General features: G+C 64.5%; 399 protein-coding genes and 5 pseudogenes (2 of these 404 only partly in view). 213 read left to right on the plus strand and 191 right to left on the minus strand.

Features of this window, described 5'->3' with window-relative positions:
* Both IPL75_20060 and IPL75_20065 read right to left on the minus strand, forming a co-directional pair.
* Window positions 1-542 carry the 5' portion of a tyrosine--tRNA ligase gene (locus IPL75_20060; protein MBK9242487.1) on the minus strand. It extends 667 nt beyond the left edge of the window, so 542 of the gene's 1,209 nt are visible here — the first part of the coding sequence; the start codon lies at window positions 540-542; its stop codon lies off the left edge, out of view.
* Between the two features lie 8 nt (window positions 543-550).
* Window positions 551-1,192: a phosphoribosylglycinamide formyltransferase gene (locus IPL75_20065; GenBank protein ID MBK9242488.1), complete on the minus strand. Its 642-nt coding sequence runs from the start codon at window positions 1,190-1,192 to the stop codon at window positions 551-553.
* Window positions 1,193-1,247: 55 nt separating this feature from the next.
* Here IPL75_20065 and IPL75_20070 point away from each other — a divergent pair, with 55 nt between their 5' ends.
* Entirely contained in the window at window positions 1,248-1,856 is a 609-nt protein-coding gene (locus IPL75_20070; GenBank protein MBK9242489.1) for a transposase, read from the plus strand.
* Here IPL75_20070 and IPL75_20075 read toward each other — a convergent pair.
* Genes IPL75_20075 through IPL75_20100 form a run of 6 tightly spaced genes read right to left on the minus strand, consistent with a single transcriptional unit; the run spans window position 1,818 to window position 7,984 of the window.
* On the minus strand, window positions 1,818-2,813 hold the full coding sequence (locus IPL75_20075; GenBank protein MBK9242490.1) for a phosphoribosylformylglycinamidine cyclo-ligase: 996 nt from the start codon (window positions 2,811-2,813) through the stop codon (window positions 1,818-1,820). The genes IPL75_20070 and IPL75_20075 overlap by 39 nt on opposite strands.
* A gap of 2 nt (window positions 2,814-2,815) precedes the next feature.
* Entirely contained in the window at window positions 2,816-3,985 is a 1,170-nt protein-coding gene (locus IPL75_20080) for a HEAT repeat domain-containing protein (protein ID MBK9242491.1), read from the minus strand.
* On the minus strand, window positions 3,982-5,388 hold the full coding sequence (locus tag IPL75_20085; protein ID MBK9242492.1) for an amidophosphoribosyltransferase: 1,407 nt from the start codon (window positions 5,386-5,388) through the stop codon (window positions 3,982-3,984). Before IPL75_20085 ends, IPL75_20080 begins: the two co-directional genes overlap by 4 nt.
* On the minus strand, window positions 5,385-6,710 hold the full coding sequence (locus IPL75_20090) for an adenylosuccinate lyase (GenBank protein ID MBK9242493.1): 1,326 nt from the start codon (window positions 6,708-6,710) through the stop codon (window positions 5,385-5,387). Before IPL75_20090 ends, IPL75_20085 begins: the two co-directional genes overlap by 4 nt.
* Window positions 6,707-7,273, minus strand: a complete 567-nt coding sequence (locus tag IPL75_20095; protein MBK9242494.1) for an insulinase family protein — start codon at window positions 7,271-7,273, stop codon at window positions 6,707-6,709. Before IPL75_20095 ends, IPL75_20090 begins: the two co-directional genes overlap by 4 nt.
* Before the next feature lie 9 nt (window positions 7,274-7,282).
* Window positions 7,283-7,984, minus strand: a complete 702-nt coding sequence (locus IPL75_20100; GenBank protein ID MBK9242495.1) for an insulinase family protein — start codon at window positions 7,982-7,984, stop codon at window positions 7,283-7,285.
* 74 nt (window positions 7,985-8,058) lie between these two features.
* On the opposite strand from IPL75_20100, the gene rlmN reads away from it, so the two are divergent.
* Window positions 8,059-9,144: a 23S rRNA (adenine(2503)-C(2))-methyltransferase RlmN gene (rlmN, locus tag IPL75_20105; protein MBK9242496.1), complete on the plus strand. Its 1,086-nt coding sequence runs from the start codon at window positions 8,059-8,061 to the stop codon at window positions 9,142-9,144.
* 25 nt (window positions 9,145-9,169) lie between these two features.
* On the opposite strand, the pseudogene purD reads toward rlmN, so the two are convergent.
* A pseudogene (purD, locus tag IPL75_20110) lies at window positions 9,170-10,948 on the minus strand (phosphoribosylamine--glycine ligase).
* A gap of 85 nt (window positions 10,949-11,033) precedes the next feature.
* Between purD and IPL75_20115 the strand changes: the two are divergent.
* From IPL75_20115 to IPL75_20150, 8 genes are all read left to right on the plus strand, one after another.
* Window positions 11,034-11,231 (plus strand): 30S ribosomal protein S21, encoded by a 198-nt coding sequence (locus IPL75_20115; GenBank protein ID MBK9242497.1) that lies wholly within the window; start codon window positions 11,034-11,036, stop codon window positions 11,229-11,231.
* A gap of 221 nt (window positions 11,232-11,452) precedes the next feature.
* Window positions 11,453-11,791, plus strand: coding sequence for an STAS domain-containing protein (locus tag IPL75_20120; protein ID MBK9242498.1), 339 nt, complete (start codon window positions 11,453-11,455; stop codon window positions 11,789-11,791).
* A 109-nt stretch (window positions 11,792-11,900) separates the two neighbouring features.
* On the plus strand, window positions 11,901-12,857 hold the full coding sequence (locus tag IPL75_20125) for a decaprenyl-phosphate phosphoribosyltransferase (protein ID MBK9242499.1): 957 nt from the start codon (window positions 11,901-11,903) through the stop codon (window positions 12,855-12,857).
* 30 nt (window positions 12,858-12,887) lie between these two features.
* A complete protein-coding gene (locus IPL75_20130; GenBank protein MBK9242500.1) occupies window positions 12,888-13,877 on the plus strand; it encodes a hypothetical protein in 990 nt (329 codons plus the stop codon).
* A complete protein-coding gene (locus tag IPL75_20135) occupies window positions 13,874-15,157 on the plus strand; it encodes a glycosyltransferase (protein MBK9242501.1) in 1,284 nt (427 codons plus the stop codon). The genes IPL75_20130 and IPL75_20135 overlap by 4 nt, the downstream gene beginning before the upstream one ends.
* A 3-nt stretch (window positions 15,158-15,160) precedes the next feature.
* Window positions 15,161-16,390 (plus strand): glycosyltransferase family 4 protein, encoded by a 1,230-nt coding sequence (locus tag IPL75_20140; protein MBK9242502.1) that lies wholly within the window; start codon window positions 15,161-15,163, stop codon window positions 16,388-16,390.
* A 59-nt stretch (window positions 16,391-16,449) separates the two neighbouring features.
* Complete coding sequence (locus IPL75_20145; GenBank protein MBK9242503.1) at window positions 16,450-17,451, plus strand: glycosyltransferase family 4 protein; 1,002 nt, start codon at window positions 16,450-16,452, stop codon at window positions 17,449-17,451.
* 25 nt (window positions 17,452-17,476) lie between these two features.
* A complete protein-coding gene (locus tag IPL75_20150; protein ID MBK9242504.1) occupies window positions 17,477-18,952 on the plus strand; it encodes a glycosyltransferase family 4 protein in 1,476 nt (491 codons plus the stop codon).
* Here IPL75_20150 and IPL75_20155 read toward each other — a convergent pair whose 3' ends face one another.
* On the minus strand, window positions 18,953-19,708 hold the full coding sequence (locus tag IPL75_20155) for a glycosyltransferase family 2 protein (protein MBK9242505.1): 756 nt from the start codon (window positions 19,706-19,708) through the stop codon (window positions 18,953-18,955).
* The gene (locus tag IPL75_20160) at window positions 19,705-20,967 is read right to left on the minus strand and encodes a hypothetical protein (GenBank protein ID MBK9242506.1); all 1,263 of its coding nucleotides are present in this window, start codon (window positions 20,965-20,967) and stop codon (window positions 19,705-19,707) included. Before IPL75_20160 ends, IPL75_20155 begins: the two co-directional genes overlap by 4 nt.
* 113 nt (window positions 20,968-21,080) lie before the next feature.
* On the opposite strand from IPL75_20160, the gene IPL75_20165 reads away from it, so the two are divergent.
* Complete coding sequence (locus IPL75_20165) at window positions 21,081-22,577, plus strand: aspartate aminotransferase family protein (GenBank protein MBK9242507.1); 1,497 nt, start codon at window positions 21,081-21,083, stop codon at window positions 22,575-22,577.
* A gap of 2 nt (window positions 22,578-22,579) precedes the next feature.
* Here the strand turns inward: IPL75_20165 and purL are convergent, their stop codons facing one another.
* Genes purL through IPL75_20185 form a run of 4 tightly spaced genes read right to left on the minus strand, consistent with a single transcriptional unit; the run spans window position 22,580 to window position 32,574 of the window.
* The gene (purL, locus tag IPL75_20170; protein ID MBK9242508.1) at window positions 22,580-26,461 is read right to left on the minus strand and encodes a phosphoribosylformylglycinamidine synthase; all 3,882 of its coding nucleotides are present in this window, start codon (window positions 26,459-26,461) and stop codon (window positions 22,580-22,582) included.
* A 27-nt stretch (window positions 26,462-26,488) separates the two neighbouring features.
* Window positions 26,489-27,910, minus strand: coding sequence for a sigma-54-dependent Fis family transcriptional regulator (locus IPL75_20175; protein ID MBK9242509.1), 1,422 nt, complete (start codon window positions 27,908-27,910; stop codon window positions 26,489-26,491).
* The gene (locus IPL75_20180; GenBank protein ID MBK9242510.1) at window positions 27,910-30,789 is read right to left on the minus strand and encodes a PAS domain-containing protein; all 2,880 of its coding nucleotides are present in this window, start codon (window positions 30,787-30,789) and stop codon (window positions 27,910-27,912) included. The genes IPL75_20175 and IPL75_20180 overlap by 1 nt, the downstream gene beginning before the upstream one ends.
* 48 nt (window positions 30,790-30,837) lie before the next feature.
* A complete protein-coding gene (locus IPL75_20185; GenBank protein ID MBK9242511.1) occupies window positions 30,838-32,574 on the minus strand; it encodes a TonB-dependent receptor in 1,737 nt (578 codons plus the stop codon).
* Between IPL75_20185 and eno the strand changes: the two genes are divergently transcribed.
* Window positions 32,513-34,114 carry a phosphopyruvate hydratase gene (gene eno, locus IPL75_20190; GenBank protein ID MBK9242512.1) on the plus strand — a complete coding sequence of 534 codons (1,602 nt, stop codon included), beginning with the start codon at window positions 32,513-32,515 and terminating at the stop codon, window positions 34,112-34,114. The genes IPL75_20185 and eno overlap by 62 nt on opposite strands.
* On the plus strand, window positions 34,114-34,863 hold the full coding sequence (gpmA, locus tag IPL75_20195; GenBank protein ID MBK9242513.1) for a 2,3-diphosphoglycerate-dependent phosphoglycerate mutase: 750 nt from the start codon (window positions 34,114-34,116) through the stop codon (window positions 34,861-34,863). The genes eno and gpmA overlap by 1 nt, the downstream gene beginning before the upstream one ends.
* 3 nt (window positions 34,864-34,866) lie before the next feature.
* Here the strand turns inward: gpmA and IPL75_20200 are convergent, their stop codons facing one another.
* A complete protein-coding gene (locus IPL75_20200; protein ID MBK9242514.1) occupies window positions 34,867-35,172 on the minus strand; it encodes a hypothetical protein in 306 nt (101 codons plus the stop codon).
* An 86-nt stretch (window positions 35,173-35,258) separates the two neighbouring features.
* Here IPL75_20200 and IPL75_20205 point away from each other — a divergent pair, with 86 nt between their 5' ends.
* From IPL75_20205 to IPL75_20215, 3 genes are read left to right on the plus strand one after another with little or no spacing between them, the layout of a single operon-like run.
* On the plus strand, window positions 35,259-36,761 hold the full coding sequence (locus IPL75_20205; GenBank protein ID MBK9242515.1) for a methylmalonyl-CoA mutase: 1,503 nt from the start codon (window positions 35,259-35,261) through the stop codon (window positions 36,759-36,761).
* A complete protein-coding gene (locus tag IPL75_20210; GenBank protein MBK9242516.1) occupies window positions 36,715-37,755 on the plus strand; it encodes an ABC transporter ATP-binding protein in 1,041 nt (346 codons plus the stop codon). The genes IPL75_20205 and IPL75_20210 overlap by 47 nt, the downstream gene beginning before the upstream one ends.
* 5 nt (window positions 37,756-37,760) lie before the next feature.
* A complete protein-coding gene (locus IPL75_20215) occupies window positions 37,761-38,645 on the plus strand; it encodes an ABC transporter ATP-binding protein (GenBank protein MBK9242517.1) in 885 nt (294 codons plus the stop codon).
* Window positions 38,646-38,666: 21 nt separating this feature from the next.
* Here the strand turns inward: IPL75_20215 and IPL75_20220 are convergent, their stop codons facing one another.
* From IPL75_20220 to IPL75_20235, 4 genes are all read right to left on the minus strand, one after another.
* Entirely contained in the window at window positions 38,667-40,532 is a 1,866-nt protein-coding gene (locus IPL75_20220) for an ABC transporter ATP-binding protein (protein ID MBK9242518.1), read from the minus strand.
* A gap of 269 nt (window positions 40,533-40,801) precedes the next feature.
* Window positions 40,802-42,772 (minus strand): acetate--CoA ligase, encoded by a 1,971-nt coding sequence (gene acs / locus IPL75_20225; GenBank protein MBK9242519.1) that lies wholly within the window; start codon window positions 42,770-42,772, stop codon window positions 40,802-40,804.
* Window positions 42,769-43,251, minus strand: coding sequence for a hypothetical protein (locus tag IPL75_20230; GenBank protein MBK9242520.1), 483 nt, complete (start codon window positions 43,249-43,251; stop codon window positions 42,769-42,771). Before IPL75_20230 ends, acs begins: the two co-directional genes overlap by 4 nt.
* Before the next feature lie 23 nt (window positions 43,252-43,274).
* On the minus strand, window positions 43,275-44,588 hold the full coding sequence (locus IPL75_20235; protein MBK9242521.1) for an inositol-3-phosphate synthase: 1,314 nt from the start codon (window positions 44,586-44,588) through the stop codon (window positions 43,275-43,277).
* A gap of 26 nt (window positions 44,589-44,614) precedes the next feature.
* Here IPL75_20235 and IPL75_20240 point away from each other — a divergent pair, with 26 nt between their 5' ends.
* Together IPL75_20240 and IPL75_20245 are read left to right on the plus strand one after the other, a co-directional pair.
* On the plus strand, window positions 44,615-45,187 hold the full coding sequence (locus IPL75_20240; protein ID MBK9242522.1) for a methyltransferase domain-containing protein: 573 nt from the start codon (window positions 44,615-44,617) through the stop codon (window positions 45,185-45,187).
* Window positions 45,184-46,209, plus strand: a complete 1,026-nt coding sequence (locus IPL75_20245; protein ID MBK9242523.1) for a hypothetical protein — start codon at window positions 45,184-45,186, stop codon at window positions 46,207-46,209. Before IPL75_20240 ends, IPL75_20245 begins: the two co-directional genes overlap by 4 nt.
* A gap of 11 nt (window positions 46,210-46,220) precedes the next feature.
* Here IPL75_20245 and IPL75_20250 read toward each other — a convergent pair whose 3' ends face one another.
* Together IPL75_20250 and IPL75_20255 are read right to left on the minus strand one after the other, a co-directional pair.
* Entirely contained in the window at window positions 46,221-48,692 is a 2,472-nt protein-coding gene (locus tag IPL75_20250; GenBank protein MBK9242524.1) for a hypothetical protein, read from the minus strand.
* 3 nt (window positions 48,693-48,695) lie between these two features.
* Window positions 48,696-49,454, minus strand: a complete 759-nt coding sequence (locus IPL75_20255; GenBank protein ID MBK9242525.1) for an SDR family oxidoreductase — start codon at window positions 49,452-49,454, stop codon at window positions 48,696-48,698.
* 179 nt (window positions 49,455-49,633) lie between these two features.
* On the opposite strand from IPL75_20255, the gene IPL75_20260 reads away from it, so the two are divergent.
* Genes IPL75_20260 through IPL75_20275 form a run of 4 tightly spaced genes read left to right on the plus strand, consistent with a single transcriptional unit; the run spans window position 49,634 to window position 53,299 of the window.
* The gene (locus tag IPL75_20260; GenBank protein ID MBK9242526.1) at window positions 49,634-50,824 is read left to right on the plus strand and encodes a TonB family protein; all 1,191 of its coding nucleotides are present in this window, start codon (window positions 49,634-49,636) and stop codon (window positions 50,822-50,824) included.
* Window positions 50,739-51,467, plus strand: coding sequence for a hypothetical protein (locus IPL75_20265; GenBank protein ID MBK9242527.1), 729 nt, complete (start codon window positions 50,739-50,741; stop codon window positions 51,465-51,467). Before IPL75_20260 ends, IPL75_20265 begins: the two co-directional genes overlap by 86 nt.
* A 1-nt stretch (window position 51,468) precedes the next feature.
* Window positions 51,469-52,518: a VWA domain-containing protein gene (locus IPL75_20270; GenBank protein ID MBK9242528.1), complete on the plus strand. Its 1,050-nt coding sequence runs from the start codon at window positions 51,469-51,471 to the stop codon at window positions 52,516-52,518.
* Window positions 52,519-52,537: 19 nt separating this feature from the next.
* Window positions 52,538-53,299: a ZIP family metal transporter gene (locus IPL75_20275; GenBank protein ID MBK9242529.1), complete on the plus strand. Its 762-nt coding sequence runs from the start codon at window positions 52,538-52,540 to the stop codon at window positions 53,297-53,299.
* Between the two features lie 94 nt (window positions 53,300-53,393).
* Here IPL75_20275 and IPL75_20280 read toward each other — a convergent pair whose 3' ends face one another.
* Entirely contained in the window at window positions 53,394-53,990 is a 597-nt protein-coding gene (locus IPL75_20280; GenBank protein MBK9242530.1) for a GNAT family N-acetyltransferase, read from the minus strand.
* A gap of 93 nt (window positions 53,991-54,083) precedes the next feature.
* Here IPL75_20280 and IPL75_20285 point away from each other — a divergent pair, with 93 nt between their 5' ends.
* From IPL75_20285 to IPL75_20340, 12 genes are read left to right on the plus strand one after another with little or no spacing between them, the layout of a single operon-like run.
* Window positions 54,084-56,189, plus strand: a complete 2,106-nt coding sequence (locus IPL75_20285; GenBank protein MBK9242531.1) for a carboxypeptidase regulatory-like domain-containing protein — start codon at window positions 54,084-54,086, stop codon at window positions 56,187-56,189.
* Window positions 56,190-56,224: 35 nt separating this feature from the next.
* The gene (locus IPL75_20290) at window positions 56,225-57,079 is read left to right on the plus strand and encodes a hypothetical protein (GenBank protein MBK9242532.1); all 855 of its coding nucleotides are present in this window, start codon (window positions 56,225-56,227) and stop codon (window positions 57,077-57,079) included.
* 47 nt (window positions 57,080-57,126) lie between these two features.
* Window positions 57,127-59,511 carry a PqqD family peptide modification chaperone gene (locus IPL75_20295; GenBank protein MBK9242533.1) on the plus strand — a complete coding sequence of 795 codons (2,385 nt, stop codon included), beginning with the start codon at window positions 57,127-57,129 and terminating at the stop codon, window positions 59,509-59,511.
* Window positions 59,512-59,524: 13 nt separating this feature from the next.
* Entirely contained in the window at window positions 59,525-60,271 is a 747-nt protein-coding gene (locus IPL75_20300) for a glycosyltransferase (protein ID MBK9242534.1), read from the plus strand.
* A 2-nt stretch (window positions 60,272-60,273) separates the two neighbouring features.
* On the plus strand, window positions 60,274-60,960 hold the full coding sequence (locus IPL75_20305) for a glycosyltransferase family 2 protein (protein ID MBK9242535.1): 687 nt from the start codon (window positions 60,274-60,276) through the stop codon (window positions 60,958-60,960).
* Entirely contained in the window at window positions 60,957-61,961 is a 1,005-nt protein-coding gene (locus tag IPL75_20310) for a nucleotidyltransferase family protein (protein ID MBK9242536.1), read from the plus strand. Before IPL75_20305 ends, IPL75_20310 begins: the two co-directional genes overlap by 4 nt.
* Window positions 61,922-62,764: an ABC transporter permease gene (locus IPL75_20315; GenBank protein MBK9242537.1), complete on the plus strand. Its 843-nt coding sequence runs from the start codon at window positions 61,922-61,924 to the stop codon at window positions 62,762-62,764. Before IPL75_20310 ends, IPL75_20315 begins: the two co-directional genes overlap by 40 nt.
* The gene (locus IPL75_20320) at window positions 62,761-64,005 is read left to right on the plus strand and encodes an ATP-binding cassette domain-containing protein (protein MBK9242538.1); all 1,245 of its coding nucleotides are present in this window, start codon (window positions 62,761-62,763) and stop codon (window positions 64,003-64,005) included. The genes IPL75_20315 and IPL75_20320 overlap by 4 nt, the downstream gene beginning before the upstream one ends.
* Window positions 64,002-64,217 (plus strand): hypothetical protein, encoded by a 216-nt coding sequence (locus IPL75_20325; protein MBK9242539.1) that lies wholly within the window; start codon window positions 64,002-64,004, stop codon window positions 64,215-64,217. The genes IPL75_20320 and IPL75_20325 overlap by 4 nt, the downstream gene beginning before the upstream one ends.
* Window positions 64,171-65,172 carry a glycosyltransferase gene (locus IPL75_20330; protein ID MBK9242540.1) on the plus strand — a complete coding sequence of 334 codons (1,002 nt, stop codon included), beginning with the start codon at window positions 64,171-64,173 and terminating at the stop codon, window positions 65,170-65,172. Before IPL75_20325 ends, IPL75_20330 begins: the two co-directional genes overlap by 47 nt.
* Window positions 65,169-65,993 carry a nucleotidyltransferase family protein gene (locus tag IPL75_20335; GenBank protein MBK9242541.1) on the plus strand — a complete coding sequence of 275 codons (825 nt, stop codon included), beginning with the start codon at window positions 65,169-65,171 and terminating at the stop codon, window positions 65,991-65,993. Before IPL75_20330 ends, IPL75_20335 begins: the two co-directional genes overlap by 4 nt.
* 28 nt (window positions 65,994-66,021) lie before the next feature.
* Window positions 66,022-66,381: a hypothetical protein gene (locus tag IPL75_20340; GenBank protein MBK9242542.1), complete on the plus strand. Its 360-nt coding sequence runs from the start codon at window positions 66,022-66,024 to the stop codon at window positions 66,379-66,381.
* Window positions 66,382-66,390: 9 nt separating this feature from the next.
* Here IPL75_20340 and IPL75_20345 read toward each other — a convergent pair whose 3' ends face one another.
* Window positions 66,391-67,170 (minus strand): hypothetical protein, encoded by a 780-nt coding sequence (locus IPL75_20345; GenBank protein MBK9242543.1) that lies wholly within the window; start codon window positions 67,168-67,170, stop codon window positions 66,391-66,393.
* Window positions 67,171-67,215: 45 nt separating this feature from the next.
* Between IPL75_20345 and polA the strand changes: the two genes are divergently transcribed.
* The 3 genes from polA to IPL75_20360 all read left to right on the plus strand — a co-directional run bounded on the left by polA (window position 67,216) and on the right by IPL75_20360 (window position 71,995).
* Window positions 67,216-69,888, plus strand: a complete 2,673-nt coding sequence (gene polA / locus IPL75_20350) for a DNA polymerase I (protein MBK9242544.1) — start codon at window positions 67,216-67,218, stop codon at window positions 69,886-69,888.
* Between the two features lie 133 nt (window positions 69,889-70,021).
* Window positions 70,022-71,314, plus strand: a complete 1,293-nt coding sequence (gene pcnB / locus IPL75_20355; GenBank protein MBK9242545.1) for a polynucleotide adenylyltransferase PcnB — start codon at window positions 70,022-70,024, stop codon at window positions 71,312-71,314.
* Between the two features lie 225 nt (window positions 71,315-71,539).
* Entirely contained in the window at window positions 71,540-71,995 is a 456-nt protein-coding gene (locus IPL75_20360) for a hypothetical protein (protein ID MBK9242546.1), read from the plus strand.
* 276 nt (window positions 71,996-72,271) lie between these two features.
* On the opposite strand, the gene IPL75_20365 is transcribed toward IPL75_20360, so the two are convergent.
* Genes IPL75_20365 through IPL75_20380 form a run of 4 tightly spaced genes read right to left on the minus strand, consistent with a single transcriptional unit; the run spans window position 72,272 to window position 77,800 of the window.
* The gene (locus IPL75_20365) at window positions 72,272-74,236 is read right to left on the minus strand and encodes a TonB-dependent receptor (GenBank protein ID MBK9242547.1); all 1,965 of its coding nucleotides are present in this window, start codon (window positions 74,234-74,236) and stop codon (window positions 72,272-72,274) included.
* On the minus strand, window positions 74,233-75,321 hold the full coding sequence (gene serC, locus IPL75_20370) for a 3-phosphoserine/phosphohydroxythreonine transaminase (GenBank protein ID MBK9242548.1): 1,089 nt from the start codon (window positions 75,319-75,321) through the stop codon (window positions 74,233-74,235). The genes IPL75_20365 and serC overlap by 4 nt, the downstream gene beginning before the upstream one ends.
* On the minus strand, window positions 75,318-76,535 hold the full coding sequence (locus IPL75_20375; GenBank protein ID MBK9242549.1) for a DUF1015 domain-containing protein: 1,218 nt from the start codon (window positions 76,533-76,535) through the stop codon (window positions 75,318-75,320). The genes serC and IPL75_20375 overlap by 4 nt, the downstream gene beginning before the upstream one ends.
* 5 nt (window positions 76,536-76,540) lie before the next feature.
* Complete coding sequence (locus IPL75_20380) at window positions 76,541-77,800, minus strand: peptidoglycan DD-metalloendopeptidase family protein (protein MBK9242550.1); 1,260 nt, start codon at window positions 77,798-77,800, stop codon at window positions 76,541-76,543.
* A gap of 103 nt (window positions 77,801-77,903) precedes the next feature.
* Here IPL75_20380 and IPL75_20385 point away from each other — a divergent pair, with 103 nt between their 5' ends.
* The gene (locus IPL75_20385) at window positions 77,904-79,601 is read left to right on the plus strand and encodes a M20/M25/M40 family metallo-hydrolase (GenBank protein MBK9242551.1); all 1,698 of its coding nucleotides are present in this window, start codon (window positions 77,904-77,906) and stop codon (window positions 79,599-79,601) included.
* A 128-nt stretch (window positions 79,602-79,729) separates the two neighbouring features.
* Here IPL75_20385 and IPL75_20390 read toward each other — a convergent pair whose 3' ends face one another.
* Both IPL75_20390 and IPL75_20395 read right to left on the minus strand, forming a co-directional pair.
* On the minus strand, window positions 79,730-80,641 hold the full coding sequence (locus IPL75_20390) for a branched-chain amino acid transaminase (GenBank protein ID MBK9242552.1): 912 nt from the start codon (window positions 80,639-80,641) through the stop codon (window positions 79,730-79,732).
* A gap of 9 nt (window positions 80,642-80,650) precedes the next feature.
* Window positions 80,651-82,072 carry an amidohydrolase family protein gene (locus IPL75_20395; GenBank protein ID MBK9242553.1) on the minus strand — a complete coding sequence of 474 codons (1,422 nt, stop codon included), beginning with the start codon at window positions 82,070-82,072 and terminating at the stop codon, window positions 80,651-80,653.
* 21 nt (window positions 82,073-82,093) lie between these two features.
* Between IPL75_20395 and IPL75_20400 the strand changes: the two genes are divergently transcribed.
* Window positions 82,094-84,217, plus strand: coding sequence for a TonB-dependent receptor (locus tag IPL75_20400; GenBank protein ID MBK9242554.1), 2,124 nt, complete (start codon window positions 82,094-82,096; stop codon window positions 84,215-84,217).
* 79 nt (window positions 84,218-84,296) lie between these two features.
* Here the strand turns inward: IPL75_20400 and IPL75_20405 are convergent, their stop codons facing one another.
* From IPL75_20405 to IPL75_20470, 14 genes are all read right to left on the minus strand, one after another.
* On the minus strand, window positions 84,297-84,668 hold the full coding sequence (locus tag IPL75_20405; GenBank protein ID MBK9242555.1) for a DUF1028 domain-containing protein: 372 nt from the start codon (window positions 84,666-84,668) through the stop codon (window positions 84,297-84,299).
* On the minus strand, window positions 84,665-85,060 hold the full coding sequence (locus IPL75_20410; GenBank protein ID MBK9242556.1) for a DUF1028 domain-containing protein: 396 nt from the start codon (window positions 85,058-85,060) through the stop codon (window positions 84,665-84,667). Before IPL75_20410 ends, IPL75_20405 begins: the two co-directional genes overlap by 4 nt.
* Complete coding sequence (locus tag IPL75_20415; protein ID MBK9242557.1) at window positions 85,057-85,512, minus strand: SRPBCC family protein; 456 nt, start codon at window positions 85,510-85,512, stop codon at window positions 85,057-85,059. Before IPL75_20415 ends, IPL75_20410 begins: the two co-directional genes overlap by 4 nt.
* 6 nt (window positions 85,513-85,518) lie before the next feature.
* Window positions 85,519-86,427 carry an alpha/beta fold hydrolase gene (locus IPL75_20420; GenBank protein ID MBK9242558.1) on the minus strand — a complete coding sequence of 303 codons (909 nt, stop codon included), beginning with the start codon at window positions 86,425-86,427 and terminating at the stop codon, window positions 85,519-85,521.
* Between the two features lie 12 nt (window positions 86,428-86,439).
* Window positions 86,440-87,543 (minus strand): redox-regulated ATPase YchF, encoded by a 1,104-nt coding sequence (gene ychF / locus IPL75_20425; protein MBK9242559.1) that lies wholly within the window; start codon window positions 87,541-87,543, stop codon window positions 86,440-86,442.
* A gap of 9 nt (window positions 87,544-87,552) precedes the next feature.
* Window positions 87,553-88,095 carry a DinB family protein gene (locus IPL75_20430; GenBank protein ID MBK9242560.1) on the minus strand — a complete coding sequence of 181 codons (543 nt, stop codon included), beginning with the start codon at window positions 88,093-88,095 and terminating at the stop codon, window positions 87,553-87,555.
* Between the two features lie 42 nt (window positions 88,096-88,137).
* The gene (locus tag IPL75_20435; protein ID MBK9242561.1) at window positions 88,138-88,692 is read right to left on the minus strand and encodes a DUF4287 domain-containing protein; all 555 of its coding nucleotides are present in this window, start codon (window positions 88,690-88,692) and stop codon (window positions 88,138-88,140) included.
* A gap of 167 nt (window positions 88,693-88,859) precedes the next feature.
* Window positions 88,860-89,837 carry a dienelactone hydrolase gene (locus IPL75_20440; GenBank protein ID MBK9242562.1) on the minus strand — a complete coding sequence of 326 codons (978 nt, stop codon included), beginning with the start codon at window positions 89,835-89,837 and terminating at the stop codon, window positions 88,860-88,862.
* Between the two features lie 159 nt (window positions 89,838-89,996).
* Window positions 89,997-91,547: an SDR family oxidoreductase gene (locus IPL75_20445; protein MBK9242563.1), complete on the minus strand. Its 1,551-nt coding sequence runs from the start codon at window positions 91,545-91,547 to the stop codon at window positions 89,997-89,999.
* A 4-nt stretch (window positions 91,548-91,551) separates the two neighbouring features.
* Window positions 91,552-93,732, minus strand: a complete 2,181-nt coding sequence (locus IPL75_20450) for a carbohydrate binding family 9 domain-containing protein (GenBank protein MBK9242564.1) — start codon at window positions 93,730-93,732, stop codon at window positions 91,552-91,554.
* A gap of 35 nt (window positions 93,733-93,767) precedes the next feature.
* Window positions 93,768-95,207, minus strand: coding sequence for an NCS1 family nucleobase:cation symporter-1 (locus IPL75_20455; protein MBK9242565.1), 1,440 nt, complete (start codon window positions 95,205-95,207; stop codon window positions 93,768-93,770).
* On the minus strand, window positions 95,207-96,325 hold the full coding sequence (locus IPL75_20460) for an NAD-dependent dihydropyrimidine dehydrogenase subunit PreA (GenBank protein MBK9242566.1): 1,119 nt from the start codon (window positions 96,323-96,325) through the stop codon (window positions 95,207-95,209). The genes IPL75_20455 and IPL75_20460 overlap by 1 nt, the downstream gene beginning before the upstream one ends.
* Window positions 96,326-96,355: 30 nt before the next feature.
* Window positions 96,356-96,547, minus strand: a complete 192-nt coding sequence (locus tag IPL75_20465) for a helix-turn-helix transcriptional regulator (protein ID MBK9242567.1) — start codon at window positions 96,545-96,547, stop codon at window positions 96,356-96,358.
* A complete protein-coding gene (locus IPL75_20470) occupies window positions 96,544-96,975 on the minus strand; it encodes a hypothetical protein (protein ID MBK9242568.1) in 432 nt (143 codons plus the stop codon). The genes IPL75_20465 and IPL75_20470 overlap by 4 nt, the downstream gene beginning before the upstream one ends.
* Window positions 96,976-97,086: 111 nt before the next feature.
* Here IPL75_20470 and IPL75_20475 point away from each other — a divergent pair, with 111 nt between their 5' ends.
* Window positions 97,087-97,464 carry a DUF1801 domain-containing protein gene (locus IPL75_20475; GenBank protein ID MBK9242569.1) on the plus strand — a complete coding sequence of 126 codons (378 nt, stop codon included), beginning with the start codon at window positions 97,087-97,089 and terminating at the stop codon, window positions 97,462-97,464.
* 324 nt (window positions 97,465-97,788) lie between these two features.
* On the opposite strand, the gene IPL75_20480 is transcribed toward IPL75_20475, so the two are convergent.
* Entirely contained in the window at window positions 97,789-98,742 is a 954-nt protein-coding gene (locus IPL75_20480) for a hypothetical protein (protein ID MBK9242570.1), read from the minus strand.
* Window positions 98,743-98,779: 37 nt separating this feature from the next.
* Here IPL75_20480 and IPL75_20485 point away from each other — a divergent pair, with 37 nt between their 5' ends.
* From IPL75_20485 to IPL75_20510, 6 genes are read left to right on the plus strand one after another with little or no spacing between them, the layout of a single operon-like run.
* On the plus strand, window positions 98,780-100,228 hold the full coding sequence (locus tag IPL75_20485) for a CoA-acylating methylmalonate-semialdehyde dehydrogenase (protein ID MBK9242571.1): 1,449 nt from the start codon (window positions 98,780-98,782) through the stop codon (window positions 100,226-100,228).
* 12 nt (window positions 100,229-100,240) lie between these two features.
* On the plus strand, window positions 100,241-101,113 hold the full coding sequence (locus IPL75_20490) for an acyltransferase (GenBank protein ID MBK9242572.1): 873 nt from the start codon (window positions 100,241-100,243) through the stop codon (window positions 101,111-101,113).
* Window positions 101,110-102,483 carry a dihydropyrimidinase gene (gene hydA, locus IPL75_20495; GenBank protein MBK9242573.1) on the plus strand — a complete coding sequence of 458 codons (1,374 nt, stop codon included), beginning with the start codon at window positions 101,110-101,112 and terminating at the stop codon, window positions 102,481-102,483. The genes IPL75_20490 and hydA overlap by 4 nt, the downstream gene beginning before the upstream one ends.
* Before the next feature lie 19 nt (window positions 102,484-102,502).
* Window positions 102,503-103,810: an aminotransferase class III-fold pyridoxal phosphate-dependent enzyme gene (locus tag IPL75_20500; GenBank protein MBK9242574.1), complete on the plus strand. Its 1,308-nt coding sequence runs from the start codon at window positions 102,503-102,505 to the stop codon at window positions 103,808-103,810.
* A gap of 3 nt (window positions 103,811-103,813) precedes the next feature.
* Complete coding sequence (locus tag IPL75_20505; GenBank protein MBK9242575.1) at window positions 103,814-104,656, plus strand: hypothetical protein; 843 nt, start codon at window positions 103,814-103,816, stop codon at window positions 104,654-104,656.
* Window positions 104,653-105,894: a PQQ-dependent sugar dehydrogenase gene (locus tag IPL75_20510; GenBank protein MBK9242576.1), complete on the plus strand. Its 1,242-nt coding sequence runs from the start codon at window positions 104,653-104,655 to the stop codon at window positions 105,892-105,894. The genes IPL75_20505 and IPL75_20510 overlap by 4 nt, the downstream gene beginning before the upstream one ends.
* 12 nt (window positions 105,895-105,906) lie before the next feature.
* On the opposite strand, the gene IPL75_20515 is transcribed toward IPL75_20510, so the two are convergent.
* A complete protein-coding gene (locus IPL75_20515) occupies window positions 105,907-107,136 on the minus strand; it encodes a hypothetical protein (protein ID MBK9242577.1) in 1,230 nt (409 codons plus the stop codon).
* A 24-nt stretch (window positions 107,137-107,160) separates the two neighbouring features.
* Here IPL75_20515 and IPL75_20520 point away from each other — a divergent pair, with 24 nt between their 5' ends.
* The 4 genes from IPL75_20520 to IPL75_20535 all read left to right on the plus strand — a co-directional run bounded on the left by IPL75_20520 (window position 107,161) and on the right by IPL75_20535 (window position 111,054).
* Complete coding sequence (locus IPL75_20520) at window positions 107,161-108,258, plus strand: nucleotidyltransferase family protein (protein MBK9242578.1); 1,098 nt, start codon at window positions 107,161-107,163, stop codon at window positions 108,256-108,258.
* A 143-nt stretch (window positions 108,259-108,401) separates the two neighbouring features.
* Window positions 108,402-109,538: a tetratricopeptide repeat protein gene (locus tag IPL75_20525; protein MBK9242579.1), complete on the plus strand. Its 1,137-nt coding sequence runs from the start codon at window positions 108,402-108,404 to the stop codon at window positions 109,536-109,538.
* Window positions 109,535-110,755, plus strand: coding sequence for a hypothetical protein (locus IPL75_20530; GenBank protein MBK9242580.1), 1,221 nt, complete (start codon window positions 109,535-109,537; stop codon window positions 110,753-110,755). The genes IPL75_20525 and IPL75_20530 overlap by 4 nt, the downstream gene beginning before the upstream one ends.
* Before the next feature lie 20 nt (window positions 110,756-110,775).
* Window positions 110,776-111,054: a PqqD family protein gene (locus IPL75_20535; GenBank protein MBK9242581.1), complete on the plus strand. Its 279-nt coding sequence runs from the start codon at window positions 110,776-110,778 to the stop codon at window positions 111,052-111,054.
* Here the strand turns inward: IPL75_20535 and IPL75_20540 are convergent.
* Both IPL75_20540 and asnB read right to left on the minus strand, forming a co-directional pair.
* Window positions 111,027-111,779 (minus strand): glycosyltransferase family 2 protein, encoded by a 753-nt coding sequence (locus tag IPL75_20540; protein ID MBK9242582.1) that lies wholly within the window; start codon window positions 111,777-111,779, stop codon window positions 111,027-111,029. The genes IPL75_20535 and IPL75_20540 overlap by 28 nt on opposite strands.
* Window positions 111,776-113,491, minus strand: a complete 1,716-nt coding sequence (gene asnB / locus IPL75_20545) for an asparagine synthase (glutamine-hydrolyzing) (GenBank protein ID MBK9242583.1) — start codon at window positions 113,489-113,491, stop codon at window positions 111,776-111,778. Before asnB ends, IPL75_20540 begins: the two co-directional genes overlap by 4 nt.
* Window positions 113,492-113,518: 27 nt before the next feature.
* Between asnB and IPL75_20550 the strand changes: the two genes are divergently transcribed.
* The 3 genes from IPL75_20550 to IPL75_20560 all read left to right on the plus strand — a co-directional run bounded on the left by IPL75_20550 (window position 113,519) and on the right by IPL75_20560 (window position 115,814).
* Window positions 113,519-113,800: a PqqD family protein gene (locus IPL75_20550; GenBank protein MBK9242584.1), complete on the plus strand. Its 282-nt coding sequence runs from the start codon at window positions 113,519-113,521 to the stop codon at window positions 113,798-113,800.
* Window positions 113,797-114,744, plus strand: a complete 948-nt coding sequence (locus IPL75_20555; protein ID MBK9242585.1) for a hypothetical protein — start codon at window positions 113,797-113,799, stop codon at window positions 114,742-114,744. Before IPL75_20550 ends, IPL75_20555 begins: the two co-directional genes overlap by 4 nt.
* A 380-nt stretch (window positions 114,745-115,124) precedes the next feature.
* Window positions 115,125-115,814 (plus strand): glycosyltransferase family 4 protein, encoded by a 690-nt coding sequence (locus IPL75_20560; protein MBK9242586.1) that lies wholly within the window; start codon window positions 115,125-115,127, stop codon window positions 115,812-115,814.
* Here IPL75_20560 and IPL75_20565 read toward each other — a convergent pair.
* From IPL75_20565 to IPL75_20575, 3 genes are all read right to left on the minus strand, one after another.
* Window positions 115,798-116,445, minus strand: a complete 648-nt coding sequence (locus tag IPL75_20565; protein MBK9242587.1) for a peptidylprolyl isomerase — start codon at window positions 116,443-116,445, stop codon at window positions 115,798-115,800. The two genes, IPL75_20560 and IPL75_20565, sit on opposite strands and share 17 nt — an antisense overlap.
* Before the next feature lie 67 nt (window positions 116,446-116,512).
* The gene (locus IPL75_20570; protein ID MBK9242588.1) at window positions 116,513-118,327 is read right to left on the minus strand and encodes a DUF885 domain-containing protein; all 1,815 of its coding nucleotides are present in this window, start codon (window positions 118,325-118,327) and stop codon (window positions 116,513-116,515) included.
* A gap of 32 nt (window positions 118,328-118,359) precedes the next feature.
* Window positions 118,360-119,682 carry a pyridoxal-phosphate dependent enzyme gene (locus tag IPL75_20575; GenBank protein ID MBK9242589.1) on the minus strand — a complete coding sequence of 441 codons (1,323 nt, stop codon included), beginning with the start codon at window positions 119,680-119,682 and terminating at the stop codon, window positions 118,360-118,362.
* A gap of 92 nt (window positions 119,683-119,774) precedes the next feature.
* On the opposite strand from IPL75_20575, the gene IPL75_20580 reads away from it, so the two are divergent.
* From IPL75_20580 to IPL75_20615, 8 genes are all read left to right on the plus strand, one after another.
* On the plus strand, window positions 119,775-121,061 hold the full coding sequence (locus IPL75_20580) for a M20/M25/M40 family metallo-hydrolase (protein MBK9242590.1): 1,287 nt from the start codon (window positions 119,775-119,777) through the stop codon (window positions 121,059-121,061).
* 115 nt (window positions 121,062-121,176) lie between these two features.
* Complete coding sequence (locus IPL75_20585; protein MBK9242591.1) at window positions 121,177-121,521, plus strand: PadR family transcriptional regulator; 345 nt, start codon at window positions 121,177-121,179, stop codon at window positions 121,519-121,521.
* Window positions 121,522-121,966: 445 nt separating this feature from the next.
* Entirely contained in the window at window positions 121,967-124,201 is a 2,235-nt protein-coding gene (locus tag IPL75_20590; GenBank protein ID MBK9242592.1) for an ABC transporter permease, read from the plus strand.
* 137 nt (window positions 124,202-124,338) lie between these two features.
* Complete coding sequence (locus tag IPL75_20595; GenBank protein ID MBK9242593.1) at window positions 124,339-124,650, plus strand: winged helix-turn-helix transcriptional regulator; 312 nt, start codon at window positions 124,339-124,341, stop codon at window positions 124,648-124,650.
* The gene (locus tag IPL75_20600; protein MBK9242594.1) at window positions 124,584-125,144 is read left to right on the plus strand and encodes an SRPBCC family protein; all 561 of its coding nucleotides are present in this window, start codon (window positions 124,584-124,586) and stop codon (window positions 125,142-125,144) included. The genes IPL75_20595 and IPL75_20600 overlap by 67 nt, the downstream gene beginning before the upstream one ends.
* Window positions 125,145-125,231: 87 nt before the next feature.
* Window positions 125,232-125,588: a helix-turn-helix transcriptional regulator gene (locus IPL75_20605; GenBank protein ID MBK9242595.1), complete on the plus strand. Its 357-nt coding sequence runs from the start codon at window positions 125,232-125,234 to the stop codon at window positions 125,586-125,588.
* On the plus strand, window positions 125,585-128,308 hold the full coding sequence (locus IPL75_20610; protein MBK9242596.1) for an ABC transporter permease: 2,724 nt from the start codon (window positions 125,585-125,587) through the stop codon (window positions 128,306-128,308). The genes IPL75_20605 and IPL75_20610 overlap by 4 nt, the downstream gene beginning before the upstream one ends.
* Window positions 128,309-128,371: 63 nt before the next feature.
* Window positions 128,372-129,277 (plus strand): pirin family protein, encoded by a 906-nt coding sequence (locus IPL75_20615; GenBank protein ID MBK9242597.1) that lies wholly within the window; start codon window positions 128,372-128,374, stop codon window positions 129,275-129,277.
* A 74-nt stretch (window positions 129,278-129,351) separates the two neighbouring features.
* Here IPL75_20615 and IPL75_20620 read toward each other — a convergent pair whose 3' ends face one another.
* Together IPL75_20620 and IPL75_20625 are read right to left on the minus strand one after the other, a co-directional pair.
* Window positions 129,352-129,834 (minus strand): DinB family protein, encoded by a 483-nt coding sequence (locus tag IPL75_20620; protein MBK9242598.1) that lies wholly within the window; start codon window positions 129,832-129,834, stop codon window positions 129,352-129,354.
* A gap of 89 nt (window positions 129,835-129,923) precedes the next feature.
* Window positions 129,924-130,607 (minus strand): TVP38/TMEM64 family protein, encoded by a 684-nt coding sequence (locus IPL75_20625; protein ID MBK9242599.1) that lies wholly within the window; start codon window positions 130,605-130,607, stop codon window positions 129,924-129,926.
* Between the two features lie 38 nt (window positions 130,608-130,645).
* Between IPL75_20625 and IPL75_20630 the strand changes: the two genes are divergently transcribed.
* Both IPL75_20630 and IPL75_20635 read left to right on the plus strand, forming a co-directional pair.
* Entirely contained in the window at window positions 130,646-132,472 is a 1,827-nt protein-coding gene (locus tag IPL75_20630; protein MBK9242600.1) for an ABC transporter permease, read from the plus strand.
* Window positions 132,472-133,146, plus strand: a complete 675-nt coding sequence (locus tag IPL75_20635) for an FtsX-like permease family protein (GenBank protein MBK9242601.1) — start codon at window positions 132,472-132,474, stop codon at window positions 133,144-133,146. Before IPL75_20630 ends, IPL75_20635 begins: the two co-directional genes overlap by 1 nt.
* A 221-nt stretch (window positions 133,147-133,367) precedes the next feature.
* Here IPL75_20635 and IPL75_20640 read toward each other — a convergent pair whose 3' ends face one another.
* Window positions 133,368-134,735 (minus strand): dipeptidase, encoded by a 1,368-nt coding sequence (locus IPL75_20640; protein MBK9242602.1) that lies wholly within the window; start codon window positions 134,733-134,735, stop codon window positions 133,368-133,370.
* The gene (locus IPL75_20645) at window positions 134,735-136,192 is read right to left on the minus strand and encodes a M20/M25/M40 family metallo-hydrolase (GenBank protein MBK9242603.1); all 1,458 of its coding nucleotides are present in this window, start codon (window positions 136,190-136,192) and stop codon (window positions 134,735-134,737) included. Before IPL75_20645 ends, IPL75_20640 begins: the two co-directional genes overlap by 1 nt.
* 20 nt (window positions 136,193-136,212) lie before the next feature.
* Between IPL75_20645 and IPL75_20650 the strand changes: the two genes are divergently transcribed.
* Together IPL75_20650 and IPL75_20655 are read left to right on the plus strand one after the other, a co-directional pair.
* Complete coding sequence (locus tag IPL75_20650; protein MBK9242604.1) at window positions 136,213-136,737, plus strand: penicillin acylase family protein; 525 nt, start codon at window positions 136,213-136,215, stop codon at window positions 136,735-136,737.
* Window positions 136,668-138,542 carry a penicillin acylase family protein gene (locus tag IPL75_20655; GenBank protein MBK9242605.1) on the plus strand — a complete coding sequence of 625 codons (1,875 nt, stop codon included), beginning with the start codon at window positions 136,668-136,670 and terminating at the stop codon, window positions 138,540-138,542. Before IPL75_20650 ends, IPL75_20655 begins: the two co-directional genes overlap by 70 nt.
* 280 nt (window positions 138,543-138,822) lie before the next feature.
* Here the strand turns inward: IPL75_20655 and IPL75_20660 are convergent, their stop codons facing one another.
* The 12 genes from IPL75_20660 to IPL75_20715 form a co-directional block, all read right to left on the minus strand.
* Window positions 138,823-139,371, minus strand: coding sequence for a sulfurtransferase (locus tag IPL75_20660; protein ID MBK9242606.1), 549 nt, complete (start codon window positions 139,369-139,371; stop codon window positions 138,823-138,825).
* A 12-nt stretch (window positions 139,372-139,383) separates the two neighbouring features.
* Window positions 139,384-139,623, minus strand: a complete 240-nt coding sequence (locus IPL75_20665; protein MBK9242607.1) for a rhodanese-like domain-containing protein — start codon at window positions 139,621-139,623, stop codon at window positions 139,384-139,386.
* A 2-nt stretch (window positions 139,624-139,625) separates the two neighbouring features.
* Window positions 139,626-140,270, minus strand: a complete 645-nt coding sequence (locus IPL75_20670; GenBank protein ID MBK9242608.1) for a hypothetical protein — start codon at window positions 140,268-140,270, stop codon at window positions 139,626-139,628.
* 3 nt (window positions 140,271-140,273) lie between these two features.
* The gene (locus IPL75_20675) at window positions 140,274-140,720 is read right to left on the minus strand and encodes a hypothetical protein (protein MBK9242609.1); all 447 of its coding nucleotides are present in this window, start codon (window positions 140,718-140,720) and stop codon (window positions 140,274-140,276) included.
* The gene (locus IPL75_20680; GenBank protein ID MBK9242610.1) at window positions 140,713-141,465 is read right to left on the minus strand and encodes an MBL fold metallo-hydrolase; all 753 of its coding nucleotides are present in this window, start codon (window positions 141,463-141,465) and stop codon (window positions 140,713-140,715) included. Before IPL75_20680 ends, IPL75_20675 begins: the two co-directional genes overlap by 8 nt.
* 267 nt (window positions 141,466-141,732) lie before the next feature.
* The gene (locus IPL75_20685; protein ID MBK9242611.1) at window positions 141,733-142,914 is read right to left on the minus strand and encodes a hypothetical protein; all 1,182 of its coding nucleotides are present in this window, start codon (window positions 142,912-142,914) and stop codon (window positions 141,733-141,735) included.
* On the minus strand, window positions 142,911-145,238 hold the full coding sequence (locus tag IPL75_20690) for an MMPL family transporter (protein ID MBK9242612.1): 2,328 nt from the start codon (window positions 145,236-145,238) through the stop codon (window positions 142,911-142,913). Before IPL75_20690 ends, IPL75_20685 begins: the two co-directional genes overlap by 4 nt.
* Window positions 145,235-145,960, minus strand: coding sequence for an outer membrane lipoprotein-sorting protein (locus IPL75_20695; protein MBK9242613.1), 726 nt, complete (start codon window positions 145,958-145,960; stop codon window positions 145,235-145,237). The genes IPL75_20690 and IPL75_20695 overlap by 4 nt, the downstream gene beginning before the upstream one ends.
* A 227-nt stretch (window positions 145,961-146,187) precedes the next feature.
* Window positions 146,188-147,003, minus strand: a complete 816-nt coding sequence (locus IPL75_20700) for a sugar phosphate isomerase/epimerase (GenBank protein MBK9242614.1) — start codon at window positions 147,001-147,003, stop codon at window positions 146,188-146,190.
* Window positions 147,000-148,406 (minus strand): hypothetical protein, encoded by a 1,407-nt coding sequence (locus IPL75_20705; GenBank protein MBK9242615.1) that lies wholly within the window; start codon window positions 148,404-148,406, stop codon window positions 147,000-147,002. The genes IPL75_20700 and IPL75_20705 overlap by 4 nt, the downstream gene beginning before the upstream one ends.
* Entirely contained in the window at window positions 148,407-148,820 is a 414-nt protein-coding gene (locus IPL75_20710; protein MBK9242616.1) for an OsmC family protein, read from the minus strand. It abuts the gene before it with no gap.
* Between the two features lie 12 nt (window positions 148,821-148,832).
* Window positions 148,833-149,723: an NTP transferase domain-containing protein gene (locus IPL75_20715; protein ID MBK9242617.1), complete on the minus strand. Its 891-nt coding sequence runs from the start codon at window positions 149,721-149,723 to the stop codon at window positions 148,833-148,835.
* Between the two features lie 192 nt (window positions 149,724-149,915).
* On the opposite strand from IPL75_20715, the gene IPL75_20720 reads away from it, so the two are divergent.
* Window positions 149,916-150,440 carry a hypothetical protein gene (locus IPL75_20720; GenBank protein MBK9242618.1) on the plus strand — a complete coding sequence of 175 codons (525 nt, stop codon included), beginning with the start codon at window positions 149,916-149,918 and terminating at the stop codon, window positions 150,438-150,440.
* Window positions 150,388-151,071 carry a phosphoribosyltransferase gene (locus IPL75_20725; GenBank protein ID MBK9242619.1) on the plus strand — a complete coding sequence of 228 codons (684 nt, stop codon included), beginning with the start codon at window positions 150,388-150,390 and terminating at the stop codon, window positions 151,069-151,071. The genes IPL75_20720 and IPL75_20725 overlap by 53 nt, the downstream gene beginning before the upstream one ends.
* A gap of 14 nt (window positions 151,072-151,085) precedes the next feature.
* On the opposite strand, the gene IPL75_20730 is transcribed toward IPL75_20725, so the two are convergent.
* From IPL75_20730 to def, 5 genes are read right to left on the minus strand one after another with little or no spacing between them, the layout of a single operon-like run.
* On the minus strand, window positions 151,086-151,712 hold the full coding sequence (locus IPL75_20730) for a carbonic anhydrase (GenBank protein ID MBK9242620.1): 627 nt from the start codon (window positions 151,710-151,712) through the stop codon (window positions 151,086-151,088).
* A 9-nt stretch (window positions 151,713-151,721) separates the two neighbouring features.
* Window positions 151,722-152,594, minus strand: a complete 873-nt coding sequence (locus IPL75_20735) for a creatininase family protein (GenBank protein ID MBK9242621.1) — start codon at window positions 152,592-152,594, stop codon at window positions 151,722-151,724.
* A 16-nt stretch (window positions 152,595-152,610) separates the two neighbouring features.
* A complete protein-coding gene (locus IPL75_20740) occupies window positions 152,611-153,012 on the minus strand; it encodes an acyl-CoA thioesterase (GenBank protein MBK9242622.1) in 402 nt (133 codons plus the stop codon).
* Complete coding sequence (locus IPL75_20745) at window positions 153,005-154,603, minus strand: FAD-dependent thymidylate synthase (GenBank protein ID MBK9242623.1); 1,599 nt, start codon at window positions 154,601-154,603, stop codon at window positions 153,005-153,007. Before IPL75_20745 ends, IPL75_20740 begins: the two co-directional genes overlap by 8 nt.
* A complete protein-coding gene (gene def / locus IPL75_20750) occupies window positions 154,600-155,166 on the minus strand; it encodes a peptide deformylase (GenBank protein MBK9242624.1) in 567 nt (188 codons plus the stop codon). The genes IPL75_20745 and def overlap by 4 nt, the downstream gene beginning before the upstream one ends.
* Before the next feature lie 43 nt (window positions 155,167-155,209).
* Between def and IPL75_20755 the strand changes: the two genes are divergently transcribed.
* Complete coding sequence (locus IPL75_20755; GenBank protein ID MBK9242625.1) at window positions 155,210-155,665, plus strand: hypothetical protein; 456 nt, start codon at window positions 155,210-155,212, stop codon at window positions 155,663-155,665.
* 18 nt (window positions 155,666-155,683) lie between these two features.
* Here IPL75_20755 and IPL75_20760 read toward each other — a convergent pair whose 3' ends face one another.
* From IPL75_20760 to IPL75_20785, 6 genes are read right to left on the minus strand one after another with little or no spacing between them, the layout of a single operon-like run.
* Window positions 155,684-156,694, minus strand: coding sequence for a tagatose 1,6-diphosphate aldolase (locus IPL75_20760; GenBank protein ID MBK9242626.1), 1,011 nt, complete (start codon window positions 156,692-156,694; stop codon window positions 155,684-155,686).
* Between the two features lie 9 nt (window positions 156,695-156,703).
* Window positions 156,704-157,921: a tRNA 4-thiouridine(8) synthase ThiI gene (gene thiI / locus IPL75_20765; protein MBK9242627.1), complete on the minus strand. Its 1,218-nt coding sequence runs from the start codon at window positions 157,919-157,921 to the stop codon at window positions 156,704-156,706.
* The gene (locus IPL75_20770) at window positions 157,918-159,309 is read right to left on the minus strand and encodes an FAD-dependent oxidoreductase (protein ID MBK9242628.1); all 1,392 of its coding nucleotides are present in this window, start codon (window positions 159,307-159,309) and stop codon (window positions 157,918-157,920) included. Before IPL75_20770 ends, thiI begins: the two co-directional genes overlap by 4 nt.
* On the minus strand, window positions 159,287-160,135 hold the full coding sequence (locus IPL75_20775) for a squalene/phytoene synthase family protein (GenBank protein ID MBK9242629.1): 849 nt from the start codon (window positions 160,133-160,135) through the stop codon (window positions 159,287-159,289). Before IPL75_20775 ends, IPL75_20770 begins: the two co-directional genes overlap by 23 nt.
* Window positions 160,132-160,980: a squalene synthase HpnC gene (gene hpnC / locus IPL75_20780; GenBank protein MBK9242630.1), complete on the minus strand. Its 849-nt coding sequence runs from the start codon at window positions 160,978-160,980 to the stop codon at window positions 160,132-160,134. The genes IPL75_20775 and hpnC overlap by 4 nt, the downstream gene beginning before the upstream one ends.
* Window positions 160,981-161,029: 49 nt before the next feature.
* Window positions 161,030-161,569 (minus strand): cob(I)yrinic acid a,c-diamide adenosyltransferase, encoded by a 540-nt coding sequence (locus tag IPL75_20785; protein MBK9242631.1) that lies wholly within the window; start codon window positions 161,567-161,569, stop codon window positions 161,030-161,032.
* 84 nt (window positions 161,570-161,653) lie between these two features.
* Between IPL75_20785 and IPL75_20790 the strand changes: the two genes are divergently transcribed.
* Genes IPL75_20790 through IPL75_20810 form a run of 5 tightly spaced genes read left to right on the plus strand, consistent with a single transcriptional unit; the run spans window position 161,654 to window position 166,484 of the window.
* Window positions 161,654-162,280, plus strand: a complete 627-nt coding sequence (locus IPL75_20790) for an A/G-specific adenine glycosylase (protein ID MBK9242632.1) — start codon at window positions 161,654-161,656, stop codon at window positions 162,278-162,280.
* Complete coding sequence (locus IPL75_20795) at window positions 162,277-162,663, plus strand: (deoxy)nucleoside triphosphate pyrophosphohydrolase (protein ID MBK9242633.1); 387 nt, start codon at window positions 162,277-162,279, stop codon at window positions 162,661-162,663. The genes IPL75_20790 and IPL75_20795 overlap by 4 nt, the downstream gene beginning before the upstream one ends.
* A gap of 34 nt (window positions 162,664-162,697) precedes the next feature.
* Window positions 162,698-163,705: a radical SAM protein gene (locus tag IPL75_20800; protein ID MBK9242634.1), complete on the plus strand. Its 1,008-nt coding sequence runs from the start codon at window positions 162,698-162,700 to the stop codon at window positions 163,703-163,705.
* A complete protein-coding gene (locus tag IPL75_20805) occupies window positions 163,678-165,618 on the plus strand; it encodes an acyltransferase (GenBank protein ID MBK9242635.1) in 1,941 nt (646 codons plus the stop codon). Before IPL75_20800 ends, IPL75_20805 begins: the two co-directional genes overlap by 28 nt.
* Complete coding sequence (locus tag IPL75_20810) at window positions 165,618-166,484, plus strand: polysaccharide deacetylase family protein (protein MBK9242636.1); 867 nt, start codon at window positions 165,618-165,620, stop codon at window positions 166,482-166,484. The genes IPL75_20805 and IPL75_20810 overlap by 1 nt, the downstream gene beginning before the upstream one ends.
* On the opposite strand, the gene IPL75_20815 is transcribed toward IPL75_20810, so the two are convergent.
* Window positions 166,404-167,930: a glycosyltransferase family 4 protein gene (locus tag IPL75_20815; GenBank protein ID MBK9242637.1), complete on the minus strand. Its 1,527-nt coding sequence runs from the start codon at window positions 167,928-167,930 to the stop codon at window positions 166,404-166,406. The genes IPL75_20810 and IPL75_20815 overlap by 81 nt on opposite strands.
* 197 nt (window positions 167,931-168,127) lie before the next feature.
* Between IPL75_20815 and IPL75_20820 the strand changes: the two genes are divergently transcribed.
* Window positions 168,128-168,430 carry a hypothetical protein gene (locus tag IPL75_20820; GenBank protein ID MBK9242638.1) on the plus strand — a complete coding sequence of 101 codons (303 nt, stop codon included), beginning with the start codon at window positions 168,128-168,130 and terminating at the stop codon, window positions 168,428-168,430.
* Window positions 168,431-168,466: 36 nt separating this feature from the next.
* Here the strand turns inward: IPL75_20820 and IPL75_20825 are convergent, their stop codons facing one another.
* From IPL75_20825 to IPL75_20840, 4 genes are read right to left on the minus strand one after another with little or no spacing between them, the layout of a single operon-like run.
* Entirely contained in the window at window positions 168,467-169,546 is a 1,080-nt protein-coding gene (locus tag IPL75_20825) for a hypothetical protein (protein ID MBK9242639.1), read from the minus strand.
* Window positions 169,546-170,688 (minus strand): hypothetical protein, encoded by a 1,143-nt coding sequence (locus IPL75_20830; GenBank protein MBK9242640.1) that lies wholly within the window; start codon window positions 170,686-170,688, stop codon window positions 169,546-169,548. Before IPL75_20830 ends, IPL75_20825 begins: the two co-directional genes overlap by 1 nt.
* Before the next feature lies 1 nt (window position 170,689).
* Window positions 170,690-171,562: a glycosyltransferase gene (locus tag IPL75_20835; protein MBK9242641.1), complete on the minus strand. Its 873-nt coding sequence runs from the start codon at window positions 171,560-171,562 to the stop codon at window positions 170,690-170,692.
* Window positions 171,559-172,410 (minus strand): glycosyltransferase, encoded by an 852-nt coding sequence (locus IPL75_20840; GenBank protein MBK9242642.1) that lies wholly within the window; start codon window positions 172,408-172,410, stop codon window positions 171,559-171,561. The genes IPL75_20835 and IPL75_20840 overlap by 4 nt, the downstream gene beginning before the upstream one ends.
* 143 nt (window positions 172,411-172,553) lie before the next feature.
* Here IPL75_20840 and IPL75_20845 point away from each other — a divergent pair, with 143 nt between their 5' ends.
* The 11 genes from IPL75_20845 to IPL75_20895 all read left to right on the plus strand — a co-directional run bounded on the left by IPL75_20845 (window position 172,554) and on the right by IPL75_20895 (window position 183,062).
* Window positions 172,554-172,946, plus strand: coding sequence for a cupin domain-containing protein (locus IPL75_20845; GenBank protein ID MBK9242643.1), 393 nt, complete (start codon window positions 172,554-172,556; stop codon window positions 172,944-172,946).
* Window positions 172,943-173,764, plus strand: a complete 822-nt coding sequence (locus tag IPL75_20850; GenBank protein ID MBK9242644.1) for an alpha/beta hydrolase — start codon at window positions 172,943-172,945, stop codon at window positions 173,762-173,764. Before IPL75_20845 ends, IPL75_20850 begins: the two co-directional genes overlap by 4 nt.
* A 65-nt stretch (window positions 173,765-173,829) precedes the next feature.
* A complete protein-coding gene (locus IPL75_20855; protein MBK9242645.1) occupies window positions 173,830-175,305 on the plus strand; it encodes an oligosaccharide flippase family protein in 1,476 nt (491 codons plus the stop codon).
* Between the two features lie 45 nt (window positions 175,306-175,350).
* On the plus strand, window positions 175,351-178,149 hold the full coding sequence (locus IPL75_20860) for a TonB-dependent receptor (protein ID MBK9242646.1): 2,799 nt from the start codon (window positions 175,351-175,353) through the stop codon (window positions 178,147-178,149).
* Window positions 178,150-178,159: 10 nt separating this feature from the next.
* Window positions 178,160-178,924, plus strand: coding sequence for an ABC transporter permease (locus tag IPL75_20865; protein MBK9242647.1), 765 nt, complete (start codon window positions 178,160-178,162; stop codon window positions 178,922-178,924).
* The gene (locus IPL75_20870) at window positions 178,921-179,706 is read left to right on the plus strand and encodes an ABC transporter ATP-binding protein (GenBank protein ID MBK9242648.1); all 786 of its coding nucleotides are present in this window, start codon (window positions 178,921-178,923) and stop codon (window positions 179,704-179,706) included. Before IPL75_20865 ends, IPL75_20870 begins: the two co-directional genes overlap by 4 nt.
* Window positions 179,703-180,455: an ABC transporter permease subunit gene (locus tag IPL75_20875; GenBank protein ID MBK9242649.1), complete on the plus strand. Its 753-nt coding sequence runs from the start codon at window positions 179,703-179,705 to the stop codon at window positions 180,453-180,455. The genes IPL75_20870 and IPL75_20875 overlap by 4 nt, the downstream gene beginning before the upstream one ends.
* On the plus strand, window positions 180,452-181,417 hold the full coding sequence (locus IPL75_20880; protein ID MBK9242650.1) for a hypothetical protein: 966 nt from the start codon (window positions 180,452-180,454) through the stop codon (window positions 181,415-181,417). The genes IPL75_20875 and IPL75_20880 overlap by 4 nt, the downstream gene beginning before the upstream one ends.
* Window positions 181,418-181,451: 34 nt before the next feature.
* Window positions 181,452-182,075, plus strand: a complete 624-nt coding sequence (locus IPL75_20885) for a hypothetical protein (protein ID MBK9242651.1) — start codon at window positions 181,452-181,454, stop codon at window positions 182,073-182,075.
* Entirely contained in the window at window positions 182,072-182,551 is a 480-nt protein-coding gene (locus IPL75_20890; protein MBK9242652.1) for an ABC transporter substrate-binding protein, read from the plus strand. The genes IPL75_20885 and IPL75_20890 overlap by 4 nt, the downstream gene beginning before the upstream one ends.
* A 79-nt stretch (window positions 182,552-182,630) precedes the next feature.
* Window positions 182,631-183,062, plus strand: a complete 432-nt coding sequence (locus IPL75_20895; GenBank protein MBK9242653.1) for a hypothetical protein — start codon at window positions 182,631-182,633, stop codon at window positions 183,060-183,062.
* Between the two features lie 94 nt (window positions 183,063-183,156).
* Here the strand turns inward: IPL75_20895 and IPL75_20900 are convergent, their stop codons facing one another.
* The 5 genes from IPL75_20900 to IPL75_20920 form a co-directional block, all read right to left on the minus strand.
* The gene (locus IPL75_20900; protein MBK9242654.1) at window positions 183,157-183,552 is read right to left on the minus strand and encodes a PIN domain-containing protein; all 396 of its coding nucleotides are present in this window, start codon (window positions 183,550-183,552) and stop codon (window positions 183,157-183,159) included.
* Window positions 183,549-183,755, minus strand: a complete 207-nt coding sequence (locus IPL75_20905; GenBank protein MBK9242655.1) for a type II toxin-antitoxin system VapB family antitoxin — start codon at window positions 183,753-183,755, stop codon at window positions 183,549-183,551. The genes IPL75_20900 and IPL75_20905 overlap by 4 nt, the downstream gene beginning before the upstream one ends.
* 189 nt (window positions 183,756-183,944) lie before the next feature.
* The gene (locus tag IPL75_20910; GenBank protein MBK9242656.1) at window positions 183,945-184,685 is read right to left on the minus strand and encodes an SDR family NAD(P)-dependent oxidoreductase; all 741 of its coding nucleotides are present in this window, start codon (window positions 184,683-184,685) and stop codon (window positions 183,945-183,947) included.
* Complete coding sequence (locus IPL75_20915; GenBank protein ID MBK9242657.1) at window positions 184,682-185,950, minus strand: FAD-binding oxidoreductase; 1,269 nt, start codon at window positions 185,948-185,950, stop codon at window positions 184,682-184,684. Before IPL75_20915 ends, IPL75_20910 begins: the two co-directional genes overlap by 4 nt.
* Window positions 185,951-186,001: 51 nt before the next feature.
* Window positions 186,002-187,015 carry a deoxyhypusine synthase family protein gene (locus IPL75_20920; GenBank protein MBK9242658.1) on the minus strand — a complete coding sequence of 338 codons (1,014 nt, stop codon included), beginning with the start codon at window positions 187,013-187,015 and terminating at the stop codon, window positions 186,002-186,004.
* A gap of 62 nt (window positions 187,016-187,077) precedes the next feature.
* Between IPL75_20920 and IPL75_20925 the strand changes: the two genes are divergently transcribed.
* Together IPL75_20925 and IPL75_20930 are read left to right on the plus strand one after the other, a co-directional pair.
* A complete protein-coding gene (locus IPL75_20925) occupies window positions 187,078-187,575 on the plus strand; it encodes a cation transporter (protein MBK9242659.1) in 498 nt (165 codons plus the stop codon).
* Window positions 187,545-187,961, plus strand: a complete 417-nt coding sequence (locus tag IPL75_20930) for a cation diffusion facilitator family transporter (GenBank protein ID MBK9242660.1) — start codon at window positions 187,545-187,547, stop codon at window positions 187,959-187,961. The genes IPL75_20925 and IPL75_20930 overlap by 31 nt, the downstream gene beginning before the upstream one ends.
* On the opposite strand, the gene IPL75_20935 is transcribed toward IPL75_20930, so the two are convergent.
* Both IPL75_20935 and IPL75_20940 read right to left on the minus strand, forming a co-directional pair.
* Complete coding sequence (locus IPL75_20935) at window positions 187,900-188,922, minus strand: folate-binding protein YgfZ (GenBank protein ID MBK9242661.1); 1,023 nt, start codon at window positions 188,920-188,922, stop codon at window positions 187,900-187,902. The genes IPL75_20930 and IPL75_20935 overlap by 62 nt on opposite strands.
* A 498-nt stretch (window positions 188,923-189,420) precedes the next feature.
* Window positions 189,421-189,819 (minus strand): hypothetical protein, encoded by a 399-nt coding sequence (locus IPL75_20940; protein ID MBK9242662.1) that lies wholly within the window; start codon window positions 189,817-189,819, stop codon window positions 189,421-189,423.
* A gap of 48 nt (window positions 189,820-189,867) precedes the next feature.
* Here IPL75_20940 and IPL75_20945 point away from each other — a divergent pair, with 48 nt between their 5' ends.
* Window positions 189,868-190,404: an alpha/beta fold hydrolase gene (locus IPL75_20945; protein ID MBK9242663.1), complete on the plus strand. Its 537-nt coding sequence runs from the start codon at window positions 189,868-189,870 to the stop codon at window positions 190,402-190,404.
* Window positions 190,405-190,632: 228 nt separating this feature from the next.
* Window positions 190,633-190,926: an FHA domain-containing protein gene (locus IPL75_20950; GenBank protein MBK9242664.1), complete on the plus strand. Its 294-nt coding sequence runs from the start codon at window positions 190,633-190,635 to the stop codon at window positions 190,924-190,926.
* Between the two features lie 59 nt (window positions 190,927-190,985).
* Here the strand turns inward: IPL75_20950 and IPL75_20955 are convergent, their stop codons facing one another.
* Window positions 190,986-191,699 carry an MBL fold metallo-hydrolase gene (locus tag IPL75_20955; protein ID MBK9242665.1) on the minus strand — a complete coding sequence of 238 codons (714 nt, stop codon included), beginning with the start codon at window positions 191,697-191,699 and terminating at the stop codon, window positions 190,986-190,988.
* Between the two features lie 11 nt (window positions 191,700-191,710).
* Here IPL75_20955 and IPL75_20960 point away from each other — a divergent pair, with 11 nt between their 5' ends.
* Window positions 191,711-192,712, plus strand: a complete 1,002-nt coding sequence (locus IPL75_20960; protein ID MBK9242666.1) for a pyridoxal-phosphate dependent enzyme — start codon at window positions 191,711-191,713, stop codon at window positions 192,710-192,712.
* A gap of 18 nt (window positions 192,713-192,730) precedes the next feature.
* Window positions 192,731-193,945, plus strand: a complete 1,215-nt coding sequence (locus IPL75_20965) for an MFS transporter (protein ID MBK9242667.1) — start codon at window positions 192,731-192,733, stop codon at window positions 193,943-193,945.
* Window positions 193,946-194,058: 113 nt separating this feature from the next.
* Here the strand turns inward: IPL75_20965 and IPL75_20970 are convergent, their stop codons facing one another.
* Window positions 194,059-194,769 (minus strand): SDR family oxidoreductase, encoded by a 711-nt coding sequence (locus IPL75_20970; protein ID MBK9242668.1) that lies wholly within the window; start codon window positions 194,767-194,769, stop codon window positions 194,059-194,061.
* A 9-nt stretch (window positions 194,770-194,778) separates the two neighbouring features.
* Between IPL75_20970 and IPL75_20975 the strand changes: the two genes are divergently transcribed.
* Complete coding sequence (locus IPL75_20975) at window positions 194,779-195,240, plus strand: SRPBCC family protein (protein MBK9242669.1); 462 nt, start codon at window positions 194,779-194,781, stop codon at window positions 195,238-195,240.
* A 67-nt stretch (window positions 195,241-195,307) separates the two neighbouring features.
* Here the strand turns inward: IPL75_20975 and IPL75_20980 are convergent, their stop codons facing one another.
* Together IPL75_20980 and IPL75_20985 are read right to left on the minus strand one after the other, a co-directional pair.
* Complete coding sequence (locus tag IPL75_20980) at window positions 195,308-195,784, minus strand: protease complex subunit PrcB family protein (protein ID MBK9242670.1); 477 nt, start codon at window positions 195,782-195,784, stop codon at window positions 195,308-195,310.
* 615 nt (window positions 195,785-196,399) lie between these two features.
* A complete protein-coding gene (locus IPL75_20985) occupies window positions 196,400-197,167 on the minus strand; it encodes a hypothetical protein (GenBank protein MBK9242671.1) in 768 nt (255 codons plus the stop codon).
* Window positions 197,168-197,278: 111 nt separating this feature from the next.
* On the opposite strand from IPL75_20985, the gene IPL75_20990 reads away from it, so the two are divergent.
* Window positions 197,279-198,613: a hypothetical protein gene (locus IPL75_20990; protein MBK9242672.1), complete on the plus strand. Its 1,335-nt coding sequence runs from the start codon at window positions 197,279-197,281 to the stop codon at window positions 198,611-198,613.
* Here IPL75_20990 and IPL75_20995 read toward each other — a convergent pair.
* Genes IPL75_20995 through IPL75_21005 form a run of 3 tightly spaced genes read right to left on the minus strand, consistent with a single transcriptional unit; the run spans window position 198,610 to window position 200,338 of the window.
* Window positions 198,610-199,179, minus strand: a complete 570-nt coding sequence (locus tag IPL75_20995) for an MOSC domain-containing protein (GenBank protein MBK9242673.1) — start codon at window positions 199,177-199,179, stop codon at window positions 198,610-198,612. The two genes, IPL75_20990 and IPL75_20995, sit on opposite strands and share 4 nt — an antisense overlap.
* A gap of 8 nt (window positions 199,180-199,187) precedes the next feature.
* Window positions 199,188-199,613, minus strand: a complete 426-nt coding sequence (locus tag IPL75_21000) for a GNAT family N-acetyltransferase (GenBank protein MBK9242674.1) — start codon at window positions 199,611-199,613, stop codon at window positions 199,188-199,190.
* Entirely contained in the window at window positions 199,610-200,338 is a 729-nt protein-coding gene (locus IPL75_21005) for a sulfite exporter TauE/SafE family protein (GenBank protein MBK9242675.1), read from the minus strand. Before IPL75_21005 ends, IPL75_21000 begins: the two co-directional genes overlap by 4 nt.
* Before the next feature lie 94 nt (window positions 200,339-200,432).
* On the opposite strand from IPL75_21005, the gene IPL75_21010 reads away from it, so the two are divergent.
* Window positions 200,433-201,275 (plus strand): hypothetical protein, encoded by an 843-nt coding sequence (locus tag IPL75_21010; protein ID MBK9242676.1) that lies wholly within the window; start codon window positions 200,433-200,435, stop codon window positions 201,273-201,275.
* Here IPL75_21010 and lipB read toward each other — a convergent pair.
* The 4 genes from lipB to IPL75_21030 all read right to left on the minus strand — a co-directional run bounded on the left by lipB (window position 201,250) and on the right by IPL75_21030 (window position 205,291).
* On the minus strand, window positions 201,250-201,918 hold the full coding sequence (gene lipB, locus IPL75_21015; protein ID MBK9242677.1) for a lipoyl(octanoyl) transferase LipB: 669 nt from the start codon (window positions 201,916-201,918) through the stop codon (window positions 201,250-201,252). The two genes, IPL75_21010 and lipB, sit on opposite strands and share 26 nt — an antisense overlap.
* Window positions 201,919-202,012: 94 nt before the next feature.
* A complete protein-coding gene (locus IPL75_21020; GenBank protein MBK9242678.1) occupies window positions 202,013-203,350 on the minus strand; it encodes a 2-oxo acid dehydrogenase subunit E2 in 1,338 nt (445 codons plus the stop codon).
* A gap of 113 nt (window positions 203,351-203,463) precedes the next feature.
* Window positions 203,464-204,894 (minus strand): dihydrolipoyl dehydrogenase, encoded by a 1,431-nt coding sequence (gene lpdA, locus IPL75_21025; GenBank protein ID MBK9242679.1) that lies wholly within the window; start codon window positions 204,892-204,894, stop codon window positions 203,464-203,466.
* 97 nt (window positions 204,895-204,991) lie between these two features.
* Window positions 204,992-205,291 (minus strand): HU family DNA-binding protein, encoded by a 300-nt coding sequence (locus IPL75_21030; GenBank protein MBK9242680.1) that lies wholly within the window; start codon window positions 205,289-205,291, stop codon window positions 204,992-204,994.
* Between the two features lie 143 nt (window positions 205,292-205,434).
* Between IPL75_21030 and queF the strand changes: the two genes are divergently transcribed.
* The 8 genes from queF to IPL75_21070 all read left to right on the plus strand — a co-directional run bounded on the left by queF (window position 205,435) and on the right by IPL75_21070 (window position 216,297).
* The gene (queF, locus tag IPL75_21035; protein ID MBK9242681.1) at window positions 205,435-205,773 is read left to right on the plus strand and encodes an NADPH-dependent 7-cyano-7-deazaguanine reductase QueF; all 339 of its coding nucleotides are present in this window, start codon (window positions 205,435-205,437) and stop codon (window positions 205,771-205,773) included.
* Between the two features lie 144 nt (window positions 205,774-205,917).
* Window positions 205,918-207,276 carry a DEAD/DEAH box helicase family protein gene (locus IPL75_21040; GenBank protein ID MBK9242682.1) on the plus strand — a complete coding sequence of 453 codons (1,359 nt, stop codon included), beginning with the start codon at window positions 205,918-205,920 and terminating at the stop codon, window positions 207,274-207,276.
* Complete coding sequence (locus IPL75_21045) at window positions 207,273-208,115, plus strand: SWF/SNF helicase family protein (protein MBK9242683.1); 843 nt, start codon at window positions 207,273-207,275, stop codon at window positions 208,113-208,115. The genes IPL75_21040 and IPL75_21045 overlap by 4 nt, the downstream gene beginning before the upstream one ends.
* Entirely contained in the window at window positions 208,112-211,303 is a 3,192-nt protein-coding gene (locus IPL75_21050; GenBank protein MBK9242684.1) for an N-6 DNA methylase, read from the plus strand. Before IPL75_21045 ends, IPL75_21050 begins: the two co-directional genes overlap by 4 nt.
* An 81-nt stretch (window positions 211,304-211,384) precedes the next feature.
* Window positions 211,385-211,645 (plus strand): type II toxin-antitoxin system Phd/YefM family antitoxin, encoded by a 261-nt coding sequence (locus IPL75_21055; GenBank protein MBK9242685.1) that lies wholly within the window; start codon window positions 211,385-211,387, stop codon window positions 211,643-211,645.
* Window positions 211,642-212,031 (plus strand): type II toxin-antitoxin system VapC family toxin, encoded by a 390-nt coding sequence (locus tag IPL75_21060; protein MBK9242686.1) that lies wholly within the window; start codon window positions 211,642-211,644, stop codon window positions 212,029-212,031. Before IPL75_21055 ends, IPL75_21060 begins: the two co-directional genes overlap by 4 nt.
* A 54-nt stretch (window positions 212,032-212,085) precedes the next feature.
* Window positions 212,086-213,609, plus strand: a complete 1,524-nt coding sequence (gene nrfD, locus IPL75_21065) for a polysulfide reductase NrfD (GenBank protein ID MBK9242687.1) — start codon at window positions 212,086-212,088, stop codon at window positions 213,607-213,609.
* Window positions 213,610-216,297 (plus strand): molybdopterin-dependent oxidoreductase, encoded by a 2,688-nt coding sequence (locus IPL75_21070; protein MBK9242688.1) that lies wholly within the window; start codon window positions 213,610-213,612, stop codon window positions 216,295-216,297.
* 137 nt (window positions 216,298-216,434) lie between these two features.
* Here the strand turns inward: IPL75_21070 and IPL75_21075 are convergent, their stop codons facing one another.
* The 8 genes from IPL75_21075 to IPL75_21110 are packed head-to-tail and all read right to left on the minus strand — an operon-like array spanning window position 216,435 to window position 224,902.
* The gene (locus IPL75_21075; protein MBK9242689.1) at window positions 216,435-216,731 is read right to left on the minus strand and encodes a hypothetical protein; all 297 of its coding nucleotides are present in this window, start codon (window positions 216,729-216,731) and stop codon (window positions 216,435-216,437) included.
* Entirely contained in the window at window positions 216,728-217,540 is an 813-nt protein-coding gene (locus IPL75_21080; protein ID MBK9242690.1) for a sulfite exporter TauE/SafE family protein, read from the minus strand. The genes IPL75_21075 and IPL75_21080 overlap by 4 nt, the downstream gene beginning before the upstream one ends.
* 32 nt (window positions 217,541-217,572) lie before the next feature.
* Window positions 217,573-218,514, minus strand: a complete 942-nt coding sequence (locus IPL75_21085; protein ID MBK9242691.1) for a 2-dehydropantoate 2-reductase — start codon at window positions 218,512-218,514, stop codon at window positions 217,573-217,575.
* A gap of 45 nt (window positions 218,515-218,559) precedes the next feature.
* The gene (locus tag IPL75_21090; protein MBK9242692.1) at window positions 218,560-219,939 is read right to left on the minus strand and encodes a peptidase M14; all 1,380 of its coding nucleotides are present in this window, start codon (window positions 219,937-219,939) and stop codon (window positions 218,560-218,562) included.
* The gene (locus IPL75_21095; GenBank protein MBK9242693.1) at window positions 219,936-220,442 is read right to left on the minus strand and encodes a histidine phosphatase family protein; all 507 of its coding nucleotides are present in this window, start codon (window positions 220,440-220,442) and stop codon (window positions 219,936-219,938) included. The genes IPL75_21090 and IPL75_21095 overlap by 4 nt, the downstream gene beginning before the upstream one ends.
* The gene (locus IPL75_21100; protein ID MBK9242694.1) at window positions 220,439-221,722 is read right to left on the minus strand and encodes an amino acid permease; all 1,284 of its coding nucleotides are present in this window, start codon (window positions 221,720-221,722) and stop codon (window positions 220,439-220,441) included. The genes IPL75_21095 and IPL75_21100 overlap by 4 nt, the downstream gene beginning before the upstream one ends.
* Window positions 221,723-221,741: 19 nt before the next feature.
* A complete protein-coding gene (locus tag IPL75_21105; protein MBK9242695.1) occupies window positions 221,742-223,718 on the minus strand; it encodes a hypothetical protein in 1,977 nt (658 codons plus the stop codon).
* On the minus strand, window positions 223,715-224,902 hold the full coding sequence (locus IPL75_21110; GenBank protein ID MBK9242696.1) for an aminomethyl transferase family protein: 1,188 nt from the start codon (window positions 224,900-224,902) through the stop codon (window positions 223,715-223,717). Before IPL75_21110 ends, IPL75_21105 begins: the two co-directional genes overlap by 4 nt.
* A gap of 121 nt (window positions 224,903-225,023) precedes the next feature.
* Here IPL75_21110 and IPL75_21115 point away from each other — a divergent pair, with 121 nt between their 5' ends.
* Together IPL75_21115 and IPL75_21120 are read left to right on the plus strand one after the other, a co-directional pair.
* Window positions 225,024-226,616 carry an NAD(P)/FAD-dependent oxidoreductase gene (locus IPL75_21115; protein MBK9242697.1) on the plus strand — a complete coding sequence of 531 codons (1,593 nt, stop codon included), beginning with the start codon at window positions 225,024-225,026 and terminating at the stop codon, window positions 226,614-226,616.
* On the plus strand, window positions 226,613-228,205 hold the full coding sequence (locus tag IPL75_21120) for an NAD(P)/FAD-dependent oxidoreductase (protein ID MBK9242698.1): 1,593 nt from the start codon (window positions 226,613-226,615) through the stop codon (window positions 228,203-228,205). Before IPL75_21115 ends, IPL75_21120 begins: the two co-directional genes overlap by 4 nt.
* 63 nt (window positions 228,206-228,268) lie before the next feature.
* Here the strand turns inward: IPL75_21120 and IPL75_21125 are convergent, their stop codons facing one another.
* Complete coding sequence (locus tag IPL75_21125; protein MBK9242699.1) at window positions 228,269-229,219, minus strand: GNAT family N-acetyltransferase; 951 nt, start codon at window positions 229,217-229,219, stop codon at window positions 228,269-228,271.
* Window positions 229,220-229,248: 29 nt separating this feature from the next.
* Here IPL75_21125 and IPL75_21130 point away from each other — a divergent pair, with 29 nt between their 5' ends.
* The gene (locus IPL75_21130) at window positions 229,249-231,057 is read left to right on the plus strand and encodes a DUF1800 domain-containing protein (protein ID MBK9242700.1); all 1,809 of its coding nucleotides are present in this window, start codon (window positions 229,249-229,251) and stop codon (window positions 231,055-231,057) included.
* Between the two features lie 84 nt (window positions 231,058-231,141).
* Window positions 231,142-232,365: a DUF1501 domain-containing protein gene (locus IPL75_21135; protein MBK9242701.1), complete on the plus strand. Its 1,224-nt coding sequence runs from the start codon at window positions 231,142-231,144 to the stop codon at window positions 232,363-232,365.
* Window positions 232,366-232,623: 258 nt separating this feature from the next.
* Here the strand turns inward: IPL75_21135 and IPL75_21140 are convergent, their stop codons facing one another.
* Complete coding sequence (locus tag IPL75_21140; GenBank protein MBK9242702.1) at window positions 232,624-233,445, minus strand: class I SAM-dependent methyltransferase; 822 nt, start codon at window positions 233,443-233,445, stop codon at window positions 232,624-232,626.
* 136 nt (window positions 233,446-233,581) lie between these two features.
* On the opposite strand from IPL75_21140, the gene IPL75_21145 reads away from it, so the two are divergent.
* The 11 genes from IPL75_21145 to IPL75_21195 all read left to right on the plus strand — a co-directional run bounded on the left by IPL75_21145 (window position 233,582) and on the right by IPL75_21195 (window position 242,101).
* Window positions 233,582-234,700: an alanine racemase gene (locus IPL75_21145; protein MBK9242703.1), complete on the plus strand. Its 1,119-nt coding sequence runs from the start codon at window positions 233,582-233,584 to the stop codon at window positions 234,698-234,700.
* Between the two features lie 220 nt (window positions 234,701-234,920).
* A complete protein-coding gene (gene hisI / locus IPL75_21150) occupies window positions 234,921-235,298 on the plus strand; it encodes a phosphoribosyl-AMP cyclohydrolase (protein ID MBK9242704.1) in 378 nt (125 codons plus the stop codon).
* Complete coding sequence (locus tag IPL75_21155; protein MBK9242705.1) at window positions 235,298-236,170, plus strand: ATP phosphoribosyltransferase; 873 nt, start codon at window positions 235,298-235,300, stop codon at window positions 236,168-236,170. The genes hisI and IPL75_21155 overlap by 1 nt, the downstream gene beginning before the upstream one ends.
* A gap of 2 nt (window positions 236,171-236,172) precedes the next feature.
* Window positions 236,173-237,426, plus strand: coding sequence for a histidinol dehydrogenase (hisD, locus tag IPL75_21160; protein ID MBK9242706.1), 1,254 nt, complete (start codon window positions 236,173-236,175; stop codon window positions 237,424-237,426).
* Complete coding sequence (gene hisC, locus IPL75_21165) at window positions 237,419-238,471, plus strand: histidinol-phosphate transaminase (GenBank protein MBK9242707.1); 1,053 nt, start codon at window positions 237,419-237,421, stop codon at window positions 238,469-238,471. Before hisD ends, hisC begins: the two co-directional genes overlap by 8 nt.
* Before the next feature lie 20 nt (window positions 238,472-238,491).
* The gene (locus IPL75_21170; protein ID MBK9242708.1) at window positions 238,492-239,139 is read left to right on the plus strand and encodes an HAD-IA family hydrolase; all 648 of its coding nucleotides are present in this window, start codon (window positions 238,492-238,494) and stop codon (window positions 239,137-239,139) included.
* Window positions 239,136-239,741 (plus strand): imidazoleglycerol-phosphate dehydratase HisB, encoded by a 606-nt coding sequence (gene hisB, locus IPL75_21175; GenBank protein ID MBK9242709.1) that lies wholly within the window; start codon window positions 239,136-239,138, stop codon window positions 239,739-239,741. Before IPL75_21170 ends, hisB begins: the two co-directional genes overlap by 4 nt.
* Entirely contained in the window at window positions 239,738-240,331 is a 594-nt protein-coding gene (hisH, locus tag IPL75_21180) for an imidazole glycerol phosphate synthase subunit HisH (protein MBK9242710.1), read from the plus strand. The genes hisB and hisH overlap by 4 nt, the downstream gene beginning before the upstream one ends.
* Before the next feature lie 3 nt (window positions 240,332-240,334).
* On the plus strand, window positions 240,335-241,093 hold the full coding sequence (gene hisF, locus IPL75_21185) for an imidazole glycerol phosphate synthase subunit HisF (protein MBK9242711.1): 759 nt from the start codon (window positions 240,335-240,337) through the stop codon (window positions 241,091-241,093).
* On the plus strand, window positions 241,090-241,803 hold the full coding sequence (locus tag IPL75_21190; GenBank protein ID MBK9242712.1) for a 1-(5-phosphoribosyl)-5-[(5-phosphoribosylamino)methylideneamino] imidazole-4-carboxamide isomerase: 714 nt from the start codon (window positions 241,090-241,092) through the stop codon (window positions 241,801-241,803). Before hisF ends, IPL75_21190 begins: the two co-directional genes overlap by 4 nt.
* A 4-nt stretch (window positions 241,804-241,807) precedes the next feature.
* Window positions 241,808-242,101, plus strand: coding sequence for a BMC domain-containing protein (locus IPL75_21195; protein MBK9242713.1), 294 nt, complete (start codon window positions 241,808-241,810; stop codon window positions 242,099-242,101).
* A 110-nt stretch (window positions 242,102-242,211) separates the two neighbouring features.
* Here the strand turns inward: IPL75_21195 and IPL75_21200 are convergent, their stop codons facing one another.
* The 4 genes from IPL75_21200 to IPL75_21215 form a co-directional block, all read right to left on the minus strand.
* Entirely contained in the window at window positions 242,212-244,842 is a 2,631-nt protein-coding gene (locus IPL75_21200) for a hypothetical protein (GenBank protein ID MBK9242714.1), read from the minus strand.
* A gap of 200 nt (window positions 244,843-245,042) precedes the next feature.
* Entirely contained in the window at window positions 245,043-245,501 is a 459-nt protein-coding gene (locus tag IPL75_21205) for a MerR family transcriptional regulator (GenBank protein MBK9242715.1), read from the minus strand.
* A 7-nt stretch (window positions 245,502-245,508) separates the two neighbouring features.
* Window positions 245,509-245,799: a 4a-hydroxytetrahydrobiopterin dehydratase gene (locus tag IPL75_21210; protein ID MBK9242716.1), complete on the minus strand. Its 291-nt coding sequence runs from the start codon at window positions 245,797-245,799 to the stop codon at window positions 245,509-245,511.
* 10 nt (window positions 245,800-245,809) lie between these two features.
* The gene (locus IPL75_21215; GenBank protein ID MBK9242717.1) at window positions 245,810-247,036 is read right to left on the minus strand and encodes a PQQ-dependent sugar dehydrogenase; all 1,227 of its coding nucleotides are present in this window, start codon (window positions 247,034-247,036) and stop codon (window positions 245,810-245,812) included.
* A 29-nt stretch (window positions 247,037-247,065) separates the two neighbouring features.
* On the opposite strand from IPL75_21215, the gene IPL75_21220 reads away from it, so the two are divergent.
* A complete protein-coding gene (locus tag IPL75_21220; GenBank protein ID MBK9242718.1) occupies window positions 247,066-247,470 on the plus strand; it encodes a DUF3052 family protein in 405 nt (134 codons plus the stop codon).
* Window positions 247,471-247,542: 72 nt separating this feature from the next.
* Window positions 247,543-248,433, plus strand: coding sequence for a nuclear transport factor 2 family protein (locus IPL75_21225; GenBank protein MBK9242719.1), 891 nt, complete (start codon window positions 247,543-247,545; stop codon window positions 248,431-248,433).
* A 91-nt stretch (window positions 248,434-248,524) separates the two neighbouring features.
* Here IPL75_21225 and thiO read toward each other — a convergent pair whose 3' ends face one another.
* A complete protein-coding gene (gene thiO / locus IPL75_21230) occupies window positions 248,525-249,631 on the minus strand; it encodes a glycine oxidase ThiO (GenBank protein MBK9242720.1) in 1,107 nt (368 codons plus the stop codon).
* A gap of 152 nt (window positions 249,632-249,783) precedes the next feature.
* Between thiO and IPL75_21235 the strand changes: the two genes are divergently transcribed.
* From IPL75_21235 to IPL75_21245, 3 genes are read left to right on the plus strand one after another with little or no spacing between them, the layout of a single operon-like run.
* Window positions 249,784-250,770, plus strand: a complete 987-nt coding sequence (locus IPL75_21235) for a hypothetical protein (GenBank protein MBK9242721.1) — start codon at window positions 249,784-249,786, stop codon at window positions 250,768-250,770.
* A gap of 7 nt (window positions 250,771-250,777) precedes the next feature.
* A complete protein-coding gene (locus IPL75_21240; protein ID MBK9242722.1) occupies window positions 250,778-251,329 on the plus strand; it encodes a hypothetical protein in 552 nt (183 codons plus the stop codon).
* On the plus strand, window positions 251,326-252,771 hold the full coding sequence (locus tag IPL75_21245) for an amino acid decarboxylase (protein ID MBK9242723.1): 1,446 nt from the start codon (window positions 251,326-251,328) through the stop codon (window positions 252,769-252,771). The genes IPL75_21240 and IPL75_21245 overlap by 4 nt, the downstream gene beginning before the upstream one ends.
* A gap of 240 nt (window positions 252,772-253,011) precedes the next feature.
* On the opposite strand, the gene IPL75_21250 is transcribed toward IPL75_21245, so the two are convergent.
* The 6 genes from IPL75_21250 to IPL75_21275 form a co-directional block, all read right to left on the minus strand.
* Window positions 253,012-253,749, minus strand: a complete 738-nt coding sequence (locus IPL75_21250) for a hypothetical protein (GenBank protein MBK9242724.1) — start codon at window positions 253,747-253,749, stop codon at window positions 253,012-253,014.
* A gap of 79 nt (window positions 253,750-253,828) precedes the next feature.
* Window positions 253,829-254,263, minus strand: a complete 435-nt coding sequence (locus IPL75_21255) for a hypothetical protein (protein ID MBK9242725.1) — start codon at window positions 254,261-254,263, stop codon at window positions 253,829-253,831.
* Complete coding sequence (locus tag IPL75_21260; GenBank protein MBK9242726.1) at window positions 254,235-254,747, minus strand: glutathione peroxidase; 513 nt, start codon at window positions 254,745-254,747, stop codon at window positions 254,235-254,237. Before IPL75_21260 ends, IPL75_21255 begins: the two co-directional genes overlap by 29 nt.
* The gene (locus IPL75_21265) at window positions 254,747-256,045 is read right to left on the minus strand and encodes a M20/M25/M40 family metallo-hydrolase (GenBank protein MBK9242727.1); all 1,299 of its coding nucleotides are present in this window, start codon (window positions 256,043-256,045) and stop codon (window positions 254,747-254,749) included. The genes IPL75_21260 and IPL75_21265 overlap by 1 nt, the downstream gene beginning before the upstream one ends.
* Before the next feature lie 18 nt (window positions 256,046-256,063).
* Window positions 256,064-257,527, minus strand: coding sequence for a PH domain-containing protein (locus tag IPL75_21270; GenBank protein ID MBK9242728.1), 1,464 nt, complete (start codon window positions 257,525-257,527; stop codon window positions 256,064-256,066).
* On the minus strand, window positions 257,517-258,011 hold the full coding sequence (locus IPL75_21275) for a PH domain-containing protein (GenBank protein MBK9242729.1): 495 nt from the start codon (window positions 258,009-258,011) through the stop codon (window positions 257,517-257,519). The genes IPL75_21270 and IPL75_21275 overlap by 11 nt, the downstream gene beginning before the upstream one ends.
* A gap of 152 nt (window positions 258,012-258,163) precedes the next feature.
* Between IPL75_21275 and nifJ the strand changes: the two genes are divergently transcribed.
* Both nifJ and IPL75_21285 read left to right on the plus strand, forming a co-directional pair.
* Window positions 258,164-261,727, plus strand: a complete 3,564-nt coding sequence (gene nifJ / locus IPL75_21280; GenBank protein MBK9242730.1) for a pyruvate:ferredoxin (flavodoxin) oxidoreductase — start codon at window positions 258,164-258,166, stop codon at window positions 261,725-261,727.
* Window positions 261,727-262,722 carry a dihydroorotate dehydrogenase-like protein gene (locus tag IPL75_21285; protein MBK9242731.1) on the plus strand — a complete coding sequence of 332 codons (996 nt, stop codon included), beginning with the start codon at window positions 261,727-261,729 and terminating at the stop codon, window positions 262,720-262,722. The genes nifJ and IPL75_21285 overlap by 1 nt, the downstream gene beginning before the upstream one ends.
* An 86-nt stretch (window positions 262,723-262,808) precedes the next feature.
* Here the strand turns inward: IPL75_21285 and IPL75_21290 are convergent, their stop codons facing one another.
* From IPL75_21290 to IPL75_21315, 6 genes are all read right to left on the minus strand, one after another.
* The gene (locus IPL75_21290; GenBank protein ID MBK9242732.1) at window positions 262,809-266,849 is read right to left on the minus strand and encodes a hypothetical protein; all 4,041 of its coding nucleotides are present in this window, start codon (window positions 266,847-266,849) and stop codon (window positions 262,809-262,811) included.
* A 57-nt stretch (window positions 266,850-266,906) separates the two neighbouring features.
* On the minus strand, window positions 266,907-270,242 hold the full coding sequence (locus IPL75_21295) for a hypothetical protein (GenBank protein ID MBK9242733.1): 3,336 nt from the start codon (window positions 270,240-270,242) through the stop codon (window positions 266,907-266,909).
* Window positions 270,181-270,855 (minus strand): hypothetical protein, encoded by a 675-nt coding sequence (locus tag IPL75_21300; protein MBK9242734.1) that lies wholly within the window; start codon window positions 270,853-270,855, stop codon window positions 270,181-270,183. Before IPL75_21300 ends, IPL75_21295 begins: the two co-directional genes overlap by 62 nt.
* Before the next feature lie 191 nt (window positions 270,856-271,046).
* Entirely contained in the window at window positions 271,047-272,441 is a 1,395-nt protein-coding gene (gene argH, locus IPL75_21305; GenBank protein ID MBK9242735.1) for an argininosuccinate lyase, read from the minus strand.
* Window positions 272,441-273,382, minus strand: coding sequence for an argininosuccinate synthase (locus IPL75_21310; protein MBK9242736.1), 942 nt, complete (start codon window positions 273,380-273,382; stop codon window positions 272,441-272,443). The genes argH and IPL75_21310 overlap by 1 nt, the downstream gene beginning before the upstream one ends.
* Complete coding sequence (locus tag IPL75_21315; protein ID MBK9242737.1) at window positions 273,379-273,828, minus strand: arginine repressor; 450 nt, start codon at window positions 273,826-273,828, stop codon at window positions 273,379-273,381. Before IPL75_21315 ends, IPL75_21310 begins: the two co-directional genes overlap by 4 nt.
* A gap of 110 nt (window positions 273,829-273,938) precedes the next feature.
* Between IPL75_21315 and argC the strand changes: the two genes are divergently transcribed.
* From argC to IPL75_21380, 13 genes are read left to right on the plus strand one after another with little or no spacing between them, the layout of a single operon-like run.
* Window positions 273,939-274,946 carry an N-acetyl-gamma-glutamyl-phosphate reductase gene (argC, locus tag IPL75_21320; GenBank protein MBK9242738.1) on the plus strand — a complete coding sequence of 336 codons (1,008 nt, stop codon included), beginning with the start codon at window positions 273,939-273,941 and terminating at the stop codon, window positions 274,944-274,946.
* Window positions 274,943-275,782 carry an acetylglutamate kinase gene (gene argB, locus IPL75_21325; GenBank protein MBK9242739.1) on the plus strand — a complete coding sequence of 280 codons (840 nt, stop codon included), beginning with the start codon at window positions 274,943-274,945 and terminating at the stop codon, window positions 275,780-275,782. Before argC ends, argB begins: the two co-directional genes overlap by 4 nt.
* Window positions 275,779-276,996 carry an acetylornithine/succinylornithine family transaminase gene (locus tag IPL75_21330; protein MBK9242740.1) on the plus strand — a complete coding sequence of 406 codons (1,218 nt, stop codon included), beginning with the start codon at window positions 275,779-275,781 and terminating at the stop codon, window positions 276,994-276,996. The genes argB and IPL75_21330 overlap by 4 nt, the downstream gene beginning before the upstream one ends.
* Complete coding sequence (locus IPL75_21335; GenBank protein MBK9242741.1) at window positions 276,993-277,523, plus strand: GNAT family N-acetyltransferase; 531 nt, start codon at window positions 276,993-276,995, stop codon at window positions 277,521-277,523. Before IPL75_21330 ends, IPL75_21335 begins: the two co-directional genes overlap by 4 nt.
* 2 nt (window positions 277,524-277,525) lie before the next feature.
* Window positions 277,526-278,749 carry a bifunctional glutamate N-acetyltransferase/amino-acid acetyltransferase ArgJ gene (argJ, locus tag IPL75_21340; protein ID MBK9242742.1) on the plus strand — a complete coding sequence of 408 codons (1,224 nt, stop codon included), beginning with the start codon at window positions 277,526-277,528 and terminating at the stop codon, window positions 278,747-278,749.
* Window positions 278,746-279,675: an ornithine carbamoyltransferase gene (argF, locus tag IPL75_21345; GenBank protein MBK9242743.1), complete on the plus strand. Its 930-nt coding sequence runs from the start codon at window positions 278,746-278,748 to the stop codon at window positions 279,673-279,675. The genes argJ and argF overlap by 4 nt, the downstream gene beginning before the upstream one ends.
* Window positions 279,676-279,684: 9 nt before the next feature.
* Window positions 279,685-280,248, plus strand: coding sequence for an inorganic diphosphatase (locus tag IPL75_21350; protein ID MBK9242744.1), 564 nt, complete (start codon window positions 279,685-279,687; stop codon window positions 280,246-280,248).
* A 4-nt stretch (window positions 280,249-280,252) separates the two neighbouring features.
* On the plus strand, window positions 280,253-280,708 hold the full coding sequence (locus IPL75_21355) for a hypothetical protein (protein MBK9242745.1): 456 nt from the start codon (window positions 280,253-280,255) through the stop codon (window positions 280,706-280,708).
* 34 nt (window positions 280,709-280,742) lie between these two features.
* Window positions 280,743-283,382 (plus strand): amidohydrolase family protein, encoded by a 2,640-nt coding sequence (locus IPL75_21360; protein MBK9242746.1) that lies wholly within the window; start codon window positions 280,743-280,745, stop codon window positions 283,380-283,382.
* Between the two features lie 11 nt (window positions 283,383-283,393).
* Window positions 283,394-284,857: an amidohydrolase family protein gene (locus tag IPL75_21365; protein MBK9242747.1), complete on the plus strand. Its 1,464-nt coding sequence runs from the start codon at window positions 283,394-283,396 to the stop codon at window positions 284,855-284,857.
* Between the two features lie 42 nt (window positions 284,858-284,899).
* The gene (locus IPL75_21370) at window positions 284,900-285,688 is read left to right on the plus strand and encodes a hypothetical protein (protein ID MBK9242748.1); all 789 of its coding nucleotides are present in this window, start codon (window positions 284,900-284,902) and stop codon (window positions 285,686-285,688) included.
* Between the two features lie 2 nt (window positions 285,689-285,690).
* Window positions 285,691-286,620, plus strand: coding sequence for a hypothetical protein (locus IPL75_21375; GenBank protein ID MBK9242749.1), 930 nt, complete (start codon window positions 285,691-285,693; stop codon window positions 286,618-286,620).
* Window positions 286,617-287,525, plus strand: a complete 909-nt coding sequence (locus IPL75_21380; GenBank protein ID MBK9242750.1) for an Ig-like domain-containing protein — start codon at window positions 286,617-286,619, stop codon at window positions 287,523-287,525. The genes IPL75_21375 and IPL75_21380 overlap by 4 nt, the downstream gene beginning before the upstream one ends.
* Window positions 287,526-287,596: 71 nt before the next feature.
* Here the strand turns inward: IPL75_21380 and IPL75_21385 are convergent, their stop codons facing one another.
* From IPL75_21385 to IPL75_21395, 3 genes are all read right to left on the minus strand, one after another.
* Window positions 287,597-287,980: a LysM peptidoglycan-binding domain-containing protein gene (locus IPL75_21385; protein MBK9242751.1), complete on the minus strand. Its 384-nt coding sequence runs from the start codon at window positions 287,978-287,980 to the stop codon at window positions 287,597-287,599.
* 31 nt (window positions 287,981-288,011) lie between these two features.
* A complete protein-coding gene (locus tag IPL75_21390; protein ID MBK9242752.1) occupies window positions 288,012-288,215 on the minus strand; it encodes a dodecin domain-containing protein in 204 nt (67 codons plus the stop codon).
* A gap of 93 nt (window positions 288,216-288,308) precedes the next feature.
* On the minus strand, window positions 288,309-289,079 hold the full coding sequence (locus IPL75_21395; protein ID MBK9242753.1) for an alpha/beta hydrolase: 771 nt from the start codon (window positions 289,077-289,079) through the stop codon (window positions 288,309-288,311).
* A 22-nt stretch (window positions 289,080-289,101) separates the two neighbouring features.
* Between IPL75_21395 and IPL75_21400 the strand changes: the two genes are divergently transcribed.
* The 6 genes and pseudogenes from IPL75_21400 (at window position 289,102) to IPL75_21425 (ending at window position 295,086) form a co-directional block, all read left to right on the plus strand.
* A complete protein-coding gene (locus IPL75_21400) occupies window positions 289,102-289,815 on the plus strand; it encodes an esterase family protein (protein ID MBK9242754.1) in 714 nt (237 codons plus the stop codon).
* Between the two features lie 57 nt (window positions 289,816-289,872).
* Window positions 289,873-290,805: a hypothetical protein gene (locus IPL75_21405; GenBank protein MBK9242755.1), complete on the plus strand. Its 933-nt coding sequence runs from the start codon at window positions 289,873-289,875 to the stop codon at window positions 290,803-290,805.
* 34 nt (window positions 290,806-290,839) lie between these two features.
* Complete coding sequence (locus IPL75_21410; protein MBK9242756.1) at window positions 290,840-291,949, plus strand: carboxylate-amine ligase; 1,110 nt, start codon at window positions 290,840-290,842, stop codon at window positions 291,947-291,949.
* Between the two features lie 258 nt (window positions 291,950-292,207).
* On the plus strand, window positions 292,208-292,744 hold the full coding sequence (locus tag IPL75_21415; GenBank protein ID MBK9242757.1) for a Uma2 family endonuclease: 537 nt from the start codon (window positions 292,208-292,210) through the stop codon (window positions 292,742-292,744).
* 40 nt (window positions 292,745-292,784) lie between these two features.
* A pseudogene (locus tag IPL75_21420) lies at window positions 292,785-293,776 on the plus strand (aminopeptidase).
* The gene (locus IPL75_21425; protein MBK9242758.1) at window positions 293,776-295,086 is read left to right on the plus strand and encodes a hypothetical protein; all 1,311 of its coding nucleotides are present in this window, start codon (window positions 293,776-293,778) and stop codon (window positions 295,084-295,086) included. The pseudogene IPL75_21420 and the gene IPL75_21425 overlap by 1 nt, the downstream one beginning before the upstream one ends.
* Window positions 295,087-295,127: 41 nt before the next feature.
* Here IPL75_21425 and IPL75_21430 read toward each other — a convergent pair.
* Window positions 295,128-296,751, minus strand: a pseudogene (locus tag IPL75_21430) (ABC-F family ATP-binding cassette domain-containing protein).
* Window positions 296,752-297,184: 433 nt separating this feature from the next.
* Here IPL75_21430 and IPL75_21435 point away from each other — a divergent pair.
* The 3 genes from IPL75_21435 to IPL75_21445 all read left to right on the plus strand — a co-directional run bounded on the left by IPL75_21435 (window position 297,185) and on the right by IPL75_21445 (window position 299,212).
* Complete coding sequence (locus tag IPL75_21435) at window positions 297,185-297,514, plus strand: RNA-binding protein (protein MBK9242759.1); 330 nt, start codon at window positions 297,185-297,187, stop codon at window positions 297,512-297,514.
* 400 nt (window positions 297,515-297,914) lie between these two features.
* On the plus strand, window positions 297,915-298,472 hold the full coding sequence (locus IPL75_21440) for a hypothetical protein (protein ID MBK9242760.1): 558 nt from the start codon (window positions 297,915-297,917) through the stop codon (window positions 298,470-298,472).
* A gap of 233 nt (window positions 298,473-298,705) precedes the next feature.
* The gene (locus IPL75_21445) at window positions 298,706-299,212 is read left to right on the plus strand and encodes a hypothetical protein (protein ID MBK9242761.1); all 507 of its coding nucleotides are present in this window, start codon (window positions 298,706-298,708) and stop codon (window positions 299,210-299,212) included.
* A 76-nt stretch (window positions 299,213-299,288) separates the two neighbouring features.
* Here the strand turns inward: IPL75_21445 and IPL75_21450 are convergent, their stop codons facing one another.
* Entirely contained in the window at window positions 299,289-300,629 is a 1,341-nt protein-coding gene (locus IPL75_21450; GenBank protein ID MBK9242762.1) for a sulfatase-like hydrolase/transferase, read from the minus strand.
* A 79-nt stretch (window positions 300,630-300,708) separates the two neighbouring features.
* On the opposite strand from IPL75_21450, the gene IPL75_21455 reads away from it, so the two are divergent.
* Window positions 300,709-302,451 carry a carboxypeptidase regulatory-like domain-containing protein gene (locus IPL75_21455; GenBank protein ID MBK9242763.1) on the plus strand — a complete coding sequence of 581 codons (1,743 nt, stop codon included), beginning with the start codon at window positions 300,709-300,711 and terminating at the stop codon, window positions 302,449-302,451.
* Entirely contained in the window at window positions 302,445-302,645 is a 201-nt protein-coding gene (locus tag IPL75_21460; GenBank protein ID MBK9242764.1) for a hypothetical protein, read from the plus strand. Before IPL75_21455 ends, IPL75_21460 begins: the two co-directional genes overlap by 7 nt.
* A gap of 39 nt (window positions 302,646-302,684) precedes the next feature.
* Here the strand turns inward: IPL75_21460 and IPL75_21465 are convergent, their stop codons facing one another.
* The 5 genes from IPL75_21465 to IPL75_21485 all read right to left on the minus strand — a co-directional run bounded on the left by IPL75_21465 (window position 302,685) and on the right by IPL75_21485 (window position 311,392).
* Entirely contained in the window at window positions 302,685-304,229 is a 1,545-nt protein-coding gene (locus tag IPL75_21465; protein MBK9242765.1) for a S9 family peptidase, read from the minus strand.
* A gap of 1,481 nt (window positions 304,230-305,710) precedes the next feature.
* Window positions 305,711-306,250, minus strand: coding sequence for a DUF4126 domain-containing protein (locus IPL75_21470; GenBank protein MBK9242766.1), 540 nt, complete (start codon window positions 306,248-306,250; stop codon window positions 305,711-305,713).
* A gap of 58 nt (window positions 306,251-306,308) precedes the next feature.
* Window positions 306,309-306,650, minus strand: coding sequence for a hypothetical protein (locus IPL75_21475; GenBank protein ID MBK9242767.1), 342 nt, complete (start codon window positions 306,648-306,650; stop codon window positions 306,309-306,311).
* On the minus strand, window positions 306,647-308,437 hold the full coding sequence (locus tag IPL75_21480; GenBank protein MBK9242768.1) for a HEAT repeat domain-containing protein: 1,791 nt from the start codon (window positions 308,435-308,437) through the stop codon (window positions 306,647-306,649). Before IPL75_21480 ends, IPL75_21475 begins: the two co-directional genes overlap by 4 nt.
* Window positions 308,438-308,443: 6 nt before the next feature.
* Complete coding sequence (locus tag IPL75_21485; protein MBK9242769.1) at window positions 308,444-311,392, minus strand: S9 family peptidase; 2,949 nt, start codon at window positions 311,390-311,392, stop codon at window positions 308,444-308,446.
* Between the two features lie 154 nt (window positions 311,393-311,546).
* On the opposite strand from IPL75_21485, the gene IPL75_21490 reads away from it, so the two are divergent.
* The 4 genes from IPL75_21490 to IPL75_21505 all read left to right on the plus strand — a co-directional run bounded on the left by IPL75_21490 (window position 311,547) and on the right by IPL75_21505 (window position 318,589).
* Complete coding sequence (locus tag IPL75_21490) at window positions 311,547-311,918, plus strand: PadR family transcriptional regulator (GenBank protein MBK9242770.1); 372 nt, start codon at window positions 311,547-311,549, stop codon at window positions 311,916-311,918.
* Window positions 311,915-314,608: an ABC transporter permease gene (locus tag IPL75_21495; GenBank protein MBK9242771.1), complete on the plus strand. Its 2,694-nt coding sequence runs from the start codon at window positions 311,915-311,917 to the stop codon at window positions 314,606-314,608. Before IPL75_21490 ends, IPL75_21495 begins: the two co-directional genes overlap by 4 nt.
* Window positions 314,609-314,716: 108 nt before the next feature.
* A complete protein-coding gene (gene ggt, locus IPL75_21500) occupies window positions 314,717-316,447 on the plus strand; it encodes a gamma-glutamyltransferase (GenBank protein ID MBK9242772.1) in 1,731 nt (576 codons plus the stop codon).
* Between the two features lie 129 nt (window positions 316,448-316,576).
* Complete coding sequence (locus IPL75_21505; protein MBK9242773.1) at window positions 316,577-318,589, plus strand: VWA domain-containing protein; 2,013 nt, start codon at window positions 316,577-316,579, stop codon at window positions 318,587-318,589.
* Here the strand turns inward: IPL75_21505 and IPL75_21510 are convergent.
* Window positions 318,519-320,417, minus strand: coding sequence for a beta-lactamase family protein (locus tag IPL75_21510; GenBank protein MBK9242774.1), 1,899 nt, complete (start codon window positions 320,415-320,417; stop codon window positions 318,519-318,521). The two genes, IPL75_21505 and IPL75_21510, sit on opposite strands and share 71 nt — an antisense overlap.
* A gap of 112 nt (window positions 320,418-320,529) precedes the next feature.
* Between IPL75_21510 and IPL75_21515 the strand changes: the two genes are divergently transcribed.
* The 3 genes from IPL75_21515 to IPL75_21525 are packed head-to-tail and all read left to right on the plus strand — an operon-like array spanning window position 320,530 to window position 322,352.
* On the plus strand, window positions 320,530-321,021 hold the full coding sequence (locus IPL75_21515) for a hypothetical protein (protein MBK9242775.1): 492 nt from the start codon (window positions 320,530-320,532) through the stop codon (window positions 321,019-321,021).
* Window positions 321,018-321,917 carry a hypothetical protein gene (locus tag IPL75_21520; GenBank protein MBK9242776.1) on the plus strand — a complete coding sequence of 300 codons (900 nt, stop codon included), beginning with the start codon at window positions 321,018-321,020 and terminating at the stop codon, window positions 321,915-321,917. The genes IPL75_21515 and IPL75_21520 overlap by 4 nt, the downstream gene beginning before the upstream one ends.
* A gap of 24 nt (window positions 321,918-321,941) precedes the next feature.
* Window positions 321,942-322,352, plus strand: a complete 411-nt coding sequence (locus IPL75_21525) for a hypothetical protein (protein MBK9242777.1) — start codon at window positions 321,942-321,944, stop codon at window positions 322,350-322,352.
* Window positions 322,353-322,443: 91 nt separating this feature from the next.
* Here the strand turns inward: IPL75_21525 and IPL75_21530 are convergent, their stop codons facing one another.
* Window positions 322,444-323,706 carry a TlpA family protein disulfide reductase gene (locus IPL75_21530; protein ID MBK9242778.1) on the minus strand — a complete coding sequence of 421 codons (1,263 nt, stop codon included), beginning with the start codon at window positions 323,704-323,706 and terminating at the stop codon, window positions 322,444-322,446.
* Between the two features lie 7 nt (window positions 323,707-323,713).
* Window positions 323,714-325,579 (minus strand): thioredoxin family protein, encoded by a 1,866-nt coding sequence (locus IPL75_21535; GenBank protein ID MBK9242779.1) that lies wholly within the window; start codon window positions 325,577-325,579, stop codon window positions 323,714-323,716.
* 88 nt (window positions 325,580-325,667) lie between these two features.
* Here IPL75_21535 and IPL75_21540 point away from each other — a divergent pair, with 88 nt between their 5' ends.
* The 6 genes from IPL75_21540 to IPL75_21565 all read left to right on the plus strand — a co-directional run bounded on the left by IPL75_21540 (window position 325,668) and on the right by IPL75_21565 (window position 331,433).
* On the plus strand, window positions 325,668-326,498 hold the full coding sequence (locus IPL75_21540) for a DUF4097 family beta strand repeat protein (GenBank protein ID MBK9242780.1): 831 nt from the start codon (window positions 325,668-325,670) through the stop codon (window positions 326,496-326,498).
* A gap of 61 nt (window positions 326,499-326,559) precedes the next feature.
* Window positions 326,560-327,372: a DUF4097 family beta strand repeat protein gene (locus tag IPL75_21545; protein MBK9242781.1), complete on the plus strand. Its 813-nt coding sequence runs from the start codon at window positions 326,560-326,562 to the stop codon at window positions 327,370-327,372.
* A gap of 219 nt (window positions 327,373-327,591) precedes the next feature.
* On the plus strand, window positions 327,592-328,503 hold the full coding sequence (locus tag IPL75_21550) for a TIGR01777 family protein (protein MBK9242782.1): 912 nt from the start codon (window positions 327,592-327,594) through the stop codon (window positions 328,501-328,503).
* 36 nt (window positions 328,504-328,539) lie between these two features.
* On the plus strand, window positions 328,540-330,156 hold the full coding sequence (locus IPL75_21555; GenBank protein MBK9242783.1) for an amidohydrolase family protein: 1,617 nt from the start codon (window positions 328,540-328,542) through the stop codon (window positions 330,154-330,156).
* 7 nt (window positions 330,157-330,163) lie between these two features.
* Entirely contained in the window at window positions 330,164-330,691 is a 528-nt protein-coding gene (locus IPL75_21560; protein ID MBK9242784.1) for a DinB family protein, read from the plus strand.
* Between the two features lie 10 nt (window positions 330,692-330,701).
* Window positions 330,702-331,433 carry a 16S rRNA (uracil(1498)-N(3))-methyltransferase gene (locus IPL75_21565; protein ID MBK9242785.1) on the plus strand — a complete coding sequence of 244 codons (732 nt, stop codon included), beginning with the start codon at window positions 330,702-330,704 and terminating at the stop codon, window positions 331,431-331,433.
* A 113-nt stretch (window positions 331,434-331,546) separates the two neighbouring features.
* Here the strand turns inward: IPL75_21565 and IPL75_21570 are convergent, their stop codons facing one another.
* The 6 genes from IPL75_21570 to IPL75_21595 form a co-directional block, all read right to left on the minus strand.
* Entirely contained in the window at window positions 331,547-332,824 is a 1,278-nt protein-coding gene (locus IPL75_21570) for a hypothetical protein (GenBank protein ID MBK9242786.1), read from the minus strand.
* On the minus strand, window positions 332,821-333,240 hold the full coding sequence (locus IPL75_21575) for a hypothetical protein (protein ID MBK9242787.1): 420 nt from the start codon (window positions 333,238-333,240) through the stop codon (window positions 332,821-332,823). Before IPL75_21575 ends, IPL75_21570 begins: the two co-directional genes overlap by 4 nt.
* Before the next feature lie 784 nt (window positions 333,241-334,024).
* The gene (locus IPL75_21580; protein ID MBK9242788.1) at window positions 334,025-334,579 is read right to left on the minus strand and encodes a fasciclin domain-containing protein; all 555 of its coding nucleotides are present in this window, start codon (window positions 334,577-334,579) and stop codon (window positions 334,025-334,027) included.
* A 256-nt stretch (window positions 334,580-334,835) separates the two neighbouring features.
* Window positions 334,836-335,648, minus strand: a complete 813-nt coding sequence (locus IPL75_21585; GenBank protein ID MBK9242789.1) for a hypothetical protein — start codon at window positions 335,646-335,648, stop codon at window positions 334,836-334,838.
* Complete coding sequence (locus IPL75_21590) at window positions 335,645-336,424, minus strand: glycosyltransferase (GenBank protein MBK9242790.1); 780 nt, start codon at window positions 336,422-336,424, stop codon at window positions 335,645-335,647. Before IPL75_21590 ends, IPL75_21585 begins: the two co-directional genes overlap by 4 nt.
* 43 nt (window positions 336,425-336,467) lie before the next feature.
* A complete protein-coding gene (locus IPL75_21595) occupies window positions 336,468-337,076 on the minus strand; it encodes a hypothetical protein (protein ID MBK9242791.1) in 609 nt (202 codons plus the stop codon).
* 163 nt (window positions 337,077-337,239) lie between these two features.
* On the opposite strand from IPL75_21595, the gene IPL75_21600 reads away from it, so the two are divergent.
* The 4 genes from IPL75_21600 (at window position 337,240) to IPL75_21615 (ending at window position 339,131) form a co-directional block, all read left to right on the plus strand.
* A complete protein-coding gene (locus IPL75_21600; protein MBK9242792.1) occupies window positions 337,240-337,494 on the plus strand; it encodes a hypothetical protein in 255 nt (84 codons plus the stop codon).
* On the plus strand, window positions 337,487-338,062 hold the full coding sequence (locus tag IPL75_21605; GenBank protein ID MBK9242793.1) for a hypothetical protein: 576 nt from the start codon (window positions 337,487-337,489) through the stop codon (window positions 338,060-338,062). Before IPL75_21600 ends, IPL75_21605 begins: the two co-directional genes overlap by 8 nt.
* A gap of 71 nt (window positions 338,063-338,133) precedes the next feature.
* Window positions 338,134-338,502 (plus strand): helix-turn-helix transcriptional regulator, encoded by a 369-nt coding sequence (locus IPL75_21610; GenBank protein MBK9242794.1) that lies wholly within the window; start codon window positions 338,134-338,136, stop codon window positions 338,500-338,502.
* Between the two features lie 2 nt (window positions 338,503-338,504).
* Window positions 338,505-339,131, plus strand: a complete 627-nt coding sequence (locus IPL75_21615) for an RDD family protein (GenBank protein MBK9242795.1) — start codon at window positions 338,505-338,507, stop codon at window positions 339,129-339,131.
* Window positions 339,132-339,183: 52 nt separating this feature from the next.
* Here IPL75_21615 and IPL75_21620 read toward each other — a convergent pair whose 3' ends face one another.
* The gene (locus IPL75_21620) at window positions 339,184-340,653 is read right to left on the minus strand and encodes an alginate export family protein (protein MBK9242796.1); all 1,470 of its coding nucleotides are present in this window, start codon (window positions 340,651-340,653) and stop codon (window positions 339,184-339,186) included.
* Window positions 340,654-340,750: 97 nt separating this feature from the next.
* Between IPL75_21620 and IPL75_21625 the strand changes: the two genes are divergently transcribed.
* From IPL75_21625 to IPL75_21640, 4 genes and pseudogenes are all read left to right on the plus strand, one after another.
* Window positions 340,751-341,023, plus strand: coding sequence for a chaperone NapD (locus IPL75_21625; protein ID MBK9242797.1), 273 nt, complete (start codon window positions 340,751-340,753; stop codon window positions 341,021-341,023).
* Window positions 341,023-343,647 carry a nitrate reductase catalytic subunit NapA gene (napA, locus tag IPL75_21630; protein ID MBK9242798.1) on the plus strand — a complete coding sequence of 875 codons (2,625 nt, stop codon included), beginning with the start codon at window positions 341,023-341,025 and terminating at the stop codon, window positions 343,645-343,647. Before IPL75_21625 ends, napA begins: the two co-directional genes overlap by 1 nt.
* Window positions 343,644-344,135: a nitrate reductase cytochrome c-type subunit gene (locus IPL75_21635; GenBank protein MBK9242799.1), complete on the plus strand. Its 492-nt coding sequence runs from the start codon at window positions 343,644-343,646 to the stop codon at window positions 344,133-344,135. The genes napA and IPL75_21635 overlap by 4 nt, the downstream gene beginning before the upstream one ends.
* 21 nt (window positions 344,136-344,156) lie before the next feature.
* Window positions 344,157-344,234, plus strand: a pseudogene (locus IPL75_21640) (fasciclin domain-containing protein).
* An 18-nt stretch (window positions 344,235-344,252) separates the two neighbouring features.
* Here IPL75_21640 and IPL75_21645 read toward each other — a convergent pair.
* The 4 genes from IPL75_21645 to IPL75_21660 are packed head-to-tail and all read right to left on the minus strand — an operon-like array spanning window position 344,253 to window position 350,855.
* The gene (locus tag IPL75_21645) at window positions 344,253-346,640 is read right to left on the minus strand and encodes a hypothetical protein (protein MBK9242800.1); all 2,388 of its coding nucleotides are present in this window, start codon (window positions 346,638-346,640) and stop codon (window positions 344,253-344,255) included.
* Between the two features lie 42 nt (window positions 346,641-346,682).
* On the minus strand, window positions 346,683-348,068 hold the full coding sequence (locus IPL75_21650; protein ID MBK9242801.1) for an aminopeptidase P family protein: 1,386 nt from the start codon (window positions 348,066-348,068) through the stop codon (window positions 346,683-346,685).
* Complete coding sequence (locus IPL75_21655) at window positions 348,065-350,521, minus strand: penicillin acylase family protein (protein ID MBK9242802.1); 2,457 nt, start codon at window positions 350,519-350,521, stop codon at window positions 348,065-348,067. The genes IPL75_21650 and IPL75_21655 overlap by 4 nt, the downstream gene beginning before the upstream one ends.
* 10 nt (window positions 350,522-350,531) lie before the next feature.
* Entirely contained in the window at window positions 350,532-350,855 is a 324-nt protein-coding gene (locus IPL75_21660; GenBank protein ID MBK9242803.1) for a hypothetical protein, read from the minus strand.
* Between the two features lie 348 nt (window positions 350,856-351,203).
* On the opposite strand from IPL75_21660, the gene IPL75_21665 reads away from it, so the two are divergent.
* Window positions 351,204-354,200, plus strand: coding sequence for a hypothetical protein (locus tag IPL75_21665; protein ID MBK9242804.1), 2,997 nt, complete (start codon window positions 351,204-351,206; stop codon window positions 354,198-354,200).
* Window positions 354,201-354,209: 9 nt separating this feature from the next.
* Here IPL75_21665 and IPL75_21670 read toward each other — a convergent pair whose 3' ends face one another.
* The 5 genes from IPL75_21670 to IPL75_21690 form a co-directional block, all read right to left on the minus strand.
* Window positions 354,210-356,642: an ABC transporter permease gene (locus IPL75_21670; protein MBK9242805.1), complete on the minus strand. Its 2,433-nt coding sequence runs from the start codon at window positions 356,640-356,642 to the stop codon at window positions 354,210-354,212.
* A gap of 94 nt (window positions 356,643-356,736) precedes the next feature.
* A complete protein-coding gene (locus IPL75_21675) occupies window positions 356,737-359,034 on the minus strand; it encodes an MtrB/PioB family outer membrane beta-barrel protein (GenBank protein ID MBK9242806.1) in 2,298 nt (765 codons plus the stop codon).
* 4 nt (window positions 359,035-359,038) lie between these two features.
* Window positions 359,039-359,896, minus strand: coding sequence for a DmsE family decaheme c-type cytochrome (locus IPL75_21680; GenBank protein ID MBK9242807.1), 858 nt, complete (start codon window positions 359,894-359,896; stop codon window positions 359,039-359,041).
* Window positions 359,897-360,291: 395 nt separating this feature from the next.
* Window positions 360,292-361,176 carry a hypothetical protein gene (locus IPL75_21685; GenBank protein ID MBK9242808.1) on the minus strand — a complete coding sequence of 295 codons (885 nt, stop codon included), beginning with the start codon at window positions 361,174-361,176 and terminating at the stop codon, window positions 360,292-360,294.
* Window positions 361,177-361,182: 6 nt separating this feature from the next.
* Window positions 361,183-362,553: an iron-sulfur cluster-binding domain-containing protein gene (locus IPL75_21690; protein ID MBK9242809.1), complete on the minus strand. Its 1,371-nt coding sequence runs from the start codon at window positions 362,551-362,553 to the stop codon at window positions 361,183-361,185.
* A gap of 148 nt (window positions 362,554-362,701) precedes the next feature.
* Between IPL75_21690 and IPL75_21695 the strand changes: the two genes are divergently transcribed.
* The 4 genes from IPL75_21695 to IPL75_21710 are packed head-to-tail and all read left to right on the plus strand — an operon-like array spanning window position 362,702 to window position 367,113.
* Entirely contained in the window at window positions 362,702-363,523 is an 822-nt protein-coding gene (locus IPL75_21695; protein ID MBK9242810.1) for a cytochrome b/b6 domain-containing protein, read from the plus strand.
* A gap of 31 nt (window positions 363,524-363,554) precedes the next feature.
* Complete coding sequence (locus IPL75_21700) at window positions 363,555-364,580, plus strand: DUF1611 domain-containing protein (protein MBK9242811.1); 1,026 nt, start codon at window positions 363,555-363,557, stop codon at window positions 364,578-364,580.
* Complete coding sequence (locus IPL75_21705) at window positions 364,577-365,563, plus strand: dipeptide epimerase (GenBank protein ID MBK9242812.1); 987 nt, start codon at window positions 364,577-364,579, stop codon at window positions 365,561-365,563. The genes IPL75_21700 and IPL75_21705 overlap by 4 nt, the downstream gene beginning before the upstream one ends.
* 41 nt (window positions 365,564-365,604) lie before the next feature.
* A complete protein-coding gene (locus tag IPL75_21710; protein ID MBK9242813.1) occupies window positions 365,605-367,113 on the plus strand; it encodes a D-aminoacylase in 1,509 nt (502 codons plus the stop codon).
* On the opposite strand, the gene IPL75_21715 is transcribed toward IPL75_21710, so the two are convergent.
* From IPL75_21715 to IPL75_21750, 8 genes are all read right to left on the minus strand, one after another.
* On the minus strand, window positions 367,110-369,968 hold the full coding sequence (locus IPL75_21715; protein ID MBK9242814.1) for a hypothetical protein: 2,859 nt from the start codon (window positions 369,966-369,968) through the stop codon (window positions 367,110-367,112). The genes IPL75_21710 and IPL75_21715 overlap by 4 nt on opposite strands.
* 14 nt (window positions 369,969-369,982) lie before the next feature.
* Window positions 369,983-370,702: a hypothetical protein gene (locus IPL75_21720; protein ID MBK9242815.1), complete on the minus strand. Its 720-nt coding sequence runs from the start codon at window positions 370,700-370,702 to the stop codon at window positions 369,983-369,985.
* A gap of 37 nt (window positions 370,703-370,739) precedes the next feature.
* Entirely contained in the window at window positions 370,740-372,632 is a 1,893-nt protein-coding gene (locus IPL75_21725) for a CocE/NonD family hydrolase (GenBank protein ID MBK9242816.1), read from the minus strand.
* A gap of 209 nt (window positions 372,633-372,841) precedes the next feature.
* Entirely contained in the window at window positions 372,842-374,422 is a 1,581-nt protein-coding gene (locus tag IPL75_21730) for an SDR family oxidoreductase (protein ID MBK9242817.1), read from the minus strand.
* Window positions 374,423-374,452: 30 nt separating this feature from the next.
* Window positions 374,453-375,721, minus strand: coding sequence for an RNA polymerase sigma factor (locus tag IPL75_21735; GenBank protein MBK9242818.1), 1,269 nt, complete (start codon window positions 375,719-375,721; stop codon window positions 374,453-374,455).
* A gap of 6 nt (window positions 375,722-375,727) precedes the next feature.
* Complete coding sequence (locus IPL75_21740; protein ID MBK9242819.1) at window positions 375,728-376,087, minus strand: YciI family protein; 360 nt, start codon at window positions 376,085-376,087, stop codon at window positions 375,728-375,730.
* A gap of 62 nt (window positions 376,088-376,149) precedes the next feature.
* Entirely contained in the window at window positions 376,150-376,485 is a 336-nt protein-coding gene (locus tag IPL75_21745; GenBank protein MBK9242820.1) for a hypothetical protein, read from the minus strand.
* A gap of 3 nt (window positions 376,486-376,488) precedes the next feature.
* The gene (locus tag IPL75_21750) at window positions 376,489-376,770 is read right to left on the minus strand and encodes a hypothetical protein (GenBank protein ID MBK9242821.1); all 282 of its coding nucleotides are present in this window, start codon (window positions 376,768-376,770) and stop codon (window positions 376,489-376,491) included.
* Between the two features lie 23 nt (window positions 376,771-376,793).
* Here IPL75_21750 and IPL75_21755 point away from each other — a divergent pair, with 23 nt between their 5' ends.
* The 15 genes from IPL75_21755 (at window position 376,794) to IPL75_21825 (ending at window position 392,086) form a co-directional block, all read left to right on the plus strand.
* Window positions 376,794-377,522, plus strand: coding sequence for a cation:dicarboxylase symporter family transporter (locus tag IPL75_21755; GenBank protein ID MBK9242822.1), 729 nt, complete (start codon window positions 376,794-376,796; stop codon window positions 377,520-377,522).
* A gap of 60 nt (window positions 377,523-377,582) precedes the next feature.
* The gene (locus IPL75_21760; GenBank protein MBK9242823.1) at window positions 377,583-378,998 is read left to right on the plus strand and encodes an MATE family efflux transporter; all 1,416 of its coding nucleotides are present in this window, start codon (window positions 377,583-377,585) and stop codon (window positions 378,996-378,998) included.
* A gap of 79 nt (window positions 378,999-379,077) precedes the next feature.
* The gene (locus IPL75_21765; GenBank protein ID MBK9242824.1) at window positions 379,078-381,492 is read left to right on the plus strand and encodes a DUF1592 domain-containing protein; all 2,415 of its coding nucleotides are present in this window, start codon (window positions 379,078-379,080) and stop codon (window positions 381,490-381,492) included.
* A 10-nt stretch (window positions 381,493-381,502) separates the two neighbouring features.
* A complete protein-coding gene (locus IPL75_21770; GenBank protein ID MBK9242825.1) occupies window positions 381,503-382,912 on the plus strand; it encodes a DUF1552 domain-containing protein in 1,410 nt (469 codons plus the stop codon).
* Window positions 382,905-384,656, plus strand: coding sequence for an ankyrin repeat domain-containing protein (locus tag IPL75_21775; GenBank protein ID MBK9242826.1), 1,752 nt, complete (start codon window positions 382,905-382,907; stop codon window positions 384,654-384,656). The genes IPL75_21770 and IPL75_21775 overlap by 8 nt, the downstream gene beginning before the upstream one ends.
* 18 nt (window positions 384,657-384,674) lie before the next feature.
* Window positions 384,675-384,941 (plus strand): zinc ribbon domain-containing protein, encoded by a 267-nt coding sequence (locus IPL75_21780; GenBank protein MBK9242827.1) that lies wholly within the window; start codon window positions 384,675-384,677, stop codon window positions 384,939-384,941.
* Between the two features lie 90 nt (window positions 384,942-385,031).
* A complete protein-coding gene (locus IPL75_21785) occupies window positions 385,032-385,772 on the plus strand; it encodes a helix-turn-helix transcriptional regulator (GenBank protein MBK9242828.1) in 741 nt (246 codons plus the stop codon).
* Window positions 385,769-386,368, plus strand: coding sequence for a DUF1579 family protein (locus tag IPL75_21790; protein MBK9242829.1), 600 nt, complete (start codon window positions 385,769-385,771; stop codon window positions 386,366-386,368). The genes IPL75_21785 and IPL75_21790 overlap by 4 nt, the downstream gene beginning before the upstream one ends.
* Window positions 386,365-387,087 carry an SRPBCC domain-containing protein gene (locus IPL75_21795; GenBank protein ID MBK9242830.1) on the plus strand — a complete coding sequence of 241 codons (723 nt, stop codon included), beginning with the start codon at window positions 386,365-386,367 and terminating at the stop codon, window positions 387,085-387,087. The genes IPL75_21790 and IPL75_21795 overlap by 4 nt, the downstream gene beginning before the upstream one ends.
* Entirely contained in the window at window positions 387,084-387,530 is a 447-nt protein-coding gene (locus IPL75_21800; GenBank protein ID MBK9242831.1) for a hypothetical protein, read from the plus strand. The genes IPL75_21795 and IPL75_21800 overlap by 4 nt, the downstream gene beginning before the upstream one ends.
* A 91-nt stretch (window positions 387,531-387,621) precedes the next feature.
* A complete protein-coding gene (locus tag IPL75_21805; GenBank protein ID MBK9242832.1) occupies window positions 387,622-389,406 on the plus strand; it encodes a heavy metal translocating P-type ATPase in 1,785 nt (594 codons plus the stop codon).
* A gap of 48 nt (window positions 389,407-389,454) precedes the next feature.
* Window positions 389,455-390,015, plus strand: coding sequence for a hypothetical protein (locus IPL75_21810; protein MBK9242833.1), 561 nt, complete (start codon window positions 389,455-389,457; stop codon window positions 390,013-390,015).
* A gap of 7 nt (window positions 390,016-390,022) precedes the next feature.
* Window positions 390,023-390,964: a carbon-nitrogen hydrolase family protein gene (locus IPL75_21815; GenBank protein MBK9242834.1), complete on the plus strand. Its 942-nt coding sequence runs from the start codon at window positions 390,023-390,025 to the stop codon at window positions 390,962-390,964.
* A 17-nt stretch (window positions 390,965-390,981) separates the two neighbouring features.
* Complete coding sequence (locus IPL75_21820) at window positions 390,982-391,668, plus strand: nitroreductase family protein (protein ID MBK9242835.1); 687 nt, start codon at window positions 390,982-390,984, stop codon at window positions 391,666-391,668.
* 19 nt (window positions 391,669-391,687) lie between these two features.
* Entirely contained in the window at window positions 391,688-392,086 is a 399-nt protein-coding gene (locus IPL75_21825; GenBank protein MBK9242836.1) for a VOC family protein, read from the plus strand.
* A gap of 266 nt (window positions 392,087-392,352) precedes the next feature.
* Here the strand turns inward: IPL75_21825 and IPL75_21830 are convergent, their stop codons facing one another.
* The 4 genes from IPL75_21830 to IPL75_21845 all read right to left on the minus strand — a co-directional run bounded on the left by IPL75_21830 (window position 392,353) and on the right by IPL75_21845 (window position 396,345).
* Window positions 392,353-394,617 carry an ABC transporter permease gene (locus IPL75_21830; protein MBK9242837.1) on the minus strand — a complete coding sequence of 755 codons (2,265 nt, stop codon included), beginning with the start codon at window positions 394,615-394,617 and terminating at the stop codon, window positions 392,353-392,355.
* Window positions 394,618-394,844: 227 nt separating this feature from the next.
* Entirely contained in the window at window positions 394,845-395,633 is a 789-nt protein-coding gene (locus IPL75_21835; protein ID MBK9242838.1) for an XdhC family protein, read from the minus strand.
* 49 nt (window positions 395,634-395,682) lie between these two features.
* Window positions 395,683-395,925 carry an XdhC family protein gene (locus IPL75_21840; protein ID MBK9242839.1) on the minus strand — a complete coding sequence of 81 codons (243 nt, stop codon included), beginning with the start codon at window positions 395,923-395,925 and terminating at the stop codon, window positions 395,683-395,685.
* Between the two features lie 36 nt (window positions 395,926-395,961).
* Complete coding sequence (locus IPL75_21845; GenBank protein ID MBK9242840.1) at window positions 395,962-396,345, minus strand: hypothetical protein; 384 nt, start codon at window positions 396,343-396,345, stop codon at window positions 395,962-395,964.
* An 89-nt stretch (window positions 396,346-396,434) separates the two neighbouring features.
* On the opposite strand from IPL75_21845, the gene IPL75_21850 reads away from it, so the two are divergent.
* Both IPL75_21850 and IPL75_21855 read left to right on the plus strand, forming a co-directional pair.
* Window positions 396,435-397,568 carry a potassium channel protein gene (locus tag IPL75_21850; protein ID MBK9242841.1) on the plus strand — a complete coding sequence of 378 codons (1,134 nt, stop codon included), beginning with the start codon at window positions 396,435-396,437 and terminating at the stop codon, window positions 397,566-397,568.
* A complete protein-coding gene (locus IPL75_21855) occupies window positions 397,486-398,037 on the plus strand; it encodes an NAD-binding protein (protein MBK9242842.1) in 552 nt (183 codons plus the stop codon). Before IPL75_21850 ends, IPL75_21855 begins: the two co-directional genes overlap by 83 nt.
* Before the next feature lie 131 nt (window positions 398,038-398,168).
* Here the strand turns inward: IPL75_21855 and IPL75_21860 are convergent, their stop codons facing one another.
* On the minus strand, window positions 398,169-398,675 hold the full coding sequence (locus IPL75_21860) for an NTP transferase domain-containing protein (protein MBK9242843.1): 507 nt from the start codon (window positions 398,673-398,675) through the stop codon (window positions 398,169-398,171).
* Between the two features lie 167 nt (window positions 398,676-398,842).
* On the opposite strand from IPL75_21860, the pseudogene IPL75_21865 reads away from it, so the two are divergent.
* Window positions 398,843-400,138: pseudogene (locus IPL75_21865) on the plus strand (PQQ-binding-like beta-propeller repeat protein).
* A gap of 111 nt (window positions 400,139-400,249) precedes the next feature.
* Here the strand turns inward: IPL75_21865 and IPL75_21870 are convergent.
* From IPL75_21870 to IPL75_21880, 3 genes are read right to left on the minus strand one after another with little or no spacing between them, the layout of a single operon-like run.
* Window positions 400,250-400,954, minus strand: a complete 705-nt coding sequence (locus tag IPL75_21870) for a CDP-alcohol phosphatidyltransferase family protein (protein MBK9242844.1) — start codon at window positions 400,952-400,954, stop codon at window positions 400,250-400,252.
* A 40-nt stretch (window positions 400,955-400,994) separates the two neighbouring features.
* Complete coding sequence (locus IPL75_21875; GenBank protein MBK9242845.1) at window positions 400,995-402,044, minus strand: hypothetical protein; 1,050 nt, start codon at window positions 402,042-402,044, stop codon at window positions 400,995-400,997.
* Window positions 402,034-402,879 (minus strand): 1-acyl-sn-glycerol-3-phosphate acyltransferase, encoded by an 846-nt coding sequence (locus tag IPL75_21880; protein ID MBK9242846.1) that lies wholly within the window; start codon window positions 402,877-402,879, stop codon window positions 402,034-402,036. Before IPL75_21880 ends, IPL75_21875 begins: the two co-directional genes overlap by 11 nt.
* Between IPL75_21880 and IPL75_21885 the strand changes: the two genes are divergently transcribed.
* From IPL75_21885 to IPL75_21900, 4 genes are read left to right on the plus strand one after another with little or no spacing between them, the layout of a single operon-like run.
* Window positions 402,878-404,194, plus strand: a complete 1,317-nt coding sequence (locus tag IPL75_21885) for an aminotransferase class I/II-fold pyridoxal phosphate-dependent enzyme (GenBank protein ID MBK9242847.1) — start codon at window positions 402,878-402,880, stop codon at window positions 404,192-404,194. The two genes, IPL75_21880 and IPL75_21885, sit on opposite strands and share 2 nt — an antisense overlap.
* Entirely contained in the window at window positions 404,191-404,883 is a 693-nt protein-coding gene (locus tag IPL75_21890) for an acetoacetate decarboxylase family protein (GenBank protein MBK9242848.1), read from the plus strand. The genes IPL75_21885 and IPL75_21890 overlap by 4 nt, the downstream gene beginning before the upstream one ends.
* Window positions 404,883-405,815, plus strand: a complete 933-nt coding sequence (locus IPL75_21895; GenBank protein MBK9242849.1) for a diacylglycerol kinase family lipid kinase — start codon at window positions 404,883-404,885, stop codon at window positions 405,813-405,815. The genes IPL75_21890 and IPL75_21895 overlap by 1 nt, the downstream gene beginning before the upstream one ends.
* Window positions 405,812-407,029, plus strand: coding sequence for an alcohol dehydrogenase catalytic domain-containing protein (locus tag IPL75_21900; GenBank protein MBK9242850.1), 1,218 nt, complete (start codon window positions 405,812-405,814; stop codon window positions 407,027-407,029). The genes IPL75_21895 and IPL75_21900 overlap by 4 nt, the downstream gene beginning before the upstream one ends.
* A 112-nt stretch (window positions 407,030-407,141) precedes the next feature.
* Here the strand turns inward: IPL75_21900 and IPL75_21905 are convergent, their stop codons facing one another.
* Window positions 407,142-408,812 (minus strand): glutamine--tRNA ligase/YqeY domain fusion protein, encoded by a 1,671-nt coding sequence (locus IPL75_21905; protein ID MBK9242851.1) that lies wholly within the window; start codon window positions 408,810-408,812, stop codon window positions 407,142-407,144.
* A gap of 49 nt (window positions 408,813-408,861) precedes the next feature.
* On the opposite strand from IPL75_21905, the gene IPL75_21910 reads away from it, so the two are divergent.
* The 3 genes from IPL75_21910 to IPL75_21920 all read left to right on the plus strand — a co-directional run bounded on the left by IPL75_21910 (window position 408,862) and on the right by IPL75_21920 (window position 417,091).
* The gene (locus tag IPL75_21910; GenBank protein ID MBK9242852.1) at window positions 408,862-412,488 is read left to right on the plus strand and encodes an MFS transporter; all 3,627 of its coding nucleotides are present in this window, start codon (window positions 408,862-408,864) and stop codon (window positions 412,486-412,488) included.
* 131 nt (window positions 412,489-412,619) lie between these two features.
* The gene (locus tag IPL75_21915) at window positions 412,620-416,273 is read left to right on the plus strand and encodes a HEAT repeat domain-containing protein (protein ID MBK9242853.1); all 3,654 of its coding nucleotides are present in this window, start codon (window positions 412,620-412,622) and stop codon (window positions 416,271-416,273) included.
* Window positions 416,270-417,091 carry a hypothetical protein gene (locus tag IPL75_21920; GenBank protein MBK9242854.1) on the plus strand — a complete coding sequence of 274 codons (822 nt, stop codon included), beginning with the start codon at window positions 416,270-416,272 and terminating at the stop codon, window positions 417,089-417,091. Before IPL75_21915 ends, IPL75_21920 begins: the two co-directional genes overlap by 4 nt.
* A 143-nt stretch (window positions 417,092-417,234) precedes the next feature.
* Here the strand turns inward: IPL75_21920 and IPL75_21925 are convergent, their stop codons facing one another.
* A complete protein-coding gene (locus IPL75_21925; GenBank protein ID MBK9242855.1) occupies window positions 417,235-419,952 on the minus strand; it encodes a TonB-dependent receptor in 2,718 nt (905 codons plus the stop codon).
* 11 nt (window positions 419,953-419,963) lie between these two features.
* Window positions 419,964-420,290: a hypothetical protein gene (locus tag IPL75_21930; GenBank protein MBK9242856.1), complete on the minus strand. Its 327-nt coding sequence runs from the start codon at window positions 420,288-420,290 to the stop codon at window positions 419,964-419,966.
* A gap of 98 nt (window positions 420,291-420,388) precedes the next feature.
* On the opposite strand from IPL75_21930, the gene IPL75_21935 reads away from it, so the two are divergent.
* Complete coding sequence (locus IPL75_21935) at window positions 420,389-422,779, plus strand: sulfatase-like hydrolase/transferase (protein ID MBK9242857.1); 2,391 nt, start codon at window positions 420,389-420,391, stop codon at window positions 422,777-422,779.
* Between the two features lie 276 nt (window positions 422,780-423,055).
* Here IPL75_21935 and ytxJ read toward each other — a convergent pair whose 3' ends face one another.
* A complete protein-coding gene (ytxJ, locus tag IPL75_21940) occupies window positions 423,056-423,454 on the minus strand; it encodes a bacillithiol system redox-active protein YtxJ (protein MBK9242858.1) in 399 nt (132 codons plus the stop codon).
* Here ytxJ and IPL75_21945 point away from each other — a divergent pair.
* From IPL75_21945 to IPL75_21955, 3 genes are read left to right on the plus strand one after another with little or no spacing between them, the layout of a single operon-like run.
* The gene (locus tag IPL75_21945) at window positions 423,453-425,054 is read left to right on the plus strand and encodes a peptide chain release factor 3 (protein MBK9242859.1); all 1,602 of its coding nucleotides are present in this window, start codon (window positions 423,453-423,455) and stop codon (window positions 425,052-425,054) included. The genes ytxJ and IPL75_21945 overlap by 2 nt on opposite strands.
* 4 nt (window positions 425,055-425,058) lie before the next feature.
* On the plus strand, window positions 425,059-426,099 hold the full coding sequence (gene arsB, locus IPL75_21950) for an ACR3 family arsenite efflux transporter (protein ID MBK9242860.1): 1,041 nt from the start codon (window positions 425,059-425,061) through the stop codon (window positions 426,097-426,099).
* A complete protein-coding gene (locus tag IPL75_21955) occupies window positions 426,092-426,505 on the plus strand; it encodes an arsenate reductase ArsC (protein ID MBK9242861.1) in 414 nt (137 codons plus the stop codon). Before arsB ends, IPL75_21955 begins: the two co-directional genes overlap by 8 nt.
* Before the next feature lie 103 nt (window positions 426,506-426,608).
* Here the strand turns inward: IPL75_21955 and IPL75_21960 are convergent, their stop codons facing one another.
* Entirely contained in the window at window positions 426,609-427,097 is a 489-nt protein-coding gene (locus tag IPL75_21960) for a hypothetical protein (protein MBK9242862.1), read from the minus strand.
* A gap of 85 nt (window positions 427,098-427,182) precedes the next feature.
* On the opposite strand from IPL75_21960, the gene IPL75_21965 reads away from it, so the two are divergent.
* From IPL75_21965 to IPL75_21975, 3 genes are read left to right on the plus strand one after another with little or no spacing between them, the layout of a single operon-like run.
* A complete protein-coding gene (locus tag IPL75_21965) occupies window positions 427,183-427,419 on the plus strand; it encodes a hypothetical protein (GenBank protein MBK9242863.1) in 237 nt (78 codons plus the stop codon).
* A 48-nt stretch (window positions 427,420-427,467) separates the two neighbouring features.
* Window positions 427,468-428,220 (plus strand): redoxin domain-containing protein, encoded by a 753-nt coding sequence (locus tag IPL75_21970; GenBank protein ID MBK9242864.1) that lies wholly within the window; start codon window positions 427,468-427,470, stop codon window positions 428,218-428,220.
* Between the two features lie 16 nt (window positions 428,221-428,236).
* Window positions 428,237-428,599 (plus strand): hypothetical protein, encoded by a 363-nt coding sequence (locus IPL75_21975; protein ID MBK9242865.1) that lies wholly within the window; start codon window positions 428,237-428,239, stop codon window positions 428,597-428,599.
* Window positions 428,600-428,607: 8 nt separating this feature from the next.
* Here IPL75_21975 and bcp read toward each other — a convergent pair whose 3' ends face one another.
* Complete coding sequence (bcp, locus tag IPL75_21980; GenBank protein ID MBK9242866.1) at window positions 428,608-429,078, minus strand: thioredoxin-dependent thiol peroxidase; 471 nt, start codon at window positions 429,076-429,078, stop codon at window positions 428,608-428,610.
* Window positions 429,079-429,156: 78 nt separating this feature from the next.
* Between bcp and IPL75_21985 the strand changes: the two genes are divergently transcribed.
* Both IPL75_21985 and IPL75_21990 read left to right on the plus strand, forming a co-directional pair.
* A complete protein-coding gene (locus IPL75_21985) occupies window positions 429,157-431,265 on the plus strand; it encodes a PBP1A family penicillin-binding protein (GenBank protein ID MBK9242867.1) in 2,109 nt (702 codons plus the stop codon).
* Window positions 431,266-431,450: 185 nt separating this feature from the next.
* The gene (locus IPL75_21990) at window positions 431,451-433,583 is read left to right on the plus strand and encodes a PD40 domain-containing protein (GenBank protein MBK9242868.1); all 2,133 of its coding nucleotides are present in this window, start codon (window positions 431,451-431,453) and stop codon (window positions 433,581-433,583) included.
* A 230-nt stretch (window positions 433,584-433,813) separates the two neighbouring features.
* On the opposite strand, the gene IPL75_21995 is transcribed toward IPL75_21990, so the two are convergent.
* The 7 genes from IPL75_21995 to IPL75_22025 all read right to left on the minus strand — a co-directional run bounded on the left by IPL75_21995 (window position 433,814) and on the right by IPL75_22025 (window position 444,263).
* Complete coding sequence (locus tag IPL75_21995; protein ID MBK9242869.1) at window positions 433,814-434,767, minus strand: amidohydrolase; 954 nt, start codon at window positions 434,765-434,767, stop codon at window positions 433,814-433,816.
* On the minus strand, window positions 434,768-436,474 hold the full coding sequence (locus tag IPL75_22000) for an NAD(P)-binding domain-containing protein (protein MBK9242870.1): 1,707 nt from the start codon (window positions 436,472-436,474) through the stop codon (window positions 434,768-434,770). It lies immediately after the preceding gene.
* Between the two features lie 64 nt (window positions 436,475-436,538).
* Window positions 436,539-437,276: a winged helix-turn-helix domain-containing protein gene (locus tag IPL75_22005; protein ID MBK9242871.1), complete on the minus strand. Its 738-nt coding sequence runs from the start codon at window positions 437,274-437,276 to the stop codon at window positions 436,539-436,541.
* Between the two features lie 205 nt (window positions 437,277-437,481).
* On the minus strand, window positions 437,482-440,676 hold the full coding sequence (locus IPL75_22010; GenBank protein MBK9242872.1) for a carboxypeptidase regulatory-like domain-containing protein: 3,195 nt from the start codon (window positions 440,674-440,676) through the stop codon (window positions 437,482-437,484).
* Window positions 440,677-440,808: 132 nt separating this feature from the next.
* A complete protein-coding gene (locus IPL75_22015; protein MBK9242873.1) occupies window positions 440,809-441,246 on the minus strand; it encodes a hypothetical protein in 438 nt (145 codons plus the stop codon).
* A gap of 36 nt (window positions 441,247-441,282) precedes the next feature.
* The gene (locus IPL75_22020) at window positions 441,283-443,967 is read right to left on the minus strand and encodes an ABC transporter permease (protein MBK9242874.1); all 2,685 of its coding nucleotides are present in this window, start codon (window positions 443,965-443,967) and stop codon (window positions 441,283-441,285) included.
* The gene (locus IPL75_22025; protein ID MBK9242875.1) at window positions 443,919-444,263 is read right to left on the minus strand and encodes a PadR family transcriptional regulator; all 345 of its coding nucleotides are present in this window, start codon (window positions 444,261-444,263) and stop codon (window positions 443,919-443,921) included. Before IPL75_22025 ends, IPL75_22020 begins: the two co-directional genes overlap by 49 nt.
* 237 nt (window positions 444,264-444,500) lie before the next feature.
* Between IPL75_22025 and IPL75_22030 the strand changes: the two genes are divergently transcribed.
* Both IPL75_22030 and IPL75_22035 read left to right on the plus strand, forming a co-directional pair.
* Window positions 444,501-445,937 (plus strand): PQQ-binding-like beta-propeller repeat protein, encoded by a 1,437-nt coding sequence (locus IPL75_22030; GenBank protein MBK9242876.1) that lies wholly within the window; start codon window positions 444,501-444,503, stop codon window positions 445,935-445,937.
* Between the two features lie 98 nt (window positions 445,938-446,035).
* A complete protein-coding gene (locus tag IPL75_22035) occupies window positions 446,036-448,813 on the plus strand; it encodes a protein kinase (GenBank protein ID MBK9242877.1) in 2,778 nt (925 codons plus the stop codon).
* Between the two features lie 171 nt (window positions 448,814-448,984).
* Here IPL75_22035 and IPL75_22040 read toward each other — a convergent pair whose 3' ends face one another.
* The 3 genes from IPL75_22040 to IPL75_22050 are packed head-to-tail and all read right to left on the minus strand — an operon-like array spanning window position 448,985 to window position 453,032.
* On the minus strand, window positions 448,985-450,250 hold the full coding sequence (locus IPL75_22040; protein MBK9242878.1) for a DUF1501 domain-containing protein: 1,266 nt from the start codon (window positions 450,248-450,250) through the stop codon (window positions 448,985-448,987).
* Between the two features lie 29 nt (window positions 450,251-450,279).
* Window positions 450,280-451,758 (minus strand): DUF1800 domain-containing protein, encoded by a 1,479-nt coding sequence (locus IPL75_22045; GenBank protein MBK9242879.1) that lies wholly within the window; start codon window positions 451,756-451,758, stop codon window positions 450,280-450,282.
* 41 nt (window positions 451,759-451,799) lie between these two features.
* On the minus strand, window positions 451,800-453,032 hold the full coding sequence (locus IPL75_22050; GenBank protein ID MBK9242880.1) for an FAD-binding oxidoreductase: 1,233 nt from the start codon (window positions 453,030-453,032) through the stop codon (window positions 451,800-451,802).
* 20 nt (window positions 453,033-453,052) lie between these two features.
* On the opposite strand from IPL75_22050, the gene IPL75_22055 reads away from it, so the two are divergent.
* On the plus strand, window positions 453,053-454,351 hold the full coding sequence (locus tag IPL75_22055; protein ID MBK9242881.1) for an amino acid permease: 1,299 nt from the start codon (window positions 453,053-453,055) through the stop codon (window positions 454,349-454,351).
* A complete protein-coding gene (locus IPL75_22060) occupies window positions 454,344-455,240 on the plus strand; it encodes a hypothetical protein (GenBank protein MBK9242882.1) in 897 nt (298 codons plus the stop codon). The genes IPL75_22055 and IPL75_22060 overlap by 8 nt, the downstream gene beginning before the upstream one ends.
* A 107-nt stretch (window positions 455,241-455,347) precedes the next feature.
* On the opposite strand, the gene IPL75_22065 is transcribed toward IPL75_22060, so the two are convergent.
* On the minus strand, window positions 455,348-456,214 hold the full coding sequence (locus tag IPL75_22065; protein MBK9242883.1) for a CPBP family intramembrane metalloprotease: 867 nt from the start codon (window positions 456,212-456,214) through the stop codon (window positions 455,348-455,350).
* Window positions 456,215-456,280: 66 nt separating this feature from the next.
* Between IPL75_22065 and IPL75_22070 the strand changes: the two genes are divergently transcribed.
* Window positions 456,281-458,941 carry a protein kinase gene (locus tag IPL75_22070; GenBank protein MBK9242884.1) on the plus strand — a complete coding sequence of 887 codons (2,661 nt, stop codon included), beginning with the start codon at window positions 456,281-456,283 and terminating at the stop codon, window positions 458,939-458,941.
* A 95-nt stretch (window positions 458,942-459,036) separates the two neighbouring features.
* On the opposite strand, the gene IPL75_22075 is transcribed toward IPL75_22070, so the two are convergent.
* Window positions 459,037-461,373, minus strand: the 3' portion of a protein-coding gene (locus IPL75_22075) for a hypothetical protein (GenBank protein ID MBK9242885.1). It continues 711 nt past the right edge of the window; 2,337 of the gene's 3,048 nt are visible here — the last part of the coding sequence; its start codon lies off the right edge, out of view — the gene reads right to left on this strand; it ends in the stop codon at window positions 459,037-459,039.

Raw genomic sequence — 461,373 nt, forward strand, 5'->3', positions numbered from 1 at the left:
GCCTTTAAAAACACCGAGTCGTACGCCTGCGCCAGCGGATAGAGGAACTCATGCACGGCGATGGGCTTTCCCGCGTCGAACCGCTGACGGAAGTCACGCCGCTCCAGCATCTGCGCCACGTTGTAACGCGCGGAGAGTCGCACCATGCCATCCGCGCCCAATGCACCGAGCCAGCGCGAGTTGAAATCCACCACAGTCTTGCTCTCGTCGAGCACCTGGAAGACCTGCGCCTTGTACGTCTCGGCGTTGGCCGCAATCTCCACCTTTGTCAACGGCGGGCGTGTCTTCGATCGCCCGGTGGGATCACCAATCAGCCCGGTGAAATCGCCGATGACGAAGATGACGCGATGCCCGAGATCCTGAAAGTGCTTCATCTTGCGAAGCAGCACCGTGTGGCCCAAATGCAGATCGGGCGCGGTGGGATCAAACCCCACCTTGACCGTGAGTGGATGCCCGCGCTCGAGCTTCGCTTTCAGCTCGCCGGCGCGCACCACGTCCACACATCCCTTGGTCAGGTACGCCAGTTGTTCATCAAGGGTCATCGCATTACTCACGTTTCACTCACAGGAGTTGTCACCACACGGCGTCCATCCACTCGCCAGCCCCCGGCGATGATGCGCTGGATCGCCTCCGGGTACACGCGATGTTCCTCGACGAGGATACGCGTCGACAGTGTTTCATACGTGTCATCGTCGCGCACCGGCACCGCGGCTTGCATGACGATGGGCCCGGCGTCGAGTTCGGGCGTGACGAAGTGCACGGTGACGCCGGACACTTTCACCCCGTGCGCAAGCGCCTGAGCCTGGGCGGCCGCGCCGGGAAATGACGGTAGAAGCGAGGGGTGGACGTTCAGGACCGCCTGTGGGAAGGCCTCGCAGAACGCCGGCCCCAGCAGGCGCATAAACCCTGCGAGACACACCAGACGCACGCCACGCCCCTTGAGTGCAGTCACCAGCGCCTCGTCGTACGCCGCGCGGGATGGATAGTCCTGATGCGGCAGCACCAGGGTCTCGATGCCCTCGGCCCGGGCCCACTCCAGGCCCATCGCATCGGCCCGATTCGACACCACAACGCGAATAACGGCCCGGAGCTGGCCCGTCGCGATGGCCTCGCCAATCGCCCGCAGATTGGATCCACGGCCGGAGATAAGAACACATAGGGGGACGGGTGTGTTTTCCACAGAATTCGCCATTTCGGGGACAGGTCTCCAGACCGGCATCTCCCTTGCTAACAGGGGAGGCCATCTCATGCCACGACGCGCCAGATCAACTCAACGCGCCAGCTACTTTCACGTCATCAACCGCAGCGCCAGACGCCTGGTACTCTTCGCGCAACCGGCCGATTATCGCGCCTTTTTGTCGATTCTCAGCCAGGCCCTTGAACAGCACCCGGTGCGGCTGATCGCCTATTCCCTGATGCCAAACCACTGGCATCTGGTGATGGGCCCAACCGACACAACGGCGCTCTCAAAGTGCCTCCACTGGGTCACAGCTACCCACGCCGTCCGGCACCACAGGCATCGTCACTCCGTGGGCGAGGGGCCGGTGTACCAGGGTCGCTTCACCTCAATGGAGATACCCGCTGTCGGCGACCTTGTCCGAGTCTGCCGGTACGTGGAGCGCAATGCGCTGCAGGCCAAATTGGTGCGGCGAGCTCAGGACTGGCCTTGGGCCAGTCTGTCTGAGCGTCTCCACCCGGCGCACGACCTCCCCCTGGTCAACACGCCATTCCTCTCGTCGCGTGCCTGGGCCGACTACGTCAACACCACCCGCCCCGGAGACGATGCGGGGCACCAGTTGCTCACGCGGATCGAGCCGCTAGACGACTTCGCCGAGGCGCCAAGCCGCTTCGCCTGAGGCGGCCAGCGCGGCCAGGAGCGAGGCCTCGTGCGCGGGCGCACAGACCAGCACCATCCCCACGCCCATGTTGAACGCCCGGAACATCTCTTCGTCAGACACGCCGCCCCCGCGCTGGAGCCACGTGAACAAGGGCGGCACGGTCCAGCTGGTGCGATCGATCCGAGGCGCGCGCCCTTCGGGCATCACGCGGGGCAGGTTTTCGGTGAGACCGCCGCCCGTAATATGCGCCATCCCCTTGATCCAGCCCTGATCGAGCACGGGGCCAATGACCGGCAGATAGGTGCGGTGCGGCTGCAGCAGCGCCTGGCCCGCAGTCATCCCGAGTTCAGCCACCTCGGTATCAACCGTCAGGCCCAACGCCTCAAACACGATACGCCGCGCGAGCGAGTACCCGTTTGTATGAAGTCCCGAAGACGGCAGGCCGATCAACACATCGCCGGCCTCGATGTTGCGCCCGTCGATCACTTTCGGACGCGAGACGACGCCGACGATGAAGCCGGCGACGTCGTATTCGCCGTCGGAGTAGAAGCCCGGCATCTCCGCCGTTTCGCCGCCGAGCAGCGCGCACCCGTTCGCCACGCACGCCTGGGCCACGCCGGCGACGATCTGTTCAGCGACATCCGGTGACAGTCTGCCGGTCGCCAGGTAGTCGAGGAAAAACAGCGGTCGAGCGCCTTGCACGAGAATGTCGTTGACGCAGTGGTTGACGAGGTCCACGCCAATCGAGTTGTGGACGCCGGTCATGAACGCCACTTTCAGCTTGGTTCCGACGCCGTCGGCCGATGCCACCAGCACCGGTTCGGGCACTGACGCGTCGAGCGCGAACAAACCGCCGAACGATCCGACGCCCGAGAGCACACCGGGCGTGTAGGTCTTGCGCGCCATCTGTTTGATGCGGCGCACGACTTCATTGCCCGCATCGATATCCACGCCGGACTGACGATAGTCCACCAAAGCTAGAACTCCAGTCTATCGATCAACGCCTGCGCGACGCGCCGGGTCACGGACCCTTCAGCCGCCGCCCAGTACAGCCGGCGAATCTCGACGAAGAACCGTTCTTCCTCGAAGTCCTCGGACAACATGTCGAAGGCGTCGAGCATGAGGTCTGTGGTCTGGTCCAGCGTCTTTCGCGTTTCAAGTACGGAGAGCAACAGGCCGGCGTTGCGCAGTGCGACATGTCCCACGGCCAATGCCACTGCGGCCCGCACGGGGTCTTTGGAGGGCTCGCCGGCATCGAGCAGGACGGTCAGGGCCTGCCGATCCCCACGCGCGGCGAGCGCGCTCAAGGCAAATGCGGCGCTGCGAAGCAGCGTCTGGTGCTGCGGGTCGCTTGCGGCGAACATGAGGGTCCTGGCGAGGTAATCCACATGCACCGCGCACTCGCCACTGATGAGGCATGACGAGGCCGCGACAGAGGGCTGCAGGTCCCGGCCGACTCGCTTCTGCAAGGTGGCCAACACCGGCAGCGAAGCTTTGTCGCCGATCTTGCCCAGCGAGAGAATCGCATCATCCTGCAGCGGTCCGTCGAGGAGCGCGACGCTCTCAATGGCGGCTCGCGCCCAGGTGGCGCGGTAGTCTCCAAGTCCCTCGATGACGGATCCGCGGAAATAGTCTTCGCCGCGAAGAATCAGCGGCTCAAGGGCCTTGCGCACCGCCGGGTCGGCGTGCGACGCGGCGAGCGCGCGGGTCAGGCCCGGGCGCACAAACTCCGACTGCTCGCGGTCCAACGCCGCAATCAGTGCCTGCACCATTTCCGGATCGGGATGATGCTGGAACCAGCCGTAGGTCACGGCGCGGATGCGATCGTTCGAGTCGCCAATCAGCATGCGCATCGTGCTGGTGGCAGACGTCTGACCGAATCCCGCCAGCAGCACCAGCGCACGGTATCGCACGTAGCCATCGGTGTGCAGTCGCGCCGCAGCGGCGAGGGCGGGCACGGCTTCGGCCGCCGGTGTTCGTCTGACCACGCGGGCCGCCTCAGTTCGGGTCGGGAAATCGAAGGACACCAACTGATCGATCGCGGCTTTGAGGGACATGGGCTGTGCAGGCGCCTGCTGCGCAGGCACAACCACACCCAGGAGACCGACGACCAGCACTACCAGGGACAGGGATGATCGCAGGGTCATTTCACCAGCTTCAGCGCCAGTTGGAGATAGGCGGCTTCGTTGCGGGGAAAGGCTACCGGATACTCGCCCGTGTAACACGACGTGCAGTAGGACGATCGGTCGGGTCCCACAGCGGCCAGGAGGCCGTCGAGCGACAGGTAGCCGAGGCTGTCGGCTTCGATGTACTTGCGCACTTCCTCAAGCGTATGAGTCGCCGCGATCAGTTCGGCTCGCTGCGGTGTGTCCACACCATAGAAACAGGGCGAGACGGTTGGGGGGCAGCTGATACGGACGTGCACTTCGGTCGCGCCAGCGGCGCGCACCATCTTCACGATCTTTCGGCTGGTGGTGCCTCGCACAATCGAGTCATCCACGAGCACGACACGCTTGCCGGCCAGGATGCTCTTGACCGGATTGAGTTTCACGCGCACTCCGAAGTGCCGGATGGACTGCTGAGGCTCGATGAACGTGCGGCCCACATAGTGGTTCCGGATGAGCCCCATCTGCAGCGGCAGGCCAGCGGCAAACGCGTACCCGGTGGCCGCGCACACGCCGGAGTCGGGAACGGGCACAACCACGTCGGCGTCGGCCGGCTGTTCTTTCGCAAGCTGGCGACCGAATGCCGTCCGAACCTCGTTGACGCTCTGGCCGAACACATACGAGTCCGGCCGCGCGAAGTACACGTGCTCAAACACACAATGCGCGCGCTGCGCCTTGGCAAACGGCTTGATCGACTTCACTCCGTCTGCGCTGATGATCAGCACTTCACCCGGTTCGACGTCGCGCACCCAGGTGGCATCGATAAGGTCGAGCGCGCACGTTTCTGAACACACGATGTACGCGTCGCCCAGGCGCCCAATCGTCAATGGGCGAAACCCATGGGGATCACGCGCCGCAATCAGACGATCCTTCGTCAGCAGGACCAGTGAAAAGGCACCCTGCGCTTGCTGGATGGCTTCCACAAGCGCCTCGTCGGGCGTCGCCGCCCTGGACCGGGCATACAAGTGCAGCAGCACTTCGGTGTCGCTCGTGGTCTGGAAGATCGAGCCCTGCTGCACGAGTGCGTTCCGCAATTCCTCGGCGTTCACCAGGTTGCCGTTGTGTCCCACGGCAATCTCGCCATGCGCGCAGTCGATCTGGATGGGTTGCGCGTTCCGGAGTCCGCTTTCACCGGCGGTCGAGTACCGCACGTGGCCAATCGCGCTCGTGCCCCCCAGGTGTTTGAGGGTGTCTTCGTTGAACGCATCGGCGACGTATCCCATCGCCTTGTGCTGTCTCAGCCGCCGCCCGTCCGACGTGCTGATTCCCACACTCTCCTGGCCCCTGTGCTGTAACGCGTAGAGGCCGAGGTAGGTCAGATTGGCCGCCTCCGCGTGCCCGAAGATGCCGAAGATGCCGCACTCTTCACGGAACTTATCGGTCACGGAGCCTCCCTGGTGGGTTGAGCGCCGGCTGGGCCGAACACTCTGGCGAAAATGGCGCCCACGTTCCGAAGTTGCGCGTCCAGATCAAACGCCTCTTTCACGATCTCTGCAGACAGCACCCGGGTGATATCCGCATCGGCCAGAAGCAACGCCTGGAAGTCCACGCCCTCTTGAAAAGACTTCATCGCGTTGCGCTGCACCCAGAGGTAGGCATCCTCGCGCGAGACGCCGCGCCGCGCGAGTTCCAGCAACACACTGCCTGAATACACCACGCCGCGCGATCGGCCGAGATTCTCGAGCATCCGCGCCGGATACACGACCATCCCGGCCACGATGCGCGTAAAACGCCGCAGCATGTGATCCAAGGCAATAAAACTGTCGGGCAGGATCACGCGTTCCACCGACGAGTGCGAAATGTCGCGTTCGTGCCACAGCGCGACGTTCTCTAGCGCAGCCATCGCATTCGCGCGAATCAGGCGGGCGAGACCGGTCACCTGTTCGCAGCCGATGGGATTGCGCTTGTGCGGCATGGCCGACGAACCCTTCTGCCCCTTGGCAAACGGTTCTTCCACTTCGCCGATCTCGGTCTTCTGCAGCCCACGAATCTCCAGGGCGAATTTCTCCAGCGACGCCGCCAGGATCGCCAGCGCTGTCATGAGTTCGGCATGGCGATCGCGCGACACGACCTGTGATGACACCGGGTCGGCCGACAGGCCCAGGCGCGCACACACCGCCGCTTCGATGGCCGGATCGAGGTGTGCAAAAGAGCCAACCGCGCCCGACAACTTGCCCACGGCCACCGCGTCGCGGGCCCGCACCAGCCGTTCACGACCACGTTGCACTTCGGCGTACCACAGCGCCAGTTTGACGCCGAACGTCATCAACTCGGCGTGCACACCGTGCGTGCGCCCAATCATCGGGGTGCGCTCGTGTTCCATCGCTCGCGTGCGAATAGCGGCCGCCAGCGCATCGACACGAGTGAGCAATAAGTCACACGCCTGACGCATCTGCAGGGCCAACGCCGTGTCCAGCACATCCGACGACGTGAGTCCGAAGTGCAGCCACCGTGCGGACGGCCCCACTTTTTCGGCCACGGCCGTCGTGAAGGCAATCACATCGTGCTGGGTGACCAGCTCGATTTCGTCGATGCGCGCGATATCAAATGACGCCCGCTCGCGAAGCGTGCGCGCGTCCTCGACCGGCACCACACCCGCGTCGGCCAGGGCGTCGGTCGCGGCCAGTTCCACCTCGAGCCACGCATCGTAGCGGCGTTGCTCACTCCAGATGGCGCCCATCTCGGGATGGGTGTACCGGGCAATCATGCTTTCGGTGCTCCTTGGGTCAGCCGCAGGCGATCGGCCGACAATCGATCCCCGCGATCGGGTCCCACCACACTGGCCACCATGCCGTCGTCACGGAAGAGATCCTGCGCCACCCGCAGCACATCGTCGGCGCTGACGGCCTCGATGTTCGCCAGCATTTCATCGAATGAAATGTGGCGGCCAAAGACCATCTCCTGGCGGGCCAGATGCGACATGCGGCTGGAGGTGTTCTCGAGGCTCAACATGACGCTGCCCTTCAGGTGGTCCTTGGCGCGACGCAGCTCTTCGGCCGGCACCGCCTCGGATCGCAGCCCGTGCAGTTCGTCGAGCGCGAGCGAAACCACTTCGTCCACCTTGTCGGCGGCGCATCCGGCATACACGCTGATCATGCCCGCGTCGGTGTAGGACGACAGATTGCTGAACACCGAATACGCCAGTCCCCGCTCTTCGCGAATGTGCTGGAACAGCCGGGAGCTCATCGAGCCGCCCAGAATGGTGTTGAGCACAAACACGGCGTGCCGGTCTGCGTGACCCTCGCCGTACGCCGTGGTGCCGAGGCACACGTGGCTCTGTTAAATGTCCTTGACGCGTTGGTCGACCCCCGGCGTCATCGATGGCGCCGTCACCGCGTCGTCAGATGCCACCGAAGACAATGAGCCGAACACACGCGCGATGTCGTCGCGAAGACGATCGTGATCGAGATGACCGGCGGCCGCCACCACCAGGTTGGGCGCCACGTAGGTGCGGCGGAAATAATTGCGCAACTGCGCTGAGGAGAAACTGGCCACCGTCTCGGGCGTGCCGAGAATGGGGCGGCCGAGGGGATGGCGCGTCCAGAACTTCTGCACGAACATTTCGTGCACCAGGTCATCCGGCGCATCCTCGACCATCTTGATTTCTTCGAGAATCACGCCTTGCTCGCGCACCACGTCATCTGGCGCGAGGGCCGGATTCAGGAGCATGTCACTGAGCAGGTCCAGCGCAATCGGCACGTGCTCGTCGAGCACCTTGATGTAGTAGCCGGCGTATTCCTTCGAGGTGAAGGCATCCACCTGGCCGCCGACCGAGTCGATGGCCTGCGCCAAGTCGCGCGCCGATCGCCGTTCGGTGCCCTTGAACAACATGTGCTCCACGAAGTGCGCGATGCCACTCTCGGCATCCGACTCATGGCGCGAGCCGCGGGTCAGCCACACACCGATGGCCACCGACCGCACGTGCGGCAGGGTTTCAGTGACAAGCCGCAGGCCGGACGGGAACGTCTCGCTCTTCACCATCGTACGAGGCCCGAACCCTGTAAGTTGTTCAGTAACTGGAGTTTACGCCCTAGGATCAAGTCCAGAATGATACCATGGCCTTTGCCGTGGAACAAGGCTCTCTCGCACTACCGCCGTTGGATTTTTCTGCGCTCGAACGGCCGGAACTCGAACAGGCCGCCATCGGCCTTGGCCTGCCCGGATTTCGCGGCCGGCAGATCTTCCAGTGGATTCATCAACGGGGCGTATCCGACTTCGCCTCGATGACCAATCTGCCGCAGGACTTGCGGGCGGCGCTCGCGGCCCGCGGTGCAATCGCTGAGCCGGCCCTGGTCGCAAAACAAGTCTCATCCGACGGCACCACGAAGTTTCTGCTGCAACTTGGAGACGGCCGGCAGATCGAGGCGGTCTACATTCCTGATACGCCGGCGCAGACCTTCTGCATCTCGACCCAGGTCGGGTGCGCGATGGCGTGCGGCTTCTGCCTCACGGGCAAAATGGGATTGCTGCGTAACCTGACCGCCGGAGAAATTGCCGGCCAGGTGCGTGTGCTCGCGAGAGAAACGGGTCTTGCCACCTCGGCCTTCAACATCGTGCTCATGGGTATGGGCGAACCCCTGCACAACTACGACGCCACGATGAAGGCGCTGAGGATCCTGACAGACGAGCAGGGGTTGGCCGTGCCGCCGCGGCGCATCACACTTTCCACCGTGGGCGTGCTGCCCGGCCTGCAGCGCCTGGCTGAAGAGCCGATCATGCCCAACCTGGCGATTTCCCTGCACGCCACCACAGATGAACAGCGCGACGTGCTCGCGCCCATCAATCGCAAGTACAAGCTGCAGGAGTTGATGGATGTGTGTCGCGCCTTTCCGCTGCGGCGGCGCGGCCGCATCACGTTTGAATACGTGCTGCTCGACCAGGTCAACGACACGCCGGACGACGCGCGAAGGTTGGTGCGCCTGCTCGAAGGCATTCAGGCGAAGGTGAACCTGCTGCCGCTCAATGAGGCTGCGGGCATCCCCTACCGGCGGCCTTCCGACGAGCGGGTAAACGCGTTTGCGGCGATCCTCGCCGACCGCGGCGTCACGGTCTCGGTGCGCAAGAGCCGCGGCCGCGACATTCGCGCCGCGTGTGGTCAGCTATTGGTGGAGACGGCGCGGAAAACGACCTCTGAGGTCTGACCTCAGAGGTCGTTTTCCAGAGGCCTTATTTCTTCTGCGCCAGCCGCGCGGCGGCGGCCTCGACTTTCGCTTCTAGTCCGACTTTGTAAGCGACCACGCGCTCGGCGAGTGCAGGGTCGCCGAGCGCGATCATCTGCGCCGCGAGCACGCCGGCGTTGGTCGCGCCGGGCTTGCCAATCGCCACGGTCGCGACGGGCACTCCCGGCGGCATCTGCACGGTGGACAAGAGCGCGTCCATGCCCTTGAGCGCAGATGAGTCAATCGGCACGCCGATGACCGGGCGAGGCGTGTGCGCCGCCACCACGCCCGCCAGGTGCGCGGCCGCGCCTGCGCCAACGATAAAGACCTTCACGCCGCGTGTGTGCGCATCGTCAATCAGGCGCAACACCCGCGCGGGCGACCGGTGCGCGGACGCGACGGTCATCTCCCACACCAGACCAAACTCGGTCAACGCAGCACCCGCCGCCGACATCACATCGGCGTCGGAATCAGAACCCATCAGAATCAATACATCCATGGCGGAATCGGCAATCTGCAACTACGTGAACGCCGCACCAATATCAGTGCGGTACTGCATGCCGTCAAAGTGTAGCGCGGAGAGCGCCTGGTAGGCGCGGGTCCTGGCTTCGGCGTGTGTGACCGCGCGGGCGACGACGGTGAGCACACGGCCACCGGCTGTGACGATCTGATCGCCCTGCCGCGCGGTGCCCGCATGAAACACGGTGACGTCCTCGGCGGGCGCATCGGTCAATCCGTCGATGGTGACGCCTGAGGAGATGGGGCCGGGGTAGCCGGCCGACGCCAACACGACGCCCACTGCCGCCCCATCAGACACCTGCGGGGCTTGCGGTCCGAGTCGGCCTTCTGCTGCGGCGAGGAGAATGGCCGCAAAACTCCCTTCAATCAGCGGCAACACCACCTGAGCCTCGGGGTCGCCAAGCCGCACGTTGAATTCGATGACCTTGGGCCCGTCTGGCGTCAGCATCAGGCTCACGTACAGGAATCCCCGATAGCCGCCGTCGGCCTGAAACCCCTCCATCACCGGTTGCACGATGGTGCGCATCACCGTGGACTCGAGTTCCGGGGTCATCAGCGGGCTGGGCGCAAACGCCCCCATGCCACCCGTATTGGGCCCGCGATCGCCATCAAAAATCCGTTTGTGATCCTGCGCCGTGCCGAGGACGACCGCGCGCCGGCCGTCGCAGAGGGCAAAAAACGAGACTTCGGGGCCGGTGAGGCACTCCTCGATCACCAGGGTGCTGCCCGCCTGCCCAAACGCCCGATCCACCATGGCCGTCCGGACGGCCGCTTCGGCCTCTGCCCGGTCGGCGGCCACCACTACTCCCTTGCCGCCGGCAAGGCCGTCGGCCTTGACGACCACGGGGAATCCGAACCGATCGCCTGCCACGGCAGCCAGCGCGGCCTCGGCGGTGTCGCACACGAGGAATCTCGCGGTTGGAATGCCGGCCCGGGTCATGAAGTGCTTTGAAAACACCTTGGACGTTTCCAGCCCGGCAGCGTGTTTGGGGGGACCAACAATGGCCAGTCCGGCGGCTCGAAACCGGTCGGCAATGCCTTTGTCCAGAGCGGCTTCGGGACCAACGACGGTCAGCGCGACCTGCTCCCGAATGGCGAGCGCCAGCAGGCCGTCCACGTCTGTGGCCTCGAGGGGAAAACACCGGGCGACGGCGGAGATTCCGGGGTTTCCAGGGGCGCAAAGGACCCCGGTGACCTCAGCGTCCTGCGCCAGCCGCCAGGCCAGGGCATGCTCCCGGCCGCCTCCACCCACCACAAGGACGTTCATGAAGGGATTCTAGCGCTCTCGTTGCGTGATAGGCTGTCTTGTTGTCCCTCGGGACACAATTCACCAGGGAAGGGGGTGTGCATCCATGGCAGAAGTTCGAATCCAGGAAGGCGAGTCCATTGAGAGCGCGTTGCGCCGTTTCAAGCGCAAGGTGCAGCAGGAAGACATCATCAAGGACATCAAGAAACACTCCTTCTACTTGAAGCCGGGCGACAAGAAGCGGGTCAAGTCCGCGCTGGCCCGCAAGCGGTCGCGCAAGAAGCTGCGCCGCGACGTCGAGTAGGTCCTCGCACGAATAGCACGTCTGGTTGACGCCCCGCACCCGCCCCAAAGCGGGGTCGGGGCGTTATCCCTTGTCAAATCGATCGATCACACCCTAAACTTACCGGGAAGATTGTGGTCCCTGGGTCCGGATACCCAGGAGCGGTGCGCCCTTTCGCGCGCGGCTTCTGCCGGGGACGCGTCCGAGATGCGCCGCGTAGCGCGGCAGCAACAGGAGTGGGCATGCAGATCGACGAACGAATTGTGGGCGAGGTCATCATTCTGGACCTCAAGGGCAAAATTACCCTGAACGAGGGTGACGAAGTCCTGAAGGACAAGATCAACTCGCTCATCATGCAGGATAAGAAGCGCATCCTGCTGAACCTGGCAGAGGTTCCGTACATTGACAGCGCAGGTCTCGGTGAAATCGTCCGCACGTACACGACGGTCAGCCGCCAGGGCGGCCAGCTGAAGCTGGTCAACCTGACCAAGCGCATCACGGATCTCTTGATGATCACGAAACTGCTCACGGTCTTCGAGACGTTCGAAGTCGAGCAGGACGCGCTCAAGAGTTACAAATAACGGTTCTTCAGCCGTCGCCTGAATTTCAGAGTCGATTGACGGGCGCGCCCTAAGGGCGCGTCCCGTCGTCGCGCCCGCCTTCGCCAAGGCTCATGGCGGGCAGGCCTGTATGGCGCGAAGTACCCTTCGTCCAAATCGCGGTGCGTCAACAGACGCCCTCGCCGACGGCCCGGCACGCAGGCGGCCGTGGGTGGCGGACCTGCTGCTGTCGCTGCGTCCGGCGCAGTGGACCAAGAATCTGATCCTGTTCGCCGGCCTGATCTTCGGCGGACGATTGTTCGATCCGTCGGCCGTCAAGGCCTCGGTCCTCGGATTCCTGGTGTTCTGTGTGCTGTCGGGAGTGGTGTATCTGGTCAACGACGTACGCGACGTTGTGGCCGACCGGCTCCATCCCACCAAGTCCAGACGACCCATCGCCGCCGGCGCTATCTCCCCCACATCTGCACTGACGGCCGCGTTTGTCCTGGTCTCAGCCGGCCTGGGCATTGCGTGGTGGCTGGGGCCGTCGTTTGGCCTGGTCGCCACGGCCTACGTGACTCTCCTCACCATCTATTCCACGGCGCTCAAACATCTGGTGATCCTCGACGTGCTGACCATCGCCGGCGGCTTTGTGCTGCGCGCGGTGGGTGGCGCGGTGGTGATCGGGGTCGCCATCAGTCACTGGTTGCTTGTCATCACGCTGCTTGGCGCGTTGTTCCTGGCGTTGGGCAAGCGTCGCGGCGAGATTGCCACGCTGGTGGATGGCGGCACCGGCCATCGACCGATCCTGGCCCACTACTCCACGGAGCTCCTCGATCAGCTCATCACCATCGTCGCGAGCGCGACGTTGCTGGCGTATGCGTTTTACACCATCAGTCCGGATACCGTGGCCAAGTTCGGCACAGACCGGCTGCTCTTCACCTTGCCGTTTCCGTTGTACGGCGTGTTCCGGTATCTCTACCTCATTCACAAGCACGACGGCGGGGCGAACCCGTCCGAAACGCTTATCTCGGATCGGCCGATTCTTCTCTGCGTCGCCCTCTGGGCCTGCGCAGTGGCCGTCATCATTTACGGGCCGTGGCGCTGACGCCGGGCCGAAGGATCAGGGTGTTTTCCCATGAGTGATTTTCAAGTGAAGTCCGACGCCGTGGATGTGGACGCGATCATGCGCCAGATTCGCGCGCGCATCCGCGAGAAGCGCGGCACCGACTACACCGAGGCCGAAGTGCAGGAATTGGCCAAGGTCAAGCTCGAGCAGTTCCTGGATCCCAAAGGTGTGCGCTCCGACCTTGTGGCGCAGTTCCGCCGCACCAGGACGATCAGCCCGGCGCCACCCAAGTACGACTTTGAAGACGACACGATCTACGAAACACATCGCGGCCTGTTGCGGACGATCCGCCGCCTGCTCAACCCCATCCTGAAGCTCTTCCTCAACCCGAACCCGATTGCCGCAGCGCTGCACGTGCAGGCTCGTGTGAACGAGGAGTTCCACCAGCGCTTCCGGCAGCGCGAGGACATGGACCCGCTGTACTACGAGCTGGTGCACAACCTGGCGCTCGAAGTCACGCGCCTCGGCATCGAAGTGCACAACATGAAGATGCGGGTGGAGTCGGTATCGAGCCGTATCGACTTCGACGAGCGCCGCAGCCGCGCCCTCGAGACCGTGGTGCAGTACAAACAGGCGCGGCCGCCTCAGCAGCAACGGCCGCAGCCGCAACGGCAGCAGGATCAGCGTCCGCAGGAACCGCGCCCGCAGCCCCAGGCCATGAACGCGCCCACGGCTACCGCGCCGGTCGCCTCCGCGCCCGTCGCAGCAATGTCCCTGACCAGCCCTGCGGGAGATTCAACTGGTGACGCTGCAGCCGTGCCGATGCCGGCCTCTGGCTCAGCACCCGCTGGTGATCGCGGCGACCGGCCGGACGGCGAGGGCGAACGGCGCCGGCGCCGGCGTCGGCGTCGCCGGCGCCCGGGCCAGAACATGGGCGATCAGCAGGCCGGCGCGGGCGGCGGGGCAGACGGCAACGGAGACGACGCGGGTGACGACTCCTCCGCTGATATGGGCTCTGACTCAGGTACGGGCCCTGATTCAGGTAACGACGCGCAGTGAAGATTGCGATCGTTGTCCAGCGGTACGGCACCGAAATCAACGGCGGAGCCGAGTTGCACGCTCGGTACGTCGCCGAGCGGCTCTCTCGCCACGCCTCGGTCGAGGTCCTGACCACTTGCGCCAAGGACTACCTCACGTGGAAGAACGAGTGGCCCTCCGGAGAGGAAACGGTCAATGGCATCCGTGTGCGGCGGTTCCCCGTCACACGCCCGCGCAACACGGATGACTTCGGCCGGCGTTCGGCGCTTGTGTTCGAGCGCCAGCATTCCCTTGCGGATGAGCTGGCCTGGCTCGACAGTGAGGGACCCAAAAGCCCCGCGCTGATCCGTCACATCGAGCAGGTGCGCGACGAGTTCGATTTTTTCCTCTTCTTCAGCGCGCGGTATTACCACGCATGGCATGGCGCGCGTGCGGTACCCGGCAAGGCGATCCTCGTGCCGACGGCAGAGCGTGATCCGGCCGTGGGGCTCCACCTGTTCGGCCCGGTGTTCCGCGGGGTGCGTGCGCTCATGTACAACTCATTCGAGGAACGCGACCTTATTCACGGCGTCAGTGGGAATCAGGCGGTCCCGGGTGTTGTGGTGGGCGTGGGCTCTGCCATCCCCGAGCGCACGCAGCCGTGGCGCTTTCGAAAGAAGTTCAACGTGAAGCGCCCGTTTGCCATCTACATCGGTCGCATCGATGAGAACAAGGGTTGCCCGGCGCTGTTCGATCACTTCATCAACTACGCGGCCAACTACCCGCGCGGACTCGATCTGATCCTCCTCGGCAAAGCGGTCATCCCGATCCCGTCGCATCCGCGCATTCGCGCGGTCGGCTTTGTGTCTGAGGAAGACAAATTCGACGCGCTGGCTGCAGCCGATCTGCTGGTCATGCCGTCGCAGTTTGAGAGCCTCTCGATGGTGGCGCTCGAAGCATGGGCGCTCGGCAAGCCGGTGCTGGTCAACGGCGCATGCGACGTCCTGCGCGGGCAGACCCTGCGCGCCAACGGGGGCCTCTGCTACGAGTCGTTCGAGGAATTCGCCGAAGCGATGTACTGCCTTGAAGCCAGCGGGCCCATCGGCGCCATTCTTGGCCGCCAGGGTCGCGAGTTCTTCAAGCGCCACTATGCCTGGCCGGTCATCGAGAAGAAGTACCTGGATATGTTCGACCGGCTCAAACGCGATTCCTCGGTGCGCCCCGCCGAACCCTGGCCTGGCTGGTGGGAGCGCCGCAAGCGGACCCTTCCTCCCGCACGGCAGATCGTGGACAAGGTCCCGGCTGGTCCGGTGCTGCGATAACCCATGCGACCCAAGGTCCATCAGGTGCTGGCCACGCTCGGCTATGGCGATGCCATCGGCCATGAGGTGCTGGGCATTCGCCGCGCGCTCCGGTCCGCCGGCTACGACTCCGAAATCATCGTCGAGACCGCGGACCCGCGCCTGGAAGACCTGACTGTGGACTATCGCGACATCGTTGGTGATGTCGGCGAAGGCGATCTGCTGATTCATCACTTTTCACTGGGCTCCCGGGCGTCGCGCACAGCATTCGCCCTTCCGGCGCGGATGGCGCTGATTTACCACAACATCACGCCACCCGAGTACTTCATTGGCGTGCACGACCAACTCGTGCGCCAGTGTTACCACGGCCGGCGCGAACTGACCGCGTATCGCACCCGGTGCGAACTGGCGCTGGGTGACTCGGAGTTCAACCGCCAGGAACTTGAGTCGCTCGGATTCGACCCGACGGGTGTTTTGCACGTCGTGCCAGACTTTTCGCATCTTGACGGCGCGCCCGACTCGCGTGTGCTCGACGCATATGACGACGAGTGGACGAACATCCTGTTTGTGGGCCGGTTGGTCCCGAACAAACGGCCCGATGACCTGATCCGGTTCTTCCACGCCTACAAGACAACCTACAACCCGCGATCGCGCTTGATCATCGCCGGCGCGCACGGTGGATTTGATTCCTACCTTGCGCAAATCCATGCGTTCATCGCGGCACTGGGTGTACAGGACGTACACATCCTTGGCCAGATCACCGACGAGGCGCTGACGGCGCTCTACGATGTGGCCGACCTCTTCCTCTGCGCCAGTGAACACGAGGGTTTCTGCGTCCCGATCGTCGAGTCGTTTTACAAACGGGTTCCCGTCCTCGCATACGCCGCGACGGCCGTACCAGCGACCATGGACGGGGGCGGCGTTCTCTACACGGAGAAACACCCCGGCCGAGTGGCGGCCCTGATGCAGTCGCTCACCGGCGACGCCGCGTTGGCCGACGACGTGTTGCTGGCCCAGGACGGCGCGCTCGATCGACTGCGCGCGCGCGATTTCGACGGCACGCTCCTGCGGTTCGTGGATCAGGCCCTCTCGGCGCCACGCCGGCATGTGCCGTCGGTGGCCTACGACTTCTGGCGCCAGTTCAAGCTGGCGGATGAGCTGGAAGAAATCCGGCAATACCGCCCGGGCGCGTTCGCCGCCCTGCCCCTGGAAGACGATGCGGCGCCAGTCGCGGATCTGGGGCACCGCGGGTGATTATCAATCAGTGGGTACCCGCCGCCCACAAGGGCGATGCCGTCGGTGACAACGCACGCATGATGCGCCGACTGTTCCAGGGCTGGGGCCATGAATCCGAAATCTATGCCCTGTCGATTGACGAAGGCCTGGCAGACGAAGTGCGCCCGTGGTCAGATGCCGGCGCCCGCCAGGGCGACGTCACGATCTTTCACTTCGCCATTCCGTCGCCAATGACGCGGGCATTCGGCACGCTGCCTGGCGCGCGCGTGATGCTGTACCACAACGTCACGCCGGCGCACTTCTTCGCGCGCTACGATGCGGGCATCTGCCGCATGGCCGCAGAGGGGCGTCGCGAACTCGCGACGCTCGCCGGGCGCACGGATCTGGCTCTTGGCGTGTCTGACTACAACCGTCAGGAGCTTGTGTCGCTCGGCTTCGAACGCACGGGCGTGCTGCCGATTGTCGTTGATACGGCGCGGCTGACTGCAGCCCCACCGGTGCCGGCGTTGGAGCTGTCGCTCAAGGACGGTCTGGCCAACATCCTCTTCGTCGGGCGCATCGCTCCCAACAAGATGATCGAGGACCACATCCGTCTGGCCGAGCACTACAAGCGGTACGTGGACATCTACTACCGGTTTATCTTTGTCGGCAACTACAACGCCGTGCCCGGGTATTACGCCACCATCCGTGCCTTGATTGCGGAGTACCGGATGTTGCCGGATCGGTTCTGGTTTACCGGGCCTGTGCCCGATCGGGAACTGGCCGCGTACTACCGTCATGCGCACGCGTATGTCTCGCTGAGCGAGCACGAAGGTTTTTGCGTGCCGCTCGTGGAAGCAATGGCCATGGACGTACCGGTGCTGGCCTACTCGGCGGCCGCCGTGCCGGAAACCCTGGGCGGCGCTGGCCTGGCCTTTGCGCCGAAAGATCTCGAAGTGGCCGCCGAAATGCTCGGCGCCCTCGTCTACGACGAACCACTACGGCGCCAGGTCATTGCGGGCCAGCGGCGGCGTCTCTCGGCGTTCCACATCGACAACCTGGCGCCGCGCCTTCAATCACTCCTGGCGGAGGTCGCGTGACCGCGTCACATCCACGGAAACTCCTGTGAAAATTGCCTTCATCGTCCAGCGCTATGGCACCGAGATCCTCGGGGGGTCCGAGTACCACTGCCGCCTGATTGCGGAACGTCTCGCCGAACACCACCACCAGGTGGATGTGTTGACGACGTGCGCGCGCGACTACATTACGTGGGAGAACGTGTACCCGGAAGGGACCGATCGCGTGCGGGGCGTCATGGTGCGCCGCTTCGCGAATGCACGCACGAGGGATCTGGACGCGTTTAACCAGTATTCCGACTGGATCTTCAACAACCGGCACACGCCGGCCGACGAGATGGAGTGGCTCAAGCAGCAGGGCCCCTGGTCGCCCGGCCTCATTGACTATCTCGAACGCCAGCACCAGTCGTACGACATCCTGATCTTCTTCACGTACCTGTATGCGCCCACAGTGATGGGCCTGCGCATTGCGCCGTCCAAGAGCCTGCTGGTGCCGACGGCCCACGATGAACCGGCCATCCGGCTCGGCATTTACGAGGACGTGTTTTCAAGTGCCGCAGGCATCGTGTGGAACACCGAGGCCGAGCGGCGGTTTGTGAGCGAGCGGTTCCACTTGCGCGCGCTCGTGGAAGACGTGGTGGGCTGCGGCGTTGATGTGCCCGAAGCGCGGTTTTCCGGGGTCGAGACCGTTGCGGAACTTGCACCCGTGTTGCCCACTGCGACCGAGCCGCTGCCCTCACACATCGAAGGACCGGCCAACGCATTCAGGCGCCGGCATCGGATTCACGAACCGTTCGCGTTGTATGGCGGACGCATCGATCCCGGCAAGGGCTGCGAAGAGCTGCTTGAGTACTTCCAGGCGTTCCTCGCCGATGGCGGCGATGCGGCGTTGATGCTGATGGGCGTCAAGCTGATGCCGTTGCCGGACGATCCGCATGTACGCTTTGCCGGCATTTTGCCCGACGAAGAACGGCTGCACGCCATTGAAGCAGCCACGGTGGTGGTGGTGCCGTCGCCGCACGAGAGCCTGTCGCTGCTGGCGCTCGAAGCGTTCGCGGTTGGGACGCCGGTGCTGGTCAATGGCCGATCGGAAGTGCTGGTAGACCATGTCCGCCGCAGCCACGCGGGTTTGTACTACGAGAACCAGTGGGAGTTCGTGGAAGCGTTCAAGTTGCTGACGCGCGATTCGGCGTTGCGATCGGCGATGGGCCGCAACGGCAAGGCCTACGTGAACCGCAACTATCGGTGGGACATCATCCTCTCGAAGTACGAGCGCATGATGGCTCGCCTTCGGCCGCCACAGCGCGAGGGCCGCGAAGGCCGCGAGACCAACGACACGCGCGAGCCGCATCGTGGCGATCGGCGGCCCCAGCAGTCTCCGCCGTCATCGGGACAGCGGCAGGATCGACGACCGCAAGGACGTCCCGAGGGACGATCGGGCGGCAAACCTGACGGCCGGCAGGGCGGCGGTGGTGGCGGTGGTCGTCAAGGCCGTCCGCGTGACGGCCGCCAGCGTTCGCGCTAGCTAGCGCGCCTGACGCGGCTCCAAAAGGTCCCAGCGATGGATGCCGCGCCTGTGTAACCAGCCACGAACGGAGACGCCCAGGACGCCAAAGCCGTAGGTGATGCTGCGGCGCAGTCCGATTGATGAGGCCTCCGGGAAGTACTTCGTCGGGCAGGTCACTTCGGCAATCTCAAAGCCGCACGAAAATATCTGCGCCACCACCTGGTTGTCGAACACGAAGTCGTCGGAGTTCTTGTGGAACGCAATCGTTTCAAGCACGCGCCTTGAGTACGCGCGGTAGCCAGTGTGATATTCCGATAATTTCTGGCCGAGAAGCATGTTCTGCAGAAGTGTGAGTACCCGGTTTGCGAGGTACTTATACCGCGGCATTCCGCCATTCAAGGCGCCTTTGCCGAGGATGCGTGAGCCGAACACGACCGGATACACGTCATGGGCGATGATCGATGCCATCGCCGTGATCAGCCTTGGCGTGTATTGATAGTCCGGATGCAACATGATGACGATGTCGGCCCCGAGCGCCAGGGCCATGTCATAACAGGTCTTCTGGTTGCCGCCGTAGCCCCGGTTGAGCGGGTGCACGATGACGTGACGAATCCCGAGATTGCGGGCGATCTCCACCGTCCTGTCACGACTGGCGTCGTCTACCAGAATGACCTCATCCACAATCGCAAGCGGGATCTCGCGGTAGCTGCGCTCGACCGTTTGTTCCGCGTTGTACGCGGGAAGGACCACGACGACCTTCCTGTTGCCAATCATCGGTAGTAGCTCAGGAGAGAGGCTAGTCCGAGTACCGTGCCCAACAGCAACCGCCACAGGCGGCCGTTCCCTCGCGCCGAGGAATCCGCGGCCACGAACACAAGGAAAGGCGCTGCCTGCACCACATACCTTGAGGAAAATTGCGCTGCTGATTTCGCGCACGTTGCGATGATCGCCATGGCGCCGAGTAGAAGAAAGAGCCGCATGGTGTTCTCTCGCGCGTCCCACACCTGCACCAGCATCAGCAACAAGTAGTACAGCCCGACAGCGGCCAGCACGGCAGGGAACGTATAACCCAGTCTCAGGACGACCGCCGCGGGCAGAAGGCGTTCGACGACCGTTTGCAGCGGAAGGAAGGTCAGCCAGTGGCTGAAATTGTTCGCGAGCGCACCCGCGCCGGCAAGGAGTGCGGCCGCCGCCGCAGCACGGGGAATCCATCGGAGCCAGCCTGGGGCGATCAGGGAGACGAACAGGCCGGCATAGGCGAAACCATACAGACCGAATAGTGGATTCAGCCCGCTTTGAATAACGCTCACAGGCGGGGGCATCAGATCTCCCCAGGCCAGGAACATAGGTACCGGCAGCAGAAGAGCGGCCACCGTGAACACGCCCAATACCCGCCACGCTTTGAATCCGGGTTCCAGGGCGAAGGCCCATGCCGCCGGAATCACCAACAGGTAAGGGGTGCGACCGATGATCGCGAGCGACAGCAGCAACCCGGCGAGAACCGCCATCAGTGCGGGAACCACGCCGCCCGAACGTCTCAAGGCCCGGAGCAGCAGGAAGATCGATGCGCAGAGGCAGAGCATCGCAGGCGCCTCGGTGAGTGCCAGACCGCTGATCACCCACATGGGAGGTATCGCCAGCATCGACCCGGCGATGCTCCACCGCGCGCTGGAGCCCAGTCGCATTGTGGACGCCCATCCCGCCAGTAAGGGGATGCAAAGACCGATGCAGGCCAGATTCAACAGACGCATCGACCGAATCTCAAGGCCCGTCACACCGGCCCACGCCAGATGGAACAGTTGATAGAGCGGTCCTGGCGACTGGTCAAGAGCGCGAAGGAACTCCGCGTTCAGGCCGACGCGCATGAGCAAGGCGATGTTGGGATAAAAGACGGTTTCGTCGTAGACGAGGCGCGCAGGCGAAACGGCCACCATCGCCACGGTCAGCGCCGCGAAGGCGAGCACTGACAAACCGAGTTCTGTGCGCTCCGCCGGTGACGCAGAGACAGTTGACGACTGGTCGACCGACATCATCTGGAGGTTGCCGAGTTGGTGCCCACCGGACGCAATTCTATGACGACTGCCGGGCAGCAGGCCATGTCGGCTTCCGGCGATAATCTCTGTTTTGCGAAGTTTGAAGGGATTCGATGATGAAGGAACACGGGAGCCGCAACGCCGGATTGGCCATGGATCCGGCCACGTTCAGAGCAATCGGGCATCGACTTGTCGATCAGATCGCCGCTCGCCTGGAAGCACTGCCTGACGGGCCGATCACGCCCGACGGGTCGCCTTCAGGTGTGCGAGACGCGCTGGAGCTGACGGGCCCGTTTCCGGAAAGTGGGATGGATGCGGCCGTGCTCCTCGAGCAGACGACCGATCGACTCTTCACCCACTCGCTCTTCAACGGCCACCCCCGGTTCTTCGGCTACATCACGTCGTCTCCCGCACCGATCGGCATGCTGGGCGACCTGTTGGCCGCGGCGGTGAATCCGAATGTGGGCAGTTGGACGCTCTCGCCGGCCGCCACCGAGATCGAGTCGCAAACGGTGCGTTGGATTGCCCAGTTCATCGGATACCCGGATGACTGCGGCGGTGTGCTGGTCAGCGGCGGAAACATGGCGAACTTTGTGTGTTTCCTCGCAGCGCGCGCTGCCAAGGCGGATTGGGATGTCCGCACGCGTGGGGTGGGCGTGGACGCCGGACGCAGGCTGCGCGTGTATGGATCGGCCGAGATGCACACCTGGATTCAGAAAGCCACGGACATGTCGGGGCTTGGCACCGAGGCCATTCGATGGATCCCGACAGGGGCCGACCTTCGCATGGACGTGGACGCCTTGCGGCAACAAATTGTCTCGGACATCGCGGCGGGCGACCTGCCATTCATCGTGGTCGGCACTGCCGGGTCGGTCAGCACCGGTGTCATCGATCGGCTCACGGAGATCAGCGCGTTGTGCAAGGAGCACGGCGTGTGGTTTCACGTGGACGGTGCATATGGCGGATTTGCCGCGGCGCTGCCTCAGGCACCCGATGACCTGCGCGCGTTGAGTCTCGCGGATTCCGTGGCAGTGGACCCGCACAAGTGGCTGTACGCGCCACTTGAAGCCGGCTGCGCCCTCGTGCGCGACGTCGAGGCTTTGCGGGCAGCCTTCGCGTATCACCCGCCGTATTACCACTTCGCCCAGCACGCGTTGAACTACGTGGACCTCGGGCCGCAAAACTCACGTGGGTTTCGTGCGCTCAAGGTGTGGCTGCAAATGAAACACGCCGGCGCCTCGGGCTATCGCGAGATGATCGCAGAGGATATCCGGCTGTCCCGGGTGATGGCTGCGGCCGTAGGTCGTGACCCTGAACTTGAGTTGTTCACCCAGGCGCTGAGCATCGCCACCTTCCGCTACGTGCCGGCAGACATGCGCACGACGATCGGCGCGCCAGCCACCGAGGCCCACCTGGATGCGCTCAATCGCGCGCTGGTGGATCGGCTGCAACGCGGAGGCGAAACGTTCGTCTCGAATGCGGTGCTCCGCGGTCGTTATGTGATGCGCGCATGCATCGTGAACTTCCACACGACCGAACGTGATGTTGAGGCGGTGCCGGACATCGTCGTCCGTATGGGCCGGGTGATCGACGCGGAATTGCGGCCCTGATCCTACCCGAGCCAGACCCGCGCGTTACGGAAGAGGCGCATCCACGCGCCATCTTCGCCCCACCCGGCCGGGGCCCAGGAATTCTGCACCGTGCGGAACACGCGCTCAGGGTGCGGCATCGTGATGGTCACGCGGCCGTCTTCTGAGCACACTGCCGCTACGGCTCCGGCAGACCCGTTGGGATTGGCCGGGAAGCGTTGCGTCTGGCGACCAAAGGTGTCCACATACCGAAGGGCCACGCCACGCCTGGCCTCCAGCGCCGAAAGGTCAGACGCGTCGCCAAACTCCGCCTGACCTTCGCCATGCGCCACCACGATCGGAATCTGCGAGCCGTGCATGCCGGCCAATAACACCGACGGACTGTCCTCGACGCGCACCAGCGCTACTCGGGCCTCGTACTGTTCTGAGAGGTTCCGCACGAATCGCGGCCAGTGTGATGAGCCCGGCACCAGGTCGCGCAGGTTCGAGATCATCTGACAGCCATTGCACATGCCGACGGTGAACGTGTCGGTGCGCGCAAAAAACGCCGCGAACTGATCGCGGGCCCGGGCGTTAAACAGAATGGTCTTCGCCCACCCCTCGCCGGCGCCAAGCACGTCGCCGTACGAAAAACCTCCACACGCCGCCATGCCCTTGAAGGCACCCAGGTCAACCCGGCCCCCGAGGATGTCGCTCATGTGCACATCCACAGTCGAGAAGCCGGCGCGGTCGAACGCTGCGGCCATTTCGTACTGCCCGTTTACACCCTGCTCACGGAGGATCGCGATGCGTGGACGCACGCCGGTGGCGATGAAGGGCGCAGCATGGTCCTGGGTCGTCGGGAACGTCAGCGACGCCGACAGGCCCGGGTCGGCATCATCGAGCAGGGCGTCGTACTCTTCGCGCGCGCAGTCGGGATTGTCCCGGCGACTCTGCATCGCGAAGCTCAGCTCGCCCCAGGCTCGATGGAGATCCACGCGTGATGCGCTGTAAATCTCCTGACCGCCGGCTTTCACTCGCAGGGTCGCGCCGGGCACCGCAGTGCCGATGCGATGTGTCATCGCGCCCAGGCCCGCCGCCGCACAGCGTTCGAGCACAACCGGTATGTCGGCCGACCGCACCTGCAGGACGGCGCCGAGTTCCTCGTTGAACAACACCGCCAGGGCGTCGGCGCCGAGAGACGAGAGATCCACGTCGAGGCCGCAATGACCGGCAAATGCCATCTCCGCGAGCGTGGCAAACAGCCCGCCGTCCGACCGATCGTGGTACGCAAGCAGGTGGCCGCCGGCAAGAGAACGCTGGATGACGTCAAACAACGCAGCCAGCCGCGCCGGATCATCCAGGTCCGGCACTTCGCCACCGACGCGATTCCAGGCCAGGGCAAGAGCAGACCCACCGAGGCGGTTCCTGCCAGCGCCCAGATCGATCACCAACAACTCCGCAGGCACATCCGTGCGCAGGACAGGCGTCACACACGCCCGCACATCGAGCACGGGCGCGAAGGCCGAGACAATCAGCGACAGCGGCGCGGTGACGACGTGGTCGCGACCGGCTGAGTGCCACCGCGTCTGCATGGACAACGAGTCCTTGCCGACAGGAATAACCAGGCCCAGGGCAGGACACAGCTCCATGCCGACGGCCCGGACGGTATCAAACAGCGCCTGGTCCTCGCCGGGTTGGCCCGCGGCCGCCATCCAGTTGGCCGAGAGTTTCACGTCGCTCAGTTTCGCGATGCGTGCGCTTGCGATGTTGGTGATGGCCTCCGCCACGGCCATGCGGCCAGACGCCGGCGCGTCCATCATGGCGAGTGGTGTGCGTTCGCCCATCGCCATCGCCTCGCCGACGTACGCGTCGTAGCCGGTCAGGGTCACGCCCGCGTCGGCCACCGGCACCTGCCACGGGCCCACCATCTGATCACGGCTCACCAACCCGGTGACACTTCGGTCGCCGATGGTGACAAGAAAGCCCTTGCTCCCGACCGCAGGCATACGAAGCACACGTTCAACCGCGTCAGCCACGGTGATGCCGTCGAGCGACAGCCCATGGTCCGCGGTCGCCCCACGTGTGAAGGCCCGCCGCATCTTTGGCGATTTACCAAACAACACCGACAGCGGCAGATCCACCGGGGTGGGCCCGAGCTGCGGGTCCGCCACTTCCAGGTGCGGAGCAGCCAGGGCCTCTCCCACCACGGCAAAGGGGCAACGTTCGCGTGCGCAAATCTCGCGGAAGGTCGCGAGGCTGGCAGGGTCAATGGCCAGCACGTACCGTTCCTGTGCCTCGTTGCACCAGATCTCCAAAGGCGAGAGTGCCGCGTCGGCGCTTGGAATGCTGCGCAGGTCGATCCTGCCGCCGCGGCCGCCATCCTTCACCAGTTCCGGCAGCGCGTTCGACAAACCACCCGCACCCACGTCGTGAATGAACCGGATCGGATTCTGGTCCCCACGCTGCCAGCATCGATCGATCACTTCCTGGCAACGATGCTGCATCTCGGCGTTGTCACGCTGCACCGACGCGAAGTCCAACTCGGCGTCGCTGGCGCCCGAGGACATCGACGATGCCGCACCGCCTCCGAGGCCAATCAACATGGCCGGCCCACCCAGGACCACGAGCAGCGACCCCGCAGGCATGTCGCGTTTGCGCACGTGCGGCTCGCGGATATTCCCCAGGCCGCCGGCAATCATGATCGGCTTGTGGTAGCCGCGGACCTGGCCCCGGTCGAACTGTTCAAGTGTGCGGAAGTATCCGCAAATTGCCGGCCGGCCAAATTCGTTGTTAAACGCGGCCGCGCCAATTGGGCCGTCGATCATGATCTGCATCGCCGAAACGATACGGTCAGGTTTGCCGTGGTTTTCCTCCCAGGGCTGCTCGTATCCCGGCACGCGCAGGTTCGAGACGCTGAAGCCCACCAGACCAACCTTCGGCCGGGCACCGATCCCGACCGCACCCTCGTCGCGAATCTCGCCGCCTGATCCGGTGGAGGCTCCAGGATAGGGCGCGATTGCCGTCGGATGATTGTGGGTCTCCACCTTCATCAGGATGTGCACAGGCTCGTCGTGAAACGTGAACTGGCCTGTGGCCGGGTCAGGAAACCAGCGCCGCGTGTGGTGTCCGCGAATCACCGCCGCGTTGTCGGAGTACGCACTCAGGACATCGGAGGCGTCGCCCCGCTCATAGGTGTTGCGAATCATGCCGAACAGGCTCTTGGCCTGCTCCGTTCCGTCAACCGTCCACGTGGCGTTGAAGATCTTGTGCCGGCAGTGTTCGCTGTTCGCCTGCGCGAACATCATCAGCTCGACATCCGTGGGATTGCGGCCGAGTTCGACGAATGCCGCGCAGAGGTACTCAATCTCATCGGGCACGAGGGCAAATCCGAACTCGCGATTCGCGCGCTCGAGCGCCTCCCGGCCCCCACCCAGCAAATCAATCGTCACCAGCGGGCGAGCCGGCTCATGCGCAAACAACCTCGCCGCATCGTCGAGCCGGTCGAGTACGTGCTCCACCATCCGGTCGTGCAACGACGCCGCGATCCGCAGGCGCGACGACGCCAGTATGCCCGCGTCGGCATCGACGTAGAACGCGATGCCCCGCTCGACGCGTTTCACGTTCGATAGGCCCGTGTTACGCGTGATGTCCGTGGCCTTGCTGGACCAAGGCGAGACTGTTCCAGGTCGGGGGACCACCAGAAAGAGCGCCCCCCGCTCCTCCACCTCGGCGCGCCGGGGGCCGTAGTGGAGCAGGCGTTCGAGCAGGTCGCGCTCGGGCGCGTCGAGCGTTCCGTCTACATCGACAAAATGCACAAATCGCGCATTCAACGCAGTGATGCCCGCGGTGTGGGCGCGCAGAGTGTCGAGCAGGCGATTGAGGCGAAAAGGAGAGAGCGCTGCGGCGCCAGGGAGTGTCAGCATGCCGAAGAGCTAAAGTGTACAGCAGCGCTACGTTTCAGACGAATCGTCGAGTTCCTGGCGCTTGCGCCGCGGCCGGATGTCGTACCGCTTGATCATCTCGTTCAGGGTCGTCGGCTTGATGTCCAGCAATTCGGCCGCCCGCTTCTGCACACCGCCCGCCGCCTCGAGCGCGGACTCAATCCAGCGGCGCTCGGCGTTCGCCAGTACTTCCTTGAGCGGAATGCCTTCGGGCGGAACAACGAAGTCCGCATCCTTGAACTCGCGGTTGAACCGCACCTGATCGGGAATCAGGTCCACGCCAATTTCCCGCTCGGGACACAACACGACGGCGCGTTCGATCACGTTCTCCAGTTCGCGCACGTTGCCCGGCCAGTCATAGGCCATGAGCAGGTCCAGCGCCTCCGGCGTGACGAACCAGCCCGACTTGCGGCTGTCCTCACCGTGTTTCTCGAGGAAGTGCTGCACGAGCAGCGGAATATCCTCCTTGTGGTCGCGCAGCGCGGGCATCTGAACGGGGATGACGTTGAGCCGGTAGAACAGGTCTTCGCGGAACCGGCCTTCAGCCACGCTCTTTCGCAGGTCCACATTCGTCGCCGCGATGATGCGGACGTCCACCTTGATGGTGTCCAGGCCGCCGAGGCGCATGAATTCTCGAGCCTGGATGACCCGCAGCAGTTTGGCCTGCGTCTCAAGCGGCACGTTGCCGATCTCGTCGAAAAAGATTGTCCCCCGGTCGGCCATCTCGAACAGGCCCTTCTTCATGGCCACCGCGCCGGTGAACGCGCCCTTGACGTGGCCAAACAACAGCGACTCGAGCAGGTCAGGCGGCAGGTTGCCGGAATTGACGGTCACGAAGGCTTTGTCCGCACGCGCGGAGTGGCGATGGCACGCCTGCGCCACCAGTTCCTTCCCCGTGCCGCTTTCTCCCTGGATCAGCACCGTCGTGCGGCTTGGCGCGGCGCGGGCCACCAGATCGTAAATGGCACGCATCTTCGGGCTGCCGCCGATGATCTGGTCGAAGCGGTGGCTTCCCAGCTTCAACCGGTTCCGCAATTCCAGGTTCTCGCGCTGCAGGCGCCGGCGCTCCACGGCGTTGTGCAGCACCACCAGCACTTCGTCGTTTTTGAACGGCTTGGTGAAATAGTGAAATGCGCCCTGCTTGGTGGCACGCACGGCCGTGTCGATCGTGCCGAACGCGGTAATCATGACCACGGGCAGTGTGTCGTCGCTCCGGCGAATTTCGTCGAGCACTTCAAGGCCGCTGCGATCGGGCAGCATCAGATCCAGGAGCACGGTATCGAAGTCGTTGTCGGCCAGCAGCGCAAGTCCGTCAGCCGCGGTGGCCGCCGTGCGCACCGCACATCCGTCCATCGTGAGCAACGCATGAAGCGCCTCCCGGATGATTTCCTCGTCGTCAATAACCAGAACGTTCGCGGGCGAATCAGTCATCAGTGAGCCAGGGCCTCTTTTGCACCGGCGGGCGTCGCCGGCAGGGTCAACACAAACCGCGTCCCCTGCCCCACCACACTCTCACAGGTGAGCGTGCCGGCGTGTTCCTGGACGATGCCGTAGGTGACGGAGAGGCCAAGGCCTGTGCCGCGGCCGTCGGCCTTGGTGGTGAAAAACGGATCGTAGATACGCGAGATGTGCTCGGACGGGATGCCCGAACCGGTGTCCGCCACTTCCACGGTGACCGTGTCGCCGGAGGCGGCAGTGGACACCGACAGCCATCCACCCTTCGGCATGGCATCACGCGCGTTGAGAAACAGATTCAGGAACACCTGCTGCAATTGGTACTCGAAACCCCGAATCGGCGCCGCCGGAGCCAGATCCCGACGCACCTGGATCCGGCTGCCGCGGAACTGGTGCTCGAGTAACGACAATACGTCACTGATGACCGCATTGAGGTCGAGCGGCGCCGCCTCGCCCTCGGAAGGCCGCGCCAGGTTCAGCAGGCTGTTGACGATCTTGGCGGCGCGGAAGGTCTGCCGCTCGATCTTCTCCAGCAGCTGGGTCCTGGGATCAGCCGGGTCTGCTTTGTCGAGCAGCATCTGGGTGAAGCTCGAGATGCCCGTGAGCGGCGTGTTGACCTCGTGCGCCACGCCGGCAGCCAGCAAGCCGATCGCCGCCATCTTCTCGGAGACGCGCAGCTGTTCCTCAAGGCTTGCGCGGTCGGTAATGTCCTCGATCACGATGATCCAGCCGGCCTTGGCCCCGTCGGTGGTTTGAAAGGGCGCGATGCCGGCGTTCACAAGCAACGGCCGCGCAAGGCCGGCAGGACCGGATGTCAGCGATGCGCGCAGCAGCGTGGCGCCCTCGGGCGTCTCGCGCCGCGCAGACATCAGCAGTTCCACAAACGACGCCGGAAACAACGCCGAGATGCGGCGGCCGATGGCGCGGGTGCGATCGAACTGGAACATCTGCTCCAGTCGGCGGTTCCAGCGCAGCACCCGATCGTCGAGATCGATGACGAACAGGCCGTCGCTCAACGACTCCACGACGCTGTCGCCGAACTGGCGCAGGCGCTCGATTTCATCCGCCTTCACGCTCAATTGCCGATATAGCCGCGCGTTCTCAAGAGCCGTCGCAGCCTGGCTGGCCACGGCGCCGAGCAACGCCATGTCCTCACTCGAGAGGGGTTCGAAGCGGGCGCGCCGGCCCACGGCGAGCACGCCGATCGTGACCTGCTTGGTGACGCAAGGCACAAACGCATGCCACCCCGCCAGCCGCCACTCCTCCCCCTCATCGCCGATCAGGCGCCGCAGGGGCTGCGGGTCGTCCATGCTGACCGTCTGCCCGGCCAACAATCGCTGTCCGAGCGCGGAGTCGCGCGAGATCTCCACGGGCCCGTTGTCGGTGCCGCCTGTGGCCACAGCGACAAAGGCCCCGCCGGTTTCCGGGTCGGTCAGGAGCAGCGCCATCCGATCGACCACCAGCGTCTCGCGTACGCGTTCGACCAGCCGCGTACTGAGGCGCTCCAGATCCAGGTCGCTGTTGAGTTCGCGCGCAAACGTGACCAGCGCCCGGCGGTAGTCGTAACGGTCGCGATAGTAGAGCCGGTCGAGACCGCCTTGAATCACGTTCCACAACCGCGGCGCCACAAGCACCACGACCAACGTCGCAAACAGCGCCCAGAAGCTATTGTCGTTTTGCGGATGCGGCCGCAACAGGCCGACGATGGCGAGCGTGCCCTGATAAATGGCCACCAGCACCAAACCGACAAACGACACGACCAACGCGCGCTTGATGATGACCTCGACGTCCATCAACCGGTAGCGGACGATAGCCGATGCGAAGGCCAGCGGAATGCAGCCGAGCAATAGCGCAGAGTACTCGCCGTAGGGCACCTTATCTGTCCAGCCAAGCAGGAACGGGATGGCATACGCCGTCACGAAGGGAATGGCACCAATGCCAGAGCCCCAGACTATCCATCGCATCTGCCGCCGGGCGGTGATCGACCGCAGCCGGCCCAGTGCCTGAATCATCAGCGTGAGGCCACCGAGCAGACAGGCCGACAGATACACAAGCTCGATGTTCTCGATCTGCGCGAGACGGCGCACCATCTCATCGCCAGGCAACCAGCGCAGCGCCGCAACCCTGGCCGCCGCCAGCAGCAACGCCGGCAGATACAGGAGCGGCACCGTGCGACGGCCCAGATCACTGCGCACCCAGGCCTGCGGCCGCTCTGGAAACACGAGCGCGAAGTGCAGGAATAACGGCGGCAGCAGGACCATGGCCACCGCGTCAGACCAGTAGAAGAATCGATCGGTGCCCGTGTATTCACCGGTGGTGGTGAACGCGCACACCCCGAAGAAGGCAACGGTCAGCCAGAAGAAGTGCAGGGTGGCCGTGTCGTTGGGCCGCCGGAGACGAACTGAGGCTCCCACCAGCAGCGCGAAGATGCCGACTGCGGCGAGCGGGTAATACAGGCCGTAGGGTGGTCCCGGGGCCAGCGCCAGCCGCACCGAGATGAGGTCTTCGACCGCGCCTCGCGACACGGCGTACGTGACGGCGCCGCCGGCGGGCAGTCCCTGCAGGGTCCGCGCCACATCCGCTGCGGACTCCACCGGGATGTTGTCGATCGCCCAGAGGGTGTCACCCTTCCGTACACCGGCCAGATCGGCCGGTGACCCTGGTGATACTTCAAATGCCTGCACGGCTGAGCCGCCGTCGCTCGTCCAGAACACCCCATCGTCGATCGCGGCCTTTTCCTGGTAATCGCGTACGACGAACATGTTGACGAGGGCGACCGCGATCAGCGCGGTGGATACCGTGACGGGTACCGCGATGCGCAAGAGCGGACGAACGTGGGTAATAAGGCGGGACATTCAGCAGAAGGAAGCGCCCCAGCCGGGGCCGCGACGAGGCTGGAGAGGTTAGAACCTCACCTGCACACCACCGAGCACCCGCCGTGGCGTGCGGACGGTCAAAAGCTCGTCATAAAACGAGCTCGCGTTCTCGGGATCGCGGAAGAGGTTGCTGATGCTCACCATGAACTCGATCCGGCCGCCCCCGAGCGTCCGCAGAGGCAGCGCCTGCCGGAGTTGCACGGCGAAACGGCCGTCGAACATCGCCGCGAGTCCTTCGGTATCCTGCCGCGTGAACGCGCTGTTGACGCGATACGCCACCGACAGGATGGTCGACGTGTCAGGAATCGAGGCCTCAAGCGTGCTTGTGACATCGTGCAGGCGTTCGCGCTCTGCACGCACCGCCGACGGCATCACCCGGGCAATATCAGCCGCCTCAGCGCCGAACACCCAACGTGCGTGACTGATTGAGTACTCCACCGATGCCTTCACCAGCGGCGTCACGTTTCCGGCCGCGCGCAGTGCCCACCCGTCGAGCCGCACGCTGCCGGGGCTCGCCACGTAGTAGTGCCCCACGGCCTTCGACGCGTTCACACCGAACATCGTGGCCAGCTGATCGCGCGAGTCTTCGTGGAACCAGCGCACGCCGATGACCATCGGCTGGCCAATCGCACCCAGGTCGTGCTCAACGCCGGCTTCATAACGCCGTACGCGTTCGGATCGGAAGGGCGCTCCAGGCACCAGGCTGGCGAACGTCCTCTCGGGCGGCAGCCAGGGTCCGGACGTGGGCGGTGGCAGGAACTCATCTGCGCCGGGCGCGACCACCGAGTTCGAGACCAGGCCTCTGAATGAGGTCTGCGGTGCGATACCGAGACGGAACCCGACACGCGGGCTGATAAAGTCCTGCCCGGCGACGTAATCGTACCGGTCAAGGCGCAGGCCGTAATCAATTTCGAGGCCGGGCTGCACACGCCACCGGTCGTGACCAAACACACTCGCCACCGCGCGTCCGGCGCCGGGCGTCGTCAACTGCGCCATGCCGAAGTCGTCCACTGCGCGCTGCGCGCCGTAGGACATCCCCACGCGGAACGCGTGCGCCTGCACATCACGCGCCTCGTACTCGCCAAGCACCACCCACGAGGCCAGACCGCCCGTGCTCAACGCGCCGCGCAGCCGCCAATCGCCGTGTACGCCGATGGGCGCACCCACCGCCATGTACGCGATGCCGCGCGGGTCGCGGTCTGGAAGACCGCCCTGAGTGGTGGACATCGCCGTGGCGGTCAACACGTTGACCTGTCCACTGAAATGCGTGTCGGCAAAAAACGATGTCGCGGCGCGGGCAGACTCAACGACCGCCCAGTCAAGAAACGACGGCAGGTAGCGGAAGTCTGTGCGGCGCGGCCGCTGCCCCGACTCGTCGCGCAGGATCGTACGCGGCAGATGCCGGAGATACCAGGAGTGCAAGCTGCCTTTTTCCGGCGGCGCGGCTGCGGCGGTACGTGCGGGCGCGGCGCCCGGGTCGGTCAGACCCACCGACGCGATCAACACGCGCCGCTCGGGCAACTCCGGCAACTTCGTGATCATGATGTTCCGCTTGAGATGCATGCTCGCGCCCACACGCACCAAAGCCCGGTAGGGAGAGACGTAGCCCGCGTGGGTGGCCCGCAGCACATACTCGCCGGGCACCAGAGACAAATTGAAACTGCCGGTCGCATCCGTCCGCGCCTGCGCCTGAATGGTACCGATGGCCGACACCGCCACGCCCGCCACGATCTGGCCGAGGTCATCGCGCACCACGCCGCTCACGACACCCGATCGCACAGCCGCCTCCACGCTGACGGGACGCGGTGCGCGCGCAAGCTGCGCCATCGCCGGCGACGCACTAATCGTGACGACGGCGACGGCAGCGATTATTGATGCGGCAGGTCGGGGCATCCACCCTCTCATTTCAGGTTGCTTCAGACGTCATGGTAGGCCACGATCTGAGTCAAGTCAAACCCTTGATAGTCGGCATGTTACACTGCCGACGACCGTGAAAATACAGAGCATTTTTTCCCGTCAAATCCTCGATTCCCGCGGCAACCCCACCGTTGAAGTGGATGTGACCCTCGATTCTGGGGCACTGGGCCGGGCCGCCGTGCCCTCTGGCGCATCAACCGGCAGCCGCGAAGCACTCGAACTTCGTGACGGCGACAAGGGGCGCTACCTCGGCCGGGGCGTGCTCAAAGCCGTGTCACACATCAACACGGAGATCGCCGCCGCGCTTCAGGGCGAAGCCCCGGACCAGCGTTCCATCGACGCGCAACTCGTGGCACTCGACGGCACGCCGAACAAGGCCCGCCTGGGCGCCAACGCGCTGCTGGGCGTGTCGATGGCTGTCCTGCGGGCCGCCGCTGCCGGACGCGGCATCCCCCTGTGCGAACACATCGTGTCGCTGCTCGATGCCCCGGTCGAAGGCGCGGGCACGCTGCTGCCGGTGCCGATGATGAACATCCTCAACGGCGGCGCTCACGCCGACACCAACGTGGACTTCCAGGAGTTCATGGTGATGCCCATCGGCCTGCCGTCCTTCTCTGAAGGCCTGCGAGCCGGCACCGAAACCTTCCATGCGCTGCGTGGACTCCTCAAGGCGCGAGGCCTCGCCACCGGCGTGGGCGACGAGGGCGGCTTCGCCCCGAGCCTCGCCTCCAATCGCGAAGCCGTCGAGCTGGTGCTTGAGGCCATTCACCGCGCCGGCTTCACACCGGGCCGCGACATGGTGGTGGCCCTCGACGTGGCCGCCAGCGAATTCTGGGATGCGGCCGAAGGCGCCTACGTTCTGGCGAAATCCGGCGAAGGCCGTCGCTCGTCCGACCAGATGATTGCGCTCTATGACGACTGGACCCGCCAGTACCCGATCGCCTCAGTGGAAGACGGGCTGGCCGAAGGCGACTGGCCCGGCTGGTCGCGCCTGACCGCCGCCATCGGCAACCGCGTCCAACTCGTGGGCGACGACGTGTTCGTGACGAACCCGGCGATTCTTCGGCGCGGCATCGACGAACGCGTCGGCAACGCGTTGCTCGTCAAGCTGAATCAGATCGGCACCGTCTCCGAGACGCTCGACGCCATGGCCATCGCCCGCCGCGCGGGGTACGCCTGCGTGATGTCCCATCGCTCCGGCGAAACCGAAGACAGCACGATTGCCGACCTCGCGGTGGGCACGGCCGCCGGCCAAATCAAAACAGGCTCGGCCAGCCGCTCCGATCGCACCGCCAAATACAACCAGTTGCTGCGCATCGAGGAAGCACTCGGCACCGCAGCCACGTACGCGGGCCGCAGCGCCCTCGCGCACCTGAGAACCGTCTGATGAAACGACTCGTGCTGCTCCGGCACGGCCAGAGCACCTGGAACCAGGAAAACCGCTTCACCGGCTGGACCGACGTTGATCTCAGCGAACTCGGACGACAGGAAGCCCTGGCGTCAGGACAACTGCTGCGCGCCGCCGGCGACACCTTCGACATCGCCTACACGTCTGTCCTCAAGCGCGCGATTCGTACGTGCTGGATCGTGCTCGACGAACTGGATCAGATGTGGATTCCGGTGGAACGCAGCTGGCGGCTCAACGAGCGCCACTATGGCGGACTGCAGGGACTCAACAAAGCCGAGACCGCGGCGAAACATGGCGATGCGCAGACCCACCTCTGGCGGCGCAGCTACGACATCCCGCCGCCGCCACTGGCGCTCGACGACCCGCGTCACCCGTCACACGACCCGCGGTATGCCACACTCGCGCCGGCCGATTGCCCCGCCACCGAATCACTGAAGGACACCGTGGCGCGGTTCCTGCCCTTCTGGAACAACACCATCGCGCCCGCGATCCTGCAGGGTCGCCGCGTGCTCATCGTGGCTCACGGCAACAGCCTCCGCGCGCTCGTGAAGCACCTTGATGGCATCTCTGACGCCGCCATCGCGGACCTCAACATCCCGACCGGCATCCCGCTCGTCTACGAACTGGACGACAGCCTGGTGCCTATCCGGCACTACTACCTTGGGGACGAAGCCGCGGCCGCGAAGGCGGCCGCCGCGGTGGCGCAACAAAGCCGCGCCGGAGCCTGAGCCCTACTCGACTTCTTTTTCGGTGGGCTCGTCGGCCGAGATCCTCAACGACTTGAGGAACCGGCGATCGTTGGATGTGATTTCGATGGGCGGCCGCGCCGGAGGCAGGGCCTTCATGCCACGCGCCGCCTGCGCCCCATCGGCAGGCGTCCGGCTCGCAAACCCGATCGAGGCTTCAAGCGATACCTTCAAGTCGTATCCGGCCTCGCGCGCTTTCTCAAGACACGCTTCCACTCGCGCGTCGTCGGCCACTGCAGCCGAAATGGCTTCGACCATGTCTCGCGCAAGTTGGTTCACTACCGGATCCATAAAGGCCTCCCTGCCGCCGAAGCGGGAAAACTGGGGGGATTGTACCAAAACGGCAGCAACGTGTGGGACTGCTAGAATCACCTCGAATGCCTGAGGCCGAATTTCCCGGTGTGTTTCCGTTCACACGCGGGATTCAACCCACGATGTACCGGGGTCGGCTGTGGACGATGCGGCAGTATGCCGGGTTCGGGACAGCCGCCGAGTCCAATGCGAGGTACCGCTACCTGCTGGCGAATGGCGTCAGCGGCCTGAGTGTCGCGTTCGACCTGCCGACACAGATGGGGTACGACTCCGATCATCCGATGGCTGCCGGCGAGGTGGGCCGCGTCGGCGTGGCGATCGATTCGCTGGACGACATGGCGATGCTGTTCGACGGCATCCCTCTGGGTGACGTCTCCACGTCGATGACCATCAATGCGACGGCCATCATTCTGCTGGCGCTGTACGTGGCGGTGGCGCGACGGCAGGGCGTGCCGCTGGCGCGACTGGCGGGCACCATCCAGAACGATGTGCTCAAGGAATACATTGCGCGCGGCACGTACATCTATCCGCCGCGCCATTCGCTGCGGATCGTGACCGACATCTTCGCGTGGTGCGAACGGGACCTGCCCAACTGGAACACGATTTCCATCAGCGGGTATCACATTCGTGAAGCGGGATCGACGGCGGTGCAGGAGGTGGCGTTCACGCTGGCCAATGGCATCGCGTATGTGGAGTCGGCGATGGCGGCCGGCCTGGACGTCAACCAGTTCGGCCAGCGCCTGTCGTTCTTCTTTGCTGCGCACAACGACTTCATCGAAGAAGTGGCGAAGTTTCGCGCCGCGCGCCGGCTGTGGGCCCACATCATGCGCGACCGGTTTGGCGCCACGAACCCACGGGCCCAGCAACTCCGGTTTCACACGCAGACCGGCGGGTCCACCCTCACTGCGCAGCAGCCCGACAACAACATCGTTCGGGTGGCGCTGCAGGCGATGGCGGCCATCCTGGGTGGCACGCAGTCGCTGCACTGCAACGGCCGCGACGAAGCACTCGCGCTGCCCACCGAGGATGCGGCCCGCCTGGCGCTGCGCACCCAGCAGATCATCGCGGAAGAAACAGGCGTGGCAAACACCGTGGACCCGGTGGGCGGCTCCTGGGCGATCGAGGAACGCACCGACGCCATTGCCGACGAGGCGCGCGCACTCATCGCGCGCATTGACGACGCGGGGGGCACCATTGCGGCCATCGAGGCCGGGCAGATTCAACGCCAGGTGCAGGACGCGGCGTATGCCGCGCAGTTGCGGATCGATCGGCGCGAGACGATCGTGGTGGGCGTGAATCAGTTCAACACCGGCGAGCAGTCGCCGATTGAAGTCATGCAGCTCGACCCGGGCGGCGAAGCGCGGCAGGCGGCGGCCGTGGCCGCGGTGCGGGCGCGCCGTGACCAGCAGGCCTGCAGTCAGGCGCTTGAGGCCCTGGCGGCCGCGGCGAGAGGAACGATGAACCTGGTGCCGCCGGTGCTGGCCGCGGTGGAGGCCCACGCGACGCTGGGCGAAATCTCGGATACGCTTCGCGGCGTCTTTGGCGAACACAGTGAACTCCACGTCTGACGCCCCGCTCCTGCGCGTCGATCGACTGCGCACGGTCTTCACCCTGCCGGATGGGCGTGACGTGGCCGCCGTGGATGACGTGTCGCTGGCCGTGCGCGCAGGCGAAACGCTCGGGCTGGTCGGCGAGTCGGGCAGCGGCAAGTCGGTGACCGCCCTGTCGATCCTTCGCCTGGTCATGCCGCCGGGACGCATCACGCAGGGCGAAATCACCTTCGACGGGCGAGACCTGCTGACCCTTGAGGAAAACGAACTACGGGCCATCCGCGGACGCCGGATTGGGTTCGTATTCCAGGAACCGATGGTGGCGCTCAACCCGGTCTACACGATCGGTCAACAGATCGCGGAAACGTTGACCGTGCACGGCCTTGCCCATGGCCCGGCCGCCCGCGCGCGTGCGATCGAATGGCTTCGCGCAGCGCGCGTGCCGGATCCCGAGCGCCGGGCCGGCGAATATCCCCACCAGCTCAGCGGCGGTCTTCGTCAGCGCGCGATGATTGCGCTGGCACTGTGCGCGGAACCTTCACTGGTCATTGCCGACGAACCAACCACGGCGCTCGACGTCACGGTCCAGGCCGAGATCCTGGACCTGCTTCGTGAACTCCGCGCATCGCTCGGTCTCGCACTGCTGCTGATCACGCACGACCTGGGCGTGGTGGCCGAAATGGCCGACCGCGTGGCCGTCATGTATGGCGGCCGAATTGTGGAAGACGGCCCGGTCGCCGATGTGTTCAAGACGCCGGCGCATCCGTACACGCGCGGCCTGCTGGCGTGCCTGCCGGGCTCGGCTGATGGCCGGCGCCTCACGGCGATTGCCGGCACCGTGCCGTCACTCGGACAATTCCCGCCGGGGTGTGCGTTTGCTCCCCGCTGCGTCGAACGCCTTCCGGTGTGCGACACCATTCCCCCAGCCGTGACCGCGCCAGTCGGCGTCGAAGGCGCCGGCCGCTCAGTCCGGTGCTACCTGCACGGCCATGCCACGGGAGGCGGCGCGTGACAGCACTGCACGTCAGCACTCCCCTCTTGCAGGTCTCGCATCTCGTAAAGGAGTTCCGCCGCGGCGGATGGCTGCGCAGCGGCGGCACCGTGCGCGCTGTTGACGACATCAGTTTCGATGTGCGACCCGGCGAGACGTTCGGCCTGGTCGGTGAATCCGGCTGTGGAAAGACGACCACCGGCCGCTGCATCCTGCGGCTGATCGAGCCCACATCGGGACAGGTCATCTTCAAGGGCACCGACCTGGCAGCGCTCAACGCACGAGACCTGCGGCGCGCCCGTCGCGATCTCCAAATCGTCTTTCAGGATCCCTATTCGTCGCTCAACCCCCGCATGCGCGTCGGCGCCATCGTCGAAGAACCGCTCATCATCCATCGCATCGGCACCCGCGAGGAGCGCAAGGCCCGGGTGGCGGAGCTGTTCGGCCTGGTCGGCCTGGACCCGGCGCAGATCTCGAAGTTCCCGCACGAGTTCAGCGGCGGCCAACGGCAGCGCATCGGGCTGGCCCGCGCTCTGGCGCTGAACCCGTCGCTCATCATCGCGGACGAACCGGTCTCGGCTCTGGATGTGTCGGTACAGGCGCAGGTCGTGAATCTTCTGCAGGATCTGCAGGCGAGGCTTGGCCTCACCTACCTGTTCATCGCGCACGACCTGCGCCTGGTGCGGCAGGTCTGCGATCGAGTGGCCGTGATGTATCGCGGCCGCATTGTCGAAAGTGCGCCCGCCAACCAACTCTTCACCAGCCCGGCCCACGCCTACACGCAGGCCCTGCTCTCAGCCGTGCCACGCGTGGACCCGGCCGACCGCACGGAGAGGATTCCCTTCGCGCACGAGGCGTATCAGCCAATGGCGTTGCGCGAAGTTGCGACCGACCACTTCGCGGCAGTCTGAGAAGACTCGCGCCACGCAGGATCACACAGAGACACAGAGACGCAGAGTTTTGTGGTTCTGGCCAAACCCACTCCGCGCCTCTGTGCCATCTCTTGTGATCCGGCGTGATCTGAGGGCCTGCCAGACCTGCTCCCTGTCTCTGTGCCCCTTTGTTATCCGGCGGAGGGCGACGGGCAGGCGGCGCGGGGGCGGACGCGACCGACAGGTAAGCGCGGAGTCTTTTTCTTTTTTTTTTTTTTTTTTTTTTTTTTTTTTTTTTTTTTTTTTTTTTTTTTTTTTTTTTTTTTTTTTTTTTTTTTTTTTTTTTTTTTTTTTTTTTTTTTTTTTTTTTTTTTTTTTTTTTTTTTTTTTTTTTTTTTTTTTTTTTTTTTTTTTTTTTTTTTTTTTTTTTTTTTTTTTTTTTTTTTTTTTTTTTTTTTTTTTTTTTTTTTTTTTTTTTTTTTTTTTTTTTTTTTTTTTTTTTTTTTTTTTTTTTTTTTTTTTTTTTTTTTTTTTTTTTTTTTTTTTTTTTTTTTTTTTTTTTTTTTTTTTTTTTTTTTTTTTTTTTTTTTTTTTTTTTTTTTTTTTTTTTTTTTTTTTTTTTTTTTTTTTTTTTTTTTTTTTTTTTTTTTTTTTTTTTTTTTTTTTTTTTTTTTTTTTTTTTTTTTTTTTTTTTTTTTTTTTTTTTTTTTTTTTTTTTTTTTTTTTTTTTTTTTTTTTTTTTTTTTTTTTTTTTTTTTTTTTTTTTTTTTTTTTTTTTTTTTTTTTTTTTTTTTTTTTTTTTTTTTTTTTTTTTTTTTTTTTTTTTTTTTTTTTTTTTTTTTTTTTTTTTTTTTTTTTTTTTTTTTTTTTTTTTTTTTTTTTTTTTTTTTTTTTTTTTTTTTTTTTTTTTTTTTTTTTTTTTTTTTTTTTTTTTTTTTTTTTTTTTTTTTTTTTTTTTTTTTTTTTTTTTTTTTTTTTTTTTTTTTTTTTTTTTTTTTTTTTTTTTTTTTTTTTTTTTTTTTTTTTTTTTTTTTTTTTTTTTTTTTTTTTTTTTTTTTTTTTTTTTTTTTTTTTTTTTTTTTTTTTTTTTTTTTTTTTTTTTTTTTTTTTTTTTTTTTTTTTTTTTTTTTTTTTTTTTTTTTTTTTTTTTTTTTTTTTTTTTTTTTTTTTTTTTTTTTTTTTTTTTTTTTTTTTTTTTTTTTTTTTTTTTTTTTTTTTTTTTTTTTTTTTTTTTTTTTTTTTTTTTTTTGCGGCGCGGCGGACGTCTTTTTCGACTTGCCCGTCGCGGATGTGGATGGTGCGATGGGCGTGGGCGGCCACTTCCGGCTCGTGCGTCACGAGGATGATCGTGTTGCCGGCCTCGTGGAGGCGCTCGAACAGGCTCATGATTTCCACGCCGGTTTTTGAGTCCAGGTTACCGGTGGGTTCGTCGGCGAGCACGATCGAAGGGTTGTTAACCAGCGCTCGGGCAATGGCCACGCGCTGGCGCTGGCCGCCCGACAGTTCGTTGGGCTTGTGGGTTTTGCGATCTCCCAATTCCACCTTGTCGAGCGCCGTGCTGGCGCGTTCGTGACGCACCTTCGCGCTGACGCCGGCGTAGATCAGGGGCAATTCGACGTTATGGAGCGCGGTGGCGCGAGGCAACAGGTTGAACGTCTGGAACACGAACCCGATTTCCTCGTTCCGGATGCGCGCCAACTCGTCGTCGCTCATCTGGCCCGCCTGTTTGCCGTTGAGCATGTAGGTGCCCTTCGACGGCGTGTCGAGGCATCCGATCAGGTTCATGAGCGTGGACTTGCCTGAACCGCTGGGCCCCATGATCGCCACGTATTCGCCGCGTTCAATGGAGATCGAGACCCCCCGGAGCGCGTGAATTTCTTCGGCGCCCATTACGTAGGTCTTCCACAGGTCGTTGGTTTCGATCAGTGCCATAACTCAAGCCTATACGGGATTAGGGGGAGGGGCGTTCCTCGCCCCCGTGTTAATGACGAAATGCCACAAATGTCCGAAATGGCGAAATGCGGACAAACCAATGCAGGGAAGAATGCCGGAATGTCTTGGCCCTCCAATGGTTGAATCTGCTGCTCCGAGGTCATTCATTCATTGCGCGTCTTGGACATTCGGAAACTTGGTCATTCCCGCACTGCAGACATTTCGCCACTTCGGACATTTGTGACATTTCGCCATTACGAGCGTTAGCTCTCAAGCGCTTCATACTCGTCCTTGAGGCGCCGGATGACGTTCGGATCGGCGAGCGTAGTAGTGTCTCCCAGGGCCTTGCCTTCGGCCACGTCCCGCAGCAGCCGCCGCATGATCTTGCCGGATCGCGTCTTGGGCAGGTCGGCGGCGAAGAGAATCTGGTCCGGCCGCGCGATGGCGCCGATCTTTCGAACCACGTGTTCCTTGAGCTCGTCGCTCAGGCCGGCGGTGGCGATGATTCCCTCTTTCACGGTCACAAACGCGGCGATCGACTGGCCCTTGATCTCGTGAGGGCGCCCGACCACCGCGGCTTCGGCCACCGATGGATGATCGACCAGCGCGCTCTCGATCTCGCTTGTCCCGAGACGATGGCCGGCCACATTCAGCACGTCGTCAACCCGGCCCAGCAGCCAGTAATCACCCTGCTCATCCACGTGAGCGCCGTCGCCCGTGAAATACACCCCGTCGTCCCAGCGGGTCCAGTACTGATCGACGAACCTGGCCGGGTCGCCGTAAATGCCGCGCAACATGCCGGGCCAGGGCTTTGTCAGCGCAAGGAGCCCGCCTCCCTTGGCGACAGCCACGCCTGCTCCGGTGCGAATCTCGGCGACGATGCCGGGAAATGGCTTCGTCGCCGAACCTGGCTTGAGCGAGGTGAGCCCAGGCAGCGGCGCAATCATGATGTGGCCGGTCTCGGTCTGCCACCACGTATCCACCACAGGGCAGCGATGCCGGCCGATGTGTTCGTGGTACCACATCCACGCTTCGGGGTTGATGGGTTCGCCGACCGAACCCAGAAGGCGCAGCGACGAAAGATCGCGCTTGGCGGGCCACTCGGTGCCCCACTTCATGAACGCGCGAATCGCAGTTGGCGCGGTGTAGAAGATGGTGACGCCGTAGCGTTCCACAATTTCCCAGAAGCGATCTTTCGACGGCCAGTCGGGCGCGCCCTCATACATCACCACGGTGGCGCCGTTCTGCAGCGGTCCGTACACGACGTAGCTGTGACCGGTGACCCAGCCGATGTCGGCGGTGCACCAGTACACGTCGGTGTCCTTCAGGTCGAAGACCCACTTTGTGGTGGCATAGGTGCCCACGAGGTAGCCGGCGGTGGTGTGCACGATGCCCTTGGGTTTGCCGGTGGTGCCAGAGGTGTAGAGGATGTAGAGCATGTCCTCTGCGTCCATCGGCTCGGGCGGGCAGTCCGCGGACGCGTCCTGCATCAAGCGGTGGTACCAGTGGTCGCGGCCTTCCTTGACGTGCACCGGATACATGTCACCCGCGTGCCGCCGCACGAGCAGGACGTTGCGAATCGAGGGTGTGTCCTGGAGAGCTTCGTCGGCCGTCTGTTTCAACGGCACGATGTGTCCGCGGCGGTAGCCGCCATCGGCAGTGATGAGCAACGAGGCTTGTGCGTCGTTGATGCGATCGCGCAGCGCTTCGGCGCTGAACCCGCCGAAGACCACCGAGTGCACGGCGCCGATGCGTGCGCAGGCGAGCATCGCGATGGCGAGTTCGGGAATCAGCGGCAGGTAGATGGCGACGCGGTCGCCCTTCGTCACACCAAGCGACTTCAGGACGTTGGCGCATTGACAGACCTGACGGTACAAGTCCCAGTACGTGAGTGTGCGGCGGTCGCCCGGCTCACCTTCCCAGATCAGTGCGGCCGTGTTGCGGCGCGATGTCCGCACGTGGCGGTCCAGGCAATTGACGCTCGCGTTGAGCTGGCCGCCGACAAACCATTTCGCATGGGGCGGCTGCCAGTCCAGCACCTGGGTCCAGGGGCGCGTCCATTCGAGTTCCGCGGCGAATCCCGCCCAGAACGCTTCTGGGTCCGCGGCGGCACGTTCGTAGACGGACGGGTCGTTGGCGATCGCATTGGCGCGCCAGTCCGCAGACGGCTCGAACACACGCTGCTCGTTGAGCAGCGCGTTGATTTCGGGCCCGCGGGGTGCGGTCGGGCTCACGCGGTCGGCCCGACCATCCCGTCCGGGGTGGCCTTCTTGCGGAAGAACGCAGTTCCCAGCAACGCGCCCAGCATGCCGAACACGGCATACAGCGGCACCGTGATGGCCACCATGAGCAGCGCGAGCGACGGTCCCGTCGCAAACCCGCGGATCATCTCCATCGTCTCGGGCGGCATGTTGGGAATGTTCGCCAGAGCCTGCTCAATGGCGTCCTGCTGCACGCCGCCAGTGAGGCGAATCATGAGGGCGCTGGCCACGCTCGAGAGGAGGCCGCCAACCGCGCCGGCGATAAGGCCGCTCAGCGCCGCCGCAGAGGTCTCGATCGGCTTCGGCGTGTTCTGCTGCTCCAGATAGGTCGTCAGCAGTCCGCCTGTGATGACCCAGAGACAACAACACACGTTGAACGCCCCGATGACGGGCAGCGCCGACAACACACCGATGAAGAGACCGCCGAGCAGTGCGGGTTGGAAACGGGCCATGGGCGTCCTTCTGTTGGTGTGGATCAGTCGTAGTATTCGCGACCGAGGTGCGTGATGAGTTCTTCACCGCGCATGTATCGGAGTGTGTTCTTCAGCTTCATCAGCTGGATGAAGAGGTCGTGCTCCGGGTACAGCTCCGGCACGTGCATTGGGCTCTTGAAGTAGAACGAGAGCCACTCCTGGATGCCTTTGAACCCGGCGCGCTTGGAGAGGTCCAGGAACAGCGCCACGTCGAGCACGATCGGCGCGGCCAGGATGCTGTCGCGGCACAGGAAATTGATCTTCAACTGCATCGGGTAGCCGAGCCACCCGAAGATGTCGATGTTGTCCCAGCCTTCTTTGTTGTCGCCGCGCGGCGGATAGTAGTTGATGCGCACGACGTGCGAGATGTCCTTGTAGAGGTCGGGATAGAGGTGCGGCTGGAAGATGTAGTCGAGCGCGCCCTTCTTGCTCTCTTCCTTCGACTTGAACGACTCGGGGTCGTCGAGCACCTCGCCGTCGCGGTTGCCCAGGATGTTGGTGGAGTACCAGCCGGCCACGCCAATCAGCCGCGCTTTGAGGCCGGGGGCGATGATCGTCTTGATCAGCGTCTGGCCCGTCTTCATGTCGCTGCCGCAGATGGGCGAACCCGTCTTGTTGGCCAACTCGCGGAGCGCCGGCACTTCGGCGCTGAGGTTGGGCGCCGCGTTCCCGTACGGCAGGCCCTCCGACAGGGCCGCATAGCAATAAATCTGGCTCGGCGAAATCGCGGGGTCGTTGTCGACCAATCCCTTTTCAAACGCCGCCAGGGTCGCATGACACGCCTGCTCGGTCAGGAAAATTTCAGTGGACCCGGCCCAGATGAGCACCACGCGGCTGCAGTTGTTGTCGGCCTTGAACTTGCGGATGTCGGCGATCAGCTGATCGGCCAGATCCTTCTTGTTCTTGCCCTTCTTGACGTTGGGGCCGTCCAGGCGCTTGACGTAGTGGCGGTCGAACACGGCCGACATCGGCTTGATGGCCGACAGTTCGTCTTTCACCTGATCGAGCAGCTTCTCGTCGAGCACGCCGGCGTGTTTGGCGGCTTCGTAGCAGTTGTCTTCGAAGATGTCCCAGCCACCGAAGATGATGTCGTTGAGGGGCGCGAGCGGCACAAAGTCACGAATGGCGGGCGAACGGCCTTCGGTGCGTTTGCCGAGGCGAACGGTGCCCATTTCGGCGAGCGACCCGATGGGTTTGGCCAGGCCTTTCCGGATAGCCATGACACCGGCAATGGTGGTGGTGCTGACCGCACCCAGACCGACGAGAAGAATGCCGAGTTTGCCGTCGGCGGGAGCAAGGGAGAGACCAGTATTCACGGGATAGAACTATATCATCTGGGGTCATGCTGAATTTGATCCGGACCCTGCGGGGGATTCGCAGTGCATCGCCTCAACAGGCGGCCGTTTCCATGATTGGGGCGAGGCCGGGAGACACGGTGCTTTTTTGCGGCGCCAGCCGACCCGAGATCGCCGGGGGCGTGGGGGCCATCACCGGGCTCAACGGCCAGACCACCGTGGTCGATCGGCGCGCCGGGGCCGACACGCAGGTGGCGGCTGCCGCAGCGGCGGCCGGCGCCCTCGTGGACTTCGAAGACGCCCCCCTGACCCTCCTGCCTTTCGACACCGGGCATTGGGACGCCGCGGTCATCGTGGACGGCCTGCGTACGCTGGAAGGTGAGGCGGCCCAGGTGCTGAGCGAGGCCATCCGCGTGGTCAGGCCCGGGGGCCGCGTCGTCTTGCTGGACCGCGTCAGCCGTCCGGGGCTGTTCGGCCTTGTACGCGCTGCCGAGGCCTCTGCCGAGCCCGCCGAGAAGGTTGTCTCGACGCTTGGCGCGGCCGGCTTACGCGCCGCGCGACTTCTCGCAGAGGTCGAGGGCGTGCGCTATTTCGAGGCCGTGAAGGGACGCACGGAGTGACAGGAAACGTCAGGCTGTTCCTGGTCTTTAGTGTCGCCTCACTGGCGTGCGCGGAAGTCGGGTTGCGCTACTTTGCAACACAGTTGGCCACCTATTCCGAGCAGAACGGTCTTCCGTATGTCAGCCACTACAAACAAGATCGTGGCCGGCTCAACCTCTATCGACCTGGTCAGGAAGTACGGCTGGCAAAGCCGGAGTTCGTCCACACCAGAACTGCGAACAGCCTGGGACTCGCCGATCGTGAAGTATCGCCAACGAAGGCGCCGAACGAATACCGCATCCTCGCCCTAGGGGACAGCTTCACGGAAGGCGTGGGCGCCTCGGCGGAGGCCACCTGGGTGCGCGTGCTGGAGCGGCAGGTTCAAGCGCGTGATCCGCAGCGCCGCATCACGACCATCAACGCCGGCATTTCAGGCAGCGATCCCTTTGACTCCTACGAGGTTCTGAAGGATCGACTGCTGCCGCTGCGAGCCGATCTCGCCATTCTGGTCTTGAACAATTCGGATATCAACGAAGTCGTCGTCCGGGGCGGGCCAGAGCGCTTTCAGCCCAATGGCACGCTACGGTATCGGCCGGGCCCCAGGTGGGAGCCCGTGTACGCGTCAAGTTATCTCGCACGCCTGTTCGTCCACAACGGCCTGGGCTACAACTATTTGCTGATTCATCCCGGCCGGATGCCGGCCGAACTCACAACCGCGGGCGCCAGCATTCTGGCGGCCGTGGATAAGATTCACCGGCTCTGCGGCGAACACGGCATGCGTCTGTTGCTCGTGGTCGATCCGAGCGCGATAGAAGTGCAACTCGGCCGGTACGACCCCGAGTTTGACGGGCTGCTGAAGAATATCGCGCGCGACCAACGCCTCCGAATGGTTGACTTGATGGAAGTCTTTGCCGCCGACGGAATAATCACACCCAAGACCGCCGCCGACTTCTATTGGCCGCTTGACTACCACCACAACGAACGCGGCTACGAAGTCATGGGCCGCGCCATTGCCGGCCATGTGGTCGACATCTCCCGGTGAACTCGTGCTGGCTACCGAGGCACGCCCGACCGAGCGGCGGCAGCGAGGTCCTCGGTGACCGCTTTCTCAGACTGGCGTCTCCACCACTGATTTACCCCCCACCACACCACCAGCAGCGGCACGATGACGACCAGCGGCACCCAGAGATCCGTGATGACCTGGCCGAAGAAGCCGCCACTCCAGAATGGAGGCAGCCGCTTCAGAATCCCGGATCCTTGTGACCAGGCCATACGCGCCTGTTCGCCCCAGACTGCGGCTCGATGAGCGGGACCGAACGCGGTCCACAGAACCGACCCCGCAAAGACCACGAGTGCCGGCACCCAGACCATCATGTTCCACCACGTTCTCAGGTCACGTCGCCGCGCCGCCCGGGCAAGCGCGGCGTCTTCCTGGGCCTCGTTGCCACCCATGCCCAGTAACCGCAACAAGTCGAGCGCAATGGGTGCGACGAACTGTTCGATGTTCTTCCAGTAGCTGGTGTGATCCAGCACGGCTACGCGAGTGTTGAAGACGCGCTGTTGAGAGCCACCGAGATCCTTAAGGTCCTCCTTGAAACGGTCGATGAACGATCCGCCGGGCACGGGATCCTCGGACCCGAAAAAGTCCGACCACTTTGGCAGCGCCGACTTACGCATCTTCAATGTGAGAGGTGGCCTGGCAAAGCGGCCACGCGAAGCGATGCGCCTGAGAGCAAGCATGGCGATCAGGGCGATTAGAGGGGGCACGATGATCATCAGCCAGCTCACTCTTTGACACAGCCTGACGAGAAGCTCCCCTAAACCCAGATGCAGCCCCGGAATCATGTCAAACGCCAACACGGCCAGCAGCATCAGGATTGGATACACGATCTTCTTGTTGGCACGGACAACGGCTTGTGATGGCGGCTCTGCGAGATTCCTCGGATGCAGCATGTTCAGGGGTGTCATGCCTGCTCCGAAGGTGTACCAGTGCGCCAAGTTGTCCCGGCGCGAGTCCAGGAACACGCGGCGGGTCACTTCGGCGCCCTGCGAGTGCGCCAGCACCACCACTCTCTGGCACTTTTCACTCAGCCAGTTGAGGTCCCTGGTCACTGCAGCCACTATTGCTGCCCGCCGAATCGGGCTGTTCTGCAGGGCATAGCTTTGACCAAGCGTACCCATTAACGCCGCTACCGCCGCGCGAAGGCCGCGTTGGAGCCACGAAATCGGTACCAAACTCAGGACGCTGACAAGCCCCAGCGCGACCTGTAAAGCGAGGGCGCCAACAACGTAGAACGTTGGAAGGGTGAACTGCTGCACTAGGAGAACCAGCCTCGACACGAGCACCCGAAACTGCTCGAACCGGTTCTTTGGGCTATCGGCTGCGTGAGCGAAGGCCGTGATCTCGGCCGGGCGCGTCAGAAACAGTCTCTCCAAGCGGGCCCACACGCCAATAGGAATGGCGGTGGTCAACCATTCGCGAAGTTCCGACCAGGTGGGCGGGAATGATTCGCGCGACCAGTACGCCTCGGTGAACAGGACGTGTGACTCTCGAAGCACAGCCTGTGTATCAACCGTCGACAGGCGCAGCAGCGCTGAACTGGGCGTACCAGGCGTGGAATCAGCAAAGATCGTTTCCTCGGTCCGGTAGGCCACGCAGCAGATAGCCGGCTTCCCGCTGGCAGGCCGAACGAGGGGCCCGAGCGGCTCAGTGGGGGTCTCGGGATCCTGCCGCGGCCGGCGTGGAGGGAGATCCTCTACCACCTGGCTTATTCCATCGATAGGAGCCCGAGTGCTCAACTGGTGTGAAACGGCCCATCGCGACACCCGCTCGCGATCGTCGGCCGGGATGCCCCCGGCCTGCGCCGCAATGGCAAATCCCCGGTCGCGCCAGAGCTTGACGATCGGCTCAGCCCAACGCACCAGGGTCTCACGCACATGGTGGTTCCCGATGCCGTGAACGAACAATACGCCCAGTTCAAAGGGCCGCTGCACCACGATGTCTGAAACGGCCACAGGAACGTGGATCGGGTCAGGCAGAGGGGCAAATGAATCGTAGTACTCCAGTTTCCCTTTGTTCAGGTAGTGCTTTACCTCCGAACGAGTACGCCAAGCCACTACATTCAGGACAGTCGGTGGTCCCGTGTTAGTGCCACCTACAAGATTGCGCCAGGTCCATTCAAAAAACGCGTGATCGGAGAAATCAAACCGAGCGAGCAAGTGACTGCGACCACTTGCGTAGGCCAAGCCAAAGGGCGGGTCGGTCTCGCCACAGTCCACATCGAGCGCCCTCAGTTCGGCCGTCGTAATCGGACGCGCAGATTCAACGGCGATCTGGCTACCGGCGGGAATTCCGATTGGCTGGGTTCGGTCGAGCGCCACCCAGATATCGTCGTCGGGTTGCGCGGGCCCACGCGCCGACACGAGCACCAGCAGCACTTGCGCGTTGACGCCCTCGCCGCGCGAGATCACCTTCTCGATCTTCAGGTCAGTCCCGATGTTGCTTTCAGTCTTCAGGTCAGTCATGGCCTAACGCAGACAGGTCAGGTGCCGGCCACCGTCAATCGCGATCGTCTCGCCGGTAATCCAGCCCGACGCGGGCGACACGAGAAACGCGATCAGTTCGGCCACCTCTTCGGGAGTGCCGGGACGGCCCAATGGATGCGTGGCCTTCGAATGTTCGAGGAACGCGGCATACCGCGCCTCATCCATCCCGCTGCGACGATGGAGGTTTGTGACCACCACGCCGGGGTTCACGGCGTTCACACGAACGCCGTGGGGCGCGAGATCGAGCGCGGCACAGCGCGTGAGCTGATCGACGGCGGCCTTGCTGACGCAGTACGCCAGCACACCGGGGAATGATCGCGTCCCGGCCACACTTGACACATTCACCACCGAGCCCTTGCGGCCCATCAGCGCCGGCGTGGCCTCGCGAATGAGCCGGAACGACGCGCGCAGGTTGATATCCATCATCGCGTCGAAGGCGTCGTCTGATGTGTCGGCCACCGTGCCGGACGCGATGATGCCCGCGCCGTTCACGAGCGCGTCCACGCCGCCCCATTTTGCCGTGGCGTATTCGACGATCTGGCGCGGCGCGTCGGCATCCGTGACGTCGGCGACCACCGCCTCGGCCTCACCGCCATCGGCGACCACCAGGTCGCAGACCGCCAGCAGGGCCTCCGCGTTTCGCCCCACCGCCAGCACCGCCATTCCCTCTGCCGCCAGCCGCAAACACGTCGCCCGCCCAATGCCTGAAGACGCCCCGGTCACAATCGCCGCACGAGTCATGGACCGAAGTTTAAAGGGGACGGGTGTGATTTCCGCAGAAATGGCGCCGAAAACGACCTCTGAGGTAGTTTTTCCTTAACCCCACAAAAACTACCTCAGAGGTCGTTTTCTTCCCCATTTCTGCGGAAATCACACCCGTCCCCCTATTTTCCCGCCTCTCCAGGCCCGACACGGGTGAAGTGGAGGTGTTCTCGCTCAGGGACGTTGCGATGGCGGCTGCGGTGCCGGTGGACCAGGTCCAGGCCGTAGTCGAATCCGAACAGATCCTGGTGGTCAACGGCCACATCTCGCAGGCCGATGCGGTACGCCTGGTCCGCGGGTTTGCCAGTGGCGAACTGGGACGAGCACCCATCACACTGCTCCGCCCCACCCGTCGCAAAGGCAGCCTGCCGCTGGCGGCGTCGGGCATGATGCACGCGGCGTTTGTCGCCGTGTTGCTGGTCGCCTCGTCGCTCGGGCTCCTCAAGGCCAACGACACTGAAGCTCACGTCGAAGATCCGACACCAGTCCGCATGGTGTTCCTGATGCTCCCCGGTCCCGGCGGAGGCGGCGGTGGTGGCGGAAACGCGATCCCGATTCCCCCACCTCCCGCGAAGGCCAAGGCCCCAGCGCCGGCACCAAAAAAAGTCAGTGTCCCGGTACCGAAACCACCACCGTACCGGCCACCGCCGCGTCCAGTGACGCGCCCCACGCCGCCGCCCCGGCCCACTCCGGTGCAGCCGGTTCGGGTGCCCCCCACGCGGGAACAGCCGAAACCAATGCCGGTGGTTCAGGCCCCCGTGGCTCCCATGGCGGTCGACGCCGACGACCAGCCCGGCCTGCTCAACTCTCAGGCGCCGCCCTCGACGAGCCAGGGCAAAGGCACGGGCGGAGGCGCGGGCTCGGGTCAAGGCACGGGACTTGGCGAAGGCAGCGGCTCGGGAATCGGCGAGGGTTCGGATGGCGGCACGGGTGGAGGGCCATTTCGTCCGGGCAGCGGCATCGAACCGCCATTGCTCCGTCGCGAAGTGAAGCCGGTTTACACCGACGAAGGACGCCGGCGCGCCATTGAAGGCGATGTGGTGATGGAAATTGTCGTCCGGCGCGATGGCTCTGTCGGTGATGTGCGCCTGATGCGCACACTTGGCGCCGGGCTGGACCAGAGAGCGATTGCCGCCGTCAAGCAATGGCGCTTCGCGCCGGCGCGGCGCAAGGGCGCAGCCGGTGGACGTGTTGGTGGAAGTGGCCGTGGGTTTCGCACTGCGGTAGCGACGGAGAGACAAGATCATGGAATGGACGTTGTGGATGACATTGGTCGGGGCGTTGGCCCTGGCGATCGCCATGGCCGTGCTGGCGTGGCGACTGTTGCGCGGCGATCGGCAGCGCACTGACGCGCGAGCCGCCATGTTGCGGCAACTGGCGTTTGAGCCCGAGGCCGCACCGATGGAAGCCGAACCTGAACAACGTTGGCAGGACGCCACCATGCCGCCGCCGGTGTTCGCCACCGTCAGCCGCGCGGAGGCGCCATCGCGCTCGTGGGTGGCCGTTCTTGTTGCCGTCCTCTTCGTGGCGCTTGGTGCCGGCACGGTCTACGGACTGTATGGCCCAATCGCAACCCGTGTGGCGCAGAACAACAGTGCCGCTGCACCTGAACGTTCGGCGCGCCCCGCGGACGCGCCACCGCTCGAACTGCTCTCGCTCAGTCACCGCCTCGAGGAATCGGACTTTGTCGTCACGGGCCTCGTGCAGAATCCGCGCGACGGCCGTCCAGCGCCGCCTGTGATGGCGGTGGTCTATGTCTTCAACGCCCAGGGCGACTACTTCGCGTCGGGTAAAGCCGCGCTGGAATTTGCGACGCTCGCGCCGGGAGCGGAATCCCCGTTTGTGGTGCGTCTGCCGAAAGTGTCTGGCGTCAACCGCTTCCGTGTCGGCTTTCGCTCGGTAGACGGCGCGGTCGTGGCCCACGTCGATCGACGCGGACAGCCCATCGAAGGCACCACGGCAGGCGCGGCCACCGTGGCGGATGGCCGCTGACATGCGTCTGGTCTGTGCTGCCGTTGCCGTTGTTCTCGCGCTCGCCCCGGCTCGCGCCCAGCAAGGGCAAACCGGCCAGGGCTTCTCGTTCCGCTCCAACGTCGATCTCATCAACGTCACCGCCACCGTCACCGACAGCACCGGCCGGTTTGTGTCCGGCCTGACGCGCGACGACTTCGAAATCTACGAAGACGGCGTCCTGCAACCCACCTCACACTTCGAGACCGAACGTGTCCCCGTCAGCCTCGGCATCGTCGTCGACACCAGCGGCAGCATGGTGGGCGAACGATGGGTGGCGGCCCAGGCCGCCATCAACCGGTTTCTGAACGACCTCCTTGGATCCGAGGACGAAGTGTTCCTTTATCGCTTCGACAATCGTCCTGAGTTGGTGCAGCCGTGGACCGGTGACCGGCGCGCGACCAGTCGCAAGTTCTCGGGCCTGCAACCCAGAGGCGGCACAGCGATGTACGACGCCGTGGCCGAGGCCATCCCCCTCGCGCAGCAGGGCACAAAACGCAAGAAGGCGCTGGTGGTGATCTCGGACGGCAACGATACCAACAGCCGGATGAAGGTCAATGAACTGACGCGGCTGATTCAGGAGAGCGAAGTGCTGGTCTATGCGGTCGGCATCGAAGCATCGGGCGGATCCGGTTCCTACAGCCAGCCATCAGCCCCGCAGAAGACCAGCCGACCCCCTTCGCCGTCTCCGTTTCCGGGCCGCAAAGTCACGACACCGCCACCGGCTCCCGCGCCCGCTCCCACGCGCAGCGCGCCGCCGCGCAACAGTAATTCGGGGGGCTCCGGCGGGGACCGCGCCAACGAGACCGCGCTCCGCGCGATGACCGACGACAGCGGCGGGCGCACTGAAATGATCTACTCGCCGCAGGACCTGGACCCGGCCACGGCCGGCATCGCCAGTGAACTCAGCCAGCAGTACTTTCTTGGCTACAACTCGGCGGCACCAAAAGACGGGCGCTGGCACACGATCGAAGTGCGGGTCAAAAAAGGGTCGTACACCATTCGCGCCCGCAAGGGATTTATTGCGGGCTAACGCGATACGCTAGTCAGGCGTGTCTGATTCATCTCTTGTCTGGGCCGCGGCGCTCGGGCTCTCGGTCGCCGGCAGCGTCGGCGGTCTTCTGGTCGCCGGCATTCTCCTCCTCTTTGGCCCCGAGGTCCGCAACCGGGTGGTGCCGTCCCTGGTGTCGTACGCCGTCGGCACGCTCCTGGGTGCTGCTGCGCTCGGGTTGATGCCGCAGGCGCTTGAGACCCTGTCGCCACAACGGGCGTTCGCGGCGCTGCTCGGGGGCATTCTCACGTTCTTCGTGCTCGAAAAGCTCGTCCTGCTCCGCCATTGTCATGACGATGCGGAGTGCAAGGTGCATGAGAGCACCGTGACGCTTGTGATCATCGGCGACGCGGTGCATACGTTTGTGGACGGGGTCGCAATCGCGGCCACCACGTTGGTGTCAGTGCCGCTGGGAATCAGCACCGCACTCGCGGCGATCGCGCACGAGATTCCGCAGGAGGCCGGCGACTTCGGGATTCTGCTGTCGGCCGGTCACTCGCGCAAGAAAGCGTTGATGCTCAATGCCACGTCCGCGCTCGGCGGCGTGGCCGGCGCGCTGGCCATGCTGCTGCTGGGCTCAGCGATGCCGAACGTGGCGCCCTACGTCCTCGCGTTCGCGGCCGGCAATTTTCTCTATGTCGCGATGGCCGACCTGATCCCGCACCTGCATCGCGGCGAAACCAACAGCAACAGCGTCCGCCAGGTCATCCTCATCGCGCTCGGGTTGCTGACCATCGGCCTCGTCGATCAACTGCTGCATTAACGCACTCGGGCTTGAGGAACAGCCCGAGCTACTTCCAAACGTAGCTCGGCCAGTCCAAACGTAGCTCGGCCTGTTCTTCAAGGCCGAGACCGACCTACAGATCTTTTTCCAGGCGTATTTCGTCGCGCACCGCGATGCCCGCAAAGCCGGGTCGGCCGGCCGCGCGGGTGATGAGCGAACCCGGCGTGATGGACGTGATGCGGTACTGCTGGCGCTGGTAGAAGTACAGCGCTGGAAGGTTGTCGTTGGAAGTCGCGATGATCGCCCGATGCCGGCCTGCCTCTTTCGCGAGCCGCTCAGCCTCGGTCACCAGGTGGCCACCCACGCCGGAACGCTGCCACATCGGATCAGTGGCAAGCGCCAGCATCTGCAGGGCGTCTTCAGTCAGCCGGTACGCCAGCGCGCCGGCCAGTTGATCGCCCTTCACCAGAGCCACCAGCGCCGGCACGTCCACTAACGCGTGTTCCGCATCAAACGCGCCCACGCGTGTGCTGCCAAAATCGCGCTGGAAAAGGTCCAGCACCGCGGGCCGCTCGGCGTCTTCGCAGGGGCGGACAACGACCGGGGGCAGCTCGACGTGAGGCCGGCAGCCGCACACCAGTTGGAGCCGCGCATCAGCCCAGTCCACAAATCGGCCACAACGCGCACATCGCAGCACGGACGGCTTGGCGGAAAACAGTGACGACGCCATAGCTGGCCAATTTACCACTCCGACCCCACGCCGGTCTAAACGGGTACTTCCCCGGGGGCGTAAGCTAGGCAGACGAGAGGCCAGAGGATCCGCATGCACACAACAATCGCGTTCCGCGGACTGACCGCGGCCCTGGTCGCCACGGTGTTTCTGGCTGTCGGTCACGCCCAACAAGCCGGCCAGGCCGGCACGGCCCAACAGGGCGCCCAACAGGCGGGGAGAGGCGGCGGACGCGGCAACCAGCCCGCCCGCGACGCCCAGGTCCAGCAGGCAACAGGCACCGCCATGATCCTGGGCCAGGTCGTCACCGGTGACAGCGGCACGCCGGTCCGGCGCGCCCAGGTCAACCTCACCGGCCAGGAACTGCGTGGCCAGCGGACGACGTTGACTGACGATGAGGGGCGGTTTGTGTTTACGCTGCTGCCCGCCGGGCGTTACAACGTGAATACGTCGAAGGCCGGTTACGTGAACATCGCTTACGGCGCGAAGGCCCCGGGCCGCGCGGGCACTCCGATTCAACTGGCCGACGGCCAGAAGCTCGAAGCCAAGGCGATTTCGCTGCCCAGGGGCGGCGTGGTCACCGGCATCGTGCTGGATGAACACGGGGAGCCGGCGCCCGGCACACCGGTGCGGGCGATGCGGGAAGTGATTCGGACCGGCGAGAAGCGGCTGGAGTCTGCCGGCACCGACACCACCGACGACCGGGGCATGTACCGCGTCTACGGCCTCCAACCCGGCAAATACATCGTCTATGCACAGCCCCGCAATCAGGGCACCGGCGCGCTGCAGGTGTCCATCGCGAGTGAGATCGAAGCGGCCGTGCAGCAGATGACGCAGATGCTCGGCGCGGGTCAGGGCGGGCGAGGTGGCGGCGGCGCGGGTGGTCGCGGCGCGCAACTCGGCGATTTGCTCGGGCAAATGGGCGGCGGACGCGGACAACAGGCGCTTGAACAACTGCAGCAGCAGCTCAGTCCCGAGGGGCAGCCGACGGCGGCGTACGCGCCGGTGTTTTATCCAGGATCAACGTCGCCATCGAGCGCGGCAACGGTGGAGATTACAGCCGGCCAGGAGCGCTTCGGCGTGGACTTCCAGCTGCAGCTCACGCAGACCGCGCAAGTGGACGGCGTGGTGATGGGTCCCGACGGCGTCACGCCGACCGGCATCCAAATCACGCTCGTACCCAAGGACACGCTCCCCGGCTTGCCCGGAGGCACGATGACCGCGCGCGCGGGGCAGGATGGGCGATTCACTTTCCGCAATGTGATTCCCGGGCAGTACTCGGTGGTCGCGCGTGGCCAGATGCGGGTGGTGGACCCCGCGGCGCCGGAGCAGGAAGTCCCCGCAGCCGGTGCGCGCGGCGGCGGACGCGGGGGCGGTCGCGGCCAGGGTGGTCCCGCGCCTCAAATTTTGTGGGCGATGGCCGACGTTGCGGTGGACGGCACCGACCAATCGGGTGTCAGCCTGCAACTTCAGACGGGCATGACCATCTCGGGACGCGTCGCCTTTGATGGCGTTGGCGCTCCGCCGAGCGATCTCACACGCCTCCGCGTCAACCTGGTCACCGTCGGTGCACCGGCGGTGGACTTCGGCAACATCCCTGCAGCCTCGGTGGATGCCAGTGGCCGGTTCACTCTGCAGGGTGTGCCACCTGGACGTTATTCGCTGCGCGGCACGGGTCAGGGCGGCGGCGCGGGTATGGGCGGAGCCGCCGGCGCCGGTCGCGGTGGTGGCGCAGGAGCGGCGACCACGCCTGCGGGAACAGCCGTGAATTGGCAACTCGCATCGGCGATGGCCGGTGGTCGCGACAGCCTGGACTTCCCGCTCGTGATTGGACCGGGCACGAACATCACTGATGCGGTGGTGACCTTTGCCGACAAGTCCACGGAACTCACCGGCACGCTGCAGGACGCCACCGGTGCTGCCACATCCGACTATTCGATCATCGTCTTCCCATCCGACAAGCAGTACTGGCAGCCGCAGTCGCGGCGGATTGTTTCGGTGCGCCCCGGCACGGATGGCCGCTTCACCACGCGCAACCTGCCGCCGGGCAGCTACATGATCGTGGCGGTCACGGATGTGGAGCCGGGCGAATGGTTTGACCCCGGCTTCCTGGAACAGCTCGCCGCTGCCGCCATGCGCGTGACGCTTGCCGAAGGCGAGAAAAAAACACAGAACCTCCGCCTCGCCGGCGGAGGGTAGGGCGCAGCACCGCGCCAGGTGGTAGCCTCTCGGGCATGGCCCTCGAGTTGCTTCAACGTCTGAGCGCGGCGCTGCGTCGTCAGACAGGACCAGTTGGCTCGATGCGCATCGAGTCCATCTACGTGGCCGGTTGGCGAGGGGACCTGCGTTTTACCCAGTGCTGCATCGCCAGCATCCGGCGCTGGTATCCGACGATCGACGTCTGCCTCATCAAGGACTACATCGACGGCGACTACGACACCGCCGCCCTGGAGCAGGCGTTCAACGTCCGCCTGTTTGATGCGCCTCGCCAACGATACGGATGGGGTCTCGCCAAGCTGGAGCCGCTGTTTCTGCCGACCCGCCATCGCTGCCTCATTCTTGACAGCGATATTGTGTTTGCCGGCCCGGTGCTGGAGAGCCTCGAACGCACGGATGAAGACTTCGTCCTGGTCAAGGAAGCCCATGCGCCAGAGGCAATCAGGAACGCCTACTTCGACCCGGAGTTGGTGGAGCGCCGGTTTCCCGGGTATGCCTTTCCTGGCTGGGTCTCCAACACCGGACAATTCGTCGGCACCACCGGCATCCTCCGGCGTGATGACTTTCTGCCGTACCTCCAGGGGGATACGCCACTCGACAGTCCTTTCAAGTCAGGCGAACAAGGTGTGCTCAATTTCGTTCTGCACAGCAAACTGCGGCAGAAGCAGATCACACTGCGACGCCTTCCGTTCATGCACTGGCCGCCGGGCATGAAACCGGATGCCATCGACATCGATCGACTGATGGGCGGTAGGGGGTACCCGTTCCTGCTGCATTGGGCGGGTCCCAAGACGCGGCCGTTTGAAGAGATGCCGATGAGCCCCGTGCTTGCCTACTTCGAGGCGCTGTACAAGGCGCGTGTCGCTTCGTAACGGGGCCGGCCCTTTCCCCGAGGTTCGCGCTCGATTACAATCTGCTGATGACTTTGGAGAACGGAGCGGCCCCTGCGGTGCGCCTCCGCCACAACGATCCGAACGTGCTGTTCGAGAACTTCGATGACGAGGTTGTGGCGGTCCATTTGGGCACCGGGGTGTATCACAGCATGTTGGGGACGGCCGGCGACATCTTCGCGATGCTGCGTACGGCACCGACGCGGGACGAACTGGAGGCCGTGCTTGTCACCAAGTACGACGCTCCCCGGGACCAGATCGCGGCTGACCTGGAGAGATTTCTTCGGGAACTCAAGACGGAAGGCCTGATCAGGGAGTCGTCGTTCAACGAACACGACGTGGAAAGCCAGCCGCAGTTCGAAGGCGCGCCCGCCACCCGACAGCCGTACGCGCCGCCCCTGCTGGACGCTCACCGTGAGTTGGAGAAACTGTTCCTGCTCGACCCGGTTCACGACACGGCCGAGAGCGGGTGGCCCCACGCCAAGCCCGCCGCTGAAGACGTCCATCCCTTGCAGCGGTATCGCCTGGACGCGACGCACTGCGTACTCGAGAAATTTGACGAGGCCACGCTGGTCCTGAACATCGGAACCGGCGCCTACTTCAGCTTCTCTGGCGCGGCCGACGACGTCCTGTCGCTCTTGTCGGGCGCGCCGACCGTCGGTGCCATGGCCCAGGCGATGGCGCGCAAGTACGCGGCCACGGAAGTCGAGTGGCTCGAGGCGCTGAAACCATTTCTCGACCGATTGATCCAGGCGCGGCTTGTGTCCCTTGCCGCGGCTGACGACCCCGGCGCCGCGCCCGAAGTGACCCTGGAAGCCACGCACCCGCGCCTGCCCTTCGCCGTGCTGGATTTCGAGACGTTCAAGGACGCGTCGGTCACGGCGGTTGGCCCGGCGGACGCCGATGCCGAACTGTCGGTATTGTCTGGGAACAGGCGACTGCGCCTGCTGACGACCCAGGCGATCCATGCCCTGACCCCCGATGGTGGCGTTGTGGTGCACCTCGCGCGCGGCGAGTACTTCGTGCTCAATCCCACAACGGCCCACGTCTTCCGTCTGCTGGAAGCCGGGGCCACGGCCACCGAGATCGCGTCGTCGCTTCGCCGCACCTACGACGTCAAGCGCTCAGAGGTCATGGCCGGCGTCGTGATCCTGTTGCGCAGCCTGGTCGCACTCCAGTTGGTCGAGGTCACCGACGAGTCGTCCACGCGCGGAACCGGCGAGGGGCCGGAGGCACCAACGGTGCTGAAGCCATTCGAGCCGTTTTCCGTGGACATCCAGACCGACCTGAAGGAAACGATGCGTCTCTATCCCGATGGCCAACGTGTGGCCCCCGCGCCGACGCAGCAGGGGCGGCAGTTGGCCGCGTTGCTTGGCGAGTACTTCGAGTACGCGGCCGCGCGACATCGGGTCTCAGACACCGCCCTCGAAATCGCCGGACGCCGCGTCCTCATCCGTTGTGTGGGCGAGGAAAAGCGCCGCTCGTTGAGTCGCGCCTTCTCGCACCTGATCACATCTTCGTCCGCGGACGGGCAAGCGGACTTGACCATCCATGTCTGGGATGGCAAAACCGCAGGCCCCGCGCCAAATGCCCTGATGACGTTCTTCCTGCAGGGCCTGTACGGCAACTGGATCGGGCACTGCAGCCCACGCGGCGAGTTGAAGACCTTTCACAGCCAGGATGTTCCGGCATTTTTTTCACCAGGGCAGGATGTGGTGAGCCTGGTCGATATTGAGAACCGCAACGCGTATTTCTTCCAGCGGGCCGACGACGCGCTCCCCTACTGGGAAACCGGCTCACCGTTCCGCGCGATCCTCCACGCATGGATGTCGCCGTTGGGCCTCCAGTTCATTCATGGCGCCGGCATCGGCGAGCACGGCCGTGGCGTCATCCTGGCCGGCAAAGGCGGGTCGGGCAAGACAACGACCGCTCTGCTGTGCCTGAACGCAGGCCTGCAGTACGCCGGAGACGATTACTGTGCGGTCACACAGTCACCGCAGGTTTGTGTGCACAGCCTCTACAACACGGCGAAGCTGGTGCCGGGGGATCTCGACCGGTTCCCGAATCTGCGGCCCCGCCTGTCGAATCCGCCTTCGCTGGTGCCTGGCAGCACCGACAAATCCACGTTCTTCCTCTCCGATGTCCGTCCGGACCTGCTGGTCGCCGCGCTGCCGGCGCAGGCGATCCTGCTGCCTCGCGTCACCGGCCAGGCGCGTACCACGGTCACCGAGTGTGGCCAGGAAGAAGCCCTCGCCGCCATCGCCCCGAGTTCGGTGGCGCAATTGCCGGGCGCCGGCCCGAGTGACATGGCCCGCTTGGTCGCGTTGACCGCGAACCTCCCGTGTTACGTGTTGAACCTGGGAACCGATCTCAGCGAAATCCCGGACGCGATTCGTCGCGTGCTCCACGGATAATTCGGGCGCAGGCATGCCGGTTTTGCCGACCCTCGCAATCGTCACGCCCGTCCACAACGGGCGCTCGTATCTGGGAGCGACACTGGACGCGATTGCCGCGCAGAACTATCCCGGAGCCATCTCCGTCGTCGTGGACGACGGGTCGACGGACGGTTCTGGAGACCTCGCTCGCGCGCGCGGCTCGCGCGTACTTCGCACCGAGGGCGTCGGCCCCGCCGCCGCGCGCAACGTGGCCATCAGGGCAACGCAATCCGATTTCGTGTGCTGTCTGGACGCGGACGATCTCTTCGGATCCGATGCGTTGCTCCACCGTCTGGCAGACGCGCTGCATGACGCACCAGACGCCGGATTCGCCCAGGGGCTGACCCAGAACTTCAAGCAGGGACCCGACGGCCAGCGCGTGCTCCTGAAGTCTCCCTACCGGTTCCTGAACCTGGGCTCGATGTTGTTCCGCCGTCGGCTCTTCGCTCAGGTTGGCCTGTTCGAGGAATCCCTTCGGTACTGCGAGGACCTCGATTTCCTGATGCGCTGCTGGGAACACGATGTGTCGCGTGTGCTGGTGCCGACTCTGGCCCTGCTGTACCGGCGCCACGCGAACCAAATGACGCACGGCTTGAGCGGCGCAGGACACGGCACCATGCGCGCGTACCGGCGCCGTATTGAACGCATCCGTTCGGGCGCTTACGATCCCCACCGGCAGAGGCCAGTGGACTGGTCGGCGTACCTCGGGATTCCGGTGGACGTTTCGGACGAGGTGTGAACATGGAAGGACTTGTGAGCGTGATCATTCCCGTACGGAACGGATCGCGCTACCTGCGTGAAGCGATTCAGAGCGTCCTCGACCAGGACTATGAACGCATCGAAGTGATCGTGGCTGACAACGGCTCCGAGGATGACAGCCGTGCCGTCGCAGCCGCGATGCCAGGTCCTGTGCGTGTGATCGAGGAGCCCACGCCAGGGGCCGGTCATGCCCGGAATGCCGGCGTCAGGCTGGCGATGGGCGAGTACGTGGCTTTCCTCGACGCGGATGATCTGTGGTTGCCAGGAAAATTGACCAGGCAGGTGCAGGCCCTCTCTGCGGACCCGGAAATTGATCTGGTGTTCACGCATGGACAGAACTTCGTCAGTCCCGAACTGCGCGATGCCCCACTGCTGGCCGGAATGCGTGAGACCGGAGCGCAGCCATGGATCCTGCCGTCTGCCATGCTGGCACGCCGAACCTCGTTCATGAAAGCCGGCTGGTTGCCGGATCTTCGCGGCGGGGAATTCATCGCGTGGTACGGCATTGCGCAGTCCCGTGGGCTTCGCACCACCATCATCCCGGACCTGCTCGTGCGACGTCGCGTTCATCTGGCGAACTCGACCGGGCAGTCACGGCCGCAGGACTACGTGCGGGCGGCGAAAATGATTCTCGACCAACGGCGGAAGGCCCAGCCGGCGAGCAAATGAAACCCAGTCTCCTTACGGCGCTCCTGCATCCGGAACCCACTGCCGGCGCCGCGTGGCGCCAGTGGCGACAGGCGCTCGACTCGTTCGAACGCGTGACGTATCCGGAGCAACTGCTGCTGCCGATGCTGGGCTCGCGCCTGTCGCAGTGGACCGCGGGCGACCCGGATGCCGCGCGCTTTCGCGGCCTCGTTCGGCAGACGTGGACGCGCAACCAGCTGCAACTTCAGTCAGCCTTGGCACTGCAGATGTCGCTTGCCGCCGCGGATGTGCCGGCGGCCCTCGCCGGACCTGGGGTGTACGCCCTGCGCGCAGACGCGCGCGGCGCCGTTCGGGCGATTCCGCATATTGACCTGGTGATCGCGCGCGAGCAATTGGACGCCGCGGCGGTCGTCCTGCAGCGCGAGGGCTATCACGCCGATGAGCCGCTGCCGGATGTGGATGCGCTGGACTGGCGCTGTCACATCCGCCTGCGCAAGGGGCCCGACATGCTGTATCTGCACTGGCGGGTGTATCCAGCGGTGTTTCACCAAACCCGGCTTGCCGAACGCGCCTGCTTCGCGCGTCTGCAGACCATGGTGTGGAATGGGCAGAGTCTGCGTGTGATCGGCGATGCCGACACCCTGTTGCATTGCGTGACAGGGCCGCGCCATGACGATCAACTGCCATGGGAGGCAGACGTCCCGCTGCTGCAGCTGGACACGATGGACTGGGATGGCCTTCGGTCCCACCTTCGCCGCTTCAGCCTGGCTCCCGACCATCCCCATCCGCTGGCCCGGTTGAATGCGATCCGGCGTGCCTTTCCAGGCCTCGCGATCCCGGCATTCACGGCCGCCGAGTGCGTCAGCCGCGCCTCTCAGCCACTCGCGCTCTGGCGCGAATACAGGAACCAGTGCGCCCATCGGAACATCCCCGTCGGTCTCCGGGGCTTCGTCGCCTTCCTGGTGGGCGGCGCAGCACGGGAATGGCAGCGCTGGCAACGGAGGCCGTCCTGGAAGTCATAATCGATGCCGATCGACCGGCCTCTCTTCGGGCGAGACTCGCTGAGTATCGAGGCCAGTCCACGCTCCTCAAGTACCTGATTGCCAGGAACTGGAAGCTCCGGTACCGCAATACCGCGATGAGCGTGGTCTGGGCGCTGGCCCAGCCCATGCTGCCGGCGCTCATGCTGGGGTTCCTGTTCTCGAGCACCCTCGCTCCCCAACAGGTCAGCGTGCCCTATGTCCTGTTCCTGCTGGCTGGGCTCGTGCCGTGGAGTTTCCTGACGCTGGCTGTCACGTCCGGCAGCGGTGCGTTCATTGTCAACGCCGGCATCCTGACCAAGGTCTACTTTCCGCGAGCCGTATTGCCTGCGGCTGCCGTACTGGCGCTCGCCGTGGAGTTTGCCGGTGGATGTCTCGTGCTGCTCACGTGGGTGATCGCGGCGGGCCTCCCGATTCGACTGGAGTGGCTGGCTCTGCCTGGCTTATTCGTGGCCACCGGTGTGTTGGCATTTGCGGTCTCACTCGGCCTCGGCGCACTGAACGTGTTGTACCGGGACGTGCGGCACGCCGTGCCGTTCCTGCTCCAGGTGTGGCTGTACGCCACGCCGGTGCTCTATGACTCAACATTGATTCCGGAGCGGTGGCACTGGGTGCTGGCACTCAACCCGATGACCGGCGTCGTGATGGGGTTCCGCTCTGCGCTCTTTGGATTCCCACTCGACTGGCCAATCACCCTGATCTCCATCGGCTCGGCGGGGCTCACCGTCGTGGCGGGCATCGTCACGTTCTTGAAGCTGGACAGTGCACTGGCGGAGCGCGCATGACGCTGATTCGCGTCGAGGGCATCACCAAGCGATTCCCGGTCATTGCGCCGCCGGACTTGACCTCATGGTCGGCTCGGCACAGCCTGTTCCGGGCCGGCCGGACAACCGGCGACCACTTCTCGGCGCTCGATCACGTCTCCTTCGACGTGCATTCCGGCGAAGTCATTGGCATCGTCGGCCGCAATGGCGCCGGCAAGTCAACGCTGCTGAAGATTCTGTCGCGCATCATTCGACCCGATCGCGGGAGGGTGATTCTGCGCGGCCGCGTCGGCAGCCTGCTGGAAGTGGGGACGGGCTTTCATCCGGACCTCACCGGCCGTGAGAATGTGTTCCTGAACGCCGCCGTCCTGGGACTGACTGAAAGGGAAATCCGATCCCGCTTCGATGCCATCGTCGACTTTGCCGGCGTCGAACACGCCCTGGACACTCCCGTTGCACACTACTCGAGCGGGATGTACATGCGGCTGGCCTTCGCCGTGGCGGTGCATGTCAATCCAGACATCCTGTTCGTGGACGAAGTCCTGGCGGTGGGCGATGCCGCGTTTCAGCAAAAGTGCCTGCTGCGGCTCGAGGGGCTGGGCCGCGATGGCCAAGCCGTTCTCTTCGTCTCGCACAACCTGGCGGCAGTCTCGCGCTTGTGTGGTCGCGCCGTGCTGCTGGATCAGGGACGTTTGGTCCTCGACGGGCCCGTGGCCGAAGTGATCACGGCGTATGTCGGACGGGAGGGCGGCCGCATCGGCGAAGGCGTGTGGCCTGCCGATGACCGCGCCCCAGGCGATGCCGTGGTGCGGCTGCGTCGGGTCTGCGTGCGCGACGCCCAGCACAAGATTCGCTCCAGCGTGTCCGTCGCGGAAGCATTCGAGATCGAATTCGAGTATCAGGTGCTCCAGGACGGTGTCGTTCTTTTTCCCTCGGTCACCCTGGTCAATGAATGGGACGTGCCGGTACTCTGGACCACCGATAGAACTGCGGCCACCCATGGGCGGCCCTGCCAGGCCGGCAGCTACCGCGCCCGCGTGAGCGTCCCTGCGGATCTGTTGCCCGACGGCACTCTGCGTGTCGGCGTGACCATCGCGTCGTTCGATCCGCACCGGGAGCACGTTCGCGTGATCGACGCGATACGGCTCGTCCTTGTGGATGTCGCCGACGGGACGACCGCACGAGGCCTCTACCCGGGACCGGTCTCAAGCACGATCCGGCCGCGATTGGATTGGCTCATCAGTCCAGAGGTCATCGAATGACACGCCCACCGCTCCTGTTCATCAGCCACTTCCGGCCGAGCTATGACGGCGTGGGCCCAAACATCCGTGCGGCCGCCCACGTCGATGCCCTCAGCGCCTTCTTCGACGTCCATGTACTACACGTCGAGTTCTACACGCTCGGTGTGGACAACTCCAGGTTCGTCGATGAGCGGGCCCGCGTCATTCACGCACCTGCCGGCCCGGAACGGTGAAGTGGCGATCGAGGGTCTGGTCGCAAGGCGCTGGCCCGATGTGCCGTTTGTGGCCATGCACACCTATCGCCTGGCGTCGGCCCGCATCACGCTGGGCGTGCTGGCCCAGTTGAAGGGCGTGCGCCCTCATCTGCACCTCGATCTCGACGACGATGATTGCCTGCGTGAAGAGCGGACCATCGCGTTGATGACGGCAACCGGGGACGTGGCCGGCGCGGCCATCCAGCAGTCAGAACTCGGACGCCTGCGCACGCTCGAACGCCTGCTGGCGCCGCGCTTTGACACACTTTCACTATCGGGCGACCCGGGGACGGCCCAGGGCCGGTTCCCCCAGCGCACACTGCTGCACCTGCCAAATGTGGTGCGGATGCCGGACGCGGCCAGCCTCGCCGTACCTGCTCCTGAGAAGGCGTCGTCGTACGACGTGTTGTTCAGCGGATCGCTCAACTATTTTCCCAACGCTGAGGGCATCGAATACTTTTGCCGCGAGGTGCTTCCGAGACTGCGGGCGCGCGTGGACAAGCCGGTCCGCATCCGTATCGTTGGCGCCAATCCCGACCTCCGCGTCCGTGCGCTGGCGGCGCTGGATGGAGTCACACTGGACGCCAACGTCCCCGACATCGCCCCGTATTACCGCAACGTCGATCTCTGCGTCGTGCCGTTACGCGCGGCCAGCGGTACGCGCCTGAAGATTCTTGACGCCTTCAGCCGCCGGTGCGCCGTGGTGGCGACCCGCATTGGCGCTGAAGACTTGAGTGTGACCGACGGCCTCCATCTGCTGCTGGCTGATGATACGGAGGCGCTGGCCACCGCATGTGCGCGCGTCCTTCAGGACGCCGCCTTGCGGCAGCATCTCGTGGAGAACGCGTTCGCCTGGGTGGACTCAAACCATACCGTCAACAGCCTGAAGCCGATCATGGCCTCGATCTACGCGCCGGTGTTGTTGCGCACGTGACTCCACTACACCCTCAAGTACACGTCCGGCAGGAGTTGGCGCGATTGCTGCTGAACGACGAGGCCTCGGCGGTCGCCTGCGCCAACCGGCTGACACGCCACCACGGCTGGGACGCGGCGTTTGAACTGGCAGATCTCTGGAACGTGGTGCCGAACCTGCGGACCCGGCTGCGCACGTTGAACGTGGAGTTGTCGCCGGACACACGCCAGAGCCTCTTTGCCCGTTTCAGGCGTTCGCACCTGGCCACAACGTTGCAGGCCAGGCGCGGTGTCGTCCTGTGCCGGTACCTCGAAGACCAGGGCATTCCCGTCGTCGCGTTCAAGGGACTGGCCTCGATTGCGTGTGCCTACCAGGGCGCCGCGTCGGAACGGACGATCAAAGACGTGGACCTGCTCATCCGGCCGGCCGACCTGGAACCGTGTTTGAAGGCGCTGCAGGCCGCTGGTATGCATCTGGAAGACGGCGGCAGCCTTGATGACTATCTGGCGTTTGTCAGGCACTCTCCCGGATTTGCCGGCAACGAAGCGATCACGGTGAGAGGACAGGGCCAGCCGGACCTCGACGTGCACTGGAGCTTCGGGCCACGACCGCATCCGCAGTTTCATCCCGACGCCATCGTGGCGCGCGCGGAGGCGGTGACCGTCTTCGATACGTCCATTCGCGTGGCAGCGCCCGCAGACTGCCTCATGCTGTCTGCCCACCATGCCATGCGAGAGACACTCGCGGCTGACCAGATGCTGAGAGACGTGCTGGACGCGGAGCGGTGGATCGCATTGCTGGAGCACCAGGGACGCCCTCACCGAAGCGCTGCAACACGCTGAGCTGTGCCACCTGGACGTTCCGGTCAGGGTGCTGGCCGAGATCCTGGTGCAGCGATCAGGAAGACCGCGCATTGCGCCAGCCGACGCGGCCGTCAGCCGTTTGGCGGGTTTATTTGAACTCCAGGTGATGGAGGGACCGATCGCAAAGGACTTGACCTACCTGGTCGATCGACACGCGCTGCGACAAATTGTGTCTGGCTTTCTGGGTGGCTGGAAACGCCATCTGGGGCAGATGGCAGCGTTTGAGACCCAGCTGACCGGCCAGCCAGTGCCCGCTACGGGATCGGCTCGGCGTCAGGCTTCGACAATTGCGCCAGCTCAAAGCCGGACGCTGGCGGATGCTCCGGACGCTTGTGAAGGCCCGGGCGGCTATCAACGGCGTTCGTGAGCGCCCGGATTACGTCGTAAACGTCTTGAGCCGCGCGCGTCCGCGGCGAATGGTGAACCAGATCAGCAGGATGAGCAATACAACCGCGGCAACAAACGCACCGGCGAACAACGACACCGTGCGATAGAGGATGGACTCAGTTTCCGTCCGCGCTTCCATCACGACCGGCGTACCGGCCAGCCGATCGCTCAGGCGTTGCTCCCAGGTCAGGATGTTGCCCCGCTCGAGCTCCCCTTCGGTGCCGTCCTCAAGTCGGCGCACGTTGTGCCAGGTCACGCGGCTGGCCAGATGCAGTTTGAACGCCACGAGCTCGCTGCCGTCCCAGTTCTGCCCCGCCGGCGGAGTCCCGGTGGCCGCACCGGCGGTCTGGGTGTACCGAATCTGCTGCGGCGTCACCTCAAACCCGTACGCCGACGACGCGAGCGCACCACATGCCGACGCCTTGCGCACATCAGGCACCTGCATGCGCACCTGGACGAACCGCCGCCCGCTGCGACGCCAGGGACGGCCCACGCGCGTCACCGGGCACCCAGCGGCCTCAAACACCTTCCGCACGTCCTCGCTGCTGAAGCGGGACGAGGGGGACGGGTCGAGCGGAAGGTTGTGCAGCGCCACAAGCGCCGGCAACGACGCGGAAATCACGATGGTGGCCGAACCGTCGATCCCCAGATAGGTCTGCTCGTCGTATTCGCATTGCCGCACCAGCGGATTGCTGCACGACGTCGCCAGCATGGCCACAACGGCAAGGACGGCCAGCAGGAGGAATGGCTTCGCGACGCGAACACGCACAGCACGAATGATATACATTCTTCGGACCTTCATGCCGCGCCTCTTTTGATTGACGGCAACTCGCAGATGTATCGCGCCTACCACGCGATTCGGGGCCTGACCGGACCCGACGGCAAATCCACGAACGCGATTTACGGCTTCGTGAACATGCTGCGCAAGCTCATCGCCGATAACAAACCCGACTACCTCGTGGCCTCGTTTGACCTGCCCGGCCGCACCTTCCGCGACGACCTGCTGGCCGACTACAAGGCGAACCGCACGCCCATGCCCTCGGACCTTGCCGAACAGGTCCCAATCGTGCACGACGCGTGCGAAGCCATGGGCGTGCCGAATCTCACCTCGGAGGGCTTTGAGGCCGACGATGTGATTGGGACGCTGGCGGTGAAGGCTCACGCGGCGGGCTTCGAAGTGGCCATCGTCACGGCGGACAAGGATTTTTTCCAGCTCGTGACCGACGGGCTGCGCATTTACAACCCGAAAGACGAAGGCACCTGGTACGACGCCGAAGGGGTTGTGGCGAAGTTCGGCGTGCGGCCCGACCAGGTGGTGGACATCCTGGCGCTGATGGGCGACAGCGTGGACAACATCAAGGGTGTGCCGGGCATCGGTGAAAAAGGCGCGAAGGAGTTGATCGGCACGCACGGCACGCTCGACGCCTTGCTCGAGGCCGCTCCCGGGTTGCCGCAGAAGCGGTATCGCGAGGCGCTGACGCAGCACGCCGCCGACGCGCGCGCCAGCCGCGTGCTGGCGACGATTCGTACGGACGTGCCGATCGAGTTTGACGCCGAGGCCCTGCGGTACCGCGGCCCCGACATCGCGCGGTGTTACGCGCTGTTCTCAGCGCTGGGCTTCCGGACGATGACGGCCGACTACGCGCCGACCGCGGCCACGTCCGCGCACGACTACACGATCGTGCAGTCGCCCGAAGAGCTCGACGCAATGGCGGCGGAGATTCGCGCGGCCGGTCACGTATCGATCGGCGTTGTCGCCACGAACGCGTCGGCGATTCAGGCCACGCTGGTGGGACTGGCACTGTCCACCGCCCCTGGCCGCGCCCGGTACATCCCGCTCAATCACGTGGGCCTGACCGAGACGCCGAACCTGCGTGTGGCAGACGTGGTGGCGCGACTCGGCTCAGTTCTGGCGGACGAGAACATCGCGAAGATTGGGCACGATCTGAAGACCATCTCGGTGTTGTGTGCGCGCGCCGGACTGCCGCTTGGCGGACTCGACATGGACACGATGGTGGCCAGTTACCTGGTGGACGCCACGGGCTCGAGCCACAGCATCGATGAACTGGCTTTGGCGCGCACGGGCTATCGCGCTGTCAAGCTGGAGGACGTGACCGGGCGTGGGGCGAAAAGCGTGACCGAGGACGCGGTGCCAGCCGCAGCGGTCCTGAATTTTGCTGGTGAACGCGCTGACCTGCCCCTGCGCATGGCCGACGGTCTCAGGGACGATCTGAAGAAGGCCGCGCTCGACGGGATCTATCGCGACATGGAACGGCCGCTCATCCCCATCCTGGCCGACATCGAGCGCGCGGGCGTCAGGCTCGACGTGGCGGCCCTGGCCAGGCTGTCTGAGTCGATGCAAACGGAACTGAACAGCCTGAGCGCGCGCATCTTCGAGCTCGCCGGCATGGAGTTCAACATCAACTCCCCGAAGCAACTGGGCGAAGTCCTTTTCGAACGCCTTCAACTCCCATCATCGAAGAAGACCGGCAAGACAAAGACCATGTCGACGGCCGTGGACGTGCTTGAGGAGCTGGCGCAGACACATGAGCTGCCGGGACTGGTGCTCAAGTGGCGGAGCGTGCAGAAACTCAAGGGCGGATACGTGGATGCATTGCCGCAGATGATCAATCCCGCCACGGGCCGCGTGCACACCACGTTTAATCAGGCGGTGGCGGCCACGGGCCGGCTCAGCAGCAGCGACCCAGGCCTGCAGAACATTCCGGTGCGCACGGCGGCGGGACGCGAGATTCGCGCGGCGTTTGTGGCCGAGCCTGGATTCGCGTTGATTTCAGCCGACTACTCGCAGATTGAACTGCGGGTGCTCGCGCACCTCTCGGGCGATGCCGCACTGGTGCAGGCGTTCAAGAACGGCGAGGATATTCACGACCGCACGGCCGAGCGGGTGTTTGGGCAAAACTCCGGGCTCGACCCGCACGAGTTGCGGCGACGCGCGAAGATCATCAACTACGCGCTGCTCTACGGCAAGACCGCATTCACGCTGGCCAAAGACATTGGCGTGCCGCAGCAAGCCGCGCAGGAGTTCATCGACGCGTACTTCGCGGGCTTCCCCGGAGTTCGCGCGTACATCGACCGCACCCTGGAAGAGGCGCGCGTCTCAGGGGTGGTGCGCACCATCTCTGGCCGCCAGCGCCTGATGCCGGAGTTAACAAGCCGCAATGGCCAGATTCGCGCCGCGGCCGAACGCGAAACGGTGAACATGCCCATCCAGGGCACGGCCGCCGACATCCTGAAGCAGGCGATGATCGATGCGGCCGCAGCGCTCGTTCAGCACAACGCCAGCGCCACCACTCCCAGCCGCATGATCCTGACCGTGCACGACGAACTGTTGTTCGAAGCCCCCGTCGCAGATGTGACCGCGATCACAAACCTGGTGCGCGACACGATGCAGAACGCCTTTCCACTGTCGGTACCGCTCACCGTGGACGTGGGATCCGGCCCAAATTGGAATGCGGCAAAACCTTAGGAATTTCTGGATTTCCGGCAGCCAGGCGTTATTTGTTTTGAGCCTGTAACTAACTGAATTACAAAGACTTAGGTGGCAAATAGCCGGTCTTTGGCTCCGGAAGGCCCTGGGCTGGCCCGTATAATTCCAACTCGTGGTTGAGCCCGTCATCATTTCCCGCGCCGAGCACACGATTTCGCGGCGCGACATTGATCCCGACGCGCTCAAGGTGCTCTATCGCCTCCAGCAAAGTCACTTCGACGCCTATCTCGTTGGCGGCGGTGTGCGCGACCTGTTGCTGGGCCGGCGCCCGAAAGATTTCGACATCGCCACAAACGCGCATCCGTACCAAATCAAGAAGCTGTTCAGGAACTGCTGGATCATCGGGCGCCGCTTTCGCCTGGCGCACGTGAAGTTTGGGCCGAAGACGATTGAGGTGGCCACGTTCCGCCGCAACGTTCCAGATCCTCTGCCCGACGAGGGCGAAGAACCGCCGGTCGTCGTGGCCTCGTCTCCGGAACAGGACGAGCAGGACGGCATCATCCGGCGCGACAACACGTTTGGCACGCCGGAAGAGGATGCGTTCAGGCGCGACTTCACCGTCAACGCGCTGGCCTACGACATCGCGACGTATTCGATCATCGACTACGTTGGCGGCCTCGGAGATCTTGAGCGGCGCGTCATTCGATCGATCGGCGATCCGATGGTGCGTTTCGTCGAGGACCCTGTGCGCATGCTTCGCGCGGCGGTGTTCAGCTCACGCCTGGGCTTTACGCTCGACGACCTGGTGCTTGACGCCATTGCCGCCCTGAAGCCCCTCATCGGCAAGGCGGCGGCGCCTCGCCTGCTGGAGGAGTACTACAAGATTCTTCGCTCGGGATACGCCGAAGCCAGCTTCCGCACGCTCGACAGCCTGGGCCTGCTTGAGCTGATGACGCCCGAGCTGCGCAACCCGTCAGACGATGTGTGGGATTCGCTGGCGAGGTTGGATGCGTATCGGCGGCGCTTCGATGCGCCGCCGCCGGAACTGACCAACGCGATTCTGATGGGCGCGTTGCTGGTGCCCGCAGGACTCATGAGCCGCAAGGCGCCTGGCGCGGCCACCGATACCCGCGTGCACTTCGGCATGTTGCCGATCGCGCGTCGCGACATCGATCGGCTCGGCCAGATCGTGAGCCTGGTGCCGCGCATGCTGGAACCCGAGCCGTCACCTCGCCTCACGCGCAGTCTGCCGGGACGGCCCGCGTTCCGCGATGCGCTGTTGTGGCTGGAGATCTTCACTGACGCGCCCGAGGAACTGGCGGCGTGGACCGCATTGCGGGCCGCGGCTCCGCCGCCTGGGCCTGAGGGCGAGGACGCGTCGGGCCCCGCGGGTACCGGCCGCCGCAAACGCCGTCGCCGCGGGCGCCGTCGTGGTGGTCGGGGGAAGCCGGCGGCGACGGAGTAATCCAGCGCCCCTCTATCGTCGGTTCTATTGAGGATTGAGGATGGAGCGTTGAGGATCGGAATTGGCGCGCATTGCTGATTGCTGATCGAGGATTGCGCGTCACGCTCGGTTGGCCGTACGTAGCTCGGGCTGTTCCTCAAGCCCGAGGCAATCTCGGCCTTGAGGATCAGGCCGAGCTACGAAATACCGGCCCGCCGCGTGCAAAGATGCTGCGAGGAGCGAACGATGACTAATCGACTGGCGATCGGCACTGCAATTGGCCTCGTGACCGGACTGATGTCGTGGCGTGCCAACGCCACCGACAACGTGGTCTCGGTATTTCCAGACGTCTTGACCTTCGCAGTCCTGGCGGCGCTTCTGGCGGCCGCTGTTCGGTTCGAATTGCGCCGGACGAACGCACACGACCGCCGGGCATCACTTCGGGCGGGCCTGACCATTGCCGCTGCGGCAGGCGTGGTCTTTGGCACTGCGATCGTGACATTGGGCCTGGCTCGCTTCAGCGCGCCATCCGCAACGCTCTCGGTCTTCCTCTTTTCCGTGGCCGTGTTGTCGTCGATGGGCATCGGCGCACTGGCCGCATTGGTGCTGACGACGCGCTCCACAGTGCAGAAGCCTGACGGCGCCCCAGGAAGGTTTAACGACCTCGCAGCGAACTGGATCAGGCCGGCTACCAGACATTGAGCGCACGCCGCATCGACGCAAGGAGTGGCCGCGGCCCTGGGTCCGCCTGCGCTCGAGAAGCGCGGCGGACCGCCAAAGCCCAGCCCTCGATCGCAAGAGCTGGCTTGAAAACCAGGCCGCGCTACGAGGAATGCACGCCGCAGCCGCGCTACGAGGACGGCGCGTGACGCGCGATCGTCAATCAGCAATCAGCGATGCGCGCCAATCCCGATCCTCAATCCTCCATCCTCAATCCTCAATAGGGGAGTTCGTGCACCGACCGAGGCGGTCGCAGACCTACCGTCGTCCGCCGAGCCACCAGGTGGCGTTGACGCGGAGGGCGCGGCTCGGCGCAAGGGTGACCAACGGCGTCCGGCCCACTTCCACGCGGGCGTCGAGCAGGTTCTCTACCACCATCGACAGCTCGAACTGGCGAACCTGCGCGGCCACGCGCATGTCCACTTGCGTGGCGGCCGCGAGTCTGAACACATTGCGGTCGTCGTCGAACTGCGCGCCGACGGAACGAATGACCACGCCCGCGCGGCCGCGGCCGGGGTGCTCCACATCCACCGACAACGCCCCGCTGACCTTCGGGACCTGCGGCAACTGGTTGCCCTCAAGCGCAGGCTCGGCGGAGTTCTGGAACGTCGCGTCGGTCGCCGAGATCGAACCGCGCACCTGCACCCACGCCCAGGGTCGAACGTCCACGTCGGCCTCAAGGCCCTTCACATGCGCCTCACCCGCGTTGCGGCGCTCGCGCAGGATTCCTGTCGCCGACGGCAACGTCACGTTGGCAATGGCATCTTCCACCGTCGTGTAAAACGCCGCGACTCCAAACGTGCCACGCGGCCGCGTGACCGTAAGACCGGCATCCACCGCGCGTGCGCGCTCGGGTTTGAGGTTGGCATTGGGTAACGTATTCGTGCTGCCGACGCGAAAGCCGCGCACCAGTTCGTTAAGCGTCGGCCACCGATGACTCGTCGCCGCCGTCGCGCGCGCCACCAGGGACGGATTAATGGTCCAGGCTGCGGTCACGCGCCCGACAAAAGCGGTATCGCGGTCGTCCGATGACATCGGCGCCGCGCGCCATTCGTGCCGCACACCTGCGCCAAGCGTCACGTTCGCGCCAGGCGTCACACCCACCTGGGCGGAGATGGACTCGCTGTCGTCACGCACCTCCATCACGGTGGTGCCTGCGGGGCGAATTTCATCAAAGTCGGCGGTCGCGCGTGTCGCGGCGCCGCGCAACATGACAAACCCCTTGGGCACCGATCGCCCGTACTCCAGCACCGCGCGCGTCGTGGTGACATCGATGAACTGGGTTGACGTCAGCGACTCAGTCGCCCGGCCTGTCGCCACGGCTGAAAACGTCTGCTCCAGGCTGTTCGGGCTCACGGCCACACGCGCGGCCCACGTGGCGCTCGTCCCCACCGACTGCACCGCGGCCGCCACTGTGCTCCCGCTGTTGCGGTTGTACTGCAGCACGGTGCCGTTGCCACGCCGGTCGCGGCCGCTGATGCCCGTGACCGTCCAGCGCCGCGCGCCATCAGTCACATCAGCACGGCCAAACACGTTCCACCAGTTCGCCGACGTGGGACGGTCAACGGCTCCGCGCGACGCTTCCTCAAGGGGAATCTCTCCGGCAGTGTCCACCCACGATGCCGCCATCCATAGTCCGGCGCGGCCCTTCGTGACACCACCCGACACATCACCCGTCCACGTCTCGCGCGTGCCGCCGCCAACACTCACCATCGGGCCCGCGCGCCTCGGCTCGGCCGACCGCAGCCGAATGACGCCGCCCAACGCATCCGACCCAAACAAGTCTCCGGCCGCGCCCGGAATGACATCCACGCCCTCGAGCGCTCCAGCGGGCACACGCGTCCACGTCACCCAACCGCCAAACCCGTCGTTGAGCGGCATGCCATCGAGCACCACCACTCCCCTGCTCGCCCCCGACGCCGACAACCCGCGCATCGTCACACCGTGCGTGGTCGGATTCGCCGTGCGTGACGATGAACGGCGGAACAACGAGAGGCCCGACACCACACGCAGCGCTTCGTCGGTGGTGAGGGCGGGCGCGCCGTCGAGGAACTCCCTCGAAAATGTCTGTGCGCCCGTAGAAGGGTCGCGTTTGGCCGCATCCCCCAGAACGAGGACCGATGCGGAAACCGCTGGAGGCGCTTGCGGCTCAGCCTGCGTGGCCGGCGGCGGCGCAGCCTGAGCCGCCTGCACCAGCAGCAGGATCAGGATGCCGGCACTCATCCGTTCCTCCGCTCGAACTCCTGCATGAACTGCACGAGCGAGGCCACACCCTCTTCGGGGAATGCGTTGTAGATCGAGGCCCGAAGACCGCCGACCGATCGATGGCCCTTCAACCCGTCAAGTCCGGCGGCCGTCGCTTCTTTCGCGAACTGTGACTCAAGCGCCTCGGAGGCCAGGCGGAACGTCACGTTCATCCGCGACCTCGCGTCCCTCTGTGCGTGCGGCTTCCAGAACGCGGTGCGGTCCAGTTCCGCGTACAGCATGGCCGCCTTGCGTTCGTTCACCTTCTCGATCGCCGTCACACCGCCCATGCCCTTGAGCCACGTCAGCACCAACCGCAGGATGTAGATACCGAACGCCGGCGGCGTGTTGTAACGCGATCCATTCTCGGCCTGCACCCGATAATTCAACATCGTTGGCAACGCGTCAGCGGATCGCGCGAGCAAGTCTTTGCGGATGATGACAACGGTGACGCCGGAGGGGCCGAGGTTCTTTTGCGCGCCGGCATAGATGAGGCCGTATTTCGAAACGTCGATCGGCCGCGAGAGGATGTCCGAAGACATGTCGCTCACAAGTGGTGCGCCATTCACGTCTGGCAGGTAATGCCACTGCGTGCCGTGGATGGTGTTGTTCGACGTCATGTGGACGTAGGCCGAGCCCGGCGTCAGGCGCAACTCCGACTGCGGTGGAATGCGCGCGTAGTTGCCTTCTTCAGTCGAAGCCGCCACCGCCGTCGCGCCCACCTTCTTCGCTTCCTTCAGCGCCTTCTTTCCCCAGTCGCCGGTGACGATGTAGTCGGCGGTCAGGCCCTGGGTCAGCAGGTTCATCGGGACCATCGAGAACTGCAGGCTTGCGCCGCCCTGCAGGAACAGGATCTCGTAGTCATCTGGGATGCCCGCAATCTCGCGCATGTCCGTGAGCGCGCCGTGCAGAATTTCGTCGAACGGCTTTGAACGGTGGCTGATCTCCAGCACCGACATGCCAACGCCGGGCAGGGCCACGAGGTTGCGTTGGGCTTCTTCGAGTACTGGAAGTGGAAGGACGGCCGGACCGGAGGAGAAGTTAAAGACGCGATGAATACTCATATCTGGTGCACCAGCAGTCCGTCACGCAGCTTCGGCTCAAACCACGTGGACTTGGGCGGCATGATACCGCCCGCATCGGAAATCGCAATGAGGTCGCCCACCGTCACCGGGTGAAGCGCGAAGGCCACAGCGGCCTGCCCGGACCCAACAAGAACCTCAAGGGCTCCCGGCCCGCGAACCCCGCCGACAAAATCAATGCGCTTGTCGGTGCGAGGATCGCCGATGCCCAGCACCGGCGTCAGCACGTCGCGTTGCAGCACGGATACGTCGAGCGCATCGGCCAGGGCCGTGCCTGCGGGAGACTGCGGAAGGTGGAGTGTGTGCCAGCGGCCGCCCAGGAACATCGAGACCTGGCCTGGACGATCTGGCTGAGAATCCCCATCGGTCACCACAAGCCTGGACCGCAGGGCGTCCAGGAACGACGCCTGTGTGTGGCCCCACAGGTCCTTCACTACGCGGTGGTACGGCAGGATCTGCAGCTGCGTATCTGGAAATGCGACGCCGATAAACACATCGGCTTCCCGGGATGGCGTGCCTCGATCGCGCAAAGCCGCACGAGCGCGCGCAGCGCTCGCCGCACGATGGTGGCCGTCAGCGATATACAACTCGGGGATCGGGGCAAACGCATCAACCAGCGCCGAAACGTCAGAAGGCGACACCGGCCAAACGGTGTGGCGGATGCCGTCGGCTGCCGTGAAGTCGTAGAGCGGCGTTCCGGCGCACGCGCGCAGCGCGATGGCATCCACCGCGGCCGAGGCGCGGTACGTCAGAAACACCACGCCGGTCTGCGCACCCACTTCGAGGATGTGCCGGGTGCGGTCGTCTTCCTTGTCGGGTCGCGTCTTTTCGTGTTTCTTCACCAGGTCGTGTTCGTACTCGTCCACCGAGAAACATCCGGCGAGCCCCGTCTGCACGTGGTCGCCCATCTGTTGCCGGTAGAAGTACAACGTCGGCTCTGCATCCACCTCGAGCGGCGCCACGCTGCGCAGCGCACGCAAGTTCTCCACCGCCCGGGCATACACCGCGTCGTGATACAGCGAAACGGTGTCGGGCAGATCGATTTCGGAACGGGTGACGCGAAGAAAACTGAGCGGCTCGCCTTGCGCCATGGCCCGCGCTTCGGCGGTGTTGACCACGTCGTACGGGACGGACGCGACGCGGGACGCAACGGAAGGCGCCGGGCGCAGCGCCCGGAACGGGGTGAGCTGCGCCATGGCGGCTACTGACCTCGTGACGTCGGGGCGACGTCCGAGCCGAGGAGTGTGGTGCGGAGCGTGCCGAGCAGCCGATCGCGCTCGGCCGCGAACTGCGGCATCGCTGCGGCCGGAATCGGCACGCCCGGAGGCATGTTGCGATGTTCAGCCACCGGGTTCACGTAGGTGCCGTTCTTGATGAGCTCGTAGTGCAGGTGCGTTGCCGTCACCGTACCGCTGTTGCCCACGCGTCCAATCGTGCGACCCTGATCAACACGCGCACCCGGGCTGATGCCTGGGGAGATGGCCGACAGGTGGAAGTAGTTGCTCACGTAGCCGCTTGCGTGCCGGATGGACACGCGCCGGCCTGCGCCACCCGCCCAGCCTGCGGCGATCACAGTGCCTGGCGAGACCGCCACCACCGGCGTGCCATACGCCGCGCGATAGTCCACGCCACGGTGCGCGCGATAGGTGTTGAGCACGGGGTGCAGGCGACGATACGAAAAACTCGACGTGACGCGCGGCTCGAAGCCAAGCGGCGACTTCAGGAATTGGCGCCTGAGCGACCGCCCCTGCGCGTCGTACCACGCCTCGCGGCCATCGGGCCCGAGATGCCTGATCGCGGTCAACTGGCGGCCGTCGTTGTTGAGCGTGGCCGCCGCCACTTCTTCGTAACCGGTGAACTTGCCGTCGCGAAGCACGCGGCCGAAGAGCACTTCAAAGCGGTCGCCGGGCTGCAGGTCGGAGTTAAAGTCCACGTCGCCTGAAAACGCGTCGGCCAGCAGCAGAGCGAGCTGGATGTTCTCGCCCCGTTCTTCGAGCGCGGCCCACAACGAAGGGCGCTCCTTCGTAATCTCCACCGTGACGGCGTCGGTGACCACCTCTTTCGGGTAGGGCACCACTTCCACATCGAACTGGGGCGCGGCCAGCGAGCTGCCCACCTTGAGCGCCACCCGCAGGAAGCGGTCGGCATCCATCGTGTAGCGGAACTCCCGGAACAACCCGTCGAGGGTCGTCACCAGGGAATACGGCTGATTGGCCTTGAGCCTTCGGGGGTCAAACTCGGCCCGGACGGCGCCGACGATGGAGTCGGCGAGGTCGCTGGAGGCTTTGTGGCTTCTGAGTACTCCTTGCAGCGTGGCATTCCGCGGCACAACCGCTTCAAGAACGTCCACTTCGCGCACCAGAACAACGTCCTGGCGCCCAGCCTGATCCGCCCCGCCCCGACTGCAAGAACCGGAGATCGACGCGCACACCAGAACGGGCAGCAGCCAGGCTGTTTTCATCGCTGATTACCTTACCATCCCCCGGCGCCCGAACCGTAGCGGGAATGGCCACCCGGCCGTATCATTAAGGCCGGATCCGGACGTTCCGAAAGGACATACATACATGAGGAAGACGCACTTTTTGACGATGGGGTTGGCCACGGCGGTGTTCGCCGCGGTGGTGGCACTGCCGCTGCGAGCGGCAAACGAGGTGATCGACTACGACAGCCTCGCGAAAATCAAGGCTGAAGGCATGCAGAACTCGCAGGTCATGGAACTGGCGAGTTGGATGACCGACGTGTACGGTCCGCGGCTGAGCGGGTCGCCGGGCATTCAGAAGGCCGGCGAGTGGGCCGTTGCGGAAATGAAGAAATGGGGCCTGGCGAATGTGGCGCTTGAGCCCTGGGTGGACCAGTCGCGGTTCCCTCGCGGGTGGACCAACGAGAAGTTCTACCTGGCGGCGGTGTCGCCGCAGGCCTTCCCCATGACGGGAATGTCGTCGGCATGGACGCCCGGCACCAACGGGCTTATTCGCGGCGAGGCCGTGCTCATCACCACCACCGATGGCGCGGAGATCACGAAGCTGGCGGGCACGCTCAAGGGCAAGTTTGTGCTGACGCAGGCGCCACCCGACGTGGCGGCCTACTGGACGCCGCAGGCGCAGCGGTACACCGCTGAACAGCTGGACGCGATGGAAAATGCACCGCGCCTGGCAGAACTGGGTCTTGCGGCCCCGGGCGCGGGCGGACGTGGCGCGGTGGCAGGCGGACGCGGAGGCGCGGGCGCACCCGGCGCGATGCCGTTCAACCGCAATGAGTTCTTCCTCAAGGAAGGCGTGGCCGGCGTGTTGACGACGAACGCACGCGGACATGGTCTGTTCACGATTGGTGGAAGTGCAACGGCCGACCCGGCCACCACCCTGCCGTCCATCGTGGTTGCCGCCGAGCACTACGGGCGCGTGGCGCGGATGCTGCAGAAGAACCTGCCGGTCACGATTGAGGCCGACATCAAGAACACCTACACGCCGGCGCCGACCATGTTCAACGTGGTGGCTGAAATTCCCGGCACCGACAAGGCGGACGAGATTGTGATGCTTGGCGCGCACTTCGACTCGTGGCATGCGTCAACGGGCGCCACGGACAACGCCGCCGGATCAGCCGCGATGATGGAAGCGATGCGCATCCTGAAGGCGTCGGGTGTGCGGCTGCGCCGCACGGTGCGCCTTGGCCTGTGGAATGGCGAGGAGCAGGGCCTCATCGGCTCACGCGACTATGTGGCGAAACACTTCGCCGGAAGGGGCGCTCCTCCACCCGCGCCGGCAGGCGCAGCGCCTGCAGCACCCGGAGGTCGCGGTGGCCGCGGCGGCCCGGTCGGTCCGTTGGTGATGACGCCGGCACACGCCAAGTTCGCGGGCTACTTCAACATCGACAACGGCACGGGAGCCATTCGCGGTGTGTATCAGCAGGGCAACGGCGCGGTGGGCCCGATCTTCCGCGCATGGATGGAACCGCTGCGCGACCTGGGCACCACACACCTGAACCCCGGCAACACGGGCGGCACCGATCACCAGGCGTTTGATGGCGTCGGCCTGCCGGGCTTCCAGTTCATCCAGGATCCGGTGGAGTACAACACCGTGACGCACCACTACAACATGGACAGCTACGAGCGCCTGCAGCCCGAGGACATGCGCCGCAACGCGACGATCGCCGCCGCGTTTGCGTTCCTCACGGCGAACCGCGACGAACTTCTGCCTCGCAAGCCAATGGCGGCGCCTGGGCCGCTGGCAGGGGCGGGCGAGGGGGGCAGTAACTTAGGAAGTTAGGAACTGGGGAACTGCATTTCGTAGCGCGCGCTGGGCTTCAAGCGCGCGGTGGTCCGCGGCCTTGAGACCCAGGCCGCGCTACGAGGACGTTCCTCAGTTCCTCAGTTCACAATTTCCTCAGTTCATAATTACGCGATGGTAATCCATCGTTCCGATCTTGCGTGGGCGCCGCGAACGGCTGAGAGATACGCTTCGCGGATCGCGCAGGTGATGGGCCCCGGGACGCCCGCGCCGATCTTCCGTCGGTCTACGCTTGTGATGCCCACCACCTCGGCGGCGGTGCCGCACACAAAGACTTCATCCACCACATAAAGATGGTCGCGGCTGAGCTGCGACTCCTGCACGGGAATGCCCAGGTCCTGCGCGAGCGCCACGACGGTGTCGCGCGTGATGCCTTCGAGGATCGCATCAGCCGGCGGCGTGACCAGCCGGCCGTTACGCACCACAAACAAGTTGGCGCCGGTGCATTCTGCGACGTAGCCTTGCGGATCCAGCATGATGGCTTCGTCGAAACCATTTCGCTGCGCGTCGGTCTTCGCCAGGATGGAATTGACGTAGTTGCCGGCGACTTTGGCTTTGGTCATCATGGCGTTCGGATGGTGGCGTGTGAAACTCGACACGCAGGCCTTGAGCCCTTCTTCCACCGTGCTCTTGCCGCCGTACACCGACTGTTCCCAGACGGCCACGGCCACGTGCGCCTTTCCTGAGTCGATGGTCAACTGCCATCCGCCATCAGCCAGCCACAACAGCGGCCGGATGTAGCAATCCCCGAAGCCGTTGGCGCGCACGGTGGCGCACACGGCGTCCATCATTTCGTCGATCGAATGCGGCATGTCGAGAAAGCCGACGATGCGCGACGAATCCTCGAAGCGTTTCATGTGTTCGCGCAGGCGGAACACACCAAGGCCCTTCGGCGTTTTATAAGCGCGAATCCCCTCAAAAATCGCGACGCCGTAATGGAGACCGGCCGTCAAAAACGGGACGGTCGCTTGTTCCGAGGCGATCATCTCGCCGTTAATCCAGGTGAATCTGCTGTTCATGTATGTGCTCTAAAAAATACCGACACGGCCCGACACTGATGCAATTAAACGCGCGCTATCGAATCCAATCCCCTGCCTGAAGACCAGTTCCACTTTCCTGATATCCCCAATTGTCGTGGACGGATCGCCGGCAATGACCATGAGGTCGGCCTGTTTGCCGACCGCGATTGAGCCAACGGTCTTGCCGCGGCCAAGGTACTCCGCGCCATTAAGCGTCACGATCTTGATGGCTTCTGCAGGGGTGAATCCGGCTTCAACCAGAATCTCAACCGTGCGCTGATTCGAGAAACCCGGCACCACGCCACCTCCGCCCGTTGGGTCGGTACCGGCAACCAGGGTGCCACCTGCGCGCGCAAACGCCAGGTCCAGCTTCAAGGCTTTCGGAAAGAGACGCGCGTAAATTGATTCGGTGTTCTTCGCCGTTCGCGCATAGCCCTGTTCGAACTGCTCCTTGAGTGGCGCAACCAGCACTTCAAGCCCGGGCGGCAACGGCCGCCCTGGCGTGAAGGTCTCAAACACGGCAGGCGTCGTGGTCAGCGTGACTTTCTTCTCGATGAGTTTCCGGACGAGGGCCTTGAACGGTTCGCCGTTTTCGTCGAGCGCCGCAATGGTCTGCTGCCCTGTCCCCTGGCCGGGGCACACGTCAGGAAGTTTGGTCGGCACGAAGTCTGTGGAGGCCAGAAATGCGTGTTCGAGATTGTCGATGCCCAGATCGGCCGCTTCGGAATACGTCACCGAACACAGATGCCCGGTGACCTTGATGCCGCGCTTGTGGGCTTCGTCAATCGCGGCACCGAGATCGGCACGTGAGATCTGCATGTACGCCTTGAACGACGTGGCGCCTTCATCAGCCCAATAGTTGACCTGGCGCCGTGCGTCCTCCGGCCCCTTGAGCGCGCGCATCTGGATGAAGGTGTTTGGTCCATTCAGGTACGGCGCGGTGGCATCGATGGCGGGGCCCGCCTTGCTGCCGGCATCCACCAGCTTTTTCATGTTGATGTCCATGAAGCCGTTCACGTTGCCGCCGGTGCGCATGGTGGTGACGCCGCCGGCCAGATACAGGCGCACAAAGCTCTCGCCGAGCTGTCCGTAGACGCCTGGGCCGGTCGGGTAATACAGGTGCTCGTGCACCATGACCATGCCAGGCAGAAGGGTTTTTCCAGTCAAATCGAGGATGCGGGCGCCTTCCGGCACCGGTGTGCTTGCCGTCGGTCCCATGGCGGCAATGAGGCCGTCACGCAAGATGACCGTTTGATCACTGCGAATCGCACCGCCCGTCCCATCAATGACGCGCGCATGCGTCAGCGCCACCACGGCGTTGTCCACAGTCACGAACTGTCGAATGGCATTGCCGACCGTCGGCCGCTGTGCGTAAGCGGTCACCGATGTGGCGGCGATGGCCACAGACAAAACCCACTGTGTTGTTCGCATGGCGCGAATTATAATCGACGAATGCATTTTCAGACGTTCGTCACCACCCTGGGCATCGCCCTGAGTTTCGTCGGACCGACACCGCAGGCGCCCCAGACGGCGGCGCCGGTCGTCGTACTGCCGGACGTCAATGTCCATGCGCAGAAAGAGCCGGCGAAGGGGCAGACGCTGCCGATCAGCGTGACCGCGATCACAGCCGATATGCTGCAACGCGCGGGCGTCATGATCGTGTCGGACGCAGCCCTGCAGGCACCCAACGTTGTCTTCACCGAGTTCACGGCGCGCAAGTTGAGCAACGCGCGATTCCGCGGCGTGGGCTCCAGCCCGGCAAACCCGGCGGTCACCACGTTTTTTGATGGCGTGCCGCAGCTCAATGCCAACGCCTCGAGCGTGGAACTGCTTGACGTGGACCAGATTGAGTTTGTCCGTGGCCCGCAGAGCGCGTTGTACGGACGCAACACCCTGGGCGGCCTGGTGAACGTGTTGTCGGTACGCCCGTCGTTGTCGTCATGGACAGGACGCGTGGTGGCGCCACTCGGCAACTTCAATTCGCGCGACATCCGCGCATCGGTGTCGGGTCCGCTCGCGCCGACGGTGGGACTCTCACTGGCATTTGGGCACGGCGAACGTGACGGCTTTTCCACAAACCAGGTCACGGGCCGCTCGGTGGACGACCGGTCGGCGTCGTTCGGCAAGGCGCAGCTGCTGTGGACCCCGGCGGCGCAGTGGGAGACGCGACTGATCGTCAGCGGCGAGCGTTCACGCGATGGCGACTACGCGCTGTCGGACCTCGCCGGCCTGCGGACGAACCCGTTCACGGTGGCGCGCGACTTCGAAGGGCGGCAGGACCGCGACGTGGCCTCCGGCACTTTGCACGCCCGGAGGGAAGGGTCGCGCGTCAGCCTGACCAGCACCACCGGGATCGTCCGCTGGAAGACCCAGGACGTGACCGACCTCGACTATTCGCCCATGCCGTTCATTACGCGCGACAACAGCGAAGAGGCCACGCAGTTCAGCCAGGAGATTCGCCTGGCATCAGCGGCGGCGTCACCCGGGCGCCTTTCGGACTCGACCACGTTCTCGTGGCAGGTGGGCGCCTTCGGCTTCAAGCACAACTACGAGCAGGATGCCTTTAATACCTACGCGGCGTACCTGGTGTCGCAGTTCATTCCCTTCCCCATCACCGAGCATTCTCCCCAGGGGACGATCAAGGACTTTGGCCTGGCGGCGTTTGGGCACTCGACGCTGACCTTCAACAACCGCGTTGACCTCACGCTGGGTGTGCGGGCCGATCGGGAGCGCAAGACGGCCGACCTGCGCGTGTTCGTGGTGCCCGAGGTTGCGCCCGGGACCTCACTTGCTGCAGAAAAGACCTGGACCAATATTTCACCCAGCGCCGCGCTGACCTACCGCGTCAACGACAATCACAGGCTGTACGCGTCGGCCAGCCGCGGCTTCAAGGCCGGCGGCTTTAATCCCGTCGCGCCGCCCTCTTCCAACACGTACGACGAGGAGCAGACGTGGAACGGTGAGGTGGGCGTCAAGACGACGTGGGCCAACGGCCGTGTACGCACCAATGCCGCGCTGTTCACCATCGACTGGACGGACCTGCAACTGAACCTGCCCATTCCCAACGCACCGGGCCAGTTCTACATTTCGAACGTCGGCGGCGCCACCAGCCGTGGCCTTGAAGTGGAAGTGGCCGCTCGGGCAGCCGCGGGGGTGGATGTGTTCGGCGCGGTCGGCTACACCCGCGCGCGCTTCTCGGACGGCAGCACGTCGAGCGGTGTGGATGTCTCAGACAACCTGGTCCCGTTCACACCCGACGTCACGTTGTCGGCCGGCATCGATGTGTCGCGCTCGCTGCGCCCGAACGTCCAGCTCTTCGGTCGCGCCGAGGTGGTGCGCCACGGCGCATTCCAATACGACGACGCGAACAGCGCGGGACAGAAGGCGTACGCGCTGGTCAACATGCGCGCAGGCGTCAGCGTGCGAAGAATCTCGGTGGAAGGCTTCATCAAGAACGCGTTCGACACGCGCTACATCCCAGCTGCGTTCGCCTTCCCCGGCATTGCGCCCTCAGGGTTCGTCGGCGAAATGGGCCGGCCCCGGACGTTCGGCGTCAGCCTGTCAGTAGGGTTCTGAAGGTCCAGGGTCCAGAGTCCAGAGTCCAGGGTCCTGGAATTTCGTAGCGCGGCCTGGGTCTCAAGGCCGCGGACTTTGCCTACCCTTGCGGGAAGCGCTTGGTCAGGATTCGGCGCATCTCGTTGATGGGCTCGGTGTGGTCGTCCACCTGAAGTCGCAACACGACGTCGTTGTGCAGCCACGGGCCGCCGTCCTTTTTGACGATGAGCATGGCAGCCGATTGCATGCCGCGCGTGTCGCCACCAGCGGCCTGGCCTGCCTCGAGCGCAGCCTGCAGCCGGAAAGCGAGACGGCCCTTGGTGGTCTCAAATGCCTTGACCATGTTTTCAACCACGGCGGGACCGGCGAGGATATTGCCCTGCGCCGTGCACATCACACCCTGTTTGTGTCCTGCCCAGGTGCTGGCCTCCGGCCCTGTGAACACGGCCGTCTCACCCACCGGATTGATCACGGCAAACTGCCGGCCTGCCTTGGGCCAGGGCGATCGCGCAGACCGGGGTCGGGATCGCGCTCCCAGATTTGCTTCACGATGTCGGCCGGCTTGAGGCCCTTGCGCAGGAGTTCCAGCGCCTGCGGGCCATAACTCACGTCAACGATCGCCTGTGTGGCCGCAGCGCCCACGCCGGCCTCGGCCCACAACACACCGTTCCCCACCGAGAACACGCGCGACTGCACCGCGCCACCGAGTTCCCCCGACTCAGGGTCATAGCCCAGAATGGAGAACGTCGCGACCGGATCTTCCGGCAACTTCGGACGCTGCGACGCGGAGGAATGCGAGACGGCGATGGCCGCGACTGCAGCCATGACCAACAGAACGCGACGGCTGAATGTGTGTGTCGTCATCGAAAGACCTCCCGAATCACCTGCTCACGATAGTCGAAGATACGGCTGACCTGGCGCCGGACGATGGGCAACACGATCTCACCCATCGGCCACAGCGGCAACTGGTACTGCACATGGTCAAGCACTTCGGTTCCGTCCGCATTCTCCACGAACCGGTGGGTATGAATCCACTGCCGATACGGGCCCTTGATCTGTTCATCGACGAACAGGACGGGCGGCTCCCAGGTGGAAATCAGCGTCTGCCAGCCGAAACGGACACCGAAGAGTGCCAACCGGTAGTCGAGCCTGGTGCCCTGCTTCATGACCACGGGCCGCGGTGTCAGGATGTGGAAATTGAGTTCGGGCGGCGTGATGCGCTCCAGATTGCCGGCGTCGGCGAAGAACGCAAATACCTCATCAATCGGCCGATGCACCACGACGCGGCGACTGAGATGGTGGGATATTTCGACCATCGCGCCTCAGCGCCGCACGGCGCCAGGGCGCGTGATGAACTCCGCTACGGCGCTCACAAAAGCTGCATGCGTATCTTCGAGCTGAGCCGCGTGATCACCACCCGGCAATTGGGTCCATTGCTTCTGGGGCGATGCGATCTTCCCAAAGAACCTCGCTGTCACGTCGGCAGGCACCCCTGGATCCCTCGACCCATGCAGCACCATCGTCGGCACCGTGAGACGCGCGGGATTGAGGGCGTTGAATTCGTCTTCGCGGATCCAGTCCACGCGCACCGGGTCGGCGGCCACGGCTTGTGCGGCGAACGCCTTCATGACGGCGGGCGGCGTCACGGCCGGAGAGATGAAATCGCTGAGTGCGTCTTCGGCGGTGGTCTTCACGAAAGCCGGACGCTCAGGCACGGGCAGCGAGGCGTACTTCAGGCCCGGATCCATGGTGAACCCAAACAGGATGAGTGCCGAGAGCGAGAGCCCAGGGGTTTGTGCGGTCAGGTGGGCCACCGCCCCACCCTGCGACCAACCCAGAAGTGCGGGCGGAGGGAGCGTCGGATGTCGCGCAGCTACCCAGCGCACCACCGCGCTCACATCGGCTGCGGCGCGACGCGGGGTGAGGAAGCCGGTGGCGTCGCGGCGGGTCTCGCCGTAACCGCGCAGGTCCACCGCGTAGGCGGCGATGCCCTGAGCGGCGAGCGAACTGAGCACGGAACGCTGCAGGCCGGGTACCTGGAGATCGAAGTCGGGGCGACTGCTCCACGTGCGGCCGTGCACAAGCACGATGGCCGCGCGCGGCGTGGCCGGACCGCGGGCCCACACGGCGAGCGGATGGCTGTCTGAGAGGACTGTGTGGCGCACCGGCGGCGCCTGGGCCAGCGCAGTTGCGGGCACGGAAAGGGTGAGCAGGAGCAGGCCCGCAAGCACGATGCGCCCAGTCTACACGTTGAATTTGAAGAGCAGGACGTCGCCGTCGGCGACGACGTATTCTTTGCCTTCCATCCGGTACAGGCCCTTGTCGCGAGCGGCTGCGACCGAGCCACACGACACCAGGTCCGTATAGGCCACCGTTTCGGCTTTGATAAAACCGCGTTCAAAGTCCGAGTGGATCACGCCTGCCGCCTGCGGCGCCGTGTCTCCCGCATGGATGGTCCACGCGCGCACTTCCTTTTCACCAGCGGTGAAATACGTGCGCAACCCGAGCAGGTGGAACGTGGCGCGAATCAGGGACCCGAGACCACTTTCAGCGACGCCCAGTTCCTTGAGGAAGGCCTGCGCTTCGTCGGGCTCCAGATCGACCAGGTCGCTTTCGATCTGCGCACTGATGACCACCGCTTCGCACGCAAGGTGTGTCTTGACGTACTCGCGCACCTTGATGACGTACGGGTTGGAGTCGGCGGTGGCCAGGTCGCCTTCCTTCACGTTGCACGCGAAGATGGTCGGCTTGTCGGTCAGGAGGAACAAGGCCCGTGACAGGGCCCGTTCTTCCGGTGTGAGGTCCACCATCAACGCGGGCTTGCCGGAGTCCAGCACCGGCTCCACTTTCGCCAGCGCGATTTCTTCGGCGGCCGCAGCCTTGTCGCCGCGTTTGACGTCCTTGGCCAGACGCTCACGCCGCTTCTTGACCGAATCCAGGTCCGCGAGAATCAGCTCGGTGTTGATGATCTCGATGTCGCGCACCGGGTCCACCGTGCCGGACACGTGGTGCACGTCTTCGTCCTCAAAGCAGCGCACCACCTGCACGATGGCGTCTACTTCCCTGATGTGCGTCAGGAACTTGTTGCCCAGGCCCTCACCCGTGCTCGCGCCCTTGACCAGGCCAGCAATGTCCACGAACTCGATGGCCGCGGGAATCACCACGTTGGTCTTGGCGATCTTCTGCAGCTCGTACAGCCGCGCATCGGGCACGGTGACAATCCCCACGTTGGGATCGATGGTGCAGAACGGGTAGTTGGCCGCCTCGGCTTTCCGGGTGCGTGTGACGGCGTTAAAGAGCGTGGACTTGCCCACGTTGGGCAGTCCCACAATTCCGGCTCTGAGCATGGCGGCGCTTCAGTTCCTGGTGGCCGGAGTGGCCATACGCGCCTGACGCGCGCGCGTCAGGTGAGGGACAACGCCGACCAGGCGCTGGCAGACCATCAGCTGCGCGCGATGGTGCATCTCATGTTCCTTGGCGCCCATCAGCATTTCAAAACGCGTCTTGGAGGGCGGATCGATCGGCGCCGGGAAACCCACGCGCTCTGCCAGGTCGGCCTCGCTCAGAGAGTCGAGGAAGCTGGCAAACGCCTCGCCTTCGGTCTCGAGCGCCTGAAGCACAGCTTCGCGTGTGTTGCAGGCCTGCTCAAAGGCCTTTGAGGCGCCGATGTAGGCGCCGAAGTCCTCGAAGGTCACAAACGTCTTCTTATCCTCGCCGTGCAGCTTCAACTGCCAGGTGGTGTAGCCGGCCAGATGCGCCAGGATTTCGTGAACGCTCATGGACTCGGGCGTGGCGCGAAAGCCCCACTGCTCGGCGGGAATATCCATCGCCACCTGAATCGTGTTCATGCGAACGGTGCGAAACGCCCGCCCAAAGTCAGTACCGGAGTAACAAGTCATAGCCCTCCATCGTACACCAGGGCGACTGGGGAACTGGGGAAGTTAGGCCTTTTCGTAGGCGTCTTTGAGCCAGGTGGTCAGGGCCTTGTCGATCTGGTCGGGCGATTCCACCCTGACGCGGTGGGTGCACATGGCATTAAACGACCCCGACGCCTCAAGCCGGCCGGAGGGCGCGACGCCCTTCAGGTTGAGGCCCACGTCGAGGCGGGTCTTGGTGGTGGGCTGGATGAGGGCGAACTGCTTGGACCGGCGGAGCGATACGTAGGTCTTTTTCGGCGAGACTTCAACGTCTTTGCCAAAGGCGCTGATGGCCTTGATGAGTTGGTCGTACATCGGCTTGAGCGCGGCCTTTTCCCCGGCGTACTGCGCGGCCACCAGATCATCGCCGGACGTGGCATCCTCGCCCACCAACCCGGCCGCCGAATGGGCCACCAGATTCGCGTATCCGTGCCCCAACTGATGGGTCTCTTTGAGGAACGAGACGATCTCGCCGTGTTTCTTCGCCCCCAGTCCCTTGACGACCGCCACCCACTGGGCAAGCGTCTTTCCCGTCTTCTCTTCCAGGTTCTTGATCATCGTTGCCGTCGCGGGATCCATCAGACCTCCTCCTTCAACGCAGGACACCCCTGCTGAAGACCTATTACCCAGGTTGGGCCCCGACCATTAATTAGGAACTTGGGAAATTCGGAACTGAGGAACTGCGGGCTCCCATCTCCCCACTTCCCCACTTCCCCAGTTCCCCACTTCCCCAGTTCCTAAGTTCCTCATTTGCGCTTAAAGCGGTCCTTGGCTTCGAGCACCCCAAGCCCCCCGTCGCCATCTAGCCATGCCCTGGCGGCGGCGTCCTGGCGGAGGAAGGCATCCCAGAAAGCGGTGCTCAGGGCCATGATGACTTTGTGGTGATTCGGGTTTCGCTCCACGCGATCGCCGGGCAGATCGCGATCGGTGAACGCCGAGTGCTGGCCGTCGAACAGCACGAGTTCGTACTTGTTGCCGGGCGGGAGCGCCGGAAACACCTGGAGCCGCGACTCGACCGTGGCCCCACCAATCAACGACTCATCTCGCGTGCCTGTCATCAGGAACCAGGGAATGGCGACCTTCCCGAAAGCAGCCTGTGGGTTGCCGGCCGCAGGCACACTGGGGCTCATCACGATGGCGGCCTTGATGCGAGCATCGGTCAGGCGGAGCGTCGGAACATTGCTCGACTGTCCGCTCACCGCCTGAGTGGTCACCCCACCAAACGAGTGGCCCGACATCCCGACGCGCGTCATGTCCAGCCGGCCGCGCAATGGGTGGCCGGCGTCCCCGTTCCAGCTCGTCAGTTCGTCCAGCACGGCCTTCACATCCTGGGCCCGCAGCAGGTAATTTTCGGCGTTGGCCGCGCGTCGCATGACTCCCAGGCGTCGAAGGGGCGCCACATCCTGCCAGACCGACTCGTCGCTTCCCTTGTGCTGAAGAAATACGGCGACGTATCCCCGTGCCGCCCAATGCCGTCCGAGGAACGCCGAGCCCGTTCGCGCGCCTCCCAGGCCGTGGCTGAACAGCACGACAGGCGCCGCACTCTGGCCCGGAGGCAAATACACGAGCACCGGAATATCTCTCTTGCGCCCATCGTCTCGCACGACGAGATCACGAGGCTCAGGCCGCGCCGCACCCTGGAGCGCGAGCGGATTGTAGAGTTGCGCGGCGAGTGTTGCGGATGCCGCTAGAGCGAGCCAGAAGCTTCTCAGTAGAGGGATCATCAGACAGCCTGCCCCGTAGCGTAGTGGGGAACTTGGGAAATTGGGAACTTGTGAACTGAGGAAATGGTGAACTGGGGAGATGGGGAATTGGGAGTCCGCAGTTCCTCAGTTCCCCAGTTCCCCAGTTCCTAAGTTCCTAATTGACGTATGTCACCAGTATCACCAGTTCGTTGGCTTGTAGTCCTTCAAGAACTGTCCCCACACGTGAACGCCGGTGTTGATGCCCGTGATGATGGGATCGACGATGCGGGCGGCGCCGTCGACGATGTCGAGTGGGGGATGGAAGCGGTGTTCGGCGGTTTTGCGCGCCGCCACTTCCACCGGATCCTCGTCGGTCACCCAGCCAGTGTCCACACTGTTCATGTGGATGCCGTCGGTCTGATAATCAGCGGCGGCGGTACGCGTCATCATGTTGAGCGCCGCCTTCGCCATGTTCGTGTGGGGATGGCGGGTGGTCTTGAAGCTCCGATAAAACTGCCCTTCGACCGCCGAGACGTTCACGATGTGTTTGTCGCGGTTGTCGGTGCACAGCATCAGTGGCTTCAGACGCGCGTTGAGCACAAACGGCGCCACCGCGTTCACGAGATGCACTTCGAGCAGTTCCACTGCCGGCACTTCGTCCATCAGCAACCGCCACGAGTTGCGATCGCGCAGGTCAACCTGTTGCAGGTCCTGGTCGAGCCGGCCCTGCGGAAAGAGACTCTTCTGGGCCTGCAGTTCCTCTGGCAACAGCGCGACCTGCGACAGGGCGGCTGCGTGTGTGAGACCCGCAACATCAGAGAGGCTCGTCGCCAGGGCTCCCTGGGGCGCTTCGGGCAACAGGTGATACCCGCGCAGTCCCTCATACGCGCCCACGAGCCTGCGAACATGCTCGGGCATCGTGTGCAGCGCAGCGTTTTCGCCTTCCATCATGTGCGCGTAGAACTCGGGCGGCCGGCGCACGGTCTGGCACGCGTTGTTGACGATGAAGTCGAGGCGGGAGCGGGTGGAGAGCATCTCGCGGCAGAACGCTTCCACCGACGGCGTGTGGCGAAGATCGAGGCCAAACACTTCCAGCCGATGGCCCCATTGCTCAAAGTCAGGCTCGCTCGCGTAGCGCATGGCCGAGTCACGCGGGAACCGGGTGGTGACAATCAGGTGCGCGCCGGCGCGCAGCAACTTGAGGCCGGCCTGGTAGCCGATCTTGACGCGGCCACCGGTCAGTAGAGCCACGCGTCCAGTCAGGTCGGCCAGCTCCGTGCGCTTCCGGAAGTTGAACTCGGCGCACGGCGGGCAAAGCTGATCGTAGAAGTGGTGGACCTCGGTGAAGTGGGTCTTGCACGCGTAACAGTGACGCTCGTCTGCCAGATGCGTTTTGGCTTCTGCGCCTGACCCGTCGATGGGCTCGCCCTGTTCAGTGGCTGGCGGCGGGAAGAAGTTCGGCGTGGTGAACACCGGTTTGCGGCGCAGTTCGCGAATTCCCGTCTCCCCGCGCACGTGTTCGTCGCGCTGGATTCTCTCGACCTTGCGGAGGCGCGTGACCGCCTTCACCATCCGGCGGCGTGCGGCCTGATCGGGAATGTAGACCGCGCCCACGGCGATGAGGAGGCGCTTGCGTTCGTCGGGCGTCAGCGCTGCCAGCAGTCGGCGGTCGGCGGCAATCGACTCAAGAGTCTCGACCGTGGCCCGCAGGCGGGCAAGCAACGCCGCGTCGATGGCGTCTTCAATCATGCGCCTACCGCCTGAACTGGTACGCCAGCTTCACAAAGAACCCGTCTGAGGTGCGCCGCAGGGCTTCGGTACCAAATCGATTGGGATCACGTTCCTGACTCGCGCCATACCCAAGGAAGACCACCGTGCCTGGCGTCGGCTCAAAGGACAGCAGCCAGTCCGTGCGCAGTCCCTTGAACGTCTCCCCTGCGCGCACCTCCGACCGATACTCCGCAATCACACGGAAGAACAACGATCGTCGCGGCTGGTACTCGGCCTTGAGCCGCGGAATGGTGGACCTGGCAAACTCCGTGTCGTCCAGTGCCCGGTGGATGCGCGACGTCACAAAGCTCGCTTCGATGCGAGCCGACTGCGTGGGACGCAGTCCCAGCGAGGTGGTCACACGGGTTTCGCGGCCATCGGCGCTCTCGGCGAAGATCGCAGTGCCGCCGGTCCGCACTTCCACCTTGGCGTTGAACCTCTCAAAGACCGGCGTGGTGACAGAGAACGTGCCGCTGAAATTGGTCACGGCCTCGTCCTGCCCACTCGGATCAAAGTGCACGAAGTCGCGTGCAGGCCGTGCACTGAGCGACCACCCGCCGCGCATCGTCGCCGTGACGCTCAAGGACTCGCCGCCTTCGATGGCGTGCTCCTTGCCGAAATCGGCGTATCGCCAGATGCGCGTGGGACCGGCAAACGTCGTGATGCCCTCCACGAGCGAACCGCGCTTGCCGTAGTAGCTCAGCCGATTAAAGGCCTGGAACTCCACGATGTTGTTGCGCGGCACAAAACCGGACGCGGCTTCGAACCCTTCTCCGAGGCCGCCCAGCTTGTAGTGGAATCCCCATGTCCTGGCGGTGCGGTCGGCCTCGATGTTCCACATCGGCGCCGACACGGCGCCGCTGCCGTTGTCCGTCCACGATCCACCCACCTGACCAAGCACGTAGTAGAGCTGTTTGAAGACGATGCGCGCGTCGGCGGCCAGCACCCGATTGGACCCGCCATCGGCGGTGCGATCGGTGTAGGTCACGCCTGCCAGCGAGTCACGGCCCACATCGCGACGGATGCGCGCCAGATTGACCCATGTCCAGTCGGGTCCGGCTTCGTCCATGGCCGAGAGGAATGCGAGCCCCGTGCGGCCCACCTTGCCGGTGAATTTGGCGCCCGCAATCGGGTCGGCAATGCGCCGCGTGTAGACCAACTGCCCGGGCGTCGCGAACAGTTCAATCCCTTCGAGGAAGAATGGGCGCTTCTCGGCGAAGAACAATGCGAAGCGTTCGTTGACCGTCACCTGGGCGGCATCTGACTCCACCTGGCTGAAGTCTGGATTGACGGTGGCGTCCAGAGAGAGGTTCGTGAACCCCAGGCGCACGTTGACGCCCGGTTCGATATCCACGCCGCTGCGCGAGAACCGCCCATCGGCCTGGCGTGTGCCGTTGGTGGCACCGGTGACGAAGGGCTGCACTTCGGTCACCACGCCGCGCTTCATCTCGTACAGCCCGGTCATCGTGCCGGTCTGGCCCAGGAAACTGGCCACGCGCTTCGCGTCCGTCCACGTGTCTTCACGACCCGTGCGCTGGGTCTTGCGGAGCACGTTGATGCCCCATTTCACCTGGTCGGCCGAAGGGTACCTGAGGCTCTTGAACGGGATGCGCACTTCCACCACGTATCCCTCAGGCGTCAACTGGCCGCGTGAGTCGAACTGATAGTCGGGGCTGAGGTCTACGACGCCGCCAAAGGTGCGGCCGGCGCTGAAGGCGCCTTCGGTCTGCACACCGTCTTCCTGCGCGCCCAGGGGATTCACACCGAAGACAAACGCCCGCCGCCGATCGTTGAACGTGTCGAGGTAGATGCGGACGGAGTCTTCGCGATCGAGGTTGTCGCGATCGGCCTGCGTGGCCCGCACCGATGACGGATCCGAGTCGTGGGCGATGATGCCGAAATGCAGCGCCTCGGGTGAATACCACACCAGCACTTCGGTGCGTTCACTGGCCCGCTGGCTGTCTACAGGACGGTATTCGGAGAAACCCGTGAGCCTGGCGGCCTTCGACCAAGCCGGCTCATCCAGCCGGCCGTCGATGACCACGGTCTCTTCAACACGGGGAATGGAAAACGTAGGAGACCCGGCGCCATCCACGGTGGCCGGGGTCTGTGGAGGCATGGCCGCCTGGGCCAACGCGAGCATGAGCAGGTATGGCAGTGTCATCTACAGCCATACAGCATATCGCTGACCACGACCGCTCACTTCATTGGCGTGCGCTCCGAGCGCATGAACGCGAGATACAAGACGAAGCTCAACGCAAAGGTGACAAACCACGCGTAGGTATACAAGCCGTCCAGGAAGCCGGGGTTGGGCACCTGTCCTCCTGGCGTCATGGCCGCGCGAACGAACCCCGGGGCCACCGGCAGGATTGCCAGCACGAGTGCCGCCACGGCCCGCCAGTTGGTGCCATTTGAATAGTGGTAACGGCCGCCAACCGTGAAGAGGTCGGGCACCGACAGTTGTTGGCGCCGCAGCACCCAGTAGTCGGCGATCAGGACCCCGCCGATGGCGCCCATCAGGCTTGAGTAGCCAATGAGCCACGTGAAGATGTAGGCCGACGCGTCTGCATACAGCTTCCACGGCATCATGGCGATGCCGATGAACGCCGTGATCAGGCCGCCTGTGACATAGGTAATGCGCCTTGGCGACAGGCTGGAAAAATCATTCGCGGGCGACACCACGTTGGCAGCCATATTCGTCGTCAACTGCGCGATCAGCACGATCAGCGCGCCGAAGATGATGACGCCTGGATTGCCGATACGCGTGAGCAGGACGACCGGATCCCAGATGGCTTCGCCAAATACCACGACAGTCGCGCTCGTCACCGCCACGCCGATGAACGCGAATAAGGTCATGGTGGTGGGCAAACCAATGGCCTGGCCGAGTACCTGTGAGCGCTGGCTCTTTGCGTACCGCGTGAAGTCGGGGATGTTGAGGCTCAGCGTGGCCCAGTAGCCCACGTTGGCGGTGAGCGCTGCGGGAAACAGGACCCAGAATGACGTTTGGCCTTGCTGGAGCCGGACGGAACCATCCAGGGCCGCGCGCAAGCCTCCGGTTTCTCCAACGGCCCACCATAACAACGCCACACCGCCGCCCAGCAGCAGAGGCGCGGACCAACTCTCCAGGCGGCGGATGCCTTCCAGGCCCCGCATGATGATCCACACCTGCACGAGCCAGAAGGCGGCGAACGCGATCCACTCACTGCCGGCGAGATTTCGCCAGGCCGGCCAGGCTGCCGTGAGCAAGGCGTCGAGAGCGAGGCCGCCAATCCAGGTCTGGATGCCGAACCAGCCGCATGCCACAAGTGCGCGGAGCATGGCCGGCAGATTCGCGCCCGTAGTGCCGAAACTCGCCCGGCACAAGACCGGGAACGACACGCCATACCTGGTGCCGGCGTGGGCGTTGAGCACCATGGGAATGAGCACGATGACGTTGCCCAGCAGAATCGTGAACAGCGCCTGTGCCCATGTCATGCCCTGCTGCATCAGGCCCGAGGCGAGCGTGTAGGTGGTGATGACCACGCTCATGCCGATCCACAACGCGGCGATGTTGTAGGTGGTCCAAGTGCGCGCTGACAGCGGCGTCGGCGCCAGGTCGGGGTTCCAGAGCGGGCTGCGCGAGAAATCGTCGGTGGGCATCAGTGTTTGTCGGGCGGCGACAGGGCGTAGCCTTCCGCTTCATGGCCGCCGTGGTACGCCTTGGCGTCGGGCCGCCGGATGTGGGAGTGCGTCACCACACGATCGCGGCGCAGGCCGCGGAAATCGTCGAGGCTTGAATAACCACGTTTCTCCATGAATGCGAGCATGTCGCCGGTGAGCGATGCGTTCACGTTCGGCCCAATCGCATGATCGAGCATGGCCGCCGTGCACACCTGAACGGTGCCGCAACCGAGCAGGAAGTAGTTCAGCGCGTGGGCGAACTCGGCGATGCCGCCAATCCCTGAAAACGCCCCATCGGGGAACGCCTGTGTGAGCTGCGCCATCTTGGCCAGCGACTGCGGCAGGATCGCCGGCCCGCCCAAGCCACCGCTCGAGGTGTAGCCGTCCACGTTCATCTCGAACTCGAGCGTCTCCGGATCGATCAGCGTGATCGACGGAAAGGTGTTCGACGAGACCACGGCATCAGCACCGCCGAGAAACGCACCTCGCGCTTCCACCACGATGTCCGTGGTGGAGGGCGTGAGTTTTGCCCACACCGGCACTGTGGCCACTTCCTTGACGACCTTGGTGACAATCGAAATCTGCGCCTGGTCCTTGCCGATGTTCGAGCCCATGTCCAGGCGGTCCATGTGCGGGCACGACAAGTTGAGTTCAAGGGCGTCGGCTCCTTCGTCCTGGCACGTCCTGGCCAGTGTCTGCCAGTGACGCAGTTCCTCGTCTGAGCCGGAGCCGGCCATGATCGAGGCCACCAGGATGCGTGTGGGATGCGCCTGCTTGATGCGCGCGATGCGCGGCGCCCACCAGTCGAGCGGCTTGTCGGAGATGAGCTCCCAGTTCCACGACGAGTGCAGCGCCATGCCCGGCCGTCGCTTCATCGAGAGATGTGGCGACTCGGGCATCGCGCGCAGGAACTTGGTCTTGGGGCCGTCCACATTGACCACCGGGTGCAGCCCGATGGTCTTGGTCACCACCCCGCCCCACCCCGCGTCAAACGCGCGCAGGATGTTGCTCTCTGATTCGGTGGGAGGCGCCGAGGACAGCAGGAATGGGTTCTCGAACCGCAGGCCGGTAAACGTCACGCCGAGCGAGGCAGCCATGGGTCTCTCCTCTACGCCGGAAAGACGCCACTATAGCGGATCGAACACGTCTTCGATGCGGCGGCCGAACAGTTGGGCGATCTTGAATGCCAGCGGCAGGCTGGGATCGTATTTGCCTCGCTCGAGTGCGTTGACCGTTTGGCGCGACACGCCGAGTTTGTCCGCCAGGTCCTGCTGCGACCAGCCGGCCTCGGCTCGTAGTACGGGAAGTGTGTTCTTCACTGGTACCGCCGTTTCGCGATCGCGACGCCAATCGCCACAAGCAGCGCGGGCGCCATCAGGAGATCGGGCGGATCCAGACGCGGGGTCCACACACCGGCCGTGCGCAGGTTCACGTACAGCGCTGCAACGGGGATGTACACCACCAGCGCGAAAGCCAGGCCTTCGAGGACGATGCGTTGCAGCATTTCGTCAAGGTCGCGCCGCAAGAGGCGCCAGAAGAGCGCCGCGGCAATCACCAGGGGCGCGACGGAAAGCACAGCCAGTGTCGCCGGGCCCCATGCGGGCAGTACGCCAGCTTTGGCGCCCATCCGAATCAGCAAGTTCCCGACCAGGGCGGCAACAAGCGCAAAGTAGTACGAGCCGAACAACGAGGCTCCGGGGTTCGTGGTCATCGGTTCTCCTTTGAGCGGGCTGAACGATTTGCCCACGACCGGGAGTGTAAAGCACGCTTGTCATTGTGTCAAGTGCCCTTTACACGTCCTGCTCCGAAAGTAGCGCGGCCTGGTTCTCAAGGCCGCGGCTCTTAGAATGGTCGCGCCATGAAACCCAAGCAGGCCGTTCCGACCACCATCGACGAATACATCGCGGGCTTCCCACCAAATGTGCGGCGCCTGCTAAGACAGGTCCGGGCCACGATCCGCAAGGCGGCGCCGAAGGCCGAAGAGAAGATCAGCTACCAGATCCCGACGTTCTTTCTGCACGGCAACCTGGTGCACTTTGGCGCGTTCAAGAAACACATCGGGTTCTACCCCGCGCCGATGGGGTTGAAAGAATTCGAAAAGGAACTGTCGAAGTACGCGGGCGCGAAAGGCTCGGTGCGGTTCCCTCTCGACCAGCCGATGCCGCTCGGGCTGATCACCCGCATCGTGAAGTTCAGGGTGAAGAAGAACCTGGAACGGGCGGCCGGCAAGAAGTGAACGCGCGCCGGTGATCCAGGCGATCTAAAGGACTTTCACCATGAAGTTCCATGAAGGTCCCTGAAGCAGCAAGACGGTCGCGGTGTTGGGAGCCCGGCTCTGCCGGGCTGCGCGATCGGAGGGAAGGCACAAACGAACGCAGCGCCAAAGGAAAACGACTGCGTTCGTTTGTGCCTTCCCTCCGATCGTGCCTGCCGCCTTTGGCGGCGCCCAACCCCGCGCTACTGACAACCGACGTCTTCTTCTCCCGAGTCTTCTTCTCTTCCGGACCAGCGGTCGTCTGGCTCCTTCATGGACCTTCATGGACCTTCATGGTGAGTGCTCTTAGAACTTCAGACTGAGGTGCGTTTGCGCGAACAACGCGAGGGCTTGGACGAACCTGGTCGCGAACGACGCGCGACTGTTCGCCGAGTCGCGGACGCCTGAGAAGTTGCACTCAATCTGCAAGCCGGGGATGGTCGTTGTGTGGCGGCTCGTGCTGTAGCCACCGCTGAAATAGTCATCCGCCCCAGGCGTGGGAATCGACGGACTCGGCACCGACGCGATGTCGGGTTGGAGGAATCCACCAAGGCTTGTCGGCCCACGCAGCAGTTCTGAAGACAGCAACGGCGATGACTGCGCTATCAGCCGGAGGCTGCTGGCCGACGCGACAGCCGTCGCATCCAGTTGCGCATTGGTGCCGTCGAGGGTGGACGCCGACAGCAGGTACCCAAGTTCAAGCCTCTGCTTGGCGTGGCCGTGCCCGTGCAGATCGATGTAGAGGCCTGTGCCCGACCGCAGCTGGACGGCCGCCATCGCCTGCTCGATAAACGCGTGGTACTCGTTCCAGGCCTGGATGGCCTCCGCGTTCCCGGCCGCGGCCTCAATGATCTCTCTGTTCGCATCAAGCTTCGTTCGACGAAGATGCACGATCACGAGGTGTGGTGCGCGGGCCGAGCGGCTTGTCAACGCCGATGAAATGGCGCGACCGAGGTCAATGGTGTTCAGGTCGGTGGTGTTGGTGCCGAATGTCCTGTCGGGAATGGATGCCGGTGTCAGTGCGCCACCGTGCGGCACGCTGATCACAATGGGCAGGTCGCCCGGGATGTACTCGATGTAGTTGTTCTTGCCGAAACACGAAACGCCGGACGTGCTGCAGGCGATGGGCGCAGGTGGTGGCGACGGGACCGGTGGCTGCGGCGTGGGCGGCGGTGCGGAAGGCGCCGCGGGGCCGGCGCACGACAGGGCGGCCGCGACGGCGACGTACTGGGCAAATGTGAGAAGTGTCCGCTTCTTCACTGTTGGCGAGGGCCAGTATACGGCGTAGACTCGGCGCATGCAGGCTCCACCGCTCTCGAATTTCATCGGCGGCCGTTGGGTTCCCTCCACCGGCACGCGTACGATTGACGTCCACAATCCCGCCACCGGGCAGACCATTGCGCGGACGCCGCTCTCGGTTGGCGCCGATGTGGACGCGGCCGTGGCGGCCGCAACCGCTGCGTTCCCAGGATGGAGCGAAACGCCGCCGGTGGTGCGCGCACGCACCATGTTCACCTTCAAGGCGCTGCTCGAGGCTCACGCGGAAGAAATCGCGCGCATCGTGACCACCGAACACGGCAAGACGCTGGATGAGTCGCGCGGCAGTGTGCGCCGTGCCATCGAATGTGTGGAGGTGGCCTGCGGCGCGCCATCGATGTTGATGGGGGACGCACTCGAAAACGTCGGATCGGGCATCGACTGCACGTCGATGCGACAACCGATTGGCGTGTGCGCGGCGATCGCGCCGTTCAATTTCCCGGCGATGGTGCCGCTGTGGTTCCTGCCGTTTGCGGTGGTGTCGGGCAACACGTTTGTGTTGAAACCCTCGGAGCAGGTGCCCCTGTCCCAGAAGAAGATGTTCGAGTTGCTGGAACAGTGCGACCTGCCGCCAGGCGTGGTCAACCTCGTGCATGGTGGGCGCGAGGTGTCGGAAGCCATCTGCGACCATCCAGGCATTCGCGCGGTGTCGTTTGTGGGATCGACGGCTGTGGCACGCGCCGTCTATCAGCGCGCCACTCACGCCGGCAAACGCGTGCAGGCGCTCGGCGGCGCCAAAAACTTCATCGTCGTCATGCCCGATGCCGATCTCGACCGGTCCATTCCGATCATCAGCGAGTCGTTCTACGGGTGCGCGGGCGAGCGCTGCCTCGCGGGCAGCATCCTGGTGCCGGTGGGTCCGGTGCATGCCGAGGCGCGCGACCGGCTGGTGGAATCGGCCCGCACCATGAAGGTGGGTGACGGCATGGAGGCCGGCGTGGATATGGGTCCGGTGATCAGTGCGGCCCATCGCGATCGCGTGCTGGGATATGTGGAACGCGGCGCCTCAGAAGGCGCGCAGTTGGCGCTTGATGGACGCGCGCGGACGTTGCCGAGGGAGGGCTACTTCGTGGGGCCGTCGGTGTTCGACGCGGTCACGCCGGCCATGACCATCGGGCACGAGGAGATCTTCGGACCCGTCGCCGCCATCTGCCCCGTGGAACGCCTGGACGATGTGTTCACGCTGATGCAGGCGCATCCCAACGCAAACGCTACATCCATCTTTACGTCGAGTGGCAAGGCCGCGCGCGAGTTCGCGCATCGGGCCACGGCGTCAATGGTCGGGGTCAACATCGGTGTGGCTGCGCCCATGGCCTATTTCCCGTTCGGCGGCGCGCGCGATAGCTTCTTCGGGGATCTCAAGGTCCACGGACGAGACGCGTTCGAGTTTTATACGGACAAGAAAGTCACGATCAGCCGCTGGTTCTAGACGGAGGTAGCGATGCCACGCAAGGTTCTTGGGGGCCTGATTCAGGCCGCCTCACCACTGACAGACCCGTCGTTGCCGATTGACCGCATCCGGCAGGCGTCGATCGACGCGCACGTGCCGTTCATCGAAGAGGCCGGCAAGCAAGGCGTCCAGATCCTGGGGCTGCAGGAGATCTTCAACGGTCCGTACTTCTGCCCCTCACAGGACGCGCACTGGTACGACATTGCCGAGTCGGTGCCCGGACCCACCACCGAGTTGATGGGGCGCTTCGCGAAGCAGTACGGCATGGCGATGGTGGTGCCCGTCTACGAGCGGGAACAGGCCGGCGTCTACTACAACACCGCAGCGGTCTACGACAACGACGGCACCTATCTCGGCAAGTACCGCAAGAACCACATCCCGCACACGTCAGGCTTCTGGGAGAAGTACTTTTTCAAGCCGGGCAATCTGGGCTATCCGGTATTCCAGACACGGCACGCGAAGGTCGGCGTCTACATCTGCTACGACCGGCATTTTCCCGAGGGCGCGCGGCTCCTTGGTCTCAACGGCGCCGAGGTGGTGTTTAACCCCTCGGCCACCGTCGCCGGGCTTTCGCAGTATCTGTGGAAACTCGAACAGCCGGCGCATGCCGTGGCCAACGGGTACTTCGTGGCGGCCTCCAACCGCGTCGGCACCGAAGGACCGTGGAACATCGGGCAGTTCTACGGCTCGTCGTACTTCGTTGACCCGCGCGGGCAGTTCCTGGCCATGGGGTCGGAAGACAAAAGCGAACTGGTCACGGCTGAGATGGACCTCGACATGATCGAAGAGGTGCGCCGCACCTGGCAGTTCTTCCGCGATCGACGGCCCGAGACCTACGCGCCGCTGGCGGAGCAGAAGTCATGAGCATTCTCATCACGGGCGGCCGCATCATCACGGCCACCGACGACTACGTCGGCGACATCTTCATCGAAGACGATCGGATCACGGCCATCGGCACGGCGCTGCCGATGACGGCCGACCGCACGATAGACGCACGCGGCAAACTCGTCTTCCCGGGCGGCATCGACGTCCACACGCACCTCGACATGCCATTTGGCGGGTCGACGTCAGCTGACGACTTTGAGACGGGAACCATCGCAGCGGCCTTTGGGGGCACCACGTCGATTGTGGACTTCGCCATCCAGTACCGGGGCCAGACGCTGCACCACGCCTGGGACACCTGGATGAAAAAGGCCGAAGGCAAGGCGGCCATCGACTACGGCTTCCACATGATCATGACCGAGCTCAACGATCAGGTGGAACTCGAGATGGACGCGCTGGTGCGCCAGGGCGTGACGTCGTTCAAGCTCTTCATGGCGTACCCCGGGGTGTTCATGCTCGACGATGCGAGCATTTTCAAGGCGATGCTGCGCACGGGCAAAAACGGCGGGACCATCTGCATGCACGCGGAAAACGGCGGCGTCATTGACGTGCTGGTGCAGCGGGCGCTGGCCGAAGGCAAGACGGCGCCGAAGTATCACGCGCTGACGCGCCCGGCCCGGGCCGAAGGCGAAGCCACCCACCGGGCCATCGCGCTGGCGGAAATGGCCGACGTGCCTGTCTACATCGTGCACTTGTCAGCCGCCGAAGCCCTGGAGATGGTCACCGAGGCCCGCGACCGCGGTCTGCCGGCATTTGCCGAGACATGCCCGCAATACCTCTTCTTGTCCTACGACAACTACGAGGAGCCCGGGTTTGAGGGCGCCAAGTACGTGATGAGCCCGCCGCTGAGGAAGAAAGAGACACAGGACAGGCTCTGGCGCGGGCTGGCGGGCAACGACCTGCAGGCGATCGCCACGGACCACTGTCCGTTCTGCATGAAAGAGAAACATCTGGGCGACGGAGACTTCTCGAAGATTCCCAACGGCGCGCCGGGGATTGAAACGCGAATGAGCCTGGTCTACGACGGGGGTGTGCGGACCGGGAAGATCTCGCTGAACCGCTTCGTCGAGCTCACCTCCACGTCGCCGGCAAAGATCTTCGGACTGTTTCCGCGCAAGGGCACTGTGGCGCCTGGTTCAGATGCCGACCTCGTGATCTTCGATCCAGAAAAGAAGATGACGCTCAGGGCCAGGACCCTGCATATGAACGTGGACTACAACCCGTATGAGGGGCGCGAGGTGACCGGCGTGACCGAGACCGTCCTGTCGCGCGGCCGCGTCATCATCGAGGGCGGCCAATTCGTGGGCCGCGCCGGCGCCGGCGCCTTCATCAAACGTACCGAGCGCAAGTGAATCAGCGACGAGCTCATTTATGACCAGCAAAGAGATGATCGAGCTTTCCAAGCGCCACACCATCTTCGAATGGTCGGCTCAAGGGGCCATGGACCCCATCCCCGTCGCGCGCGCCAGCGGCGTCTATTTCTACACCCCCGACGGCAAACGCTTCATCGACTTCAACAGCCAGTTGATGTGCGTGAACATCGGCCACGGCGACGCGCGAGTGGTCAAGGCGATCGAAGCCCAGCTCGCCGTGCTCCCCTACGCCAACCCGTTCATGGCCACCGAATCACGGGCACACCTCGGCGCGAAATTGGCGAGCCTGACGCCCGGAGACATCGACTGCTTCTTCTTCACCAACGGCGGCGCCGAGGCGAACGAAAACGCGATCAAGATCGCGCGCGCCTTCACCGGCCGCCAGAAGATCCTGGCGCGCTACCGCTCGTACCACGGCGGCACCGCCGGGGCCATCGCCGTCACCGGCGATCCCCGACGCTGGACCGAGCCTCCCCTGCCGGGCATCGTCCACGTCCTGCACCCGTACCACGGGATCGAACGAGGCTGGGACTCGGCAGCAGAAGCGCTTGCCTACCTCGAGGAAGTCATCCAGCTCGAAGGACCGAAACAAATCGCCGCATTCATTCTCGAACCGATCACAGGCACAAATGGCATCCTGATTCCGCCAGACGGCTACCTGGAAGGCGTCCGCGCCATCTGCGACAAGTACGGAATCCTCATGATCTGCGACGAGGTGATGTCGGGCTTCGGCCGCACCGGCGCCTGGTTCGCCGTGGACCATTGGAAGGTCGTGCCCGATCTGATGACGATGGCGAAGGGGTTGACCAGTGCGTATGTGCCGCTCGGCGCTGTCGGCTTGCGGAGGCACATCGCCGACCACTTTAAGGACAAAGTGTTTCCGAGTGGCCTGACCTACAACAGCCACCCGCTGGGATGCGCGGCTGCGTTGGCCACACTTGCGGTGTACGAAGAGGACGGGCTCATCGCCCGCGCGAAGGAACGTGGTGTCCTGTTGCGGTCACTGCTCGAGGACCTGGCAGCCAAGCACCCCTCGGTCGGCGCCATTCGCTCCATTGGCCTCTTCGGCATCGTCGAACTCGTGCGCGACAGGGCGAAGAAGGTGCCGTTGGCGCCGTTCGCAGGATCGTCGCCAGAGATGGCGGCGCTTGGCCGCTTCTTCAGAGACGAGGGGCTCTACACGTTTGTGCGATGGAACTCGTTCTTCACGAATCCACCCCTGACGATCACTGAGGACGAATTGCGCGAGGGTTTCGCGATCATCGATCGTGGTCTGGCGATCACGGATGGTGCAGTGCAAGACTAGGGCATGCGACTCCTGAGCGTCGTTGTGGCGCTGGTGGCGGCGCTTCCTGGCCTCGCGATGGCACAACCGCCTGGCGCACCCCGGGTTGAAGTTGGCGTGCAGGCATCCGTGCAGAACGGACAAGCGGGGGCCGTGACCTGGTCGCCACGCCTGACGCTCTCGCTTGCGCCCCTGACGGCGGTCGAAGGATCGGCCGACTTCAGAAACGCGAACACCGATCCGTTCGGGACGCGGATCTCGAGCCAGGCATACACCGTGCACTGGAGGCAGACCCTGTTTACCTCCGGACGCTGGAGGGTGTTTGGCGTACTCGGGGTTGGCGGCAGCCGGCGGGTCATGGTGTTTCCAGAGCAGATCATCAACGGCCGTGATGGGCCGGAGATCTTTCCGCCGCATACATATGTTGACCGGGGCCTGGCCGTGCAACTTGGACCGGCCGTGCAGTTCGAAGCCGCGCCGTGGCTGGCCCTGCGCGGCGATCTGCGCCTCGACGCGGGCGACAACGGCGGACTGCGAGGCATGCTGGGTGCGGTGGTTCCGGTAGGGCGCTATCGTCGCGATGTGCCATTGGCCGAAGGCCGTGACAGCCTGAAGAACGGGATCATCATTGGAGCCTCGACGGGGGCACTGGGAGGCGGAGCGCTCTTCACGTGGGCGGCGAACGCCATTTGCGAAAGTGACCCGTGCAGTTCATTCGAGGGGGTCGCGTTCCTCTTTGGCGCAGCCAGTGGAGCGGCGGTCGGGGGCCTCCTGGGCGCGATGATAGATTCCGTCATTCCAGGAAAGCAGAAGGTGATCGTGTCCGCAGCAAGAAAGGCGGTCCACCTGACGGTCGCCTGGCCATGAGAGCGGCCGGAGTGGTGATCGCCGCCGCCGCACTGCTCGGGTCGGGGATTGTCATCGGCAGGTATTTCCACCCTTCGACGTGGCTCTCGACTCCGGCGCCTGCCCTCCCAGTCACGCCGCCGCAGGGCATGCGGCCGCCCGTCCCATCCACGCGGATCCTTGATACTTCCCGGCTGCCGATCTTCCTGACCACCGTGCCGATCGCGGGCACCGGACGGTTTACCGCGAGCGAGGACCTTCCAGGCGGCGCGGTGGCGCGGGTGGAACAGTCGCTTCTCGTGATGGACCGTGTCGGCCAGGTCTTCGTCTTTGAAAACACAGCCCTGCGGCCGATGGACTACGACGCGCCGCCGGCGATCGCCAAGGCGCTGTATCTCGCGTACGACGAAAGTCGCGGCACGATCTACGTCAGTCACCTTGCGCGCCCGGTGCCTTCCGAAGGCGTGCGCTTCACCATTGCCTCTCTTGCGATTGACAAGACCACACTGGCCAGGCAGGGTCAGTGGCAGACCGTATTCGAGACCGGCAACTTGTCCGAAGATGCCGCAAGGCGCGGCGGCACGGGCGGCAAAATGGTGGTGACCCGAGAGCGCCTCTACTTCAGTGTCGGCGACTTCAGCGTCGGCCAGATTCCGGTGAGCCCGTTTGATTTCGCGGCGCAGGATCCGTCGTCGCCATTCGGAAAAATTTTCGACCATGACCTGACCACGAAGGCGACTACGGTCAGGAGTTCCGGTCACCGGAATCCGCAGGGGCTTGTGTGGACAACCGCCGGCACGTTCATGAGCACGGAGCACGGCCCTGAAGGTGGCGATGAGTTGAACGTTCTCGTCGCTGGAGGCAACTACGGCTGGCCGTACCGGACCCACGGCGTGGGTTACGGCACATTTGAATGGCCCGCCATGCCTCACGCGACGGCACGATTCATCGAGCCCATTTTTGCGTGGGTGCCTTCACCCGCGATCTCAGCAGTGATTGAAGTGGCAGGGTTTCACGACCGGTGGAATGGCGATCTGCTGGTCGGTTCTCTCAAGGCGCGGACGCTCTTCAGGCTCAAAGTCGCAAACAGCCGCGTGCTGTACTCGGAAGGCATTCAGATCGGCTCGCGGATACGGGATCTGGTCCAGATGCCGAATCAGATCGCGCTGATTACCGACGACCCGGCGTTGGTGCTCATCAGTGTGGACGAGGAGCGCCTGAAGCAAAACGCCAGATTGCCTGAAACCGGTCGGCGGTGAGCGTCAAGGAGCTCAGGTGCGTGCCAGGTCGATGTAGTTCGTCACGAGCAACCCAGTCAGCACAATGAACATCATGAGGGCGAGTGGGCGTCGCTCCATCAGCACGTCCTGCACTTCAGGTTGAACCACCCAGAACGCGATGCAGAACGCCGCCGGAAACAGCAGGCCGAAGTCAAAGAGGTACGGGTGGATTGATACTGCCTGCGGAAACACGACGATCCAGAGGAGGGCCATCGACCAGCAGAAGAACAGCTGCCGGAACATGCGTACGGCAAGGGACCTGGAGAGCGCGAACGTGCCGGCTGCGACGAGAGGCGCCGCTGCGATTAACGGATAGAGACGCCAATCTCTGCCACCTGCGTCATACGGGTTGATGACGGATTGAAACATGTCCGTGAAGTACTGCGTGCCGCCATCGAGACCCGCCCTGAAAAAGACGCTGCTCCCCACGCCCTGCCAGCCGCCGATCCACAACATCACGTAGGGAACGCCAATGCCGAGGGCGATGACGAGGCCGAAGATGAGTCCTTGTGAACGCCAGCGCTCCCACTGCAATCCTGCGAACCTGGACCCGCCCAGGGGCGTGGCGAGAAAGGCGAGCGTGATGAACAGGCAGGCGGCGTACATCGGCGCCACCAATGCGACACCCACTGCGGTGAGGAATCCGGCCCGGCCGAGCGGCCTCCGGTGAAAATCAAGGACGCTGATGTAGGCCACACCGATGGCCGCCAGGTACCGATGCTGGTCCTCCGGGTTCCCGATGATGGAGGCCACCCATAGCGACGGAAGGGTCGCCACGACGCTGAAGCCGAGGACAACCAGCGGGGCCCAGATGGCCCAGGTCGCCCAGAGGTCGGTCGACCCGTCGCGCCGCGACAACGACACTGCGGCGGACACCATCCACAACATGACGCCGAACGTGAAAAAGGCGAGCACGTTCTGCGCGGTCGCATAGGGCACGCCGAACCACGTGAGCGGCTTCATGAGCACATACGCCAGCCCCAGCCAGGCCTGGGTCAGGTGCTGGTAGGCGCGGCCCTGGGGCAGATCCTCCGGGACGACAAACGACAGACCAAGATGGCGTGAGACCGGCGCGCTATCCCAATAGGCAAACGTGATCGGCAGCATCACGTACTCGCTGGGAGACGTCAGGGCCTGCCTCATCCGGCCCAGTTGCAGACCGAGCCCCGCTGATAAGAGACACGCGATCAGGACGAGTGCCGGAACCGTGGCGCGCTTCACGCCGAAAGCTTATAGGATACCGGCGTGCCGCCCCAACAGTCGCCGCGCACAGACTGGCGGCCCGACGCGCTACAGGAACTTCTGCTGCTGGCGGCGCTTGGTGAGCCGCCTGCCTCCCACGCGGCCTGGCACGAATGGCATCGCACGGCCGACATCGACGGGCTCGACTGGGGCTCGCGGCGGTTGCTGCCGCTCGTCCATGACAATGTGGGTGAGCCACAGGATCCGGAAGTCTGGATCAGGAACCAACTCCTTTTCCAGGACACCGCTGCGCTCATCCGGCTCCTGCAGCAGGCTGGCATCGAAGTGCTGGTGCTCAAGGGCGTTCCCCTGGCCCTGCTCTACTACCGGGATGCCGCGCTCCGGCCGATGGCCGACGTCGACCTGCTCGTACGGCCCCAGGATGCCCCGCGCGCAATCGGCATCATGACTGCGGCCGGGTGGACATCTCCGTATTTTTCTCCCGAACGCTTGATCCCATTCGGGCGCACGGTCGACTTCCGCAATGCCAACGGCACCGTCTGCGATTTGCACTGGCGGACCTTCCGTCAGGGCATTGATCAGGAAGATGACGATCTGTGGGAACGGGCAATCTCACTCGACGTCGCGGGAATAGCCACGCGCACACTCGAGGCTGCCGACCAATTGCTGCTCGTCTGCGCCCACGGCTCTGAGTGGAACGCCATGCCATCGTTCCGGTGGGTCGCGGATGCCGCGATGCTCATCCGCGCGGGGGTGGACTGGCAACACGTGGTTGAGCGGACGCGGCAGCGACGCTTGATGCTGCCGATGGCCGATACGCTGCCGTACCTTCAGCGCTTCACGACGGTGCCGAATGACGTCGTGGAGACGATCGGACGGATGCCGGCGACGCGGCTTGAGCGCCTGGCGTATCGGGCGCGGACCGGCCCGAATATGGCACTGCATTCACTCTTGCTTGTTAGGTTCTGGGCTCGATGCTGGCGGCGCCTGTCCGATCGCCGCTTCGGAGGCAAGCTGCTGGCGTTCCTGCGTTCCCTGCAGTCGCTGTGGAAGGTAGAGCACCTGTGGCAGACGCCGTTTCGATTGCTCTACAAGTGCCTGCAGGTGTCTGGCCGGATGATCTTCCGGCCCTCAGCCTGACATCTGTGAGAGTTGACGCATGTTGCCATGGCGGGTGATCCGAGGCTTGCTCCAGACCTTCGCCGCCTTGTTCCCCGCACCCGAAGCGGTGCCGGCTTTTGGTTTGTTTGGCTTGCCGGCGGGTTTCATAAAATAATCCTAGCATGCGAGGTTTGATCAGCACCTGTCTCATCGTGCGGAACGAAGAACAGCTGCTGGCCAACTGCCTCATCAGCGCGGCGCCATTCTCCGATGAACTGGTGGTGGTGGACACCGGGTCCACGGATCGAACACCAGATATCGCGCGCTCGTTTGGCGCTCGGGTGATCCGGACACCCTGGACGAATTATCGCAAGGCGCGCAACACGTACATTGAGGCCGCGCAGTGCCGGTGGATTCTTGTGCTTGACGCCGACGAGACCATCGCGGTCCGTGACCATGAAGCGATCGTGCGCCTTGCAAGGAGCCGGACGCGAATCGGCTATCGTCTTCCGGTCCGGAACTACACCGTCGAACACGACCTCATGTGGCGTTGGTTCCCCAACGACCGCAGCTACCCTGCCGAAGAACGACGTTCACAGTGCCCCGGCTGGATGAAGACCACCGCATTGCGCCTCTTCCGGAACCTGCCTGGGGTTCGCTACCAGGATGGCCCGACGCCGCATCCGACGCCGCTCGGTTCCCTGCAGCGGCTCAAGGGCCGGATCGAGGATCGCGAAGATGTCACGATCCATCACTTTCAGTACTTGAAGGGCGGCGCCAAGTTCGTTGCGGGCAAACAGCTCGATCGCCTGGGGGGGGAACAAGCGCACCTGAAGCGCTATCCACAACAGCCGTATCCCTACCTCAACGTCGCCCGTGTACTGTTCGCTCAAGGACGTGACGCGGAAGCGCTCAGACTGCTCAAACGCGCCGTCAAGATCGATGAGCACTTTCATGATGCGTGGCAGCTCTACGGAATGATCGACTTCGAGAACGGGCGCTATGCGTCCGCGGCGCGCGCGCTTCGCAACGCCACCGAAATCAACCCAGGCTCTTCCGACGCCTGGGCCCTGCTTGGCATGGTGCTGGCCGAAGCCGGCGAGCCTGACGAGGCACTGGCCGCGTTGCAGACTGCGCTCGGTCTGCACCCCGGCCATTTGCTTGCGAACAACTCGCTCGGCGTCCTCTACGAGGACCTCGGACACCACTCGAAGGCGGTGCGCCAGTTTCGGAAGGCCGTGCGCCTCCACCCGGGATTCAAGCCCGCGGCGGCAAACCTGCGTCGCCTGGAGCGCGCCCGCACGAAGGCGAAGGCGTGACATTGCGCCGCCTCGCCGGCGGTGTGCTCCGGCGCCTCGGCTGGATGCGGTCTGGCACCAGGCCACCACCGCGGATCCGCGCCTCTGACCGCCTGCGCGATGTCCCGACCAGGGTGACCGTTCGCGACGACCGCACACTCATGGTCAACGGCCAGCCGTTTTTCCCCAACGGCCTCTATTACGCCAGAGACGAGATTGCGGACACGAGCGGTGACAGTCTTCGTGCCCTGCGTGACATGGGTTTCAACTGCGTTTTCGTCGATGGCGATATCGAGTCGGCTCGTGACCTCGACCGCATCCATCGTGCCGGCCTGTACGTCTGGTGCCGGCCACCGGGGCGGCTCTCTGGCCAATTCGACCAGCTGAAGGCGTTCGTCGCCAGGTTCGGCCCGCACCCCGCCCTGCTGTTCTGGGAGATGGACGATGAGCCGGTGCTGAATCACGTGTCGTGGGAGGAAACGAACAAGGGTTGCGAGCTCGTGCGGGCGATCGATCCGTTTCATCCGATTCTCTGCAACCAGTGGTTCTCCACGCTGGCCGAGGAGCAGGACATGCGCGAGTGGGGCCGCCTGGCTGACGTGTATGGGTTCAGCTGCTACCCAGTCCCAACGACGCGATGGGGCAGCCGGATGCAACTGGTAGAGTCGGGCTGGCCGCACTCGATAGCCGTGGTCGGCAGACAAACGGAATGCTGGCGCTCCTACGCCCCGGGCAAGCCCATCCTGCCGGTGCTGCAGGCCTGGGCGTGGAACTGCATCGAGGATGGTGACGCGGCCTACCCGTCACTTCACGAAGCGCGATTCATGGTGTACCACGCGGTGATTGCCGGCGCGAATGGCCTGCATCACTACGGTGCGGTGAACCCGATGCGACCGAATCTGGCGTGCGGCATTCCACCGGTGCTGCACGAGGATCTGGACCGCACCCATGCGGATTTCGAGAGGGCCAGGTGGCACAACCGGATCTTCTGGACGTACTATTCAGCAGTGGTTGGCGAGATCGCGCGCATGAGCGCGGTCTTTACCGCGCGCGACAGTGATTGGCGACCCGAGGGGCTGCCTCCGTCGATCGAATGCCGGGTGAAGCGCCATGAAGGGGCGAATGTACTCCTGGTAGTGAACGCGTCGGCCGCTCCGGTAGCGTTGCAGCTGCCGGCGATCGCTGACGAGGTCATCGAACCCTTCGGTGTTCGGGTTTATTCGGGAGGGCCAGAGTGATACCGGCAAAACACCGACACGTGAAATGGAAAAAGACCGGCCCAACCGGCGTCCTTCTGAACCTGATGACCGGTGAGTACTACGAACTGGACGGCCCCGCGCTCGCGATCTGGAAGGCGATTGATGGTCGGACACCCGTGGCGGGAATCGTGAAGAAGCTCGCGACCGCGTATGGGGCGTCGCCCACAGCCGTCGCCAAAGACGTGACCGCGTTCCTGGCGACGCTGCGGAAACGAAAGCTGACCACCCTATCCGTACGGAGGCCGGACCTTCAGGTCCGGCGTGGCTGCCGGGTCTGAAGACCCGGCCTCCGAAGTGCGTCAACTCCGTACCGACGCCGAATCGCTTCATCGCGGATCTTGCCGACGTCGCGATGCCAGTTCGGGTCGGTCTGCGTCAGGCTCTGTGGATGACGACGCCAGAGGTAGTAGACTTCGCCGCGCAGATACTTGAACCGGGCGACTTCGGCGAGCTTCATCCACAGGCTCCAGTCATCCACGGAGTACACCGACTCGTCGTAGCCGCCCACCTGACGGACCAGCGCCGTCCGGCTCATGGACCCGGCGTGATTGATCGGATTCTCAATCAGGTCCCACGCATCGCCCGCGTTCTTGCCATGCACCATCGGCGGGCGGACCACCCGGTTCTTCCCGTCCGTCATCAGCTCCAGCACCGCGCCGTACACCACCCCAATCTGCGGATGTGTGTCCAGATAGCCGCTGAGGCGCCGCAGGGCGCCAGGCAGGAGCAGGTCATCGGCATCGCAGGGCGTCACGTATCGGCCGCGAGCGAGCGACAGAAGCCGATTCCTGGCGGCTCCGGCGCCACGGTTCGTTTCATTCCGAAATAGCCGAACGTTCTCGTGCTTTGCGTACTTCCGCAGCTGCCGCCAGGTCGCATCACGCGAGCCGTCATCAACAATCAGAAGTTCGAAGGAATCAAAGTCCTGGGCCAGAACGCTCTCGACTGCCTCGTTGATGAACGCCGCAGCGTTGTACGCCGGCATCGCCACGGTGACCTTCATCCGCCCCACCTCCGCTGCCAGCTCTCGAACATGAACAGTGTCCAGAACCTGTATCCGTGCAACCGCTCAAGCCGTTCGTGTTCGCGCTGCATGCGTTGCAGGACGGCGACGTCGAACAGCCCGCGGCCACGCAGCGAAGCGCTGAACACTGTGTCGTAGACCATGTCACGCCACGGCCCCTTCTCCCACAGCCAGAGATCCATTGGGATGCTGAACCCCTTCTTTGGCCGCGAGATGACCTCACGCGGCAGCACGTCTTTCATGACCTCTCGCAACAGATACTTCCGCACTCCGCCGCGGACCTTCAGATGATCCGGAAGTTGCAGGGCGAAAGTGGCGAGCTGGTGGTTGAGAAACGGGACGCGCAGTTCCAGCGAGTGCATCATCGAGACGCGGTCGGATTTCTGCAGAATGTCCGACGGCAGGTACGTGCGCAAATCCGCAAGGAGCGAACGCTTGAGGTGCGAAAGCCCTTGCCCCGTCGGCAGGGAGCCCGCCGGCCGCCTCCAGCGGGAGGCGTACAACTGATCGCGTTCCTCCCGGGTGAAGACCATCCGCGCCGGGTGGTCATCGGAGTGGGCGGCCCCATGCCACGGGTAACCGCCGAACAGCTCGTCGGCGCCTTCACCCGACAACGCCGTCTTCACGACCCGGCTCGCCGCCTGGCACACCGCGTACATCGGGATGGACGACGAGTCCGCGAACGGTTCGTCGAAGTGCTCGACAAGTTCGTGTGCGATGGCGGTGGCCTTGGACTTCGTCACCAGCACCTCGTGGTGCCGCGTACCAAAGCGCTTTGCGACCAGGCGAGCCCAGCGCCCCTCATCGAAGTCGCCCTCACGAAAGGCGGCGGAAAACGTGTGCAGGCGGGTTCCGCTCGCGCGCGCCGCCATCGCGGTCACGGTGCTCGAGTCCAGGCCACCGCTCAACAACACGCCGACTGGAACATCGCTTCTCAGGCTGATCCGCACACTCCGTTCGATTTCTTTGAGAAGCCCGGCCTCCTGGTCGCCGATCGGCGGGCGCCTCACCATTTCTGGCGCAGGATTCCAGTAGCAGGTCTGTTTCACACGACCGCGCCTCACGGCCAGCATGTGACCCGGCGGGACCTTCTGCACGCTCCTGAACACCGTTCGGGGCTCAGACAACGCAAGAGATCCGAAGTAACCGTCGATTGCGGTGCGGTCCAGCGTGCGATCCAGGTCGCGGGACTGGAGCAACGCCTTCAATTCAGACGCAAACATGAACGCAGACCGGTCGTGGCAGTAGTACAGCGGCTTCACACCGAAGCGATCGCGGGCGAGATACAACGTCTGGGCGGCCTCGTCCCAGATCGCGATGGCAAACATCCCTTCGAGCCGCAGGAAGGCGGCCTCGCCCTCTGCCGCAAACAGGTGCAGGATGACCTCGGTGTCGCTGCGGGAGGTGAACTGGCGCCCCGCCGCCTCAAGTTCGCTGCGCAGTTCGACGTAGTTGTAGATCTCGCTGTTGGACACGAGACGCAACGGGCGCGGGCCACCCATCGTCATCGGCTGCGCGCCGCCTGCGGCGTCGATGATCGACAGGCGCCGATGCCCCAGGCCCACCGCGCCTTCAAAATAGAAGCGCTCATCGTCAGGTCCGCGATGAGCGAGGGTGCGCGTCATGCGCCTCACGAGGCCGCGGTCCACCGGCGTCGCGTCGAACTTCAACTGGCCGCTGATACCGCACATAAAAACGCGTGCTAGGATTCTACCGTGATGAGCAGCCCGCTCGGCCGTGTGCCGGCCAGAGGCGAGAGCGTTCAGTGGCGTGAGTTCGGCTCGGAGGCCATCCTGCTCGACCCGGTCACTGGCCAGTTTGCACAAGTCAACACCTCAGGCGTGGCCATCTGGGCCCGCATCGACGGGCGTCGTACGGTTGAGGAGATTGCACGGCAGGTGGCCACGGAGTTTGAGGTGGACCAGGCCGATGTTGTCGCCGACGTCCAGGCCTTCATCGATGAATTGATCGACAAACAACTGCTGACCCTGGCGTCATGATCGACGCCTTTCGCATTGCCGGCGTAGACGTTCACGTCGAGACCGACGACCGCGCACTCCGGGCACTTGTCCTGACGCATTGGAAGCCGTTTGCCGTTGCTGCCAGCCGGAATCGCAGGCCGCACGCCGTGTTCCGCTTCACCGACCGTGGCGGTCCTGCCCTGCCGCGCCTGAAACAGTGGGCGGGCTTCTCGAACGATCACGTCATCTTCCTCACCGACGGGAAGCGCTACCTCCTGACGGGTTATTGCTACGACCACCCGTGGCAGTTCGACTGCCGATCGCTCCCGGCGTGGGACGCGGACTTCGTCTACTACTACGTGTTCGAGCCGGTCCTGCTCGACGTGCTCAAACGTTGTGGCGTGCTTGCGTGGCACTGCGCGGCTGTCGAGCGGGGCGGTTTTGCGGCGTTGCTGCCGGGCGTCTCCGGCAGTGGAAAGTCAACGACAACACTGAACCTGCTCTCGTGCGGCTTCCGCTTCATCGCCGACGATGCGGCGTTCTTGAGGGTGAAGGGGCAGGCGCTGGAGGTGCTGGGACTCGACACAAGCGTCTACGTCACCGACCGAACGTTGCGGCTGCTGCCGGAGTGGCGGCCTTCGGTGACGGCCGGCCGGCACCGAAAAGGCCGGCAATGGAAATACCAGGTTGACCTCTCCGATCGGCGATCAAAGCGCCGCACGCCGGCCGTGGCGAAGTACCTGTTGTTCCCGAAGGTCTCCGGCGGCACGGCGACGCGACTTGAGAAGCTCAAGCCGGCTGATGCCCTGCTTGAGTGTCTGAAACAAACGCCGAAGGAGTTTCCCTCGTCGGTGCTCGGGCCGGCGGCCGTCGAGGCACAATTCGAAATCTACTCACTGCTCGTGCGGTCGGCCACTACCTATCGGGTGCACCTGGGCTCGGATCAGGTTGGCGTTCGAGCCGCGCTGTCGCGCCTCCAATGAGTGTCCCTATCCTGTTCGAGATTCATCCCGCCAGCTTCGGCGGGACTGAGCGCTTTCTTGCCCGGGTGCTTCCGCGGCTGGACCGGCGCCGGTTCACTCCGATCGCGGTTGCCCCGAAGGCGGGCGGGCCACTTGCGCACCTCGCGGCGCTGGGGCTTCCGACCGTAGTTGCCGAGCCCTACTTCTCGAAGAAGGGCATCCAGGTGCTGGCGGACATTATCCAGAGGCATCGCATCGGCCTCGTGCAGTCCAACTACTACGCCTCACATCTGGCGATGGCGGCGAATCTAGCCGGAGTTCCGCATGTCTGGCGCCTTGGCGGCCACGTCGGGGTCGGCAGCGGCGCGCGCACCAACGCTGACGAGAAGCTGACACTTGAAATGATCCAGCTGCTCTCCGGAGCGATCGTCTGCAACTCGCAGTTCATCCGCAGGCAGTTTGGCCGGGCCGTACCGATGGCCCAGGTCATCCACAACGGCGTCGAGTTGGTGCCCCGGCGCCGCAGGCGCAACACCAGAGGCCCATTCCGGGTGGGCATGATCGCGCACTTCACCGCCCAGAAACGGCACGAAGACTTCATTGAGGCGGCGGCCGCGATTGCCGCGATGCGCAGCGACGTGACGTTCACCATCCTCGGCCGTGAGCATTCACACGCCGAGAGCCGCCACTACACAGCTCGAATTCGGCGCCTGACCCGGACAGTGCCGCGCATGACCGTGGACGATTTTTCCGAGGGCAACGCCGCTCGAGACTTTGATGTGCTCGTGCTGCCGTCGATCGGCGAGAGCCTGAGCAACGCCATCCTCGAGGCCATGGCTGCAGGTGTTCCGGTCATTGCCGCCCGTTCCGGTGGCAACGCCGAACTGGTTCGGCATCGGGTGACAGGTCTTCTCGTGCCACCGCAGCAACCGCAGGCACTGGCCAGGGCAGTGCTGGCCCTGCTGGACGATTCACCAACCAGGATCGCGATGGGAGAAGCGGCTCGTGCCGATGCGCGCGAGCGATTCTCGCTTCGTGCCTGCGTGGAAAAATACGAAGCCGTCTATCGGTCGCTTACGGCCGGATCGTGATTTTCTTGATCACCTGTCGCGTCACGGGCTGGCTCATGTCGCCATCTTCACCCATCGTCGTCGGCGTATTGGCGATTGCATCAACGACGTCGAGTCCCGCAGTGACCTTGCCGAAGATCACGTAGTCGGGCTGCAGCGGATAGTTGTCGTGCATGATGAAGAACTGGCTGCCATTGGTGTCCCGGCCACTGTTCGCCATCGCGACAATTCCCCGGCGGTAGCCGTTTTTGTAGAGCTCGGAGTCGGGTGCGATTTCGTCCGGAAAAGACCCGCCCCACGCGCTCTGGCCGCCTTTGCCATTGCCGAGAGGGTCTCCACCTTGAAGCATGAAACCTTTCAGCACGCGGTGAAAGATAAGGCCGTCGTAGTAACCGTGTTCGGCCAGGAGGCGGAAATTCTCCACCGCTTTCGGAGCGTCCGTTTCGAAGAACTCAATCTCGATCGCGCCTGAGCCCGTCTCGATGACCGCGTGTTTTCCGCCTGTGCTCTTGGCACCGGCAGGCACCCGCGGATTGCCGACCGGCGGCGGAGGCGGCGGGCTGCATGCCGCCAGCAGCAGCAATACCCCGCACAAACAGACGCTCAGTCGACGCGATCCCCTCATCTTCGAGTTAGCCATAGCCTTAAACATTAACGTACGGATCACAGGAGGCACCGAGACTGGGAGGAAGATTCTGATGGAAGATCTGTGGCGTGGCTCAGTGGACCTTCGCGCGTTCGATCCACGACTTGACGCGAGTCTCGACCACGTCGAGGGGCACCGCTCCCGAGGCGAGGATCTCATCGTGGAAGCTCCGGATGTCGAAGGCTGTTCCGAGTTGTGCTTCCGCCGCCGTGCGGAGTTCGCGCAGCTTGATCTCGCCCATCTTGTAACCCAGCGCCTGGCCGGGCCACACGATGTAGCGGTCCACCTCGACGGTGATGTCCTGCTGGGTTTTTGCGGTGTTCTTGAGAAAGAAATCGATCGCTTGTTGCCTGGTCCATCCCATCGAGTGGAGTCCCGTGTCCACCACGAGCCTGACGGCTCGCCACATTTCGTAGGTGAGCTGGCCGAAGCGCGAATAGGGGTCTTTGTAGAAGCCCATCTGCTCGCCGAGGCGCTCGGCGTATAACGCCCATCCTTCCACGTAGGCGGTGTAGCTGGAGTGCTTGCGGAACTCCGGCAAGCCGGTCAGTTCCTGTGCGATGGCGATCTGCAGATGGTGGCCGGGCACGGCTTCGTGCAGCGTCAGCGCCTCCATCTCGTATTTCGGCCGCGCGTCGAGTTTGTACGTGTTCGCGAACATGTAACCCGGGCGGCCAGCGACCAGGGACCCGGGCTCGTAGTAGGCGGTGGTCTGCGACGGTGCCACGGCATCGGGGACGCGAATCACGCCGTAAGGTGTGCCGGGAAGCCGTCCGAACAACTTCGCCAACTCGGGGTCCGCACGCTTCGCCACATCCCGGTAGCCGCTGACCAGCGCGTTGGCATCGGTGTAGTAGAAGCGCCGGTCGGTTCGCAGGAAGCGCACGAAGTCGTCAAAGCGATCCGCGTAGCCGGCCTGCGCGATGACCTTCTCCATCTCGGCGCGGATGCGCGCAACCTCAGCGACGCCGATGTCGTGAATCTCCTTCGGCGTCTTCGCGGTCGTGGTGTGCCACTTCGCGTTGTATTGATACAGCGCATCGCCCCTTGGCAAGGCGTTGGCGCCAATCGAATCCCGGCATGCGGGAAGGTACTCGTCCACGAGGAACGCGTGCATCCGCCGAAACGCGACCGCTACTTGCTGGCGATACGCGGCGGTGGCCTGCTCTACGAGGCCCGGCCACTCGGATTCCGGCACACCTGACGGCCGGGTCACGAACGCGGCGAGCATCGGACTCGACAGCGGCTCGTCCACCACCTGCGCCAGGACCTGGCCGGGCAGGTCGCGCAGGACGATGCGAGGAGGCGTCATCTTCTCGACGATGCCCTGCCGCATGAGCGCGATCGTCTGGTCCACGACGGCCGGAATCCCGCGTAGGCGAGTGACGATGTTGGAAAGATCCGCGGACGATTGCGTGGGCATCAGGGCGATGGTGCGTGGGATGTCCTGCTGCATGCCCTCCATCTGGTTCATGGGCATCATCAGGTTGCGGGCGGTCACGCCCCTGATGGGAATCGCGTCATTCTGCAGGTCGAGCCCCTCGACGGCTGTTTCGAGCAGCTGCCGGTACAGGTCGTAGTTGAGCTGGTCGGCCTCACCAAGCGTGGCACGGTCAACGAACTTGATTCGTTCGAGGCTCTCGCGCACGTAGGTGGCGCGGGTGGCGATGGCGTCTGCGGAGTAGTCGGTCCAACGCCCCTCGCCGCCAGGGACGCCGAGACTTACGGCCACTTCCGGGTGCTGGGCCATCCAGTACTGCCAGTCGCGATCGAACTGGTCGTACATCGGCTGCGCCGGCGAACCGGAGGGAGTGGAGCCACATGCGGCGATCGAGACACCCACTGCCGCCACGACTATCAGACCGACCGCCACTCGAACTATCGTCATGAGTTCCTTCATGCCTCCATGTAAGGTAGGGCTTACCCCAGCGCCCGGACGATATCCGAGCGGGTGATGACATAGGTCTCATCGCTCTTGAAGTCGCGGACGAGCACGGCGGGGTTGTCTGCCGTGAGCATGGACGCCAGCGCGTCGATGCCGGTGGAAATATCGGCGAAGGGAAATGCCGACTGCATGATCGACGACACCGGTTGGGTGCGAATGGCGGGATCTTTCACCAGCGCACCATAGAGGCGGCCCTCGTTGATGGAACCGACCAGGCGGCCGGCCTGCATGACGGGGATTTGCGAAAAATCGTGCTCGGTCATCACATGCACCGCCTGGGCGACGGTGTCGGTGGTTTCAATGGACAGCATCGGCACTGTTTTCTTGGCTGTCACCAGATCGCGCGCGGTCAGGCCCGACTTGTCGAGGTAGCCCATCTTGCGCATCCAGTCGTTGTTGAACATCTTGCCGAGATAGCGGGTGCCGTGGTCGTGGAAGATGACCACCACGAGGTCGCCGGCCTTGAAGCGGGCCTTCATCTGTAACAGGCCCGCCATGGCGGAGCCGGCAGAGTTGCCGGCGAAGATGCCTTCCTCGCGCGAAATCCTGCGGGTCATCACCGCCGCATCCTTGTCGGTGACCTTTTCAAAGTGATCGATGACCGAAAAATCCACGTTCTGCGGCAGGAAGTCTTCGCCAATGCCCTCGGTCACGTACGGATAGATCTCGTTCTTGTCGAAAATGCCGGTCTCTTTGTACTTCTTGAACACCGAGCCGTAGGTGTCGATGCCGAGTATTTGGATCTTCGGGTTCTTCTCCTTCAGGTACCGACCAGCGCCGCAGATGGTGCCGCCAGTGCCGACGCCCGAGACCAGGTGAGTGATGCGGCCCTCGGTCTGATCCCAGATCTCGGGTCCGGTCTGCTCGTAGTGGGCTTGTGAGTTCGAGAGATTGTCGTACTGGTTGGCTTTCCAGGAATTCGGGGTGTCCCGTTCGAGGCGGGACGACACGGAGTAGTACGAGCGCGGATCCTCGGGTTCAACGTTGGTGGGGCACACGATGACCTCGGCGCCGAGCGCCTGCAGCGCATCGACCTTTTCCTTCGACTGCTTGTCGGTGGTGGTGAAAATGCACTTGTAGCCCTTGACCACGGCCGCAATCGCCAGGCCCATGCCGGTGTTGCCCGACGTGCCCTCGATGATGGTGCCGCCGGGCTTGAGCCGGCCGTCGCGTTCGGCGTCCTCGATCATCTTGAGGGCCATACGGTCCTTGATGGAGTTGCCGGGGTTGAACGTCTCGACCTTGGCCAGCACGGTGGCCGCAATGACACCTTTGGTGAGGGAGTTGATGCGGACCATCGGCGTGTGACCGATGGCCTCGAGGATGTTGTCGCAAATTTTCTTGGGCACAGCAGGCGTCCTTTACGCGCCTGATTCTATAATGCGTGGCGATGTCCCGAATGTTCTCTCTTGTCCTCGCCGGCGTGCTTTTGACCTCCTTCGGCCACATCCGGGCCGCCCAGACGCCATTCCCCACCAAGTTCTCGCCGGCCATCGCCGCCAGGGCCGACGTCAAACTGGCGCTGGCGTACATCGATCGCCGCTTCGACGCACAGGTGGAAGAGTGGATCCTGCTGACCGAGATCCCCGGCACCTCGGGACATGAACAGAAGCGCGCCGACTACGTGAAGGCGGAACTCCGCAAGCTCGATATGACGCCTGAGACCGATGAGGTCGGCAACGTCTGGGCCGTGCGCAAAGGCACCGGCGGCGGGCCGACGGTGGTGTTTGCCGCCCACATGGACACGGTGCATCCGCTCGATACGCCGCTCAAGGTGCGCCGCGAAGACAACGGCACGCTGCATGCGCCGGGCATCTTCGACAACACAGCCTCGATCGCCAGCCAGTTGCAGACCATGCGGGCGTTGCGCGACGCAAAGATCGAAACCAAAGGCGACATCATCTTCCTCTTCACCGTACAGGAGGAGGTCGGCCTGAAAGGGATGTATCACTGGGCCGAGAAACACCCGGGCCTCACTGACATGCTCGTTGGCGTCGATGGCGCGTTGGGCCCGGTCAACTACGGCGCGCTCGGCATCTACTGGTCGCGCATGAAGTTTTCCGGCGACGGCGCGCACACGCTGCAGTCACGCGACCAACCCAACACCGTTCGCGCGGCCGCGCAGTGCATCACCGACATTTACACCGTTCCCCTGCCGCCGGCCAACGACCCGATCCCGGCGATCTACAACGTGGGCGGCATGCTCTCGGGCGGCAACGTCGTGAACGCCATCCCGCAGGAAGTGACGTTTACCGTGGACCTGCGTACGGTCGATGCCGAGATGCTCCAGAAACTCGATGCGGCCATCGTGGACAAATGCGAGGCCGCGGGCAAGGCACACCGCGTGAAGTTTGTGCGGGAGTGGATTCAGAAGTCGGAGGCGGGTGGCCGGCCCGATCAGCTCACGGCCCAGCGCGCGCACCCACTGGTACAGACGGCAATTGATGTGTTGCGATTCCTGGATGTGCCCATGCCCGCTGGACGCGAGGCCATCCCCACCGGCTCCACCGACGCCAACGTCGGCGTCGTCCTCAAAATTCCCGCGATCTCGGTCGGGCGTTCCCGCGGCGGTGGCGGTCACACGCTCCAGGAATGGGCGCACATCGACTCGGCCAAGACCGGCGCCCAGCAACTGGTGCTGCTCGCGGTGTCGCTGGCGGAGCCGTCGGGGAAATAGGCTGGGTCGGCGGAGAAAACGACCTCAGAGGTCGTTTCGGGCGAGATTGCGAAACGACCTCTGAGGTCGTTTTCTCATGTTGCTTTCCAACATGACGCTCGTGTAGTCTACCAACATGAGCGAACGAACGGACGTGTTGCAGGGCACCCTCGCGCTGATGGTGCTCAAGACGCTGCAGACCCTCGGCCCACAACATGGTTACGGCATTGCCCGCCGGATTGAACAGGTCAGCGGTGGGGCGCTGCAGCTCAACCAGGGCACGTTGTATCCGGCGTTGGTCAAGCTCGAACATCAGGGCTGGATCAAAACGCGCTGGGGCACCTCGGACAACAACCGCAAGGCCAAGTTTTACAGCCTGACGCCGCGCGGCGAACGCCAGTTGGCGGCCGAGACGACGAAGTGGTCGCTGGTGACGTCGGTGGTCGGCCGCTTCCTTGATGAACCCACGGGGGATGCGTGATGGAGAGTCTTCGAGGCTGGTGGATGCGCCTGCGCGAGTGGCGCCGGGCGGAGGCTGTGGACTCGGACGCGGCTGCCGAACTCCAGAGTCATCTGGAGTTCCTGATCGAAGACCATGTGCGCCGGGGCCTGCCGCCTGAAGCGGCGCGGCGAGCCGCGCTGGTCGAACTGGGTGGCATGGAACAGGCGCGTGCGCTGACTCGCGATGCCCGCGGATTCCGCGTGGTGGACGCGCTGACTTCGGATGTGCGCCTGGCCGTTCGGCACCTGCGCCGCACGCCGGGGTTTACCAGCGCGGCCATGGTGATCCTGGCGCTGGGCATTGGTGCAAACACGGCCATCTTCAGTGTGGTGGACGCCGTGATGCTGCGGCCCCTGCCCTACGCCGAGCCCGATCGCCTGGTGGCGGTGTGGGAAGTGATCTCGGAAGGGCTCTCTGCCCTGGCGTGGCTGCGGAGCCGGCGCCGCCAGAGCGCATCGCCGTGGCGCCGGCGAATCTGGCCGACTACGCCGCGCGGGTGCGGTCCCTCTCGTCAATGGCCGCGTACGCATCGGTCGGCCGGAACTTCACCGGCGGGGGCGTGGCGGAGCGGTTGTCAGGCGAAGAGGTCACGGCCAACTACTTCTCGACACTGGGTGTGGTGCCCGCGCTGGGCCGCGGGTTCACGGCGGACGAAACCACCGCGGGTCGGGAACGCGTGGTCATCATCAGCCACGCGTTGTGGCAGGCGCGGTTCGGCGGTGCGGCTGATGTCCTGGGAAAGACGATGCGGCTGGGGGAGACGCACGAAATTGTTGGTGTCATGCCGGCGGATTTTGTGGCGCTGAGCCAGCCGGGCGCGGCCGATCCCTTGTCGATATGGCTGCCCATGGTCTTTGAGCCCAGCTCCCTGTCCAACCGCAAGGAGCACATCGTGCAGGTGGTGGCCAGACTCGCCCCGTCCGCGTCGCCTGCGACGGCGGGGCAGGAGTTGGCGGCGGTATCTGAGGCAATGGCGCGCGATTTCCCTGATATGGGGAAGACCCGGGCGGCGCTTGCGCCCCTGCGCGCGGACCAGGTCAGTGATGTCAGAACGATGCTGATCGTGCTGCTGTCGGCCGTGGGTCTCGTGCTGCTGGTGGCGTGTGTCAACGTGGCGGGCCTGCTGCTGGTACGCGCGCTGGGCCGGCGGCGCGAAATGGCCGTCCGCTTCGCGCTGGGGGCCAGCCGCAATCGTGTGGTCATGGAGCAAGTGGTGCAAAGTCTGGTGCTTGCCGCCGCAGGCGGCGCAGCAGGCGTTCTCCTTGGCTGGGCCATTACGCGCGGCCTGGTGGCGATCGCGCCCGCCTCACTCCCCCACATCCAACACGCCGGACTCGACGGGCGCGTACTCGCGTTCACGGTGGTGACGGTCATCATCACCGGACTCGTCTTTGGCGCCTGGCCGGCTCTGCAAGCCGCACGGATCGATCCCGTTGAGGCCCTCAAGGACGGCGACCGCTCGGTGGCCGGAGCCTGGGTAGTCAGACGCCGGGGTGCATTGCTGGTGGCCGAGGTGGCGCTCTCCGCGGTCCTGCTGGTCGGCGCTCTCCTGATGATTCGCAGCATGATGGCGCTTGAGCGGGTGGACCTCGGATTCAGTTCGACGAACGTACTGGCCGCAACCGTGGCTCTTCCACCGAATCGGTACGGCACACCCGAAGCCCGGTTGAAATTCTTCGAATCACTGGAGGCCCGCCTTCGGCAGACGCCCGGTGTGACGGATGTGGCGTTTGGCAATCGATTGCCGCTGCGGGGCGACTGGGTCAGCGGTATGGTCTTCGAGGGTGACCCAACATTCCGGCAGGCGGGGTTTCAGGCGGTCAGCCCCGGCTACTTCAAGACGTTTGGCATCCCGCTGGTCCAGGGCCGCGCCCTGGCTGCCGACGACCGGTTGGGCAGCGCGGGCGTGGCTCTAGTCAATGAGGCGTTCTCGCGCACGCTTCTGGGTGGCGCAAGTCCGATCGGGCGTGTCATTCGCCGCGGACCTGGTATGCCCCCGATCACCGTGGTGGGCGTCGTCGGCGACGTCCGGCGGACGGGGCGGACCGACGAGACCGGAACCCGAGCGGCCGAGGTGGTCGCACAGGTATACCTCCCCGCGGCTCACACCGCGCTGTATCCGCTGCACCTGCGGGATATTGCCGTCAGGATTACGCCAGGAGCCGCGGGAGTGCCGGAGGCAATCAGGGCCGCGGTCACCGAACTCGATTCCGACCAGCCCGTGACCACCGTGCGCACACTCGATGACTCTCTGGCGATGGGCGCGGCGCAGAAGCGCTTTCAAACGTCGCTGTTTGGCCTCTTCGCCTTCGTCGCATTCGGCCTTGCCATCGTTGGTGTCTACGGCGTCATTGCGTACAGCGTCTCACAACGTTCGGCGGAAATCGCGCTGCGACTGACCCTTGGTGCGACCAAGCCGGGAATCGTCATCGACATCATGCGCCGCACCGCCGTGATGGTAGCCGCCGGCGTGTTCGCCGGCCTCGCGGTGGCGCTGCTCTCGTCCCGGATGCTGACCAGCCTGCTGTTTGAGATCACGCCGACCGATCCGGTGACGTATGTGGTCACTGCGGCCGGGTTGCTTGTCGCCGGAGTGGCCGCCGGCGGCCTGGCCGGCCTTCGCGCGACCAAGGTGAATCCGATCACGGCGCTGAAATAGGACCGAGCTGACGTCCGGACCAATTACTTAGGTATTGACATAAGTATTTCAGCCTGCGTATAGTTAGGTTTGTGCCTAACCGACACACGGCTGACCGAGAGACGCGTGGCTACCTGTCCCCGACGTCGCTCGATGCGATCTTCAGAGGGTTGGCCGATCCGACCAGGCGCGCCGTGCTTGAGCGGTTGAGCCGCGGCCCCACGCCCGTGACCGAGTTGGCGCAACCATTCGACATGGCCCTTCCTTCGTTCACGCAACACCTGAACATTCTGGAAGGCTGTGGCCTCGTGAAATCCACAAAAACCGGCCGCGTGCGCACCTACACCCTGGTGCCGGCCTCACTCTCGCGAGCCGATGCCTGGCTGAACCGACAGCAGGCGCGATGGACCAGTCGACTCGACCAACTGGACGCACTGTTACTACAGATGAAGGATCGCTCGAAATCATGATGCACCCGAATACGCTCAACCCCGCGCTCGACCTCGTACTGGAACGCACGATCGACGTACCACCCGCTCTGGTCTGGAAGGCGTGGACCACGCCCGAGTTGATGGTGCAGTGGTTCACGCCCGCGCCGTGGAAAACGGTCTCGTGCGAAGTAGATTTGCGGCCTGGCGGCATTTTTAAAACCGTCATGGAGTCGCCGGAGGGTCAGCGGATGGACCATGACCCTGGGTGCATTCTGGAAGTGGTGCACGAACGAAAGCTTGTGTGGACCAGCGCCCTTGGGCCAGGCTATCGCCCGTCGAAAACGCCGGAGAGCCCGCTGGCCTTCTTCTTCACGGCCATCATCAGCATTGAGGCTCACGGCACGGGCTCACGGTATACGGCCACCGTCATCCACACTGACGAGGCCGGTGCTGCCCGGCATCGCGAGATGGGTTTTCACGAGGGCTGGGGCAGCGCGCTCGATCAACTCGTAGCGCTCATGCACAAGGCCTGAGGCGCGCCGCCGGCAAGCGGCGCGCGGCAATGTCCGCTTCCGTCCAGTTGCAAATACGTTCTTGATGCACCTATTCTTGGTGCAGTCATGTCCTATCGATCGCCCGACGCGCTGCTGCCGCTGACTCCTGTTGCCTTCGAGATCCTGCTCGCGCTCGCCGACGAGCCGCTGCACGGTTACGCCATCCTGCAGGCCGTTGAGGCACGGCTCAGTGGACTGCTGCCGCTGCGCACCGGCACGTTGTATCGGTCGCTGGCGCGTCTTCTCGAGGACGAGCTGATTGAAGAGGCGGCGGCCAGAGATTCGACGGATGAGCGTCGCCGGTGTTACCGCATCACCACACATGGGCGCAAAGTCGCGGCGCTTGAGGCAGCCAGGCTTGAAGGCCAGGTCGTCGCGGCCAGAGCGCGCCGATTGCTGCCTTCCAGGAAGTTGCGTCCGTGAACCGTTTTGCCTCCCGGTGGCATCGCCTGGCGATACGAGCCTATCCGCGGGCGTTCCGCGACAGGCTTGGCGACGACCTGCAGGACACGTTCCTTCGCCGCGTAGCGGCTGCGCGAGCGCGCAATGTGCTGCGTGGCGCCTTCGCCCTCGCCACCGGCCTGCTGGACACGTGTGCATCCGGCCTGGCTGAGAGATCAGCCGATCGCCGCGAGCGGATCCACAACGCCACCCACTCTTCATCGCCACCTCGGAGCCTGCTTATGACATGGGAATCCATCGTTAGTGACGTGCAACTCGCGTTGCGACACATCCGCAAGTCACCGGTCTTCGCCGCGATGACGGTGGCGACATTGGCCGTTGGCATCGGCGCGAACAGCGCAATCTTTTCTGCGGTGTATGCCGCGCTCCTCAAGCCACTGCCTTACGCCGGCGCGGATCGGCTGGTAGCGCTCTGGAGCGATCAGACAAAGATTGGCGACAGCAACTACCCGATGTCGCCGGCCAACTACGATGCGTTCAAACGCGAGACCACCACGCTGTCGCAGGTGGAAGGGATGTATTCGTTCCTGGTCAACCTGCAGATTCCGAATGGGGACTCGTCTGAGACGATTCAGGTATCAACCGTCACACCGGGCATGTTCCGGATGCTCGGGCGACAGGCGTCGCTGGGCAGAGGACTGCAGGAGGGCGATGCACAATCCGTGGTGCTGAGCCACGCCTACTGGCTGCGTCGCTTCGGAGGCGACCGCTCAGTGGTTGGCCAGCCACTCCCGCGGGTTGGCGGAACGCCACTCACGATTGTCGGCGTCATGCCAGAGGATTTCATCTTTCCGTACCGGTCGATGCTTGGGCCAAGCGGGTTTTCACGCGCGCAATCGGCCGACGCGTGGCGGCTACTGACGCCGGCAACCGAAACGCGCATGGTGGACGCCACGGGCCAGCCGAACCGGACGATTCACTTCTTCTCGGTCATCGGCAGGCTGAAGGATGGCGAGCCGCTCGGCCGAGCCGTAGCGGAACTGAAGACGATCGCCGACCGTCGTGCGCAGGCGCTTCCGGAGTCGAACACCGGGTACGGCGTCACGGTGCGTCCGTTGCTCGATCAGACGGTGGGCAAGATCCGCCCAGCGCTGATCCTCTTGACCACTGGCGTCGGCGTGCTTCTGCTCTTGACCTGCATCAACATCGCGAACGTCCTGTTGGCGCGGGCCAGTGGACAACGACGGGATCAGGCCGTTCGAGCCGCACTCGGGGCATCCCGCACACGCTTGCTGCAGCAGGCCCTTGTGGAAAGCGTGGTGCTGTCGGTGCTGGGAGGCATGGCGGCAATGGGGGTGGTCGCGATTGGATCCTCCGCGCTGCTCGCGATCGCCCCGGCAGATCTGCCGAGGGTGACCGAGGCGCGGGTGTCGCTCCCGATTGCATTGTTCACACTCGGGCTTTCTGTTGTGGTGGGCCTCCTGACGGGATTGCTACCTGCGATTTCATCAGCGCGCGCTAAGCCAGAAGACGGCCTGCGTGACTCCAAGCGGAATACCGCCAGCGCCCGTCAGCGCCTGGTGCGCTCCTCGCTCGTCGTCGCCGAAGTCACGCTTGCGACGTTCCTGACGATCGGCGCCGGACTGCTGCTGCGCAGCTTCACGGCAGTGCTCAGCGTGGACCCGGGGTTCGCAACCGACCACGTGCTCACCTTCCAGGTCAGCGTGCCCGCACGCTACGCCGACGCTCGGGCCAGGATCGAGTTCTACGAGGAACTGCGAACCAAGCTGGCGGCCCTGCCTGGCGTGACAAGCATTGGAGGCTCCACGCGCATGCCACTGGGCAGCACCCAGGTTAGTACGCAGTTGAGTGTTGAGGGCCGGAGTGTTCGTCCGACCGATCTTCCTGAAGTACAGATGCGTCGTTCAGTCCACGACTTCTTCGGGACGATGCGAATTCCGGTGCTTGAAGGCCGCGTGTTTAGTGACGCGGATCGAACTGTCGGAGAACCGATAGCGGTTGTGAACGCCGCCCTCGCCGCGAAAGTCTTCCCGAATGAGTCACCGGTTGGGCGCAGGGTTCAGATGGGACCGAATCCGACGGCGGACGGCTGGCTGCGGATCATCGGCGTTGTGGGAAGTGTGAGGCACAGCAGCCTTGAGGAGACACCTCAGCCCGAGATCTACATCAGTCATTTGCAGGGCCCGCCGATCGGACCGTTCATGGCGATGCGCACAACAGGCGACCCCGCCCTGCTGGCCTCCGGCCTTCGGGCGACGCTGAAGGAGATGGGCATTGACCCGCCATCAAACGTCCGAACCATGGATGAACTTCGCAGCGAGTCGGTGGGCGAGCGACGATTCGTGCTCTGGCTCGTCGGTGCCTTCGGAGTGGTTGCGCTGATGCTCGCCGGCGTGGGGGTCTATGGCGTGATCTCGCTGGTGGTGGCGGAAAGGACGGGTGAAGTGGGCGTGCGGCTCGCGCTCGGCGCCACACCAGGACAGGTGTGGTCGATGCTGGTGGCGCAGGCCGCCACGCTGGGCGCGCTCGGTGTGGCAATCGGCGCCGGTGCCGCGTTTGTGCTGACGCCACTGGCAGCTGCGATGCTCTTTGGCGTCTCGCCTGCCGACCCGTTGACGTTTGTGGGCGTATCGGCGCTGCTGCTCGCCATCGCGATTGCCGCAGGTGCGCTGCCGGCGCGCCGGGCGATGCGCGTCGACCCTGCGACGGCGCTTCGCTGAGTCTGGGGTCCCGGGGTCCCGGGGTCCCGGAGGCGATTTAGAATGGGGACTAGAGGCCCCCCAATGTCGATTCGTCCCGTGTCACGTATCGTTTCCGCGCAGCCAACTCTGGAAGGTGCGGGCGTCAAGCTGCATCGCGGTTTTGGCTTCGGCACCACCTCGGAGTTTGATCCATTCCTGCTGTTCGACGATTTCAGGGGCGAGCGGCCCGCGGACTACCTCGCCGGCTTTCCGTGGCACCCACATCGCGGCATCGAGACCATCACGTACGTGTTGGCCGGCACGGTCCATCACGGCGATAGTCTCGGTAACGAAGGCGCACTAACCGCCGGCGATGTCCAGTGGATGACGTCGGGAAGCGGCATCATCCACCAGGAGATGCCCACCGGTGACGCGGACGGCCGCATGCACGGCTTCCAACTCTGGGCCAACCTGCCTGCTGCGCTTAAGATGACCGCGCCTCGGTATCAGGAAGTGCACGCGACAGACATCCCGGTCGTCGTGGATGACGATGGGACGCGGGTGAAGATTGTGTGCGGCGGGTTTTGGGGGAAACGAGGTCCGGTGGACGGTATCGCGGCCGATCCGGTGTATCTGGATGTCTCGGTGCCACCCGGTGTGCGTAAAACGCTGCCGGTGGAGACCACGCGACATGCGTTTGCATACGTCTTCGCCGGTGCGGGGTCATTTCGCGATGCGTCTGCGCCGCAGGGCGTGCTGACCGACACCACGGGGGAGATCGACGAAGCCCCGGTGCTGGACCTGACGGGCAATCGGTCATTGGTGCTGTTCGATCGCGGCGACGAAGTCACGGTGCAAGCGGGTCCGGAGGGCGTTCGCTTCCTGCTCGTCTCGGGCAAACCTCTGGGCGAACCCGTCGCTTGGCACGGCCCCATCGTCATGAACACGCAGGACGAGATTCGCCAGGCCCTCTCAGATTTGCGTCAGGGCACGTTTATTCGCACCTGAAAACGACCTCTGAGGTCGTTTCGTGTACACACACGGTTGGAAACGACCTCAGAGGTCGTTTTCGCTCGTCAGGCTCACGGCCGGAAGCGCAGCAGGTCTGTGGAAGGCGGCACGCCGCCGACCATGCGGATCTGGCTGGCCACCTGGCCGCGATGGTAGGTGGCGTGGTTCGCCACGTGCAGGAGCAGAAAACCCAGCTTCGCGCGATCGGCGTCGCCGTTGATCCGGGTGAATGAAATCTCGCGGTCCAGGTCGGCGTCGGCCAGGCCGAGGATGAATTCCTTGCGCGCGGCATGGATGCGCCGCCATTCCTCATGAATCTCGCTGACCGAACCGTTGGCCCAGGTCGGCCAGCCCTTTGGGCTCTCGCCCGTCCACCGGCAGAGCCAAATCCAGTCGGCGGCGGCCATGTGCGAGAGCGTCTCGCGAATCGACGGGAAACTGCCTCCGACCGCGCGAGTGGTTTGCTCGTGCGAAAGCGCCGCCGCAGCGTCGAAAATTTGCTCGTTGGCCGATTCGGTGTAGGCGAAGAGGAAGGCAATATCCGCAACCGTCATGCCAAGAACGTTACAGGAAAACGACCTCAGAGGTCGTTTCGGGTGCGAGAGTTTGCGAAACGACCTCTGAGGTCGTTTTGTGTACATCTTTATTTGCGGGTGAGCCAGACGACGAGGGCGGCGACGTACAACAGGCCGGCCGCCACCAGCACATACACGGCGCCGGGCAGGATTTCGAAGATCTGCTCGGCCAGGTACGCCTGGGCGTAACACAGGGGCGCCATCCCGATAAACGTCCCCAACGCCACCCGCCACACCGGCACCCCCACCGCCCCGGCCATATACGACACGATGTCTGACGACGTCAGTGGATTGACGCGCAGGAGGAGGACCACCCACAGGCCGCGCGCGCGAATCGCATCGCGGTACTGAGCGGCCTTCGTTCCCTCAACGCGCCTCGCCAGCGCGTCCTCGCCGAGCGCGCTACCGACCCCGCAAGCGATAGCTGCTCCCAGGGTGTTGCCGACGAGCGACAACGTGCCGCCCATCAGGCCGCCGAACAGGGCGCCGGCGGGCGCATACAGCAGCGTGCCAGGAATCGGCGCCACCAGCACCTCGAGCACCACCGCCGCCACATAAACCACCGGCGCAAGGCGCCCCCAGCGGTCCAGCGCGGCGCGTAATGCGTCCAGAGCCTGTCCGGAATCGCCCAAACCGCCAGCGGCGTCCATCAGGACGCGGACGGTGCCTCCGGACATGTAGGACCAAACCGCTATCGCCAGTACCACCGCGAAGGCGAGCAACGCCGTGACCTTGCGATTTCGGGCAGTCATTCACAACTCCGGTCAGTGCTTTCTCGTCTCATGGAGGAATGACCAGCCTCAGATTCGCCCTGCGCACCCTGTTCAAGGCCCCATTTGTCACGACCATTGCCGTGGTGTCGCTGGCTCTGGGGATTGGCGCGAACACCGCTATCTTCTCACTCTTCAATCAGATGCTCCTTCGGCCCCTGCCCGTGCAGTCGCCCGACAGCCTCGTGAACCTCTCGGCTCCTGGCCCGAAACCAGGCTCGCAATCGTGCAGTCAGGCGGGAGGGTGCGACGAGGTCTTCAGCTACGCGATGTTTCGCGACCTCGAGCGCGACACCAAGGTCTTCTCCGGCTTGGCCGCCCACCGGAGTTTCGGCACCAACCTCTCGTACGAGGGCCAGACCCTCAGTGGTGAGGGCATGCTCGTGTCCGGCAGCTACTTCCCCACGCTGGGTCTTGCACCCGCGCTGGGACGACTCCTCGGTCCCGGCGACGATCGCGCGGTTGGCGAATCGGCGGTCGTCGTCCTCAGTCACGCCTACTGGGTGGCGCGGTTTGGTGCCGATGAGTCGGTGCTCAACAGGACGATCATCGCCAACGGGCGCCCGCTGACCATTGTCGGCGTCGCGCCGAAGGGATTTTCAAGCACCACGCTGGGATCAAATCCCGAGATCTTCGTTCCCATCACGATGCGCTCTCACATGGAGAGCAGTTTCAAGGGCTTCGACAATCGGCGCAGCTACTGGGCCTACGTTTTTGGCCGTCTTGCGCCGGGAGTGAGTATCGACGCGGCCCAAACCGAGCTGTCCACGCGCTATCGCACGATCATCAACGAAGTTGAGGCGCCGCTGCAGACCGGCATGAGCGACGCCACGATGGAGCGATTCCGCAACAAGCCCATCATCTTGACCCAAGGCCAGCGCGGCCAGAGTAGCGTGCATGAGGAGGCCAGCACGCCACTCAACCTGCTCTTCGCCGTGACAGGCGTCGTCCTCCTGATCGCATGCGCCAACATCGCGAACCTCCTGCTCGCGCGATCGGCGGCCAGGGCAAACGAGATGGCGGTGCGGCTATCAATTGGCGCCAGCCGTCGTCGTCTGATCGGTCAACTCCTGCTCGAATCATGTCTGCTCGCCATCCTTGGAGGCCTCGGCGGCTTGCTCGTGGCTCGCTGGACCCTCGGCGCCATCGCCACCATCCTGCCGGCGGACGCAGCCGCGACTTTGGCGTTTCAACTCGACTGGCCGGTCATGGCGTTTGCCGCAGCGCTCTCCCTGGTTACTGGTGTCCTATTCGGTCTCTTCCCTGCCATTCACAGCACGCGCCCTGATCTGGCGAGCACCCTCAAAGGCACTGCCGGCCAGCCCTCGGGCGCGCGAGCGGCCGCACGCTTCCGCATGGGACTGGTCACCGTGCAAATGGCTCTCTCGATGGCCCTGCTCGCGTCAGCCGGCCTCTTCACCAAGAGCCTGTTCAACGTGAGCCGCGTTGACCTGGGTGTGAAGCTCGACACCCTTGTGACGTTTTCGGTGTCACCTGAGCTGAACGGATACCCGTCTGAAAAATCAAAAGCGATCTTCGAACGGATTGAGGAGGAACTGTCGGCGCTCCCCGGCGTGACAAGTGTCAGCGCCTCGATGGTGCCGCTGCTGGCCGGAAGCAACTGGGGCACGAGCGTAAACGTGCAGGGTTTCAAGAATGGTCCCGACATCGACAACCACTCCAACTACAACGAAGTGGGGCCCGATTACTTCAGCACGCTGGGCGTCCCACTGATCGGCGGGCGCGAATTCACCGCCTCCGATCGACTCGGTGGCCCCAAGGTGGCCGTTGTCAACCAGGCCTTCGCGAAAAGTTCGGCATCGAAGGCAAAGCCGTCGGCACACTGATGAAGCAGGGTGGTGACGGCCCGCTCGACATCGAGATCGTCGGGCTGGTGCAGAATGCGAAATACAGCGAGGTGAAGGACGCCGTGCCGGCGCTGTTCTTCACACCCTATCGACAGGACGAACGCATCGGCTCCATGTCGTTTTATATCCGCACAGCGATTGAACCGAGCCAGTTCCTCAAGTCCGTGAATACGATCGTCTCAAGAGTGGACCCCAACCTCCCCGTGGAGGAGCTCAAGACGATGCCGCAGCAAGTGCAGGAGAATGTGTTTCTCGATCGGCTGATCAGCACGATGTCGGCGGCGTTCGCGACTCTCGCAACGCTCCTGGCGGCCATCGGCCTCTACGGTGTCCTGGCGTTCACCGTGTCGCAGCGCACGCGCGAGTTCGGTCTCCGGATGGCGCTGGGAGCGCAGGGTTCGAACGTCAAAGGGCTCGTGCTTAAACAGGTCGCCATCCTTGCTCTGGTGGGAGGCACGATTGGGCTCGCGATGGCCTGGGCCATCGGCGGCATTGCTGAATCCGAAGAACAACTCTTCGGTATGAAGGGCCACGACCCGGTGGTCTTCACCGCCGCGTTCGTGGTGCTCAGCCTTGTTGCGCTCGGCGCGGGGTATATCCCAGCGCGACGCGCTTCACGGGTAGACCCCATGCGTGCGCTACGCTGGGAATAAGGGCGCTTCGCCTGTAATGGCGAAATGTCACAAATGTCCGAAATGGCGAACTGCGGACAGACCATTGCAGGGAAGAATGTTCGAATGTCCTTGGTAGTCAGTGGTTGAATCTGCTGCTCCAAGGTCATTCGCTCATTGCGCGCCTTGGACATTCGGCCATTCCCGGCAATTGGTTTGTCCGACATTTCGCCATTTCGGACATTTGTGACATTTCGCCATTGCTAACGTCTGGCGATCTCCTGATACAAGATCGCCGCCGACACTATGCCCCCGTGGAAATTTGCGAGGTCGAGTTTCTCGTTCGGCGCGTGGGCGTTTTCGTCTGGCAGGCCGACGCCGAAGAGCACTGAGGGAATGCCCAGCTCTTCCTGGAACGTCGAGACCACCGGAATTGATCCACCTTCGCGGCAGAACACCGGTGCCTTGCCGAAGCCCTGTTCGATCGCACGGCCTGCCGCGCGCACGTAGATGTTGTCGAAGTCCGCCATCCACGGCTTGCCGCCGTGCATGCGGGTGACCTTCAGCTCCACAGTCTTCGGCGCGACCTTGCGCACGTACTCCTCAAACAGCGCGGCGATCTTGTCGGGATGCTGGTCGGGCACAAGCCGCATGCTGACCTTGGCCATGGCCGTGGCCGGCAACACGGTCTTTGCGCCTTCTCCGGTAAAGCCGCTGAGCAGTCCATTCACTTCGAAGGTCGGACGGCCCCAACGGCGCTCCAAGGTCGTGTAACCCGACTCGCCAAACAACTTCGGCGCACCCAGTTCCTTGCGGTATCGGTTGTCGTTCCACGGCAACTTGCGCCACTCTGCGCGCTCAGCCTCCGTCAACTCGCGGACGTCGTCATAAAACCCGGGGATCTTGATGCGGCCACCCTTGTCGCGCATCTGCGCCAGCATCTGGGCCAGCACCATCGCGGGATTGGCCACGGACCCGCCAAACACGCCCGAATGCAGGTCGCTATTCGAACCACGCAGATCGATCTGGAAGTACGTGAGTCCGCGCAGGCCGTAGCAGATCGATGGAATGCCCCGCTCAAACATCGCGGAGTCGGAAATGACCACCACGTCGGCGCCCAGCAGCGCTTTGTTTGCGCGAATGAAGTCGTCCAGGTTGTTGGACCCGACTTCTTCTTCGCCTTCGATGATCACCTTCAGGTTCACCGGCAGGCGGCCGTTCTGTTTCATGTGCGCTTCAATCGCCTTGAAGTGCATGAACACCTGGCCCTTGTCGTCGGCCGCGCCGCGCGCGTAGATTTCGCCATCACGCACGGTGGCCTCAAAGGGCGGCGATTCCCACAGGTCGAGTGGGTCCACCGGCTGCACGTCGTAGTGGCCATAGAACAGAATGGTCGGCGCGCCCTCAGCATGCAGCCAGTCGCCGCACACCACCGGGTTGCCTGGGGTCTCCACGAGCCGCACGTTCTCGAGGCCGACGCGAGTCATCTCGGCGCCCGTCCATTCGGCACAGCGCTTCATGTCCGCCTGATGTTCGGGCAGCGCGCTGATCGAAGGGATGGCCAGGTAGTCTTTGAGTTCGCGGACGTATCGGTCGCGGTTGGTGTTGATGAAATCGATGACGTTGATCATTAGCGTGGCCGACCTTCGGGTGCCCAGACGGGCGTGAATGTGGAATTGGCGAGCCAGCGAACCGGCTCGAGCATCGATCGTACCGCATCAAGCATGTGAACGAAATCCACTTTGCTGACTTCGTCACCCGCCTGGTGATAGTCGGTGTGCAGGTTGAAGCTCGACACGGTGTGCGAAATCACTCCCTTGCGTGCGAACTTGATGTTGTCCGATCGTGTGAAGAAGCTCTGGTCCGGGCGCGGGTCCTGCACCAGACGCGCGCCCTGTTTCGCCAGCTCGGGCCCCAGGTTGGAGCGCTCATAACCAGTGAGCCACAGACTGCGTGCCGGCACCATCGGGTCAGGACGCGCCAGCATCTCGAACTGTAGTTGCGCCACCATCTTCTCGATCGGCACCACCGGCAACTCGACGAAGTACGAAGACCCCGACACCGCGCCGCCGCCCTCTTCGCTTCCGAACAGCGCAAACACCAGCGTCCTCTTGGGCCGCGGGCCCGCCGCCAGCGCCTGCGCCAGCGCCATCACCGCCACTGTGCCCGAGGCATCGTCATCAGCGCCGTTATAGATCTTGTCGGGTCCGGGCGCGTTCTCGCGCATGCCGATATGGTCCAGATGCGCTCCGAGAACGACGAATTGTTCGCGGGCGGTTGGGTCGCTGCCGGTCAGCCGGCCGACGGTGTTCCATGTGAAGGCCTTGGTTGCGCTCAGTTCGGCCTGAAGAGAAATCGCCGTGCCCTCAGCGAGCGCGGCAACCGCGTTGTAGGCGTCGCGATTGAGCGCCACGCGAGCGGTGCGCACAAGGCCGCCAGCCGGCGGCGTCACTTTGGCAAAGCGGGACCCGGCGCTGACCGGACGCGCGGCCGCAGTCGTCCACTGCTCGGGCGTCTGGGTCGCAAGTGTGATGACCAGAGCTGCGCCGACGGTGGGCTGTGGTGCACCGCCACGACCGCGACTGCCTGCTGCGGGCGGGCCTGCCGGCGCCTCGGGCATCAGGACGACAGAACCAGCGGGCACCGATGTGGCACCAAGAGCAAGCTTCACCAGAGGACCGCTGACCTTGGCGCCTGTCAGCGCAGTCACGAGCATTTCCTTCCCGTGCGTGAACTGGCTCGTGCCCGCTGAAAGCACGGCCGGCGCCGACATCTGCTCGCGCAGGATCTCGGCCGCCTGCACGTAGCCGCCGTTATCACCCATCGGCTCGAGGTTCCACAACTGGAACTGCGAGGCGATGTACGTGGCGGCGATCCACTCATCGCGGCTGTTGCTGGCCCGGCCGTTCATCGCGTCACTGGCGAGGAATTCCAGGTGCGCCCGAAGGCTGCGCTCGGTGATGGAGTCGGCAGACCCGGGGCGAGGCGTCTGCGCCTCAACGTCCGGCCGCGCTGTGGCCGCATAGGCGGCAGCGAGGCCAACACACGTCAGAGATATGAGAAGGGTACGGGATCGATGTGCACTCATGCACCGCGTAGAATACGCCAATGCGACGTCTCTTGCGCGTGGTCCGTTGGCTGCTGCTCCTGGTCATCCTTCTTACCCTGATCACCGCAGGGTGGGCCTGGATACAGTTGGGACGCAGCCTGCCGCAACTCGATGGCACCCTCACAGTTGCAGGACTCTCGGCTCCGGTCACCGTTGATCGCGACGCGCTTGGAGTGCCGACCATCAAGGGCTCCACAAGACTCGACGTCGCCCGCGCCCTTGGTTTCATCCACGCGCAGGATCGTTTCTTCCAGATGGACCTGTCGCGACGCCGTGCGGCCGGGGAACTGTCTGAACTCTTCGGGCGCGCCGCCCTCACCACTGACCAGGGCGCAAGGCTGCACCGTTTTCGCCACCGCGCGGCCGCTGTGATCGCCGCCACCAGCCCGTCCGATCTCGCCCTGGCCGACGCCTACGTTGACGGCGTCAACGCGGGCCTGAAGGCCCTGGACGCATTGCCGTTCAGTACCTGCTGCTGGGTCAAACGCCGGCCCCATGGACCCGCGAAGACTCGATCCTCGTGATCGCATCGATGTTCTTCAGCCTGCAGGATTCCACCGCAGGTGGCGAGGCGCGCGCAGCGCTTCTGCACGAGGCCTTCCCCGCCGGCCTTGCTGAGTTCCTCAACAGCACGAGCAGTGAGTGGGATACGCCGATGCATGGCGAGGCCCTGCCGCCGCCAACGCCTCCACCCGCCACAGTGTTCGACCTGCGGAACGCCGTGCCTGCTTCGCCGGCCGCAAGTCAGGCGGTGGCGAGCGAGTCATTCCTTGCGTCGATCGGACTGGCGACACCGGAAGACGCCCGCGGCAGCAACAACTGGGCCGTGGCCGGCAGCCGCACGTCAGATGGCCGGGCGCTGATCAGCGACGACATGCACCTCGGCCTTAGTGTGCCGAATATCTGGTACCGCGCGTCTCTGGCCTGGACCGACGACCGCGGTCCCCATCAGGTTTCGGGCATCACGCTTCCCGGCACCGCATCGGTAGTGGTCGGCAGCAACGGCCATGTGGCGTGGGGCTTCACCAACACCACGGCCGACTGGAGCGACCGCGTGCTCATCGAGACGGTTCCAGGCGACCCCACCCGTTACCTGACACCGGAAGGTCCGCGCGCATTCGACGTCACTCGCGAGCGCATCGGCGTAGACGATGAGGAGGACCAGTGGCTGGAGGTGCGCGAAACGATCTGGGGACCGGTGGCCGCGCCCGATCACAAGGGAAGGCTGTTCGCTATTGCCTGGGTGGCGCACAGCCCTGATGGCATGAACTTCCGCATGTCGCAGATGGAGCACGCGGCTTCCCTCGAGGAGGCGATTGCAGTGGCGAACCAGGCCGGCATCCCGGGACAGAACTGCGTCATCGCCGACAGCCGCGGGCAAATTGCGTGGACGGTCGCCGGTCGCATTCCGAAGCGCGTGGGCTTCACCGGCCAACTCCCAGTCTCCTGGGCCGATGGCACCCGCCGCTGGAGTGGCTGGTACGACTCCGCCTCCTACCCGCGCATCGTCAATCCCGCGGACGCAGTGATTGTCACCGCGAACAACCGCATCGTGTCGGGCGAGTACCTGGCGATGCTTGGCGACGGCGGATACGACCCTGGCGCGCGCGCGAGGCAGATCCTCGACGGCATCCGCAAGCTGGAGCGCATCACCACCGCCGATATGCTGGCGGTACAACTCGACGACCGCGCGTTGCTGATGGAACGCTGGCGCTCGCTCGCGATCGAGACCATTGGCTCCGGCACCAACGCAGGGCGCGCGGAGTTCCGCCGCCTGCTGCAGGAAAGCTGGAGCGGTCGCGCGTCCACAGATTCAGTTGGCTATCGCCTGGCGCGGCAGTTCAGGTTGAAGACGGCCGAGTTGGTGTTCGCGCCGTTTGTGGCGAAGCTGAGGACGATGGACCCTGCGTATCCGTCGACGCCTGGCCGCAGCCTGGAGGGAACAGTGTGGGCGATGGTCTCCGCTCGGCCGGCGCATCTACTCAACCCCGCGTATGGCGACTGGAACGCGCTGCTACTGGACGCCGTCGATCAGACGGTAGCGGCGCTGACGACTGATGGCCGCGCACTGAAAGACCGCACGTGGGGCGAGGCGAACACGCTGGCGATTCAGCATCCGATCTCGCGCCGTGCCATTCCTCGGACGTTGGTTCGACATGCCGCGCGTGGGGATGCCGGGCGACAGTCACATGCCGCGCGTGCAGAGCCCCACCGCCGGAGCCTCAGAACGGCTGACGGTCTCGCCAGGGAACGAAGCCGCCGGGTACTTCCACATGGCGACTGGCCAGTCAGGCAATCCGAGGTCGCCCCACTATCGCGATGGCCATGAGGCGTGGGTGAAGGGCGAACCGACACCGTTCCTGCCTGGGGCGACCGTGAACACGCTTGTGTTGCGGCCGCAGTAGGGCGTTTTCACTTGCGCATTGCTCACACTCGGGCTTGAGGAACAGCCCGAGCTACGTACGGACTCGATCACGTAGCTTCGCCTGTCTATGACTTTCTGAACGTAGCTCGGCCTGGCCTTCAAGGCCGAGGCCTACGCGCAACCGGACTCTGGACCCTGGACCCTGGACTCTGGACTCTGGACTCTGGACTCTGGACTCTGGACCCTACCGCTTGGGTCTTTCCAGCGGTAGGTCCTCTCGGTCGCCCCATTCCTTCCACGACCCGGTGTAGTTGCGGACGCGTGGGAAGCCGGCCAGACGAAGTGCGAGGTAGGTGTGAGCGGCGCGGTAGCCGCCCTGGCAGTACGTGACGACTTCGCGGTCCGGCGTGACACCAAGAGCTGCGTACATCGCCTTCAGCTCGTCGCTGGACTTGTAGGTGCCGTCAGGCGCGAGGTTGTTGGTCCACTCGAGGTTCACCGCGCCAGGAACGGCACCGCCGCGTTTGGCGCGGACGGCCTCGCCGTAGTACTCCGCTTCGCTACGGGTATCGACGATCGCGGTTTCCATCTTGCCGAGCCGCTCTTTCACGTCCGACCATGTCGCCAATCGACTGGGGTCGGCCTCGCCGTGCCAGGTGCTTGGCACAGGCGCAAGAGCATCTGTTGTCAGTGGAAGATTCGCGCGGGTCCAGGCAGCCACGCCGCCGTCGAGGACGCGCACATTCGGGTGGCCGAGGTATTCGAGGAACCAGAACGCGCGGGCCGCGCGCATGCCGGAGTTGCTTTACACCACCACCGGCCGACCGGGCGTCACACCTCGCAGCGAGAAGAGGTGTCCGATCATCCACATGAAGGCGCGCAATGGCGCTTCACTGGTGTCGATGAGGCTCAGGCCCCAGAGGTCCAAATGAATGCCGCCGGCCAGATGGCCGGCGGCGAATTCCTCTGCGGGCCTCAGGTCCAGAAGCAGCGGAGGCTGTGCGCCCTGCAGCTCATTGTGCAGGACCTCAGGCGTGACGAGCATCGTTACTGAATCACGACGAAGCGCCACAGGCGCGCCACTTCCTTGGCATCCACGTACTTGCCAATTTCCTTCTCGAACTGTTCCTTGGTCTTCCAGGGACGGTACTCGTTGAACTCGCGCACCATCCGGTTGCCGGCGCCAGGAATGCTGATGATGTCTTCCTTGGTGGCGGTGTTGAGGTTGACCGGAATGAACACGTACTTCTTCAGCCGATCGGTTTCAGGCTGACCGACGTACTTGCTGATTTCCTTGTCGAACTGCCCCCACGTCTTCCAGGGACGATACTCACCGAACTCACGCACCATGCGTGCGCCAGCGCCGGGAATCAACATGATCTCTTCCTTGGTGCCGGTATTCAGGTTCACATGGACGAACGCCTTCAGGTAAAAGGCGTCGATCTGCTCCTTGGTGAGCTTCTGCCCCACGAGGAACGTGTTGAAGTCCACGATGCTCGGGAACGGGCGCGCCGCGATGAGCGCCTTGGCGATGGCCGGGGTCATGCCCGGCAGGGCCACGAGCTCGGCCTCGGGCACCAGGTTGGCGTCGAGCAGGCCCGCGCCCACCTGACCGTGGGTTGTGGATCCGGCAACAAACGTGAGCGCGCCAACAAGCATGGCGCCGACGAACAGGGAACGATAACGGGACATGAGCTACTCCTTATGAAACGTGCGGGAAATTCCCAATGTACTGACAAGACCGAGCAACCCCAGCAGCGCCATGTTTCCAGGCGCCAGCGCCGGTGGCGCTTTGGCGTGAAGCACTTTCAACAAGAGTGCCATGCCGCCCATCGTAGGGTCCATCTCTAACTGAAACTCCATGTTGGCCCGGTAGTGCAGCACCGATCCTGTAGCGCCGGCCACCATCAGCAGCAACATACTGAGCCGAAACATGCTTGCGGACGAGGTGGTCCGGGCGGAACCGTGCCAGAAGCCGGTGAGTGTGGACAGGGCCATCACACCAAACGGAATCAACTGCTTCCAGTCTTCGTAGTGGCCCATGAGCCACAGCTCGGCAGTGGTGCCGGCCATGCCAAACACCAGCAATGCGAGCAACAAGCGGCGAATAGTGGCCAGTGTGGAAGACGATGAATCAGGCATGAGTGGGTCGGCCATCCTCGCGCAGTTTTTCCAGAAGTGCCTCGACGGTGAGCCGGGCAGCAGGCCACAACGCCCGCGGCGTTTCAGTATAGACGGACGTCACGATCGCGTCGATGTCGGTGACGCCCGCATCGAGGCACGCCACAACCTGGCGCTCGCGTTCAGCGCGGTGAGCCAGATACTCGTTGATGCGCTCAACGGGCCGGGTGATAACTGGGCCGTGTCCCGGCCACGCCGTCGCGGGCTGCAGTTCAGCGAGCCGCCGCAGCGAGTGGAGGTACGCGCGCAGGCTGCCGCCGCCCGCGGCCGGCGGCACCATGATGGTGGTGGTGGCGGTCATCATGTCTCCGCAGTACACCTCGCGCGTGTCCGACTGCCAGAAACACACGTGGTCGGGCGCGTGCCCCGGCGTGTGCACCACCGATAGCCACGTATCGCCGGCACGAACTCGTTCGTTGTCACGCAACGGCCGCCACCCGGGCTCAGGGTCTGCGAGCCACTTGCAGGCCTCGATACCCGGCCAGCGCGTGCGCAGCGCGGGAACGCCCGACGCGTGGTCCGGATGCCCGTGCGTCACCAGCACGCGTACCAACGCGCGCCCACCGAGGTGCGCAGCGATGGCGTCGATGTGCGACGCATGGCCGACGCCTGCATCAATCAGCGTCGCCTCCGCGCCATCAAGCAGATACGTATTGTTCCCGGGGCCGGTCAGGGTGCCTGGGTTGTTCGCGGGGATCTGGATCAAGCTTCAACCTGGGGGATCAAGATAGGGGGACGGGTGTCGATCTGTGGAAAACTCCCGGTGAAAACGACCTCAGAGGTCGTTAATTTTCCCCCTCTGAAAAAATTAACGACCTCAGAGGTCGTTTTCACATTCAGAGTTTTCCACAGATCGACACCCGTCCCCCTCAGAATTGATACCGCATCCGGACAGAGACGAAGTCTCTGTCCGAAAATTTCCCGATCGTGTCGGTGCCCTGGCCGATAAACGCGCCGCCGGAACCTTCCAGCGTCAGATTGTCGCGCACGCTCCAGGACGCAAGGCCGCGAACGAATCCCGACCGGTCTTCGGGATTTGCCACTCCAAAGACCCGCACCAGGTACGCTCGCGCGAGAAGCGACGGTCAAGTGAGGCAATCACATTGAGGTGGTCGCGGGTGTAAGACGACGAGGTGGCTGACCATTCGCGGTGCCACACGAGCGAACCAAAGACGTGGAAGTCTCCCGCCGCTCGGTCCACCCCGACTCCGGCATCAATCGCCTTTCCCTTGATGGGCCCCAACGTCCCGTCGAGAGTCTTGTCCACGAACCCGGCCACTTCGCCTCGTATCGCCCAACCACCGCGGACCGTTTCCGCATCCGCTGCAATCATCGTGAGCCGGGGATAACTCTCGACCAACTGCCCCACAACCGACGGAGTCGGCCCGGATCCTGTCGGGAGCGTGAACGGCACGAAGCTCAAGAGACCGAACCCCTCGAACCCGCGCCAGACCGACACGCTCATGTCCACACGACCGGCGGTGGTTGAAACGCGGACGCCGCCCTGAAGATTCCCCCATGACGCCGGTATTGATTCGCGCCGAATCACGGACGCCGGCACCCCAGCAGGCAACACAAGATCCCTGGTCAGGTTGAACGGCGACGTCTCTTCGTCCAGTCGATCGAACCTGCCCCTGCGGCCCGGCAGCGCGACGACCGCCTCGACCGTTGTGTCGCCAGGCAGGAACGCACGCGTGCGCATGAATGCCACCGGCAACCGGGCGGCCGTGCGCCCTTCGAGAAAGAACGTCGCCGTATCGATCGGATTGATCACGTCCGAGGGCATGACCTCATCGAGCCGGCCCCAGACCAAGCGTCCGTATCCCGCTCGAATCTCGAAGCTGTCCTGCCGCACCTCAGCCCATGCGTCACGCACAGTTGCAATGGCATCGTTCACACTGCCACCACGGTCGGCCCACAGAACCTCCGCCGTTCCCTCAAGGCGCAGCCGCAGCCACGGCTTCGGCGACGCCGTGATGTCGAGCAGCGCGCGCGTGCGCAACTCGCGCGTGTCCTCCTGCTTCGGGTACGTGACCGCCAGTGCGGACACCTCGCCATGGACCACCAGATTGCCTGGCCGCGGAGGCGGCGTGGCCGCGGTCTGCGATGCCGGCACCTGGGCCACAAGCGTGGCAATTAACCACCAGCCGCTCACGCCCGGCCAACTCCCTGGGCATGCACACGCTCGGCGCCAAACAGCGCGGGGAACAGTTTGATCATCGCGGGAAGAATGAACACCTCGGCCAGGAACGCCATAACCATCGTCAAAGCCAGCAGGCCACCGAACCACGCGCTGGGCCGGTACTCTGAGAGCGTCAGGACGGCGAACGCGCAGCAATTGATCACAGCAGTCGTGAGCGCCGCACGGCCCTCCTGCGTGGTGGCGGTCTCAATCGCCTCGTCGGTGGTGGCTCCTGCGGCCGTCTCACGCCTATAGCGGCTGATGAAATGGATGGTGTCGTCATCAACGACGCCGAGCGCGACGCTGGCCACCATCACGGTGGCCACGTTGAGCGAAATGCCGAGCCAGCCCATGACCCCGAAGACGGCCAGCACCGGCACCAGATTTGGTGCGATCGAAAGGAGCCCGAATCTCCACGACCTGAACACGAGGAAAATCACGCCGAACACGGTGACAAACGCCGTCGCAAAGCTCGTAATCTGCGACCGCACCAGGTAGTGATCCAGCATGCTGAACAACCGGCCCGATCCAGTGACCGTGGCCTTCACTCCAGACCCGGCGAAGATCTGTTGGGCCAGACGGTCTGCTTCAGTCACCTGTACAAACACGAGATCGGAACTCATCGAGGCGAGCTTGACCGTCACCTGGGCGCGCGAGAAGTCGCTCGCCGCCATGCGTTCCAGTTCCGCCCGCCCCTCATCACCCAGTCCGAAGACCAGCAACTCCTGAGCAACCTCAGACGACGTCTCGGGAATCACGAAGGCTTCTTGCCGGCCATCGTTCAGTTCGCGGTGCACGCGCTTGACGTAGTCGGCCACCGACGTGACTTTTCTGACAAACGGCAGCGCCTTGAGCTCCGTGCTCAAACGGTCCATGCGCTTGAGGATGTCTGGCTGCTGCATGGATTCGGGCGCCCCTTCCAGAAAGACCTGAAAGGTGTAAATTCCGGCGAGCTTCTTATCCATTACCTGGGCCGACGTATACAGCTCGTGACGCTCACTGAAGAAGTTGATGTGATTGGTGTCCACCCGCAGGCGAGACATGCCCACCCCGGCCAGCACCACCAGCCCGATCACCACCGCCATGACCGCTCGCGCGTGACGCGTGGAGAACATTGCCACCGAACGGAGTGGTCCGAGGAACCACGACTCCTGAGGCGCTGCCACGCGCTCTTCTTTCACCCACCCGAGCATGGTCGGCACCAGGATGATCGAAATGGCGAAGTCCACCATCACGCCGATGGCGGCTCCCATGCCGAACTCGCGCACGGCCACCACCTGGCTTGTGGCCAGCGACAACATGCCCAATGCGGTTGTGGCACTCGCACCGAACAACGGGGCCATGAGGTGCCTCACGGTACCGACGAACGCCTGCTCGCGGCTCCGAGTGCGCCGCTCCAGTCCATAGTGCTGCAGGATGTGCACGTCGTCGGCCACGGCCAGCACAACCACCAGCGGGATGATCATGCTGCTCAACACGTTGTAGCTGAAGCCGAAGAGGTCGTAGAGCCCGAGGGTCCACAACAGGCTGACGAGAATTGCGCCGAACGTCAGCAGTGTCTTCTTGACCGACCGGAACATCACGAACAAGGCCAGCAAGGTCAGGGCCAGAATGGGTGGCGTGAACGTGGTTTGATTTGCGAGCGTGACCCGGTTGTACCACTCCGTGATCTCGAGGCTGCCGTTGTAGTGCGCCTTGAATCCGGTGGGTAACTGCGCATCAACCAGCCGGCGGATCTCGGTGAGCACCTCGGCACGCACGTCGTCTATCCGGGCCTCATCGAAGAACAGAATCAGTGCCGTGACCGTGCCGTCCTCGGAGATCAGGTCCCCACGGAAAAGCTCGTCGTCCATGGCGCGCTGTCCGACCGCGCCGGGGCTCTTTGTTTCCAGGTCTTCAATCAGCCGCCGCACCTGCAGACCACCGTCGTCGTTGACGCCGGACGACGGCAGTACGTCTACAACCGTCGCGGTGGCGAGGCTGCTGACGCGCAGCACGGCCTGCACCCGTTCGATATCGCCGCTGACCTTGTCGAGAAACGCGAAGCCTTGCTCGCTGAACAGGCGCTCGCGGCTCGGGGCCTCAATGGCAACGATAACCGTGCGGGTGCCGCCAAACTCGTCCCTGAAGCGGACGTAGTCCTGGTACACCGGGTCGTCTGGCGAGAACCACGCCGTCAGGTCGTTGTCGATGACCTGGATCTGCGCCCGCGGCGCAAGGATGAGCGCGCCGATGACGATGGCGCCTGAGAGGTAGAGCCGCCAGCGGTAGATGAACTGGGCGACCCGAAGACTCAACGGCCCGCGCCCCGCTCGAGTTCACGCCGGCTGAAGTCAGCCTCCTTGAGTCCGACGTTGTATTCGATCTTCTCCACCACCAGCTCCGTCCGGGTGCGCGCCGTGGTGTCAGACATGGCCATCTCCATGACCGTCCAGATGCCACTGACGCGGTCGAGCTTCTTCACCGAAAAGGTCTTCTGCAGCTCGTCGCGCCTGTTGTGGATTTCACCATGAACCACCACGAAGTTGTCTTTCCTGACGAGCGACACCACGCGGGGGAACCGGGCGCCGGCGGCCTTGGCGCGCGATTCAAGGCGGAACGCCGGATGCGACGTGCCGTCGGGCGAGGTCCACGTGCCGTTCTCATCGAGCAGCGCGTAGGTGTAGTCGTTGAACTCGCGCCCGCCGATGTCTTCGTACGTGAAGTCGCTGCCGACGAAACTGTCTTGCGTTTCGTTGCCGGCGATGCGGCGCACACGGCCCAGGGATGGCAGGTAGAGAAAGCGCTCGTCTTCACCGGCCGGGTTTTCCCAGACGAGGAAGCCGGTGCCGTTGATGTCGTTGGGATACGTGAAGCGCGTCAGGGAACGGTCACCGGGGACCGGTCTGCCGGGCCCGCCCTTGAGGCTCAAAGTGGAGAGGACGCGCTCGCGGACGCGGCCCTGCCGGTCGAACAGGCGCATGCGCATGGTGGAACGGCCATCGTTGCCGGTGTCGCGGTCCTGCACCTGGCGCGCCACCCATTCGCCTCTGGCTTGCGGCGTTGCGGCCGCCTGGGAAGATAGCTCGTTCCCGGCCCAGGTATTTAGGAAGAGAGCTATGAGGAAGTAATTACAAAGGCGGGACATTCGTCTTGCGTTGACAAGCAGCTTCCGGGGAAAGGAAGCCGTGCGGGTCAATTACTGTAGTCGGGCCGGAAACGATTGGGCCAATTATGTGAAATGTTTCACAAAGAGTCAAGCATCACCTAATCACGCCAGGGACCCAGCAATTCGGCGGTCCTTTCCACGGCGCGAAGGAAGTAGGTGTCGGGGTCGGAACCAGGACACGCCAGTTCCAGCATGATCCATCCGTTGAAGCCGGCGGCCTCGAGCGTTCCCCGAACTTCGCCCCAGTCGATTGTCCCGTCGCCGGGCGGCAGGTGATCGTCCCAATGCCCCCTGTTGTCGTGCGCGTGTACGTGTGCAAGTCGGGCACCTGCGACGTCGACAAATCGCCGCCAGTGTCCGCCCAGGGCTGTGTGCCCTGTGTCCAGACACACCCTCACCGACGGGTCAAGTGAGTCCAGAATGGCGTCGAACTCATCGGGATGGCCCCCAATCAGGTGCGGCAGTGGCGACTCGACCGCAACGGTCACATCCAGTGCCCGGCAGTTCTCCGCGAGGATTGCGAGGCTCCTGGTGCAGTCAGCCAGACGCGCCCCGACGTCGTGGCGCGCTCGCTCGAGGTCGCTGGGATGCACCACGACCATGGATCCTCCGAGTTGCTTGACCGCCCGGGCGGCCGCGAGAATCGCGCCGATCGCCGCCACGCGGTGATGTGGGTTGGGTTCAGCCAGATCCAGCAGGCCCCCAAATGGCGCATGAATTGACACCACGCTCAGCGCTCTCTTCCGCAGTTCCCCCGAGAGCGCCTCAATCTCGCCAAGCTGCCACACATCAAAATGCCGCGGCGGGGTACTGACCTCGAGCGCTGCTGCGCGACTGGCCGCGAGCGCGGGAAGAATGTCGAGGATGGGGCGATCAGTGCAGGCCCCAGTGGAAAGTCCTATGCGAGGGGTCATCGGTTCTGGCGCCTGAGACGGTCGCGATCGATTCGAAGGTCGTAACGGCAATCGGAGTGCGGACACAGGTCCTTCTCCTGGGCAGAGACACAATTGAAGTCAATCAGGCGATCGGTCCCGGTGAACACCATTCCTGCGAACACACGGACCTCGAACTCGGCCCGTGTCGTCGCGTCCATCCTGGTGCGCCAGCGGTCTCCCCACTCGTGGTCGGCCTCGTACGTCGTCTGCACGAGTTGGGCGGCCTCGGCAGCGGACCACCCTCGCGCAAGCAAAGTCCGGACGAGATGCTGGATGTGCGCCGGCCTGAGCAGCAGGTCGTTGGGTCGCCCCAGGCTCGCCGCCACACATGGAGGCAGCCCCGTGGGGACCCGCCCTCGGACGGACGATCCCCGCTTCCGCTCTTCATAAAACTGGCGATGGAACGCCGCCAGCGGTGACCCAAGATAGTGATCGAGGAGGCGCTCGATCCCCACGGTGACGTCCGGCAGGGTCGCCGGACCGCGCCGAGCCGCGCGCTTGCCGGCGTTCAAGGAACGTCCCAGGCGCAGGAAAGCCGACAGTGAGTGGGAGGCGCGGGGGACGGCGGCCAGTGGAAGCGCGCTTGTCGCGACGTCATGACCGAAGATGTCGGGACGGAACGCATGAGTCTGGTACGCGCTGAAGGCGCATCGCACATACCGCGTATCCAGCGGGTCACCGACGTAGGACAAATCCAGCGAGACGCATTCGCGTCCAATCCGCCCGACACCAACCGGCGTGCCATTCAGCACCATGGGCATCGCGCTTGTGCTCTGCGCCTTCAGCACCAGATGGGCGAGGTGTTCGACCAGGCAGCCCAGACCAGTCCAGGCCCGCGCGACCTGGACTGACACCGGGCACGGCGGCCCTCCAAAACTTCGCACCGCAACAGTCTCAAGCCACGCTGGGGTTGTGGGCACGACATCCGCCAGCCGCCCGACGACGCCTGCGGTCAGAGGAATGCGGCCGGTGAAGTGATAACCACGCCCCGTCACGAGGGTATAGGGCCACAGGCCGAACGACTCAACCACCGAGCGCACAGCCTCATAGGCGGGCTCGAGCCTCCGAAGCACCTCGGAAGGATGGACGAACGGTTCGGCCGGCGCGTCGGGATTCAGGTAGTCCAGCTCGAACATGAAAACCAGACAGCGGGCGTCCAGCAGAGACCGGGCGATGTCCGATTCATCAGTCCACGCCTCGTCCAGCCGCGACAACGGCCGCCTGGTTGCGTTCTCCCACATGATCGGCCGCCGCGACTGCCGATTGAGACTGGCCACGTAAGCCGCCGAGCCGGAAGGCGTTTCCGCAGACGCACCAAGGTACTCGCGCATCCGCGCCCGTACATGAGGGTCGGCGTAGTACTCGGCGAGCGTGTGCACCACTCACCTCTTCTTCTTCCCCGGGGGTGCGGCTGCGGATAGCCGGGTCACTTCGATCTCAGCACGCAGGCGCTCGCCCAGGAGGTGGGCGACCGCCGACTGACGCAGCGCCTGGTTCCACAGGACGAGCACCCGGGCCTCCGGCACCCCGTCCGAGGTGACCATGCGTGCACGGACGTCAATCAGTGGAGCCGGCAACGTGACATCGGTGATGAGCTGGGCGGTCGCAGTGAAGCTCAGCAGGTCCACCCCTGCCTCCGCGGCAAGCTTGACGCAGGCGCACATCAGGCAGGAGGCCACCGAGGTCGCCAGAAGTTCGGCCGGCTGGAACTCGGCGTCTTCGCCAACGGTGATGGATCGTCCGGATGCCGCCGTCGCCGTGCCGGCTCGCTGCTGATCCCAGACCAGTTCGATCATGTGGCCGGCCCCTCAAGCCGCGTCGAGCGCGTGGCCGGCACGGGCCGGCTCGGGCCTCCGAAACCAGGCTGCCAGACGCTCTGGAGTTCCCAGGTCGGACCAGCCGAGTGCCCTCGGCCATGTATGCACCAGCAGGTCACGCGCCGGCGTCAGGAGGTCGCGGGAAAAATCCCGCGATTCCATCCTGGAATAGGCGTCAGACAGATATCCTTCCCGTGTTTCGGGCGGCAACTTGCGCGCCGCATCAAACACACGGTCAAGCTCGCCCAGGTGCTTTGCGAACAAGGCGCGCAAGGCAGAGGCCCGCGCCACTACGACCATCGTGTTCCACAGTGCGCCCTGAGCCAGAAGGCGCGCGGCTTCTGGTATGGCCGGCTTTTCCACGAACTCCCTCACGGGCCGCAATCCGCTCATCTGATCGGTCGGCCCCGGGACGATCCAGCCATAGTCGTCGTTCGCGCCCGTGGGCGCCGCGCCGAACAGCACAACCCGATCGTCCCGGCGAACCCGTTTCGCTGCACCGAGTACCCCGCTTTGGAAGCGTCTCGCATCACGCAGACCGTGATCCGAGGGTGTCAGCACCACCACGGCCTCGGGATCGGCATCCAGCACCGGGGTTAGCGCAAGCAGCACCCCAGCCGCCGTTCCCCGATCTGCAGGCTGAAAAAGCACCGCTCCGACCCGATCGGGCGAAAGCGAGTGGACATGCGGACCATGTGATCGGTCAACGACCACGACCGTGCGGTCAGGGGCAGACAGGGGCGCCATCCGCGACAAGGTGGCATCGAGCAGCGACGGCTCTCCCTCCGGACCCCAAAACTGCTTGGGTACGCCACCAGTCAGCATGGCCAACCGGCGGCCGGCACCAGCCGCCAGGACGATAGACCAAAGGCCTTGTGTCACATTGCTGACCCTTGCAGTACAGCTGCCAGTCAGCCGGCCCGGCGAACGCCAAGCCAGCCCGCGCTCAGGTGTGCGAAAGTCAACGCCGATGCGGGATCCTCCTCAGTGGGAGGATGTTGACACCGGACCGGCGTCGGCGATGGCCGAGTCTGGGTGTTTGACCTCGGCAAGGACGTTGCAGGAGCACTGGGCATGCGAACCACCAAGCCCTACACCAACGCCACGTTCACGAAGCGGGTGGACTACGACGGCGGCCGCCACCGCACGAAACGCGCGCCGACTGAACCCCGATACTGCCCGCATTGCGGGGCCGTGTATGCGAAACGCCGCTGGGTGGCCCCTGGGCACACGGGCCTCGTGACGCTGGCGGCTCCGGCCATCTCCACGACCTGCCCAGCGTGCGCAGCCGTCGCGACGGGTGTGGCACGGGGACACCTCAAGTTGGAGGGATCGTTTGTGGCCGCCCACCGTCACGAACTGGAAGCGCTGTTGCGAAACGAGGCGGGACGGGCGGCCGACGACAATCCCACAGGCCGGATCATGCGATGGGAGAACGGCCCGCGCGGCAGTTTCAGCATCGCGACCACCACGGAACACCTCACGCAGAGGCTGGGCCACGCCCTCAACCGCGCGTTCGGCGGTCAAATCCGCTACGGCTTTTCGCATGCGAACAAATTCGCCCGCGCCGTTTGGCGTCGAGACGACGGTGAATCCTGAGCGATTCCGCAACCGTCAGGACGCCGGGAAACAACTGGCTGCCCGGCTGGCAGTGTATGCCGGTAACCCGGATGTGACGGTCATTGGGCTCCCTCGCGGCGGAGTGCCCGTGGCCGCGGAAATCGCGGCGAGCCTGGCCGCACCGCTCGATATCTTCGTGGTCCGCAAACTCGGTGTGCCAGGGCAGTCCGAGTTGGCCATGGGTGCGATCGCCGAGGGTGGCGTCGAGATCCGGAACCAGGACGTCATCACAGCCCTCGGGATCTCGGAACGGGATGTGGAAGAGGTGGCAGCCTGCGAGCGCCTGGAACTGGACCGGCGCGTCCGTCTCCTACGCGGCAGCCGCATCGCCACGCCCCTGAAAGGCCGCATCGTCATTCTGGTGGACGACGGACTGGCGACCGGAGCCACGATGGAGGCGGCGGTCGCCGCGATCCGAAGTCTCGAACCGCGCCGCCTCGTGGTGGCCGTGCCTGTGGGTGCCGCCGATACGTCCAGGCGCATTGCTGCTCTGGTGGATGAGTTGATTTGCGTAGCATGTCCCGAGTGGTTTGGCGCCGTCGGCCAGTGGTACGACGACTTCACGGAGACCACCGACGCCGACGTCAAGGCACTACTCGACCGCAGGTAGAGCGATTATCGGGGCTAATCCTCTGGGGGTGCGTCGAAGAAATCGACCGCGCCCGTTTCAAGCGAGTATTCGGCGCCAACGACCATGAGTCCGTGGCGCGCGATCAGCTGTTCGAGCACCTCTGAGCCGTGCCTGAGATGGCTGACAGACGCGCGAATGTTCGCACGGACGGCCTGATGCACCAGCTCGTCGGGCTGATGTTTGAGTTCGGTGGCCAGCAGGGGCTCCACCGAGGGCCTGATGCGGTCCACGATCGACCGCAGGTTCTTGGACTGATCCTGCGTCGGCCGGCCCAACTCCTCCACCGTGGCCACGATGGCGCCGCAACTGGAGTGTCCGAGTACCACCACCAGGCGCGTGCCGAAACGTTCGGCGGCAAACTCCACGCTGCCCACCTGCGACGGCGCCACGATGTTGCCGGCCACACGAATAACAAACAGGTCACCCAGCCCCTGATCAAAGACCAGCTCGGCCGGCACTCGCGAGTCGGAGCAGCCGAGAATGATCGCAAACGGTTCCTGGCCGGCTGCAAGTTCCAGGCGACGGGTGCGGCTGCTGGGGTTGTCGGAGCTGCGGACTTCGGCCACAAACCGGCGATTGCCATCGCGAAGAAGGGCCAGGGCCTCGGAAGCTGAAATCATCGTTCGAGCCTATTTGACCGGACGCAGCTTCAGCTTCGACGCTTCCAGCGCACGGGCCGTGATCCCGGCCCGATACTCCGCCAGCTTCTTCCCAATCTCGACCACCTTCGCCACGTCTGTCATGTCCACACCGTGCAGATTCAGCAATCCCGCCTTTCGGCGTTCCTCGGCGCGAATGTGCTTCGGGTCCACGACCGCGATCTGCGCTTCGTAATAGATGTCGTCGTGCATGCCGTTGCGCGTGTCCACGCGAGCGTCGGCAGTGCGCCCGGGCGTCTTGTCGATTTGCGTGATGCCGAGCGTCTTCAGGAAATCGTAGCTCCAGCGATCTTCGTTGTAGTACTCGGGCAGATGATGAACACGCGCCGTCTCGTTGGCCCACTTGGCATTGAGGGCCTCTGCCACGTTCCGCATGCCGGTCTGATTGCCGCCACTGTCGCCGAGCAACACGATATCGATGAACCCGTGGGCCTTGTAGCTGCGGCAGATGTCCGTCAGCAGTGCCTCATACGTTGCCGGCTCGAGGCTGATCGTCCCGGGATACGCCATGTGGCCGCCCGGTGTCGGCTCAATTCGTCCTTCGGGCACAAACTTCACGATGGGCGCAATCAGCGAGCGTGGGATCGCCCGCGCGATGGCCGGCAGCACGGTCTGCAGCACGAAGTTGTGTTTTCCACCCGCCACGTAGGGCCCGTTCTGCTCCACGCCGCCGGTGCCGATAATGATGGTGGTGGTGCCGGCCTTGACGAGATCCCGAATCTCCATCCAGGTCAGTTCCTCGGCCCACAAACTCTGGCCGGCGTCGATGGGCCTGGGAGCCTGTTGCGGGGCCTGCGCAAACAACATCACCGTGAGGGCAGCGACGAGGACGGTCGGGTTCATCGTGGGGTCTCCTGGATCATGGCGCAACGGGCGTGCTGAGTTTGGCGCGCAGCTCTTCAGACAGAGGAACCGGAACCTGCGCCGCGTAGTCGAAGTGCACCTGCACGGTCTTGGCCGTCACGACCACGCGCTGCGAAGGGACGTCAACGATTTCGTACTCATAGCGAAAACTTGACCGGCCAAACCCTTCAAGACGCAGCCGCACTTCAAGTTCATCGCCGTAGCGCGACTGCGACCGGAAGTCTACCTCCGCCCTGGCGAGAATCATGCCTGTCGCACCCTGCGCCTTCCAGATAGCGAATCGCGCGTTTTCGAGGTACGTCAGGTACACCGCGTTGTTCACATGACCCAGGGGATCACAATCGCGAAAGCGCACCTGGAGGCGAATGGCCATCAGCCACGGCGATACCTCAGACACGGGAGGTCGCGCCTCGTTTCGCCTCGAGCCGACGCTCTTCCTGCAATCGCTCGAGCTCCACCTCCGAGTGGTCCGCGTATTTCATGGCCGCCGCAATGGCGTGGTGACCCGCGCGCTCAGAAATGAGCGTGTGCATCTGCTGGCACACACGGCGATAGGCGGGATGGCCCTGAGGCGCGGTGCGCAATTCGATCACGTGCATGGCTTCGCGTGCGTTCATGTCCATGACGAACCGCACGCGGTACGCCATGGGCACCACATACTGCGCGACCTGGGTCAGGCCTGCAGCCACCAGACTTTCGTAGGCGTCCGCGCAGGTCTCCATCACCCGTCGCCAGTCGTCGTTGCCACCGGCGTCAACGATCGCCTCCGGCTGCGTGTAGCCGTGCGCCATCGACAGTGCCTGCCAGTCGATCGTGCACAGCCGATGCCGCTGCAGGTCGCGGAACGCCCCATAGTCGGTCAACACGTCGAAGCGATAGCCCGTGCGCTCGAACGCGCGCCCAGGCTTGTGCCGTCGATTGGCACGCTCGCCAACGTATGCGGCGAGCACCGCCGCCCGATCGTCAGCACTCATGCGCCGCGCCACGTCCAGCAACTGGTCGTCGGGAAGAGACGACGAGGCATAGAGGGCCGCAGCAACAACTTTGACTTCGCCGTCGGGATCAAAATCGGAGAGCACCACTTCGGCGCGGCCCTCGGCGGGCTCGCCGCTGGTCACGCGCGCCGCGACAGCCGAAATCCCGTCTCGCGTGTCCGAGAAATACGCGCTCCAGCGTCCGCCACGGTCAGGCTGATCCACACGTGTGAAAAATGCCGGCACCACCTTGCGCAGTTCCGTGAGCATCACGTCCGCACACTCGCGCATCTCGACCAGGGGGTGGGCGCGCATGCGCAGCAGCAGCGACTCGTAGGCCTGCCCCGTGCCGTAGATCCCGACATTCGACCTCGTCGCCGCCGGCAACAGGCCCCGCAACGTGTCCAGCGCCTTCGCGCGAATCGCCGACTTGTACACAGCGTCGGAGTCTCCCGGTGCCTTCGGATACCGCGCCTCAAACCAGACGCGCATCGGGTCGATCCATCGCGCGTAGGTTTCGAACGCCAGATCCAGCGCAGCAACATACCGCGCCCTCAGGGGATGGCCGTCCAGCTCCGCCGGCACCAGGTAGCGCCAGGTATCACCCTTCCGCTGGGTGTACGGGATGTACCGGGTGGACTGCTCCAGGTACGCCATCAGCCGCCCACGTTCGAGCACCTTTGTCAGCAGGTTCGACACGTCTTCACACGCCAGGTGCACTCCGCCGAGTTGGGCGACAGAGTCGTCTCCGTACTCGTTGAAGATCCGCATGTAGAGCTGGTCGGCGCGCGTGGCGCCCACTCCGCCGGTGACTGCGCCGGCGTCCCCTGACACCTGCTCCAGGAATTCATCCAGAAACAGTCGGCGCAGCGATTTCGCGGATCGTGAATACCGCGCGAACAACGCGCCCTTCACGGTCTCGGGCAGGTTAATCAGCGCGAAGACAGGCAGGTCGACGTTCGTGAAATACGGCGCCAGCGCCGCTCGTTCCGAGTCGGTGAACTCGCTGCTCACTCTTCACCCTCATCGTCGCCTTCGTGGCGCGCCCAGTAACGGTCGTATTCCTCGAGATAGCTCAGCGACTCGAAGGATTCCATCCGGTCGAGGAACAGGATGCCATCGAGGTGGTCGAATTCATGCTGGATGACCCGCGCCGGGAAGCCCTTGGCCGTGAAGCTCACCTGGGCGCCGGTCCGGTCCCAGGCCTTTACGCGGACGACGGCTGCGCGAGGTACGCGGCCACGAATCTCGGGGATGCTCAGACAGCCCTCCCAGCCCATCGACGTGGGCTTGCCGACCAGCGTGACCTCCGGATTCACGAGCGCCATCATCGGCATGTCATCGTTTTCCCCGATTTCGGCGCCGAGCGGGCCCGGACGCAGCCCCGCCACAAAGATGCGCACGCCTTCGTGCACCTGAGGTGCGGCGAGTCCCACTCCGGAGTACTCGCGCATGGTGTCGAACATGTCATCGATGAGGCGCTGCACGCCCTCGGAGGTAATGGACTTGGGGTCCAGTTCATGGGCCCTGGCCCGCAGAACCGGGTGCCCAAGCCGCGAGACCTTCAGAATCGCCATCAAAGGATTATAGAAGCGCCGGGCTCTGGCCGATAATCCCTGGGTGACCTATTCAGCCTTCGCCTTCACCCTGATTCTGGCCGTGTCGGGCCAGTCGTGCCTGGATTCATTCAAGTCAAACCCGACAGCCCCGACTGTTCCGGCAGCCGGAACGGCTGGGTTTAGCGGGACCTGGGCCTCGGTGGCCGCCAGCACGGTGCAGGAGACCTGCACAAATTTTCAGTGGTCGGTGACCAGTGTCTCGCTCACGAGCGCATCCGGGAACTGGAGCGCGAAGTGTTGGGGGAACGTGGCGGTCAACGGTACGGCGTCTGGCACGTTGGACGCCACGCGGCTCACCTGGAGCGCGATCGGGATCGGCGCGATGCCGAACGGAGGAACCTGCCCGGTCTCCTTGTCGGGGACTGCGACCCTTGAAGGCAACCAGATTCGGATTCCTTACACGGGCTCGACCTGTTACGGCGCGGTTGCGGGCACCGAGATCCTTCGAAAGCCGTAGCCGGCGGCGCGTGCCGCCTCAGCCGAGCTCGTCAGCGCTCTTCGCGCCGTAGACAGAGAACCACGGGCTCGCTGGTTTCACAGCCTCGTTCACGTTCTTGATGTTCTCCACGCCCTTGGTCTCAAGCCACGCGCGGAAGGCATCGGAACCTTCCTTGGCAAACACGGAGATGCCGTCTTTCCACGTCGCGCGACCGCACAACACGCCCGAGTAACGGACTCCAGACTCGGCGGCCACCTGCAGACCTTCGGTGAACTCCGCGTTGCTCACGCCGGCTGACAGATAGATGAACGGCTTGGTTGAAGCCGTTGCGGCTTCAAGGAAGAGACGCTTGGCCTCTTCGCGCGTGTAGGCCACCTGGCCGGTCTTGTTGGACTTCGCGCCCTCAACAAACTGCATGTTGATGGGAATCTCGACCTTCATGACATCCACGCCGTATCGGTCCCTGGTGAACTCACGCATCGCGCCGGCCACCACCTCGGGCTTGCGCTTCGCGTATTCGAGTCCCTTTTCGTCGGCGCCTTCCTCGTAGCCTACGAACTCCAGGAAATACGGCAGGTCGTTGGCCCGGCATTCGTCGCCGATTCGCTCCACCCACGCGTGTTTGAACTCGTTGATGGACTTGGAATCAAACGGCGTGTAGTAGAGCAGGATCTTCAGGCAATCCGCACCGGCTTCCTTCAGCCGGCGCACCGACCAATGGTCCAGCAGGTCGGGCAACCGTCCTGGGGTGTTCGAGTCGTAGCCGGTCTTTTCGTACGCCAGCAGCAGGCCGGCATTTTTTGACCGGCGCTTCGACGGGCCGATGCCCCACTCGGGGTCAAGCAGGATGGCGCTCGCGTGGGGTGTCAGCACTTCGGTGACGAGGCCCTTGAACTCCTCCATCATGGCGTCGGACACGTCCTTGCCGCTTTCCTTGGCCAGCGCCTTCTTGAGCGACCCGCGCTGATCCATGGCCGCGGCAGCGATCACGCCACGCGCGTCCGACACGGCCTTCATTCCCGCGAGCTTGCCCGGAGTCATCTTCATGTCTCTCTCCTACGCCAATAGACGACGCATTTTATCATTCTCGACCACGGCGCACAGTCCGGGGCCGGTCGGAAACGTCCGCTCTTCCACCACAGTGTCGCGGAGCGCCTGCGAGACAAGGGTCTCGATATCCAGCAGGGCCTCGGCCGCTCGGGCGAACTCAAGCGCGGCGCGTGTGGCCGGGTTCCTCGGCGTGAACAACGTACAGCAGTCCTGGTCGGGAATGATGGACGTTTCGTAGGTGCCCAGACGAATGGCATCCTGCGTGATCTCCTCCTTGTCGCACCCGATCAGAGGTCGAAGCACCGGCATGGTCGCCGCGTCATCAACCGCCCGGATGTTCTCGATCGTCTGCGACGCGACCTGGCCGAGCACATCGCCTGTGACAAGCGCGTCGGCGTGGACCCTCTCTGCAATGCGCTCCGCGATGCGCACCATCAACCGCCGGTAGATCACCACTCGCAGTTCAGGCGGAACCGTCAACATCACCTGCTGCTGGATGCTGCCAAACGGCACCAGGTACAGCCGCGACATCAACTGGCGCCGCGCCAGAATCGCCGAGAGTTCACGCGCCTTCTCCTGCGACACCTGATTGAGGATCGGGTAACTGTGAAAGTGGACCAACTGGACCGTGACGCCGCGGCGCATGACGCGCCACGCGGCGACCGGCGAGTCGATCCCTCCCGAGAGCAGGCACACGGCCTTGCCCCCGCTGCCGATTGGCAACCCGCCCGCGCCAGGTTCGCGGTCGAAGATGATGAATGCTTCGCCCGAGAGCACCTCGATGCGGATCACCGACTGCGGGTGGGACAAATCGACCGGCCATCCCAACTCTGCCTGGACACAGGCGCCGACCCGCCGCTCAATCTCGGGCGATGGCACCGGAAATCTCTTGTCGGCGCGCCGTGCCTTGATCCGGAAAGGCCGCGGTTCAAGCCCACGCAGGCCGTCGAGGACCGTGGCGGCCATCACATCCACGTCGGCCGGCACATGTACGGCCCGTGCAAAATTTGCGATCCCTGGCAACCTGGCCAACCTCGAGCGGACTTCAGGCCAGTGGTCGCCCGACGCAAACCGGACCTCGAGCCGGCCAACCACCGGCGTCACGTGCACCAGATCAAGGTCCGCGAGCAACGTCCGGATGTTACGCACCAGCGCACGGATGAACCATGGGCGGTTCCGCCCTTTGAGCGCCAGTTCCTGATAGTGGACGATGACGGATGTCACGGAGTCATCATAGCTGCGGCAGCGGCACGGTGACCGCTCAGGACGGCGCCTTCGATGGTGCCGGGCAGTCCGGTGTCAGTCCAATCGCCCGCAAGGAAGATCCCGGGCACGGGCGTTTGGGTGCCGGGCCTGGGCGGCGCGCCAGGAGCCAGTGAGAACGTCGCGCGGGATTCGCGCACCACAAGCGAACGTACGCACGCCGCCCCGGCAGCGCCCGGCAGGCAGGCTCGCAATTCGCGCTCAGCCAGCGCCGCCAATTCGTGGTTCTCCTGGCGCAGCAGACCCTCGGCTCCGCTGGCGACGAGTGAATAAAGACGTCGGGTGTCTTTTTGTTGACCCTCGTCAAAAAGACACCCGACGTCTTTATTAAACACCCAGTGGAACTGCGTCCCGACAAGCCCGATGTGGCGCTCGGTCATCACCGGCCTGTCGAACCACAGGTTCACCGTCACGATCGGCGCCGACTCCATCCGTCGCGCGGCTCCGGCAATTGCGGCCAGCCGCTCCGGCACCTCGTGCCGCCACAAACGGTCGAACGCATGCCACGGCACCGCGCTGATGACCGCACCGGGACGCAGGATCTCGTCGCCCGCATACACCCGGTGCTCCCGCGCCACCGGGTCCACGTCCACCAGCGCTCGGGTTCCACGCAACACTCTCCCGCCGCGGCTCTCGATGAATCGCACAGCGGGCTCCGCATACAACTCATCGAGCGGCACGCTGGGCACGCCGAGCGAAGACGCAACGGGAGAGGGGCCGAAGAGTTCACCAACCACCCGCACGAACGGCCGAGCCGCGGCCACGCGCGGGTCCTGATTCAGGGCGGCGTACGCCAGCGGATGCCACAACCACTCGCAGAGCGAGGCCGGCTGGGCATGTTGACGTAGCCAGTCAGTGACGGTCAGATCCGACAACACCCGCGCGGCCGCGCGCTCGGCGCCCTCGCGCCTGACGGACGAGAGCAGGCCCGCGAGCCGTGTGGCAGCGAGGCGATCGCCCAATGGCAGCGCCTTCCACCTGAGGAGGCCACCAACCAGATGCCACGGCGGCGGCCACGCCGGGCAGGTCAGCGTAGACGTCCGTCCTCTCCCATCAGCCATCGTCAACCGAAGTGTGGGATCGAGTGGCGCGAGATCGATCGTGCCGATGACGCGCAGAAAATCGTACGTCTCGCGATAACAACCGAAGAGCGCGTGCTGACCGTTATCGAGCCTCTGCCCGGTCTCGCGATCGGTGAACGCCGTCGCACGGCCGCCCAGCCTGGGCGCTTCTTCGACGACCGTCACCGCCTTGCCGCGCACAGCGAGGCGCACTGCGGCGCTCAGACCCGCGAAGCCTGCGCCAACGACCACGACGTCGCACGTGTCAGTGTTGCGGGATTCGGCCACGGCGAAGCGCCCACCATGTGCGGAGGGCCAGCCGCGCCTGCGCCGGGCGTGGCACTCGCACGAGCTGGCTGAACACGTCGAAGTCGGCGGCTTCAATCCGCTTGAGCAGCTCGAAGTAGATGCCGTGCATGATCTCGGCGGCCACAAATCGCGAAGCGTCTTCGCGAGGCAGTACAGCCACAGCGCGCGCGAAGAATGCGCGAGCCTTAGCGGCATGATGCACTAGTGCCGCGCGCACTTGTGGTGACTGCACACCTTTCCCGGGCTGCTCCACCTCGCGACGGATGTCTCCTTCCGTGCAGCCGCAGGCCGCCAGGTCGGCGAGCGGCAGGTACAAACGACCGCGCCGGTAATCCACGCCAACGTCGCGGAGGATGTTTGTCAATTGCAACGCCACGCCCAGTTCACGCGCGTAGGTGAGCACGGCGGGATCCTTGTAGCCGAAAATTTCGGCGCACATCAAACCGACCGACGATGCCACGCGGTGACAGTAGGGTTCGAGATCCTCGAACGTCTGGAAGCGCATGGGGGCGGCATCCATGCCAACGCCGTCAATCAGGGCGTCGAACTGCTCCCTCGGCAAGTGAAACGGTTTGACGAACGGCTGCAGCGCCTGGCCCTGCGGAGTCGCGGGCTTCGTCCCTGCGAAAACGCGGGCCACCTCCTCGCGCCAGAGGTTCAGCGCGGATGCGGCCCGCACTGGGTCCGTCTCAAGGTCCACCGCATCGTCTATCGCGCGGCAGACATCGAAGACGGCGGTGATCGCCTGACGCTCTGCTGATGGCAGCACCAGAAACGAGTAATAGAAGCTGGTCTTTCGGGTCATGACGTCACGCGCGAACGCTGCCAGGTCACTGCGCCTGCGGCAATCCCCGCCGCGTCGCGCCAATCGAGGGACGGCCGGGCGCGAAAGACATCGTAGTCTGCCGCGGTCAATCGGTCGAGTATGCGCCGGCCTCCCAACCAGGTGGCGCGCAGTTCCCACCGGAGCCGCCCGCGCACGTTGTCGGCCACGGGCCGCCCTTCCGCAAACAACGCCCGGGTTCGGGAGCCCACGTCGGCGAGAGCCGCACGCCACTCGGGTGTCCAGTTCCCATGATCCAAATCCGCGACTTGAGCATCGTGTTGGCGAACGAGCTCGAGTGGGACGTACAGCCGGCCATTGCGCCAATCCCGCGCCAGGTCCTGCCAGAAGTTGGTCAACTGCAGGGCGGTGCAGACTGCGTCGGACCTTTTCGCCATGGCCTCGTCGCGGTATCCGGTGACGAGCAACACGAGGCGGCCGACGGGATTGGCCGACCGCCGGCAGTAGTCGAGGACATCCGCCCAGGTTTCGTACCTCTTGGTCGTCACGTCCTGGCGAAAAGCGCTGAGGAGATCGCGAAGAAGGCCGTAGCCGTCCGCTGACGTGCGGAGTGTTTCGGCCAGCGCCACAAAGACGGCATCGTGTTCAGTGTTCCCGACAAGGACCACGCGGCCTTCAGCGGCCTCGTCAAGGCGGCGTTGCCAGTCTGCCAGCAGCGCAAGCCGGTCGCCCGCTTCCCGCTCTCCTTCGTCGGCAAAATCGTCGGCGATTCTCGCGAAGGCGTAGATGGCGGCGATGTGAGGGCGCGCGTCGGGCGGCATCAGCCAGGATGCGACCGGAAAGTTCTCGTAGTGTTGGCGCGCCAGCCGCTGGCAGATCGCGTATGCCTCGTTCGTCAGCACGCGGATCCCGGGCTCACCACTCGGTTTCGGCGACGCCCGCGCGCGCGTTGACCGCACGCGCCATGACAAACAGCAAGTCTGAGAGGCGGTTCAGGAAGATGAGGACAATCGGATCGGCTGTCTCATGTCCAAGGGCGACGACGCGCCGTTCAGCGCGGCGGCAGACCGTTCGCGCAAGGTGCAGCACGGCACCCGCGCGGGTGCCTCCGGCGAGAATGAACCGCCGCAAGGGCGCGACACCGGTTTCGAGGGTATCGATCCACCCCTCAAGCCGCGCGATATCGGCCTCTCCGAGCAGCGCCTTTTCGACGCGGACGGCAATGCGGTGCCGGGGGTCGGCCAGCATGGCGCCAATCGCAAACAGGTCGCGCTGGAGCTGTTCGAGCATCGCGCCAACCTCGGCGTCCACACCTTCGGCCCTGGCGTACCCGAGCCAGGCATTGACCTCGTCCACCTCGCCGTAGGCCTCTACGAGGGGGTCGCCTTTGCTGACTCGTGTGCCGTCGAACAGGCCCGTTTCGCCCTTGTCGCCGGTCTTGGTGTAAATCTTCATTGGCGTCAGCCGATTATAGTGGCGACTGTGAAGAAGCCATCCCCCCTGCCACTGCCCACGCGACGCCAGTGGTTTCGACGCCGGTTGCTGGACTGGTACCGCAAGAACGGGCGCGACCTGCCGTGGCGCAACACACGCGACCCGTACCACATCCTCGTCTCTGAGGTGATGTTGCAGCAGACCCAGGTGGACCGGGTGCTGCCGAAGTATCACGAGTGGCTCGGGCAGTACCCCAGTCTTGAAGCGCTCGCCGAAGCGTCCGAAGCCGAGGTCGTCGGTACGTGGTATCCGCTCGGCTACAACATCCGGCCTCGCCGCCTTCAGGCGATCGCGCGCGAGTCCATGGAGAAATACGGCGGCGAACTGCCCGGAGACGAAGAGACGCTGCTGTCTTTCAAGGGCATCGGCGCCTATACCGCCGGCGCGGTGATGAGTTTCGCTTTCGGCAAACGGGCCGCAATACTCGACACCAATGTGGCGCGCGTGCTCTTCCGGATCTTTGTAGGAAAGGGTGAGCCCAAGAGCCATGCGATGGTGAAGCGGCTCTGGGAACTGTCGCGCGCGATGTTGCCCCACAAAAACGTCTTCGACTTCAATCAGGCGTTGATGGACTTCGGAGCCACGGTCTGCACCGCTCGTGCGCCCTTGTGTCCCGCCTGCGTGATGAAACGCGGCTGCAAGACGTATCCCTTCGTGGCAAAGCGCCGATGACTTCCCCGATCATCATCGTCCTCGCGGCCGTCATCGAACGCGACGGACACTTCCTGATGACCCGCAGGCTGAAGGGCACACATCTGGCAGGCACGTGGGAGTTCCCCGGCGGCAAGTGTGATGAGGGGGAGAGCCATGAGGCGTGCCTCGCTCGCGAGCTGAAGGAGGAACTTGCGGTGCGCTGCACAGTGGGGGAAGAAATCTTCACCGTGGAGCACGCCTATCCTGAACGGACTGTGCGCCTGCACTTTCGGCGCGTCACGCTCCTTGGCGAGCCGACACCGCAGATCGGGCAGGAAATGCGCTGGGTGGCCCGCGCCGATCTCGGGTTCCTTGATCTGCCCGAGGCCGACAGGGGCCTGGTGGATCTGTTGAGCCGCTGAACGGGCCGCCCATCCGTGAGATGCTTGTCGGCCAATGGAGCTGGTCAGGCCGTCGAAAATCAGGCTCGAGGTCTCTTCCCACTGCCAACTGCGATGTCCGTCCTGCCCGACGACCACCAAGGCGATTCACCCCGTGGTGGGCAGTGGGCTGCTGTCCCTTGACGCGTTCACGCGATTGCTCGATGACAATCCGTGGCTGAAGGTCATTGAGCTCTCCAACTACGGCGAGGTGTTTCTCAATCCTGACCTGTTGCCCATGCTCCGATACGCACACGAGCGGGGCGTTGAGTTACGCGTTGAGAATGGGGCGAACCTGAATTACGCGAGCCCCGATGTGCTTGAGGGCCTGGTCAAGTATGGCGTTCGCGCCATCCTGTGCTCCATCGACGGCGCCACGCAGCAGACCTATGCCCAGTACCGAGTCCGAGGCAAGCTCGATACCGTGCTCAGCAATATCGCAACCATCAACCGGCACAAGCGCGACTATCAGTCTGCTGTTCCCAAGCTGACCTGGCAGTTCGTCGCGTTCGGCCACAACGAACACGAGATCCCGGCGGCGCGCGCCATGGCCGCAGACCTCGGCATGAGTTTTGAAGTCAAGCTCTCGTGGGACCCAGACTTCTCGCCGGTCGAAGACAAAGAGAGCCTGCGGGACGTGGCTGGCGCAGCGTCACGGCGAGAGTTCAAGGAAGAACGTGGCGTGGACTACATGGAGTCGATCTGCCACCAACTGTGGGACGCCCCGCAGATCAACTGGGACGGCAAGGTGCTTGGCTGCTGTCGGAACTTCTGGGGCGACTTCGGGCCTGAGAATGCCTTCCGTGACGGCCTCCTGCCCGGCATTAACAGCGAAAAAATGTCCTACGCCCGTCAAATGCTGCAAGGGCAACAGCCTGCGCGCGCTGACATCCCCTGCACGACCTGCCATCTCTATGTGGACATGAAGAGCGACGGGCGCTGGCTGAAACGCCGTGTTCCATCACGGAGGGAGCGTGTCATGAGCGCCCTCCGCTCGTGGTTGGGACGCCAGCACGCCGGATGATGGTGACGCCGCCACGCGGGGCCAGCTACCGGCCTGACATCGACGGACTGCGCGCTGTGGCGGTGCTGCTCGTCATGATGTTTCACCTGAACATCGGGCCTTTTTCCGGGGGGTTCGTCGGCGTCGATGTGTTCTTCGTGATCAGCGGCTTCCTCATCACTCGCCTTATCGTGGACGAATACCGGAGTGCCGGCGGGTTCCGGTTGGGCCGCTTCTACGCAAGACGGGCGCGGCGCATTCTGCCCGCGCTCTTCTGCACCGTCGCGCTTGCCGCTGTTGGAGCCTTCCTGCTGCTGCCGCCGGACCGATTCGAGCATTTCGGCGGATCCATGCTCTTTTCAGTACTCAATCTCGGCAACGTCTTCTTCTGGTCCGGTGCGTCGTACTTCGACGATGCGGCTCATACCAAGCCGTTGCTGCACTTGTGGTCGCTTGGTGTCGAAGAACAGTTCTACCTGATCTGGCCCTTGTTCATGGTGGGGCTGCTCGGTCGCTCGAATCGCACCACCGTGATCGGACTCTCGACCGCAGCCATCATCAGCCTGTGCCTGAGCGGGTGGGTCCTTCTAGGCTGGGAGGACGGTCAGGCGACCGCCTTCTACCAGACGCCGCTCCGGGTTTTCGAATTCGGTATCGGTGCGCTGATGGTGTGGCTGACGAAGGTTGGCAGCCGGCGCGGCGTGGTTCTTGAATGCCTGCTTCTGGCTGGGTTGGCCCTCATTGGATACGCAGCTGTGCGTTTCACCAACCAGACGCCGTTTCCATTTCTGAATGCACTGGTGCCCTGCACGGGCGCGGCGTTGGTTATCTACGCAGGCACGGCGCCAATTTCGGGATGGCTGTTGCGCAACCGCCTGACGGTTGCGGTCGGGTTGGCCAGTTACTCGCTGTATCTCCTGCATTGGCCGCTGATCGTTTTGTACGGCGCGTACACCTTCCGTGAAGTCACTTCCGTCGAAAAGACTGCTCTGCTGATCGTCACCGCCGTTGGCGCAACGCTCATGTATCGCTTCGTCGAACTGCCACTCCGCGGCGGTGCCCCGTCACGTTGGAGCGGTCGCAGGACTTTCGCAATCGGCGCCGTCACCACCATGCTGCTCGCGGTGCCGGCGGCTGCAGCGTGGACGCAGGCCGGCTGGGAGTGGCGCATTCCTGTTGAACGACGAGCGCGTTCCAACGACCAGTGGCGCTCCATGGAGTTTGCACACTGCCGGCAGACGGATGCGCAAATGCCCGCGGATCTGGTCACCTGCCAGAATGCCCGTGGCTCTTCGCGTGACATCCTGATCTGGGGAGACAGCCACGCGCGCCACCTTGTGTCGGGTTTCTCCGACGCGTACCCGTCGTTTAATGTCCACGTCATGTTCCTTGCCGGCTGCGTGGCACAGAGCGGGTTCGAGGGCTACGTCAGGCAGAGCGGCAATGCGCGAGACGACGGGGCCTGTGTGGAGCGCAATCGCGCAGCATTGAGTTTCCTGCGAGGCGTTCGCCCGGCAGTGGTCGTGTTGTCCGGGGCCAAACGGGATCAACCGGAAGACATGGTGGCTCCCACCAGATACCTGCAGAGCCAGCTTCGCGCTGCCGGACATACCGTCATCGTGATGGGCGACGTCATGCGTCCGGGGAAAGCGCTGGTCGCATGCCGAAACGCGCCTGCCTGGCTGATTCCCGATTCGGTGTTGTCTGAACGATGCAGCCCTGACTCCCGGATGGTCCAGCGCGAGATGCAGTACAGCCTGCGGATGTCCGAGTTGATGCCTGATGTAGTGGATGTGCGATCCATACAATGTCCACGCGGAGAATGCGTGTTCGCCACGGAGGATAGCCAGCCGTTGTTCCGAGACGATCACCACCTGACCCCGGTAGGATCGACGTGGCTGATTGAGCGACTCAAGAATGGGTGGAGCTTCTAATGTCCGGACAGGTGCTGACCATTCACGGGATTGCCCCGGCCGTGATTCCGAAGACGTTCTGCTTTCGCAATATCTGCGATGCGGATGTGATGGCTCAGTACCTGGCGTCTGTCCCGCCATTTGTGCCGCTCGTTGATGCGATCGCCGGTCGCGGCGATGCGCTCACGATTGACGACGCTATCTGCGGTGCTGCTGATGCGGCGATGCTCGCCCGGCAGCTGGGTCACGCCGTGACGCTGTTCGTGAACCCGGGCCAGGTTGAGTCAGGAGCGCCCTACGCGTTTCTCGTGCTGAACGCACTGCTCGATGGTCTCAGCAGCACCTACGCCGAGCGCCAGGCCTTGCGCCGGCACATCAAGGCCCGCCTGTGTGTGCTGACAGAGGAACAGGCCCGCCTGGAACTGGTCATGGACCTGGGGGCGCAGTGGGGCGTGTCGGTATCTGAGGTGCCGCCCCATTTTCGTACGCTCAGCCGCGACGAGCTCGTCACCCTGCGCGACGCGGGCGTCGCACTGGAGAACCACGGCTGGTCACACACCGATCACGCCAGCCTTTCGCCGGCTGAAAGCCTCCGTGAGATCCGCGAGGGCCGGGCGTGGCTCCAGCGGGAATTGGGTGTCGAGGCCGCGTACTTTGCATCGCCATTTGGCGAAGCCCTGCCTTCGCCCGAGGCCTCGGAAGGCTGCACCATGTGGTTTGCCGCCAGCCAGGCGATGCCTGCCGGCAGGCTGTCCCCGCAGGTATTCAACCGGACGTTTCTCGACCTGCCGCCGCCGGGTGGGGCCTCAGTTCGTGGTGTCCGCGCGGCGGGCCGCAGGCTGCTGAACCTCGGCGTGGCCCGGTTGTCCCGCCGGCGAAGTTCGTAGGCGGCCGAACAGTTCAACTCGACGGGCCACGTTCTTGCCGGCTTCAAACCGGACTTCCACCTTCCGGCGCGCCGCGGCGCCCAGTGATTCGCGAAGTTCTCCGTCCCGGACCAATCGTTCCAGCGCATCGGCAAGTGCATCGCAGTCGCCGGGCGGAACCAGCAATCCGTCAATCTCGTGATCGACAATCTCCGGAATTGCGCCGCTCGTGGTCGAGACCACCGGCAAGGCCATGGCCATCGCCTCAATCAACGAGTTTGGCGTGATGTCGTGGGAGCCATCGCGCCCGCGCACACACGGCAGCACAAAAATGTCGGCACGCTCGAAGGCGCGCAGAACGGACGCAAAGGACTGCGAGCCGTGAAACTGGACAACGGATTCAAGCTGGAGGGATGTCAGCAACATCCGCAGCTCCACCCACGCGGCAGTATCAGTTGGCTCGCTTGGGCCACCAATGATCTCGCAGGACACGTTCAGTCCCCGATCACGCAGTTGACGGCACGCGTACAGCAGGTGCCGGAAGCCCTTCGGTTCCACAAGCCGGCCTACCGAGAGCAGGCGAAGTCCGGACCGGTCGGCGCGCGGCGTCGGACGAAACCGCGACAGATCGAGGCCGTTGTAGACCACATGGATCGGAGGCGCCCCCACGGGCACGAGCCGGGCAGCCAGGTCGCGCGCGTTGTACCGGGAGTTGGTGATGACAAAGGCGGCGAACTTCAACCTGGCAGCGATCAGGGGCACTTGAACTGTGCGGTGTATTTCAGAGGCGCGCGCCTGCACCGTGAAGGTGGCGCCGGTCAGCCGTGATGCGATGAACGCCACCGCGGCGTATCGATTGGCCCAGGGCGCATGCACATGGGTGATTCCTCGGGTGGCCAGAGCGGACGCCAGTTGTGCGCCCAGATACAGGATGTCCCGGTCACGCCACCAGGAGGTGTAGCCACTGATCCGATGGGCCGCGACGAAACACCAGAGGCAGAACACGGTCCACGGTCGCCGCATGAGATGGCGGCGAATCTCCGCCCTTCCACCGGCCACGTCTACGGGGCCGAAGTACACAACCGAACCCAAAGGCGACGCGGGGTCGTGAGGGACCGGGGGGGCATCTGGTTCCAACGCGAACACCTCGAGGGCCACTCCGGCGCCGCGAAGGGCCTGCACCTCACGCTGGATGAACGTCTCCGTGAAATACGGATACCTCCACAGGAGGTAGGCAATTCGTTCTCCGGTGGGCCGGTCGTGACCCGCGGTGTTGGGCGCAGGCCCTGATTCGGCCAGCGCCTGACCAACGCACAGAAGACTTCGTACGGGTGGCGCCATTGCTGGAGCGCCGCGGCGAGGGGCACCGCACGCGCTGATCGCGACAGGTGGCGAAGCCGATACCGCCACGCCGGCATACGGGTCATGGCCGGTGCGCGCTGTCCCGCCTGCGTCGGTCGGGCGCACACGATTCTGACGATGCGCCTGATCCTGCCGTTCGCGGCCAGTGTGTCGATAGTCTGGTGCAAGGCTTCGTCCACCGAAGTCCCGGCCAGCGGCGGCGCGTTCGCTCCGCGACGAACTGTGAGAAGGGCGCCGTTGGCGGCAGAACGCCGATGCGGTTGTTCTGCGCGCGCCCTCGCGAGGATGGTCTTTGCCCGCGCGTGCGCACCTTCACGGGATGTGCCGCGGCCGTCGATCGGCAGCGCCAGTGCCTCCACCGCCACAGTGTCGGGATCATGGTCGGAGAGCGCGTCGCACATGGTGCGCAGCGCGCCCGGGCACAGGACATCCCCATCCTGCAGGAACGTGACAAATGGCGCACGGCTCGCCTCGATCGTGGCGTTGAGCGATGCCACGTCGCCTTTGCCGGCGAACACCACCTCGCAGTCAACGCCGGCTTGCAGCGCAAGACTGCGGCGCGTTGCGTCTGGCCCGGGCACGGTTTGCCCGGGCGTGAGGCGTGATAATCACCAGCAGCCGCGTCCGGCCTCCGCCGGCAGTCACCACGGGACCGCCCGGGAATCCCGCCGCGCAGCGAGCATGGCAAGGGCGCGAATGTGTTGCCATCGAGTAGCCCGGGTGCCAAGTCCGAACACGACAAGGTCTCTAAGCGCCCGTTCATGAGCCGGGAGGCGATCCCGGTCGGTGTCATTCATCAGCAGGCCATGTGACAACGCGATCTTCGCCACGAGCGCGCGGGGATTGCGCCTGGTCCCCGACAAACCGTTGAACACATCGCGGAACGTGGCGCCGGCCTGGTGCCGCCCCAGTGACCGGCCTGCGGTGACAAAGCGCTTGAAAATGTCTCCCAGGCGTCCCTCGCGCGCCAACGCAGGCAGACCTTCGCCAATGTCGGCATGACGGGTCTCGCTCGCCAGGTGTGCGACGAGTTCGTCGCACTTCGGGTCGCGGGGCACGGGCCTGAGTTCGTCTCGCTCGAGGTTCTGGAAGAGGCCGTGCGAAAAGGCAACCTGAGCCAGTACCGCCATGGGGTGCCGGCTCTCTTCCATGGCGCCCATCTGCCAGAACAAACCGTGTTTCGCTGCGCGGTGACGGATACGAGCGCCGTCAACCAGGAGTTTTCGGTAGGTGTAGCTTTCTGTGTACTCGGGTTTGTGCTCGCCGAGGGTAGGCCGGAGTGCGAGTGGATCCGCACTCTTGGCAGCGACGTAGTGTGTCCGCCACCCTCGTGCACGCAGCCGTGCAACAAAATCCGTGTCCTGCGCGATGGAGTCGGGCACGCCCGTCTCCCGGAAGCACTCGGTTCGAAACAGCTTGACGCCAACGGTCTGCCCCAAAAGAGCATCCCTCAGCTCGCCCACCATGATGCCCGTGTCGGGCCGCATGCCGGCGACCAGCGTCTCGACGCATGCCGGATCCAGGATCATGTCGGAGTCGACCTGGACAAAATACGGCGTGCGCACACGTTTGGCGCCTTCGTTGATCGCGCGCGAGAACGGCGACACATGCTCGATGACGATGATGTCGTCCAGCGGCAATGACTGCCTGGAAAGGCTGTCGATGGCCCGCTGCGTGTAAGGCTCTCCGACTGACAGGACGACCGCGCTGACAGGGTGCATCAGATCGCCTGCGCCTGAAACGGCTGTGTGATCGCCTGGATGATCGCGGTGAGCTGCCGGTAGGCGCCCTGGGTCCTGAAGTGATCGAGGCGGTCGTCGTACCTGCGGGTGGTGGCCAGATGGATGCATTCGGCCAGGTGTGCTTCGTCGAAGGGCTCGACCAGGAGATCCGGATGGCACACTTTCCAGTTGCCGCAGTTCCTGGATGCCACCAGGTTGCATCCCATCACCGCGCCCTCGAACAGAATCCCTGGCGCTGCATCAATCAGCGATGGGCAGACGATACTCCTGGCGCGGCTCATAAGCTCGAAGAGGGTTTGCCTGGCGGGCAGGAAGCCATGGTGCACGGCCCATCGCAAGGGGTGCGGCACGTCGCCCACCACGTGGACGCGGAGGCCGCTGAGTTGCCGCCCGAGCCGGGAGACCAATGCATAATTTTTTTCCACCCGTCCCCAATCGCTCGCGATGAAGAGTACGTCAATGTCGCGCTCGGCGAAAGCGCGAGCCATGTGTCTCCAGGGCTCGGCGCCAGCGGCGATCCACTCGGCGAACGACACGGTGGACGGATACATTTTTCCAATCGACTCGGCGAAGAACCACTCGAACATGGCTTTCGTCTGCTCGGAGTGCGTCACGAGCAGGTCACAGCGATCAAGCGCGACTTCTTCACCTCTGTTGATGATACGAGGCGTGATGGCGCCGGTCGACAATCCACCCTCGAGTGCCATGGCGTCGCGCGCTCGGCCGGTTGTGACGAAGTCCTGAGCCTGACGGCAGGTGCCCGTGACGAAAATGACGCGGCCGTCAGGCGCCGCCGCCTTGAGCAAGCCTGTGGCGAGGAACCCAAAACCCACAGACACAGCCGGGGCAATCTCTGCCACGAGTGATGCCAGACTCGACTGACACTTGCTCGACAACTCAGGCACGCAGCAGTAGTGCAGGTTCGGGATGCCACCTGCATCACCGAGTCCTCCCTCAAAGTCCATCTGATGGAAAGCCGCATCAACGTCGTGCAGCACGTGCACGTAGTGCACATCCCAGCCGTCGGCCAGCATGCGGCGGAACAGGTCAAGCGACGCCGTACTGGAGCCGCCCACAGCGGGCGGCTCGGTGGATGCGAGCAGGACGCGTGGGGGCGTCATGTCAGCGCCCTTGCCTGGAGTCTCGCATCAACGCCGCGAGTTCGCCGGCAGTCTTGCCGGTGTTAAACACCAACCCGAGCAGCCCGTCCACCCGTTCGGGACCGCGGGCAACCTGTCTGAAACCGGCGGACAGACGCAGGCGCGTCCTCTTCACGCCACCAGGGACGTCGAACACAAGGCCGTGTTTCCTGCCGACGCGCACCGCGTGCCTGGCGTGGACGTACCCTTCGTGCGCCAGCCCCCACACGGTGTGCTGGTTGTGGTGCCTCAGGACAGCGTCCGGCGCGTAGACCAACCGGTAACCCGCCTGTCGGATGCGCCACGACAAGTCCACATCCTGCCCACGGAGCAGGGCTTCATCAAACAGTCCGGTTTCCAGGAGCACCTCGCGCCGTGAGGCCCAGTTCATGGAGATGACGTACGGGTCCTCCTGCACCTCGATTGCGTCGTGGTGGTCGTGTATCACTTCTCCGAAGCGGGCGATGCGGTTTGCGCCTGGCAAGCTCAGGATTCTTCCGCCCACAACACCAACAGTCGGATCCGCCAGCGGAGCGATCAGGTGGGCCAGCCAGCCGGGTTCCACCACACAGTCGGCGTCAGTGAATGCCACGACCGGGCTCTGTGCCGCCCGGATGCCGCAATTGCGCGCAGCCGCCGCCCCACGCGTCGTCTCGGTCAACACCCGAATGCGATCGCCAAAAGCGGCGAGAGCGTCACGGGTGCCGTCGGTGGATCCGTTATCGACGACAATGATTTCGACTGCGCCGCTGGGGACACGCATGGCCAGCAGCGAAGATACGCACCCCGCGATCGTCTCGGCCTCGTTGTAGGCCGCGACGACAACGGTGGCGACGACGCCGGCTTGACCTGTCATCGGTAGGGCTCGCGCCAACCCTGTGTGGCGTCGAACCCGAGCCGCTCGCGCAGCCAGCGGTGCAGGTGGTTCCGGAAGAGGCTTTGGCGCAGGTAGTTGCCGCTGTCGGCGCGGACCCGTCTGCGCGCCTGCGCCGGTGGCACTCCGTGCTTCTCCAGGATGCGACGCAACTCCCGCCGCTGAACACTCCGAGGCACATGCGTGGTCAACCGAACGCCATCGCGGTGATCCCTGCACATGTACAACACGCGATGCACAGGCTGAAACACCGCGCCGTGGTCAAGCATCGTCCACGGAAAATCAAAGTCGTCTGAGGCGAAGTTGTTCAGCGTCTCGTCCACGCCACCACACGCCAGTCCCTTGCTGACCCGCCAGCACAACAGATGTTTTACAGGCGACCCAGTGGAGAAACTTTCGGTGGTCACCGGCTGCGTCGGCAGGTAATCGGAACTCAGCCTCTGACCGGCACCGTCGATGTAACGACGGCCGCTGTAGAAGAAGTCCGCGCCGTCATTGTCACGGATGGCCTGGCCGAGAACTTCGACGGCGTCGGGCGTCCAGAGGTCGTCGCCGAGCAACACTGCCATGAACGATGTCTCGGCGGCGCGCATGGCGGTGTTATAGGCGCCGCCAAGCAAGCGGCCCTGATTGGGAATCAATCGGACCCGCTGGTCGGCCATCGCCGCAGGCAGCAGATTCCTGAAATGTGGCTGCTGGTCTTCATCGACCACGATCAGCAGGCGCCAGTCGGAGCGCGTCTGCTGGAACACACACTCGACGGCCTGCTCAAGGTATGCCCGGTGGTAGTGCGTGACCGGCATGAAGACCGTGATCTGGTCGCGGATCATTGGCCCCATATCATGCCAGCATCCAGCGGCCCTCGATCAACCGGCGCCAATCGCGGCCTGTGTTCAATACGAAACAGGCGGTCCCCAGCCTGCGGATGGAGAATCAGGTAATGGATTCCGGGGCGTAGGCGAGAGGGGTTGTGATGAAGGGTTTTGTGCAAGACATCGAGGGTCTCGCCGTCAAGAACGACGAGTTTCGACGGGTGCTGTATACAGCGAAGCACTGTCAGTTGGTCCTCATGGCCCTGAAGCCCGCGGAAGAGATCGGGGCTGAAGTCCACACGCTCGACCAGTTCTTTCGCGTTGAGGAGGGAGCTGGTGAGGTGGTTCTTGATGGAGTTCGAACGCCGGTGCACGCGGGGTTCGCGATTGTTGTGCCGGCCGGCGCGAAGCACAACATCATCAACACCGGTGATCGGCCATTAAAGCTCTACACGCTCTATGCACCGCCGAATCACCGGGACGGTGTCGTCCACCACACCCGCGCCGACGCGGAGGCCGACACGGAACACTTCGACGGGAAAACGACGGAATGAGCAGCATCAACACCAAGGACGGCACGCACATCTATTACAAGGACTGGGGTGCTGGGCGTCCCGTGGTCTTCAGCCACGGTTGGCCGCTCAATGCCGATGCGTGGGACGGCCAGATGGTCTACCTGGCGTCCCACGGCTTCCGCTGCATCGCCCACGACCGTCGCGGCCACGGGCGTTCGAGCCAACCCTGGGACGGCAACGAGATGGACACCTTCGCCGACGACCTGTCGGCACTGATCGAGACGCTTGATCTCATGGACGTGACCCTGGTTGGTCACTCAATGGGGGGCGGAGAGGTCGCCCGCTACATCGGGCGCCACGGTACCAGGCGCGTGGCCGGAGCCGTGCTGGTGGCAGCGGTGCCGCCATTGATGCTCCAGACGGACGCCAATCCTGGTGGCTTGCCGATGAAGGTGTTCGACGACATTCGGGCGGGCGTCTCGGCCGATCGTTCGCAGTTCTTCACCGACCTCACGTTGCCGTTCTTCGGCGCCAACCGGCCGGGTGCAAAGGTGAGCCAGGGCGTCCGCGACGCCTTCTGGCTCCGGGGCATGCAGGGCGGGCTGAAGAATCAACTCGACTGCATCAAGGCGTTTTCGGAGACGGACTTCACCGGCGACCTCAGGAAGTTCGACGTGCCGACCTTGATCATCCATGGTGACGATGACCAGATCGTGCCGATTGGCGCATCCGCGCAGGCCGCGGCCACACTCGTGAAGGACGCGACCCTGAAGGTGTACCCGGGCGGGTCGCACGGTCTGGCGGACACACACGGCGACACGCTCAACGCCGACCTGCTCGCCTTCATCAGGGCCTGAAGCCACCCTCCTCCGGGAGGTCACCAACCGACACCGCGACGCGCCTGTTAGACTTGGCGGCGTCGATGCGCTCATCCATCGCTCCAATGTCGTCCGAAGCGGACGCCGCGCTTCGCAACGCCAGCTGGGTCATGGCGCAGCGCGGTCTTCAGATCGTCATCGGGGTGCTGTTCGCCCTGCTTGTACCTCGACTGATGGGCCCGCAGGCCTTCGGACAGTACGCGCTCATCACCTCGGTGTCGCTTTGGTTCGGGCTGCTCAGTGGCCTGGGCCTGATCTCGATGATGACCCGGAGCGTTCCCACGTTCATCGTGCGCGGAGACCTGCAGGGCCTCCAGAAGCTTGTGTCGAGCCTGCTCGCCCTGCGCGTCGGCCTGGGCCTGGGCTCAGCCGCCTGTTATCTGGCGCTGACGATGTTCTGGCTGCGTGACATCGATGTGGCCGCGCTGGTGTTCATGGCCGGCGCGGTCTTCGCCCGCACCGTTGGCAATATCTGCTTCGCGCTGTTCCTCGGTCTGAACCAGGCAGGCCGCTGGGCTCTGGGCGACCTGCTCCGTCGCTCGTTCACCCTGGTCTCCGTCCTCATCGGCTTCAGCCTGGCCGGCCTGCGCGGGGCCTGCGCCGGGTGGTTCGCCGCCAACGTGCTGGTCCTCATCATCGGTGTGTGGATGGCCCGCGAACACATCCGCTGGTCCGAGATGTGGCCCGACCGCACGTTCCTGACGCCGTTCCTGCGGACGGGAGCCTATTTCGCCGGCGGTAACATCCTGCTGGCCATCGCGCATCGTACCGGCGAGTCGCTTGTGCACCTGACGACGGGCGACTTCGCCGAAGTCGGATTTTTTGCTGTCGCGTACGGCATGTTCGCGGCCGGCACACAAGCGTTGTGGCACGGGGCGATTTCGTTCGCGCCGCTGTTGATGTTCTGGAACGAGCGAGGAGAGAGCAGCACTTCAGCCGCCTGGGTCGGGCGTCTGCTGGCGTGGATGACGGTGGCTGCGGTCGCAGGCATCATCGCCATCGTCTTCATTGGCGATTTGGCAATCGCGTGGGTGCTGGGCCCGGAGTACCTGCCGGCGGCCCGGGGTCTGCTCCCACTGGGCATCGCCTTCCTCGCGACAGCGGTGGGCAGCGTCGGCCGGTTGCAGGCGCTCGTCTCCAATCGCCCAGGACTCTCCGCCGCGGCCGCAGGAGTGGAGTTGGCCGCGTTCTGGGCCACGGGTCTGGCGCTGGCGGGCGGCGCCGGCAGCTTCGGCGCCTGCCTCGCGGTGCTTGCCGGATCGACGCTCAACGCCGCGTATGTGAGCTGGAGTCTTCGTCACGAACTGTTGTACTCGTACCGGCCCGCCGCTTCTGCTGCGGCGCTGGGTCTGCTGGTGTTGCCGCTCGTCTGGTTCGCGACGTCGTGGCCTCTTCAGGTGACCCTGTTCGTTGTCGCGCTGGCGATCTACGCAGCCCTGCTGCTTGGCACGCGCGTCGTCACCGTTGCCGAACTTGTATCACTGGGACGGAGCATCCGCGCGCCTCGTGTTCTCGATTAGACTCTACCCGTGTTTGCACGGACTCGACCCGTCGTTATTTGTTTGTTGTTTCTGCTCCTCCCCGCCACTGCGTGGTCACAGTCCGGCGCCGGCAACGGCGCTATCGAAGGTGTGGTTGTTGACCCTGAGCGCAGACCCGTTCCCGGCGCGTCCGTAAGCATTCGCGCCGACGACACGGGCGAGATCCGTCGAACGCTGACCGACGAGCGCGGCCGCTTCTCGGCGCTCGCCATGCCGGTGGGCGCGTACACGATTGAGGCCACGCTGGAGGGGTTTGCGCCCAGCCGCCGTGCAGGCATCATCGTGCGGGTGGGCCATGCCGAAGTGGTCAACCTGCAGCTCGCGATCGCTGGCATCACCCAATCGGTCAGTGTGGACGCACGGGCTCCGCTGGATACGAGCGGAGCAGCGACGGCAGCGCGTATCGATCTCAAGTTGATTGACGGCTTGCCGGTGCGCGGACGGAATTTCGCCGAGTTTGTGCTGCTGACACCGGCGGTGGCCCAGGAGTCGGATCGATCCGGCCTGGTCATCGGCGGACAGCGGTCGATCAACGCCAATCTCGCCCTCGACGGGGCCGACTTCAACGACCCGCTTGTGGGAAACCAGCGCGGCGGCAATGAGTCTTCTTTTTTCTTTCCTCAGGCAGCCGTCCGGGAGTTTCAAGTTGTTCGAAGCGGCGCAGGGGCCGAGGTTGGCCGGACGAGCACCGGATTCGTCAATGTCGTCACGCGTTCCGGCGCCAACGATGTTCGGGGCGAGGCGTTCTATCTGAACCGCAACCGGCACCTGACCTCGGCCAACGCGTTCAACGAAAAGCTCGACAACCAGCAGAACCAGTTCGGCGGGGCCATTGGTGGGCCCGTGGTGAAGGATCGGGCGTTCTATTTCGGCGCGTTCGAGCAGAATTTTCTCCGCGTGCCCTTCGTGGTGAAATTCCAGGAACAAGCGCCGGGGGTTGTGGTCCCGGCCGAACTGAAGGCGCTCGAGGGCGAGAAGTTCGGCACCGACAATCCCACCGCCCTGTTCAGCAGACTGGACTGGCGCATCTCAGACGGCCACAGACTTGACCTGCAATACACCTTCAGCCGGCTCGCGGGCAAAAACTCCAACTTCGCGTCACCACAGGTCGACGCGGCCGAAGAGGCCAATTTTTCCCGGCGTGTGACCAGTCACGCGGTCAAGGTCGGTGTCGTGACCGTGGTCTCGCCCGTCATGGTCAACGAAGTCCGGATGCAGTTCGCGCGGGACGACCGCGCGGAGAATCCCAACGTCAACCGGCCAGGCATCGTCATCGGCGGGTTTGGATCCATCGGCGCCGACTTCGATCGGCCGCGTTTCTTCGAGGCGCACCGCTTCCAGGTGAGTGACAACCTCACGGCCATCAGAGGGCGCCACGAGCTTCGCGGAGGGCTCGACGTGAACATCACGCCCTCGCGCCAGCAGCAGGAAGGCCGCATCCTGGGCCGCTACGACTTCACGTCGCTGGCCAACTACAAGGCGGGCATTGTCTCGCGCTACCGGCAGACACTGCCCAGTACCAATCCCGATGAGCAGTACTACGAAGCCACGCAGCGCGAACTCGCGCTGTTCGTGCAGGACCGGGTGGCCCTGAGTTCGCAGGTGACGCTGACGGCCGGGCTTCGGTGGGAGGGGCAATGGAATCCCCAGCCCCCGCGGCCCAATCCTGCGATCGTGGAGACGTCGCGCATTCCGAACGACCTGGGCATGTGGCAACCACGGCTTGGGCTCGCATGGGACGTTGCGGGCGCTGGACACACGCTTGTGCGCCTGAGCGCAGGTCTTTATAACGCGCGGACGCCGGCGAATCTCTTCCAGCGCGTCTTCACCGACAACGGCATCACCACGGTCGCCGTCGACAGCCGCACGGATTCGTCGATTTACAACTACCTCGTGTACCCGAACGGGCTGGTCACGTTGCCGCCCGGTGTTCGAGTGCCTCCACAACGCGTCTTCGGGTTCGCCGCCGATTTTCAGAACCCTGACACCACGGCCCTCTCTGCCACAGTCGAGCGCCGACTGACGGAAGGCCTGCAGGTTTCTGTAGGTGTCGTCCGCAACCGCACCACGCATCTGCAGCGACGGGTCGACCGGAATCTTTTTGCGCCGACGATCACCAGCACCGGCCTGCCGGTGTTCCCGTCCGCGCGCCCCAATCCCACCATCGCTGCGCTGGATGTGAACGAGTCGACGGCCAGGTCCGAGTACGACGCCCTCGTGTTTACCGCAAACGGCCGGTCCGGCACCCGGGTGCAATGGGAAATGAGCTACACGTTCGCCCGGAACTGGGACGACGACTCGAACGAGCGGAGCATCAGCCGCCAGATGACGCTCAATTCGTTCGATCTGGATTCTGAGTGGGCGCCGTCGAAAAACGACGTCCGCCACAGCTTCGTAGGTAGCGCCGTCGCCGACCTGCCTGCCGGGTTGACGTTGTCAACGGTCCTCATCACACGTTCGGGCGTGCCGTACACGGCCGTCATTGGCAGCGACCAGCAGCGCGACGGCAACGACAACAACGACCGGGCGATCATCGACGGCCGGATGGTCGGTCGAAATACGTTCAGGCAGCCCGCTTTTTTCAACCTCGACGTGCGCCTGGCGAAGACCCTACGCGTGCGTGGCTTGCCGGAGCTGCAACTGCTCGTGGACCTGCTCAACGCGACACGTGCCAGCAACAAGAATCTCGCGAACGACGGTGTCAGCGTGTATGGCACCCCCGAGGAACCGGTGGCAACCGCAGGCCAGATGCTCTACGCGCCTTCGACCGCGCGCTTCGGCGGGCCGCGCCAGCTCCAGCTCGGAATCAAGGTGTTGTTCTAGTCCGCTCGCGATGGAGGCTCGGCACAACGACCGCGTCGTACGGATCGGTTCGCTCGCGCTGCTGGTGCTGAGCTGGGAACTCATCGCCCGGTCAGTTTCCAGCATGTTCGTGCCGTCGTTCCTGGATGTGGCCGCCGCGTTTGTCCAGATCGTGTCCACGCGGGATTTCTGGGACGCCATCTGGGTCAGTCACCAGGCCTTCGTGCTCGGGTTCGGTTGCGCCGTCATCGTGGGCACCCTGCTCGGGCTGGCGATGGGCCGGTGGCGCGCAGTTGAGAGCCTGTGCGATCCGTACCTGAACCTGCTCCTGGCCACACCCATCTCCGCGGCCATTCCCGTCATCATCCTCGCCGTGGGCCTGGGACTGCCCGCGCGGACGCTGGTGGTGTTTCTCTTCTCGCTGGCCGTGATCGTCGTCAATACGCGGGCCGGCCTGAAGACCATTGAGCATTCCTGGATCGAGATGGCGCACGGGTTTGGCGCCACCGAACTGCAGCTCTGGCGCACGGTGCTGATCCCCGGCGCGCTCCCTTCGATGATGGCCGGCTACTACCTGGGGCTGGGGCGGGCGCTCAACGGCATGATCGCGGTCGAGCTCCTGCTCGTGGCGGTTGGTATCGGCCGCGTCATCCTCGACTATCAGGGGATGTTCGCGGCCGACAAGCTGTACGCCACCGTCACATTCGTGGCCCTCGAGTCGGTGCTCCTGCTGAGTGCCGTGCGGTGGATCGAACGCCGCATCACGCCCTGGGCCGAGCAGGTGGCCGTGGGATGATCACTGTTCGCGACGTCCACAAGTCGTTCCCGGCCCGCCACGGCAGCCAGGCCACGATGGCGCTCCACCGTGTGAACCTCACGATCGCCACCAATGAGTTCGTGTCGATTGTCGGCCCCAGCGGCTGTGGAAAGACCACGCTGCTGAAGATGATGGCGGGCCTGGTGCTGCCCGACAGCGGCGCGATCGAGATCAATGGCGTACCGGTGACGGGCCCCGGCCACGACCGTGCCTTCGTGTTCCAGCATTTCGCGCTGCTGCCCTGGGCCACTGTGGCGGACAGCATCGCGTTCGGCCTGGAGTTGCGCGGCATGCCGCGGGCGGAGCGGTTGGCCATCGCAGGCGATCTGATCGACAGCATGGGCCTGAAGGGCTTCGAGCGCCACTACCCACGTCAGCTCTCGGGTGGCATGCAGCAGCGCGTCGGGCTTGCGCGCGCACTTGCCGTGAACCCGGCCATCCTGCTGATGGACGAGCCCTTCGCGTCAGTGGACGCGCAGACGCGCCGGATGCTCCAGGAAGATCTGCTCGCGCTGTCCGAGCGGACGCGCAAGACCATCGTGTTCGTCACCCACGACATCGACGAAGCGGTGAGGTTGTCTGACCGGGTGGTGGTGATGAGCCCGCGCCCCGGGCAGGTCCTGGAGTCTCTGCCAGTCGCCGTGACGCGTCCTCGTCCTGACGATCTGGATCTGAACCCGGTGGCCCTTGAGCTCAAGGCCTATCTGTGGCGAAAACTTCGAGGGATGCAGCCGCCCCCGACGCCGGAGTCGCCGGCATGAGGTTCATGCAGGATGGGCGCTTTGGCTGGCTCTCGTTGCCGGCCGGCATGGTCGTGTGGGAGATCGCCGGACGCGTCTGGCAATTTGAGTTCCTGCCGCCGTTCAGCGCCGCCGTGGCCGCCACATGGCGGATGACATGGAGCGGCGAGCTTCCGTCGAGTATTGCGGCCAGTCTGATTTCGCTGGTGATGGGTTATACCGCCGCCGTGTGCATCGGCGTACCGCTCGGCATCCTGATGGGACGTCATCGCCGCGTCGACGCCTTCCTGGGCGTGTACGTCACGATCCTGCTGGCCACGCCCAGTCTGATGTTCGTGCCGGTACTGTTCAGCCTGTTCGGCACGAGCCGTCTGACGCAAGTCACGTTCATCTTCCTCTCGGCCCTGGTCATCATCATCGTAAACACGCGCAGCGGGGTGCGGAGCGTCGATCCTGGTTCGATCGAAATGGCCAGAGCGTTCGGCGCGACCGAGCGGCAAGTGTTCACCCGAATCCTGCTGCCAGGGGCGGTGCCGTTGATCATGGCCGGCGCGCGCATGGGCATGGGGCGCGGCGTCAGAGCCATGATCAAGGGCGACATGCTGATCGCGGTGGTCGGCATCGGCGCGCTGCTGCGGAAGTACGGCGGGCGGTTCGACGCCGCAAGCGTGCTCGGTCTGCTGCTGGCGATCATCGCTCTTGCGCTGGCCTGCACGTCGACGATCCGGTGGGTGGAGCGGCGGATGACGCGGTGGACGGAGGCCACATGAACGAAAACCTCGCATACGCGGCCATGTTCGCGCGCTTTCCTTTTGCGCTTCGCCGGTTCCTGAAGCAACGGATCACGATCGACGACGCCCGGCGAATCGTGCGGGAACGGATGGACCAGCGCGAAGCCAATCTCATGCGCACGGTCACGCTCGGCGTGTACGGCAACCCCGCCAGCCCCTATCTGGCACTGTTGAAGCACGCCGGCTGTGAGCTGGGCGACTTCCAGGCACTCGTCACGAAGCATGGCGTCGAACCAGCGCTGCGGCAGTTGCGCGAGGCCGGGGTCTACGTGACGTTCGAGGAATTCAAAGGACGAAAGCCGATTGAACGGAATGGCCTGACCCTCGTCACCCAGCCTTCAGATTTCGACAACCCGCTGTCGCGGCGGGATCTGGCGAGTCAAACGGGTGGGTCGACCGGTCCGGCGATCAAGATCGCCATCGACCTTGACTACATCGCCGCCCGCGCCAGCCAACGCCTGCTCGCGCTGTCGGCGCACAACCTCATCGGCGTGCCGACCGCCTACTGGCGAGGCATTCTTCCGGACCGGACATTCGGGCAACTGCTGACTGGCGCGCTGACCGGTGCCATGCCGACGCGCTGGTTCTGCCCAGTCGGGTGGCGGGATTCGAAGCACTGGCTCAAGTACGGCGCGGGGACGTACTACCTGATCGCCTGCATGCGCGCCGCCGGCACTCGCGTCCCGATGCCTGAGTTCGTGCCGATGGATCAGGCCCTCACGATCGCGCAATGGGGCGTCGCAACCGCCAGGACACACGGGCGCGCCCTCATCCGGGGCGGAACCAGCCGGTCGGTACGTGTCGCTATTGCCGCGCGCGAGGCCGGCCTTGACATGTCGGGCGTGACCTTCACGGGCGCCGGCGAACCGGCAACCGACGGCAAAGTGCCACAAATCGAGAGCCGTCGGCGCCCGCTTCATCTCGAACTACGGCATGTCTGATGCGGGGGCCCCGGGCCCAGGGTGTGCCAGAAGAGTGGGGGCCAGCGACTACCACCTTCTGACCGACACCTATGCATTGTTCACGAACCCGCACTGGGTAGAAGCCTTCGGGGCCACCGTACCGGCGTTTGTGCTCACGACGCTCCTTCCGATCGCACCCAAGGTGATGCTCAACGTGGAAACCGACGACTTCGGGATCGTGGAGGAACGGCATTGCGGATGCGAGCTGGAGTCGCACGGCTACACCACGCACCTGCGCGAAGTGCGCAGCTACAGCAAGCTGACAGGCGAGGGCGTCACCCTGATTGGCGATGTGATGGTCGACATTCTCGAAACCACGCTGCCCGCACGATTCGGCGGCACGACGTTCGATTACCAGTTGATGGAGGACGAGGACCAACAGGGGTTCACGCGCCTCTACCTGATCGTCAGCCCCCGGATCGAGCTGGAAAGCGAGTCGGCCGTGATCGAATGTGTGATGGAAGCGCTCAGACAGGCGTCTCCGGCCGCTGACGTCGCGCGGATGATGTGGAAGAACGCGCACACGTTTCAGGTCAAACGCATGGAACCCTATTGGACCGATCGCCAGAAGTACTCGCCGCTCTACATGCCGCGCCGGTTTCGGGCCGCGGGCGCGCCGAAGGCGGACCGGACATGAGGCCCTCCGCCGCCCTGGTCCTGGCACTGCTTGGCGTCGTCGCAGCGTGCGGCGGGTCGCCGGCGCCGCAGCCCGGCGAGTCGCGGGCGCAGACCATCCGGATGGAACTCCCGGCTGAGCCCGATGTCTCCGATGTGCCGCGGCTCATGGCGCGGGAGACACTGCAGAAGGCGGGTTACATCGTGGAGGCCACCGCCTATCGCGACAACGTCATCGCCATCCAGGGCCTGGTCTCCGGCCAGACGGACATCGCGGTCGTTTCCCTTCCAGGGGCGCTGGCAGCGATGCAGCAAGGGGCAGGCATCACGGTCATCATGGAGGCCGGCGGCCACACCAGGTGCCTCGTCACGGCACCCGGCATCAAACAATGCTCGGACCTGCAGGGGAAACAAGTCGCGGTGCCCAACCTGGTGTCAGCACAGACACTGGCCTTCAGGCGCTACATCGCGACGCAGTGCCCCCGGAACAGAAGTTGAGCCCGTCGTCATCGCCGGCGCCGACAACCGCCTGGCCGCACTCCTGTCACAGCGGACAGGTGGCGCCATTCTCGACCTGATGGCGTTGCTCGAGGTGCAGCGTTACGACAAGGCCCGGTTCAACCTCCTGTCGGTGTTCGGCACCGACTTCCCCGGACTGGCCGGCGCCGTCGTCGTGGCGCCGCGCCCGTTTCTCGACCGGTACCCTGAGACCGCGAGAGACATCGTCCGCGCGTGGGTGCTGGCGGCCCGGGCGATTCAGGATCCTGCGGTCCTCGCCAGGGAGATCGAGAACCGCCTCGGGTTGGCACCCGACCGCGCAGCCGCCGCCGCCACGGCCTACCTCGCGCAGAAAGTGTGGGACCTGAATGGCGGCCTGGCTGACAGCTTCATGCAGCGGAACATCGACTTCGCGATGGAGATGGGAGCGCTCAAACCGGGCCTGACGCCTGACGCGACCGCGGACGCCCGATACCTGACCACAGTGCTGACAGAGATCGGGCGGAAGTAACTGAGGCGGCCCTCGAAAGCACTTCGAACCACGAAAGTTGCGCATGGTCGCGCAGCCGTCATGGGCTCATCCCTACTACTGGGCGGATTCGTGTTCAACGGCCGCTGACCACGTAGGCTCGCACGAATCCGAGCTCCTCCAGCCGGTCGAAGTCCGCATCAAGCGACCACACCAGTGCGCCGGCCTCGTGGGCCAGGCCTGCAATGAGCAGATCGGTCACACCAAAGCGCTGGCCTTTGTCAGCCGCGGGCGCCACCCAGGATTCGATCAGGCGCCAGATCTCTTCGGTGGGCATCAGCACAGGCAAACCCGAGAGTGCCCGCCCAAACGCACGGCGGTCTTTTCGGGCAATGCCGGCCATCAACTCAAGGCGAACGGGAAGCGCGAGCGCCACTTCGTCTGCGTCGAGCAGTTCCTTGAGCGTGACGTTGGTGCCTCCCCTGGGTCGCCGAATGGCTTCAACCCAGACAGAGGTGTCGACGACGATCACGTGCGGCGCCGGTCGCGCTTGCGCAAGGCCAGGGGATCGAACTCAAACCTGACGTTGCCAAGAAGGGCCTTCAGGTCCTCGGTGCGGCCCCTGCGGACGACCTCTCGCAAGGCGAACACTACCGTGTCGGTCTTGGACTTGAATCCAAGCGCCTCGCGCGCGGTTTCAATCAAATGTTCGGGCAAGTCCAATGTCGTACGCATACGAATCAGTCTAAATCGTATGCTTTGACACATCAAGGGGACGGGTGTCGATCTGTGGAAAACTCCGAGTGCGAAAACGACCTCTGAGGTCGTTTGTTTTTTCAGAGGGGAAAAATAAACGACCTCAGAGGTCGTTTTCGGGGGCGAGTTTTCCACAGATCGACACCCGTCCCCCTCTGTGGATCCCCCTCAGAACCCGATCTTGCGCATCACAAATCGTGGCAGGTGCTTGATTACGAGCATCACCAGGCGCCAGATGCCCGGAGTGTAAATGAGCGGGCGCTTGCGGTCCATGGCCGAGACAATGTCGCGGGCAACGCCGTCCGGCTCACCCGCAAATGGCGGCGCCTTGAGATTCGCCGTCATGGCGGTCTTCACAAAGCCGGGCTTCACGCACAACACCCAGAGTCCGGCCTCACGGAATTTGTGGTCAAGCGCCTCGAGATAGGTGGAGACACCAGCCTTGCTCGCACCATAGATCGCCACTGGCTTGCGCCCGCGGTCGCCGGCCACCGAAGACACCACGGTCAGCCATCCTCCGCCGCGTGTGAGCAGCCGTTTCCTGACGTGTTCGCAGAACGTCACCGTGTTGGCGAAATTCACCGTCGTCAACCGCCGCGTGAGTTCGACGTCGGCTTCCAGTTCGGCTTGCGTCGCGAACATCGCGGCGGTGACGATGACCGCGTCGAAGTTGCCGAGGGCGACATCGGCAGCGTCGAGTGCAGCGGAAAATCCCGAAGGAGATTCCATGTCGCACAGCGCCCACTGGACGCGTGCCTGCTGTGGATGCCGCGCCGTGAGGTCCGCCGCACTGCGTACGAGGCTCGACTCGTCGCGGCCCAGCAGGAACACGGCATCACCACGTGCGGCCAGTCTCTGGGCTACCGCGCGGCCAATGCCCGCCGTTCCGCCAAATACCACTGCCTTCATGCCTTGTCTCCAAACAGCCTGCGCGACTGCGCGCTGCGCAACCGCCCGGCGGGATCCCATTTGGCCCTGAGCGCCTGAAACCGCGGGAGGCGCGGCTCCATTGCCCGAAAGTGCTCGGCCGTCGTGAAGCGGTCCTTCGTCAAATAGACGCGGCCCCCCACCGAGATGATGAACTCGTTCAGCCCATTCACCACGCGCTGAATATCGGCTGACACGGGCATATCCACCGCAATCGACGTCCCTTCCATGGGGAACGACAACACGCCGCGGCCTTCAGGCCCGCAGTCCTTGATGACGCAAAGCGGCGACGCCGCACCGAGCGTCGTCAGCCGTTCCATGAACTCGCGCACCGCCGCTGGTCCGGCCGCGCGCGGCACCACGCACTGATACTGCGTGAATCCACGTGGGCCGTACGCGCGATTCCATTCGAGGATGGCGTCAAGCGGGAAGAAGAATCGATCGGGCGCCATTGTGCCAGAGGCACGATTGCGGACGTGGCCCCAGAAGATGCCGGCATTAAAGAGACCGGTGGTGGTGCGATTAAGTGCCCAGTTGGGCAGTTCCACCGGCATGGTGATCTCAAGGGGCGAACCGGGAGGCTCTGCAGGAGCTTCCTCAGCCGTGGCCCATCGGCCGGCCATCAACAGCCCGCGGCCCATGCCCTTGCCGCGTTTCACGCAGTCGATCCAGCCCATCGTCATGGGCCATTGCGGAGCCGCGGTCGCAATACTTTCGAGAAAGGCCTGGATATCGGGAACACGCTCGCGCTCCATCCAGATCCACCGCGATGGAATGCGGTGCATGGCGAACTCCACCTCCAGGATGTGCCCAAGCAGACCCATCCCGCCAACGACGCCGTCGAACAAGTCGGCGTCTGACTCGCGGGAACACTCCACAATCCGATCGTCGGCAAGCCGCACGCGAAGCGCACGCACGTGGGCGCCGAAACACCCTTCGCGATGGTGATTCTTGCCGTGCACGTCACTGGCCACCATCCCGCCAAGCGTCACGAACTTCGTACCCGGCACCACGGGTGGGAACCATCCGCGGGGCAACATGAGCCGCACCAAATCGACGAGCGTAAGCCCCGCCTCGGCACGAAGCACGCCTGTGCCGGTGTCGAATGCAAGGATGCGATTCGCAAAGCGGGAATTGGCTATTCGATCGGACGCGTTTGCCGGCAGCGACGAGTCGCCGTAGGAACGGCCGAGCCCGCGCGACAACACCGCGCCGCGAGTGAGCGTCTCGAAGTCTTCATCGAGCAACTCGCGCCCGGGTCTCAGGCAACCGGCCCCAGCCGGTGAGAGTGTCCATCACTATCGAACGGCAGACTCCATCAGCGCCCGGGCCTCGGCCGGGTGCCGCTTGCACTCGAGCAGCGCGCTCAGCATCAAAGGCACCACGATCGTGGCGTCAGACTCGATGACAAACATCGGTGTGTCTTCGGTCAGTTTGTCCCAGGTGATTTTTTCATTGGGTGTGGCACCCGAATACGACCCGTAGGACGTGGTGGAATCCGAGATCTGGCAGAAGTACGCCCAGGGCTTGGCCTCACTTTCCATGTCGTACTTCAGCGAGGGCACCACGCAGATCGGAAAGTCGCCCGCGATTCCTCCACCAATCTGGAAGAACCCGACGCCGGCACCTTCAGACAACGCGCCGTATTGATCGTAGAACGCGCCCATGTACTCGATACCCGACTTCGCGATGCTCGCGTTGCAGTCGCCGACCTTCACATGCGCAGCGAAGATATTGCCGAACGTCGAGTCTTCGTATCCGGGCACGACGATGGGCAGATTGGCCTTGGCCGCAGCAAGCAGCCACGACTCCTCTGGGTTGCCCTCGTACAGGTCTTCGCCAATCGTCAGCACGAGCTCGTAGAAGTACTCGTGCCAGAAGCGACGGTCGCCCTTCTCGCTGGCGCGCTTCCACATCGGCACCACGAACTTTTCCACAGCACGGAACGCTTCATCCTCCGGAATGCTCGTGTCGGTGACGCGACGCATACGTTCATTGAGGATCCGGGTGTCGTCCTGCTTCGTGAAATAGCGGTACTCCGGAAAATCCTTGTAGCTGTCGTGGGCCACAAGGCGGAACAACGACTCTTCGAGGTTCGCGCCGGTCACTGAAAGACCGTGCACGAGCCCTTCCCGAATCGCCGGGGCCAGCGTGATGCCCAACTGGGCCGAAGACATCGCGCCGGCCATGGCCCAGAACATCCGGCCGCCGTTGTCGACATGGGTCCAATACGCAATCAAGGCATCGCGCGTGGCCCGGGAGTTGAAGTTCTTGTAGTTCTTGAGCACGAACTCGAGGATGGGGGTCGACATAAAACACCCGAGGGTAGCACCAAGCGGAAAGGGCCGTTGCAATCCGGGGGCACAATACAAGGATGAGCGCGGTTGAGGAGTCGTACCGGACGGCACGCCGCGTCGCTCGTCTGGGAATCGGCGTCAGCGCGTTCCTGGCGCTCAGCAACATCATTGTCGGTCTCTGGGCGCATTCCACATCCGTGCTGGCGATGGGATTCGAATTCGCCGGGGATGTGCTGGCCTCGAGCATTGTCGTCATCGGCATGGGCGTGGCGGCCCGGCCGGCCGACGATGACCATCCGTATGGGCATGGGCGTTTTGAAACGTTGTCGGCCTTCCTGGTGGGCGTGATCCTCGCAGCCGGCGGCGTGATGATTTGTTACCAGTCGCTTCAGGCCATCGGCGCCAGCCATGTACCCCGGGTCGGAGCGCAGTTGTGGCGCTGCTGGTTGCCATCGTTCTTCGTGCTGTCATGTCTTCATGGAAGTTCAGGGTCGGACGCAAGATCCGGAGTTCGGCCCTGGTCGCAGACGCCTGGAACGATGCCGTGGACATCCTGTCGGCCGTGGCGGCTCTGACGGCCGTTGGCCTGGCGATGTACGACCCGGGCCGGTTCCTTGTGGCCGATCACTATGGCGGATTCGTCGTCGGCATCGTGGTGGTCATCACCGGCCTGCGGGTGGTGAAGGGTGCGTCCAGCGAGCTTGTGGACACGATGCCGCCCCAGGAACTGACGGCTGAAGTGATCGCGGTGGCCAAGACGGTGCCTGGTGTGCAAGGCGTCGACAAGATGTTTGCGCGCAAGACCGGACTGCAATATCACATCGACTTGCATATCGAGGTGGACCCGTTGATGACGGTGGCGGCGTCACACGCCGTTGGCGGGCACGTGCGAGCCACCCTCAAGCGGGATTTGCCGTGGGTGGCGGATGTGCTGGTTCACGTTGAACCGTCCAGCGACTGAGCGACGAGCCCACAGTCACGTGGCGCCCACCCTCGGCGCTGTCGCGATGCACGTAGCCGAGCGCCACCACCCGACCGGTGGCTGGTCCAGGCGCTGCACTCGTCACTGCCCCAACCTCGCGGCCCTGATCGAACACCGGAGTGCCGGCATCGGGAACATCCGTCACGTCCGGGTCCGCCAGAAGTTGGACCAGGAGCTTTGCCACGCGTCCACCGCCACGGTGCAGGATGCGAATGATGACCTCCTGGCCTACGTAACAGCCCTTGGTGGTGCTGATGGCGCGGTCGAGAAGGCCGGCCTCAAGCGGGATCGTGTCCGTTGTCATGTCGACACCGAATAGTGGATGCCCGGCCTCGATCCTGAGAGCGTCGAAGATGGTGCCCTGCCCCGCCGTACCGGCGGGTTGCACGTCAACGGCGCCTGCGGCAGTCACTGCGGCCACAGCCGAGTCCCATCGAAGCGTGGGCATCCAGATTTCAAAGTTCGGGAGCGTCACGTCTTCTGTACGGATGACCGTAAGGCCGTCATGCGCGACATGGTCGAGAATCGAGAGTTCCGCAATTCGGGCAGCAGGAATGCCGGTGGCATCGGCCACCACCTGCGCCGCGCGGCCGCCGAATACGCTGAGAGCGCGTGTGTCGCCGGTGTCGTCAACCACCGCGACCTTCTCGGCGAAGATCAGGTGATCGAAGCGGACGGCCAGGCTTGAGGCAAGGCCCGCCGGGACCTCGGCGAGGACACCCTCGGCGACACGTAACAGGCGCATGTCGGTGACCATTCGCCCCTGCGCCGTGAGCCAGGCGGCGTAAACGCCCCGGCCAACAGGCAGGCTTGCGACGTCATTAGTAACTAGAGCGTGCAGGAATGATGCCGCGTCCGGGCCATCGAATCGCAGACGGCCTCGAGCGCTGACGTCGAGCCATCCGGCGCCTGTCGCGATGGTGCGATACTGGGGAGTCATGAAGCAGTGGTTCAGGCATCTTAGCGTTGGGCTTGTGGCGTTCACAATGTGGAGCGCCGTGCCGGCCCGACAATCCGTGGAGGCCGGACAAGAAGACCAGACCGGCGGGGCCGAGTTCACAGTGTTTCTGCGCGGCCAGCGCATCGGCTCGGAGGAAGTCACGGTCACGCGGCCTTCAGGCGGCTGGGTGGTGACCGCCACGGGGCGCACCGGACCGCCTCTTGAATTCAGCTTTGACAAGTTCGTGGCGCGCTACGGCGCCGACTGGCAGACGCAGTCGCTTGAAGTCTCGGGCCAGATGCGCGGCCAGGGCCTGTTGCTGAATACGTCATTCAGCGGCGGAACGGCCACGTCGGACGTGGTGCAGGCGGGCAAACAGGCGCGGCTCTCACACAAGGTGTCGTCGGACACGATTGCGCTGCCAAACAACTTCTACGGCGCCTACGAAGTGCTGGCGCTGCGGTTGCACACGGCGCAACCGGGTTCGACCTTTCCGATTTATGTAGCGCCCCAGGCCGAGGTGCAGGCCACGGTGACGAAGATCACGCAGCGCCGGATGGAGACGTCGACCACGAAATACGAACTGCGGCAGTTCGACGTGTCGTTCCAGAATCCAGGCGGCGCACTGCAGGTGGAAGTCTGGGTGGACTCACGCGGACGGCTGGCCAGATTGGCCATTCCTGTGGCCTCGCTGGCCGTGGTGCGTGACGACCTGTCGGGTGTGATGTCGCGGCTTGATTCGTTCAGCCATCCGCGCGACGAAGCGGCGTTCATCCCCGCCAACGGCTTCAGCCTGGCGGCGTCGTTTACGAAACCCGAAGGCGTCGCCAAACCGCCAGTCGTGATTCTCGTGTCGGGTTCCGGCCCGCAGGACCGCGACGAAACCGTGTTCGGCATTCCCATCCTCGGCCAGGGGCGGGGCGATTGTCGGATGCCGGGTTCTTCGTGGTGCGTTACGACAAACGCGGCGTGGGCCAGAGCGGCGGTCGTATTGAGAGCACCTCGATCGAAGCGTATGCCGAGGACCTGCGCGGAGTGGTCAACTGGGTTCGCAAGCGCAAGGACGTGGATACCGATCGGGTGGCGGTGGTCGGACACTCAGAAGGCGGAAGCGTGGCGCTGCTGGTGGGCAGTCAGATGCGCGGACAGGTTCGCGCGCTGGGGTTGCTTGCGGCGCCGGGACAAACCGGGCGCGAGATCACACTCATGCAGCAGCGCCGTGCGCTGGACAAACTGCAGGAACCTGAAAGTGCGAAACAAGAGAAGATCGCGCTGCAGAACAAGATCATGGACGCTGTCATTTCCGGCACGGGCTGGCAATCGGTGCCGCCGGAACTTCGACGACAGTCAGACACGGCGTGGTTCCGGAGTTGGCTGCTGTTTGATCCCGCCCAGGTGGTGCGACGGACCAATCAGCCGATCCTGCTGCTGCAGGGGCTCGCTCGACACGCAGGTGCCGCCCGATCAGGCAGACAAACTTGAGGCGCTGGCAAACGCCCGGCGCGCAGGTCCTCGGCCGTCGCTCGCAAGGTGGTGGTGCCGGGTGTGAATCCCCTTCTGGTGCCCGCCCGAACGGGCGAAGTTGAGGAATATTCGTCGTTACCGGTCAGAACCGTGTCGCCGGAAATCACCGACGCGCTGATCTCGTGGCTGAAAGAGGTCCTGCCAGTAAAGCGCTAGATTCCAAGTTTCGTTCTACACTCTAGCGCCATGGCTGGCTGGATTCTCCAAAGTAACGACGAAACGCCGCGACTGCTGCGGCTCACCCCTGGCACCGCGCGCACGATCGGCCGAGGCGCCCACGCAGACTTTGTGTTCGAGGCGCCACTCGTTTCCCGGGTGCACTGCCGCCTCACGGCCGACGCGTCCGGACAACTGGTGATGGAAGACCTCGGCAGCACCAACGGCACATCCGTCAACGGCACTCCGACGGCCCGCGCCGTCCTCCGCCCCGACGACGTCCTCGGTGTCGGCCGCGTGTCATTTACGGTGACAGAGGGCTGATAAGGGGACGGGTGTCGATCTGTGGAAAACTCGCGCCCGAAAACGACCTCTGAGGTCGTTTATTTTCCCCCTCTGAAAAAATAAACGACCTCAGAGGTCGTTTTTGCCTGCGGAGTTTTCCACAGATCGACACCCGTCCCCCTATTGCAGAAACGGATTGTGGCGCCGTTCCTCCCCAATCGTCGTGTCGGGGCCGTGGCCCGAGTGCACGAGCGTCGTGTCTGGATAAATGAAAAGCTCGCTGCGGATTGACGCGAGCAGCGTGTCCAAATCACCGCCGGGCAGGTCCGTCCGGCCGATCGACCCCGCAAACAGCGTGTCGCCCACAAACAGCTCCCGGCCGTCCTGGCCGGCCTTGCTAATCGCCAGGCACACACCTCCCGGGCAGTGCCGCGGGTGTGTCTGATGTCCACCACGTAGTCGCCAAAGGCCAGCGATTCGCCTTCCACGTAAAAGCGGTCAGGTTTGGGCTGTGGGTTCACATGCAACCCGAACATCCGTCCCTGCTCGGCCGCCCGCTCATAGAGGAACAGGTCGTCGCTGTGCAACCACACCGGCACGCCCAGCGCGGTCTTCGCGGCACCGACGCCGGTGACGTGGTCAAGATGCGCATGCGTGAGCAAAATCATCGTGACCGACACCGCCTCCCGCTTCACCACCGCCAGCTGCTCTGCCACGTCGTCGCCAGGGTCGATGACGATGGCCTGGCGGGTGCGTTCGCAGGCCACAACGTAGCCGTTTTTGTAGAAGGGGGGCGCCGAGGTTGTCCACACATGCATAATCGATGACCGATGTCCCATTATCCCGGAGTCCGCGTTCCCACACGAGCCGATGTCGAGGCGGCGGCTCGGCGCCTGGCGGGCATCCGCATGAGCGGGCGGGCCGCGTCTGCCGAACGCCGATGCTCAAGTCGGCGTGGCTGTCGGAGCGGGCGAAGGCGGACGTGTGGCTCAAGATCGAATCTGTTCAGCCGGGCGCGTCGTTCAAGATTCGTGGCGCGCTCAACGCACTGCAGGTGCTTCACTCCGAGCGACCGGATGTCACAACGGTCGTGACTGCGTCGGCGGGCAATCATGGCACGGCAATGGCCATTGCGGCGCGGCACTTTGGGTTGCGCCTCCGCGTGCATCTCTCCGTCAGTGCACCGGATGCCAAGCGCACGGCTCTGCTGGCACAAGGCGCCGAGTTAGTGGAGGCCGCTAATTATGACGAGGCCGAGGCGGGGGCTCGCGCGGACGCGGCCGGGAGCGGTGCACCCTACATTTCGCCCTACAACCACCCTGATGTGATCGCGGGTGCGGGCACCGTCGCACTTGAAATGCTTGAGGATGAACCAGCGCTTACGGCCATCGTTGTGCCGCTTGGCGGCGGAGGCCTGCTGGCGGGGGCTGCGCTCGTCGCACGCGGTCACAGCAGCGACGTTCGGGTGATCGGCGCCGAGGCCGAGAGGTCGCCCGTTTTCACTGCGGCGCTCGCGACCGGTGAGATCACGACGGTCACAGTGGAACCCACTCTGGCCGACGGCCTTGCAGGCAACCTTGAGCCGGCAAGCCAGACGTTTGATCTTGTGCGCGATCTGGTGGATGCCGTGGCGCTCGTTGCCGAGTCGTCGATCGAGACGGCGATGCGAAGCCTGATCTACCGCGAGCGGCTGGTGTCTGAAGGCGCGGGAGCCACGGCGGTTGCGGCGCTGCTGCAGGGCGGCCTCGACCTCGGCGCCGGTCCCGTCGGCGTCATGCTGACGGGCCGGAACGTGGATGAAGCCGTGCTCAGGCGGATTCTTTAGCATGCGCCGGCGGCCACCATGCGCGCGCTGATCGCTCTCATTCGAGAGAATCGCAATTTCCGCCTGCTGTGGTTCGGACAAATCGTCAGCCAACTCGGCGACTGGTTCAACGTTGTCGCCCTCTACGCACTGCTGTTTGAACTGACGGGATCGGCTACGGCCGTGGCCGGCATGATGGTGATGCAGCTGCTGCCGGTCGCGATTGTCGGGCCCGTGTCCGGGGTGATCGTGGACCGCTTCGATCGGCGCCGGATCATGATTGCCGCCGACATCATCAGAGGAGCGGCCGTGCTCGGCCTGATCCTGGTCCGGTCTTCCGACACTGTGTGGCTCGCGTATGTCGTGACGGGCGTGATGGTGGCGTGTTCGGGTTTCTTCGAGCCGGCGCGCTCGGCCACCGTGCCGTCGATCGTGCCGCGCGAGCAGCTCGTAGCCGCCAACGCCATCTCGACGGGTACGTGGTCGGCGATGCTGGCGATCGGCGCGTCGCTCGGCGGCGGCGTCACGGTGGTACTGGGCCGCGACGCGGCATTTGTCATCAATGCGCTGTCATTTTTCACATCGGCCGTGTTCCTGTGGCGCATGCGTGTGCCCGCGAGGGACGCGGCTCAGCGCGCAGCGATGGGCCTTCAAGGAGTTCTGGATGGCCTCTCCTACATGCGGCGGCATAGCGACGTGGCACGAATCGCGCTGATCAAGGGCGGATGGGCCATTGTCGGTGGCGCACTCCTGCTTCTCACGGTGTTCGGCGACCGGATCTTTCGCATCGGCGACTCGAGCGACGCGGGCATCGGCATTCTTTTCGCTGCGCGAGGCATTGGCGCGTTTGCCGGCTCGCTCATCATCAGTCTCATTGCGGCGAGGAAGGGCAATCTGGTCCGCCTGATTGCTCCCGCCTATTTCGTGGCGGGCGCCTGTTACACAGCGCTGGCGATTGTGCCGACGATCTGGTTCGCTGCGGCAGTAGTGATCGCCGCGCATGTGTTCGGGTCGATGTTATGGGTGGCGAGCAACGTCCTGCTGCAGATGCGGGTGCCCGATCAGTTTCGCGGCCGCGTCTTCTCGGCTGAACTCATCGTGATGGCCCTGGTGCAGTCGGCGGTGGCCTACTCGACGGCCGTGGCGCTCGACCTGTGGCACGTCGATCCCCGGTTGCTGGCCGCCCTCGTCGGCCTGGGCCTCTGGGTGCCCGCAGTCATCTGGGCGCTCGCCCCACAACCTTCCCATCGCTAGGGGGACGGGTCTGTTTTCCACAGAAACGCGCGAAATGGGGACAGGCCTCGGGGTGCCTTACGACGAGGCCTGTCCCCATTTCCAGCGTTTCTGTGGAAAACAGACCCGTCCCCCTATTGGGTCCTGGCCGGGCGAATCTCGACCTTGCTGGGCAGACTGCGCGAGGGATGGCGCAGCAGGTCCATCACCACCTCGGCAATATCGGCAGGTGTGAGTTTCCACGACTCGTCTTCGTGTTTCCCCGACGGACCTGAGAAGTCGGTGGCCACCGAGCCAGGCATCACCACGCTCACGCGAATGTTGTCGTTCCTGACCTCGAGCATCAGCGCCTCACTGAACGCCACCAGGCCGGCTTTCGAGGCGCAGTACGCCGACGCATTCGCGAAGTAGTTGCGGCCGGCGAGGCTCGCAATGTTGATGATCCATCCGCCGCGGGCTTGCCTCAACGCGGGGATCGCGGCTCTGGAACAGTAAAACACCCCCGTCAGGTTCGTCTCAATAACACGCGCCCAGTCATCGTCGGTCGTCTGCTCCACTGCGGTGAAGAGGCCGACGCCGGCGTTATTGATGAGCGTGTTCAGTGACCCGAACCTGCTGACGGCTTCAGCAACCATCGCGTCAACCGCCGCGCGATCACGCACATCCACCGCCCGGCCGATCACGCGACTGCTGTCACCCGCGCCGGCTCCCAACTTCTCCACGGCGGCGGCCACGCTTGCGGCATCCCGGCCAGTGATCATCACTTTGCCGCCCGCCTTGAGCAACGCTTCTGCGATGCCGTATCCGATGCCCTTGGTTCCGCCGGTCACGATTGCAGTGTGCATAGGTCTACCATGGCAGGTGTGCCGACCTTTGTGAAGAGCAGCCTGATCGACGCACCTGTGTCAGCGGTGTTCGCCTTTCATGAGCGGGAGGACGCGCTGCCCCTGCTTTCTCCCGCGTTTCCGCCGGTGCGGGTCATCAGTCGCAGCGGAGGAATCCGAACCGGTGCGCGTGTGGTCATCAAGATCGGCCCGATGACCTGGACGGCGCACCACACCGCGTTCGAACAGGACCGGCTCTTCGTGGATGAGCTGGTGACCGGCCCCTTCACCTCGTGGGTCCATCGCCACGAGTTCATGGAGGAGGGAGGACGGTGCCGGCTGACCGATCGCGTGACGTTCGCGCTGCCGGGAGGCGGCGTGGTGAACGCGCTCTTTGGCTGGACGGTCAAGGTCGGGTTGCGCCAGATGTTCAATCATCGCCACGTGGTGACGCGCCTGCACTGCGAACGCCAGGTGTTTGACGCCCGCTGACCGCATCCGGGCCAGGCGCCCTGAAGGTACGCCCTACATCCGACACCGCACGGAAGGCGAAAACGTACTAGCAGGGCCGTACGACGGCTTCTTCGACGAAACTGATGCGGTCGCGCCGCGGCATCTTGACCACGTCGGCGGGAGTGGTGATGACCGGGGTGGTCACGCAACCGGCCAGCGGCGAGTACGAGCGCACCGTCACCGTGGCGGCATCGCGTGTGGCAACAGCCGCCTCGATGGCGATGAAGTGCAGAGCCGGCTTCTGACCGGCCGCCGCGATGAGGACGACGTCACTGGTGAAGTCCACCACGGGGAGTGCAGGCACATAGATGGTGCGCAGCCAGATCGTGGCCCACGCCGCCTCCCAGTCCGCCTGTGTCCGGATGACGAGGCGACGCGGCGTATCGTAGCCGCTGAATCCGGGTTGCGTGATGCCCGTCAGGAGGAGCGGCTCCGGCGTGTCGGGGGCGGACGGGGAGTCACACGCCGCCAGCGCCACCAGGACTGCAGCGGCGCCGGCCCGCATCATCGAGGGGCATCGCATGATCTGATGGTAACGCCAACGACCCAGGCCGGCGCGTTCGCTGTGGTGTTGGCGCTGGCGTGCCTGATGCCGGTGTGCCAGCGCAGTTACTTCGAGAGCTCCAGGCGCACGGTCTCCTGAAGGAAGTTCGACAGCGGGCTGGAATAGCCCGTGTCAACCAACCCGCCTCTGCACCCCGAGCACGAGATGTTGAAGGTGGGAATCGTGATGCGCGTGCGGCGCTGGAAACGGTTCGCCTGCCATGGCGCCCGTGGAATTCCCTCGCACTGAGCAACCGGTGGCTGGGGCCTCGCCGGCGTTCTGGTTGAACGACACGAAAACGGCATAGCCCTGCCCATCGTTCCCGGAAGTGGCGCCACGGGCGGTGACCGTGACAGTCGCTGCGCCATTGGTCAGGGTCATCGGCCCCCGTGAGCCCGCCGGCGCTGGTCGTCACGTCCCACCGTAGCGAAAGGGTTCCCAGGCTCCCCGGCCGCGTCAACGTCCCCGTCCACACGCCGGCGGTCGGGCTGGTGCCGCCGGGGCCGGTCGGCGACGTGGGGCTGGAGCCCTCGCCGCCGCGGCAGCTCACGGACACAAGGCACGCGAGTAGCAAACACCGCGCGAAGAATTTGTTCACTGGCATCGGCTTGTACTCCCGGAAGCGGGGTTCCCGGTGTTGCTGCTTCCACTGAACGCGCCGCCCTGAATCGTGCCGGTGACACTCACGGTTGCCCCAACGGACTTTCCGGCCGTCGCGGTACCTGTCAGGGAGACCGCCGTGCCTGTCACCTGCCCCGCGAGTATTCCGACGGTATCAGGATCATCGGCGCTGATGATGAACGCACCGGACACGGCGCCGGACTGGTCGGACACGGCAAGGTTGAACACGCCGGTGACGACACCGGTGTCCGGCGGGGCGCCGAACACGTTGCCGCAATACACCGTCACCGTGCCGCCGGCAGTGCTGCGGCTTGAGAACGCGCCCGCCGCACCGCCCGGGCCGGTATAACTACCGCCGATGGTCGCACCGGCCGCCGCGCCGGTGAACGTATAACCGCCACCGCTCAGGCTGATCGCGCGCGTCGTTGTGTCGTAAGTGCCGGTCAGTTGTGTTGTGGCGCCTCCGGCGGGGCGGAAGCTGCCCGTCGCCGAGACGCTCGATTGCGCGTGGAGCGTGGCGACAAATGGCCACCGGAAGAACCGTGCAGACACAGCCGCGACCTGCGCCTGCACTGTGACCGTCAAGGTTCCGGTCTGGTTGTTCGCGCCGGCAATCGTGCCCTGGAAGGTGGTCGTAACCGGGGTGGGTGTCGTCGGCGTGGAACCGGAAGAATTGCCGCCGCAACTGGCCGCTAGAACCCAGGCACTGACCAGAAACGACCATTTTGTCGACATCCTCATGAAACCTCCTCTTGACTGCGTTACCGAGGGTGCAGCGTCGCTCAGCGGCCCGGACGAGCTCAACAAGCAAATGTGCGCATTAGCGCTCTTTTCGGAGAAGATGGGCCAACCATGGGTGCTGAATCCGCGGAAAGGCGGCTGGATTCCTGGAAGGCCGTTGCGGCGTACCTGGATCGCGACATCGCGACCGTTCGCCGCTGGGAAAAATCCCTCGGCCTGCCGGTGCGGCGGGTCAGTGGCTCCGGCCGGGGACATTCGGTCTTCGCCTTTACCGATGAGATCGACGAGTGGCTCAAGACCTCGTCCATGCTCGTTGTGCCGGACGCGGCGAGCCCTCCCCTGTCGCCGGTCACCGCAGGGCCGATGCCGCCCGAACGGGCCGGAGCGGCGAGCGTGGGGTGGCGTAGCCTGGTGGCCGGTGCCGCGCTGATCATCGCTGCGATTAGCGCGCCATGGGGCGTCGGCACACGCGCGATGGATGTGCGCGATCTGCGATTCAAGACATCGCCTGGCGGCGTCACGGCCCTCGATCGCGATGGACGGGAGCGATGGCACCATGCGTTTCCGCCGAGCGAGATGAGCGTCCTGCTCGACAGGGACGAACCGCTTCGCGTGGCTTCGGACGGCGACCCTGCCGTGTTTATCGCCACGTCGATGGCCAAGACTGGCGACGACACGGGCAAAGGCGGGCTCCTGACCTGGCTGGACGCGGTGAACGGCCGCGTCAGGCGATTGTTTTCCTTCGATGATGAGGTACGCGTCCAGGGTCGCAGTTACGGCGCGCCCTGGGTGATCACGAGTTATTCGATTGACAGCACCGCTAATTCGCGCCGGATTGCTGTTGCAGGCCACCATTGGACCTGGGACCCAGGGCTGGTGACGGTGCTCGATGAGAATTGGAACCGGCGGGGCACATTCGTCCACGCCGGCTGGATAGAAATTGTCCGCTGGCTCGGGTCCGATCGACTGCTGGTCGGCGGCTATTCGAATCCGCACGAAGGCGGCATGGTGGCCCTCCTCGACCCGTCCAAACTCGATGGTCAGGGCCCCGAGCCGCCCGGCACCCCGTCACATTGCGAGAGCTGCGGTCCGGTGGCTGCGCTGCGCATGGCCGTCATGCCGCGGACTGAAGTGAACCTCGCCACAAAATCCCGCTTCAACCGGGCTGTGGTGGAACTCACGCCGGACCGGATCATTGTCAGCACGGCGGAGACCGAGGCGCCTGACGATGGGATTCACGGCGCGATCGGCGCCATCTACGAATTCTCACGGTCGCTGGATCTGCTCAGCGCGAAATTCAACGACCAATATTGGGCCGTGCATCGGACGCTTGAGGAACAAGGCCGGCTCGATCACACGCGCGAGCAGTGCCCCGATCGCAACGGCCCGCGCCACATCCGGGCCTGGGAGCCCGCAACCGGGTGGCGGACTCAACCGACGCGCTAGAGCGGATTCAATTTACGAACAACGTCGCCGGTTCGAACTCGTCCAGGCCGAATCACCTTCGCGTTCACGCCGCGCAGGCCCAGGAGCCGGCCCTCAGGCGAGTTGACGAACTTCAGCGCGTCAACGCCGAAGCGCGCGGCGAACTTATCGCACCCCCTGTGGGGCTGCGGGGTGATCTCTATGGTCGCATTGCCGATCGACAGGCGGGTGCCCGGCGGCACGTTAGCCTGGCTCAAATCGAGATCAACGAAGAGTTGATCGCCGGCGAGTGGCCACCGCTTGATCCTTCCGGCGATCGCTTCGATCACGCGGACATTCATCAGGTTGAGCTGCATGTCCGGGTGCGGCGACCCGTCGGGCGTGCGTGAACTGCTCCGCCTGTTCCACGTGTCGCCGGCCAGTCCCTCCGCCAGATTCAGCTCACCTTCAGGAAGCACTTCGCGCGCGTCAACCTGGGGCCGCCGGACGATCAACGCAAGCGTGCCCTCGATCTTGGGTGACTGCTGAATGTGCGGCAGTTGTCGCGACAGGGTTTCAAGGGTCTGTGGTTCCGGGTAGTCGGTGATGGCACAGGTCACGACGAGGCGCTCGTGGGAAAGGGGTCTGTTGCCGCGAGGATCCACGCCTGCGGATGGTGCGTGAAGCCGATGCGCGGGTAGTAGTCAACGGCGGCTGGAGCCGCGAGCAGGATCAACTTCGACTTCGGCCCCATGGCGGCGCGCGTCCTTTCGATGAGGCCGATGCCGATGCCCTGGCGCTGCCACCGTTCGTGCACCGCGAGGTCCGACAGATAGCCGACGTAGACGAAGTCGGTCAACGTGCGGGAGATGCCGACGAGTGCATCGCCGTCCCACGCCGTCACCACAAGGTTGGCGTTCTGCATCATCGCTTCAAGGGTACCGGGATCATCAATCGGCCGCCGTGCACCAAGCGTGGATGCTTCATACAACGCTTTCACGACGCCTACGGGAATGTTGTTGCCAACGCGATATGTGATCATGAAAACACCAGTTTCGCACCTGCGATGAGCAGTACAAGCCCGAGCAACCGCCGGAACGCGGGCGTGCCGATCCGGCGGCTGCCGAGTTCCGCCCCAATCAGCCCGCCGACAAACGCTGCACAGCCCCAAAGCGGCAACTGTGGAGGCAGGTTGCCCAGACTCGCCGGATTGCCCGCGAGTCCCGCAACGGAGTTCACCAGAATGAAAGCCGCCGAGACGCCGCCCGTCTCACGGATTTGCGCCCAGCCCATGAACAGCAGGAGTGGACTCAGGAAAATTCCTCCGCCGGTGCCCGTCAGCCCGGCGAGCAGGCCGATAGCCGATCCGGACAATACCGCCACCACCTTCGGTGGCGCATGGGTTGCGACCAGGCGGATATCCAGCCACAAGCGCAGCGCGGCGGTCCAAAGCACGAGTCCCACCAGAGTGCGGTACCAGTGGCCCGGCAATGTGATGGCGCCACCAATGTAGGCCAGCGGGATCGAGCCGAGGGCGAACGGCCAGAACAATTGCCACGAGAAGAATCCCGCGCGGGAGAACCGAATCGTCGCGATAGACGCAACAAGCAGATTAAGCACCAGGGCTGTGGGCCGCATCATCGGCGTCGCCATCCCGACGAACGCCATCGCCGCCAGATAGCCGGACGCGCCGGCATGGCCGACTGACGAATAGAGCACCGCCGCCACAAAGAACGCTATGGCGAGCCATGTGGTTGAGTGTTCCAGCACGCGGCTATTCTAGCGGGTGCTCCTGTGCTTTGTGCTGGGTGCTGGGGTGCTGGGGTGCTGGGGTGCTGCTGGCGGCTAGAATAGAGGCGCGATGCCGACTGTTGCCATCCTCGGAGCCGGACCGATCGGCGCGAGTATTGCGCAGACACTTGCGCGCCGCGCTCGCGTGCGGGATATCTGCCTGATCGATGCTGCGGCTTCCGTGGCTGCCGGCAAGGCGCTCGACATCAGGCAATCCGGCCCGGTTGAGGGCTACGACACTCGTGTCTCTGGTGAGGGCGACGTGCTTGCCGCCGCCGGTGCCAGCATCATCGTCATCACCGACAGCCATGAATCTGGTGAATGGGAAGGTGATCGCGGGCTGGCGCTGGTGCGCCAGCTTGTGAACGCCGGCGCGACGGCGCCGTTTGTGTTCGCCGGCCCCAAACAGACATGGCTGATGGAAGCAGTTGCTCGGGAACTTGGCGTGCCCGCCGACCGCATCATTGGCACGGCGGCCGCCGCGCTTGCGGGTGCCGCGCGCGCACTGGTGGCCCTCGAAGTAAACGGGTCCGGCGCGGACGTGTCCCTTGTTGTGGCCGGACGTCCGCCCGCGTTTGTCATCGCGTGGTCCAGCGCCACCATCGGCGGCACCCTCATCACCGACCGTGTGCCTGCTCATCGGCTGGTGGCGATTTCACAGCAGGTCAGAGGCCTGTGGCCGACGGGTCCCTACGCGATTGCCGCAGCGACCGCGCCCGTTGTGGAGGGCCTCCTCTCTGGCACCCGCGCACAGATTCCGGCGGTGACGATCGTTGACCAGGAGTTTGGTGTCCGCAGCGGCGCTGCCCTGCTCCCCGTATCGCTGGGCAACGGCCGTGTGCTGGCACATCACAGCCCCTCGTTCAGTCCCCAGGAGCGCGTGGAGTTCATGAACGCGTTGACGCGCGGGTAAAGGCGACGTCGAACGCCCGCGTTATCGCGTCCTCGATCTCGGGCATTGGCACGAGACGGCCCAGTTCCGTTTCCACCGACGTCACGCCACGATCCGCGATGCCGCAGGGAACGATGAGCTGAAAGTGGCGCAGGTCGGTGGCCACGTTGAGCGCAAAACCGTGACTCGTAATCCAGCGGCTGATTCGAACGCCGATGGCGGCGATCTTCCGCTCCTGTCCCTCAGGCCCCACCCACACTCCGGACAGGCCTTTCACGCGTACACCCTCGATGCTGAACTCTCGAAGCGCGAGGATCAACACTTCTTCCAGATCGCGCACGTACTTGTGCACGTCGCACCGATCGGGTTTCAGGTCGAAGATGGGATACCCGACGAGCTGCCCGGGGCCGTGATACGTCACGTCTCCGCCGCGGCCTGTCTCGTGAACCGTCACGCCCTGACGCCTGAGTTCCTCATCTGACGCAACGATGTGCTTGGGACCAAGGCGCGTCTTCACGCCGAGGGTAATCACGGGCGGATGTTCGAGCAGCAGCAACGTGTCGCCGATGCGCCCCGCGCGCCGGTCTTCAACCAACACCGCCTGCAGATCGAGGCCGGCCTGGTAGTCGACACGGCCGAGGCGGCGGACGGAGATGTCAGTCATTGGCAATTGGCGCAGCGCAATTCTCGGCCTTGAGGAGCAGGCCGAGCTACGTTGGACCCCGGACCCTAGACCCTGGACCCTGGACCTCTGGACCCTAGACCCATCCCTCGTCGAAGTTCTGAAGCCGCTCTTTGAGCGCCTGCAGGAAACGGCCGGCGTCTGCGCCATCAATCAGGCGGTGGTCGTAGCCCAGCGTCAAGTAACACATCGGGCGAATGGCGATCATGTCGTCGATTACGACGACGCGCTTGTCCACACTGCCCACTCCGAGAATGGCCACCTGGGGCTGGCTGATGATCGGCAAGCCGAACACCGCACCGAAGATGCCCGGGTTGGTGATCGTGAATGTGCCGCCCTGCACCTCGTCTGCCTTCAGTTGCTTGGTGCGCGCGCGGCCTGACAGGTCCTGGATCGCGCGGCAAATGCCGAGCATGTTCCGTTCGTCGGCGTTCTTGATCACCGGCACGATCAGTCCCTGATCGAGCGCCACGGCAATACCGAGGTTGATGTCGCGCTTGTAGATGATGTTCTCGCCATCGATCGACGCATTGGAGAACGGGAACTGCCGGATGGTGTCTACCGTGGCCTTGGCGATGAAGGCCGTGTAGGTCAACTTCGCCCCGGCCGCTTCGTATTCGGCCTTCTTCTTCAGGCGAATCTCGTCGATGCGGCCGAAGTCCACCTCGTACGCCGAGTACACGTGTGGCGACGTGCGAAGGCTCGACACCATGTGCTCGCCGATCTTCTTGCGCATGATGCCCATCGGTTCGATGCGCACGTTCTCCCCAGGGGCGAACGGAGACTTCGCTGCCGGAGCCTGTGCCTGAGCGGCCGGCATCGACGTCGGCGCTGCCTTTGCCGTCACTGGCGCAACGTCCACAACTGCGGGTGCGGCCATCGTGGCCGCTCCACTCTCGACGAAGTCGAGGATGTCCTTCTTCGTCACACGGCCCGAAATGCCGGAACCATTGAGCTGCCGGATGTCGATGCCGTGTTCTTTCGCGATGTTCCGCACAACGGGCGACGACTTCGTACGCAGACGGGCTTCGAGTTCGTTCGCGTACTCGACGGGCGCAACCACCGCCGCGGGCGCCGCGGCCACAGGTGCTGCGGCCGCAACTGCGGCTGGCGCGCTGGCGCCGTTCGGGGCGACGGCTGCGGCTACCGGCGCAGGCGCCGCTGCGGCCTTCTCGCCTGCCGCGCCAATCCGCGCCACGACGCTGTTGACCGGCACGGTCTCGCCTTCCTTGACCATGATCTCGAGCAGCACGCCGGCGCCGGGCGACGGAATCTCGGCATCCACCTTGTCGGTGGAGATCTCAAACAGCGGCTCATCGCGATCGATCGCGTCGCCGACCTTCTTGATCCAGCGGACGATGGTGCCTTCCGCAATCGATTCGCCCATCTGGGGCATTACTACTTCAGTTGCCATTCTCTTCCCCTTGATCTCGGCCTTGAGGAACAGGCCGAGCTACGTTTCAATTCACTGCCAGGCCGCGCTACGTTCACCGGAGACCCTGGGACTCCGGGACCCCAGGACCCCGACTACGAATGTATCGCCGCTCCGTGGACCGCGTGTGCGGCCTCGCCCACCGCTTCGGACATGGTGGGATGCGCGTGAATGGTGCGGATAAGTTCTTCCACCGTGCACTCAAGCCGCAGCGCCACTCCGGCTTCGGCCACCAGTTCGGTGGCCCGTGGGCCAATCATGTGCACACCCAGGATCTCGTCGTATTTCTTCTCGGCCACGATCTTCACGAAGCCTTCGGTCTCGTTCGCAATCTTCGCGCGCCCAAGCACGCCGAAGGGGAAGACGCCGACGCGCACATCGAACCCGCGCGCGATGGCTTCCTGCTCGGTCAGGCCGATGCTGCCGATCTCGGGATCGCAGTAGGTGCAGCCGGGCACCTGATCGTAGTTGAGGGGCTTCACCTCCATGCCCGCCAGGCGCTCGGCCAGCAGGATGCCCTCCGCCGACGACAGGTGCGCCAACTGGGGATGGGCGCCATTGCCCATCGTGATGACATCACCCACCGCCGAAATGCCCGGCACGTTCGTGCGGAACAGTGAATCAACCTTGATGTAGCCGCGTTCCATCTCAAGGCCCAGCTCTTCGGCGCCCAGGCCATCGGTCACTGGACCACGGCCCGTGGCCACCAGCAGCTTCGACACCGTGATCGTCTCTGTCTTGCCGTCGGCGCCCTGCATGTCGATGGTCACGTTGCCGTCTTTGACCATCGCGCCGGTCACCTTGGTCGCCGTCTTCACGGCGATACCGCGTTTCTTGAACGCCTTCTCAAGCTCCGCCGACACGGCTTCGTCTTCGTTGGGCACCAATCGCGGCAGCAATTCGATCACGGTGACGGCGCTCCCGAACCGACGGTAAATCGACGCAAACTCCACGCCCACCGCGCCGCTCCCCATGATGGCCAGGGAGGCAGGCACTTCGTTCAGTGCAATCGCGTGATCGCTCGTGATGATGTGGTTGTGATCAATGTCGATCCCGGGAACGCTGCGCGCGTACGACCCGGTGGCGACGATGATCTCTTTGGCGTGCAGAGTTTGCGGGGCGGCTTCTGGCGAGGTGACGTTGACCTGACCGCCACCGGCCAGCCGCGCACTGCCTTTGATCCAGTCGATTTTGTTTTTCTTGAAGAGAAACTCAATGCCCTTGGTGAGACCCGTGACCACCTTGATGCGGCGCGCGTTCACGCGAGCCATATCGATGGAGGGTTTCACGTCGCCCAGCACGATGCCCCACTCCTTCGCGTCCTGCGCAATCTTCAGGGCGTGGGCGTTTTCGAGTAAGGCCTTTGTTGGAATGCAGCCCCAGTTGAGGCAAGTGCCGCCCAGGGTGGGCTGACGCTCGACCACGGCGGTCTTGAGGCCCAGCTGCGATGCGCGAATGGCGGCCACATACCCGCCCGTGCCCGCGCCAATGACCACTACGTCGTATTCGTGTACCACAGCTGTCACGTTAACAAAAAAAGACACCCGTGGGCCAGCGTGACGCCAGACCACGGGTGTCAAACTTGTCGGCCGGAAGCGGCGGCCGTGCGAGCGAGTGCGAAGCCTACTTGCGCGGAAGGACGGCGTCCTTCAGCTGCTTGGCGATTCGGGCCTTGACCACGGTCTTGGCCGGAATCTTGATCGTCTCACCGGTGGCCGGGTTGCGCCCGTCTCGCGCCAGGCGATGCTGCACGACCAGCTTGCACATGCCGGGAACCGAAAACTCGCCTGTCCGCTTGAGTTCCTTCTCGGACAACACCAGCAACTCGTCAAAAAGGTCTCGCACCACAGTGCGCTTCAAGTCGAACTTGTCAGCGAAGTGAGCGAACAACTCCATCTTCCCCATGCGCCTGGCGTCTGCCATCGGTGTCTCCATTCCTGAATCGTCCGTCAATTCGGTTGCGTGCTCGCGTGTGGCGGCCGGTATCGTAGCCCCGCCCCCCCGGTCAGTGTCAATCCTGACTCGCCACGTCCCGGGTCCCACGTCCTGCCATCTACAATATCAGCATGGCCGCACCGCTCGACACATTCCCGAACCCCCGCCCCGACCGCGACTACGATATCGACATCCGGTGCCCGGAGTTCACCTCCATGTGCCCGAAGACGGGCCTGCCCGACTTTGGCGAGATCCGCATCCAGTACATACCGGACCAGACCTGCCTGGAACTCAAGGCCCTGAAGTACTACCTGCTCGACTATCGCAACCAGGGCATCTTCTACGAGGCGGCCACCAACAAGATCCTGGACGACCTGGTGCAGGCCTGCCAGCCCAGGCGTATGACCGTGACCGGCGCGTTCACCGCGCGCGGCGGCATCACCACCACAGTGGTGGCCACGCACCCGTAGCCTATTGGCGCGGCTCTAAGCCACGCCCTCCAAGAAGTGGCCCTTCCCTTGCTTTCCTAGAGGCGCGCAGGCGCCACGTAGCCCGTGCCAACGGGTCAAAGTGGCAAATTCTGCAATGTCGAGCGCCTCGGGGAGTGGCAGAAGGTGCGAGGCCTGCCTGTACAAGGCGATCTGATCTGGATCCGACAACAGCGCTGGCGCGTCCAGGCCACCCACACGGGAGCCGGCCTGACGCGTGTGGTGGTGGACGATGGGCGCGCTACGCGTCCGCGGACCTTCCTGCTGCCCGTCGAGCCGTGGACCAGCGACCAGCCGGGGCGCACTCGGGGCGTCTCACGCCAGCGTGCGCTCGCCTGGCTTGCGGCGTGTTCGGCCCGCGCGTGCGCCGCGTCCACGCCCACATCAATCGTCCACGCGCGCACCACCCTCTTCGCGTATCAACTTGAGCCCGCGCTGGCAGTGCTCGCGGGCGCACGGCGAGTGCTCATCGCGGATGGCGTGGGCCTGGGGAAAACCGTGCAGGCTGCGCTCATCGTGGCCGAAACGCTGCGGCGCGAGGCAGACGCGCGAGTGCTTGTGCTGGTGCCGCCGCCGCTCATGGCGCAGTGGGCAGACGAGTTGGAGACGCGCTTCGGTGTGCCCGTGTTTGCGGCAGACGCCGCGTCGTTCGCTCGGCTTCGGGCCGACCGCCCATACCTGAGCAATCCCTGGGAAAGTGCAGGCGTGTGGCTGGTCTCGCCTGATTACCTGAAACAGCCACACATTCTCGAGACCCTGCCGCGCCGCGGATTTGACGCGGTGGTGATTGACGAGGCCCACGCCATGGCCGGCGACTCACAGCGCCGCTGGGCGATCGACACGATCGCACGTTCGGCCCGGCGCGTCATTTTGCTCACCGCCACGCCGCACGACGGCGATGACACGCGGTTCCGCCGCTTGATCGATCTGGGCGCCACTGGTGCGAAGGCCGACGCACTCGTGATCTTCCGCCGCGCCGGCGCGCGACCGTCTCGTCGCACACGGCGTGTGGATGTCAACGCCGGACCGGGCCTGTCGCAGGTCCTTGATGCCATCGATGCGTTTGAACGCACCGCGCAGCCGTCATCACCGTGCGAAGGTCTGCGCCTGATTTGTGGCGTGTTCCGAAAGCGCGCGCTGTCATCGCTGGCTGCGTTTCATGCCTCCCTTGAGCGACGCCTCGCGTTGGTCACCAGCGCCGAAGCGGGAGCGGCCGGCTCCGACTGGGTGCAGCTCGAGTTCTTCGGCACGGACCTCGTTCCCGGCGACGAGTGGGCGGTGCTCGCCGGCGACGCAGGCCTGTCGGCCGCGCAAGAGCGCACATGGCTGTTGCGGCTTCAGGGTGTGTCCGCGCGCGCCATGGCCTCTGGGCGTGGCGACCCGAAATTGACGCGCTTGCGCGATCTCCTGCGACGGTCGGACGAACCCGCGGTCGTCTTCACTGAATACCGCGACACGTTGCAGGCGGTGGCCGGTGCGCATTGACCGACCTGCGGCACCTGGTGGTCTTGCACGGCGGCTTGTCAGGCACCGCGCAGCGCCATGCCCTGCGCGAATTCCTGGAGGGTCGCGCCAACACCTTGCTGGCGACTGACGTGGCGAGTCAGGGTCTCAACCTGCAACACCGCGCGCGATGGGTGGTCAACGTGGACGTGCCGTGGACACCCATGCGACTGGAGCAGCGGGTGGGCCGCGTTGACCGCATCGGTCAATCGCGGTCCGTGCACGTGACGATGCTCGGCGTCCGCCATGAGGCAGACAACGCGCTCCGGGCGCGGGTGGCGGCGCGGCAGCACCTCTGTGCCGCCGCGCCGCTGCCCTCATGCACGCGCTGGACGCGCGCGGCGGTCAGTCTCGCGCGCTGGTTCACGCGCCAGCGGGCGCTGGCCGCCCACTGGCGCGGCCCGGACCCGGCGGCCGTGCCGCGCGCCGTGGTGCCGCTCGCATTGATGCGGCGCGTGATTGCCGCGCCGGGCGCCGCGCCACTCGCGCCCGCCATCACCATCGTCGAAATCCCGCTGGTGAGCGGCGCGGGCGATGTGGTGGAGCGGCACCTGGGGTTGGCGACCGGCGCGGATGGGCCGAACCCGGCGCTGGTGCGCCGTGCGCGGGCGCTCAGCGCCCGCGCGCGGCGCCGCCGGCGCCGGCTCGCGGCCGCGCTCGCGGAGGACGTCCCGGCTGCACCACAGCAGCCGGGACTGTTTGACGCGCGCGCGCTGACAGCAGCCGCGCCTGGCGACAGCGCCGCAGCGTACGGGCCCGACGAGGACGTCGTCCTCGTCGGGCCCGCGCGTGCGCTGCTGATCCTGGAGGCGCGCCGGTGACAATGCCGGGCGTCGGCGGCTGGTTGCTGCCGGCGCGGTTCCTGGCCGAGCGCATCGCGCCGATCGCCACGAGCGACCAGCGCGTCCAGGCGCAATGGGCGCGCTGGTGGCGCGACGTCTCGCACGCCTGTGGCCCTGCCACAGGCGTGCGAACGCTTTTCGACACGGCGGCCATGCCCCTGTTCGGCCGCCTCGGATTCCGCGCGCGTAATCCACGGTTCGCGCCTGGGGGCGCCACGGCGACGCTCCTGACGCCCGGTGGCCAGACGATCGCGTTACTCGTGAGGCCGTGGGCCGATCGCCCGCCCGCCTTGTTTCGTGAGGCCACAAGCGCCGCTCGGGATGCCGGCGCCAACTGGTGCTGCGTCTTCGCGCCACCCACGCTCTCCATCGTGCCTGCCTCGGGCAACGTCACAAGGCGCAGTCTCGACTTCACGTTTCCCGCTGCGGCCGACCCTGGCTCACTCGGAATCTTCCTCATGCTCGCCGGCTCTGCGGCATTCGACACCGGCGCGCTCGACCATTGGCTCGATGCCGCCCGCACAGACGCGGCGAGAGTGCGCGTGGATCTGCAGCAGGGCGTGATCGACGCGCTCGCAGAACTCACACAAGTGTTGACGCGAGCCACACGCGCCACACCCACGGGCGAAGCGCTCACGCTCGTCTACCGTATCCTCTTCCTGATGTTCGCCGAGTCGCGCGATCTCGTGCCTCGTCACCATCCGGTCTATCGCGACACCTACACGCTCTCGTCGCTATGCAGCGAGGCCCTACGCGCCACGCCGGCTCGCGGCCTGTGGGACGGCCTGGCGGCCATCAGCCGCCTGTCCCGGCAGGGCGGCCAGGTGGACACGTTGCAGGTGTTCCCCTTCAACGGTCATCTCTTTTCCTCGCAGGCAGCGCCGACGCTGGAGTCCACGCGCGGTGGCGGACGCCGCACACGCGACAGCGACGCGCGAGATCTCGCCGTCAGTCGGGCACTTGTTTCCCTCGGCACGCGCCGTGAACCAGCGGGTCGCGTGGCCATCTCCTACGCTGATCTTGGCGTCGAAGAACTCGGTGCCGTCTACGAACGGGTGCTGGACGTTGAGGCCACTCCGGGGGCTCAGGTTCACAGGCCATCCGCCAGGCGCCACTCCGCGAAGCGCAAAGACACCGGCACGTTCTACACGCCACAGGTGCTGGCGGACTTCGTCGTACAACGCACCCTCGCGCCGTTGGTCGAAGAAGCATCCGCCGACCGGCTGCTCGAACTTCGTGTGGTGGACCCGGCGATGGGCTCCGGCGCGTTCCTCGTCGCGGCGCTCCGGTACATGGGCGCGGCCTACGAACGTGCGCTCGTCCGCGATGGCCGCTGCGCGCAGTCGGATGTCACTGACTCCGATCGCGCCGCGTTTCGACGACGCATCGCGCAGCAGTGCCTGTTTGGCGTGGATGCCAATCCAGTGGCGGTGCAGGTCGCGCGTCTTTCGCTCTGGCTGGCCACTCTGGCGCACGCGCGGCCCCTCAGCTTCCTGGACCATCGACTCCGCACCGGCAACAGCCTGGTCGGCGCGTCGCCTGCGGACCTTCTGCGGTCTCCCGGCGCAAGCACGCACGAACTCCCGCTGTTTGATTCCGGTAGTTCGCGCCTCGAAGTGATGTTGCGACGAGTGGTGCCCACGCTCGCCGATCTCGGCACTCAGGCCGACGACTCAGTGCAGGACGTCCGGCGCAAGGAAGCCACGTGGGCGGAACTACGCGACGACTCGCACCCACTCTCGCGCTGGCGGCTGGCTGTGAGCCTCTGGTGCGCGCAATGGTTCTGGCCCGCTGGCACCCGTCGTCCGTCCCCGGCCGAGATTCGCGCCGGAGGAGACGCGCTCGTGCGCGGGTCTGGTGATCTGGCCAGCACCGAAGTTGGTCGCCTTGCGAGCATTGCCACTGCCACGTCGGCTGCCCAACAGTTCTTCCACTGGCCTCTTGAATTCCCGGAAGTGTTCTATGACTCCGGCGGAGTGCTGCGGCCGACAGGCGGATTCGACGCGGTGATTGGCAACCCGCCCTGGGAAATGGTGCGGCGCGACAGTTCGTCAGGTCGCAGGTCTGCCGTACGCGATCCGCTCGTGACGTTCGTCCGCGAGTCGGGACTGTTTCCCCTCTGCCGGCGCGGGCATCTCAACCTGTACCAACCCTTCGTCGAGCGAAGCCTGTCGCTGGTCAGGCCAGGAGGCCGCGTGGGCCTGGTCGTCCCCTGGGGCTTCGCGGTAGACGACGGGGCGAGCGGGCTACGGTCGGCGCTTGTTGACGCCGCCGCCCTCGACACCATCGTCGGATTCGACAACGCGCGGGGGCTGTTTCCAATTCACCGGGGACTGAGGTTCGCTGTGGTGGTGGCGGCTCCCGGAGGGCCGCGCCGCGATATCCACGCGCGCTTTGGTGTGACTACAGCCGAGACCATTCAGGAGATGACCGCAGCCGCTGAAGACCCGTTGCCCATTCAACTGTCCGCCGAGGCAGTGGCCGAAGTTGGTGGACCTTCCAGGCGCATTCCCGACCTTCGTGATGACGACGGCATGGTGTGGCTGCTGGAGGTGATGCGTGCGCATCCAGCGATTGGCGGTGCTGATGGTTGGCAGGCACGATTCAGCCGGGAACTGAATGCCACCGACGACCGCGACGCCTTCAGCACAAAGGCCGGGTCCGGCGGCCTGCCGGTGGCCGATGGAAAACACATCGCTCCGTTTGTGGTGAACGTCGAGCAGTGCGAGCGTTTCATCCGGGCGCAGACGGCCGAGCGACGCCTGTCCGAGCGGCGCTTCACCCGGCCGCGACTCGCGTATCGGGACGTGTCGGGCGTAGGCAATCAGTTCACGTTGATCGCGGCGGTGATGCCGGCCGGCGTGGTCACCACACACACGCTGTTTTGCCTGCGCAACGAACTACCGATCGAACAGCAACATTTTTTGTGCGGAGTCTTCAACTCGGCCGTGCTCAACCGCGTGGTGCGGCTGCTCATGGGCGGCCACGTCACGACCAGCCTTGTGGAACAGCTGCCGGTGCCGCGTTGGGAGGCCACACGCGTCCAGCTGCGCATCGCTTCCATTGCGGCCAGATTGGCGGATCCGGGTCTGGGTAATTCGGTCAGAACTCGACTGACGGATCGCCTGAATCAGGATGTCGAACGGCTGTACGTGAAAAGGGACTAAAAGGAGGAATCGTGGAGTGGCGTGATCATTTTGATGTACACAAACGGTTGATTAATAGGTTTTTGACTATATGGTGTGACCATGTCTATACTCACAATCGTGGAAGAGATGGCGATCTCCAAGTTCAAGGCGACCTGCCTGTCAGTGGTGGAGCGCGTGCGCAAGACGCGCGCGCCTATCCTGATCACGCGCCATGGCGTGCCGGTGGCGCAAATCGGGCCGCCGCAGCCTGCCGCACAGCCCAAGAGCTGGCTTGGCAGCATGGCTGGCACGGTCACGATTCTCGGCGACATCGTCGGGCCTGTGACGGACCCGGACGATTGGGAAGCGATGCGGGATTGAGGCTGCTGCTCGATACGCATATCTGGCTCTGGAGCCTCTCTGCCCCAGACCGGCTCACGCCTCAAGTGCGGCGAGCCCTCGCGAAGCCTGCCAATGAGCTGTGGCTCTCGCCCATCAGCACGTGGGAAGTGGTGCAGTTGGTGGAGAAAAAGAGAATCCGGATTGAAGGCCACTTCGAGGCGTGGCTGCCACAAGCCAGGGGCAGTCTGCGTGAAGCACTGCTGTCGCACGACGTGGCCGCAGCGGTGGCTGACGTTCGCCTGCCGCATCGCGACCCCGCTGATCTTCTGCTGGTGGCCACGTCCCGTGTTCTGAATCTGACCCTGGTGACGGCAGACGAACGGATCATCGACGCGAAGCAGGTACCAACTCTCGCAAATCGATAACGTGCCTGCCCGCCGGAGCCGTTTTGCGGCGGAGGCGGGTTATAGTCCACACGCGTGCCCAATTACGGCTTCGTTATCGATCTGAAGAAGTGCATCGGCTGTCACGCCTGCACGATCGCATGTAAGGCCGAGCACGACATTCCGGTCGGCGTGAACCGATGCTGGGTCAAGACGGTCGAGAAGGGCCGTTTCCCGGACGCGGAGCGGCTGTTCCTGCCGGTGTTATGCAACCAGTGCGCAGACGCGCCGTGCATGAAGATCTGTCCGACCAGCGCCCTCTTCCGTCGTCACGACGGCATCGTCGATCTACATGGCGACTCGTGCATTGGCTGCAAAGCGTGCATGGCCGCGTGCCCCTACGATCAGCTCTTTATCGATCCGAACACACGCACCGCAGAGAAGTGCAACTTCTGCGCGAACCGGGTGGAGAATCATCTGGAGCCGGCGTGCGTCAGTGTGTGCCCCACAGAATGCCGGATCTTCGGTGACATGGACGACCCCACCACCGAGGTGGCGCAGATTGTGGAGCGCGAGGCGTTTACGGTGCGCAAGCCGGAGAAGGGCACGGGCCCGAAGGTCTTTTACCTGGCTGCTGACGAGAGCATTATCCGGCCCGAGATTGCGTCACGCCCCTTCATGTTCAAGGAAGGTGGCGTACACCTGCGGCCGCTGGGTTCGAAGGACCCCGACCCGCAGTCCCCAGGCGACCCGCGCGTGGACTACGACGTGCCGCACAAGAAGGCCTGGGGGATTGACCTCGTGTTGTACCTGCTGACCAAAGGCATCTCGACGGGCGCCCTTTTTATCGGTGCAATCCTGTGGCTGATGGGCGACCGGAGCGCGCTGTCGGGTCTGGCCGCGCCGCTCGTGGCGTCCGTGTTCTCGGCATTGACGGCAGTCGTGCTCGTCATGGATCTGGAACGACCGGAGCGGTTCTACTACATCCTCACCCGGCCCAACTGGAGCTCCTGGATGGCGCGCGGTGCGTTCATCCTGATGGCCCATGGGGCTGTCGGTGGCCTCTGGGTGTTGGCCTGGCTCCTGGGCGCACCGTCGCTGATTACAGTGCTCGCGGTCGTGACAGTGCCTGTCGCGCTGGCGGCCACGGCGTACACGGGCCTGCTCTTCGCGCAGGGACTGGCCCGCGATCTCTGGCAGGGCCCGTTTCCGACAATTGACCTCATCGCGCAGGCCGCCATGGAAGGCGCCGCCGCCCTGCTCATTGCGGCCCTCTTCACCACCGTGGATCCGTGGGTGGTGCGCACACTGGGCTGGACACTGGCGGGGGCGACCTCACTGCATCTGTTGATTCTGGTGTCCGAGAATCTGTTGATGCCGAGCCCGACGCTACATCACGAATTGGCGGTTCGCGCGATTCGCCGGGGCGCATACGCGCGGATGTTCTGGGTGGGCGCGCTTGGCCTCGGCGGCCTGGCGCCGCTCGCCCTGTTTGCGGTGGCCGCCACCACAGGCTTCTCGATGACGGCGCTGATTCCGATGGCTATCGTCACCTTGGCGGGCAGCCTGGCGTGGGAATACATCTGGGTAGAGGCGGGACAATGCGTCCCGATTTCGTAAATGGCTGAATTCCGATCGCATCCGCCCGTGTCTGATTGGGACAACTATGTCGATTTCGAATCGACGAGTTGGCCGAAGAAGGACCGGCGCAATTACTGGATCATTCCCAGCATCTGCTTCAACTGCGAGTCGGGCTGTGGCGTCATCGCCTACGTAGACAAAGACACGCTGGACGTTCGCAAGATCGAAGGCAACCCTCTGCACCCTGGCAGCCGCGGCCGTACGTGCGCCAAAGGCGTCGTCACACCGAATCAGCTCGAGGACCCAGACCGCATCCTGTACCCCCTGAGGCGCGTCGGTAAGCGCGGCAGCGGCGAGTGGGCGCGCGTGAGCTGGGATGAGGTGCTGGAAGACATCGGCGGTCGCATCCGAAAGGCCATTCTCGAAGACCGTCGCCGCGAGGTGATGTATCACGTCGGCCGTCCGGGTGAAGACGGCTACGTGAACCGCGTCCTTCAGGCGTGGGGCATCGACGGCCACAACAGCCACACCAATGTGTGCTCATCGTCGGCCCGCCTGGCGCATTTCCTGTGGACGGGTGCCGACCGTCCCTCTCCCGACTACGCGAACGCAAAGACCATCCTACTGCTGTCGTCACATCTCGAATCGGGACACTACTTCAACCCGCACGCGCAGCGCATCATCGAAGGCAAAACCAAAGGCGCCAAGCTCATCGTCATGGACCCGCGCATGTCGAACACGTCGGCGAAGGCCGATGTGTGGATGCCGACCAAGCCGGGCACAGAAGGCGCGATCCTGCTGGCCATCGCGAAATATTTGATCGACTCCGGAAAGTACAATCGCGACTTCGTCAAGCGCTGGGTGAACTGGGAGACGTACCTGACCGCGAGCCGGCCCGACCTACCGGTGACGTTTGACGCATTCGAGATCGCCCTCAAAGAGGAATACGCGCAGTTCACGCCTGAGTACGCTGAAAGCGAGTCGGGCGTCCCGGCGCACAAGATTCTGGAAGCGGCTGAAGCGATTGCCGATGCCGGCACGGCGTTTTCCACTCACAGTTGGCGCGCCGCGGCCGCCGGTCACTTGTGGGGATGGCAGATTACCCGCGCGCTCTACTTCCTCGTGGTCCTGATGGGCGCGGTGGGCGAGAAGGGCGGAGTGAATCTGCACGTCACGAACAAATTCGTGCCGAAGCACCCGAATCCGCCGCCGGCTCCCGAGTACTGGAACGAGTTGCTGTTCCCGAAGGAGTTCCCTCTCGCGTTCTTCGAGATGAGTTTCCTGCTGCCGCATTTCCTCAAAGAAGGCCGCGGCAAGCTCGACGTGTACTTCACGCGCGTCTACAACCCGCTGTGGACCAACCCCGACGGCTTCTCGTGGATGGAGATGCTGGAAGACGAATCGAAGGTGGGCCTCCACGTGGCGCTCACGCCGATGTGGAGCGAGACCGCCTGGTTCGCCGACTACGTGCTGCCAATGGGACTGGGCACCGAGCGGCACGACACGATGAGCCAGGAGACGCACGCGGGACGCTGGCTTGGGTTCCGGCAGCCCGTGCGACGAGTCGCTCTCGAAAAGCGAGGCACGCCAGTTGGCGCTACGCACGAGGCCAACCCCGGCGAAGTGTGGGAAGAGTCGGAATTCTGGATCGCGCTCTCGTGGAAGATCGATCCGGACGGCTCGCTCGGCATTCGCAAATACTTTGAGTCGCCGTATCGCGAGGGCAAGCAGATTACGGTCGATGAGTACTACGGCTGGATGTTCGAAAACTCCGTGCCCGGCCTGCCCGAAGCGGCGAAGAAGGAAGAACTGACGCCGCTCCAATACATGCGCAAGTACGGCGTCTTCAAGGTAGACGACGTGGCGTATAGCAAGGTGCATGAGCAGCCGGTGGAGACCGGTGGTGTGGAGATCGATGGCACGCGGATGACCGGGTTCAATACGCCGTCACGCAAGCTTGAGTTCTTCTCACCGACCCTGGCCGATTGGGGCTGGCCCGAGCACGCGATTCCGCGGTACGTGACCGGGCACGTCTATTGGCGCGACCTTAACCCGGCGGAGAACGAGTTCGATTTGCTGCCGAACTTCCGACTGCCAACTCTGATTCACACCAGAGCGCCGGTGAAGTGGCTGTATGAGATCTCTCACAGCAACCCGCTGTGGATTGCGTCCGGCGACGCTGAGAAGCTCGGCATCGCGATTGGCGATTTGGTGAAGGTCCATACGGGAATCGGCTTCTTTGTCACGAGGGCATGGGTCACCGAAGGTATACGTCCCGGCGTTGTCGCCATGTCGCACCACCTCGGACGATGGCGGCTTGACGAAGACCAGGGCGGCGCCCGCAACGCGTCGGCGCTGGTGCGAATCGCGCGCAGCGCCGACGGCAAGTATGAAATGCGCCAGGTCCATGGCACGCAGCCGTTCAAGAGCAACGACGCCGATAGTGCGCGCGTGTGGTGGACGGAAATCGGTGTGCACCAGAACCTGACGTTCCCCGTGCAGCCCGACCCGGTCAGCGGGATGCATTGCTGGCATCAGCGCGTGCGGCTCGAGAAGGCGGGGCCGGACGACTCTTACGGCGACGTGATGGTGGATACCGCGAAGTCGCACGCACTCTATCTGGAGTGGATGGCCAAGACGCGGCCGGCACCTGGCCCGGATGGCACGCGGCGTCCGCTGTGGTTCGATCGGCCGCTCAAGCCCGTCCGCGCAGCGTACGAGATCTAAGGGGACGGGTCTCGACCTGTGGAAAACTCCGCAGGCAAAAACGACCTCTGAGGTAGTTTTCGATCCCTCCTTCGTGAAAACTACCTCAGAGGTCGTTTTTCGGGCCCAGAGTTTTCCACAGGTCGAGACCCGTCCCCTTATTTGATCAATTTCTCGGCGACCGTGTACGCGAGCAGCACGAGCACAGCCACGCCGGCGGCGGCAAAGGGCCATTCCTTGAGGCGGCACTCGATGATGACGACGTCAATGACGTTGAGAATCGGAATAGCGACCAGCATACCCAGGCCCAGCCACAGCATCGACTGAGCGACCGGCGCCGCAGGCCCGGACACAAACAGGGACAACGCAAGGCCCATCGCCAGCGTGGCGGAGGTGGCCATCAATGCGAGCCGAAGGGCGCGCTTCAACGCAGAGAATTCCTGGTGGTTCGTCATTTGAAGAACAGGTATTCGGCTGCCACCACAGAAAGCACCAAGGCCAGCAGGATCTTCAGTGAACGCACTTTGACTCTCGGGCCGATCCAGAAACCGGCGCGGGAGCCCACGAGCACACCCAGCACACCGGCCGCGGCCAACACGGGGCTGGGCAGGTGACCGCGTGCCACGTTGTCCGCCACGCCAGGGATCGCGGTCACGCCCAGGATCACTGCGCTTGTTGCCGCCGCCACGCGCATCGGCACGCCGCACCATGAATTCAGCGCGGGGACCACCAGCACTCCACCGCCGACGCCGGCGAGCGTGGAAATCACTCCCGCACCAGCGGCAACACCAGCCGCCACCGGAACGCGCTTCAGCCGGTACGCGACAAGTTCTCCGGTGTCGTGATCCTGGAACCAGCCGCCCAGAAACCCCACGTCGTCAACGTGACCGGGCAACACGTTGCGCTGGTTAAGTCTGGAGAGGATGACCGCGGCGACGAGCAAAGCGGTGCCGCCGAAGATCTGCTCGCGCGTGCGCGGCGAGATGTAGTCGAGCATGTACGTGCCCGCGATCGCGCCGACGGCTGCGATGAGCTGGAGCAACATCGCGAGACGAACATTGGCCGACTTCTGTCCGGCTGACGCGAGCGAGACAAAATTCGAAGTCGCAATGACCGTGACAAGACTGACGGCCATCGCCTGTTCGAGGGGAACGTCCAGAACGATGTTGAGGAAGGGAACCAGAAAGATGCCCCCACCTAACCCCAGCAAGGCGCCAAAGGCGCCTGCGCCTATGCCGGCGAGGAAGGTGAAGAGGACGATCATTCAGGTGCATTCATTGTAAATGGGTCACTGCCTCATTGCCCCATTGCCTCATTGGCCAATTTCAAATGGGGCCTGAGGACCGCGTAGAGCGCGCGCATCATGGGCGTGTCCACGCCGACCGCGCGTCCCCGGCGAACCACAGAACCCGGCAGTGACTCCACTTCGATCCGCTTCCCGATTGAGAGATCGATGAGCAGCGACGACCGCGTGCTGGCGGGAATTCCGGCTGTATAAGCGGCGATCTTCTCGACGGTGTCGGCCGCCACGTTGATGCCCGACGCGCGCGCCACACGCTCCACCTCGCGCACCGCGTCCATAAACGCCGCGCGCGATTCCTCGTCAGCCCACAGCGGGCCAATCGGCAGCCGGGCCGCACCCGTAAACGCGGCGAATGGCGCGAGGTAGATGAACTTCTCCCACAGCGGCACCCGAGCGTCGGCAACCGGCTCGGCGTGGATGTCGGCCGAAAGCATGAGGTCGGCCAACGCGCGCACACGCGGTGTCACCTCGGCGGGAGGGTCAAACACTTCGCCGAACACAATCCGCCGGTGAGAACCCGTCTGGCGAATGACACCGGGCGCGTCAATCGCGGTCGCGATATAGGTGGGCCCCGCAAGGACCGCGGCCTTGCCTACAACCTGCGCGAGGTCATCGGCGCTGTCCACCCCGTTCTGCAGCGTCAGGACGGTGGTCCCCTCCCGCATCAGCGCCTTCGCCAACGGGAACGCCGTGTCGTTGTCGTAGGTTTTGACCGCGATGATGACGACATCAACGGCGCCGATGCGCGCAGGGTCATCCTCAGCGGCAACCTTGACGGTGAAATCGCCCTGGACGCCGATGATGCGCAGCCCATTCGCGCGGATCGCATCCCGGTGCGCGCCCCTGGCCACAAAACTGACATCCGCACCCGCCCGCGACAGGAGCGCTCCGTAGTACCCACCCACCGCACCCGCCCCGACAACCGCAATTTTCATCACTGCTCCACTAACAAGGACCTCTGAGGTCGTTTCCCCGTCTTTCTAGGAAACGACCTCAGAGGTCTTAAACACCCGCTCCACCCGATACCTGCCGCCGGGCAACGGCGACAGCAGCATCAGATTGGCTGGCGCGCCTACGGCGATCGCCGAATCCCATTTGCCTTCGGGCATCGCCAACTCCGTCCCAACCTCGGCACCGGGCTGCAGCGGCGCCAGCACTTTGCCCGTGCCATCGACCTCGAACAGGCCGCCCGCGGTCCGCAAATCGCCGATGTCGTCAATCGAATGCTGCGTCACAAGGACGCGCTTGCCGTCTTCAATCCGCACCCGCCGGTTCGCCACCAGGCCGACGTCGCCCGTAAACGTCGGGATGCCAGTGCCTGTGAGGATCGATACGTTGCGGATGATCGTGTAGAACCCGCCCGTCTGGTTCTCCGGCAGCGAGTCGTACCGCGCCGCATCAGCCTTGTGCACAGATCCATCCGCCAACGCGTGCAGCGCGTGGATCAGGGCAGTGTAATTCAGGCGCACCAACATGGGATCAGGGTTGGCCTCAGGCCACGGGCCGGTCTCGACAAGCAGAACCGGTGTCCCCCAGAGCGTCAGGTTGTCTCCGAAGGCGCGCACTTCGAAGCTGTCGTCGTACTTGCCGATACGCCCGAGCGCGAATGGCTCCAGCGCATCGCGGACCACGGCGCCAAGGCGCTTGGTCAAGAGCCGTCCGGCGCTCACCGATCGCTCCTCGTCGTGGGCCACGGAAAGCAGCGAGATGGCCGCGCCCTTCGGCGGCTTCCCCACTGTCGTGCGCCAATTCTGATTGTGCAGGTTGAATCCCACCGCCGGGTTCAACTCGTCCCGGAGCGACTTGAGCAGACGCCCCTCCGGGGTTTGCAGCAACAACGCATCGCGGTTGACGTCGATACTTTGTACGTTGCGCCGCTGGAATCGCTCCGAGCCGTCGGGATTCAGCATCGGCACGGTGTGCACGGTCAGCGCCGACAGCAATTGCTGCACGGCTGGTTCCGTGTCGTGCAGCCGGATGTACTCGTAGATGTCGAACAGCGCAGACGTCGCGGTCGGCTCGTCGCCATGCATCTGCGACCACATCAGGACCACGAGGGGCCCCGTGCCGAATGTGACGTCCCACACCTCACGGCCTTCAAGGGACCGCCCCACCTCGCGCACCCGCACCACACCGCCGCCCGACGCGGCAATGGTCTGGATGCGCGACTTCACCTCGGCATGGTCAACAAGCGGCGACACGGGCGACGACACATGCTCCGCGTCCCACATCCGGGCCAGCACCGGGGGCGAGGGCGCGCCAGTCCGCTGCGCCTCAGGGCCGGCGCCAATCGTGGCACCAGCGGCGCTCGCCAGGACAAATACGGCGCACCGCGATCGCCACCGCCGGCGACTGGTCACGGCTTGAACCGAATGCGAGTGGTGGTGCCGTTGGCCGCCACGAAATACATGCTGTCGTACTCGTCATCGGCCATCGTCACGGCGGAGCCACCCAGAGCCTTCACGACTGCGGGCACGGTGTTGGAATGGCCGACCACCAACACCGCGCCTGTCTTGTGCGACGTGATCTTCGCAATCAGCGCCGCCGCGTCGCGTGCCAGCACCACCTCGGCGGCCACACCAACCTTCGCCGCCAGCGGCGCCCCCGTGTCCTTCGTGCGCCTGTACTCGGTGGTGTAGATGGCCGCGATGCCCGCATCACCGAGCATCGCCGCCAGCTTCTGCGCCCGCGCCTTCCCGGCCTCCGACAACTCCGGGTCCGGGCTCGCGGTCATCGACGTCCCCGGCGACGCGCCATCGTCGGCCCGCTCGGCATGCCGCACCACAATCACCATCTGCGCGTTCGCAAACACCGGAATCGCCATCGCCGCCATCACCACACCCAGAATGAACACCTGTTTCATCGAGATCTCCAACGGGCCACGCCGTACAGGGCGGCACCCACAACGAGCGCGACCAGGCCGACCTGCAGCTGCAACTTGGTTGCGCCGCCGAGAATAGCCAAAGAAACCAATAACGCGACCACGGGAATGACGGGGCCACCGGGGATGGTGAATGCCGCAGGCCCCTGCCGCCGAAGCACCAGCACCGACGCGCAGGTCCCGGCATAGACCATCAACCGGCTGACCGCACTGCTGGCCGCGAGCGTGACAAAGTTTCCCGACAGCGCGAGCCCGAGCGCCACAAGCGAAGTCACCACGATCGCCACAGCCGGTGTGTGGAACCTCGAATGGACGCGGCCGAACACCAGTGGAAGATCACCCTGTTCGGCCAGCGCATACAAGTTGCGCGACCCGGACAGCGCCTGGCCCATGTTGTTCCCGGTCATGGAGACAGCGCCTCCGGTGGTCATCAACAGGGCACCCCATGCACCGATGAAGATCAGCGACGCGTCTGCCAGCGGCCGCTGCGACCCCGCAATATTGGGCAACGTACCCATGGCCACCACCTGCGCCAACGTCATCACCACAGCGACGATGACGATGGTCATGACCATGGCGAAGGGGACGGCGCGTTTCGGATCGCGGGTTTCTCCGGCAGGCACACCCACAACCTCGTAGCCCCCGTACGCAAAGATCAGGAGCAGAGCCGACGTCGAAATCTGCGTCCAGGTCAGGGCGACCTCTGGGCGAAGGGCGTCAAACGCCACGTACGGCAGGCCAAGGAAGATGAAGATCACCAGCGGCGTGAGCTTGCCCACCGTCAGTGCGTTCACCACCCACGCGCTCTGGCGGATGCCGAGCACGTTGATCGTCATGATGGCGAGGACCACGCCCGTGATCACCGCTTCGCGGGCCAAGCCCGGTTGGTCGGCCCCGAGCGCAGGCCAGTAGTACGCAAGCGCCGTGGTGAGCCCATTCACCACTGAGGCCCAGCTGGTGACGCGGGTCACCCACATCATCCAGCCCACTTCGAAGCTGAAGAACCGTCCGAACGCCGCGCGCGTGTAGAGATACGCGCCGCCGGTGCCGTCGAACCGGCTGCCGGCCTCGGCGAAGTTCAGCGCGATCATCAGAGAGAGGATGCCCACCAGCGCAACCGCGATGGCACTCCACGCGCCGATTTGCGTGGCCAGAGGCGCGGCCATGAGGAAGACCGCCCCGCCGATGACCTGGTTCACGCCAATGGCGGTCAGGTCCCACTTGCCAAGTTCTCGCCGCAGACGGCCGGTGGGTTCGCTCATGTTGGCTCGGGAAGTTGTATCACCATAACGCGTCCCAGATGACGAATGAGTCGTGCGCCCCAAACAGAATGAACCCCACTGCTCCCGCCCAACAGGCGGCGACCGCCACCTGCAGGTGCCGGGGATATCGCATGACGCCCAACGAAGCCAGTGCGAGCAGGATAAACACCTCGTACGACGCTCGCTGAGCATTGGCCGGATGACCCCACACCGTCGGGTAGGTGAATGACAGGGTCATCACCGCGTACACCATGAAGGTAATCCCGATGAAACGCCCGGCCCGTTTGATCAAGCCGACCGATAGCGCTGCGACTGCAATGAGCAGGACCGACAACCAGATGGCGGCCCGCGCGAGTTCAGGCACGTGCGCGTGATAGTCCCCACGAGCGAGCACCGACCACAGACCGGCCATACCCACGAACGGCATCGTCAGCGTCGGGGCGGGATAGAAGAAACCATCCCATCCCCAGACGGGCCAGAATCCCGCGGCGACATAGACCCGCCAAGCCACGGCCGGCAGCACGGCGCTCAGCAGCCAGAGTCGATCACGGCGAGTGACACTGGGCACCGTGGCGAACATCGCGAGCGCCGCCACGAACAGGACGCCAGTCTCGCGAATGAGCAGGGACATGGCGAACGCCGCCACCGCCAGCCCGATGCGCCGCGTCGTCACACACCAGTACCCCGCCAGAAGGAACGCGGCAGCCAGCGGTTCGGGCAACACCATGGTGACCGACGCCCAGAACCCAGGCATGGCCAGGACGATCAATCCCCACAAGGCGCTGGCGCCGGCAGTTTGAGCGAGCCTTGCGAGCACGAATGCCGACAGCGCAACACCGGCCAGCACCAGGCCGACCATGGCAGCGGGGTACCACTTCCAGCGACCACCAGACACAACACGCACCAGCCATGAGAAACCGATGCGCCCAAAGCGATACGGCGCCGCATCGGCGACGTCGCGATACCGCTCCGGCGTCGATCGAAACCGTCGCAGAAGCGGATCGAATGCCGCGAAGTATGTGAACTGCGCGTCGTAGCCCTCGTCGGGCTGCAGGAACAAGCTGGCCCTGACGTCGTCGCGCCCCTCGAACAGCGGTGACCGGTCAAAGCCGCTGCCGGATATCCGCAGCAGGCCGCTGAGGTTCCCGTCGAACTCGGTGACGGTATGTCGCACAAACAGAACGCCAATAACCGCCACAACCGCGGCAATCGCCAGCGCGTCAGGGATCGGTCGCCACAGAGGTCGATGCCGGAAGGCCCGCTCCAGAGCGGGCCTTACGTGCATGATCAATGACCAGATCCGCCGGGCCAGCAACACAAGTATCGCCTTGACGAACGCGCCGAGTGGCATCGCAAGGAGAAACGGCGACACCCAGGGCGACACGGTGTGCGCCGTCAGGATGACTGCAACGCCACACGACAGCACGAGATGTGTCTTCACTGCGACTGCGTGCCATCCGGCGGCCGCAGGAACCAAAAGGGCGCCGACGATCAACAACCAGGCGACCACGAGCATCGCCGCGCCGGGCCGTTCGTATTGCGTCGAGTATTCCGGCAGGATCACGAACGGCAACGGACTAGAGCCGGAGCCATGGTGCGTGGCAAGTTCCAGTGACTCAAGCGCCCAGGCGCCGGACGCGCCCACGACCTCGATCACGTGGTTATTGCTCGGCACCCACCCTTGCACGGCCGCGCAGTCAATGCGCTGACTGACTCGGGCCTTGACGCGTACCTGGCACACCGGGTGCCCGTCGGCGACAATCGAAAAATCTGCGGGCGCGGACCCGTCATTCCTGACGAGCGCAATCACAGCGACTGGCGCGGCGAGTGCCTGGGCTCGCTCGTCGTGTGCGGTTTCCACCCGCACGCGCCCTTCCTCGGCCACGATAGGGTCCCTGACAATCTTGGCGCGCTGGCCGTCGAAAGAGACAAAGACCCGCGTGGCCAACACTGTGCACAGCGCGCTCGCGATGAGCACGGCCGTGCCGAGTTTCACGCCGTCTTTCTCGCCGGGTTAAAAAACGGCGTCATCGTCACCGTCGCGGGCGCACGGTGGCGCACAGCCTCCACGGTGTGCTCCACCTCCACCTTGGTGCCGACCGCCATGTGGGATGCGTTGACCGTGGCAAGGCCGATCATCTGTTTCAACACCGGCGACCAGGTGGACGACGTCATGCGGCCGATCTGGACACCGCCCGCGTACACCGGCACAGCGACGCGGGACGCGGTGGCGAGCGCCATCGGGGGCAGACCGACAGCTTCGTACAGCCGCTCGACGGACGGCCAGTCGAGCGTGAGGCCGACGATGCGTCGTCTCGGGGCGACGGCATGTTCGGCCGCCAGAGCTGCGCGGCCGACAAAGCGCTCCTTGTTGAAATCAACGAGCCGGCCCAGGCCCAGCTCAAACGGCGAGTAGATCTGCGCCGCGGTTACGGCCTTTCGCACACTGAAAAAATCCACGTCGATCAAGAGCAAGCCGGCCTCGACGCGAGAGACGTCCAGAGCCAGCATGCCCGCGGGCAGCAGTCCGTGCGCGGGTCCGGCCGCAACGATGGCGTCCCAGACCTTGAGTGCCTGGGCGCGATCCATCCACAGTTCGTAGCCGAGATCGCCGGTATAACCCGTGCGCGAAACATCGACGTCGGCGCCCGCAATCTTCACGCTGGTCATCCCGAAGTACTTCACCCCGTCGATGTCCCCGTCAACGATGCTTCCCAGGAGGGCTGCTGAGGTGGGGCCCTGAAGCGCGAGTGCCGCCACCTGCTCGGAGACGTCCTCGATCTGAACATCCAGACCGGCCGACTGCTGGCGGAACCAACGCAGATTCGGTTCCGCTGCGGTCCAGCGGAACGCCTGTTCCCCCAGTCGAGTCACTGTGCCATCGTCCAGCACGCGGCCCTGCTCGTTGCACCAGGGGGTGTAGATGACCTGGCCGGGCCGCATTCGATGCGCGTCGCGAGTGATGACGCGGTCAACGAGGTGGACAGCACCAGGTCCGGTGACCATGTACTTGAACAGCGGGGAGATGTCGATCAGGGCCGTGCCGTTCCTGATGGCGTTGTATTCGTGGTCGTGATGGGTTTCGTATGCGCTCGCGGTGTAGTACCCCGCCCAATCGCGGTAGTTGAGGCTCTGGCACAGCGGCAATGTGCGGTCGTGAAACGGCGTACCGACGGGCATGGAGGAATATTACTCGGGGTCCAGGGTCCAGGGTCCAGAGTCCAGGGGTTTCGCCGCCCCTCCGCCCAAGGACTCTGGCCCCTGGACTCGGGACCCCGGACTCCCCGTACAATATGCCCCGATGCCCTCGCACTACGACGCCATCGTCATTGGCGCCGGACACAATGGCCTGACAGCCGCCGCGTATCTCGCCCGTGCAGGGCGCAAGGTTTTAGTCCTCGAAAGACGGCATGTGGTGGGCGGTGCGGCGGTCACCGAAGAGATCTACCCCGGCTTCAAGTACTCGGTCTGTTCCTACGTCGTCTCGCTGCTGCGGCCCGAGATCATCCGCGAGCTGGAACTGGCGAAGCACGGCCTGGAACTGCTGCCGCTTGATGGCACGTTCACGCCGATGCCGAGTGGCGACTACCTGTGGCGCACCAACGATCACGCACAGACGTTTCGTGAGATTTCGCGCCACTCGCGTGTAGACGCCGAGGCGTATGACGAGTACGGCCTGGCGATGGTGGACATGAGCCGCTTCGCGAAACCGATCCTCGGCATGACGCCGTCGGATCCCTTTTCGCGGAAACTTCGCGACCTCAAGCCGCTCCTCGAAATCCTGACCCGCTTCCGCGCGATGCCGGACGCAAGCCGGTATAACCAGACGCAATTGCTCACGATGAGCGCGGCGGACTTTCTCGATCAGTGGTTCGAGACGGATGTGCTCAAGGCCACGATGTCTGCATCGGGCATTATCGGCACGTTCCTGGGCGTGCGATCCCCGGGCACGGCCTACGTGCTGCTGCATCACTACATGGGCGAGATCGACGGCGCGTTCAGGTCGTGGGGCCTCTCGCGCGGCGGCACGGGCATGGTGTCCGAGTCAATTGCATCAGCCGCGCGGGCGGCGGGCGCGGAAATCCGTCTCGAAGCACCAGTCAGCAAGGTCCTTGTGAGCAACGGCCGCGCCACCGGAGTGGTACTCGAGAACGGCGACTACGTGCTGGCCGACACCGTGCTCTCAAGCGTGGACCCGCGTCTGACGTTCATGAAAATGGTGGGCGAAGCACACCTGCCCGGTGACTTCGTCGAGGACATCCGCCACTACAAGTACCGGGGCTCGTCGGGCAAGGTCAACCTCGCGCTCGATGGGTTGCCCGACTTCACCGCACTCAAAGGCGCTGGCCCACACCTGCGTGGCGCGATCTCGATCTCGCCGAACGTGGACTACATGGAGCGCGCCTACGATCAGGCGAAGTACGGTCAGTACTCGCGGCGTCCCTACATCGACATCGTCATACCAAGCCTCACAGACTCCACGCTCGCGCCCCCGGGCAAACACGTGATGTCGTGTTTTGTGCAGTACGCACCGTACGATCTGCGCGAACCCTCCACAGGTGACGCGCCATTGTGGGATCAGCATCGCGATGCGTTCGGCGACGCGGTGATCGACACCATTTCCGAATACGCTCCAAACCTGAAAGACCTGATTCTGCACAAGCAGGTGCTGACGCCCCTCGACATCGAACGGACGTTCGGGTTGTCTGAGGGCAACATCTTCCAGGGCGAACTCACGCTCGAACAATTGTTCGTGCTTCGGCCGGCCCCAGGCTGGGCCGACTATCGCACGCCAATCAAGGGGCTCTTCATGTGTGGCTCGGCCACTCACCCTGGTGGCGGCATCATGGGCGCACCCGGCCGCAACGCGGCCATGAAAGCGATGCGCCGATGATCGACGTCGTCATCATCGGCGGCGGGATCAATGGACTGGTGGCCGCAGCCACGCTGGCGCGGCAGAAGCTCGCAGTGCTGGTGCTGGACCAGCACGACCGGGTTGGTGGCGCCGCCGTCACCAACACATCAACTCGGGGATTCAGTGCGCCGCGGCTGAGCCATTCGCTGGGGCCGCTCGCGCCCGACGTGGTGCGCGCGCTTCACAGCGGCAATTCCGCACTCGCCCGCGCCAAACTCAAGTTCCTGCTGCCGGACCCGGTGCTCACAACGCTCGGCCACAACGGCGAGTGCGTCACGTTCCATCGCGACGACATCCTGACGGCCGCCTCGATCAACCGCGTGTCGGCCCATGACGCCGGCGCGTGGCAGTCCTTCGTGCTGACCATGCAACGTCTGTCGGGCGTGATGGCCAACCTCAACCGGCATGCGCCGCCGTCAATCGACGCCCCGTCCTACAGGGAACTGCTCGACCTGTTCGGCACTGGCCGCCGCGCCCGTGCGCTAGGCCGACGCGATTTGGGCCGCCTCGCGCGATATGCGCCCATGGCCGTGGCGGACCTGGTGGCAGAGTGGTTCGAACATGATCTCGTCCAGGCTGCGGTGGGCGTGCGCGGGGTCTTCGGGCATCTGCTCGGTCCATGGTCGGCCGGAACCGGCGCAATGCTCCTCAACCGCATGGCCGAAGACCCGATGCCCGTTGGTGGCGGTGTCACCATGGTCGGCGGGCCGGGCGCACTGGCTCAAGCGCTGGCTGAACTGGCAGAAGCGTCCGGCGCGCTGATTCGAACGCAGGCGCGGGTTGCCCGTGTGCTGACCCACGAGGGTGTGGCGACAGGCGTCGTTCTTGAGACAGGCGAAGAGATCACCGCGCACGCCGTGGTCGGCGCGATTGACCCGCGACATTTGTGCCTCAACCTTGTGGACCCGGCCGACCTGGCCCCGTCGTTCCTGCAGCGGATGCGTCAGGTGCGAGGACGAGGCGTCACGGCGAAGGTCAACCTCTCGCTCTCGGCCGCACCGGTATTCGCCGCACTGCATGGGGACGACCTGCCGCTCAAAGGACGCCTGCTGATTGCGCCCGACATCGACTACGTCGAGCGCGCGTTTGATGCGGCCAAGTATGGCCACCACTCGCCGCACCCCTGGCTCGAACTTGCAGTGCCGACAGTGAACGACCCGACGCTCGCGCCCGAAGGTCAGCACGTGATGTCGGTGTACGTGCACTACGCGCCCCGGACGTTGCGCGAAGGAACCTGGTCCGGCACACGCGAAGCGTTGTATCGCTCAGTCATGAACACGCTGGCGCCCCACGCCCCGGGCCTTGAGGCGCTGATCGTTGAACGCGAAGTCATCACTCCCGAAGATCTAGAGACGCACTGGGGCTTTGCGGGCGGCCACATCTTCCACGGCGAGCAGACACTCGATCAGTGGTGGGTCAGCCGACCGGTGCAGGGCGCCGCGCAATACCAATCACCGATTCAGCGGTTGTACTTCGCCAGCGCGGGAACCCATCCTGGCGGCGGTCTCACCGGCCAGTCAGGCCTGAACGCCGCCCGGGCGATCGTGCGCACGCTCAAACGGCGGTGAAGAAAACGACCTCAGAGGTCGTTTCGGAAATGTGCAGCGAAACGACCTCTGAGGTCGTTTTCTTCAGAACACGTCCGTCTGCCAGAACACCGAGCGCGAGTAGTCGGGCGCCGCGCCGCTGATCGAACGAACCATCATCACTTCGGGTGACGGCTCGCTCTTGATCACTTGAAGCTGGGGCGGACGGAACGTCTCTGGCCACACAGTGCGCATGGTCCGGTCCAGCTGTGAGGGATCGCGTTCAGCCAGCGATTCGAGCATCGCGCCCACCCGGGCACCCGTGGGATCGCGGTCACCGCACTCCTCGAGCACGACACCGCCAGGGCCGCGTGACACCACCACGTACGCCACGGCGCGGTAACCCTCTTCGGCCACGAAGAACTCAAGCGACCGAAGGCCGGCGGGCCCCAGCCCGGCAAGAAGCCGGCGCCGCAGAACACCGAACTCCAGAAGCGACGCCGGCCGATCGATCGCGAAGCCCGCGCCGCTGGCGTAGAGCATTGAAATCTCGGACAGCAGCGGCAAGTCACCCGGCTCTGCCGCGCGCACCAGCACGGCAGGCGCGCCCCGGCGATTTCGCGGCACATCAATGGTCAGGCGCGGGCGCTCGACAACCGTGAATCCCAGGCCGGCGTAGTAGTCCGCCCCAATCTCCGAAAACAACAACGCCACATCACACCCGCGTGCGCGTCCATCGTCGATCATCGCCTCTATCAGTCTCGGGGCGAGTCGCTGGCCGCGCCGATGCTCCGGGGTGAAGACGGCGCCGATTCCAAGGACCTTGATCGGCCGCCCATCGGCTTGGGCATCGAACAGATAACGCTTGGCCGAGACCAGGACTTCGTCGCCCTCGATCAACCCGACTCTGGCCAGATGCTCACGCCCCCAGGCAGTCATCCCCAGAGCCCGGTTCCACGACCCGTAGGAGGCCCTTGAGAGGCCTTCCCCCCACACGGGATACGAGGCGTCCAGGATCTGGTCCAATAGGGAGGGATCCGAGATGTCTTTTACCATCCACTGATTCTGTGGGTCCAAGAGGTTGTATGACAAATTACCCAGGAATCCTCGGACGCACGGCAGGCGCTGTGGTGGCGTTGGCGGTGGTCCTTCTCGCCCCGGTCGTTCTCGCGCAAAAAGGATCAAGCGCTGTGCCCCGCACGGCCGACGATGCTACGGTGGCGCATGTGCTGAACCGTCTCGGTTACGGCCCGTCCCCCGGTGACATCGCCCGCGTGCAGCAGATGACGGTGGCCGCGTACATCGAGGAACAGCTGCATCCTGAACGCATTGCGGACGCCGGCCTCAAGGCGCGACTGGCCGCGTATCCGACCATCGGCCTTTCCACCGCGGAACTGGCGCGCGACTACTACGGTCCGGCCGAGCAGCTGCGCCGGCAGGAGCAGCGCGCTCAGGCCAATCAGCCGGCGCGCGCAGGCGCCGCTGGACAGGCCACCGCGGGGCAGACCATGGCTGGTCAGACGATGGCTGGCCAGGCCGCCGGCCAGACGATGGCAGGTGATCCGACGATGGCGGGTGCGCCACAGCGCCCACAGGACCGCGACCAGTCGCCCGAGATGCGGGCGGCGCGCCAGAAGGAGCAACAGATCCTGCAAGACCTGATGCAGGCGCGGCTGGTGCGGGCGATTACGTCAGAGCGCCAGCTCGAGGAAGTGTTGGTGGACTTCTGGTTCAACCACTTCAATGTGTTCTCTGGCAAGGGCCAGGTGCGGGTGTATTTGACGGAGTACGAACGCGAGGCCATTCGGCCGTATGTACTTGGCAACTTCCGCGACATGCTTGGCGCGGTAGCCCAGAGTCCGGCGATGCTGTTCTACCTGGATAACTTCCAGAGTGTTGATCCAAAAGCCGCGCAGAAGCAGGCCGATGAGCAGGCCGCGCGCCAGCAGCAGGCGGCAATGCGCCGGGGACGGGGACGCGTGCAACCTCCGCCGCCGAACCAGCAGGGCAACCAGACGCCGGCCGAACGCATCCAGCAGCTTCGCAATCGGGGCCTGAATGAGAACTACGCCCGTGAGTTGATGGAACTGCACACGCTGGGTGTGGATGCCGGATACACGCAGGCCGACGTGATTGCGGTGGCCCGGGCGTTCACCGGCTGGACGATCGACCGGCCCAGGGACGGCGGCAGCTTCCAGTTCAACGCGGTGATGCATGACAACGACCCGAAGGTGGTGCTTGGAAAGACCATCGACGCCGGCGGCAAGGCGGACGGCGAACGCGTGCTGGACCTGCTCGCGACCCATCCGGCAACGGCGAAGTTCATTGCGACCAAACTCGCGCGGCGTTTCGTGGCGGACGAGCCGCCGGCGTCGGTGGTTGATCGCGCAGCGAAGGTCTTCCTCGATACGAAGGGCGACCTGCGCGAAGTGACGCGCGCCATCATCACGTCGCCCGAGTTCTTTTCGGCCGAGGCGCGGCTCGCAAAGGTGAAGACGCCGCTCGAGTTCGTGGCGTCGGCCGTGCGCGCATCGGGCGCGGACATGAACAATCCTCAGCCGCTTGTTGGCGCGCTGCGATCGCTCGGGATGCCGCTCTACGGCGCGCAGCCGCCCACCGGCTGGGGCGACACCGCCGAGGACTGGGTCAACACGGGCGCACTACTCAACCGGCTGAACTTCGCCGTACAGCTGTCGAACGGCCAGCTCCGTGGCGTGCGTCTCAACGTCCGCCAGCTCGCGCCCAACACGTCCGAGGCGAGCCGCAACGCACTGGTCCAGTCACTGCTCCTTGGCAACGCGTCGCAAATCACGCGCGACACCCTGGCCAAGGCCGAGTCGCCGCAACAACTGGTGGCGCTCACCCTGGGTTCTCCGGAATTCCAGAAACGGTAACCGTTTGGCCAAGATGAAGATGAGGGGACTGTCCCGTTGACGAAGTGGGACTGTCCCCTCCACCAGATAGAAAGCAGGCACAAAATGATGAACCGAAGAATCTTCCTCAAGAACGGCAGCCTGGCCCTCGTCAGTCTTGGCTTCGCGCCGGCGTTTTTCACCAGGGCCGCACAGGCCGCCCAGACGAAGCGCAAGGTGCTGGTCACGGTGTTCCAGCGCGGCGCGGTGGACGGGCTCAACATGATCGTCCCGTTCGGCGAGAAGGCCTACTACCAGGCGCGGCCGTCGATCGCGATTGCCAAACCGGGCGAGGCCGGTGGCGCGGTGGACCTGGACGGGTTCTTCGGCCTCCATCCGCGCATGGCGTCGCTGCAGCCGTACTTCAAGCGCGGCGAACTGGCGATCGTCAACGCCACCGGTTCCAACGATCCGACACGCTCGCACTTCGACGCGCAGGACTACATGGAGAGCGGCACGCCTGGGCGCAAGAGCACACGCGACGGCTGGCTCAATCGATACCTGCATGCGAAGGAACACGAAGAGGCGAGCGCGTTTCGCGCGGTGTCGCTCACGCAGCAGCTGCCGCGCGCGTTGCAGGGCACGGCGCCGGCGCTGGCCATCGACCAGCTCGGCCGGTTCGGTCTGCGCGCCGGCGATCGGGGCGACATGATGCAATCGTCGTTCGAGGCCCAGTACGCAGCTGCCGCCGATTCGCTGCTCAAGCCCACGAGCAAGGAGGCTTTTGACGCAATCAGACAGCTGGAGTCGGTGGACCTCGCCAAGTACACGCCACAGAACGGCGCCGTGTATCCGAACAGCGGTTACGGCCAGGCCCTCAAGCAGATCGCACAGCTCATCAAGGCCAACATGGGCCTCGAGGTGGCGTTCGCCGAGTCAGGCAACTGGGACCACCACGCGAACGAGGGACCGCAGATCGCCAATCGTCTCGACGACTTCGCGAGCGGCATCGCGGCCTTCGCGCAGGACCTGGGCGACGGCATGGCAGACGTGATGGTACTCACGATGTCGGAGTTTGGACGGACGGTGTCCGAGAACGGCGCGCGGGGTACGGACCATGGCCACGGCAACGCAATGCTGCTGCTTGGTGGCGATGTGAAGGGCGGGAAGGTCTACGGCAAGTGGCCCGGCCTCGAACGCGAACAGCGCTACGAAGGACGCGACCTTGCTATCACTACCGACTTCCGCGACGTCTTCTCGGAGGTGCTCGGCGGCCACCTCGGCGCGAAAGACATCAGCTCGGTCTTCCCGAACTACACGGCCAAGAGCAAGCTGGGCCTCATTCGCTGAAGGCGCGCGCGGACACTTGGCGTCATTCGTAATGGCGAAATGTCACAAATGTCCGAAATGGCGAAATGTCGGACAAACCATTGCCGGGAGAATGTCTGAATGTCCTTGGCGCAATGATTGAATGACCCGGTTCGAAGGGGATTCAACCATTCAACATCCGGGACATTCAGCCATTTGACCACTCAGGCAATGTAGACATTTCGCCATTTCGGACATTTGTGGCATTTCGCCATTACGCCGACAGCTACACGGCAGCCGTTACCGCGCAGCCGTCCAGGCCCCGGCCGGGCTCGTGCCCTTGATCATCCTTCCGTCGTCGCTCACCCTGCCTGTGTAGCGCTGTCCACCAACGGTGAACGTAAGGTCGTAGCCCAGGAGCTTGCCTTCGCTAATCGCGGCCGTGCCGAGCGTGCCGCCGACCATCTGGAATTTCTGGGTGAAGGTCAGCGTGTTCGAACCCATCTTCCAGACACCCTCGACTTTGGCGGGGACGACGTAGAGGATTGCCGTGCACCAGCTCGTTTCGCAGGGGTCCACGCGCTTCTCCGCCTCAGGCAACCACTCATCGTCGCCCGAACCCATGCGGAAGGTGTTGGTGACCACGCGCGTGCCGGGCTTCATGTTCAGGATGGTCGGCCGCAGCTGTTCGTTGAGGCTGGGCAGCAGGAACATCGTGAGCACGTTGGCTTTTGAGAAGTCGGTCTTGAAGAAGTCGCCCTGGACAAACGTGGCGCGTGCAGACATCCCCGCCTCTTCGGCTCGCTGGCGCGCCAGCGCAACCATATCGGGATTAAACTCCACGCCCATGGCCCTGGCTCCGCGCTTTGCAGCCGTGATGACCGTGACGCCGTCGCCGGAACCCAGGTCAACGAGGAAGTCGGCCTTGGTCAGCTTCGCCATGTCGAGCATCGCGTCCACAGTCGGCTGCGGCGTGGGTACCCAAACCACGTCCTTGCCGGCCTGACCCACCTTGGGCTCGAACGGTTTTTGTGTGGTCGCCACCTGGGCGGCCAATACGGCGCCCGCCACCACTACGGCCGCGGCTCCACCAGAAATCACTCGTCGTGCAAACTTAGTCATGTGACGTAAACCCCCAGCTTTGGATTCTAAATTGAAAACGACCTCTGAGGTCGATTTCCAACCCGCGTCGAGGAAATCGACCTCAGAGGTCGTTTTCAAGCCTCAGAGGTCGTTTTCGATCATTTAGGATACCGGCATGCCGTTATCACCTCGCTCACCCTATCCCGTCGTTTCGTCCAGCCGCCTGGAGGCAAACATCGCCCGAATGCAGACACTGGCGAACCACGCCGGAGTCCGACTTCGACCGCATGCCAAGACCCACAAGAGCCCGGTGATCGCCCGCATGCAAATTGAGGCCGGCGCGGTGGGCATCTGCTGCGCGAAGCTCTCGGAAGCCGCCGTATTCGCCGATGCGGGCATCAACGACATCCGGCTTCCCTACCCGGTCAACCCATCCAACGCCGATCGCGTGGTCGTGCTGATGGAACGGGTGCGCCTGTCGATCATCGTTGATGACGCAGACGTGGCCGCTGACTGGTCGGGCGCGATGACGCGCGCCGGGAAAGTCCTGGACATCCTGGTGAAGGTGGATGTGGGCACCCACCGGTGTGGCGTGAATCCAGAAGCGAATGATGTGGTGAACACGATTACCCGCATCGCGCGGCTGCCGGGCTTGTCCTTCCGCGGCATCCTGAGCCACGCGGGACATACCTACAACGCCGAATCACCGTCCGCACTCGCGGCCATCGTGGCCAGGGAAACCGAGATCATGACCGGCCTGGCGAAGCGTGTGCGTGAAGCCGGTGTGGCCGTGGACGAGATCAGTGTGGGGTCCACGCCCGCAGCGTCACTTGCGTCCACGCAGCGGGGCATCACCGAGATGCGTCCGGGCAACTACGTATTCCTGGACCGAAGCCAGGTCGGCCTGGGGTCCGCGACGTATGAAAACTGCGCGCTCTTTGTCGTCGCCACCGTCGTGAGCCGGCCGGCGCCTGACCGCGCCATCCTCGACTGCGGCAGCAAAACCCTGACCTCAGACGGAGCAAGAGGATTCACGGACCTTCCCGGCTACGGGGCGGTCTTCCTGTCGTCGAACGAGAATCTACCCGACGCGTCGATTGTCATTGAGCGCGTGTCAGAAGAACACGCAATCTGCCGCGTGCCCGAGTCATCACCGTTGCGCCCTGGCGATCGAGTACGTGTGCTCCCGAACCACGCCTGCACCGTCACGAACCTCTCCGATCGCCTTTGGTTGGCGAACGATCAGGGCACACTCGCGCCGCTGACCGTCGCCGCGCGCGGCCGCAACTGGTGAACCGCATTTGCACGAACATCTTGTGCTCTGTTATGTTGTCAGTCTGATGTTCGCTCAGCCCCGGCACCATCGTCATCATCACCATCACGGCCATCCTGTGCCGCGCCGGGCCGCTTTCTTCCTATAGAAGCACCATACTCAATGATTTTCCGCCCGCCCGGCACCATGCCTGGCGGGCTTTTTGTTTTTGGGCTTCGTTTTTCGCAGATTGGGATTTGTTATGACTCTGGACTTTTCAAAACTCGACGGCCTCCTCCCCGCGGTGATCCAGGATCACGCCACCGGCCGCGTCCTCATGGTGGCCTTCATGAATGAAGAAGCCTTCCGCGCGACCGTTGAAACAGGTTTCGCCACGTTCTACTCGCGCTCGCGCAACAAGATCTGGATGAAGGGGGAATCGTCCGGTCACCGGCTGGCAGTCAAGGGCATCGCCACTGACTGCGACGCCGACACCCTGCTGCTGCAGGTTGAAGCAATTGGCCCCGGCGTCTGCCACGAGGGCTACGCGAGTTGCTTCTTCCGCCAGCTCTCTGACGGCGAATGGCGCGAGACCGAATCGCGCACGTACGAGCCCGCGCTCGTCTACGGAGGCCAGTAATGGTGAAGCTCAAGCTCGGCATCCCAAAAGGCAGCCTCGAAAACGCGACCGTGGACCTGTTCCGGCGCGCAGGCTTCAACATCACGGTGAGCAGCCGGTCCTATTTTCCTGTGATCGACGATCCGGAGATCGAGTGCATGCTCATTCGCGCGCAGGAGATGGCGCGTTACGTGGAAGACGGCGTGCTTGACGCGGGACTCACGGGCCTCGACTGGGTCATGGAGACCGGCGCGAACGTTCACACCGTTGCGGACCTCGTCTACTCCAAACAGAGCTTCGGCAAAGTTCGATGGGTACTCGCCGTGCCGGAGTCTTCTCCGATCCGGTCGATTGCTGACCTTGAAGGCAAGGTCATCGCCACCGAACTGGTTGGCTTCACCCGCCGGTTGCTCGAGACACACGGCGTGAAGGCCAAGGTCGAATTTTCCTGGGGCGCAACCGAAGTCAAACCGCCCGTCCTGGCCGACGCCATCGTCGAGGTCACCGAAACCGGCTCGTCACTGCGAGCCAACAACTTGCGAATTGTCGAAACGCTTCTTGAGTCCAATACGCAGTTGATTGCCAACCATGCCGCGTGGAAGGACGAGCCCAGGCGCCGGAAGCTCGAGGACCTGAAAATGCTGTTGGAAGGGGCGATCAACGCGCTGGGCAAGGTCGGCTTGATGCTCAACGTCGAGGCGTCGGACCTGAAAGCCGTGCTCCAGGTCCTTCCCGCGCTCAAGCGGCCGACGGTGTCGCAACTCTCGGAAGACGGCTGGCTGGCGGTCAACACCATCCTTGATGAATCCACTGTTCGCACGATCATTCCAGCGCTCAAGAAAGCCGGCGCGCAGGGCATCGTCGAATACCCCCTCAACAAGATCGTGATGTAGCCGTGATTCGCATCCTTTCGTACCAAGACGCCAAGTCCTTGCTCGGCCGGCGGACTGCCCGGCTCGAAGAAGCCGAGGCAATAGTTGCGCCGATTCTGCGCGACGTGCGCACCCGCGGCGACGCCGCCCTGCTCGACTATGCCCGCCAGTTCGACGGTTTCGAGGGCAGCAGCTTCCTGGTCAGCCCGGCAGAGTGCGCAACTGCTGCCGAGTCACTGCCCTCGTCGTTCTGGGAGGCCGTCGAGACCGCTGCACTGAACATCGCCGAGTATGCGCGGACGCAATTACCACAGAGCGGCATGGTCGATTACTCCGACGGCCGGCGGCTGGGACAAATCGTGCGCCCCATCGAATCCATGGGCGCGTACATTCCGGCGGGCCGGTATCCTCTGCCTTCGACGCTGTTGATGACGATGGTGCCGGCGCAGGTGGCGGGAGTGCGGCGTATCTGCGTTGCTTCGCCTCACCCGAGTGCAGAGACGCTCGGCATCGCGCACCGGTATGGCGTGAGTGACGTATTCCGAATCGGCGGCGCTCAGGCGATTGCCGCGTTCGCATATGGCACAGCCACCATTCCCCGCGTAGAGCGCATTGTCGGTCCCGGCAACATCTACGTCGCGGCTGCGAAGAAACTTGTGGCGGGCGACGTCGGCATCGACTTTGTCGCCGGGCCCACGGAAATTGTCATCATCGCGCGGGAGGGGAATCCGCGCTGGATCGCCGCAGACATGCTGGCACAGGCCGAACACGACACGGATGCGTCCGCGATCCTGCTCACAACATCGCGATCGCTTGCAGACGCCGTCGCCCTCGAGATTGACTTGCAGTTGGCGACACTGTCTACAGCCGAAGTGGCCCGGACGGCCATCGACCAGTGCAGTGCCATCGTGCTCTGCGATGACATCGACCAGGCACTTGAATTCGCCAATGCCCTGGCTCCCGAACATCTCGCCCTGCACGAGCCGGCGTGGCTCGATCGCATCGAGAACGCGGGCGGCGTGTTCCTCGGCCCCAGCAGTCCGGAGGCGGCGGGTGACTACGCTTCGGGCCCCAATCACGTGCTGCCCACCTCGGGAGCAGCACGTTTGCGTGGGGGACTCTCGGCAGCTGATTTTGTAAAAGTCATCTCGGTACAGGAACTCTCGCCGGCGGCGTTGACGCAGTTGACCCCCGCGATCACGACGCTGGCCAGGGCTGAAGGACTGGAAGCGCATGCGCGGTCCGTGGAGATGCGCGGGGAGGCGGGCAATGTCTGACCTGTCGCCTCGTCAGGCCGTCCTTCGCATGGCGGCCTATCACCCGCCAGCCGGTGGTCGTGAAGGCGCCCTCCGTCTTGATTTCAACGAGAACACCGTGGGCTGTTCCCCGGCCGTGATTGCCGCGCTGGAGAAATACGCCAACGCGGAAGCGATGACGATGTATCCCGAGTACGAGGCGTCGCGCCGTGAGCTTGCGGCGTTCTTCGGCGTGGCCGAGTCGGAAATGCTGCTCACCAATGGCACTGACGAGGCCATTCAGGTGCTGGTGAACACCTTTGTGGACTCCGGCGATGAAGTCCTGCTGCTGAAGCCGTGTTACGCGATGTACCGCTTTTATGCCGAGTTGGCAGGCGCGGTCGTTCGCGAGGTCGAGTACCGACAGCCCGGGCTTGAGTTCCCTGTGGAGGAACTCCTGTCCGCGATCGGTCCTGCCACCAAAGCCATTCTGGTGGCGAATCCGAATAACCCGACGGGCGCGGCCACGTCGCTGGACGTGATCGCCGCGATTCTGGAGCGTGCGCCTCACGCAGCCGTACTGGTTGATGAGGCGTACTTCGAGTTCTGCGGCATCACGGCACTGCCGCTCTTGCGGGCCTATCCGAATCTCTTCGTGTGCCGGACGTTTTCAAAAGCCTACGGGATGGCCGCCATGCGCATCGGCTGCCTTTTTTCGTCTGCGGCCAACGCAGCTCACCTCCGCAAAGCGCAGTCGCCATATTCAGTGAACACGCTCGCGGCGCTTGCGGCCCGGGGAGCGGTCCGTGACCAGGCGTACGTCGGCGACTACGTCCGGTCGACTCTCATCGCCCGCGAACAGATCGTTGCCGGACTGGCCGCACTCGGTATCGAGAGCTATCCCAGCCAGGCGAACTTCGTGCTCTTCCAGGTGGGCCAGCGCGCCATTCCGATTCGCGACGCCCTGCGGCAGCGCGGCATCCTCGTGCGCGACCGCAGCTACGAACTGCCCGGTTGCCTCCGTGTGACTTGTGGAACACCCGCGCAGGCCGCGCGATTTCTCAGTGACCTGAAGGAGTTGTGGTGAAGGACCTGTTGATCTTCGACATGGATGGGGTGCTCACTGAAGTCACCGAGAGCTACAGGGAGTCTGTGGTGCAGTGCGTCCTCCACTTCACAGGGCAACGCGTCTCACGAGACCGGATCCAGGAGTACAAGAATCAGGGCGGCTGGAACAACGACTGGGATCTGTCGCAAAAGATCGCCGCGGATTTCGGCGTGCAGGTCTCTCACGACGCCATTGTCACGAAGTTCAACGAGTTCTTTCTCGGCACAGACGGCAACGGGCTCATCCTGCGCGAGCAGTGGTTCCCGCAGCCGGGGCTGCTCGAACGGCTCGCAGGCCGGTTCCAGTTGGGAATCTTTACCGGGAGGCTGCAGTACGAAGCCGACATGTCTCTTCGCCGGTTCGCTCCCTCCCAGGTATTCGATCCGATGATCTGCGCCGATCACGTGGCTCGGGCAAAGCCGGCGCCCGACGGGCTGCTCGACATTGCCGCCAGGCATCCACGGCAACGCATCACCTATGTGGGCGACACGGTTGACGATGCGCGGAGTGCGGCTGGTGCGGGCGTGCCGTTCATCGGAATCGCGGCCGCGAATGGATCGCGCCGTGACGAACTGGTCGCCTTATTCGCGGCCGCCGATGCCGTCGCGATCATCGAAAACATCAATGAGATCGAGGGCGTGTTATGAGAAAGGCGAAGGCAGTCAGAAAGAGCGTTGTCGAGCGCATCACAAAAGAGACCCGGATCACAGGATCGCTTTCTCTTGAAGGGCGCGGCCGGTACGACATCTCCACGGGGATTCGTTTCTTCGACCACATGCTCGAGTTGTTCACCAAACATGGCGGGTTCGACCTGACCCTGAAAGCACAGGGCGACCTGGACGTGGACCAGCACCACACCGTCGAGGATGTGGGGATCGTGCTGGGCCAGCTCTTTTCGAAAGCGCTCGGAGGCAAACGCGGCATCAACCGAGCCGGCTACTTCGTCATGCCGATGGACGAGACGCTCGCGGTGGTGGCCGTGGATATGAGCGGCCGGCCCGCCCTGGTCTACAGCGACCTCGTGCGCGTGCGCCTGGTCGGCGACCTGCAGTCCGAGTTGCTGGAGGACTTCTTCGACGGCTTCGTGCATCACGCAGGCGCAAACCTGCACGCCAAGGTGCTCTACGGCCGGTCAAACCATCACAAGGTGGAAGCGGTCTTCAAGTGTTTTGCCCGGGCGATGCGGGTGGCGTGCGCGATGGACGCGAGACTCAAGGACGACTTGCCCTCCACAAAAGGCCTGCTGTGATTGCGATCGTCGACTACGGAGCCGGCAACCTCCAGTCCGTCTGCAACGCATTCGCGCGGCTCGAGACGCCTGTTCAGGTGGTCCGCGATTCGGAAGGGCTGCGGGCCGCGTCGAAGGTGATTCTGCCCGGAGTGGGTCACTTCGGTCAGATGACGCGCGCCCTCGACGAGCTGCTCCTACGCGACGCTCTCCTGTCTCGGATCAGCGCTGGCGTGCCGTTCCTCGGTATCTGCCTTGGCATGCAGGCGCTGTACGAGGGCAGCGACGAAGCTCCAGACGACAACGGCCTGGGGTTGCTGGCGGGCCGGATTCATCGTTTCGACGCCGACCTGCGCGTGCCACACATGGGGTGGAACAACGTGGAGGCCCTGCGGCCCTCGAAGTTGCTCGCGAACACCGGCGAGTCGCCGTACTTCTACTTCGCCAACAGCTTCTATGCGCCTGTGGGCCCTGACACGGTTGTCACCTGCACCTACGGCGTGCCGTTCTCGGCCGTGGTCGAGCGTGCGAATGTCTTTGGCGTCCAGTTTCATCCTGAGAAAAGCGGCGCCGCCGGCCTCCGGGTATTACAGAACTTCGTGGAGCTCTGACCGATGCTCGCTAAACGCATCATCGCCTGCCTCGACGTCACCGGCGGTCGCGTCGTCAAGGGCGTCAACTTCGTGAACCTGCGCGATGCCGGCGACCCGGTAGAGTTGGCCGCGCGCTACAGCGACCTTGGGATTGATGAACTCGTGTTCCTCGATATCACCGCGTCGAGTGACAACCGGCAGACCCTCATCGACATGGTGACTCGCACCGCGCGCGAAGTGTCGATCCCGCTGACCGTGGGCGGCGGTGTTCGAAGTGTTGACGACGCGAGGACGCTGCTGGGGGCGGGCGCCGACAAGGTGAGCGTCAACACGGCAGCGGTGAGGCGGCCTGAGCTGATTCGGGAGCTGTCGTCGGCATTTGGAGCGCAGGCGGTGGTGCTGGCCATAGACGCCAGGCGCAAACTGGACGCGTGGAATGTGTTTACGCGAGGTGGACGCGTGGATGAAGGCCTGGACGTGATTGCCTGGGCGCGGCAGGGCGAGAGCCTTGGTGCCGGCGAAATTCTGCTGACGTCGATGGACACCGACGGCGTCCAGACCGGATTCGATCTGGCGCTGACTCGCGCCGTGGTTGATGCGACATCGATTCCCGTCATCGCGTCCGGGGGCGCTGGCCGGCCGGAAGATTTCGCCCGCGTGTTCACGGACACCGGCGCTTCAGCGGCTCTTGCGGCGTCGATCTTCCACGATGGCACGCAGGGAATCGCAGACCTGAAGGTGTTTCTGCGTTCGAGCGGTATCGAGGTCCGCCCCGCATGATCTTCCCGTGCATTGACCTCATGGGCGGCAAGGTCGTCCAGCTTGTCCAGGGCAGGACCAAGGCGCTCGAGGCCGAGTCTCCAGACGCCATGCTGCGCCTCTTCGCAGCCTTTCCCGAGATACAGGTCATCGACCTTGACGCCGCAATGGGGTCTGGCGAGAACGCCGCGCTGGTGGAGGCGATTGCGGCGAAGGCGGTGTGCCGGGTTGGCGGCGGCGTGCGAACCGCGGTGCGCGCGAGACGCCTGTTGGACCTTGGGGCTCATCGCGTGATCGTCGGCACGTCGGCGTTCACCGGTGACGGTATCAACGCCCCGTTGCTGGCGGACATTGCGGCCGCGGTCACACCTGACCGCGTCATCATCGCGCTCGATTCCCGCGACGGCCGCATCGTGGTGAAGGGCTGGACAGAGGCCACGTCGTTCACAGCCGAGGATGTGGTGTCGCAGCTTGAGCCGTACTGCTCGGGCTTCCTCTGTACCTACGTGGACAAGGAAGGCACGATGCAGGGCACCGACCTCGACTGGTTCCGCCGGCTCCGCGCCGCTACCAGTCACGAGATCACGGCTGCCGGCGGCGTGGCGTCGCTTGACGAGGTCAAGGCGCTGCAGGCGATGCAGGTCCATGTCGCCCTGGGCATGGCCATCTACACGGGCCGGATCGCGCTCGCCGACCTGGCCGCCCTTCTCTCACCCGTGGTAAAGTCCTGACCTGATGACTCCCAAATCGGCCCCATCCGGCGACGCACTGGGAATGGTCGAAACACGCGGCTACGTCGGGATGGTGGAAGCCACCGACGCCATGCTGAAGACGGCCAACGTCACGTTCGTCGGCTGGCAGAAGGTGGACGCCGGCCTCGTGACCGCCATCGTGCGCGGCGATGTGGCTTCAGTGAAGGCCGCGACCGACGCCGGCGCTGCGGCCGCCCGCAAGGTCGGCGACCTCGTCGGCGTACACGTCATCCCCCGCCCGGCCGACGACGTGGGCACGATCTTCCCGATTGATTAAGAGCGAAGCCGTGGAAAACTACCTCAGAGGTCGTTTTCAACCGCTGTGGAAGTGAAAACGACCTCTGAGGTAGTTTTCGCGAGGACTCCGGGACCCCGGGACCCCGATTTCTATCTCACCCCTGTCAGTGAATTGAAGATCACCTTGAATGTGCCGAAGGTCTGGCCGCGCCACTGTGGGCGGAAGCCGAACAGGATGACGCGTCCCTCTCCGTGCTGCACTTCCAGGGCGGCCGCTTTGCCTTGCAGGTGCTGTTCGCCCAGCAGGTAGCCCGACGCGAGCGGTGAGCCCGTCTCTGCGTATCGCGCGAGGATGGTGCCCTTGAACCCGACGAGTGTTTCAAACGCCGGGCTTGAGTTGAAGAACACCGCGGTGGTCTTCTGCAGGCCGGCCATCACCGGTTGCGACGGATCAACTTCAACGTTGACCAACGAGCCGCCGACAAAGAACTCCTGCCGGCCGAGTCCCGAAAGCGCGTTGCGCACCGGCAGCTTCAACTGGTCGATCGCGAATGCCGAGCTTCGGTTGAGGCAGACGAGCGTGCCGCCCGCGCGCACAAATTCATCGATCGCCTTGACGCGATTCGCGTCGCCCTCGGGCAACGCCGGTGCCCCCGTCGCGCCGGCTCCGGCTCCCCGGCCGGCTCCCGGAGCGCCACCCGCCCCGGCGGGCCCACCGCGGCCTCCGCGACCCGCGCCGACAAGGACGCCGCGTGGTTCGTCGGTCACGACAATCGCGTCGAAACGCGAACGGAGATCACCCGCGGCAATTTCGTCGGCAGAGAGCTTGGTGAAGGGAAACTCGAACCGCTCGAGCACCCAGCGCGTCCACCCTTCGTCCATGCTCGCGCCTGGGTTGAACATCGCGATTCGGGGCTGGCGAAGGTTCGTGGCCGGCGTGGGGACACGTTCGGCGCGCAAAGCGAGCGACCGAACCATGGTGTCCTGCGCTTCGGGCGCGAGACCCGAGATGACATAGCGGCCTGACGCGCCTGCGGCGCCGGGCGCCCACCCGACGGTGGCGCCGCTCTTCCATGCCTGATTCGCGGCGCGGAACGCGTTGTTCTGCGCGGGATCGATCGCGAGTGATGAACCGGTGCCGGTGATGGCGCCCGCGGGCGGCACGATGGCCGCAGCCAGCGGAATGGTCTCGAAGCCAAGTCCAGGCGCACTGTCATACGGCGCCGGGTCGGCCCCGCCCACCGAGTCGTACTGTGACGTTCGCGCAGTGGGCGCCGCCACCTGACCGAGCGGCTTCAGGACTTTCTTCAACTCCGCCCGCTTCGCGTCGTCCAACGCGCCGACCGTCTGCATCGCCACGCCCATCGAGAGCGGCAGCGTCCAGCCAGCGGCGTCGTAGGGCTGTTCTGGCGCGCCGCCGGGCGATTCACGAATGTCGGGATACTTCTGCACGTCGAGCACTTCGCGAGCAAGCGCAATGAATTCCTGATCGGTCGGCACCACCCAACTGCCGGCCGCGTACGTCACGTCGCCCACGGTGAAGTCCGCCGTCAATTCCGACACCCGGACGCCGCCAAACGCGATCCGCTTCAACATCTCGACCGCAGCCACCGGATCGCGCTGCGTCTTGGGCACCACGTACGCGGACGGACCACTCGCGCGGTGCTGCGTAATCTGCGCCATCCCCGACCGCCACCGGTTCATCAGGACGTTGTCCTTGTATTTCGCCGCGTAGTCGAGCACCGACATTGACGCCGTGTGCATGTAGGCAACGGAATCACCCAGGCCGAAGTGCCCACCCGCCCACGGGCTCGCATACAGGCTCTGTGGCCGCAGGTCCTGATAGGCCTGCGGAATGTCCTTGATGGTGTAGTCGCGGGGCGCCGCCATGTTCGCCAGCGCGGTTTCGGTCCAGAACGACGCGATGTTCTTGAACATCGGCGTGTAGTCGATATACCCCGCGTACCACGCGTCGAAGCCGGTGCCCATGTGCGTGGCGCCCACCTGGCCGCGTTCTTCCAGTCCCTGCGCGATGGCCATGCCGATGGTGTTCACGGTGCGCGACATCAGGAACGGCGCATGCAGCGCGATGGGCTCGGCGAACGGCGGCAGCCAGATACGGGTGGGAAATGGCGCGGTCTGGTGATGCACGTAGACGATCTGCGGTTCCCACTGCCGCCACGCCTGCTCCATCACCCGCGACTCGATCATGTTGAGCATGTACGCGTCGCGATTGTTGTCGTGACCGACATACTCCTGATACAGCACGGGCAGCGAGGTACTTGCGCCTGGCGTACCGACGTTCTTCATGTAGTGCTCGGCCACCATCTGATGGCCATCGGGGTTGATGGTGGGCCACAGCATCAAGACGACGTTTTCGAGGATGCGCTGCACCTGCTCGTCGCGGCCAGGCTCATTCGGGTGCGTGGTCAGCAGGTCGTAAGCAAGCTGCAGCGTGTGCTGCGGGCCAGCCACTTCGGTGGAGTGCAAACCGCCATCGATATGGACAATGGCCTTGCCCTCGCGGGCCAGGGCGCGGGCCTGATCTTCGGTGAGGCCTTCAGGCGACGCAAGGCGCCGCGCAATCTCGCGGTACCGATCCACGCGCGCCAGATTGCGCTCGGTGGAAATCAGCGCGACGTAGTACGTGCGTCCCTGCGTCGAGGTACCCATCGGCACCAGCTGCATCTTCGCGCTCGCCGCATCAAGTGCCCTGAAGTACTTGATCGTGTCGTCGTACGTGGCCAGCTTGAAATCCGCCCCGGGCTTGAACCCGATCACCGACTCAGGGGTGGGAACTCCGGACTGGGCGGACAGGGAGGCTGATCCGAAAAGTAGGGATATAACGAACAGGCGGGCTGTGCGAGGCATTAGGCATATTAACTGACGGAAGTGGCGGAACTGGGGAACTGACGGAAGTGGGGGATCTCCCAGTTCTGGCAGTTCCGCCAGTTCCGCCAGTTCCGCCAGTTCCTCATTTCCTAAGTGACGACCGGCTTCTTCCTGACGGCTTTGCCCTTAACGGGTTTCAGCCGGAGCACTTCGGCGCCGAGTAGCGCCTGAGTCGGGTCCACGAGCAGGTCGAACACGTGTCCTTGTCTCGTCTCAAGGAACAGGCCCACGCCGTTCGTCAGCAACCTCAAATCCCCCGCATCGTCCAGCGTTTCAGACAGGCGGCGGCGGAAGTAGTCGCGCAGGGCCTCCATCATCTGTTTGAGTGTGGCGTTATCGAAGCCGCGCCGCCGCAGCTCAGCGAGGGCGAAGAGTTCCAGCACGTCCACGGGTGAGTACCGGCGCTCGGTGAAGCCGCCCTGGTCGGTTTTGCGCGGCGCGATGGAAGGTTGGAAGACGCGCGCCTCATCCCACCACTGCAGCTGCTTGCCGGTCAGCCCGGTTTGGGCCGCGACCTCGCGAGCGGAGTAGGAGGACTTCAGCTTCATGCGCGCTCTACGTTCCGGCCGGGAACGCCGCGTCGGTCGCCCTGGCCGCGTCCAGGTCTTTTGCGGTCACGCCGCCCGCACTGTGCGTGGACCACGTGACGGTGACCTTGCGATAGCTGATGAGCAGGTCGGGGTGGTGATCCACGGATTCAGCGTAGGTGGCCACGCGTCCAGCAAAGGCCATCGCCTCTGGGAACGACGGACAGGTGAACGTTCGGCTGATGGCCGGCGCGTCGGCCACCCAGCCGGGCAAGCCCGCCAGCGCCGCGCGAAGTTCAGTGGAGTTCAGGCTGGGCATGCTGGCGCAGCTACTTCTTTGGGACCAGCTTGAGGATACGGCCCTGCGGGTTGTCGGTCAGTACGTAGATGGCGCCCTCGGGCCCCTGGCGCACGTCGCGGATCCGCTCGGGCTTCGGCTGCAGGTCCTTGAGCAGGCGTTCTTCGCTCACGACGCGGTCGCCCTTGATATCGAGCCGCACGAGGTTGGTCGTGGCGAGGCCGCCAATGAACAGGCTGCCCTTCCATGCCGGGAACAGGTCGGCGGTGTAGAACATCATGCCACTCGGGGCGATGACGGGATCCCAGTAGTACGCCGGCTGCTCCATGCCGTCCTGCGCCGTGATGCCGCCAGTGATCGGCTTGCCCTGGTACTCGATGCCGTAGGCCGTCACCGGCCAGCCATAGTTCTTGCCCTTGCGCACGATGTTGAGTTCATCACCGCCGCGCGTCCCGTGTTCCACTTCCCACAGCTCGCCCGTCGCAGGGTTAATCGCGGCGGCCTGTACGTTGCGGTGACCGAGCGACCAGATCTCCGGACGCGCACCGGCCGTGCCCACAAACGGGTTGTCCTTGGGAATCGAACCATCAGGGTTGATGCGCACGATCTTGCCCTGCAGCTTGTCCATCTGCTGCACCAGCAGACGACCCGCTTCAATCTGGCGATCGCCCTGCGTGACGAATAACGTGCCGTCGCGGCCGAACGCGAGCCGGCTGCCGAAGTGGCCGTTCGATCGCATCGAGGGCGCCTGTTTGTAGATGACCTGGGCGTTTTCCATGCGCGGTTCTGCGCCGTCCACGAACTTACCGCGCGCAACAGCGGTATGGTTGGTACCGTCTTCCAGCGCTTCGGAGAAGCTCCAGTAGACCAACTGGTTCGTGGCGAACGCGGGATCAAGCGCCACGTCGAGCAACCCACCCTGTCCGCGGGTGGCAATGGTCGGAAGACCGGCAACGGGCGCCGACAGCGTGCCATCAGCCGCCACCACTCGCAGGCGGCCGGGCTTCTCGGTCACGAGCATCTTGCCGCCAGGCAGGAACGCGAGTCCCCACGGAGCCTCAAGGCCCTGGGCCACAGTGACGACCTCAAACGCGACGTTCGTCAGGCGCTCAGGCGCATCGGTCTGGCCGGCGAACGCGGGTTTCTGGTCTGGCGCATTGGCCGGCCGCAGGTCCACACCCTGCTGCTGGGCGTACATCACGCCAACTGCCGCGCACAGGCCAAAGGCAAGGGTTCCGAACAGTCGTGTCTGGCTCATAGGGAAATACTAGCCTACACTGCCGCGTCATGGCCGGTTACAGTGGGAAAACGCTCGTGCAGAAGATTGGCCTCAAGCCAGGGCACCAGCTTGCATTGGCCGGTGAGCCTGACGGCTTCCTCAAGGAACTGGCTCCCCTGCCCGACGATGTGGTCGTTGTCACCGGAGGCAACAAGCCGCTCGACTGCGTCATCTTGTTTGCGCACGAGGCCCGCACGCTTGAATCGAGGATCGTCCGCTGGAAGGCTCGATTGGCCCCGGCCGGAATGATGTGGATCGCGTGGCCGAAGAAGGCGTCGAAAGTTGTCACCGACGTCACCGAGGCATTGGTGCGCAGCACCGGGCTCGGCGCGGGCCTGGTTGACGTGAAGATCTGCGCCGTTAATGACGTCTGGTCGGGCCTCAAATTCGTGCGTCGGCTCAAGGACCGATGACAGTCACGTACGCCCCGTGGTCATTCGTCCCATGACGGTTGCCGACCCGCCACTTCAAGGTAGAGTGCCCGGATGACGATCCGACTGCTGACCCTGTTACTGCTTGGCGTGGTTCTGCCATCCCAGTCTCCGCAGTCCGTGGCCGACGAACTGCTGGCCGCCGACCGCGCGGCCTCGGTCGCCGGCGCGAAGACCACGGTGATACCCGCGCTGACCGCCATGTTTGCGCCAGACGTGGCGATGCAGGCGCCCGTAGTGGGATTTGCCAGAGGGCTCGCAGCGGCGACGGAAGCGTTGCGCGGCAACCCAGACAACATCGATGGCCGCATCGAGTGGTTACCGGTTCGCAGCGGCATTGCGGCCGATGGCCTCCACGGCTTCACCTTCGGATTCATGACACTGCGACGGCCAGACGGCACGACCGTGCCGGTCAAGTATCTGGCCTATTGGGTGAAGCGCGACGGGCGATGGGAAGTGGCGGCTTACAAACGCCGGCTGGGTCCCGCCGGCGACGTCAACACAACCGTGCTCGCACCATCACTGCCGGCGCAATTGCAACCCGTCGCCTCGGACGCGGCCACACTCGCCGGCCATCGCCAGAGCCTGATCGCGGCGGAGCAGGCATTCTCCGACGAGGCGCAGATGATCGGCATCGGCGCCGCGTTCGCGAAATACGGCTCGGCCGACGCCATGAACATGGGCGGGCCGAACGACGCGATCTTTGTGATGGGCGCGGACGCGATTGGCAAGGCGGTTGGTGGCACTGAACCGTCGAGCACCAGTCCCGTTAACTGGTCTGCCGACTCAGCCATCGTCGCCTCAAGCGGCGACCTCGGTGTCACGTTCGGCTACATCCGGCAAAACGCTCCAGCGGGCACGTCCCCTGCTCAGCCGCCGGTCCCGTTCTTCACGATCTGGCGACGCGCGAATCCGACGGCGCCGTGGCGGTACGTCGCGGAGTAGGGAGCGGTACTCTCGGGCTTGAGAACCAGCCCGAGCTACGTACCGGCTCGAGCTCCCGTACGTAGCTCGGCCTGGTTCTCAAGGCCGAGGCCTATGCTCTCTCCGGCCGTGTGAGTTCCAGCATCGGGTCGTGATCGTTGTCGAGAATCTGTCGTGTCACCACATCGGCGGTGTACGGCGCCAGCAGGATGCCGTTGCGATAGTGCCCCGTCGCCATCGTGATGCGGGGATGGCTGGCGAGCGGACCGAGCAACGGCAAATGGTCCACGGTCGCGGGGCGCAGGCCGACGCGGACTTCGGTGAGCGACGCCTGCCACGTTTCCGGCAACAGTTCGCCGACCGCACTGAGCAAGTCACTCACGCCGGCCACGGTTGACCTTTCATCGAAGCCGACATCCTCCACCGTCGCTCCGACGAGGAGCGACCCATCGGGCCACGGCACGGTGTAACAGCGCGTGCCCCACACGGAGCGCTGCGGCAAGGCAGCGCCGGGCCACTTCAGGTGCAGCAGCTGTCCGCGGATGGGCCGCACGGGGAAGACGGGCACGTCGGCCACTCGCACACGGCGCGACCAGCTGCCTGCGGCAATCACGACGTGGTCGAACTCATCCACACGGTCGCCGACGCGCACCTGCACGACGTCGCGCTTGTGTTCGATGTGAATGATCTCGGCGGGCGTTTCACACGTCGCGCCACGGCGGCGGGCCGAGGCCATCAGGGCCGTGACGAGCGGCGTGACCTGCACGTATCCGTGGCCGGCGATCGCCAGCCCCGCCATCGCCGACGTGCTGACGGCTGGCTCAAACTCCCGCACGTCGGCGCCCTCGAGCCACTGGTGAGTGATCCCTTCGGCCGATAGCCATGCGCGTGCGCGCTGCAGATGAGCGACCTCGTCGGCGCTCAATGCCACCTCGAGCGTTCCGGACCGCGCGTAGGAGAAGGGCACCTCGACACGCTCGCGGAGCCGCTCCACCCAGCCGTCCCACATTGCGAGACTGCGCGCGCCGAGCGCAAGAAGGGGGCTGCCTGGCGTGGCCTCTATGTACGGACACAACACGCCGGCCGAGGCCTGGGACGCACCTGCGCCAGGGCGTCGCATGTCGAACATCGCGACCCGTGCTCCCCGCGCTGCCACTGCGTCGGCGACCGCTGCGCCGATGATTCCAGCGCCGATTACTGCGATTCGTAAATGAGCCAATTGGCCCATTATTCCCCACGCCCGTGTAGCGCCGTGTGGACATCCCCTGTCCCCGGCTGTTGCCAAATGGCCGGACGTCCGGCGACTATGATGGGAAAGGCCCCTGCCGCGTGGCATTTGAAAGCGGTACGGGGCTTGCTGGAACTGGGAGCATGGTGTCGGCCAAACTACTTGGACTCGTGAGCGTGGGCTGCCTGGCAGCGGTGGCTGGGGGCTATTTGACACTGCGCCCGGCTGCATCGGACCTGGCTCAGGTCGACGTGGCCAAAACCGACGTTGCCAGGGCCGATTTGGGGAAAGCCGAGCCGGAAGTGCCGGCCCCGGCGTCAGCGGTTTTCGCGCTTGATCCAGCGCCCGCACCTCTTCCTGCGAAGCCGACGGTGAACGCCGCCAGGCCCTCGGTTCAGCCGTCTGCAAAAACGCCAGAGCCGGCAGGCGCTGTGCCGCCGCAGGCGACTCCGGTGGAGACACCTGTTCCCCAGGCGCCGCCCGTGTCCGTAGAGCCGCCAACCACGCCGCCGACGCAGGCTCCCATACCTGTGGAACCGCCACGGTATGTGCCGGACGCGCCGGTGCAGCCCGCCGCACCGGTTGCAGAACCGCAAAGGATTGAGCTCGAAGAACTGACCGTCGAAAAACACTCGGTCATCGGCATCCGCCTGGACGAGGCCGTCTCCACTCGCACCGCTCGCCTCGAAGACCGCGTGTCCGCCATCGTCAGCCGCGATGTCACGGTGGATGGCCGCACCGCGATTGCCGCCGGCACGCGACTGGAAGGTACGGTGTCGCTGGTGGAACGTGGAGGCAAGTTCAGGAACCGGCCACGGATTGGGCTGCGATTCGACCGGATGATTCTGGCCGATGGCATGCGCGTGCCGATCAAGACCGACACGATCTACCGCGAGGGCGACTCACCGACCGCCGACGCCACCGCCAAGGTCGGTGCCGGCGCGGTGGCAGGCGCCATCCTGGGCGGACTGCTCGGCGGCAAGAAAGGCGCGGCCATCGGAACTGCGGCTGGTGCCGCCGGAGGCGCGGCCACGGTCATGAACTCCGAAGCCGGCGAAGCGTCAATCGCCGCAGGCGCGCCGCTGACAGTGCGCCTCGCCGAAGACGTGACCGTTGCGATTCGGCGATAATGAGGGCATGACTCGAGCCCTTCTTGCCGCCGCTCTCGTCGCCCTCGGTGTCGCAGCGCAGGCGCAGGCGCCGACCACTCCGCCCGCTCCCACTGCCCAGAAGGAAACCATCGAGGGCGTTCGGAATTACACGAAGGTTGACGCCACCGTCGGGTGCGCCGGCGCAACGGACAGCAAGGCTCTGGCGAACATCGCGAAGCTTGGGTACAAGGCCGTGCTGAATCTGCGCGAGGCGACTGAGGCCGGCGCGTTGATCGATGAATCAAAGACGGCTGCGGAAGCCGCAGGACTGAAGTACATCCATCTGCCGTTCAAAGGATCCGCACCGGATCCGAAAGTGGCGGATGAGTTCCTGAAAATCGTCGGCAACACCGACAACCAGCCGATCTTCATTCACTGCGGCAGCGCGAATCGCGTCGGCAGTCTGTGGCTGATCAAACGCATGCTGGTGGACAAGTGGCCGGAAGAACAGGCCGTGGCCGAAGCGAAGGCCATTGGCCTCTCGAGTGACGCGCTGCAGAAATTCGCGCTTGAGTACGTCGCGACGCACAAGGGATGACGCCCGGACCGCCGCCGTTCGGCGACATGCCGCCGGACGACTTCCGGCGTCACGCCCACACGCTCGTGGAATGGGCGGCCGGTTACTTCGAACAAATCGAAACACACGCGGTCCTGGCGCAGGTCTCGCCAGGCGATGTGCGGAAGGCCCTGCCCGACCACGCGCCGGAGCAACCTGAGCCGTTCGAGCAGGTCATCGCGGACCTCGACCGCATCATCCTGCCGGCAGCCACGCACTGGAACCACCCGGGGTTCTTCGCTTACTTCGCCATCACCGGCAGTGCGCCGGGCGTGCTGATGGACCTGGTATCGTCGGCCCTCAACCAGCAGGCGATGCTGTGGCGCACGTCACCGGCCGCCACTGAACTCGAAGAGGTCACGCTGCGGTGGCTGGCGCGGCTGATGCACCTGCCCGATCAAGTGGAAGGCGTGATCTACGACACGGCCTCCATCTCCACCCTGCACGCGCTGGCCGCGGCGCGTGAAGTGGCCGTGCCCGATGTGCGAACGAAGGGACTGGCAGGCCGCAACCTGCCGCGTATGCGCATCTACGCGTCCGAACACGCGCATTCGTCTGTGGACAAAGCCGTCATCGCTCTCGGCCTGGGTCACGAATCGCTCCGGCGCATTCCGGCTGACGACAAGTTCAGCATGCGCATCGACGCGCTCGAAGCGGCGATTGCTGAAGACCGCGCCGGCGGGATCACGCCGATTGCGATCGTCGCCACCATCGGCACCACATCAAGCACCTCGGTGGATGACGTGGCGGCCGCAGCCGCCATTGCGAAGCGCGAAGGCGCGTGGCTGCACGTGGACGCGGCGTATGCGGGTGTGATGGCCATGGTTCCGGAATTTGCGTGGATGCGCGCGGGCCTGGACCAGGCCGACTCCATCGTCGTGAACCCCCACAAGTGGTTGTTCACGCCGTTTGACCTCAGCGTGCTGTTCACGCCGCGGATGGATGTGATCCGCCAGGCGTTTTCGTTGACGCCCGAATACCTCAAGACGCCGGAAACCGGCGCGGTGAAGAACCTGATGGACACCGGCATCCAGCTGGGACGCAGGTTCCGGGCGCTGAAGTTGTGGGCCATCCTGCGGTACTTCGGCGCCGAGGGGGTGCGCGCGCGCCTGCGCGAGCACTGCCGGCTCGCGCAGGTGTTCGCCGCGTGGGTCGATGCCGATCCGGACTTCGAACGCGTGGCGCCGGTGCCCTTCTCGGTCGTGTGTTTCCGGTGTGCGCCGCAGGGCTACGCCGGGAATCTTGACGGGCTCAACCATGCGCTGATCGAGCGCGTCAACAAGACTGGCGAAGTCTTCCTTTCGCACACGTCATTGAACGGACAGATCGTGATTCGCCTGGCCGTCGGAAACCTGCGCACCGAGGAACGTCACCTCCGCCGCGCGTGGGACCTGCTCCGCGAAGCGCTTGACGCACTGCGCTAACGCCTCAGGATTTGCACCATGAAGGGCATGAAGCTCCATGAAGGCGCCGGGTTGGGCGCCGCCGTTGGCGGCAGGCACGATCAGAGGGAAGTCACAGGCGAACACACCGCGCGCCACACTCGATGTGTTCGTCTGTGACTTCCCTCTGATCGCGCAGCCCGGCAAAGCCGGGCTCCCAACTCGGCGCTTCTGACAGCCCCATCACAACCTCCATGGATCTTCATGGTGAACGCTCTGGCTCTACCGCACTTTGAACAGCGCGTCTGCCAGGGGGACGTTGAACTCGACGGTGGCGATCCGGAGTTCGCCGACGACCGCTCCGTTCTGCGTGATGCGAATCATGTGCGCCACCTGAACGCCCTCAACGGTGCGATAGTCTGACAACTCCACGTCGGTCGCGGGACCACTACCGGCTTCGGTTGTGACCTTGAGTTCCAGGCCGGTCTCTGCATCGAGATAGAAGTGCTGGGCCGGCATGCCCTTTCGCGTCACCTTCAGGTGATGCGCCTTCTTTGCGCCAACGCTTTCAGTGCCGACCAATTCAACGGTATGGCCCTTGGCGCGATAGTCGATCAGCGACCCGTCAAAGTCAGACTGCTCCTTCATGGTGTCAGCTTCCGGCCCGCTCATTTCGTTGAGTGCATCGGACCCTGACATCGGATTGCTCGACCACGCCTTCACACCGTCGAAGACGCTGACGATGGCGATTGGCGCCTGGCCCGGGATTTCAACCACGATCTCCTGACGGCCCAGGTTCGGCCGTTTGCCGTAGATCGTCATGCCCACCTCAGCGCCCTGGCCTATGGCGGTGCCGGTCATCTTCTGCGTCTGAATCGACTTCCACTTCGAGGCGCCGCCCCGTGTGGCGTAGTTCTTCGCCACGATTTCGTCCAACGTCTGCGCAAACGCGTGCGCCACGCCGGTACCGAATGTGACGAGAGCAAAGACCGAAAGTGCGAGTGCCGTACGTCTGACCATGTGAAATAACCTCCATCCGCCCATACGGCCGGTTTGGAGGTGGGGTCCGGCCTGTCGGTGAACGGCGGACCAGCGCCGGTCAGCTTCGCCAGGTCTCCGACCACGTCAGGCCGTGGTCGTCGCTGACAAGGGCCACGGCGCCGTGCTGGGGCATGGGCGCGCTTGAGGGAGACAACAGGTGCAGGAGCGCCGGCAGGGAGGGCCAATGGCCCACCAGTGCGAGGTCCCTGGACTCCTGCTGAATCGCCGTGTGGATGATGCCGGGGGAATCATCAGGACTGAGCCCGCGCACCATCTTGAACTGTGCGAACGGCGCACAGTTGCGAAGAAACGCTTCACCCGTCTGGCGAGCGCGCAGCTTGCCGCTGTGCCAGATCACGGCCGGCGCTGCGCCGTGTTCCTTGGCGGTCAGCGCCAGTTGAAGGGCGTGTTCGTAACCAGGCGTGGAAAGGGGCCGCTGCGGATCAACATGCGGCCCGACGGCGTCAGCGTGGTGTATGAGCAGCAGTCTCATCGGTCACGAGCAGCTTCACCACGTCTTTGCGGATCTGCGCGGGCGTATCCACCGATCCGTACCGCTTCACCACATTGCCGCCGGCGTCCACCAGGAACTTGGTGAAGTTCCACTTGATGGCGCCGATGCCGAGGATGCCGGCCTTCTGCGAAGCCAGCCACTTGAACAACGGATGCCCGTTGGCACCCTTGATGCCGATCTTCGCGAACAACGGGAATGTCACATCAAACGTCGCCGTGCAGAAATCCCGGATTTGCTCGTTGCTGCTGGGTTCCTGCCCGCCGAATTCATCACAGGGAAACCCGAGCACCACCAGGCCCTGGTCCTTGAACTCGCGATACAGGGATTCCAGGCCGTCGTACTGCGGTGTATAGCCGCACTCACTCGCCACGTTCACCACAATCAGAGTCTTGCCCCGGTACTCGGACATCGAGGTGGTCGTGCCGTCGATTCGCGTCACCGCAATGTCGTACAGACCGGGCACTACTTCGCCCCGTCGCGCTGCAACCGTGCCAGCAGCACTGCCATACGTTTGGTCATCGACGGGAGGGTGCGCAGGTCGGCCGTTTCGTTCACGGTGTGCCCGCCAGTCCCCATCAACCCGACGCCGTCGAGAATCATGCGGGCCTGTCCGGCGATAAAGGAGACGTCGGCCGCGCCGGCCTTGTCGGGATCAACCGCCACCACCTGGCCCGCGCCCACGTCAAGGCTCGCGCGGTTGTACAGCGTCAGCAGACGTTCATTGCCCGGTGTCGGGGCCAGCGGCGGGTAGCCATCATCAAATGTCAGCGTGGCGCTCGTTTGCGGCAACGATTGCGCCACGATGTCCTGCATCGCCTTCTTCGCCGCGGCGAATTGCTCCAGCGACAACGCCCGCAAATCGCCCGCCACCACGGTGTGCTCGGCAATCACGTTGCCCTTGCCGAAGCCCGTGCCTTTCGACGTCGGCCCGTCGAACTCCACCGCTGTGCCGCCGAGCACCACGCCAGGGTTAAACGTCAGGTGGGGCTGCCCGGCCAGCTTCTCGCGAAACGCGTTCAGAATACGCGCGGCCTCGAACACGGCGCCGTAACCATTCTCCGCATTAAAGATCTGCGACGAATGCGCGGGCTTCCCTTTCACCCGCAACTCCCAATTCGTCGTGCCCCGCCGAGCGATGACCGCCGTGGCCGGATTTCCGTCGCCATCCTCAAACCCGATCGCCACGTCTGCCCCCTGCGCCGCCTTGACCAGCGCCGCGCGCGACGTGGCGAGCGGCCGTCCCGCAGATTCCTCATCGCCGGTCATCACGACCACGATGTTCATGGACTTCAGCAGGCCCACCGACTGCAGCGCTTTCAGCGCCTGGAGCATGACGACGTTGCCGCCCTTCATGTCGGTGATGCCAGGCCCTTTGGCGGCAATGGCGCTGACGCGTTCAAACTTCTGAAAGGGACTGTCGGCCTCGAACACCGTGTCGAGATGGCCGATCAGCAGCATGCGTGGCCCCGGGCCAGGATGGTCCGCCACCAGATGACCCGCGCGGCCGAACGGCGTGCCGTCCACCCACTCCGTCTTGAAGCCGAGGGCGTCGAACTCTGAACGGAACGCGGCACCAACCGCGCGCACGCCTGCAAAGTTCATCGTGCCGCTATTGATGTTCACCACGCGCTCGAGCAACGCGAGCGCCCGATCGTTGTCGGCATCGACGAACGTGGCCAGGGCGCGCTCTTCAGATGTGAGTGTGCCCGATTGCGGCAGCGCGAAAGTCATGGCGAGCACCAGAAGCAGTCGAAGGGTCATGTCGCATCGTAGCAGTCTTCACCACCGGAACGTCGTACCAGCAGCCTCGCGCGCCAGTGCCACGCGCGCGCCTTCGGCAATGGGGCGGGAGAGGTACGGAATGTCGATGCGGTGCGCGCCGGCACCTGCGGTATCGACGCGAAGGCAGGCCATCGCCCAGCGCCGGTCGAATGGCGACTCTTCGAGATCCACCACCTGGATCTTGTCGAGCGGCACCACCGTCACGGCCCGGCGAATCCAGCCGCTCCTGAAGGCCATCACGCGGTCGGTGCGCGCCCAGCCCAGGCTCCTGACGTAGAGCCGAGCCGAAATCACCCACCACACGGCCAGCAGGACGCCGACGCCTGCCGCCCAGAGACCACCCAGCCATGGCGAGGTCGCGCCACCCACCACAGCGGCCCAAATCAGCGCGACGTTGCGGCGCCGGCGGAATCCGCGAGGGTCCACCGGCTGCCAGTCGAGCGCCGACAGGTCGGCCTCGGGCAGCACTTCGGCCACAAATGCCGGCACGTCGGTCATTTTGATGATCGGCGCGACCCATTCGCGCTCGGTGGCGGATCGGCCAGAGGGACTTCCGCCGGCCGTCTCCACCCTGACCGATGCGCGTCCCGCCCAGAGGTGGCCGGGCCCTCGGAAGATCTTGATCGCCTGCACACGACGCAGGGGGATTGTGGCTGTCACGCGCGTCAGCGCGCCGTACTCAATGAGAAGGTCGCCACCGCGCCGGGCCAGCGAAAACCCGTGCAGGCGCACCATGGCCCACACCATCGAGAGGACGGGTGCGATCACAAACAAGCCGACCAGTACGGAGGCATACATCGGCCACGCCGTGGAATCCCAGCCCTCGAAGCGGTCCCAGATCCCCGACTCGAAGAGGAGGCCCCACGCGGCGCCAATCACCACCCACCCTCGGTTATCCAGCAGGCCGGCAAGCGCCAGTTCGCGCGGCGGCAATTGCAGCAGCGTCCGTGCCTCGCGCACGGGCGCCATCGGCGCGGCCTCGACCCCTTCGCCCGGTTGGATGGCCGCTATTCCAGACTCGGATGGCCGGCCCTCAAACACCCGTTGCCGCATTTCATCAAGCGCGGCAAACGGCAGCACACTCAGCGTCGCCTCGGCTTCACCACCGGTGCCGGTCTGCACCTTGACGTCCACGACGCCGAACCACCGGTGCAGCACGTTCTGCACCGCGTCCACACTCTGGATGCGCGCGTATGGAATGTGACGCTCGTTCCTGAAAATGATGCCTGTGCGTACTACCAATTCCGTGGCGTCATAGCGATACGTGGAAGACAGGTATCTCGCCACAGCCGCAATGGCGCCGGGCACCAGAAACACGAGCAGGAATCGCTCCACGCTGTTGCCACGGCTGGCGGTCATCGTGGCAAACACTGCTGGCAGCAGGAAATTGCGCAGCTCCCCCCCGAGTGCGAACAGCACCGTCAGCGGGTGAAACCGCTGATTGGCACTGTCAGACGGCATCGCGTCCATCGCGCGGCAGCAATTGATCGCGCAGCGCCAGCGCATCCTCCCGGCTCAATCCCGGCAGCGCGACCTGGGCATGTTCGGTGCCCGCGGTGTGGACGATGAGCGTGCTGAGGCCGTGACTGCGTTCAATGGGCCCCTGCGACACGTCGGTGTGCTGCACGCGCGTCTGCGGAACGTTGACAACCCGGCGCCAGATCACGCCGCGCCGAATCTCCAGGCCTTCAGCATCCAGCCGGTATGACGCATGGGCGTACGCGCGGCGGGGCCAGGCCCAAAGCCACCAGGTCAGCAACCCGGAACCGACAAGCCACGCGCCTGCAGCAAGCCCGGCTATCAGCCACGACGCGCCAATCGCCAATCCCAGCGACCCGAGCGCCAGCAGTGCAATCGCCGAGAGGATTCCGGCGGTGATCAACCCGGTAATCTGCTGTACGTGCACAAATCGGGGATCGAGGCGATGGAAGCCATCAGGGAGCATTCCATCGATTATTCCACTTTCTACCTGGGATACACTGGGAGGGATCGCTGACGTGGCTTCTGGCTGCGTCGTGACTCAAGAGCGGCCACGCGGGTGTCACTTCAAATTCACCCGCGATCAGGCACCCCGTAGGCCCTCCGGATGGAGTGGGAATGGCTCGCCGGTGGATCACAGTCGACGGCAACGAAGCAGCCGCCTCAGTCGCGCATCGTTCAAATGAAGTAATCGCGATCTATCCGATTACGCCTTCGTCCACCATGGGCGAACTGGCGGACGAATGGTCCTCCAAGGGCCGCACCAACATCTGGGGTCAGGTGCCCAGCGTGATGGAGATGCAGTCGGAAGGTGGCGCAGCCGGCGCGGTCCATGGCGCCCTGCAAGCCGGCGCACTCGCAACCACGTTCACCGCCAGCCAGGGCCTGCTGCTGATGATCCCCAATCTGTACAAGATTGTCGGGGAACTCACCCCATTCGCGATGCACGTGACGGCACGCACGATTGCCACTCACGCACTCTCAATCTTCGGAGACCACTCGGATGTGATGGCCTGCCGCCAAACGGGCATGGCCATGCTCGCCTCGAACACGGTGCAGGAAGCCCATGACTTCGCATGTATCGCGCAGGCGGCCACGCTGTCCTCGCGCATCCCGTTCATGCACTTTTTCGACGGCTTCCGCACGTCGCATGAAGTGGCGCGCATCGAGGAACTCACAGACGACGACCTGCGCGTGATGTTGCCCGACGCGCTCATCGAGGCCCACCGCCGCCGCGCGTTGTCACCCGACCATCCGGTGCTGCGTGGCACGGCGCAGAACCCCGACGTATTCTTCCAGGCGCGCGAAGCCGCCAACAGTTTTCACACCGACTGCCCGGCGTTAGTGCAGAACGCAATGGATCAGTTCGCTGCACTGACCGGCCGGCAATACCGGCTCTTCGATTACGTGGGCCACCCCGCTGCCGAGCGCGTGATCGTGATCATGGGATCGGGCGCCGAAACCGTAGAAACCGTCACGTCCGCGCTGATTGAATCCGGCGAGCGGGTGGGCGTCCTCAAGGTCCGCCTGTACCGGCCGTTCTCAGTGGACGCGTTCATGGCGGCGTTGCCGTCCACGGTCACGTCAATCGCCGTCATGGATCGCACGAAGGAACCGGGCGCCATCGGCGACCCCCTCTTCCTCGACGTCGTCGCCGCGCTGAATGAACACGGCCAGCTCCATCCGAAAGTGATCGGCGGCAGGTACGGATTGGCCTCGAAGGAATTCACGCCGGCGATGGCCAAGGCCATCTTCGACGAGCTCAACACCCCTCGCCCGAAGTCACACTTTACGATTGGGATTAACGACGATGTGACGCATTTGTCGCTGAAGGTGGACCCCGAGTTCTCGGTGGATGCGCCTGGCGTGGTGCAGGCGGTGTTCTTCGGACTCGGCGCCGACGGCACGGTCGGAGCCAACAAGAACTCGATCAAGATCATCGGCGAAGACACGCCGAACTTCGCGCAGGGCTTTTTTGTCTACGATTCGAAGAAGTCCGGCGCCGTCACCATTTCGCACCTCCGCTTCGGGCCGAACCCCATTCGTGCGCCGTATCTCATTCGGCAAGCCAGTTTCGTGGCGTGCCACCAGTTCGACTTCCTCGACAAATACGATGTCGTCGGATACGCCGAACGAGGGGCTGTGCTCCTGCTCAACGCGCCGTACGACAAGGACGAGGTCTGGGACCATCTGTCCGCAGAGGTGCAGCAAGCCGTGATCAGCAAGGGCCTGCGCCTGTATGCCATCGACGGCTACACCGTGGCACGTGAGGCCGGCATGGGCAACCGCATCAACACGATCATGCAGGTGTGTTTCTTTGCCATCTCCGGCGTGTTGCCCCGCGAAGAGGCGATCGAACACATCAAGAGCGCCATCCGGAAGACCTATGGCAAGCGGGGCGAGTCGGTCGTACTGGCCAACTTCGCCGCGGTGGACGCCGCACTGGCGCATCTGCATCAGGTGCCGGTGCCCGTCGCGGTGACGTCCACGCGGCATCCTGCGCCGATGGTGTCGCCTGCGGCGCCTGATTTTGTGCAGCGCGTGACGGCCATGATGCTGTCCAACCAGGGCGATCTGCTGCCGGTCAGTGCGTTCCCGGTGGACGGCACCTGGCCAGTCGGGACAGCGAAGTGGGAAAAACGTTCCATCGCCACTGAGATTCCGGTGTGGGATCAGGCACTGTGCATCCAGTGCAACAAGTGCACCCTCGTGTGTCCGCATGCCGCGATTCGCGCGAAGGTGGCGTCACCCGGCGCGCTGGCCGGCCGGCCTGAGACCTTCAAGTCCGTCCCGTACAAGGGCGCCGAATACGCCGGGTTGGACTACATCATTCAGGTGGCGCCGGAAGACTGCACGGGATGTTCGTTGTGCGTCATGGTGTGCCCGGCAAAAGACAAGGCCAACCCCAAGCACAAGGCTCTGGACCTGCATCCCCAGCGGCCGTTGCGGGAGCCCGAGCGCGTGAACTACGAGTTTTTCCTGGGCTTGCCCGAAGTGGACCGTCACACCGTCAAGAGCGACATCAAGAGCACGCAGTTCCTGGAACCGTTGTTTGAGTACTCCGGGGCCTGCGCGGGCTGCGGCGAAACGCCGTACCTGAAGCTGTTGACGCAGCTGTTTGGCGATCACTTGCTCATGGCGAATGCCACAGGGTGTTCGTCCATCTATGGCGGCAACCTGCCGACCACGCCCTACACCACAAATCTCGCCGGTCGTGGTCCGAGCTGGTCGAATTCCCTGTTTGAAGACAATGCCGAATTCGGTCTGGGGATGCGGCTCGCTGTGGAGTCCCAGGCGGCTGAAGCCGTGCGGTTGCTGGCGGACCTGCGGGACGAGGGACTCATCGCGGCCGACCTGGCCAACACCATCCTCGACGCCAATCAGGCGACCGACGCCGGCCTTGACGAGCAACGTGCGCGCGTGGCCACGCTCAAGGGACGACTAAGAGAATTGCAAACTGGCGGAACTGGCGGAACTGGCGGAGCTGCGAGGCGGTTGCTGGTCCTTGCCGATGCGTTGACGAAGAAGAGTGTCTGGATCGTGGGCGGTGACGGCTGGGCCTATGACATCGGCTATGGCGGCCTCGACCACGTGTTGTCTACCGGCAAAAACGTCAACATCCTCGTGCTCGACACCGAGGTCTACTCCAACACCGGTGGCCAGCAATCGAAGGCGACGCCGATGGGCGCATCGGCCAAGTTCGCCGCCTCAGGCAAAGCGACGAACAAGAAGGACCTGGCGCTGATGGCGATGGCCTATGGGTCTGTGTACGTGGCAAAGGTCGCGTTCGGCGCGAAAGACGCGCAGACGGTGAAGGCGTTCCAGGAAGCCGAGAGTTACCCCGGACCGTCGCTCATCATCGCCTACAGCACGTGTATTGCGCATGGCTACGACCTGGCGCACGGCCTCGACCAGCAGAAGCTGGCCGTGGAGACGGGCTACTGGCCGCTGTTCCGCTTCGATCCACGCCGGCAGATCGACGGGCATCCGGCCATGCAGTTGGAATCGGGAGCCCCACGCGGAGACATCGGCAAGTACATGCGTAACGAATCCCGGTTCCGGGTGGTGGAACAGCTGTACCCCGAGCGATTCAAGGAACTGCTGGCGGGCGCCCAGGCCCATGCCCATGAGCGGTACGCGCTGTACGAGCAGCTGGCCGGAAAGAAGGAGACACAGTCATGATGGACCTGTCCACGACCTACCTGGGGTTCCGCCTGCCGCATCCTCTGATTCCAGGCGCGTCGCCCCTGGCCTCAGACTTCGACACGATCCGGCGCCTCGAAGACGCCGGCGCGGCGGCCATCGTCCTGCCATCACTCTTCGAGGAGCAGATATCGGCAGACGCCTTGGGCACCGAGCACCACATGCTGGCGCACGAGGGCTCACACGCCGAAGCGGAGTCCTATTTCCCCCTGGCGGAAGAATTCGCGATGGGGCCCGACCGGTATCTGGAGCATGTGCGCCGGGTCAGCAACGCCGTGCAGGTGCCGGTGATCGGCTCGCTCAACGGCACGTCGCCTGAAGGGTGGCTCGACTATGCCCGGCTCATTCAGGATGCCGGCGCCGACGCGCTGGAGCTGAACTTCTACCATGTGGCCACAGACCCGAAGCAGGATGGCGCGGCGCTGGAACAGCGGCTGCTCGACGTGGTGCGAGCCGTGAAGACCCACGTGAGGATCCCGGTCGCGATCAAGCTCTCGCCGTTTTATTCTTCGTTCGCGAATGTGGCCCACCAGCTCGATGAAGCCGGCGCGAACGGACTGGTGCTCTTCAACCGGTTCTACCAGCCCGACATCGACCCTGATGCGCTTGACGCGGTGCCACGCCTTCAGCTGTCGGACTCCGGTGACCTGTTACTGCGGCTACGCTGGCTCGCCATTCTCTCGGGCCGCGTGCGCGCCTCTCTTGCGGCCACAGGCGGGGTCCACACGTGCATCGACGCGGTGAAGGCAGTGATGGCCGGAGCGCATGCAGTGCAGATGGTGGCCGCGTTGCTGCTGCACGGGCCGAGTCACCTCGCGAAAATCAGACGGGAACTCTCGCACTGGCTCGAAGTGCGCGAGTACGAATCCCTGGAACAGGCGCAAGGCAGCATGAGCCTGCTGCGTTGCCCCAATCCCGAGGCATTCGAACGCGGCAACTACATGAAGATCCTGCAGACCTGGCGAGCGCGCTAAAAACATCTAGCCGGACCTGAAGGTCCGGCCTCCGTCCGGATGGAGGCCGGGTCTTCAGACCCGGCTACACGTCCTGGCGACGCGGCTTACCAGCGGGGACCGAAGCGCACCTTCACCTGCAGCGTCTCGCGGCGGCCACTCTTGAGGGTCCGCACAAACACCAGGTTGTATTCACCCAGGTAGCCGGGCGTGGACTGCCACATGAACCGGCCGGCGGCGCGGTCAAGGAACGATCCCACTGGCAGCGGCGTCAGGACGCCGTGCTGCACTTCATAGCCGTCCCACACTTCGCCCGACATGGTGCGCGGCAGCGCCAGTTCCACGCGCTCAAACTCGCGCGCCGTGATCCGTGCCACACCCTGCTGCACCGGCGCCGGCCGCAGCTCGGCCTTCGTGTTCATGCCGAGGCGTACGGGCACCGTCGGGGCGATCCGTTCAAGATGGCGCAGGCTGGCGAGTGTGTGTCCCAGATCCGGCCCGACGGGGTTCACACGAATGACGGCCTCGGGATCGGTATCAGCACTGAACGAATGCGCAGCGCCGTTCGTGATTGTGAAGTTTCGGCTGCCGATGCCCTCCACGCGGCCCGCGCTATCGCTCACTCCCCAGGCGATGGAGTGCAGACCGTTGCTGTACCCGCTGGTATTAAGGACAAACGCCCCGATAGCAGCGCGGCCGGAATCGAGGTTGCGGAACCGTGTCGGGTTCGACGTGCGCGTGGTTCCGGGCGGCTGTGGCGTGAGGTTGCCGAATAGGTTGGCCACGTCATCGTTGCAGTAGACGCCACCGGGCACGGGATTACCGACGCTGCCTCGGCACTGGTTGTAACCGACGTTGCCAACCGGCACGCCGTCAATGTAGACGGTCATCGTCGATCCGTTCACGGGAACGATGATGTCGCCTGCGCCGGCGGTGGTGTTTGTGTCGGGCGTGAGCGCCCATCCAAAGTTCGCGTAGAAACCCGACGTCGCGCCGCCTTGCGCGGGCGTGTCAATCGATCCGAACGGTTTCGCGATCGAATCATTCGCCATGGAGAATCCCGTCGGCGTGTTGTTGGTCAAGGCGCGCCCGAGCAACGTCTGGCTCCCCATGAGGTCGGTGGCGATCACGTAAAGCGTCAACGGCCCTTGCCCGCCGAACGCAGCCTGATTCGGGATGTGCGGCAACATGTTGGTGAGCAGCAAATAGCCCCACCCCGCCTGATTCGCCTGCGGGTAGTTCGGGTACGCGGCTTCGACGTCCGGCCGTGCTCCAGGGACAAATGCGGCGTCGCCGACAAACACCACATTGACGCCCAGACGCACGGTGCAGTTTTGCTGAATGTCGAAGGGCAGACAATTCCGATAGACCTTGACGCTGGACAGACCCTGGTCATCCAGAGCCCACCCTGTGACACCAATCGCGCCTTGTACCCCTGCGGCCCCCTGACTGGGCGTATCCACCTGGCCGAAGGGCGGTGCACTGCTCGTGCCGGCTGGAATGATCTGAATGTTGACCTGGATGAACTGCGCAGAAGTCGAGGTTGCCCCAGCGGAGGCCGGACTCACGCGCAGCACCACGCCCAGGGGGTTTCCACCGGTGGACGGCGGCAGCATTGACGAGTCTTTCAGCTGGATGGTGAACGAGCCCGATCCCGTCCCATTTGCCGGTACCAGTTGGATGTAATCCAGCGTGTTCGTGCACATCGTCGGGTTGGCAGGGTCGTAAGTCCGGCAGACGTCCACGACCCAGTCCACCGGCGAGGAGCCGCCAGCCTGCGTCACGTTGACAGTTTGCGGCGGGGTCTTGGACGACAGAAATGGCGGAGTAGAAGATCCGGTGTGCCACCCGGTCATATTGATGTTGGTTTGGTTCAGGTACAGGCGCGGCGCCGGTGTGTCTGTCGCTGACGGGTCGTAGACCACCGGCCACTGCGAGAAGTTGAAGACGGTTGGCGTCGAGTCGCCAGGGGTGATCAGTCCCGCGCAGATGAAGTACAGCGCGCCGGACGTCAGGCCGGGCGTGGGAGTAAACCAGGTGAACGAGCCGCTGGACAATGCTGGGTGTGTCCCGCCGCTGGTCAACGCCACGATGCCCAGACCCGGCGTGGAGCAATTGGAGCTCACCGGTGTCATCGGCGATGCGTTGCCGGCTCCCGGTGACGTTTCGGGCTTCGTCGGCACGGCAAACAGCGCCACCTTCCAGCTGGCAGCGGACTCGCCGCTGGGGTTGGCCGCCGGCATGAGGGACGTCCACGAAATGCCAAAGGTGCCGGTGGTCTTTTCGTGCGCGGCCAGCCGCACTGACGACACCCAGAACTCTGTGGGCGCGGAGAACTCGTGGAAGTCCACGCGGAAGTTGTCGATGCCCACTCGATCGAACGGCGCAATACGACCAATGGAGCAGCCCACGGGTCCGGAGGCGCACTTCACGAAAGTGTTCTGCCATCCCGTACGCGACGGGCTGCTTGCAGGTCCAGGATCGCTTTCGAGCGGGGCCTTGAAACGATCGGCCAGATCCACCTGAATGCGATCCAGGGTGTACCGGGTCGAGAAGGAATCCTGATTCTTTGTGGCGTCCACCTTCATGTGGCGCAGGACAATATCCTCCATGACGTTCTCCGCGTCTGCCACAATGCTCGGCGTCCCAGTGGTGTTCCAGGTTTCACCCGCGATATGCCACACGATCCGCGCAATCGACCCATTCAGCATGTCGCGCTCGTGATTGACGCCCATGTCGAATGTGACCAGGCGATAACGCGACGTATCGATGCGCGTGTGCAGTCCGCGCTTGTCTGATCGCATGAGGTAACTCTGGGGGTCAGCCGTGCCGACGCCTCTGAAGACCGGCTTGGTGCCGATATTGGTCGCATTCGGCAACTCCAGAGGAAGCGTGGTGTAACTGCCACTCGTGATCGACTGGTTGACGTCAATGTCGGAAGGCGACGTAAAGTCCCAGGGGTTGTTGAGTTCGACCGTCGCAAAATCGTCGCTCGATCCCAGCGGGTTCGGCGACGTAAACGTGAACTCCGGATAGTCACGGATCACGTACCGGCCGGTCGAGCACGATCGAAGCTGGCGCGACGCCGGTGAATCACTGTTGTTCGCCGTGAACTTGTCGCGCAGCCCGATGTAGTACGTGCCGTTCGGCCAGGCTTCGGGGAGGAACTGGAACCCGGACGCCTGGGCATACGCGAGCACGGCGTAGTTGCCGTTGGCCCCGCAATCGGCTTGGGTTGAAATGACGATGTCGTAGGTGCTGCCGCCCGTCCAGGTCAGCGTCTTCGCGGCCTCGGCTCCGGGCGCCACCAACCGCACCCAGTCCACGTCTATCTGGCCGATGACCGAGCCACCGAGCACCGCGGGGTCAAACCGGATCGAGTCGGCCGTCAACGAAGGCGTGGCGCCCCAGTTGATACTGCTTGCGTCGGTCGGGTCGTCAACGTTCTTCCAACGCGCGAAGCCCGTGCCAAGCGCCGCCAGGGCCACGGTGCTCTTGAGTGGGATGGCATGAATCACATAACGCGACCCTTCCATCGAACCGCATGGGGCATTGGCGCCGTTGCAGCCGGTGAAGAGCGGGGAATACGGCACACCAATCTGCGCGTTCGTGCTGTTGACCATCGTGATCAAGCCGCCGTTCAGACGTCCCTCTGGGTTGGAGTAGGAACTGGAGATGGTGTCCCGGCTCCAAAACACCTGCATGACGGGCAGAGTGCCAATCTGGCCGAAGGCTGGCACCTTGATTTCGTTGGCCACCCGCATCTTGACGTAGAGGTAGGTGTAGTTGCTGGTGTTGACGGGATAGTTCGAACCCACCTTGCCAAGGGGCGCGGAGCCCGGCAGTAACGGGTCGAGAAGGAAAAACGACGGGTCGGACGTGCTGGGAGTGCCCTGGAAAACGTCATTGCCCCACGAGTCGGTCGTGATCTTCTTGCCGGTCATGTGGGACGTGGGCTGGTCGATCCCCCATGTCAGGAATCCCATGTCGGTCCGCTGCTTCATGTCCCAGGCATCGCGAAGTTCGTGGGTCGCGTATTCCTTCCAGGGACGAACAATTGTCACTGAACCTGGCGCTGGGGAGGAGATCGTCTGCGCAGCCACCGTCGCCGGACAGAGCAGCAAGAACAGGGCGGGAAGCGTTCGCATGGCCTCATTAGGGCACAAGCGGCACGGGCGAACTGTTCTCTTGGAGTCAGGTACGGCTTACCAGCGCGGCCCGAAGCGCACCTTGACCTGCAGTGTCTCGCGGCGGCCACTCTTGAGGGTCCGCACAAACACCAGGTTGTATTCACCCAGGTAGCCGGGCGTGGACTGCCACATGAACCGGCCGGCGGCGCGGTCAAGGAACGATCCCACCGGCAGCGGCGTCAGGATGCCGTGCTGCACCACATAGCCGTCCCACACTTCGCCTGACATGGTGCGCGGCAGCGCCAGTTCCACGCGCTCAAACTCGCGGGCCGTGATCCGTGCCACCCCTGACTGCACCGGCGCGGGCCGCAGTTCAGCCTTCATGTTCATGCCGAGGCGTACGGGCACCGTCGGGGCGATCCGTTCGAGATGGCGCAGGCTGGCGAGTGTGTGTCCCAGATCCGGTCCCACGGGGTTCACACGAATGACGGCCTCGGGATCGGCGTCAGCGCTGAACGGGTTGGCCCCGCCGTTGGTGATGATGAAGTTCCGGCTGCCGATGCCTTCGGTTCGTCCCGCGCTGTCACTCACGCCCCAGGCGATCGAATGGGGGCCGTTGCTGTACGCGCTCGTATCGATGACAAACGCGCCGATCGGGCCCCGCCCGGAATCGAGGTTGCGGAACCGTGTCGGGTTCGACGTGCGCGTGGTTCCAGGCGCCTGCGGCGTCGGGTTGCCGAACAGATTGGCCACGTCATCGTTGCAGAAGGCGCCGGCAGGCACGGGATTCCCCACACTGCCCCGGCACTGGTTGTAACCGACGTTGCCAACCGGCACGCCGTCAATGTAGACGGTCATCGTCGATCCGTTCACGGGAACGATGATGTCGCCCGCGCCGGCAGTGGTGTTCGTGTCGGGCGTCAGCGCCCATCCGAAGTTCGCATAAAAGCCCCCGGTGGCTCCACCCTGCTGGGGCGTGTCAATCGATCCAAACGGTTTGGTAATCGTGTCATTCGACATCGAGAAGGATGTCGGCGTGCTGTTGCCCGGCGTCCTGCCGAGCAAGGTCTGCGTGCCCTGGGTGTCGGTGGCGATGGCATACAAAGTCAGGGCGCCCTGACCGCCGAAGCCGGCCTGGTTGGGCACGTGCGGCAACATATTTGTCAGCAGCAGGTAGCCCCAGCCGGCCATGTTGGCGTTCGGGTAGTTCGGGTAGCCCGCCTCAACGTCGGGTCGCGCGCCAGGCACAAACGCCGCGTCACCGACGTAGACCACGTTGATGCCCAGCTTCATCAGGCAGTTGGCCTGAATATCGAAGGCCAGGCAGTTGCGGTAAATCTTGACGCTGGCCACGCCCATGTCGTCGAGCGCCCAACCGGTCACGCCAATGGCGCCCTGCACCCCGCCGGCGTTCTGGGACGGCGTGTCCACCTGGCCGAAGGGCGGCGCGGCTGTCGTGCTGGGCGGCGTGATGGTGACGCTGAGCTGGACGTACTGCGCTGAATTGGCCGTTGAGCCGGGGTAGATCGGGCTGACCCGAAGGACGACTCCGAGCGGAGTGGAGCCTGTCGACAGCGGCAACATCAGCGAGTCTTTGATCTGCACGGTGAACGAGCCTGAGCCGGAGCCACTCGTGGCCGACAACTGGATGTAGCCCAGGGTGTTGGTGCACATCGTCGGACTGTTTGGGTCGTAGACCTGACAGACGTCAACCGCCCAGTCCACAGGTGACGAGCCGCCCACCTGGGTCACGGTGATGGTCTGCGGAGGCGTTTTCGACGAAAGATTCGGCAGAGCGAGCGACCCGGTGTGTTGTCCCGTCATGCTCATGTCCGTGCGGTTGAGCACCAGCCTCGGCGCGGGCGTGTTTGTGGCCGACGGGTCGTACACCACGGGCCACTGCGAGAAGTTGAACAGGCTCGGTGTTGTATCCCCCGGCGTGATGAGGCCCGCGCAGATGAAGTACAGCGCGCCCGATGTGAGGCCAGGCGTCGGTGTAAACCACGTGAAGGCGCCGCTCGCGAGCGTGGGGTGCGTGCTGCCGTTGGTCAACGCCACTGCGCCCACACCGGTGGCCGCGCAATTGGTGGTGGCCGGAGTCATGGGTGAGGCGTTACCGGCGCCGGGTGAGGTTTCCGGTTTCGTCGGCACCGCGTACAACGCCACCTTCCAGTTGGCGGCGGTCTCGCCGGCTGGATTCACGGCCGGCATGGTGGACGTCCATGAAATGCCGAACGTGTTGGTGGTTTTTTCGTGTGCAGCGAGTCTGAGCGATGACACCCAGAACTCGGTGGGCGCGGCGAACTCGTGATAGTCGATGCGGAAGTTGTCGATGCCGACGCGGTTGAAGGGGGCGATACGCGCGGTGGCGCAGCCCACTGGCCCTAACGCGCACTGCACGGCGGTGTTCTGCCAGCCCGTGCGGGAGGGACTCGTGAACACGCCCGGGTCCGACTCAAGCGGAGCCTTGAGGCGGTCGGCCAGGTCCACCTGGATGCGGTCCAGCGTGTACCTGGTTGAAAAGGAATCCTGGTTCTGGGTCGGGCTCACTTTCATGTGCCGAATGACCAGGTCCTGGCTGACGTTTTCGGCATCAGCCACGATGCTCGGCGTGCCGGAGGTGTTCCAGGTTTCACCGGCAATGTGCCACACGAGGCGCGCAATCGAGCCGTTCAGGATGTCGCGTTCGCGATTGAGACCCATGTCGAACGTCGCCAGCCGGTACCGCGACGCGTCGATGCGCGTGTGCAGTCCGCGCAGGTCCGAGCGCATCAGATAACTCTGCGGGTCGTTGGTGCCGAGGCCCTTAAAGACTGTCTTGTTGCCGATGTTCGTGGCGTCGGGCAGCTCAAGCGGAAGGGTTGTGATCGTGCCCCCGCTCATGTTCTGGTTGACGTCGATGTCGGCGGTGGACGTGAAGTCCCAGGGGTTGTTCAGCTCAACCGTCGCGAAGTCGTCGGCCGAGCCCAGCGGGTTCGGCGACGTGAACGTGAACTCCGGGTAGTCGCGCACCACATACCGGCCGGTCGAACACGAGCGCAACTGGCGCGATGCGGGGGAATCTGAATTGTTCGCAGTGAACTTGTCGCGCAGGCCGATGTAGTACGTGCCGTTCGGCCAGGATTCCGGGAAGAACTGGAACCCTGACGCCTGGGCATACGCGAGCACGGCGTAGTTGCCGTTGACTCCGCAATCGGCCTGGGTGGAGATGACGATGTCGTAGGTGCCGCCGCCGGCCCAGGTGAGCGTCTTCGCGGTCTCGGCGCCGGGCGCCACCAGGCGCACCCAGTCCACGTCGATTTGGCCCATGACCGAGGCACCGAAAACGGCCGGGTCGAACCGGAGCGAATCAGCCGTCAACGAGGACGTGGCGCCCCAGTTGATGCTGCTGGAATCGGTGGGGTCGTTCACATTCTTCCAGCGCGCAAACCCCGGTGCCCAGGGCCGCCAGGGCCGCCGTGTTCTTGAGCGGGATCGCGTGGATCACATAGCGCGCACCTTCCATCGAGCCACAGGGCGCGTTGGAGCCGTTGCAACTGCCGAAGATGGGCGAGTACGGCACGCCCACCTGCGCGTTGGCGCTGTTGACCATCGTGATCATGCCGCCGTTCACGCGGCCGTTTGGATTGGAGTACGAGCTGTAGATCGTGTCGCGGCTCCAGAACATCTGCATGACCGGCACTGAGCCGATCTGGCCAAACGCCGGGGCCTTGATCTCATTGGCCACGCGCATCTTCACGTAGAGGTACGAGTAACTGCTGGTGTTGATCGGATGGTTGGAGCCGACTTTGCCGAGCTGCGCGGCGCCGGGCGTGAACGGGTCGAGAACGAAGAATGATGGATCTGAAGTGCTCGGGGTGCCCTGGAAGATGTCATTCCCCCAGGAGTCGGTCGTCATCTTCTTGCCGAGCATATTGGACGTCGGCTGGTCGATCCCCCATGTAAAAAATCCAATGTCGGTGCGCTCCTTCATGTCCCACGAGTCGCGCAGTTCGTGTGTCGCGTATTCCTTCCAGGGGCGCACGATTGTGACCGAATTGGGCGCCGGAGAGGAGATTGACTGCGCCGCAGCCATCGCCGGACAGAGCGTCAAGAGTAGACAGGGGAGGCCACGCCGCAGGATCATCTTGACCGGGTATCGTGCATATCCCGTACCACCGATAGAGATCCCGAAGTCGTTAGCGAAACGACCCGATCAGGCCGTGCCTGGGTGAGCTAGCCGGCCGGCGCCGAAGCGCTCGTAACCCATCGTTTCGTCTCGACTAAGGCGGCTTCCACGGGCCCCGGTCCGGTCGATTGCGGCGTCAGACGGGCGGCCACGGCCGCCTCGGGCGTGATGGCCTGAAACACGCCTTCCTCAAAGAGGGGGTGGTACCGCTGCCAGTTTTGAAGGTCGAGCGACGAAAAATCGCGCCCGGCCTCGTACAGGTCGCGAACGACCTTCCCAGAGACCTCGTGGGCCGTCCGAAACGGCAGCCCGCGGCTCACCAGATAGTCGGCCACCTCGGTCGCCAGAAGCAGCCCTGAGGCCGCCTGGCGCATCACCGCCGGACGCGGGGTCAGCGTGCGGACCACCGCTGCCGACGTCATCAGGCAGCCTGCCAGATCATCTTCAGCGGAAAAGGCCAGAGCCTTGTCTTCCTGCAAGTCCTTGTTATAGCCAAGGGGCAGGCCCTTCATCGTTGCCAGCCAACCGGCCAGCACGCCGATCGCGCGTCCAGCCTTCCCGCGGACCAACTCCATCGGATCCGGGTTCTTTTTCTGCGGCATCAGGCTTGAACCGGTCGCCACTTCATCCGCCAGTTCAAAGAAGCCGAACTCTTCGCTCGTAAACAGGATGACGTCTTCGGCCAGCCGGCTCAGACGCGTCATGCACATCGCGCAGGCGTAGAGAAAGCTCGCCACAAAATCCCGATCACCCGACGTGTCGATGCTGTTCAGGGTGACCCGGGAAAACCCGAGCGTCTGCGCCAGGAACTCGGTGTCGATGGCGTAGCTGGTGCCGGCAATGGCGCCCGACCCCAGCGGCATCAGGTCGGCTTCGCGGCGCGCGGTCTCAAGGCGGTCCCAATCCCGTCGCAGGGCGGCCGCATGTGAGAGCCAGACATGCGCCACGAGCACCGGCTGGGCTCGGCGCAGGTGCGTGTACGACGGCATCGTGGCCTGCCCTGCCAGTTCGGCCTGCGCGACCATCGCTTCGACCACCGACACCACGCCACGTTGCAGCGCGGGAATCCGGCGCCGCAGATAAAGCCGGAAGTCCACCGAGACCTGCTCGTTGCGCGAGCGGCCGGTATGCAGCCGCTTGCCGGCCTCCCCGATGCGCGCCACGAGTTCGCGCTCCACAAACGCGTGCACATCCTCGTCATCCGCACGATCGAGCAGGGTCGGATCGGCGTGCACGGCCACGCGCACCGCCTCCAGGCCCGCGACGATGGCGTGAGTGTCGGCGGCCGTCAGTACTCCGGCTTTCGAGAGCGCCTGCGCCCACGCGCTGCTCCCCGTCAGGTCGTCGTCAATCAGCCGCTTGTCCACGCCCAGCGACTTGCCAAAATCGAAGACCTCGGCATTGGGGGCGCTGTCGAATCGCCCGCTCCATAAGTTCGACATCAGATGGACACCTCTTCGATGTGGCACTCGCCCAGATGACATTTCAATCGCACGGTGCCGCGCACCGCCGGCCACAGGGCAGGCACCACGGCCGACAGCGCCCTCATTGCCTGATGCAGGACGACAGGGGCGGGCGCTTCTTCGACAATTCGCGGGCGCACTCCCGGGATGGCCGGAAAGTCGAGACGTCCAAGGCCATGAGAGCCGGCGATGGTTTCCAGACTGGGCAACAGCTCGATCAGCGGCATCGACACGCCGTTGAGGGACACCGGCACACCGTCGGCAAACTCCAGGTCCAGTGTTGCGGGAGTCGCTGACCAGTCCGTCACCGATCGAGTGAGCGTGTAGTCGGCCGGCGGGACTTCGGCCCACGGGTCGCTGAGCAGGTTGCCGGTGAGCGCGCGGCCCCACAGGTTGCGCACGGCGTTCAGGTGGTCCACTGCCGAAGGCAACGGCACGCCTCGGGCCTTTGCGAAGTGCAAGACCTGCGCGGGCGTCAGTGCCCAGTCGCGGCAGGGCGCCATCACGCGCAGGTCCCCACCGCCTGCCGCCACCAGTGCATCGAGACCGGCGGCGTCCGACTGGGGCACATGGCTGCCATGGGCCACCATGGCCGTGCCCTCAATCGCCGCGACCTGCGCCAGATACTTGGCCACCATCGGCCGCGCAAGCGCAGCCACCCGCGGGTCGCCCACACCAAGGGCGAGTGCCGGTGCCACGGCGGTGCGTGCAAACTCTTCGCGCACATCAACGACGTGCGCGCGCACGGCGCCAAGCGCCAGCGCCCGATCACGCACGTCAGCGAGATCAGTCCCTTGCCCGAGGTCGAGCGTGACCGTCACGACATCGGTCTGATATTGCTCCTCGAGCCACGCCACCGCCACCGACGACTCAAAGTCGCCGGCGTAGGCCAGCAAAATGACATGTCCAGTCGGGGTCACCCTTTCACCACTCCATTCCACCGTGTTTCAAGCGCACGCGCGGCGTCTTCGCCGCGACCAATGATGAGAATCGTGTCGTCACCGGCAATGGTGCCCGCCACCTCCGCAGGCTGCGCCCTGTCGATCAGGATCGCGACCGGCTGGGCCTGTCCGGGGTCGGTGCGCAACACCACCAAATTGCCAACGCGTTCGAGATTGCGCACGAGCGTGGCCACCGCACGTCGCAACTGCTCATCAGTGGCGGGCGAACTGCGCTCGATGCCGGGCCGCACGTACGCGCCATCGCCGGCGCGCTTGACCAGGCTCAGTTCCTTCAGGTCACGAGAGATGGTGGCCTGAGTCGCCTCAATGCCCTTCGCCGCCAGGTGACGCCGCAGCTCCTCCTGGGACGCCACAGCCTCCTGGTCCACGATTTCAAGAATCTGCGATTGGCGCCAAGACTTCATAGATATTCAGTCCGCGACTGAGTATACAGCCAAGTTATGCATTTGAAGCCTGTAATTACAGATTAATCTGTTGATCTACAGAAATACCATGCGTATACTTACGCTCTATTATGAATACATATCCAGTTCCGGTGCGTGTGGCGATTGCCGGGGCCACCGGTTATGCCGGCCAGGAATTATTGAATCTGCTGGTCTGGCACCCGAAGGTGCACATTGTGGCCGCCATGTCGTCGAGCGCCGAGTCGGCTGCCCGGCCGTTGCCCCGCCTCGCGCGCACCTGGGATGGCAAGATCGAGCCATTCGACCGGAGCCGCCTGGAAAAGGAAGCCACGTTTGTGTTTCTCGCGATGCCCGAAGCGGCCGCGGCGGAACTGGCGCCGAAACTCCTGGATGCCGGCGTCAAAGTCATCGACCTGTCGGGGGCCTTCAGGATTCGCGACGAAGAGATGCGCGCGAAATGGTATCCGGCCACGAACCTGATGCCCGGGTCGGTGGCCTACGGATTGGTTGAGCACAACCGGGAGGCGATCAAGGACGCATCCATGGTGGCGTGCCCCGGTTGCTATCCCACCGCTGCGCTGCTGGCGCTGGTTCCGCTGGTCAAGGCCGGTCTGGTGGATACGTCCTGCGGATTGATCATTGACGCCAAGTCGGGCATCTCTGGCGCGGGCCGGACGGCCAGCGATCGGACCCACTTCTCCGAGAACCACGGCTCGATGGCCGCCTACGGCGTGATGGGCCATCGTCACGTCGCGGAGATGGAACAGGAACTGGGCAGCGAAGTGACGTTTGTGCCGCACCTGGTGCCGCTCGACCGCGGCATCCTCGAGACCATTTACGTCAAGACACGACCCGGCACCACCAACGAGGCCATTGGCGAAGCCCTGGCGCGCGCCTACAAGGACGAGCCGTTTGTGCGCCTCACCGAAGAAGCGCTGCCGGAAATCAAACACGTGGCCGGAACAAACTTCTGCGACATCGGCTGGGTGTTTGATGCGGCAAGCCGGCGCTTGATCATGGTGGCGTGCCTCGACAATCTGGTGAAGGGCGCGGCCGGACAGGCCGTCCAGAACTTCAACGTCATGTGCGGGTTTGACGAGCGGATGGGACTGCGATGACCGGGCCTCTCGTCCTCAAGCTCGGCGGCGAATTGATCGAGACAGCCGCAGCGCGTGCGGCGTTTGCGCAGATGGCCCTCGCCCTGCAGGCGTCGCGACCGTTGGTGGTCGTGCATGGCGGTGGACGCGCCATCGATGCGGAGCTGGCGCGGCGACAGATCGCCCCGAACAAAGTGGATGGCATCCGGATTACCGACGCGCCCACGCTTGAAGCGGTCGTGGCGGTACTCGCCGGCACCGCCAACACCGAACTGGTCGCGGCCCTGGTGATGGCCGGCGTGCGGGCCGTTGGGCTGACCGGGGCGGACGCAGGGATGGCCGAGGCGACTCGCGCGCTCCCCATGACCTCAACGACCGGCGCGATTGTGGATCTCGGCCTGGTCGGCGATCCCGACGATGCGGATCCGTCGTTGCTTGAACTATTGATGACTCAGGGATACGTGCCGGTGGTGGCCAGCCTCGGCATCGAATCCGGCCCCTCGGGCGCCGGCATCCTCAACGTCAACGCCGATGTCATGGCGTGCCGTCTGGCGGCGGCATTGGGAGCGGAACTGATCATCGCCGGCACCACGGCGGGGGTCCTCGACTCGAACGGTGCCCTGATCCCGGCGGTCACGGTGGCCGGCATTGCGACATTGATTGGCGACGGCACGGCCACGGCGGGCATGGTGGCCAAACTCAGCGCCTGCCGCGCGGCGCTCGAAGACGGTGTGCCGAGCGTACGCCTTGTGGACGGACAGAAGTTTGGTCCGGGAGTGAATCCGGCGGCGTTGCCGGGCACGACCCTGACACAACACGCGGCGAGAGAGACCGCGCAGGCAGTGGGACAGCGATGACTACATCTTCGACGGTGACGCATTCGGTGCAGGAACTTGAAGCCCTGCATATCCTGCAGGTGTACCGCCGCACGCCGGTCGTGTTCGAACGCGGCGAAGGCGCGCACCTGTTCACAGGCGATGGCCGCAAGTACCTCGACTTCATCTCGGGCGTGGGTGTGGCCGCGCTTGGCCACGGCCACAAGGGCCTGGCCGATGCCATCGGCGCGCAGGCGCATACGCTCCTGCACACGTCGAACCTTTTCTATCACCCGCTGCAGGCTGAAGTCGCCACGCTGCTGGCCGCGCGCACGGGGCTTGACCGCGCGTTTTTCTGCAACAGCGGCGCCGAGGCCGTGGAAGCGTGCCTGAAGTTCGCGCGCCGCTATTGGTATTCGCAGGGGGCGACCACTCGCACGAAGTACGTCGCGTTCACGCACTCCTTCCACGGCCGCACGATGGGTGCGTTGTCGGTGACGTGGGACGACCACTACCGCGCACCGTTCGCGCCGCTCATTCCGAACGTGGTGTTCGCCGATCCCACTGACGTGGCGGGATTCAACGCGCTGGTGGACGATCAGACCGCGGCCATCATCGTCGAGCCGATTCAGGGCGAAGGCGGCGTGCGGCCGATTCCTGCGGCGATGGCGGCGGCCATCGAAGCCGCATGCGCACGCACGGGCGCGCTGCTGATCGCCGATGAAGTACAGAGCGGATCGGGGCGAACGGGGCCATTCCTGTACAGCCAGACGCTGGGGCTCACCCCCGACCTGATCGCGCTGGGCAAGGCGTTGGGGGCCGGGGTACCGGTGGGTGTGGCGATGTTCTCAAACGCCGTGGCAGCCGCGGCCACGCCTGGCGATCATGGCAGCACGTATGGCGGCAACCTCCTGGCCTGCCGGGCAGCGCTGGTCTTTCTCGAGGCGTTGTCTTCGCCGGCACTCGCGGCGTCGATGGCTGCGGCGTCGGATCGGTTGTTCTCGGGCTTGCGAGCGATGCAGCGGCGGCTACCGGCCATCAAGGACGTCCGGGGCGCGGGACTGATGGTGGGCGTGGACCTGGCATTCGACGCGGCGCCCGTGGTGGCGGCCGCATTCGAGCGCGGTCTACTGATTAACCGGACCAGCACCACCGTGGTGCGGCTGTTGCCGCCGTACATCATCACGACGGCGGATGTGGATGCGGCTCTGCCGCTGCTTGAAGACGCCATTGTGGCGGGAGGAACTGCACAGTGACCGATTTGATCATCCGGCCCGCGACTGCCGCGGACGCCGAGGCGATTCATACGCTGGTGACCGACCATCTGGACGAGGGCCACTTGTTGCCCCGCGAGCTGGGGGAACTGCGCGTCCACGCCGATCGATTCATCGTGTGTGATGTGGCCGGGCGGATTGCGGCGTGTGCCGAGCTGGCGCCGCTCTCCCCCAAGGTGGCCGAGGTGCGGTCGCTCGTGGTGTCACGCGACTTCCGAGGCGCGGGTCTGGCGCATCGCCTGGTGGGCGAACTGCGCACGCGCGCAAGGATCAGCGGCTTCGATACCCTCACGGCATTCGCGCACGACGCGCGATTCTTCGTGCGGCAGGGTTTCTCAATCGTGCCGCACGTGTGGGTGCCCGAGAAGATCATGACCGACTGCGTCGGCTGCCCGCTCTTCCGCAAGTGCGCGCAGTACGCCGTGGTACTGCCGCTTCAGACGCAGCAGTTGTATCGTCGCAGCAGCCCACTGGTGACCGCAGAGCGCTCGAACGCGCGGGTGGCATGACCATGACAGCGCGTCTCATCGAAGGCGGCGTGACCACGCCGGCCGGGTTCACTGCGGCCGGCGTCTACTGCGGGATCAAGAAGCCAAACCCCGTCACACATCCGCTCGACTTGTGCCTGATTGCGTCCACGCGCGGCCCCGTGCCTGCCGCGGCCGTCTTCACCACGAACCTGGCCGTGGCCGCACCCGTCGTGGTCTCGCGGGGCCACCTCGACCAGTCCGGTGGCCTCTGCGCGGGCGTGGTCGTCAACAGCGGCTGCGCCAACGCGTGCACGGGTGACGCCGGCATGGAAGTGGCCCGGCAGATGTCGGCGGCAGCAGCGGCGGCGCTGGGTTGTGACACCAGTCACATCTTTGTTTCCTCCACTGGTGTCATCGGTGTGCCGTTGAACCTCGGAAAGATCAAGACGGGTATCACCGCAGCGACGGTGGCGCTTTCCACCGACGGCGGTCCCGACGCCACACGCGCGATCATGACGACCGACCCGTTTCCCAAGTCGTGTGCGGCCGTCATCGACACGCCGAAAGGCCGCGTGACTGTCGGGGGCATGACCAAGGGCTCGGGCATGATCGAACCGCGGATGGCCACCATGCTCGGCTTCCTCACGACCGATGCCAAGGTGGCTCCCGCGGTGCTCAAGGCCGCTCTGCGTCAGGTGTGCGATGAGACATTCAACGCCATCACGGTGGATGGCGAATGCTCGACCAACGACTGCGTGCTGTTGATGGCGTCCGGACTTTCGGGCGTGGAGATTACCGACCCATCCGACCCCGCGCTGGTGGAACCGCTGCGCGCGGTGGCGGGCCACCTGGCGCGAGAGATTGTCCGGGGCGGCGAGGGCGCAACCAAACTCGTGACCGTGCGGGTTACCGGAGCCGCGTCGCTCGGCGACGCAAGACTCGCCGCGAGGACGATCTGCAATTCGCCGCTCGTGAAGACTGCGATCCACGGCGGCGACCCGAATTGGGGTCGCCTGATCGCCGCGGCCGGACGGTCGGGCGCCCGCTTTGTGCTCGACGCCGCATCCGTGCGCATCGGCGACGTGGATCTCTTCGTTCATGGCGTGCCGTTTGATGAGCGCGCGGCGGCGGCCGCCACGGTGCTTGAGCAGGAACGGATGGTCATTACGGTGGACCTGGGCACCGGCGGCACCGACGAGGCGACGATGTGGACCTGCGATTTCAGTGAGGAATACGTCAAGATCAACGCGGAGTACCGCACGTGACGCTTGAGTCCAAGGACTTTCTTTCCATCCTCAACCTCAGCCCCCACGCTCTCGAACAGGCGCTCGCCCTGGCAGCGGAGTTCAAGACGGATCGACTGCAGAAGCGGCCGCACCAGCAGGTGCTGGACGGCCAGCACGTCGCACTCCTCTTCGAGAAACCGTCCCTGCGCACACACGCCGCGTTCACGATTGCCGTGCGTGAGCTCGGTGGCGACGTGATCGAGCCCTCGAGCGACGTGGCGTTTGGTGGACGGGAGTCGGCCAGCGACGTGGCCCGCAACCTCGAACGCTGGGTGCGCATCGTGGTGGTGCGAACCTTCGAACAGTCGCGATTGGAGCGCTTTGCGGCCGCGTCAGACCGCATGCGCGTGATCAACGCGCTGACCGACGAAGAGCACCCGTGCCAGGCGCTTGCCGACATGCAGGCGCTGCTCGAGCGATGGGGCAACGTGAAGGGTCGCACCATCGCGTTTGTCGGCGATGGCAACAACGTGGCGGCATCGCTGGCACAGGCCTCGGTCATGCTCGGCATGCATGTGCGCCTGGCGACACCGCCAGGATTCGAACTCCATGCGGGACTCGCGGAATCGGTCCACCGCGTCGCCCGCCTGGGCGCCACGTTCACGCAGGGTCATGACCCTGCTGCTGCGGTCAGGGGCGTGGATGCCGTCTATACCGACGCCTGGGCCTCCATGGGCCAGGAAGACGACGCGGAGCGGCGCATGGGTATTTTCCAGCCGTTCCAGGTGAACGCGGCCCTGATGGCGCAGGCCGGCCAGGATGCCCTGTTCATGCACTGCCTGCCGGCGCACCGGGGCCATGAGGTGACCGACGAGGTGATTGACGCACCCGTGTCGATTGTCTTCGACCAGAGCGAGAATCGGCTGCACACACAGAAGGCGCTGCTTGCGATGATGTCGCGGTAGGCTAGGAGCATGCATCCGTGGCACGACAGCTATATAGACGACGCCCAGATTGACGCGGCGTTCCCGGTCATCATCGAAATTCCCAAGGGCAGCTCCAACAAGTACGAACTCGACAAGGAAACGGGGCTGCTCCGGCTCGATCGGGTCCTCTACAGCGCCGTGCATTATCCAGCCGACTACGGCTTCATCCCCCGGACGTTTTGTGACGACGGCGACCCCTTGGACGCACTGGTGCTGAGCCAGGACCCCGTCCACCCGCTCACCATCGTGGAAGCCCGCGCGATTGGCGTCATGCGCATGCGTGATGAGAAGGGCATCGACGACAAGATCGTCGCCGTCAGTGTGCGGGACCCTGCGTTCGCCGACTACACAGACAAGAGCCAGCTCCCAACCCACATCCTTCGGCAGGTGCGCCAGTTCTTCGAGGAATACAAAGCACTCGAAAACAAGCAGGTGGTGGTGGAGGACATGCTCGGGCCGCAGGAAGCGATTGTCATCATTCGCAGCGCGCTCGAACTGTATCGCCGCTTGCGCCGTGGAGAACTGGGAAAGACGGGGAAGGCCCGGGTTTGACACGATGCGAATTGCGTTGGGGGTGATCGCCGCGACGTGCGCCACACCGCTGGCGATTGCTGCGGTGTTCGGCGCGCTTCATTTTTTTCAGGTGGGCTGGTTTGGGGAGCGGGGCTGGCCTCTCGTGCGTGAAAGCATCCTGCTCTACGCCGCCTTCTCCGCACCAGTCGCGTTCTTCCTGACCATTGCGGCCGGTGGCCCCTTGGCGCATCGGCTGGCGCACCTCGGACACATTGGCTTCAGACGCCACGCGATGGCAGGCATCATCCTGGGCGCGACGCCCTTCATCCTGTTTGACGGCTACGTCATCGGCACCAATCTCCTGCTCGACGTCCGTCCGGCCCCGGACATCGATACCGTCAAGATGGCACTGCGCTGGGCCGCGCTGGGCGCCTGGTGCGGCCTCTGGTCCGCCGGCGCCTACTGGGTGGTCGTGATCAGGCGTTCCTCAGTACGCTAGAGTTTCCCCAGTTCTTTCCCCCTTGGAGGCACCATTGGCACGTCGAGGTATTCACTCTCTCTTTGTTGGACTGGCGCTGATTGCAGCGTTCCTGATTCCTGCGTCCGCCGCCCGGTTGTCAGGACAGACTGCAGCCCAGGCACCATCCCCAACGGTTGTGGCCATTCGTAACGCGACACTGATCACGGTATCGCGAGGCACCATCAACAACGGCACCATCGTGTTGCGTGACGGTAAGATTGCCGCCATCGGCGCAAACGTCCAGGTGCCGGCCGGCGCGACCGTGGTTGATGGCACGGGCAAGTTCGTCACGCCCGGCCTCATCGACGCGCACTCGCACATCGGCAATGACGCCATCAATGAAGGCGCCACGGCGGTCAGCTCGATGACCGACATGGGCCAGGTGCTCAACCCGACCAACATCGCCATTCAGCGCGACCTGGCAGGCGGCCTCACCACCGCCAACATTCTGCATGGCAGCGCCAATCCGATCGGCGGCGGCTCGGTCACCATCAAGCTGCGTTGGGGCGTGGAGAAAGGTGACGACCTGATCTTCGAAGGGTCGATGCCCGGGATCAAGTTTGCCCTCGGCGAAAACCCGAAGCGGCAGGGCGGCGGCGCCGGTGGCCTGCAGGGTGGCGGCCCCGCTCGCTACCCCGCCACGCGGCAGGGTGTGGAGTTTGTCATCCGCGACGCGTTCACGCGCGCAAAGAAGTACCAGAAAGACTGGGCGGCGTACACCGCCGCGCAGAAGTCCGGGCAAACGACCATTCCGCCGCGCCGGGACCTGCAACTCGACGCGCTTGTGGAAGTGCTTGAGGGCAAACGTCTCGTGCACTGCCACTCGTATCGCGCGGATGAAATCCTGATGATGATTCGCGTCGCCGATGAGATGGGCTTCAAGGTCGCCACCTTCCAGCACGTGCTGGAAGGCTACAAAGTGGCCAAGGAAATTGCGGCCCACGGCGCCGGCGCATCGACGTTCTCCGACTGGTGGGGCTACAAGATCGAAGCCGAAGATGCCATCCCCGGCAACGCGGGGCTCATGACCCACAAGGGCGTGAACGTGTCGATTAACTCCGACAGCGCGGAGCACGCACGCCGCCTGAACACCGAAGCGGCGAAGTCGGTGCGTTGGGGCGACGTGAGCGACGACCAGGCCATCGCGATGGTCACGTTGAATCCGGCTCGCCAGCTGCGCATCGAGAATCGCGTGGGCTCACTCGATGTCGGCAAGGACGCCGACGTCGTGCTCTGGAACAGCCATCCGCTCAGCACCTTTGCCACGGTGGATCAGACCTACATTGACGGCAAGGTCTATTACGACCGTGCGGTGGATCTGGCGCGGGTGGCCGACGTCGAGAAGCAGCGCGCGTCTTTTCCGGGCGCGGGCGGCCGTGCCGGTGGCGCCGCTGCGGCCCCGGCCGTGACCGCAAACCTCTTCAACATCACGCCTGAGGCCGGCAAGGTTGCGTACAACGCCAACGGCGGCACCTGGGCCATCACCAACGCGCGCATTCACCCGGTGTCCGGCCCGATCATTCCGAAGGGCACGGTCGTCATCCGCGGCAACCTGATTCAGGCAGTGGGCGCCAACGTGTCCGTACCTTCGGGCGCCCGCGTGGTGGACGCCAAGGGCGGCAGCGTGTATCCCGGATTCATCGACGCGCAGACCGACCTCGGCCTCAACGAGCCAGGTGTGCGGAGTTATGACGATGTGAATGAGATGCTGGCGTTCAACCAGATGCTGCGTACGCGCGTGGCGTACCAGTCCGACAGCGACGCTATCGCGGTGGCGCGCACCGAAGGCATCACGTCGGCGGGCATCTTCCCCGGTGGCGGCATCATCGGCGGCGAAGTACCGCTCATGAACCTTGATGGCTGGACGTGGGAAGAAAACGTCGTGCGGCCGGCTGCGGGGCTGGCGTTTTCATTCCCGGGTGGAGGTGGCGGAGGCCGCGGCGGCGGGTTCCCGGCGGGCGGCCGCGCGGGCGGCGCCGGCGGCAATTCCGGACTGCGCGAGCTTGAAGCGCTGCTGGCACAGGCCAAGGTCTATGGGACCAATCCGGCGCGAGAGAAGAACTGGAACCTCGAGCCCTTCCTGCCCATCCTCAACAAGCAGCAGGCGTTTTACATCAGCGCCGGCAGCGAAGCCGCGATCACGCAGGCGATTGCCTGGGCGCAGCGCCAGAACGTGAACATCGTGATTCGCACGAGTCCGGCGACCGCTGTGGCGAGCGCCGCTGCGCTCAAGGCCGCCAGCGTGCCGGTGATCATCAGCACGGTGCTGGCGTTGCCACAGGGGGATGATGTCTTCCACGCGGCGACGTATCAGGCCGCCGGCGAACTGGAAAAGGCCGGCGTGACGTTTGCCTTCTCGAGCGGCGGGTTTGAAACCGTTCGCCTGATTCCTTTTCAGGCGGCCATCTCGGTGGCGTGGGGGCTCAGCAAAGAACGCGCGCTGCGGGCGATGACGCTTGATGCCGCAAAGATCTTTGGCGCCGACGCGCTTGTGGGCAGCATTGAGCCCGGCAAGGTGGCCAACCTGGTGGTGACCAACGGCGACGCGATGGAAATCCGTTCGCGTGTGCTGCACGTGGTCATTGCGGGCAAGGAAGTGCTGCTGCAGAACAAGCAGACCGAACTCTTCAACCGTTACATGGGTCGTCAGTAGGAGAAATCGACATGCGAAACCTGAGAACATTCATCATTCAGGGCGCTGCGATTCTCGTCGCGACGCTCACGTTCACACTCACGGGGGGCGCGGCACCGGCCGGCCTCACGTACGCCATCAAGGGCGCGAAAATCGTCACGGTCTCGGGCGCGGTGATTGACAACGGATCCATCGTCATGCGCGATGGCGTGATCCAGGCGGTGGGGGCAAACATCGCCATCCCGGCTGATGCCATCGTCACCGACGGCACGGGGTTGACGGTCTACCCGGGCCTGATCGACATGGCCAGTGCGGCACCGCTTGAGGCGTCCGCGCCAGCCGGACAGGATCCGGCGGCGGGCCGCGGTGGTGGCGGGGGTCGTGGCGGCGGAGGAGGCGCGACGTTTGCCACGCTTGAAGAAGCTGACCGCGCGAAGCGCGCGGCGATTCTGCGTCCCGACTATCAGGCAGCTGAGAATCTCGTTGAGGCGAGCGATGCGCTGGGCCAGATGGCTCAGGCCGGTATCACGAGCGTGCTGGCGGTGCCCTCGCAGGGCATCTTCAAGGGCCAGAGCGCACTGGTCAACACCATGTACCCGCCCGAGGATCCGCAGATCAGCACGATCGCAGACTATCGCCGCGGCCTCGCGGTGGTGAAGGCGCCTGTCGCCCAGCACGTGAACATCGGCGGACGCGGGGGCGGCACGGGATACCCCAATTCGCTCCTCGGCACGATTGCGTTCACGCGTCAGGGATTCCTGGACGCGCAGTGGCAGCGTGATGCCACGGCAATCTACGAAAAGACCGGCGCTCGTGGGCCACGGCCGCTCGTGGAGCCGTCGCTTGACGCGCTCAAGCCGGCGCTCGCGAAGCAGATGCCGGTGGCATTCGACGCCAACGAAGGCCGAGAGATCGACCGGTCGCTACTGATGGCGCGTGACTTCGGCCTCGACCCGATCATCGTGGGCGGCTCGGGCGCGGCAAGCCGAATCGCGGACCTGCAGAAGGCGAAGGCCCGCGTGATCTACGGCGTCAACTTCCGTGGCGGCGGCCCGGGAGCCGCCGGGGGCGGGGGCGGGGGCGGAGGTCGCGGCGGCGGTGGCGGCGATTCGTTGCGTGCGATGCAGGCGGCCGCCGATGCGCCGAAGGTGCCCGCGATGCTGGCGCAGGCCGGAGTGCCGTTTGCGTTCACGAGCGGCGGCACCCTGCTGCCGTCGGACTTTGTGCGCAATGCGGCGCGCACGGTCAAAGAAGGCAACCTGACGGCTGACGCCGCGCTCAAGGCGCTAACCCTTGAGGCCGCGCGAATCGCCGGTGCGGCCGACCGCGTGGGCTCAATCGAACAAGGCAAGATCGCGAACATCCTCGTCACCGACGGCGATCTGTTTGAAACCGCCACGCGTGTGCGTCACGTGTTTATCGACGGACGACCCATTGAGATCACAGCGACCGCTGGAGGCGGCGCGGGGCGCGGGGGCCGCGGCGGGGGTCGATGATCAGCGTAGTGGACAAATGTCACAAATGACCGAAATGGCGAAGTGACTGAACATTCAGCCCACCGGGGGCTTCCGGCTCTTTGGGACGACCATGCCCGGTTCGATCCCCTGTGGGCGGTACTCTCGTCCGACGACAAGCGTCATCGGGCATGGGACCTGCGCGACTTCATGAAGCAGGGCGAGCGCGAGATCCGCCCGATGGTAGATTCGGCGTACCAGGCGAATCTCGATCTGTGCCGGAGCGTGCCCGGCACGATGGCCGGCGGCGAAACGCGGCAGATCGTTGTGCGCGTCACGAATACAAGTCCAACCCCATGGGTGCAACGGGAAGTCGGCTCGTTGCGGGTCGGCGACCACTGGTTCGATGAGAGCGGCGAATTGATGGTGGCGCAGGATGACGGCCGCGCGTCGATGCCGCAAGTGGTACCGGTCGGCGGAACATTCGAAGTTGACCTGTCAGTGACGGCGCCCCGGACTGCGGGGAAATACCGGCTTGAGGTCGATGTGGTTCATGAGGGCATTTCGTGGTTTGCCGCGAAGGGCTCGCCTCGCGCCAGGGCACTGGTGTCGGTCGTCGCTCAGGCCAGTGACTCCCCTGCCAGGCTCGAAATGGACGAAAGCCCGGTGCCCGCCTATGGCGCGGGTGACCTCGCACTGAAGCCCATCGTGCCCGGAACGAGCGAGCCGGAGGCATTCCCCATGTACGGCATGGCGAAAGAGGCTGCCGTGGACTGCCTGCAATCGGGCGGTGGCGACATCGTCGCGATTGAAGACGACCCGCGGGCGGGCCCCGAGTGGCGCTCATTTCGGTACTTTGTCCGAAAGGCTTGAAGATGAGGGACCCCGATCAGTCGCCGGACTTCCGCCGGAGAAAGCGTCGACACTTCGCCGCAATCGCGGTCGCCCTGGCGGCTTCGTGCGCCGGGCCGTCCGCGCCTTCTCCTCCCGCGCCTCCGCCTCCACCGGTCGTGGGCCCGGCCACGCCACCGGTGATCCGGTCGATCGCGGTTCCCTCCGCACGCGTCGAGGCCGGAGCGGACATCAACATCACAGCGGTTGTGGAAGACGCGGAGACTCCCCTGTCCCAGCTTGCGTACCAGTGGACCGCGAGCACCGGCACGATCACGGGTACCAGTGCCGCGGCGACCTTCCGCGTGCCTGCGGGCATCAAGGCCGGTGCTGATGTGGTCGTCACGCTGACGGTGACCGATACCTACGATGCTGTCGTGAATAACGTCGTGGTCAAGCAGCAATTCGTGGTCACCAGAACCTCGGCGGCGTTCCGGGTTCACGACTCCGTCGCGGAAGTGAAGGAACTGGCGCGGAAGTTCCTCGTGGACCTGTTTGGCAACTCCAGCGTCCCCGCGGAAGCGTGTATGGTCGATTTCGCCGACGCCTGCGCCAATCTTCCCGAGGGTCGAACGGCCGAACTAAAGCAGATTGAGGCTCACCGCGACGACTACCTGGTGATCAGCGCTCAGATCCTGAACCAGGACGTCGTGTTCTTCGGAGCGAATTCGGGAACCGTTCATTCGGCCACGTTGTACGTCGACCAGCGCAGGGACGACCCCAGGTTTCGTGGCGAGACCTGCGGCGACTTCGAGCTGACGATGGTCTACGTCGGCAATCGTTGGTGGATCTGCGAGAGTTATTTCAACGAGGACGACCTGAGCGGTTGTCCAGCCACAGCCAACGATGGCGGAGTCGCGCGGATTCTCCGAAAGCAGACACCCGTGCGAGGCCCTGCTAGACTTCGACGATGAGGCCGACTCGGTCCGTCGCACTGGCCTGCGCCCTGACGCTGGCGGCGTGCGGAAGTTCCGCCACGACTCCAACCTCTCCCGAGACTCAGCCAACGTCACTCGTCTCCACCTCGTTCGGCAAGTTCAGCTACGGCCTTGCGCCCGGCCAGACGCGGCAGCTGACGGTGGACGCCAGCTTTTCCGACGGCACCACACGATCGGTTTCGACAGAATCGAATTGGATTTCACTGACGCCCGATGTCATGACGATCACGCCGGCAGGACTGGCGACCGCCATCCGCCCAGGGGCCGCGAGTGTCTACGTGCAGTATCAATCCGTGGCGTTGAGCTTCACCGTGACGGTGTATCCAATCGAGAGAGTGGCGATTGCTCTTGGAGCGGCGTCACCCAGTTTGCCCGTGGGAAAGTCGGTGGCCCTGAGCGCGAGGTACCACCTGAGCAATGGCCTTGATGCGGGCGACGCCACGCAGGAAGCCGTGTGGAGTGTGGCCGATTCGGCGATTGCATCGGTCAGTGCCAAAGGGCAGGTCACCAGTCTCCAGGAGGGCCGCACCACTGTGTCGGCCACGTTCAGGGGCGTGACGGGCACGGCCGAACTGTGGGTGACTCCGGCCGGATGCACGTTTGCCACCTCGCCAACGTCGCTCCGGCCTGACGCCGGGTTCATGGTCAGCCACGCGAGTCTTGAGGTTTCTGTGACCGCATCCCCTGGATGCGGGTGGGCTGCCACGTCCAACAGCAGCGACTGGGAAATCCGAAGCGCGCCGTTTGGTGCCATCGTCGCCGGAGGCGTAGGAAGTGGCTCGATTCATCTGGTGTGTAAGGCGAACGCAAACGACTGCCGGTCGCGAATCACGAGCTTCGAGATCGCCGGCACACGCGTGACCAAGTTCTCCGCCCAGTAACGCGTTGAGCCGCTAAACCGCATGCCTGTAGCCGGGTCTTCAGGTCCGGCTACAGGCATGTCACAACCGCTTTACGGCAGGCGCAGGACCTGTCCGGGCTTGATCTTGTCTGGATCGCTCAACTGATCCTTGTTCAACTCGAAGATCTTCATGTACGCCCCGGCATTGCCGAGATGCGCCTTGGCGATGGCGCCGAGGGTGTCGCCGGCCTTCACGGTGTACGTCTTGGCGGCTGCGGGCGCCGCAGCTGCCGGGCCACCTGTGACCTGAATGTCGGCGACGATGTCGTTCTTCCAGGTTGGAATCGTCTTGATGGCCGTCCAGAGTTCGTTCTTTTCGTCCTCAGTGGCCACGGTGCCCTTGAAGTGGAGCTTCCCATCGCGCTCGTCGGCGCTACCGTGAAACTTGCCCTTCGCCGTCTGAATTGCGTACGCGTACGTGTCTCTCAATCCCATAAGTCACCCCTGTTGAAAATCTGCGCCGATTCTATTCATCAAGTACGAAGGTCACCATCATGTTGACCTGATACTCGGTCACGCGGCCGTCGTCGCACCGCACGTGCTGTTCCTTGATCCATGCCCCACGGATGTTCCGAAGCGTCTTGCTGGCGCGCGCCAGGCCCTGCTGAATGGCGTCCTCAAAACTCTTCGTGGATGTGGAACTGATCTCGCTCACCTTCGCTACTGACATAGTTGTCCTCCTGAGTGTCTGCCAAACGCCCAAGGATACGGCGGAACGACGGGCGCCTGAAGTGCGGAACAGCACACTTCTGGGCAGGTGTGATCAGGAACCAAACAGCCAGACCATCGCCTCAGGCAGTCGCTTCGCCCAGCGATCCTCGGAGTGGTCGCCGAGCGGATCGTCGGCACCGTTTACGTTGCCGGCATCGAGCTGATCCAACAGCAGGCGCCGCAATTTGCGCACGTTGGCCGCGGTTTGCCGGCCCTCCTTGAGCCCGACGTCGAGCCACACCCGCGTCGCCGGCGCGAAGGGCTGGCGACGCACCCGCGTCAACATCACCGCCTCGTCCCACCAGAGTGACGGAGACATGACCAGCAGACGGCCAAAGCGTGCCGGATACTGCTGGGCGATGGCCAGCGTCACCAGACCGCCCAATGAGGAGCCGCCCATCGCCAGGCGGCCGGCCCGGGTGTCAACGCCGTATTCGGCCTCTAGAAACGGCACCAGCTCTTCAACGACGAATCGCCCGTAGCGCGAGGCCTGGCCGGCGCCGGAATGGTTGCCCTCGGTGGGGGTCATTTCGAGGATCCTCTCCTCTGCGGCATGGTCGATGCCTGCGATGACCAACGGAGGAATCTTGCCCTCCTCCACCAGGCGGGCCGCGGTTTCAGCCACCTGCCAGGTCACGCCGGGACGATGGGCCCGCTCGCCGTCAAACAGGTTCTGCCCGTCGTGCAAAATCAAGAGCGGCGTCGGGGTGCCGGACCCCGGGACTCCGGGACCCCGGGACCCCGACACGGCCTCAGCCCCCGTCCAGACGGTGACGCGACGGGGCCCGGAAATCCATTCAGAAGGAACGTCGTGACGCAGCATCAGATGACGTAGTATCGGCGACATGAGTCGCGAGTACCACCGGTGGTTTGCACGAGACCTGAACCGGGACATGGAAATGTTGACGTTTGGCCATGCCGGGCGTCCTGTGATCGTCTTCCCCACCTCAATGGGAGCCTTCTTCGAATACGAAGACCGGGGCATGGTGGACGCGCTGGCGGACAAGATTGGCGCAGGGGCCCTGCAGCTGTTCTGCGTCTCAAGTGTGGACGCTGAGAGCTTTTATGCCGACTCGATCCATCCTCACGACCGCATCCAGCGGTATCTGCAATATGAACGCTACCTGACCGGAGAGGTGGTTCCGTTCATCAAAGGACGAACGGGAAGCGACACCGCAGGGGTGACCGGCTGCAGTTTTGGCGCGTACCACGCCCTGACGATGGCGCTGCGGCATCCGGATGTGTTTACGTCGTGCATCAGCATGGGAGGCGCGTTCGACATCATGCGGTTCCTCAACGGCTATTCCGATACCGACGCCTACCTGCTGTCGCCGCCGCTCTTCCTGCCTAACCTGGAAGACTCCTGGTTCCTGGACCGGTACCGCCAGAACAAATGGGTGCTGGTCACCGGCGAAAACGACATCTGCCGGGCCAGCACTGAAGAGGCCGCGCGGCTCCTGGACCAGAAGGGCATTCCCAACAGTCTTCATGTATGGGGCCACGGTTCCGAGCACGATTGGCCGGAATGGAAGAAAATGGCGGCAGTCTACGTGCCGTAGACGCGGTCCCGGGTCCAGAGTCCAGAGTCCAGGGTCCGAAGGAAAGGGATTTAGTAAATGGCGGGATTGATTGGTGTGTTGTTCGGGATGGAAGAGACGTTTCCGCCGGCGCTGGTGGAGCGGATCAATGGCATGGGTGTGCCCGGGGTGTCGGCCGAGTTCGTGAACATCGGCGCCGTCCGCATGGATGAACCCTCGCGGTACCGCGTGATCGTCGATCGCATTTCGCACGACATCCCGTTTTATCGTGCGTACCTGAAAAATTGCGCGCTGAGCGGCACGGCGGTGATCAACAACCCGTTCTGGTGGAGCGCCGACGACAAGTTCTTCAACTATGCGCTGGCGCAGCGGTTGGGCGTGGCCGTCCCGCCCACGGTCATCCTTCCCCACAAAGACCACCCGCCGGGCACATCCGGCCAGTCGATGCGCAACCTGCAATACCCGTTGAACTGGGAAGATGTGTTTGCATACATCGGGTTCCCGGCCTTCCTCAAGCCGTTTGACGGCGGCGGATGGAAGGACGTCTTCCAGGTGCGCTCGGCCAAGGAACTGTTTGTGGCCTACGACCAGTCGGGCACGTTGTGCATGACGCTGCAGAAAGCCGTGAACTTCAAGGAATATTTCCGCTGCTACGTCATCGGCCAGGAGAAGGTCCACATCATGCCGTATGACCCGAGGCGGCCACACGCCGAACGGTATGTGCTGGACCCGCCGGCCTACGACCCGGCACTCATCGCGCGCGTGGAACGCGACGCGCTGACGCTGTGCCGCGCTCTGGGTTACGACCTGAACACCGTGGAGTTTGCTGTCGAGGACGGCATTCCGTATGCCATCGACTTCATGAACCCTGCGCCTGACGCCGACCGGCGCTCGGTGGGTGAAGCCAACTTCGCATGGATCGTGGACGCCGTGGCGGATCTGGCCGTCAAGAAAGCGCTCGCGCCCCCTGCTCCGCCCACCTATCGCTGGGACGCGCTTCTGAAGGGGTAACGCCGGGTCTGAAGACCCGGCCTCCGAAGGCCTTATGAGTACACCGTCCTTTACACTCGGGATCGAAGAGGAATACCAGACCATCGATCCGCGCACCTACGATCTTCGATCCCATATCCAGACGGAGATCTTCGAAGAAGGCAAGCGGCGGATGAAGGAGAAGGTCAAGACCGAGATGCACCAGTCGGTGGTCGAGGTCGGGACCGGCGTCTGCCGTACGGTGGCCGAGGCGGATCTGGACCTGCGCGACCTTCGGCGTCAGATGATCGGCCTCACCGAAGAAAACGGCCTGTTGATGATCGCCGGGGCCACGCACCCGTTCGCCGACTGGCGCGTGCAGGACATTTCGCCCGACGAACGCTACGTGCAGGTCGTGGAAGACATGCAGATCGTGGCGCGGGCCAACCTGATCTTCGGCCTGCACGTGCACGTGGGCATCGAAGACCGCGAAACCCTGATCCATCTGATGAACCAGATGCGGTACTTCCTGCCGCATCTGCTGGCCATCTCCACGAACTCCCCCTTCTGGATCGGGATGAACACCGGTCTGAAGTCGTACCGCTGCAAAGTGTTCGATCGTTTTCCGCGCACCAACATCCCGGACACCTTCAGCTCCTGGGCCGACTTCGAGAACTTTGTTTCCCTGCTCGTCAAGACTCGATCGATCGACAACGCCAAGAAGATCTGGTGGGACGTCAGGCCGCACCCGGTGTTCGACACGCTCGAAGTGCGGATCTGCGACATCCCTCTGCGCGTAGAGGAGACAATCGCGATCGCGGCGCTCATCCAGGCGACGATGGTCAAGCTCTACCGCCTGCACGCCAAGAATCAAAGCTGGCGCGTCTACAGCCGCGCCCTGCTGATGGAAAACAAGTGGCGCGCGTCGCGGTACGGCATCGACGGCATGCTCATCGACTTCGGCAAGGAACGCGAAGTCCCCGAACGCGAACTGCTCCTCGAATACCTCGATTGGGTGGACGATGTGCTGGATGAGTTGGGATCGAGGGACGCCGTGAACGTGGTGCGATGGATCCTGGAAAACGGCACCGGCGCAGATCGCCAACTGCGCGTCTACGAAGAGTCCGGCCACGATCTCAAAGCCGTCGTCAATTACATGATCGCGGAAACGAGACACGGACTTTAGAGTCCAGAGTCCAGGGTCCAGAGTCCAGGGCTTGCCTCGCCGTAGCCTTGGCGAAGGCGGGTCCTGTACAACAATTTTCAACCTACCGCCGTTTCTTCTTGACCTCTCGGCGACGACGATGGCACCGTCGTCGTCATGGAACACATCGAAGGAGTTTTTTCGGCTGAGACCGAGCCGCAGCCGGAGGCACGCTCAACGTATGCGCTGCCGCGTGAACCACGATCAGGAAACACCCCACGCCCAGGTCAGGAGGGTCGAATGACTATTGCCGAGTACTTTGCCACCCCAGAACAGCTGATTCCGCAGGAGTTGATTTATGGCGTCATGCGGGTGGCGGACGCGCCGTCTGTGAGCCATCAGCGCGTGGTGTTGCGGCTGGCCACGGCACTGCAGGCGCATGCGGAACAGACACACGCCGGCGAGGTGTTTGTGGCGCCCATCGACGTGGTACTCGACCGCGCTCAGGCCCTGGTGCTGCAACCGGACCTGCTGTTCGTCTCGGCATCGCGCGGCGATATCGTGACGGACCGGATTCACGGCGCGCCGGATCTGGTCATCGAGGTGCTCTCTCCGCGTCCGAGAATTGGCGGACTTGACGAACGCGTGGGCTGGTTTGCCCGTTATGGGGTTCGGGAAATCTGGCTGTACAACCAGCACGAGTCGCAGCTCCATGTTCTGGCCTGCGAGGACGGCGCGGTCTGCTCGCGTGTGACGTTCGGGGCGAACGCGCCCATTGAGTCCCACGTCCTGCCCGGCTTCAGGCGGACGATTCGGTCTGTGCTGGAACGCGCATAACACGGCCCGCTCCGGTGATATCCTCGACTGCCGGAGATGTATGTCGAGTGAACTTCAGCCTGGCGCTGAGAATGCCATCAAGGTCTGCCTGAGCGTCCAGCCTCATGAGCGAGTGACGGTCATTACCGATCGGGAAACGCGGGACATCGCAGATGCCCTGATCGAAGAAATCACGAACGTTGGCGCCGAATACGCCCTGTTCGTACTGGAAGACGAGGCGGCCCGCCCCCTCAAGGACCTGCCGCCTCGCATTGCCGCAGACATGGAGCTCAGCCAGGTCAGCATCTTCGCCGCGCGAGTGCAGGCCAACGAGCTTGGCTCCCGCATGCAGATGACCGACATCGTCAATCGACGACGCATGCGTCATGCGCACATGGTGAATATCAACCGGCAGATCATGCTCGAAGGCATGCGGGCCGACTTCCACAAGGTGGATGACATCAGCGCGCGGGTCATCGGGAAGGTGCGGTCGGCGAAAAGGTCAGGGCCACCACGCCGGCGGGCAGTGACTTCACGGCGGACCTCAATCCGGACTATCGCTGGGTGAAAACCAGCGGCCTGATCTCCCCTGAAAAGTGGGGCAACCTGCCCGGCGGCGAGGTCTTCACAAGCCCCGGCGAAGTGAACGGCACCTTCGTCATCGACGGCGTCGTCGGCGACTGGCTGTGCGACCGCTACGGCAACCTCAAGGACACGCCCCTGACGGTGCGCATCGAGAAGAACCGTCTCGTGTCAGCTGAGTCGTCCAACCAGGCCCTGCGCGACGACTTCTGGGCGTACACGCACACGGATGAAAACAGCGACCGGGTGGGTGAATTCGCGATCGGCACGAACATCCAGCTGCACGAGATCATCGGCCACATCCTGCAGGACGAAAAATTCCCGGGCATCCACATCGCGTTCGGCAACCCGTACGGCGCGCACACCGGAGCCGATTGGTATTCCTCCACACACATCGACGTGGTGGGCGCCAACTTCGACATCTGGGTGGATGACGAACAGATCATGGACCACGGCCGCTTCCTGATCTGATGCTGGCCTGGGCGCGCGACCGCTTTAATCAGGAATTCACCGAGGAGCAGTACCGCGCGTTTGTGGATGCCGTCACCACCGGCGCGGGCGTGCCGATAGAGTTCAGGCTCTCAGAAACACCCTGCTTCTTCCCATCGTCACTGCTGGACTCCCTGGTTGAGGCCGCGCAGGTCATGACGCGGCAACTGCTCAACAACGCCGCGTATCGCACGGCGGCTGACGCGATGGTCCCCGAGCGCTTCCGCCTGGCGAATGGCGAAACGCTGCCCACGTGTGTGCAAGTGGACTTCGGCCTTGTCCGCACCGACTCCGGCGCGATCGAAGGCCGACTGGTAGAGCTGCAGGCGTTCCCGTCGCTCTACGGGTTCCAGATGCTGCTCGCGGAGACCGCACTTGGGCATCTGGGAGAGAGCGGGCATCTCGGACTTGAAGGGGACGGGTCTCGATCTGTGGCGGGAGAAATGACCTCTGAGGTCAGACCTCAGAGGTCTTATGGCCACAGATCGAGACCCGTCCCCCTCTCTTCCCGAATCTTCAACCCCTACCTCAGCGGATTGAATCGCAGCTCCTACCTCGAGCTCATGCGCAGGACCCTGGTCGGTGAACATGACCCCGCGTCAGTCATCCTCATGGAGATCGAGCCGCGGCGGCAGAAGACGCTGCCTGATTTCACGGTGACCGAGAACACGTGGGGCATTCGTCCGCTCGATACGCGCGAGATCATCCGCGAGGGCCGGCGCCTGTTCTACAAGCGCGATGGTGTGCTCACGCCAATCGTACGCATCTACAACCGGGTGATCCCCGACGAACTCGAGCGCTCAGGCGCCCCGATGCCGTTCGACTATCGCGACGATCTGGACGTGGAGTGGATCGGCGGCCCCGACTGGTTTTTCCGGATCAGCAAGTTCTCAATCCCGTGGATCACACACCCGTGGGTTCCCGAGACGCACTTTCTCTCGAACGTGAAGGCGATGCCGGATGACCGCGATGAATGGCTGCTGAAGCCGCTGTTTTCATTCGCCGGCGGCGGCATCATCTTCAGTCCGACCAACGCGGACATCGCGGCGATTCCCGACGACCAGCGACATCTGTACGTGCTTCAGCGGCGCGTGGCTTTCACCCCGCTCATCCGCACACCGGCTGGAGACACGCAGGCCGAGTTGCGGATCATGATGGTGCGCGAGGGCGACGGCTACCGCGCGGTGATGCCGCTTGTGCGCATGGGCCGCGGCAAGATGATGGGCGTGGACCATAACAAGGGGCTGCGCTTTGTCGGCGCCTCTGCCGCGCTCATGGAAATGGGGAACTGAGGAACTGAGGAACTGGGGAACTGGGGAACTGGTGGCGGGTGTCACGAATGGATCCCAGGCGCTTCATGGCCCGTGCGCTCAACGTATTCCACATACGACCCCGGAAACAGGTGCGGCACGGCGCCGCTCAGTTCCAGCACCCGCGTGCTCAGGCCGCGCAGGAATGATCGATCGTGCGAGACGAAGACCATGGTGCCCTCAAAGTCCTTGAGCGCTTTGATGAGCATGTCCTTGGTCGCCAGATCGAGGTGATTCGTCGGTTCGTCGAGCACGAGCAGGTTCGGCGGATACATCAGCATGCGCGCCAGCACGAGCCTGGACCGTTCGCCGCCCGAGAGTGACCGGATCTTCTTCTCGACTTCGTCACCCGAAAACTGGAACGCGCCGAGCAGCCCGCGTAACGCGCCGACGGTCTCGCCCGGAAAGTCGTACTGCGCCTGCTCCCAGATGGTGCGGTCGGGGTCGAGGAGCTGCAGCGCCTGCTGCGCGAAGTAGCCCATCTGCACGCTGGCGCCGATACGCACCTGGCCCGAGTCGGGCTCAAGCGCGCCGGCGATCATACGCAACAGTGTGGTCTTGCCCGCGCCGTTCGCGCCCATCACCGCCCAACGCTCACCGCGCTGAATGGTCATCGACAGCCCGTCGTACACCACGGTCTTGCCGTACGCCTTGTGCAGATCCTCGACCATGACGACTTTGTCGCCGGACCGTGGCGGCTGGCGGAAGTCGAAGTCCACCACCTTCCGCTTCTTCGGCAACTCGAGTTTCTCGATCTTGTCGAGCGCCTTCACCCGGCTCTGCACCTGGGCCGCCTTGGCCGCATGCGCAGCGAAACGATCGATGAATCGCTGCTCCTTCGCCAGCATCGCCTGCTGCCGCGCGTACGCGGCCTCGCGATTGGCATCGCGCACCGCACGCTCGCGCTCATAAAAATCGTAGTTGCCGGCGCACACCGTGATCTCGCCGTCAGCGATCTCTGCCACGCGCGAGACGATGCGGTTCATGAATTCGCGGTCGTGCGACGTCATGAAGAGCGCGCCCGGCATGGACTTGAGGAAGCTTTCGAGCCAGATGATGGACTCGATATCGAGGTGGTTCGTGGGCTCGTCCATCAGCAGGACGTCCGGGCGGCCGAGCAGGACTCGCGCCATCGCCACCCGCATCTTCCAGCCGCCCGACAAGGCACCAACGTCGCCGTCGATCCGGCTGTCGCTGAACCCCAGGCCGTGCAGCACCTCGCGGGCCTGGCTTTCAAGGCCGTAGCCCCCCGAGATGGTCGTATTCTTCCTGCACCTCGCCAAAACGCTCCAGGATGCGGTCCATCTCGTCGGCCCGGGCCGGGTCGCCCATGGCCACCTGGAGGGCCTCGAGTTCGTGGTGGAGGTCGCCCAGACGCCCGCTCCCGGCAATGGCCTCGTCAAGGACCGACCGGCCCTCCATTTCCTCAACGTCCTGGCGGAAGTACCCGACGGTCAGCTTCCGGGGCACCGTCACGTCGCCCTCTTCCGGGCTCTCTTCGCCCACAATCATGCGAAAAAGAGTGGTTTTGCCCGACCCGTTCGGCCCCACCAGGCCCACTTTGTCCCCGGGATTGAGCTGGAAGTTAGCCTCCACGAACAGGAGCTGCTTGCCGTACTGCTTGGAAATGTTGGAAAACGAAATCACAGGATGATCCTATCGGAGTGGCGAGACGGATGTCGGGGTCCTGGGGTCCTGGGGCTTGCCACGCCGTAGCCGCAGAGCGGCGGAGGCGGGTCCCGGAGTCAGATCCAGCGTGGGGGAAACCAGAAGAAGGATGACAGGAGTGCAGGTTCCAGAATTTCGCCATTTCGGACATTTGTGCCATTTCGCCATTTACGCGGCCGGGCAAGGCGGGTCTTTGCGATTTCCTCGTACCCTGCTAACCTGTGGTTTCCGCTGAAGGTTGGCCTCCGAGCTATGCCCGCGTTGGAAGTCCTGGTATCAGAACCCCCACGTGATCGCACTACGCAAGTGGAACGGGAGTCCGTTCCGGCTGTTCTTCCGCGAGCAACTGATCGGGCATTCAGCCTGATGAGGCGCCCGGCCCGCAGGGGTCGTCTTGGCGCAGGAGTCGATCATGGGTCGTAAACTGTACGTCGGTAATCTCCCCTACACCACCACCGAAGACGAGCTTCGTGACTTGTTCAGCCAGGCTGGTGCCGTTGACACCGTGAATGTTGTCCGTGACAACGCCACGGGCCGTGCGCGCGGATTCGCGTTCGTCGAAATGGCGACTGATGCGGATGCGCAGAAGGCCATTGAGCAGTTCAACGAGCAGCCGATGGGCGGCCGCAACCTGGCCGTGAACGAAGCGCGTCCGAAGCCCCAGTTCGGTGGCGGCGGTGGCGGCGGCTACGGCGGCGGCGCTGGTGGCGGCGGCAATCGTCGTCGCGAACCGCGCTGGTAAGACCACGCGGCATATTCTGGACCCGGTCGCCATGGGCGACCGGGTCATTCGTTTTTCAGGCACGACCCAGCAGGCGATTTCCGGAGGTCCTCAGTGAAGGTGTACTCAAAAGGCGCGCGAGTGTCACAGCCAAACTACGGACCGGGCACGGTCACTGATGCCGACACGCATCACACAGTGATCGACTTCGACAACCACGGCCTCAAGCGGTTCGTGACCACGATGGTGGCGCTCGCCCCTCGAGCGAACCCGCGCCGGAGAAGGCCAAGGCCACCCGCCGCAAGAAGGCCACCAAAGCGACCAAGGCCGCAGAAGCCTAGCCATCAGTAGACCGACCCCGAATCGTTCGGTATCGGTCACTACCAAACCGGGGATGGGCGTACGCGTCTAATCCCCATCAATGACAACCCGATCCACGCTTCTGGCGCTGCTGTGCCTTATCTGCAGTGCCCTCGCCATTCCTGCGCGCGCGCAGACCGCCGAGCCTTCGCCCACCCAGCCACAGTTACTCCGGGTCTTTGTCGACTGCTATGAGTGCGACACGGAGTACCTCAGGCAGAACGTTCAGTTTGTTGACTATGTTCGAGACCGTGCGGTTGCGGACCTTCACCTGCTGGTCACCACTCAGAGCACAGGCGGCGGTGGCACGGCATGGACCGCGAAATTCATCGGCCTGGGACGCTTCGACAAAGTCGATCGGACACTGACGTTCAACACGGCGCAAACGGCCACGAGCGACGAACGCCGCAAGGAATTCACCCGCATCTTCAAACTCGGCGTGGCCTCCTATGCGGTGGACTCATCGGCGGGTGCCCAGCTCGACGTGCAGTGGGTGAAACCCACCGAGGCGAAAGCTGCCCTGCCGGCGAAGGATCCTGGAACTACTGGGTCTTCCGCACGAACCTCAGCGGCAATCGCGATGGCGAGGAATCGGCAAACTTCAGCTCGTACCGCATGAGTTTCTCGGCCAACCGCACCACCGAAGCGTGGAAGATCAACCTCTCCACCAGCGGCAGCTACAACAAGAGTGTGTTTGATCTCGGGAAGAGGACGGGGGAAAGATTGAAAGCACATCGGACAGCTGGAGCGTCAACTCCCTCGTCGTGAAGAGCCTGGGACCCAGGTGGTCCATCGGCGGTCGCGCGTCCGTGTCGCACCTCGAGTTTCTCGAACAGCGACCGCGTCTTCACTGTGGCGCCCGGCCTGGAATTCAGTTTCTTTCCCTACAGCGAGTCGTCCCGACGGAGCCTGACTACGCTTTACACCATCGGCGCCAGTCACTACGACTACAAGGACGCCACGATCTTCGACAAGTTGAAAGAGACGGTGCCGGACCACTCTCTCGCCACACAAGTCAGCTTGCGCCAGCCCTGGGGCTCCATGTACGCCAGCGTCACCGTCTCGCAGCACCTCAATGAGCCCGCGCGACATCGCGTTTCTACGTACGCCAGCGCGGACGTTCGCCTGTTCAAGGGATTTTCATTCAATCTGTACGGCGGCTACGATCGCATCCGCGACCAGATCTCGCTGCGCAAAGGCGGGGCCACACCTGAAGAGGTGTTGCTGCGCCGGCGGCAACTGGCCACCGGGCACAGTTACAACCTCGGCTTTGGCATCAGTTACAGCTTCGGCTCCATCTTCAATAGCGTCGTGAACCCCCGATTCGGCGGAGGCGGCGGGCACTTCATCTTCTTCTAGCTGCAGGCCTCGGCCTGTTCCTCAAGCCCGAGGAGGTCGGACGTAGCTCGGGCTGTTCCTCAAGCCCGAGGCCCAACTACCGGTAGCGCTCTTCGAGCGGCACCGGCGGCAGCATCTGAGACTCCCATGTGGCCAGCCGGCCTCGGAGATCGGTGGCGGCGTCGGCATTTGCCCCGATCAGGTTGGTGCGCTCACCAGGGTCCGCCGCCAAATCAAAGAGGTGCGCTCCCTCCTCGTTTTCCACGTATTTGAGGTCACCGTGGCGCACGGCCTTTTGTTGGCGCCGCTGCGTCACGCGCCAGAACAATGTGCGCGGTATCGAGGGCGCGCCGCCCAGCGCCGGCAGCAGGCTGATGCCGTCGAGCGGCCGCAAAGCCGGTGCGGCGGCCAACGCAGCAAACGTCGCGGTCCAATCCATCGTCACCGCAACCTGATCCGAGTGGCTGGCTGCGGCAATCCGCGCAGGCCAGCGCACGGCGGTTGCGACGCGCAGCCCTCCTTCACCCACGGTCATCTTTGCGTGGCTGAACGGGCCCATATGCGAAAACCGCTCGCCGCCGTTGTCGCTCGTGAACACGAGTAAGGTGTCATTCGACATTCCCGCGGCGTCAAGCGCCGCCAGCACCCGGCCCACGCCATCATCGAGACTCCGCATCATCGCGGCAAATACTTCTGGCGAGCCTCCGGCCTTCCAGTCGTCCACGGAAGGACGACGGTGATCGGCAGGGCCTTGCCATGGCCAGTGAGGCGCGTTGTATTGGAGGCTGAGAAACAGCGGCGCCTCAGAGCGCGTCGCGATGATTTTCTCCGCGCGCGCGGTGAGCAGGTCGGTCATGTACCCGTCGGTGGTGACCGGTTCGCGGTTGTCGAAAAACAGCGGGCGCCTGTACCCGGAGTCTTCTTTCGTAAAGTAGTCGCCGCCGGCTCCGAGGAATCCGTAGAACTCGTCGAAGCCGTGTTCCAGCGGATGGTAATCAGGCGCCGTGCCAAGGTGCCACTTTCCCACCAGCGCGGTCCGGTAGCCTGCGTCCCTGAGTAGACGCGGCAAGGTCGTTGGGGAAGGCGTCAGTCCGATCGGGTGCGTGGTGAGCGGTTCGTGCAAGCCGGCAGGATCGCGGGCCGGGTAGCGGCCGGTCATCAGCGCCACACGCGTCGGTGAACACACCGGCGCGGCAGAGTACGCCTGACGCAACACCATGCCCTCTCGAGCGATGCGATCGATGTGGGGCGTCGTGTAGGCCGTCGCGCCGGTGAATCCGACGTCACCGTATCCGAGGTCGTCGCACATGACGAGGATGATGTGGGGACGACGGCCCCCTCGGCGCCATCCGCAGCCGGCCAGCGCGCCCCCGGCGGCCAACAGGGTGGAGGCCGCAAGCGCCGATTGGAGAAACTCGCGTCTGGTGGGGCCGCTCATGTCCGGTGGCGGGCATTGTGCCATGGGGTCGCCCAACTTTCCGGCTACACTCGGTGTCCAACCACTGCGGGAGGTTCGGATGCGTCTGAGAACTGGCGTTGTCACGTGTGGCGCCGCGCTTGCCTGTCTGGTCGGCACCGGGGTGAGCGTGCGGAGTCAGCAGCGAGACGCAACGCCGCAACCGAACACCCGGCAGGTGCCCGTGGGCACCGCGTCGATTGTGGGACGGATCGTGGATGCGCAGAGCGGCCAGCCGGTGGCCCAGGCCCGGCTGAATTTGTCCGGCATGACGGCTTTCGGCATGGCGCTGAGCTCGCAGCCTCCAAGCGCTGGCGGCACCGGGCCGGGGCGGTCTGGGGGCGTTTCCGTCGGCATGTCGGTGACCTTGCCGTCCGGCGTTTCAACAAACATCTCCGGCGGCCAGATGACAAATGCCGGCCGTTCGGGCATCACAGACGCGCAGGGCAACTTCGTATTCCGCAACCTCCCGGCCGGCAAATACCAGCTCACCGTGTCGCATCGGTCGTACCTGAACGGCGCCGCCGGTCAGCGCAAGCCGGCGGGCCCTGGGCGACCGTTCGAAGTGGTTGACGGGCAAAAAGTCGAACTGGACATCAAAATGGTGCGGGGTGGTGTCGTGACCGGTGCGGTCTTTGACGACAACGGAGCGCCTCTCGTGAACTCGCGCGTGCAGGTCTGGCGAATGATGCCGTCTGCGAATGGCCCGCGTATGCAGGCGCAGAACTCCACGACCACCGACGACCGCGGCGTCTATCGTATGCACGGCCTGCAGCCAGGCACGTATGCGGTGTCGGCCCAGCCGCAAACGAACTTCGAGAATGACATGGCGCTCGAGGAGGCCGCCCAGATCGATCGCGCCGTGGCGAGCGGTGCGGTGCAACAGGGCACCGCCGGGCAACCGGCGATGGTGCGCATCCCCGCCCCGGCGCAGCGGACGATCACGCAGCCGGCCGGATTCCTGCCGACCTATGCGCCCAGCGCCATCAGCTCTGACGCGGGCACTCGGGTGAGTGTAGTGGGCGGCGATGAACATGCCGGCATCGACATACAGGTACGCCCACTGCGTGCTTCGACGATCACCGGAATGGTCACCAACATGCCTGCGGCACAGGGAGCGCCGAGCCGGGTCCAGATCATGTCGTACAGCGAACCTTTCACCGGATCGACGAATGGCGCATCAGTCAACCCGGATGGGCGCTTCACGATTTCGAACCTTCAGCCGGGGACCTACACTGTTGTCGCGAGCCTCATCACTCAATCCAACACGCCGTCACCCTCAGGCATCGCGGCGGCCGGCACACCGCAGCCCAGGTTGACTGCGCGCACGACCGTGACCGTGGCCGACGACATGTCCGTTCCAGTCACGCTGGACCTGCGGCCTGGGCGGAGCGTCTCTGGCCAAATGACGGTCGACATGACTCGCCACCAGGAATCCCAACCCACCGTGACGGTTCGAATTCAGAATGCACCAGGCGAGCCGCCGGTGATGGGTGCCCTCCCGACAACACCGGTTGACCCATCCGGACGCTTCACCATTCAGGACGTGCCGCCAGGCCGCTACGTCATCTCGGCATCGCTTCCGGTGCGGTCCGCGCGGCTCGGAGGCGCGGAACTGCTCGACACCTATCTCGATGTGTCGGGAAACGAAGACATCCAGGGCATTCAGGTCCTCGTGTCCGACAGGTCTTCGCAATTGTCAGGTCTGATCACGGCAGGGAGCGACTACGATGCGTCGGAGACACCGTCATCGTGGCCAGCAGTGACCCCGACCACTGGCGGCCAGGATCCCGCCGCGTGGTGACGACACGCGCGAACCTGGCGGGCCGGTATACGGTGAGTCTGCCACCCGGTAATTACGTGGTGGGCCTGGTTACAGACTTCGAGTCCGGCATGCAGAACGACGCGGAGTTCCTCAAGGCACTGGTCGCATCGGGTGTCCCGGTCACCATCGGCGATGGTGACCGGGCCACACGCGACCTCCGCGCGGGTCGTTGAGGGACCCCAGGACCCCAGGACCCCAGGACTCCTGGACCCCTAATTCCCTCCGCCGCCGCCTGATCCGGCCGTCGCTTTCTTTTTCTCTTCCTCGCGCACCTTCAGCCGCTGGTCGAGGTTCTCCTGCATCTTGAGGCGCGGCACGCCGTCTTTCCACCAGTCGGGCGCGGGCGCACCCTTGAGGTGGTGGTCGAAGAACTCCTTCATGCGCACCGTGTAGTCCTGCATGTTCGCGGGACGCGCCAGACCGTGGTTCTCACCAGGGTACTCAAGCATGACCACTGGTTTATCGAGCCGGCGCAGGGTGTTGAAGTACTCCACGCCCTGCGTGAAGTCCACGGCGCCGTCCTGATCGTTGTGCAGGATGACGAGCGGCGTCTTCACTTTCGCCGCGTGGTACACGGGCGAGTTGCGCGTATACGCCTCCCAGTTGGCCCAGGGGCCCGTGGTGAAACGGCCCTGGCTGCTCTCGAAGATGGAGCCGTTGGTGCCGCCGCTGTTCTTGTAGATGATGCTGTACATGCTGATCATGTTGGTCAGCGGTGCGCCGGCGATGGCCGCGGCAAATACGTCCGACTGCGTGATCGTGAACGCCGTCTGGTAGCCACCCCACGAGTGGCCGTGCAGGCCCACACGCTTCGGATCCACAACACCAGTGGCGACCGCAGCCTTCACGGCCGCAGGCAGCGTCCACGCGGCCGACATGCCCGGGTCGTTGATGTAGTACTTGATGTCGGGCTGCAGCACCGCGTACCCGTTGCTGGTGTACGCCTGACGGCTGAAGCCGTTTGTCGTCGGGCGGCCGTACTGGTTGTGGCCCTGCGTCAGGCGCTCGTAGATGTACACGATCGTCGGGTACGACTTGCCCTTCTCGTAGTTGGCCGGGAGATACAGCGACGCCTGCAGGCGCTCACCCTTGTCGTTCTTGAATTCGATGAGCTGAGCACCGGCCGACCATGCCAGTGATTCCGCTTCGGGCGCCATGTCCACAATTTTGCGTCCGGCCGTCAGCGTGGCATCCGTCACGTACACCTGCGGGGCCACCGTGGGAGTCTCCTTGCGATACAGCCAGGTCTCGCCCTTCTCCGCCTTCTGCAGGCCCGTGATCGACGCGTCTTCCCACAGCAGCATCTTGAGGCCGGTCTTGCCGGGCTCGAGAATGCCGTAGCCGGCGCGCTTGGTCCACTCGCCCATCACCGAGAAGTACTGCGGCTTGGACAGATCGATCCCGCGCTCGTTCTGGTAAATCCCCGGCACCCGGCCCTGGTATCGGATCGAATCCTTCTTGCCGTTCACCGTCAGGTTCACGGCCGCTTCGCCGGCGGCCACCGGCACCTTCCAGATGTCCCAGCGATCCGAGATCAGGACGTACTGGTTGTCGGACGTCCAACCCATCGCCTGCGTCGGCGGGTCAACGACGTTGTGGTCATCTTCGATGTTGATGAACGAGGTCGGCACTTTTTCCGTGATGTTGCGCGTCGTACCCGTGGCCACATCGAACACATGGAAGTGCTTGTTCTCGTAGTAGAGGTACTTCGTGGTGTCCGGCGACGCCGTGTTGGTCCAGCGCAGGTTCTTCTTCACCACGGTCTTGCGTCCGGTCTTCGTATCGATCGCGTAGACGTCGCGGAAGCTCTGGCCGTTGAGGTTGGCCATTAATTCTCGCGGCATCACTCGTGCCGATGGCCCACTGACCACGGCCCGTGATCTGAATGTCGGGCACCTCATCGTCGGCAATGCGCACCATCGTGTTGTCGCCTGGCCGATACATGGTCACGTAGTTGAAGCTGCGGTCCTGGTTTTCCTGCACGCGTTGCGCCGACTGCAGGCGCGGGTCCTTGTAGTGCCAGACCACGAGATTGGGCCTGGCGTCGGGATCCGCTGCGGGCGCCGGACCGGCGCCACGCGCACCAGGCTCGGCGGCGTCAGCGCCCTCGGCGGGAGCCGCGTTGCCACGGCCTGCCGGACGCGGCACCTTCGTCAACTCGGCAATGCCGAAGATCAGGGCATCACGACTTTCGGTCCACATCGGCGCCCGGTTGCCGCTGATCGACATCTCGGCCGGGAACGTCTTGTCCTGCTTCGGGTCGTACACCACTTTTTTCGGGGTGCCGCTGCCAAAGCCCGTGAAGCCCATGACCGAGAAGAGGCGCTCACGATAAGCGCGGTCGTCGCTGCCCTTCAGCATGGAAATGGCGTCGCCCTCGGTCGTCCAGGACATGCGCTCGTAAAACGCCTTGTCGGTTTCGAGCGAAGTGATCGTGCCGGCCGACATGTCGCGAATCTGCAGGCCGTTGCCCGCCTGATCGGCAGCGTCAATGTTCAACGCCAGGTATTTGCCGGACTTGTTGAAGCCAAACTCAAACACGTTGCCGACGTTCAGCTCAGTGCCGGTCTTCAGTTCACGGAGGATCATGTCTGTGCCGCGCGGTCGCGTGTCGCGCGGTGCGTCGGCGGCCGGCGCAGGGCCCGCGCCACGGCCTGCTGGCGCCGCACCTGCGCCAGCGGCGGCGTCTGGACCGTACCGATGCATCGCAATCCAGCCGCCCATTTCACCGTTGAAGGCGAAGCGGCGCACTTTGGGCACGCTCACCTTTTCACCGTTCGACAGGTTCACGATGAGCGCCGACGTCTGAATCGGCCGCCGCGCGCGGCGAGCCGCCTCGGCCTCCTGCCGGGTCAGCGACGTGGACGTCGCAAACCACATCGAGTCGTCAGAGAACGACATCGGGCCCGCGCCTTCCCCAGCCGGGAACTTCCATTCCTGCGCGCCTGATGTGCTGCGCACAATCACCTCGCTGTTGCCTTCGAGCGGCGCCACACGATAGGCGAACCACTTGCCGTCGGGCGAGAGACTTGCCGTGCTCATGGCGCGGAACGACAGGATGTCGTCGAGCGACATGGCACGTTTGCTGGTGTTCTGTGCCGAAACGGGCACGAACACGGCAGCGACAAACACCAGGGAAGAACGAGAACGACGCGGCGGCGCATCCGTTTCATGACTGGACCTCCAAAAAGACGTTCGAGACGGGAAACCGGTGGAATGGTAACAGTACAGGGGTTGCTTAGGCGACCCGTGGACCGGCCAGTTTCCTGAGCCGACGGAAAATCCAGCGCACGACAAACGTGAGCGTGACAAGCATCACCAGCACCATCGCAGCCGCCACATAGGGATACTGCGTGGCGAACCACACGAGGATCAGTGCTGCGCCATCTTCGGCGAGGCTCAAGCCGATGTTTGACGCCGGCTCCGGTGATGCGCTGACCGCCGCTCGCATCGTGGTTTTTCCCGAATGCGCCAGAAGCGCGAGCGCGGAGCCCGCAGCGCCGGCCGCCAGTTGCCAACCCGGGTCGAGCTGCGGCAACGCGCCATAGGCCAGCAAACCCGCGACTGGCACGCGAACGAATGTCTGGAGGACATTCCAGACCAAATCGACCAGCGGCACTTTGTCCGCCACGAACTCGATGACAAACATCGCGAGGCAGGCGCCGATCACCCACCAACTCTGGACAATGCCCAGGTCACCGGGCAGCACCACAAGCCCGGCGCGCGACACCAACCCGAGCGCCGCAACGGTGCCGTACACGTTCAGGGCCTGCGGCAAAACATACGGCCACAAGAAAAGCCGCGACGTGTTCAGGGGACGTCAGCACACCGACATATTACAAGCGTGATGCCGGGTCTGAAGACCCGGCCTCCGAAGAGCGTTCGACCTTCAGGTAGATGGGACCCACGCCGAGCGTGGCCACCAGCGCGTAGGTGCCCCACCCAGCGCGGTTGGTCACGAGGAAGCGGGCGTGTTCGCCGGGCTTCAAATCGATCGGGACGTTCTTCCAGACGAGGGTGTTGTGCAACCGCATGCGGTGCTCGCCTGCGGCCACGTCCTTCGTCACGCTCTGGCCGTTGACCAGCACCGCGAACGGCTCACCGTCGAGCGTGACAAAGATCTGTCGGATGCCGATATCGTCGGGCGACTGCCGCGCGACCGTGATGGTGGCGTTCACCTCACCATCCGCGCCGCCGTGACCGCATCACCCATGTCGAGATGATCGACCACGTCCATGCCGCGCACCACGCGACCAAGTGCCGTGAAGTCGCCCTCGTTGTGTGGCTGTGGCGTGCTGCCCAGCGTGTAGCCCGCCCTGCCGGTATCGAGGCCGGACGACGCCCATGCGAGATTGCCTCGGGTCAGCCCCAATCGGCTCACCTCGTCGCGCAGCCGATTGGCGCCGCGAATGGTGGCCTGCTGCGCCACAAAGTTCGGCACCACACGACTGAACACCGTGCCGACAATGGCGCCTGACTCGGTGAGGCGGACAAACTCCTCCATGCCGAGCGGCGATTCGCCGGGGTAGAGCTCCAGCTCGATTTCACCCTTCGGCGTGGTCCACACCGCGCGGGGCGCGGGAGCGCCGTTGTACGCAGGCACAATCCAGCGTTCGACAATGGCGCGATAGTCGGCATCGGTGCGCGCAGGCACCGGTTGTGCCGGCGCAGCTGCACCGCCCTGACGTCCGCCGCCCGCCGGGGCAGCCGGGATGAGCAGGTCCTTCATGGTCGGGTCGGTGGCCAACTGGTCCAGGAACTGCTGGCCGATCGGGCCCATGCGCCGCAGCGCCTGGGTGGCTGATGTGCGAATCGCCAGACTCGGGTCGCGCAACAGCGTGGCGGCGGCGTCGAGCGCCAACGGCGGCGCGAGCTGTGTGAGCGGCGTGAACGCCGTGAGGCGCAGCGCGGCGGGCTTCGACGACGCCGTCGCGGCGGCCAGGCGCGGCGCTACCTGGCCCACGCGACCCTTGTGTCGGCCGAGAAGTTCGGCGGCCGATACTGACAGCCACGTATCCGGGTCTTCGAGCGCGGCCAACACCACACCAAACGACTCCTCATCGTCGTACCCGTCGAGCGCGCGCAGGGCTTCAGTGCGCACGCGCCGGTCAGTGTCTTTCGTGCCGGCGCGCAGTCGTGCTGCGGTCGCCGCGCGATCGACGACGACAGCGGCTGGCTCGACGGGCGGTGCCGTTCCCGGTGGCGGCGTCGACGTTGGCGCAGGCGGCAGAGCCAGTCCGCGCATAGCCCAGAATCTGACGTCAGGTGACGCATCCTCACTGAGTTTCAGCAGGTGCGGCACGGCGGCTGGATTGCGCGGGCGGAACAGGGCCCATGCGGCGCGCCACCGGACTTCGGGGCTCGTCGTCGGAGTCGTCCACTTGACGATCGGCGCGAGGTCTTCGCGAGTTGTATAACGCCCCATCGACAGGAGCGCCTCACCCACCACCCCCTCTGTGGCAGCCCCACGGGTGGCGTTGGTCAGATACTGGGCCAGCGCCTTCCAGGCTTCTGGCGTCCTGATCTTGCCGAGACCCCGCGCGGCCTCAAACGCCACGCCCGTGTTGGGGTTGGCCAGAAGCATCTGTGCCAGCCAGGCGACACCCGCAGGGTCCTTCAGTTGCCCGGTCGCGAAGGCGACGGTTGCGACGATTTCCGGGTTCTCGTCACGCCGCAGCGGTTGGAGCAACACCCCTCCACGCGGGTCGGCGATGCGGCCAACGGCCACCACGGCCCGGCGTTTGACCTCGGGATGTTTCGACTGAAGAAGCCGTGCCAGCGCCACTTCGTCAAACTGCCGTGTGTCTTCGAGCTTCACCAGCAGCGCGATATCAACGATGTCCACCTCTGCCAGAGGCGGCCGCTGGTTCGCAGCCGTGCCCGGCAGTTGGACTGCCTCGCGTGCACCGCCGCACCCCCCGAGCGCGACGATGGCGAGAAGCAGGCCGATTCGAGTTCGTGTCATGTCACATCATTTCTTGTTGAGGAAGGGCACGCCGTCGGTCATCCACTTCGGCGCGGGCGTCCCCTTGAGGTAGTGGTCGAAGAACTCAAAGTACCGTACCGTCAAGTCTTTGCGGTTGGCCATGCCGCGTAGGCCATGTCCTTCTCCGGGATACGCCAGCATGACCGCGCGTTTGCCGTTGTAGCGCAGGGCGTTGTAGAAGTTCATGCCTTCGGTGAACGAAACCGTCGGGTCTGCCGTGCCATGCATGATGAGAAACGGCGACGGCGCGTCTTTCGCGTGCGTCAGGGCCGACTCGAAGCGGTAGAGCTCGGGATCGTCCCAGGGGGAGACGCCCCACCGGCCCTGTCCGTAGATGTAGTAGTCGTTGCCATTGGCGCCGCTGCCGCCGTTCACCTGATACGTCCATCCCCAGCTCTGGCTGAAGTCCGAGGTGAGGTCGGTCACGCCGGCGCCCATACCGACGGCGGCGAACATCTTCGAACGTGTGCCGATGAACGCGGCGCCTTCACCGCCGTAGCTGTGCCCGTGCACACCGATACGCTTCGGGTCGGCATACCCCATCTCGATGACCTTCTTCACAGCGGCTTCCACGCATTCCAGCATGTCGCTGTGCGACGAGCCGGTCCTGAAGTGAATGTCGGGCAACATCGTGATGTAGCCCTGGCTCACCGCCTGAATCGGCATGGAGCCCATGCCGGTGAGATATGAGGGTGCGCTGTACCGATGCATGTTCTGCGAGTTCTTCTCGTAGAACGTCACGATCATTGGCCGCTTCTCGCCCGTCTTGTAGTCGTCGGGGAGCGCGAGTATGCCCTGCAGCCTCACGCCGTCGCGGTTTTTGTAGTCAAACAACACGCGGCGTCCCCACTGGTACTCGGCCTGCTGGGGATTGATATCGGTGATCTTCTTCGCGTCCTTGAAGTTGGGACCGGACACGCGAAGGTCGGGAAACTCCGTGAATGTCTGGCGCGTGAACAGAAAGGTGTCGGCCTTGGCGGCTTTGGCCGGAGTGCTGAACGCGGCGTCTTCAAAGACCACCTCTTTCAGTGAGCCGTCGGGCGTCAGTTCGTAGAAGCCGGCCTTCTTCGTGTATTCACCATAGGCCGAGAGGGTCAGCGTTTTGCCGAGATCGATCGTGCCGCGCGGTCCCACGGCGAGCGGGTCGATCGGCTCGGTGCGCGCGTACCGGAACCGCACTTCACCTTTGCTGCCCACGCCGTTGGTGATGTTCTTCGGTGCGCCACCGTCGAGCGGAAACTGCCAGAGGTCGTACCGATGCTGCACGATGACTGACTTGCCGTCGCTCGAGTAGCCGGCCAGGCCATACGACGGCTTCGGGCCAGGGTGATCAAACTCCATGTCCACGAAACTCACCGCGCTCGATCCACCGAGCGTGCGGGTGGTGGCAGCATCAAGCTCGTACTCCTGGAACTTGTTGTCTTTCCAATACAGGAAGTGACGTCCATCGGGCGAGATCCCGAACGCGTGGGCGCCGGTCAATTGGTTCTTGAACATGAGCGTGCGCTCGCCGGTGGACGTGTTGACCCGGTAGAAGTCTGCGGCCGGGCGTTTGTAGTCGTGGATGTAGCCGCGCGTATCGCGGCCCACGGCCCAGCGGCCATCCTGCGCCACCTCCAGTTCACGCATCGTCTCGTCGGTCAGCCTGATGACTTTGGCTGCCGGCACATCAAACGCCGTGCGGAAGGTGAAATTCCTGTCGACCTCCGCGCGAATCATCTGCTGCGACTGGATGCGTTCGTCCACGCTGTTCCAGACGTCCACGTTGGCGAGGTCGTCGGTGCTGCGCCTCGTCGCCGCGTCGGCCGTCTCCACCTGTTCCTTGATCCCGAAAAACACGCGCTTGTTGTCGTGGCTCCACGCGAGGGGGGCGCGATCGCTCACAACCCAATCTTTCGGGAAATCCGCTGCCTTGGCGGGGTCCAGCATCACTGGCACCCCCACGGCGTCACCGAGGGCGGCCTGCACTGCCGGGTACGCCACAAGCACATTACTGCGCTCGCGCATCTTCTCCACATCGGCGCCCTTGAGCACTGCCAGGGCGGCGCCATCGTCGCTCCACGTCAGCCGGTTGTAGGACTTGGCGTCGTTGTCCAGTGTGGTGATGCGCCCGCTCCGGGTGTCGAACACAAACAGGCCGTTGCCATCTTTGACTGTGGCGTCCACGGTGTAGGCGAGCAAATCACCAGGGCGGTTAAACGAGATGTCACCCACGCTCCCCAGGAGCTGATCGCGCCCGGTGGTGAGGTTGTGCAGGACGACGTCCACGCCTCTGGGCCCGGCCGGAGCGGCGGCGGCACCAGCTGCCGGCGCGGCCGGAGCCGCGGCTTCGGCGCCCGCGGCGCCGCGGCCACCAGCCGGCGTGGGCGGCCGCCGGCGCAAAATCAAGTGACTGGAGTTCGCGGCAAATGTGAACGACTGAATGTCCTGCCACGACTTGATCGCGCCCGTCTCGAGGTTTCTCAACTCGACTCGGCGGGGCTGAGCGGGCGGCGTTGCGGCGCCTCGGGCCGCCTGGCCTGCAGGTTCAGCCACGTCCGGGGTCGGCGCCGGGGCCGGTGCGCCTCCGGCAGCGCCGCCTCGGCCTCCCCGACCGCCGCGGCCTGCAGCAGGCTCCACCTGATAGGCGAACCACCGGGAGTCGGCCGAAAACGATCCGCCTGCCCCGTTGGCCACTTCGACGTCCTGGTTCGTGGCCAGATTCAACAGGTGAAGCACCGGCTTGGTCTCGGTCGGCGCGGTGTTCGTGAGCGCCACTCCGTACGTCACCCATTTACCGTCGCCGGAAATTTCCTGGCCGCTGATACTGCGCCAGCGCGTGTAGTCTTCGATACCCAACGGCTTCTTGGCGGGCGCCTGCGCGCCCACCCACGCATAAGCCGAGATGAAGGTGAGAACAAGAACGAGAGCGGTACGTCTGGCGGACTGAGTCACGGGCGTCTCCTGGCGCCAAATTATAGGTCCAGAGTCCAGAGTCCAGGGTCCTTCCTCAGCTCCCCAGCTCCCCAGTTCCCCAGTTCACAACCTTTTCACGCTTCCTTACGTCCAAGCTGCTCAGGTAGATGATCTATGGGAGAGGACGCGCCGAATGCCGCCACGGGGACGCACGCCGATTCACGGGGACTTGTTACAGGGCACGCTGGACCTGTTGATTCTGCAGACGCTGGTGCTGGGCGCCGCGCATGGTCACACCATCGCGCACGCGATTGAGCGCCAATCCGATGATGTGCTCCAGATCGAACATGGCTCGCTCTACCCGGCCCTGCACCGCATTGAAAACAAGAAGTGGATCGCCTCGTTCTGGGGCACGTCAGAGAACAACCGTCGCGCGCGTTACTACCGCCTGACTGCGGCCGGGCGGAGCCAATTGGCGCACCAGACCTCGCGGTGGGAAGCGCTGGTGGGCGCCGTTAACCGCGTCCTTCGCCCGGCGCCGGCCGGGTCCAGGTCCGACAAATGAGCTGGTGGCGGTACATCCTGCGCGCCCGTTGGGATCGGGAGCGCCGGCGGGAACTCGAGTCGTACGTGGAGATCGAGACCGACGACAACATCGCGCGCGGCATGTCTCCGGCGGACGCCCGAGCAGCCGCGATCAGAAAACTCGGCAATCGCACGCTTGTACTCGAAGAGGTCTACACCATGAACACACTTGGCTGGCTCGACACCACCTGGCGCGATCTCCGGTATGGCGCGCGAGTGCTGTGGCGGCAACCTGCTTTCACGATCGTCGCTGTCCTGTCGCTCACCCTCGGTGTGGGAGCCAATACGGCGATCTTCCAGTTGATCGATACCGTGCGCCTGCGCACGTTGCCGGTGGAGGCGCCGCACGAACTGGCGCGCATCACCATCGATTCGGGAGACGGCGGTCGCACCGGCCGGTTCACGTCGCGGTACTCCCAGTTGACGTACCCGTTGTACGAGCAGGTCCGCGACCAGCAGAAGAGCTTCTCTAGCCTTGCCGCTTGGGGACCGGTGGTCCTGGACCTCGCCACCGCAGGCGAATCGCGGCCGGCGCAGGGCCTGTGGGTGAGCGGCAACTTCTTCGCCACGCTTGGTGTCACGCCTATGCTGGGCCGCCTGATTGGGCCGGATGAGGATCGGCGGAATTGCCCGACACCCGCCGCGGTCATCAGTTATCCGTTCTGGCAGCGGGAATACGCGGGACGCCCCGACGTGATCGGTCAGACCCTTCGCCTGGACGGCCATGCGTTTGAAATCGCCGGTGTGACTCCGGCATCGTTTTTCGGCGTAGAGGTCGGGCGCCAGTTCGAGGTGGCGCTGCCACTCTGTACCGAGCGCCAGGTGCGCGGGCTCGCGCGGTCGGCGCTGGACTCCGGTGACTGGTGGTGGCTCGCTGGGTTCGGCCGGCTGAAACCGGGTGTCACCGTCCAGCACGCGGAAGCCGAACTCAAGGCCCTGTCGGCGCCGATCTTCGCCGCGACGCTCCCCACGGGATACGTGACTCGCGATGCCGACAACTACAAGAAGTTCGTCCTCAAGGCGGGACCGGTAGACAAAGGCTTTTCCGCATTGCGCGGCGACTATGGCACGCCACTCCTGCTATTGCTGGGTCTGGCCGGCCTGGTGCTGCTCATCGCCTGCGGGAATCTGGCCAGCTTGATGCTCGCCCGCGCCAGCGCGCGGGAACACGAAATGGCGGTGCGCCTGGCCATCGGCGCATCGCGCTGGGCGCTCGTGCGGCAGTTGATGTCTGAAAGCCTGATCGTGGCCGCCGCCGGGGCGATCTGTGGCGCGTGGCTGGCCCACGGCTTGAGCGCCGTCCTCCTCTCCTTCCTGAGCACCCCGCAAAACCCATTGATGCTGGACCTGACGCAGAACTGGCGGGTACTCGGTTTCACGAGCGGGCTGGCCATCCTGACCTGCCTCCTGTTCGGCCTCGTACCGGCCGTTCGAGCGACGCGCACGGCCCCGGTCAACGCCATGCGCGCCAGCGGACGAGGGCTCACCGACGGTCGTGGCCGCTTCACGCTTCGTCGGGCACTCGTCATCGGCCAACTGGCGGTCTCGCTGGTCCTGCTGGTCGGCGCCCTGCTGTTCGTGCGGACGTTTCAGAATCTGGCGACGGTGGACGTCGGCTTCACGACCGCGGGCATCGTGGCCGCAGACTTCGACTTCCGCCGCGCCAACGTTGCGCCTGAAGGACAGCGCGAATTTCAGCGGTCATTGCTGGAGCGGATCAAGGCCATGCCCGGCATCACGGGCGCCACACCGGTCAGCATTGTGCCTGTGAGTGGAGGCGGCTGGAACCAGGGCTTGGTCATCGACGGGAAACCCCAGGAGGGTTATCCCAATGTGAATCAGGTCGGTGGCGAATACTTTGAGTTACTCGATATTCCGTTGCTCAACGGACGCACATTCAACGACCAGGACACGCCAACCTCGCCCAAGGTGGCCGTGGTGACTGCCGCGTTTGTCGAGCGCTACCTGAAAGGGCGCGATCCGATTGGACGGGTCTTCCACTTTGACGTCGGTCCCGGGGAACCGAACCTGGCGATGCACGTGGTGGGCGTCGTGGCCGATACCAAGTACAGCGACGTCCGCACGGAGAACAGTCCACTCGTGTTCCTCGCGTACTCGCAGGACCCTGCCCCCGGTGCCTCGCTCACCACCTTGGTCCGGATGGCGAGCCCCGACGCAAACATCACTCGCGAAGCGGTGGCCCTGGCGGGCCGAGTCAGCAGCAACATGCTGGTGACTGTGGCCTACCTGGAACGCCAGATGGCGGAGGCACTGGGGCGTGAGCGACTGATGGCGATGTTGTCGGGCTTCTTCGGCGGACTGGCGCTGCTCCTGGCAGCAGTCGGACTCTACGGCGTGATGTCCTACATGGTGCAGCAGCGCCGGCAGGAGATCGGGATTCGCATGGCGCTCGGCGCGGGCCGCGGGCGGGTCCTGCGCATGGTGCTGCGCGAATCGGCGGTGCTCGTGACGGTCGGAGTGATCGCCGGCGCGGGGCTGGCCCTGTTCTCGAGCCGGTACGCAGAATCGCTCCTCTTCGGTCTCACCGCCACGGACCCGCTCACCATCGTGCTCTCGGTCATCGGCCTGACGGCCATCGGGGCAGGCGCGAGCGCGATCCCGGCCTGGCGCGCCGCGCGCGTCGAACCGACGACGGCGCTGCGAGAGTGATCGGGGTCCCGGGGTCGCGGCAGTCCTAACTTCCCCAGTTCCCCACTTCCCCAGTTCCTAAGTTCCCCAGTTGCAGATGCGGTAGACTCGGCGCGCGGGGAGACTGCTATGAAAACGAATACGTCGCTCGTCGGCACAGTCGCGCTTGCCATCACACTGTCGGTCACGTCAGGGATGCGGCCCAGGGCGCAGGCGCCGGACCTTGGCGTCTCAGCCAAAGATGGCGTGGTTGTCTCCTCTTCGGACATCGCGTCCGACATCGGTGCAGCGGTGCTGGCGCGCGGAGGCACGGCTGTTGACGCCGCCGTGGCCACGGCATTTGCCATGGCCGTCACCTACCCAACCGCCGGCAACATCGGCGGCGGGGGCTTCATGATCGTGCGCACGGACGACGGCGCGGCCACCACGTTTGACTATCGCGAACGCGCACCCGGCAAATCGACGCCGACGATGTATCTGGATGCGAAGGGTGAAATCGTCCGCGGCCTGACGGCCGCCGGTTACCTCGCCCCAGGAGTGCCAGGCACCGTGCGAGGCATGGCGATGGCTCATGCACGGTTTGGCAAGCTGCCATGGAAGGACGTGGTGATGCCAGCCGCGAACCTGGCGCGCGACGGGTTTGTGGTGTCGGCGTCGCTGGCAGGCGGACTCAATCGCGAGGTGGCCGGGCCAATGAAAGCGTTTACCGGCTCAGTAGCCGCGTACGCAAAGCCCGACGGCACTCCCTGGAAGGCGGGCGACCGCATCGTCCTCGCGGACCTCGCAAAAACGCTGACGGCCATTGCCGTGGATGGGCCTGACGCGTTCTACAAAGGCTGGATCGCCGATCTGATCGAGAAGGACATGGCCGCAAACGGCGGCCTGATCACCAAGGCGGACCTGGCGGCGTACGAAGCGAAGGAACGCCCGGCGGTGCGCGGCACTTTCCTCGGATTCGACATCATCTCGATGCCGCCGCCCAGCTCAGGCGGAATCGCGCTGATCGAAATGCTGAACATGCTCGAGGCCCTGGAAATCCAGAAGCTGCCCAGGCTCTCAGTCGAGGCCATTCACCTGACGACCGAAGCGCGCCGAAGGGCATTCCTGGACCGCGCCCGCTTCCTGGGCGACCCCGACTTCGTCAAGGTTCCGGTTCCAACGCTTATCTCGAAACCACATGCCCGCGAGCAGATCGCCACCATCAGCAAGACGAAGGCTTCGTCTTCGGCCGAGCTTGGAAAAGACATCATCACCATGCCCGCCGGTGAGTCGGATGAAACGACGCACTTCTCGGTGGTGGACCGCAACGGCATGGCGGTGTCGAACACGTACACGCTTGAGGGCGGTTACGGTTCACACCTGGTGGTGCCCGGGACGGGGTTCATCCTCAACAACGAGATGGGCGACTTCAACAAGAAGCCCGGCACGACGAATTTGACCGGCGACATTGGCACGCCGGCCAACATTATTGCCCCGGGCAAACGGATGCTGAGTTCGATGACGCCGGTGATCGTCGCGCGGTCGGGCAAACTCGTGCTGGTCACCGGATCACCCGGCGGACGAACGATCATCAACACGTCGCTTGATGTGGTGCTGGGAGTCACGGCGTGGGGCCTGACTGGTGTTGAGGCCGTGGCGGCACCGCGCATGCATCACCAGTGGCTGCCCGATCGACTGTCGATTGAAGCCAACGGCATCCCGCCCGCCACGCTCGAAGCACTCATCGCGCTCGGCCATGACGCGCGTGTGGGCGGCACACAGGGATCAGCCCAGACCATCTGGGTGCATCCCAACACGGGCGTCTTTTACGGCGTCCCCGACATGCGCTCCCCCGACGCAAAGGCCAGCCGCCGCGAGTAGACGTCAGGCCACCGCGTACTCCAGCAGCATGATTCCCGACGTGGGTCAGGTTGGAAGCGCGGACGGTGCTGGACCGATACCGATCCGGGTAGACTGGGGCGTAGCCAGCCTGTTGGAAAGAGGTTCGACGTGGGTGTTCGAACGATCGCGTGCCTGATGGCGCTTTGCGTGGCGGCAGCCGTGGCGACAACGGTCTCGGGTGCGCCGCAACTGGGCCAGGCCCTGCCCGAACGGCAGTTGCCGGTTTTCAGGACCGACTCCCACTTCGTGCGCGTGGACGCCTACCCCACAGAAAAAGACGGGTCGATCACCCGCGGCCTTGCCGCTGAAGACTTCGAAGTCACCGAAGACGGCAAACCGCAGCGGCTGGATTCAGCCGAGTACATCGAATACGAACGATGGTCTCCCGGGATCGATCCGCCGTCCGTGGAAACCCAGCGTGAGTCGTACCGCCTCGCGGCCGATCCCCGGTATCGCGTCGTGGTTGTCTACGTGAACCGCCTCAGCCGTTCGAGCGCGCGCCACATCCAGCAGCCCCTGGTGGACATGTTGACCCGGGAAGTGGGGCCCCGCGATCTCTACGGCCTGTTGATGCCCAACCACGAGGCGAGCGATCTGGTGCTCGGCAAGTTCACGCCGGCCGAACAGGCGCGCCTCAGCCGGTTCCTGGGAATCCTGGATCACAGCAGCCCGTTTGAAATGGATCCGATCGAGCAGAAACTGTTCTCCTGCTTCGGCATGGGCAGCGTCCAGCGGTGGCGGCTGGATAATCTCTATCGCGACCTCGAGGGCATCATCGCCATCCTCGGCACGTTGCGCGATGAGCGAAAGAGCCTGGTGTTTGTCTCAGACAGCATGCCTGGCGTCGGGGGCCAGCGTGGTGGTGGCGGCAATTCGTCGCGCTCCTCGATGCCCCAGGGCCAACCGCCGATTTCGCGGCCCATGCCCGGCGCCACCGGCCTGTCACTCGGCACCTACAACCCGACCCAGGGCGTGGACACGTGTGAACTGCTGGCGCGCGATATGCCCTTCCAGAATCCCGATCGTTATGACGATCTGATTCGCCTCGCCCGCCGCATGAACGTGGCCATCCATCCGGTGAGCCCCATGGGGCTCACCGCGTCGTCCAGCGTGTTCAGCGGGTCGGCGCTGCGACGACTGGCCGACGAGACCGGTGGCATCGCGGTGGTCAACGTCAACGACATCGATGCGGGCCTCAAAAAGATCGTCAATGACATGCCGGCGTACTACCTGCTCGGTTACCACACCAGCAACACGAAGTGGGACGGGCGGCGTCGTGAGATCAAGGTGCGCCTGAAATCAACCGGCAAGACGATTCGAGCGCGACGCGAGTACCTGGCTCCGAGTGCAGCGGACATGGCCGCCATCCGCGCGGCTGCGGACGCGCCGCCTCGGCCCGCGGGGCCCACGCCAATCGAACGTGCGCTGGGAGGACTGGCCCGCCTGCGAGACGATGCGGAGGTGCACGTGCAGGGTGCGGTGCGCGAAGGCGCGCTGGCCGTCGCGGTAGAGGTGCCGAGCGGGACCGCGACATCGGGCGGATGGTACGAAGGCGCCGACGTGGAAGTGTTTGCGACAAGCGAGGGCAGCCCGTCAACGGCAGCGGGTCCCGCCCTCGCCGGGATGACCGGCGCCACAAAGATGCGGACCGGCTCGCGCGGTGCGGAAATACGTCTGCCAATCGCTGCAGGTGATGCAGGGCCCTGGCAGGTGCGTGTCCTCGTCAAGCGCGGGGACGAGACGCTGGAGGATCGCGCTCGAGTGGTTCTGGACCCAGCAACGGCGTTTGGTGAGCCGTTGCTGTATCGGGCGGCGTCACCACCGGCGGCGCCGTATGTGCCGGTGGCCGATCGGCAATTTCAGCGTAACGAACGGATGCGCGTGGAGTGGCTCGTGTCTTCACCCACGCCCATCAGGCTCAAAGCGCGACTGCTGCAGACGACTGGAAATCCACTCACCTACGCGCCACCCGTCGTCTCGGAAGAACGCGGTGGAGCGACGTTGGCGCGGGTGGACATGACCATGACGTCGATCGCGGCCGGCGACTACATCATCGAACTGACGGCCGAATCAAACGGCCAGGAACAGACGACGCTGCTGGCGATACGGGTGCTGCGGTAGCGAAAAAGACGTCGGGTGTCTTTTTGGCGCTGACGGGCAAAAAGACACCCGACGTCTTTTTCGCGGTCACCGTTCCTGAGGGCGCCTCCACAATCAGCGTGCCGCCCTCGCCGAACCGAACGCGGGTGAGCTGAGGCTGGCGGTAGCTGTAGAACACCCAGTCCGAGGCGGACTCTGCGGTCAGGGCGACGGGCGCGGTGGGCACCGCGCGGAAACCCGCGAGCCGGCGCGGGCCCCAGATGTACTGCAGCACCGGGCCGCCGCGTTCGAAGCGCAGCCGAATGGTCACGGCCGGGTCACCCTGCACGATGGTGGTGCCCAGCAATTCCACTCGCTGGTATTCGCCGAACTGCGCGCGCCATTGCTGCCAGTAGCGCGACTGATTCGTTTCCACCGTGGCGAAGGGCCGGCCATCTTCGAACCTGAAGGCTTCGTAGATGGGGCGGAAGTCACCCTTGGCTGCCGAGTCGACCAACGGCAGTGTGCGTTGCTCGAAGTCCGCGAACCTGCCGCCGGCCGGTGTCAACATTCCAACAGACCCGAACAGCGTGGGGTCGTCCGCCTCAACGTCAATCGCGGTCTCGGTGGCCCGCACCACAAATTTCGCGCCGGTTTCCGTCGTGTATGTTCCGGCGAGCGCGTCGCGCTGCGCCCTGGGCACGGCAACAGCCATCGGCGGCATCACCACGGGCGCGTCGTTGAAGTAGAGCGCCTCGAGTTGCCGTGGCGCGAGCTGCGTGGCCGGAATTACGGGCTGGTTGGACATCGCAATGATCACGACGCCCTCGTCCACATAACGGCGAAAATCGGTGAAGAAGAACCCGTTTCCGCCGTTGTGCGTGATGACCGTGCCGCCCCGCCGCGACTGCTGCACACCCCAGCCGTACGCGTACCGCTCGCCGCCAACGGACGGCACATGGCCCGTCAAGTACTTGGTGCGGGCGTCGGCCGAAAGGACCTTCGAAGACTCCAGTGCGAGGTGCCAGCGATACAAGTCGTCCAGGCTCGCGTGGATGCCGCCATTGGCCCGCAGGTACCAGCCCGGGCCGTCCGGCAGCCAGCCGTTTTTATGGGTGCGTCCCCACGCCTGGCCGTCGGCGCGGTAGCCGATCGGCAGCCGCGTCAGCGGCCACGCCGGCGCCTGATAGCCGGTGTCGGCCATATCCGCCGGCAGAAACAGATGCTCGCGCAGGAACGCTTCGTATCCTTGTCCCGACACACGCTCAACAATCGCACCGGCAAGTGCGAACCCTTCGTTGGAGTACTCGAACTGTTCGCCGGGCTTCGCGACGAGCGGTGCGGCGAGCACCCGCGCCACGAGCGCGTCGCGTTCGATCGGTTCTTCGTCCATCCCGCCGAGATCACCTGAGAACCCGGCGGTATGCGTCAGCAGGTGATGGATGGTGATGCCGGCTTTGTCCTCGGGCACTCCGGGGAGGTACTTCGAGATCGGGTCGGCGGTGTTCAGCTTGCCGGCCATTTCGAGTTTCATGATGGCCGCGCCCGTGAACTGCTTGGTCACCGACCCGATGCACGAGACCATATCCACCGTGTACGGCAATCCTGTTTCCCGATTCGCCAGGCCGTACGCCTTCTTGAGCATGACCTTGCCGTCGGTGGCCCAGTTGCCGCCCTTGGGAATCGACGCAATCAGCACGGCGCCGGAGAACCCATGCGGCACCAGGCGCGTCAGGTAGTCGTCCACGCGCGCGGCTTCCGCGCCTTGCCGGATCTCGCCGGTTCGTAACGCCGGCACCTGCGCGTGCGTCTGGGCGGCCGCGACCGCGAGCGCCACTGCCACCGCCGCCCCTCCCACAATCGTCGTCACGCTTGCCATGCTCATTGGTCGTGTACTCCCGAATCTATCTGACAGGGTCATTATGAAGAATCCGTGAAGGCCTTCGTGGTATTCTGCCCGACCGAATTTTCCTGGAGTCGTCATGGTATTGAACAAAGCTGAACTCATCGCGTCTCTGCAAAACGAAGTCCGGATCCTGCTGCACCTGGCGGGCAAGATCGACCGGTCGAAACTGGACTACCGCCCCACACCGAAACAGCGCAGCACGATCGAGCTGCTGAAGTACCTCTCGATGATGGGACCGACCATGGTCGACGTCGTCAAAGCTGGCGCCTTTGACCCGGCCGCGTGGACGGCGGCTGAAGAGGCGGCCAACACTCGAGACTTCGACCAGGCGCTCGCCGCCATCGCTTCGCAGTCCGACGCCTATGCCACGATGCTGGCCGGCATGTCCGACGCCGACCTGAGGTCCGAGATCGACCTGTTCGGCCAGACAAGTTCGCGCGGTTCAGTTCTGGTCAACCTCCTGCTCTGCAGTTGCGCGGCCTACCGGACGCAGTTGTTCCTGTACCTGAAGGCCTGCGGCCGCGAAGAGTTGAGCACCATGAACCTCTGGGGCGGCATGGACTCATGACGTCACAGCCGGGTCCTCCCGGCAGCCTGCTGAACCTCGACGCGTCGCGCCCGCCTGTCGAACCGGTGGACGCCGCGACGCTTGTGCTGCTTCGCGACGGCAGCGACGGTATCGAGGTCTTCTGCGTCGAGCGCAATCGCAAGAGCCGCTTCATGGGCGGAGCTCTGGTGTTTCCTGGCGGTAGAGTGGATGCGGGCGATCGTGATCCGGCGTGGGATCCACTGCTGCTGGCTCCCCATGCGCGGACAGGCGCCATCAGTGGATCGACGGGCCCGCGCCGGGACCTGGCGCTCGCCGCCTGTCGCGAATCGCTTGAGGAGGCGGCCATTCTCCCCGTGAACGGAATCCTCACGCACAGCGACGCACTCGAGTTGCGAGCCGCGCTCGCGTCGGGAGTCGACGCGCTTCGCACCGCACTGACAAGGCGCGGGCTTTTGATCGACCTCGGGTCGCTGGTGCCCTTCGCACGATGGATCACGCCCGCTGCTGAGGCGCGGCGTTTCGACACGCGGTTCTTCATGATGCGCACGCCGGCGGGCCAGGACGGCGCGCACGACGAATACGAAACGATGGCCAGCTTCTGGGCCACGCCTCGCGAGGTGCTTGCACGTTGGGAAGCCCGGCAGGTGCAGATGGCGCCGCCGACGCATCACACGCTGCTGCGAATCTCGAGGAGCGGCAACGTCGATGAGGCCCTCGCTCTGGCGGAGACCGCGCCGCTGGACCCCGTCTGCCCGGCGCTCGTGAACTACGACGGCACGATCGCACTGACGCTGCCGGGCGATCCCGATCACCCGCAGCCATTGCGTATCATCGAGGGGCACACCCGGTACGTGCTTCGTCACGAGCAATGGCGCCCGGAAAATCCGCCGGCAATCGCAGCACCTGCCACGTGACGGATCGCGGGCAGTCGAGGAACCTTGATGTTCGCGATCAAAGTCGAAGTCGGTGATCCAAAAGCGGGAGCCTTCGCGTTCGCAAGACAAAAGACCATGTATGGGGGCCGGCGAATTTCCGTGGGCGACATCATCTTCATCTTCGACAGCGAAAACGAAGGAGGCTCAGGTTTGATCGCAATGGGCCTCGTCACCGCCGCCGAAGCGATCACGAAGAAGCCCGGGCTCGCCCGCCAGACGCCGCGCGTGAGCATCACGGTCAAGCGCACGGCGCAGGCGAAGAGGCGCCTCGGGCGCAGTGAGCTGAAGCCCTTCTCACACTGGAACGACGGCCGGCCCGAGACCGAACTCAACTTCAAGTTCTATCGCCAGGCCACAAACAAGATCGTGGGCATCTCGGACGAAACGGGCGCATTCCTACGGGGGTCTTTCTGAAACACAAAGCCGCGGCCTTGAGGAACAGGCCGCGCTACGAATACCAATGCGCCCTACGAATACCAATTCGTCCTACAAGAACAAATGTCGTCTACTTTTCTTTCAGCAGCTTCTCGATCAGCTTCGACAACATCTCTTCATTCGCGTCGTCGTAGCCGACCATGATCAGGCGAATGCGGCCCTGTTTGTCGATGATGTGAATCTGCGGAATGCCGCCGACCTCGTAGGCCTTGTCGTTCGGATTTTCAAACTGGGTGAAGTTGCCGTCGGGGCCGCGGACGGGTGCCTTGCGCTGGTCTTCCACGGCCACCGGCACATTGAGCCCTTCGTGTGCCCAGTACTCACGGTCGCGTTCGAACTCCACTTCAGCGGTGAGGGGCCGCTCGGTGCCGAAGTACCCATACAGCTCAGTGGCAAGGACGACGCGGAAGCCGCGCGAGCCGTATTTCGCCAGCAACCGCTTCACGCCGGGATAACTCTCCTTGCACGGCCCGCACCAGTGTGCCGTGAACTCCAGCAGCGTCACGGCGCCGGGCATGGCGATGGTCGTGTTCGGTGGCGCGTTGAGCCAGCGTGGCGCGCCGATGGGCGCGGCAAGTGTGCCGACCAGCGCGTACCGCGCCATCACAGGCGCGATCATGAGGTCCGCATTCCGGATGTCGCTCCAGTTGGCTTTCGCAGCCGTCAGCAGTTGCTGCGCGCGGACGTTGTCACCGCGACCCGCCACAGCCTCCGCCATGTTGATGTGCGCGGAGACGATGGTGCTGCCGTACTGGGTGCGTTGTTGAGGCGTGAAGGTCTTCGCGCGCTCGATCAACCAGGTGGAGTGCTTGATGATGCCGTCGTCAATATCGTCGCCACGGTAGAAGCCGTTCATGCGGGCATGGGCGCTCAGCTGTGCTTCGAGAAAATCGCCCTTCAGTCGGTCGAGCTCGTCCACATATCGCTCGAGTCGCGCGTTGCGCTCAGGGGACTTAAGCTCGCGCAACCCCGTCAGGACGGCTTGCGACAGCACGTCGGCACGGACGTTCACGGGAAGGGTCTTCGACGCGAGCGCGCGGTCCAGCGCCGCTTTCGCCTGAGCCGGCTGGTCAGCCTCGCCGTAGAGTGCGATCAATTGCGCCAGGTCAGCTTCCGCAATCGTTGTCGCATTGAACTGGGCGGCACACTTCTGCGCCAGTGCGACTTTGCCGACCTCGATTTTCCGGATCGCATCGCCCGTGATCTGCTTGAGGCCCCGTTGCTCGCTTTGAACATAGTCGCGCGCGGCCTTGACGCAGGCCGCCGGTGTGGTGGGTTGCGGCGCCGGCGCCTGGGCCAGACCAACAAGGAGCAAAAGAGGCAGCAAGGTCATCGGCGTCTCACATTCCGCGCTGAAGGAACGACACAAAAAACGGAGCATCTCGGGTCAGGCCGCCAAACGCCACCACAGGCACGCCCCGCGGGTCCAACACTGCGTAGTATGGCAGCGCTACTGTGCCAAAGGTGTCCCGTTGGAGACTCTGGAAACGGAGGAATTGCTCACCCCTTCCGTCGGTATACAGGCGCAGCCGCACGTAGCGCGACAACTCACGCGAGACCTCAGGTCTGGTGAACATGTTGGCCTCCATCCACCGGCAATTCGTGCAGGTGTAGCCGGTGAAATCCACCAGGATGGGCCGGTTCTCTTTCGCGGCCTGCGCCAGCGCGCCCTCATAGTCGTTGACGATCCACGCCAACTCCCCGCCCTCGCCACCACCCAGTTCGCCCGGTGGAAGGAACGATTCGAGCTCGCCAAGGCGCTGACCTGCCAGGCCGGTGCCCAGCCATCCCGTCAACACCACCGCAGACACAACGACCGCCCATCGCGGGAATCCCGGTCGTGAGAGCCGCGGCGCATGACCCAGCCGCATCCCGCCGGCCAGATACACAACCAGCGCGACGCCGATGACGAGCCACAGCGCAATCACGACGTCGCGCGTGAAGAGGCCCCAACCCCACACCAGGTCCACATTGGAGAGGAACTTGAGCGCAGCCGCCAGCTCCAGCAACCCCATCGTCGCCTTGACCGAAAGCAGCCACGCGCCTGAACGCGGCAACGACGCCAGCGCCTGGGGCGCCCACGCCAGCAATACAAACGGCGCGGCGAACACACTCGAGAACACGAGCAACCCGGCCAGGGGCCATTGCCAGTCGCCTTGCGCGGCCACCACCAGCAGCGTGCCGAGGAAGGGCGCCGTGCAGGTGAATGAGGTCAGCGTGAACGCCAGGCCCATCAGCAGCGTGCCCACGTATCGGCCCCGCCCGGAATCAACCGATGCCGCGCGCGTCAGGAATTTCGACGGAAGCGCGAGTTCGAACACGCCGAAGAGGTTCAGCGCAAAAGCCACGAACAACGCGGCGATGCCAAGGTTGAGCCACGGGTTTGCGGCGAACTGATTCAGGCCCGATGCCCCAAAGCCCGCAGCCAGCACCACCCCGACAGCGGTGAACGTCAAGACGATGCCGATGCCGTAGACGAGCGCCTGGGTCACTGCACGGCGGCGGTCTTTCTCGGCGCGGCCCGTGAAGTACGACACGGTGATGGGCACCATCGGGAAGACACAGGGCGTGAGCAGCGACAAGGCACCCATCAGTGCGGCAAGCCCGAGATACGCGCCGAGTGTGCTGGCGGTGGTCGAAGCCGCCATGTCTTCCACGAAGGTCTTTGGTGCGCCGGTGGCCGCCGCACGGGGCCGCTCGACGGCCGTAGCATCGGCGCCCGTGCCCGGCACCATGAGGATCAAGCTCACGCGTTCGGTGGCCGGTGGCAGGCAGAAGCGATCGGTGCACGTCTGAAAGGTGATGTCGAGGTCCAGTGTCACGCGTCCGGCCGCGCCTGCGGACACAGTGAGCGGCACATAAAACGTGGCCTCTTCCGCGTGGTACTGGGTGTCGATGTTGAAGTTCGCGTCGGGTGCGGTGATGGGAAGCGGCGCGATGATGCTTCCGGCGATCTTGAACGGAGACCCTGGCGGCACGGTGATCACAAGCGCCTGCGGTCCGCCGCCTTCCTGGGTCAGCGCATAGAGGTGCCAGCCCGGATCGATCTTCGCGTCAATCACGGCCTCGAAATCAGCGCCCGCTTTCACAACAGTCGCCGGCTCGACCCTGGCAGACCACTGCACCACCGTCTGGGTCGGCGCCGCTTGAAGGGTCGCAACGCCCAGGAGTACGGCCAGAGCGGCGATCTGCGCGGATCGGGACATCACCTATGAGCGTAATCGATCACAGGCAACGCGCCCTCGGCAGGCCTCGTCTAACCCCGCCAGTCACGATTTTCCCGCTGGAGGGTCCATGTCTCGTACGTTTCTTGCTCTTCCACTTGCCGCGCTGCTGGTTTCCGCGCCTGGCGCCTCTGCCGTTGAATTGACCGCCGTCGAACAGACTCGGGCGTCTTCGAGTGATCAGGACTGGTGCCGCGATGCCGGGCGCAGCAACGACCGCGAGACGTTCTGTGAAGTCCGCGACCTGCGTGAATCGGGCGCCTCGCGGCTTGAGGTGCTGGACAACTCCAACGGCAGCATCAGCGTGACCGGCTCCTCGGGGCGCGGCATCGTGGTGCAGGCCAGGGTTGTGGCCAGCGCCGAGTCCGACGCAGACGCGCGAGCCCTGGTGAAGGATGTGTCCGTCACGCTCGAGGGCGGCCGCCTTCGCACCACCGGGCCCACCAACCAGCGCCGCCAATCGTGGTGGGTGAGCTATCGCATCGACGTCCCGGCGTCATTCGACTTGTCGCTTGAGACGTCGAATGGGTCGGTATCGGTGACCGGCGTGAACGGCCGCATCGACGCCGAGACGTCGAATGGCTCCCTGCGCATGACCGACATCGGCGGACGCGTCAACGCTCGGACCGACAACGGCTCGGTGCATGTGACGCTCAACGGCAGACGATGGGAAGGCGACGGCCTGTCGGTGACCACGTCAAACGGATCTGCACGGCTCGATTTGCCTGACAGCTACAACGCGCGGCTCATTGCCGGCACCAACAACGGCAGCATGACGCTGGACGTACCGGTCACCGTGCAGGGCCGGATTTCAAAGAACATCGATACGACGCTTGGCTCGGGCGGCGCGACGATCGAGGTGCGCACGTCGAACGGCTCATTGCGCGTTGGGCGCCGCTGATCACAACGGATCACGATCACGACGGATCTACACGTGACTCGGAGATATGGAGACCTTGATTATGACGTACGCTTCCTCTCGTCGCACTTTCGTTGCCGCTGCCTGCGCAGTGGCGCTCGCGGTCCTCGTGATGCCCGCCTCGGCGTGGGCACAGAGAGTGACGGAAACCGTGGACCGCACGCTGCCGTTCCCCAGCGGCGGCACGCTCAAGCTCAACAACTTCTCCGGCGAGGTTCGCATCACGGGTGGCTCGGGGCGCAACTTCGTGATGAAGGCCGTGCGGCGCGGGTATCCGGATCGGCTCAAGGAGATTCAGCTGACCGTGGAGTCCTCGGGTTCCACGATCACGGTGGAAGCCAATAAGCGCGATCGGGATGATGACCGCCGCCGCAACAATAACCGTGACCGTAATGACGACCGCGACCGTGAGAACGTCGTGGAAACCACGTTTGAGATTCAGGTGCCCTCTGGCGCGCATCTGGACATCGACGCGTTCTCGAGCGACATCTGGGTCAGGGACGTTGAAGGCCGCCAGCAACTGAAGACGTTTTCGGGCGACATCTCGTCGACCGGATCGCGTGCCGCACTGAACGCCAACACGTTCAGTGGCGAGATCGATGTGGACGTGACCGGACATGGCACGTCGCCGGACATCGAGGCGGAGACGTTCAGCGGTGCGATGCGCGTCAGGCTGGCCGACAACGCCAAGGGCGAGGTGACGTTCAATAGCTTCAGCGGCTCGTTCGACGCCGCCTATCCGGTAACGCTCCGCTCATCGTCGGGTCGCCGGAACATCCGCGCAGAGCTGCCGGGTGGCTCGGGGCGCAGCCTGCAGTTCAAGTCATTCTCAGGGGCGCTGCGGCTGGTGAGATAGATCACGCTGCATCACTGATCACGACGGATCACAGGAGACGCTGGAGGCACGGAGGACTTCTTTCAAAGACCTTCCGCACGCTGCATCCTCGATCTCCGCGAATTCGCAGATCCGAACGTAGGGCGCGCTGGGTCTCAAGCGCGCCGACCGCCGCGGCCTTGAGACCCAGGCCGCGCTACGAAATTCGGCCTCAGGCCCCATTCATGCTAGCGTCCGGGAATGCGATGTGTCCTCGCGGGTGGATCGGGGTTTCTGGGCCGCGCACTGTGCGCTGAGCTTGTTGCGCGCGGGCACGAGGTTGTCGTCTTGACTCGTGGCGGGGCGCGCGACGATGGCGGCGTGCGGTATGTGACGTGGCCTGGAGAGGATGTGCCTGGCGCGTGGCAGGCTGAACTCGACGGCGCAGGCGCGATCGTGAACCTGGCGGGTTCAGGCATTGCCGACAAGCGGTGGACCGCTGCGCGCAAGGCGGACTTGCGCGAGAGCCGCGTGCTTGCAACCAGGGCGCTCGTGTCGGCCATCCGGAAGGCGACGAACCGACCTTCCGTGTTCCTCAGCGGATCGGCGGTCGGGTTCTACGGCCCGCAGGATGACAACGGTCCAGAACTTGATGAGGCATCGCCGCCGGGGTCGGATTTCCTCTCGTCGCTGGCCGTTGACTGGGAGGCGGAGGCGCATGCCGCCACCGCTCTGGGCTGCCGGGTCGTGATCCTCCGCACCGGCATTGTGCTTGACCGCAGGGGCGGAGCCTTGGCGAAGATGATCACGCCGTTCAAGTTTTTTGTGGGCGGCCCGATCGGATCCGGCCAGCAGGTGATGTCGTGGATTCACCTGCGCGACTGGGTCGCGATGGTCGCCTGGTTGCTCGAACATCCGACAGCGGCGGGAGCCTTCAACGGCACCGCCCCCAATCCGTCAACCAATGCGGAGTTCTCAAAGGCGTTGGGCTCCGCGCTTGGCCGACCGAGCTGGTTACCCGTGCCCGGCTTCGCGCTGAAGATTCTCGTCGGGGAAATGGCCGGGCCCGCCCTGCTGGCCGGCCAGCGCGTGGTTCCGCGTCGCGCCCTGGACGCGGGTTTTTCGTTCCAGTACCCGAACATCACCGCCGCGATGGCTGATGCGGTGCGATAATCCCGGCACCCGCGTCCTGCGGGCAGGAGAGATGACATGACGAATCGTTGGCGTTCGCTGCTGCTTGGTGGTCTCAGTCTTGGTGTGGCCTGTGCCCTGCTCTCGGGCGTGAGGCCTGTCTCAGTTGAGGCGCAGGCCGGTCTCAACGGCGCGCCAGACCGGCGGGCCAATGAGGGCGCGGGGCCATTCAACAGAATGATCATCAGGAACGTGATGATCATTGATGGCACGGGCGCTCCCCCCTATGGCCCGATGAACGTCATTGTCTCCGGCAATCGAATTCAGGCCATTCAGGGCGCGGGCACGCCCGGAGTGCCGCAGCCCGCGACGCCGCCGGCGGGGCGCGGCGGACGGGCGGGCGGCGCTCCCGCCGACCACGTCATCGACGGCACGGGCATGTACCTGATGCCCGGCTTTGTGGATATGCACGTGCACGCGGGCGGCGCGCCGAAAAACGCCGACGCCGAGTACGCCTACAAGTTGTGGCTGGGCCACGGCGTGACCACCGTGAGAGGCGTCGCGTTGGGTGGCAACCAGTGGAGCGCGACCGAGCGCGAGAAGAGCGAGAAGAACACCATCGTGGCGCCGCGCATCTTCAACTACCAGCGACCTGGTGGCCTCGGCTCGCCTGAGACCGCGCGCGCCTGGGTGCGAGAGAACGCTCACCTCATCGACGGCCTGAAACTGGGCGCAAGCGATCCGGATGTGATGGCGGCAGTCATTGACGAGGCGCACAAGAACGGTCTGGGCACCACCGCGCACCTTCAGCAGAGCGGCGTGGCGCAGATGAATGCCATCGATGCGGCACGTGCCGGCCTTGATACCGTGACGCATTTCTACGGCCACTTCGAGTCGTTGCTCAAAGACACGGTGGTGCAGGAATGGCCCGTGGAGGCCAATGCGAACGACGAACAGTGGCGCTTCGGCCAGGTGGCGCGGCTGTGGAACAAGATTCACCCGCAAGGGTCTCCCGAGTGGAAGGCGTACCTTGAGGAGCACCTCAAGCTTGGCACCACGTTTGATCCCACGCTGACGATCTATTCGGCTGGGCGCGATGTCATGCGCATGCGCCAGGCGGACTACCACGACAAATACACGCTGCCCTCGCTCATGGACTATTACCAGCCGAGCCGCGTGAACCACGGCTCGTACTGGTACGACTGGACCACCCACGACGAGATCGCGTGGCGCAACTTCTATCAGGTGTGGTTCCAGTTGATGAACGACTACAAGAAGATGGGCGGGCGCGTCACCACCGGTTCCGACTCGGGATTCATTTACCAGACCTACGGCTTCGGCTACATCCTCGAACTCGAAATGCTCCAGGAGGCCGGCTTCCATCCGCTGGAAGTCATCCAGGCCGCCACGATGAACGGCGCGCTGACGCTGTCGGAATGGCGCAAGACACCGGTCGAGTTCGGCGTGGTGAAGACCGGCAAGCTCGCGGACCTGATCCTGGTCGATCAAAATCCGCTGCACAACATGAAGGTGCTCTACGGCAACGGCGCCGTCAAGCTCAACGACGCCACCGGCAAGGCCGAACGCGTCGGCGGCATCAAATGGACGATCAAAGACGGCATCGTCTACGACGCGAAGGCGCTGATGGCCGACGTGGCCGCGATGGTGGAGAAACAGAAAGCAACCAGGAAGTAGGACGCGCGTGGAGTTTCGTTTTGAGGAGGCGCTCCCGGTCCTTCGGCGCACTCCGGCCACATTGCGTGCCTTGCTGCTGAACCTGCCGGCCTGCTGGACCGACGCGGTGGAAGGCCCCGACACGTGGAGTCCATTCGACGTGGTCGGGCACCTGATTCACGGCGAGCGCTCGGATTGGATGCCGCGCGTCGAGCACATCCTGCAACACGGCGAAGCGGTGCCTTTCGCGCGCTTCGACCGTGAAGCGATGTTCGACGAGTCGAAAGGCCGTTCGCTGCCTGAGTTACTGGATACATTCGCCGATCTCCGGGCCGAGAGCCTCGCCCGCCTCTCGGCTCTCGGTCTGACTCACGCGGACCTGAGCCGGCGCGGGACACACCCCGAGTTCGGCTCGGTGACGATGGCACAGCTGCTGGCAACGTGGACCGCCCACGATCTCGGGCACATGACTCAAGTGACGCGCGTCATGGCGCGGCAGTACACCGAGACTGTCGGACCCTGGCGGGCGTACCTGTCACTCCTTCGGTCTGCCTGATCGCGGCAACATGAACATCGTCTTGTTTGAGCCGTCCGAAGCGCGGCCGGATGGGCAGGTAGACGTGTCGGGCCCACGCGCGCGGCACCTGCTGCGCGTGCTGCAAGTGGCGCCTGGCCAGACGGTGCGCGTCGGTCTGATTGACGGCCCCCTCGGCGTCGGAACGGTGTCCGGAGCTAGCGACAACATCGTCGAACTCAAGTGCGTCTTTGAGTCGGAGGTACCCGAGCGCCCGCGGGTCGATTTGCTACTGGCCGTGCCACGACCCAAGGTCCTGCGGCGGCTGTGGGCTCAGATCGCCGCGCTCGGTGTTGGCCAGGTCATCCTGACCAACGCTGAAAAGGTGGAGCGCGACTACTTCGACAGTCATGTGATGATCGAGTCGGGGTATCGCCCGCTGCTGGTCGAAGGCCTACAACAAGCGCGCGACACATGTGTGCCGCTGGTCTCAATTCACAAACAGTTTCGTGTCCTCGTCGAGGACGAACTGGATCGTCTCTTTCCGTCGGGACGCCGGCTCGTGGCACATCCGGGAAGCGATCGCTCGTTTCAGGCGGCGCTGACACCAGCCGCCCCTGGCCGCGTGCTCATCGCGATTGGGCCCGAAGGCGGATGGAACGACTTCGAGATCGGATTGCTGTCGCGGCACGGCTTCGAACCCGTGAGCACCGGACCTCGCATCCTGACCACCACCACCGCGTGTATCGCCGCGCTGACTCTGGCGCACGCAGGTATCTCGTAGCGCGCGCTGGGTCCCAAGCGCGCGGGACTCCGCGGCCTTGAGACCCAGGCCGCGCTACGTACGGAGGAACCCGGCACATTGCCCGGGCTGTCCCCAAGCCCGAGGAGCGAGTCCTACTTCGGCACCGTCCACTCGAGCAGCAGGGCCATCTGAGGAGTCACGTTCCGTCCCTTCTCCGCAGTGAGCCGGAAGCCCGAGCCCTTTCGCCCGTAGACTGGCGGCTTTCCGGTGACGGGATCGATGGGCACGTTCACCAGATACGCGGGCACGAGCGCCGACAACGCGTCCGGATACTGCCCGTGATCGAGCCGGTGGCGACGCAACGCGACGGCCAGCTCAGTCACGGCAAGCTGACCGTTGAAGGTGTCCCCAGTGTCGACCGCTCGCTCAAGTCCTTCGATGCCGGCCATGGAGTTAAGTCTGCCGAACCAGGACATTCGGGCCCGCGTGGTCGGAGGGATGGGACGCGGCCGCGGACCGGTCTGATTCTCGAGCAGAAGTCCGACCTGCTCCAGGTAGCGGGCATGGAACAATCGAATCGACGGACGCGCGATCCAGGTCAGCCGGCCCAGGACCGGCACATCCGGCGCGAACGGCAGACCATTTCCATTCGCGGCACCGACAAACGCCGCATTGAAGGTCTTCATCTCGCCGAGCAACCCCACATGCATCGGGTCAGGCATCCGATTCTCGGCCAGCCAGTTCGCCAACACGTCCAGTGACGCCATCGACGGCTCCGTCCCCGTCAACAGCCGCTGGACCGACTCGAAGTGATGAAACGCGACAGCGATCCGGATGAGCTGGCTGATAAGGCTCGGCTCCTGGCGCAGCGAGGCAGACAGCGCAAGACCGGATGCGATACCGGCGGCCGCGTCATCCGTCCGCCCGGCTTCAAGGTCCATGCGCACCGCCAGGGTGATGACACTCGACAGCGTGCGAATGTTCAGCAGCGGGGGATGGTTGAGGCTGTTGGAATAGTCGGTTTCCCAGTTGGACTGACGCCTGGCACGGGCCTCGTCCACCTGCCGAAGCGCGCCACGGTTCGCTTCAACAAACGCGCGCAGGTCGGGCGGCACCGGCGCGGGGCTCCGTTGCGCCAGGAATCTCGAGAGAGACGCCTGCGCTCCGGGTTGACCCTCGATGAGCGCGATGGCGGCCCGAATCGCCCGCGCGCGGTTCTCACTCTCGGGGACTGCCGGCACCGTCAATGTTGCCGGGTCGAGGCTGCCGTATTTCTGCTCGAGGCGCGCAACCTGGGCATCGATCCGACGGCCCGCCCAGAAATCGAGCCCGCTGCGCACCAGCAGGATCAACAGAACTGCTCCGATCAGGAAGATCAGAATCCTGCGCCTCCAGGTGCCGCGAGGACGTTTCGTGGTGGTCTCGGTCATCGTTCCCCTCCTGCGCCTTCCAACTCAAATGCCTGCAACAACTCCAACGTCGAACGTGGCTGTGCCACGGGCCGCGACGCGTCGGTGATGACGCGCTGTGCGAGTGACGCGGCCACATCCGGTGGCAGGCCCAGCTGCCGGCCGGTTTCATCGATCACCCGCGCATCGGCGAGCGTCTGCGGTGCTGGGGTGAAGGCGACCGAGCGATGCGCACCTGAAAACTGGTCGAGCAACCCGATCGCGAGCGTCGCCGCGACCGCCGAGAGCCGCCACGCCCGAGAGAACCACACGCGATCGGACCAGGAGACCGGTTGCGCCACCACGACGGCCGCCGACAGAACCCGGTCACGCAGCCCCGAAGATGGCTCCGACCAGATGATGCGCCGCACACGATCCTCGATCTGTCTCCGGCTCATGTCAGGCGTCATGGCGTGCCCTTTCGACGGAGGACGGGGCGGGGGGGGGGGGGGGGGGCGGGGGGCGCCGGGGGGCGGGGGGGAGGGCGACGGGGGGGGGCCGGGCCCGCCGGGCGGGCAGGGCAAGCCCCGAGGGGGGGGGCGCCCGCGGCCGCGGCGGGGGGGGGGGCCCCCAGGGGGCCGGCGGCCGGGGGGGGGGGCGGCGCCCGCCCGGCCGCCCCCCCCCGGGGCCGGGGGGGGGCGGCCCCCCCGCGCGCCCCCCCCCCCCCGCCCCGCCCGGCGCGCCCCGCCCCGCGGGGCCGCGGCCGGGGGGGGGGGGGGCGGGCGCGCCGCGCCCCCCCGCGCCGGGGCCCGGCGGCGGCCGGCGCCCGGCCCCCGGCCCCCCCCGGCCCCGGCCCCGCCCCCGGGGGGGGGGGGGGGGGGGGGGGGGGGGGGGGGGGGGGGGGGGGGGGCGCGCCCCGGCCCCCCCCCCCCCCCGCCCCCGGCGGGGCGCCCCGGGGCCCGGCCCCCCCGGGGGGGGCCGGGGCGGGGGGGCCGCCGGGCGGGGGGGGGGGGGGGGGGGGGGGGGGCCCGGCCCCGGGGGGTCAGACCCAGCCCTCGGCCACGGCGCGGACATGAACTTTGGATTGTCATGCTCACGCAAATATCAACTTTGCCTGGTCCACAACCGCCGATTCGCAACGCCTGCTGGACACGGTGGAGCGCCGGCGGCAAGCCCGAAGAGGGCTGCCGCCGCCAATCCCGCTACATGTCTGCGCATGTAGCGCAGTCTACGCCTGATCGATTACCGGGGCATCAGGACGGTGTCGATGACGTGAATCACGCCGTTCGACTGGTGCACGTCGGCGATCGTCACCTTCGCCTTGCCGCCCTTTTCGTCGGTCAGGATCAGGTCCTTGCCGCTCATGGACGCCCACAGTGCGCCACCGGCCACTGTCTTGATCTCGGCCTTGCCCATGCCGTCCTTGATCAGCTTTGCCACGGCCATTGAATCCCACTTGCCGGCCACCACGTGGTACGTCAGCACGCCGGTCAGCATGCTCTTGTTCTCGGGCTTCAGCAGGGTGTCCACCGTGCCCGCGGGGAGCTTGGCAAACGCCGCGTTGGTGGGCGCGAACACCGTGAACGGCCCCGTGCCGTTCAACGTCTCCACGAGGCCGGCGGCTTTGACCGCAGCGACGAGCGTCGTGTGGTCCCTGGAATTGACCGCGTTCTCGATGATGTTCTTCGACGGAAACATCTCTGCTCCGCCCACCATCTTCGTCTTGCCCATCTGTGCGCCCACCGCCGCCGTCGCCACTACCATCAGTCCGATCGTTGCCAGGGTCTTGATGTTCATCGCTCTCTCTCCAGTTACGGTGAAAACAGAAAATCAGGGCCGGCGCGTTGTGCGTCTGCCCCCTCTGGAGTTGTTCTACGGCCCGGTTCGCGGACTGGATTGGACAGCGCCCAGTGAATGGACGTGGGACTGGCGGCACGTCTGCAGGGGTAGCGCACCGTTGGGCCATTGCTGGCTAGTCCGCAAGCCGGCCCGCTGTTTGAGACCCTGGTGTTTGGCGAGCTCATCCGCGCCCGGGATCATTGCTGGGCCCCGTTCACCAGCGATGTTGCGTCGCTTGAACGAAGGCCTGGATGCCTTCGCCTTGCCGGGCGACGACCCGCAGATACTGCGGATACGCGTCCGGCAGGGTGCGGACCGCACGCTCGATCTCGTCCGGCTCGGTACCCCATGCGAGGCCGTTCATCCCGAGTTCCCCTTTGGCGATGTCTTCGCGCGTGTAGGGCCCGTTCGGGACGATGACGCACAAGGTGCCGCACAAGGTGGCCTCGTAGTTCACGCCGCTCAGCGTGTCGTAGCTGAAGACGGCGCGCGCGCGCCGCAGCACGTCGGCGAGCTCGGGGTGCGTGGCGGGCCACGCCCGGGTGATCTCCGTCTTGAAGAGCTCCAGCGCCGGGATGCGTGCCGTCGCAGATCCCTTGCCGACGTAGAAGAGATCGCCGCGCTTCGGCGGCAGGCCTCCCGGATGGAAGATGCCTTCGTTCGCGGTTTGCAGGTTCAGAATGGGTTTCTCGTCGTCGATCATGCGGCTGAAGGCGACCACGTAATCTTCAGGATCCACGGACATCGCAATGCCGTTGATGTAGCCGGGACGATTGAGCATCCAGCGCGTGACGCGCGGGGCGGATAGCGGATTCCCTTGGACGATCTCGGGATAGATCACGATGCCATCGCGCACGTGGCGTGGTGTCGCCACCGGCGTCTTCCATTGCGGGTTGGTCAGCGCGTGCTTCAGCATCAGATAGGCGGGGACGGCCATCTCGTTCAGCAGATGACAGAGAAGGTGAAGCGCACGCACGCCCGCGGACTTTTCGGTGTAGCCGGGGGCGACGATGACGTAGGGCCTCATGGCGTGCGGGCCTCGTTCCCGTCAGGCCTCGGGGGATAGTGAGCGAGCACGGATCGGAGATACGCGGCCGACCGCGGTGGCAGCTGCCATTCGGCGCCGCGTTCCAGCAACCGGAAGTGGCCTTCATCCCATGTATTGGCCCCGTGAAAGAAGCGCACGAAGTAGTGGGGTGGATTGGCCCAGGGATACCAGCGGAGCTTCTGCTTGACGCTCGTCGTGTACGCCGAGTCCTCGTTCTTCCGCCAATTCGGAAAGCGCAAGCCGCCGTCCTTGTAGGCCATGAGCGTGCCGGCGAAGCCCCCAGGGTGGTGGTCCACGAACGCGGTCTCGCCGCGGAGACGGCACTTCACCTGGTTGACGAGAAAGCACGCCTGCACGGCGAGCGCACCCAGCACGCGATGCTGCGCCACCATCAGCCGGGGGTGATGCCAATCGTCGTCGTCCCAGTACGTCCAGATCGCCCCATCAGGAATGGCGTCGAGCCCCACATTGCGGAGCTCGCCGAGCCGTGGGCGACCCTCGGGGCGCACCTGAATCACGCGGCCGGCCGGAACTCCGGCGACGTCGAGCTCGAACGGACCGTCGTTCACGACCACGAGCACCCGGTTGGCGTACGTCTGCGCGAGAAAACTCACGACGGACGCGCGCGCGAGCTCGGCACGCTCCGGCGTCTTTCCGGTCACCATCATCGCGTAGATCCGCTCGCCGTGGTCGCTGAAGGGCTGTGGCGCGTCTTTGGGCTCGATACGTACGACGGGTCGCGACTTTCGATGCATTGGAAGGCTCTGGCCGCCGTGACGCTCGCGGGTCGCGAGCTGCCTATTTGTAGCCCCACGGCGCGGGCGGGGGCTCGATCGGACTCGACAAGTCAAACGCCATCCGCACCGAGTGGCCGACCGTCGGCCAATGCACCCCGTAGTGAAAGGTGCGGTCATCGACGAAGTGCATGAACCAGAAATTGTCCGCACGCAGCGGCAGGATGGACGCGGTGTGTGCGTCAGCGCGGAAGATCTGGCGATTGGCCAGGCCTGGCAGGGGCGCGTCGCCACCGTACTGCGAGATCGCGTCTTCCGTACCGTCTTTATGACGATGGTCGTGCTTGAGCCGCAGCGTGCCATCAGCCCACGTCAGAATCCAGTTACGCGAGCGGTCGTCGTTTTCATGCAACGCGATGTGAATGCGTTCCTGGGAACACTCACGGAAATGGGCGATCAGCGCGCGGCCCTCAAGGCCCGCCCGGTAGTACTCCGTCACATCATCAACGGTGCCCGGATACGCTTTGCCGCAGTGCGACTGCAGCGTGGCCCAGAAGGTCTTCTGCTCGGCCGAGGGCCCTTGTGGGGACGGAGGGGCATCGGACGCAGGCGGAGCGCAGGCGGCGCCAAGCACGACGGTCAGACAGAGGACGAAGGCCGGGTGCACACGCATGGGCGCTAGTGTATAGGCGGCTTGCACCTTGCGCGCGGCGAGGACATGGGAAATGCTCCTCACATGCGACACATCCTTGTCACGGCACATTCGCCGTTGAGGTGACCCCCTGCGGACCATGGCGCGCTTTGGCAAATGTGCTTAGCGCCAAGTATAATGGGTCATGGACTCATCCGTCCTCGCGCGCGCGTTGGGACGCCTGGGAGGCCTGTCGCGGGCCCGGCGACTCACGCCTGCGGACAAGTCGCGCATTGCTTCGATGGGCGGCCATGCGCGCCGCGCGTCCCTCCTGGCGGCCCGCCGGATCGCAAACAACTTCCACTACCTGGCGGCCGTCGACGAGCTGCGTCCGGCCCCTGCGGTGAAGCGGCTGCGCACATGCCGCGCGCGACTGCCGGAGCCGTTGCGGCGTGGCTGAGCCGCCTGATCACCTCCGCATCGTCGCGAAGATCACGAAGGGCTTGGGAAGTCTAGGCTTCGAGCCGGTCCTGGTCGGCGGCATGGCGTTGGTCGTACTCGGATCCCGGCGTGTCACCCGCGACTTCGACTTCGCCGTCGCCCGTCCCGCGGATCGCCTCGACTCCGTAGTGGATGTGTTCTACGGTCACGGCCTGGAACTCGTCTCACGCCTCGACGATGACGGCGAGGTGACCGCGACGATCGACAATCGGCGCGTCGCGTCGATCCGGCTCCGCCTCGACACACCCGCCAGCGCGGCCTTCTTCAATGTCAGCACGGGGCTTCGCATTGATCTGCTCTTCGACTTTCCCATGCCCGCAGCCGACCTCGTGGCGCGCGCGACGCGCCTCAAGATTCGCGGACAGCCACTGCTGATCGCGTCTGAGCACGACCTTCTGCGTTTGAAGCGAACGGCTGCGGCGGCGCGCTCAGTCCCGGGTGACGCGGACGATATCGCCTTCCTGGAGTCGCGGAAGCAGCGGCGGCCTGGCGACCGGGACCCGGCAAAGATCAGAAGCGAACACTGAACGGGAACCGGGGAATACGGCCCTCCGTCATATACCTTGCGTGACCAGATATATGGCTATACCATCCTGCTATGGACGCTGACCAGAGCCGCGACGGCGCGCGGAAAAGCATCGAGCGGGAGCTGAAACGGGGCACGCTGGAGTTAATCGTGCTGCACCTGCTGGCCCCGGGCGAGGCCTACGGGTACGAGATCGTCTCCACGCTCACCGCACAGAGCGATGGCGCCCTGACGGTGACAGACGGCACGTTGTATCCGGTGCTGTATCGCCTGGAACGGGCCGGATTCGTCCAGGTGCGGTGGGACACACCCGACCGCGGCGTGCCCCGCAAGTACTACCGGCTCACCCCGGCTGGCCGCACCGAACTGGCCCAGCTGGAACACGAATGGACCACCTTTGCCACGGCAATGGCGAAGCTGCTAGGCAACGAGAGGAGCTGACCGTGACCCCGTTTGATAGCTATGTCGAGCAAGTACTCGATCGCATCCCTCATCACCTGCCGTTGCGTGCCGAGGTGGCCCAGGACCTGAGGAGCACGTTCGCCGATCGACAGGCCCTCGGCCAGAGCGCCGAAGAGGCCATTCGACAACTGGGGGATCCCACAACGCTGGCGGAGTCGTACCTGTCCGCGGTGCCGATGACGCCGGCGCCCTTCATGGATCGTGTCGGCGCGAAGCTCCTGGACACAGTGCTCTTCTGCCTGATGCTGGTGATCCCGGCGCTCATCTACCTGCGGATGACTTCCGGCAGCGACCGAGGGCTGTGGACCATCGCAGTCGTTCTGATGGTTGGAGTGATCGGCATGGGGTTCTGGCTCCTGAGTGCCTGGGCAGAGACGCGCTACAGCCGTACGCCCGGCAAGAAGCTGATGGGCCTGCACGTGGTGCGCGAATCGGGAACTCGCATCAGTTTTGGCCAGGCCATCGTTCGTCAGTTGCCGGTGTTCCTGCAGATCTTCTGGATCGATGCCCTGTTCGCGCTCTTCACCGATCGGCATCAGCGCGCGTTCGAACTGCTCTCACGCACACGGACGGTGCGCGATGCCCGGAGTGCGTCGCTGATGCTTTAGGCAGTGCAACACTGCAGCGGCTCGTGAAATCGCGGCGTGTGCGATAGCGGCGTTAGAACGCGACGATCGTCTCGAGGTAACCGAAAATGAGGCGCCGACCCTGAAACAGGCGTCCCACTACTTCGCCGCCCGCCATGCGCCCGAGGTACGCGTTGGCCGACACATGCCGCGAGATCGTCCAGTCTGCTGCTCCTTCGATCACCCAACCGAGGTCGGGCGAGCCGTTGGCCCGGCGCCCCGCAAATCCGTAACTCGTGCCCTCGCGGGCCGCCGCTCCACTGCCCGCGTACCAGAGGTCTGCCGGTTGAGTCAGGCGCAAGCGGTGCCAGTCGAGGCGAAAGCCCAGGCGCGACGAGGGACGAGTCTGCAGTTGTGCAAACACGTCGGTGAGATTCATCAAGCTGTAGGCCGTCGAAAACGCGTACTTTCGGCCGGTCGGCAGCATCTGAAAAAACGTGCCGTGGGTGCCGTCAGTGGCGTCCTTGTCGCCGGAACTTCTGAATACGCCGACGCGCAGCCAGGGTCGGGCGGGAGCCGCGGTCCATTGGTATCCCAGTTCACCCGCAAGTGCGCCGGCGCGATGGTCCTGCCCGTACCAGTCGCCGACCTGACCCACGGCCCAGACCACCACGTCGAGGGAGCCGGTGCCAAGGGGATACGCGCCGACGAGCGTTCCACCGACGGTCGTGATGTGGACGTCGGCGGCTTGCGCCGGCAGGAACGCATTATCGGGGCGGGCCGTCACCGGCCGTTCGTCGGCATAGCGGTAGGCAAAGGCCTGCGCCTCGGTCCTGGAGAACAACGTCCCGGGTTTGGCGGTCAATGATGCGGCCGTCACCCAAAGCCGATTGATGGGTTTGCCCGCCTCTTCCTCGAATCCCCCTTGTGTTGGACGCAGCACGGCACCGAATACATGCCACCGGGGGCGATCCACGTCGAAGCGAACGCCGTCGAACGCCCGCTGGTACAACGACCACTCGAATTCGCCGATCAGGCGGGCGTCCAATCGCTGGCGCTTGACGGCTTCGATCCGTGTATCTCCAGACGGAGACTCCGCACCCACCGTGACCCCAAAGCGGCCAAGTTGCACACGAACGCCCGCACCGGGCTTGAACGTGGCGTGCAGCGCCTTGAGATACACCCGGCGGCTGTCGGTACGCCGAGCCTGATCGAAATACAACGCGCCCGTGCCCAGTGGGCCAGGGCCAATCGCCGTGGTGGGCAGACCGCCGAACTGGACGTATTGCACCTGCGCGCCAAATTCCAACCGCTGGCGCTTCCCCTCCACTCCCACCAGCAGGCGGTTGGCAACAAATTCATAATCGGGCGTTCCGCCGCCTGGTTGTGGCCGAAAGAAACGCCACACTTCGGCCCGGGTGGTATTCCGGACTCGCCAGACGATGGCGGGCGGAGTGGCGCCGGCCTGGCTGGGGGCAGGAGCCTGTGCCAGGACGGGTGCCGGAACAAAGGCGGCGGCACCTGTGAGAAGAACGGTCAGGGCGGTTCCGGCGTGTTGGGTCATGGTCCCTACCAGTTTTTCCTAGCGGGCCTCCCCGCCCATATGACAGCCGTCAGACCACCGGAGGCCATCCCTGGGGCATAGTTCCAACGGTATGGACATGAATCCGCGAACACCCACTATTCCCTCCGCCATCTCCGGCGTGGTCGTGCGCTCCCGTCAGGAGGATCTTGCCGCCGTGGCCGCACGACTCGCACACCTGCCGGGTATCGACGTGCACCATCTGGAAGCAGCCACCGGGCGCGTCATCATCACGCTTGAGACTGAATCCAGCGATCAGGAAGAAGCGCGGATGGAGTCCGTGCGTCGCGAACCCGGCGTACTGAGCGCAGAGTTGGTCTATCACTACGTCGATCCACAGGGAGCCGTCTGATGGACGCCACGAGACGCCGTTTTCTGAAGACCGGTATTGCCGCCGCCACTGGAGTGGCCGTTGGCCTGCACCTGCCCGAATACCTGGTCGCCCTCGGTCAGGCCGTCCAGGCCGGTTGGTCGTGGGACAAGGGCGTGTGCCGTTTCTGCGGTGTCGGGTGCGGCATCCAGATTGCCACCGACAAAGGGCGCATCGTCGCGATCAAAGGCGATCCCGACAGCCCGGTCAATCGCGGCCTGTTGTGTGTGAAGGGATACGCGAACGCGAAACTCCTGTACGGCGACGATCGGCTCACGCAGCCTCTGCTCCGCATGAAGGACGGCCGCTTCGACAAGACCGGCGACTTTGTCGCCGTGTCGTGGGCGCGGGCATTCGACGAAATGACCGCGCAGTTCAGGCGCGTGCACGGCGAACTGGGGCCCACGGGTGTGGGCGTCATGGGCTCGGGCCAATACACGATTCAGGAAGGCTACGCGGCCGTCAAACTGGTCAAGGCCGGCTGGCGCAGCAATAACCTGGATCCCAATGCACGGCACTGCATGGCGTCGGCCGTGGCCGCCTTCATGCAGACGTTCGGCATCGACGAGCCCGCGGGCAACTATGACGACATCGAACTGACAGACACGGTGGTCACCTGGGGTGCCAACATGGCCGAGATGCACCCGATGTTGTGGGCCCGCGTCATCGACCGCCGGCTCAGTCACGCGCCAATGCGGCTCATCAACCTCACCACATTCACCACACCAACGTCTGCGATGGCCGACCTCGAACTGGTCTTCAAGCCGCAGACTGACCTGGCGATCTGGAACTACATCGCGCGCGAGATTCTTGCGCGCAAGGCCGTCGACCAGACGTTCGTCGAGCGCCACTGTGTGTTTGCCACAGGCCACAACGACATCGGCTTCGCGCTGCGCGACGCCGACTCGCGGGAACAGTCGCAGGGCCACCGGAAGCAGGCCGGACAGCACTGGCTGATTTCACTCGAGGACTTCCGTCAGGGCGTGGCGCCCTACACGCTCGACTACGTCGCGCGACTGGCGAAGGGCGATTCTGCCGAACCGCTGAACGCGTTCAAGGACAAACTGGTGCAACTGGCGGATGCGTACGCCGATCGCGCGCGCAAGGTGGTCTCGTTCTGGACGATGGGGTTCAACCAGCACACGCGCGGGACCTGGGTGAATGAACAGGCGTACATGGCGCACCTGCTCACTGGGAAGTTCGCCACACCCGGCAACAGCGCGTTCTCGCTGACGGGACAGCCGTCGGCGTGCGGCACCGCCCGCGAGGTCGGGACGTTTTCGCACCGGTTGCCAGCCGACATGATGGTGGACAACCCGGCGCACCGTGCAAAGGCAGAAGAGATCTGGCGCCTGCCGGCCGGCACCATCAATCCGCAACCCGGCAGCGACATCACACGAATGATGCGCGATCTCGAAGACGGCACGCTCAAGTGGTTGTGGGTGCAGGTCAACAACCCGTTCCAGGCCACGGCCAACGCGAACCACTGGATCGAAGCGGCGCGCAAGAACGACGCGTTTGTGGTGGTCTCGGACGCCTATCCGGGGATCTCGTGCAAGGTGGCGGACCTCATCCTGCCGTCGGCGATGATTTTCGAGAAATGGGGCGCATACGGCAACAGTGAGCGTCGCACCCAGATGTGGCGGCAGCAGGTGCGCGCACCAGGTGAGGCACGGTCTGACCTGTGGCAGATCCTGGAGTTCTCCAAACGCCTGACGGTCGGGGAACTATGGGGCGCCCACGGCGCTCTGCCCAGTGTGCTCGACGGTCTCGGCCCGTTCGCGTATCGGCCAGACAGCACGTTGTACGAAGTGCTGTTTGCCACCACGGCCAATCGCAACGTCGCGTGGCCGGATCCCGTGGCGGACAGTCATCCGAATGACACAGTCACGCACCTGCGCGAACAGTGGTTCCCGGAGAAGGCGCTGTTTGAGGAATATGCGATTTTCGGTCGCGGTCACGCCCACGACCTGGCGCCGTTCGACCGGTATTTCGATGAGGACGTGCGCGGCTTGAAGTGGCCCGTGGTCAACGGAAAAGAAACGCAGTGGCGATTCAACGCCGACCACGATCCGTACGCCGCCAAGGGCTCGGGCTTCGATTTTTACGGCCCGGCGATGAAACAACTGCCGCGCGGCAACCTCAACGGCATCACCGATACCACACCCGTCGCGCTGCCGGGCAAAGCGAAGATCTTCTTCCGGCCCTACGCGGCTCCGCCCGAGATGCCTGACACGGAATGGAACCTCTGGCTGAGTACGGGACGCGTGCTGGAACACTGGCACTCCGGCACGATGACCCGTCGCGTACCCGAACTGCACAAGGCCGTGCCATCGGCCCTGGCGTACATGCATCCAGATGATGCTGAGTCGAGGGGGCTGGCGCGCAACGACGCGGTGTGGATTGAATCGCGTCGAGGGCGAGTGAAGACCCGAGTGGAAACAGCGGGGCGTTACGGCCCTCCGAAAGGGCTGGTCTACGTGCCGTGGTTTGATGAAAACGTGTTCATCAACAAGGTCACGCTGGATGCCGGGTGTCCTATCTCGCGCCAGACCGATTTCAAGAAGTGTGCAGTGAAAGTCTACAAAGCTGAGGAGGCGCGATGACGGCACGACGCATGCTCCTGGCGTTCCTGGTGGTGGCGGTGGCCGTCGTGGCCATGGCGTTCTGGCGTGCCGGTCAGGATGGCGCCGCCGGGCCTGGAGTGTCGGACCTCGACATCGGCCTGCGACGGACGGCGCTGACTGACGATCGCGTGCCGCCATTGGCCGTGTTCACGGACGCCACGCCGGGCGGTAACGCCAAGCTGGCGCGCGCCTTTGATGGCGCGCCGCCGCTCATCCCGCACAGCCTTGACGGGTTCGTGCCGATTCGGTCGTCCGAAAATACCTGTCTGCTCTGTCATCAGACAGGCAGCACCGACCCTGCCGATCCGCCGCAGGTGCCCCGCAGTCACCTCACCGATCTTCGCGCTGCACCCGACGTGGTGCGAGAAACCGTGGCTGGTGCGCGCTGGAACTGCACCGCCTGTCACGTCATGCAAAGTGATGCGCCCGTGCTGGTCGGCAATCGTTTCGGCACGACGGGGCGATAGACCCAAGCTGCTGCCGGCGGCGCGCTGGTGATCAAGGCCGACGTCGCAGCGTCCAATGGACTCATCCATGTGATCGACACCGTGTTGATCCCGAAGTAGGGTACGCCTGCCCGCAAGTCAGCGCGCCACCTGTGGGCCCGACAGGGCCAGTCCCCGAACCGGGCTGATATCCGCCACGTAGATGCTGCGCCCGTGTGTGGCGATGACGAGCTCGCCCTCGCGAGGATGCACCACCAGGTCATGCACCGGAATCGTCGGCAGGTTGGCGCGCAGCGACATCCACGTCACACCGCGGTCCACGGAGGCATACACCCCCGAATCAGTGCCCAGATACAGGATGCGCGCGTTTGCAGGATCCTCGCCGACGACGTTGATGGGTTCGGCGGGGAGGTTGCCGGCCAGCGACGTCCACGTCTGCCCGTAGTCGCGCGAGACGTACAGATACGCTGTGAACTCGTTGTAGCGGTACCCGGTCATGGAGACAAAGACCGTGGCTTCGTTGTGGCGCGACGCCACGACACGCGTGATCCAGCGCTCCGGCAACGACTCACCGATGCGGGCCCACGTGGTTCCTCCGTCGCGGGTCACATGCAACCGCCCGTCGTCGGCGCCGGTGTAAATCAGATCGGCGCGCAGCGGCGACTCGGACACGCTGGTCAAGGTGCCCCAGGGCACATTGCCCTGCACCGCCGGGCCACTGGTGAGGTCGGGACTGACGGCTGTCCACGAATCCCCACGATCGGGCGACTTGAAGAGGCGCTCAGCCGCGTAGTACATCGTGCGAGGATTGTGCGCCGAGAAGAAGAATGGCGTCATCCAGTTGGTGCGATACGCCGGCTGGCCGGGCGGCGCCTTCGGCGCAATGGCCTCACTGCGTCCCGTGGACATGCGCTTGCGCCTCAACTCCCCGAATTGATGTTCGTAGTAGTAGACGTCCTTGTCGGACGGATCGCGGTAGGTAAAGTACGAGTCGCCTCCGCCCCATTGGTCGAGGTAGACATGGGTCCACTGATCGCCACGGTCGGCAGCCATCGTCTGCGTCGACACACCAAAGAGCGCGGCGTTATCCTGCGTCCCCCCGTAGATGTTGTACGGCGTGTCCATGTCCACCGACACGGCGTAGAACTCGCCTATCGGAATGTTGTTGAGATGCAGCCACGAGGCGCCCCGGTCGTAACTCAGATGCAGGCCTCCGTCGTTGCCCAACAACATGTGGTCGCCATTTTCCGGATTGATCCAGAGATCGTGCTGATCAAGATGCAGCACCGTGGATCCGTGCGGCAGCAGGTGCACCAGCGTGCCCTGAATCTGACGGTAGGTGCGCCCACCGTTCCCCGACACCATGAACCGGTTGTTGGGCAGATACACGACGTCTTCGTTGTCGGGGGCCACCTGGATGAGGCAGAAGTCCCAGCCGGTCGCCACCGGCTCGGCATTGACCTTCCGCCAACTGCTCCCGGCATCGTCGGACCGATAGACTTCCCCACCAATTCGATCGGGCGCCTGGGCGCCGCCGCGGCCACGCCCGCCGGCCGGAAGCGCGGATGGGGGTGCGTAGTTGTCGACCAGCGCATACACGACGCGGGGATTGGAACGCGCAATGGCGAAACCAATGCGACCGACATTCGCGCCAGACGGCAGACCATTGGCCAGCAGCGTCCATGTGGCGCCGCCGTCCGTGCTCTTGTAGGCCCCGCTGCCGGGTCCGTTCGGCGTGTGGCCCCACGCCTTGCGCGACCGATCCCACATCGCCGCGTACACCACGTCAGGATTCGACGGGTCCAGCGCAAGATCGATCGCCCCCGTGCGCCCGTTCACATAGAGCGTGCGCTGCCACGTCTTGCCGCCATCAGTTGTGCGAAATACCCCGCGCTCTTCGTTCTCAGAGTAGAGGCGGCCGATCGCCGCAACCCAGACACGGTTGGGGTCCTTCGGGTGCACGAGCACCTGCGCGATGTGATGGGAGTCGGTCAGTCCCATGTTCGTCCAGGTTGCGCCGGCGTCCACTGACTTGTACACGCCGAACCCGGCGTACGAACTGCGGGCCATCAGCACTTCGCCTGTGCCCACCCACACCACGTTGGGATCAGACGGCGCGACGGCGATGGAGCCGATCGACGTCGTGGCTTCCTTGTCGAAGATCGGCGTCCACGTTGTGCCGTTGTTGACCGATTTCCACACGCCGCCGATGCCGGCGCCGGCATAGATGGTGGAAGGCCGACCCGGTGCCACCGCCACGGTTTCGATGCGTCCTCCCTGCAGTCGGGGTCCCACCGAGCGCCATGACAGCGCCGTGACGGGAGACTCCCGTGCCATCTGTTGATGGCGCGCCCAGGCCTCACGTCGCGCGTCCGAACCGGTCGCCGGCACCGAAAGACCTCCACGAGGCCCGGTGCCGGGCGCTTGCCCCTCGCCCGAGGCGTGCACCACCCAGCCCGCAGCGATGAAGACCCCCACCCCGAGCGCGCTCCACACCACCAGCTTGCGCACGTCTCTCATCCACATGGCCGAGAGAATACCGCTCTTTGCCAGGAAGGCGGTGGCGGCCTACCGCCGAATCGCCTGCAGGATGCCCTCTTCCTTCATCAGTGCTTCAATTTCCGCGACCGTCCGCGGCGCGCCGGCCGAGAGCACCTCACGCCCCGTTGCAGTGATCGCGACGGTGTCCTCGATACGGATGCCAATCTGTTCGTCGAACCGGAAGAGCTGAATGTCGCAGGCAAAGACGAAACCGGGCTTCAGCACTTCATCGGGACCGGCAAACGTGCCCATGACGTCGTGGGTCGCCAGGCCAATCGAGTGGTTGTAGCCGCCGTAGCGGATGATGCTGGCAAAGTCGCTCGCAAACCGCTCGAGCCCGTTTGCCTTGAGCGCCTCTTCCATTTTCTGGCCCACCTGGCGAAGCGTGATACCGGGCCGGTAGTTCTCGATGGCCGCGTCGCGCACGACGAGCGCCGCCTCATACAACTCGCGCTGTCTGGCCGAGAATTTCCCCGAGACGGGGAACGTGGTGGAGATATCCACGTGATAGTTGCCGAGGTCTGGTCCCGCGTCGAGTATCACGAACTCCCCGTCGGCCAGCACGCGGTCGTAGGCGTGATAGTGGCCGTAGGCGTGATTCTTCCCCGACATGATGATCGTGTAGTAGGCCAGTCCGCGGCTGCCACCGAGCGCGGTGACGAACTCGAACAGAGCCGCCAGCGACCGCTCCGCAACGCCCGGCTGAGTCGACCGGATGAACGCCTTGTGGCCCTCCACGCCCAACTGCGCCGCATCGCGCATGAGCGCCAACTCGGCCGTCGACTTGTATTTGCGCAGATTCCAGACCAGCGTTGAACTGTCGCGAACGTCGACCTGCGGAAACCGCTCGCGCAGCAACTTGACGAACTGCAGTTCCCGGGTCAATCGCCCGTCCCAGTCATTCATCGTCATCGATCGCTGCAGCGCGTTGAACTTTTCGTTGCTGTTCTCGGGGCCGATTTCCTCGGGCCTGAACAGGGTGTAGACGGGCGTGTTGCGGCGGACAAGGCCGGCGAGATACCCATTGAAGCCATCGGCTGGCATGACACGCTCGATGCCGGTGACCTTGGCCGGTGCCCGGACCAGGTCCACCGGAAGGCCCATCCCATCAGCGGTCTTTTCGTCCATCGTGAAGAACAGCACGCTTTCTTTTCGCATGCCGTCTACGACCAGGACGGCGTCAGGAATTTCAACGCCGGTCATGTAGAAGAAGTCGTGCCCCTGCCGGAAGGCGACGTCGCTCTCCGGCGTCGTCGCTCCCAGAAAGATCGCAACCCCGTCGCCGATGCCTCCCATCAACAGGCTGCGCCGCGACGCGTACTCCGCCGTATCGAGTGCGCGTGCCGTGGGCGCCGCAGGACTCACCGACACGGCCACACACACGAATGCCACTGCCAGAAGACGTCGTCTCATCGCCATTCTCCCTTTGGCGGCGCACCGTGAAGCGGCGGTGCCGCGGGCCATGGGCGCATCATACTCGGGAGTCGCGTCTGCACTTCCTCTCGTTGGACTGCGTGCTCGACCGCTCTTAGCGCGCGGAGCGTCAACGTGTGCGCGCGTTCTTTGTCGATACGCGCACGCGAGTACACGAGCGGAAAGAATTCATCGTTCGCCCACAGCGCGTGCAGGTTGCTGAAGAATGGGCTCTCGGGTTGTGCCGACTGGCCGGGCACGTTGGTCACAAGTGATCGATCCCAGTCGGCCACGTCGAGAATTTCGCGATAACTCGCGCCGTCGGCGGCGAGGGTGCCGGTGCCGCCCGGACGTTCGACGGTCGCGAGGCTGTAGGCGGGCACCAGCGGGAACGGGAACGGCCGCGTGTGCAAGCGTCCCCAGCGCCACTGCGACCAGTCCGCGCCCTGTGAGGACGTCATCTCGGCGACGGCTTTCGCCAGCGTCGCTTCGTGTTCAGCCTTTCGTGCGTCCGCAGACCGTGACGGGTCACGCTCTGCGGCGCTCGACATGCCGCGCCACACGTCGTGGATGGCCGCCGCGGCGCTGTCCCTGGCGAGGGTTGCGTTCCACGAGGCGAGCAACTGTCGCGCGCGTTCGACCGCTGCGGTTGAGGAGGTCCATCCACGAAACAGCGCAATCTCGCTCTCCGCGCGCAGATGTCTGGCGTCGAGCTGCATACGTCGGTGGTCGTCCAGCGTGAAGGGCTTCGGCGAATCAAACAACTGCCGCAGCCGGGTAATGCGCTCGTAGGGCAGATTGGCTGACGACTTGAACATGAGCGGCGGCGCGTAGTCCTTCGGCTGCACGTTGTGATTGGCGGTCGCAATGAAGCCGCGCTCGGGATTGAGCTCACGAGGCAGGTCCCGACGGAAACCATTCCACTCATACGCGCCGGTGCCGGGCACCGGCAGTCGGCCCACCCAGGACCGTCCGTCCGCACCGGCGGTGCGGCGATCGGGCGTGAGTGCCGAGGCCTGCCAGGAGATATTGCCCTCGACATCGCCGCAGATCAGGTTCTCGCTCGGAGCCTTCCAGTACATCGCATCGGTGAGGAACGTTTTGCAGTCCTTGGATTGCGCCAGGCGCAGGCTGCCAAGGTAGGGCGCCGTGCCGGGCTCGAGCATCGCCGAACGAAGAACGTAGAACTTGTTGCGCGCGCGGTCCTCGTGGAACACCGGACCGTGCCGTGTGAACTTCAGCTCGACCGTCTCCGCGGCGCCGCCTTTGACGCGCACTTCTTCGCGCACCACGCGCACCGGTTCCCACTGTCCGCGGAATCGGACTTCACCGGGATTGGCCGGATTGACGTCCTCCACGTAGACGTCCTCCATGTCGGTGCCGACAATCGTCAGGCCCCATCCGAGTCGTTCGTTGTGACCGATGGCCGCGCCGACAAACGGCACTTCGCCCGATCCGATCACGTTCCAGCCTGGCGCATGCAGGTGGACGATGTAGCGCAGCGACGGATGGGTCACCGTGCGATGAGGATCGTTGACGACGACGGGTTTGCCGGTCGCTGAGAGGCGGCCACTCACCACCCAATTGTTTGAACCGGGAGGATCAGGTGGCGCGGAGGGGCCAAACGTCTTCGGTTCAAATCCGCTGCGGCCGCGCGCGCCGACCAGGGGCCGATACTGTTCCAGGATCTCAGGCGTATTCCCGCCGCGACCGCCGCCGCCCGCGCGTCCACCGGTCGTGGTGACGGTCTCGTCGATGATCGAGAGGTCGAGGCCTTCGGGCAACGCCAGGTCGTCCCAGGGATCCGGATTGCGTTGACGATTCGCCGCCTCGCGCCCCAGCCGCACCACCGCACGCGCCAGTGTCAGTTCTGCGGTGGCGTCACCAAACGTTGCCGTCCGCAGTACGACGGTTTCGGCCGTCCACGGGTCCGGCGTGACGCCGGTCAACACGAACTCGATAGGCAGTGTGTTCTTGTGCGCGGTGATAAAAGCATTCACGCCCGCCGCGTACGCCTCGAAGATGCGTTTGCCGTCCGGGTGATAACTCGTCCATTCACGATCATCCATGGGGCCGCGATACCGGAGCAGCCGCGCCTGCCGATCACGCCCGACCGCCTGCGGCCCGAGGATCTCGGCCATGCGGCCTTCCCGCTCGCGCCGCCACATCTCCATCTGCCACAGCCGGTCCTGGGCCATGACATACCCCTGCGCAAAGAACAGATCCTCCGTGTTCTGCGCGTAGATGTGCGGGATGCCCCAGCGATCGCGAATCACCTCGACGGTGTCACGCAGTCCCACGAGGCGTTGCTCACCATCGATTGGCGTGAGCGCCGCCCGCGCCAGCGCCCGAAGCGCATCAGGAGGCGTCGCCACCTGCCGGGCAGGCAGCGCGACGATGGTGACGAGGAGGAGGGTGAGGACGCCGGCAAGAAGCAGTCTGGGTCGCGCCATGACGCACAGCTTACCCGGCTTCGGTATTCACGCCCGACATGGTGCCGAGGTTGTTTCGGCCGCGCGGACGATAGGCGTGAGGGGCGAACCACAACGTCCCCGGCCCCGGCGTCGAGTCAGGCCGTCTGACGACGTAGGAGGTAAGGGCATAAACGCCCGACGGTGCGGAACGCATGACCTGCGTGGGTTCGGCCACCGATTCCGAGAGCAGTGTCAGGTGATCGGCAGGGAACGTGTGGCGCCACATCTCAGCGCCCCTGTCGTCAATGGCGGTGACACCGGTCTGGGTCACAACGGCCTTCGCGATCTGTCCGGTTGCCACCGGCGAAAGCATGGTCCAACTCAACCCCAAGGTAATGATCGCGAGAGACGCAAGCGTCGGGAACCAGAAGATCCGTCGAGGCGCCGAAACAGGAGGCGTCGGGGGAGGGTGGACTTCGGGAGCAACAGCCGTTGTCTCAGCGCGAACGGATCCGGTAGTCGCGCGAAGCCAGATACTCGGCGATGGCCTTCCACGAATCGAGGCGATCCATCTCGCGCAACATCCTACACGACCGGTTCTTCAGCCCACGGTCCCGCCCGATTTCCGCGGACGGTCGAGGCGAAGGCTGGAAGCTGCGTCCATCAACTCCGCCCAGGTCAGCACTTCTGCTGGCGCGGCCGTCTGGTATTCTCTGCCGGAATGCCCAGACGAGTCCTCTCACTGCTTGCCTTCCTGGCGTGCGCCGCCGTGCTGTCCGCACAGGCCGTGCCGCCGCCGGTGACCGCCGCCGATCTGTCCGCACTCCGGTTCCGCACCATCGGCCCGGCAAACATGAGCGGCCGCTTCGTGGACCTCGCGGTCGTCGAGCGCGACCCGTACACGTTTTACGCGGCCAGCGCCACGGGTGGCATCTTCCGCACCACCGACAACGGCGTCACGTTCGCGCCCGTCTTCGAGAAGGAGGCCGTGCACTCGGTTGGCGCCATCGCCGTGAATCAGTCCAACCCCGACATCCTGTGGGTGGGCACGGGTGAACGGGCCAACCGGCAGAGTTCGTCCTGGGGCGACGGTGTCTACAAATCCACCGATGCGGGCAAGACGTGGACACACGTCGGCCTGCGCGATTCACATCACATCGGTCGCATCGTGCTGCACCCGTCAAATCCCGACGTGGCGTTCGTGGCGGCGATGGGCCATCTGTGGGGGCCGAATGACGAACGCGGCCTGTATCGCACCACGGACGGCGGCCGGACGTGGACGCCGGTGCTGCGCGTCAACTACGACACCGGCGTCGTGGACGTGGCGATGGATCCATCCGACCCGCAGATCATGTACGCCGCCGCCTATCAGCGCCGGCGCACGGCGTTCGGCTTCGACGGCGGAGGGCCTGGCAGCGGACTGCACAAATCCACGGACGGCGGCACCACGTGGCGCAAGCTGAGCGGCAACGGCCTGCCGGCCGGCGAATACGGACGGATCGGCATTTCGATTTACCGCAAGGATCCGCGCGTGGTCTACGTGTCGATCGAACAGGGTGGCAAGTACAACGCGTCCACCGCGTACATCATCCGCAAGGGCGGCGTGTATCGCTCGGATGACAAAGGCGAACACTGGACGTTCAAGAGCGACTGGAATCCGCGCCCGATGTACGCGAGCCAGATCCTCGTCGACCCCTCCGATGACCAGCGCATCTACATGGTCAACACGTTCAGCTACTCCGACGACGGCGGAGTCACGTTCCGGCCTGCGCGGCAATCGCTGCATGGCGACGACCGCCTGGTTTGGGTGGACTGGCGCGACTCGCGCCACATCATCAAGCTCGACGATGGCGGAATAGGCATTTCGTACGATCGCGGGCAGAAGTGGCTCTACATCCCGTCACTGCCGGTCAGCCAGCTCTACCGGGTCGCGGTGGACAACGCGGTGCCCTACAACATCTACGGCGGCTTCCAGGACAACGGCTGCTGGATGGGACCGAGCGCCACCTATCAGACGACCGGCATCCTCAACGAAGACTGGAAGCGCCTGTGCGGCGGCGACGGATTCTTTGTGGCGCCCGACCCGGACGATCCGCGACGGGTCTATTCCGCCTCGCAGTTTCTGGGTCTCGCCCGGGGCGATCTGCAAACCTGGCAGAGCTCCAGCGTCCGTCCCGGAGACCCCACGGGCGCGATTGGCGGCCGGCGCAATTTTGACATCTACGCGCAGAAGCTGCCGGCGCCGGAGCTGGGCAACGCCATGCACCCTGCGAACTGGGACGCGCCGTTCCTGCTTTCGCCGCACGACACGAAGACGATCTATGCCGGCGGCAAGCACCTGTTTCGAAGCCGGGATCAAGGCACCACATGGGAAGACTTGGGCGACATGACGACCGGCGTCGATCGACGGTCGTTGCCAATCATGGAGCGCCTGCCCACCGACGACACACTATCGCTCGATGACGGCGTGCCCTACTGGCCGACGATCTCGGCCCTGGCGGAATCGCCGCGAGTGAAGGGCCTTGTCTACGTGGGGGCCGACGACGGGCGGTTGCGAGTGTCGCGCGACGAGGGGAAGACCTGGACGAACGTGGACGCGCGAGTGCCGGGCCTGCCCAAGGGCGCCTGGTTCTCGGGCCTCGAGCCCTCCCGTCACGCGGATGGCACGGTCTACATGGTGGTGGACAATCACCGCAGCGACGACTTCACGAACTACGTCTACCGATCGACGGACTTCGGCCAGACCTGGACGTCAATCGTTGGAGACCTGCCCGCGAAGCGCGTCGCGCGCACGATCAGGGAAGACGCGCGGAATCCGGCACTGTTGTATCTGGGCACCGAGTTCGGGCTGTTCGTGTCGATAGATGTCGGCGCGCACTGGGTGCCGCTCGGCGCCAACCTGCCGACGCTGGCGATCAACGACCTGCTCGTACACCCGCGTGACCAGGACCTGGTGTTGGCCACGCACGGACGCGGTGTGTGGATTCTCGATGGCGTGAGCGCGCTGCAGGAACTGACGCCGGCGGTGGCTGCGTCGGCGGCGGCGTTGTTCACGCCGAAGCCAGCGGCCATGATTCGCTACTCGAGTCTCAAGGCGCACATGGGCGACATGGTGTTTCGCGGCGAGAATCCGGCCGCAGGCGGCGCCATCGACTACTGGATTGGCGGATCGCCCACCGAGGTCGTGCTCACGATTCACGACGCCGCCGGCGCCGAGGTACGCCGCGTGGCCACGACGAAACAGCGCGGGGTGAATCGCGCCACCTGGAATCTCCGGCATGCCGATCTGGCGGCTGGTGGCGCGGCGACGGCCGCTACAACAGATGATGAGGCGCCTGGCGGTGGTCGTATGCAGGGGCCGTGGGTGGCGCCCGGCGACTACACCGTACGCCTGCGCGTGGATGGACAGACCCACGAAAAGACGATGACCGTTCGCGAGGATCCGCGCATCGACATCCCGCTCGACGATCGGCGCGAGTGGCGCGCCGCGCAGACGGCGGCCGGCGAACTCCACACCCGCGCCGTCGCCGTCACCGCGAAACTGGCCACTGCCGCCGCCAGCCCTGCGCTGGCGGAACAGCGCCGGCTGGCGCGAGAGGTGGCCGGCCGGCTCAGTGCGCTCTACAACGAAGTTGATCGGTGGACCGGTCGTCCGACCGCCGACCAACTCTCGAAGCTCGCCCACTATCGCCGCATCGTCGAATCACTGGAGCGGTGATCAGGCCGCTCAGGTGCGCAGCACAATGATTGGATTGACGCGAGACGCGCGGACCGCCGGGATGAGTGCCGCGACAAGGCCGGCCAGCGCGAGCACCCCAACAGCCGCAGCGTAGAGCCACGGATCCTGAGGCTCGACCTGAAAGAGGAATGACGCCACGACCCTGGTGGCCATCGTCGCGACGGCCGTGCCAATGACGATGCCAGCGGCGAGGATGGCGGCGGCTTCCCTGAGCACGCTGTTCCGCACATCCGACGGTTGCGCGCCGAGCGCCATCCGCACGCCGACCTCACGCGCCCGTTGCGCGACGATGTAGGACATCACGCCATAGATGCCGATCGTGGCGATGGCCAGCGCGAGCGCGCCGAAGACCGCGACCAACACAGTATTCAGACGCCGCGGCTTGAGCAGGTTGTCGAACAGGGCGCTCAACGGCTGGACCGCTCCCACGCGCACGGTTCCGGCCGTCTCCGCCGCCGCCTTGAGTTGCGCGGGAGATGGCGTGGCGCCGCGACGAGTGCGCACAATCAACGCGCCACCCATGCCTGTGGCTGGCCCGACCGGCACAAACACCTCGGGCACGACGTCCACTTCCGGCCCCTTGACGCGTGAACCCCGAACCACGCCGGTGACCGTGCGCACGGTGCCATCGCCGGTCTGCACGGACTGGCCGATCGGATCATCGCCCCCGAAGAATCGCTGAACCGCCAGTTCGCTGATCACGATTGCGCTCTGCCCAACCGCTGCGCGGGTGGCCCCTCCGAACCCATCCCCACGCACCATCGTCATGCCCATCACGTCGAAGTAGTTTGCCGACACAGCTTTGATTTCCACACTGCTTTCCGTGTTGGCGAGCGCCGGGCGGTCAATAACTCGAAGCGCGGTGGCCGCCGAGCCACCCGACAGCGGCGCCCCGCCAGTCCCCATGAACGCGACGGCCTCAATGCCTGAGACGCCCGCCACCGACATTCGTGCGTCTTCCACAACGGCCGACGCCCGCTCTCGTTCGGCGGCCCGCCCTTCGGGCGGCACCGATCGCAGAATCGCGTTGACACGCACCATCGTGAGCGGCTTGTAGTCGAAACCCAGGTCGAGACGCATCACGTTTGCGAAGCTGGCCAGAAACAGCGACGCGCCCACGAGCAGGACGACGGCGAGCGCCACTTCCGCCACCATGATGCCCGTCCGAAGCCGGCGACGGGTCGCGCCGCTCGTGCCGCCTCCGGCGGTCTGCACCAGCGTCGAGGACACATTTGACCGGGAGTGCTGCCACGCCGGCAGCAGCCCGAACACGATTCCAGTGACGATGCTGGTGGACACAGCGACGGCGAGGACACGCGCGTTGATCGCGATTTCCGACAATCTGAACAGGGTCGGAGGCAGCAGCGCCCCGATCGCTTCCACGCTCCACCACGCGGCAAGCACGCCGAGGGCGGCGCCCATCGCCGACAGCAGCAGGCCTTCGACGAGCAGTCCACGCGTCAACACCCAGCGCGAGGCGCCAAGCGCTGAACGCACCGCGATTTCGCGAGCGCGGGTCGTAGATCGCGCGAGGACGAGATTGGCCACGTTCGCGCACGCGATGAGCAACAGCATGGCGACCGACGCCAACAGCATGCGCATCGCTGGGCCCGCGTCGCCTACCAGCCAGGTGCGCAACGGCATCACGGTGCTGGTACGGTTCTCAAACCAGGCCGGGTAGGCTTGAGCCAGATCCGCGGTCACTGCGGCCATCCCGGCGCGCGCCTCAGGCACCGACACCCCAGGCGCCAGCCGGCCGATCACCGTCAGGAAATAGGCTTTGCCTGGGGCGTTACGGTCGCGGTCCTCACGCAGCGGCACATACGGGTGCCACACAAACTCGACTCCGGCCTGCGGCATCGGATATCCGAAGTCGGGCGCGAACACGCCGACAATCTGCCATGGCCCGTCGGCGGCAGGGATCGTTCTGCCCACCACTCCAGGGTCAGCAGCGAAGCGACGCCGCCAGAGGGCGTCACTGATGATCAGCACCCTGTGGAATCCTTCGCTCTCCTGTTCCGCAGTGAACACCGCGCCCAGCGAGGGTCGCACACGCAGCACTCGCAGCAGGCTGGCGCTGACGCCGCGGACCTCCACGGCCTTGAGTTCCGGGTCGGCTGGTGCGAAAGCGCTGCGGCCGAACGTGCCTAGATCTTCGAAGACCGACTTGGTGCGCGACGTCCAATCGAGGAAGTTCTGTGGCGCCGCCGGACCCGGTCGACCGGTGGTCCGCGTCACCTCGAGCACACTCACCAGCCGGGATTCGTCCTCGAATGGCAGAGCCTTGAGCACCACCGCGTCCACCACAGAGAACATTGCGGTGGTGGCGCCGACGCCCAGGGTCAGCACGGCCAGGGCTACCAGGGTGAACCCGGGTGCCAGCCAGAGAGCGCGCCACGCGTGTCGCAGGTCAGTCCACATGCGAGTGAGTATGGCTGAAAAAAAGGGCCGGCACCGTGATGGTGCCGGCCCTCGAGTAATCGATCGTCTCGTCGCTGATCGCGATCAGCGGCGGTTAGAACACGTAGCTCAACTTCGCGTAGACCACATGCGCCTTGTACGGGCCGTTGTCGGGCTTCATGAAGACGTACACGCTCTGCGGCATGAGCAGACTGCCCTGCGTGAACGCATCCCGGAAGTCATACTTCTCGAACCAGTACCCCATGCTGATCTTCCAGTCCGTGGCCACGTTGTAATCAAGGTTCGCGACGACGGTGGTCAACTCGGTGTCGTCGTAGTCCACGATGTCCGCAGCGCCGCCCTGTCCCGGCAGAATGAGCGTCGTACGACCCGGCGTGTAAAACGAACCGGCTTCGCGCGCGGTGATGTCCATCAGGCCATCAACCTTCTGGTGCATCGCGTTAAACGACAGTGTCCACTTCTCCGGCACGATCTGGAACACCGCGTTCGCGCCGTAGGTGTCGGTCTTGTCGCTGCCCGCGTAGTTGAGCAGGTTGTTGAGTGCCGTGCCCGTGAGGGTGGCCCACTGATTCGTGGAACGGTCCTTCTCGTAGGTGTAGTAAGCGCCGATAGCGGCCCGGTCGTTCGGAGTGAAGTCGACCTCTACTGTATAGGTGTCGTACTTCGCGTCCAGCAGGCCAACGGGGGTGTCCGGAATCTCCGGTGCGCCTACCGTAGTGGCTCGCCGATTCGGCCGGTTGGTGAACTCGACGTGACGCCTCCCGTAGTCGAAGCTCAGGTCGAGGGTGCTGATCGGCGACAGGATCACGGCGACCGATGCGCGCTTGGTGTCACGCTCGGCCTCGTCAGCCTGGAACCCGTAGAACGTCTCGCCCTCCGCCGTTCGCGAGATGTCCTCGTACTTGGCGCGCAGACTCACCAGATCGCTGCTGCGGTAGATCGCTGCGGCCTGGTACCCGGTGTCTTCGCCCTTGGTGGCCTCGCGATAGGTCCGCGTGATTTTCGTATTGTGGAACACGCCTTCAACCGTGAGGTCGCCGAAGTCGTAGGTGGCGGCCGCGAGCAGACGTTTCGTGTTGGTGTCGTACGGATTCGCGGTGAGATGCCCGTATGGTGCATCGGCCGCGATGGTCGTGTTCACCCAGGCCCGATCCGGATTCGGCGACGTGTCCCCGGAAATGACCCACCGGTCGGTCTTGTTGGTGAGGTCATGGGTGCGGTAACTGGCGCGGAGGCCCAGGGCCTTGACGGGCCGCGAGGAGAAGTTCAGGTTCACCGTCGTCGTGTTGATCTTGCCGTTGAGTGACGGCTTCTGGAGCGACGAGACGAGGTTGGCCGGCTGTGCGGTGCCCGTCAGGATCACCGAGTTGATGGTGTACGGGTAGAACGCGGCGTTTTGCGTCCACCGCCCCATCGCGACGTCACCACTGAGGCGGGTCTGCTTGGCGAACTTCAACAGGAACCCGGCCGAGCCCGTGCTGGCCTCGTTGTCAGGCGCGTTGACAAACAGGCTGCGCGAGGGTCCGCCCAGTGCTGGGGTCGCGCCCACCGCGTTGGTGGACACCGCATCAAACGCCTGGAACGGGTTGTCGATGGTCAGTGTCTCGGCGTTGTTGTCATACAGGTTGCGGTTGAACGCCGCGTGGACGTTGCCTCGTGTGAAGTTGTACGCCGCGCGGAAGCCGAAGTCCTGGACCACGTCGTCTGAACGCTCCGGCACCTCGTAGGACGGGTTGACCTGGCTGCGGACGTTGCCGCCGCTCAGTCGGCGATAGCCGGATCTGACCTGGCGCATGTAGGTGACGGCCAGCGCATAGGGCGCGTCGCCGCCGCCGTATGTGAGCTCAGCCGAGCCACGTTTGCGGAGGCCCAGCAGGTCCATCACGTTGGCAGACGCCAGCGTGGGGCCCAGCAGGTTGTCATAAAAATCCACGGTCCGCGTGGCGGTTGGGAGCCGCGTGTCGTTGGCCGTCTGGAGCACCTGGCGCAGGGACGTACTCATCGTCCACACGCCTGGAGCGCTCTCGGAGAACATCGTGCGGCCGTTGTTTCCGATGTTGTGGGGAGTCTGGTTGTAGTCGAAGAACAGGCCCACCCTGCCCGAGTTCAACCAGCCGGTGTAGCGCTGGTCGGACTGGCGCACGTTAAACGCGTGGAAGTCGAAGAGGAATCCGTCCTTGCGACTGAAGACGTTCGCGTACGGGATCGAGATGTCCCTGGGCACCTCGCGGTACTCCTCGAACTTTGCCGACGAGATGTCTTTGACGCTCAGTGCGCCGAAGACGATCTTGCCGCCGGAGGTCTTGGCGGGCGCCTCTTGCGCCGCCGCGTATGAACCCGCCACGAGAAGCCCCATGGCGATAAGCGCCGTTACTCTCAGTATTTTTTTCATGGGGTTATCTCACGAAGTATGCGCCGGAGGGCGAGTTGGAGCCGTGAATATTCAAGTGGCACTTCGTACACCCTCGCTCAATGAAGCGTGAGTTGACGGTGGGGAAGCCGGTGGGCGCTCCTGGCGGCGCTGAACGAACGCCCGCCTCGGTTGAGAGGTTGTCACCGGACCCGAAATGACCGGAGCCGCTGATGTGGCAGTTCCAGCACAGATTCGGCATTTTCGAGGTGAGCATCGACTTGTGATTCGATCCATGCGGCTGGTGACAGGACACGCAGTCTTCACGAACCGGGGCGTGCTCGAACAGGAATGGTCCGCGCTTCTCGGTATGGCACGTGTAACAGAGTTCATTGACCGACTCTGCCTTGATCATCTTCGGGCGCACGCCGTCGTGCGGGTTGTGGCAGCTGGCGCAGCCCATCTTGCCTTCGCGCACGGGATGATGCGACGTCCGGTTCAGTTCGCTTCGTTCGGCTTTGTGACACGTGACGCAGGTCTCCGTATCCGTCTTGGTCTTGAGCTGGGCCTTGATTGACTTGTAGGCGTGCACACTGTGGCAGCTTGAGCAGGCCACATCGCGGCGCGCATGCATGCTGCTCAGGAAGCTGGCCTGATTGGCCTTTTCGTGGCAGCTAAGACAGATCGCGTTGCTCTCCTGGGCGTCGAGCTTCTTGAGCGTCGGCACCGGGCCATCCGTCCGGCCGTCGGCCTGCGCCTTCGCGTGTTCACTCGCGTTCGCGTGACAGTTGGCACAACTCTGTGTGAGTTCGCCGTGCTTGCTGTTTTTGAATGCCTCACTACCGGCTTTGTCATGGCAGGTGGTGCACTGTTCGACATCGATCGGTGTCGAGGCCGCAGCCATCGCCGACTGTTGAGCGACAGGCTGTGGAACTTTCGGCTCCACCGCTGTTTTTTCAACAGTGACGGGGGGTGCGCTCGCCGCCGAAGTCATCACCACCCTGACGCCAATCGCTCCTACCAACCAGAGACCCAACCCACAAGCCCACAACGCTTTAGGGCCGTTTCTGGGGATGTATCTGCCCATGCCAACCTCCTGCAAACCCTCGGTCCGAACAATTCCGGCGAGTAACCAGATGCACCTACCCGCAAACACCGTGCCGACGTGGTTCTGGGAGCTTCCCAACGGCGACCGCCGTCAGGCAGGGGCGCCGGATCGCGGCGGGGGGCAGGACACGGACGGCCGCGTTCAGCGCGGAGGGTGGTCAGGGGCAGCGCCACACCGGCGCCGGACACCGCCTAGCTGAAAAAGGGGATGTACCCCAGGTAGAGCGTAACGGCGACATGGAGGATGACGATGACGAACATCACGTACACGAGGGGCATGTGGAAGACGTGCCACAGGTTGAACAGCTTCTTCGTCTTTTCCAGGTAGGCGGTCTGCCGAATCAGCGCGGCACGGTCCGCGATGACATGCACGGCGTCGTGCAGCACATGCTCGTCGAGTCCTGCATGCGCCAGCTCGCGCTTGAGCATCACGAACTCCCGATGCGTGCGCCACTCGCCCGCCAGCAAACCGGCGAGTCGCCGGTGATGGCCCTCAAGCGGCACCAACCGGTCCTCAAAGGCCGTCACTTTGGCGAGCAGCCCCGGCGGCAGGTGGTCGGCTTCCAGTTGCTGGCTCAACGCGGCCGCTCGCGCGTCGAGTTCGTCATGGGTCAGCTCGATGCCGCGCAAGCTGCGAGGAATTCGTACGTACAGGTAGCGCCCCACAAAACCAGACAGGGTGACCAGGATCATGGACCAGTACGCCACCGAGACCAACCCGTTGAACTTGAACGAGGTGTGGAGCGTGACCAGCACCGGTCCGACAATGCCGCAGAAGATGTGCACTTCGAGCCACGTCTTGATGCTGCCGGCGTTGCGGAGGCGCACCATCTTCTTGCGCATGGCATACGCCACCGGCACCAGCATGAGGACGAATCCGGCGACGCCAAAGAGATGGCCGGCCATGCCCGAGGGACGCAACAGCCGGTACTCGGGACGGTAGTTTCGCAAGGCGACCGGCGTGGCGTAGTACTCCCAGCCGCCAAGCCCCCACAACACGGACACGCCGAGAATCAGAATGGCGGCGGCACTCCAGACCAGGACATGGCCCAGTGCCTCCGATACGGTTGGTTTCATTAAAGCCTACGCATCAACCGTGCAGTCACTTCTCAGCCTCGACACACACGCGAGCACGTAGCCATCTGCGCGATCCTGATCATCGAGCATGCTGGATTGGCAGTCTACATCGCCCGACACCACCCGTGTGCGGCACGTGCCGCACACACCAGCACGGCACAGCGACGGAATCGAAGCGTGACAGGACTCAGCGGCGTCAAGCAGGGTCTGGCCGCCGGAAATACGGGCCATCACACCGCTGCGCTCGAACGTGGCCTCATGCGCGCCAGCCGGGGCTGGGGCCGGCGCCGGCGCGGCGGCGCTGGCTCCGGCGGGCGAGAGGCCCGCGGCAGCGGCCACCGAAGGGTTGAACACTTCGAAATGGATCTGGGTGGGAGGGACGCCGAGCGCGGCCAGTAGACTGGTCATCGCGTCGATCATGGGCGGGGGGCCGCACAAAAAACACGAGGCATGCGCGAGGTCGGGAATCGTCTGGGCGATCAGTGACTCGTTGATGCGCCCCGGCGGCTGCTCGGGAGGCGGCGCCGATCCCGTGATGACCTGGATCACCCGCAGTTGGGGGTGACGATGACCCAGGAACTTCAACTCCTCGCGAAACGCCACGTCCGCCGCCGTCTTGACCGAATAGAAGAGCGACACTGGACGGGTCGGCTCCGTCTCCACCGCATGGCGCAGCATGCTCATGAGCGGCGTGATCCCGACGCCGCCGGCAATCAGCACCAGCGGGCGGTCTTCACCGCCGGGATAAAAAAACGCGCCGGCCGGCGCCATAACCGCCAGCATGGAGCCTGGCCGCAGCGTGGCGTGCAAGGTGCCCGACACCAGGCCGACTCGCTTGACAGAAATCTCGAGGAACCCGCGCGAAGCGGGGGCGGAACTGACCGAGTAGCAGCGCACGTGCTCCTTGCCTTCCGCGCGGACCCGCACGGCGATGAACTGCCCCGCGCTGAAGTCAAAGCCCTCGGGGCGACCCATGCGAAAGGTCCGGATGTCAGGCGTCTCCTGGATGACGTGAAGGACCGGGCACAGCACAAAATCACGGCTCCGCGTTTTCGGGGCTGGTGCGGTCGCCACCGGGCGGGTGACCGCCACCATCGGCCGCGCGGCCGGCGGTGGCACCGCACGCGCGGGGGCCGACGAGGATTTCGGCACAAGGACCTCACACGCAAGGAACCAGACGAGGTGTGCACCAAAGCCGGTGGCGATGCCGATCACAGTGGGGAGTAGAAACGGTGACGCCGAGAACAACAGTGACACGACGCCCACGAGACTGAATGGCCCCGACATGTGACTGCGATGCACCCGCAGGACGACCAGCGCGAGGTGAATGGTTGTGAGGAAGGCGAGGACTGCGGATTCTGGCTGCCAGGACTGCAAGGTGAGAGAGAGCGAAGCAAGGTCGATGCCAGATTCGTGAAGGGGCCCTGGTCTGGTATCGGACTTGCAGCAGAGGCGGCCCAGAAGCGAATCAGGTTGTTTCGCCCCTGTAGTCGTAAAGAAACTGCCGAACAATTTCACACACGCCGTGTCAAAAACGACAGCAGCCACTCTTCCAACGGCTCCAACATTCTCGAGCGAGATCCTGCGCTTCCGCATGTCGGAGCGCCAGATTCACTGGGCCGTTGCCATCCCGTTCATGGTCTGTTACGTGACCGCGACCGTCTTGATGGCGATCTACAACCCGCATCCCGAGCGTCCGTGGCGGCTCGTCTTCTCGTGGACGCACCGGATATCCGGACTCGCCCTCTGCGTCCTTCCCCTCTGGGTCATCGTGCGGCATTGGTACGATGTGGCGATCCACCTGGCCAACATCCGCGAGGTCTGGCGCTGGACGCTGGCCGACCTCAAGTGGCTGTTGCTCACGGGCCCGGCCACGTTCAGCAAGTCGGTCATCCTTCCCGAACAGGGGAAGTTCAACGCAGGCGAAAAACTCAACTTCATGGTGTTGACGGTCACCGTGCCGCTCTACCTGTGCACGGGCCTGATGATCTGGTCGCACCAGTTCGCCTTCCCCGCGTGGGTGCTGCATCTGACGATGGCGGCACTGGCCACCCCGGTGCTGTTCGGACACCTCTTTATGGCGCTGGTCAATCCCGGCACGAGGAAGGGACTCAACGGCATGATTACGGGATCCGTTGATCGGCACTGGGCCTCGCACCACTACGGACGCTGGTACCGGGAGAACTTTACCGATCCTGCCGCGGCCGCAGACTCCGACGTTGAGACCGCGTCCCCCACAGGATCGGCAACCGGTGCCGCACACCCCGAGGTGGCTTCTGGCCCGCCGCCTGCAAGAAGTCACAAGGCGTCTGCCGAGCGGGCCGAACCCTCTGCCTCGACTGGTTGACAATGGCCCGGCCCGGGTCACATCTTGCACTGTGCCCATCCTTCGCAAGCCGTACCTGATATTCCTTGCCGACGTCACGCTCGCCTCCGACGCGAAAACGGGCTTTGGCCTGCGCGACTGGTGCGGCGCGGACGTGATCGGCGAGTGTCGTCTTCCACAGGGCACCGTGTCGCTGGGCCTGCCGACGATGCGGCCCCAGGAGGCGGCATCAGCCGGTGCGGGGTCGCTGGTCATCGGCGTGGCTGTGGTTGGCGGGCAATTGCCTCGCACATGGCTGCCCCCACTCGTGGAAGCGCTCGACCATGGCCTGGACCTGGTGAGCGGCATGCATACGCGGCTGACGAGCTTCCCTGAACTTGTGGAGGCCGCCGCCCGAGGCGGCGGTCGCCTCGTGGACGTGCGCGCGACGGATCGCGTGCTGCCCACCGGCACCGGCATCAAACGCCCCGGCAAGCGTGTGCTCACCGTCGGCACAGACTGCGCACTGGGGAAGAAATACACCGCGCTCGCGTTGACGCGCTCGCTGCAGGCGGCCGGCGCCAATGCGACCTTCCGCGCGACGGGCCAAACGGGCATCATGATCGCGGGAGATGGCATCGCCGTGGACGCAGTCGTGGCAGACTTCGTGGCCGGCGCGGCGGAATTGATCTCGCCCGCAAACGACCCCGATCACTGGGATGTGATCGAGGGCCAGGGCGCGCTCTTCCATCCGGCGTACGCCGGCGTGACACTCGGACTGATTCACGGTTCGCAGCCCGACGCGATCGTGCTGTGTCACGACCCGTCACGACACACCATCGAAGACTACCCACACGTACCACTCCCTTCGTTGGGCGTCGCGATTGATCGGTACCTGGAAGCCGCGCGACTGACGAACCCCGACGTGCGCTGCGCCGGCATCGCGATCAACTCTTCGTCTCTCGACGAGCGTGAGTGGCTGGCGTACCAATCGAGACTGGCCGCGGAATTCGACCTTCCCATCTGCGACCCCGTGCGCACCGGCGTTGACGCCATCGCGCAGCGACTCCTTCAACCGCGGCGGCCGGAATCTCAATGACGTTGCACGTCGCGCTGGCGCTTGAACGCTGGCCGCTGCTCGAGCCGTTCGAGATTGCGCGCGAGACAATCGCCGACTTTCCGCTGCTCCACCTCACTCTCACGGATGCAGAAGGCCGACAGGGTCGAGCCGAAGCGGCCGGGGTGGACTACCAAGACGAAACACCGGAAGGCATGGCGATGACCATCCGGGCGGTCGCGCCGGCCCTGCGTGCGGATCTCGATGGCGACGCGTTGGCCGCGCTGCTGCCCGCCGGCGGAGCCCGCAACGCCGTCGACTGCGCACTCTGGGACTTGCGCGCCAAGCAGACAGGGGTTCGGGCCTGGGAGACGGCGGGCCTGCCGCCGCTGCATCCCCTCACCACGGCATTCACGCTGGGCCTGGGCACCGCAGACGACGTCAGGCGGCGCGCGCGGGCAGCGAAGGATCTGCCGCTGATCAAGCTGAAGGTCGATCGTACGCGCCACATCGATCTCGTCCGAATTGTCCGCGATGTACTGCCGTCGTCACGAATCGTGGTGGACGCCAACGAAAGTTGGACGCCCGCGCTGCTTGAGTCACTGTTGCCCGCGATGGCGGCCAACGGTGTCGAGTTGATTGAGCAGCCGCTACCGCGCGGCGGCGACGAGGCGCTCGAGACGCTGGGAGCGTCGATCCCGATCGCGGCCGACGAGTCATGCACCGACCGCGCGTCGTTGACCGCGCTGGTCTCGCGGTACCAGGCGGTGAACATCAAGCTCGACAAGTGCGGCGGCCTGACCGAGGCGCTGGCACTGGCCCGCGCCGCCCGCGCGCTCGGCCTCGACGTCATGGTCGGCAACATGTGCGGCACATCGCTCGGCATGGCGCCGGCGTTTCTCGTCGCCCAATTGGCCCGATGGGTGGACCTGGATGGTCCACTGCTGCAGCACAGCGACCGTCCACATCCCATGACCTACACCACCGGCATTGTGCACCCGCCTGAGCCTGAGCTCTGGGGCTAGAACCCGTGGGTCATAATGCGTTCACCATGCACCGATTCGTGATGCTCGCCACCGCCGGGGTGCTCGCCGGCGTCTCACTGGTGGCCCTTGATCGGCCGGCTCCACAATCGTCTACCACGCTGATTCGCAACGCCATCCTGATCGACGGCACTGGCGCCGCTCCGGTGCGCGGCGATGTGCGCGTGACCGGTGACCGCATTGTCGCGGTCGGAACGCTGGCGCCGATGGACGGGGATCGCGTGATTGACGCCGGCGGCCTGGCCCTGGCCCCGGGGTTCATCGACACACACAGCCACCACGATCGCGGCTTGCAGACCGGTCGTGATGCGCTCGCCATGGTGAGTCAGGGCATCACCACGATCGTCATCGGCCAGGACGGCGGTGGGTCGGGGTTGGCCGCGCTCTTCAATCGGCTGGAGAAGGAACCCGTCTCGGTGAACGTGGCCTCGTATGCCGGTCACGGTCCACTGCGAAGCCGCGTCATGGGCGAGGACTTCAAGCGGAAAGCGACTGCGGAAGAAGTTGAACGCATGAAGCCGTTGCTCCAGGCCGAGATGGAAGCCGGTGCTCTTGGCCTGTCCACCGGCCTTGAGTACGACCCGGGCATCTATTCGGACCGTTCCGAGGTGCTGGCGCTGGCCAAGGTCGCCGGTGATGCCGGCGGCCGCTACATCAGTCACGTGCGCAGCGAGGATCGATGGTTCTGGGAGGCGATCGACGAAGTGATCGCCATCGGCCGTACGCACAACATGCCGGTGCAAATCTCGCACATCAAACTAGGCATGTTGGATCTGTGGGGGCAGGCGGACAAGGCGATCGCCGTGCTCAACAAGGCGCGTGCATCCGGCGTGCAACTCACGGCCGACATCTACCCCTACACCTACTGGCAATCCAACCTCGGCGTCTTTTTTCCCACGCGCAATTTCTCGGATCGCACAGAAGCCACGTTCGTGCTCGAGCACGTCACACACGCCGAAGAGATCATCTTCAACAGCTTCAGCCGGCATCCCGAGTACGCGGGCAAGACGCTGGCGCAAGTCGCAGTGCTGCGCGGCACATCAAATGTGCAGACCCTGCTCGACTTGCTCGACGAGCCCGGCGGCCCCGGCGTCGGCATCGTGGCTCGGGGGATGGCCGATGCGGATGTGGAGCGACTGATGCAGTGGCCGTTCGCCAATCTATGCAGCGACGGCCAGTCCACCGGCCTTCACCCTCGCGGCTTCGGCAGTTTTCCGAAAGTGCTCGGACCCTTTGTGCGCGACAAGAAATTGTTTCCGGTCGAAGAGGCCGTGCGCAAAATGACCAGCCTGGCGGCAGCAAACGTGGGCCTGCTGAATCGCGGCCGCCTGGCACCGGGGCACTTTGCGGATCTTGTACTCTTCGATCCTGCAACCGTGGCCGACCGAGCTGACTTCGGCAAGGCTCAGGCGCAGGCGGTGGGCATCCACACCGTCTGGGTCAACGGGCAGATTGTGTTTCAGAACGGCAAGACCACCGGCACGTACTCGGGCCGACCCATCCGCAGAGAAGCACCCGTTCGCCCGCGCTAGCGGCGGACGACGGTGGTCAACTCGGGCTCGACGTTTTCGAAGAACAGGCCCTGGAAGCGGCCGGGCGGCAGCGTCGGCACGCGCAGCTCGATGCGGTGCTCCACGTCGGGCGCGAGTAAAGACACGTCGGCGTAGAAGCCGAGGAACGTGCGCTTGGGCGCATGGCCGTAGATGCTGTTGTACGCGCGGACCAGCTCGACAGGCTTGCCGTCGATTGTCATCGAGACCTCCATGGCCTCGTCCGGCTCGGCGATCTGGACAAACAGCAGCAGGCGATCCGACCCCAGCCAGGGCGCGCGCAGGTCATCGGCGGTATAGGGCACCGGCCACGCGGCCTTCCTCGCCCTGAGTTGCGTGAAGACCCGGCCGGGAATCACCACATTTCCGGTGAGCGTGCCCCCCGTGAATGCGGCATCGTACGGCCACACGCCGGCGCCGCGCCCGAACGCGCGACCCTCAAAGGTCACAGTCGCCTCAACCACGTTCTGCTGCCGCCTGAATGGAGTCTCGCGACCGTTGACCACTAACCGCGTGGGGCCAATCAGCGGCGGTCCAGCAGGCAACAGGACTTGCAGCGGCACGGAGGTGCCTGGTTCGCCGGCCACACCTGTGACTGTCACGACACCACTCGAAACGGTGACGCTTCCGGAAGCATTAAACACCTGCGCCGCATTCATTGGCGCCGCGGGGCTGATCTCCAGCACCACAGCTTCAGTGGCGGGCATGGCAATCTTCACCACGTCGCCGTAGCTCCACACTCCGCTGCCGGGTTTGCCGATCAGGCGGCCTTCATGCGGATGCAACTCCTTGATCACGTATCGCGAACCCGCGGCGCCCTTCGTCAAACCAATGGACGTATCCAGCGTGAACGACCCGTCCATCGTCCGGTAGTTGGGATTAAAGACGAAGACAAAGCCGCGGTTGCCCGTGATGGCCGCCGTGCCGTCCACCCGGCCGAGCATCGGCGGGCCGATGATCGGCTTGAGGTGGCGAAGCACGTCGGCGTTGGTGTCGGTCCAATCGAGCCACCGGCGGAAAAACGCCTTGTCGGCCGCGCTGAACGCCTTGAACTCAGCCTCGTCCCTGGCAGGGATGTAACTGATGGTGTGATTAAACGGCGCCGTACCCACCGAGGACAGCAGCGAGTACTTCCACCCGAGGACGTCCCAGTCGCGGGGCCGGAAGCGATCGCGCCGCATCACGTTCTTTTCGTCAGTGCGTTCGGTCTGGTGCGTGATGTAGCCAGGCATGATCTCGGCCGGCGTGAACCGCTCCACCCTGTACTTCCACGCGGCAAAACGTTGCCGGTTGGCCGACACCCGGTCGGTGTGCAGGTCGGGGAACGCAAGGAAGCTCTCGGGTTGCTCGTCGGTGAGTGTGGGATGCGGATACGACCCGGCAAGCCATGTCCACGGACCAAAGCTCATGTACTGCTGGCGGCCGTCGATGACGATGTCGGGGACGCGGCGGCGGAGTTCTTCGAGGATGCGGCGCGTGCCGAACCACTGCGTGTATTTGCTGGTCGCGGCCGGATCGTCATACGCGATCCACCAGTGATCAAAAGAGAATCCGCCGGCGCCTGTGGCCTTCACGAAATCCACGAGCGTGTTGACCCACCAGTCCTGAAAGCCCCGCTGCCCGGTGTCAACGCCGCGGTATCCACCAAGCTCGCCCTTGGCCCACGCCGTCCAGGCCGGGTCCTGCAGGAAGGGCAACGTGGGATAGGCGTAGGCGACGAACTTCAGGCCGTTCGCCGCTCCGGTGTCCAGCATCGTGCGGAGCGAGGCCGGCACCGGATCGCGGCCCGGGACCCACTCGCCCTTGCGGATCTTCTGGCCCAGGCCGAAGAACAGCAGGTTCTCCCATCCCCACGCATCGCGATTGTCTTTGAGCGCCGCGAGCGCCGAGTTCGACGGCGCAAACAGGGTGCTGCCTGCGCCAAGCTGCCCTGCCATATCGAGGATGCGCCGGTACTCCGCCCAGCCTTCAGGTGTGGCCACGTCGATCTGGTAGTCGTTTTCTGTCCACGGCACATGCACACGAATGCTTTTGGCGGGGCGGTACAACAGAAACGCACGGACCGCATCTACAAGCGCATCGGACTCGGCGTCGTCGATCACGGGATTCTCGCGGAGGTAGCGCTCGTAGTCGGCCACGTGCACCCACTCGGGCACGGACCTGGCCGGCATGACTCTGCCCGTGCGGGTCACCACGCCGAGCAGCAGGCGGTCGGTCTCAAACGGGCCGTTGGTGGAGTTCCATTCCATCTCCGGCGCATACGAGCCCTTCAGCCGTGAACCGGTTGCCGTGTGGACGTTGTAGGGGTTCTGGTAGAGCGCAAAGAGCGACAGCCCACGCGACTGCGTGGTTGCCGCCGGCATCCGATACATCATGCCGAAGCGGCCTTCGGACAAGGACAACTGTTCGACTGCGGCCGGTGTGACTGCAGCGTCGAACGCGCTCACATCGTTGACTTTGAACGTGCCAGGCGCGGTCGGTGCGACCGACAATTGCTTCGACAGGAATCCCCAACCCGGCCGCAATTCGTACGTGACGGTCACGCGGGCGCCCGGCAGCGCATAGGAAAACGCCGCGGTGCCGATCGGTGACGACACAGGTGCGGGCACAACCGTGGAGGAATCGATCGTCTGACCGTTGATCGTCACGGTGAAGCGATCGCCCTGGAACCGTACCGACTCCCCGGTCGTGAGATCCACGATCGACTCGAGCCGCCCGTCCGTCACCGTGGCTCTCAGTCGCTGGTTCTCAAGCACTGTGGCGGACTGCGTGGATCCCTGCACGGTGAGGGAGGCCATGACGCCGACGATCATGAATGCAAGAACTCGTGTGTGCACGTGACGATCCTCCCTTACAGATAGAGCGGCGAGAGGACACGGCCCATCCACGCGAGGGCGGTAGACAACGCGGTGCCTGCCGGCGTGGGCCTGAGAAGAATGGCGCCCGCTTCAAGGGCGAGTGATAGCGGGAGTCCCCAGCGATAGATGCGATGTACCCCATCGCCCTTGCGTACGTCGATGAGGATCGCCGCCACCACGATGAGGTTGGGCGCGAACACGCCGGCAATCCCGGCTGCGGGGCCAAACCCCATGACTTGCGCGAGCACCCGGAACGCGGCGGCTCCAAGGCCGCCTGCGCTGGCCAGCAGCATGTAACGCTTGTGGTCGGACCGCGTCCGGCGATGACGAAACCCCAGGCCGTAGAACATCGTGAACAACACCAGGGTCATGAAGATCCCGGGTCCGAGCGCTTCGAAGAACGGCGACCCTTCGCCGCGACGAACAAGCTCCATCTGCATGCCGATGACGACCAATCCGGTCAGCACCATCGCGACCGCGAGCGCCAGACTCGCCATGCCGAGCCGACGGTGCACCGCGACCCTGCGCGTCGCGATGAGCCCGGCCTGCAGGGGAAAGAGCAGGTACCAGAGGAAAAACGTCCAGCCATGTACATGCACTGTGGGAGACACGGGCGGATAGGCGCCATCGAGCATCGGCCCGAAGTACGTGAACGAGAATCCCAGGAATGCGACGCCGCTGGTGACGAGGGCGAGCCACAGGTACGCAGACACGGCCGACATCATACAGGGTTCATGCCCGAGCACCGCGTCAGCGCTTCACAACAGTGATCGTCACCTGCGAGGGGTATTGCGTCGAGTGATGGACGGCGTTGCGGGCCACCACCGGCCTGGACTCGTCGAAGTTCCGCCCCCCGGTGTTGAGGTTGCGATCGAAACGCGGGAAGTTGCTGCTCGACACCTCGATGCGCAGGCGGTGACCGGCCGCGAAGTAGTTGCTCGTATTCAACGGCTGCATCGTCACCTTATACACGTTGGCCGGAGTCATCCAGACGCGTTTGTCGTAGCCGTCGCGGTAGCGCATGCGCTGGATGGTCTCGTCGAGGTTGTAGGCGCGCCCGTCCGGGTAGACGTCGATCACCTTGACGGTGAAGTCGGTGTCTTTGGCGTCCGAGGAGACATACAGCGTCGGCGTGATAGAGCCGCTCAGCTCAAGCCCGTCTGCGAAAGGCGCTGTGGTGTAGACGAGAATGTCGTCACGCGTCTCCATCTTGCGCTGGTCGAATGACCCGGCCTGAATCGCGGTGCCCGTGCAGCAGACATTGCCGCCGTAGGACGTCACCGGGTTCATCGGATCGTACGTGAACCGATCGGGGCGGTCGGTGGCCGGCGGCGCCTCACCAAGCACGCCGTCGCCGGTCATCGTGTTCGCCCGGCCGCCGCTCGCAAGGTAAAACGTCATCGGCTGCGCGCCCCGCGGCGGCCACACATCCGACGTCTGCCACTTGTTCAGGCCCATCGTGAAGTACGTCACCTTCGACAGCTTGTCGATGACCGGGCTGGCCGCGCCCTTCACGAAGCGATCGAAGAACGAGTCCACAATTTCCTGGTAGTTCAGGCGCGCGTCGCCCATGCTGCGCTCCCCCACCACTGTGTCGGCCGAGGCGCGCGTGTACGCGCAGTGCGCCACGGGGGCGATGATCGCCCACTGCTGGTCGGCCACCTTCGATGTCTTGCGCGCGTGGTTGTAGAGCGCCAGGTTCGGGCCCACCGATACGTCGTACCACGACATGAAGTGCAGTCCTGGCACATCCAGGGGCATCGTCTCGTGATACAGACCACCCTTGTACCAGGCTGGATCGTTCGGTTCGCGCTGAATCATCGCGCCGCCTGTGTCCACCGGCATCGTATCTGCGAAGATGCCCTTCGAGGCGCCGACGGTTCGGAGGATGTCCTGCACGGGCAGATGCGAAAGCGCCTCTGACCAGTCCACCACCGGCATCCGCGGCACAAGGTCGAACATCTTTGAGGCCTTGATCAGATCCTCTTGCGACAGATCGCGCGGGAACATCGGCCGCAACGTGTTTTGCTCGCGCATGATCCACGTGGTGAAGAGCATCTGCACCGCGCCGCCGCGATACCAGTTGCCCTGCTCCCAATAGGGGCCGACGCGTCCGATGCCGGCGCCGTGCCCCTGGATGTTCATGGCCGCATACGCTGGCGGCCGCTCCCCTGCCACGCCCATCTGCCATTCGGCGGTGGACGAACATCCGGTGGTGCCGATCTTGCCGTTGGACCAGGGCTGTTTGGCGATCCACGCCATCGCGTCCACGCCGTCCGCGCGTGTGCCGAGGATGTCGTAGTGCCCTTCAGAGAAGTAGTGGCCGCGCTCGTTCTGAACGACGTAGGCATAGCCGCGCTTGACCGCCGTGATCATCGCCGACATGTTGCCGGGCACTCCGTTGGCCACGTCCCAGAAGTTGAAGTTGTAGGGCGTGCGGACAAAAATGGTCCCCACCTGGCCAGCGCCTTTAGGCCGATAAATGTCGGTGGCCAGCCTCACGCCATCGCGCATCGGCATCATGACCTTGCGATCGACGACGGCGATTTCGTGCAGCTCGCGTTCGGCCGCAAGCCGCTGCGCGACTTGATCGGGCGGAAGACCGCCGCCCCGTTGAGCCACCAGAGCCGCGCCAGCGGCCATTGCGAGGGTGAACGCAAGCAGCAGACGACGGGCTGGACGCATGAGGGACCTCCTTGGGGTCGCTCCGGCCATTCTACGCCCGCAACGGAAATGAGCCAATGAGCCAATGGGGCGGGGGGGGCGCTTTGGGCCTTGGGGGTTTTTAGGGGGGGAGCATTCGGAGGGGCCAGCAGACGGGGCGGGCGAGGGGGGTCGGGTGGGGGGGACACTCAACGGAGACGGCAGCCGCCCACTCGAACCGGACCCGCCCCCCAACCCCCCGGCACGCCACCACCGACACCCCGAACACACAGCTTCTTCCCACTGACGAGAACAAACAAACTTACCGAAGCGACGGGCCTCTGCTGAAGCGCCTTCCGTCCCAGGTTGTCGATCATGCTGTTGAAGATCGGCCCGTGCATCGGATACAGCGAATACCAGTACAGGAGCCCAAAAAGACCTTTGGGTGCGAAGAAGGCGGTCTGCACCAGCAGCGTCTGACCGGCGTCGTGTGGGCGTGCCTCAAACTGCAGCCAGGCGCGGCCGGGCACCTTCATCTCAGCTCGGAGGCGCAGCAAGCGATCGGGCTCCACGGCTTCGACGCGCCAGAAGTCCAGTGCGTCCCCCGCGCGCAGCACGTCAGGGTCTCTGCGGCCGCGGCGAAAGCCCACGCCGCCGACGAGCCGATCCAGCATCCCGCGCAAGCGCCACGCCCAATTGAAGCTGGGCCACCCACGATCGCCGCCAATCGCCGTGAACGCTTTGAAGACGGCAGCCGGCGGCGCGGCCACCACGCGCTGCCGCCGTTCAATCAACATGCCGTCCTGCTGCGTGAAGGCGAAGGGCGCGGTGTCCCCCTGGGACGTGGCGAGCGCGTCACTCCAGGTGGACTCCACATGACCGGCATCGAGCTCCGCCAACGCGCGCTCAACGGCTGTGCGGTAATCAAGCACTTCGATCGCCGGAAACAGGCGGCGCGCCGTGTCATCGCGCACCACCACTTCGTTGCGCAGGCCTTCAATCAGCGGCGTGGCGATCTCGGCCGGAATGGGCGTCACCCAGTGCACCCAGTACGACGACAGGCGCGGCGTCAGCACCGGGACAGGAATCAGCCAGCGCTTCAAACCGCGAACCTGCGCATAACCGAGCATCATGTCGCCGTACGTCAGCACGTCGGCACCGCCGATTTCGATCGTCCGGCCGGTGCTCTCCGGCACCTCGAGCGCGCCGGCGAGGTAGTCCAGCACATTGCGGATGCCAATAGGCTGCACGCGCGTGTAGACCCACTTCGGGCAGATCATCGCCGGCAGACGCTCCGTCAGGTTGCGGATCATCTCGAACGACGCGCTCCCGGAACCGACGATGACGGCCGCGCGAAATTCGGTCACGGGCACTCCGCCCTCGCGAAGCGCATCGCCCGTCTGCTGTCGCGAACGCAGGTGGTGCGACAGGTCTGCTTTGGGATCTCCCAGTCCGCCGAGGTAGACGATGCGCTCCACGCCGGCCGCCTTGGCCGCACGGCTGAAATTCCGCGCGGCCGTCTGGTCGCGCTCATGGAAATCGCTGGAGCCTGCAGAAGCCTTCTGCATGCTGTGGATCATGTAATACGCGCAGGTCACACCGGCCATCGCCGGCCCCAGCGTGTCTGGCTTCAATGCGTCGGCCTGGACAGTTTCCACATCGCCGGACCACGACCGCCCCTGGAGCCGGCCTGGGTCTCGCGCCAGCACGCGCACCTGGTATCCGGCTTCAAGAAGCCGAGGCACCAAACGTCCGCCCACGTAGCCGCTGGCACCCGTGACAAGAATCAAAGTACTTGATCCTACACCCCGGCTGCAGACTCAGCCCTGGAACCCATGTTTGCCCAGGCGGTTGCCTGTCGTCAGCTCGGCCATGCGCCGTTCGAGGAAGCGCCGTTCGGGCCCCTGGCGGGTGAGCTCGAGCGCCCGCGCGTACGACGCTCTGGCGTCGGCCGTTCGTCCAAGCCGCCGGCACATGTCGGCGCGCGCCGAGTGCGCCAGGTAGTAATCGTCCAGATCGCCGGCCGCAAGCAGCGCATCCATCAACGCCAGCCCCTCCGCCGGGCCGTCACGCATCGATACCGCGGCCGCGCGATTGAGTTGCATTACCGGCGACGCGTCGAGACGCACCATGACGTCATACAGTGCGACGATCGCCTGCCAGTCCGTGGCCTCGGCGGTGGCCGCATGCGCGTGCGCCGCCGCAATGGCCGCTTGCAGCGTATACGGACCGATGCGGCGCGAGGCCAGCGCCTGCTCAAGCCGCCCGGCACCCTCGGCGATGAGCGCACGGTCCCACCGCGCTCGGTCCTGGTCGGCCAGCAGGACCAACTCACCATCTTCCGACGTGCGAGCCGCCCGCCGCGATTCCTGCAACAGCATCAACGCCAACAGGCCCGACGCCTCGGGCTCGCCCAGTAGTTCCACCAGCAGCCGGCCAAGACGGATGGCCTCGCCTGAAAGATCCTGCCGCGTCAACGCATCACCCGACGACGCCGAATAGCCCTCGTTGAAGACCAGGTAAATCACATGCAGAACGTTATCGAGCCGGTCGGGCAGTTCGGTGCGCGACGGCACCTGATACGGAATACGCGCATCACGGATTTTGCCTTTGGCGCGGACGATGCGCTGGGCGATGGTACGCGGGTCGGTGAGGAACGCGTGGCCGATCTCCTCGGTGGTGAGACCGCACACTTCGCGAAGGGTCAGCGCCAGTTGGGCGTCCCGGGACAGGGCCGGATGGCAGCAGGTGAAGATCAGGCGCAGGCGGTCGTCCTCCACCTCATCGGCATCCACCTCCACTTCCTGGCCGGCAGATGAGGCCTCGGCCTCGATGCTGGCGGCCAGGGCCGCCGCGGCGCGGTCGAAACGCGCGCGACGCCGCAGCACATCGATCGCTTTGAAACGACCGGTGGACACCAGCCAGGCGCGAGGGTTCCCAGGGACGCCGTCCACGGGCCAGCGTTCCAGCGCGGCCGTGAACGCGTCGTGCAAGGCCTCCTCGGCGAGATCAAAATCGCCGAGGAGGCGTATCAGCGTCGCCAATACGCGCCTGGACTCTGCACGGTAGATGGCGTCAAAAGCGGGCAATGGGTGTCAGGAAGGCGTGCCGAACTCGACGATAGGGCGGATTTCTACGGTGCCGGTGCGGGCCGACGGAATTTTGGCCGCCACCTGGATGGCGTCGTTGAGGTCACGCGCGTTAATGAGGTAGTAGCCGCCCAACTGTTCCTTCGTTTCCGCGAATGGGCCGTCTGTGGTGGACAGCTTGCCGTTTCGAATCCGGACGGAGGTGGCCGTGGCCACCGGCTCCAGGGCCTCGCCGCCGAGGTAGTGGCCGCTCTTCTTGATGCCGTCGGTAAAGGCAAAGTACTCGCCCATGAAGGCCTCGCCCTGTTCCTTCGACATCCCCGCCATCATCTGTTCATCGTCATAAATCACGCACAAGTAACGCATCAGTGTTCCCTCCCTGGGATTGGACGTTCGCATCTAGTCGTTCGGCCACCCAAAGATCGACATCATCCCATTGCCTCATTGCCCCATTGGCACATTCCAAAATAGACTCCCCCCATGAGCGAATCCATCGGATCGTCCGGAACCGGCATGAAGTTGCACACGAAGATTCTGTTGGGCCTGGCCGTTGGGCTCATTCTGGGCGTGACGACCAACCTCACCGTCGGCGTCACCAACCCGACGGTGGAGTGGATCAACAAGTATGTGGCCGGGCCGGTCGGGCAGATCTTCCTGCGCATGTTGTTCATGGTGGTGATGCCACTGGTCTTTGCGTCCATTTCACTGGGCGTGGCCGGATTGGGTGACATTCGCAAGGTCGGCCGCGTCGGCGGCAAGGCCATCGGTTATTTCTTCATCACGACGTGCCTGGCCGCCACGCTCGGCCTGATCGTCGTCAACGTCATGAAGCCGTGGAATCGCGTGACGCCGGAGACGCGGGTGGCGCTGATGGAACGGTTTGCCGGGGATGCGTCCACACGCGTGGAGGCGGCCGCCACAACGGCGAAGTTCGGACCTGAAACGTTCGTCAACATCGTGCCGCGCAACCCGATTGACGCCGCCGCGAAGACCGACATGCTTGGCGTCATCTTCTTCGGCTTGATGTTCGGCGCGGCGCTGACCCTCATCCCCGGCGGCCAAGGCCAAACCGATGGTGGAATGGCTGGAGGCGCTGAACGAAGTAGTAATCAAGATCATCCATTTCGCGATGATGCTGGCGCCCTACGGCGTGGCGTGCCTCATCTTTGCCGTGTCGTCTCGCTTTGGATTCGATCTGATGGTCGCCGTGGCGGCATTTGTCGTCACCGTGCTGATTGCCCTGATCCTGCATGTCGTGATCACGCTCTGCAGCATCCTGCAGTTTGGTCTCGGCCTGTCACCCATCCTGTTTGTGTCACGGGTCAAGGCCGCGCTCATCACGGCCTTCTCCACCAGTTCCTCCAGTGCGACCCTGCCGACCGGCCTGGAAGTCTCTGAACATCAATTGGGCATCCCGCGCGGCATCGCCGGATTCGTGCTGCCGATCGGCTCCACCATGTGCATGAACGGCACCGCGATCTTCGAAGGCATCACGGTGATCTTCCTGGCGGAAATTTTCGGCGTTGACTTGACCATCCCTCAGATGGCGATTGTCATGATCATGTCGGTCATCACTGCCATCGGCGCCGCGGGCGTACCCGGCGGGTCGATCCCACTACTCGTCGGCATCCTGGTCATGTTCGGTGTGCCCGGCGAAGCCATCGCCATCGTGCTGGGCGTGGACCGCATCCTCGACATGTCGAGGACGACGGTGAATGTGTTTGGTGACCTGACCGCGGCGGTGTATGTGGCGAAGAGTGAAGGCGTGTGGACACCCAAGGATGTGCCCGCAGCATCCTGAACGCTGATCGAAAGGGGCCTCGCCGGCCGCCATCTGGACTAGAATAGCCGGACCTTCCAGATGGCCGGCGAGCCCCAACCGTTACCAAAACCCGCGCAGAAGAAGTTCGATCGCCGCATCATCGATGGCCCGCTGCGGCAGGCCGTCTGGATGCTCGCGTGGCCCACGATGCTCCAGAACATCTTTGGAGGGTTGCAGGGCGTCATCGACCACTCGATGGTCGGTCACTACGTCGGCCTCAACGCAAACGCCGCGATCGGCGTGAGCCTCCAGATCTTCATCCTGGTCATCGTGTTTGTCGCATCGGTGTTTTCAGGGATGGGTGTGCTTGTGGCCCGGTTTGCGGGTGCCGGCGACTCCGATGCTGTCAACCGCACGGTGTATCAGGCGTTCCTGACTGCCGCGTTCCTGTCGACGGGACTTCTGGCGCCGGTGGGCTATTTCGCCGCGCCGTGGCTGCTGTCTCTTGTGAATGCGGCGCCCGACGTTCAGCGTGAAGCACTGCCTTACATCCGGACGATGTTTGTCTCGAGCATCGGCATGCTGACATTTTTTATGATGAGCGGGGCCCTGCGCGCGGCAGGCGACGTCCAGACCACCCTGCGGACGGGCGTGGCGATGACCATTGCCAACGTCATTCTGAACATCCTCCTGATTCCCAAGTACGGGACGTTCGGCGCGGCGCTCGGCACCGCGATCGCGAGTGTCGGCACCAGCGGGGTGTTGATCTGGCTGTTGTTCTCGGGCCGGCTGGTCATCCGGTTCAGCCGCGGCATGTCCTTCAAGCCCGACTGGCCGATTATTCGGGAGCTGTTCCGGTTTGGTCTGCCCACCGGCATCCAGGGCATCGCCATGAATCTGGCCGGGCTGCTGATGGTGCGCTTCATTGGGTCGCTGCAGCACAGCGCCGAAGCGCAGGCGGCCTATGCGGTGGGTTACACCGAGTTGTTTTCGCTGATCACGTGGACGTCGGTGGGACTGATGGGAGCGGCTGCCGCCGTCGCCGGCCAGAACCTCGGCGCCGGCCACCCGGATCGCGCAGCGCAGTCACCCGCCGTTGCTGCGCGCATCGGATTGGGCGTGGCCGCGATTGTGGGACTTGGGTTCGTGCTGATGCCAAGGGTGCTGCTCGGCGCGTTCGCGCTCACCGAGGGTGTGGGGTTCGAGCTAGGCCGGGAGTTACTGGCCTACCTGGCCGTCTCAGGGTTCTTCGTCACCGTCGCACTTTGTTACACGGGCGGCCTCCAGGGCACCGGCGACACCAAGAGCCCGCTCTACATCTCGATCGTGTCCCAGGTCATCGTCCCGGTGGGCCTGTGTTCGGTGATCGAGGCGACGGGAGACCTTGCGGCGTCGGATATCTGGCTGGCGATTGTGTTGGGCCATGCCACGCGCGCCACGCTGAGTGTGCTGCGATTTCAGCAGGGAAAATGGCGGAATATCCGGGTGGCCGTGCCCAGGCCTGCGGCCGAGTAACGCCGCGTCCAGCACGCCTGTTTGTGGCTGACAATCCCGCCGCCGGTGTGTATCGTTTCGGGATAGATCCAGGGAGTCCATGAAGAAGACTGCACTGACCGCGCTTGTCACCCTGCTGTTTGCCACGGCGTTCACCTTACGGGCGGGCACCGCCGCGAGCCCGGCTCGCGCGGCGGCGCCTGAACCTGCCGTGATGTCTGCGGCGGCGCAGAACGACGCGCTCCAGAAATTCTGCGGCGACTGTCACAACGACATCGACCTGAAGGGTGAGATGTCGCTCGATGGGTTTGACGCGGGACGCGCCGCCGACAAGGCCGAGTTGGCTGAAAAAGTGGTCAGCAAGCTGCGGACCGGCATGATGCCGCCCAAGGCGCATCCGCAACCGGACCCGGCCACACGAATGGCGCTGGTGACCGGGCTCGAGACCACCCTTGACGCCGCAGCGGCGGCCAACCCCAACCCGGGACGCCGGCCTTTTCAACGACTCAATCGCGCGGAGTACGGGGCCGCGGTGCGCGCGCTGTTCGGGCTTGACCTCGACGTGAGCGCCTACCTGCCGGCCGACACCATCAGCGCAGGCTTCGACAACATTGCCGACGTGCAGATGCCGTCGGCCACCGTGATGCAGGGCTACCTGCGAGCCGCCGCCCATGTCAGCCGCGTGGCGGTGGGCGACCCGGCTGCCGACCCCACGTCAGCCACGTACGACGTGCCCCGCACCCGCTCGCAGAAGGATCGCCTGGACGGCGCGCCGTTCGGCACGCGCGGGGGCACGGTGGTGACGCACAACTTTCCGGCGGACGGCAAATACAAGTTCCAGCTCCTGTTGCACGGCGAGCCCACCGGCGCGCTTTTCGGCCGCACAGTGCGTGCGATCCAGATGGAAGTGGCCATCGACGGTGAACGCGTCGGTGTGGTGAAGGTCGATCGATGGATTTCGGAATCCGACCCGACGGGTCTGAGCGTCTCGACCGAGCCCATCTACGTGCGCGCAGGAGCACGGCGCGTGGCCGCCACGTTCATCCAGGAGTTCGAGGGTTCGGAAGACGACCTCATCCGGCCGATTGACCACACGCTGGCTGATACCCAAATCGGTGTGGGCTACGGCGTCACGACCTTGCCGCACCTTCGCAACCTCGCCATCGTCGGCCCTTCTGAAGTCTCGGGCGTCTCCGACAATGCGACGCGGCGCCGGATCTTCTCCTGCCGTCCGACCGCCCCGAAAGAGGACGTCGCGTGCGCGCGGAAAATCGTTGAGCGGCTGGGGACTGAAGCATATCGCCGGCCGCTGACCGCGGCTGATGTGGATGAGCTCATGGCGTTTTATCGCCAGGGCGCTGCCGCAGGCGGGTTTGAAGGCGGCGTTCGTACGTCGCTGCAGGCGATGCTCGCGAGCCTGCATTTCCTCTTCCGGGTCGAGGAGGTGCCTGCGGGCGTGGCGCCTGGTGGGATCTATCCCATTGGCCCGATGGACCTGGCCTCACGCCTGTCGTTTTTCCTGTGGGGCACTATTCCTGATCGTCCACTGATCGATGTGGCCCGCACCGGAGCGCTCGCGCAGCCCGAAGTGTTCGCGCGTCAGGTGCGCCGCATGCTGGCCGATCCGAAGGCCGAAGCACTGGCCACGCGATTTGCCTCGCAGTACGTCAGGTTGCAGGACCTCGACAAGATTGAACCGGACGCACTGGACTACCCGTACTACGACGACACACTGGCCGAAGCGATGCGTCGCGAGACGGAGTTGCTGTTCGACCACCTGGTGCGCCAGGACCGGCCGGTGATGGAGATGCTGACGGCCGACTACACGTTCGTCAACGAACGTCTCGCGCGGCACTACGGATTTGCCGGCGTCAGCGGCCCCGAGTTCCGCAAGGTCATGTATCCCGACGACCTGCGCCGCGGACTGCTGGGCCATGCGAGCATCCTGACGCTGACCTCGCATGGCAACCGGACGTCGCCGGTGCTGCGGGGTAAGTGGGTCATGGAAGTGCTGCTGGGCAGTCCGCCTCCCCCGCCGCCGCCGAACGTCCCCGATCTTGACCAGACGGGTGATGCGGTGGATGGCCGCTTCCTGTCGGTGGCCGAACAACTCGCCATGCACCGGAAGAACCCGGCGTGCAGTTCGTGCCACAACGTGATCGATCCGATCGGCCTCGCGCTCGACGGTTTTGACGTCACCGGATCCTGGCGCATCAAAGACCGTGGCGTGCTGGTCAACACGGCGGGCGAGTTGTATGACGGCACGCCTCTGAAGGGCGCCGCCGATCTGCGCGCGGCCATCTCGGCGCGCTCGGAGGTCGTCATCACCCATTTCACCTCCATGCTGATGTCGTACGCGCTGGCTCGCCGCGTGGAGTACTACGACATGCCTGCCGTGCGCCGCATCGTGCGCGAGGCCAAGGCCACGGACTATCGACTGTCGTCGCTGATTCTCGGTGTGGCGCGGAGTTCCGCGTTTCGCTCGGCTCGCAAGGAAGCGGTTGTCACCAAGTGAGGGTTCTGCCATGTATCTGACCGGAAAACACATCTCGAGGCGCACAGCGCTGCGAGGCCTGGGCGCGACCATCGCGCTGCCGCTGCTCGACTCAATGATTCCTGCACGCACGGTGTTCGCCCGCACGGAGGCGGGGCGCCTGGCGGATCGCACGCGGCTGGTCTGCATCGAGCAGGTGCATGGCGCTGCCGGCTGCAGTGAGATTGGCGCAGCGCAGTATCTGTGGAATCCGGCCGAGGTCGGTCGCAAGTTCGACCTGAGCAAAGGCAGCCTGAGCCCGCTTGAGCCGTATCGCGATTACCTGACCATCGTGAGCAACACCGACGCGCGCATGGCCGAGGCGTTTGCGCCCGCCGAGGTCGGCGGCGACCACTTCAGATCAAGCGCCGTGATGTTCACACACGTGCGCCCGAAGCTGACCGAAGGGTCGGATGTCAGGGTTGGCACGTCGATGGACCAGCTCTACGTGCAGAAGTTCGGTCAGGACACGCCGATCCCATCGATGCAGCTCAGCATCGAGCCGGTCGATCAATCCGGCGGCTGCGCCTACGGATACGCCTGCGTCTACACCGACACTATCAGCTGGGCCGCGCCCGAACAGCCACTGCCGATGGTGCGCGATCCGCGCATGGTGTTTGAACTGTTGTTCGGCGCCGGTGGCACACCCGAGCAGCGCACCATGCGGCGCGCAACGGATCGCAGCATCCTGGACATGCTCGTGTCGCAGATGGCGGGCCTTCGGCGTGACCTGGGCCCGGCCGACAAGGCGCGGCTCGATCAGTACGCCAGCAATATTCGAGAGATCGAACAGCGCATCCAGCGCGTGGAAGCGCGCAATGCCAGCGGCGAAACCCGTGAGCTGCCCGGCGCGCCTGCCGGCGTGCCGGACGCGTTTGATGAACACGTCAAACTGATGTTCGACCTGCAGTTGCTGGCGTTTACCTCTGACACCACGCGGGTGTTCTCATTCAAGCTGGGCCGCGACGGATCAGGCCGTGTGTATCCCGGCAGCGGCATCGAGACCGGCTTCCACAACGCGTCGCACCATGGCGTGGCGGAAGACCGCATCCGGCAGTTCAGCGAGATCAACAAACACCACGTCTCGATGCTGCCGTACTTCCTGGAGCGGCTGAAGACCACCATGGAAGGCGACGCGTCCCTCCTCGACAAGACCCTGATCGTGTATGGCTCGCCCATGGCGAATGCCAACGTGCACAACCACCGGAACTGCCCGCTCATCCTGCTGGGGCGCGGCGGCGGCTTCCTTGAAGGCGGAGTGCACCTCAAGGCCGAGAGCGGCACGCCCATGGCCAATGTGATGCTGAGCGCCATGCACAAGCTGGGGCTCGACATGAAGACGTTCGGCGACAGCAGCGGCGAATTCTCCTTTGCGGCGCCAGGCGCGGTGTCGCATGCGTAGGCTGCGGGTTTCCGCGCTCGTCAGCGCCCTGTCATTGATGCTCGTGGCCGCTGCGCCGGGCCCGGACTCCAAAGTCGCAGACGCGGCGATGAAGGGCGACATGACCGCGGTGCGGGCACTTCTTCGCGACGGCGCCGACGTCAACGCGGCACAGGGCGACGGCATGACCGCGCTCCACTGGGCGGCACTCAACGGCGATGTCAAGACGATGGAGCTGTTGCTGATTGGCGGGGCGGTGGTCGAGCCACTGACGCGCATCGGCGGCTACACGCCGCTGCATCTGGCGAGTTCGCGCGGACATGCCCCGATCGTGGCCCGCCTGCTTGAAGCGGGAAGCAAACCGAAGCTGGTCACCGAGACCGGCGTGCAACCGATTCACCTCGCGGCCCAGGCCGGCAGTGCAGCCGCCGTCCGGTTCCTGCTCGATCGCGGCGCCGATGTGAATGCGGTCGACGGGACGCATGGCCGCACCCCACTGGTGTTTGCGGCTTCGCAAAACCGCGTCGACGCCATGCGGATGCTGATCGAGAAGGGCGCCAACAGCCTGCTGACCACGACGGTCATCGACTACGGTCAGCGGTCCCTGGCCGACAGCGCCGCGCGACAGACGCGCGACCGCGTGATCACGGCCACCACCGGGCGCACACCGGTGGCGCCACCACAATTTGACCCGCCGCAGACCGGCAGGGCCGCCACTGTGGGACCCGATGGCCAGCCGGTCGCCGCCGCTGCGCCGGGGAGAGGTGGGCGCGCCGGGGGAGGCGCGGCCGGACCACGAGCCGCATCCGACATTCAGCAGATTGGCCGCCAGGGCGGGCTTTCGGCCCTGCACTACGCGGCGCGCGACGGCTTTGCCGCCGCGGCAACCTTGCTGCTCGATTCGGGCGTGGACGTGAACCTGCCGACCGCTGGAGACAAGTCAACGCCGATGCTCGTGGCGATCATCAACGGCCACTATGACCTGGCGATGACGTTCCTGAAGCGCGGCGCAAATCCGAACCTGATGAGCGATGACGGCGCGGCGCCCCTCTTCGCGACGCTGAACAACGAGTGGGCGCTCCGCACCTGGTACCCGCAGCCGACGGCCGCCGCCCAGCAGCGGGCCTCTCACCTTCAGATGTTGGAAGCGCTGCTGCAGGCAGGCGCCGATCCCAACGCGCGCACGCTCTCGCACATCTGGTACGCGGCCTACAATGCCGGCCGCATGGGCGTGGATTACACCGGCGCCACGGCCTTCTGGCGCGCGGCATACTCGCTGGACGTCGAGGCGATGCGGTTGCTCGTGCGTTACGGCGCCGACCCGAACATCGCGACGATGTCGTTTGGAGCGACGGCGCGGCAGGGCCTGCCTGCGGTGCCGTCCGGGGGCCCGCACGTGCCGCCGTTCCATGCCGCCAGCGGTGTGGGCTACGGCACTTCACGCGTGGCCCAGCAGCATCGTCACGTCCCGGACGGCTGGATGCCGGCGGCCAAGTACTTCCTTGAAGAGTTGGGCGTGGACATCAACGTCCGTGACGCCGACGGGTTCACGGCGCTTCACCACGCGGCGGCGCGCGGCGACAACGCGATGATCCTCTATCTCGTGAAGCGGGGCGCCGACGTCATGGCCGTGAACCGTAACGGTCAGACCACCGTGGACATGGCCAACAGCCCCGAGCAGCGCACGCAGCCGTTCCCCGAGACCATCAAGCTGCTCGAGGGCATGGGCGCGAAGAACAACAACAACTGCCAGGCGTGCAAGTAGCGTCGGGCGTTCTGCCATATGCCGCTGTTTGATTTTCGCTGCCGGTCCTGCGCGCACGAATTCGAAACGCTGATTAGGCCGGCCTCTCACGGCGATCCGCCTCCGTCATGCCCCGCATGCGGCGCCGACGCACTCGTCAGGCTTCTGTCGACCTTTGCGCTCAGCTCGCGCGAGAAGACCCAAGCCGCCGCCGCCGCCAAAAACAAGAAGGCGGCCACCATCGCACGCGCCGACACAGCCGCGATGGATCGCGAAATCGATCACCACAGACACGAGGATCACTAGAGTCCAGAGTCCAGAGTCCTGGGTCCTGGGTCCTGGGTCCTGGGTTCCATTTGACAAAAGTTCTTTTCTATTTGTAACATCCGGCCTGCAATGGCCACACCGGCACGATCGCTGGACTCACCCGCGCCCGATGGCGCCCGACGCCCAGCGCGACGGGGGGCGGCGCAGACCGTCGCCGCCTCAGGGCTGGCCGTCGTGAGTCAGAGCGACGCCGCGAGTGCATTGCTGAATCCGCTGCGGCGCAACATCCTGCAGGCCCTGGCGTCCCCTGGCTCGGCCACCACAGTCGCCGAAACGCTCGGCACACCACGACAATTGGTGAACTACCACCTGCGCGTGCTCGAGAAGGCCGGACTGGTCGAAGAAGTCGGCACGCGTCAGCGACGCGGGCTCACCGAACGGCTGGTGCGCGCCACTGCGGCGCACTATCTGGTTTCGCCCGACGCCATCGCCGAGTTGGGCGGCTCAACGGCTGACGTGAGCGACAGGTTCTCGGCCACCTACCAGGTCGCGGTAGCAGCGCGAACCATCCGCGAGGTCGCCGCCCTCGCGGCCATGGCGCGAGACGCCGGCAAACGTCTCACCACGCTCAGCCTGGACACTGAGATCAGTTTCGCGACACCAGCCGCGCGCGCGGCCTTCGGCGATGAGCTGGTGGCAACAATCAACAGACTGGTCGCGAAGTACCACGACGGCACGGCCACACACGGACGCACGTACCGCCTGTTCGCGGGAGCACATCCGGTGTTTCGATCCACAGACGCGCCGGGTCTGAAGACCCGGCCTCCGAAAGACGGCATCCCCCGCACCTCAGCACGGAGGCGTTCATGACCCTGACACGAGTGTTCACGACACTGCTGGCCCTGTGTGGCTTCGCAGCAAGCGCGGCTGCGCAGACGCCGCCCACGCCCGACGAGATGCGAAAGATGCTTGAGGCGATGAAGCCTATTGCCGAGCACCAGGAACTGGCCGCCCTGGCCGGCACCTGGACTCAGGAGATCACCTACGACATGGGCGGAGGGCCGATGAAAGTTGCCGGCACGGCCACCAATCGAATGATCCTGGGTGGCCGGTTCCTCGTGTCGGAAGGCACGTCGCCGAATCCCGCCGGGCCTGGCTTCGGCGACGCTTCGGTCGGTTCCATGGTGATTTATGGCTTCGACCGTCGTACGCAGGAATTCACCATCATCGGTCTCGACACGATGGGCACCTACTTCGTCACCGCCGCCGGCAAAAAGACCGATCCGCGCACGGTCGTGATGGCCGGCGAAACCGAGGAGGAACTGGCCGGCGTCAAGCGCCAGCAGAAGTACGACATGGTGCTCAGGTTCATCGACGCCGACACCTACGTCTCCGACATCATCTTCAAGTTTCCCGGTATGCCCGACCAGACCATCGTGTCGATCACCCACAGGCGGCTGAAATGAGCCGCTCAGTCATCAAGGAAGTCTTCGTCGCCGCTCCGCCTGACGCCGTCTGGAAGGCACTGACCGATGCGCGCGAGTTGACGCAGTGGTTTCCTCTCGAGGCCCGTGTGACACCCGGCGTGGGCGGGTCGATCTGGATCTCATGGGGCGAAGGCGCGTCCGGCGAAGCGCCCATCACCGCGTGGGAACCAGGGCGCCGTTTTGAATGGACCGAAACCCGCGGTCCGGTGAAACTCGCCATCGACTTCCAGCTCGAGCCGCGGGGCCTCGGCACCGTCGTTCGGCTCGTGCAGTCCGGCTTCGGCGATGGCGCAGAGTGGGACGATGAGTTTCATATGGTCACGGGCGGATGGGCGTACTTCATGACACATCTGCAGTGGTACCTGGAGCGGCACCGAGGCGTACCGCGCGAACTCATCGGCCGCCGCGACAAGGTCCCGCTCTCGCGGGACGAGGCCTTCGCGCGACTGCTGACCGTGGTCGCGGATCTTGAGAAGACGTCCATCGTCATGAGTCCCGCCACCTGTCAGGCGGGCTTCACCATCGCCGCGCTCAACGACGCCATCCTCTTCATCGAAGTGGAACCCGGGAAGGATTCCTGCCGCGCCGGATTCTGGTTGTCCACGTACGGATTGGGCGAACGCTTCGCCGGCGTTCGCGCGCGTCTCAATGCCGCGTATGATGCAGCGATCGGACTGTCACAGGAGAAGGCCCCATGATTCGCCCCGCCGCCGCTGTCATCCTCGGCTACCTCACCATGGCCATCGCCGTCATGGTGGCGTTTGCCGCAACGTATCCGGTGCTGGGTGTGAACCGCCTGTTCGCGCCGGGCACGTACGAAGCGGCCGGGGGGTGGATTGCGCTGAGCTTCATGCTGGGCCTGTTCAGCGCGGCGGCCGGCGGATGGGTGTGCGCCCGCATTGCACCAGGCACACCTGCGCCGCAGTGGCTGGCGGCGATCGTGATCGTGCTGGGGTCGCTGATGGCGGTGCCCATGGTCATGAGTCCGGATCCGGCGCGGGGAGGTGCACGGCCGGCCGACGCCACGATGTCTGATGCGATGGCCCATGCACGGCAGCCCACATGGGTGGCGTTGTTGAACCCACTGGTCGGCGCCGCGGGTGTTCTGTTGGGCGCAGGATTGCGGCGCAAGAGGGCATAACATTGCGAGTGTGCCCGGCCGTGCGTTGAAGGAACCACTGATCGCGGCAGTGGCCCTTGTGGCCATTGCGGCATATCTGGTTCTCCGTGTGATGTGGCCCGGCGTCGCCTGGGCCGGGCAGCCTGCTCAGCAGTGGCCCCTGTTTGCCGCACTCGTCGTCGGCGGAGTGCCGTTGGTCTATGGACTGGCGCGCAAACTGATTGCTGGCGACTTCAGCTCTGATCTGCTGGCGGGCATTTCGATCGTCACGGCAGTGCTGCTGGGGGAATACCTGGCCGGCACGCTGGTGGTGCTCATGTTGTCGGGGGGCCAGGCCATTGAGGCGTATGCCGTAGGCCGCGCGTCTTCGGCGCTGTCGGCGCTGGCGCGCCGCATCCCCACCGTGGCGCATCAAAAGACCGGCGAGACGATGGCCGACGTGCCCCTTGAAGCCATCTCACCCGGCGATACCGTGGTGGTCTTTCCACATGAAGCGTGTCCGGTGGACGGCATTGTGGTTGAAGGCCGCAGCACCATGGACGAGTCCTACCTGACCGGGGAGCCGTACGTACTCTCAAAAACCGTGGGCACCAGCGTGTTGTCGGGCGCAGTGAATGGCGAGGGCGCGCTCACCATTCGCGCCGAGAAGCGCGCGGTGGATTCGCGGTACGCCCGAATCATGGGAGTCATGCGCGAGTCGGAACAGCGACGCCCGCAACTGAGGCGACTGGGCGACCAGTTGGGCGCCATTTACACGCCCGTCGCGGTGGTCCTGGCGGTATTGGCCTGGGGATGGAGCGGCGACCCGGTTCGCTTCCTGGCGGTTCTTGTGGTCGCCACGCCGTGCCCGCTGCTCATCGCCATCCCGGTTTCAATCATCGGAGCTGTCTCGCTGTCGGCCAGGCGCGGCATCATCATCAAAGACCCTGCGGTGCTCGAACAGATCGACACCTGCCGCGTGGCCATCTTCGACAAGACCGGCACGTTGACCTATGGGCAACCTCAACTGACCGAAACGCTGACCGCCCCGGGCGTCGAGGCCGACGACGTGCTGGGGATGGTGGCGAGCCTGGAGCGTTATTCTCGCCACCCACTATCGGAGGCCATCCAGAAGGGAGCGACTGCGCGTGGCCTGTCACTGTCTGACGCGCGGGAGGTCAATGAACGGCCCGGCGAAGGGCTCAAGGGACTGATCGACGACAAACGCGTGCAGGTCACCAGCCGCGGCAAGCGATTGGCGCAGGTGCCAGGCGATGCGCCGTCACTGCCCCCGCAGGCCGGCGGGCTCGAGTGTGTGGTTGTAATCGACGACCAGTATGCCGCCACGATGCGGTTTCGCGATGAGCCGCGTCGCGAGGGCACGTCGTTTGTGCGGCACCTCAAACCCCTCCATGGCATCACCCGTGTGCTGCTCGTGTCCGGTGACCGCGAGGGCGAGGTGCGCTACCTCGCCGAAAAGGTGGGAATCACGGAAGTTCACGCCAGCCAGACTCCCGAGCAGAAGGTGGCGCTGGTTCGGGCCGAGACGCTCAAGGCGCCGACGATCTTCATGGGGGATGGCATCAACGACGCGCCCGCGCTGACGGCGGCCACGGTCGGCATCGCGTTTGGCCAGGCGAGCGACGTGACGGCTGAAGCCGCCGGCGTGGTCATCCTCGACAACTCGCTGGGGCGCGTCGACGAACTCCTGCACATCGGCCGGCACATGCGCGCCGTCGCCCTTCAGAGCGCGATCGGCGGCATGGTGCTCAGTGTGGGCGGCATGCTGCTGGCGGCCGCGGGCCTGCTGCCACCGGTGTCGGGCGCAGTGATGCAGGAGTTAATTGACGTCCTCGCGATCGCCAACGCGCTGCGCGCCAGCGTGGCGCCCCGCGTCCTGACGGATTTTTCACACTAGGGTGGTAAGATTCGGCGGCTTTTCCTTCCCTTTGATGAGGTGCCCGCCATGGATGTTGCTCTCTCGTCGCTTGCGATTCCCATTCTGCTCTCCGCCGTGATCGTGTTTGTCGCCAGCTCCGTGATGCACATGATGCTGACGTATCACAAGAAGGACTTTGGCACGTTGCCGGACGAGGATGGCCTGCTGGACGCCTTCCGGCGTCTGAAGATTCCGCCTGGCGACTACTGTGCGCCGAAGGCCGAGTCGATGGAGGCGATGAAGTCGCCCGCGTTCCTCGACAAAGTCGCCAAGGGCCCCGTCGTCATCATGACCGTCGGGGCCGGCGGCCCCATGAACATGGGCGCGCAGATGACGCAGTGGTTCGTGTATTCGGTGGTGATCAGTTTCTTTGCGGCGTACGTCACAAGCCGAGTACTCACCGCCGATGCGCACTACCTGGAAGTGTTCCGCGTGGCCGGCACGGTGGCGTTCATGGGATACGCGATGTCGCTGCCGCAGTTTTCGATCTGGTACAAGCGGAATTGGGGCACCACGTTCCGGTCGATGTTCGACGGTCTGGTCTACAGCTTGCTGACCGCGGGCACCTTCGGCTGGCTCTGGCCGTGATCTCGCAGTGACGGCGTTGACCGTCGCCGTCGTTCAAGCGCATGTCGCCGCTTCGCTGGCTCAGGGCCTGGACCTCACCCGCACCCTGACAGGCGAGGCGGCCGCACGCGGCGCCGCGCTCGTCGTGTTTCCGGAGACGTGGCTGCCCGGGTATCCCGCCTGGCTTGATGTCTGTCGTGACGTGGCACTGTGGGACCACGAACCCACCAAACGGGTCTTTGCCCGCTATCGGTCCGAGAGCGTGGATGTGCACGGTGCGGCGGGCGCTGCGCTGGGGGCGATCGCCTCCGACGCAGAGGTGACGCTCGTCGTTGGCGTCAGCGAGCGCGTGGCCTCAGGCCCGGGTTCCGGCACGCTCTATAACGCCCTCCTGACCTACGGACCCGACGGGCGTCTGTTGAATCACCATCGCAAATTGATGCCCACCTACACCGAGCGCATGGTGTGGGGACAGGGTGACAGCGAGGGCCTGCGCGCCGTTGATACACCCGTCGGCCGCGTCGGGGGCCTCGTCTGCTGGGAACACTGGATGCCGCTCGCGCGTCAGGCGTTGCATGTGTCAGGCGAAGACCTGCACGTGGCAGCCTGGCCCACGGTGCACGAGCGCCACCAAATCGCCAGCCGGCACTATGCGTTTGAAGGCCGGTGTTTTGTGCTGGCCGCCGGGTCGCTCATGCGCGCCTGTGCGCTGCCGCCTGAACTTGAGCGCGACCAGGCGCGAGCGGGCGCCGATGACACACTCGTACTGCGCGGCGGCAGCGCGATCATCGGCCCCGATGGCGCCTACATCGTGGCGCCGCACTGGGACGAACCGGCGACGCTGTTCGCCACGCTCGACACGGCGCAACTTGATGCCGAACGAATGACCCTGGACGTGGCGGGACACTACTCACGGCCAGATGCGTTTCTGTTCGACGTTCGCCCGGCGCCGCCGCGCACCACAGGCTGAGGGCATAATGGCGGACCATGACGTCCCCGGTCCCACCCGTCCCACCAGACCTTATTCCACTCACGAGTTATCACGAGTATCCCGAGCGTGAGATGCTCGCGCGTGCGCGCGAATTTCGTGAAGATCTTCAGCGCCGCCGTACGGTCAGAGATTTCTCGTCGCGCGCCATCCCCGACGGAGTACTCGACGAGTGCCTCACGGCTGCCGGCACCGCGCCCAATGGCGCCAACATGCAACCGTGGCACTTCGTAGTGGTCACTGACCCCACGATCAAGGCGCGGATTCGTGTGGCCGCCGAAGAAGAGGAGCGCGAGTTCTACGGCGGTCGCGCGCCGCAGGAGTGGCTCGACGCGCTGGCGCCCCTGGGCACCAATGCTGACAAGCCGTTCCTGGAAACGGCGCCGTGCCTGATCGCGATCTTCGCCGAGACGTATGGACGTCTTCCCGATGGCCGGAAGGTGAAGCACTACTACGTCTCGGAGTCGGTGGGCATCGCCTGCGGATTCCTGATCGCCGCGCTCCATCACGCCGGCCTTGTGGCACTGACGCACACGCCCAGTCCGATGGGTTTCCTCAACGGACTCCTCGGCCGTCCATCACACGAGCGGCCGTATCTGCTTCTGGTGGTCGGCTACCCCGCGGCCAACGCCACGGTGCCAGCGATCACAAAGAAACCTCTGGAAGAGATTGTGAGCCGGGCCTGAACTTTGATAAAGGTGTGCGATGCCTTCTCAAATTACGAAGCTGACTCCCAACCTTATTGTCTCGGACGTCGACCGCACGGTGGCGTTTTATCGCGACGTTCTCGGTTTCACCACGCAGATGACGGTGCCCGACGCGCCGCCGCTCGTGTTCGCGATCATGACCAACGGCCCGGTTGAGGTGTTCCTGAACGCCCCCGAAGCCGCCTACGCCGAATACCCCGCCTTCCGGACGATGACCCTCGGGGGCACGCTGACGTTATTTGTGGAAGTCACCGAGATCGAGGAAGCCTACGCACGCCTCGCCCCGCTTGTGCGCGTCGTCATGCCACTCGAGAAGAAGTGGTACGGCATGACGGAATTCGCCTTCCTGGACCCCGATGGGTACATCATCACGTTCGCGCAGAGGACTGCGCCGTAGGGTGATGCTAGTAATGGCGAAATGCCACAAATGTCCGAAATGGCGAAATGTCAACATTGCTTGAGTGGCCAAATGGCTGAATGTCCCGGAGGTTGAATGATCGAATCCTCTTCGGACTGAGTCATTCAATCATTGCACCCAGGACATTCGACCATTCATCCCAGCAATGGGTGCACAATCGCCCTGCATTGGTTTGTCCGGCATTTCGCCATTTCGGACATTTGTGACATTTCGCCATTACGCGCGGCGCCCAGCCGAAGTCGGAGCTAATCAGTGAGCGCGGTCAATGGATTGACGCGCGACGCACGACGTGCCGGAATGAGCGTCGCCGTCAGCGCAACCACCGTGAGGAGCGCAGCCACGGCGCCGATAACAATGGGGTCCATGGGCGCGACGTCGTAGAGTTGGCTTTTCATGGCCTCGCCCACGAAGTACGTGCCGGCCAGGCCCACGGCCAGGCCGACGCCGGCGATTTTCAGGCCGTCCTGAAGAACAAGGCTGAAGACTTCGCGTGCGGTGCTGCCAAGCGCCATGCGTATGCCGATTTCGCGGCGGCGATGCGCCACCTGATACGCCAGCACCCCATAGACGCCGATGGCAGAGAGGAACAACGCGACGCCGGCAAACGCCAGCGCGAGCAGCATCGGCACGCGACGACCCACGAGCGAGTCGTCCATGCGCTCGACCATGGTGTGAACGCCATAGACGGGCAGTTCAGCGTCAATGGCGGCCACTTTGGCGCGCAGCGAGTTCACCACCGATTCGGGCGCCACACGCGTGCGCATGGCCACGAAGATGCTGCGATCGGGTGACTGCGCGAGTGGGAAGTAATATGCGCCCACCGACGCCCGGCCCGTGGCCAGGCCCCGAATTTCGACGTCTTTGACAACGCCAACCACGTTGAAGAACTCCGTCTTCTCGGTGATCGCGGTCAGGTCTTTCATGTCCTGAGGAAAGTAGAGGCGGCGCCCAACGGGGTCCTGACCCGGCCAGAACCGTGCGGCAAGCCGTTCATCAATGATGGCCACTTTCGCAGACTCCGCCGTGTCGCCGGGCGTGAAGGAGCGGCCTTTGACCAGCGCTGTGTTCATCGCCTCGAAGTACCCCTCGCTCACACGGGTCTGGTTCGGAGAAATGATGGACTCACCAGGTTTCATCACGTACCCTTCGGCGAAGATCACGCTGTCGCTGAAGTCGTCGCCGAATGGAATGCTCGATGTGATGCCGGCCTGTTCCACGCCGGCAATGGTGCGGGCGGCCTCAAGAATGCGGCCCGAGGCCACCCGAAGCGCGGTGTCATCGGCATACCCGCCGGTCGGGAAGCTCACGGACGCGGTGATCACACCCTCAGGGCTGAATCCAGGATCGATCCGCAGGACCTTGTCAAAGCTCGATACCAGCAGTCCGGCGGCCACCAGCAAGACGCACGCGAGCGCGATCTGCGCTGTGGCCAGACCACGCCGCAGCAAGTTGGTACCCCGGCTTACCGTGCCGCCGCGCCCCTCTTCGCGCAACGTGGCATTGACGTTCATGCGGCCGAGCCGCACAACGGGCACCAGACCGATGAGCAGCCCGACGCACACCGTGAGCAGCAGCGCGACCCCGACGCTGACCAGATCCATGCGAATCTCATGGCCGCGCGGGATTTCGTCCAGCCCAAGCAGCGGCACTGCCGACAGCGCCCACCACCCGAGCACCACCCCGGCCACGCCACCGACCAGCGCCACCAACAACGTCTCAGTCAGCACCTGGCCACGCAGCCGGGTCAGGGACGCACCAATAGCGTGCCGCGTCGCCAACTCGCGGTTGCGCGCACTGGCTCGCACCATCACCAGGTTCGCGATATTAACGACGCCAATCAGCAACACCAGCAGGACGCCGCCCCATAGCAGGTACAACACTGCGCGAAGGTCACGTACCAGGTCCTGCTGAAGGTTGGCGGCCACCGTGTGAAAGCCTGCGTCCTTCAGAATCTGTTTGAACTGCGGGAACCGCTCATCGTTGGCGGCGTTCAGCGCATCCAGTTGCTGCTGCACCTGTTCGACTGACGCGCCGGGCGCGAGGCGCCCGACCATCCCCCAGTTGTTGCTGTGCCGGCCATCGTCAGACTTCTCGCGAGCGGTGAAGACGGCGGGCAGGAAGACGTCGACGTCGTTCCAGAGGAACTTGAAGTCGGCCGGCAACACCCCGGCCACGGTCGTGACGTTGCCATTCAGCCGGATCTCACGTCCGACGATGGACGAATCACCCGCGTAACGCCGTTGCCACATGGCGTGGCTGAGCAGGACCCGGCGCGGCGCGCCTTCTGCCTCGTCGTTTTCCGTGAAGAGCGTGCCGATCACGGGCTGCACCTGAAGCATGCGGAAGAACGAGGCCGAGGACACCACGGTCTTCAACCGCTCGGCGCCCTTGTCCGCGCCGAGTGTGGCGCCGCTCTGACGGAAGACCGACTGCACTTCCAGCGCAGGCACAGCCCTGGAGCCGAGCGAAATAGTCGGGCACTGCGGCGCCCGCGCGCTCGGCTCCTGCATTCGGGTAGCTGTTGTAGACCTGCACCAGGCGATCGGCTTCGGGCACAGGCAGCGGCCGCAGGACCACGGAGCGAACCACGCTGAAGATGGCGGTATTGGCGCCAATACAGAGCGCCAGCGTCAGGAGCGCCGTGACGGTGAAGCTGCGGTCTTTCAGGAGGAGGCGAACCGTGTGGCGCAGGCTGGACATGCATGCGAGGGACGGATTGCCCCGGCCGCGTGTTCCCTTATTTCGACAATGGCCTGCCTGTGCCGTGATACCGGATCTGGGTGATCTCGGCCAGCACCGACAGGGCAATTTCGGCAGGAGTCCGGCCGCCCAGGTCCAGGCCAACAGGGGCGTGGATCGCCTGCAGGCGGTCTTCCGCGACGCCTTCGGCACGCAGCATTTCGTTGATCAATACCGTCTTGCGCCGGCTGCCGAGCAGCCCGATGTATCTGGCCGGTGTCGTGACCGCCGCCAGCATGCAATCGGCGTCGAGTTTGTGCCCCCGGGTGGCGATCACAATGAAGCTGTTCCAGCTGTAGCGAATGCCGGCGAGCGTGGCGGGCACGTCCCCCTGCAGGATTGTCGCGTTCGGGAACCGGGACTGGTCGGCGAACTCGGGCCGGTCCTCAACCACGGTCACATCAAAGTCGAGCATGGCCGCCTGACGGGCGATGGCGAGTGCGACGTGGCCGCCGCCGGCGATGACAATTCGTGGCCGGCTGGCGATGGCCTCGATGAGCAGATCTTCGGTCTCCGACTTCACGGTGCGAGCCGTACCGTGCGGCAACTGCGCCAGCGCCTCAGCCGTGGCGCGCTGGTCGGCCTCGGCATCGCCGAGCGAACCCAGCCGCGACCCATCGGCCCGCACGGCAATGCGCCCCAGCAATGTCAGTCCGCCCTGAAGTTTGCCGAGGCGTGTCACGACCGCGACTGGCGCTCCCCCGGCTGCGGCGCTGACCATCTCGGGAAGTAGATCGACGCCGTCAAACGCCAGCGCCTGATCGTCGCGCTGCACCAGGATCCACATCGTGCCGCCGCACACGAGTCCGGTGTTCCACGCCAGGTCCTCAGTCAGCTCACGCCCTCAGCGAGTGACCGCCGGACTGGAGGATCCCCTGGGCCGTCTCGATCGCATCAGCCTCCACGCACCCGCCGCCGAGTGTGCCTACCGCAGCGCGTATCGACTCGCCATCACCAAGCACCAGCGTGGCCCCCGCCACCTGCGGGGTGCTGCCACTCGTGCGCACGACAGTGGCCACCGCAAATCGCCGGCCGGCGGCCCGGCGCTCGGCCATTCGGCCGTAGAGAGAATCCTGCACATCAGGATTCTATCTGGGGTTTCTCGCAGGCCGAGGCTACTTGCTTCGTCCCACGTCCACCTTGGCCGTCATTTTTTGCCCGTCCATCTCGGCGACCGCGTCGCCCTTGAGGCGGCCATCCACAAGGGTCAGCGTGAACTTGACGAACGGGCCATCCGACTGCGTGTCAAACGTGACCTTCGTGCCCTCGACCTTGCCGCCGATGATGGCCCACTGCCGATCGAGCGACGGCCCCACTGTGCCGGTGAGGACGGCGCCTTTCTGCGTCAGCGTCATGAAGACCACATCATCTTCCTGCTGCCCGTTCACGGTGGCGATGAACGTGCCGTCCCACTTGCCGGTCAGGTCCTGAACGACTGCCGCTTGCAGGATGGGTGAAAGCGCGAGGGCGAGTGCGAGCAAGATGGCGCGTCGGGTCATGTGGGTCTCCTGGACTGGGTAAAAGGGGGCGGGGGCCTGCCAACAATACGCAAAAGAGGGCTTCGCGGGTTCACAATGAAGGTGTGGGTATGACCTCTCGCCGTGGCATTCGGCACCTCCGCGCACTGGCCGGACTGCTGGGCGCCGTGACGGCACTCGTGCTGGTGTATTCGACGATTTTCCATCTCTTGATGACCGCCGAAGGGCGCGCCTACAGCTGGTTTACCGGCGTGTACTGGACGGTCCAGACAATGACGACGCTGGGGTACGGCGACCTCACGTTCACACGCGATACGGGGCTCGCGTTTTCGCTGGTCGTCCTCCTGAGCGGTCTGGTCCTGCTCTTTGTGCTGCTGCCCTACACGCTCATTCAGTTCTTCTACTCGCCCTGGCTGGAACGGCAGAATGCCGCCCGTACGCCACGGGACATTCCGCCCGACGTCAGCAATCACGTGATCCTGACGGCCTATGGGCCCGTCGAAGCCATCCTGATCCAGCGCTTTGATCAATACGCCATGCCTTATACGGTGATCGTCCCGGACACCGCACGCGCGCTCGAACTTCATGACCATGGTGTGAACGTGATGATCGGCCATGTCGATGACGCCGACACGTACCGCCGGGCCGGCATCGAACGCGCCGCATTGGTGGCGACCACGCTCGGCGACGCCGTCAATGCCAACGTCGCGCTCACGGTGCGCGAGTGCTCCAGTACCGTCCCGATCGTCGCAACGGCGGCATTTGAGATGTCGGGCGACCTGCTCAAACAGGCCGGTTGCCAGAATGTGATCCAGTTGGGCGAGTTGCTGGGCCGCGCGATGGCCCGCCGGATCACGAGCGATGGAGGGCGGCCCCATGTCATTGGCCAGTTGGATGGCCTGGTGATCGCCGAGGCGGCTGTGGCCGGCACCACCCTGGCGGGCCAGACGATCGGCAATGCCCGTGTGGGCGAGCGCCTTCACGTGAATATCGTCGGCGTGTGGGACAAGGGTGCGTATTCGCCGGGATCCGCCGGCCTCCTGCTCACTCACGACATGACCTTGTTGCTGTCGGGCACCCAGAACGATGTGGACGCGTACGCCCGCGAGCAGCCACTCGGCCCCACCAACAGTCACCGCGCTCATCGTCGGAGGCGGGCGCGTGGGGAGAGCCACGTCGCGCGCCTTGTCGGCGGCGGGCATCGAGCATCGGGTGGTGGAACGGGAACACGTGAACGTGCCTGACCGGGCGCACTGGGTGTTTGGTGATGCCACGGACCCCGCCGTGCTCGACTCAGCGGGCCTCGACACCGCTTCAAGCGTGGCGATCACCACACACGATGACGACCTGAACGTGTACCTGACGCTGTACTGCCGGTCGAAGCGCCCGGACATCAAAATCCTGAGCCGCTCCACGCACCAACAGAACGTAGCCACACTTCGCCTGGCGGGCGCCAACTTCGTGATGTCGTACGTGCCGATGGAGGCCAACGCCATCTTCGATGTCGTGCGTCACGGCAGCGTGTTGTCTCTGGTGGAGGGGCTGGAGGTATTCACGGTGCGCGTGCCGCGGGCACTGACAGGCAAGTCCATCGCCGACTGCAACCTGCGACGCGAGACGGGATGTAACGTGCTGGCGGTGAGAGCGGCCGGCGGCGCGGCGGCGCCCCCGACATCAACGCGGCTCTTCTCGCCGATTCCGAACTGGTGCTGATCGGCGACCGCGAAGACGAGCGGCGCTTCTTCGAACGCTATGGAAAACGACCTCTGAGGTAACGCCAAGACGACCTCTGAGGTAATTACCGTCGCAAGTTATCGGTAATTACCTCAGAGGTCGTTTTGCTGTCACCTCAGAGGTCGTTTTACCAGGTCCGCGGGCCGATCGACGTCGCGATGCACGCCGGGATCAGGAACATCGATCGTCAGGAACTCGTCGCGTGAACGCTCCGCACTCAGCGTGGATTCCACCGGGGCCAACAGGATGCGGGAGCGCAGCGTCGCGGAACACGCGATCGGGTGCCCCCGACGGCCGTTAAAACTCGCGCAGGCCGTCAGGCCCGACTCGCTCGCGGCCGCGATTACTGCGGCCACGGTGGCCGGCTGCACGTACGGCATATCACCCGGCAGCAGGACGCAGGCGTCACCCTCCCCGGTCTCGGCGATGCCCGCCTGAATCGACGAGAACATCCCGCGCGACGGATCGGAATTGACGACCACCGAGATCGGCAGACCCGCCAGAACGGCCCGCACCGCGGCTTCCTCGTCCGCAGACACCACCACCACGCAGCGATCGGCACCGCCAGACAACAACGAAGAGACGGTCCGCCGCACCATGGGCTCGCCGTCAACCACCGTCAGGAGCTTGTGAGGCCGCCCAGGGCTTCCGCGGCGAATCGCGAGCCCTTGCCCGCTGCGGGCACCACCCCAATCGTCGCCATTACCGCGGTGCCTGCGGGACCGTCAGCCGGGGCAACGGACCTGATTGACAAGGCGTAATCACGTCCGGGATGGTACCTGAAATGGCTGGACGACTGAGGACTCGCACATGGTGCGCCACGCTGGCGCTGATCGTGGCATTGGGCGTCTCGGGAGGCATGGGTGCCCAACAAGGCGCCGATCGGTTCTGGGCGCAATGGCGTGGGCCCTTCGCCACGGGTGTGTCCCGCACCGCAACGCCGCCTGTCGAATGGAGCGAAACGAAGAACATCCGTTGGAAGGTGCCGATTGCCGGACGCAGTTCGTCCACTCCGGTGGTCTGGGGCGACCGGATCTTCCTGCTCACGGCGGTCGCGGCCGACCCCGCAACGGTGGCCGGCCTTGCGCCGCGTGGATCGGTCCCTGTCCCCAGCCCCCACAAATTCATCGTCATGGCCATCGACCGGAAGACCGGCAAGACGGTCTGGGAACGCGTGGCGCGCGAAGAGACGCCCCACGAACGCCATCAGGAAAATGGCACGTGGGCTTCATCGTCGGCCGTGACTGATGGTGAGGTCGTGATCGCCACGTTCGAGTCGCGCGGGCTGCACGCCTACGACATGAACGGCACACGCGTATGGGAGAGGGATCTTGGCGACAAACGCATGCGGAGCCAGTTTGGCGAAGGCAGCACGCCGGCACTGCATGGCCGCTTCCTCGTGTGCGTTTGGGACCATCAGGGCGAGTCATTTATCGTCGCGCTCGACAAACGCACGGGTGCGGAAATCTGGCGGCAGCCACGAAAAGAGATCGACACCTGGGCCACGCCCCTCATCACCACGGTCAACGGCAAGGCGCAGGTCATCACCGGGGCGATGAATCAGATTCAGGCCTACGACCTTGAGACGGGCGCACCCGTCTGGAACACGACCGGGTTCACCATGAACCCCATTCCGTCGCCGGTGGTCGAGGACGGCCTGGCGATTCTGATGAGCGGCTTCCGGGGCAACAGCCTGAAAGCCATCAAGCTCGCGGACGCGAAGGGTGACATCACGGGCACGCCTGCGGTGGCGTGGACCTACGAGCGCGACACGCCATACGTGCCGTCGCCGCTTCTCTATGACGGCGTGCTGTATTTCCTGAAGAGCAACAACGGCATCCTGTCGGTGTTCGACGCGAAGACCGGCAAGCCTCACTACACGTTGCAGCGACTGGACGCCACGCCGAATGTGTTTGCGTCTCCGGTCGGCGCCGCCGGTCGCGTCTACATCGTGGGCCGCGATGGCGCCACGGTGGTTCTGAAACACGGTTCCACCTTTGAGGTGCTCGCCACCAATACGCTGGACGATGGATTTGATGCGTCGCCCGCGCTGGTGGACGGCGAGCTGTTGCTTAAGGGCTATCGATACCTGCAGCAGCATCGCGAATCAGTGCCCGGGCAGAAAACGGGACCTCAGAGGTCGAATCCGCCAGCATCTCCCCGACGCGCGCTACGAGGACACGGCCTGTACTCAAGGCCGAGGCTTATCGCCCTGCCGCGCGAGGGTGCGCGCGATCGACACCGTCCGATAGATCGCGGTGCCGATGGAACCGACGGCGATCAGGGTGACGGCGGCGGTGAGCACAGTGCCGTCGGGCCAACCCCAACGGGTCGCGACCGCCGAATCGGCGAGGGCCCCCAGGGCGAGCAGGACAAGACGTTCGGCGCGTTGCATAACGCCGCCAGTGCCACTGACGCCCACGGCTTCGCCACGCGCGCGCGTGTAGCTGACGAGCAGCGATCCGCTGATGGCCAGCACGGAGATCGCAGCGCCCCACGGGGTGGTCGACAGATACCAGGTCACGCCCACAAACGAAAACGCCTCGGCGAACCGGTCGAGCGTGGAGTCCATGAACGCGCCATAACGACTGGCCATGCCACGGGCCCGCGCAATGCGACCGTCGAATACGTCCGCCACCCCGCCAAACAGGATCGCCCAACCCGCAAGCGACAAGGCCCCTGGGCAAACGCGGCACCCGCACCGATGCCGAACGCCACGCCCAGGTAGTTGAAGACGTCGGGTGAAACTTTGGCGCGAACCATCACGCGCTCGATGGGGCCAATCACCCACATCAGCCAATCGCGGACCCAGAACCCGAGCAGAGCCGTGGACGATCGGCGCGCCACGTCGGGGGTCCCGCGGACGATTCCGGGAGACAACCGCAAACACCGGCATCGTGGCGACCACGACGACGAGCAGCGTCAACGCAAGGGTATCAATCAGAGTCACGTGGCCTTTGTCGCTGAGGACGATCGCGCAGATAACGGAAGACCCGCGGCCACAGGAAAATGAGCGGCCATCGTTGCTCGCGGGAAGTCAGGACCATCTTTGTGCCGCCACTCCGTTCAATCTTCCGCACAATGTAGTCCAGCCAACCCTCGTAGAGTATGACGTGTTTGAGCAGGCGCACTGTGGCGCGGACCTTGCTCAGGCGAAATGCCCATCCCACGCGCAGGCGATCGATCGCCGAGGCGCGGTCCTGCTGCCGATAGATGGTCGAGGTCTGCGTGGCCTGCGTCGCGGATCCGCGCGTCAGCGCGCCCTGTGCCACCAGGTGGTCGAGCAGCGGCGTGTAGATGGCGCACAGGACGTCACGCTGAGCAGCCACCAGAGTGCGGGCGTGATCACCAGACTCCGGCCGAATCTCACCCGCCAGTGAGCGCGAGAGCGCTGCCTGGAGAAACTCATCCACGGTGAACGTCTCGGGCAGCGACGGCCGGCTCCAGGTGTAGGTGGCCGCACGGCCTTCGGCAATGGCGTCGCCGATCGCCCTCGCACTCGCAGCATCCCGCGTCCACGTCAGCAAAACGAATTGAAACAGGCGCCCCAGAACAAAATGGTCGCGACGACGGGGTGAGCAGGCGCGGCGGAAGTCGGCGAGGGAAATGACACAACACTTGGCGCGCCGTTGCTGGGCGGGCTCGCCGGCTTCCCCGGCGCGATCGGCCACCGCAAGGATGTTGGGCGCGAGCACATGGGCCAGAGCGGTCGCCACCCTAGGTGAATACGACGTACCGACAGTGGCCGAGAGCGATCGATAGGCGTCGCCATAGCGGTCAACAACAACGAAAAAGTCGAAGGCGCTGTCGGCCCGCGGCTTGCGCCCTTGCGCGCGGGATCCGTAGTGGATGATGCCCACACAGGAAGGCCCGAACACCTGGGCCAGAAAGGCGGAAAGGGCCTGAGCGTCGGCCTCGACCGCATGATCCAGGCCCCAGCCGAGCGCGGCCGCCAGATCCCGGGAGGGCGGGGTTTCAGACGGCATTGTGAAAGGGCCGGCCGGCGCGCATGTCGTCGAGCGTCTCAATCATTCGATTGCGCAGCGACGCCACAAAATCGGGAATCTCGGATTCCTCCGCCGGCGGCTGGAACGGCCCGATGATCCGCACGCGAATGCGCGTGCCGGCCGCTTTGGTGAAGGTGTCGGCCACGGTGCGAATGTGCCACATGCCGTCACCCACGATGCAATAGACGGGCAGTGGCGCATGCGTGAGGACGAGGCGAAGGCCGCGGATCATGAAGGGGAGAATCGAACCGTCCTTGCTTCGATGGCCCTCGGGGAAGATGAAAAACGAGGCCTCGCCGCGTTTGCAGCGGTCGGCGGCTTCGGCAATCGCATCGAGGTCGGCCCTGAGGCTCTGGCGTGTCTGGGCGATCAGGGGAAACCGGGCCATCCGGATGAAGGGCGAGACGCCCGGGAGGCCCCAGGCGTAGCGGCTCCGGGTGGGAATCAGCATCAGGTAGCCCGTGTTGACCTTGTAGGCGATGAGGGCGTCGAGCACCGACTGGTGGTTCATGATCACCACCCGGTTTTCCGGGCCGATGGCGCCATCAATGGAGATGCGGACCCCGGCGATGATTCGGAGCAGCACCAGAGGCGCGGCGGCCTGAAAGCGGCTCCAGGGGACGAGAAAACGCGCGGACTGGACTGGAAATACCCACGCCAGAGGAATTAGGATAAACCTTTGCACAAATCCCATGAAGAGAACGAGATACGCCAAATAGACCAGCATAAAGACCGCGCTCCTCGTCACACGCCACGCCGCGCGTGCCACACTGAGTAGCCGGGATTCGTTCAGGGTCGTTCGGAGAAGAGACATGGCAAACCAATCGGGCGCGGAAAGCGAGACAGCGGACCAACGAGGTGGCGACACCCCGCAGGCCGTGGCGACGACAGAGTACGACTACAGCAATTTTTACTATTCATCCAGCGACGACTTGTTCGCCATTTTTGGCCCCTACGACGACTGGTGGTACGGCAGCGCACGCAACAGCGGCTATTACCTGTTCTCGCAGCCGATGTCGACGCCCCCTGGCCCCCGCATCAATCTCGAAGAGCAGCTGCACCACGAGACGCTCAAGCTGTTCAACCTGGCATCGCATAACTACCTCGGCTTGTCCACCCACCCCGAAGTCATCGCGGCCGCCCACGCGGCGCTGGACAAGTACGGGCTGGGCGCGGCAGGCTCGCCGATTCTCAGTGGCACGATGGACGTCCACCTGACCCTTGAGAAAGAGCTGGCAGCCTTCAAGCACAAGGAAGCCGCGATGGTCTTCCCGACCGGTTACAGCACAAACGTCGGCCTCCTGTCGGCGCTCATGCGGCCCGGTGACTGGGTGATTCTGGATCAGAACGTCCACGCGAGTATTGTGGACGGCGCGATCCTCGCCAAGGCGCAGGTGAAGTTCTTCCGGCACAACCAGCCGGCCGACCTCGAGAAGAAGCTGAAGGGCACCACCGGCAAACGCCTGGTCGTGGTGGAGGGCGTGTATTCGATGGACGGCGACATCGCCCGCCTTCCGGAAATGGTGGAGATCTCCAAACGCGCGGGTGCACGCATCCTGATCGACGAAGCGCACTCAAGCTTCGTCTACGGTGCGGAAGGCCGCGGCGTGGTGGAACACTTCGGCCTCGAGGATGAAGTGGACATCCACGTCGGCACCTTCTCAAAGGCGCTCGGCGGCCAGGGTGGCTACGTCGCGGGCTCGCAGAGCCTCTACAACTACCTGATGGGTTTCGCGCGGTCGCGAGTGTTTTCGTGCGCACTGTCACCGGCGGTCACGGCCGGCGTGCTGGCGGCCCTCCGGATCGTGAAACGTGAACCCCAGTTGCGCCAGCGCCTCTGGGAAAACGTGGCGCACTTCCGCAGCCTGCTGGCCACGGCCGGCGTTGATGTGGCCGAGTCCACGTCGCAGATCATCCCGATCATGATTCGCAACGATCGGAAGATCCTGGGCATCGCGCAGAAACTGCAGAAGGAAGGGCTGTATCTGCAGCCCATCATCTTCCCGGCGGTGGCCAAACACCGGTCGCGGTTCCGGGTGTCGATTTCGGCAAGCCATTCAACGGCGGACCTGGACCGCGCCGCTGCCATCCTGATTAAGGTTCTTCGTGAAGAGGAGATCATCAAGTGAGCGATCTGAAGCCCGGACAGGTGCAATACCTTTACCGCCATGCCATCGGCGGGTTCTTCGAATTCCCCACTGAGAACGCGCGCAAGCTGATCCCGCCTTTCATGTCCCCCGTCGAGCCTCATCACGGCCAGAGCGTGTTGTCGGTCATGGCCTTCGACTTCAGCGGCAGCTCGGTGGGCGAATACGGCGAACTCGTGTTGTCTGTGCCGGTCGCGCCGCGGATTACCCGCGGCCAGCCGATGCCACGCGCGGCGTTTTTTCCATTCCTCGTCGGCACCACGACCAAGGCTTCACGTGAACACGCCATCAAGCTGTGGCACCTGCCGCACTTCATGGACGACATCCAGATTGAGTTCGAAGTCGGCGCGCACGAAATCACCGTGGCGGCCGCGCACGGCGGCAGCAAGATCCTGGACATGCGGATCACCGACTACGAATGGGAACCGGTGGAGCACTACTACCAGGCGTTTGAACACGACGCCACCGGCACCTACATGGCCACCATGGCGATGAACGCGCAGTTCAGCGAAAACGAGGAAGAGCGTGGGTCGATCGAGATCTACCCGCACGCCTTCACCGCCGGGCTCAACCCGGACGGCGTGAACAGCACACCGTTTCGCGAGTTGTGGATGCGTGACGGCCGCCAGACCTTCGATCCGCTCGAGACCATCGGCCCAGGCGGGGCCTGATGTCCGAACGAGTCTGCGTCATCGTCAATCCGGCAGCCGGCCGGGGGCGAGGCGCCCGGGAACTGCCCGGCGTCACGGCCGCATTTGCGACCGTGGGGATCACCGACATTCGCACCACGCAGAAGCGTGAAGACGAACAGGCGATTGCCCGTCGCGCCATCGACGAAGGCGCCACCACCCTGGTGGCGGTCGGCGGTGACGGCACGTGGGGCAATGTGGCCAACGCCATCCTTGCCTCGGGTGCGGGCAATGGCGTGCGACTGGCGCTCGTCGCCGCAGGCACAGGCAACGACTTTGCAAAGACAGCCGGGTGCCCGGCCACTGACGTTGAGGCCACGGCCCGGCTCGTCGCTGAAGGCGCCGAGACCCGCGTGGATGTGGGTCGCATTGAAGATCACTTTTTCCTGAACATCACGGGCTTCGGCTTCGACGTGGCGGTGCTCGAAGATATTCTCAAGATCAAGTGGGTGAAGGGCGAGGCGCTGTATCTCTACTCGGCGCTGCGGCAGTTGACGTCCTACCCTGGCGTGGAGATCGACGTGGCGTCGGCGGCGAAGCAGCGCGGCTCTTCGCGGCATCTGATGCTGGTGATCGCCAATGCGAAGAATTTCGGCGGTAAGTTCCGCATCGCCCCAGAGGCATCGCTCACCGATGGCTGCCTCGACGCGGTGGCCATCCTCGACGCGTCCACGTGGCGCCGCGTGAACCTGTTTGGCGCCGTCGCGCGAGGCACCCATCACACGCTCAGTGAAGTCATCATCGAACAGGCGCCCTCGTTTACGGTTCAGTTCTCAGGGCCGCCTGCCTATGAAACCGACGGCGAATACCGCCAGGCGAAGACCGCCGAACTCGAAATCGCGTGTGTGCCTGGCGCACTGCGGCTGGTTGCGCCGGCGCCACCTCAGGCGCCGTCACAGGCGCCTCAAGAATGAAGGCCATCAGTTTCGCCGCGCCGATTCCGACGTATCTCGCCACACAAGTCGCCGGCAGACTCTCGGAACGCTGGCTCGTCGGACCTCACGCCTGCACGCGCTACGCCGACGTCGCCACCCCTGATTTGCCCGGCCAGGACTGGGTGCGCATTCGCACCGTACTCGGCGGCATCTGCGGCAGCGACCTCGCCATCGTCGCCCTCGAGGCGAGTCCGTCCACCTCGCCGTTTTCGAGTTTTCCGTTTGTGATCGGTCACGAAAACGTCGGGGTGATCGAAGCCTGCGGCACGAGCGTGCGTGGTTTTGGCGTTGGCGATCGCGTCACGGTGAATCCACTTCTGTGCTGCGAACCGAGGGGGATCACACCATCCTGTGCGGCCTGCGCGGGCGGGCACCATTCTCGCTGCGATCACTTTACCGACGGAGCGATTGCGCCCGGCATGTTCATCGGCACCACGCGGGCGCTCGGCGGCAGTTGGGGCGAGCACTTCGTGGCGCATCAGTCCCAGCTCGTCAGTGTGGCCGACGGGGTGAGCGACACCGCGGCCGTCATGACTGAGCCCTTTGCGTGTTGTGTGCATGCCGTCCGTGGCGCCATGCCGGAGGCCGGGCAACACGTGCTGGTGATTGGCGCCGGCACCATGGGCCTGCTGATGGTGGCCGCGCTCAAGGCCCTGGTGCCCGGCTGCCGGGTCACGGCGCTGGCGCGGCATCCCTTTCAGGCGCGCCATGCCGAGCAGCTGGGCGCGACCCGCACGGTGATGGCACGGGGCGACTACCTGGGCGAACTCGCGGAAAGTGCCGGCACGCGACTGCTCAAGCCCATCCTGGGTCGGCCCATCGGCATCGGCGGGTTTGATGCGGTGTTTGTGTGCATCAGCAGCACCCGCGGTGTGGAAGACGCGATGCGCTTCGCGCGGGCCGGCGCGACGATTGTTCTTCTTGGCAACGCGACCACACTGCGCGGCCTCGACTGGACGCCGCTGTGGATCAAGGAGCTCACGTTCCGCGGCACGCTGGCGTACGGGAGTCACGGCCACGGCGGCGCCAGCATCAACGCGTTCAACGAAGCCGCCGCGCTCATCGCCGACGGCCGCGCCCCCCTCGGCGGCCTTGTCACACACGAGTTCCCACTCGCCCGGTACACGGACGCGCTTCAAATGGCGCGCGCCAAAGGCTCAGGCGAAAGCGTCAAGGTCGCGTTCCGGTTTTAGCGGCGCGCTCCGAGGACGTCGCAACGCGCATTTCGTAGGGCGCGCTGAACCTCAAGCGCGCCGAGTTCCGCGGCCTTGAGACCCAGGCCGCGCTACGAGGAGCGAGGCGGCGCTAGCCGCGCCAGGTGTCTTTGAGGGTGACGGTGCGGTTGAACACCGGACGCGCGGCGGTGGTGTCTTTATCGGCGCAGAAGTAGCCGAGGCGTTCGAACTGGAACCGCGCGCCCACCGCAGGCTCGGCCAGTGACGGCTCGAGCTTGCAGCCGGTCAGCACTTCGCGCGCGCTGGGGTTGATCTGCGTGAGAAAGTCCGCGTCGCCAGTGCCCGGCGTTTCGTGCGTGAACAGCCGGTCGTAGAGCCGCACGTCGGCGTCCACCGCGTGCGCGGCCGACACCCAGTGCAGCGTGCCCTTCACCTTGCGCCCATCCGGCGCATCGCCGCCGCGCGTGGCAGGGTCGTAGGTGCAGCGGAGTTCGACGATTTCGCCGGCGGCGTCCTTGACGGCTTCACGGCACGTGATGAGATACGCCCCGCGCAGCCGCACTTCCCGGCCTGGCGCGAGCCGGAAGAACTTCTTCGCCGGTTCTTCCATGAAGTCGTCGCGCTCGATGAAGATCTCGCGCGCGAAGGGCACATGTCTGGTGCCCATCGCCGGATTGTCGGGGTGACTGGCCACTTCGAACGTGTCGGTCTGCCCTTCGGGATAATTTTCGATAACGACCTTGAGCGGCCGCAGCACGGCCATCGCCCGAGGCGCGCGCGCGTTCAGATCTTCACGGACGCAGAACTCCAGCAGTCCGACGTCGATCATGTTCTCGCGTTTCGCGACGCCGATTTCCTCGCAAAACCGCCGGATTGCCTCGGGTGTGAAGCCCCGACGTCGCAGGCCGGATATCGTCGGCATGCGCGGGTCATCCCAGCCGTCCACGCGCCCTTCGGTCACAAGCTGCATGAGCTTGCGCTTGCTCATGACGGTGTACGTCAGGTTCAGCCGGGCGAATTCAATTTGACGCGGCCGTGCGTCCAGACCGGTGACGTTGGCAATCAACCAGTCGTAGAGCGGGCGATGGTCTTCAAACTCGAGCGTACACAGCGAGTGGGTGATGCGTTCGAACGCATCCGACAACGGATGCGCGTAGTCGTACATCGGGTACAGGCACCACGCATCGCCCGTGCGGTGATGATGGGCGCGACGCACGCGATACAGAATCGGGTCGCGCATGGTGACGTTGGGCGACGCCATGTCGATCTTGGCGCGAAGCACGTGCGCCCCATCGGCAAACGCCCCGGCCCGCATCCGTGCAAACAGGTCCAGGCTCTCGGCCGCCGGCCGGTTGCGATGCGGACTCTCGCGCCCTGGCTCGCGCAGGGTGCCCCGATGCTCCCGAATTTCCTCGGCAGTCAGGCTGTCCACATAAGCCTTGCCGTCCGAAATCAACTGCACCGCGCACGCGTACAGCCGTTCGAAGTAGTCGGACGCGTAGAAGAGTCGGTCCTGCCAGTCGAAGCCGAGCCACCGGACATCCGCCTGGATTGAGTCGACGTATTCGGTCTCTTCCGTCTCCGGGTTCGTGTCGTCAAACCTGAGGTTGCAGGCGCCCGCGAAGTCGCTGGCCACGCCGAAGTTGAGGCAGATGGACTTGGCGTGTCCGATGTGCAGGTAGCCGTTGGGCTCCGGGGGAAACCGGGTGGCCACGCGGCCGCCATTGGTGCCGGCCGCCTTGTCGGCAGAGACAATGTCGCGAATAAAATCGAGGCGCGCTGCCTCGGCGGGAACGGTCATGTCGTCATTGTAGATTGCGCATGGCAAGATAGAGCAACTTCGCGCTCCTATGCCCGCCCGCTCCCAGCAACTGCTCCGCCGAATCGTCGTCCTTCGCCCGGGCGAAGGGGTGACGGCGTGGCTGATGTTCACCTATTCGTTCCTGGTGATGACGGCCTACAACATCGTCAAGCCGATCACGCGGTCGAAGGCCATCAGTGCGCTGGGTGCCGACAACCTGCCGTATGTCCTGATGGGCGCCGCCGTCATCATCGGCACGCTGATGCACCTGTATGGCCGAAGCACCGCCAGGCTGCCGCGACGCCTGGTGGCTCCCGTGACGCAGGCCGGGCTGGCCGTGTTGCTCATCGCGTTCTGGGTGTTGTTCCGCACCGGAGCGGCGTGGGTCTCTGCCGCGTTTTTTGTGTTTGGCCTGATCTTCGGCCTGCTCCTGGTGAGCCAGTTCTGGACCCTGGCCAATGAGATCTACGACTCGCGGCAGGCCCGGCGGCTCTTCGGGTTCATCGGCGGCGGCGCAAGCCTGGGTGGCATCACCGGGGCGGCCGTCACGACATTCGCGGTCAGCTCGCTTGGCTCCGACTACCTGGCGCTGCTCAGCGCCGTTGTGCTGCTGCTGTGCGCCGCCATCGTGGTGGCGATTGGCCGGCGGCAGCCGGCCGTGGACGACACGCCACTCGTGACCGGCGAACCTGAGCCGGAAAGGCACGACGCGTGGCGGTTGCTGCTGGGATCGCGCCACCTGCAACTCATCGCGCTCGTCGTGGGCGTCGCCGCGCTCGGCGCGGTCTTCGTCGAACAGCAGCTCAACATGGCGGTGGCTGAAAGCGGGGCCACGACCGACGACATTACCCGCTACCTGGGCCGGGTCACGATGTTCCTGTCGATGGCCGGACTGGTGGTGCAGGTCGGACTGACGAGCCGGTTGCACCGGACGTATGGTTTGGCTGCTTCTTTGCTTTTGCTGCCGATCGTCCTGGGCGCCAGCACCGTGGTCATCCTGGCAACAGGGGCCGTGTGGGCGGCGGCTCTGGCGCGTGTGCTCGATACATCGTTGCGGTACACGGTGGACCGCACCACCCGCGAGGTGTTGTTCCTGCCACTTCCGGTGGAGCTCACCCAACAAGCCAAACCGTTCGTTGATGTCACGGTCGATCGCATTGCGAAAGGCATCGGCGCGGTGCTGCTGCTGGGGCTCATCAAGCCGTGGGGTCTCGGGCTGGCGTGGCAGCAACTGGGTTACGTCAACCTGATCATCGTGGCGGCGTGGATCGGCCTCGCACTGGCAGCGCACCGCGAGTACCTCAGCATGTTCCGGCGCAACCTCCACACGGGCGCCATCCAGCCTGCGGCTGTGAGGTTCGACATCGCCGACAGTCGCACCATCGCGTTGCTTGTCAGTGAATTGTGGTCGCCGAAAGACGCGTCAGTGGTGTACGCCATCGACATGCTCGAGACGGTGGGGCGCCCCGACGTGTTGCCCGCCTCGTTGTTCGCGCATCAGTCGGGCAGCGTCCGGGCACGTGCGCTCCTGGCACTCGAGCGGAGCGACTCCGCCGACACCGAGTCCATGCTGCCAATCGTGCGCCGGCTCATGACCGATCCCGAAGCCGATGTGCGCGCGGCTGCGGTACGGGCCCTGGCCGCGCTTCAGCATACGTCGGAGCGTTCATCGCTTCGTCCCCACCTGGCCGATCCGTCGCCGGTTGTGGCGGCAGCGGCCGCAGTGGAACTCGCCGAGTCGGGTGTCGCCGATGATGAGTCGGCGGCCGAGGCGGCGCTGGCGCGGATCATCGCGGACCCGGATGACGCCGCGGGCCGGCGCCATGCCGCCGCAGCCCTGGCGCGCATCCACAATCCGGCGTTCCGGATCCTGCTCGTTCCTCTCATTCATGATCCTGACGAATCGGTGGCGCGCGAGGCGATCAAGAGCGCGGGCGCGCGAGGCAGCGTGGACGCGTTGCTGGTGCCGGCGCTGGTGTCTCGACTCGGGCATCGCACGCTCAAGCAGCCCGCGCGTGAGGCACTGGCTGCGTCGGGGGAAGCGGTTGTCGGTGTGCTGACGCACGTGATGGCCGATCCGCACGAGCACGTGTGGGTCAGGCGTCATGTGCCGGCCACACTGCAGGCCATCCCCTGCCAGCCGTCGGTGGACGCGCTGGTGGCGGCGCTTGATGACCCCGACAGCTTTCTGCGGTTCAAGAGTGTGGTGGCGATCGAACGCCTGCAACGCGCGCACCCGGAACTGCAGGTGCCACCGGGTGTCATTGAGGCCCGGCTCCTTCGCGAGGCGGCGCACTATTGCGATCGGCTCACCCTGAGGCAGAACCTGATCGAGCGCGATACCGAAAGCGCCGGCACCCTCTTGGTTCGCGCACTCGACGATAAACTCACGCGCAGCCTCGACCGCATCTTCCGGCTGCTCGGGCTGCGTTACTCGGCCACCGACATTGCCGCAGCCCGGTACGCCCTGGAGCGTGGCAACCCACGTGAACGGGCGGCCGCCCTTGAGTACCTGGACCACGTCATGACCGGACTCATTCGGAAGCGCGTGATGCCGATCATTGACGAGGCGCCGGTGGCCGAGCGGGTGCGCCACGCCAACAGCATGCTCAAGACCCGTGCGCGCGACATCCCCGATACGGTGGCGCAGCTGTTTCACGACAACGACCCCATCCTGGCGGCGTCAGCGGTGCATTTTGCCGGCGAGCGCGGTCTGCGCGCCGTACTGGCTGATGACCTCGACTATCTGGCCACGCACGAATCCACCCCGGCCATCGTGCGTCAGGTGGCCACGTGGACCCGCAGCGGATCTGACCTGGCCGATTCCACCGTGCCGATGGTCGAATTGGTCAACCGGTTGCGCCGGATCCCGGTGTTTACGTTCGTCTCTGTGGACGAGTTGTTCCGCATCGCCGCGCGCGCGCGGTTGATTCGCCATGCACCGGGCGAAGAAATCACCAGACATGGATCGCCTGCCGACAACGTGGTGTTCCTGCTGACCGGGTCCGTGCGCACACAAGAGCCAGGCAACGCCGAAGGCGTCACCACGGCACCGGCCGTCGTGGCACTGGCCGAGGCCCTCGTCGGACGACCAGTGGCCGCCACGGTCACGGCCATCGAGGAGACGGTGGGCCTGACGCTCAACGCCTCGGCGCTCCTGACCCTGCTGTCCGACGACAGCGCAGCGGCCCAGGGCCTGTTCCGCATGCTCCTGGGGTCTCGCGCGGCCCTTGACCGTGCGTACGTCAGCCAATGGGCAGACTCGGCGACTGAGGCTCGTGTGGAACCGGGCGGTGAGGCCATAGCCCTGGGGCTCCACTTGCGCCGGATCCCTCTATTCCGCAGCGCCACGGCCGCCCAACTCAAGGCCCTGGTGGCCGCCGCGCGAGAGGTGCCCCTCACTCCGGGGACCGTGTTGTGGGACGAAGGCCGGGAGCCTGCGCTCTATTACCTGCTCTCGGGCGAGGTCCGGATCGAGGGCGGCGACGGCCCCCCGGTGCTCGCCGGCACCGGCCGGACCATCGGCGGCGCCGAAGCGCTCGCGGGAGCCTCTGCCGGACGGCGAGCCGTGGTCTCCCACGAGGGGCGCGCCCTGCGTCTGGACCGGCGCGAGCTGTTCGAAGTGCTCTCGGACCACAGCGGCCTGCTCCACAGCGTCTTCGCCAGCGTGCTGTGACTCGGCCTTGAGGAGCAGGCCGAGCTACGTACAGTTCCCCAGTTCCTAAGTTCCTAAGTTCCTCATCCAATTAGGATAGGATTCCCGCACCTAAAGCCATGTCCGAGCGCCAGCCCCTCCTATCGCGATTGATGCGGCCCATCGTCCAACTCCGTGAGGGCGAAGCCACCACCACGCTCCTGATGTTCCTGTACTCGTTCATGGCGATGACGAGTTACAACATCATCAAGCCGCTCGGCCGGTCGACGTTCATGACCACGTGGGGCGCCGATAACCTGCCGTACGTGCAACTGGCCATGGGAATCCTGATCGGATTCATCATGCACGCCTACGTCAAGACCATCTCGCTCGTGCCCAGGCGCTGGACCATTCCCGCGACACAGGCCGGCTTGATGGCGCTCATCCTCGTCTTCTGGCTGCTGTTCACGACCTTGTCCCAGCCCTGGGTGCCGGCGGCCTTTTACGTCCTGACGTTGATTCTGGGCATCCTGCTCATCAGCCAGTTCTGGACGCTCGCCAATGACATCTACGATCCGCGCCAGGCCAAACGCGTGTTCGGGTTCGTCGGCGCCGGCTCGAGCCTGGGTGGCGCCCTGGGAAGCGGACTCACGCGATTCCTGGTGGAAAAAGTCGGCACGAACACGATGCTCTTGATCGGCGCCGGCACCCTGGCGCTCTGCCTCGCCATCGTCGTGTTCATTCTGCAACGCGAGAAGGGCGCCGGCACGAGCGACGCCGCCAAAGCCGTCGAAGAAGAGGGCGTGTCCAGCGGCGAGGCCATCCAGTTGCTGGGCTCCTCGCGACACCTGCAGGTTATCGCCCTCGTCATCGCCTTTGCGGCCATCGGCGCCGCCATCATCGAGCAGCAACTGAACATGGCGACGGCGCTGGCCAAAGGCGTCAAGAACACCACCGGCATCGCGGCCTTCCTCGCCGAGGTTGGGCTGTACACCTCGATGATCGGCTTCGTGATCAACCTCGCCCTGACGAGCCGGATCCATCGGGTGATGGGCATCGGCTTCGCGCTGCTCGTGCTCCCGATCAGCCTGGGGTCCACGGCCCTCGTCATGTTGTTCAATCGCGGGCTGTGGGCGCCGGCGTTGGCGCGTGTGCTGGATACGTCGCTGCGCTACTCCCTGGACAAGACATCCCGCGAAGTCTTGTTCCTGCCGCTTCCGGCGGACCTCAAGTACCGCGCGAAGCCGTTTATCGACGTCACGGTCGACCGGATATCCAAAGGCATCGGCGCGTTGCTCATCCTGGTGCTCATCAAGGACTGGGGCCTGGGCCTGTCCTGGCAACAGCTGAGTTACGCGAGTTTGACGATGGTGGGGTTGTGGGTGATCACGACCATCCGCGCGCGCAAGGAATACGTCCGGACGTTCCGCAATAACCTCGAACAGCAGAATGTGTTGCCGTCCGAGGTGAAGTTCACGAACCCGGATCCACGAACCGTGGAAACCCTGGTCAGCGAACTGGCGCATCCGGAACCGCGGCGGGTGTTGTATGCCATCGACCTGCTTGACGCGATGGACAAACGTGCGCTCGTGTCGCCGCTGTTGTTGTGGCACACGTCGGGCCAGGTGCGGGCGCGCGCGCTGCGCGTGGCGGAATCGGCCGGCCCTGACATGGCGGACCGGTGGTTGCCTGGCGTGGAGCGCGCGCTGACCGATCCCGAAACGGATGTGCGTGTGGCCGCGGTGGGTGCGCTGGCCACGTTGCGTGGCGAGGCGGTGGCTGATGTCATGCGTCCTTTCCTCACGCACGCCGACCCTGCGCTCGCGATTGTGGCGGCCGCGGCACTGGCTGATTGCGGTAACGCCACGGATATCGAGCGTGCGGCAAATACGCTGCGTACATTCAGCGGAGACATGCGCGACCAGGGAGCCGAAGGACGTCGTCTCGTGGCGCGTGCGTTGGGGGACGTGCAGAATGCGGACTTCCGGCCGTATCTGATTCCGCTCTTCGCCGACGTGAACATCGGCGTCGCCCGAGCCGCCATCGAGAGCGCCGGCCGGCTTGGCGGCAGCGACTTCCTGTTTGTGCCGGCCCTGGTCTCGCTCCTGCGAAACCGGCAGTTGAAGTCTGCCGCGCGCCGGGTGCTGGTGGGATACGGCGAGCCGGTGGTGGCGCCGCTTGCGTACTTCATGCAGGACCGCGAGGAGAACCTCTGGATCCGTCGTCACGTGCCGTCTGCACTGGCGCTGCTCCCCTGCGCCGCGTCAGTGGCCGCACTCGAGGCGGCGCTTGACGACCCGGATGAGTTCCTGCGGTCCAAAGCCGTGTCGGCACTGGAGCGGATCCGAAGGACGGACCCAGGGATGGCGATCGATGCGGAACGCGTGTCGCGTCATGTGAGCCAGGAAGCCGCACGCGCGTTTGACGCGTTCACGCTGCACTACAACCTGTTTGTGGCGGGCGGGCTGAACCCCGACGCCTTGCTGGCGCGCGCGCTGACCGAACGGCACGCGCGCACGTTCAGCCGCACCCTTCAACTGCTGGGCTTGATGACGCCGTCGGGTGACATGGCAGCGGTGCGCCACACGCTCAAGAGCAGCGACCCGCGCGCAAGGTCGGGCGCGATTGAGTACCTCGATAACCTGCTGACTGGTCAGGTGCGCAAACGCGTGATGGTGCAGGTGGAAGAGATGCCGCTCGACGAGCGGATTCGCAAGGGCAACGCCATCTTCGGCACCCGTGTCCGGGATGTGGATGACACGCTCGCCCAACTGATTCACGACGAAGACGAGTCCATTGCGTCGGCCGCGATCCTGATGATCGAATCCAGCCGGCGGTGGGCGCTGGCCGGAGATTTGGAGTACGTGCTCGAGCATCGGGACGTGCGTGACCTCCACGTCTTCGAGGCGGCCTCGTGGGCCCTTGCCGCGAGCCGCATGGAAGCCGAACGACGCCGTGACCTGTGGCAGGAGGCGCTGCCGTCAGTGGAACTGGCCGATCGCCTGCGGCGCATGCCCTTGTTCGCCTTCACGTCGGTGGATGAACTCTTCAGGCTGGCGCGTGTGGGCCAGCAGGCGCGACACGAACCGGGCCACGTCATGTACGAACGCGCGGCCGCGCCGGCATCGCTCCAGTTCCTGCTCGACGGCCAGGTGGCCACCGACGGTCCGACAGGACGACAGGAAACGACCGCGCCCGCGGCACTGGCGTTTGAAGAGGTCCTGGAAGGGTCGCCGATGGCCACGACCATCACGGCCACGAGCCGGACCGCCACGCTGTCGATGACACCGAACGAGTTCCTGGCGTTGTTGTCCGAGAATGTCGGCCTTGCGGGTGGCCTGTTCCGCCAGGCGATCAGCGCCCGTGGCCTGGAAACCGGGCGAACCCTGGTTCGCGGACAGCGGCCCTCGCGTGAGGGCGCTGCCACCGGCGAGCTCGGTGCGGTGGACCGTCTGCTCGTGTTGCAGTCGAGTCCGCTTCTGGCACACGCCACGACGGCCCAGTTGTGGAGCCTGTCGCAGATCGCCAGGCAGGTCACCGTTGCTGCCGGTGCAGAACCCGTGAAATCCGACGCCGGGCCGTCGATGCTCTTTGTGCTGACCGGCACGCTGCGGGTCGAACAGGGCGGCGCCTCCGACATGGCTGCGGCTGGCGACGTGATCGGCGTGCATGAGACACTGGCCGGCACCCGGGTTGAGGCGACCGTCACCGTCGTTGAGCCGGCCACGCTGCTGAAGCTCGACCGGGACGAGCTGTTTGAACTGTTGGCCGACCACACAGACTTGCTGCAGGGACTGTTTTCGAAACTGGTTCGGGGGGATGAATGAGACGACTTGTTGCGTGCGTAAGCTTCGTTGCGGTGGCCATGGCCACCGTGTTCACCGTTCACGCCAGACAGGAAACCGCGGCCGCGTACCAGGGGCCGGCGGCTGAGAACTTCCTGACCAAGGCAAAGATCGTGTCCACACGACCGCTGGGCTCCGGCATCACCCGGCCGTTACAAGTCACCCTTGAGCTTGACGGAGTGACCCGCCTGGCGGTGTTCAAGTCCATCGACGAGCGGAAGGCGGGTGTCACCACCATGCCCGACGGCACCTCGGAGATCGACTTCCAGGACAGCTGGCAGACCGAGATCGCGGCGTACACCGTCGCCCGCATCATCGGGCTCGACATGGTGCCGGCCACGGTCGAGCGAAGGGTCGAAGGCAAGGTCGGCTCGTTGCAGTGGTTTGTTGAACACATGTCGACGGAAGCCGATCGTCTTGAGAAGAAACTCTCGCCTCCGGATTCGGAGGTGTGGAACGAGCAGATCTTCATCACTCGACTGTTCGATCAGTTGATCGCCAACGTCGATCGGCACCTCAAGAACATCCTGGTCACCAAGGAGTACAACCTCCGGCTGATTGACCATTCACGGGCCTTCCGAATCAACCGGTCGCTGACCAAACCCGAACTGCTGACCCGATTCTCGCGCTCGCTGCTTGACGGAATAGCGAAGCTTGAGAAAAAGGACCTGCAGAAACAGGTCGGGAAATACCTGACATCGGGCCAGATCGACCGGCTCCTGAGCCGACGCGACGCCATCCTGGCACTGGCCAAAAAACACGTCGCGGAAAAAGGCGAGGCGGCGGTCCTTTACAAGTAGTCCTGGGTCCAGAGTCCAGAGTCCAGAGTTCGGCAAAAGAAACGGGGGTGGCAGTGTGAACTGCCACCCCCGATGTGTGTACGGCTTCGGTGCTCAGGACTCAAGGACCAGAACGCTGGACCCTGGACCCTGGACCCTGGACCTTAGAAGCTCCAGCGTCCCCCGAAGGTGAACTGCCTCGGCGCATTGATGGCCGTGACGCCGCCCAGAAGCACGGTTGTCCCGGCGATGGACACCGAGGGGTTGCGTGTCTGCACGGACGTCTGGAACCCGGTGTTGAGGAGGTTCTCGGCGTCCACATACAGACCGAAGCGGTTCGCGCCCACGTTGAACACCTTTTCAAGGCGCAGGTCGAGCAACTGCTGAGACTCTGTGCGGCGGCTACCCCGCGGTTCGAGGTTCAGGTCGATGCTCCCGGTCCAGTTGAACGTGGCGGCCGCCACGCGCTGGAACGGCGTCCACGGCGTGCCACTCAACGCGCGGTAGTAGATATTGGCCGAGACCTCGACCACAGGAATCTGATAGCCCGCGAAGGCCTTGAATTCATGTGTCCGGTCGAAGCCGACGAGGCCGTCGGAATTGACGTGCACCAGGTTCGGCGTCTGGAACTGGCTGCTGACAATGCCCGACGTGGACCCGTTCGTGACGGTGCCGTTGGTCTCCGAGTAGACGTAGGAGATCTGGGCCTGCCACCGGTTGGAATACGCGCGTGTCAACACAAACATGCCGCCGTTGTAGGTGCGGTAGGCATCCGCCGCAGGCGCTCCGTTGTACTGGAAGTTGTCCACGTTCCCGATCTGGAACTTCTGATCAGACGTGCGGTTCGCCCACCGGTAAATGGTCTCGGTCTTCCCATTCAACGGGTTCGTATAGCTGGCCGGCGTCCACTGGGCGCCAATCAACGTGGAGTTGATGAAGTTCTTCGCATCACGCCTGATGTACGTGGCCGTCGCCTTGAGGCCCCGACCCAGCTCGCGTTCGAATGCCACGCTGATTTCATCCGTTCGGGGATGTTTCAGGTCATCACGCACGGTGTACTTGCTGGCGCCCGAAATGCGGTCGATTTCCGTCACCTGAGTGTTCGCGATGGTCCCCGTCGCCTCATAGATGATGTAGTCGCCGATGCCCGGCAGTGCGTTCGACCACGACGCGAACACCGCGCCGTCGTAGAGCTGCCCGTAATACGCGCGCAGCACGGACTTGCCGTCGCCACCGACGTCAAACGCCAGGCCCAGGCGCGGCGCGATCGGCGCCACGTCGTAGTACCGCTTGTTGTCCGACGTCCCGGTGCCCTTGATCCGGTCCATACGCGCACCGATGTTCGCGGTCAGGCGGCCCACCTGCCACTGATCCTGCGCGAAGATCGACATGCGGTCGTTGCGGCCCTTGACGTCGTACTGGTACGCGTACGCCAGGTACGGTGCGCCACCGTAGTCGTAGAAGAACAAGCCGTCGGTGTATGCGTACCGGTTGCGGATGTTGCTGCGCTCGATCTCCACGCCGAACTTGAACGCATGCGTGCCCTTGGCCTCCACGTACTTCGCCAGCGAGGCGTTGAGCTGGTTGCGCGTGCGGTCGTACTGCGCGCTGTAGCCGGCGCCACCGCTGTAGGCCCCAGTCTCACCGTCCTGGCGCGCCGACGTCGGCGTCAGCGGATCCAGATCGAAATAACCCCAGTAACCCAGCATCTTCGCTTCGAACAGCCCGCTGTTGCCCAACACCTTGCGGTACTGGCCGTTCCAGGTCCATTCAGGCGAGTCCTGTTGCACCACGCGCGCGTCGGTGGTGCCGTCGACGCCACCCAGACCGGTGCGGCCACCCTGGTTGTAGTTGTCGTACTGGAAGGACGCGACAATGTTGTCGGACGCCGTCGGCTGGAACGTGAGTTTGCCATTAAAGCGCGGGCTGACTTCCGTCCGCAGCGTCCGCGGGCCATCCGGATCCTGCTTGATGGCGTACCGCTGAACACTCGCGAAGAAGAATGCCTTGTTCGCGCGCAATGGACCGCCCAACTGCACGGTGTAGTCCTTGAGGCTGTCCACGCCCGTGGCCTTGATCGACGGGTTGATCTTCGTCACGGCCGCCGACACGTTGTCGCCACGGAAGCGCTTGCTGGTGTACCGCTGCTCGAACAAGCCCGCGAACCGGTTACCGCCCGACTTGGTCACCGTGTTGATCACCGCGCCCGTGAATCCGCCGAACTCGGCTGACTGGCCCAGCGATCCGATCTGCACCTGCTCGATGATGTTGTAGTTGAAGAACACCCAGGCCGTGCCCGCTTCCGGGTCGCGCACGTCGACGCCATCAACCAGAAGCGAGTTGGCCGATCCGGCCGCGCCGCCAAACGCCGAACTGCTGTTGATACCCGGCGCGTAGTTCAACATGCTCACGGCCGGATTGGCGCGCGAGATCGGCATGCTGAACAGCAGGTCCTGCGAGATCGTCGTATCAGTGGCCGTGGTCGTGGTATCCACCTTGGCCGTCGAGCCGACGACGGTGATCGCCTCAGTCACGCCGCCAAGTTCCAGCGTGAGCTTGAGCTCGATGGACTTGCCGATCGTAATGTCCAGACTCGACTGAACTCTCGGCTTGAAACCGTTCAACATCGTGCGCACTTCGTACACACCGGTGTTCAGGCCCAGGAAGCGGAACTCACCCTGCGCATCCGTGGTCTGGGTCGCCTCTCCGAATCGGCTGCTCAAGGTCACCACCACGCCGGGAAGAGCGCCACCCTGCGCGTCGGTCACGTGACCGGCAATGGTGCCCGTCATCGTTTGTGCGGAAACGTTGGTCGCCGAGAGCGCGATCAGCAGCGCCGCGGCGCCAATGCCCAACCGTGAAAACAGTCTGTGGATTGTCATGTGGGCAGCTCCTAGCGATTCAGACCGCGAATGCGGTCCTCTTTGGCGGAATACACCGCGTATCCCGTGCCCACAGCCATCACGACGATCGCAAACATCCCGGTTCTCGTCTTGAAGAACGATCGGTCGTTGGGCTGTTTCGGTGCGGTCGTGGCAGCGTCAGGGGCGGCCGTCTTCGTGGAAACCACCTTCGCAATCGACTTGGTCGAAAACGAGGGTGAGGCGGGCGGTCCCTGTGATGCGGCCATCGCAGGGGAAAACGCCGTCGCAAGCAGGGCTGTCATCAGGCCCACACCAGCAAAACGGCGGACGTACTCGTAACGTCGTCGATTGTCCATCGGCACTTGTCCTCTCTAAGGGAACCTCGATGCCCGGAATATACCCCCCAGCCCCTCCAGACGCCATAGGGAATTTACACGTGCGCTACCATTTCGACATGCCATCCCGCCTGCCAACACGCCCCAGGCGCATCCCGTCACTACCCCTGTTCGTTGCCGGACTGGTCCTGGCGGCCGGCGCGGCCACCTGGTGGATGTGGCCCCGGGCCCAGGAAGCTGGGGGCGGCGTTGACCTCGGGTCGCTGGCACGGGGGGTCTCCAGGTCCGATCTCAACGTCGTCCTCCTGACCCTGGATACCCTGCGGGCCGACCATCTTGGCGCCTACGGCTCGACCGACGTCAGCACCCCGAATCTGGACCAGTTCGCCCGGGAGGGCGTGGTCTTTGAACAGGCCATGACCACGGCGCCGCTCACACTGCCGGCCCACAGCAGCATCTTCACCGGGCAGTTTCCGCCGCGGCACGGCGTCCGCGACAACGGCGGGTTCTTCCTGGGACCTGAACAGGTCACAATGGCCGAAGTCCTTTCTGCACAAGGATTTAAGACCGGAGCCACGGTCGGTGCCTTTGTCCTGGACAGCAAGTGGGGTCTCGACCAGGGCTTTGCCACCTACCAGGACGACTTTGACCTGACCAACGTCAAAGCCATGTCGCTCGCCAGCGTCAAACGACCCGGAAACGAGGTGGTGGACCTCGCCCTCAAATGGATGGAGGGCGTGGCCGACCAGCGGTTTTTTTCATGGCTACACCTCTACGACCCCCACGCGCCATACGAGTCCCCCGAGCCCTTCCGGAGCCAGAACAAGGGCCACCCCTACCGCGGCGCCATTGCATTTACCGACCAGCAGGTCGGCCGGGTGCTGACGTTCCTGAAGGACCGCGGCCTGGCTGACCGCACCATCGTGATTGTGGCGGCCGACCACGGCGAGGGCCTGGGAGAGCACGGCGAGGAAACCCACGGCTTTTTTGTCTACGAAAGCTCGATGCACGTGCCGCTCATTGTCCGCACGCCGTTCAGCAACGCGGGTGGCCGGCGCGTGGCGCAGCCTGTGCGGACGGTGGACATCCTGCCGACGGTGCTGGATCTGCTGCAGATCCCGTCGGAGGAATCCATGGCAGGGGTCAGCCTCGCCGCGCTGTTGGCGGGGCAGCCGAACCTGATGCCCGAGACCGGGCGCGAGGGGTATGCCGAAGCGATGTACCCGCTTCATCACTACGGATGGAGCGAACTCACCGCGATGCGGTCTGAACGCTACAAACTGATCGACGCGCCGCGACCGGAACTCTACGACCTGGAGCGCGACCCGAAGGAGTTGACGAATATTTTCGACGAACGGCGGTCGGTGGGTGACGCCATGTTGCGCAGTCTGCGCGATCAGAAGCGCGCGCTGGCGGACAAGGCCCCTGCGCAACCGAAAAACGGCGATGTCGATCCGGAGACCCGCGCGAGGCTCGCGGCCCTGGGGTACGTCGGCTCGTTTGTGGCCACGGCCGAAGGCCCGGCCAGCGACCGTGCCGACCCCAAAGACAAGATTGGCCTCTTCAACCTCATGACAACCGCGCGCGATGTGGCCAAGGGCCAGGACGCCGGCGCAGAAGCCATCGCCATGTTGCGACGCGTGGTGGATGAAGACCCGGCCGTCATCGATGCGTGGTTCATGCTCGGCAACGAGTACTTCAAGGCCGGGAAATTCCCGGAGGCCATTGAGCACTTCACAAAATCGCTTGAGCTGAAGCCCGACTACGACCTGGCGATCATCAACATGGCCAACGCCTATCGGCGCATGGGCAAGGATGACGCCGCGCTGGCCGGCTACGAACGCTACATCACGGTGGATCCGAAAAACGCGTTCGTCCGTTACCAGATCGGCGAAATTTATCTGGACCGTGGAGACCACGCGCGCGCGGAAACGGAATTTGCGCAAGCGCTCGCCATCGACCCGAAGCTGGCCTCGGCGCAAGTGGCGACCGCGGTCATTGCATTTGAGCGAGGCCAACTGCCTCAGGCCGAGCAACGCCTGAAGGAAGCGCTCACGCTCAAGTCCGACGTGCGGCTCGCACACTTCAACCTCGCACTCATCGCCGAGGCGCGCGGAGACGATGCGGCGGCGGAAAGCGCGTATCGCACCGAGCTGGAGAAGCACCCCACTGCCTACAAGGCCGCGTTTAACCTCGGGCGGCTCAAGGCGCGTCTTGGACGTGGGCAGGAAGCGATCGAGTTTTACAAGAAGGCGGTGGAGGTCAATCCGGATTTTGCGGAAGGGTTCTTCTACCTCGCGAAAGCGCGACTGGACGAAGGACGCCTGCTCGACGAGGCCGAGTCGTATGCACGCAAGGGGTTGTCGATCGAGCCCGAAGGACAGACGTCACCGCTGGGGCACTTTGTGCTCGGCAGCGTGATGATGCGGCGCGGACAGGCCGCAGAGGCCGATCGGGAACTGGCGCGGGGCTTGGCGCTGGAAGCGAAGCTCGCAAAGCGCAAGCGCTGATCAGGATTCACCATGAAGGGCCATGAAGATCCATGAAGGCGCGGGGTTGAGTGCCGCCTTTGGCGGCATGCACGAGCGAAGGGACGTCACGAACGAACGCAGGACAGGGCATGTGATTTTGGCCTGTGTTCGTTCGTGACGTCCCTTCGCTCGCGCAGCCCGGCTTGAGCCGGGCCCCCAACCCCGCGCTTCTGACTGCGTTCATCTATCTTCGTGCGTAAGAATCTTCATGGAGCTTCATGGAGCTTCATGGTGAATAGGTTTTGAAGCGTGTAGTTATCGTGACAACTGGGGTTCTGGCACGTGTTGAGCCAACGCGGCGGCGATTGACCGGGCCGTGACCCGGAAGTGCGAGGCGTGCCAGAGGACGCGGCCGCCGCTGACGAGCAGCACCTGCGGTGATTCGTGCCTGATGCCGAGTCGATCGGCGATGGCGCGCGAGACCTCTCTCGCACTCTGGATTCTCACCATGAAGAGGTCTACCGGTGGCGTCGAGTCGGCCAACCACTCGTCAACCTCTTCATGCGCCATGGCACTGGTCCCGCACGTGGCGCTGTGTTTGAAGATCAGAATTGGCCGAAATACCGACCCTGCCAGCGCGGCATCCAGGTCAGCAATCGTCGCCAGTTCCGCCAGAGGATGGTGCACACCCCATTGTAAACTTGAAGGGTTCATGTCTACCGCTCAGCCCCTCACAGAAGAACTGTCCGTTCAGGTCGCGCGGCGCCGAACGTTTGCCATCATTTCCCACCCGGACGCGGGCAAGAGCACGCTGACCGAGAAGATCCTGCTGTATTCGGGCGCGATCGAGCTTGCAGGCGCTGTGCGTGGGCGCAAGAGCCGCCGCCATGTGGTGTCGGACTGGATGGAGATGGAGCAGCAGCGGGGCATCTCGCTCACGTCCACCGCTCTCGAGTTCGACCTGCATGGGTGCCGTATCTCCCTGCTCGACACACCGGGCCACCAGGACTTCAGCGAAGACACGTATCGGGCCCTGTTCGCGGCTGACTCAGTCGTCATGGTGATCGATGCGGCGAAGGGCATCGAAGCGCAGACCCGAAAGCTCTTTGAGGTGTGCAAACGCCACCAGTTGCCAATTCTCACGTTCGTGAACAAGCTTGACCAGCCCGGCCGCGAACCGCTGGAACTGCTCGACGAAATTGAGACAGTGCTGGGTATCAGCGCCGCACCGCTGAACTGGCCTGTGGGAGTCGGCGCCGATTTTCACGGCGTGTTCGACATGCGGACCGCGAAAGTGCTGCTCTATGAACGCATGGGCAAAGGCGAGCGGCCCGCTCCGGCGGAAGTGGCCGATCATCACGATCCGCATTTTGCAGAGCTGGCCGGCGAGCGAGTCGCTCGGGAGTTCCAGGAGTCCGTGGACATTGTGATGTCGGCCGGGTCCACGTTCGACCAGGCTGAATACCTCGCCGGCCGTCAGACGGGGGTGTTCTTCGGGTCGGCGCTCACGAACTTCGGCCTCGAGCCATTCCTGGAGGCCCTCACCGCCATTGCGCCGCCCCCGCGCGCGCACCAATCAGACGTCGGCCCGATCGCGCCCGACGCAGAGGACTTCAGCGGATTCGTCTTCAAGATTCAAGCGAACATGGACCGCCGGCACCGCGACCGCGTGGCGTTTGTGCGTGTCTGTTCGGGCCGCCTCATGAAAGACATGCTGCTGGTGAACGGCCGGCTGGGCGAGACGGTGCGCGCCGCGCGCACCTACAAGATGTTTGGTCGCGACCGGCAAACGTCCAACGAAGCAGTCGCCGGCGACATCGTCGGCCTCGTCAACCCTGGCCGGTTTGCGATTGGCGACTCGCTGTACGAAGGCCGGCCGGTGAAGTTCTCGGCCATCCCGCGGTTCCCGGCGGAACACTTCGCCCGTCTTCGACTCAACGACTCACGCCACAAACAGTTTGACGATGGCGTGCGGCAGCTTGAGGAAGAAGGCTCCGTGCAGGTGCTCTTCCCGAAGAGCGGCGGCCGCGATCCCGTGGTGGGCGTGGTGGGCAGCCTGCAGTTTGAGGTGATCGCCTCGCGCCTCACCAACGAATACAACGTGGACAGCCGCGTCGAAGCACTCGGCTTCCACTGCGCGCGCTGGATCTACGGCGACGCGGAGCTCATTGCCGACATCAAAGGGATTGACCACAGCGTGATGCAGGCCGCCGATCGGCAGGGGCGTCCCGTGCTGCTTTTCCCATCCGCGTGGGCGCTGCAATATGCCGAGCGCCAGAACCCCGGCGTCGAGTTCGCAGAAGTTCCCGCATAGAACGATGGCCAACCGGCGACTGTCTTTTCTCGATCAGTACCTCACACTGTGGATCTTCCTCGCCATGGGCCTGGGAGTGCTGCTGGGCTACGCGGTGCCCGCGTTTAACCAGGCGCTCAACGCCTGGAACGTGGGAACCACGTCCGTGCCGCTGGCTGTTGGCCTCATCCTGATGATGTATCCGCCGCTCGCCAAGGTGAGGTACGAAGAACTGCACCTGGTATTTCGCAACAAGCGGGTACTGGCGCTGTCGCTGCTGCAGAACTGGGTCGTCGGCCCGCTGCTCATGTTCGGCCTCGCGGTGTTATTCCTGTCCGACAAGCCCGAATACATGATCGGGCTGATCCTGATCGGCCTCGCGCGCTGCATCGCCATGGTGATCGTGTGGAACGACCTCGCCCAGGGCGACCCTGAGTACTGCGCGGGCCTGGTGGCCTTTAACTCGATCTTCCAGGTGCTGTTCTTCAGCGTCTACGCCTGGTTCTTCATCACGGTGTTGCCCGCCGCGCTCGGGCTGCAAGGCGCCGTGGTGCACATCACCATTCTGGAGATCGCCGGAAGTGTCGGGCTCTACCTGGGCGTGCCGTTTGCTGCCGGTTTTCTCACGCGGCTAATCCTCGGCAGGATCAAAGGCCTGGACTGGTACCACCGCGTCTTCGTGCCGAAGATCAGTCCCATCACCCTCATCGCCCTCCTCTTCACGATCATTGTCATGTTCAGCCTCAAGGGCGACACCATCGTGATGCTGCCGCTGGACGCGTTGCGCATTGCGGTGCCGCTGCTGATTTACTTCGTCGCGATGTTCGCGGTGAGTTTTTTCCTCAGCTACAAGGCCAGAGCTTCGTACCCGCACAGCGCGTCGCTGTCTTTCACGGCCGCGTCAAACAACTTCGAATTGGCGATTGCGGTGGCGGTGGCCACGTTCGGGATCACCCACGGCGCCGCGTTCGCTGCGGTCATCGGACCGTTGGTGGAGGTGCCGGCTTTGATTGGCCTCGTCAGCGTGTCGCTGTGGATTCGACAGCGGTGGTACACCAATGCCTGACACCCAGCCAAAAACAGTCATCTTCGCCTGCGTGCACAACGCAGGCCGATCACAAATGGCGGCGGCCTTCTTCAATGCGCTTTCCGATCCCGGCAAGGCCCGCGCAGTTTCGGCGGGCACACAGCCGGGTCCGCGCGTGCACGACGTGGTGGTCGAAGCGATGGACGAAGCCGGCATCGATCTGCGATCGGCCGTGCCACGTCTGTTGACGACCGAACTGGCCCAGGATGCGGCATGGCTGGTGACGATGGGCTGCGGGGATGAATGCCCGGTGGTCCCTGGTGTGAAACGAGACGACTGGCCCCTTGAAGATCCCAAGGGCAAGCCACTCGAACACGTGCGCGTGATTCGCGACGACGTTCGTCGACGGGTCGAGGCGTTCCTGGCCGACAACGACTTCAGGTAGTCGCCAGGCGAGACGGCTTGAGACCACGGTCCCGTCTGGCCTTCCGAGTAGCTCGGCCTGTCCGAACGTAGCTCGGCCTGTTCGTCAAGGCCGAGTCTGCGCATCAGTCGCGGGTGTAGTCCACTTTGCCGAACTGACGCCACTCGCCGGCTGGCGTTCTGATCCAGTCGGTGACCACGAGGGTGGTTGCGCTGGTGAGTTTGTACTCCGTACGGCCACGGGGCGTGATGCCATCGCCCCACTCTGCCGTCAGGGCGTCTGCAGTCTCGACCGCCTGCAGCAGATGCATCGAGCGTTGGGAGTCCAGCCAGTAACCTTTGCACGTGGCTGCCGCGCACAGGTAGTAGGCGTGCCCTTCAAACACCTGGCCAATGTTCGGCGAGGTGAACACGTACCGCAGGCGCGTGAACCGGTTCGCCAGCACGACGTCGAACTCGGCCTTCGCAGTGACCGGCGCGTTGTTGACGGAGCCTTTGCCCGTCCACATGCCAACGAGCCGGGCGGTGATGGTTGGGGTGGCGGGAGTGGTGGCCTGGGGCGCAAGCGGTGTCGCCACAGCCATCGATACGAGCAGGAAAAGTGTGTGCAGCATGGGACCTCTGGCCTATAGTCGACCAATCACCCTGGATTTCGACAGTCGATGTAACCTTAGGTCGTTTTCGGTCGAACTCGTCATCGTGGAGACTCGAATGATCCGTCTGGCGCGCCTGATCGTCCCCTCGCTGTTTGCCGTGTCCCTGGCGGCGGCACTGCCGGTGGCCGCGCAGGTGGACGTCAATACGCTCGGGCCCCAGGTCGGCCAGCAGGCCCTGCCCTTCAGCCTGCCCGACCAGAATGGAAAGACGCAGACGCTTGCCTCGGTGGCCGGGTCGAAAGGCACCATGCTGGTGTTTTTCCGCTCGGCCGACTGGTGACCATACTGCCGCACGCAGCTGGTCGAGCTGCAACGACACCTTGATGATGTGAAGCGCGACGGGTACGGCGTGGTCGCGATCAGTTACGACAGCGCCGAAACCTTGAAGGGTTTCGCGGACAAACACGGCATCACGTTCCCCCTGTTGTCAGACGCCGGGTCTGCCACGATTACCGCGTGGGGCATTCTGAACAAGGAAGCCACGGGACGAACCGCGGGCATTCCACACCCGGGCACGTTCATGGTGAATCGCGCGGGCAAGATCGTCTCGCGCACGTTCGAACAGCCGTACCAGGAGCGCCGCAGCGCTACGAGCATCCTTTCGCAACTGTCAGGCGCAGCGCCTGGCCAGACCGCCACCGTTCGAGGATCCCAGGCCACGCTGGCGGTCAAGGCGAGTGACACCGTAGCGGCGCTGGGGCACCGCATCACGCTGAGCGTCCACGTCACGCCGGGGCGAGGCAACCATGTCTACGCGCCCGGTCAGAAGGGCTACATCCCGGTGAGCCTCACGCTCGTGGAAGACGCGGCGTTCAAGACGTTCCCTGCGAAGTATCCCCCTTCCGGTTCCTACGTGTTCGCACCTCTCAAGGAAACCGTCCAGGTCTATTCGAAGCCGTTCACGATCACGCAGGACATCACGCTGGCCCTGACCCCAGCCATGCGGGCGAGGGCCACAGCCGGCGAAATCCTGACCATCAAAGGCGCGCTGGAATACCAGGCCTGCGACGACAAGGTCTGCCACCGGCCAGAGACATTGCCCGTGGAGTGGAAAATCACACTGAGTCCGCTCGTTCGCTAGCACTACACTCGAGGCCATGTCTCGCGTCGTTCGCGTGTGGCTCGTGATCTGGGTGCTGGCAGTAGGCTGGTTCATCTGGCAGCGAGGCTGCGACCCCACTCTCAAAGACATCGAGGTGGCCGACGGCGCCATCACCGTCAGGAACCAGACGACGGAGGAGTGGGTGGACGTGCGGATCTGGGTGAACGAACACTACGCAGGTGGCGCCAGGTCCATTCCTGCCGGCGGCTTCGTGCGTGAGCCGCTCTCGCGATTTGTGGCCGCACAAGGGCAAAGGATCGACGTCGCGTCCACCGCGATCTCGTCGGTCGTGGTGTTAGGCCGGACTGCGGACGGCACCCGGATCAGGGTGATCCTGGGAAGTCCGCAGTTGCACTAGGGGGGCCACTACAGGCCCTTGACCGCCGCGAGCACCTCGTCCGCGTGCCCTTCGACCTTGACCTTGTCCCAGCGTTTGGCAATCTTGCTCGCGGCATCAATCAAGTACGTCGTGCGCACGATGCCCATGTACTTCCGGCCGTAGCGCATCTTCTCCTGCCACACGCCGTAGCTTTCCGCCACCGCGTGATCCGCGTCGGCCAGCAGCGGGAAGGTCAACCCATGCTTCTTGGCGAACTTCGCCTTGCTCTTCTCGTCGAGGATGCTCATGCCAAGGACCACCGCGTCCCCGAGCTTCGACAACTGCGGCAGCCGTGCCTGGAAGTCGCAGGACTCGGTGGTGCAGCCGGGGGTGTCATCCTTGGGATAGAAGTACAGAACGACCGGACGACCGGCGTACTGTGACAACTTGTGCGTCACGCCTGCCTGGTCTTTCAGGGTAAAGGTAGGTGCTTTCTTACCGGGTTCTATGAGGGCCATGGCCTAATTCTACCCAACACCCGCATGAACGCAGGTCGCGTGATCTGGAACGAACCTTGATTAGGTACCCGGAAGGACATGCGAAGTTACCTGGTGGCGTTCGGGCAGCGCGTGCGGATCACGCACCACCGGCTCGGCCGTTGGGCGTGGCCGGTCTGGGTCTCCTCCAGTGCCGTCGCCGTGGTGCTTTTTAACCTGTTGCTCGTGGTTCCCGGGCCAGGCGGCATTCGTTCGGCCGCGAACATGCCCGTCTCGACCCTTGTCTACGACATGCGTGACCGGCCGGTGTTCAACATCTTCAGAGAGCACCGAACCCTTGTGGGCCTCAACCAGATTTCCCCGCACATGCTCCGGGCGGTGCTGGCGGTTGAAGACGAGCGCTTCTACCGGCACCATGGCATCGATCTGTGGCGGATGGGCGGCGCGGCGGTTGCCAATTTCAAGCAGCGGGCGATCGTGCAGGGCGGCTCCACGATCACACAACAACTGGCGCGCAAGACGTTCCTGAACGACAACAAGACGATCTGGAGGAAGGCCCGCGAAATTGTGCTGGCCGTTCGACTTGAGTGGGTGTTCTCGAAGGATGAGATCCTCGAGATGTACCTCAACCGGATCTACTTCGGCCGCGGCTTTTACGGCATCGAGGCCGCTGCGCAGGGCTACTTCGGAAAGCCGGCGCTGGCCCTCACCGTGGATGAAGCAGCGCTGCTGGCCGGCCTGATCCAGGCGCCCTCGGCGTACGCGCCGCCGTCGAATCTCGACCGGGCCATTGCGAGACGCACCGTCGTGTTGCGTCGCATGCAAGCGGTGGGCGCGCTGACCGAAGAGCAAACCGCGCGTGCCATCAAGGCCAAGGTGCAGCTGCGCCGCGAACTCGGGCAACCCCGCTTCGGCGAATATTTCCGCAATCGCGTGGCTCAGGAACTGGTGGAGCGCTTCGGCGAAGACCAGGTCTGGAATGGCGGCCTGCGCGTCTACACCACCGTCAACCCGCTCATGCAGCGCGCTGCCGAACGTGCGTTGACGATGGGCCTGAGCCAGATCGAGCGCCGTACCGGTTTTTCAGGACCGCTGCTCGAAGATGACGCAGCGGTGGCGAACGGCCGCACGGCGTACCTCCAGGGTGCGATTGTCGCCCTTGATCCGCGCAACGGACACGTGCGTGCGCTGGTGGGCGGACGCGACTTCGACGACAGCACCTTCGACCGCGCGATCGACGCACAGCGCCAGGCGGGATCGGCGTACAAGCCATTTGTGTTCGCGGCGGCGATCGAGTCGGGTGCGAACCCGGCCACGCTCATCACCGGCATCAACAACGCCACCCGCGCATCAGGAGTGGACTGGCGCCCCGACAACGACCGCGGCAGCGACGTTGATGTGCTGACCATGAGAGAAGCGCTCCGCACGTCGAATAACCGCGCGGCGGTCCGCCTGCTTTCAACCGTGGGCATCCCCGCGGCGGTGGGGGCAGCGGTGCGGCTCGGACTCACGGCTCCCCCGCCCGTGCCATCGCTGGTGCTGGGTTCGGGCGAGGTCTCGCTGTTGTCGATGACCAGCGCGTACGGCGCCTTCGCCGACCACGGCACCGTGCATACGCCGGTGTTCGTCCGCCGTGTCGAAGACAGCGCCGGCGTGGTGCTGTGGGAACACGCCGCGGAAAGCCACCAGGCCCTGTCGCCGTCGACGGCGTTCATGATGGCCGACATGCTGGCCGACGTGGTGGATCGCGGCACGGGTGCGCGAGCGCGGCAGGAGGGCTTCCTGCTGCCGGCCGGTGGCAAGACGGGCACGACCAACGACTACAAGGACACCTGGTTCGTGGGCTTCACGCCCACGCTCGTGGCCGGCGTCTGGGCAGGGTTCGACGAGCCGAAGCCAGTGGCGCCCGACGGGTACGCGACAGGCCTGGTCGTACCAATCTGGGCGCGCTTCATGCGCGGGGCCACGGCGGGCGCAAAGGCTGCCTGGCTGGAAGCACCCGATGATGTGGTGAGTGTGCAGGTGTGCCGCCGATCGGGGTTGAAGCCCACCGATGCGTGCGCCAAAGACGGCAACTCCGTGGCATTTGAGTACTTCCGTCGCGGGACCGCACCTGACGACTTTTGTGAGTTTCACGGAGGCCGCTCGTTTTTCGAACGCCTCAACCTGGGCTCGATCGGCTGCAAGCTCTTCGGGAAGGGCTGTTAGTCCGGAGGGCAGTCACAGACGTACGCCGCGATAGGATCTTTGAGTTCGTTTCCCGCGATCGACTACGAAACGACCTCAGAGGCCTATCCGCGGCGTGCGTTTGTGACTGCCCTCTTTTCCCAGATGTGACTCCTACGTGACCGTCCGTTTGCGCCCGGCAGTCTCGCTACAATGAGCGAGACACCGTGCGAGACATTCTCCCATCAGCCACCGTGGCCTTCCACGGCGCAACCACCCACCGTGCGGTGCGATTCGGCCCGTTCAGGTTCGATTGGCTCGACAAGATCCTCACGCGCGAAGGCACCGAGGTGCGTCTGCCGCCACGCGCGCACGGCATCCTCGCGTACATGCTGGAGCGGCCAGGACGAGTCGTTTCCAAACAGGAGCTGATCGATGCCGTCTGGAAGGACGCGTTCGTCAGTGAATCGTCGCTGACCGAAGCCATTGGGGTGCTCCGGCAGGCGCTGGGTGATTCGGCGTCGGGCGCGGAGTACATCCAGACCGTGCACCGGCGCGGCTATCGTTTCGTTGCCGCGCTCAGTATCGAGGCGCAATCGGCTGGAGCCGGCGCGACGGCCGTGGCGCCAACGCTTGTAGTGGCGCCCGATCGTCAGGCACCTCGATCGCGGGTGGCAGCAGTGAGCATCGCAGCGGCTGTCGTGCTCGCCGTTGGGGCGTTGATCTACTGGATGCTGCCGCGCGCCGACACGACGCCTGCGGTCACACGCGCCACGATCACGCTGCCGGTAGCTCAGGCGCCCGCGCCGGGGCTGACTGCCCAACCGGTGGCCGAACTCTCGCCCGATGGCCGCCGCATCATCTACGTGGCTGGCGCGCCGGGAAGTTACCGGCTGTTTCTGCGAGCCATCGATCAGTTCGACGCGATCCCCGTGCCAGGCACCGATGGCGCGCACGCGCCATTTTTCTCGCCCGACGGGGCATCGATCGGGTTCTTCGCCAGGGGCCGGCTGATGGTAATGACCTTGCCCGACGGACAGCCGATTGATCTGGCCGACGCCGGCGGGGGTCAGGGCGGCTGGTGGCACACCGACGGCACCATCACCTTCGCCACCGGATCGCAGGAGGGCGTCTTCCGCATCAGCGCCACGGGCGGCGAGCGGCGGCCGGTCGTCATCGTGGGTCTTGATGGCGCCACCGTGCGTCATCCCACGCTCACCCGGGATGGGCAGACCCTGCTCGCCACGGCGTGGAAGTTCAATGTGCGTCATTCAGAGGTCGTGGCCGTGGACATGACCTCGGGCGCTGTACGAACGATTGCGCGCGGCGTCCATCCCCGGGCGCTGGACGATCAGCGCGTGGTCTATCTTCGCGATGGCGACCTGGTGGCTGCGCCACTCGACGGATCAGGACCAGAGACGTCCCTGATCTCGGCGGTGATGACCGGAGTCACGGGCGCCGGCCAGTACTCGCTGGCGGCAAACGGCACCCTGCTGTACCTGCCCGACTCGCCAACCCGCCTGCTGCGGCGCATGGTGCGCATTTCCCCGAAAGGCGTCGAAGAGCCTCTGCTGTTCGAACCGCGAGCGTTCCAGAACCTGGCGATCTCGCCCGATGGCCGCCGTCTGGCCGTCAGCATCTACGATCGTGGCGCCTCGGACATCTGGGCCGGTGAGATCGACCGCGGCATTCTGCAACGGATGACCACCGATGGCGGCAACGTCGATCCGGTGTGGTCTCATGACGGAACCTCGATCCTCTTTGCCACCGCACAGCCCGGCGCCACCAGGGTCTATCGCATGCCCGCCGATGGCACCGCGCCCGCAATCCTCGTGTCGTCGGTCACGTCGCTGTCGCCGTCATCGGTCACCGCCGACGGCCGTGTATTCGCCGCGCGATTGGGCCCGGGTGGCGGCGCCGACATCCTGGTCATCGAACCCGACGGCACCACTCGCGATTGGCTCGCGACTGCCGCAAACGAGTCCAGCCCGCGCGTGTCTCCCGACAACCGGTTCGTGGCGTACCGCTCCAACCGCAGCGGCCGCTTCGAAATCTACGTGCGCGCCATCTCGGGCACCGGGCCCGACCACCAGGTATCGGTCAACGGCGGCACACGGCCCGACTGGTCAGGCGACTCCCGCGCCATCTTCTTTGTGGGCCCCGACCGCGGCATCCTCCGCGCGACGTGGCACGAGGGCGCTGCCGGACGTCCCCAACCGCTCGCGGGCGGCACCGATCTCGTCTGGAGCCGCGTCGGCGAAGGCGGCGCGATCGGCTTCAAGGCCATCGAAGAAGAGCGCCCGCTGACGACGTTGAACCTTGTGGTGGGCTGGACGCGCGAAGTCTCGCGCGCGCGCTGAAATTCAGGATATTCACCATGAAGTTCCATGAAGATCCATGGAGGATCTTGGGGCTGTCAGAAAGCGCGGGGTTGAGGGCCCGGCTCCCGCCGGGCTGCGCGATCGGAAGGAAACCACAAACGAACGCACCGCTTGAGTGAGTCGGTGTGTTCGTTTGTAGTTTCCTTCCGATCGTGCATGCCGCCGAAGGCGGCACTCAACCCCGCGCCTTCATGGATCTTCATGGAGCTTCATAGTGAAATCCCGGGCGGCCCCAACAAACCAGGCATAATCCGCAGGGCGTTGTCGCGTTCGATCGCCCGCAGATCGGCGGCCGGGAATCCGCGACCGCGCAGGGCTTCGGCGTGCTCAGCGGCGGTGCGATACGGAAAGTCGCTGCCAAACAGCACCTGCGACGAGGGAGCCACCGTCAGCAGCGAGGCCAACGCCGCCGGATGCGACGCCTGGGCCGTGTCGTAGTAGAACCGCCGCAATTCGTGCTCAACACCGTGAGGCACGCGCTCGGCGAGCCTGGGCTTCATCATCGGCAGGCGGATGAATCGTTCAACAAGGAACGGCATCGTGCCTCCGCCATGAGAAAAGATCAGTCGCATGTCCGGGTACCGCGCGGCCGTCCCGCTGAACAGAAGACTCGCGATCGCCCGTGACGTATCGGTCGCGAGCTCCACCACCACATCGGGCACATCAGGAATCAGGTTCGTGCAGCACGAGACACTGGCCGGGTGCGTGTAGACCACAGCCTTCCGGCGGTTCAGTTCCTCCATGACCGGCGCAAACGCGGGATCCCCGAGCCACCGGTCGCCGTAATTCGTCAGCAGGCCGATGCCGTCGGCCTTGAGCGTATCGAGTGCGTACGCGATCTCCGCCAGCGTGCCGTCGATGTCGGGCATCGGCATCACGGCGAACATGCCGAAGCGGCCTCGGCGGTCGGCCACAAGCTTCGCCGAGTAATCGTTGCACGCGCGCGCCACCTTGCGGGCCCACCACGGGCTCAGGAATCGCAACGCGGGCGCCGTGATGGACGTGACGGCCGTGGCCACGCCGCCCTTGTCCATGTCTTCAATGGACTTCGACGGTGTCCAGCGCCGCATCGGGCCCACGATGCCGCGCGCAAGGACCGCCATCAAATATGCCGGCGGCGTGTGGTGATGGTGAACGTCGATCCGGTGCGGTGTGGCGGACATTTACCGTGCCTTCAGATCAAGTTTTGGCGCAAACTCCGGCCCGAGGAAGCGATGAAGGAGGCGCGACAGGCGCCAGTGCAGATGGTAGGCCATCAGCATCGGCGCGGGGTGCGCAATCGGCAGCGACTCAATCACACGCCGGGCAACTTCTGGCGCGGCATGTGGGCCTGTCAGCCGGTACTGCGCCGAGACAAAGGGCGCGGCAAAAAAGCGCCGCCGAAACTCACGGCTCTCGCGCGCAATCGCCTCATCGGTCGGCTTGCACCCGATTTGCGACGCGAGCGCGTCACACGCCGATGTGAAATCCACCAGGGTGCCGAGGCGCCCATCGAGAGCGCGGAAGAGCCGGCGTTGCGCCTCCGTCTGGCGTGCCGTGGCCGCGCGCATCTCGCTCTCCAACGGCAGTGTCACCGCGCCGCTCATGAGTTGCGCGAACCAACGGGCCTGCAACTCGGCCACGGGAGGGATGGCGCCGAACGCGGGCCGGATCTGGCCGATGAACGCGAGGTCTTTTCCAACGCTTGGGTTGAACGTATGGAGGAATCGCGGAAGGCTCGCCGAGGCCTCGTCGAGAAACGAGGCCTGCTGCCTGAACCCCGTGCAGTAGATCACAAGGTCCGGTTCGACGCTGCTGCCGTCGCTGAAACAAACCCGGCTTCCCTCGAATCGTTCGATGGCGCCCACACGCCGGCACCGGCCAAGGGCGATCGCCCGGACGAAGTCGTCGCTCTTGGTGCCGAAATTCTCCAGCACCCGTCCGCCAGACTCCTTGAGGAGCGCTTCCGTCAGTCGCCGCACGCGCAAGGCGGTACGGGCTTCTGCCAGCGCGGCCCGGCCTCTGACCAGACGTCGCGGATGAAACAGCGGCAGGATGTCGTAGAGCAACCGTGACGTCGCCTGCAAGCCGCGCTCGCCCACCAGCAGCGGGAAGAACATCACCCGATAGATCCGCCGCTTCCACCTATCGTCGGGATGACGAGTCTGATAAATCCAGGCCGATGGGCTGTGATTGAGCCGCGTGATCTGGTGATCGTGCGGGAGGCCGCGGGTGTTTCTGGGTCGTACCGCGACGCCCCTTCGCAGCGACAGGGTGACCTCAGCAGCGTGGTTGGCGGCTTCGGCGGCAATCTCGGCGCCCGACTCGCCTCCACCAACCACCAGCACGCGTTTCCCGCGAAGTTGATCGGGATTGCGGTACTGCGCGCTGTGCAGGATCTGTCCGGTAAACGTGTCGGCACCCGCAACGTCCGGCATGTTGGGAATCTGTACCAGCCCCGTGCACACGGCAACGGCATTAAAGATCCCCGTGTGCGTTTCGCCGTCCTTCGTGGACGTCCGGACCTCCCAGCCGCCTTCAGGGCGCCGGGATACGTGCTCGACGGTCGTGCCGAACTGAATGTGGTCCATCACGCCGAAGGTCTGGGCGTAGCGCGTCAGATAGTCGAGGTACTCACGCGCCTTCATGTGGCCGGTTCGATCGGGCGGCACCGGGAAGTCGGAGAAACCCGTGATCACGCCTGACGACACAAGGCGGCATGACTCCCAGCACACCCCATCGTCTTCGGCGCGCCTGAAGACGCCGCCAAGGCTCGCGGCTCGTTCGAAGCACACGGGCTCATGGCCCTCCGCGAGCAGTTCCTTGACGGTCGCGAGACCCGCCGGTCCGGCGCCGATCACGGCGACTCGCTGGGGACCGGGGTGTGCCACGCGAAGAGTGTACGACACGCCGTTCGGCGCGTCGGAGGCCGGGTCTTCAGACCCGGCATGTCCGCTAGTGCGCCGAGACGGCCGCGCACGCGGCGGTCACAGCGTGCGCCAGATCCGACGCCACACGATCCTGCGCGTCGAGGCCGCTCGACACGGGCGCGTCAAACGCATCCGCCCACACATGCGACAGGTCGAGCGTGGCCAGCAGGCTGGCGGTCACCCGGATGCCATGTTCGTCGGACCGCACCCGTCCGCGAAGGAGGAAGTCCACGTCGGCCGACCGCACGGCCTGCACCGCGGCGCGCACTGAAGTCGCGCCACCCAGGATCGACGCGTCCACCACGACGAGCGGAGACGTTTCTTCGCGCGTGAGGTGCCGGGCCAGGTCATCGGTCAGGCTGTCGGCGAATGGTTGCGTGGCGTCGCCGGCATGCGTAAAGGGCAGGATGGTCAGACGCCGTTGCGACGGATGCGCCACCTCGGCGGCCACCGTGGCATCCCGCATGAAGCGATACCCGCGGCCGTTCAAGGTCTCCAGGTACATCGGCGACGACGCGGTATCCCCCAGGGCTCTCCGGATCTGCTTCAGGCACGAGTTCAACCCCAGGTCGAACCGCACAAACACGCCGGACGGCCACACCACCTGCCGCACTTCCTCACGGGTCACCAGCCGCCCCGGCTGGCTGGCCAGCAGCGCCAGCATCCGGCACGGCTGGGGCCGGATGGGCACCTTCCGTCCATCTTTCCAGAGCTCCAGGCTCCGGGTATCCAACTCAAACTGTCCGAACACTACCAATGCCATGTGTGGCCTCCTCGCTGCTGAAGATGCGCGCAAGTTGCGCTCAAGTCCTCAGGAAGGTCAGGGGAAGGCCTCAGGAAAGTCTCAGGATCGCCAATAAAAACGGCCCCGGGCAAGTAAATGCCCGGAGCCGGTCGGTCTTTTGATCGGTCCGCCTTCGCTCGCCGAAGCCCGAAGGGCGAAGGCGGCTAGGCCTAGACGGGCCCGCTTAGAACCAGATGGTCACGCCGGCGCGGAAGACGCGCGGCGGCAGGATCGTGGCAATGCGCTCGGCCGGGATGACGGGGTTGGCCGTCGTGCCCAGCGTGCTCAGGTTGTTGCTCGAAAAGCCCAGCACGGGCGCCGAGTTCAGGATGTTGAACCCGTCGATCGTGACCTTCACCCGGTTCTGGCCGCCGCGGAACGTGAACGTCTTGTTCAGGCCGGCATCCCAGAGAATGGTCTTCTCCAGGCGCGTAGAGCCGCCCGTCTCGAAGTTCAACGTGGCGTAGTTGATGGTGCCTGAGGTGCCACCGTACACCTGGCCCGGACCGTTAATCGTCATGTCGCGGGTCGCGCCGTCGTTCATGTTGAAGTTGGTGGACGCCATGATGCCCCAGGGGAGGTCATAGCTGCCATTCACCTTCACCAGGTATCGTGTGCCGGTATTCAGGCCGTCGTACAGGTCCACACCGGTGGGGTTCGTGAAGTACGCATCGTAGTCGTTGCGCTTCTGGATCGTGACCGCGACATTCATCTGCCACTTGTCGCTGTAGCGTTTGTTCAACGTCAGGTCCACGCCCTGATACGTCTGGTAGTCCAGGTTCAACGCGGTCACGGTCTGACCGGTCGGCCGCGTCAGCCCCTGCTGCACCGTGTAATACGTCGCGGTCTTGCCCGTCACCGTGTCGGTGTGCACGATTCCGGTGCTGTTGTAGATATTCGACACCGGGAAGCCGGCCGCACCCGGCTCGTAGCCGAGGACGTACGCCTGAGTGCCATGGTCGAAGCGGCGATAGATGTAGTCGGCGCCGATGGCCAGATTGGGAATCAGCTCGTGCGACACGCCCATCGTCACCTCCCGGGTCCGGGCGAGCTTCGCCGCGTCGGACACGAGATTGCCGCCGGCCTGAAGTACACCGTTGATGAAGTTGTTGGGTCCGGTCGGCGTCCCGATGAGCTCACCGGGCTGGACGAAGCCGTCGCGGTTCGCGTCGGTCCAGCAGGTGGAACCGGCGGCCGTGGCACACGCGCCACTGGTCTGGTTGTTGCCCCAGGTCAGGCCGACCGTGGTCGGCAGGCCCGAGAGCGCGTTGGCCAGCGTGATCTTCGTCGCGTAGTAGTAGGACCCAGTCGCTTTGAGGGCGGTCTTGCCGTCGCCGAAGACGTCATACGTCAGCGACATGCGTGGTGACCAATTCGAGAACGGCCGAATCTCTTCCACCTGGCCGGTCAGTGGGCTCACGCCGCTCGACGTCTCTTCATCACACTGCGCCGGCAACATCGTCGGCACCAGCACGTTTGCTGTGACGCAGCCGCCCATCCACTTCGACTGCTGCCAGTCGTAGCGAAGGCCGGCATTCACACGCAGGCGCTTGTAGCTGTAGGAATCCTGGATGTAGCCGTTATACGACCACCAGTCATTGTTCAGGAGCGAGTCACGATTCAGGTTGGCATTGCGCGGCACCAGGCCCGTCGAGGAGCCGACGGCCACGTAGGTCTTGCCGTCACCGCAGTTGGCCAGCGCATTGCCGACGCACTGCACCACCGCCCGGCCGCCGCCGCTTTCGTGCGAGAACGATGTGATCGGATTACGGCGATAGCCCACGCCGAACTTCAGACTATGGTCGCCGCCGAGGACGTTGGTCATGAAATACGTGCCGTCAGTCTTCAGCTCCGTGGACGGACGCACGGTCTGATACGACGCCCCAATCGACCTGCTCAGGTTGCCCGTGGTCTGAATGGTCTGCGGCTGGATGTTGAACATGCAGTTCGGGTTGGCCGCCTGCGGATAGGAGGCCAGATCCGTGGACCCCGTATACCGCGTCGATCCACACGACTCGAAGTCCTGATAGTCCAGGAAGAACCCGCCGAACACCTTGGTAAACGCCGTGTTGAACACGAGCCGATCACTCGCAATGAACGTGTGCGTTGCCTGATGCGTCGGCGTGCGAAGCGCGCCCCAGAACTTCTCGCCTGTCTGCTGCTGCGTCGCTTCTTTCTCCGTGTTGGCTGTCGCGTTGCGTGCATTGCGCCGCTTGTTGTCGGTGCCGAGCTGGTACTGGAATTTGTGCGAGGCGTTCAACTGGTAGTTGAGTTTGACCTGCTGGTGCTTGAGGATGGTCTGATCGTTCGACAGGCAATCCTGCACATCTTCGAGGTCGGCAAACGTGATGGCGTCGGCGCCAACCAGCAACGATCCAGCCCGCTGTGCATCGGCATACCCCACGCACTCGGCTCTCGAGCGATCGAAGAAGTTGACCACACCCGCGTTGATGGCCTGTTTGTCCACCGCCGCCCACCACCACAGCCGGTTCTTCACGATCGGCCCGCCGTACTCACCCGAAATGTTGTAGATCTTCTTGATCGGCGCGCCCGACAGGAAGCCCGACGTGCCCTTTGCGAACTGCGCTTCGGTCACGTTGTTGTTCTGCATCTTGTCGTTTTCGAACGTGCCCACCACCGATCCCTTGAACACGTTGCTGCCGCTCTTGGTGATCAGGTTGATCGACAAACCCGACGACTGCACCGACACGTCGCCGCCGCCGTTGGTCACCGAGATCTGGTCGAACGAATCGAAATTGAAGTAGGTCGGCGATGAGTTCGACGACAGGTCCGTGATGGACCCACCTTCGAGGTTCCACTGCACACTCGCGCCCGTGCCGCGCGACGCCAGGCCCACCTGCTGGCCCGACGATGAGCCGCCGACGTTGAGGCCGGCCTGCACGCCGGGGGTCATGTTGATGATTTGCCACGGGTCACGCGCCGTCGGAATCTTCTCGAGAATCTCCGACGTGAACGTCGCACCCGACGTGGTCTTCTTCGTGTCAACGACGGGGGCCGCCGCCGAGACGGTCAGTTCTTCCGACATCGCGCCGACTTCCAGCTTCATGTCCACCGGCGCGTTGAAGCCGCTGGTGATCACAATGTTGTTGCGGACCACTTTTTTGAAGCCGCTCAGTTCAAACGTCACCGAGAACGTCCCGTTCGGCACCGTCGGAATCTGGTACGCGCCACTGCTGCCGGTCACCACCACAAGCGGCGCCTGCAGCGCCGGCCCGGTCACCGTCACGGTCACGCCCGGCAGTACGCCGCCGGAGGTGTCAGTCGCTTTCCCGAAGATCGATCCCTGCGCCAGGGCCGCTCCGGTCATCATCACCGTCGCCGCGGCGGCGAACAGCATTACCCGAAAGACTCGCATCATCCTTTTTCTCCTCAATGCCACAACGGTGTTGCCTTGACGGATGTGTTGTGGCGAGGAGCGATGTTAGGACGCTGTGTCTTTATCGAATCATGACCCTTTCGTGACTTCTGCGATCACGGGTAAGCGGTCGACTCAGACCCGCTGGTGGTCAGCCTTCCAGTTCTTGATCATGAGCTTGATCTGCTTCTGGTTGGTGATGCCGTCGCGAAGCACCGTCTGAGCCAATTCGGGCAGTTCGGCGTCGCTGGCAAAGCGGAGGGCGATCAGTTGGCTCGTCGTGAACTCGCTGATCTTCGGGTGAAGCCCGGCGGGCCACAGTTCCCGCAGCAGCATGCGCATCTCGAGGCGAATCACGCGGTCCTGCGCCTTCAGCGCAAACATCCGCGCCAGAAACGCCATGAGCAGGAGGGCAAGGGCCGTCGCGGCCGCGAGGATCGTAGGCGTAGCGGGTGCCTGCATCGCGACCTTGGCCGCCCAGATGAAATTCACCAGCAAGATCGGGACGGCGACAAAGTGAAATGCGGGGACGAACTTGGTGTGGTTCTTATAGCTCTGTGCGGGTTCGGACATGAATGACCTCGCCGCGAATGATACCTTGCCGGCGGTCTACTGGCGGAGCGTGGTGGCGGGGTCGAGGCGGAGGATGCGCAGTGCCGGAATCACGCTGGCCACTGCGGCAACGACCAGGAGGAACGCGGCGGCGCCGGTGTACGTCAGGGGATCACGTTCCGCCACACCGTAGAGGACAGAGGCCACCAGGCTCGACGCCGGCACGGCGAGCAGCGCGCCGATGACGACGCCAATGGCGACGAGGACGACGCCGCTCTCAGCAACCGACCGGACCAGGCCAGATGGCGAGGCGCCGAGCGCGAGGCGAATGCCGAACTCGCGAGTACGCTCGGTCACCGAATGCGAGATCAGACCGTGCAGGCCGATCGCCGCCAGGAGCAAGGCGACGAGCGCCAGCGCGCCCACGAGCAGCATCAGCATGCTGTGTTCGGCCGTGGCACTGGCGCGCACATCCGACATCTGCCGGATCTGGCCGAGCGGCAGCAATGGGTCCACGCCGGCCATCGCGTCTGTCAGGGCTCTCGCGGCGGTCTCAGGTGAGCTGGCGCGCACCGTCCACACGGGCGGGAACCAGATGTGGGTGCCCACAATCCCCTGGTTGACTTGCGCGGCGGGCAGATAGATCGTGGGCGACGACACGACCGGGCCGGGCACCAGGCCATCCACCTGGAAGCCCGGACGCATCTGGACGTCGCCGGCCACGCCCACCACTTCACGCTGGGCGCCGGCAAATTGAATCATGCGCCCCATGACGTCCCGGTCCTTCGAGTAGAGCCGGCTGAACGCCTCGTTCACGACCAGCACAGGCAATGTGGTTGCAGCGTCAGAGGCGCGGAACTCACGGCCCCGGTTCACCGGGATCTGGAAGGTCCTGAAAAAGTCCGGCGAGACGTACATGACGCTGGCGGTGCGGCCGCGTTCTTCGCCCGGGTACCTGAACCCCATGTTGAGCACCCGTTCGTACGGCAGGCCGAGCGAGACGGCAGCCGCGTCCACGCCCGGCGTCAGCCGCAATCGCTCGAGGGTCTTGTCGAACAGCACGTTGACCTCGATCGGCGACGGATAGCGTGCATCGAGCAGCGACACGGCCGTGGTCGTCAGGCCTTGCGGGTTGAAACCAGGTTTCAGCGACTGGAGGTTCACGAACGTGCGCACGAGCAAGCCCGCGCTGACGAGCAACACGACACCGAGGGCGACCTGCGCGACGATCAGGCCACGACGGGTCCAGTGGCTTGCGCCACCGGCCACCGAGCGGTTGCCGCCTTCAATGAGCGCCGCCTGCACGTCGAGACGCGTCACCTGCCAGGCGGGAACCAGCCCGAAGATCAGGCTGGTCAACAACGACAATCCGGCACACCACACCACGACCGGCCCATCAATCGTGACGCGTTGCCAGTCGAGGAACCGGTCGCCTGAAATCGCCTGAAGGCCGCCGAGTCCGAGCCAGCCAACCAGCAGGCCTGCGGCGCCTCCGGCGAGGGCCAACACCAGGCTCTCGGTCATGAGCTGCCTGATGACCGAAGCGCGACCACTGCCCAGCGCCATGCGCGTCGCCAGTTCCTTCGAACGTGCGCCCCCTCTTGCCAGGAGCAGTGCGGCGAGGTTGACGCACGCGATCACGAGCACGGTGGCCACGGCAGCACTCAGCATCACGATGGGCTCGCGATTGTCGGCCGAAAGTACTTCCTTGAGCGGTTCAAGCCCGGCGGTGACGGTCACGTCCGCCGCGCTGAACTGGACGCGCATCGCTTCGGCGACCGCCGGGCCGACCTGCCTTTCCGCATCAGCAACCGATTGTCCATCCGGCACTCGCACAATCACGGCGTAGTTGGTGCCGCCGCCCTCACCGCTCGTCGTCGGCCGCAGTGGCGTCCACACGTCGGCATCCACTGTGCCCCGGAACCCCTCGGGCATGATGCCGATGACCTGCCAGGGTTCGCCACGAAGCAGGATCGTTTGCCCGAGGATCGAGTTGTTGCCGGCGAAGGCGCTCATCCACAACGCATGACTGAGGATGGCGACCGCCGGTCCGCCCGGCACATCCTCGTCAACCGTGAACTCGCGTCCCACCGCCGGCAGCACACCCAGCACGCGGAAGAATCCCGCGCCCACCCGCTGCTGGTCGGCGAAGCGCGCCTGCTGATTCACCACCAGATTTACGCCCGCCGTCCAGTTGGTGAATACGGCGGCCCCGGCGCCCATCGGACCAGACGCCAGCGCCTTCCAGGTGGCGCCATCAACGGAGTGGCCACTGCCGCTCCCTCGAGGCGACGCAAACTCGGTGCTGACCAGCGCGAGCCGGTCGGCGTCCGGAAATGGCAGGGGCTTGAGCAGCAGCGCGTTCGCCAGACTGAACACGGCGGTGTTGGCGCCGATCACCAGCGCCAGGGTGGAGATGGCGGTGATCGTGAACGCCGGCGTCCGTCGCAGCATCCGGACCGCATACCGGACGTCACGGCTGAATGTCTCGACGAAGGGCAGTCGTTGCATATCGTCCATCTCCTCGCGCCTCGACCGCGCGTTACCCAGCGACAGGTGTGCCTGACGTCTGGCCTCAGCAACAGGAACGCCGCGGGCAACCAGGTCATCAATGTGCATCGCCAGATGCAGGCGCAACTCCTCGTCGCGATCGCGATCGCGACGGGCCCGGCCGAATAGTCGTTTCCAGAACATCACACCGGCCGCATCACGCGCGCCACCGCGCGCGCCAGCGCCTCCCACCGGGTGGCTTCAGTCGCGAGCTGGCGCTTGCCCTTCGCGGTCAGCTTGTAGAATCGCGCGCGGCGGTTGCTGCCCGACGTCCCCCAGTACGACGTGATCCACCCGCGCCCCTCAATGCGCTGCAGCGCCGGGTACAACGACCCCTGCTCCACCTGCAGCACATCGTCGGAGCGCCGGGCAATGGTGGAGGCGATGTCGTAGCCATGTGCCGGGCCGAGCTGCAGCGTCTGCAGCACGAGTAAATCCAGCGTGCCCTGCAGCAGATCGCCCTGTGTTCCCGTCGCCTTGCGTGTCATCCTCCGGCCCTCCACTAGATGTCCTGATGTTGCACCGTTAGAACGACTAGTGGAGGCTTGGACGACGGGACCGCGCCAAAGGTTGGCAGGCCCCCGGGACCCCTGGACTCCCGGACCCCAGGACTCCGAGCCGGACCCTGGACTCTGGACCCTGGACCCTGGACTCCGACCCCTGGACCCTGGACTCTGGACCCGGGACTCTGGACTCCGGACCCGCGTGCGGTAGAGTCTTTTGCTATGACGAAGTGGGGTCCGCGATCTGTCCACATCGCCACCGCGGGACTGGCCCTGGTTTCCGGCCTGGCCGCACTCTCGGCCGCGCCGACCGAGAACTGGCCGGGCTTCCGCGGCCCGGCTGCCAACGGTGTGGCCGAGGCCCCTGGCCTGCCGCTGACCTGGTCGAAGACCGAAAACGTGAAGTGGGCGATCGATGTGCCCGGGCGCGGGTGGTCGTCGCCGGTCATCTGGAATCGCGTCGTGTACCTGACGTCGGCCATCAGCGGCAAACCCTTCAAGCAGCCCTCACCGGGCCTGTATGGCAACGACTACATCGCGGAGCTTCGCGCGAAGGGCGTGCCGGCCGCTGAAGTCAATCGCCTGGTACGAGCCCGCGACAACGAAATTCCGGAGGAGTCGGACGAAATCCGCTACATGGTCTACGCCTACAACGCGCAGACCGGAAAGCTGCTCTGGGAACGAGAGGCCCACAAGGGCTTGCCGTTTGGCGGCCGCCACCGCAAGAACACCTACTCGTCGGAAACGCCGTTTACCGACGGCGAACGGCTGTATGTGTCGTTCGGTCAGAACCTCGGCCTGTTCGTCTATTCGCTCGACGGCACGCTGCTCTGGAAGAAGCAGTGGTCCCCGCAACGCATCTATCTCGATTTCGGCACGGCCTCATCGCCGGTGGTCCATGCAGGCAAGGTCTTCCTGCTGCAGGACAGCGAGCAGGAGTCTTTCCTGACCGCGCTCGATGCAAAGACCGGCGCCGAGTTGTGGCGCACACCCAGGTCATCAAAAGGACTGCTGCATTCGTCCTGGAACACGCCGTACCTCTGGACGCACGCGGGTCGGACCGAGGTGGTGACGACGGGCCACGGATCGGTGCGGTCGTACGACCTCGATGGCAAGGAACTATGGCGCATCACCATTGCCGGCACGACCATGCCGACACCGTCGGCGTTTGCCGCCAATGGACTGCTGTTCGTCGGCACCGGCGCGCAAGGCGGCGACGCCAGCCGTCCGTTTTTTGCCGTCCGGCCCGGTGCGTCGGGCGACATCTCGCTCACCGGTGACGCAACGAGCAACGAGTTCATTGCCTGGTCGCATCCACGCGCGTCGGGCTACACGCCCTCGGCCATCCTGCACAGCGGACGCATGTACCTGCTCCACGACACGGGCATCATGACGGTGCTCGACGCCGAAACCGGCAAGGAACTCTACAAGGCCCGCGTCGGCGGCACCGGCCACACCTTTTCGGCATCGCCCATCGCTCTCGGCGACCGCCTCTTGTTCCTGGATGAAGAAGGCACAACCGTCGTCGTGGAACCGGCCGGCGAATACCGCGAGATCCGCCAGAACGCGCTCGATGAAATGACGCTCGCCTCCCCAGCCGTCGCCGACGGTGCATTGTTCATCCGGACGGAGACAAAGCTCTACCGAATCGCCAAGTAGCCGCAGGACCCTGGACCCTGGACCCGCCTTCGCCAAGGCTACGGCGAGGCAAGCCCTGGACTCAGGACTCTGGACCCCGGACCACCTATAATCTGCCGATGGTCGGCACGTCCGTTCTCCAATACCGCATCATCCGTCAGCTCGGCAGCGGAGGGATGGGCATCGTCTATGAGGCCGAAGACACCAAGCTGAACCGAAAGGTGGCGCTCAAGTTCCTGCCCGAGTCGCTTGTCATGTCGTCGGAGGCCGCAGACCGGTTTGGACGTGAGGCCAAACTGGCCGGGTCTCTCAACCACCCGAACATCTGCACCGTTCATGAAAGCGGCCTGTACGAGGGGCGCCAGTTCTTTGTTATGGAACTGCTGGAGGGCGACTCGCTCAAGACGCTGATTCAGGACAAGCCCTTACCCATCGAGCAGATCCTGGATGTGGGGTGCCAGATCGCAGACGCACTTGAAGTGGCCCACACGAAGGGCATCGTGCACCGCGACATCAAACCCGCGAATATCTTCATCACCACACGCGGACAGGCGAAACTGCTCGACTTCGGCGTGGCCACGGCCGGGCCGGAACATATGGCGGCCGGCGACGATACGCGCGTCGCCGCGGAAGCGCTCACCACGCCAGGCACCGCCATTGGTTCGGTCAACTACATGTCACCCGAACAGGCACGAGGCGAGGTCACGGATGGCCGCACCGATCTGTTCTCCCTGGGCCTGGTCCTGTACGAGATGGCGACGGGGCGCCAGGCCTTCGGCGGCCAGACCACCGCGGTGGTGTTTGACTCGATTCTCAACCGCGACCCTGTCCCGGTGCTTCAGATCAATCCGGCCGTGCCGGCCGACCTTGAACACGTGATCACGCGCGCGCTGGAGAAGGACCGCAAGATGCGGTACCAGACGGCGGCCGACATGCTGTCGGAGCTCTCGCGCCTCCGGCGCGACACCAGTTCAACCAACGTCGCGACCGCTGCCACAGCCGCCGCATCCGTTCCGGCTCCCAAGCCGAAGTCAAAGGCCCTGTTGCTGGGTATTCCGGTCGTCGCCGTGCTCGTCGCGGCGTTTTTCTTCTGGCAGTCGACCCGCACACCAGCCTTCACCGAACGCGACACGATCATCATTGCGGATTTCGACAACACCACCGGAGACGCGGTGTTTGACGATGCGCTGCGGCAGGCGGTGGCGGTGCAGTTGCAGCAAACGCCATTCGTGACGCTGCTGGCCGATCAGAGTGTGCAGCGGACGCTGCGTCTCATGTCGCGCGCGGCCGACGAACCGCTGACCAGCGCCGTGGCGAGGGAAATCTGTCAACGATCCGGTGCGAAGGCCTCGGTGGAAGGATCCATCGCACCGCTCGGCACGAACTACGTCATTACCATCGGCGTGCACAATTGCATGACCGGCGCATCGCTGGCGCAGCAGCAGGTGCAGGCCGCGTCGAAAGAGGATGTCCTCACGCAGGTGGGCGCCGCGATCACGAAGTTGCGTACGGGCCTTGGCGAGTCGCTGGCGTCGATCGAAAAATACGACGTCCCCATTACCGAGGCCACCACCGCGTCGCTCGCCGCCCTCAAGGCCTACGGCATGGCCAGCCGCGCCCGGCAAACCCGGGGCGATGATGCGGCCATTCCTTTCTACGAACAGGCGACTCAGCTCGACCCGAACTTCGCGCTCGCCTGGGCGAAATGGGGCGTGGTCAGTTCAAATCTCGGCCGCGGAGACGATGCGAAGAAGTACACCCAGAAGGCCTACGACCTGCGCGATCGTGTCAGCGAATACGAGCGGCTGTACATCACGTGGAGCCACGCCACGCGCGTGACGCTCAATCCGGCGCAGGCACGCACCACGCTTGAGATGATGACGGCCGCGTATCCGCGTGACTTCACGGCGCGCAACAACCTCGGCGTGGTGCTGTTGGGCCAGGGCCTGTTCGAGGATGCGCTCAGGGAATACACCATCGCGAACGAGATCGCTCCGGATGAACCGCTGCCGATCTCGAACTCCGCCTACGCCCTGCTTTTCTTGGCGCGGTACGACGAGGCGTTCGCGATGATTGACCGCGCCCTGGCAGTGAGGCCGGACCCGGGCTTGGCCATCACGCGGTGGATTGTCGCGCGCGTGCAAGGACACCCGCGTGCGGCGGAATTTGAGAGCACTGCGCGCACGTTGGGCTCGCCAGTCCAGCTGCTCTTTTCGGATTCAAATCTGGCGATTTGGGATGGGCGCGTCAAAGAGTTCTCACGCATCATGGAGCAGCTCCGGGCGCAGATGGGCGGCACATCAGACCCCGGAGCACGTCAGGGCATCGACGCCGCCGAAACCATGACGCTGGCCGTATTGCAGGGGGGCGAATGGCTGCCGCGCCTCAAGGCGTTTGCCAGGCAGAGCCTGCCGCAGGAAGGCGTGGCCCCGATTGCTTCCGCGCTCGCGACCACGGGCGACATGGCCACCGTGCGCACGCTGCTGCCGCAGCTCGACAACGCGGATCTCAATGATCCGCAGCAAGCCCAGCCGGTGCTGGTGACTCGGGCCTTGCTCGCCGGCGCTGACGGCCGCGTGAAGGACGCCGCCGCCATGATTGACGCGTACCTGGCGCGGCGCCCTCGCTCGCTCGAGCTTCACTACTACATGGGGCTGATTCATGAGCGGAATGGTGCGATTGACGACGCCATCGCGAGCTATCGGCTAGCCGCAGACGCGCTGAGGGTGCTCGGCCCAAGCAAAGAGGTCATGGGCGCCAGACTCGCGCTCGGCATCCTGCTCAAACAGAAGGGCGACACCGTCGGCGCCGGCCAGCTCTTCGACTCGCTCGCGAAACAGTGGGCCAACGCGGACGCGGACTTTGGGCCGCTGAAGACGCTGCAGAAGAACAGATAAAAGCCGCGGCCTTGAGACCCAGGCCGCGCTACGAGATGCCAGCACGCTGCCGGCAGCGCTACGAAATGCCAGTCCGCTGAAATACGTGTCCTCGTAGGGCGCGCTGGGTCTCAAGCGCGCCGGACTACGCGGCCTTGAGGCCAGGCCGCGCTACGAAATACCCGCCACGCGTCAGATGAACGTGAGGCTGCTCTTGCGGTAGTCCGCGCCGAGGATGGGGACCGAGTCTGTGCCGAGCCAGTTGTCGAGCACGCGCGCGTAGACCGAACGGAAGTCGGTTTCGTACTTCACGTCGGCGCCGCTGTTTTCGAGCGTGCCATCCACGTTGTTCGGGTTGAGCGATGCCGCAGTGCCATAGAGGCCGCCTTGCACGCCGCCCCCCATCGCCATCATCAGTCCCGCAGCGCCGTGGTCCGTGCCCTGGCTGCCGTTTTCGCTGATGCGGCGGCCGAACTCCGAAAACTGGAGCACGAGCGTGTCGTTGAGCAGGCCCTGGTTGCGCATGTCGTTGTAAAACGCGAGCAGCCCGTCGCCCACGGATCCCATGAGGTTCGCGTAGCCGGCATTGGCCGCATTGGTGTTCTGCGTCGCGTGTGTATCGAACCCACCCAACTGCACCCAGAAAACCTTTGTGCCGATGCCTTTTGCGATGGAGCCCGCCACGGCCTTGAGCGCTTGCGCCAGACCGTTGTTGGCGTAGGCCACCGTGCCGGTATAAGTGCCGACCGTGGCGACGCGGTCGAGCGTGGCCATCGCCGCCTGCGACGTGGCGTTGACAAACGCCACATGCGGACGGTCCACCGGCACATGCGACGCCATCGTCGTCATCGTCGCGCGCGAATACCCGGCTTCGGCGCCGGTGTTGGGACTCAGGAAGGAATAACCGGCCACCGACGGGATGGCGGCGACGCTGACCTCGCGCGATTCGAGCGAGTGTGGCAGTTCGCGCACGGTGCTCCAGGCCACGAGTGGGTCCACGGGGTCAGGCAACGCGTCGAGGTAGCGACCCAGCCAGCCCGTGCCGCTTGAATTGGCGGGATTGGCGGTGGACCAGATGTCGGTGCCCAGAAAATGCGACCGGCTGGAATTGGTGTAGCCCGTGCGCTGGATGAGCGCGAGCTTTCCCTGATTGAAGATCTGGCTCAAGCCCGTCAGACGCGGATGCAGGCCGAGCGCCTTGCCGGATGAGTCAGTGCCAACCTGCAGGACGTTGGCCGCGGGCACGGCGATGGCGGGGCGCCGGCTGTAGTAAAAACTGTCGCCGTAGGGAATCAGGGTGCTGAGCGCGTCGTTGCCGCCGCTCAGATACAACACCACCAGGTTCCGGCGTGACGCGCCCTGCGCCCTCGCGATGTCTGAGAGAAACGCGGGTGCGGCAAAACTGACGGTGAATGCCGTCACGCCGCCTTTGACGAATTGTCGTCGAGTGACCTTCATGGCTGTCCTTCGCGGGTTTTGATGCGAGGTTAGACGAACTGGTACTCGCCCGATCCAGTGAGCAGGTGAAACACGCCGCCGGCCTTGTTGAGCAACTGGGTCTCAGACCCCGTCCATGTGCCACCGGCACGCACATAGTCCACGAGCGGGTTATAGACCTCAGGCGGTACTTCCGGCAGGCTGAGGCGGCTGACGGCGTAGTCGATCAGCGTTTCAGGAGTCTGATTGTAGGGCCGCGACGTATTGCGCAGTTCGAACCGCTGGTTGGTGGCCAACACAGAAGCAAAATTCATCCGCGCGAGCATACCGCCGGTGGAAAACCATGCGGGGCCAATCGCCCACCCATTCACGTCGGGCGGCTCGAACAGCTGTTGTCCCATGTTGAGCATCGGCGTGAGCGTGTCGTTGGCTGAAAACCCGAGGTGGCCCATTTCCTTCAACGCACGAACCACGTACTCGACAGGCCACGAATGGCGCTGGTAGCGATGGCGCGGGTCGCGGAACTGTGTAGAGCGCACAATCTCACGGATGACCTCGCGCATGTCGGTGCCCGACGAGAGATATACCGCGGCGATCGCGCTCACAAATGCCGGGTCCGGCGCTTCAATATCGCTGACAAACCAGTTCCACAGCCGGCCCGCCAGCCGCTTCGCGGTCTCGGGATGCACAGCAAGCGCGGCGATCAGGTCAAGACCATCCTGCATCCCCGACGCCGCAGCCCGCGCCGGGATGGTCTTCGACCCATTCGCATAGATCGGGAATGAGAACGTTTTCGCCGTCACGTCGTGCTGCGCCGCGTTGTAGTTGAAGGCGTAGTACGCCGTCGGCGTATTGCGCGTGCCGCGTTGCGCGATGTTCCACCCGGTGAACACCCGAGCGGCCGCATACACGTCGGCTTCCGTGTAGTTGCTCACGCCAAACGTGAACAACTCCATGAGTTCGCGGCCGAAATTTTCCTGCGGTTTGGCCTTGAGGTTGGTGTTGCCGTCGAGCCAGTAGATCATGGCCGGGTCTTTGGCCACTTCCACCAGCAGCTCGCTGAACTTGCCAAGTCCGCGCTGGCGAAACAGTTCGATTTGCCCGCGCACCTGCGCCGTGTCTTCCGACGGCTTGGCCGCCATCAGGCGCGTGGCCTCAGTGGCGCCCACCGTGCCGGCCAGCTTGCTGTACGCCGTGGCGAAGTGATGATGCCAGAGCAGCGCCATCCGCTCCTGGAGCGGCGCCGGGGAATGCACCATCCGGAATACCCAACGCTGGCGCGCATCGTTGATCACCGTGTTCGGCATGAATCCGTTGCGCGCGGTGATGCCCAGATACCCTGGCGTCCCAATCTTGGCGTCTACGTCGTTCGCGGGGTCGGCGGGGTTGAAATCCACCAGGGCGGCAACGGCCTCCCCGTACGACATCTCTTCGTAGAAGGCGCGCTCGGCCGGCGTGGCACCGAAACCGACCCGCAGCAGCAGGTGGTCCAGTTGGGGCCGGTCGCTGAGTCGTCCGATGGTGTTCATGAAGTTACCCCTCCCGTTTGACCCGAACCCGGCCCCGAAGGTTACAGGGCCCGCATGAATCCCAGCATCTGGTCGTCTTTGGTGGCCTGGCCGGTGAAAAAGCGCGCCGCAGCCCTGGCGGCAAGCCATGCAAATGCCTCGCCATGCCACCCGAAGGCGATGGAAAAGAAGTGAAACGGATAGTTCCGGTGGGGGCCAATCCAGGGCAACCCGTCAGCCGTGCCGACAATAGGCAAATCCCAGCCGTACGCCGGCGGCAGGCCCGAGATATCGGGATACCGCAGCGACAGTTCGTACATCAGCTGGTTCGCGCGTTGCCGCACCGCCGCGTCACGCAAGGGCCCCGACGCTACCTCCGGCCCGGTCAAACCCGCAAACAGCGCCCGATTTCCGTCGAGCCACCGCAGGAACCGGGGAGATTCCGTGCCTTCCGTATAGAGGGCCGCCCGCGAGCCCACCAGCTTGCGCATGGCCGGCGTCAGCGGCTCAGTGACCACCACATATCCGCGCGTCGTCCGGACGTGCCGGTCGAGTTGGTGGAACACCGGACCCGGCGTCCCTGTCGCCACCACCACTCCACGGGTGACGATGGTGCCGCCGTTGAAGGCGACGGTGGCGTCCTTGCGGGTGAACGTGGTCTTTTTCACGCGGGTCTGTTCGAAGATTCGAGCACCCTTCGCTCGGGCGGCTTCGGCCAGTCCGAGGGCAGCGCGAATCGGGTGCAGGACTGCGGCATCGTGCAGGCGCATCGCTCCCTGTGTTTCGGTGGCGAGGGCCTCGATCGAGGCGGCCTGCGTCAACCAGGTGGCGTCGAGCTTTGCGGCCTTGCGTGCCGATACTTCTTTCTTCAGGACGGCCCCGTCGTTGGTGAACGGCGCATTGACCAGGAGCGGCATCGGGCTGAGGTCGCAGCGGATCTTCAACCGCTTCATGGTGGCCGACAGATCGCGCACGCTGCGTTGAAGTTCGGCGAAGGCAATGTGGGCCGCGCGTTTGCCGGCCGTCTTTTCCACTTCGATCAGCGATCCATCTGGCACGGGCAGCACCGCCCCAATCGACCCCTGCGTGGCGCCCGAAGCCAGATGATCCGCCTCGAGCAACACCACGTCGAGCCCGGCCTGGGCCAGTGTATAAGCGGCCGCACACCCGGTGAAGCCGCCGCCAATCACGACCACGTCGGCGGTGAGACGACCCTTTGCCGGCTTGCCCTGCGCGGTTCGTGACTTGGCCGGCGCCGCCTGAGTGGCCCAATATGAGAGTCCGTAGCCTGGCATTACGAGACAGAATAGCCCACATGAAACGCGACTCGTTGGGTTTCTGGATGGTGGCCGCGCTCGTGATGGGCAACATGGTGGGATCCGGCGTGTTCCTGTTGCCGTCATCGCTCGCGGCATTTGGGGGCCTGAGCCTGGTGGGGTGGATGGCATCAGCCGCGGGGGCCACGTGCCTGGCCCTGGTGTTCGCGCGCCTCGCCCGCATCCGGCCCGCTGCCGGGGGACCGTACGCGTATACGAGAATGGCCTTCGGAGACCTTCCGGGGTTCATGGTGGCCTGGGGCTATTGGATTTCTGTCTGGAGCTCCACGGCGGCACTTGCCGTGGCGGGCGTCGGATACCTCGATCCGTTTTTCCCCACCATCGTCCGAACCCCCGTCCTGGCCGCCATCCTGGCCATTGCCATGGTGTGGACATTCACCCTGATCAACATCGCGGGAGTGCGGCGGGCCGGTCAAGTGCAGGTGGTAACCACGGTGCTGAAGTTGATGCCACTTGTGCTCGTGGGGATCGGGGGTCTCTTCTATTTTTCGCCTGCACACTTCCCCGTCACGGCCACCTCGTTTGGCGATGCGGCTGGGCAGGTGACGCAGGTGGCCACGCTTACGCTGTGGGCATTTCTGGGTCTTGAGGCCGCGACGATTCCGGCGGGACACGTCGCAAATCCCGAAACAACCATTCCGCGCGCAACCATTGCCGGTACGCTGATCGCCGCCGCTATCTACATCGTGAGTACGATCGGCGTGATGTCACTGGTGCCGGCTGCAACACTTGCGACGACGACCGCGCCGTTTGCGGATGGGGCGCGCGCGCTGTTTGGCAACACGGCGGCGAGCCTGGTGGCGATTGGCGCCGCCATCTCCTGTTTTGGCGCGCTCAACGGATGGACGCTGGTCGTCGGACAGTTGCCCCTGGCGGTGGCCAAAGACGGGTTGTTTCCGAAAATCTTCGCCCGTGTATCTCCGCAAGGCACACCAGTGGCGGGAATGCTGGTGGCCGGCGTGCTGGCCTCGGTGCTCATTGCGGCGAACCACACCAGGGGCCTGGTCGAACTCTTCACGTTCATCATCCTGCTCTCGACGCTGTCAACCCTTGTGCCCTATGTGTTCTCGGCGCTCGCGACATTTCGCATCAAGGATCCGTCGGTGCCACCAGGCGCCGGCCAACTGCCCGCCAGGATGAAGGCCGTCGCAGGCCTCGCATTCGCGTATGGGTTGTGGGCAATCGGCGGCGCTGGTGCGGAAACGGTGTACTGGGGCTTCTTGCTGTTGCTGGCGGGCCTGCCTGTTTTTGTCTGGGTGACTCGCGACCGTGTCTGACGTCGGCCCCTGGAATCGCATCCTGGTGCGCCACGCGCGCGAGGCGTTTGTTGATGACGCAACGATCGCTGAGCAGTGGCAGGCGCTCAATTTCACTGCGGCGCCAGATTTCGGCAGAGCCGTCGAGCAGTACGAGCGGTTTGTCGAACTGCTTGGCACAGGCGCGCCTGTGCACGAGTGCGCCAGCGCACACGAGTACCACAGCACAACAGCACCGCAGCACTTGAACCTGGATTCGATTTATGTGCGTGATGCGTCGGTCATGTGCGCCCGGGGCGCCATTCTCTGCCGCATGGGAAAGCCCCTGCGCGACCGCGAACCCGCAGCACTTGCCGACACCTATCGCGCACTCGGCATCCCGATCGTCGGCGCCATCGAGCCACCCGGAACACTTGAAGGTGGCGATGTGACGTGGCTGAGCCCGCGACTGGCTGCGGTGGGCCGCAGCTACCGTACCAACGACGAGGGGATTCGGCAGCTTCGGCTCCTGCTCGGCGACTCCGTTGATGAACTCATCGTCGTGCCCCTGCCCCACTATCGGGGCGCCGGCGACGTGTTCCACCTGATGTCGATCATCAGCCCCGTGGACCACGACCTCGCGGTGGTGTATTCACCGCTGATGCCCGTGTCGTTCCGCGAACGCCTCTGTGACCTCGGCTACACACTGGTTGAAGTGCCCGATGAGGAGTTCGATTCCATCGGCGCGAACGTGCTGGCCATTGCACCGCGCAAGTGCGTGATGGCGGAAGGCAACCCCAAAACCAGCGCGGCCCTTGAACGCGCCGGCGCCGAGGTCCTGGTCTACGACGGGTCGGAGATCTCGCTCAAGGGCGGGGGCGGACCTACGTGCCTGACAAGACCTATCCAACTGGGGAACTGGGGAAGTTAGGAACTGCGCGCATTTCGTAGCGCGGCCTGGGTCTCAAGGCCGCGGTGCTCGGCGCGCTTGAGACCCAGCGCGCCCTACGTTCGGAATTTCGTAGCTCGGCCTGTTCCTCAAGGCCGAGGACTGTCTCGGGCTTGAGGAACAGCCCGAGCTACGTACGACGGAACAGCCCGAGCTACGCGCATCGTGCGCATCTTGATGAGCAAAACGGCAGCCACGACCCACAAGAGTCCCACCGTGATCCAGGCGACCGGCGACGTGCTGAGAGCCCAGGGGTTGGTGGCCCCATCCACGGCAGACGGCACGATGTCTTTGGTGTTGTTCACGGCCGCATGGAAGAGCATCACCGGCCAGAGGCTCGGGCCCGTGCGCGCATACAACCACGCCATCGTCACTGACAACGCCGTGACCTGCAGGAAATAGAGAGGGAATGACTGGCCCGTGGTGGTCGTGGCGGCGATGAAGAACAACGGCAGGTGCCACACGGCCCAGATTGCGCCTAGCAGAAGGCTCGCGCGTGGAAGTCCGAGACGTTCGGCCATGCGCGGGAGGGCGTACCCGCGCCATCCAATCTCTTCTCCGGCCTGACCCAGGGAGATCGCCGAGAAGATGGTCCCCGCGAGCAGGAGATACCAGGCATCCTCGCCGAAGCGCGGCCAGGATCCGATGGCGACGCGATAAACCACTGCGGCCGTCAACTTGATGCTCGCCGTAAAGCCCAGAGCAAACACATACCAGCGGACGCCGGAGCGCCATTGAAAGAGGCGCGAGAGCATGGCCGACACTCCCGCTCTTCCCTCAGCGCGAAACGTCAGCCACAGCGCCACGAACGACGGTGAGAATATGCCGAGCAGGAACACCCCGCTGACAACAACCGGTGAGCCCGACGGGCTACGGTCCAGCAGCGTTCCGGCCGCGACCCAGGTCGTCCAGCTGGCGACGAATGTCAGGGCGAAGAACGAGAGCAGCGGACTCAAGGCGCTGGCGGTTAATGTAACGCAGGTGGATTGCGGATAGAAGCGGATAGAATCACCCCCGACCCGATGTCCTTGCCCGCCGGCACACGCCTTGGCCCGTACGAAATCGTCGCCCCGATCGGGGCCGGTGGCATGGGTGAGGTCTATCGGGCGCGTGACACCCGGCTGCAGCGCCAAGTCGCCATCAAGGTCGTCCCCCCTGCCATCGCAGCCGATTCTGTGGCGCTCGCGCGCTTTGAGCGCGAAGCCCAGGCTGTGGCGGCGTTGTCACACCCGAACATCCTCTCTCTGCACGACATCGGCCGCGAGTCGAGTACCGGCGGCGACGTCACGTTCGCCGTCATGGAGTTGCTCGAAGGCAGGACCCTTCGGGAAGTGCTGGTTGAAGGCTCGATCCCTATCCGGAAGGCCGTGGAATACGGCCGGCAGATCGCCGATGGTCTGGCCGCCGCGCATGACCGCGGCATTGTTCACCGCGACCTGAAGCCTGAAAACATCTTTGTAACGGCTGACGGGCGCGTGAAGTTGCTCGACTTCGGCCTTGCGCTGGTTCAGACACCTGCACCGTCATCGGCCGACACCGTGCTGGCGCGGGTGGACACGACGCCGGGCACGATTCTCGGGACGATTGGATACATGGCGCCGGAACAGGTTCGCGGCCAGTCCGTAGACTCGCGCGCCGACATCTTCTCGTTCGGCGCGGTGCTCTACGAGATGATTGGCGGCAAACGCGCGTTCGGCGGCGCAACGCCCGCCGACACGATGAGCGCGATCCTCAACAAAGATCCCGAGGAGTTCGTTCCCTCGACCGGCGGGTCGCAACCGGGGCTCGACCGCATCGTGCGCCGCGCGCTTGAAAAGGAACCGGCCCAGCGCTTTCAATCTGCGCGCGATCTCGGTTTCGCGCTCGAGGCCGTCACCAGTGGAAGCAGTTCAGGCTCTGGAGCGTCGCACACCGTACCGCCGCCTCTGGCCAGGCGACGCGGAGGCCTGGTGCCGATCACCGTCGCACTGGTCGCCGGCGGAGTCCTTGGTGCTGTCGCCTGGGGCACGTTCGCTCCAGCGAACGACGTTGTCAGTGCCGACGTGTCCAGGTTCACGCTGCCGGCCACCGAGTTTCAGGTCGGCCTCGAATGGGTGGCCGTATCGCCAGACGGCCGGACGCTGGCGTGGGGCGGCAACGTCAGTTCCTCGGCATCGCAGAGCCTGGGACTGTGGATTCGGCGCCTGGAAAATACCTCCGCTGAAATCGTGAAGAACGTGGACGATGTGAGGCGCGCCGTCTTCATGCCCGACAACAAGACCCTGCTGGCGCTTGGACAAGGCCAGCTCTTCACGGTCGATATCGACACCGGGCGCAGAGTGGTGCTTTGGACCGCAGCCGAGCCTGAACGATCCGTCCTCCGATCCGTGGCGGTCGCGCCCGATGGCCGCATCGCCGTCGGGGTGGACAACGGGATCGCGATCCTCGAAAACGGTGCGATGCGCATGGTGGTGAAGCCACAGCCGGACCGGCGCGTCGGGTATGCGAGTTGGATGCCCGACGGCCAGCATCTGCTGTTCGGGGCAAGACTGCCGGACAACTCGTCGACGGCGTTCGTCGCGTCAGTGGAGGGCGGCGAACCGCGCCCGATGTCGCTCCCGCAGGACATCACGGCCCCAATGGCCACGCCGGACGGCACGGTCCTGTACGGACAGAATGGCATCCTGTGGGGGCAGCGGATCAACCCCGACACGCTGGTCCCGGATGGACCTCCGGCTCGTCTCGCCAATGACCTCAGCATGGACATCAGCTCAGGATTCATGGGCGTCAGCGTGTCCCGTACCGGCGTGCTTGCGTTGCGGTCGCCTGCAGCTTTGCAGGTGCAGTTCGAATGGGTCGATCGATCCGGGCGATTGGTGCAGAAGGCGGGAACACCGGAGAACTTCGCGAACTTCGACGTCGCAGCGGATGGCCGCATCGCCGCCACGCGGCGTGAGCCGTTCATGAACGGCAACTCCCTGTGGCTCATCGATCCCGTCCGCGACCTCACGGCCCAGCTCGCCCGGTTTGAGGGTTCGTCGTACAGCGACCCCGCATTTTCGTTCGATGGCGCGCGACTCGCCGTGCGCAAAGGCGCCCAGGTGGTCGTGCGCACCATGCAAGGTGCGACGGAAACCGTGCTTCGGAACTGGACCGGATATCCCGACTCGTGGACTCGTGATGGCCGCTTCCTGGCGGTGGGCCGGCCTGTGGCCGCCGATTTCGAATTGTGGGTGCTGTCGCTTGACGACCCCGCGAAGGACGTGGCGCTGGTCAAGGGCGTCTCGCTGGCCGACGAGGCACGGTTCTCTCCCGACGGAAAGTGGGTGGCCTATCACGCCGCGCAAAAAGCGACGCCCGATGTCTTCGTCACGCCGTTTCCGCCGACGGACGAGCGGCTGCAGATCTCCACCGCAGGCGGCGTGCAGCCTCGCTGGAGTCCCGACGGACGCGAGCTGTATTTCCTCGATCTGTCCGGCCAGATGATGTCGGCCGCAATACCGGCGGGCGATCCCCGCCAGGCGAAAGCCGCACAGCCCGTGTTCCGCACCGATCTTTCCGCCTCATCGGCGATGGACCAGTTCGCCGTCTCGGCCGACGGCGGGCGATTCTTGTTGCGTCGGTCGATGAACGCCTCCTCCAACGAGGCGCCCGTGCAAGTGGTGCTCAACTGGCAGGCGCTGCTGCCCACGAAGGACAAATAGACGTCGCTGGCATCCGGCACGCGCCTCCACCGCACCCCGCCACCAGACCGGCCGAACCCCAGTCTGGTGGCGGGCTGCAGATTTGACGAACGTGATCACCTCATCCAGATGTCTTCGAGAATGACGACTGACGTCATCATCGTCTGACCTCCCACGGTGAGGCGCACCGTGTAGGCGCCGGGCGCAAGCATCGCGCCGCCGCCACCGCCCCGACCTCCGCCGGCGACAAACGGCACTCCCGGCCCGATTGCGCCGCGGCCACCGCCACGCGCGGCCGGTTGCTGGCCACCCGCGCCTCCGGAGACGGCCGCCAGGGCCGCAGCCTTCTCGTACGCGGCCTGGCCCGCAGCGATCTCTTCAGGCGTCAGGTTCGACGGCACCGCTCCACGGCCACCCGCTCCCCCACGCCCTCCACCCGCGAACTGGCCGCCACCGGGGCCTGCGGCGTTCTGCGCGGCCATGTTCCATTGCACGCGGTTCATCCCCGCCTTCGCCTGCGTCGTCATGGTCGACACCACGGCGCCCTGGGCGTTGAGCACTTCGAACTTCGCCTCACCCATGTCGGACGGCGCCCAGAAGGTGAACGCCGTGCCGCCCTGCGGGTTTTCACCCCGGAACTGGCGGGCAGTGACACGTCGTGTGGCGAGCAAATCGTTCTTCCACTGCACGGCCGGCCGCGGCTCGAACAACTTCACGGCGCTGCCGGGCGCGGACGCCAGTTGTTCAAGTGGCGTGATGTCGTCCGCAATCCACAACGAACGCCCATGCGTGGCCACGATGAGATCCTTCTCGCGCGGGTGAATCAGAATGTCGTCCACGCGCACGGAGGGCATGCCTGCGGAGAACAACTTCCAGCTCTTTCCCGCGTCCAGCGTCACGAACAGGTTGAACTCCGTCCCCACGAAGAGCAGGTTGGGGTTCACGGGATCCTCGCGCAGCGCGTTGATGTTGCCCTTGACCGGAAGGTCGCCCGTCACGTTCGACCAGGTTCGACCGTAGTCAACGGTCTTGAACAGATAGGGCCTCCAGTCGTCATTGCGATGATTGTCGAGCGCCACATACGCGGTGGCCGGGTCGAAGTGCGAGGGCTCGATGCGCGACACCTGCACGTATCCCTTCGGGGCTCCGGTGATATTGCCGAAGACGTTGGTGAACGTCGCGCCGGCATCCTGGCTCACCTGGAGGTTGCCATCATCGGTGCCGATCCAGATCACGCCTGGTTTCGACGGCGATTCGCGCAACTGCGTGGTGACGGAGTTCTGCTGGTAGCCGTCATGTTTGGACGCCATTGGCGCGTTGCCGGCCACGCCCATGATCGGCGTGCCGAAGCGGTCGAAGTTCTTGGTCAGGTCCGTCGGGTTCATTGTCCACGCGTCACCGCGGTTGCTGGACTTGAAGAAGTACTGGCCCGAAATGTAGACGGTGGCCGGATCGTGCGGCGACATCTCAAATGGCGTGTTCCAGTAAAAGCGGAATTCATCCACCTGTGCCGGCTGGTTGATCACGTTGCCCATGCCCCCGCCGCGGCCGCCACCGCCGCCTGGGGCGGCGGCAGGCGCCGTCCTCGTCGCGCGGGGCGTAATGCTTTTTTGTGTGCCCGCGCGGAAGTCATAGCGCGTCATTGACGCGTTCTGCGACTCGCCGTACGCGATCGTCCAGTCGGTCGGATCCTGGCGCGTGTAGAAGCCGTCGCCGCCGGCAATCGTGAACCAATCGGTGTTCACCGCGCCAAACTGCGAGCGCACCGCGCTCGGCCCGCACCAGGCCTGGTTGTCCTGCAAGCCGCCGCACACCCAATACGGGCGCCGCATATCCGCCGACACCTGATAGAACTGCCCCAGCGCCATGTCGTTGTGGTAGTCCCAGGTGAAGCCGCCGTCGTTGCTGATGTCGATGCCGCCATCGTGGCCGGCCGCCACAATACGCGGGTCCTTTGGATTGATCCAGAACGCGTGATAGTCGCCATGGCCCGTGCCCGAGAGACCGTTCCACGTCTTGCCGCCGTCGAACGACATCTGCGCGGACGCCCCGCCCTGAATCACCTTCTTGTCGTTCACCGGGTCCACGCGAATCTGGCTGTAATAGATCGGGCGGTTGTTCACGTTTGACAAGAACGTCCACGTCTTACCGCCATCGTCAGAGCGCCACACGCCGGACCGGTCGGGCCCGTTGCGCGAACCCGGATCGCCGCAGCACGGCACTCCTGGCTTCGGCGCCTGGCCGTCATCGCCGACGTTCACCTGGATGCCACCCTCAGCACCCACCTCGGCGATCATGTAGAGCGTCGTCGGCCGCCCACGGAATACGGCAATGCCGATGCGGCCGAGGATCCCGTCTTTTGACGCGGGGAACCCGCCGCCCGTGATCCTGGTCCACGTCTCGCCGGCGTCGATGGACTTCCACAGGCCGCTGCCCTGGCCGCCGCCGTTCAC

It is taken from the genome of Acidobacteriota bacterium (genome assembly GCA_016716905.1).
GTDB lineage: Bacteria > Acidobacteriota > Vicinamibacteria > Vicinamibacterales > SCN-69-37 > SYFT01.

Excerpts from the sequence above, each read along its gene's own strand:
- IPL75_20065 (MBK9242488.1), bottom strand. The coding sequence starts at position 1,192 with ATGGCGAATTCTGTGGAAAACACACCCGTCCCCCTATGTGTTCTTATC.
- IPL75_20070 (MBK9242489.1), top strand. The coding sequence starts at position 1,248 with ATGCCACGACGCGCCAGATCAACTCAACGCGCCAGCTACTTTCACGTC.
- IPL75_20080 (MBK9242491.1), bottom strand. The coding sequence starts at position 3,985 with ATGACCCTGCGATCATCCCTGTCCCTGGTAGTGCTGGTCGTCGGTCTC.
- IPL75_20090 (MBK9242493.1), bottom strand. The coding sequence starts at position 6,710 with ATGATTGCCCGGTACACCCATCCCGAGATGGGCGCCATCTGGAGTGAG.
- IPL75_20100 (MBK9242495.1), bottom strand. The coding sequence starts at position 7,984 with ATGGTGAAGAGCGAGACGTTCCCGTCCGGCCTGCGGCTTGTCACTGAA.
- rlmN (MBK9242496.1), top strand. The coding sequence starts at position 8,059 with ATGGCCTTTGCCGTGGAACAAGGCTCTCTCGCACTACCGCCGTTGGAT.
- IPL75_20115 (MBK9242497.1), top strand. The coding sequence starts at position 11,034 with ATGGCAGAAGTTCGAATCCAGGAAGGCGAGTCCATTGAGAGCGCGTTG.
- IPL75_20120 (MBK9242498.1), top strand. The coding sequence starts at position 11,453 with ATGCAGATCGACGAACGAATTGTGGGCGAGGTCATCATTCTGGACCTC.
- IPL75_20125 (MBK9242499.1), top strand. The coding sequence starts at position 11,901 with ATGGCGCGAAGTACCCTTCGTCCAAATCGCGGTGCGTCAACAGACGCC.
- IPL75_20130 (MBK9242500.1), top strand. The coding sequence starts at position 12,888 with ATGAGTGATTTTCAAGTGAAGTCCGACGCCGTGGATGTGGACGCGATC.
- IPL75_20140 (MBK9242502.1), top strand. The coding sequence starts at position 15,161 with ATGCGACCCAAGGTCCATCAGGTGCTGGCCACGCTCGGCTATGGCGAT.
- IPL75_20145 (MBK9242503.1), top strand. The coding sequence starts at position 16,450 with ATGATGCGCCGACTGTTCCAGGGCTGGGGCCATGAATCCGAAATCTAT.
- IPL75_20155 (MBK9242505.1), bottom strand. The coding sequence starts at position 19,708 with ATGATTGGCAACAGGAAGGTCGTCGTGGTCCTTCCCGCGTACAACGCG.
- IPL75_20160 (MBK9242506.1), bottom strand. The coding sequence starts at position 20,967 with ATGATGTCGGTCGACCAGTCGTCAACTGTCTCTGCGTCACCGGCGGAG.
- IPL75_20165 (MBK9242507.1), top strand. The coding sequence starts at position 21,081 with ATGATGAAGGAACACGGGAGCCGCAACGCCGGATTGGCCATGGATCCG.
- purL (MBK9242508.1), bottom strand. The coding sequence starts at position 26,461 with ATGCTGACACTCCCTGGCGCCGCAGCGCTCTCTCCTTTTCGCCTCAAT.
- IPL75_20175 (MBK9242509.1), bottom strand. The coding sequence starts at position 27,910 with ATGACTGATTCGCCCGCGAACGTTCTGGTTATTGACGACGAGGAAATC.
- IPL75_20180 (MBK9242510.1), bottom strand. The coding sequence starts at position 30,789 with ATGTCCCGCCTTATTACCCACGTTCGTCCGCTCTTGCGCATCGCGGTA.
- eno (MBK9242512.1), top strand. The coding sequence starts at position 32,513 with ATGGCCGACACCGCCACGCCCGCCACGATCTGGCCGAGGTCATCGCGC.
- gpmA (MBK9242513.1), top strand. The coding sequence starts at position 34,114 with ATGAAACGACTCGTGCTGCTCCGGCACGGCCAGAGCACCTGGAACCAG.
- IPL75_20200 (MBK9242514.1), bottom strand. The coding sequence starts at position 35,172 with ATGGATCCGGTAGTGAACCAACTTGCGCGAGACATGGTCGAAGCCATT.
- IPL75_20205 (MBK9242515.1), top strand. The coding sequence starts at position 35,259 with ATGCCTGAGGCCGAATTTCCCGGTGTGTTTCCGTTCACACGCGGGATT.
- IPL75_20230 (MBK9242520.1), bottom strand. The coding sequence starts at position 43,251 with ATGGCCCGTTTCCAACCCGCACTGCTCGGCGGTCTCTTCATCGGTGTG.
- IPL75_20240 (MBK9242522.1), top strand. The coding sequence starts at position 44,615 with ATGCTGAATTTGATCCGGACCCTGCGGGGGATTCGCAGTGCATCGCCT.
- IPL75_20250 (MBK9242524.1), bottom strand. The coding sequence starts at position 48,692 with ATGACTGACCTGAAGACTGAAAGCAACATCGGGACTGACCTGAAGATC.
- IPL75_20255 (MBK9242525.1), bottom strand. The coding sequence starts at position 49,454 with ATGACTCGTGCGGCGATTGTGACCGGGGCGTCTTCAGGCATTGGGCGG.
- IPL75_20265 (MBK9242527.1), top strand. The coding sequence starts at position 50,739 with ATGACATTGGTCGGGGCGTTGGCCCTGGCGATCGCCATGGCCGTGCTG.
- IPL75_20270 (MBK9242528.1), top strand. The coding sequence starts at position 51,469 with ATGCGTCTGGTCTGTGCTGCCGTTGCCGTTGTTCTCGCGCTCGCCCCG.
- IPL75_20280 (MBK9242530.1), bottom strand. The coding sequence starts at position 53,990 with ATGGCGTCGTCACTGTTTTCCGCCAAGCCGTCCGTGCTGCGATGTGCG.
- IPL75_20285 (MBK9242531.1), top strand. The coding sequence starts at position 54,084 with ATGCACACAACAATCGCGTTCCGCGGACTGACCGCGGCCCTGGTCGCC.
- IPL75_20290 (MBK9242532.1), top strand. The coding sequence starts at position 56,225 with ATGGCCCTCGAGTTGCTTCAACGTCTGAGCGCGGCGCTGCGTCGTCAG.
- IPL75_20295 (MBK9242533.1), top strand. The coding sequence starts at position 57,127 with ATGACTTTGGAGAACGGAGCGGCCCCTGCGGTGCGCCTCCGCCACAAC.
- IPL75_20300 (MBK9242534.1), top strand. The coding sequence starts at position 59,525 with ATGCCGGTTTTGCCGACCCTCGCAATCGTCACGCCCGTCCACAACGGG.
- IPL75_20305 (MBK9242535.1), top strand. The coding sequence starts at position 60,274 with ATGGAAGGACTTGTGAGCGTGATCATTCCCGTACGGAACGGATCGCGC.
- IPL75_20310 (MBK9242536.1), top strand. The coding sequence starts at position 60,957 with ATGAAACCCAGTCTCCTTACGGCGCTCCTGCATCCGGAACCCACTGCC.
- IPL75_20315 (MBK9242537.1), top strand. The coding sequence starts at position 61,922 with ATGGCAGCGCTGGCAACGGAGGCCGTCCTGGAAGTCATAATCGATGCC.
- IPL75_20320 (MBK9242538.1), top strand. The coding sequence starts at position 62,761 with ATGACGCTGATTCGCGTCGAGGGCATCACCAAGCGATTCCCGGTCATT.
- IPL75_20325 (MBK9242539.1), top strand. The coding sequence starts at position 64,002 with ATGACACGCCCACCGCTCCTGTTCATCAGCCACTTCCGGCCGAGCTAT.
- IPL75_20330 (MBK9242540.1), top strand. The coding sequence starts at position 64,171 with ATGAGCGGGCCCGCGTCATTCACGCACCTGCCGGCCCGGAACGGTGAA.
- IPL75_20360 (MBK9242546.1), top strand. The coding sequence starts at position 71,540 with ATGACTAATCGACTGGCGATCGGCACTGCAATTGGCCTCGTGACCGGA.
- IPL75_20365 (MBK9242547.1), bottom strand. The coding sequence starts at position 74,236 with ATGAGTGCCGGCATCCTGATCCTGCTGCTGGTGCAGGCGGCTCAGGCT.
- serC (MBK9242548.1), bottom strand. The coding sequence starts at position 75,321 with ATGAGTATTCATCGCGTCTTTAACTTCTCCTCCGGTCCGGCCGTCCTT.
- IPL75_20375 (MBK9242549.1), bottom strand. The coding sequence starts at position 76,535 with ATGGCGCAGCTCACCCCGTTCCGGGCGCTGCGCCCGGCGCCTTCCGTT.
- IPL75_20380 (MBK9242550.1), bottom strand. The coding sequence starts at position 77,800 with ATGAAAACAGCCTGGCTGCTGCCCGTTCTGGTGTGCGCGTCGATCTCC.
- IPL75_20385 (MBK9242551.1), top strand. The coding sequence starts at position 77,904 with ATGAGGAAGACGCACTTTTTGACGATGGGGTTGGCCACGGCGGTGTTC.
- IPL75_20390 (MBK9242552.1), bottom strand. The coding sequence starts at position 80,641 with ATGAACAGCAGATTCACCTGGATTAACGGCGAGATGATCGCCTCGGAA.
- IPL75_20395 (MBK9242553.1), bottom strand. The coding sequence starts at position 82,072 with ATGCGAACAACACAGTGGGTTTTGTCTGTGGCCATCGCCGCCACATCG.
- IPL75_20400 (MBK9242554.1), top strand. The coding sequence starts at position 82,094 with ATGCATTTTCAGACGTTCGTCACCACCCTGGGCATCGCCCTGAGTTTC.
- IPL75_20410 (MBK9242556.1), bottom strand. The coding sequence starts at position 85,060 with ATGACGACACACACATTCAGCCGTCGCGTTCTGTTGGTCATGGCTGCA.
- IPL75_20415 (MBK9242557.1), bottom strand. The coding sequence starts at position 85,512 with ATGGTCGAAATATCCCACCATCTCAGTCGCCGCGTCGTGGTGCATCGG.
- ychF (MBK9242559.1), bottom strand. The coding sequence starts at position 87,543 with ATGCTCAGAGCCGGAATTGTGGGACTGCCCAACGTGGGCAAGTCCACG.
- IPL75_20430 (MBK9242560.1), bottom strand. The coding sequence starts at position 88,095 with ATGACTTGTTACTCCGGTACTGACTTTGGGCGGGCGTTTCGCACCGTT.
- IPL75_20435 (MBK9242561.1), bottom strand. The coding sequence starts at position 88,692 with ATGGATCCCGCGACGGCAACGATGATCAAGAACCTGGAAGAGAAGACG.
- IPL75_20440 (MBK9242562.1), bottom strand. The coding sequence starts at position 89,837 with ATGATCCCTCTACTGAGAAGCTTCTGGCTCGCTCTAGCGGCATCCGCA.
- IPL75_20445 (MBK9242563.1), bottom strand. The coding sequence starts at position 91,547 with ATGATTGAAGACGCCATCGACGCGGCGTTGCTTGCCCGCCTGCGGGCC.
- IPL75_20450 (MBK9242564.1), bottom strand. The coding sequence starts at position 93,732 with ATGACACTGCCATACCTGCTCATGCTCGCGTTGGCCCAGGCGGCCATG.
- IPL75_20455 (MBK9242565.1), bottom strand. The coding sequence starts at position 95,207 with ATGCCCACCGACGATTTCTCGCGCAGCCCGCTCTGGAACCCCGACCTG.
- IPL75_20460 (MBK9242566.1), bottom strand. The coding sequence starts at position 96,325 with ATGGCTGCCTCGCTCGGCGTGACGTTTACCGGCCTGCGGTTCGAGAAC.
- IPL75_20475 (MBK9242569.1), top strand. The coding sequence starts at position 97,087 with ATGAAACCCAAGCAGGCCGTTCCGACCACCATCGACGAATACATCGCG.
- IPL75_20485 (MBK9242571.1), top strand. The coding sequence starts at position 98,780 with ATGCAGGCTCCACCGCTCTCGAATTTCATCGGCGGCCGTTGGGTTCCC.
- IPL75_20490 (MBK9242572.1), top strand. The coding sequence starts at position 100,241 with ATGCCACGCAAGGTTCTTGGGGGCCTGATTCAGGCCGCCTCACCACTG.
- hydA (MBK9242573.1), top strand. The coding sequence starts at position 101,110 with ATGAGCATTCTCATCACGGGCGGCCGCATCATCACGGCCACCGACGAC.
- IPL75_20500 (MBK9242574.1), top strand. The coding sequence starts at position 102,503 with ATGACCAGCAAAGAGATGATCGAGCTTTCCAAGCGCCACACCATCTTC.
- IPL75_20505 (MBK9242575.1), top strand. The coding sequence starts at position 103,814 with ATGCGACTCCTGAGCGTCGTTGTGGCGCTGGTGGCGGCGCTTCCTGGC.
- IPL75_20510 (MBK9242576.1), top strand. The coding sequence starts at position 104,653 with ATGAGAGCGGCCGGAGTGGTGATCGCCGCCGCCGCACTGCTCGGGTCG.
- IPL75_20525 (MBK9242579.1), top strand. The coding sequence starts at position 108,402 with ATGCGAGGTTTGATCAGCACCTGTCTCATCGTGCGGAACGAAGAACAG.
- IPL75_20540 (MBK9242582.1), bottom strand. The coding sequence starts at position 111,779 with ATGAAGGTCACCGTGGCGATGCCGGCGTACAACGCTGCGGCGTTCATC.
- asnB (MBK9242583.1), bottom strand. The coding sequence starts at position 113,491 with ATGTGCGGTATCAGCGGCCAGTTGAAGTTCGACGCGACGCCGGTGGAC.
- IPL75_20550 (MBK9242584.1), top strand. The coding sequence starts at position 113,519 with ATGAGCAGCCCGCTCGGCCGTGTGCCGGCCAGAGGCGAGAGCGTTCAG.
- IPL75_20555 (MBK9242585.1), top strand. The coding sequence starts at position 113,797 with ATGATCGACGCCTTTCGCATTGCCGGCGTAGACGTTCACGTCGAGACC.
- IPL75_20560 (MBK9242586.1), top strand. The coding sequence starts at position 115,125 with ATGATCCAGCTGCTCTCCGGAGCGATCGTCTGCAACTCGCAGTTCATC.
- IPL75_20565 (MBK9242587.1), bottom strand. The coding sequence starts at position 116,445 with ATGTTTAAGGCTATGGCTAACTCGAAGATGAGGGGATCGCGTCGACTG.
- IPL75_20570 (MBK9242588.1), bottom strand. The coding sequence starts at position 118,327 with ATGACGATAGTTCGAGTGGCGGTCGGTCTGATAGTCGTGGCGGCAGTG.
- IPL75_20575 (MBK9242589.1), bottom strand. The coding sequence starts at position 119,682 with ATGGTCCGCATCAACTCCCTCACCAAAGGTGTCATTGCGGCCACCGTG.
- IPL75_20580 (MBK9242590.1), top strand. The coding sequence starts at position 119,775 with ATGTCCCGAATGTTCTCTCTTGTCCTCGCCGGCGTGCTTTTGACCTCC.
- IPL75_20585 (MBK9242591.1), top strand. The coding sequence starts at position 121,177 with ATGAGCGAACGAACGGACGTGTTGCAGGGCACCCTCGCGCTGATGGTG.
- IPL75_20600 (MBK9242594.1), top strand. The coding sequence starts at position 124,584 with ATGGACCAGTCGACTCGACCAACTGGACGCACTGTTACTACAGATGAA.
- IPL75_20605 (MBK9242595.1), top strand. The coding sequence starts at position 125,232 with ATGTCCTATCGATCGCCCGACGCGCTGCTGCCGCTGACTCCTGTTGCC.
- IPL75_20615 (MBK9242597.1), top strand. The coding sequence starts at position 128,372 with ATGTCGATTCGTCCCGTGTCACGTATCGTTTCCGCGCAGCCAACTCTG.
- IPL75_20620 (MBK9242598.1), bottom strand. The coding sequence starts at position 129,834 with ATGACGGTTGCGGATATTGCCTTCCTCTTCGCCTACACCGAATCGGCC.
- IPL75_20625 (MBK9242599.1), bottom strand. The coding sequence starts at position 130,607 with ATGACTGCCCGAAATCGCAAGGTCACGGCGTTGCTCGCCTTCGCGGTG.
- IPL75_20630 (MBK9242600.1), top strand. The coding sequence starts at position 130,646 with ATGACCAGCCTCAGATTCGCCCTGCGCACCCTGTTCAAGGCCCCATTT.
- IPL75_20635 (MBK9242601.1), top strand. The coding sequence starts at position 132,472 with ATGAAGCAGGGTGGTGACGGCCCGCTCGACATCGAGATCGTCGGGCTG.
- IPL75_20640 (MBK9242602.1), bottom strand. The coding sequence starts at position 134,735 with ATGATCAACGTCATCGATTTCATCAACACCAACCGCGACCGATACGTC.
- IPL75_20645 (MBK9242603.1), bottom strand. The coding sequence starts at position 136,192 with ATGAGTGCACATCGATCCCGTACCCTTCTCATATCTCTGACGTGTGTT.
- IPL75_20650 (MBK9242604.1), top strand. The coding sequence starts at position 136,213 with ATGCGACGTCTCTTGCGCGTGGTCCGTTGGCTGCTGCTCCTGGTCATC.
- IPL75_20660 (MBK9242606.1), bottom strand. The coding sequence starts at position 139,371 with ATGCGCGCGGCCCGCGCGTTCTGGTTCCTCGAATACCTCGGCCACCCG.
- IPL75_20665 (MBK9242607.1), bottom strand. The coding sequence starts at position 139,623 with ATGCTCGTCACGCCTGAGGTCCTGCACAATGAGCTGCAGGGCGCACAG.
- IPL75_20670 (MBK9242608.1), bottom strand. The coding sequence starts at position 140,270 with ATGTCCCGTTATCGTTCCCTGTTCGTCGGCGCCATGCTTGTTGGCGCG.
- IPL75_20675 (MBK9242609.1), bottom strand. The coding sequence starts at position 140,720 with ATGCCTGATTCATCGTCTTCCACACTGGCCACTATTCGCCGCTTGTTG.
- IPL75_20700 (MBK9242614.1), bottom strand. The coding sequence starts at position 147,003 with ATGACCCCTCGCATAGGACTTTCCACTGGGGCCTGCACTGATCGCCCC.
- IPL75_20710 (MBK9242616.1), bottom strand. The coding sequence starts at position 148,820 with ATGATCGAACTGGTCTGGGATCAGCAGCGAGCCGGCACGGCGACGGCG.
- IPL75_20720 (MBK9242618.1), top strand. The coding sequence starts at position 149,916 with ATGCGAACCACCAAGCCCTACACCAACGCCACGTTCACGAAGCGGGTG.
- IPL75_20725 (MBK9242619.1), top strand. The coding sequence starts at position 150,388 with ATGCGAACAAATTCGCCCGCGCCGTTTGGCGTCGAGACGACGGTGAAT.
- IPL75_20730 (MBK9242620.1), bottom strand. The coding sequence starts at position 151,712 with ATGATTTCAGCTTCCGAGGCCCTGGCCCTTCTTCGCGATGGCAATCGC.
- IPL75_20735 (MBK9242621.1), bottom strand. The coding sequence starts at position 152,594 with ATGAACCCGACCGTCCTCGTCGCTGCCCTCACGGTGATGTTGTTTGCG.
- def (MBK9242624.1), bottom strand. The coding sequence starts at position 155,166 with ATGGCGATTCTGAAGGTCTCGCGGCTTGGGCACCCGGTTCTGCGGGCC.
- IPL75_20760 (MBK9242626.1), bottom strand. The coding sequence starts at position 156,694 with ATGAAGATGACTCCGGGCAAGCTCGCGGGAATGAAGGCCGTGTCGGAC.
- IPL75_20775 (MBK9242629.1), bottom strand. The coding sequence starts at position 160,135 with ATGACCCGAAAGACCAGCTTCTATTACTCGTTTCTGGTGCTGCCATCA.
- IPL75_20785 (MBK9242631.1), bottom strand. The coding sequence starts at position 161,569 with ATGAAGATTTACACCAAGACCGGCGACAAGGGCGAAACGGGCCTGTTC.
- IPL75_20795 (MBK9242633.1), top strand. The coding sequence starts at position 162,277 with ATGACTTCCCCGATCATCATCGTCCTCGCGGCCGTCATCGAACGCGAC.
- IPL75_20800 (MBK9242634.1), top strand. The coding sequence starts at position 162,698 with ATGGAGCTGGTCAGGCCGTCGAAAATCAGGCTCGAGGTCTCTTCCCAC.
- IPL75_20810 (MBK9242636.1), top strand. The coding sequence starts at position 165,618 with ATGTCCGGACAGGTGCTGACCATTCACGGGATTGCCCCGGCCGTGATT.
- IPL75_20825 (MBK9242639.1), bottom strand. The coding sequence starts at position 169,546 with ATGCACCCTGTCAGCGCGGTCGTCCTGTCAGTCGGAGAGCCTTACACG.
- IPL75_20830 (MBK9242640.1), bottom strand. The coding sequence starts at position 170,688 with ATGACGCCCCCACGCGTCCTGCTCGCATCCACCGAGCCGCCCGCTGTG.
- IPL75_20835 (MBK9242641.1), bottom strand. The coding sequence starts at position 171,562 with ATGACAGGTCAAGCCGGCGTCGTCGCCACCGTTGTCGTCGCGGCCTAC.
- IPL75_20840 (MBK9242642.1), bottom strand. The coding sequence starts at position 172,410 with ATGATCCGCGACCAGATCACGGTCTTCATGCCGGTCACGCACTACCAC.
- IPL75_20845 (MBK9242643.1), top strand. The coding sequence starts at position 172,554 with ATGAAGGGTTTTGTGCAAGACATCGAGGGTCTCGCCGTCAAGAACGAC.
- IPL75_20850 (MBK9242644.1), top strand. The coding sequence starts at position 172,943 with ATGAGCAGCATCAACACCAAGGACGGCACGCACATCTATTACAAGGAC.
- IPL75_20855 (MBK9242645.1), top strand. The coding sequence starts at position 173,830 with ATGCGCTCATCCATCGCTCCAATGTCGTCCGAAGCGGACGCCGCGCTT.
- IPL75_20865 (MBK9242647.1), top strand. The coding sequence starts at position 178,160 with ATGGAGGCTCGGCACAACGACCGCGTCGTACGGATCGGTTCGCTCGCG.
- IPL75_20870 (MBK9242648.1), top strand. The coding sequence starts at position 178,921 with ATGATCACTGTTCGCGACGTCCACAAGTCGTTCCCGGCCCGCCACGGC.
- IPL75_20875 (MBK9242649.1), top strand. The coding sequence starts at position 179,703 with ATGAGGTTCATGCAGGATGGGCGCTTTGGCTGGCTCTCGTTGCCGGCC.
- IPL75_20880 (MBK9242650.1), top strand. The coding sequence starts at position 180,452 with ATGAACGAAAACCTCGCATACGCGGCCATGTTCGCGCGCTTTCCTTTT.
- IPL75_20890 (MBK9242652.1), top strand. The coding sequence starts at position 182,072 with ATGAGGCCCTCCGCCGCCCTGGTCCTGGCACTGCTTGGCGTCGTCGCA.
- IPL75_20895 (MBK9242653.1), top strand. The coding sequence starts at position 182,631 with ATGGCGTTGCTCGAGGTGCAGCGTTACGACAAGGCCCGGTTCAACCTC.
- IPL75_20905 (MBK9242655.1), bottom strand. The coding sequence starts at position 183,755 with ATGCGTACGACATTGGACTTGCCCGAACATTTGATTGAAACCGCGCGC.
- IPL75_20910 (MBK9242656.1), bottom strand. The coding sequence starts at position 184,685 with ATGAAGGCAGTGGTATTTGGCGGAACGGCGGGCATTGGCCGCGCGGTA.
- IPL75_20920 (MBK9242658.1), bottom strand. The coding sequence starts at position 187,015 with ATGTCGACCCCCATCCTCGAGTTCGTGCTCAAGAACTACAAGAACTTC.
- IPL75_20925 (MBK9242659.1), top strand. The coding sequence starts at position 187,078 with ATGAGCGCGGTTGAGGAGTCGTACCGGACGGCACGCCGCGTCGCTCGT.
- IPL75_20935 (MBK9242661.1), bottom strand. The coding sequence starts at position 188,922 with ATGACTCCCCAGTATCGCACCATCGCGACAGGCGCCGGATGGCTCGAC.
- IPL75_20940 (MBK9242662.1), bottom strand. The coding sequence starts at position 189,819 with ATGCCGAACACGGTTTCGTCGCGGTCCTGCGGGCCGGAACCCGACACG.
- IPL75_20950 (MBK9242664.1), top strand. The coding sequence starts at position 190,633 with ATGGCTGGCTGGATTCTCCAAAGTAACGACGAAACGCCGCGACTGCTG.
- IPL75_20960 (MBK9242666.1), top strand. The coding sequence starts at position 191,711 with ATGACCGATGTCCCATTATCCCGGAGTCCGCGTTCCCACACGAGCCGA.
- IPL75_20965 (MBK9242667.1), top strand. The coding sequence starts at position 192,731 with ATGCGCGCGCTGATCGCTCTCATTCGAGAGAATCGCAATTTCCGCCTG.
- IPL75_20970 (MBK9242668.1), bottom strand. The coding sequence starts at position 194,769 with ATGCACACTGCAATCGTGACCGGCGGAACCAAGGGCATCGGATACGGC.
- IPL75_20975 (MBK9242669.1), top strand. The coding sequence starts at position 194,779 with ATGGCAGGTGTGCCGACCTTTGTGAAGAGCAGCCTGATCGACGCACCT.
- IPL75_20980 (MBK9242670.1), bottom strand. The coding sequence starts at position 195,784 with ATGCGATGCCCCTCGATGATGCGGGCCGGCGCCGCTGCAGTCCTGGTG.
- IPL75_20985 (MBK9242671.1), bottom strand. The coding sequence starts at position 197,167 with ATGAGGATGTCGACAAAATGGTCGTTTCTGGTCAGTGCCTGGGTTCTA.
- IPL75_20990 (MBK9242672.1), top strand. The coding sequence starts at position 197,279 with ATGGGTGCTGAATCCGCGGAAAGGCGGCTGGATTCCTGGAAGGCCGTT.
- IPL75_21000 (MBK9242674.1), bottom strand. The coding sequence starts at position 199,613 with ATGATCACATATCGCGTTGGCAACAACATTCCCGTAGGCGTCGTGAAA.
- IPL75_21010 (MBK9242676.1), top strand. The coding sequence starts at position 200,433 with ATGCCGACTGTTGCCATCCTCGGAGCCGGACCGATCGGCGCGAGTATT.
- lipB (MBK9242677.1), bottom strand. The coding sequence starts at position 201,918 with ATGACTGACATCTCCGTCCGCCGCCTCGGCCGTGTCGACTACCAGGCC.
- IPL75_21020 (MBK9242678.1), bottom strand. The coding sequence starts at position 203,350 with ATGGCAACTGAAGTAGTAATGCCCCAGATGGGCGAATCGATTGCGGAA.
- IPL75_21030 (MBK9242680.1), bottom strand. The coding sequence starts at position 205,291 with ATGGCAGACGCCAGGCGCATGGGGAAGATGGAGTTGTTCGCTCACTTC.
- queF (MBK9242681.1), top strand. The coding sequence starts at position 205,435 with ATGGCCGCACCGCTCGACACATTCCCGAACCCCCGCCCCGACCGCGAC.
- IPL75_21055 (MBK9242685.1), top strand. The coding sequence starts at position 211,385 with ATGTCTATACTCACAATCGTGGAAGAGATGGCGATCTCCAAGTTCAAG.
- IPL75_21070 (MBK9242688.1), top strand. The coding sequence starts at position 213,610 with ATGGCTGAATTCCGATCGCATCCGCCCGTGTCTGATTGGGACAACTAT.
- IPL75_21075 (MBK9242689.1), bottom strand. The coding sequence starts at position 216,731 with ATGACGAACCACCAGGAATTCTCTGCGTTGAAGCGCGCCCTTCGGCTC.
- IPL75_21080 (MBK9242690.1), bottom strand. The coding sequence starts at position 217,540 with ATGATCGTCCTCTTCACCTTCCTCGCCGGCATAGGCGCAGGCGCCTTT.
- IPL75_21085 (MBK9242691.1), bottom strand. The coding sequence starts at position 218,514 with ATGAAAATTGCGGTTGTCGGGGCGGGTGCGGTGGGTGGGTACTACGGA.
- IPL75_21095 (MBK9242693.1), bottom strand. The coding sequence starts at position 220,442 with ATGAAACAGGTGTTCATTCTGGGTGTGGTGATGGCGGCGATGGCGATT.
- IPL75_21100 (MBK9242694.1), bottom strand. The coding sequence starts at position 221,722 with ATGAGCGAACCCACCGGCCGTCTGCGGCGAGAACTTGGCAAGTGGGAC.
- IPL75_21110 (MBK9242696.1), bottom strand. The coding sequence starts at position 224,902 with ATGCCCGTCGGTACGCCGTTTCACGACCGCACATTGCCGCTGTGCCAG.
- IPL75_21115 (MBK9242697.1), top strand. The coding sequence starts at position 225,024 with ATGCCCTCGCACTACGACGCCATCGTCATTGGCGCCGGACACAATGGC.
- IPL75_21120 (MBK9242698.1), top strand. The coding sequence starts at position 226,613 with ATGATCGACGTCGTCATCATCGGCGGCGGGATCAATGGACTGGTGGCC.
- IPL75_21125 (MBK9242699.1), bottom strand. The coding sequence starts at position 229,219 with ATGGTAAAAGACATCTCGGATCCCTCCCTATTGGACCAGATCCTGGAC.
- IPL75_21130 (MBK9242700.1), top strand. The coding sequence starts at position 229,249 with ATGACAAATTACCCAGGAATCCTCGGACGCACGGCAGGCGCTGTGGTG.
- IPL75_21135 (MBK9242701.1), top strand. The coding sequence starts at position 231,142 with ATGATGAACCGAAGAATCTTCCTCAAGAACGGCAGCCTGGCCCTCGTC.
- IPL75_21140 (MBK9242702.1), bottom strand. The coding sequence starts at position 233,445 with ATGACTAAGTTTGCACGACGAGTGATTTCTGGTGGAGCCGCGGCCGTA.
- IPL75_21145 (MBK9242703.1), top strand. The coding sequence starts at position 233,582 with ATGCCGTTATCACCTCGCTCACCCTATCCCGTCGTTTCGTCCAGCCGC.
- hisI (MBK9242704.1), top strand. The coding sequence starts at position 234,921 with ATGACTCTGGACTTTTCAAAACTCGACGGCCTCCTCCCCGCGGTGATC.
- IPL75_21155 (MBK9242705.1), top strand. The coding sequence starts at position 235,298 with ATGGTGAAGCTCAAGCTCGGCATCCCAAAAGGCAGCCTCGAAAACGCG.
- hisC (MBK9242707.1), top strand. The coding sequence starts at position 237,419 with ATGTCTGACCTGTCGCCTCGTCAGGCCGTCCTTCGCATGGCGGCCTAT.
- IPL75_21170 (MBK9242708.1), top strand. The coding sequence starts at position 238,492 with ATGGATGGGGTGCTCACTGAAGTCACCGAGAGCTACAGGGAGTCTGTG.
- hisB (MBK9242709.1), top strand. The coding sequence starts at position 239,136 with ATGAGAAAGGCGAAGGCAGTCAGAAAGAGCGTTGTCGAGCGCATCACA.
- hisF (MBK9242711.1), top strand. The coding sequence starts at position 240,335 with ATGCTCGCTAAACGCATCATCGCCTGCCTCGACGTCACCGGCGGTCGC.
- IPL75_21190 (MBK9242712.1), top strand. The coding sequence starts at position 241,090 with ATGATCTTCCCGTGCATTGACCTCATGGGCGGCAAGGTCGTCCAGCTT.
- IPL75_21195 (MBK9242713.1), top strand. The coding sequence starts at position 241,808 with ATGACTCCCAAATCGGCCCCATCCGGCGACGCACTGGGAATGGTCGAA.
- IPL75_21205 (MBK9242715.1), bottom strand. The coding sequence starts at position 245,501 with ATGAAGCTGAAGTCCTCCTACTCCGCTCGCGAGGTCGCGGCCCAAACC.
- IPL75_21210 (MBK9242716.1), bottom strand. The coding sequence starts at position 245,799 with ATGCCCAGCCTGAACTCCACTGAACTTCGCGCGGCGCTGGCGGGCTTG.
- IPL75_21215 (MBK9242717.1), bottom strand. The coding sequence starts at position 247,036 with ATGAGCCAGACACGACTGTTCGGAACCCTTGCCTTTGGCCTGTGCGCG.
- IPL75_21220 (MBK9242718.1), top strand. The coding sequence starts at position 247,066 with ATGGCCGGTTACAGTGGGAAAACGCTCGTGCAGAAGATTGGCCTCAAG.
- IPL75_21225 (MBK9242719.1), top strand. The coding sequence starts at position 247,543 with ATGACGATCCGACTGCTGACCCTGTTACTGCTTGGCGTGGTTCTGCCA.
- IPL75_21235 (MBK9242721.1), top strand. The coding sequence starts at position 249,784 with ATGGTGTCGGCCAAACTACTTGGACTCGTGAGCGTGGGCTGCCTGGCA.
- IPL75_21240 (MBK9242722.1), top strand. The coding sequence starts at position 250,778 with ATGACTCGAGCCCTTCTTGCCGCCGCTCTCGTCGCCCTCGGTGTCGCA.
- IPL75_21245 (MBK9242723.1), top strand. The coding sequence starts at position 251,326 with ATGACGCCCGGACCGCCGCCGTTCGGCGACATGCCGCCGGACGACTTC.
- IPL75_21250 (MBK9242724.1), bottom strand. The coding sequence starts at position 253,749 with ATGGTCAGACGTACGGCACTCGCACTTTCGGTCTTTGCTCTCGTCACA.
- IPL75_21255 (MBK9242725.1), bottom strand. The coding sequence starts at position 254,263 with ATGAGACTGCTGCTCATACACCACGCTGACGCCGTCGGGCCGCATGTT.
- IPL75_21265 (MBK9242727.1), bottom strand. The coding sequence starts at position 256,045 with ATGACCCTTCGACTGCTTCTGGTGCTCGCCATGACTTTCGCGCTGCCG.
- IPL75_21270 (MBK9242728.1), bottom strand. The coding sequence starts at position 257,527 with ATGCCGTCTGACAGTGCCAATCAGCGGTTTCACCCGCTGACGGTGCTG.
- IPL75_21275 (MBK9242729.1), bottom strand. The coding sequence starts at position 258,011 with ATGCTCCCTGATGGCTTCCATCGCCTCGATCCCCGATTTGTGCACGTA.
- nifJ (MBK9242730.1), top strand. The coding sequence starts at position 258,164 with ATGGCTCGCCGGTGGATCACAGTCGACGGCAACGAAGCAGCCGCCTCA.
- IPL75_21285 (MBK9242731.1), top strand. The coding sequence starts at position 261,727 with ATGGACCTGTCCACGACCTACCTGGGGTTCCGCCTGCCGCATCCTCTG.
- IPL75_21290 (MBK9242732.1), bottom strand. The coding sequence starts at position 266,849 with ATGCGAACGCTTCCCGCCCTGTTCTTGCTGCTCTGTCCGGCGACGGTG.
- argH (MBK9242735.1), bottom strand. The coding sequence starts at position 272,441 with ATGTCGAACTTATGGAGCGGGCGATTCGACAGCGCCCCCAATGCCGAG.
- IPL75_21315 (MBK9242737.1), bottom strand. The coding sequence starts at position 273,828 with ATGAAGTCTTGGCGCCAATCGCAGATTCTTGAAATCGTGGACCAGGAG.
- argC (MBK9242738.1), top strand. The coding sequence starts at position 273,939 with ATGAATACATATCCAGTTCCGGTGCGTGTGGCGATTGCCGGGGCCACC.
- argB (MBK9242739.1), top strand. The coding sequence starts at position 274,943 with ATGACCGGGCCTCTCGTCCTCAAGCTCGGCGGCGAATTGATCGAGACA.
- IPL75_21330 (MBK9242740.1), top strand. The coding sequence starts at position 275,779 with ATGACTACATCTTCGACGGTGACGCATTCGGTGCAGGAACTTGAAGCC.
- argJ (MBK9242742.1), top strand. The coding sequence starts at position 277,526 with ATGACAGCGCGTCTCATCGAAGGCGGCGTGACCACGCCGGCCGGGTTC.
- IPL75_21350 (MBK9242744.1), top strand. The coding sequence starts at position 279,685 with ATGCATCCGTGGCACGACAGCTATATAGACGACGCCCAGATTGACGCG.
- IPL75_21355 (MBK9242745.1), top strand. The coding sequence starts at position 280,253 with ATGCGAATTGCGTTGGGGGTGATCGCCGCGACGTGCGCCACACCGCTG.
- IPL75_21365 (MBK9242747.1), top strand. The coding sequence starts at position 283,394 with ATGCGAAACCTGAGAACATTCATCATTCAGGGCGCTGCGATTCTCGTC.
- IPL75_21375 (MBK9242749.1), top strand. The coding sequence starts at position 285,691 with ATGAGGGACCCCGATCAGTCGCCGGACTTCCGCCGGAGAAAGCGTCGA.
- IPL75_21380 (MBK9242750.1), top strand. The coding sequence starts at position 286,617 with ATGAGGCCGACTCGGTCCGTCGCACTGGCCTGCGCCCTGACGCTGGCG.
- IPL75_21385 (MBK9242751.1), bottom strand. The coding sequence starts at position 287,980 with ATGGGATTGAGAGACACGTACGCGTACGCAATTCAGACGGCGAAGGGC.
- IPL75_21390 (MBK9242752.1), bottom strand. The coding sequence starts at position 288,215 with ATGTCAGTAGCGAAGGTGAGCGAGATCAGTTCCACATCCACGAAGAGT.
- IPL75_21395 (MBK9242753.1), bottom strand. The coding sequence starts at position 289,079 with ATGCTGCGTCACGACGTTCCTTCTGAATGGATTTCCGGGCCCCGTCGC.
- IPL75_21400 (MBK9242754.1), top strand. The coding sequence starts at position 289,102 with ATGAGTCGCGAGTACCACCGGTGGTTTGCACGAGACCTGAACCGGGAC.
- IPL75_21405 (MBK9242755.1), top strand. The coding sequence starts at position 289,873 with ATGGCGGGATTGATTGGTGTGTTGTTCGGGATGGAAGAGACGTTTCCG.
- IPL75_21410 (MBK9242756.1), top strand. The coding sequence starts at position 290,840 with ATGAGTACACCGTCCTTTACACTCGGGATCGAAGAGGAATACCAGACC.
- IPL75_21415 (MBK9242757.1), top strand. The coding sequence starts at position 292,208 with ATGACTATTGCCGAGTACTTTGCCACCCCAGAACAGCTGATTCCGCAG.
- IPL75_21425 (MBK9242758.1), top strand. The coding sequence starts at position 293,776 with ATGCTGGCCTGGGCGCGCGACCGCTTTAATCAGGAATTCACCGAGGAG.
- IPL75_21435 (MBK9242759.1), top strand. The coding sequence starts at position 297,185 with ATGGGTCGTAAACTGTACGTCGGTAATCTCCCCTACACCACCACCGAA.
- IPL75_21440 (MBK9242760.1), top strand. The coding sequence starts at position 297,915 with ATGACAACCCGATCCACGCTTCTGGCGCTGCTGTGCCTTATCTGCAGT.
- IPL75_21450 (MBK9242762.1), bottom strand. The coding sequence starts at position 300,629 with ATGAGCGGCCCCACCAGACGCGAGTTTCTCCAATCGGCGCTTGCGGCC.
- IPL75_21455 (MBK9242763.1), top strand. The coding sequence starts at position 300,709 with ATGCGTCTGAGAACTGGCGTTGTCACGTGTGGCGCCGCGCTTGCCTGT.
- IPL75_21480 (MBK9242768.1), bottom strand. The coding sequence starts at position 308,437 with ATGACACGAACTCGAATCGGCCTGCTTCTCGCCATCGTCGCGCTCGGG.
- IPL75_21490 (MBK9242770.1), top strand. The coding sequence starts at position 311,547 with ATGCCGCCACGGGGACGCACGCCGATTCACGGGGACTTGTTACAGGGC.
- IPL75_21495 (MBK9242771.1), top strand. The coding sequence starts at position 311,915 with ATGAGCTGGTGGCGGTACATCCTGCGCGCCCGTTGGGATCGGGAGCGC.
- ggt (MBK9242772.1), top strand. The coding sequence starts at position 314,717 with ATGAAAACGAATACGTCGCTCGTCGGCACAGTCGCGCTTGCCATCACA.
- IPL75_21515 (MBK9242775.1), top strand. The coding sequence starts at position 320,530 with ATGGTATTGAACAAAGCTGAACTCATCGCGTCTCTGCAAAACGAAGTC.
- IPL75_21520 (MBK9242776.1), top strand. The coding sequence starts at position 321,018 with ATGACGTCACAGCCGGGTCCTCCCGGCAGCCTGCTGAACCTCGACGCG.
- IPL75_21530 (MBK9242778.1), bottom strand. The coding sequence starts at position 323,706 with ATGACCTTGCTGCCTCTTTTGCTCCTTGTTGGTCTGGCCCAGGCGCCG.
- IPL75_21535 (MBK9242779.1), bottom strand. The coding sequence starts at position 325,579 with ATGTCCCGATCCGCGCAGATCGCCGCTCTGGCCGTACTCCTGGGCGTT.
- IPL75_21540 (MBK9242780.1), top strand. The coding sequence starts at position 325,668 with ATGTCTCGTACGTTTCTTGCTCTTCCACTTGCCGCGCTGCTGGTTTCC.
- IPL75_21545 (MBK9242781.1), top strand. The coding sequence starts at position 326,560 with ATGACGTACGCTTCCTCTCGTCGCACTTTCGTTGCCGCTGCCTGCGCA.
- IPL75_21550 (MBK9242782.1), top strand. The coding sequence starts at position 327,592 with ATGCGATGTGTCCTCGCGGGTGGATCGGGGTTTCTGGGCCGCGCACTG.
- IPL75_21555 (MBK9242783.1), top strand. The coding sequence starts at position 328,540 with ATGACGAATCGTTGGCGTTCGCTGCTGCTTGGTGGTCTCAGTCTTGGT.
- IPL75_21565 (MBK9242785.1), top strand. The coding sequence starts at position 330,702 with ATGAACATCGTCTTGTTTGAGCCGTCCGAAGCGCGGCCGGATGGGCAG.
- IPL75_21570 (MBK9242786.1), bottom strand. The coding sequence starts at position 332,824 with ATGACCGAGACCACCACGAAACGTCCTCGCGGCACCTGGAGGCGCAGG.
- IPL75_21575 (MBK9242787.1), bottom strand. The coding sequence starts at position 333,240 with ATGAGCCGGAGACAGATCGAGGATCGTGTGCGGCGCATCATCTGGTCG.
- IPL75_21580 (MBK9242788.1), bottom strand. The coding sequence starts at position 334,579 with ATGAACATCAAGACCCTGGCAACGATCGGACTGATGGTAGTGGCGACG.
- IPL75_21585 (MBK9242789.1), bottom strand. The coding sequence starts at position 335,648 with ATGAGGCCCTACGTCATCGTCGCCCCCGGCTACACCGAAAAGTCCGCG.
- IPL75_21590 (MBK9242790.1), bottom strand. The coding sequence starts at position 336,424 with ATGCATCGAAAGTCGCGACCCGTCGTACGTATCGAGCCCAAAGACGCG.
- IPL75_21595 (MBK9242791.1), bottom strand. The coding sequence starts at position 337,076 with ATGCGTGTGCACCCGGCCTTCGTCCTCTGTCTGACCGTCGTGCTTGGC.
- IPL75_21600 (MBK9242792.1), top strand. The coding sequence starts at position 337,240 with ATGGACTCATCCGTCCTCGCGCGCGCGTTGGGACGCCTGGGAGGCCTG.
- IPL75_21610 (MBK9242794.1), top strand. The coding sequence starts at position 338,134 with ATGGACGCTGACCAGAGCCGCGACGGCGCGCGGAAAAGCATCGAGCGG.
- IPL75_21620 (MBK9242796.1), bottom strand. The coding sequence starts at position 340,653 with ATGACCCAACACGCCGGAACCGCCCTGACCGTTCTTCTCACAGGTGCC.
- IPL75_21625 (MBK9242797.1), top strand. The coding sequence starts at position 340,751 with ATGAATCCGCGAACACCCACTATTCCCTCCGCCATCTCCGGCGTGGTC.
- napA (MBK9242798.1), top strand. The coding sequence starts at position 341,023 with ATGGACGCCACGAGACGCCGTTTTCTGAAGACCGGTATTGCCGCCGCC.
- IPL75_21635 (MBK9242799.1), top strand. The coding sequence starts at position 343,644 with ATGACGGCACGACGCATGCTCCTGGCGTTCCTGGTGGTGGCGGTGGCC.
- IPL75_21645 (MBK9242800.1), bottom strand. The coding sequence starts at position 346,640 with ATGTGGATGAGAGACGTGCGCAAGCTGGTGGTGTGGAGCGCGCTCGGG.
- IPL75_21650 (MBK9242801.1), bottom strand. The coding sequence starts at position 348,068 with ATGAGACGACGTCTTCTGGCAGTGGCATTCGTGTGTGTGGCCGTGTCG.
- IPL75_21655 (MBK9242802.1), bottom strand. The coding sequence starts at position 350,521 with ATGGCGCGACCCAGACTGCTTCTTGCCGGCGTCCTCACCCTCCTCCTC.
- IPL75_21660 (MBK9242803.1), bottom strand. The coding sequence starts at position 350,855 with ATGCTTTCGCCGGTGGCAACCGGACAGATCGCGAAGGCCGTTGTGACC.
- IPL75_21665 (MBK9242804.1), top strand. The coding sequence starts at position 351,204 with ATGCCCAGACGAGTCCTCTCACTGCTTGCCTTCCTGGCGTGCGCCGCC.
- IPL75_21670 (MBK9242805.1), bottom strand. The coding sequence starts at position 356,642 with ATGTGGACTGACCTGCGACACGCGTGGCGCGCTCTCTGGCTGGCACCC.
- IPL75_21675 (MBK9242806.1), bottom strand. The coding sequence starts at position 359,034 with ATGAAAAAAATACTGAGAGTAACGGCGCTTATCGCCATGGGGCTTCTC.
- IPL75_21680 (MBK9242807.1), bottom strand. The coding sequence starts at position 359,896 with ATGGCTGCGGCCTCGACACCGATCGATGTCGAACAGTGCACCACCTGC.
- IPL75_21685 (MBK9242808.1), bottom strand. The coding sequence starts at position 361,176 with ATGAAACCAACCGTATCGGAGGCACTGGGCCATGTCCTGGTCTGGAGT.
- IPL75_21705 (MBK9242812.1), top strand. The coding sequence starts at position 364,577 with ATGACGTTGCACGTCGCGCTGGCGCTTGAACGCTGGCCGCTGCTCGAG.
- IPL75_21710 (MBK9242813.1), top strand. The coding sequence starts at position 365,605 with ATGCTCGCCACCGCCGGGGTGCTCGCCGGCGTCTCACTGGTGGCCCTT.
- IPL75_21725 (MBK9242816.1), bottom strand. The coding sequence starts at position 372,632 with ATGGCCGCTGGCGCGGCTCTGGTGGCTCAACGGGGCGGCGGTCTTCCG.
- IPL75_21740 (MBK9242819.1), bottom strand. The coding sequence starts at position 376,087 with ATGCGTTACTTGTGCGTGATTTATGACGATGAACAGATGATGGCGGGG.
- IPL75_21745 (MBK9242820.1), bottom strand. The coding sequence starts at position 376,485 with ATGGCCTTGCCGCCGACGCGGCCGACCTTGCGAATGTCACCCAATCCG.
- IPL75_21750 (MBK9242821.1), bottom strand. The coding sequence starts at position 376,770 with ATGAGGGTCAGCGCCGCGCCGAACATCAAGCCGAAGAAGATGACGCCA.
- IPL75_21755 (MBK9242822.1), top strand. The coding sequence starts at position 376,794 with ATGGTGGAATGGCTGGAGGCGCTGAACGAAGTAGTAATCAAGATCATC.
- IPL75_21760 (MBK9242823.1), top strand. The coding sequence starts at position 377,583 with ATGGCCGGCGAGCCCCAACCGTTACCAAAACCCGCGCAGAAGAAGTTC.
- IPL75_21765 (MBK9242824.1), top strand. The coding sequence starts at position 379,078 with ATGAAGAAGACTGCACTGACCGCGCTTGTCACCCTGCTGTTTGCCACG.
- IPL75_21770 (MBK9242825.1), top strand. The coding sequence starts at position 381,503 with ATGTATCTGACCGGAAAACACATCTCGAGGCGCACAGCGCTGCGAGGC.
- IPL75_21775 (MBK9242826.1), top strand. The coding sequence starts at position 382,905 with ATGCGTAGGCTGCGGGTTTCCGCGCTCGTCAGCGCCCTGTCATTGATG.
- IPL75_21780 (MBK9242827.1), top strand. The coding sequence starts at position 384,675 with ATGCCGCTGTTTGATTTTCGCTGCCGGTCCTGCGCGCACGAATTCGAA.
- IPL75_21785 (MBK9242828.1), top strand. The coding sequence starts at position 385,032 with ATGGCCACACCGGCACGATCGCTGGACTCACCCGCGCCCGATGGCGCC.
- IPL75_21790 (MBK9242829.1), top strand. The coding sequence starts at position 385,769 with ATGACCCTGACACGAGTGTTCACGACACTGCTGGCCCTGTGTGGCTTC.
- IPL75_21795 (MBK9242830.1), top strand. The coding sequence starts at position 386,365 with ATGAGCCGCTCAGTCATCAAGGAAGTCTTCGTCGCCGCTCCGCCTGAC.
- IPL75_21800 (MBK9242831.1), top strand. The coding sequence starts at position 387,084 with ATGATTCGCCCCGCCGCCGCTGTCATCCTCGGCTACCTCACCATGGCC.
- IPL75_21805 (MBK9242832.1), top strand. The coding sequence starts at position 387,622 with ATGTGGCCCGGCGTCGCCTGGGCCGGGCAGCCTGCTCAGCAGTGGCCC.
- IPL75_21810 (MBK9242833.1), top strand. The coding sequence starts at position 389,455 with ATGGATGTTGCTCTCTCGTCGCTTGCGATTCCCATTCTGCTCTCCGCC.
- IPL75_21820 (MBK9242835.1), top strand. The coding sequence starts at position 390,982 with ATGACGTCCCCGGTCCCACCCGTCCCACCAGACCTTATTCCACTCACG.
- IPL75_21825 (MBK9242836.1), top strand. The coding sequence starts at position 391,688 with ATGCCTTCTCAAATTACGAAGCTGACTCCCAACCTTATTGTCTCGGAC.
- IPL75_21830 (MBK9242837.1), bottom strand. The coding sequence starts at position 394,617 with ATGCAGGAGCCGAGCGCGCGGGCGCCGCAGTGCCCGACTATTTCGCTC.
- IPL75_21835 (MBK9242838.1), bottom strand. The coding sequence starts at position 395,633 with ATGTGGATCCTGGTGCAGCGCGACGATCAGGCGCTGGCGTTTGACGGC.
- IPL75_21845 (MBK9242840.1), bottom strand. The coding sequence starts at position 396,345 with ATGACCCGACGCGCCATCTTGCTCGCACTCGCCCTCGCGCTTTCACCC.
- IPL75_21850 (MBK9242841.1), top strand. The coding sequence starts at position 396,435 with ATGACCTCTCGCCGTGGCATTCGGCACCTCCGCGCACTGGCCGGACTG.
- IPL75_21870 (MBK9242844.1), bottom strand. The coding sequence starts at position 400,954 with ATGCCGGTGTTTGCGGTTGTCTCCCGGAATCGTCCGCGGGACCCCCGA.
- IPL75_21875 (MBK9242845.1), bottom strand. The coding sequence starts at position 402,044 with ATGCCGTCTGAAACCCCGCCCTCCCGGGATCTGGCGGCCGCGCTCGGC.
- IPL75_21885 (MBK9242847.1), top strand. The coding sequence starts at position 402,878 with ATGGCAAACCAATCGGGCGCGGAAAGCGAGACAGCGGACCAACGAGGT.
- IPL75_21880 (MBK9242846.1), bottom strand. The coding sequence starts at position 402,879 with ATGTCTCTTCTCCGAACGACCCTGAACGAATCCCGGCTACTCAGTGTG.
- IPL75_21895 (MBK9242849.1), top strand. The coding sequence starts at position 404,883 with ATGTCCGAACGAGTCTGCGTCATCGTCAATCCGGCAGCCGGCCGGGGG.
- IPL75_21900 (MBK9242850.1), top strand. The coding sequence starts at position 405,812 with ATGAAGGCCATCAGTTTCGCCGCGCCGATTCCGACGTATCTCGCCACA.
- IPL75_21905 (MBK9242851.1), bottom strand. The coding sequence starts at position 408,812 with ATGACCGTTCCCGCCGAGGCAGCGCGCCTCGATTTTATTCGCGACATT.
- IPL75_21910 (MBK9242852.1), top strand. The coding sequence starts at position 408,862 with ATGCCCGCCCGCTCCCAGCAACTGCTCCGCCGAATCGTCGTCCTTCGC.
- IPL75_21915 (MBK9242853.1), top strand. The coding sequence starts at position 412,620 with ATGCGGCCCATCGTCCAACTCCGTGAGGGCGAAGCCACCACCACGCTC.
- IPL75_21920 (MBK9242854.1), top strand. The coding sequence starts at position 416,270 with ATGAGACGACTTGTTGCGTGCGTAAGCTTCGTTGCGGTGGCCATGGCC.
- IPL75_21925 (MBK9242855.1), bottom strand. The coding sequence starts at position 419,952 with ATGACAATCCACAGACTGTTTTCACGGTTGGGCATTGGCGCCGCGGCG.
- IPL75_21930 (MBK9242856.1), bottom strand. The coding sequence starts at position 420,290 with ATGGACAATCGACGACGTTACGAGTACGTCCGCCGTTTTGCTGGTGTG.
- IPL75_21935 (MBK9242857.1), top strand. The coding sequence starts at position 420,389 with ATGCCATCCCGCCTGCCAACACGCCCCAGGCGCATCCCGTCACTACCC.
- IPL75_21945 (MBK9242859.1), top strand. The coding sequence starts at position 423,453 with ATGTCTACCGCTCAGCCCCTCACAGAAGAACTGTCCGTTCAGGTCGCG.
- ytxJ (MBK9242858.1), bottom strand. The coding sequence starts at position 423,454 with ATGAACCCTTCAAGTTTACAATGGGGTGTGCACCATCCTCTGGCGGAA.
- arsB (MBK9242860.1), top strand. The coding sequence starts at position 425,059 with ATGGCCAACCGGCGACTGTCTTTTCTCGATCAGTACCTCACACTGTGG.
- IPL75_21955 (MBK9242861.1), top strand. The coding sequence starts at position 426,092 with ATGCCTGACACCCAGCCAAAAACAGTCATCTTCGCCTGCGTGCACAAC.
- IPL75_21960 (MBK9242862.1), bottom strand. The coding sequence starts at position 427,097 with ATGCTGCACACACTTTTCCTGCTCGTATCGATGGCTGTGGCGACACCG.
- IPL75_21975 (MBK9242865.1), top strand. The coding sequence starts at position 428,237 with ATGTCTCGCGTCGTTCGCGTGTGGCTCGTGATCTGGGTGCTGGCAGTA.
- bcp (MBK9242866.1), bottom strand. The coding sequence starts at position 429,078 with ATGGCCCTCATAGAACCCGGTAAGAAAGCACCTACCTTTACCCTGAAA.
- IPL75_21985 (MBK9242867.1), top strand. The coding sequence starts at position 429,157 with ATGCGAAGTTACCTGGTGGCGTTCGGGCAGCGCGTGCGGATCACGCAC.
- IPL75_21995 (MBK9242869.1), bottom strand. The coding sequence starts at position 434,767 with ATGTCCGCCACACCGCACCGGATCGACGTTCACCATCACCACACGCCG.
- IPL75_22005 (MBK9242871.1), bottom strand. The coding sequence starts at position 437,276 with ATGGCATTGGTAGTGTTCGGACAGTTTGAGTTGGATACCCGGAGCCTG.
- IPL75_22010 (MBK9242872.1), bottom strand. The coding sequence starts at position 440,676 with ATGATGCGAGTCTTTCGGGTAATGCTGTTCGCCGCCGCGGCGACGGTG.
- IPL75_22015 (MBK9242873.1), bottom strand. The coding sequence starts at position 441,246 with ATGTCCGAACCCGCACAGAGCTATAAGAACCACACCAAGTTCGTCCCC.
- IPL75_22025 (MBK9242875.1), bottom strand. The coding sequence starts at position 444,263 with ATGACACGCAAGGCGACGGGAACACAGGGCGATCTGCTGCAGGGCACG.
- IPL75_22030 (MBK9242876.1), top strand. The coding sequence starts at position 444,501 with ATGACGAAGTGGGGTCCGCGATCTGTCCACATCGCCACCGCGGGACTG.
- IPL75_22035 (MBK9242877.1), top strand. The coding sequence starts at position 446,036 with ATGGTCGGCACGTCCGTTCTCCAATACCGCATCATCCGTCAGCTCGGC.
- IPL75_22040 (MBK9242878.1), bottom strand. The coding sequence starts at position 450,250 with ATGAAGGTCACTCGACGACAATTCGTCAAAGGCGGCGTGACGGCATTC.
- IPL75_22045 (MBK9242879.1), bottom strand. The coding sequence starts at position 451,758 with ATGAACACCATCGGACGACTCAGCGACCGGCCCCAACTGGACCACCTG.
- IPL75_22050 (MBK9242880.1), bottom strand. The coding sequence starts at position 453,032 with ATGCCAGGCTACGGACTCTCATATTGGGCCACTCAGGCGGCGCCGGCC.
- IPL75_22055 (MBK9242881.1), top strand. The coding sequence starts at position 453,053 with ATGAAACGCGACTCGTTGGGTTTCTGGATGGTGGCCGCGCTCGTGATG.
- IPL75_22070 (MBK9242884.1), top strand. The coding sequence starts at position 456,281 with ATGTCCTTGCCCGCCGGCACACGCCTTGGCCCGTACGAAATCGTCGCC.